Below are 461,373 nucleotides of genomic sequence, written 5' to 3' on the forward strand. Positions count from 1 at the left end.
TCTATTCTTGCAAAAGAATACGATGATAAAACACCAAACTGGGATAGTGAGAGAATTGCTGAAATTGATACTATTATTTTAAAAATGGCTATTTGCGAATTTTTAAAATTTCCATCGATTCCGGTAAAAGTAACTCTTAACGAATATTTAGAAATTGCTAAAGAGTATTCTACTCCAAAAAGCAGTATTTTTATCAACGGAATTTTAGATAACCTTGTTAAGGAACTTACTGCTAATAAAAAGATGATAAAAGTTGGACGTGGGTTAATGTAATTGGGGGATAAATTCCAATTTTTTAAATTCCAAATTCCAAAAAAAACATAAATATTAATAACAAAAATAAAAACTGAATACTATGCAAGATTTAATGAAATTTGCTCCTTATTTACTAATGTTTGTAGTGCTGTATTTCTTCATGATCAGACCACAACAAAAAAGAGCAAAAAACGAGAAAGAATTTGAAAGCAGCCTAAAAGTAGGTGATAAGATAATTACTAAAAGTGGTTTTCACGGTAAAATTGTTGAACTTGCTGAAACAAGTGCAGTAATCGAAACAATGTCTGGAAAATTAAAAATTGAGCGTTCAGCTATTTCTATGGAAATGAGCGCTGCTTCAGTTAAAAAAGCGTAATTTTTTAGCAATTTCAATTAAAATATAAATCCCAAATTCCAATTTTACGATTGGAGTTTGGGATTTTTTTTTGTTTTATGATGAAGCATATTCTTTACGAGAAACGAAACAATCTCATTTGCCGAATCAAATATTTTTTGTTTCGTGGTGTTGTGTAGTCCCTACGGGATAATTTTCATGACGTTTTATTTCTTTTCTACCAATATTTAACCTCTAACGAGGTATAATTGAGATTGCCTCGTTCCTCGCAAGGACTTTAATGCGTACAAAAAAAACCTTTGTCAAAGTTTTAAAACTTTGACAAAGGTTTTTGCGAATAATTGGAATTTGGAATTTTTTGCTTTTCCAATCTTCAAAAATTGAAATCTATCTTTTTCTCTTAGGTTTTTCAGCAATATCAAAAGCTCCCGGAATTGCTGTCAATTCTGCAATTTTTACAATAACATCAGTTGCTTTTTGAATGCTTTCAGCAGGAACATATTCGTATTTTCCGTGAAAGTTATGACCTCCGGCGAAAATATTAGGGCAAGGTAATCCCATAAATGATAATTGCGATCCGTCTGTTCCTCCACGAATTGGTTTTATGATTGGTTTTATACCCAATTCTCTCATTGCTTTTTCAGCAATATCAACGATATGTTTTACAGGAAGTACTTTTTCTTTCATATTGTAATACTGGTCTTTAACTTCTGCAATTACAATATCTTCACCAAATTGTTTGGCGAATTTTTTATTGATTTTTTTGGCAATTTTACCAATCAAATCTTTTCTTTTTTCGAATTTGATTTTGTTATGATCACGAATTATCAATTCTAAAACTGTTTCTTCAATACTTCCGGTTAAATGATGAACATGAAAAAATCCTTCGTAACCTTTAGTTTCCTGAGGAGTTTCTCCTTTAGGAAGTTCGTTGATGAAATCATTAGCAATCAACATCGAATTGATCATTTTTCCTTTGGCATAACCAGGATGAACACTTTTTCCTTTGAAAGTAATTTTAGCCCCGGCTGCATTAAAATTTTCATATTCTAATTCTCCAATCTGGCTTCCGTCCATGGTATAGGCCCATTTTGCGCCAAATTTCTCTACATCAAAATGGTGCGCGCCACGTCCAATTTCTTCATCAGGCGTAAAACCAATTCTGATTTTTCCGTGTTTGATTTCTGGATGCTGAATTAAATATTCCATTGCCGAAACAATTTCTGTAATTCCCGCCTTATCATCTGCACCCAATAGAGTAGTTCCATCGGTGGTGATAATCGTTTGTCCTTTATATTGTAATAAATCTTTAAAATAGTTGGGAGATAAAACAATGTTTTTCTCTGCATTTAGCACGATGTCTTTTCCGTCGTAATTGGTAATAATCTGAGGTTTTACATTTGCTCCGCTAAAATCCGGAGATGTATCAAAATGTGATACGAAACCAATTACGGGAACTTCATGAGTTACATTACTTGGTAAGGTAGCCATGATATATGCTTTATCATCTATAGTAACATCTTCAAGACCAATTGCTTTTAGTTCTTCGACTAATTTATTGGCCAGGTTCCATTGTTTCTCTGTACTTGGAGTTGTTTGCGAGTTTGGATCTGATTCTGTATCAATAGTTACGTAACTGATAAAACGATCTATAATATGTTGCATTTGTTTAATTTTTAGCAAATATAAACAAATATTTAGGCGTTTTATGCTTCATATGGCAGAAGCTGGAAAAATTGGGTAAAAAAAGGTTGCCACAAATTTTACAAATTTCCGCTAATGAAATAGGTTTAAAAAGCTCAAAAAAAATCCAGTTTTACGAATGTCTAATCGTAAAACTGGATTTTTATATTTAAATTAATTCGAGCTAATTCTGAAATTATTGGCAAACTTATTTTTAAATTTTTACTGAACACATCTAAAACCAATATGATTGGCAGGTGATTTATAATCTCCTTTTCCTCTGGTTCCTACCATATAGCGCGTACAATATTGATCTGTACATAAAAATGATCCTCCACGCTGCACTTTTTTAGGCAAGTTTGGTTCTCCCGGATCGTATGATGATTCCGGACCTTGAGGATTTTTTGCTACTTTACCTTTTTCGCTTATTACGGTATAATAATCAGCAGTGTACCAATCGTTTGTCCACTCCCAAACATTTCCTCCTATGTCATATAATCCGTAAGAATTGGGTTCAAATTGTGCTGTTGGCGCAATGCCAATGTAACCATCTTCGCCAGTATCTCCTTTTTCAACAGGAAAATGTCCCTGATAAATATTAGCCTGAAATTTACCTTTAGGTTTTAATGTATTTCCCCAGGCATATAATTGTCCTGATTTTCCACCACGTGCCGCAAATTCCCATTCGGCTTCAGTAGGTAATCTTTTACCAGCCCATTTTGCAAAAGCGGCTGCATCATCAAAGGAAATTTGAACAACAGGATAGTTGCCTCTGCCTTTTATCGAGCTTCCGTCTCCTTCCGGATGTCTCCAGTCTGCTCCTTTCACGTAAGTCCACCATTGCATGTAATTATTCAAATTTACATTAGCAGGAGTAGGGGAAAATACCGCTGATCCGGCAACTAAATTTTCAAGTGGCGCATCAGGATATTCTTCGTGAGTTGGTTTTATTTCGGCTAACGTTACGTAACCTGTCGCTTTCACAAAAGCTTCAAATTCGTCGTTTGTGACTTCCGTCTGATCCATATAAAAACCATCAACATAAACTTGATGAATTGGTGCTGCATCTTTTGTAACTCCTTTAATGCTGCATAAACTTTCGTCTTCAACATTGCTTCCCATAGAAAATTCACCTCCGGGAATCCAGACCATTCCTTTAGGCGTTTTATTTGCCGCAGGTCTGTTTTTATTTTCGATTGTTGGTTTAAATAGCGACGCATCAGATGCATTGGGAATTTCGCCACAATCCATTGCTTTAAGCTTTTTGTCAGGAACAAATTTAGTATAGCTGTAGGCAATTGAAATAATAGAGATTGTGAGGATGCCGATAATCCAAAATGTTTTATTTTTCATTGTATTGATATTTTAGTCTTATTTATGAAGGAAAATTAATACAAATTTATAAAAAAATTACTTCTCTGATAATAGGAATAAAGTTAAAAAAATATCTTAATTAAGTTCTATTAATTTTATAAAGTTACTATAATTTACTTATCTTCTTCGACAAGTACAACTTCATATTTAGATTTACCATCAACCTGGACGGGTTGGTAGTAGGTTTCTCCAAATTTCACATATTTGACATCGCCAATAGTAACTTCTTTACCGCCTTCAGGCAAATTATCAACTAAAGTTCCGGCAGTTGGCGGTACAACTTTATACGAACTTCCATCTTTTTCATAATAAGTTCCTCCGTAGTAGTAATTATTTACGGTCCCGGTATTTACTGTTTCTGCTCCGCTTGGGATATTATTTACTGTTCCTCCTACAGGCGCTGGAACAGCAGTATAGCCTCCGTTAGACGGTGCATACCAAACTCCCTGATCATAATGATATTGAGTACTTTCAACACTAACAACAATTGCAGTAACGGCTAAAGTAGCTGCAAAAAATCCCCAGGGATGCCAGACTGGTCCCCAGTAGTAGGGAGTGTAGGGATGAAAATAATAAGGATGATATGCGTTGTATCTGTAGCCTCCGTATCGATATGGCGGACGTGCATATACGACTACAGTGTTTCTTCGGACTACTGTATTTCTGTTATTGTTTATAGTAATATCACGGCTCCTGTCTACATTTCGATTAATATTATTTCCGCTGATATTGGTATTTCGGTTTCCGCCGTTATTTCTGTTGATGTTGTTTGAATTTCTATTATTTGTTCGATCAACAGTCGAAGGTCTTGTCACTTTATTGCCGTTCGAAGCGGGTCTTGTTGTAGTGACTGGTCTATTTACTCCTGCACCATTAGATCTGGGTCTCGTTTGAGTCGCTGGTCTTGTCTGAACAGGTCTTGCCTGCGTTGCACCGCCTCTGTGTGCTGTACCACCGCCTCGACGTTGGGCGATACTATCAATTGAAATCAAAAAAAATGATCCCATTAAACCTAGAAGGCCTATTTGTCTAATAATTTTTTTTATACTTTTCATTTTCAGTATTTTAAGTCCATTAAAATTATAAAAAAAATAGGAATAATTGTAAAAAATAAAAATTCATTTTAGTTTATAATTGTCTGAAGTATTATAATTAAATTTGCAACCGAAAAAACACACACAACACTCTTATGTATAAATTGATAATTCGCCCTATACTTTTTTGGTTTGATCCGGAAGAAGTACATTATTTTACTTTTTCATTTGTTAAATTCATTTCAAAAATTCCCGGAGTTTCATCAATTATAAAATCTATATATGAAGTAAAAGATACTCGTTTAGAACGTGAAGTTTTTGGTATTAAATTCAAAAATCCGGTTGGTCTTGCCGCAGGATTTGATAAAGATGCTAAACTGTATAAAGAACTTTCTGATTTTGGTTTTGGATTTATAGAAATAGGAACCGTAACGCCCGTTTGTCAGGAAGGAAATCCTAAAAAACGTTTGTTTCGTTTAAAAGCAGACCAGGCAATTATTAACCGAATGGGTTTTAATAATGGCGGAGTTCTTGAAGCCGTAGAACGTTTGAAAAAAAATTCAGGAGTTTTGATTGGTGGAAATATCGGAAAAAATAAAGTAACTCCAAATGAAAATGCTGTAGACGATTATATCATTTGTTTCGATGCTTTGTTTGATCATGTAGATTATTTTGTGGTAAATGTAAGCTCGCCGAATACACCAAATTTAAGAGCTTTACAAGATAAGGAGCCTTTAACAGCTTTGTTGCAAACTTTGCAAAACAGAAATGTAGAAAAGCAAAAAGCAAGCACTCAGAAAATAAAACCCATTCTTTTAAAAATTGCTCCTGATCTTACAGACGAGCAATTACTGGATATTATTGATATTGTAAAAACGACTCAAATTGCTGGTGTAATTGCAACCAATACAACCATTTCAAGAGACGGATTACTATCTGAAAATAAAGCCGAAATGGGAGGTTTGTCCGGAAAACCATTGACGAAACGCTCCACTGAAGTTATTCGTTTTCTTTCGGAAAAAAGTAATAAAGCATTTCCAATTATTGGAGTAGGAGGAATACATTCTGCAGATGATGCTCTTGAAAAACTAAACGCCGGAGCAAGTCTGGTGCAATTATATACAGGATTTATTTATGAAGGTCCGGCTTTGATAAAAGCAATCAATAAAAAGATTTTAAAGCAATTGTAAAAGCAGCGCCTGAACAATTAATGCCGCGATAATTGAAGTTCCAAAACTAATTAAGGTACCAATTAAAACATATTCGGTAAGTTTTCTGTCTTTGGCTTCTTTTAAATCGCCAAATCTAAAAATGGATTTAGCGGCCAATAGAAATCCTATTGCTTCAAAATGGCCTGTTAGTATAAAACAAAATACAAACAAACGTTCCAGAATACCAATGTAATTTCCCGCAGTAGCGAGCGAATTATCATTGTGGCTATTTTGACTTTCCGGATTCCAGATAGAAATAATGGTTTTGATAAAAATCGAAGTTGGCTTGGTAATCAATAAAATACCGGTTATTAAAATCCATAGCTGATTGGTGAACCAAAGAAAGTTCATGGGTTCATCCTTATAAAGTAATACGATTCCAGCCAAAATTAAAATATGTACCATTTGATCTACAATAAACCAGGTACGTTTTGTTTTTGTTTTCTGAAAATTCAATTTAATAAGATCTACAATACCATGTGTTACAGCAATTAAAACTGCATATGGTATAAACCGAATTTCTCCAGCCAAAATTGCTGCCAGAGCTCCGTGCAAAAGAATATGAAGATATAAATAAATACTCTTATGTTTTTTAGCTTCTTTATCTGCCACCCAAGAGTTGGGCTGCCATATAAAATCGCCTAATAAATGTGCTAAAAGTAGTTTTATAAATAAAATCATAACGTTGTAAGTTGTTTTATTTGTGTTCTAAAATAACGATCTAAATTTATTACCAGGTCAAACTGCGCCCGCTTTTGTCGGCGGCTGACTGCGGCTTGATTAATGCCTAATTTTTGTCCCAGTTCTTCCTGCGATAAAGTAGGGTTTTCAATGGCAACGGCAACAAATTCTGCCGATTGCACGAGCCAGCTATCCATAAAAGTTAAAGCCAGACGAAGCATCAAATTCATTTTTTCGTCAAGAATAATATCACCGGTTCTCATCGCTAAAGTTAGCTTTTGTTTTTTTAAAGTTTCAAAAAGTTCTCCGGAATTTATAAAAGCGGTTCCATTACTTTCGGATATTTTTTCGGCATGATGCGTTTTGTCGCCAAAACCAATACTCATTCTTGCATCAGATTTTATAGCTCTCAAATGCGCTTTTATCAAAATAGCTGCCAGCAAAGCTTCTTCCGGATTTTTAATTTCTACCTGAAATTCATCACCCCTGTAAACTTCCCAATCACTTGGCATTTCTCCAAACGCTAAAAGAATTTTTTTCAAATCCTCAACCCAGTGTTTAGACTTTTGCTGTCTGGAACCAATTATATCTCCTGTAATTACGCTTATCATATTCAAATATAATTAAAAAATAGTAATGTTAAGTATTACAAATATACGTAATATTATTTATTATTACCTTTTAAGGTAATTTTCTATAATATTACTATTTTAAGTAATAATTATGGTAATCGTCTATAATTTAAAAAGATGACTCCAATATCTTTAAATGAACTTATATAACTTATATGGTTTAAAAAAAAATCTACAACTTTTATTTCTTTAAAAAAGAAACTAACTTAGCCTTCACTAAAGAATAAGCTTTGAATAAAGAAATCAAGATTATCGAATGTCCGCGTGATGCTATGCAAGGTATCAAAACGTTTATTCCTGCTAAAAACAAGGTTGCCTATATACAAGCTTTGCTTAGAGTAGGGTTTGATACTATTGATTTTGGTAGTTTTGTGTCTCCAAAAGCGATTCCGCAAATGCAGGATACTGCTGAGGTTTTGGCACAACTTGATTTATCAGAGACTACCAGTAAATTATTGGCGATTATTGCCAACACGCAAGGTGCAGCGTTAGCGGCAGAACATCAACCCATTCAATATTTAGGATTTCCCTTTTCTATTTCTGAAAATTTTCAGATGCGAAATACACATAAAACCATAGCCGAATCTTTAATAACTTTAGAAGAAATTCTGGAAATTGCCGATAAAAAAAACAAAGAAGTCGTAACCTATCTTTCAATGGGTTTCGGGAATCCGTACGGAGATCCGTGGAATGTTGAAATCGTAGGCGAATGGACCGAAAAACTTGCCGGAATGGGTGTGAAAATCTTATCACTTTCAGATACCGTTGGCAGTTCAACGCCGGAAGTTATTACACATCTTTTCTCAAATTTAATTCCTAAATATCCCGAAATTGAGTTTGGCGCCCATTTGCATACAACGCCTAACAGCTGGTTCGAAAAAATAGATGCAGCATCAAAAGCTGGTTGTGCCCGTTTTGATGGCGCAATTCAGGGTTTTGGCGGATGCCCCATGGCAACAGATAAACTAACGGGGAATATGCCAACCGAAAAATTAATCTCCTATTTTACGGCTAATAAAAAATCGACAGGGCTAAATTCCTTAAGTTTTGAAAGTGCTTATAATGAAGCTTCAAAATTGTTTGGTAAATTTCATTGACAAAACTAAGAAAATTACTATATTTACTATAGACGGATAATAAGTAGTAACAAAATAACGTTGTTATTTAGATACATATTAGCTATGAAAGTAAATTTTGTAAAGAGATTTTCGAAGATATTATTTTTATCATTCTTGTTTTTTTCATGCTCAAGCGATCTGGATTTTGATCAGACTAAAGATCTAAAACCAGAACCTGTTTTTGTAGCTAATCTGGCTTATTTTAATGTGCCGGCGACTCAATTTGTAAATAGTGGCGAGGCACAAATAGCATTTGACGAAGAGGAATTTGATGCTTTTAAAGAGAAATTTTTCAGAGACAATCTGGTAAAAGCCGAACTTGATTTTGAAATTGAAAACACAATAATCAGAGCTTTTACGGTAGATATTGCACTTATTGATGCTAACGGTCAAATACTTGAAACAGACTCATACCCAATTCCAGCCTATTCAGGAAGTCCAAATAGTATAAAATATCCTGTTGAAGTATTTGAAAATCAAAGATTAGACCTTTTAAAAAGAACAGTCAAATTAGCTTTTTTTGTGAGAATGGCTCCCGGATCTCCATTAGATCAAAATAGTACAGGAAGTTTGAAATTGCGATCAGGTGCAACCGTTTATATGCAAATAGAATGAGAAAGTTATATCTGATTTTAATCATAGCTTTTCAACTTTCTTGTTTTTCCCAAAACAAAGAAGTACTTTATAATTTTACCCCTATTCCGCAATCGTCACTTGTAAATCCCGGAGCCGATGTTTCGTATAAATTCTATTTTGGAGTTCCCGTTTTATCCGGAGTTTCTGCAAATTTAGGTTCCAGCAGTTTTTCGGCATATGATTTATTTGCAAATAACGGAGTCGATTTTAACGACAAAATTCGCAATGTGATTAATAATTCTTCAGGAAAAGATAAAACTCAGGTCAATCAGCAACTCGAATTATTTTCTGGCGGATTCAGGGTAGGAGGAAAGCAAAGTCAATCCTATATTTCATTTGGTGCTTATCAGGAATTTGATTTTTTAATGTATGTTCCTAAAGATCTTGCGATATTGGCGTTAGACGGAAACCGCGATTATATAGGCAAATCATTTAATCTCGCCCATTTAAACGTTAGAGCCGAAGTTCTATCTGTATTTCATGTGGGATTTCATAAAAAAGTCAATGAAAAACTGGTTTTAGGAGGTCGTGCAAAATTATATTCAAGTGGTGCGAATGCAACTTCGACTAAAAATTCAGGATTTATTTATACAGGTCAAAACGCGGGAACTCCAAATGTTTATAACCAGGTGATTGCTTCAAATTTAGAACTTAAAACCTCTGGAATTGCCACTTTTACAAAAGACGAATACGACGGAAGTATTCCAAAAGATATCGTTCAAAATACATTCTTCAACGGAAGTTTAGGCCTGGGACTTGATGCCGGACTTACCTATTATTTTAAAGAAAACCTTCAATTTACGGCAAGTATTGTTGATCTGGGTTTTATCACACACACTAAAGATATTGAAACTTTAACTTATAAAGGAACCTATAATTATCAAGGTGTAAATCCTGGTTTTGATCCTTCAGATCAACCGAAAAATATCTTTGATGAATTTGACAAAGCCATTCCGCGCGACACACTTTATAATAAATATACTACTTGGCGACCAACAAAATTTTATTCTTCGCTTCAATATTCATTTGGCGAATCACGTTATGACGGAGATTGTAATTGCAAAGGCAATATCAATAGAAAGTATGTAAATGCCGTTGGAGGACAATTATTTTTAATGTCAATGCCAGTTGAACCTTTCGTGGCGCTAACCGCCTTTTACAAACGAAGCATTTTTGAGAAACTGGATATTAAAGCCACTTATACATTCGATTCTTATTCAAATAAAAACATAGGTTTAGGAATTTCAGGCACAGTTGGTAAACTCAATATGTATCTTCTCGTCAATAATGTCCTAGAATATAAAGACGTCTCAAAGGCGAATAGTATTGCATTTCAATTCGGCTTCAATTTTGTTTTTCAGGATTCTGAAGATTAGATTTTTCTACCATAAAAGTGATATAAGTTTATTTAATATTTTGTCTGTTAATATCATGACTGTTTATGATTTCAAAAATAATTTGGACAGCACTATGACTCTAATAAAGAAAAATAAATTCTGGGTTCAAGTGAAGTCTACAACTATACACGAAGTAATTATATGGACTTATTATCACTTATGTGGTTAAAAAAATAAATAAGTCCCACTCTAATAAAGAAAATTTCATTGTCAGTTCAAGCGAATTCGAGAACTCTACACAACCTAATTAAATGAACTTATATCTCTTATATGGTTCAAAACAAGACTGTTTTTTTGAAAGAACTTTCCTGTAAATTTAATTTTATGAATAAGTTAGTAATCAAGTTTCCAATTTATTCACTATATTTGCACGCAATTCAACTACAAATTGCAACATGATAGCACACAACTCCAAGATTATCGGCGAAGGTTTAACTTACGACGATGTATTATTAGTACCTAACTACTCGAATGTGCTTCCTCGCGAAGTGAGTATCAAATCAAAATTTTCCAGAAATATAACATTAAACGTTCCAATAGTATCAGCTGCTATGGATACCGTGACCGAAAGCTCTATGGCAATTGCTATGGCGCAGGAAGGCGGAATTGGCGTTTTACATAAAAATATGACTATCGAGCAACAAGCTGCGAAAGTTAGGAAAGTAAAACGTGCTGAATCAGGAATGATAATCGATCCGGTAACTTTACCAATGAATTCAACAATTGCAGATGCAAAAAATGCTATGAAAGAGTTCGGAATTGGCGGAATCCCAATCGTAGACAAAAACAGAATACTAAAAGGAATCGTTACCAACCGTGATTTACGTTTTGAAAAAAACGGAGCAAGACCAATCGCTGAGGTAATGACAAGTACGAACTTAGTTACTGTTGCCGAAGGAACTTCACTAGAACAAGCAGAAGTAGTTTTACAAGGACATAAAATCGAAAAATTGCCGGTAGTAAACGCTAACTATGAATTAGTTGGTTTGATTACTTTTAGAGATATCACAAAACTGACTCAAAAGCCAATCGCCAATAAAGACGTTTTTGGTCGATTAAGAGTTGCTGCTGCAATTGGTGTTACTGGTGACGCAGTTCAAAGAGCAGAAGCACTAGTAACAGCCGGAGTTGACGCTATCATTATTGATACAGCTCACGGACATACCGAAGGTGTGGTCAATACCTTAAAAGAAATAAAATCAAAATTCCCAAATATTGATGTAATTGTTGGAAATATTGCAACTCCCGAAGCTGCTAAATATTTAGTAGAAAATGGAGCAGACGGAGTAAAAGTAGGAATAGGACCTGGTTCTATTTGTACAACCCGTATTGTTGCAGGTGTTGGTTTTCCTCAGTTTTCAGCAGTTCTTGAAGTAGCTGCGGCTATAAAAGGAACTGGAGTTCCGGTTATTGCCGATGGTGGGATTCGTTATACAGGTGATATTCCTAAAGCAATTGCTGCCGGAGCCGACTGTGTAATGTTAGGTTCATTATTAGCAGGAACAAAAGAATCTCCGGGTGAAACTATTATCTTCGAAGGAAGAAAATTCAAATCATACCGCGGAATGGGTTCTGTTGAAGCTATGCAAACTGGATCAAAAGATCGTTATTTTCAAGATGTTGAGGATGATGTTAAGAAATTAGTTCCTGAAGGAATTGTGGGACGTGTTCCTTACAAAGGGGAATTAAACGAAAGTATGCTTCAGTTTGTTGGAGGTCTTCGTGCAGGAATGGGATATTGTGGTTCAAAAGATATTCCTACTTTACAAGAAACAGGACGTTTTGTTAGAATAACGTCAAGCGGAATTACAGAAAGTCATCCACATAATGTTACAATTACAAAAGAAGCTCCAAATTATTCAAGATAATTTTTAGTTTCTCATAAATAAAACAAAAGGCATAAGAGTTTGATTCTTATGCCTTTTTTAATTAGTTATTTATAATTGAAATACCGTTGTTGAATTCATCAATAGTATTTTGGTTGAGCTCTATTGCTTCGGCCTGACCGCCATATTGTATTTGTATCGAACCACCTTTTCCGTTACAAGTAAAACCTTGATATTTATAAGAGTAATCATTATATTCTAAATCACAAGTAAAATAATTAACCGTAATACCGTTGATCTTCTTTTTAAATATTTTCAGATTTTTAATTTCACCAACATCTTTATATTGCTCTTCGATAGTACTTTTTAAACTTTTATCAGTAATAAAATAATCGTATTCGCTAAAATAAGCATTTATAACATTGTATTTATCATGAAATTCTGCATCCCAATTAGTTGATGGTTCTTCACTTTTTATCCAATGATCAGGATTGTATTTAATTTGATAAGTTTCTTTTCTGCTAACGTAAGTTTCTGATTTTGAGTCGCTTTTTTTTTGTGCCGTCATCGCAAAGCTTGATAGTACAAAAAGAAGAATTAATTTTTTTACCATTTTTGTTATTTTTTAATTGCTTCCGTTGATGTACGAAGCTTCGGGTAACGAAAATATTAAAATAAAACTAACTAATGCTAAAAAGAGAAGTTGTTTTTTCAGATTTACAATTTAAACTCCACCGCGGCTGTTCAGGATTTTTTCGGTTGTAACATCAGAATGCAATAATTCCTCCATTTGATAGGTAGTACGTTGCGCTTCTAAAGCATAGCCAAACATTTTTTGTTCATAATCATCAATTGCATCCTGAAAAGTAGCGAATTCGCCATTCGTTAGATTCTCTGTTAATTGATATGCATCCATCAAACCCATATTGACACCTTCGCCCGCAAACGGAGGCATAACGTGCGCTGCATCGCCTACAAGCGTGATATTTGAATGTTTTTTCCAGGGTTCTTCTAAAGAGAATAAACGCAAAGGCAATCCGGTAAAATCAGTAGAAACGGCGAAGAATTTTTTATAATCTTCATTCCAATTTTCAAATTTTTCATTCAAAAATGAAATAACCGAAGCGTTATCTTCAAAGTCGATTCCGTTATTTAAAACCCAATTTTCGTCTGCTTTAAATGAAACACCAAAATGTATAGAACCGTCACGTAATGTATGAGAGTAGAACATTTTTTGTTCCCCCATAGACATTACATTTCCGTTACCATATTTAAGTTTATATTCAGGATAATCACGGTCCGGATTTTCAATTTCTCCCTGAATAATATACGTTCCTGAAAGTTGAGGTTCTTTATCCGTAACAAATTTTCTGGCATTTGATCTTCCTCCATTGGCAACAATTACAAAATCAACGGTTACCTTATTACCATTTTTAAATTCTAAATAATATTGGTCTTCCACTTTTTCGATCGTAGTCAGTTGACTGTCCCAGACAACAGTATTTTCTTTAAGATTTTCCAGCATGATTCTTCTCAAATCATTTCTGTCAATTTCGGGTCTTGAATAAGCATTTTCTTCAGTAGGCATTTCTTCCGAAGTAATATTTCCGTGCATATCTGCCATTTTTTCTCCCGTTGGTCTTGCGTAGCGGTAAAATTCATCCATTACATCTGCTTTTTGAATCGCTTTTTGGCCTGAATCCGAATGAATATCAAGTGTTCCGCCAGAAGTTCTCGCTTGTGCATTTAAGTCTCTTTCGTAAACTGTTACATCAGCACCGTTAATTTGTAAAATTCTCGCTGTTGTTAATCCAACAGGTCCACCGCCAATAACGGCAATCTTTTTGTTTTTGATAAGTGAAGTGTTCATATGATTTTATTTAATTGATAGTGTAGTGATTGAATTTGTAATTGACATTGACATTGAAATTTGAAATTGATTTTTAAAATTGATTTTTGAAATTGAAATTTGCTTTTATGGGGTCAAAGCTTTTATAACCAGATTAAAAGCTTCGTTTTGAATTTCCTGAGTAAATACAAAAGGCTTGCCCGACATTGATTTTCCTTCTCTGTGAAGTTCTAAAAGCGAATAAAGTGATCCATAGGCAATACTCCAGAAAACTTCGAATGTAATAGGAAGAAGTTCTTTTTTTTCGATGGCATTAGTGATGAATAATGACATTTGATGTTTAAAGTCTGTTGTGATTTCTGCCAAAATAGCATCACCGTAAGTAGAATGTTTCAGGAGTTCAAAACAAGTGGTTTGTAAAGAAAAATTGATAGCAAACTTTGATCGGTTTTCCCATTGTTTGCGTAAACCATCTGTAAATGACATTTCAGATGAAAATCCGACTAACATTTCCCCGAAAAAGTTTTTCCCAATTTCAATTCCAATTTTCCGAATCAAATCTTCTTTGTCAGTATAATAGATGTAAAGTGTTGCCACCGAAACGCCGCATTCTTTAGCCAACCGATTCATTCCAAAACCTTCTACGCCTTGTGCAACCAGCATTTCAATCGCTTTTTGTTTTACAATTTCCTCTTTATGTGTATCTCTGGTTCTCATAATTATAAATAATTCTGGTACAAATATATTATAAATAAATGAACGTTCGCTTATTTATTAGAAAAGATTTTAAGTTTTAAGGTTCGAAGGGGCAAAGGAGCAAAGGTTCAAAGGAGGAAAGGATTAAAGGAGGAAAGTTCAAAGAGTCAAAGGTTCTGGCTGGATTACATCCAGCTTTAACTCGATATTATTAAGTCAGGCTTTTGACTAGCCTCCAGCTTTAGTTGGAGGTGTTTAATAGACACAATAAGATGGCTTTAGCCAAATCACACATTTTTGGCTAAAGCCATTGTGATTGATTTTATAGAAACTCCAGCTAAAGCTGAAGGCAATTCAAAACTAGCCATTGCTTGGAAAAATATAGTTTTTTTTGATAATTACGAGTAATGCGAACCAAGAGTGAAATGTGCCGTTAGTTACTAAAATATTCGTAGTTAATATAGATTAGAAATACGTTAGCGTGCCGGTAGGTACACAACAAATGATGAATATAGCGTACCTACGGCACGATATATTATTCCGATTCATATTAACTACCAATATTTAGTACCTACGGCACAAATTGTACGCTTTTAAATCCTGATTGGAATGAATAATATGATTGTCGATTCTAAGCTGTTTCACAAATCTAAAATCTTTTATACTTAATAACATTGATCTAGCTGGAGATAACAATGAAAATAATATAAAATAGCGTTAGCCAAATAACCTCGTTCCTCTGCACCTCTGAAACTTTGTAACTTTGAACCTTCAAAATAAAAAAGCTGCTAAATACAATTCGTCAAAAATGTAATAGCAGCTTTTTTAGATAAAAATATATATGCTTATGGAGTTGCAGTAGTAGTTTGTTCTGCTTCTCTAACTTTTTGATTGTCTAAAATTTGTTGTATAAACGGTTTGGCTTGGGTTTCTATTTCGTCTTCTGAAATATCTAACGCTTTAGGATCTTTAACTAATGCCAGCCAAGGTTTTGCTTCACCAAAAGGATAACTTCCAAAAACGATAACCGGAGTTCCTTTTACTTTTACGTTTTCCTTATCTTTAAGAATCCATTCGTCGGCAAATTTATAAAGATATTTTGCGTCGTTTTCTTGTAATCTTAAACAAGAATGTGAAGCAGGATAACCTGGTAATTCATATTCGTGAAAACCAACACCTAATTTATTCTCAATATTGAAATTCCATTTTAAGTCCCATTCGTCGTTAAAAGTACTGGTTGTTTTCTCTGCTTTCCAATTCGTGAAAAATAATCCGGTTGGAGTAGGATCTTTTTTTCTTCCCATGTTTGTAGGACCTGTATATACTAATTCGCCATTTTCATAGGCAGCAAATGCCTGGGCGGGATAAGAGAAAATGATCACTTTCGAAACTTCTTCTAAAGCGGCGACATGTAAAGGAAACGGAAGATAATAAACAATATCTCCGGTAAAATCAGCTGGAATTACAACTGAATCCATTTTTGCAAAATTTGCTTTGTCAGTTCTGTTTAGTGCATATGCAATATGAAGTTTAGCACTGTCAGATTCATTTGCTTTTAGCCATTCTTTCGTTTTTTCAAAATGATATGAAACTGATTTCGGCTTTGTATGTTCAATAGTTTTCTTTGGTTTGGCTTTTTCTTTAGTTTCAGTTGATTCATTTTTTTTACATGAACCTAATAAAACTAAAACTAATACAAGGAGGATATTGGATGTGTAATATAACTTTTTCATAAACTGGTTTTTTATTACTGTAAAGTTATTTTAATCATCATGAAAATTGCTTACACAATTTCTTAATTAGTTTGTTTGATTTTCATTTACTTTATCTTAAATAAAAAAATATCCAACCTTTGTTTTCTTATTGTGTATAAGATTCAATCTGATCTCATTATTGAAATTACAATCGATAAACATCGGATTCGTATTTTCATGGTGCTAAATCAGGTTTTTTATCTTCGCATGCTGTAATAACATAATCGTTTTAGCATCTGTAATTTCACCGGATTGGATCATCGCGTATGCTTCATCAAAAGTATATTCGAGCACTTCAATGTTTTCTTGCTCTGCATCTAATCCGCCGCCTTCATTTACTTTCATGCTTTCGTCATATTCCCCAACAAAAAGATATAATATCTCAGTTACAGATCCTGGTGACATATAAGTTTCAATCACTTTCTCCACTTTTTTCAATCTGTAACCTGTTTCTTCTTCAGTTTCGCGAATTACTGCTTGTTCTGCGTTATCCTGATCTAAAAGTCCTGCGCAAACCTCGATCATCATTCCGGTTTTATTTCCGTTAAGATAAGTGGGCAATCTAAATTGTCTCGTTAAAACGACTGTTTTTTTAGAAGTATTGTATAATAATATAGCAGCTCCGTTTCCGCGATCATATACTTCACGAATATGAGTTTCGACTTGACCGTCTTTTTTTTGGTAATCAAAAGTTACTTTGTTTAATATGTACCAGTTGTCTGATAATAACTTTGTATCAGTAACTTTAATTGCTGGATTTTTCATAATTGGGAATATTTGTATAAAAAAAACGCCCTGTTTATCAGAGCGTTTAGTGTTTATTATTTCGTTATTGTTTGTTTTCTGTCAGGTCCAACAGATACAATCTTGATTGGCACACCAACTTCTTGTTCAATAAACTCAATATATTCTTTTAGCTCGATAGGTAATTGATCGTAAGTTGTCAATCCAGTTAAGTCAGCTTTCCATCCTTTAAATTCTTTGTAAACAGGAGTTACATTTTCCGGCTCGATATTATAAGGAAAATGAGAAATGTTTTGTCCTTTATAATTGTATTCTGTACAAACTTTTAAAGTTTCAAATCCTGAAAGTACATCGCCTTTCATCATCATTAACTGCGTTACTCCGTTTATCTGAACAGCATATTTTAAAGCTACAAGATCTAACCAGCCGCAACGTCTTTGTCTTCCTGTTACAGATCCAAATTCGTTTCCAACTCTTGCCATAGTAGCACCAACTTCGTCAAAAAGTTCTGTTGGGAAAGGTCCGCTCCCCACACGTGTAACATAAGCTTTAAAAATTCCGTAAACTTCCTTGATTTTGTTAGGCGCAATTCCTAAACCTGTACAAGCTCCGGCAGCAGTGGTATTTGATGAAGTTACAAAAGGATAAGTTCCAAAATCAACATCTAATAATGATCCCTGAGCACCTTCGCATAAAATAGATTTACCTGCTTTTTGAGCCTGGTAGATATATTCTTCGCTATCGATAAAATCTAATTTTTTTAATTCTTCAACCGCTTCAAAGAACTCTTTTTCAAGTTCCGCTAAGTTGTATTGGATTGCTACATCATAAAAAGCAATCATTGCTTCATGTTTGTCAGCCAAAGCTCTGTAACGTTCTTTAAAGTCTTCCAGTTCAATATCTCCAACGCGTAAACCGTTTCTACCGGTTTTGTCCATATAAGTTGGTCCAATTCCTTTAAGAGTAGAACCAATTTTTGCTTTTCCTTTAGATGCCTCAGATGCTGCATCTAATAAACGGTGTGTTGGTAAAATTAAATGCGCTTTTCTTGAAATGATCAGTTTGCTTTTGATATCAAGGTTGAATTTGGCTAAACCTTCAATTTCTTTTTGAAAAACTACCGGATCTATTACAACACCATTACCGATGATGTTTATTGATTTTTTATGAAAAATTCCAGAAGGAATGGTTCTAAGAACATGTTTGATTCCGTCAAATTCTAATGTATGTCCTGCATTTGGTCCTCCTTGAAAACGTGCAATAATGTCATAATTAGAGGTAAGAACGTCAACAATTTTCCCTTTACCTTCATCTCCCCATTGTAATCCTAATAATAAATCTACGGTCATTCTGTTTTAATTTGCGTTTAGGCAATTTGAGTTGCCCTACTGATTAATGTAGTTAATTTTCTTTTTTTTATTTTGTAAAATAATGCCTTTTCGGGATTATATTTTTTGTTTTTTGTTCCCGTAGAAATACAATGAATGATTCGTGATTTCGATATCAAATATTTCTTCGATTGTTTTTTTGATGGTTTGAATTCTTGGATCGCAAAATTCAATTACTTCGCCGGAATCCGTCATAATAATATGATCGTGATTTTTGTCGAAGTACGATTTTTCGTAGTAAGCCTGATTTTGCCCAAATTGATGTTTTCTAACCAAAGCGCAGTCTAACAATAACTCGATCGTGTTGTATAAGGTAGCTCTACTCACGCGATAGTTTTTGTTTTTCATTTTGATGTATAAATTTTCAATATCAAAATGCTCTTCGCTATCGTAAATTTCCTGAAGTATAGCATAACGCTCAGGAGTTTTGCGATGCCCTTTTTGCTCAAGATACATTGTAAAAACATTTTTTACAATTTCTTGATTTTTAGTGTTGTCAGTTGAAATTAGTGTCATAATCTGGCAAAGATAAATTTTTATTTTAATGAATAAAAGTTTCCTGTTCAAAGTTTAACTTTACATTCTCATTTTTGATATTGGTGACAGTCCTGTTTTAGGCTTTTTTATGATTAATTTTTTACATAATGAGCCAATATTAATTAACAATTTTGTCTTTATTTGAAATAAAACTAACAATTTTGTAAACGTTTTATTTTAGGATTTCGTATTTTCTTTTGTCATATACATGTACCAATTCCATTCCCAGGTTTTTCCTTTGTCGTTAGACATTGCCTGACTCCATACGGGGTTATTTTGATCTCTGGCATCCCAGCGAAATACTTGTAAAACATCCTGACCTTCAAAAATATCTCTGGAAAAAAAATGCCCAATATTATTTTCAAAAGAACCAATTACAGGTTTATCCAATACTCCTGTATTCGAATCTGACCAATAAATGCTCCACAATTTTGTGAGTGGATTAAATAATCTAACTGTCATACCTTTAAATGGCTCTCCATCAAACGTAGCAAGAAAATTATCAATATTCCCAATTCCGTTTAAAATCTTGTACATTTCCTGAGTCGAAGCAAATTCAATCCATTCTGTACAATTTGCAAATCGCTTTTTTAATTTTTTGTTCCGAATATTAGATTTGCCCTGAAAAAAATCAAAATCATTTTTTGAAGAAGATTCGGATGCAGCAATTAAAAGTTCTCCTTTTTCGTCAAAATGAATTATTGGAATTTCTAAATCATTATTATTCATAAATAAAACTAGTTGTATTTCCTTTTAAATGGAAAAATTATAATGATTTAAGTTCTGTACTCTCTGGAAACTTTATCAACACCGTCAATTTTTTTAATCGCATTAATCATTTTCTTCAAAATGGTATTGTTTTGAACAATTACAGCAATCTGACCATGAAAAATTCCAGCATCAGTACTCAAAGAAATACTCTGAATATTCACGCTCATATTATTCGAAATTACTCTTGTCAATTGATTGGTAAGTCCTAAAACATCCATTCCGGTAATATTGATAATTGCTTTGAATTCTTCCTGTGAAGAATCGATCCATTTTGCGCTCATAATACGATACGCGTAATTTGACTGCATTCCAATGGCGTTTGGACAATCTTTTTTGTGAACTTTTATTCCTTCATTAATGGTTACAAAACCAAAAACATCATCGCCGGGAATTGGGTTACAGCATGGAGAAAGTTTATAATCAAGTTTGTCATGTTCTGTCCCAAAAACCAACATATCATAATTGCTGCTCATCACAGGTTTATGAATGTCTTCGGCAGCGGTTGGTTCCTTATTTCGTTTAATTTTATTTTTAAAGAAATTGATGAAACTATTGCTTTTTTGTGCAGCGTAATCTTTTAATTGCTGATTTTCAATAGCTCCAAGTCCAACTCTGTAAAATAAATCTAAACTGGTTTTTAGTTTGAAAAAGTTGACCAATTCATTGATAACCTGTTCGCTGATTGTTATTTTTAAATGCTTCAGTTTTCGGGTAAGTAATTCTTTTCCTTCTTCGGCAATTTTTTTAGTGTTTTCGTTAAGAACGTTTTTAATTTTGTTTTTCGCTCTGGAAGTCGTTACATATTCTAACCAGTTTATGGTTGGTTTTTGATTTGCCGATGTAATAACTTCGACCTGATCGCCACTTTTTAGTTCATGATTTAACGGCACTAAACGCCCGTTGACACGAGTTCCTCTGGTTTTTATTCCAATTTCTGAGTGAATACTAAAGGCAAAATCAAGCGAAGTAGCACCTTTTGGCAACGATTTGATTTCTCCTTTTGGTGTAAATACGAAGATTTCCTTAGAATATAAATTCATTTTAAAATCTTCCACAAAATCAACCGCATTGGTTTCCTGATTTTCTAATGCTTCACGAAGTAAATTCAACCAGACATCTAAACCGCTTTCTTCTGTAGCACCATTTTTGTATTTGTAATGTGCTGCGTATCCTTTTTCGGCAATTTCATCCATGCGCTCGCTTCGAACCTGCACTTCTACCCAACGGCCTTTTGGTCCCATAACGGTAATATGCAAAGCTTCGTAACCGGTAGATTTTGGAGATGAAATCCAGTCACGCAAACGGCTTGGGCTTGGTCTGTAATGATCTGTTACGATTGAATAAATTTTCCAGGCAACGAATTTTTCATCGTGCGGATCTGATTTATAGACAATCCTTAAAGCAAATTTGTCGTAAACTTCGTCAAAACTCACATTTTGAGCGCGCATTTTTCGACGAATCGAATAGATAGATTTTGGTCGTCCTTTTATGATATAATCGATTGATTCATTATCCAGAGATTTCTTCAATACATCCGATATATCTTTGATATAAGCATCCTGTTCTTCTTTTGTCTCCCGTATTTTGCTTACAATGTCATTGTAAACTGCCGGTTCAGTATATTTTAAGCCCAAATCTTCCAGTTTGGTTTTAATATTGTAAAGTCCTAAACGGTGGGCAAGAGGAGCATATATATAAAGCGTTTCTGAAGCAATTTTTGTCTGTTTATATTCTGCCATCGAATCCATAGTCTGCATATTATGCAAACGATCCGCGAGCTTAATCAAAATAACACGAACATCATCGTTCAGTGTCAGGATCATTTTCCTGAAATTTTCTGCTTGCATTGAAGCATTAAGATCCTTTTGAACCAGTGAAATTTTGGTTAAACCCTCAACTAATTGTGCTACTTTCGGGTTGAATAATCGCTCAATATCTTCAACAGTTATTGGAGTATCTTCTACAACATCGTGCAGTAAAGCTGCTGCAATAGAGGTTGCTCCCAAACCAATTTCAGAAGCTACAATTTTTGCAACTGCAATAGGATGAAAGATATACGCTTCGCCAGATTTGCGTCGTTGTTCTTTATGAGCATCAACGGCAACGTCAAAAGCTTTTCGGATTAATTTTTTGTCGGTTGGACTTAAAGTCTGATAACTGATTCGAAGTAATTCTTTATACTCTTGGGCAATTGCTTTATTTTCTTTTTCAATATCTATCTCTATCATAACGGCATGGTTCAAGTACTAAAAATAAGAATAAGTTTGAATATACGCAAGGCTTTGTATTGTTGATTTTAGATTTTAGATTTCAGAATTTTGAAGTGTGTATTTTGGTTTAGGAAATGAATCGAAATCAAGATTTTTTGTTTTCAAAGGAACTTTTAATACGCTCAGTCTGACATGCGAAAAGACTTTTTTAGATTGAAAATTAATTCAAAGAATTAATTTTCAATCTAAAATCTAAAATCTAAAATCTAAAATCTAAAATCTAAAATCTAAAATCTAAAATCTAAAATCTAAAATCTAAAATCCTCTTTGTCTTTTCGCTTCAAAAATTAAAATTGCTGCGGCAACCGAAACATTCATGCTGTCGATTTCGCCTTGCATTGGGATTATAATATTCTGGGTTGCGGCATCGCGCCAATCCTGCGTAAGTCCCGTAGCTTCTGTACCTACAACCAAAGCGGTTGGAGTTGTAAAATCCTGAGTATGATATGAAGTTGAATTTTGTAAAGTCGCGCAGTAAAAACTGATCTTTTTTTCTTGCAAAAATGCGATAATTTCTGCGGTTGTTCCTGTTGCGATTTGGTTCGTAAACAAACAGCCAACGCTTGATCTTACGATATTTGGGTTGTATAAATCGCTTTTAGGGTTGGCGATTAATACAGCATCGAGATTTGCCGCATCAGCGGTGCGTAAAAGCGCACCAATATTTCCCGGTTTTTCAGGAGCTTCGGCAACTAAAATCAACGGATTATCGGATAATTTTAAATCAGACAGTGACATGGATTTTGTTTTGGCTATAGCCAAAATTCCTTCAGTTGTATCGCGATATGCTAGTTTTTGATATACTTCTTTATTGATTTCGATGAATTCAACTTTAGAATTTACCAGCTTATTGATTTGATTTTCAGTAACCAGTTCCGGTAAAAATAAAACCGTTTCAATTTCATAACCACCTTTTATAGCTAGTGAAATTTCGCGTAAGCCTTCAATCAAAAATGTTCCGGTTTGTTTTCTGGCTTTTGCTTTTTCCTGCAATAAAACGAGCGATTTTATATACGGATTTTGGATTGAGGTAATTTGTTTCATTTTTTTAAAGGGACTAAGTTTTTTGAGGCGCTAAGGTACTGAGTTTTTTTTAAAATAGGGGCAGAGGTTCAGAGTTGCGAAGGCTTTAAACAATGAGGTAAAAAGGTTGCCACGAAGTTTCACTAATTTTTTTTCATAAACTTGATAGTTATTGGGATTGGAAAAAAAGAATAATTCGCGAAAATTCGTGAAATTCGTGGCAAAAAAACTCTTATTTTTGAAACACTTCCGGAATTTCATCTGCAACTGGATGAGATGTTGCAAATGTAAAGCCCATAATTTTTGCAATCGTTTGTGCTATTTGTTTTTGATACAATTGCGATACGGTTTTGATTTCACCTTTTGGTGCAATTTCAGGTCCCATTGCTGCGAACCAAATTTGAGATGCGCCTGCAATTTTATCACCGTGACTTGTCCATTCTGCTTTTACTTTGTCACCGCGACCATGATCTGTAGTGATAATTAAAGTAGTTTTATTTTTATATTGCGGATCATTTTGTACAAAAGTCCAGATTTCCTTTATCCATTTATCGACCTGATTTGCAGCGTCAAGATATGATCTGTACTGTGCGTGATGTGCCCATTCATCTGTTTCACCATACGAAATATAAAGCACTTTTGGTTTATTGGTTTTGAGTTCGTTTAATGCTTCATAATGTGTAAAAACATCCAGACATTCATCTTCATGAAAAGGTTTAAACGAATTATCCCGCATCTCATTCAGTAATTTTTGAACTTCAGTTGGCTTATTTCCTCCAACGTTATCAAAACCGGAGATTACAGGAAAGCCACTTTTTTCTTCATTTAAAATTCGGTCAAAAGCATTCCACGCACCAAAAGCAGCTACTTTACCTTTAATTTTTGCCTGTTGATTTAAGAAAGCTAAAACATTGACATTCGGATTTGGTTTGTAATCATTGGAATTGACTGCAATATCTACATTGCCTGTAAAAATCTCACTATATCCCGGATAACTAAACCAATACGGATTAGAAACATCAACTTTATTTCCTAAATCGCGATTGCCATAAATTTGCCCTTTCGCAACAATTTCAGACCATAAAAAAGGCATTATTTTTTCACGGGATTTTTTAGCATCTAAGCTTCCGTATTTTTTATAAATGTAAACGCTGTCTTCCTGATTGAATTTTTTATCATTGGCAATTTCGGCATCCACTCCTTTAAAAACTTCCTGCCATCTAAAACCGTCTGTGGTAATAATAATGATGTTTTCTGTTTTTTGTGCGTGAGATAAAAGGCTTGTGAAAATGCAAAGAAGTAGAAATGTCTTTTTCATGTTTTTTCAAGTTAAAGGTTCATAGAAACAAAGGTTCAAAGATTTTTAACCATTTTTATATTTAACTTATGAAATTGATGACATAATAATGCTCATTTTACATTTTCACAACATACATTTCACAGTCTTTACAAAATTCCTCTTGCCTTAATTTCTAAATATTTATTAATTGCATCCAAAGTTAAATTTTCAGGTTGTGTTAAAACCGAATGTATTCCGTATTTCTTGAGTTCGTTTGCGATTAGGCGTTTTTCGAACATGAATTTTTCTGCAATTACTTTGTCGTAAATTTCCTGAATTGTATCTGTTTTTCTGTTAATGATTGCATTCAGTTCCGTATTACTAAAGAAAACGACCACTAGTAAATGGCTTTTTGCAATTCCTTTTAAATACGGTAATTGGCGGTTTAAACCGTCCATTGTTTCAAAATTGGTATAAAGGATAATCAAACTTCTTTGATTGATATTTTTTTTAATATCGACATATAAACGACTGTAATCACTTTCGAAAAAATCAGTTTTGATGTTGTATAATGTTTCGAGGATTTTTTGCATTTGCGAAGCTCTTTTCTCTGCAAAAACTCTGTTTTCTACTTTTTTAGAGAAAGCAAAAACGCCCGCTTTATCTTGCTTTTTCAAAATGACATTGGATAAAACCAAAGTCGAATTTATAGCATAATCCAGTAAACTCAATCCGTCAAATGGCATTTGCATGACGCGTCCTTTATCTATCACCATATAAACCGATTGTGATTTTTCGTCCTGAAACTGGTTGACCATCAAAGCATTTTTCTTTGCTGTGGCTTTCCAGTTTAAAGTTCTTAAATCATCGCCCTGAACATATTCCTTAATTTGTTCAAATTCCATGGTGTGCCCAATCCTACGGATTTTTTTGATTCCGTATTGATGCAGATTATTCGAAAAAGCCAATAAATCGTATTTTCGTAACTGAATATATGACGGATAAGTGGGAACCATATTATTTTTATTGAAAGAAAATCTTCTTGAAATTAATTTTAAAGGCGACGAAACGTAGACATTGAGCGCTCCAAAATTATATTCCCCACGTTCTGTCGGGCGCAATTCATATCCAAATTCGTTGTGTTCTGATGCTTTTAAAGTCTTTAGAATCTTAAAATCACGTACCTGAAACTGAAACGGAATTTCATCGATAATTTTAATTGAAATTTTAAAAGTATAGTGGTTTTTTACAGCAACGATTACAGGATTTAAATCACCATTCGATAATTTTTCCGGCGTAATTCTTTCCGCTTCAATTCCTGTTTTCGTGAGGTATAAAACTAAAATATCAAGTCCTGAAAAAGTGACTAAAATCAAAACGACAAACCAAACGGCATTGTATAAATTTGGAAAAATAAAAGCGCAGACAAACAATCCTATAATGCCTAAAAGCACATAGAAAAAGAAGTTATTGAGGTAAAGGCTTTTTATGAATTTCACGGTTATTTTGTTTAAAAATTCTTTTCAGTCACAGTTTTAGTCTCAGTTTTCAGTCTCAATATTCAGTTTTCAGTCTCAACTGATCACTGAAAACTGCGACTAAAAACTCAAAAAACTACCTAGGTATTTCAACTGTTTCGATAATTTGTTTGATAATTTCCGAGCTTGTAATTCCTTCCATTTCGCGTTCAGGCGCTACTATAACGCGGTGTTGTAAAACCGGAATTGCAGCTTCTTTAATATCTTCCGGAGTAACAAAATCACGTCCGCGAATTGCGGCGAAACCTTTTGATGCATTCAAAATCGCGATTGACGCGCGGGGAGAAGCACCAAGGTATAAAAAGGCATTTTCACGCGTGTTTACTACAATTCTGGCAATATATTCCAATAGATTTTGTTCTACCCTGATTTGTTTTACCAAACCTTGATATTCCTTAATTTCTGATGCCGAAAGTATGGTTTTTATGGCTTCTAATTTTCCGTGATCCTGCAATAAATGCTCTCTTTGGATAATTAAAATCTCTTCGTTTAATTTAGGATAATCGATTGTGATTTTGAATAAAAAACGGTCTAATTGTGCTTCCGGCAAACGGTATGTTCCTTCCTGCTCAATTGGATTTTGTGTTGCAATGACTAAAAACGGAGTTTCAAGCTGATAAGCACTTCCGTCAATAGTAATCTGACGTTCTTCCATGACTTCAAAAAGTGCTGCCTGGGTTTTTGCCGGCGCACGATTGATCTCATCAATTAAAATTAAATTAGAGAAAATAGGTCCTTTTTTAAACTCAAATTCAGAGTTTTTAAGGTTAAAAATCGAAGTTCCTAAAATATCCGATGGCATTAAATCCGGCGTAAACTGAATTCGGCTAAAGCCAATGCTCAACGTTTTAGATAATAATTTAGCGGTAATTGTTTTCGCAACTCCCGGAACGCCTTCAAGCAAAACGTGACCATTTGATAAAATGGCGACTAAAAGCTGATCGATCATTTTATGTTGTCCCACAATGACAGTTTCAAGTTCTTTTTTGATGCTGTTGACATGGTCTAATAATGGTCCCAGATTTATTCTGGTCTCAAAATTCACATTTTCGTTTGTGATTTCTGTTTTTGGTGTATTGATATCGTCCATATTTGGTATGTTTCTTTAAGTTTAGCTTTTTATTTCTAATGTAAAATCTTTTCTATTGCATTATTTATTCGGATTAAATCTTCTTCAAGACTTCCGTGGTAACTATTTCTATGTTCGTTGATTAAAAATATAACAGCCTGAATATCCGTTTGATTTTTTCCGGTTTTATGCTGCAATTTTTGAATAAAAGAATCATCTAATTTCGTTGTATCGATTAAATAATCAGTTCGGATTTTTTCTAAAAAGTAAATGATTTTTTTATCTATAATATTTTTATGATCGCCTTCCTGATAATACAAGTTTCCAATTGTTTTTGTAAAATCAACTGTTGAATTTTGCAAAGGTTTGATAATTGGTACAATACGCTGTTTTCGTTTGGCATTAAAAATCATAAAAATCAACATTCCGATTAAAAAGAAATACCACGCCCATTTTAATCCCGGCTGACTCATAATATAACGCAAGGACGATTGTGACAGATCATCATTTTGTTTGGTGTACCAAAAAACATCACCTTTTGGCAAGTACGATAAAACACTTTCGGCATATTGATAATGATCTGCTTTTAACAAATCATAATTCGTAAAAGCCACAGGTTGCGTATGTAAATAAAAATATCCTTGTCTGTAAGGAACCTTAATATAATCAATATGTTTTTTAGGGCTTGATTTTGTCCCCTGATATCCCAAAACGGTTGTGTTTAACGTGTCAATTTTTGAAAAATAATATTCTAATTGTTGTGAGAAAGTATATTTTTTAGGATTCGTTTTTTTATTGGCAAGTTCTACAATCGTATTATTTGCGTTTAGGAAATCAGAACCTATTTCAACTTTTAAAGTGTCTAATAAATATTGCGGAAAGGTTTTCATGCTTAAAAAAGCATTATTTCCGTGTGATACAAAATAAAAAATCTCCTTAATAGATTGTTCATCAAGGGTATTGTTTTCAGAAATATTAATAAAATTACCTTTTATCTTATAGTTTTCTACAAGAGTATCTTCATCATATTTTGAATTTAAAAATTCATAAGGCGTAATTGTTGAAATTCTTTCTACTTTATGATTTTTAAAAAAGCCATCAATTTCCTGATCAAAAACATATAATCCGTAAGGGATTTTGTCATGGACAGAATAAGTGGGCTGCCAATCGATTTGCTTTGGCTGATCGCGATCTATTAAAAGAATTATACCTAAAATAAAAACCAGAACAGCAATGTAAATTTTAATGCTTTTATCCATTACTAAAGGTTTTTATGGCGTTCTTAAATCGGTTTTCGGCTTTTATAAATGAGGTTTCGTCGATTTCAAATTCTCCGTACCAGATATAATTGTACAAATAAGACAAATAGGTAAATTCCTGTTTATGATTTGGATTTTTCAGTTCGTATAAATAATCAGAATTGGTTTTTTCAATATCCCATTCTATATAATGATTTTGCGCCATTACCTTTAATAACCAAAGGTAATAGTAGCGAACGGCGATTCTTTTTTCTCCGGACTGAATACTTTCCTGAATCATTTTTTCGAAATCTAAAAGATGTATGTTCTTTTCTATATCCGAATAATTGATGTTTCTTTTCTTTGAGTTTTTTCCAAAAATCCACTGTCCTTCCTTATTAATTATAGCTTTTGCAATTAAGTAAATCACAAAAATAATTATTAAAATAGCTATAGCTCTTAGAAAAAGTTGGATAAAATCTACAGAACTTTGTGCACTTTGTCCTCTAAAAATGCTTCTGTAAATATACGCGAGCCATTCAATAAAGCGTTGCCAGAAACTTTTTTCAGGTGCTTTCTGTTCGTAGACAAAATCCGAATCGGTATATTTTTTCTTGAAATTTTTAGAAAAAGTTTTTGCTTCAACAGTATCTGAATCAATCTGAATATCTTTTTCGGTATATTTTATTGAATTTATTGAAAAAGGTTCGGCTGTAGCCAAAGAATCCTGCGCATGTGAGATACCAGTGAAAAAGAAAAATGATAAAATGATGAGAACTCTATTCATTATTATTCCCTATTAAATCAATTTCAGCAGTTGAGATTTTCTTGTCTGCGCCTAAACTGTAATAAATAATTCCTTGATTAATGACTAACATATTATTAAAAATAGTGCTGATTACAAATATTAAAAGAAAGATTAATGTAATACCAAGAAGTAAAAAAGGCGAAGCAGCATCAAATGATTGATTATCAAAATTAGGATTTATTAAGGCTGTACCAATAACTAAAAATATTCCAACAAAGTAAATAAACATTGTTATTGATCCCTGAACCATTTGAATAATAATCATTGCTAAAAAAGTAGCGCCTATGCTTGTCCAGAAATTTTCCTTTAGTAAAAGATAAGCATTATGTAACGATTGAAAAAAACTTTTTTCTTCGGTCAAATAAATGTAGAAACTAAAATGTATCCAGGTAAACAACGTGGGAATTGCAAGTAGTATTAACGGAATCCCAATTAAAACGAAACACAGGAAAAACAATATAATTATGGTGATAAAAAGCACCGGAAATATAATGAATATAACTCCTGTGGTGAATTTAAATAATTTCCAAATACTTTGTTTAAAGACTGATAAGATATCTTTTTTGGTGAAATTATTTGTGTTTTTTTGAGCTATCAGTTTGAGATATAAAACCGGATAGGAGGAATTAAATAGTGAAATAATCAGGATTACAAGAATTGAAATTCCGATAAAACCAAGTAATGCGGGATCATTATCATTAAAATAATTTAATAGAGAACCTGGTTCGGTCTGGTCTAAATTATTGCGCACTAATGATTGAAAATTATGTTTTAAAAACCAATATACTAATGCGCCAACTACAAGTAACATACCAGCATTTATTAGGAAAAAAGTCTTGAAAAAGTGTTTTCCATAACTTTTAAAAAAGGTAAATGTGTCTACTAAATAGTCGCCGAGTTCTCGTTTTTTGAAAAGTTCAAACATTATAATGAATTTATTTTTTTGTGAACAATGAATGGATAGACTAAATAATAAAATGAAATTATTCCTAAGGTAAACAGTATAATAAAACTGCTCAGCCAATTGGGCATATCAACGGAATATCTAGTGATAAAACCTTCCAGAAATCCCGCGCTTATTGTGAATGGAAAGGTACTGAGAAATATTTTAAAACTATTTTTGAAACCTATTTTAAGTGAATTTAATCGTGAATATGTTTTAGGAAATAATATTGATGCGCCTAAAATAAATCCTGCCGCCGATTCAATTACAATGGCAAAAATTTCCATAGAACCGTGAATCCAGATCCCGCGAACACTTTTCCAGAAAACATTCTGATCATAGAAAAAGTATTGAAATGCGCCTAACATCAACGAGTTTTGCAGGAAGATGTAAAACGTTCCCAGTCCGCCAAATATACCATAGATGTAGCATCTTGCGCCAACGTACAGGTTGTTCATGGTGATGCCAACAAAGCTTCCCCAGTTGCTTCCGGAGCCGTAAACGGCCATTGGATCTCCTTTTTTAATATTGTCTAAAGTCATGTTTACATAACTGTCGCCCAATATTAAACGAACAAAATTCTGATCGTATATTGCGGAAATTACGCCCATTGCAAGGGTTAAAAAGAATAAAATAAAGGCATACAGCAAATATCTCCTGTATTCGTAAAGGAGTAATGGAACTTCTGTTTTAAAGAATTCTACTAATCTGTTTTGTTCGGTTCGCTTGGTTTTGTAAATCTTTTGGTAAATCTGTGAAGCAAGATGATTTAAATAGACAACGGTCTTGCTTTTGGGATAATACGTTTGTGCATACGACAAGTCATTCATCATTTGAATGTACAAATTTGCTAACTCATCAGGATTTTTTTTAGCTTTACCAAAAATAGCGAGCTCAAACTCCAGCCATTTTTCTTTATTTTGTTTTATGAAGGCGACTTCTCTCATTATAGGCTAAAATATAAAATATGTCAGAATTATCTATTAATACAACACAAAATGTTAAAATAAATTTTATCGCCGCTTCTGCAGGGGAACGAATAGGATCTTATTTTATTGATCTGGCTATAAAACTAGCTTATGTGACGGTGATTTCTCTTGTTTTTTTTTATTGGTTAAATTTCGATAAATTATTTCAGAAATTAGACAATTGGTCAAAAATTGCGATCGTTTTAGTGCTTTATTTTCCGTTTTTTATTTATTCCCTCACTTTAGAAAGTATTTTTGAAGGTCAGACTATCGGGAAAAAACTGGTAAAAATAAAAGTGGTAAAAATAGATGGTTATCAAGCCGGATTTGGTGATTACTTAATGCGTTGGTTTTTTAGATTAATTGATATTACACTTTTATACGGTATTGTTGCTCTTATAAGTGTGGTTTCAAGTAAAAAAGCGCAACGATTAGGCGATATGGTGGCTGGAACTGCAGTGATAACTTTAAAAAATAAAATCAATATCAGCCATACTATTCTGGAGGAAATAGGCGATGCTTATGTGCCTACTTATCCTTTGGTCATTAAATTATCTGATAATGATATGCGAATCATAAAGGAAACTTTTCAAAATGCAGCGGCAAAAAATGATCATGAAGTTATTTTAAAATTAGTGGCTAAAATTGAAAGCGTTACGGGAATTAAAAACCAATCCGGAAATAGCAGTGATTTTTTAAGAGTGGTTTTAAAAGACTATAATTTTTATACTCAAAATATGTAATTGTTTAAAGATTAGATATTTTTTTTCTACAATTTTTGATGGAATCTAAAAGCCCTAGCCCCGATAGGACTGGAAATCCTTTTACTTTTTTCTTTAAAAAGTAAAAGATTGAAAGGGATAGCGGGATTAGCTCCTTAAAAAAAAATGTGTTTATTTTGAATTAAAAAAATAAGATATTTCGTAACTTAGTATTTGTTTAATTTATAAATTTAACAAACATAATTTTTAGAAAAGGTGAATCCGAAAAGCCTAAGAGTCGGAAAATTTAATTTAAATACCATGAATTTTCAAAAACTTACTTCCGTAATAGTACTATTGCTTATTTCTGTTTTTTCTTTCGCTCAGGGCGGAAAAAAATTGGATAAAATAATAAAAAGGGATTATCAGATTATTGAATGTACGATTGCTAAAATGTCTGATAAAACGGTTGAATATTCGTTGCCTGGCGAAACTATGCAAATTTCACTTGATGTGTCGCAAATTGCGAGAATTGATTTTGCAAGCGGACGTTCTCAAACTTTTGATGTTTCTGCAAATGCTTCAACGCCAGCATCTGAAAACTCAGGTCAGGTTATAGCTTCGGCAGAAATGAAATCCAATACTATTGCTGTTTTACCGGTTCCTTATGTGAATTCCGGTACGATGGAAAGCTCTGAGGAAATGGCAAAATTTGCGCAAAATGATCTTTATAATAAATTACTGGATAAATCATCGAATCTTTTTCCGTTGACAGTTCAGGATTTAAGAGTTACAAATAGTTTGTTGCATAAAGCAGGAATTGATTATAAAAATATCGACGAAACGCCAATTCAGGATCTGGAAAAAATTCTGGGAGTTGATAATATTGTTGCGGCAAAAGTGTCTTTTACTTTAACCGAAGGCGCAACTTCGTCAACTTATAATAGCGGAAATGCGAAAGTAAGCGACAATAATAAAAAGGTAAAAACAAGCGATGTTTCAACTACAAACTCCAGTAATTTAACGTATTACAATTACATGGTTTATTTTGACATGTATAAAAATGCTACCAAAATTTATTCGCAAACCCGTAAACCATTCCTGAATATCAAAGACAGCTGGATGGATTCTATTACCTATTTATTAAAAAGAAGCCCTATTTATGTGAAGAAATAAGATATTTTACGAAAATATAGAAGAAAAAAGGTTCAAAAAACGAATAATTAATTCGGTTTTTGAACCTTTGATTCTTTGTACCTCTGTACCTTTGCAGCTTAAAAAAAGAGAATGTTTCATTTATTAGATCTTATCGGTACGATGGCTTTTGCAATGTCCGGTGCTTTAACGGCAATGCATAAAAAACTGGATCCGTTTGGTGTTTTTATTATTGCATTTGTTACGGCTGTTGGCGGCGGAACGCTTCGTGATGTTTTAATAGGCAGAACTCCAGTGGGCTGGATGCAGGATTTGCAATATGTATATGTAATTATTTTAGGATTTGGATTAGCGATTCTTTTTCGTAAAAAGTTTGACAGGCTAAGAACGTCTTTGTTCTTGTTTGATACTATTGGTTTGGGAGTTTTTACTTTAATAGGTCTCGAAAAAGGAATTATGATAGGTTTACATCCTGTAATTTGCATTGCTTTAGGTACTATGACGGCTTGTTTTGGAGGTGTGACGCGTGATATTTTGTGTACCGAAATTCCAACAATATTTAGAAGGGAAATTTATGCGACGATTTGTATTTTTGGCGGAATTGTATTTTTTGCGCTCAAAAAACTGAATCTTAATGATGACGTTTTGTATTTAGTAACTTCTATAGTTATTATCAGCGTGAGATTATTGGCAGTTAAATTCAAATGGTATTTACCGGCGTTTGAACATAAATAAAATTTTTCCAGGAATTGAGTTATTCAATTATGCGTATTGCATTGATAATTAATATAGATTCGTGAAACGATCAATGCGAACCGGCAAAGCAAATTTGAGGCAAAAGAAACAAAATGACAATGTATACTGTAAAAAAATACGATCAGAACGATTATAAATTTTGGAATGAGTTTATAGCCCAGGCTAAAAATGCTACGTTTTTATTTCATCGGGATTTTATGGAATATCACTCAGATCGTTTTGAAGATTTTTCGCTGTTGGTATTTGAAGATCAAAAATTAATTAGTGTTTTACCGGCTAATAAAGTTGAAGATTCCATTTATTCACATCAGGGATTAACTTACGGAGGTTTGGTTTATAAAGAGCAAACAAAACTAGCGCAGGTAATTCAAATTTTTCAGGCAGTTTTGTTTTTTTTGAATGAGAATAAATTCGAAAGATTACATTATAAAACGATTCCATCTATTTATCATATAAAACCTGCTGAAGAAATTTTATATAGTCTATTTTTAGCCGATGCTGAATTAGTGCGTCGGGATTCACTTTCTGTAATCGATTTATCTCAGGAAAACATGACGTCAAAAATCAGGAAAAGAGGTTTTCAGAAAGCGAAAGAAAATAAGTTAGAAATTAGGGAAGAAACTAATTTTGAATCGTTTTGGAATGAAGTTTTGATTCCGAATTTAGATAAAAAACATCAGGCAAAACCCGTTCATTCGGTTCAGGAAATGAATTATCTAAAATCTCATTTTTCTAAAAATATTCATCAGTTTAATGTGTATCAGGACGATAAAATTGTTGCGGGAACTACTGTTTTTGAAACCGAAACGGTGGCACATTGCCAATATATTTCAAAAAATGAAAAGCAGGAAAATTTGGGAAGTTTAGATTACTTATATCATTACCTGATTAAGGAAAGATTTGCTGAAAAGAAATTTTTCGATTTCGGAATTTCAAATGAAAATCAGGGAAGAAATCTCAATGAAGGATTATCATACTGGAAAGAGAGTTTTGGCGCAAGTACAATAATTCATGATTATTACAAAGTTGAAACATCAAATTATAATAAGTTAAATGGTATTTTTGTTTAAATTCTAAAAAGTAAAATGATACCATTTCTAGATCTTAGAAAAATAAATGAGCCTTATGAAACAGCTTTTCAGGATAAACTGAAATTAGTTTTAAATAATGGCTGGTATATTTTAGGCAAAGAAGTAGAAACGTTTGAAAAGGCTTTTGCCGAATATTGTAATGCACAATATTGCATAGGAGTAGGGAATGGCTTTGATGCTTTGGTGCTGATTTTTAAAGGTTATATTGAACTGGGAAAACTCAAAAAAGGAGACGAAGTTATTGTTCCTGCAAATACGTATATCGCAAGTATTCTGGCAATTTTACAAGCCGGTTTAACTCCGGTTTTGGTCGAGCCAAAATTAGAAACATACAATATAAACCCGGATTTGATTCACGAGAAAATCACATCAAATACAAAAGCGATTTTAGCCGTTCATTTATACGGTCAATTGGCTGAAATGGATCAAATTAATGAAATTGCAATTCAGAATAATTTACTTATTATTCAAGATGCGGCGCAATCGCATGGAGCGGAAAATAATCTAAAATCTAAAATCTACAATCAAAAATCTGCAATTGCATATAGCTTTTATCCCGGAAAAAACCTAGGTGCTTTGGGTGATGGTGGCGCAATAATCACAAACGATTCCGAATTGGCAAAAGTTCTTTTCTCTCTTCGGAATTATGGTTCAGAGAAAAAATATTATAATGAATTTATTGGTGTAAATTCAAGATTAGATGAAATTCAGGCAGCTTTTTTGAATGTCAAATTGCCCAATTTAAATGCTGATAATGATAAACGCAGAACAATTGCAAAACGTTATTTATCTGAAATTAAAAATGATAAAATAATTCTTCCGCTTTGGAATTTGTCTAACAATCATGTTTTTCATTTGTTTGTTGTCAGAACTTCAAACAGGGAAGATTTACAAGAATATTTGTCTCAAAATAATATTCAAGCAATGGTTCATTATCCGGTGCCTCCACACAAACAAAAGGCTTTTTCTGCTGAAACTTCGGGATGGAATACTTTATCTTTTCCCATTACGGAGAAAATTCATAATGAGGTTTTGAGTTTACCTATGAGCCCGGTTTTGACAAATGAAGAGGTTGATTTTGTTATTGAAGTTTTAAATAGGTATTAATTTTGAATTCTTTTAAGAAAATTACCCGAACCACCTTGTTTAAAATCACTTCCTTAAATAGTTTCAGCGTTGGACTAAAAATAGGAATTGGTATAATAACATCGAAAGTGTTTGCGATTTTTGTTGGTCCGGGAGGAATTGCTTTAGTTGGAAATCTTCGTAATTTTTTAACGTCTTTGGAGACTATTTCAACTTTGGGTTTTCAGAATGGAGTTGTAAAGTATGCAGCAGAAAATCAAAAAAATAAAAGCGAACTACAAAAAATAATTGCTACAGTTTTTATTTGCTTAATCGTAGTCGCGGTAATTTTAAGCGGACTTTTATTCTTTTTTGCAGTGCACTGGAATAATAAAATATTTAATAATTATTTTGACTATTCTATTGTGTTTAAGGTTTTAGCTTTGGCGTTGCCGTGGTATGCTGTTTCAATATTTTTGTTAGCTGTTCTTAATGGTTTAAGTCAGTTTAAAAAAGTAATATTGGTAAATATTATTGGAAACGTGATTGGTTTGATCGTATCTGTTTTAATGATATTTTATTTCAAAACTCTTGGTGCATTATTGGCAGTTGTAATTTCACCCGCACTACTATTTATTGTGACATTTTATTTTATAAATAGAGAAATCCATTTTTTAAGCTCTGTTCGTTTACATCTTTTTGATTTTACAATCATAAAAAATCTTTCTTCTTACTCTTTAATGGCGTTAGTTTCATCTGTTTTAGGACCAATTGTTTTTTTGGCAATCAGGAATAAAATTATTGAAAATCTAGGTATTGATCAGGCAGGTTTTTGGGAAACTATTACTAGAATATCTTCTTACTATTTAATGTTTATAAGTACAATTCTGACAGTATATTTTTTGCCAAAACTTTCAGTTGCAAAAAATAATAAAGAAACGAAAACTATCTTCTGGAGTTTTTATAAATCAATTTTGCCAGTTTTTATTTTAGGATTAGTAGTCATTTATTTCACTCGGTTTTTCATTATTCAGTTACTATTTACTAAGGAATTTTTACCAGTTGCCCGGTTATTTTTATGGCAATTAATTGGAGATGTTTTTAAAGTTGCATCCTTAATTTTAGGATATCAGTTTTTTGCAAAAAAAATGACAAAAGCTTTTATTATTTCAGAATTATTATCTTTAACAATCTTGTATTTTTCAAGTATGTATTTTATGAATTTATTTGGTATTCGAGGTGTTGTAATTGCTCAGGCTTTTGATAATTTTATTTATTTGATTGTTTTATGTGTGTATTTCAGGAAAAATTTGATTTGATTTTTTAATATTTTCCATGATTTTATTTTTAATAAATTTCTTAATAAATTAAAATGAATATTCAAGAGTACTTATCTTTTTTTTATTATGTTTGGAAGAAATTAATTAAGTAACATTAAACAGATATGGGAGTTATTACAAAAGTTTATTCGGGTATTTTTTTTCTAGTGATATTAAATGCTAGTGCTCAAATTAGTACAAGCACTGGTGGAACTGCAAATGTTTTAGCTAATACACCAACTTCAAATACTAATGTAGGAATTGGGACAACGAACCCAACGGCTAAGCTTGAAGTAGTAGGGAGTTTAAAAGCAAATGTAGGTGAGTTTTCTAAGACTCTACCGGATGGTTCTAGTTATGCCGATTGGGTGGATAGAAATAAATCAAGTAGGGTTCTAAATCTGGGGACTTTAAGAGATCCTTTAGATGAAGGCAAATTATTATGTTTTTATGATTTTCCTCAATCAAATATTATCAATTTAACTAAATCTGCTTTTTCTTTCCAGATTGACGATAGAAGTAATCATACAAGATTTACTATGACAGCTGAAACTGGAGGGTCTGGTAGATTTCAACTAAATAATAAAAACCAGCAAGAATTTTTAAAAGTTTATGAAGATGGTGAAGATAATGTTTATATGCAATTAGGAATGCCCAACACTCATGTTGTAATTGGTGGATATTCAAATCATCCGAGTAGTTTAGTTCATAAATTATTTGTTCAGGCTGGTAGTGCAAAAATTGAAGGTAATATATTGACAGATGCTAATATTGGTATTGGAACTTCAAATTTTACAGATGGTACAGATACTTATAGATTATCAGTAAAAGGAAAAATAAGAGCAGAGGAAATAAAAGTTTACAATACTTGGGCTGATTATGTTTTTAGTCCAGTGTATAAGTTAGCAAGCTTAAAAGATGTCGAAAGCTTTATTGAAAAAAATGGACATTTACAAAATGTACCGTCAGCAAAAGAAGTTACACAAAACGGTCTGGAACTTGGTGAAATAGCTAGAATTCAACAAGAAAAAATTGAGGAATTGACGCTTTATTTAATTCAACAGAATAAAGATATTGAAGAACTTAAGGCTCAAATCAAAATTATACTAGAGAAAAAATAGCATAATGCCATTTAACACATTAAGTTTTGCGCTTTTCTTTTTATTAGTTTTTATATTATACTGGTTTGTATTTTATAAAAGTCTAAAATTACAAAATTTGTTTTTGTTGCTGGCTAGTTTGTTTTTTTATAGTTGCTGGGATTTTAGGTTTACTATTTTATTAGCTTTTTCTATAGGTTTAAATTTTTATATTGGAAAAAAGATATATGAGAACATAAGCAATTCCCCCTTACAAAAAAGATGGTTTTTGCTTAGCATAATTTTTAATTTAGGTTTTTTGAGTTTGTTTAAATACTACAATTTTTTTGTAGATAATTTCTTAGAACTTCTATCGGTTTTAGGAATTAAAATGAATATTTGGACATTACAGATAGTTTTACCTGTTGGAATTTCCTTCTATACATTTCATGGATTATCTTATGTAATTGATATTTATAAAAAAAAGATAGAACCGGTAAATACTATAATTGACTATTCTTTATTTGTGAGCTTTTTTCCTTTATTAGTTGCTGGTCCAATAGAAAGAGCGACACATCTTTTGCCTCAAATACAAAAAAACAGAAGTTTTAATTATTATAATATTGTTTGCGGATTAAGACAAATATTATGGGGATTAGTTAAAAAAGTTGTTATTGCCGATGGCTGTGCAGAATATGTGAATTTAATTTTTGATAATCCATCCGATTATTCAGGCAGCACATTGGTAATTGGGGCAATTTTATTCTCATTTCAAATCTATGGAGATTTTTCAGGTTATACAGATATTGCTATAGGAACTGCCAGATTACTAGGAATTGAATTATTACAGAATTTTTCATATCCTTATTTTTCACGTGATCTAGCTGAATTTTGGAGAAGATGGCACATTTCTTTATCGAGTTGGTTTAGAGATTATGTATATATACCTTTGGGAGGTTCACGTGGATCTAAATTGCAAGAGCTCAGAAATGTTTTTATAGTTTTTATGCTTATTGGTTTTTGGCATGGGGCGAATTGGACTTTTATAGTTTATGGTTTTATTAATTTTATATATATATTACCTTTAATATTATTTAGTCAAAATAGAAAAAATATAGAAATCGTTTCAACAAATGGCTTGGTAAATAATTGTAAAGTCTTTTTAGACATTGTCATGACTTTTGGATTGGTTTCATTTGCTAGAATTTTCTTTAGATCCAATACTGTAGGAGATGCCTTTTATTATATTTCTAAAATATTTTCTAATACATTATTTACTTTTCCAGAAGTATTCCCCAAAACTATAATTGGGTTTCTGTTTTTATTTATGTGTATTGAATGGAAAGGAAGAAAGAATTATTTTGCTATTGAAAAATTTGGATTGACTTGGTCAAAGCCATTTAGAATGTGTTTTTACTATCTTTTGGTACTATTAGTTTTGTATTACTTTGGGAAAGATTTACAATTTATATATTTTCAATTTTAATGAAAAAACTAATATTCAAATTAATTATTTTTTTATTACCAATAGTATTGGTATTTGTTTTTATAGAATGCTTTTACAGGATTGTACCAAATAATTATTCTTTTAAAAATGAAAATATCCAAAAAAGATATCAGACAACCGAGGTATTAATTTTAGGAAACTCGCATACTTTTTATGGTTTAAATCCAGTTTTTTTTGCTAAACCTGCATTTAATATGTCGAATGTTAGTCAATCATTATATTTTGATAAACTTATATTTGATAAACATATTAGTAAATTTAAAAAACTTAAGTACGTTGTTTTGAATATTGAATACACAAGTTTAAGTCAATTAAAAGATACTCAAGAAGATAGTTGGAGAAAATACTACTATAAAAGTTATATGGATTTAAATGTTCCAATTGTGTCCAAGTTTGAATACGGCAATTATTTTTTATCTTCTACAAGATCTTTTAATAAAAATATAAAATTAGTAAATCGTTATTTTTTACAAGGGACAGTTATTGACTGTGATTTAAATGGATTTGGAATTAATTATACTAAAGATAAGAGATTTTTAAATCTGAGCGAAATTGCAATTAAAACTATCAAGAGACATGAAGATAATTTATTTGATTTTTCTGAAAATATTTCTATAATAGAATCTATTATCCATCAATGTAAGCAAAAAGGGATCGAAGTAATCTTAATAACAATGCCAGTGTCAGAGGAGTATTCTAAAAGAGTTAATAAATTTAAATTAGATAAAATTATAAAAACTGCAAAATTGATTGAAAAAAGAAATCCTAATGTTAAATACCTGAACTTGTTTAATGATTCAAGATTTGTAAACGACGATTTTTATGACTCAGATCATTTGCATACAATAGGGGCAAAGAAGTGCTCATTACTTGTAAGTGCTTTTTTATAATTGTAAATTTTGATTAGTATATTAAAGATATTATTTGGAAGTCAATTAATTGTTTTTGCAATCTAAAGAATTCATAAAAATCTCAATTTCAATTCCAAAGGTACATATTGTAAAAACAATCCAAGATCATAAGTTTTATATGCTTTCATCATTTCATAATGAAGTCTTTTTAAAAGTGCCTTATTTTCTATTTTTGATTTATTTAGTGTAATCGTTTTTTTTATAATTAGGTAGGAGGAACGATTAATCTTTCTGGTGGAGGAATTGAATTTTTTATAAAATTGACTTCCAAGAGAACTTTCGAGTTTTCTTTTTTTGATTAAGACACAGTCGATAAATTCGAAGTTATAGTTTCTGGCTGTTCTAATCCAAAGGTCTAAATCCTCATACGCCAGATTTTCATCGTAACCATCTAATTCTTCCAAAACTTCTCGTTTTATCATTGACGAAACGGAACACAACATGGTACTTTGATTCAATATTGATAAGTAAATATCTCCAGTAGCAGGTTTTTTGATTACTTTTTGTTTGGTATTGACTTCGTAATAATAACTAACATGAGTATTGTTTTCTGAAATTATTTCAGCGTTTCCGTATACAACTGCCAGGTTTTTTAGATTCGAATTTTGAAAACAATGAATTTGCTTTTCAACACTTTCAGGATGTAAAACATCGTCAGCGGCTAAATCTATTATATAATCTCCATTTGCGAACTGTAGTACTTTATTGAATGTTTTAGTATTTCCAAAATTAATTTTGTTTGAGATGAATTTTATTTGTGAATAATTTTTTAGCCATTTTTCAATTGTTGCCACCGATGAATCTTTACTGCAATCATCGACAATAATAAGTTCAATATTTTCATAAGTCTGATTTAAGACTGAATTGAGTGATTCAACCACAAATTTATCATGATTGTAGCACAAACAAATAATTGTTACTAATGGAAAGTTTGACATAAAATGTATAAAACTCTTTAAAAAAAAAACAAAATTAAGAAAATATTATTTGGGTTTTTGGTTTCCAATAACAAGTATGTAATAATAAATTAAAAAAGTGGATTTTTAAATGTATTCTTTCATTCAGTATTTTTACATTTGTTTCACTATGGAACATAATTTAGAAATTTTTAAGGAAACTGATATTGAAATCCTAATTTCGACAATGAATCAGATTTCGTTAGACTTTTTAAAACCGATGTTTCCATTTTTGCACTTTTCTCATTTTAGAATCCTAGTAGTTAATCAAACAAAAAGCAGTCAAATTTTAAATTCAGAATATTGTAATATCAAGGTTTTCAATTCTTTTGAAAAAGGTTTGTCTAAAAGTAGAAATTTGGCCCTTGAAAATGCAAGTGGAAAAATCCTTTTAGTTACTGATGACGATGTAGTTTATCAAGAAGGGTTTATTGATAAAATAATTTATGCTTATAATAAATTTCCTAATGCTGTTGTAATCAATTTTTGCGCTGTACAGGTAAGTGGCAAGTTAATGAAAAAATATCCTTCTTATTCTAAAAAAAGTTTATCTATTTTTGATATTTTTAATTCAAGTTCAATAGAAATAACGCTTAACAAGAAAATTTATGAAAAGTTCAATATTCGTTTTGATGAAAATTTTGGATTGGGAAGCTTTTTTGAAATGGGTGAAGAAGCTGTTTTTCTATCAGATTTAAAAAATGAAAAACTACAACTTGTTTTTGAATCTGAAGTAATTGTAAAACATCAGGGACTGACTTCTTCAAACAAAAAAAATGCTATAGAAAAATATTTTATTGAAGGAGCGTTGGCTACAAGAATTTTTGGTAAGAATTATATTTTTTGGATATTTATAAAGTTGTTTTTTGATTTAAAACAGTATAAATTAAAATTTAACCAATTGAATACAATGCTTAAAAGCTCAAAGAACGGACATCAAAAAATTCAAAAATTACATGAAAATAAAGAATAAAGGAGTAAAAATTTTATCAATTCCTAAAATAGAAGATTATAGAGGGAATCTCTCTGTAATTGAAAATGATACTGTTCCATTTGATATTAAAAGAGTTTATTACTTATATGACGTGCCAAGTGGTGCAGAACGTGGTGGACATGCACATAAAGATCTGCAACAATTTTTGGTAGCTTTAAGCGGGAGTTTTGATGTTGTTTTGAAAGATGGAAAAGAAGAACAAATTATTACATTAGATAAACCTTCTGAAGGATTATTAATTAATCCGGGAATTTGGAGAGAACTTCAAAATTTTTCTTCAGGTTCAGTCTGTTTAGTAGTTGCCTCAGATATTTATATCGAAGAAGATTATATCAGGAATTTTGATGAATTTTTGAATTATTCTAACCATAAATAGAAAAATCCATTCCCATTTTTTTTAATAAATTTTTTGTTTTCAGTAATAATCTCAAAAAAAATGGAGGTAACTTCAATAAAAAACGAATTTTAAAACTGATGTTTTCCCTGTCAACATCTTTGAGATAGAAGGAACTTTTGTTTTTAAATCCAAATGTATAATAACGTAAGGCATATTCAATTCGATACAAATCGAGGAATTTTTTTAAAGATGTATTTTGTTGTTCAGAGATTTTAAATTGCTCAAAATCCATTAAGCTCATCGAACTAATATTCTTCTTGGCAAGACTGTCAGGAATATCATTATTATAAATGGCTGTGATTGTATTTGTAATAGCGACCGGATATTTTATTCCAATTTTAGTCCACAATTCCAGATCCTGACCATTTGATACAACTGGTGTAAATCCTGTAAAATTTGCTAAAATTTCTTTTGGTATTGCCAGACATGAAGTCCATGTTATTCTAAAATGCTTGTTTGATCCAAAATAATCTGATACAACTCCTTTAAATGTTGAATCTATTGCATGATAAGCCGGAATTTGAAAATAATTTTTTGCTGTTTTGATTTTATGTCGTGAGCAATATATTCCGCAATTAGGGAAATCATGATATAAATTGGCTAATTCCTCTAAATGATTTGGATACCAATAATCATCAGCATCAAGAAAAGCAATAAGTTTTCCTTTTGATTTTTCTATTCCAAGATTTCTCGCCACAGAAACGCCTTGATTTTTCTGAGTGAATATTTGAATTCTTTTATCATTAAATTTACGAACTACATCTTCACTTTCATCCGTAGATTCGTCATTGATAATTATTACTTCATAATCTGTAAAGTTTTGGCTGAGAACGCTTTTTAAAGTGTTTTCAATATAAAGAGCTTTATTATATAGCGGAATTACAACAGAAAAAAAGATCATAACTAATTGTTTTTTAAATCACTGTAGAAACCTAATTTGTGAAAATCTAATAAATATAAATTCGGATTTTCTGATCTCAGATTATTTATTACTCTTTTTTTTGTCATTCGATATATTGCTTTTACAATCCCAAGCAGATAAAACGATTTTAAAAGGGCAAATGCCTTACTTAATTTAACATCATTAGAATCAATTTTTTGTGACTGAACTAAATCGTGTAAATTTTGAGCAGCTCTTTCAGATTTTTTTATAAATTCAATGCTTTCTTCATCGTTATAATGAATTAAGAAATTTTCAATATGAATTATTGGGACAGAATTTAAGCGTAAATTTTTTATAAAAATGAAGTCTTCATATCCATATTCAGTTACATACTCAGGGAATGGGAATTGTAAAAGAATTTCTTTCTTTAAAAGTAGATTCCAGGTAAAAACAAAATCATACTTGTTTTTAAGTCTATGTTTTATAGATTTAATTTCTCTATTTATTCCATATTTCCAACGCAGTACTTTTTCTATTGAAGGAGGGATTTCTGGATATTTAACGCCACCAAAAATCACTATGGGTGATTTTGATATTAATTCTATGAAGTTTTTTATATAGGATTTGTTCTCTGGAATAGAATCAGCTTCCATAATCAAAACATATTCGTATTTCGATTTATAGCATAATAAATTGATGTTTTTTCCTCTTCCTAAGTTTTTTGCATTGATAGAAAAGCTGCAATTTGAAAGTGAATTTATTTCAGTATTTTCAGAAATAAAGTTTTGACTGACATCATCCTGAACAATGATTTCATATTCAATTTTTAAATAATCTGCTTGCTTTTTAAGCTCTAAAACAAGTGGAAAAACATTATAGTTGTAAACCGGAACGAGTATAGAAAGCATTACACACTTCTTTGCACAACTTCAAAAATTCTCTCGTCTTCACATTTTAATGTTTTAGACGGGAACTTCATCAATAAAGCATAATCATGAGTTGCCATGATAACAGTTTTTCCGTTAGCGTTAATTTTTTTCAGTACTTCAAGAACTTCAGAGCTTGTTTGTGGATCTAAATTTCCGGTAGGCTCATCGGCAAGGATAAATTCAGGATCATTTAGTAACGCTCTTGCAATGGCAACACGCTGTTGCTCACCACCGGAAAGCTGATGTGGCATTTTGTTCACATATTCTTTCATACCAACTTTGTCCAGAACTTCATCGATTTTGCGTTCCATTCCATCTTTGTCAACCCATCCTGTAGCCCTTAAAACAAAAAGCATATTGTTTTTTACAGAACGGTCCGGAAGCAATTTAAAATCCTGAAATACGATTCCGATTTTACGTCTCAAATACGGAATATCTTTCTCTTTTAAAGTCGCTAAATCAAACTCAACGATATGACCTTCACCTTCTGATAAGGGTAAATCAGCATATAAAGTTTTTAAGAAACTACTTTTTCCAGATCCTGTTTTTCCAATGATGTAGATAAATTCACCGTGGTTAACATCTAAATTAATATGAGATAAAATTTTTCTTCCTTCCTGATATATAGTGACTTCTTTAAGAGACAGTACGGTTTGTGACATAATAAATTGATTTGATTGGTAAAAGTAGTAAGATAACGCTTGGATTCAAAATAAATTTGAATCATTTCTTATAAAATATTGAAATGAAATTTTAAACCATATACGTCATATAAATTCATTTTAGTAAATACTATTGCAGGTTTTTATCCATAATAATAGATGAGTTAAAACCGCCAGACAAAGTTCGTAAATCATCTAACTTATAATTACTTATATTACTTATGTGGTTTGATTTGAATTTTTTTATAGGATAATAAATATCTATGTTGAAATATTTGTCATAATAAAAGCCTGAAACGTTTCGTTATAAACGGTATAAAATGATACATTTGAATACTAAATATAATTAAAATGCGTAAACTTTCCTGGTTCTTTTTATTACCAATTATCCTTATTTCGACCATAGTTTCGGCACAAAAATCAGCTATTTACACGTACGACCTAAAGGAATTTGACAAAGCACTGGCTTTATATAATGACAAACAATACGCCTCGGCACAACTTATTTTTGAGCATGTAAAAAACAATGCAACGACCGAGGAAGTTCAGTCAGATTGTGCGTATTACATCGCTAATTGCGCCATTAGAACCAATAAAGCAAATGCTGATGCTTTGATGGAAAAATTCGTAACAGATTATCCAACAAGCACTAAACAAAATCAGGCTTATATTGAAGTTGCCCAGTTTTTCTTTGAACAGGGAAATTATCCAAAAGCCTTGCAATGGTTCGACAAAGTGGATGAAAGTTACATGAGTAAATCGGATTCGGATAAATTTAATTTCCAAAAAGGATATGCTTACTTTAATGCCAAAAAGAAAAAAGAAGCCACGACTTACTTTAATAAAGTAGTAAACTCTCCGGAATTTGGTTCTCAGGCAAAGTATTATCTGGGATTTATGGCTTATGAAGGTGATGATTATAAAGAAGCGACCAAATATTTTGATGAAGTTTCAGGCGAAGAAAAGTATAAAGAGAAACTTTCTTATTATCAGGCCGATATGAATTTTAAATTGGGGAATTTCCAGAAAGCAATTGATTTGGGACAAACCGCAATGTCTAAATCAAATGAACTTGAGAAATCTGAACTTAATAAAATTATCGGGGAAAGTTATTTCAATTTAAAACAATACGATAAGGCGATTCCGTTTTTAGAGAAATACGCCGGTAAAAAAGGAAAATGGAATAATACTGATTTCTATCAGTTGGGTTATGCCTATTACGAGAAAAAAGAGTATGAAAAAGCAATTTCCCAATTCAATAAAATCATCGAAGGAAAAGATTTCGTAGCTCAAAATGCCTATTATCATTTAGGTTTAAGTTATTTGAATACAGGCAAAAAGCAAGAAGCTTTAAATGCTTTTAAAAATGCTTCGGAAATGGATTTCAATGCACAAATTCAGGAAGACGCAGCATTAAATTATGCTAAAGTGAGTTATGATATTGGGAACGCGTATCAAACTGTGCCTGGAATTTTACTTGATTTCCTTAAAAAATATCCAAACAATTCAAGCCGATCTGAAATTGAAAAACTTTTGGTTGATTCTTATATTTCGACTAAAAACTATAAGGAAGCTTTAAGTTTATTAGAGAAAAACAGATCTGCAGAAAATAAAGCGGCTTATCAAAAAGTTCTTTTTTACAGAGGTTTGGAATTGTATAATGAATCGAATTATCAGGAAGCAGGAAAAATGTTCAAAAGTGCGATCAGCGAACAAAAAACGCCTGAATTTACTGCACGTGCGGCTTTCTGGAAAGCAGAAACCGAATATGTGACAGGTGATTTCCAGAATGCATTATTAAGTTATAAACAGTTTGCTGGTCAGGCTGCTGCCAAAACTACAGACGAGTATAAAAACATCAATTATAATATAGGATACACTTATTTTAAATTGAAAGAATATGATCAGGCCGCAACTTCTTTTCAGGCACAAATCGATAATTCAAAAGAAGATAAAGTTCGTTTAAACGACTCTTATTTACGTTTAGGTGATTGCCGTTTTGTAAGTGCAAAATATACTGCGGCAAATGAAGCTTATGCAAAAGCAATTGAAGGAAAAGGTGTTGATGCCGATTATGCTCAGTTTCAAAAAGCGATTTCTTACGGATTCATGTCTAAAAATGATAAGAAAGTTGACGAGCTGAATAATTTTCTTCAGATGTATAAAAAATCAGAATATCGTGATGATGCTTTATACGAATTAGGAAATACTTATGTATCGGAGAAAAAGAATGATCAGGCGCTTAAAACGTATGATCAGTTAATATCAGAATACAAAAATGGCGCATTTACTTCAAAATCAATTTTAAAACAAGGTTTGATTTATTACAATTCAGATCGTGATGATCAGGCATTGGTTAAATTTAAAAAAGTAGCGGCAGAATTCCCTAAAACTCCAGAAGCTTTAGAGGCCGTTTCAACGGCAAGATTGATTTATGTGGATTCTGGAAAAGTAGATGAATATGCAACATGGGTTCGTACTTTAGACTTTGTTGCAGTTACAGATGCTGAACTTGACAATGATACTTATGATGCAGCTTTTAAACAATATAGTCAAAATAACAGCAAACTGGCAATAACCGGTTTTACAGGTTACATCAGTAAATTTTCGACAGGACTTCATACATTAGAAGCTAATTTTTATCTGGCGCAATTGTATTATGCAGAAGGTTCAGAAACTAAATCGATCGCTAATTATCAATATGTAATTGCTCAGGCAGGAAACGAATTTACAGAACAATCTTTAATGAAATTGTCACAGATTTTCCTGAAAGCAAAAGATTGTGATAAATCGGTTCCGGTTTTGACAAGATTGGAAAATGAATCTGAGTCGGCTCAAAATAAAAGTTTTGCTCAGGCTAATTTGATGAAATGTTATTATGACAAAAAAGATTATGATAACTCGGTTAAATATGCTGACAAAGTGTTGCAAAATGTAAAAGCCGATGCAAACGTAAAAGCCGATGCACAAATTATCGTTGCACGTGCAGCAATGCAAACTGGTGATGAGGATAAGGCAAAAGCGGCTTACGCCAAATTATCAGCAACATCAAAAGGCGAATTAGCGGCAGAAGCGTTGTATTATGATGCTTATTTTAAAACAAAAGAAGGCAAGTTTGATGCGTCAAATGTTTCGGTTCAAAAACTGGCTAAAAATTATTCGGCTTATAAATATTACGGAGCAAAAAGTTTGGTTTTAATGGCGAAAAACTTCTACGGTTTAAAAGACAGTTATCAGGCAACATATATTTTAGATAACGTAATCAACAATTTTACGGATTATCCGGATGTTGTTGAAGAAGCTAAAAAAGAACTTGGTGCAATAAAAGTTGAAGAGTCTAAAACGAATTCGTCTATTAATAAATAGTTAAATGTTAGATGTAAAATGTGGATACAAGGGCATTTTACATTTCACAAATTACATTTCACAATAAAAAAATATGAGTTTACCTTTTTATATAGTTGATGTTTTTGCGGATAAAAAATATGCCGGTAATCAATTGGCGGTTTTTTTGGATGCAGAAAAATTAAGTTCAGCAGAAATGCAGCAAATTGCGCGCGAAATTAATTTCGCCGAAAGTACGTTTATCACAAAACTTGATAAAGAAAATAATAAGGCAGAGATAAAAATATTTACACCATCTCAGGAGATGCAATTTGCGGGACATCCAATAATTGGGACTTCATGGGTTTTAATGAATAAAGTATTTGATAATTCGCCGCAGCATATAAAATTAAACGTTCCAATTGGGCCCATTGCAATTCATCAATCTGAAGGTTTGATTTGGTTAAAAGCGGCGCAGCCAAAATTTTGGGATATTTTTTCGAAAGAAGACATTACAGTATTTAGTAATCTAGAAAATCATGATTTTGAAAATCAATTTCCTGTTCAGGAAGTAACAACCGGAAGTGCCTTTGTAATGGTTGGATTAAGTAGTAAAAGAGCTTTGGAAAATTTAGTTTTAGACAAAGATAAAACAGATGAATGGCTTAAAAAGAATTGTAAAACAAGTCATAGAGGTTTATATTTTTATTATTTAGAAGGTTCAAAATTGTTTAGCAGAATGTTGTGTATTGAACACAATCAATTGGTTGAAGATGCTGCAACGGGAAGCGCGAGTACTTGTTTACAAGCTTTTTTACTAAAATATAATAAACCTGAAATTGATTTAATTAATTATCAGGGAGATTATATAGGTCGTCCGTCTCAGATTTATTTTAAAGGAAGTTTAAACGACAATGAGTTTGATATTAAAATAGGTGGAGACGCTCAGTTTGTTGCAAAAGGAGAGTGGGAAGCTTAAGTTTTAGATAAAAGAATATAGAAGCAAGAGAATAGAAGCAAGATGATAAAGAAGCAAGAGAATAGAATAAAGAGAATAGAATAAAGAGAATAGATATAGACAATAGAATAAAAAAATATAGAGAAAATTGAGAACCAAACAGAAGTCTTTCTTCTTTACTCTTTCATCTTTTCTCTCAAAAAAAATAAATATGAAAATAAATTGCCAGAATAAAACCATTATTATACTAGTATTGTTTGTTGTCCAGCTTTCGTTTTCGCAAAAGAAAAATGAAACGATTGGTACAGAAACTGTAAACGTGGTAAAGCCTTATTCGCCAACTATTTCAGATGCTTTTAAAGTAAAGGAAACTCCTTCACTTGACGATACGGGAAATCAGCCTAAAGAAACTATTAAATATAGTATTTTATCAGTTCCGGTGGCTTCTACATTTACCCCTTCAAAAGGAAAAGCAGAAGGTGTTGAGAAATCAAAAAGAGAAAAATTATTTAATAATTATGCGACTTTAGGAGTTGGAAATTATGGTACTTTAAATGCTGAATTGTTCGTAAATCAGGATTTGGGAAATAATGATTATGTTGCAGGAATGTTCCGCCATCATTCGTCTCAAGGCGGAATTAAAGGTGTTGATCTTAATGATGAGTTTTATGATACGGCTTTAAATGTGGCTTACGGTGTAAATAACCGTGATATGGCCTGGAATGTTGAATTAGGATATCAAAATCAATTGTACAACTGGTACGGTTTACCGGCAGAATTCGGCTTAAATTTAGCAGGACAAACGCGTGATGATTTAATAAGAGGAATCAATCCTAATCATTCTTATAATACTATTTCGTTAGGAGGGAATATAGAATTTAACGAAGGGATTTTTAGTAAAATAGCCACTAAGTTTACGCATTTCTCGGATAGTTTTTCTTCTTCAGAAAATCGTTTTTATGTAAAACCTACTTTCAAAGTAGAGGTCATGGATCAATCAATAAATACCAATATCATTGTTGACCATGTCAGCGGATCTTTTGAACATAATTATACGCTTAATAATACAGAACCTTTAAAATATAGCTTGACAAATTTTGGAATCGAACCTAGTTTTGTAATTCTTGAAAACGACTGGACTTTAGAATTAGGAGCAGGATTATTTTACGGTTTAGATTCTGAAAATAGTGGAAAGAAGTTTTATATTTATCCAAAAGTAAATGCTTCCTATAAATTAGTAGGTGATTTAATGATTTTCTATACGGGTGTAAATGGTGGATTAGAACAAAATTCATACGCTGATTTTGTGACAGATAATCCGTTTTTATCTCCAACTTTAAACATGAAACCAACTAATAATCAGTATACAGTTTTTGCAGGTTTAAAAGGTAAATTGGCAAACAATATCAATTACAACTTAACAGGTTCGTATTTAAATGAAAAAGACAAAGCTTTGTATAAAGCAAATGATTATACAGAAGATTTTTCGAATCAAAATTATGCCTTCGGGAATTCTTTTGGCGTTGTTTATGATGATGTAAGAACCTTCCGTTTTTACGGAGAATTAAAAGCTGATTTTTCAAGAAATGTTTCTTTCGGAATTAACGGAACTTTTAATAGTTACAAATACGACGGACTTGAAGCATGGAATTTACCATCGATGAAATTGAGTTCAAATCTGGACGTTAATATCACGAAACAATGGTATGCAGGATTGAATATTTTTTATGTAGGAGAACGTAAAGACATGCAATCGAATCTGGATTTAGGAACTGATCCTGTGATTCTTACTTTAAAAAGTTATTTTGATGCCAATGCACATTTAGGATATAAATACAACGAACGTTTGACCTTTTTCTTGAAATTAAACAACATAGGAAATCAGGCTTACGAAAAATGGCTTAATTATCCTGTACAAGGATTCCAGGTGTTAGTTGGAGGAAATTATAAATTCGATTTTTAAGGTTTCCTAACCGCAAAGGTCGCAAAGTTTTACGTAAGGTTCGCTAAGTCTTTTTTAGATTCAGCGAACTTTGTTTTTTATAATTAGTGAAAATTTGTGTAATTCGTGGCAAAAAAAATTGCAGAAGTAAAAAACCTTTGCACCTTTGTAACTTAGCACCTCAGTATCTTAAAAAATGACTTTTAAACAAAAAACACATTCACATTACCTTCAAATGGTTCAGGACCGCATAGATGTTTTCAGGGACATGATTTCGGCTTTGACCGAAGATTCTAAAAACGATGCTAAAGGTTCTGCCGGAGATAAGCATGAGACGGCTTTGTCGATGATGCATATCGAGCAGGAAAAACTAACTAATAAATTAAAAGAAGCCATAACCCAAAAGGCCATTTTAGATAAAATTGACTCTTCCAAAACAACTGAAAATATAATTTCGGGAAGTTTGGTAAAAGCAAACGGAATTTATTTGTATGTGAGTGTAGCACTTCCTAAAATTGCTATTGATGGTATCAATGTTATTGCGCTTTCTCCGCAATCTCCGCTTGGCTCTCATTTGATGGGGAATAAGGTTGGGTTTACTTTTGAAATTAATAAGACGCATTATATTATTGAGAGTGTCTTGTAATTTGCGTTTTTACGTTTAGTCCCTACGGGACAATTTTATTTTACGCTTATTTTTTTTACCAACATTTAATCTCTCCGAGATATATTCATTCATGCCTTAATGTTGATATTTTTTTAGCGACATTTTAATCTCTCCGATATTCGCTTATGTTTTAATATTTATATTTTTAAACGACATTTAATTTCTAAAGATATACTCCGTTAGGAGTTAAATATTGGTAGAAAAAACAATGACCAGATGATAAATTGTCCCGTAGGGACTACACCTTAATTGACGTAATATTTTCATCATGACATAGGAAGTGTAAAACAATAATTCCGCCACAATTTTTTTACCAACATTTGATCTCTCCGAGATACATTAGCTTATGCTTTAAATATTTGTTTTTTTTAAACGATATTCAATTTCTCAAAATATACTCCGTTAGGAGTTAAATATTGGTAGAAAAAACAATGACCAGATGATAAATTGTTCCGTAGGGACTACACGTTAATTGACGCAATCTTTCATAATAACAGAGGAAGTTTAAAACAAGTAATTTCGTATACAAAATCGGGCAATCTTTATTGAGTTTCTATTGTTATCCTTCCTCCGTCAGGATGACAATAAATCGCAAAACAATAATTCCGCTACAGCTTTTCTCTTTCTCTTTAAGAATCTTTCATTGATTCTGAAATATCCCAATATTTAATTCAAAGTTTTCTTTCAAAGCTTAGTTTTTATACTTGATTTATTCCTGAAATTGAAATCTTCAAGTTTGGAGCTTTATTTTGTGTTAAAATTTTGCATTTTATATGTAAAATCCAAATTATGGTTTATAATTGTAACTTATTTATGCATTTGTGTTTTTCAATTGTAACCATTAATGCATCTTTGCCTTATCAAAATGAAATTTAAATATAAAAATATATAATTATGTGTGGAATAGTATGTGCCTTTGATCTAAAACAAAAAGCTGAAGCATTAAGACCTCAAGTATTAGAAATGTCTAAAATCATTCGCCACCGTGGACCGGACTGGAGCGGAATTTACAGCAATGATAAGGCAATTATGTCTCATGAGCGTTTGGCGATTGTAGATCCAGCTTCAGGAAAACAGCCTTTATTTACAGAAGATAAAAAATTGGTTTTAGCTGCAAATGGTGAAATTTACAACCACAGAGAATTGCGTAAACAATTTGAAGGAAAATACAACTTTCAAACTGAAAGTGACTGCGAAGTTATCTTAGCACTTTATAAAGAAAAAGGTCCTCATTTTGTGGACGAAATGAACGGAATCTTCGGATTTGCAATTTATGATGTTGAAAAAGATGAGTATTTTATCGCTCGTGATCACATGGGAATTATTCCGCTTTACATTGGTTGGGATCAGGATGGAACTTTCTATGTAGCTTCAGAATTGAAAGCTTTAGAAGGATATTGTACAAAAATCCAATTGTTTCCTCCGGGGCATTATATGACAAGTAAAGACGGTGAATTTGTACAATGGTACAAAAGAGACTGGACAGATTATGATGCGGTAAAAGATAACGAAACCAGTATTCCTGAAATCAAAAAAGCATTAGAAGCTGCGGTTCACAGACAATTAATGAGTGATGTTCCTTACGGAGTTTTACTTTCGGGAGGTTTAGATTCGTCTATTACTTCGGCTGTAGCCAAAAAATATGCACAAAAACGTATAGAGTCAGATGATACAACAGATGCTTGGTATCCGCAATTGCACTCTTTTTCAGTAGGACTTGAAGGTTCTCCTGATTTAGCAGCAGCTCAGATTGTTGCAAAACATATTGGAACAATTCACCATGAAATTAAATTCACTATTCAGGAAGGTTTAGATGCTGTTCGTGATGTGATTTACAACCTTGAAACGTATGATGTAACTACGGTTAGAGCCTCAACTCCAATGTGGTTAATGGCGAGAGTTATCAAATCCATGGGAATCAAAATGGTATTGTCCGGTGAAGGTGCAGATGAGTTATTTGGTGGATATTTATACTTTCATAAAGCGCCAAATGCAAGAGAATTTCACGAAGAAAACGTTCGTAAATTAGGTAAACTTCATATGTACGATTGTTTACGTGCCAACAAAAGTTTAGCAGCGTGGGGAATTGAGGGTCGTGTACCGTTTTTGGATAAAGAATTTATGGATGTTGCCATGCGCATCAACCCGCAAGATAAAATGATCAACAAAGAGCACCCAATGGAAAAATGGGTAGTTCGTAAAGCTTTTGAAGATATGTTGCCGGAAAGTGTAGCATGGAGACAAAAAGAACAATTCTCAGACGGAGTAGGATATAGCTGGATTGATACTTTGAAGGAAGTAGTTGGTGAAGCAGTTTCGGATGAGCAATTAGCAAATGCGAAATATAAATTTCCATTACAAACGCCAACTTCCAAAGAGGAATATTACTATCGTTCCATCTTTGCAGAACATTTTCCAAGTGATGCAGCGGCATTATGCGTGCCTCAGGAAGCAAGTGTAGCTTGTAGTACAAAAATTGCATTAGAGTGGGATGAAGCTTTCAAAAACATGAATGATCCTTCAGGAAGAGCTGTAGCAAGCGTTCATGATGATGCTTACGCGAAGGCCTAAACAAGAATTATTAGAATTAGTATATATTATTTTCTGAAAAAACGTTCTCATTTTGAGGACGTTTTTCTTGTCTAATATTGTTAAATTATATTATTTCAGTTACTTAAATGGTGTTTTTAGATAATTATTTGACTTTCTTTTTTATATTTGGCATTAGCTGAAAATAAAATAAAATTCATAATATTGTAATTGTATTATTACAGAAAAGCAAAAAACAATATTTAGTTTAGCTGAAATTTATAAATCATAATACATATTTAGTTGCTCGATTTGATAGCGACTAAAAATAAAATAAATAAAAAATATAGAATAGTATGTCTGGATTATTGGCCGTTATAGGTAAAGGAAAAGACCCGCAACTCGTAAAAGAGCTTTCTACAAGAATGTCGCATCGTGGTCCCGATGAAAGTGATTTGCATATTATGGAAAATGGCAGTATTATTTGCCATGAAAGTTTGTCTATTATCGATCTAAAATCGGGCAAACAGCCTATTCAGGGAACTGATAAGGCATGGATGGTCCATGACGGAGAAATATACAACTATCAGGAATTAAAAGATACTGTTTTAAAAGATCATACTTTTAGAACAAAATCAGATTCTGAAGTTATTGTGCATCTGTACGAAGAATTTGGGTATAAGTTTTGTAATATGCTTGATGGTGATTTTGCGTTTGTAATTGTTGATGGAGACAATTATATCGCAGCCAGAGACGCGGTTGGAGTTAAGCCTTTGTATTATGGATTAGACGAAAGAGGCAGAATTTATTTTTCTTCGGAAATGAAGTCAATTGCCGATCAGTGTAAATCATTTTCAACTTTTCCTCCTGGGCATTATTATACAGGCAAAACAGGTTTTGTAAAATATTATAATCCGGAGTATGAAGATCATTCAAATGCTAATAAATTATTAGATCTTGATTTAGTCCGCGAATCATTAATTGAAGCAACCCGTAAGCGTTTAATGAGCGAAGTTCCTATTGGAGTTTTACTTTCCGGAGGTTTAGATTCGTCTTTATTATCGTCAATAGCTTCCAGGTTGTTTGCTGAAAGAGGCGAAAAATTACATTCTTTTTCTATAGGTCTGGATGCAGATTCACCTGATAATATAGCGGCAAGAAAAGCAGCTGAGTTTTTAGGTACAGAGCATCATGAAATTCATTTTACGGTAGAAGAAGGCGTTTCTATTTTAGAAAAAGTAATTTATCATATTGAGACTTACGATATTATTTCGGTAAGAGCAGCAGTTCCTTTGTATTTGTTGTCTAAAGAAATTGCAGATCAGGGAATTAAAGCGATCCTTTCAGGAGAAGGAGCTGATGAGGTTTTTGGGGGACATTTGTATTTTAGAAATGCACCATCTGCAGAAGAATTTCAGGATGAGACAATTGAAAGAGTTCAGAAGTTGTTTACTGCCGATTTATTGCGCGCAGATAAAGCAACAATGGCACATGGATTAGAAATTAGAATTCCGTTTTTAGATAAAGATTTTTTAGATGTTTCTATCAGAATCAGAACAGAAGAAAAACAGCCAAAAACGTATGATGGAATTGAAAAATATATTTTAAGAAAAGCATTTGATACGGCTGAAAATCCTTATTTGCCAACTGAAATTTTATGGAGACAAAAAGAACAGTTTTCAGATGGAGTTGGATATAACTGGATCGACGAATTAATTGAATATTGTGCAACACAGGTTTCTGATGAGCAATTAGCAGGAGCAAGTGCCGAATTCCCATACAATTCGCCAACAACAAAAGAGGCTTATTTTTACAGGTCTGTTTTTCATAAATTTTACCCACAAGTCAGTGCGGCACAAACAGTACGAAAATGGATTCCGAAATGGCAGGAAAATCAAGATCCAAGCGGAAGAGCAAATGCAGCTCACGTAAAAGCCGGGATTGAAATTTCAAAAGCCGGAGTTACAGTCTAGGGTTAAATTCCGAAAAAAGAATAAATTGCAATTTTGAAATTCCAAATTCCAATGAGGAATTTCAAATTCCAAATTGAAGACTGAATAAATTATTAAAAAATCCGAAATAACATTTCAAGTGTTAGATTCGGATTTTTTATTTACAGATTTGTAATTTGGAATTTCAAAATTGGGATTTAATTTATTTTTTTTGGATTTAAAATTGAAATTTCTTTCTTAAAGAGGATAATTTTTGGAATTTGGAATTTATTTTTGATTTTTCACACAATTGTGTTGATAACTTAAGTGCTTTAAATCGTATTTTAACGGATATATAATTTGCGTTTTTATATATTTGCGTGTTAGACAATAATTACATTTTTAGAATAAATTATATGAGCGAAGAAATCAAGAAGAACAATTATTCAGCAGATAGTATTCAGGCATTAGAAGGAATGGAGCACGTAAGAATGCGTCCATCGATGTATATTGGAGATGTAGGGGTTCGAGGGCTGCATCATTTGGTTTATGAGGTTGTTGATAACTCTATTGATGAGGCAATGGGAGGACATTGTGATACTATTGGTGTTGCAATTAACGAAGACGGTTCAGTAACAGTTGAAGATAACGGTCGTGGTATTCCAGTTGATTTACATAAAAAAGAAGGTGTTTCGGCACTTGAGGTAGTAATGACTAAAATTGGTGCCGGAGGTAAATTCGATAAAGATTCTTATAAAGTTTCCGGAGGTTTACACGGTGTTGGGGTTTCGGTTGTAAATGCACTTTCGGTTCATATGAAATCTACTGTTTTCAGAGACGGTAAAATCTACGAACAAGAATACGAAAGAGGTAAAGCAATTTATCCTGTCAAACAAGTTGGGGAAACAGAAAAAAGAGGTACGCGTCAGACATTTTATCCTGATGATACTATTTTTACTCAAACTATAGAATTCTCGTATGATACTTTATCAGCTCGTATGCGTGAGCTTTCTTTCTTAAACAAAGGAATTACAATTACGTTTACAGACAAAAGAGAGGTTGATGATAAAGGCGAATTCAAAGTAGAAGTTTTTCACTCAGATGAAGGTCTTAAAGAATATATTCGTTATTTAGATGGTAACCGTGAGCCAATTATTTCTCACGTTATCAGCATGGATCACGAAAAAGGTGAAATCCCGGTTGAGGTTGCCTTGATTTATAATACAAGTTATACAGAGAATATTTTCTCTTACGTAAATAATATTAATACACACGAAGGAGGAACGCATTTACAAGGTTTTAGAAGTGGTTTGACAAGAACCCTTAAAAAATATGCAGATGCATCCGGAATGTTGGATAAACTGAAATTCGAAATTGCGGGAGATGATTTCCGTGAAGGATTAACGGCTATTATTTCGGTAAAAGTACAAGAGCCGCAATTTGAAGGTCAGACAAAAACAAAGCTGGGAAACAGAGAAGTAGTTTCTCCGGTTTCTCAGGCAGTTGGAGAAATGTTAGAGAATTATTTGGAAGAAAATCCAAATGATGCCCGTATCATTATCCAAAAAGTAATTCTTGCTGCACAAGCCCGTCACGCTGCAAAAAAAGCACGTGAAATGGTACAGCGTAAAACCGTTATGGGCGGTGGTGGATTACCGGGAAAACTTTCAGATTGTTCTGAGCAGGATCCTGCAAGATGTGAGGTTTACCTTGTCGAGGGAGATTCGGCTGGTGGAACAGCAAAACAAGGTCGTGATCGTGCATTTCAGGCGATTTTACCATTACGTGGTAAGATTTTGAACGTTGAAAAAGCGATGCACCATAAAGTATTCGAAAACGAAGAGATTCGTAACATCTTTACGGCTTTAGGAGTTACCGTAGGTACTGCGGAAGACAGTAAAGCCTTGAATCTGGAAAAACTAAGATATCATAAAGTGATCATCATGTGTGATGCCGATGTCGATGGTAGTCACATTTCTACCTTAATATTAACATTCTTCTTCCGTTTCATGAAAGAATTGATCGAAGAAGGGCACGTTTATATCGCTGCGCCACCTTTGTACTTAGTGAAAAAAGGAAATAAAAAAGAATACGCATGGAATGACGTTCAACGTGATCAGGCAAATGAGAGAATGGGCGGAAGTGCTGCTATTCAACGTTATAAAGGTCTTGGAGAGATGAACGCAGAGCAATTGTGGGAAACTACAATGGATCCGAGCTTTAGAACTTTACGTCAGGTAAATATTGATAGTCTGGCTGAAGCTGATAGAGTTTTCTCCATGTTAATGGGCGATGAAGTTCCGCCACGTAGAGAATTTATCGAGAAAAATGCAGTCTACGCAAATATCGATGCATAATAAATTATAATCATCAATTCGTTTAATTGTTTAAATTTACTTAGACGATTAAACGAATTGTCGATTTACGAAATAAACAAATTAATTAATAACCGATAAAGTATAAAATATGAAAGTTACCATTGTAGGAGCAGGAAATGTTGGAGCTACATGTGCAGATGTTATTTCTTATAGAGGAATTGCAAGCGAAGTAGTGTTGTTGGATATTAAAGAAGGTTTTGCCGAAGGTAAAGCGTTGGATATTATGCAATGTGCGACAAATACAGGTTTTAATACCAAAGTATCTGGCGTAACCAACGACTATTCTAAAACCGCTGGAAGTGATGTGGTAGTAATTACATCAGGGATTCCAAGAAAGCCAGGAATGACTCGTGAAGAATTAATAGGTATAAATGCAGGAATTGTAAAAACAGTTGCTGAAAATGTATTGAAATTTTCTCCTGATACCATAATTGTTGTAGTTTCTAATCCTATGGATACTATGACTTATTTAGCATTAAAATCAACAGGATTACCTAAAAACAGAATTATTGGTATGGGTGGAGCGTTAGACAGTTCTCGTTTCAGAACTTATCTTTCATTAGCCTTAGACAAACCTGCAAACGACATATCAGCAATGGTTATAGGCGGACATGGTGATACTACTATGATTCCTTTAACGCGTCTGGCATCTTACAACGGAATTCCGGTAACCCAATTTCTTTCAGAAGAAGTGTTACAAAAAGTAGCTGCTGATACAATGGTTGGCGGAGCGACACTTACAGGACTTTTAGGAACATCAGCCTGGTATGCGCCGGGAGCTTCTGTTGCCTTCCTTGTTGACAGTATTTTGAACGATCAGAAGAAAATGATTGCATGTTCTGTTTTTGTTGAAGGAGAATATGGACAAAACGATATATGTATAGGTGTGCCATGCATAATTGGTAAAAACGGAGTAGAAGAAATCTTAGATATTAAATTAAATGACCAGGAAAAAGCCTTATTTGCTAAAAGTGCAGATGCGGTTAGAGGCATGAATGATGCTCTAAAATCGATTTTAGTATAAGGATTTTCGAAAAAAAAGGAAAAGACTGCACTTTTGCAGTCTTTTTTTTAAGATTAATTAATAAATAAATTGGTTAATCTTTTCGTTAATTATATATTTGCTCGGTTTAAAAAAAATGTGGTAATTCGTGATCTGGAATTTTTAGTTTTAAAAAATCATGTCAGGGCTTATTTTATGGTACTTTAAAACAAAAACAAACAATAAAACATAATTAATTTTTAGTAATAATGCAGAATAAAGGACTTATTAAATTTTTCGCAATTCTATTTGCATTGGTAAGTATTTACCAACTCTCTTTCACTTTTGTGGCAAATAATGTCAAAAGTGAAGCTAAAGCTTTTGCAGGAGATAATCCTGACAAGGAATTAAAATACCTAGATTCTATTGGTAAAGAAAAAGTGTTAAACCTTGGTTTTTCGGATTTTACTTATAATGAAGTAAAAAACAAACAACTAAATAAAGGTCTTGACTTAGAAGGAGGAATCAACGTGATTCTTCAAATTTCTATTAAAGATGTTTTAAGAGGTTTGTCTAACAATTCTAAAAATCCGGTATTTAATAAATCATTAGCTGATGCAAGTGCAAATTTAGAAGGAAACAAAACCTATTTAAATAAGTTTTTTGAAGCTTTTGAAGCGAATTCAAACGGAACTGTAAAATTAGCTTCTCCAGATATTTTTGCAAACAGAAGTTTACAAGGAGAAGGTGGAATCGATTTTCAGATGTCTGATTCACAAGTTCAAAAAGTAATTAAAAGAAAAGTTGATGAGTCTGTTGAAAGTGCTTATAAAGTATTAAGAGAGCGTATCGACAAATTTGGAGTTACTCAGCCTAATATTCAAAAATTAGGAGAAACAGGAAGAATCCTAGTAGAACTTCCGGGTGCTAAAGATGTTGATAGAATTAAAAAATTATTAGGTGGAAAAGCTCAATTAGAGTTTTGGGAAACTTATAAAGTGGAAGAAATTGGAAACTTTTTAGTAGCTGCTAACGAGTCTCTAAAAAAGACTGAAGTTAAAAAAACTGAAACTAAAACTGTTGCTAAAGATTCATTGAATGCTTTATTAACTGATACTAAAGATTCTGTAGATACTAAAAAAGGAAACAATCCATTATTTGACAAAATGTTAGGTCAGGGTGGCGGACCAGTTTTAGGTTATTTTGCTACAAAAGATACTGCTACTGTAAATGCTTACTTTAAAAGAGCAGATATCAGAGTTTTATTAGCTGCTGACCAACACAATGCAAAATTTGTTTGGAGTAAACCAACTTCTATTAAAGATGCAAAAGGAAAAGACCTTGAAGCTGTTGAATTATATGCTTTAAAAGGTAACAGAGATAACGTTCCTGCTATGAGCGGTGGTGTTGTTACGGATGCAAAAGATACTTTTGACCAATTAGGAAAACCAGCTGTTTCTATGCAAATGAACAGTCAGGGTGCTAAAGTTTGGGAAGAATTAACAGGAAGAGCTTTCTCTCAAAAAGGATATATTGCTATTGTTTTAGATAATATTGTTTATTCTGCTCCTGGTGTTACTAGTGGACCAATCGCAGGTGGAAGATCTGAAATTACAGGTTCATTTGATGTAGCTGAAACTAAAGATTTAGCTAACGTATTAAATGCAGGTAAATTACCGGCTTCTGCTGATATTGTTCAGTCAACTGTTGTTGGACCATCTTTAGGTCAGGCTGCAATTGATGCAGGTACAATTTCATCTGTATTAGGATTTTTATTAGTTTGTTTATGGATGGTATTCTATTATGGTAAAGCAGGTTGGTATGCTAATCTTGCATTATTATTAAACTTACTTTTCTTGTTTGGAATTATGGCAAGTTTTGGTTTTGTACTTACATTGCCAGGTATTGCAGGTATCGTACTTACATTAGGTACAGCGGTAGATGCGAATATTATTATATTTGAAAGAGCGAAAGAGGAATTACGTGAAGGTAAATCTTTATCAGAAGCAGTGGCTACATCTTACGGATGGCACGGTGCAATGCGTTCTATTATTGATGCAAACGTAACACACGTTTTAACCGGAGCAATCTTGTTTATCTTTGGAACAGGACCAATTAAAGGTTTTGCTTTAACTTTACTTATTGGTATTGTAACTTCAATGTTTACATCAATTTTTATCGCTAGAATTTTTATCGACAGAAATATTGCTGGAAAAGGTGATTTAACTTTCTCTACAAATATTACTAAAAACTGGTTTACTAATTTCCACTTTGACTTTATTAAAATCAAGAAATTTACTTATATCTTCTCTTCTATAGTAGTTGTAGTAAGTTTGATATCTATCTTCTTCGTTAACGGATTAGATGAAGGTGTTGATTTTGTTGGAGGAAGAACTTTCCAGGTAAAATTTGAAAAACCAGTAGATGCTACTGTAATTTCAGATGAGTTATCTGCAGCTTTTGGAACTCCTGTTGAAGCTAAAATTTTAGGTGATGATGATCAGTTAAAAATCACTACAAAATATAAGATTAAAGAAGATGGTGTTGCTATCGACGAAGAAGTGAATCAAAAATTATATACTGCATTACAGAAATATTTCCCTAATGTTACTTATGATAAATTCACTAACACGTTTGACGGTAAAAAAGTAGGTGTTTTACAATCTTCTAAAGTTGGAGCTTCTATCTCTGAAGATATTAAAACAAACTCTTACTGGGCAGTTCTTGGTGCAATGGCAGCTATCTTTTTATACTTAATGGTTTCTTTCCGTAAATGGCAATATTCATTAGGTGCGATTGCAGCTGTAGCGCATGACGTTATCTTTGTATTAGGAATCTACTCTTTATGTTATAAATTCATGCCTTTCCACATGGAAATGGATCAGCACTTTATCGCTGCAATTCTTACTGTTATTGGTTATTCTATGAATGATACTGTAATTGTATTTGACAGGGTTAGAGAGTTTATCATCGGAAACCGTAAAGGTAGTTTTGAAGATATCGTAAACGCTTCTATTAATACTACATTATCAAGAACATTGAATACGTCATTAATGATGATCATTGTATTGTTAACGATGTTTATCTTTGGTGGAGAATCTATCAGAGGATTTATCTTTGCAATGTTAGTAGGTATTGTTGTAGGAACTTATTCTTCATTATTTATCGCTACACCAGTATTGGTAGACACGATTTCAACTGATGAAAAACATAATATCGAAGAAAAACACAAACAAGCATAATTGCAAGTTTGATATATAAAAAAAAGATCCAGCGAAAGTTGGATCTTTTTTTTTTGTATATATTGTTTGGTGTAAATTTTACGTTGTTTATTTTAAATTCAGCTTCTTTTGGAAATATAATGGATCAGGTACAAAGTTGGGTATTAGGCAAAAAAAATAGATCAATTCAAAAACATGTGGAGAGAGAAAAAAAAATTACTGCAGAGCATGCGAAGATTTTTTACCAAGGATGATGGGTATAAACACAAAGTTCACAAGGCAGGTCAACACAAAGCTTTGTGAACTTTGTGTTTGTCAACACACCTTACTATAAAAAACTTTGCGTTAAAAATCACCCAGTATATAATATAATCTATCCGGGATATTTTTGTTACTCCGTTAGGAGTTAGATACTGGCAGAACAAAAATCAACCAGAAAAAATATCCTTTAAGGATTAAAGTTTTTAAAGAAAATTAATTAATTAATTAATTAAATTTTTAAACCATCAACTTGAATTAAAAAGTTGTGTTTTTATGTTTTCCCACAACATTTAGTCTTGATCCCATATAATCTCGAGATCAAATTTGTTGGAAATACAATTATAGATTACTTAATTTTCCTTTGATGATAATATAAATCTAATTTATGCCCTGTCGTTTTGGAGCGTCAATTGTAAATTTAAACAAGACAATATTTTCTTTTATGATTGTAGTGTTTTAGTGAGCGGGAGATTACTGTATCACTGATCTTTTGATCATGAAATAAGCGATCTCTTCCTCATTTCGGATTAGATTTTCCAATTGTAAAAATCCTGCTTTTTTAAGTACATTTTGTGAACCGCTATTGTTGATATCGGTTATAGCCACAACTTCGTTTGTCGTTGTATTTGCGAAACTATATTGCATTATAGCCTTGCATACTTCTGTAGCAATACCTTTTCCCCAATATTTTCTGCTAAGGACATAACCAATTTCTATTTGGTTTGTGTTATATGCAAAATTACGAGCAACACATATTCCGATAAAATCATTATTTGAAGTATTGAATATGGCCCATCGGCTTAGATTTTTATTTTTATAATTTTCAAGTAATTCGTTAAACATCTCCACATATCTTTCTGGTGTGGTATTGGGGAGGTATTTTGTAACTTGTGTATCTTCAAATAGATCTAAAAAAGTTTGTTGTTCTGAGGGTAAAAATTCACGAATAATTATTTTTGGGCTTTGGTACAGAATAGACATTTATACTAATTTTAAGGTAAATAATTGATAATTTATTCAAAGTTACTGCAATTATGGGCAGTTTTTTCTTTTCTATGTGCAACCGAATTTAAAGAAAATAAAATTAGTAAATCAAAGTCTTATTTTTAATTTCAATACGCTAAGACCATTTGAAGGTCTTCTGTTTCCTGTAATGATTAATCTTCAAGGCAGATAAACGTAAGCTCTTATGGAAAATAGATTTCTAAACTAGCCCCGATGGAAACGATATCCTTTTTACTGCTCCTTTAGCAGGAAAAAGATATAGTGTACAGCGGGACTAAAGTTGTTGAGAAAACGGCAAGTTGTGCTCCTTAAAAAAAATGTAAATCGATGGCTATTAGTGATGGTGATAGTTCACATTAAGGATTTTGGGATTTGCAGAAAAGGTTTGATAAAGAAAACGCCCAAAACAATTAAGTTTTGGGCGTTTTTTTATGTTTATAATGGTGTTTTTAATTTTTAAGAGGCTGCTAGAGGATTTCTTTGTGCTCTGATGATAAAGAAAAGTCCAATAATGATGAAAGGAATACTCAGCCATTGTCCTGTTGAGAAAATGCCTAATTCGTTCTCAAAACCACCTTGGCTTTCTTTTACAAATTCAACGATAAAACGTACCACGAATAAAAGGACAAGGAATAATCCGAATAATAATCCTGATTTAAGTCTTGCATTTGTTTTCCAGTATAAAAAGAACAGAATTGCAAACACAAAAATATAAGCAATACCTTCATACAATTGCGTTGGGTGTTTTACAGGAACCTGAGCCAATAAATCGGCAAATTTAGGATCTGTTGCGATTGCATTATAAGCAGCTTTTGGATCTGCGATTTGAGTTGCATTTACAGCTTCTGATTTACTGAACTGATCGTGTAAAAAACGAATTCCGAAAGCAGAATCAGTTTCTTTTCCTATAATCTCAGAATTAAAGAAGTTTCCTAAGCGAACAAAAATTGCACCACTTGCCACCGGAATTACTACGCGATCCAATATCCATAATAACGGACGTTTTAAGATCATTTTGCTGTAATAATACATGGCAATGATAATGGCAATTGCTGCCCCATGACTTGCTAATCCCTGAAAACCTGTAAATTCAAATTTTGGTTCAAATCTAAACGGTAAAAAGATTTCAAGTAGATGATTTCTAAAATATTCCCAGTCATAAAATAATACATGACCTAAACGCGCTCCTATTAATGTTGCTAAAACAGTCCAGACAAATAAAGAATCTAATTTGTCTATGGATTCATTTTCTCGCTCAAAAATGTTTTTCATGATGAACCAGCCTAAACCAAAAGCGATTACGAACATTAAACTGTAATAACGAATCATAAAAAATCCTAAATCGATTCCTTCTGAGGGATTCCAAATGACATTTAAGGAGTGTGACATATATTGAATTGTTTTTTGTTTTGTAAAAATAAATATTTAAAGCAGAGCAAGTCTTTATTTAAAGTTAATGTTTATGTGAACATTTCTTTTCAGGAACGGGATCGTAGCCCGTTCTTCCCCAGGGATGACAGCTCAATATTCGTTTCATTCCTAAATAGCCGCCATAAAATAATCCATGAGTCTGCAAGGCTTGAATCATATATGTTGAACACGTTGGCTCGAACCTGCAGCTTGCCGGTGTAAAAGGCGAAATGGCAGTTTGATAAAAGCGAACTAATAAAACAAACGGAGTAGTTACTTTCATGATTTATTAGAAAATGAATTATTTATATTGAAAAGCTGGTTCCTTCTTTCCCGTCTTTCAACTGAATTCCTAAAGCAATTAACTGATCACGAATCTGGTCAGAAAGAGCAAAGTTTTTATCAGCTCTTGCCTGATTTCTCATTTGAATTAATAATTCAATTGCGCCATTTAATTTTTCAGTGGTTTCTGCCGTATTTTGAGAAACTTTATTATTAACTCCTAAAACGTCAAACAGGAAATTTGAAAACGTAGTAGATAATAATTCGATATCTTCGGCTGTCAATGTTTCTGCTCCGTCATTTACTACATTTATATAGCGTGCTCCTTCAAATAATTGAGCAATTAAAATAGGAGTATTAAAATCATCGTTCATAGCATCATAACAATTTTGTCTCCACGCAGCAATATCTAAAGAAGATGAATTACTTGGCTTTAGCGACGAAACTAATTTATATGATTCCATTAAGCGGTGATATCCTTTTTCACTTGCTACCATTGCATCATTAGAAATGTCTAAAACACTTCTATAATGTGCCTGAAGAAAACAGAAACGAACAATATTGGGTTCAAATGGTTTTTCAAAGAAAGAGTTATCACCTTTAACCAATTCTAAAGGCAAAATATAATTGCCTGTTGATTTACTCATTCGTAATCCATTCATGGTAAGCATGTTTGTATGCATCCAGTAATTTACAGGCGATTCTCCATTGCATGCTTTTCCTTGTGCAACTTCACATTCATGGTGTGGGAATTTTAAATCCATTCCGCCTCCATGAATATCAAATTTTTCTCCCAGATATTTAGTACTCATAGCAGTACATTCTAAATGCCATCCAGGAAAACCTTCACCCCAAGGCGAGTTCCAACGCATTATATGTGCTGGCGAAGCGTTTTTCCAGAGCGCAAAATCTTGTGGATTTTTCTTTTCATTTTGTCCATCTAAATCTCTCGTATTCGCAAAAAGTTCATCAATATTACGATTGCTTAATTCGCCATATTTCATTCCTCTTTTGTTGTATTCAAAAACGTCAAAATAAACAGATCCATTACTTTCGTATGCAAAACCTGAGTCAATTAATTTTTGAGTCAATTCTATTTGCTCTAAAATATGACCCGTGGCTGTTGGTTCAATAGTTGGAGGAAGAAAATTGAAGGTATCCAGAACTTTATGAAAATCCACAGTATATTTCTGTACAATTTCCATAGGTTCTAATTTCTCTAATCGGGATTGTTTTACGAAACGATCGTTGTCAATATCACCATCATCTGTTAAATGTCCTGCATCAGTAATATTTCGAACATAACGTACTTTATAATCAAGGTGCAAAAGATACCTGAAAATTACGTCAAATGACATAAAAGTCCTAACGTTTCCAAGATGTACATTACTGTAAACTGTAGGTCCGCAAACATACATACCAATACTTCCCTCATGAATAGGATTGAAATTTTCTTTCTCGCCCGAAAGCGTGTTATGTACTTTTAAAGATTGACTTTTATATAAAGGCATATTTAATTATTGTTTAACTGTTTTTTTGTTAAATCGTTTAATTGCTTTTGTAATTATTCTTTTGAAAGATAATATTTTTTTAGGCTATTGATCTGATTGCAAATTTTTTCAATTTTCTCACGAGATTCTACATAGTCATTATCAGATAAATAATCTAAATCTCTTGAAATAATCAAATGATTTAAAGTTTCCATTGCTGATGAATATGAAATAGTTAAAAAATGAGCTTTATCTTTATTCGTATTTCTCGAAGTTCCCTCTGCAATATTTGTAGCAATCGAACTTGAACTTCTTTTTATCTGAGAAGTTATTCCGAATATTTCATTTGATGGAAATTTACTAGTTAATTTATAAATATCCAAAACAAACATTCTTGAGTTTTGCCAAACTTCCAATTTTTCAAACGAAAAAGTATACATTTCTTGTTGTTTAATTGTTTAACCTTTTATTTGTTCTTCCGACTTAACGATTTAACAAATAAACGATTCACCAATATTTAGAACTGCGTATCCAGTTTAATGTAATCTAGAAATTCTCTTTTTGTTTGAGGATCTTTGAATTTTCCGCCAAATTCAGATGTTACGGTGCTGCTTTCGATATCTTTGATTCCTCTTGAATTCACGCAAAGGTGTTTCGCATCAATAACGCAGGCAACATCTTCAGTACCTAAAGCTATTTGTAATTCCTGTACAATCTGCATTGTCAGGCGTTCCTGAACCTGTGGTCTTTTAGCGTAATATTCTACAATTCGGTTCATTTTTGATAAACCAATAACTCTTCCGCTGGAAATATAAGCCACATGTGCTCTTCCTATAATGGGTAATAAATGGTGTTCGCAGGTAGAGTAAACAGTGATGTTTTTTTCAACTAACATTTCACCGTATTTGTAATTATTGTCAAAAGTTGATGCTTTTGGCTTTTTTGTAGGGTTCAGACCTCCAAAAATTTCCTTTACAAACATTTTTGCAACACGGTTTGGAGTACCTTTTATGCTATCATCTGTTAAATCCATTCCTAAAGTCTGTAGGATGTTTTCAACATCTTTTTTTATTTTTTCTATTTTTTCTTCATCACTTAATTCAAAAGCATCCTGTCTAACAGGGTTTTGAGCATTGCTGCTAAAATGATTGTCTCCTATTTCGTCTAAAAAATCTTCGTTATTTATCATTAAAAACTACTATTAGTATGGGTATATCTTTTTAAGGCGGTAAAGATAATTAATAAAAAGGAAACCTTTTCTATCGTTTTTACTATTTAATCGTTCCTTTTTAGATATAATTTAAATTAAAATCAAAATGGTGATTTCTAAAAATACAAAAGACAATAACATAGCACGTTATTGTCTTTTTGATGGTATTTATTTATTTATTTATTTATTTGAAATTATTTCTTATTGTAAACTAAAAGAGCTTCTTTTAAAATATTTACAGCACTAATTAAATCTTTTTTATTTAATACATAAGCAATTCTTACCTGATTCAATCCCATTCCCGGAGTCGAATAAAATCCGGCAGCGGGAGCAACCATTACAGTTTCTCTGTTAAGGTCATAAGTTTCAAGAAGCCATTGTGCAAAATCATCGGCATTTTCTATTGGCAATTGTGCAATGCAATAAAAAGCGCCTTTTGGTTTAGTCACAATTACACCTTCAATTTTATTCAGTTCCGTAATTAAAGTATCGCGACGACCTTTGTATTCTGAAATTACTTCATCAAAATAACTTTGCGGAGTATCTATTGCGGCCTCACAAGCAATTTGTTCAATTGTAGGCGGACTCAAACGTGCCTGAGCAAATTTCATAACTGTTGCCAAAACATCTTTGTTTTTAGTAACGAGACAACCAATTCTGGCGCCACACATACTGTAACGTTTTGAAACCGAATCGACCATGATTACGTTTTGCTGCACATCTTCAAGATTCATTACAGAATAATGAACATCATCACCATCGTATAAAAACTCACGATATACTTCGTCAGCAATTAAATATAAATCGTGTTTTTTTATTAAACCTGCTAATTGTTTTATTTCGGCTTCAGAATATAAATAACCTGTTGGATTACCTGGATTACAAATCAATATAGCTTTCGTTCTTGATGTAATTAGTTTTTCGACAGTATCAATACTTGGCAAAGCAAATCCTGTGTCAATTGTTGAAATTACAGGAATAACTGTTGCGCTTGTTGAAGAAGCAAATGCGTGATAATTAGCATAAAAAGGTTCCGGAATAATAATTTCGTCACCCGGATCTGTAATTGTGGCCAATGCAAACAACAAGGCTTCAGAACCACCAGTAGTAATAATGATGTCTTCTGAGTTAACATTTACGTTTTGACGTTGGTAAAATTGAGCTAATTTTTTTCTATAACTTTCATATCCGGCAGACGGACTGTATTCTATAAGAGTTAAATCAATATTTTTTACCGCCTCCATGGCCACTTCGGGTGTCTTGATATCCGGTTGACCAATGTTTAAGTGATACACTTTTTTTCCTTTTTGCTTTGCAGCATCTGCAAAAGGAGCAAGTTTACGTATCGGTGATTCGGGCATGTTTCTGCCTTTGTGAGAAATTGTTGGCATGAGTTTAATTATTGAAGTGCAAATTTGCATTTTTTTTTCGAATTTAACGTAAACATTACGGGTACTTATTAAAATGTAACAATTATCAATATTTTTAGTAGTTTTATCATAAAATATTATCAATGAAAAAATATTTTATGTTGTTTTTTGGGCTTTTGGCATCTTTGTCGCTTCAGGCTCAGGGTGATTTTTTGATTGAAAAGCATAGTAAAAAGGTTACAATACCTTTTAAATTGATAAATAACCTCGTTTTCATTCCTATAAAAGTAAACGGTGTCGAGCTGAATCTATTATTGGATTCAGGAGTCGAAGAAACTATTTTGTTTAGTATGGAAGACAAACAGGAAGTTACTTTTAACAACGTACAAAAAATTAAACTCAAAGGATTAGGAAGTGAGGAGGAAATTGAAGGACTAAAATCGACAAACAATACGTTAGAAACGCATGGACTAAAATCAATCAATCATTTGGTTTATATTATTTTAGATCAAAATTTTAATTTATCCTCACATATTGGTATTCCCGTAAATGGTATTATTGGATATAAATTTTTTAAAAATAATATAGTAGAAATCAATTATCATAGAAAAAAAGTAATTATTCATTCCAACAATGAAGAAACACGCAGGAAACTGGAGAAAAAGTTTAAAGTATTACCGATAACGATAGAAAAATCAAAACCTTATATTTATACAACAGCCATAGTTGATAGTATTAAAGTGCCGGCAAAACTGCTTATAGATATTGGTAATAGTGATGCTTTTTGGATTTTTGAGAATAGTAAAATCAAATTACCAAAAAAGAATTTTCCGGATTTTTTAGGAAAAGGATTTAGTGGTGATATAGAAGGTCATCGCGCCAAAATCGATAATTTTTTAATCGAAGATTTTAATTTTAAAAAACCAATAGTTTCCTTTCCTGATTCTAGTTCTATTAAAAATGTAAAAATGGTTCCGGATCGAATAGGCTCCATTGGAGGAGAAGTCTTAAAACGATTTACGGTAGTTATAGATTATGCAGATAAGAAGCTATATCTTAAAAAAAACAGCAAATTTTCTGAACCTTTCACGTACAATAAAAGCGGAATAACCGTTCAGCACAACGGACTTCAATGGGTACAGGAAACCGTGCATTTAGAAACTGTTAAAGTTGCTACGTCAATAGAAGAATCAGGTTATAATGATAAAAAAGACGGGAATTTCAAATACAAATTTTCATTAAAACCAGTATATGAAATTGTCAATATTCGTAAAAAATCAGCTGCAGAAAAATGCGGATTACAAAAGGGAGATATCATTGTGAGTATCAATAATAATATTCCTTATAAATATACGCTTCAGCAAATCAATAGCCTTTTAAAATCTGAGGAGGATATCTGGATTACCTTAGAAGTAGAAAGAAATAGTCTTATTTTAAAGTTTAGATTTAAGCTTGAAGATGAGCTGTAAATATTTGATTTACAATTCAATAAAATTTTAAACAAAATTGACTCATATAAAGATATATTTTGCGATAACTTTAAATTTTGTGAAAATTTAACTATTAAATCTTCTTTTTTGTTCAATGAACATGATTATTTTATTATGTTTATAAAAAAATAGGAGTTTATGGTTAAAAAATACGCTAATTTCTTACAATTTGTATTGTTTTTTGTTCTTTTATCGGTTTTGCCTTCACAAATGTATGCACAATGTGCGGGAATTGATGCTAGTAAAGTAATTTGTGATATTGAACTTCCTGTTAATACATCGATTTCACTATTTGATTTATTAGATGGTTCGCCAACTCCTGGCGGAACATGGAAAGATGATAATAATTCAAGAGGTTTAAATACTGCCACAGGAGAACTAAACGGACAACTTATACGTCGCGGAGGTACTTATAAATATACGTATACAGTTTTGGGTGTTCCGGGATGTACAGATAATACAGCTACTGTAACACTTACAATTGGTGCATATCCGGGAGTTCCGGCTCCATTTGCTACCGTATGTAGTTCTGCTAATACTTTTAATCTTTTCACAGCATTTAATAGTACCGTAATGGGACCGCATTCAAATGGAAGCTGGACAAATAGTTCAGGCGGATCTGTAGATGCAATAATTCCAGTGACAGGATTACAAGGGTCATTTGATTTTACATATACAGTTCCTCCTGTACTTCCATGTGATACAGCTCCGCTATCTGTTAAGGTTACAGTAACCGTTTTTAAAGCACCTGAACCCGGAACAGCAACTGATTTAGAATTATGCGGAGATACTGATTTAGGCTCTTATACAGATTTAGATCTTCATACTTTACTTGCAGGTGAAGATATGGGAGGAGAATGGAATGGTGCGGGATTAACCTCATTAACAGATCATAATGTAAACCTTCAGGAAGTATTTGATGATTTAGGACCAGGAGAATATATTTATACTTACACAGTTCGATCTTTTCCTGATAATAGAATTTGTCCGGATCAAACGGTACCTATAAGTATTACACTCGAAAAAAGACTGGATTTTACAGGCGCCCAAATCATAGTAAATTCAGATATTTGCGAAGATAAAATTCCTACCGCAACATATTCTGCAACAATTACCCAAGGACCTGAAGCAATTCCGGATGGCGAATACAAAGTCACTTTTAACGTTTCCGGTCCAAATGGCGGATCAACAACTGTCACTGCTAATTTTGTAAATGGTGTAATTAGCTTTCCGGTCGATGCTTCCTATTTTAGACAAGTGGGTTTATACACAATCAGCGTTACAAATATTACAGCAACAGCCGGTAAACAATCCTGTTTGAATGTTATAAATAATTTATTTGATAATTTAAATATTTATCCTCTCCCTCATTTAGATGGAGCCTTAATGACAACATTACCAACATGCCAGAATAAAGATTCAGTAATACAAATTTCAAACGCTGCTCAATTAGCTAATGGCAATTATAACATTGTCTATAATATTACAGGAGATAATTTTGCAACAGGACAAACTGCCAATATTAACTCATTTGGTGGAAATTTCAATTTTAGAATTCCCGGAACTTTAAATGCAAACAGTGGTGTATCAGTAATAACTATTATCAAAATTACTAATAACGTCACAGGTTGTACAAATGTTGCTAATACTCAGGGAAATTTAATCATTAATCCTTTGCCTAATGCAGCCACCGTAAGAGTTGTAATTAATGATGTTTGTTTAAACGATCCTGTTTCTGTAGCTGTTTCCGGATTAGGAAATTTAACAGATGCGACATTATCTTATACACTTTCAGATAGTAATACATCAACATTACAAACGGCGGCTTTAACTGTTTTAAACGGAAATGCGACATTTATAATTCCTGCAGGTTTGCTTTTAAACACTGGTTCTACAACAATTTTAGCTACTAATTTAAAAAATAACAGCACCAGTTGTGACAGCAATTTAAGTAATGTATCCGATGGTTTCTCTATAAATCCAATTCCGTTAGCACCAATTGCAGAAAACCAAATATTTTGTAAAGTAGATAGAGCAACAATTGCAAATTTATTTCCACGCGGACCTCAATATAAATGGTACAATTCTGCTACGTCAACAACGGCACTTGCAGGAACTTACGTTTTAAAATCAGAAGATCTTTATGTACGGGAAACTTCTCTTTCAAATTGTACTTCAGCTCCCACAATGATTTCGGTTATAGTAAACGATACGCCGGCTCCGGTATTGAATCCCGGAGGAGCGGATTTTTGTGGTTTGGCAAATCCAACAATTGCTGATTTGTCCAGAGTTACAAATGTGCCCTCAACTGTTGCCTGGTACGATGCTGAAAACAACGGAAATTTGCTCGCTTCATCAAGTTTATTGGTTCATAAAGCTACATATTACGGATTTGATCTTTCGACTGTTACGGATTGTATTTCTGATACTAATTTAGAAGTAACTGTTTCATTAATCGATTGTGATGTGTCGCAATATGCATTTTTTATTCCTGACGGATTTTCGCCAAATGGTGATAATATAAATGATACTTTCAGAATTCCTGATATTGAATTTTTATACCCGGATTATACGCTGGAAATTTTTAATAGATACGGAAATGTAATGTTTAAAGGAAATGCAAATAAACCAAATTGGGACGGAAGAAATTCTGAATCAGCTGGTTTTGGTGACGGAATAGCGCCTAACGGAGTCTATTTTTATATTATCAATTTTAATAAGGATAATAGAAAAGCACAACAAGGCCGACTTTACCTTAACCGATAATTTCTTTTTTATATTATTTAATATAATTTTCAAATGAAAAAAATAATACTATTTATATCTTTTCTCTTTTATATAACATCCGCCTCAGCGCAGCAAGATCCTGAATACACACATTATATGTATAATATGAGTGTTGTAAATCCGGCATATGCAACAGGAGTTCCTGCCATGCTAAATTTGGGCGGATTGTACAGAACACAATGGGTTGGAGCGGTTGGAGCACCTAAAACTTTTACTTTTTTCGGGCATACCGCTGTTACGGATAAAGTCGAAGTTGGTCTTTCATTAATTTCAGATGATATTGGCGACGGCGCAAAAAAAGAAAATAACTTTTATGCTGATTTTGCGTATGTTTTAAATCTTGGAGGAAAAAATAAACTGTCCTTAGGATTAAAAGCAGGTTTTACTTCGTTGCAAACTAATTTTAACGGATTCAAATTTAGCGATCCGGAAACAGATTTGGCTTTCGCCGAAAATATAAACGTAACAAAACCCAATATTGGAGTAGGAGCCTATTATTTTAGAGATAATTTTTATGTGGGACTATCAGCGCCAAATTTATTGAGTTCAAAACACATCGAAGAAAAATCCGGAATTAATGCTTACGGATCTGAAGCGATTCATACATTTTTAACAGCAGGATATGTTTTTGAAATCAATGATATGGTTAAAATAAAACCAGCGTTCATGTCAAAATTTGTAGCAGGATCACCAATTTCTGTAGACTTGACGGCGAATGTTTTGTACAATAATAAATTTGAGGTAGGTGCAGCTTATAGAATAAATGATGCCGTAAGTGCTTTAGTAAATATAAATGTTACACCAACTTTGAGAGTGGGTTATGCATACGATCATACACTTTCAAATATGGGTCAGTTTAATTCCGGTACGCACGAGATTATGCTCCTTTTTAATTTGGATTTATTAGGAAAAGGATATGATAAATCACCAAGATTCTTCTAAAATGAAAAATATGAAAAAACTACTCGTTATTATATTCGTATTTTCAATACAGTTTATAAATGCACAAGATCTTGAATTGGCAAGAGCCAAAAGATTTTTTGATAAAACATATTACAGCGAAGCAATTGTTCTTTATGAAAAATTAGCCGAAAAGAAACCGTCACAAGAAGTCATTAAAAACCTTGCTGACTCTTATTTTTATACCAATGATTTAATAAAAGCACAACGCTATTATCGACTTTTAGTTCAGAGTTACAGTAACGATTTAGATCGAAATTATTATTACAGATATGCTCAGACTTTAAAAGCGAGCAATAGTTATGATGATGCAAATGCAGCTTTAAAAGAATATTATTCAAAATCTGCCAATACAGATGATAGTGTCAATTTTGAAAAAGAAGTTAAAACCTTAGAAAACGTTACGGCAATCGGGAAACGATTTGATATTAAAAACTTAGCGATAAATACACCTAATTCTGAATTTGGAGCGGTAGAATACAAAGATAATCTGGTTTTTGCAGGCGTAAAATTAAAACCCGGATTGTTTGATAAAAAGTTCAAATGGGATAATGAAACGTATTTGAATTTTGTAGAAATTCCTCTTAAAAATATTAATTCAGCCGATTCTACGGGACATTATTTCGCAAAGGAATTAAAAACCGGAATGCATGAATCGAATATTGTTTTCACAAAAGATGGAAAAACGATTTATTTCACCCGTAATAATTCTAAAAAAGGAAGCAAAAAAACAGACGATAAAAAAATCTCCAACCTTCAAATTTTTAAAGCTGAACTGGTGGATGGAAAATGGAGCAATATAACATCACTTCCTTTTAATAGTGCCAGTTATTCAGTAGAACATCCTGCTCTTAGTGCCGATGAGAAGGTATTATATTTTGCTTCGGACATGCCGGGAACATTCGGTTCTTTTGATATTTATTCAGTAAACATTAATAAAGGAGCATTTGATACACCAAAAAATTTAGGTCCAATTATTAATACAGACAAAAGAGAACAATTTCCTTTTGCATCAGATGATAATAAACTTTATTTTTCTTCAGATGGACATTTAGGATATGGATCACTTGATGTTTTTGTTTCGGATATAAACGGAAATGAATATTCAAAACCTGTAAATGTTGGTTTGCCACTAAACTCAAATCTGGACGATTTCTCTTTTAATATAAATTCAGATACAAAAGAAGGATATTTTGCATCAAACAGAGAAGGCGGAAAAGGAAGTGACGATATTTATCAGTTTAAAGAAATTAAGGATTTAATTGTAGAAGACTGCAAACAGTTTATTGCAGGAACAATTACAGATATTGACACTAAACTAGCTCTGGAAAATGCCGTTGTAACGTTACAAGATGCAGATAAAAAGACATTAAATACAGTAACTACAAACGCAGATGGAAAATTCAGTTTTACAGTTTCCTGCGAAAGTTCCTTTATAGTTTTAGCATCCAAAGAAAAACACACAAGCGAATCAAGATCGGTATCTTCAGGAAAAACCAGAGATGCCAGCAATGATGCTTCGATGGCATTGAAATCTTTAGAAGTAATTAAGCAGGAAGAACAGCAAATTGTCGAAAATAAAAAGAAAGAAGAGGAAATTGAAACAGTTCGCAAAAAAGAAAAAGAAGCGCTGGCAGTTATCGCTTTAAAAGAAGCGGAGAACAAAGCAAAAAAAGATCAAATTGTTGCAGCTGAAATCAGGAAAAAAGAAAAAGTAGCTGAAATTGTTGCCAAAGAGGTTAAGAAAAAGGAAAAAATAAAACAGATTTTAATTGACGAAAAAGATATTGTAAAAGATAAAGACAGATTGATTATTAAAACTGATCCTATTTATTTTGATTACAATATGTGGTATATCAGGAAAGAATCAAAAGTGGTTCTAGGTCGCGTTGTGGAACTAATGAAGAAATATCCTGATATGGTAATTGAAATTGGATCACATACAGATTCAAGAGGAAATGCAAAATTCAATGAAGATTTATCTCAAAAAAGAGCCAACTCAACCAGAGAATTTATAATCCAATCCGGTATTAATGCAAAAAGAGTTCTGGCAAAAGGTTACGGAGAATCAGTTCCAATTATAAAATGTAAAACAGATGAAGCCTGTTCAGAAGAAGAACACGAATTAAACAGAAGAAGCGAATTTGTTATTGAGAATTTGTAAATAGTAAGATTTATTCTGAAATTATAATACGTTTAATTATAAATAACAATTTTAAAAAAGAAGCTTTTTTTTAGCTTCTTTTTTATTTAACTTTATAAGATAACAATCATCCTAAAAATATCTAATTATGAAAAATCTCGTAATATCTTGTTTGCTTTTGTCTTGCATTGGACTTCAAAGTTGTAAAAAAAATGAAGAAAAAAAAGAAGCCGTTCAAACCGATGCTGAAAAAATTGTAAGTACTCAATGTTATAAAGCAGTATATGAAAAAGATACTATTGATTTAAAATTGAATACTTTAAAAAACGGAAAATTATCAGGAAACATGGTAATGAAAGTGGCAGCTGCTACTGAAAGAACCGGAGAAATTACAGGAGAATTTCGTGGAGATACTTTATTTGCAGATTATACTTTTGTTGAAGTCACAAATAAAACTAAAACATTCAAAAATCCTATGGCATTTTTAAAACGAGATAATCAATTGATTTTAGGAAACGGAACCATGCAAACCACTATGGGAGTAACTTATTTAGTGAAAGACAAACCAATTGATTTTGATCGCGTAAAATATAAATTTTCAACTTCTGAATGTAAATAATCAGGAAACTGAATACTGTTCCACACTTGTTTTGTGTTTTTTTACCAACATTTAACTCCTAAAAGTATTGATTTCAATTGATACAAATATTTAAGTGTTATAGTTATCTCGTAGAGATTATATATTGGTAAAAATAAGTAACCTCATAGTAAATTTGTCCTGTAGGGACTGCATATATGCTTTCATTATTGTGCTACAACAACCGGACATATTTTGAAAACCTGTCGGGTTTAATTCAGAATAATATTCAAAAAAAAGCCGTTTCTTAATTAAGAAACGGCTTTTACTATTTTTGGAGTTTTATTTTTTTTACAACACTTCGCCTTTGATTTTTAAGGCAATTCTACCATCAGGGTAGTTTACAGCATTTGTTTCAACCGTAATTGTTTTACGAATAGGACCGGCAGCCATATTGTATTTTACATCAATTTTGCCTTTTTTACCTGGCATAACTGCTGCTGCGGGCTTTGTAACAACTATTGAACTTACAGTAGATTCTGCACCAGTAATTAAAAGTGGAGCATCGCCGGTGTTTGTAAATTCAAAAGAGCGAAGTCCATTGTCACTTTTTGAAATTTTCCCATAATCAATCGTATTGTCCGGGGCTGCAAATTCAATTTTAGGGCCATTTTGTGCATAACCTATTGCGCTAAACAATACGACAGCAATAAAAGAGGCTACATTTTTCATTTTGAAATTGTTTTAAAGTTGTAAGTAAATATACATTCTTTTAATTAACACACAAATTAATAATTCGCTTTTTATAGTGTACTTAATTATTTACTTTTGTTGTCAATAATAATTACAAAAATTGAACCAAAGTTTTATGGTTTATTTGTTTAACTGTTTAATCGTTTAATTGATAACGATTAAGAAACAGTAAAACAAACTAACGATTAAACAATTAACGATTAAAACATATCCACGATAAAATGACAATTCCTGCACAATTTGACGCTAAAACGATCGAGAATAAATGGTATGATTACTGGATGAAAAACAATTATTTTCATTCAGAACCAGATCACAGAACACCTTATACAATTGTAATTCCGCCACCAAACGTAACAGGAGTCCTGCACATGGGGCATATGTTGAACAATACAATTCAGGATGTTTTAATTCGCAGAGCGCGTCTTAAAGGCTTAAATGCTTGTTGGGTTCCCGGAACAGATCACGCATCGATCGCCACCGAAGCAAAAGTTGTAGCAAAATTAAAAGCAGAAGGAATCAATAAAAATGATTTAACACGCGAAGAATTTTTAGCACACGCCTGGGAATGGACAGATAAATATGGCGGAACAATCCTTGAGCAGCTTAAAAAACTAGGAGCTTCATGCGATTGGGAAAGAACAAAATTCACGATGGATCCTGATATGTCAGCTTCTGTAATAAAATCATTTGTTGATTTATATAACAAAGGATTAATTTATAGAGGATACCGAATGGTAAACTGGGATCCTGAAGCAAAAACAACTTTATCAGACGAAGAAGTTATTTATGAAGAACAACAAGGAAAATTATTTTTCTTAAAATATAAAATCGAAGGTTCAGAAGATTTCCTGACAATTGCAACAACACGTCCTGAGACTATCTTTGGAGATACTGCTATTTGTATCAACCCAAATGACGAACGTTTTACACATTTAAAAGGTAAAAGCGCCATTGTTCCTATTTGTGGAAGAGTGATTCCTATTATTGAAGATGAATATGTAGATGTAGAATTTGGAACCGGATGCTTGAAAGTTACTCCGGCGCACGACATGAACGACAAAACGCTAGGAGAAAAACACAATCTTGAAATCATTGATATTTTTAACGAAGATGCTACACTAAATAGTTTCGGATTACATTATCAGGGGAAAGATCGTTTTGTGGTTCGTACCGAAATTGCAAAAGAATTAGAAGAAAACGGAACTTTGGCGAAGACCGAAATCCATTTGAATAAAGTGGGAACATCAGAAAGAACCAAAGCCGTAATCGAACCAAGATTATCAGATCAATGGTTTTTGAAAATGGAAGATTTAGTAAAACCCGCTATTAAATCAGTTTTAGAAACTGGAGAAATTAAATTACACCCAAAACGTTTTGAAAATACTTACGCGCATTGGTTAAACAATATCCGCGATTGGAATATTTCCCGTCAGTTATGGTGGGGACACAGAATTCCTGCTTTTTATTACGGAGATGGAAAAGAAGATTTTGTAGTTGCAGAAAACATTGAAGATGCATTAAAATTAGCACAAGAAAGAACATCAAACAATTCACTTACAATATCTGACTTAAGGCAAGATGTTGATGCATTAGATACCTGGTTCTCTGCGTGGTTATGGCCAATGTCAGTTTTTGATGGAGTTGTTAACCCTGAAAATGAAGATTTTAAATATTATTATCCAACAAATGATTTGGTTACAGGTCCGGATATTTTGTTTTTCTGGGTGGCCAGAATGATTATTGCAGGTTACGAATATACAGGTAAAAAACCATTTACAAATGTATACTTAACAGGTTTAGTTCGTGATAAACAACGCCGTAAAATGTCTAAATCATTAGGGAATTCTCCTGATCCTTTAGACTTAATCGAAAAATTTGGTGCCGATGGAGTTCGTGTAGGATTACTTTTAAGTGCTTCTGCCGGAAACGATATTATGTTTGATGAAGAATTATGTAATCAGGGAAAAGCATTTACAAACAAGATTTGGAATGCCTTTAAATTAATTAAAGGCTGGGAAGTTTCAGATACTATCCCGCAACCGGAATCATCAAAAGTAGCTATTGAATGGTATGAAGCTAAGTTGCAACAGACTTTAGTTGACATTGAAGATAATTTTGAGAAATACAGAATTTCAGATTCATTAATGGCGATTTATAAATTAGTTTGGGATGATTTCTGTTCTTGGTTTTTAGAGATGATCAAACCAGCGTACCAGCAACCAATTGATAAAGTGACGTTTGATAAAGCAATCGAAATGCTTGAAAGTAATTTGAAATTGCTTCACCCTTTCATGCCTTTTTTAACAGAAGAAATTTGGCATTTAATTGCTGACAGAACTCAGGAAGAAGCTTTAATTGTTTCAACATGGCCTGAATTAAAACCTTTCAACGCCAGTTTAATTACTGATTTTGATAGTACAATCGAAGTAATTTCAGGAATTAGAACCATTCGTAAGGAAAAGAATATTGCGATGAAAGACAGTATCGAATTAAAAGCAATTAACAGCGAAAAATTCTCTATTTATTTTGATTCTGTAATAACGAAATTAGGAAATGTTTCTGCATTCGAATATGTATCAGCAAAAGTTGACGGATCGTTATCTTTCCGTGTAAAATCAAATGAATATTTCATTCCTATTTCAGGAGGAAATATTGATGTTGAAGCTGAAATTGCAAAACTTACAGCGGAGTTGGTTTACACTCAAGGTTTCTTAAAATCAGTTCAGGCAAAATTATCCAATGAAAAATTCGTTGGCGGAGCACCGGAAAAAGTTTTGGCTAACGAAAGACAAAAAGAAGCCGATGCTTTAGCAAAAATTGCTACAATCGAGCAAAGTATTGCTGGTTTAAAATAAGAATTAGGTTTACTTTTTAATATATTCATGCAACAACCCGATAGGTTTTAAGACCCGTCGGGTTTTGTGTTTTATTGTCATCCTGAGGAACGAAGGATCGCACACGAAACTCCGTAAAGTAAATCCACAATCTTTGTCGAGCTTCTCAGGGAGATTTCTCCTTCTCAGAAATGACATAAACTATGGCACTTAAGAAATAATTCGTGAATTAATGGCTTTAAAAAAAAAATTATTTCTTCCTGTTCAAAACCCAAAACAAAGGATAAGAAATCAGCATAATAACGACAATAATTAAAAAGCTTTTAGGATCACTGTAAACAAAACCAATAAGTAATGCGATGGAAGCTATAATAGCAATAATCGTGGTCCACGGATACCAAAGAGAGCGATAAGGTCTTGGTAAATTGGGTTCGGAAATTCTTAGTTTTAAAAGAGAGCAATAGGCTAATCCCCAAACGATAATAGAGGTAAAGGCTGCAAAGGAAAATAAGACTTCGAAGGAACCAATACAAATTAAAAATAAACTAAAAAATGATGAAACCAAAAGTGCTACAATTGGGGTTCCGCCTTTGTTAACCGTTGTTCCTTTTTCGATAAAAAAACCATCACGACTTAATCCGTATAGAATTCTGGGCGGAATCATCATAAAAGCATTCAGAATACTGATTAAAGAAAAAATAGAAATTACGGTTACGATTATAGCACCATTTTTCCCGAAAATAATATTAGCAACATCGGCGGCAGCCAAACTTGATTTTGCTATGTTTTCAACTGGCAGGATATAGAAAAAAGCAACGTTGATTAAAACATAAATGGCGATTACAAGCAAAACTCCGCTATATAAAGATTTCGGAATGTTCTTGCTTGGATCATCATTTTCTTCGGCAAAAAAGCAAACGGCATTCCATCCATTATAAGTTCCGATGATAAGTTGAAGTGATTTGAAAAATCCAAATAATAAACCAATCTGAACCAGAGAATTATCTTTAGGAATTGCAGCCAGCTTAACACCCGAATACATAAAACAAGCCACAACCAAAGCGAAAAAACAAACCACTTTTAGTAAACTTGTAATTTGCTGAATGGTACTTCCGTTTTTCACTCCGCTTAAATGCAATAATACAAATGCAATTAATAGTGAAATTGCCATTTCGGTCGAATAGTTTTTGAGATCCGGAAACAAAATAATAATATATTCACTGATTACAATACAGTAGAAAGCAGGCGGAATTGCATTGGTGATATAATCAAACCATCCGGAAAGAAAACCGGCATAATTACCAAAAGCTCTTTTGATATAATTGTAAGATCCTCCGGCTTTAGGCAGCATTGTAGCAAGTTCAGCATATGAATTGGCACCAATTAAAACAAATATTCCGCCAAAAAGCCACGAAGCAATAATAAGCCAATAGTTATCTAAAAGGGATGCAATAGATCCGGGAGTTCTTAAAATTCCAACTCCTATTGTTCCTCCAATTAATACGGCAATATTAAAACTAAAGCCTAAGGTTTTTTGTAATTGGTTTTTCTTGGAATCTGTCATGTTTGCAATTTTTGTTTTGATGCGATAAAAAGTATCTGCGACAAAAGTAAATATAATTAGAGCATTTTCTTTTGTGAAAATAAAAAACCTCATTTATTGCTAAACGAGGTTTGATGTAAAACCAAAAGCTTCTTCTGATTTCAAATGAAATTGCAGAAAAAGCTTTGGAAAAATAATCTAATTCAAATTTTTAGAACTTGTATTTCAGGCTTGTCATAATCTGACGTGGCGCAATTGGGTTCACACTATAATTTTCGTGTACGGTATAATTTAGTTCGTTTGTAATATTTGATAATCGGCATAAAATCGAGAATTTTCTCCATTCATAACCCAAGGAAGCATCAACAGTTGTATACCCTTCTAACGGAATATCTCTGTCTCTGATTGTGATTGTGTAAGCAGGATCTGGTTTAGGATTTGCAGGCGTAGGTTTAACCGCTGTCCATAAATAATCATCATTCCAACCACCTGTGCGATCTCCAACATAATTTGCAATAGCTCCAAAAGTTAATCCTTTTAATAAACCTTCAGGCAATTTGTAGAAAAAACTCAAATTTGCAGTGTTTTTTGGCGTTCTGGCTAATACATCACCAACTACAAGGCTTCCGTTTGTTCCGGATGATTTTGATACTTTGGTTTCATTAAAACTATAACCAGCCATAATGTTCAATCCTTCAACAGGAGTAGCTGTAATATCTATTTCAACACCTTTTCCTTTTGTTGCTCCTACCAATTCTTTTAGGGTTGTTGTTGCATTTTGAGTAACACCATCTGCTAAAAACTGAGCTGTTTGTGCCAGATTGTTGTTCGATATTTGATAAGCAGTTATGTTTGTACTTAAAAGACCTTTCCAGAAATCTTTTTTAATACCCACTTCATATTGATCTATGATAGAAGGATCTAAAGGTTTTAAATCTACAGTTGTTCCAGTGTTAGGCGTAAAAGAGTTCGAGTAGCTTGCAAACAAAGACAAATCTTTAGTAGGCTGAATTACCAATCCCGCTTTAGGCGAATAAGCTCTGTTTAATGTTTTAGCACCTATAACCGGTATTGCGTTTTCAAGATTTGTAGTGATAACGTTTTTTTCTATTACTTCTTTAGAGGTTGTAACTTCACTTTCCTGCCATGACCATCTTAAACCTGCCAGAACTTTTACATAATCAGTAACCGAAATCAAATCCTGAGCATAAGCACCAAAACGCTGAGTATTTGTAGTCGCTAATTGCGTTGCTCTTGTTGGGTAAGGGATATTTAAACTTTGTGTGCTGTAGTCGTAATTATAAAGATTGATTGCTGTAGCTTCTGTAGTTATTGCAACTGTACCATTTGGCGTTGCATAAAAACCATAAGTATAACTGGGAGCTATTGAATTTTCGTAATCAACTCCGGTAAAAATTTGGTGTTTGATACTACCTGTATTAAAAGTTCCTTGTAAGCTTAGCTGATCTCCAAAAATTTGTTCAGCACCATCAGATTTTGTTAGTCCGCGTTTCCAGTTTCCGTTAGCTTCAATCGTGCTTAATTGTGCTGTAGAAGTTTGCGTTCTGCGGTAAGATTGATAAGAAGAATTAAAATTTAACTTCCAGTTTTTATTGAAATCGTGATTCAGCAATACCGAAGCACTTGCAGACTTCGTGTTTGCAGTGGACCAAAGTGCTCCAAAGTATTCGTTACGAGGTAAATCCAGAATTGTTTTTTCGTAGATTCCAGTTCCAAAATCAGGCGTCCAGTCAGCACTTAAATAATCTCCCTGAACTGTAATTTGCGTTTTGTCTGAAACGTGAAACAAAAACGAAGGATTGATGTAAATACGTTCGTTTTTAACAAAATCCCTAAAGCTTTCAGAGTTTTCATAGGAAGCCGTAAAGCGGTATGCTATGGATTTATTTAATGGCCCGTAAAAATCTATTGATGGTTTATAAAAAGAATAGCTTCCTATTTGCATAGAAACTTCGCCGCCTTGTGTGAATTTTGGTGTTTTGGTGACTAAATTCATAATTCCGCCAGGAGCGACATTTCCATATAATAAAGCAGAACCCCCTTTTAAGAATTCTACTTTTTCTAAAGAGGAAACTTCAGGAATTGAACCTGCATTATATCTAAAACCATTTTTAAACATATTATTCGCAGACATATCATAACCTCTTGAGAAAAAAGATTCCTGAGCACCACCACGGGCTGATCCTACATAAACTCCGTTAAGATTTTTTACTACTTCACTTAATCGTATTGCTTGTTGTTCTGCTATTATTTCACTGCCAACAATTTGAACAGTTTGAGGCAAGTCCATTACTTTAATTCCGGAACGGGCTGCTTCAATAGGTTTTTTAGGTTTATTTGCTGTGATTAAAACTTCGTTAAGTGCTTCTCCTTTTTTGTTTTTTACAGTATCATTTACAGTTGAGGTATTTTCTGAACTTGAATACTGCTGACTGTAAGATGCAAAACTGATCAAACAAAAAGCAATTAGTAAATTATATTTCATGGTATTTATTTAGATTTAATAAAAATAACTTTTTGCAAATATAAGGTCAGAAATAGGCTTTAACAAAATTTGAAAGTGTAATTTCTTACTTAATCTTTCCTTATTTTTGTCTTAAGATTAGCTTAAGATTTTGCAATTTTAGATATAATTTTATATTAAATAGAGTTGTTCTAAATAGTGATTACACCAACTAATGTTAATTCAAAAAATTATAGCAAAAAAAAAACCTTGCTCAAAGAACAAGGTTTTAGTGTATTTACAATAAAAAAGTGTCTGAATTATTTAACCGAAATTAAATAGGTAGCCATTTTCCAGATTTCATCGTATTTTTTTCCGTTGTGATCACCGGCAGCTTTTTCAGTATAAGCAAATTCTACCATGTAATTACCTGGCCAGATTGGTGTAAATGAGATTTCTCCTTTATCATTACTCCATAATTCTTTTTCCCATCCGTTAGGCGCAATTACTTTCATTTTTTGCTCTTTCGCAATTTTTCCGTCGTACAGAGCGTTCACGTTTACTTTTACTTTTTGTTTTGCAGTTGCTGCATCTTTAGAAAATAAACTAATAACATTGGAGTTTACAACAGCTTCATTTCCTTTTTCTGCATTACCCACAATAACTGTAGCGCTTGAATTGTAATCTAAAACCATAGTTCCGTAAACATCCTTTACTTTATGGTGCATGGCAATAGTGTAAACTCCATCCTCATCCGGAGTAAAAAATGCCTGATATTTATTGTCTAAAGCTTTTGCAGTAAGTTTTGTTTCTTTTTTCGAAGGAGAAATCAATACTAATGAAAAATCTTTTAAATCAGAAAACCATTTGTCTGCTTTTGTAATGTCATTATCTGAAAATTCTCCGAAGAAAACTGAAATTTCCTGTGCTTTTCCTTTTGTACCAGTTGCTTTAGTTTCAATCCAGAGTGCGTGAGCAAATAATTGTGGAGCTGCAACCAACATTAAAAGTAAAAATGTTATCGTTTTTAAAGTTTTAGATTTCATAAGATGAAGTTTAAATTTTATTTAAAATTATTATTGCTACAAACTTAACGCTTATTTAGAACAATTAAAAATAAAATTCATGCCTTAATTTAAAAACCAGAAAAAGCGTAGAAGTTACACTTCAAAGCCTTAATTTTGCGCTTTTAATGAAAAGCTCCTCATGATTTTACCTTTTTTAAAAAAATTTCAAAATTCTCCTAAAGGATTCCGTTTGGCCAATACTGTATTTTTTTTCCTTTCCGGATTTGGATATTCATCCTGGGTTTCCAGAATTCCGCATATAAAAGCACAGCTTAATTTATCAGAAGCTGAATTTGGAACTGTCTTATTTGCGTTTCCAATAGGTTTAATGCTGACAATGCCTTTTACAGGAAAATTATTAAATAAATACAGCAGCCGTTATATCATGCTTTTAGGGGCAATTATGTTTAATATTGTTCTGGCTTTGCCAGGTCTGGCTGGTTTTGTTTGGCAGTTGGTTATTATACTTTTAATTTTTGGAGCTTCTCGTAATATTTTTAATTTGTCCATTAACGCACAATCGCTGGAGGTTCAAAAATTATATCCGCAATCTATTATAACCCGTTTTCACGCAGTTTGGAGTATAGCAGTTTTTGCGGGAGCAGGTTTAGGCTATGTTATGGTATCAAGGCATATTGCACCATCTCATCATTTATTGGGAGTAAGTATTTTGATGATGGGACTTACAGCTTGTTTTTATCCATTAAGTATTCATAATCAGCCTGTACCGGTAAAAAAGAAGTTCTTTTCGATGCCGGAAAAAAATCTGATCAAGTTTGCCATAATTTGTTTTGTCTCTATGGCTTGCGAAAATACAATGTACGACTGGAGCGGTATTTATTTTGAAAACATATTGCATGCTTCTCCTCAGTTAACGAGTGCTGCATTTGTGTTTTTTGCAACAGCAGTAACTCTTGGACGTTTGTTTGGAGATTATGGTGTAATGAAATTTGGTACGAAACGAATCCTGCTTTACAGCGGAATTTTAATCACCGTAGGATTTTTAATTTGTTTTTTGCTGCCTTTTATTTATCCAACCATTTTTGGTTATGTCTTAATTGGAGTTGGAGTTTCCTGCGTCGTACCTCTGGTATTTGGTATTGCCGGAAGATCATCAAAATTAAGCAGTGGTTCTGCATTAACCTCTATTTCCACAATTGGTTACCTTGGTTTTTTACTTGTACCGCCAATGGTTGGTTTTATCTCTGAATACTTAAGTATGAAATGGGCATTTTTAGTAATGGCATTTTTAGGGATTCTGATGATTTTTATGGTGAATAAAATCGGGGAGAAGGAGTAGAGTTTTTACTAACAAAATAATAAATGTCATTCTAATCTTTTTATAAACTGGACTAAAGTCCAGCCCTACAAAATTTTCCGAACCTACGGTTCTTTTATGATCAAAGCGTTATTTTAACGATAGTTTTTAAAAATTCCGAAGGAATAATCTATATTTTAGGGCTGGACTTTAGTCCAGTCTAAACAAAGCAAAGTTGTCATGATATTTCTTCTTAATTACAAAACTCCTCTCAGTTTCACAATCCATATATTTTCAAACTTCGCGAACCATTGCTCTGGTTAACGCAATGTTTTTCTAAACTGGACTAAAGTCCAGCCCTACAAAATTTTCCGAACCTACGGTTCTTTTATGATCAAACCGTTATTTTAACGATAGTTTTTAAAAATTCCGGAGGAATAATCTATATTTTAGGGCTGGACTTTAGTCCAGTCTAAACAAAGAAAAGTTGTCATGATTATTTTTTCATCATTACAAACTTCTCTGAACTCAATTTTCCATCTAATTTACCCGAAATTTCGGCAGTTAAAGTATTATCAGCACCTTTTGTATAGGTGATTTTTTGAGGATAATCATGTTTACGATTTTCAAAAACCAATTGTTTGTCTGATTCTGCGGTTGAAGGAAATGCAACAGGTTTATCATTATTTTGACCTTTTACAGTAGCAAAATACGTTAAGGTTTCTCCTTTTTGAGCTAGCACGATATTTTCAAAATGTAAAGTGTCTTTTCCTTTTATAAAATAGGAAGATGCGCTAAAAGTACTGTCGTTTAATTTTATCCAATTTTCCGAAAGTACACCATCTGGTGATTTGTTTTCCCAATTTCCTATTAACCAGTCGGCAACTTTGATTTTGTCTTTTTCTACAGATTCCTTTTTTTGACAAGAAACAACGGCTAATAAAAGTAGTGTAAGAGTAATTTTCTGAAACATATATTTGGTTTTTTGGTGTTAAATGGAAGGGCTAATTTATAAAAAAAAAGTTTGCCAGGGATTTCACGAATTTACACAAATTATTATTTATTGCATAATGCGAAAACTTGCCACAAATTAAAAGGATTTATTTCACGCAGATTCTGCAGATTAGGACAGATTTAATTTGATTTAGAAATTATATATCTGCGAACATCTGCTTAAATCTTTTTAAATCTGAGTGAAATAAAAATTCGCGCTAATTTGTGTAATTTGTGACAAAAAACCGTTCCAAAAAAATTAAATGCTGTCACTTAATATAGAATATACCAGTTCTTTAGTTGGTTTTTGATCTTTTAATTTCGTTCGAACATCATCAAAAGTGACTTTAAAATCACAACCCAATTTATAATCGCCACAACCGTACGCCGTTTTTCCTTTTAAGATTGTTCCTTTCTTACATTTCGGACACGTTAATGCATCTGATGTTGTATTTGATGCTATTTCTGATTTTGCTTTCGGAGCTGTTTTTTTTGTTTCTAGTTTAAGCTTGTAATTTTCTTCAAACCTGATTAAACCTTCTACGGTTCCCACGTTTGTTTTAAAGCCTTTTATATTTACTGTTGATCCTTTTTGAACCAATCTTAAATATTGGTTTTCTGATATTTTTTTATCGGCAAAAGTATAAGGCAATAAAAAGTCACAACCTGCTTTATAATTCCCACAGCCATAAGCCGATTTTCCCTTTATCAAGGTTGCTTTTTTACATTTCGGACAAGTTTCGGCTAAAATTCCGGCAGCTTTCTTTTTCTCGACTTTTACAACTTCTTTTTGAACGCTTTGCGCATGCGAAATATTGGCGTGCCTGGTTTCACTTCGAACTTCAGTGACCAGAGCTTCAACCATTCGTTTCATGTTTTTGATAAACGCTCCGGCGGTAAAAGTGCCTTTTTCAATATCTTTCAATTGCTTTTCCCAGGAACCTGTCAATTCAGCCGATTTTATCAGTTCGTTCTGGATCGTATCAATAAGCTGAATTCCTGTTGGAGTAGGTAAAACCTGTTTTTTATTTCGAACAATATATTGGCGTTTAAACAGCGTTTCGATAATATTAGCTCGTGTTGACGGACGACCAATACCATTTTCTTTCATCAATTCGCGCAAATCTTCGTCATCGACTTGTTTTCCTGCGGTTTCCATAGCGCGCAGTAAAGTTGCCTCAGTAAACTGATTGGGTGGTTTAGTCTCTTTTTCTAAAAACGATGGTTCGTGCGGACCTTTTTCTCCCACAACAAAACTGGGCAATAGGTCGGCTTCTTTTTCTTTTGCATTCGGGTCTTCAAACACAATGCGAAAACCTTTTTTCAGGATTTCTTTTCCTGTGGTTTTAAACATTACTTCGGCAGCTTTTCCAATTACGGTAGTATTCGCCACCAAACAATCATCATAAAATACGGCAATAAAACGTCTGGTAATAATGTCATAAACTTGTTGCTGATTGTACTGCAAATTGCTTTCAATTCCGGTTGGAATAATCGCGTGGTGATCCGTTACTTTTTTATCGTTGAAAACCTTCGGCGATTTTTTTATTTTTTTCCCTAAAAGCGGCTGCGTTAATTCGGCATATTTGGAAAGTTTTTGCAAAATTCCCGGTACTTTCGGATAAATATCATTGGGCAAAAAAGTCGTATCAACTCTGGGATATGTCACTACTTTTTGTTCGTACAAAGTTTGAACAATTTTAAGCGTTTCATCTGCCGAAAAGCCAAATTTTGTATTGCAATACACCTGTAATCCCGTTAAATCAAACAGTTTCGGCGCAAACTCATTTCCGTTTTTCTTTTCGACCGAAACAATTTCGAACTCACTTTCTTTGACTTTATTGGCTAAAAGCTGTCCATCTTCTTTTTTAAGAAAACGACCTTCTTCATAACTAAAAAGAGTTTCTCTGTATAAAGTCTGCAATTCCCAATAGGGTTGAGGTTTAAAATTTTCGATTTCTTTCCATCGGTCTACAACCATTGCTAATGTTGGCGTTTGTACGCGCCCAATAGACAATACTTGTTTGTAACCACCATGTTTTACGGTGTACAAACGCGTTGCATTCATGCCTAATAACCAATCGCCAATGGCTCTGGAAAATCCGGCGTAAAATAAATTATCGTAATTAGCAGATGGCTTTAAGTTGTCAAAACCTTCTTTTATGGCTTCGGTTGTTAGGGACGAAATCCATAAACGCTGTACTTCGCCTTTGTAATGCGCTTCGTTCATGACCCAACGCTGAATCAATTCTCCTTCTTGTCCGGCATCCCCGCAATTGATGACCAATTCGGCTTTGTCGAAAAGACTTTTTACAATTTTAAATTGTTTTTGGATACCTGAATTTTCAACTACTTTGGTTTCAAATTTATCCGGAAGCATGGGTAAATTGTTCAAATCCCAGCTTTTCCAGTGCGGTTTATAATCGTTAGGTTCTTTTAAAGTGCATAAATGACCAAATGTGTAGGTGACAGCATAACCGTTTCCTTCGTAATATCCATCGTGTTTGGTATTGGCTCCCAAAACGGATGCGATTTCGCGTGCTACACTTGGTTTTTCAGCAATACAGACCTTCATTTTCTCTTTCTAATTTAAAGGCGAAATTAGGGATTTAAAAAGTGGTATTGAAATTATAGAGGAGCAAAGTTGCAGAGGGGCAAAGGGGCAAAGGTTTTTTGTTTCCCGCAGATTTAAAAGAAATTTCAGGAAATCTACGCAGAGTAATTTAAAGAAATCCACTAGAATCTGCTTTATCTGCAGAATCTGCGTGAAAAAACTTTTGATGTTTTAATCTTATAACGCATAAAGAAAATACAAAAACCACAAACAGAAGCTTGTGGTTTTTGTAGTTATAAATTTCGGCTTTGCTGAAGAGTAAAGCGAATTGTTGTTTAGTTATCTTAATTTTAGACGCATTTTGTGTTGATCCATAATTTCATCAACATGTTCTTGTTTGATTTGTTTTCTGTTTAAGCCTTGCAGACTTTCTACATATCCTGTAAAAACATGGCTTATAAACAGAGGAGAATTGTTTGAATTATCAGATGTATTATGGCAAGAGAAGCAATTAACCAGATTGCTCACTGTATTTGCGTGTATTGATGACGGATTAAAACCTACCTGTACATAGGTTTCCATAGTAATATTGTAAGCTGCAGTGGATCCTCTGGTTAATTTTCCGGGAGCAGAATTTGAAAGATCATAACTTAACGAATCTAATAGGGCAGCCTGTGATTGAGTAGTATTATAACCTGCAGTATTAATCCATAGTGAACCATTGTAAAAATAATTGTTCCAGATGCCTGTTAGCTGTTTTTTGACACTTTGATTGATAGTACGAATATTATTAAAGTTTTCTGAACCATTTTGGCTCGTATCCATATAAAGTTGAACATTAAAAGAACCTTTCATTGCTTTTTCAACAGGAACGCCATATTTGTAAACAGAAAACACATCTGTATAAATTCCGTTTCCTGATGTTATATTGGTAACTGTTGCAGTGCTGTTTTTATTAAAAAACGGGTAATCAACTGTACTCGTCACCGGCGCATCGGTTGTGGGTGTAGCTTTTGACCAATCATAAGCGGGTGCAAGATTTTCATGTTCAAAAGTAGCCCATACAAATTCAGGATGATTTTGAACAACCCCAACGACATGCATTCCCAAAAGGGCTACATTTGTTTTTACTCCATTGATAACGCCCTGAGTAATAAAATAAGAAGACGGATCTTTAAGAACACTCGCATCAATCCAGGAAGTTTTAAGTTCTAATGATCCTACAGGAAAAGTGATATCTTTTACTTTAGTAGGGTCATTTTTTGCTATTGGACCATATTTTAGCATTGTTCCGTAGAGAAGTTTGTCCATGAATATAGAATAATAGACTGTCGTAGATTTAGGAACACCAGATGGATAATTAGGTGTTTTTAAAATATCAGTAGTAGAACTTGCCTGAGCAGTATCTGTTAAAACAATTCCATTGCTTGGGTCTAATCTCTGACCAGCCGCATTCACCTGAATCATAGTCGTCATAAATGATGGCTTTCCGTTGACTTCATTGGTAAGAAAAAGAAATTTTTGCCACGACCATTGATGAAAGTCACAATTTGTTACAGTTGCATTGTTAGCAAATACACTTGTTGGTCCTTCATTTGGAGGAGGAGTCTGGCGAGTGTTGTTTACCATTGTAAACCAATTTGCAGGAGCTAAACACTCAGCAGCAGCAGCGCTATTTTTTATAGTTGTATAATTATTTTTTTCTCCCTTTGGGTCCTTTTTACAGGCACAGAATGAGATTAGCGTGATAAAAAATAATACCATTTTTGTAGTTTTCATAATAGGGAGCTTTAGTTAATTTTTTGTAGTTATCTTTTTGAAGACCTGAAAGTAGGTAATTAAGAAAATGACTTTAAAAAAAATGTCATTAGAGCTTCATATTTAGGTATGAAACCAATAAAAATAGTCAGAGAAAAAGTTGCTGAAGTTCTGAGATACTAAGATGCTGAGTTTTTGCCATAGTGGTTATTCTCGTAGAAGTCGCAGCTATTAAAAACTTTACGAGTTAATTCCGGACAACTATAAAGATTTTACGAAACATATTTTACACAATATTTGAAGCTTTGTTTCTGCTTTAAGATATTGTCAATCTGCTTTTCAAATGAATGACAAAATAATTTGAAAAACAAGTAATTTTAAAATGAATTATTTTTCTTACATTTACAAAGACATTTTTTTATGTTTTTTTTTTAATTTAAAAACAGATATTATGAGAAGCAAAGTAGCCCAAAGAATTTTAAAAGAGACACCGGAAGAAACAAAAATCTTTGCTAGATTATATGCCGAGATTTAATAGGCAAAGTGAATTATTTTAAAAAAGAGGCGGATAGGCAATATAATAAGTGAAACAAAAAAGATTAAATTTGTAAAATGGAAACTACTGAATTTGAAAATTATTTAGAACTTGGTACAGGTATTTTTACAATATCTGACATATCAAGTATTTTAAATTTAAATTATAAAAAAGTTCATAGTTTATTAAATGAATATTGGGACAAGAGATTCGCTAATGAACTTGGTAAAAAGTATTCCTGGAGTGTTCATAACAGCAAAGCAGTAAGTTTTCATACACTCGTAGAATTTTATATTTTCTTTCAACTGAAGGAAGCAGGAGTTCCCACTCACCAAATTTTAAATGCTCATACTGAGTTGTCAAAAAGATTTAGCACAACATTTCCATTTGCAGTTTCTCAGATAATTAATAAAATAAATTGTGTAGGTAAAAGAATTGTGTTCGAAATTAACGAAGAAGAATTAATCAATTTAGATTCAACTAAACAATTGAATATGATGTTCATTAAATCTTTTGCTCACAAATTAGAATTTGATAATGATAACTTAGCAACTAAGTTTTATCCTTTAGGTAAAACAAAAAGCGTAGTGGTAGATCCAAGTCATCAATTTGGCCAGCCAGTTATTAAAAATACAAATATTTTTCCTCAAACAATCTTTAATTTATATAAGTCTAAAGAAACCAAAAAATTTATTGCTGACTCCTATGAAATTTCATTAAAACAAGTGAATGATGCAATTGAATACTGTAAAACTGTCGCCTGATGATAAATATTTACGTTGATGAGAATTTCTCACATTATTTAGCTGAGGGATTTGATGTTTTTCAGCAACACTTAAATTCTAAAGAAAAAGTTCAAATTCAAATTTTATCTATAAAAAAAGTTTTTGGTACAGGCGCTAAAGATGAAGTTTGGATTCCGTTAGTTGGTAAAGAAAACGGAATTGTTATTACACAGGATCTTAAAATTCAGACAACAAGACATCAAAATGAATTGTATAAAAGTCACGGTTTAGGTGTATTCTTTTTTAAGCCGCCGTCTAACGGTTATTCATTTTGGGAAATGGTAGAAAAATTGGTAAAATGTTTACCTGAAATAAAAAAGAAAGCCGAAGACAAAAGACCTTTTGCCTACAGAATTACTTCAAATAAATTCGAAAAACTCAATTAAATTAGACTTTTTAGTATGTTTTCCTTCTTCATCGAGTGAACGCAAATAATCACACCAAAATTGCTTGATTGTGCAGATAAAATCAGGTTAAAAATTAAAAGGATAATTTTAATAATTACAAATTAAATTCTCCTTCTAATACTTTTACCGCTTCGCCTAAAATAAAAATTTTATCATTTACAAGTTCTGTGCTCATCATTCCGGTTCTTGATGAAGACTGATACGCATTAAATTTTGTTTTGTTCAGTCTTTCTGACCAATATTTAGTCAAAAAAGTTTGAACGCCACCTGTAACAGGATCTTCATTTGTACCGGACCAGGGCCAAAAATAACGGTAATGAAAATCAAAATTTTCGGTGTCTGAAATTGCGGTTACCAAAACACCATTTATCCCCGTATAGGATTTTACCAATGCCGTAAAATCAGGTTTTAAATTGGCGAGTTCAACCGAATTTTTAATTTCAATTAAAATTATATTGTTTTTAGGACTGTATCTTTTATTTGCAATTTGTGAGATTCCAAGTGCAGTTATCATTTCCTGAGGCACCTCTATTTCCTGGGTATTGTAAACCGGAAATTGCATTTTGATTTTAGTTCCAACTTTTTCAATAAGCAACTCAATATTTTCGTAGTTAATAAATTTTATATTTTCGAATGAAGTCGTATCGAAAACAATTTTTGACGAAGCCAATGTTGCGTGACCACATAACGGAATTTCGGTCTTTGGCGAAAAAAACCGAATGCTATAAGTGTTATCTGAGATTTGTTTTATAAAGGCAGTTTCCGAAAATCCAATTTCAGTAGCAATATTTTGCATCGTTTCGCTATCAAGTTCTGTTTTGGGTAAACAGACTGCGGCTGGATTTCCTTTAAATTTTTCATTCGTAAACGAGTCCACAAAATAAGTTTTCATTTTTTAATTTTATATAAGTTTAAAACTATCTTAAAAGAGCAATCAAATTTAAAGAATTTGCTTGTTTAAAGTTGTAATTATTTTGTTAGATATTTCGATAGTGCATATTTAATCCGTTATAAATCTAAAATATTTTGGCTTATGCTTCCGTCCAATTTAATAGACTAAACTATGCTAAATTTGACTTCATTAATTTAAGACAGCATGAGAAACAGTAAAAAACAACTGTTTTATAGAACAAAGGTTGTTTCTTTTCTTTTTATAAAATGTAAAAGCTACAATGATTTTTTTTTAAATATGATGTCTTACTGCAACAACAATTTCCAGATAATTGTCATAGTCGGGGTCAATACATAATTCTGTACCATTTTCAAGAAGTATTGTACTTTCAAAATAACCCGTAGTAATTTGTCCTCCTTTGCTATAAGATGCTGAAATGCGTTTTGTTTGAATATTTACAATAGACGAAAATGGAATGAATTCTACCTTACCTGAAAGTAAAGTTGTTTTTTGTAAACCATCTTCTAAAACAATAATTTCATTAACCGTACGAAGTTTAAGAATGTGGATAAATAGACTCAATGCTAAAAATAGTATCGATTCTAAAATCATCATATAATCTTGATTTTTAAAACCATTGATAAGGTAATAAATACAAAAGCAATCAATTATGAAAAAAAGTATGTTTACTTTAAGTAAAAATAAAGTTCTAAATTTTGAATGTATTTTCATTTGATGCAAAGAAATATTTAGCAATTTAAATTATGACGAATATAAACTTAAAATTTCTAATTTGATATTATTTCATACGATCGGTTGTAAACACCTGATTGTATACAATCACCAAAAACTCACTTATTGCTTGTAATTTTGTTTCGATGGAATCTACATATTTAACTAAAATTAAAAACATGGAAATAAAAGATACAAAACAAGCCGCAGATTTTTTTGAATTAATGAATAAAACAAAAGATTTCAGAAAACTAAAACAAGAAAATAATAGTGAAAATTCGTTTAGCATAAAACTAAAAGTTTCCGGTTATAACGAACTTAATTTAATGGTTTCGGATTTGCTCAAAGCGAGTATTATTTTGTTAAATGATGAAGCAAAAAGTCTGTCAAGTATTACAGCAAATACAGATATTAATGTAATGACTTTGCTTGAAATTGCATTGCAACTTTTACCGGAACAAGAAATGGAATTGTTAGATGATTTGCATAAGATTTATTTGGATTCTAATGCAATATAATTTTGGGATTAATAGCATAAATTATCTTGTTACAAGAAAAAACATCGTCACAAATAAAAAGATAATGAAACAAATGAAATCAACTATTGTAACTTGTCGTTCATAGAAAATATCAGTTTTACTGTTTTTTGATGGTACAACTAATTCTTTATTTTGAATTTCTAAACTTAGAAATCTAAAAAATTGAAAAAGCAATAATGTAATTAGTGTACTTCTTAAACCAAGAGATGCATGACCATTGACATAAGCTAATTCCGGTGAATCTTTAATGGTAAGATAAATGCAGAAATGAATTATTCCAATTACTATCCAAATTAAAAAATACTTAAAATTACGAAGTGCTCGGTATTGAAAACCATAAATAAAAAATTGAGTTCCATATCCGTAGAAAGATAGTATTTGTGATAGGTAAATTTTATTTTCTAAGCCGTAAATCAATAATACAAGAGAAAGGAATGAATAACAGGAAACAGTAATAATATTCCATTTATTTAATTTGTAACAGCGAATTAATTTATTTTCCATTAAAAGGTAAAGCTCTTTATTTGGTCAAATATATAAATTATGAATAAAATTTTCCAAGCATTACTTCACATAGTGATCGAGAGATTTAAGACGGAACATTTCATAGATGTTTTTATCTGCTTTAAGATAGACATTTGTGCCAGCGATACTAAAACCTCATAAATAACTCTTTTAATAATCTATAGTTTTTTGTAAGAAAAAAGCGTATCTTGCAAGCAGAATAAAATACAATGGAAACTTCAAATTTTTATTTAGTAAATAGCAGTTTAATGTGCCTGATGTGCACATTATCGTATTTGCATGATGATACTTTCTTAAAAAGCTCAAAAGAGTTTATTAATTCTGCCCTGTCGCAACTCTAGGCAGGGATCCTTTTATTATATATAGTCATTTATTTAATCTTCAATTATTTAGGATGCGATATAATTGAATTTGCCAGGCTGCAAGATATTCAATGAAGAGTGTATGTCGCAATCTATTTAAAATGAAGCAAACAAGAAAGTCATGTCAGAAAATATTATATTAACAACAGGAACATACGATTTAATTAAAGATCACGTACGTAGAAAAAAAGTAACCCCACGAGAAGAAGAACTATTATTAGGTCAGTTAAAAAAGGCAACTCAGGTATTGCGAAAAAATCTTCCGGAAGATATAGTGTCAATAAACCGAAAAATTACGTATAAAGACCACACCAATAACGAACAAAAAACAATTTTACTTGTTGGTCCTGAAAAAGCAAAAACCAGCAAAAACAAAATTTCGGTTCTTTCAGATGAAGGTATTGCCATGGTTGGCTACAAAGTAGGAGATATTATAGAATGGCCTGCCAAAAAAGGAAATCTAAAATTAGAAATTTTAAAAGTAGAAGAGGAGGTTTAAATCTCTTTTTCTGATTTATAGTTAATAAAAACATCCCAAAGAGTTTTCTCTTTGGGATGTTTTGTTTTATGTTTTGATTTTCCTCTTTTTTAATAAATCTGTGCCGGCATAATGATTTATTTAGAAGTTTTTGGCGCTGACGGTTTAGATGGAGAACTTGGAGGATTGTTTCCTCTTCCTGGTCCGGATGGATTTCCTGTTTTACTTGGTGCGTTGTATGGTGTTTGATTGCTCATAGTTATAGAATTTTAAAAAGTTAGATATCCAGTGTTGTTATTTTATAGTTGCGGGCAATGATTGCAAATCCGCGCTATCGAAAGTGAAGATATATCCGCGCGATCGGGTCGCAAATCTTCGCCATCTGGTTTGGCAGTATTGTAAATTAAATATTTTCAATTATCTGTTGAATGAAACGTTGAATTCTTCTCAATTCGCCTAAATCATTTTCATTCATTTCTTCTGGACTAAAATGCATTACTTCATTTCTAATTTTGTTTACATCTGTAAGCATTTTTCGAAGTAAGACGCGGTCTATTTTGAGGTCAATCTTTTTAAACAGATTTTCATTTTCAAATATTCTAACATAGTGCCCAAAAGTCAAATCTGATAAATGTTTTATTTCTTTTTCGATTTTTGTCAGATCTAAAACTTTATTAATGTCCTCATAGGTTAACTTATCATTCAAAATAATTCTTATTGAATTTTCTATTTGCTCAATGAGAAGAAATGGTTCAGAAAGAATTAAAAATTGCTGACCAATATCTGTCGCAGTTACTATACCGGATATTTCATTTTTAATATCTCTAACCAATATGACTTCTTTTTCAAGTACTATCTTTATTGCTTTGAACAAAGGTTCGTCGTAATTGATAGTTTCAATTGGTTCAAAACAATCGGCAACAGTTTTACAAGTTTTACCAAGTGCTAGAGCTCTACCGATACTTTTCCAACTTACTAGTCCGTATACGTCCTTTTTACTCGATAATATTGGTATTTGTGAAAAATTATGATATAACATTAGAGAAACAACTTCCACTATTGGCATTTCTTTTCTAACAGTAACAAGTTTGAATTCACCAGTTTCTGAATCGTTCAGATCAGAAGATTTGATAATGCTAACTCGAGGAATAGCTTCAGAGTACTTAGGTTTTTTAACTTCAGAATTAATACCGATCGTTGGTTTTAGTTTTATTTCTACATGATGATATGCATTTGCGCTTGCATAACCAGGTTCCATAATTAGTTCGTATTTTTCTAGCCACAGATTTACAGTGTAAATTACCCTAGGACCTCTGCGTGAAACTCCATATAGTTGTGTTATTGCAGCGGTTGGAATTCTTTTTGATTTTTTGTCTTTTTTTATTTCTAAAAAAAGTGCTTCTAATTTGTTCATTTTTTAGCGTGATGTTTTTACTTATATAGGAATCTTGTTTATAATTTTTTTTTTCTGAACTAATCTCTATTTACTCTATACATTTTCTTCTAGGCGAATTCAAGGCTATTGATCTCTCTGTTTATTCGCTGTTATTACATAGGATATTGAGTAATATTTTTTCCTTATTGAAACGGGTACGAAGTAGGGAGACTTCGCAGCGATCTTGACATTTAACGAGGAATACTTTGCAGAAGCGGGGTTCGATATTGGAGATTTAGGTGAGAGAGTTTTTTTATATTATTTGAAATGTCTACCGTAACAGTAATCAAGATTTTCGGGTTTACTTTTGAATTTGGTGTTATAAATATCGGCATAATCACAATAGATAGTTATTTCTTTTAATGCTTTTCTGACTTCTGTTTTGAATTCATTAAATTCATTATTATTTAAATCACCTTTTAATTCAATTAAAATTTCTTGCTCATTTACTGGAATTACAAAATCTGGAAACCTAGAAAAATTTGTCCATTTAAGAGTTGAATGTTTGGGCATTAGATCAATTAAATTAGATGCAGTTTCTGTTTTAGTTTTAAATTCAAGTTTATTTCTAAATAATGGGCCAACTCCAACATTTTTAATATAAATAGCTATGTTGTTCTCAAAATCGTAAGGAATTATTTTTAATATGGGTTTAACTGATAATCTATTTTGCTGATTTGTATATATGATTATTACAATAGTTACAACAAAACTAAAAAAAGCAGTTATGAAGGAAGCTAATGCAATTTTGTCAGATGTTGTCATAATATTTTTTGTAGCAGATGTAATAATAATTTTAGCTTCTAATGATGTCATTTTTTTGAATTTATTTTATATTTAGGAATGATATAGTAAGAATTTACTATCGTGAACAAAAAAGATTTCATTATTTATTTGCTTCGAGCATTAGTACTGCGTCTTAATTTTGTGATAAAACGAACTTTTGAATGTAAAACATCCGCGCTTTCTGTCAATTTATTTGAAATATAATTTTTTGATATTGTCAACTAATTTATTTGATTTAGACAATTCTGTACTATCTAAGTCTAAATTCAAAGAGTCAATTTTTTGAATTACATTTTTTAATTTATTGTCAAAATTTGCTTTAACATTAAAATGTGAAATTAGTTCAGTACAAAATTTATCAATTTTATTTGCTTCAAATTTAGGATATTCTAAATTATACTCTAAACGCAGCATCATTAAAATAAAATATCTAATTTTTTTATATTTCCTATCTATTTCATTTGCTCTAAATTTATTTTCAAGTTTATTGTAAATAAGCGCTGCCGTGTAATAAGGATACAATTTATGATTATCAAGAAATAATTGTTTACCAAATTCGTTAAATAAGGCGCCAAAATATCTTGTCGCTAATTGCGGTTTTAGAAAGTAAAAACTTCCCATTGTTTTAATTAAGGTTGATTTATCAATAATAGATTTTTGGTCTATGCTTAATCCATTATATTGCTTCGATCTCCTTTCGTAAAATAGTTTGTCTGGTTCTATAAATGTTTTAAAGAAATCTTCTAATTTCTTTTGAAAATCTGAATAAGCTAGTAGATCTTCCTCTTTTACTTCTGTTTGTCTATTTGTTGAACGGATTATTTTAGAAATTAGATTTTCATCTTCTGTTACAATTAGTTTAAGAGTTACGAAAATTTTATCATCGATAAATTCTTTTGAATCTAAAAGAACCCTGGAAGTTTGTAATCCATTTATTATCTGATAATTAGTGATTGTAATGTTATCTCGTATAGGAATAAGTTTTTCGGCTATTATGGTAATACCATTATTTAGTACTGAAAATGCGTATTTTAATTTTTCATCTGATATAGTATTCTTAATTTCTTTATTAATTTTATTAAATCCTTGAAAATCTCTTACATTGTCGTAAAAAATTGAGGAAATTAATTCTGAATCTTCTTCAATCAAATCAATAATTGTAGTTGCTGGTACTACGCCTATATATGCTTCTTTAACATTATCAATATCAGGCATTAATGTTTTTTGACTAAAAGCAAAAGTTCTTGAAATTTTTTGACCAATCTTTTTATAATCGGATTGAAGATTACTATAATCTAAAAAATTAAATTCAACTTTATTAAAAACTCTTTGATCACTAATAATTTTTAAGATGCGCTTTTTTTCAGCTTCTGTATTTATATCATTATGATATTCACCCAATGTCGAATAAACAATTTGACAAGAAGGATTTGTTTCTAAATCATTTGCTCGATTTGTTAGGTGCTTAAATAATTCAATAAAATTTTCAGCATTCTTATTCCATGAATATTTTTGTTCAATTGAAACAAAATCCTCAATAGAATTACCAAAGGAACTAATTTCTTTTATTTCGAAACTATTTGATGTCTTTGATTGAATGAAGAAAACTTCGGCTACAGGTTTAGAATTGTTATCAAGTATTTCATCTAAATCTTCAATTGAAGTTATTAGATGTTTATTAACTAAAATTGCAAAACCATCTAATCCAAATGTACCGTTAACTCCAATATTTATTTGATTTAAAACATCTTCGTCAATTCTGTCTTCTAATTTTTTTTCCAAAATTGTATAATTTACAAAATGTTCAAATAAGTCATTATCTTCAACATTTTCAAAATCAAACTTAGATTGAAAATCTTTTAATAAACTTTGAGTAATTCTATCTATCATAATTTATAATATTTTTTTATTTTTTGAATATTCTATGTTTTTATTTTTATTAGTTAAATAAAGTTTTACTATTCTGAGAGTTCCGATATCGCCGATTTGCGATGCGTTTTATAAATCATTTTCAAATAGTTATTTATAAAAACAAACATCGTCTTTAATTTAAACTAAATACCAAGTAAAAACACCTGATTTTTTGTTTGGAAAAACTCGGCACTTAAGTTTATTACTTTAATTATACGATGTTATAATTCCATCATCTCCACCGTAAAAACATGAAGGGCTAATATCATCCCAACACCACTGCCATTCTGTTCCGTTTCCGTAGTTTGAAGGATTTGCACTATTTGGTTTTCCATTCATATACTGCAACATATCAATAGACATTCCTATCCATATTTTATTATTAACAATCTTTTCGCAGTCTTCTTTTGACCACTTAGGATATTTTATTTGAAGTTTTCCAGCTTTAGTTTTTTTCCAATTAATTTCTTCCTGAACGGTTTGTTTTATTTTTTTCTGATCTAATTCTTTATTCATTTCAAGCATGCGATTATCAACTCTTTCTTGTTCTATTTTCGCATTTTGAGATATTGAATTGATTTTCTTAGAAAACTTTATTTTATCTGTATTTTTTAATGAATTATAAGTTGTCAATAATGAATCTGTATTGATTGGCCAAGCTATGCTATTTAGATAACTTATTGATTCATTCAAAACTTCGTCAGAATTTTTTAATTCTAGTTCTTCTTTTTTTTGAGTGTCAGATTTGCATGAAAATAAGAATATAGCAATTATTATAAATGTAATTTCTTTCATATTTAATTTTTAGTTTATCTTGTTCAAAACTAACTCCTTTCAAATCAACTATTTTACGGAAATCCATAAAAGCAAATTAAAAACCGAAAATCCCTAGCCCTGATAAAAGCGGCATCCTTTTTAGGCAAACGAAAATTTCTAATTCAAACGAAAATATTCTGCCTAAAAAGATATAGCGGATAGCAGGAAACAGCTTCAAATAATAATCAAAATTCCTAACAAACAAACCCTTAAAAAACTCAAAAGGTTAATGATAGAATTTTAAACAAAAATTTCGTAAATTTGCACTCCAATAAAAGGAATTAGAAAATGTTAGATAGACTTCAAATAGTAAAACAACGTTTTGACGAGATTTCGGATTTGATTATCCAGCCGGATGTTATTTCTGATCAAAAACGTTATGTGCAATTGAATCAAGAGTACAAAAACCTGAAAGCATTAGCTGGAAAGCGTGATGAATATGTGCTTTTGATGGCTAATATAGACGAGGCAAACGAAATTATTGCTGATGGAAGTGATGCAGATATGACCGAAATGGCCAAAATGCAATTAGATGAAGCAAAAGACAGATTGCCTGAACTTGAGGAAGAAATCAAGTTTATGTTGATCCCTAAAGATCCTGAAGATGCTAAAAACGTTATGGTCGAGATTCGTGCCGGAACGGGTGGGGATGAAGCGAGTATTTTTGCGGGTGACTTGTTCAGAATGTATACTAAATATTGTGAAAATCAAGGTTGGAGAACTTCTGTAGTTGATATGAACGAAGGAACTTCCGGAGGTTTCAAAGAGGTTATTTTTGAAGTTTCGGGCGAGGATGTTTACGGAACCTTAAAGTTTGAAGCCGGTGTTCACCGTGTGCAACGTGTTCCTCAAACAGAAACTCAGGGTCGTGTGCATACATCTGCAGCTACAGTAATGGTTTTACCGGAAGCGGAAGAGTTTGATGTTCAAATTGATATGAATGATGTTCGTGTGGATTTCTTCTGTTCATCTGGACCTGGAGGACAATCTGTAAATACTACGAAATCTGCGGTACGTTTAACGCACATTCCTACGGGATTAGTGGCGCAATGTCAGGATCAGAAATCACAGCATAAAAATAAAGATAAAGCTTTAGGCGTTTTACGTTCTCGTTTATACGAACAGGAATTAGCTAAAAAAGAAGCCGAAGATGCTACAAAACGTACGTCTCAGGTAAGTTCTGGCGACAGATCGGCTAAGATTCGTACTTACAACTACGCACAAGGTCGTGTTACAGATCACAGAGTTGGTTTGACTTTATACGATTTAGGAAATATCATGAATGGTGACATTCAAAAAATTGTTGCCGAGCTTCAATTGGTCAACAATATGGAGAAATTGAAAGAAGCTTCGGAGGTTTTTTAAAGAAGGTTCAAAGGTTGATAGGTGCAAAGGGACAAAGGTTTTTAAAAAAGGGTCAAAGGTTCAAAGGTGCAAAGGGACAAGGTTTTTAAAAGAAGTTCAGACGTTTCTTTTAAGAGGATTCTCAAATTACAAATAAAAAATGCCTGTTTCAAATAAATGAAACAGGCATTTTTTATTTGAATATTCCATTTTTCTGATTAGAACTTATTAAAACCTGCAATAAACCTTTGCACCTTTGAACCTCAAATAAACCTTTGCACCTCAAAAAGAAAAAAGAGACTGTTTCACTAATGTGTGACAGTCTCTTTTTGTGGTTCAGATTAAATCTTGTTTTGATGCAAATAATCTTTGCGCCTTTTTTACTTCTACCTCAGAACCTTAGTGAAATATATAGTGAAGGATATTAACTGTTTAACCGTTCGTTTATAAAACGTATAAAGCAAGTTAGATACCTAGAAATACTCTCGAAAATTCAAAACATTTATATAGATTCGAGTAAACGTATACACCATTTTTTAATACTATTTCGCTTAACTTTTCCATAATACATAAATTTATAGTTAGACAATTACTCTCTTGATGATTCGTATTGTGATGATCCGTCGCTTGCGGTGTCATGATGTGGTTTTGAAACTAAATTAGTTACGACCAGTTGTAATAATGATCCGGCAATGCCTTTGAACATCGAGGTACTTTTACCAACTATAAATCGTTTTGCGAGATAACCAATCCCTATACTTATTGCAGACTGGGCTATATTGCTTTTAAAGCCTACTGTTTCGTTGATTTCCTCAACCGTATTACGGATAAGGTTAAGAGGTTTTAAATTCTCTTTGATATCTTCAATTTCGTCCTTAATAGAGCACCATTCGGCATCCTGTCGCAGTTCTAATTGTTTTATTTGCTGATCTAATGAATCAAGTGTGTAAATAGTTTCCATAACAGTCTTTTTTAGTTTGTTGATTGACTTAAATCAGTTTCATCTTCTTTTTTAGTTTCTTTTAAAATACTGGTAACAATCATGTTGCCAATAGGTGTTTTAATAATCTTATGTTGCATTGTATGCATTACAATTGCAACAATAAGATAAAAGAGGGCTACGATAAAAAAACCGTAATAATACTCTCCAAGCACTTTTCCAAGCCACAAACTAATCCCTATATTAAGGAACAGGGTAAAAAATGCAACAACAGCTCCAACTGCTATTCTTGATGTTAATGTCGATAAAACATCGGCTACTGCTGATACCGTTTTAAGTTTAATTAATTCTAAACTTGTTTTGGCATAGTTTTCAGCTTTTTCATAAAGATTTAAGTTCTCGTTTGTTGTTGCATTTGATTCCATGATATAGGGTATTTATGGTTTAAAAATTTCACTTTTTAGTAGTTCGTTTTTACACTTTTTGCTTCATCTTTAATAGAATTGAAGTCTTCTTTTGCCTGGTTGAATTTTGCTTTTCCTTCTTCAAGAATATCTTTTCCGTTTGAAGTGATTGTGCTTACAACTCCGTCAAATTTTGTTTTTAGATTATCTCCGTAATCTTTTGATTTATCTGAGATTTTTTTTCTTGTGTTTGATCCTTTGTCCGGTGCAAACAATACTCCTAAAAATGCTCCTGCAGCTGCAGCTCCTAAAATTCCTAAAATTGTGTTACTTGTTTTCATAATATTTGATTTAGTGATTTAATATATTTAATTTATAATGTTGATTTTTAAACTTCTCGACCTTTGATAAGTCTGAATAATATTGCGATAATTGCAATTACTAATAATATGTGGATTATACTACCTAAGCTGTAAACAAAGAAGCCTAAAGCCCATAGAATAACCAGTATAACTGCGATTGTATATAATAAATTTGACATGGTTTTTATATTAAGGGGTTAATGAAATGTTTTATGTTTTTAGTTTAACTTATATGATAAGTAAACTGTTAAGTTGCTGTTTTTAGCGTCTGGAACTGTAATTGTTGTTCCGCCTACTGTTCTTTCTTTTCCAACTGTAGTTAAACCATAGTTATAACGTACACCAATGCTTATTGGGTCAAAGTCTACACCAACACCTGCTGCTATACCGGCATCAAACTTGTTTAAGTCGTCTCTGTCAACTTCTTGTTCAAAATCAAAACTTCCGTCACCAGTTACTTTAGAACTTACTAAGTAAGATGCATAACCACCGGCATGAATATTAAAGTTTTTAGTAACATTTACTCTTACTAATAAAGGAACTTCGATATAGTTCAATTTAAATTTTGTATTTCCTGATGCAAAAGCATTGTTGTATTCAAATTCAGCACCTTTTGTAGTAAACAAAATCTCTGGCTGAATAGCGATGAAATCTGAAATAGGTAATGTTGCGTAAACTCCGGCATTGAATCCGTATAATACATTGTTGTCATCTACGTCATCTCCGCTACCGTATAAGTTAGACATGTTGAATCCTCCCTTTACACCAAACTCGGTAGTTACATTAGTGTCCTGAGCGTGTAGCATTCCAAAAGAAGCTGTTAAAAAAAGTGTTAAGGCGCATAAAAAATTTGATTGCATTTTCATAGTTAAAAAAAATTTAGTTAATAATATTTAGGCATTTAATTAATCTCATAATTGATCCTTTGCAATTCGCGAAGGGTTTGATATTGTTCAGGTAAATATTGTAACACCAGTTTTAATATTGCTTTGTCATTTGTTTGTTTCGAAATTGATTCAAACAATCCAATTTGCTCTTTTAACGATTCTGTCATTGCTTCCAGATATGCTTTATTAAAATCAGTATTACTTGCATCAATCAGATCATATAAATCTCGTTTATTATGTGTTGCATTAATTTCTGTTATTATAATGAGCCTTTTCGTGGCCATTTTTGAAATTTCATGCAGCAATTGATTCTGATTAATTTCTATTTTTCTATTCAACTGTCGTATTATAGAATCTGAACTTTTTTGTTGTGCAATTTGACTTTTTGAAATAATCGACTTTGTTACATTTGCCGTTGCTATGAAAAAAAAAGCTTCAATTTCTTCTTTCTCCGTTTTTGCAAAAGTTTCATTTTTTAAGGAGGTTTCTATTGGATTACTCTTCTTGCACGATGCTAAGGAAATTATAATTATCAATAAAAAAACTAGTCTAAAAAATGTCGCTTTCAATTGGGGCGCTGCTATCATTATATCATTATTACTTCATAAAGTATTACATTACAAAGATGCTAACGAAACCAACATTTTACTTTACAGCATAAAAATGAATCGTTATATAATTCCCATAATCTAGTTGTTTACTGGGCTTACGCGTTTATTTTCAGGTATTTATTGTTTTAAAATAGGTTGTAAAAAAAAAGAAACCATAGAATTAACTATGGTTTCTTTTAATATATAAGTATATTTTATTTTCCTACTTTTTTAGTCCCGGTTTTCAGTCCCGGTTTTCAGTGTCAGTTTTCAGTCCCGGTTTTCAGTCTCGGTATTCAGTCTCAGTATTCAGTTTCGGTATTCAGTCTCTGTATTCAGTCTCGGTTTTCAGTCTCAGTATTTAGTTTCAGTTTTTAGTTTCAGTTTTTAGTCTCGGTATTAAGTGTCAGTTTTCAGTATTTTTTTTAAGTATGATTTTTCAGTCTAAGTTTTGCTGTAAACTGTCACTGGGACTGAAAACTGAAACCTGCGACTGAAAAACTAAAACCTGCGACTTAAAACTGAAAACTGCGACTGAAAACTGAAAAACTATCTACTCCGGAAGAAAAACCGTAAAAACAGATCCTTCATTTGGAGTGCTATCTGCTATAATATGACCTTTATGATTGTCGACAATTTTTTTGCAAATGGCAAGACCAATTCCTGTTCCCGGATAATCTGTTTTAGAATGTAAACGCTGGAATAAAACAAAAATGGTTTCCTTGAATTGAGGATCAAATCCCATTCCGTTATCGGTGAAAGTGATCTTGTAGAATTTTTTCACGTTGGGTTCTAATAAATCAGGATAATCGCTTGAATTTACTTTTTCGGTTTCAATTGTAATTTCTGGCACAATATCAGGCTGACTATATTTTAGAGAATTCCCTATCAGGTTGATGAAAAGCTGTTCTATTTGATACGGAATAACGGCAAGTTTCGGCAATTTTGTAACCGTAATAATTGCTTTCTTTTCTTCGATAATTTCCGCTAATTCAGATTCGGCATTTTCCAGTAATTCATTTAAGTTTAATTTTATGAATTCCTTTTTAGTTGTATTTGTTCTGGAGAATAACAGTAAATCGTCTATCAAAACACGCATTCTCTTAGCCGAAACTTCAATTTTAGAAATATAGTCTTTGGCACTTTGAGATAAAACCGCTTTATCTTCTTCAGAAATCCGCGAAACAAAAGTCTGTATTTTTCTTAAAGGTTCCTGTAAATCGTGACTTGCAACATGATTGAACGAAGCCAGTTCTTTATTGCTTTTTTCTAATTCTCTATTACGTTCCTGAAGTTCTATGTTGAGTAAATGTTCATCGGTAATATCAAAATTAATTCCAAGTAAAATTTTACTTCCTTGTTGATCTGTGAGTAATTTTCCGGTTGTTTTAAAATATCTTATTTCATAATCCGGACGTGTGATTTTGTAGTAAACAAATGGCAATTGTTTTTTCTCGACAATAACTTCCATTGATTTTGCAACCTTGGCTTTATCATCAGGATGAACAAAATCCAGAATAGTTCCCTTTTCCGGAACAAAGGCATTAGGCTCAAAGCCTAACAAACGAAATTGATTGTCTGAGTAATCGATTTTATCATTATCTAAATCCCATTGCCATGTGCTAAATTTACCAATACTTTCAGATTCTGCCATTAGACCGCTTGAAATCAAAAGTTTTTTATTGTAGATTTTCAAACGTTCAAAATCTCTGCTGATTTGTCTGTAAGCCAATAAAATAAAAAGCAGTGCTGCTAAAAATAGTGAAATAGAAAATAGTGGGCTTAAGGAAATCTCCTGAGCGTAGATTTTCATCCTTTTTGCAAGATAATTTTTCTCGATGTCGTTCATTTCGTCTACTTGAAAACGAATGTTTTCCATCAGGATTCGACCTCCAAACATATGATTGTCGAGTTTTCGTTTATCATATGTTTTGGGATCGCTGTATTTTAAACAATTTTCAAAAGAAACAAAGCGCTGAATAATCAGCTTGAATAACTTTTGAAGATTTTTTTGCTGTCTTGGGTTGTCAGCAGTTAATTTTTTTAACGTAATAAATGAAGTATTTACCTTGTCGCGTGAATAAATATAAGGCGTTAGAAACCTGGCATTTCGTGTAATTATATAACCACGCTGCCCCGTTTCGGCATCCTTAATTGCCGACATTAATCGCTCTAATTGAATGTTTATTTCATACGTATGCATTACAACTTTACTGGATTCGTCTATATCCTTATTGTGTTTGTAAGCAATTGATGAGAGAAATAACAGAATGAAAACCGCGATTACAAAAATAACTCTCAAAGAGTTTGAAGAATTAAAATTTGGGATCCATTTCATTGATATGCTATTATTTTAGTCTAAGCAGGAAGTTATCACGGTTTAATCCTGACGTATGATAATGCCAGTTTACGGTAACGACTTCATTGATTATTTTTTTAAGCGTATTAAAATCGCTTGGTTTTTTTATATAAATATTGGCTCCCTGAATAAAAGTATCTTCAATATCTTCCTCAGATGAAGAAGTAGAATATATCGCGATAATGATATTTTTAAGATGTTCTGTTTTCTTGATTTCGATCAAACATTCTTTACCTGTTTTTTTAGGCATATTCAAATCCAGAAATAAAATATCCGGTAACTTAGTTTCAGGATCCATTAAGTGATCCATTAATTGCATTCCGTCATGAACAAAATCAACTTTTGTCTGGATTTTTATTTCCTCAAAAGCATCCTTAAAAAAAAGACGATCGTCTTCATCATCATCAGCCAATAAAATGTATAATGCGTTTTTTTGCATTTTAGTATGGTATTATGGTTTTTATTTTAAATTTTCTCTACGTTTCTTAATTATCCTCTGAAATGCCGATGGCGTAATTCCTGTTGTATTTTTAAACTGAGTACTCAAATGCGCAACACTTGAATAGTTCAATAAAAAGGCAATTTCGGTCAGGCTCATTTCATTAATAATAATTAATTGCTTAGCTCTTTCAATTTTCTGTAAAATAATAAAATTTTCAATAGAAGAATACGTTACTTCTGAGAAAACATTTGATAAATAACCGTAACTATGGTTCAATTTTTCTGCTAAAAATACAGAACTCTTATAATTATTGCTGTCTTCCATGAAAACAAGCTCAATTATAGCGTCTTTAATCTTTTGGACTAAAACACTTTTCTGGTTTTCAACAACTTCAAAACCGCACGGTAACAAATTATTTTTTAAAGCTTCGAGCGCATCAGCATCAAGATTGTCTGCAATTTCAATTTCACCAAATCCCAGAGTTGTAAAATTTATATTTTGTTGGTCCAGGTTATGTTTCAAAAAAAGCGAGCAAATAGTGTTGATGTCGAACTTTATAAATAGTTTCATTTTATAGAAATTTTGTTAAAGATAATTAATTTATTTTTGGTTATAGGGTTTTATGCTTGTCAGCGATTTGAAATATTGAAAAATTTAAATAAAATTCTCAAAAAAACACCGTCTAATATGTTTTATTAGACGGTGTTTTTAATTGATTTAGAACGTTTTACAAATCAGCAATGATTTTTCGAACCTCATCTTTTGTCTTACCTAATTTTTGTTGAAGTTTTCCGTACATTTCGTCTTCTTTTCCTTCATCGTATAATAAATCGTCATCAGTTAAATCAGCATATTGTTGTTTCAATTTCCCTTTTAACTCGTTCCAGTTTCCTTTTATCTCTGTAGTATTCATGATATTTTGATTTAATAATTTATAATATTGTAAAATTCCGAATTCTTTACTGTTTGCTTGTTATATGAATTTTAAAAACCGTTTCATAATTCACATTTTCATCATTTTTAGACTTGATAACGGCGTAAAACCCAAGCCATTTTTTCGTGCTCTTTCAATAAACCTGTAACAAAATCAGCAGATCCAATATCATTATTATCAGCATTTTCAAAAAGCGGAATATAATCTCTGAATTCAGTTACCAGTTGCTCATGATTTTCTAAGAGTTCTTCAAGCATGTGTTTTTGCGAAGCATATTCTTTAGGAGATTCTTTTAAGGTAGAGTTTTCTATAAACTCGTTCATTGTTCCAATAGTTTTTTCGCCAAGTTGACTAATGCGTTCTGCAACCTCGTCAATTTGAGCTTCTAAAATTCGGTATTGGTCTTCAAACAATTTATGCAATTCCATAAAACTATTTCCTGAAATGTTCCAGTGAAATTTTCTTGTTTTCACATACAGGGTCATTTCATTAGATAAAATTGTGGCTAATATATTGGTACTTTTTTTTAGATTTTTTGGAGAAATTCCGATATGTGGAGTCATAATTGTTTGATATAATGTTGTTTATCAAAAATATATCATAGGTCTTTGTTTTTTCTTACATAATTTATTGAAGATGTTACATGAATTCAATGTTTAGGTAACCTCATTGTAAATCTAAAAGTGTAGTTTTGCCCCGAATTTATCTAAAAACCAAATTTTAATGAAAAAAACTCTACTTAGTTTATTACTTATTGCAATTGCATTTTCGGCAAAAGCGCAATCATATCTGGGTTATACCCATGATAATTACGCAGGTGTACAAAGTGTACTTTTTAATCCGGCTTCTATTGCTGATTCTCGTTTTAAAACAGATATCAATTTGTTTTCCATCAGCGGTGCAGTAGGAAATGATTTATATGGTGTTAAACTTTTTGATACCTATAAAAAAGGATATGATTTTGAAAGCCAGTCTGTAATGACTCCAAAAAATGCTAACAATGGTATTGCAAATTTTGATATCATGGGACCGTCTTTCATGTTTAATATTGCTCCTAAACATACAATTGCTGTATTTACAAGAGCAAGATCAGTTACTAATTTAAGAAACATCAACGGAAATCTTGTAGATCAGGTTAAAGAAGGTCTTGATAAAGCAAGTGACTTTAATTTTAATGCAGGAAACGCAAACGGAGCTTCAAATACCTGGGCTGAACTTGGAATTTCATACGCAGCAGTTTTATATCAAAAAGACCAACACTTTTTAAAAGGTGGTTTAACTGCCAAATATTTACAAGGTGGTGTAAACGGATATATTAAAGGACAAGATGTTCAGGTTGCCTACAATGAAAACACAATAAATCCGGACAAAGGAACTCTTACTTCAAGCGGACAAATTACTGTTGGGACAAGTCAGGACTTTGAGGCAAAGGAAGATTATGAATTTGACTCTAATTCAAACGGATTTGGTTTTGATCTGGGACTTGTTTATGAATGGAGACCGGATTATGAAAAATATGATTTAAGTAAAGCAAAACCAGCTGATAATAACTTCAGAGATTTAAATAAATACAAATTACGTTTCGGATTATCTGTAACTGATATTGGATCAATTAACTATAAAAATTCAAGACAGGATACTTATAATGTAAACGGTACGATCACACAGGAAATGATCAATGATGCTGATAATTTTTATGATTTCCTTGAGGAACATTATACAAAAACATCATCGACAAAAGGGATGAAAACCAATTTGCCAACGGCACTTCACGCCGATGTAGACTGGAATATGTACAGAAAATTCTATTTGAATCTTAACGGAGATATCAATATGGTTTCTAACAATAAAATAAATGGTTACGGAATCGCTGATCGTGTTACTTTAACGCCTCGTTACGAATCAAGATGGTTTAGTTTTTATGTTCCTATGACTTACATGGAATATAGCAAAATGCAGGTTGGTTCAGGAATTCGTGTTGGAGCTTTCTTCATTGGTTCCGGTTCTGTGTTGACTAACTTAGTTTCGAAAGAATCAAAAGCAGCAGATTTTCATCTTGGAGTAAAAATTCCGGTTTATGAAAAGAAATTCAAAGATACAGACGAAGATGGCGTTATCGATAAAGAAGATGCTTGTAGAAAAGTAGCGGGTCCGGCAGAAAATAAAGGTTGTCCTTGGCCAGATTCAGATAAAGACGGCGTTTTTGATAAAGATGATTCATGTCCGGATGTCGCTGGTCCTGTAGAAAATAAAGGCTGTCCATGGAAAGATTCTGATGGTGATACTTTATTAGACAATGTAGATGCTTGTCCAGCAATTGCGGGTCCGGTAGAAAACAAAGGTTGTCCTTGGCCAGATACAGATCAGGATGGCGTTTTAGATAAAGATGATGCTTGTCCAACTGTTGCCGGTTTAGCCGAAAATAAAGGTTGTCCGGTTTTAGATGCTGACAAAGACGGAGTTCCTGATAACGTTGATGATTGTCCGTTAATCTATGGTCCGGCGGATAATAAAGGGTGCCCTAAAGTGACTAAAGCTACTTTAGATAAATTAAAAGTAGAAGCTAAATCTATCTTTTTCGTAACAGGAAAAGCAACATTAAGCGACGCTAAAAAAGGAGTAACTTCAGGTAGATTAGACGCTATCAAAGAAATTCTGAAAAATTATCCAAATGCTAAATTTGCAATCAACGGACATACTGATAACGTAGGGAATGCTAAAGCAAATCAGAAATTATCTGAAGCCAGAGCAAAAGTAGTGATGGATGCATTAATCGCAAAAGGAATCAATCCTGAGAATTTAAGTTCACAAGGATTTGGAGCTACAAAACCAGTTGCAAGTAATAAAACTGCTTCCGGAAGAGCAGAAAACAGAAGAACAGAAATTGTTTATTTAGGTAATTTATAAGCCTGAACTGAATATAAAACTAAAAAGCCATTCTTAATTGAATGGCTTTTTTTATTTTTGCGTACTTTCTAAAAAAGAACTATTTCTGATGTATTAGAAGAGCTAAAAAATCAAGAATGACAACACAACAACTACACGAACAAATCCTTTTAAAAAAATCATTTTTATGCGTGGGATTAGATCCTGATCTAACCAAAATCCCGCCTCATTTATTAGAAACCGAAGATCCTATTTTCGAATTCAATAAAGCCATAATTGATGCAACGCACGATTTAACAGTAGGCTATAAACCAAACACTGCTTTTTTTGAAGCCTACGGAATAAAAGGATGGATGTCTTTGCAAAAAACAATAAATTATATCAACGAGAATTATCCGGAAATTTTTACCATTGCCGATGCTAAACGCGGTGATATTGGTAATACGTCAAGCATGTATGCAAAAGCTTTTTTTGAAGATTTAAATTTTGACAGTGTAACGGTTGCGCCTTATATGGGGAAAGATTCGGTTGAGCCATTTTTAGCTTTCGAAAACAAACACACCATCATGTTGGCATTGACATCTAACGAAGGTGCTTTTGATTTCCAGACATTAACCACAAACGGAAAAGAATTATACAAACAAGTTTTAGAAACGTCTAAAACCTGGAAAAACAGCCACAATTTAATGTACGTCGTTGGCGCTACGAAAGCCGAATATTTTACAGAGATAAGAAAAATTGTTCCGGATAGTTTCTTGCTAGTGCCCGGAATTGGCGCTCAGGGCGGAAGTTTATCTGAAGTTTGCAAATACGGAATGAATGATAAAATAGGTTTATTGGTAAACTCAGCAAGAGCGATTATCTACGCTTCAAATGGAACTGATTTTGCCGAAAAAGCAAGGGAAGAAGCTTTAAAAGTGCAACAGGAAATGGAAAGCATTATTAGTTTAAAGTTTCAGGTTTAAAGTTTGTTTTACTTTGAACATAATTTTACCGCAATTTTACCACAGAGTTACACAAAGTTTTTTCACAGAGTTTCGCTAAGAAGTTTTAATTGATTTCTATAAGTAATCAAATTTCACAAAGCTTTACATATAGCTTTTTGAACTTTTTTATAGAAAATAACTTTCCCCGCAAAGAATATAAACCTTTGCGAACCTTTGCGGTAAAAACTTTGCGAACTTTGCGGTTAAATACACGCAATCCAACAACTTGAAACCTGAAACAAAGAAAACCTGAAACAAATAAAACCTGAAACTTGAAACAAATAATTGATCAACTCGGTACTTCACATTCTTTTGAGAATTCTCCTAAACGAATTATTTCGTTAGTGCCTTCTCAAACCGAATTATTGTACGATTTAGGTTTAGAAGAAAGAATTATCGGGATCACTAAGTTTTGTGTTCATCCGTATCATTTTAAATCGACTAAAAAGATTGTTGGCGGAACAAAGAAAATCCATTTCGAAAAAATAAAATTACTGCAGCCCGATATTATCATTTGTAATAAAGAAGAAAACACTCAGGAAATCGTCGATCAATTAAGTACCATTTGTCCGGTTTGGGTAACGAACATTATTAGTATAGAAGATAATTTTCAGATGATTTCAGATTTTGGTCAACTTTTTAATTGCAGAACCGAATCTCAAAAATGGAATAACAAACTCGCTTTCGCTTTAAGCGATTTCAAAAAATATATTGCAGATATCCCAATACAAAAAGTGGCCTATTTTATCTGGAAAAATCCATTTATGGTAGCCGGAAATGATACCTATATCAATGAATTATTAAAGTTAAATCACTTTGAGAATATCTACAAAGACAAAGGCAGATATCCAGAAATAGAACTCAAAAAAATGCGTCTTGAAGGCGATCCTGATTTGGTTTTACTGTCATCAGAGCCCTATCCTTTTAAAGAAGAAGATGCTTTTGAAATAGGAAGATTTACACATCACGCCAAAACTGTTTTTGTAGATGGCGAAATGTTCTCCTGGCATGGAAGTAGATTATTAAAGGCTTTTGCTTATTTTAAAATTTTGCACGAAAGATTGAAAAACTAAATTTCAAGTTTGCTGGATTGTGGATTTAATCGCAAAGTTCGCAAAGTTTTTTTACTATAAAGCTTTTATAAAAGGCAAAGTTCGCAAAGCTTTGTGTTGATTTAGCTTTGCGAACTTTGCCTACTTTATATTATGAAATAAGTCTTTGCGAATCTTTGCGAAAAATCTTTGCGGACTTTGCGGTAAAAATTATGCTCAAAGTAAAATTCCGTTTTTATTTAAAATCTAATTAAAAGAACTTCTAAATTCTAAAGGAGAAACATTGGTTTTGCTTTTAAATAGTTTATTAAACGATTGCGGATATTCAAAACCCAATTGATACGCCATTTCGCTCACACTTAATGAAGTCGTTGTGAGTAATTCTTTTGCTTTTTCAATGATTTTATTATGAATATGGTGTTGTGTACTCTGACCCGTTAAAGAACGCAATAAATCACTTAGGTAATTAGGAGAAACATTCAATTCATCAGAGATATAAGCAACAGTTGGCAACCCGAATTGCTGTACTTTGTCACTTTCAAAATAATCAGAAAGCAAGTTTTCCAGTTGGGTTAAAATCGTATTATTAGCACTTTTTCTAGTCAGGAACTGACGGTTATAAAATCTATTGCAATAATTAAGCAGCAATTCAATATGTGAAACCATGACATCCTGACTAAAAGCATCAATCGAGGAACAATATTCCTGCTCGATGTTTTTCATAATTCCGGTAATCATTTCTTGTTCTTTTTCTGAAAGATGCAAAGCTTCACTTACAGCATAAGAGAAATAACCGTAATCTTTAATGTTTTTAGCCAAAGCATAATTCTGAATAAAATCAGGATGAATCACCAACATGGCTCCGTAAACCGCAGAATCAACAGAAACTTCTGTAGAAATAACCTGTCCCGGCGACATAAAGGTCATGACACCTTCATCAAAATCATAATAATTTTGACCGTATTTCATCTTTCCGGTAAATCCTTTTTTGATACAAACCGTATAAAAATCATAGACAACGCTTTTTAGATTATCATCAAAATGGCAGGTTATTTTACTCAGATCAACAAAACTCACTAACGGATGTTGCGGTTTTGGAATTCTCAATAATGAATGCATTTCTGAAATAGAACGAATCAAGTACGGAATATGAGCTTCTTTTTTCATAATAAAATAATGGAATATTTAAAGAAATACAGAACTAAGGAAAAGCTATCGTAAAGATAACTTTTCTTTAGCAAATAAAATTTGGTTTCATGGTTACTTTCCATAAGATTAGACTTCGCTGCCAATGACGTTTTTAGTTTGTTTTTATATTATTTTGAAAGTTAATGTTCGCTTATATTCGATCTCGCTAAGCCTGACATACAAAACAAAAAAAACTTATTGAAAAAAAATCCGCGTAAATCTGCGTTTTCGCTTTAGCAAATTCGTATTATCCGCGTACCATCCAGAAGTCTTATTGATCTATAGAAGACATATTAGCTTCATCATAACGCATTCCAGTTTCAGTTCCCAGCGGAATAATTTTTTCCAAACGGTTCATTTCTTCTGTTGTTAGAATTATTTGCGCTGCGGCAATATTTTCTTCAACATATTTTACACGTTTCGTTCCCGGAATTGATAAGATGTTTTTTGAAGAAATCCACGAAATTGCCAATTGCGACGCAGTCATTTGTTTCTCTTCTGCCATTTTCTTAATTTCATTTACCAGTTGAATGTTTTTCTGAAATTGTTCGCCCTGAAAACGAGGTAAAGCTTTTCTGAAATCAGTATCAGGAAAATCATCCGGACTTTTAATATCTCCGGAAAGAAAACCTCGTCCAAGTGGAGAATAAGCAACAAAGCCAATTCCTAACTCATTTAGAGTGTCTAATATTCCAGCTTCTTCTACACTTCTTTCAAATAAAGAATATTCGGTTTGAATGGCCGTCAACGGATGAATTGCATGCGCTTTACGAATTGTTTGTGATGAAACCTCAGATAAACCGATATATCCCACTTTTCCTTCCTGAACTAATTCTGCCATAGCGGTAACAGTTTCTTCGATTGGTGTATTAGGATCAAGTCTGTGCAGGTAGTATAAATCGATATAATCAGTTCCTAAGTTTTTTAGGGAACGTTCGACCGATTTTTTTACATAATCCTTTTTGCCGTTGAATTTCCAGGTAAGCTGTTCGTTATCGTCAATTTCATAACCAAATTTTGTAGCAATGCTATAAGCGTTTCTATTCCCTTTTATGGCTTTTGCAATTAATCTTTCGTTATGTAAAGGTCCGTATAAATCTGCGGTGTCTAAAAAGTTGCCACCTAATTCAAGCGAACGGTGAATGGTTGCAATCGCTTCTTTTTCATCGGCTTTGCCATAAATATCATTACCTGCAATTTGCGTCATTCCCATACAGCCTAAACCAATATTGGGAACAATAAACCCCTGATGTCCTAATTTAATTTTATTGATACTACTCATAATTTTCTGTTTTAGATATTTGTTTGAAATTCTAAAGCAAAGATCCGCCAGTATTACTTTTATAAAGTATCTAAATCTCGTGTAGTTGTATCCAAAATGAGGAAAGGGGTAAGTTTCAGGTTTTCTTTGTTTAATGTTTCAAGTTATTAGATTGTGTTTTTTTTGTAGATTTTATAGACTATAATAAAAAAACTTTGTGAAACTCTGTGAAAAACTCTGCGAATCTCTGTGGTAAAATTATACTCAATTGTAAAGCAACCCTAACAAAAAAAAACAAAAATTGCTATAAAAAAAGAATGCCGGCATCTCGAAGACGCCGGCATCATTTAACTAACCAAAACCAAAATAATAAATAACCAGTTTATTACACTACAAAGATCTTATATATATGAATGTTTTGCTGTTAAGGTTTTGTTATTACTTTGTTGGACATAAGTTAAGATTTTTTAATTGCTGTTTCTAAGCTTTCAGTAACGTTAAATAACTTTTGATTATTAAAATATAATAACAATCAATTTTGTTTATGAATATCGTAAAGATTAGTTTGTATATTTGATAAAACATTAAAAATCAGCATTATGGATTTGAACAAAAAATTAACAACTGCAACAGGAACTCCTGTTCCAGACAATCAGAATATTCAGACTGCAGGACCTCGTGGACCTGTTTTATTGCAAGATTTCTGGTTTTTAGAAAAAATGGCGCATTTTGACCGCGAGGTAATTCCGGAACGAAGAATGCATGCAAAAGGATCAGGAGCTTACGGAACTTTTACGGTGACTCACGATATTACAAAATATACAAGAGCCGACTTATTCTCGGAAATTGGGAAACAAACAGAAATGTTTGTACGTTTTTCGACCGTAGCAGGTGAAAGAGGTGCGGCTGATGCCGAAAGAGATATTCGTGGGTTTGCCATGAAATTTTACACAAACGAAGGAAACTGGGATTTAGTAGGTAATAATACTCCTGTTTTCTTTTTTCGTGATCCAATGAAATTTCCTGATTTAAATCACGCTGTAAAACGTGATCCAAAAACCAATTTAAGAAGTGCTGATAACAATTGGGATTTTTGGACATTATTGCCAGAAGCTTTACATCAGGTTACAATCGTAATGAGCGATAGGGGAATTCCGAAAACATACAGACAAATGCACGGATTCGGAAGTCATACTTTTAGTTTCTTAAATGCTCAAAATGAGAGAAATTATGTAAAATTTCACTTTGTATCACAACAAGGAATCGAAAACTTATCTGATGAAGAAGCTGCTTTATTAGTTGGTGGAGACAGAGAAAGCCATCAAAGAGATTTATTTGACGCTATTGAAGAAGGAAATTTCCCAAAATGGAAAATGTTCGTTCAGATGATGAGCGAAGAACAAGCTTCAACCTATAGATTTCATCCTTTTGATTTGACTAAAGTGTGGTTAAAAGGTGATTTTCCATTAATTCCTGTTGGAGAATTTGAATTGAATAAAAACCCTGAAAACTATTTTGCCGAAGTAGAACAAGCAGCATTTAATCCTGCTCATGTACCGCCGGGAATCAGTTTTTCACCAGATAAAATGTTGCAGGCACGTTTATTTTCATACGGAGATGCACACCGTTACCGTTTAGGAGTAAACAACTTTCAAATTCCTGTAAACTCACCAAGATGTCCTTATAATACATTCCACAGAGATGGGGCAATGCGTGTAGACGGAAATAATGGCGGACGTAAACATTATGAGCCAAATAGTTTTGGGGAATGGCAGGAGCAACCTGAATTTAAAGAACCGCCATTGGCACTTCATGGTGATGCTTATGCACATAATTTCAGAGACGATGATAATGATTATTTCACTCAGCCAGGTTTATTATTCCGTTTATTAACAGAGGAGAAAAAACAATTACTGTTCAAAAATACAGCCGGACAAGTAGGAGGAGCTCAGAAATTTATTCAGGTGCGTCATATTCGCAACTGTTACAAAGCAGATCCGGCATACGGAACAGGAGTAGCAAATGCATTAGGAATGACAATGGATGAAGTAAATAATTTTTCTGATCCAAGATTGCTAATCGAAGTAAGGTAAAATAAGTTTCTGAGGTGCTGAGTTACTAAGATTCTAAACTTTCAGATCTTAAATAGTAAACCCGACAGGTTTTAAAACCTGTCGGGTTTTGTTATTTGATGTATTTAATAAATTTTTTTATGTAACCACACGGAAGTAAGACCATAAAATATAGATAAAGCCAAAGGCTTTCTATAGTTCCGAAGGAACGAATTATATTGTAGGGCCGGACTTCAGTCCGGTTTAAAAGGTATATTCACAGAAAAAAAACAGCGAAAACCAGTTTAGATCCGTCTGATCCGTGGGCAAAAAAACCTTGCAATAAAAAATTCAGCTTTAAGAAAACACAACAGTTTTATTACTATAAACCATTGTTTTACGTTCTGCATGTAATTTAATAGCGCGAGCCAAAACAATACGTTCTAAATCGCGTCCTTTCATAATAAAATCATCAACCGAATGAATGTGCGAAACTCTCGCAATATCCTGTTCAATAATTGGACCTTCGTCTAACTCTGCCGTCACATAATGACTTGTGGCACCAATAATCTTTACCCCACGTTTAAAAGCCGAATGATACGGTTTTGCACCTGGAAAAGCAGGTAAAAAGGAATGGTGAATATTAATGATTTTGTTCTCGTAAAGTGCAATTAATTTTGGCGTAATGATTTGCATATAACGCGCCAAAACAATAAAGTTAATATTATATCTCTTTAATAATTCGATTTGCTTGGCTTCACCTTCTTCTTTATTATCTTTTGTAAAAGGCACGCAGTGAAACGGAATATCAAAACGTTCTGCAATCGATCTTAAATCGTTATGATTGCTAATAATTACCGGAATTTCAACATTTAATTCCCCGGCACTGTAACGACCTAAAATATCAAACAAGCAATGATCGTATTTAGATACAAACAACGCCATTTGAGGTTTTTGTTCCTGATTGTACAAATCCCACGACATATTAAAATCAGTCGCGATAGTTTGATCAAAATCAGCTTTTAAGCCTTCAATTGTAATATTATGATTGGTAAGTTCACATTCCAATCGCATAAAAAATACATTTTGTTCCACATCAACATGCTGATCGATATAGATAATATTTCCTTCTACTTTAGCAATAAAAGTTGTCACTGCAGCAATAATTCCTTTTTGGTCTTTGCAATGAATCAGAATGGTTATTTTTTGCATTTTGGTTAATTGGTTAATCGGTTAATTTTGGATTGTTTAATCGTTTTATTGTTTTCGATTAAACAACAAAACGATTAAACATTTATTGTCAAAAAAATTACTTTTTGTCCTGCATTGCAAAAACTTTTTTCAGTAAAGGTGAAGTTCTCGCATTAATATTTGTACGAATATCTTTTTCTTCAACAGCAATCATTTTAAAAACACCAGCAAGAGCCTGATTTGTTGTATAATCTGTCAAGTCCGGATTTACCTTTTTTACTAAAGGAATCGTGTTGTACTTATTGATGATTTTTGTCCAGACAACATCAGCACCTACTTTTTCGAAAGAAGTTTTAATTACAGGATTAAATTTGCTGTACAAAGATGTAGTAGTACTTCCTTGTAAATAGGTCGTTGCAGCACTTTCATTTCCTAACAAAATGTTTTTAGCATCTGTAAATGACATGTTTTTTACCGCCGTAACAAATATTGGTGTTGCCTCTTTTACGGCATCTTCTGCAGCACGATTCAATACTTTTATCCCTTCATCAGCAAGAGAGGATAACCCAACTTTACGTAAAGTAGCATCCACTTTTTGTAATTCTTCCGGCATTAAAATCTTTACAGCCTCGTTTTTATAAAAACCATCAACAGCGGTTAATTTGCTCACTTGTTCAGTAATTCCTTTGTTCAAAGCCTCTTTTAATCCAGATGCAATATCCACGCCTCCAACTCCGGAAAGTTGAGTAGATAATTTTGCTAGTTTTTGAGCAAAAGTTTCTTTTACCTGAGCTTGACAACTAAGAGAAAATATAAGGGCTAAAATTAAAATCTTTTTCATTACGTAGGTTTTTATATAAGTTTCAAAAATACTACTTATTCAAAAATAAAGCCACAATTTTCTTCGGGAGCATAAACAATTTGTTTTATAATTAACATTCGTCCCGCTGTCCGCTACAATCTTTTGCTTTTTAAAGAAAAAAGCAAAAGGATTTCCACTTCCATCGGGGCTAAATTAGAATTTTTAGGTTTTTAAAATCAGGGCCAATACATTCTAACATTATAGTCCCAGTACATTTTGCTTGAGATATAAGTGGGTTGAAATTCTCTAATAGGCAAATTATTCTCATCGAATAATTCTACTCTTATTATTTTTTCGTTGGTATCGTCTTTCAGGTCAATGTTTCCTTCGGCATCGTCTATAAGTTTCTTTTTCTTTAAATAAAGAGCTGGTTTTTCGATAATAAATGCTACTGCAGCTTCATTTTTAGATTCTCTTTCTCCCGCTAAATTTCCGGATGCATCAAATGTTTCAATTCTTTGCAGGTAATTATTATTGTAATAGAAAAGCTGATAAGCAACACCACCATGAAGAATCTGTAGTTTTTTATTTTGTACACGAAACCGCAGGATTTGTTTTTTAGAATTTGTAAATTCAATCGGGCCATTTCCTTCTTTATCAATATAATTAGATAAAACTCTGACAGGTTTTGAGAATTGCTTTACTCTGTTTATGTAGTTTTGATAAGTAACATCAGATTGTGCAAATGCTAACATACACTGGAAAAAACTAAAATATAAAAAGAATAACTTCATTTTTTTTGTGCTGATCATTCTAGTTATATTCACCATTAATATTTTTACGGTCTATTTGTTTAATACCGTTTTTTGTGAAAGAATAATTAGATTCTTCCTGCCATTTCCATGTATTTTGTTTTTCTGAATCCTCACCAATTGCGCTGTAAAGGATTTTGATGGTTTCCTTGGTCGTAATCATTTTTATTTCAGAAAAACGATCCTGAATTTTTGCCGAGGACGGTGTTTTTTGACAATATTGTAATCTCTCTAAAACTTTTGGATCTTCTTTAAACCATTTTCTTAAAAATGATAAATGAGTTTCAGAGCATTGGTAACCTAAATTAAGCGCCGAAAGAAATTTACATTTCAAATTACTTGCATCTTCTTTTTTATCTCCATCCCAATTGCATTCATTACTAACATCCATTGCAATGTAACCTAAAGCTGCACGTTGCGGATCTGTTAATGTCTTAATGTAATTAGTATTGAGTTGAAGTGTACCGTTTTGGTCCAGCCACAATATTTTTATATAAATATCCTGCGCAGCATTATCTGTAGAAGATTTATTTGTTGCTATATGAGTTGTTGCAATTGTTTGAGAAAAAACTGAAGAACAAAAAGTAAAAAGAAATAATAAAGTAAATAGGCGGATAGTCATGATAAAAAATATGAAAATTTATTATCGATAAAGATACTCTATCTAGTTTCATTTTGTCCAATAAAAAAGGCAGAAATCTTTTTAAGAAATCTGCCTTAATTATGATGTTATTTTTTTAATAAATCTATTTCTTCTTTTGTAGCTTTTATAAAAACGGTCATTTCGCTGTATTTCCAGGTTCCTCTTTTTTCTGCCACTACAAATAAAGTACCTTCTCCTTTTGGACCTTTTATGGGTATTTGTAAATTACAATTTCCGCCATCGCCGTTTGTTGTATTTATGCTTCCGGAAGTCATTCCGTCATCTTCAATTGGGCTTCCAAGTTTTTTAATAACCAATTGGTTATGCTGTACCTGATCCATGGCGCCTTTATAAGCATCAGAATTTGTCATCATAGAAGTAACTCCGAAGAAAATACCGCCTATAAATAAAACAAAAATCAGTAGCATACTCACACATCCGGCTGGCACAAACCATTTCCAGTTTCTTTCCCACCAACTTTTTCTAACTTCAACGTAATCATCTTCCATAATTGAAATTTAAAATTTAGATTAGAAAGATACTATTATTCTGGTTGAAATTAAAAAAAAAATGGATTTGGAGCTTGATCTTTTATTGCATCAAAGGAGCATAATTATTTGTAAATAAACGTCCTTGACCAATTGAGATTAAAGTATTGTTAGGATCTTTATAATCATCAGACATTATAGATGCCATTTGTAAATTTTTGATTCCCTTAATTTTATTATCGGCAACATCGAGTTCACCGGATAAAATAATTAAATTTTGGTATTTTGCCATGTAAATGCCTTTGTCTAATTTGCCATCACTGTGCAATAAAATAGAAAATTTATTGCCCTCTCCGGATATAAAGGAACCTTTTCCTTCCCAGGTTTCATCTTGGGCATCATAAGAGTAAAGAGTGAAATTTTTGAAATCAACACTTAAATTGGCAGTGTTTTGGTTCGATAGTATAAGAGTTGCTGTGCCCAGATTAACACCTAAAAGTGCATCGTCAAAATTAGACTTTGTACAACGAAAAGGATCAATTCTATATAATCCCTGTACATCAGGAGGTGTATTGCCTTTATGCACAGTAATTCCAAGTTGATTTATTGATTTTTGCATTTCACTATCAACATAGTAATCATAAAGATTTTTTTCCGGAGAGATTATTTCTATTTCCTCAGAATCGTTAGACGAGCAAGCCGTTGTGCCTAAAATCAGGCATAAAATAAATAGTTTGAATGTGCTGTTTTTCATATTGCAATAATTTTAGAAGTTAAATAAATAGAGATCGAATCAATAGACATTGAATCAATCTGTAAATATGTACTTAATAAATTGTTGCGATTACCACTAAAAGTTTTTAAACTAATAATTTACGACAATAATTAATTGGGAGAATTAGAACGAACTAATAAAAATTTTAGAAAATTAAATTTTGATAAGTTTCGTTAAAGTAGAAACAATAAAGGGGAAAATTTTTAGTTTTCCCCTTGTTGAATTAATTGGCTTATCTTGAAGAGTAAGCTTTTTTGTGAGTTATTGTTTTGATTATAAATTTATATCAGATCTATAATTGCAAAACAGTATTTAAAAACAACATTCTTTTTAGGGCAAAAAAGGTGGGTAAATATTTCACAAAGGTGTTTATAATAGCGCTCTTATATTACCTTTTAAAGTTTTAAAATTAATAATTTAGGGTAATAAAATTGAAGCTGCATTTTGTATTTGTTGCTTAAAAACTTATAAATATTCTAAGCAATATAAATTAGGATTGTATACAGGATTGATTTGTTTTAAATCAGCTAATATATTGTGGGTATAATCGCTGCCGCCAATCGCTAAATAAAATAAAGATTTTGAAAGATAGAATGGTCTTAAAGGAAGTGATCGCCAACCATTTGATAAATTATTTAAAAAATGTTTTAATGCGTACTTGAATATTTTTTCTTCCGGACGAACAAAATAAATAGTGGAGCTTTTTGTTTTGGTTAATAAATTTGGAAACATTACAAATCTTGCGCCTTGTTGAATCAGTAAATTAATTTCAAAAAGTGTTAATCCTTCGATATTTTCTGTTTTCATGATAATTGATTTTTGTAAATAATAGTGGTATTATTATAGTGCAAAGATCAGTCGGTTTTAACGATTAATTATCCTGTAAAAGTTTTAAAACTAACAGTTTAGGTTTTTTTTATTTGAAATATCATAAAAAAAGCTTCTTAACTATTCAGCCTGATAATAAGGATTGAATAATTAAGAAGCTCAGATGTATGTATATTCTACTATTAATTAGTTACTACTTCTGCCTGAGGTAAAAGAGTTTCATGATCTTTTTCATAAACATCTTCAAAGAAACCAATTTCGCCATTTTCATTTACAAGTGAAGTAAAATAGCAAATGTAGATGGGAACTTTTTTAGCTAATTTAAAACTATTTTCTTTTTTACCCTCCATAGCTTTATCAATTTTATCAGGAGTCCATTCCGGATAATCCTGAAGCATTGCAACGGCTAATTCTTTTGCCATTTTTACATTTATACAACCATGGCTGAAAGTTCTTTTTTCAAAATCAAATAACGTTTTTGCAGGTGTATCGTGCATATAGATATCATCTGGATTAGGAAACATAAATTTTACCAATCCTAAGGAATTGTCAGGACCTGGTTTTTGTCTAACCTGGCCATTTACTATTTCCATGTTTTTTTCGTTAAGATAATTTTTATCTGCAGCAATTTTACTTTTTAATTCGTTGTTAACAATACTTTGCGGCACTGTCCAGTAAGGGCTGAAAACTATTCTGTCAATTTCACTGTTAAAAATGGTTGTTTTAGTTAATGGCGCACCAACAAATACACTCGAAGTTAATTGTACTTTTCCGTTTTTAACATAAATTAATTCATACGAAGGAACGTTTACCAAAACATACTCATCGCTACTCGCAATTTGAGCCGAAATTTCACGGCATCTTTCCATATTAAGTTTTAATGTTTCCATTTTATCAGTAAGCGGTACATTCATTTCCTTAATATGTTCTTGTGATAAAATATAGTTCGGTTTAAAACCGTTACGAACTTTATATTTCATTACCGCATCCATCAATTCGCGATCATAAACATTACTTTTAGAATCATTTTTTAAATCTCCTAATAAATACAAACGATTTCTAACCTGAGCAATTGTGCTGGAAACAGCATCCGGACGTAAATCTTTATAAGGTGTTTCTTCCGGAACGATAGGTTTCCATTTATTTGATCGGTCTAATTTTTTATATTTTTTCAGAATATCCTGCAATTTGTAATATTGATCATATTCTACTTTAACATCTTCACTGGAAGCAGTTGCTTTTTCGATAGTGCTGTAGTTTAAAAAATCTTTCAGCATATCATTATAAGAAATCTTTTTCTTAGTCTCTGAATTGCTTTTTTTAACATAAGCAACATATAAAGAGCTTAAAAGCATATCAGCATCTGTTTTTGAAAGCTTTGTTTCTGAGGAAGAAAAAAGCTCATCAATTTCATTTTGATAGGGAATAATTAAATCATTTGTTTTTTTAGCATTTTCATATAATACAGTTCCAAATTCATTGATACCATCTTCATCGAACCAAATGGTTCCCAAAGTTCTGTTTTTGTATAGTGACATAACATCAGATTTAAATTTTTTCAAATCCGAATATCTTTTAAAGAAGTCATTTGAAAGTTCTTCAACATTATCAGAATCTGAATTGTTGTGAACAGTGGCAATAGTTGCAGTTTTTTTATAAGAATTAATGTCGTTTTCGGTTCTGTTAAAAGACGATACAAAAAAACTCAAGCTTAAAATTAGGGTAATTGGGTATAATGTTTTCATTTTTTAAATTTTTACGTTACTACTCAGGAGTAAAGTTTTGGGTAAAAATTTGGGGCTTTTCTACTTTGTAAAATTACTTTATGGTGCTGGAAAACAAGTTGTTGTATTTTATTTAAATTTTTCAAAATTGCCATGTCCTTCGTGGTTATGATAATAAATCAACTCAATAATTAAATTGTTATCCTTACCTATATAGGTAGAACATTTTTTTTTTTATTAACATAAGCCTTAGACGATAAACAAATATTAAAATATTTTGTAAATTGCTCCAATAAAATTATCATATTCATAAAATGGAGCAACAAATACCATACATTCCTAAAAATAAAGTAAGAATTGTTACAGCGGCATCTCTTTTTGACGGGCATGATGCGGCAATTAATATTATGCGTCGTATTATACAATCAACCGGAGTTGAAGTAATTCATTTAGGTCACGACCGAAGTGTTGAGGAAGTAGTAAATACCGCAATTCAGGAAGATGCAAATGCTATTGCAATGACATCTTATCAGGGAGGTCACAATGAATACTTTAAATATATGTATGATTTGCTTCAGGAAAAAGGAGCGGGACACATCAAGATTTTTGGCGGTGGAGGCGGAGTAATCCTGCCAAGCGAAATTGCTGATTTGCATGAATATGGAATCACAAGAATTTATTCGCCTGATGATGGTCGTTCTTTAGGTTTGCAGGGAATGATTAATGATTTAGTTGAACGTTCTGATTATCCTATTGGAGATCAACTAAACGGAGAAATCGATCATATCGAAAATAAAGTTCCTACGGCAATTGCGAGATTAATCTCGGCAGCTGAGAATTTTCCCGAAATTGCAAAACCTGTTTTTGACCAGATACATACTAATAATACCAATTCTATAATCCCGGTTCTTGGAATTACAGGAACGGGTGGAGCCGGAAAATCATCTTTGGTTGATGAACTGGTTCGTCGTTTTTTAATTGATTTCCCTGAAAAAACGATCGGACTAATTTCTGTCGATCCGTCGAAACGTAAAACCGGAGGAGCATTGTTAGGAGACAGAATTAGAATGAATGCCATAAATAACCCTCGTGTTTACATGCGTTCATTGGCAACACGTCAATCAAACCTTGCTTTGTCTAAATATGTAGCCGAAGCCATTCAGGTTTTAAAAGCAGCAAAATATGATTTGATAATTCTTGAAACTTCGGGAATTGGTCAATCTGATACCGAGATTATGGATCATTCTGATGTATCCTTATATGTAATGACGCCGGAGTTTGGAGCAGCAACACAATTAGAGAAAATCGACATGCTTGATTTTGCTGATTTAGTGGCTTTAAACAAGTTTGATAAACGTGGCGCGCTAGATGCCATTCGCGACGTTAAAAAACAATACCAGAGAAACCACAATTTATGGGATAAAAATCCGGATGAAATGCCGGTTTTCGGAACCATTGCTTCACAGTTTAATGATCCCGGAATGAACACGCTTTATAAAGCGATCATGGATAAAATTGTCGAAAAAACAGAATCTGAATTGCATTCGACTTTTGAAATCACACGTGAAATGAGCGAGAAAATCTACGTGATTCCGCCACACAGAACGCGTTATTTATCTGAAATTGCAGAAAATAACAGATCATATGATGAAAGTGCGCTTTCTCAGCAAAAAGTAGCGCAGAAATTATACGGAATCTTTAAAACCATAGAATCGGTTTCAGGGAAAATTCCGCAAATTAATAAAGCAGGAATCGATGATTCAACTGTTTTACCAAGCGCAGCCGAAGCACATGACGAAAACAGAATCTTTCTTAATCTTTTGCTCAATCAGTTTGATAAGGTAAAAATGGACTTAGATCCGTACAATTGGGAAATTATCCTGAACTGGGATGAGAAAGTAAATAAGTACAAAAATCCCGTTTATACATTTAAAGTTCGTGATAAAGAAATTAAAATCGCGACGCACACCGAGAGTTTATCACACATACAAATCCCAAAAATTGCTTTGCCTAAATACGAAGCCTGGGGCGATATTTTACGCTGGAATTTACAGGAAAATGTTCCCGGAGAATTTCCGTTTGCTTCAGGATTATATCCGTTTAAACGTGAAGGCGAAGATCCGTCAAGAATGTTTGCAGGAGAAGGCGGACCGGAAAGAACCAACAAACGTTTTCATTATGTGAGCGCGGGATTGCCGGCAAAAAGACTTTCGACCGCTTTTGACAGTGTGACTTTGTACGGAAATGATCCTGATATTCGTCCTGATATTTACGGAAAAATTGGTAATGCCGGAGTTTCGATTTGTTGCCTTGATGATGCTAAAAAACTGTATTCAGGCTTTGATTTGGTTCACGCTTTAACATCTGTAAGTATGACAATCAATGGACCAGCGCCAATGTTGTTAGGCTTTTTTATGAACGCAGCGATCGATCAGCAATGTGAATATTACATCAAAGCGAACGAACTAGAAAAAGAAGTTGATGCAAAAATCAACAAAATATACGCAGCAAAAGGTATCGAACGCCCTAAATATCAAGGCGATTTACCGGAAGGAAACAATGGTTTAGGATTAATGCTTTTAGGCGTTACAGGAGATGAGGTTTTGCCACAGGAAATTTATAATGAAATAAAAGCCAAAACATTATCACAAGTTCGTGGAACGGTTCAGGCGGATATTTTAAAAGAAGATCAGGCACAAAACACCTGTATTTTCTCTACAGAATTTGCTTTGCGATTAATGGGTGACGTTCAGGAATATTTTATTACCAAAAACGTTCGTAATTTCTATTCGGTTTCTATTTCAGGATATCATATTGCCGAGGCAGGAGCAAACCCAATTACCCAATTGGCCTTTACGCTTTCTAATGGTTTCACTTACGTGGAATATTATCTAAGCCGCGGAATGAGCATCAATGATTTTGGACCCAATTTATCGTTCTTCTTCTCAAACGGAGTAGATCCTGAATATTCGGTTATTGGTCGTGTGGCACGTAAAATTTGGGCAAAAGCCATGAAAAACAAATACGGAGCCAACGAAAGAGCGCAAATGCTAAAATATCACATTCAAACTTCGGGTCGTTCATTACACGCACAGGAAATTGATTTTAACGATATCAGAACGACTTTGCAGGCTTTGTATGCGATTTACGACAACTGTAATTCATTGCACACCAATGCTTATGATGAAGCGATTACAACACCAACCGAAGAATCAGTTCGTCGTGCCATGGCGATTCAGTTGATTATCAATAAAGAATTAGGTTTGGCGAAAAACGAAAACCCAATTCAGGGATCGTTTATCATCGAAGAATTAACAGATTTGGTTGAAGCAGCCGTTCTGCAGGAATTTGACCGAATCACAGAGCGTGGCGGAGTTCTTGGTGCAATGGAAACGATGTACCAACGCTCTAAAATTCAGGAAGAAAGTTTGTATTATGAAACCCTGAAACACAACGGAGATTTCCCAATTGTGGGCGTAAACACGTTCCTGAGTTCAAAAGGTTCTCCTACGGTAATTCCGGCAGAAGTAATTCGCGCCACCGAAGAAGAAAAACAATATCAGATTACGATGTTGGAAAATTTACACCAGTTTCACGAAGCAAAAGTAAACGAGCATCTCAATAAACTACAAGAAGCCGCCATTAAAAACGAAAACCTATTCGATCATTTAATGGAAGCTACAAAGGTTTGTTCGCTTGGTCAGATTACTTCGGCATTGTTTGAAGTTGGCGGGCAGTATAGAAGGAATATGTAGAATCTTTTCGGATTTTATTTTATGGAAAACCTCTCAGAAATGGGAGGTTTTTTGTTTTTATTATTTAGCAGGAATCTTATCAATTACTTTGTTTAGCAAATCAGACACCATTTTTAGTTTGGACGGATCATCTTGTACAACTTCTTCATTTTTATGATGTTGCATCCCTTCAAAATAATTCATTATTTGATTCCATTTTAAACTTTCTCTTTTTTGCTTTATTGCTTTATTTGGTGCACTTAAAACAGTAACCATTCTACCAGTATCATCATCTTCTTCATAAGATGCAATAGATAATCCATACTCGTTTAATGCTTCTGCTATATTGCCTGATACAGCATATATTGCCGATATGTTACGTTTGTCTTGGTTAATTTTTTCGTAAGTAATTAACACACCTTTTATCAAAGCATACATTCCGGTAAAAACTGCGCTTAAGCAAAGAGCCCAAGGAAGTTTAACAATTAACAGTCCGAATGCGAAATTTATAATTTGCCAAGAAGTTGCTTTAGCACCCAGATTAGTTATAAAAGTATCATAACTTGTAAAGCATTTCAATAAATCAGGGACACTATAAGCAACTGTAAAAGCCGCTCCGGCAACCAAGAAGAAAAGCACCCAAAAATATATATTCATATTTTTATTAGTTTCAGCTAAGAAATCACTGAATTGCTCAATAATACGCACTTTTCCACTAGCAGTGGTTAACGCTGTTTCTATATCATTAGCTGCTTTGCTATCAGCTTCACTAACCTTAATATTTATAGCGGTTATTTTAGTTTTTGAATCAAGCTCAGCGTCAGTAATCACCTTCAACAAATCGTTCCTTTTTTCTATTAATGAAGATACTTGTTCTTCGATGTTCTCGATAAGCTTACGTGTTAGTGTTCCTTTGCCTGCGCCGCCATCTTCACCAAATATTGATACTAAATCTGTGTGTTTTTTTTCTAAGGCATCAAGTTCTTTTTTTTGTTTAGTAATTTCTTGCGTTAAGCCTGAATTTTGTGTGAAATTAGAAAAGTCCAGTTTATCAAAGTCAGCCTTTAATAAATCATAAGCTTCTTGACCTTCTCCATAATTTGGAATGTTAATAGTAGGCATAAAAACACTGCTGTAATTTAAATTAGGTAATTGATTGATAAGAGAAATTACTCCTTCTAAAGTTTCCGCTACTGGATTTGGACTTGCCATATATTTTTAAATGTTTCGGCAAACTTACGAAAATAAAGAAAAATATGATAAGGTAGTAATACCTGTTCTTTCATTTAAAATAATTGTCAATCTCAAGTTTATTCAAAATTAGGGAATTATAGTAAATTAAGAAAACAAAATGAGTATATTAGATTATATACTATTTAAAGTTTTATGTAATAAAAAGCATTTAAATTGATTTAGAGGAATAATATCAAGCAAAATAGCTATTTTCTCTTGCCCCGCTGGCGCGAGCGTCCCGCTCGTGAACCCAAAGTATATCTAACAGAATTGAAATTAAGTTGAGTTTGCACGAGCGGGACGCTCGCGCGAGCAAATCGTTATTATGGTCTAAAAGCATACCCCCCGCTGGCGCTGGCGTCCCGCTCGTGAACCCAAAGTATATCTAACAGAATTGAAATTAAGTTGAGTTTTCACGAGCGGGACGCTCGCGCGAGCAAATCGTTATTAGGGTCTAAAAGCATACCCCCGCTGGCGCTGGCGTTCCGCTCGTGAACCCAAAGTATATCTAACAGAATTGAAATTAAGTTGAGTTGCACGAGCGGGACGCTCGCGCGAGCAAATCGTTATTAGGGTCTAAAAGCATACCCCGCTGGCGCGAGCGTCCCGCTCGTGAACCCAAAGTATATCTAACAGAATTGAAATTAAGTTGAGTTGCACGAGCGGGACGCTCGCGCGAGCAAATCGTTATTAGGGTCTAAAAGCATACTTCCTCGCTAGCGCTGGCGTCCGCTCGTGAAAGCAAAGTATTTCTTACATTAGCTCAAAAAATAAATGAGCAGGAAATATAAATTTGGAGAAAAAACGGGCGCTTACTTTATAAGTTTTGCCACGGTTTACTGGATAGATGTTTTTACAAGAGAAGAGTATTTTGGGAACATTGTCGAATCATTAGATTACTGTAGAAAAAATAAGGGAATGGAAATTTACGGTTATTGTATTATGCCAAGTCATATCCACTTAATTTTTAGATCCGAAAATGGAGACCCATCTGGTCTAATAAGAGATTTCAAAGGTTTTACCTCTAGAAAAATGCTTAAAACAATTGAAGAAAATCCACAAGAAAGCAGGAAAGAATGGATGCTTTGGATGTTTGAAAGAGCTGGGAAGAAAAATAGCAATGTAAAATTCAGGCAATTTTGGCAGCAAAACAATCAGCCTATTGAAATTTGGTCATTTAAAGTTTTTGAGCAAAAGTTAAACTACATTCATAACAATCCAATGGAAACAGGTTTTGTTACTAATCCTGTAGATTGGAAATATAGTTCGGCAAGAAATTACGGAGATAATGATCAAACTGTTTTAGAAATTGATATTAATTGATATGCTGTGTGTGCACGAGCGGGACGCTCGCGCTAGCGGTGATCTATCTAATAAGAGACTTCAAAGGTTTTACCGCAGCTGGCGCGAGCGTCCCGCTCGTGAACGCAAAGTTGATATAACAGAATTGAAATCCGTTGACGTGCACGAGCGGGACGCTCGCGCCAGCAGATGAAAAATAGTCCAAAAACTAAATAAAAACTTTCAATTAAATAATACTTCAAAATTCTCCAACCAAAACCTTATTGATTTCCGTAATCAATTCAAATTCATCCAGAGGAAACATTTCCAACACCATTTCTAAAATAAGTGGCACATTTATAGGGGAATATTTAATTGTAGTTGAAGGTTGATGCGCTTCTTGTTCTAGTGCTACAATACATAGTTTTATGATTTCGGTAATTGTGCATCCAAGTTCATAATAATTGAGCATTTTAATTTGCGCGGTATGATTTCCTGTTTTATCAGTTGACGGAATTAAAGTGTTGCAATATTTTGAAGTTAACTGTCTAAGATTTTCTAATGTAGTTTCGGCTGTTTTCATGATTCTATGGTTTATATTAATTAATTTAGAATAGTGTTTTTAGATTATATATTATAAGTAAAATCTTATATTTGTTTGACTTGGCGAAGAAAGAAATTGATTGTATCGTACCAAACCTGTTTTGTTGGTATGCAAACAGTGTAAATAAGTTTTTTACCAGTTGAGGTTTATCACACTTAATTATTATCTTTGAATTATGAGCACACTTACAAAACCAAATCATATAGGGCGACAAATAAGCCGTATTCGTGAATTTCGTGATATGAAACAGGAAGCTTTGGCGCAGGCTTTGGGAATAAGCCAACAAACAATTTCGGCTATTGAAAACAGCGAAACCATCGAAGAAGAAAGACTTAGCGAAGTCGCAAAAGCACTTGGCGTAACGGTGGAAGCCATTAAGAATTTTTCAGAAGAAGGCATGATTAATTACTTTAATACTTTTAATGATTCAGATAATAATTTTAATCATTATAATACATGTACTTTTAATCCATTAGATAAATTGATGGAAACAGTAGATAAAAATGAAAAACTATACGAACGTTTGCTAAAAGCGGAACAAGATAAAATCGAATATTTAGAAAAATTACTGGCAGGGAAATAATATTTCTTAAACCAGTTTTATTCATAAAAGCATCAGCCACGGTTGATGCTTTTCTATTTTAGTACAAATCTTTCAGATTATTTTTTATTGTATATTTAAAACCAAATCTTAACATTATAATGAAAATTGTATTAGAAAATAAGGGAATCAAAACAGATACTTTTTATGTACCGCCTTTTGTTTTGTATGAAGGCGAAATTGTTGTTTTGCATTTGCATAATGGAGTTTATTACTATGATACTGAAATGTTTCTAAAGGATATTTTTTGTGGTAATACAGAACATAAAAATGTAGTCGTAAATAGAAAGATGACATTTATTGATTATTTTAGAGAGTCGAACTTTAGAGATGTTTTTTTTCCTTCAAGAGTTAACAGGTACATTAAAAAAGACGCAGATCTCACCAATCCTTTTCTTGTAAAATTGTTTGGAGATAAATATGCTACCAGGAAAACTAAGATGAATAGACTGGGAGGAACCCAACGTAAGCTAGTAAGTTTATATGTAACTTTTTTAAAGACAAAAGATATAATATTTGATTTAGCAGGATTGGATCCTCAAGGAGCTGAGCTTACATTTAAAATGGTAAAAGAAGTGGTAAAGAATGGAGGTTCGGCAATTTTATTGGATAATTTTCCTGATATGAAAGAACATGCATCAAAATACATTGATTTAGAATGGAATGATGGGAATGTTCGACCTAAAAAAGAATTTAAATTTTAAGCTTAAAAATAATAGTCGTTTAGAAAACCTTTCAGAAATGAGAGTTTTTTTGTTTTTGTATGATGCTCAAAAAACAAAGTTTTAGTTTTGTCTATCATGGAATTTATCAAAACAGTAACTTTTTTATAGATAAATATTTAAGGATAAGCTTATATTTCAAGCCAGCCAGGATGATAATGGTCGTGAAATATGGCAAAGTGATGGAACATCTTCAAATACAAAATTATTAAAAGATATAAATCCGGGCAGTGAATCCTCAGACGTATATTCAGAAGGAGAAGGATCTTCAATTTTAAATAATAATCTTTATTTATTGCAAAAGACGAGAATTCTGCCGGAGAAATTTGGAAAACTGACGGAAATAAAGCTGACTTTAATGCGAATAAAATTGATATAACAAGGTTAAATCAAGGAGCATATATTTTGAAAGCTAAAGTTAATGGAACTGAAATTTCAAAGAAAATAATAAAGAACTAGCAGATAGGAAATAATAAACAATGATGATATAAAAAAAGCATCAGCTTGGGGCTGATGCTTTTAATTTTTTGGGCAAAAAAGGTGAAGATTAACGGCGAAAGGTAGGGCTTTCGTTTACTGATTCGTCCAGCTTCACAATTTTTGTTTTTTTAGCAGAAACCGTAATCTCGTGCTTTGCAACTTTACCTTCTTCTTTTACTTCCAGGATATAAGTTCCGGCAGGAAATGCCTCTAAACTTAAAGTTTTTGAAATCTCTAACTCACTTGTAGCAGATTCTCCTGCATACACTAAATTATTGTTTTCGTCATAAATAGAAAAAACTGATTTTTTAACGGTGTTTAAAGTAAAACTAACTACTTTTCCGTTTCCGGTTTTTATATTCAAAATATAATCACCTTTCCCATCAATTGCATAAGTAAAGATTGTTGTTAAAAATACGGCAACAACTAAGCCCATTTTGGTAAAATTTGTCATGTTTTTTTTAATTGTTAATTACTATTTTGGAACGCCCAAAACTACAAATAGAAATTTAATTTTCTGCAAAAAAAATACTTTTTTATACATGTAAATTGCTGAATTAAAGATGTTTCTGTAGTTTCTCTGAGCTATGTACGTAAATACTGGGCTCTTGGATGTATAATGATGAAATTTTTTTAATGGTTTGTAAACCAAGTTTTTATATTTATTAAGAATAGTTTTCGAAAAATAATTTTACTAAAATTTTTAGTTGAAAATTGGGCATAAAAAAACAGCTCAATAACCACAATGAGCTGTTTTAAAAAACGATAAAATCGTTTTAAACTTTACTAACTATCTAACCTCACTTTATACTGTATGCAGTATAATTTTTTAGCGTACTGCTACACTTGTATTTTTAGCAGAGTAACCTGCTTTGTAAGCTGATGAAATTGCTTTTGTCGATAATACAGTTGCATCATCAGTAACAGTAATTTCATGTCTCACTTTTTTTACGTTATCTTCAGCTTCTAAGTAGTACGTTCCTGCAGGAAATTCTTCTAAACTAAAAGTTCTCAAAATTCCTTCTTTACCTGAAGCATTTTCAGAATAAATTAAAGTACCTTCTTTATCATAAATAGCAAGGTTCGCTTTTTGCACTTTATTTAATGCAAATGTTATTAGCTTTCCGTTTGCTTTTAATACATGAAGATTAAAATCTTCATTCCCGTCAATTGCATAAGTACTCATTCCTGAAAAAAGTACTGCACATACTAAACTTAATTTTAAAATCTTTTTCATGACTTAGTTTTTTTAAATTAATATCTCTAATTCTCTGATGCTAAATTAGTTCGGATATCGATGTTTTTGCACAACTCTGTTTTCCAATTTCGATGCTGTATTCTCATTTACGAAACCGTTGTAGGTTAATTTTTGAATTATATTTACCGTTTTTGTTAATATGGTTATTATTTTTTAATGTTTTCCTTAAATTAAGGTAATGTAAAATTATCTGTATTTCTTACAAAAAAGTTTCTGTTTTGCGATAAGTTTTTTTACCGCAAAGGGCGCAAAGTTTCTTTATGTAAGGTTTTACAAAAACTTAAAGTTCGCAAAGCTTTGTGTTGAACTAGCTTTGCGAACTTTGTGTTTTTTTGATAAATTTTAGTTGGAAAATTGTTTTACTGCAAAGTGCTCCAAGTTTTTTTACATGAAATATTTTATACACACAAAGTTCGCAAAGCTTTTGTTGAACTAGCTTTGCGAACTTTGTGTTTTTTACTCGTACTGCAAAATAAAATCTTCGCGGACTTTGCGTTAAAATCTCATTTCAAATTGAATGGGCTTTGAGGTTAAATAAAAATAAGGCACAAAAAAAACAGCTCAATAACCACAAAGAGCTGTTTCAAAACAATCACGTTTTTAACTTTACTAACTATCTAACCTCATTTTTATACTTTATGAGAGTATAAACTTTTTAGCGAACTGCTACGCTTGAACTTTGCGCAGTAGAATTTGCTTTATATGCTGACGAAACTGCTTTTGTTGATAATACTGATGCATCATCTGTAATTGTAATTTCGTGTCTTACTTTTTTAACGCTGTCTTCTACTTCTAAGAAGTAAACTCCTGCTGGAAATTCTTCTAAACTAAAAGTTCTTAAAATTCCTTCTTTACCTGTAGCATTTTCAGAATATATTAAACTTCCGTTTTTGTCATATATACTAAGGTTTGCTTTTTGAACCTGATTCAAGGCAAACGTAATTAGCTTACCGTTAGCTTTTAATACGTGAAGGTTGAAATCTGCATTTCCGTTATCATTACCATCAATTGCATAAGTGCTCATTCCTGATAAAAGTACTGCACACACTAAACTTAATTTTAATATCTTTTTCATAATGCTTTCGTTTTAAATTTTTAGTTCGATTTTCTGATGCTAAATTACTTCGGATATCGCTTTTTTTACACAACTCTATTTTCCTATTTATGTGCTATATTCTCATTTACGAAACCGTTATAGGTTAAATTTTGAATTTTATGAGGTGTTTTTGTTAATTCGGTTATTATTTTTCAATGTATTTGAAATTGTTGCTATTTCATAACTATTCTATTATTCTTACAAAAGTGAGGTATTGGTATTAAAGTCTTTGATAAAATACGATATATGAAAAAAATGTTACATAAAAATACGGGTTGTTTAAAAAATAGCGTTTTTATCACATTTTGAAAATTTATATTCTTGTGTTTTTTATGCAAAATTCTCATTTGCGAAACCGATATAGGTTAATTTGTGCATTATATTGGGTATTTTTGTTAAATTTGCTATTATTTTTTAAAGATTTTATCATGAAGACAATCGCCCCCGCTCTTGAAGTGATATCAAACTCATACGGAAGTTCTTTTACCTATATTAAACATGCCGAAAAGACCAATATAAAGTCTCATGTGTGGCATTACCATCCGGAAATTGAATTAGTATATATTAATGGAGGCGCAGGTAAAAGACAAATAGGAAGCCACGTTTCTTATTACACAAATGGAAGTTTGATTTTAATAGGTTCTAATTTACCTCATTGTGGTTTTACAAATGAGCAAACCGGCAATACTACAGAAACTGTTATTCATATAAAACCTGAATTTTTAGGAAATGATTTTTTTTCGGCTCCGGAAATGAAAAAGGTTCAGAATATTTTGAGCCAGGCAAAAGGCGGAATCGCTTTTGGCGGAGAAACCAAAAAGAAACTTGGTAAAAAAATCGAGATGATGGAAGACCAGCTTCCGTTTGAACGCCTGATGACACTTTTGAGTATTTTAAATGAATTAGATGCTTCCGAAGATTATACGGTTTTGAATGCTGATGGTTTTTCGTTAGAATTGCAAACTCAGGATAATGATCGCATCAATGTTGTTTTTAATTATGTTAAGGATCATTTTCAGGAATCAATTGCTATTGATGAGGTTTCAAGTCTTGTAAGTATGACGACGCCTTCATTCTGTCGTTATTTTAAAAAAATATCCAATAAAACATTTACAGAATTTGTAAACGAATATCGTTTAGTTCACGCTTCAAAACTATTGGCCGAAAAACCAATAAGCATTAACGAAGTCTGTTACGAAAGCGGATTTAATAATTTTAGTCACTTTAGTAAATCCTTTAAACAATATACCGGTAAAAGCGCTTCGCAATACCGTCACGAACACAAAATTATTATCAGCTAAAAAGATTTTTTTTGTCTGGTTCAAAAACCTGAAACTTCAAAAGAAGTTTCAGGTTTTTTTATATCTGTGCTAAATTGAGGCTTTACTTTTGGAATTTGGAATTTAAAATTTGGAATTTTTTAATATTTATTGTTATAAAAATTATATTTACATACTTGTTATTCTCGAATTATCACAAGTATGTAAATAATTAATATATTATCATCACCAAATTTAACCAGATGAATTTATTTAAAAACGCTGTAACATTCCTTATTATAGGAATTACTTTTTTGAGCTGTAACAAAAAAGAAGTCGCATTTCAGGATCCTTTAATTACCAATCGCGATACAACGGTTAATCCTGCCGAAGATTTTTTTAATTATGCCAATAATGGCTGGTTTAAAAAAAATCCTATTTCGAAATCAAACAGCAGTAACGGAATTATGCGAACTGTTATCGATACCATTAACGGACAAATTAAAAGTATCTGTGAAACTTCTGCTAAAGATGAAGCGGCAGTAAAAGGAAGCAATAAACAAAAGATTGGTGATTTTTATGCATCAGGAATGGATACAATTGCTATTGAAAAAGCAGGTTTATCTCCGCTAAATGCCGAAATCAAAAAAATCGATGCTATCAAAGATGTTTCGGGAGTAATTGCTTCAATTGCGCATTTACAAACTGTAGGAGCAGATCCTGCATTTACATTTTATGTTGCGCAAGATGATAAAATAAGTACGAAATATGCTTTGTTTTTTGGACAAGGTGGTTTAGGAATGAAACAAAGAGATTATTATCTCGATTCTGACAAACGAAATATTGAAATTCGCGCTGCTTACTCAGGATATCTTAATAAGATGATGCGATTTATGGGAGAAGAAGAAGCTGTTGCCGTAAAAAATGCCGCAACGGTTATGAAGTTAGAAACAGATCTGGCGAAATCTTCCCGAAAATTAGAAATGCTTCGTGATCCTGTAAAAAATTACAATAAACTTTCGGTTGCTCAATTCAATGCTATTACGCCAGACATAGACTGGAAAAATGTATTGCCGGTTTTAGGTGCCGCAAAAGCCGACTCGGTTATCGTGGGTCAGCCTGAATTTTTTAAAGCATTAAATACAACGCTTAAAAAATATACTGTAGAAGATTGGAAAATGTATCTTAAGTCTAATCTGGTCAATTCTTATGCGCCATATTTAAGTTCGGATATTGAAAAAGAAAATTTCAAATTTTATGCCACTACACTAAATGGTGTAGCAACTCAAAATCCTCGTTGGAAAAGAGTAGTGGAGCAAACAGACACATCATTAGGAGAATTAGTAGGTCAGGTTTATGTGACGGATTATATGCCAAAAGGCGTCAAAGAAAAATTATTGGAAATTGGAAATAACATTCGTGATGTATTTGCCTCTCATATTAAAAAATTAGACTGGATGAGCGAAGCTACCAAGCAAAAAGCATTATTCAAGCTAAGTAAAATGGTAATGAAACTGGGATATCCCGATAAATGGAAGGATATGAGCCAACTTTCTGTAGACAGAAAATCATATTGTGGAAATGTTATGAAATCCAAAATTTGGGAATATCAATTCATGATTAATAAATATGGTAAACCAGTCGACAGAAACGAATGGGTGATGCAGCCACAAACGTATAATGCATATTACAATCCAAGTAATAACGAAATTGTGATTCCTGCTTGTAATATTATAGTTCCCGGTTATGAAGGACGCATGCCGGATGATGCTATACTTTATGGTATAATAGGTGGTTCTTTCTTTGGACATGAAATCACGCACGGTTTTGATGATCAGGGAAGTCAATATGATGATAAAGGAAATTTAAACAATTGGTGGACAGCCGAAGATCTAAAGAAATTCAAAGCTAAAACTCAATTGATAGTCAATCAGTATAATGAATTCTCGATACTTGGTAAAAATGTAAACGGAGATGCTACTCAGGGTGAAAACATTGCTGATTTAGGCGGTGTAATTATGGGTTATGAAGCGTTTCAAAAAACAGCGCAATTTAAAAATAAGGAAAAAATTAGCGACCTGACACCGGATCAGCGTTATTTTCTTGCCTATGGTTATTCCTGGATGATTAACAGAAGAGATGAATCAAAAATGAATCAGATAATGACGGATGTTCACGCGCCGGAACAATTCAGAGTCAACGGACCTTTGAGTAATATTCCTGAATTTCATAAAGCATTCAATGTCAAAAAAGGGGATAAAATGTATCAGCCGGATAGTTTACGTGTAGTAATCTGGTAAGAGATTAAATAACAATTATATTTAAAACCATTCGTTTCGGCGAGTGGTTTTTTTGTTTTAGGATAGAAGGCCCACGGGTTTAACTGGTTTTTTTTTTTGCCCCGAATTTCACGAATTTTCACGAATCAGGTCATGGAATTGTGGAAATGTTTCCTTTTAAAATGATAATCTTTAAAATTCAATCTGTGACATTTTACCAATAATTTATCCCACAATACAATTCGTGAAAATTCGTGCAATTCGTGGCAAGCTTTTTTTATAAAATATATCACAAACATATAATCAAACTATCAAAAAACAAGTCGGATTTTTCATATAATATATTTGGAAAAAGGTATATTTACAATCCCTAATCAGAAAAAAAATAAACTATGAAAAACTTTAGAATTCTAGTATTTACGGTTCTTTTATGCGCTTCATCAATGAGTTACGCGGCAAAAGTAGATACATTACAAGTTGCAAGTACAGCCATGAGCAAAACCTACAAAGCGGCGGTTGTTTTGCCAAATTCGTATTCAAAAAGTAAATCGGCATTTCCGGTAATGTATTTATTGCATGGCGCTTACGGGCATTTTGGCGATTGGTTAAAAAATACTCCCAACAAAAAATTAGTTCAAGGGCTATCTGATCAATACAATATTATCATTGTCATGCCCGAAGGCGAAACCTTTAGTTTTTATTTAGACAGTCCGGTAAACAAAGGAAGTCAGTTTGAAACCTTTATTACACAGGAAGTGATTCACAAAGTAGACAAAACCTATAGAACGATAAGCAACAGAAACGGAAGAGTAATTACAGGACTTTCTATGGGAGGTCATGGCGCTTTGTATTTGTCGGCAAAACATCCCGAATTATTTTGTGCTGCAGGAAGCATGAGTGGAGCAGTAGATATGAGTACAATGCTCAATCGTGAATCATCTGCGCAAGTAGTAAAACTAATGCAGCCTGTTTTTGGAGATAAAAGTGACAGCTCGGCAATGTATGAACAATATGCCGTAATGGGAATGTTGGATAAACTAAAAGCAAATAAACTACCATTAATTATAGATTGCGGAGTAGATGATTTTTTAATAGAACCCAACAGAGAATTACATAGAAGATTAGTATATAATAAAGTAGAGCACGATTATACAGAACGTCCGGGAGCGCATACATGGGATTATTGGGAAAATTCATTGCCTTATCATGTGTTATTTTTTAATAAAATTTTGCTTAAAAATCAGCAGGTTACAAAAAAATAACAGGTAATTTTTAACAATATCAACCTTAATATTTTTTTTGGTTTGATTTTTGGAATACCTTTATGTATATATAAAACCTTAAAATTAAAATTATGAAAAAGATATTTATACTTTTCGCAGTCGTTGGACTAATCGCGTTTTCAAGTTGCGAAGGACCTGAGGGGCCCGAAGGAATTCCAGGACCAGCGACTTTTGTTACTGAAGATACATTTGACTTTGTTGGTCCAAATTATGAAAGAAATGTTCCCTTAACAGGTATGCTTTCTGGAGATAATATTTTAGTATATGAGTTGGTTAGTGCTCCAAATGCGGTAGATAAATGGGCATTATTACCTCAGGTATATTACTTTAATGATGGCTTAGAAACAGCTCAATACAATTATACTTTTTCAAAAAATATTGTTACAATTTTTATTGATGGTAGTATAAGTGATTTGTCTCAGTTACCAAATAGTTTCAGATTAGGAAAAACATTTAGAATTGTTATTATTCCTGGAGATGATGGAATAAACGCTAAGAAAGCTAAATCAGATTACTCAGATTACAATGCTGTTATTGCAAAATATAATATTGACGACAGTAATATTAAGAAAATTAACTAATTATTGTTAGAGTAGAATTTAAAAAGGAGATCGCGAGATCTCCTTTTTATTTTATTAGTAATTATATATGCTTGCAGGTGATTTTGTCATTTCGATCGAAGGGAGAAATCACACAACAAACTCCGCTGCTACAGTCGTCAATATTTGTTGAATTACGAGTGTGATTTCTCCTTGCGTCGAAATGACAAAACGTGTCTATATATCATGAATATTGCTTTGTTAATTTATTATGGTTCAAATTTCGCAGCTAAAAATGACAAATAGATGAGCAAAAAAAAGAGGCTGTCTTTTTAGGACAGCCTTTTTTTATAAATATATGTTAGAATAGTTTACTCTTCAATTTTCGGAACCTCTTCTGCGTCCTTTCCGTACTTTAGAGAAACTAAAATTCCCACTAAAAGCGAAAGAGCAATAAATCCTAAAGATGCCCATTCAGGAACCGGAATCCATTTATGTAAAATCATTTTTAAACCTACAAAAAGTAAAATAGCTACTAAGCTATATTCTAAATAACTGAATTTGGCCAGCATATTTGCTAAGAAAAAGTACATAGAACGTAATCCAAGTATAGCAAAAATATTAGAACTGAATACTAAAAATGGATCAGATGTAATGGCTAAAATTGCAGGAACACTGTCAACGGCAAAAAGAACATCCATAACTTCAATAACAATCAAGGCTACAAATAGTGGAGTAGCGGCTTTTTTTGCTGATTTTGTAGTGATAAAAAATTTCTCATGTTCCATTTCAGACGTAATAGGAATAATTTTTCCTAATGTTTTATAGACAAAAGAATCCTTTGGATGAAAGTCATCATCATCTCCCGAGAATAACATTTTTAATGCTGTAAAAATAAGGAAAGCACCAAATACATAAGTCGTCCAGGTAAATTTATTGATTAACATTACACCAAAGAAAATCATTAATCCGCGAAAAATTACAGCACCTAAAATTCCCCAGAATAAAACTCTGTGCTGGTATTTTTGAGGTATTTTGAATGACGCAAAAATAATGGCGATTACAAAAATATTATCGACACTTAAAGATAATTCAATTAAATAACCTGTAATAAACTTCATGGAAGCCACGGCAGGTTTAAGATTATCAGGATTTGCAATATAATCTGTAGTATAAAGCCAGTAAATTACTCCCGAAAACAAGAAGGACATTGTGACCCAAATAATGGTCCATTTACTAGCTTCTTTAGTACTTATAATATGAGGGTTTTTATTAAAAACTCCTAAATCTAAAGCAAGGATAAAAACAACGGCTAATAAAAATAAAATCCAGACAATCATGATACTTTTTTTTAGTGATTTACAAAGATAAGTTTTGAAGTTTAACTTAAAAATTAATTATTAGAAAATTACTTTCAATTTACTTGAGATTTGGTGTTTTATGTCGCATTGAATTTGTGAAGCTAAACCCAAATAGGTTTTTAAAACCTGTAGGGTTTGTCATCAACGTTTTATCGATTGACTCTCATTTTATGACAAACTAAATGGCAAAAAAAAAGTGCCATCAATTAAGATGGCACTTTCGTATTATAAGCTTTAAATTATATTGCTGATTTTACAGTTTTGATAATTCTTGCAGCAATTTTGTATGGATCACCGTTTGAAGCTGGTCTTCTGTCTTCAAGATATCCTTTCCATCCTTTTTGAACTGTATATAAAGGAATTCTGATTGAAGCTCCTCTATCAGATACTCCATAAGAGAAATCGTGAATAGATGCTGTTTCATGTTTACCAGTTAAACGCTGGTCGTTGTAAGCTCCGTAAACTTCAATGTGTTCTTTAACAACAGGACGGAAAGCTTCACATATTTTTTCGTAAGTTTCTTTAGAACCACATGTTCTTAAAACTTCGTTAGAGAAGTTAGCATGCATACCTGAACCATTCCAGTCTGTATCTCCAAGTGGTTTTGGGTGATATTCAATATAGTAACCGTATTTTTCAGTCAAACGATCTAGTAAGTAACGAGCAACCCAAATTTCGTCTCCGGCTTTTTTAGCACCTTTAGCGAATAATTGAAATTCCCATTGTCCGCAAGCCACCTCTTGGTTAATACCTTCAAAGTTAAGTCCTGCAGCGATACATAAGTCAGCATGTTCTTCTACCAATTTTCTTCCGTGAGTGTTTTTTCCACCTACAGAGCAGTAGTACATACCTTGTGGAGCAGGATAACCTCCAACAGGGAAACCTAATGGCAATAAAGTTTTAGTATCCATGATGAAATACTCTTGTTCGAAACCAAACCAAAAATCATCATTATCATCATCAATTGTAGCTCTGCCGTTAGAAGGGTGCGGAGTTCCGTCAGCATACATAACTTCAGACATTACAATGTATCCATTGATGCGGGTTGGATCAGGATAAATTGCAACTGGAACTAATAAACAGTCAGAAGATCCACCTTCAGCTTGTTTTGTTGACGAACCATCAAATGACCAGTTTCCAAGCTCTTCTAATGTTCCTTTGAAATTTTCATGCTCTTCAACTTTAGTTTTACTTCTAAGATTTTGAGTTGGTTCATATCCATCTAACCAAATGTACTCTAACTTAATTTTAGCCATAATAATATAAATTTATTTTTTTGTTTTTTTTCGTTGGGTCAAATATAGATTTATTTTTTTAGTCCTAAAAATTAGGGGGCTGTTTTGTTTACCTCAATATTATTTTTTAGATAAGCGCAATTTTTGAAGGGGTATATTTTTAAAAAAGCAATTTTTAACACCATTAAAAAATAATTTCGTAAAAATTACTGCTGTTTTTTGAATTATGAGGTTAAGAAATTATGAAAAAATGTTTATTTAATGAATAATACTGCGGTATTTTGTTATATTTCTTTCTATTGAATCGATTATTCTTTGAAAAAAGCTTCTTCTGTTGAAAAATCATCGGATAAAAATCCAAAATTTATCTTTAAAACAGGCGGTTTAAATAACTATATTTGTTCCTCTTTTTTTGAGTAAAAGTTATTACGAATTTTAAATTTATACACATGTCAACATTACGTTTCCAAGCTTTAAAAGAAGCTTCTACAAGAAAGCCGGTACATTTTGAAGAAATCGATAGAAAGTCTAACATTTTTGGTTCAAATGTGTTTAATGAAAAAGCCATGAAGCAGTTTTTAACTTCAGATGCTTTAAAAGGAGTTCGGGACGCTATTCAGCACGGAACTAAAATTGACAGAAAACTGGCAGATTATATCGCCATGGGAATGAAAGAATGGGCTTTATCAAAAGGCGTAACACATTATACACACTGGTTTCAGCCACTTACGGGAACAACAGCCGAAAAACACGATGCATTTTTTGATATATCGTACGACGGAAGCGATCCTGTGGAGAAATTTGGCGGAGCACAATTAGTACAGCAAGAACCGGATGCGTCAAGTTTCCCGAACGGCGGAATCAGAAATACATTCGAAGCAAGAGGTTATACAGCCTGGGATCCAACATCGCCGGCATTTATATATGGAACAACTTTATGTATCCCTACAGTTTTCATCGCATATACAGGAGAAGCATTAGACAATAAAATTCCGTTATTACGAGCTTTATCTGCAATGGATGAAGCTGCGACAGAAGTTTGTAAATATTTCGATAAAAATGTTAAAAAAGTAACCGCAACCTTAGGTTGGGAACAAGAATATTTTTTGATAGACAAAGCATTAGCAAATTCCCGTCCGGATTTAATGATGACCGGAAGAACTTTATTAGGACATACATCTGCAAAAGGACAGCAATTAGACGATCATTATTTTGGATCTATTCCTACGCGTGCTTTAACGTATATGAGAGATTTGGAACAAGAATGTATGTTGTTGGGGATTCCGGTAAAAACGCGTCATAACGAAGTGGCACCAAATCAGTTTGAGCTTGCGCCGATTTTTGAAGAAACCAATCTTGCTGTAGATCACAACTCTTTATTGATGGATGTAATGCAAAGAGTGGCAGAACGTCATGATTTTAAAGTATTATTTCATGAAAAACCATTTAAAGGAGTAAACGGATCAGGAAAACACAACAACTGGTCATTGGCAACAGATACAGGAGTTAATTTATTGAGTCCGAGTAAAACGCCAATGAGCAATTTGCAATTTTTGACTTTCTTTATCAATACGATAAAAGCAGTTAATGATTACGAAACTTTATTAAGAGCTTCAATCGCAACCGCAAGTAACGATCACAGATTGGGAGCTAATGAAGCACCTCCGGCTATTATTTCAGTATTTATTGGAGCACAATTAACAAAGGTTTTATCTGAATTAGAAAGCGTAACAACCGGAAAATTATCTCCTGAGGAAAAAACAGATTTAAAACTGAATGTAGTAGGAAAAATTCCAGACGTCCTTTTAGATAATACAGACAGAAACAGAACTTCGCCTTTTGCTTTTACAGGAAATAAATTCGAGTTCAGAGCCGTGGGTTCAAATGCAAACTGTTCAAACGCAATGACCACTTTGAATGCCATTGTAGCCAAACAATTAAAAGATTTTAAAATAGAAGTAGATTCTTTAATCGAGTCCAAAGACATGAAAAAAGACGATGCTATTTTTAATGTTTTAAGAGAATACATCAAGCAATCGAAAAAAATACTTTTTGAAGGTGACGGATATAGTGAAGCCTGGGAAAAAGAAGCAGCGAAAAGAGGTTTAAGCAATTTTAAAACGACTCCGGAAGCCATTAAAGCCAAAGTTTCGAAACAAGCATTAGACTTATTTTCTGAATTAGGAATTTTAAATCATGTAGAAGCCGAAGCACGTTACGAAATAGAATTAGAAGAATACACTAAAAAAATCCAGATCGAAGGAAGAGTTTTAGGTGATATTGCCAGAAACCATGTAATTCCAACCGCAATTCGGTACCAAAATACTTTAATCGAAAATGTAAAAGGATTGAAAGAAATCTTCGGAAAAGAATTTGAAACAATTGCCAAAGAGCAAATTGTTTTGATAAAAGAGATTTCCGCGCATATTGAAGGAATCAATACGAAAGTATTAGCAATGACAGACGAAAGAAGAACAGCAAATCATTTAACTGATGCGCAACAAATGGCCGAAGCGTATTGCAACAAAGTAAAACCATACTTTGAAGATATCAGAAACCATTGTGATAAATTAGAATTATTAGTAGACGACGAAAGCTGGACATTGACTAAATACAGAGAATTGTTGTTTACGAAATAGTTTAAAAGTTTTTTGCCACGAATTACACTAATTTACACGAATTCTATTTTCATCAATAAATGAAAATTTAAATACTCAAAATCATCCTTAACGGATGATTTTGTTTTTAAGAAGAAAAATTAGTGAAAATTCGTGTAATTCGTGGCAAATAATTCTGCACAATACTTTAATCAATGGAATCAATTTAATCAGTGCTCTTTTTTCTTCTCTCCATTTTTAATTAGTGAAAATTAGTGTAATTCGTGGCAAAAACTTTTTCACAATCAATATAAGGAATCATTCGAAGAATTAAAAAAAGGGATTATCTTTGCACCACATCAACACAAACTAAGTTTCATGAGTTCAGATTCTAGCAAAAGGTACGCACAAAGAGGTGTTTCGGCATCAAAAGAAGACGTACACAACGCCATAAAAAATATCGATAAAGGTTTATTTCCTCAAGCATTTTGTAAAATCGTTCCGGATTATCTTACCCGGGATGAAGAATATTGCTTAATTATGCACGCTGATGGTGCAGGTACAAAATCGTCTCTGGCGTATATGTACTGGAAAGAAACCGGAGATATTTCAGTTTGGAAGGGTATTGCCCAGGATGCATTAATCATGAATATCGATGATTTATTATGTGTTGGCGCAACAGATAATATTTTACTTTCTTCTACAATTGGTAGAAATAAAAACTTAATTCCTGCTGAAGTTATTTCGGCAATCATCAACGGAACCGAAGAATTAATCAACGAATTAAAATCTTTTGGCGTAACGATTCATTCAACAGGAGGAGAAACTGCAGATGTTGGAGATGTGGTTCGTACTATAATTGTAGATTCTACCGTAACCGCCCGCATGAAACGCAGCGATGTTGTTGACAATGCGAACATCAAAGCAGGCGACGTAATCGTTGGTTTGACTTCCTTTGGTCAGGCAACTTACGAAAAAAGCTATAATGGCGGAATGGGAAGCAACGGATTAACATCTGCACGTCATGATGTTTTCGGGAAATATTTAGCTAAAAAATACCCGGAAAGTTACGATGCACTTGTTCCCGAAGAATTAATTTACTCAGGTCAGGTAAATTTAACCGATGAGGTTGAAAACAGCCCAATAAACGCAGGTCAGTTAGTACTTTCTCCAACCAGAACTTACGCACCAATCATCAAGAAAATTTTAGATACTTACACGCCAAATGAAATTCACGGAATGGTACATTGCAGTGGAGGAGCGCAAACTAAAATTTTGCATTTCGTTCAGAATTTACACATCATAAAAGACAATTTATTTCCTGTTCCGCCATTGTTTAAGTTAATTCAGGAACAATCAAAAACGGACTGGAAAGAAATGTATCAGGTTTTCAATTGCGGTCACCGCATGGAAATTTACGTTCCCGAAAATATTGCACAGGACATTATCGCGATTTCAAAATCGTTTAACGTCGATGCACAAATCGTAGGCAGAGTAGAAGCAGCTGATGCTAAGAAATTAACGATTACCAGCGAATACGGAACATTCAATTATTAATTTTATTTCACCATATAAGTAATATAAGTTCATTTTATAATTAAACGCATTCAATTGTCATCCTGAGCGGAGTCGAAGCCTCGTTCCAATTGAAAAGCCTTCGACTCCGCTCAGGATGACACTATTTAGAGTAAGTTTATATTATCTTATATCGCTTATATGGTTTAAAAAAAACACCACGCTATGTACGAATTACTTTTTTGGAGATATTTAGAAGAAGTTTACCTAAACCACCACGAAGTTTATGAAGCTCTGGTAGAAAAAGAAACAGTTGACGGTCTTGAAATACTTCCGGTTGAGGTCATCATGAACCGAATCGCTTCGGTATTCTCAAAATGGGAAAAAGTGGATGAAAACAGCTGGCAAAATACTTCCGGAAAAGGAGCATTTCAGGTAATTTCAACACCACAAAGCATCAAAATCGACTGCTACGGAACCGAAGGTAAAACTATGGACAAACTAGTTTCTCTGATGGAAGAATTCAAATGTCCGTTATACGATCCTCAGGTTCCGGAACGTTATGACGAAATGAGTGAGTAAATATTTATAAAACAAAAGCCTCTAATTAGAATTAGAGGCTTTTGTTTTATAATCGAAAAAGGAATAGTTTACTAAAATTCAACTATTTCCAGATAATATCGTTTTTCATGATTTTTTATTTTATGATATAAATTTACTCATTTAAACATGACTTTGATTCTAAATAATGTTAAAGTTTTCGCCTGAATCAAAGCGTCCATTTTTGATTGTATTTTTCACATCAGTATATTTTTGAACATGTACAAGTCTTCTTCCACTTTTAGAATGTGTACAATCAATTTGTAATTCCAGATACTCTTTTTTTCCATCCCAAAGATTTTCCAGATCCTCATCAATTAGCATTTGGACACAGTTATTGTGAATTTCTTTATTCTTTCGCCATTTACCCGGAATGTTCTTAAAATCGTATCTTTTAAGTTTCAATTCCTTACCAATAAAATTTTTACCGCTTCCATGTATATAATCTTCTATTAACAATAAATTTATAGATATGTTTTCGATATCTGAATACGTTTTGTTTATAAATTTAATGTAATATTTTGTTTTAGGTTCGTTATCACAATTTTCTACTTCTTTACAAATAATACTGCATGTTTTAATGTTGGGTTTAAATATTCGAAGTACCAAATAAAATATTAAACAAGACAATACTCCCGTAAACAAAGCGATTAATAAGTCGTACCAAAAAGTCTCTCCGAATTCCTTTTTTGATACTATTTCAGCGGCTAATAAAATATTCAAGATAGTAATTTAAATAAATGCAATAATACAAAATAAAGAAAGAAAAAACCTATATTAAACAAGTATTTGTCATGAAAAAAATCTATGGTCTTATTCTTTTAAATTTTTCAAATATCTTTACAAATCTCATTTGAGTTAAAAAAGTAAGATTTAAATTTAAAGAGTAAAACCAAAAAATAAAATTATGACCACGCTATCAAATTTCAAATTCTCAGACAATATAATCCTGGAAGACGATTTAGTTTTATTACGCCCGTTACAAGAATCAGATGTTGATAATTTAATAGAAATTTCAACCAACGAACCCGAAACCTGGAAATATTCATTAGTTGGTGCTGACGGAAAAGAAAATCTGATCAAATACATTCAGTCGGCGGTAAAAAACCGAGAAGATAAAAGAGAATTCCCATTTATAGTTTTCGATAAAAAAACACAAAAATACGCAGGTTCAACACGTTTTTATGATATGCAGCTTGATTACAAAACCTTGCAATTAGGCTATACCTGGTATGGTTCTGCTTTTAGAGGAACGGGACTCAACAAACATTGTAAATACTTATTACTACAATTTGCGTTTGAAACTTTAGGAATGGAACGCGTAGAATTTCGTGCCGATAATAATAACGAACGAAGCATTGCCGCCATGAAAAGCATTGGCTGTAAAGTCGAAGGCGTTTTAAGAAGCCACATGCCAACAGGAAATAGTGATTTGCGTCGCGATTCAATTGTTTTAAGCATTTTAAAAAACGAATGGTTCAACGAAGTAAAAGAAAATTTAAAGCAGAAGCTTTAATAAAAAAAGCCAAAGGCTCACCAAGTATTTAGAAGTAAAGAAAGAGCCAAAGGCTCGGCTAATATTGTAGAACCGGATTTTAATCCGGTTTACAAAAAGAGAATAAATTATAATTATATAAAAAAAATATATCGTTGCCAGATAACACAAATATCACGTAATCTATTCCAACTGATTAAAATCTTTGCTAGAATATGAATGTTCGTTAGGGGATTTAGTGCCAACCAGAACATTAAAGTCTAAGTCTACAATCTTTCCTCTCTAATCTTTCCTCTTTTCTCAAACATCTTACCTCTAACATCTTACCTCTAACATCTTACCTCTAACATCTTACATCTAACATCTTACCTCTTACCTCTTACCTCTATCCTCTTACCCATCTTTCAATAACAAATCTTGTTCTTTTCTAAGTGTTACAACCAGATTATCAACATAGGTTTTTATTTTTTGCGGTAAAGCATTCCAGTTTGCATCTTTTTTGAAACTTCTGCAATCGTCCAGAACACATTCAACGGCACGAATTGCATACTTTTTGTTTTTATAAACCGTAATAATTTTTACTCGTCTTATTTCATCATTTTCATTTCTCGTTCCATAAACAATTACAGGATCGATATAACCATCGCCATCAAGATCTTTAGTACTGCAATATTTTGTCCAGAACCAAATATTTGTTTCCTTCGGAATATAATCTTCCAGTAAATCATTAATTCGCCATTTTTCAAGAAAACCGCCATGATCAGCCATTGTGCAAATAGCCTGAATCTTAGTGTTCAAAGTATCTTTTTTAGAAATGTATTTTCTGTTTTCACATAAAAGCAAATTGTATACCCCACTTTTATCGGCACATTCAAACGCTTTATAAATAGGGAAATCCGAAACCTCATTTAATTCCCGTTCCGTTATTTCTTCCTTTGTAAGTTTATAACTTTCTGCTTTTTGTGAAAAGCCGATTGTAGAATAAGAAAGTAAAAGCAATAAAATAAAATTCTTCATATTTGAAAAGTAACATTTTTTGTAAATCAAAGATATTTAAAACCTTTTTAGCTCAAAGAAATTTATATTTTTAAAAGAGCATATTTTGTTGTATTTTTCTAACCTAAAAGTATTGGTAAATCGTTTTAGTAAATATATTATGCTTTTTTGAAACAAAGAATAATGATTAAAGAAATATCTGATGAATAGAATAAATTGTAAAAATTTCCTTTTTGGATTATCATTTTTAATACTTGGTACTTCTGTAAATGCTCAGAAAAAGACAATTGAAAACCAAAATCTGATCCAATATGTGGACCCAATGATTGGCACAGCTAAAATGGGACACACTTATCCCGGAGCAACAGTTCCGTTTGGCAGCGTACAATTAAGTCCGGAAACTGATACAATTGCTTACGGTTTAAACGGAAAATATAATGGAGACGTTTACAAATATTGTGCAGGATATCAATATGAAGACAAAACAATTGTTGGTTTTAGCCACACTCATTTTAGCGGAACAGGACATTCGGATTTAGGAGATTTTCTAATTATGCCAACAACCGGAAAATTACAATTAAATCCCGGAGTTGCTTCAAAACCATTATCGGGTTATCGATCTGCGTTTTCTCATGCGACTGAAAAAGCAGAACCGGCATATTACAGCGTGCTTCTGGAAGATCATAAAATTAAAGTCGAATTGACTGCAACAACGCGGGTAGGAATGCATCAATATACATTTCCAAAGTCTGATGAGGCACATATTATTCTGGATTTGACTTCAGGTATTTACAATTACGATAAAAAGAACGTTTGGACATTTGTGCGTGTAGAAAACGATACTTTAATCACAGGATATCGCCAGACAAATGGCTGGGCGAGAACAAGAACCGTTTATTTTGCCCTGTCTTTTAGTAAACCGATAAAAAGTTACGGACAAGCGCCTCTTGAAAAAAGTGTTTACAAAGGATTTTGGGGAAGATTTGATCAAACCAAAAATTTTCCTGAAATGGCAGGTCAAAACCTAAAACTGTTTTTTGATTTTAATACCCAAGAAGGGGAGAAGATCAAAATTAAAATGGCTTTATCACCAGTAAGTTCGGCTGGAGCGCTTGAAAATATGAAAAAAGAAGTTCCTGGTTGGGATTTTGAAAAAGTAAAAAAACAAAGTCAGGAAGTTTGGAATAACGAATTGAATAAAATTCAGATAGAAGCCATTCAGAAAGAAGATTTAGTCAATTTTTACACTTCAATGTATCATGCTTTTTTAGGACCAACAGAATATATGGATTTAGACGGGAATTATAAAGGTCTTGATATGAACGTTCATAAAGCAGAAAACTTTAAAAATTATACCAGTTATTCGTTGTGGGATACTTATCGGGCTTTGCATCCATTATTTAATTTAGTTCAGCCAGCTAGAAATTCAGATATGATAAGTTCCATGTTAGCGCATTCAGATCAAAGTGTTCATAAAATGCTGCCAATCTGGTCGCATTATGCAAATGAAAACTGGTGTATGATTGGGTATCATTCTGTTTCTGTGATTGCCGATGCAATTGTAAAAGGCAATGGGAATTTTGATAAGGAAAAAGCACTTCAGGCATGTGTAAACACAGCAAAAGTATCTTATTATGACGGATTGGAATATTATATGACTAAAGGTTATGTTCCGGAAGATAAAAACGGATCATCGGTTTCTAAAACTTTAGAATATGCTTATGATGACTGGGCAATTGCTCAGGCAGCAAAAAAAATAGGTAAAATAGATATTTATAATGAGTTCATAAAAAGATCTAAAAATTATAAAAACGTTTATGATGCTAAAACCGGTTTTATGCGTCCTAAATTAAATGACGGAACTTTTAAAAAAGAATTTGATCCGTTAGATACTCACGGACAAGGATTCATTGAAGGGAATTCATGGAATTATAGTTTATACGTTCCGCAAGATCCAGCAGAAATGATTAAAATGATGGGCGGAAATGAGAAGTTTAACGTGAGATTAGATTCCTTATTCAGTATGCATTTACCGGACAAATATTTTGAAAATACCGAAGATATTACAAGAGAAGGAATTATAGGGAATTATGTTCACGGAAACGAACCTTCACATCATGTCGTTTATTTGTACAACTGGACAAATTCGCCGTGGAAAGCACAAGATAAAATCAGAATGATCCTGAAAAAAATGTACCGAAATGGTGCTGACGGTTTAGGCGGAAATGACGATTTCGGACAAATGAGTGCATGGTATATTTTTAGCAGTTTAGGATTTTATCCTGTTGCACCGGGTTCTGATGAATATGCATTGGGTAGTCCGTTGGTGAAAAATGCTGTTTTTAATTTAGAAAGTGGTAAAACTTTTCAAGTTGAAACCGTCAATCAGTCCAATAAAAATGTGTTTGTGAGTAAGGTGCTTTTGAATGGGAAACAACTTTCGACACCTTTCTTAAAACATTCAGATGTTATTAATGGCGGCAAAATTACTTTTTATATGAGTGCTAAACCGAATAAGAAGAATTATGAGAATTAAAATTGCCCACGGATTGCACGGGTAAAACGGGTTTATACGGAATTTTTTAATAGCGATTTCACTCTGTATGGAGTCGAAGGGCAGTGTTATTAGAACTCTGGTTGTATCGAAAAAGTTTTACGCAGATTCAGCAGATTTGAGCAGATTTAAAAAAATCCTTTTTAATCCTTTTAATCTGTGGCGAAAATAAAAAGCTTCGACTTCGCTTAGCCAGACAAATAATTCGTGATTATTAGTGCAATTAGTGGCGAAAAAAATAATAAAATAGAATCATAACGGACTTTGCAAAAACTTCACGAAATTTGCACTTTAAATAAAAGTAAATATGAAAATAAATCTAAAATCAGGAATTGATAAATTGCTTTTCGGAATGAAGCAAAACGATGTAACGGCTGCTTTAGGAAAACCTGATAAAAATTATACAGACGAAGATGAGAATGTGATTTTTGTATACAATTCACACAAAATCAGATTGACATTTTATGAGGAAGAAGACTTGAAACTAGGCTATTTAGTAGCATCAAGCAATGATTTAGAAGTTTCCGGGTTCAAATTAATCGGAAGAAAAATTGATGATGTAAAAAAAGATTTAGCAACAAAAGGAATCACAAAATTTACTCAGGAAACTTTTGATACTTTCGAAAATTATTTCAATGAAGACAATTGGTTTATTCTTCAAACTGAATTTGATGAAGTTGTGAAGTTTGAAATTGGAGCAATTATCAATGATAAAGACGCATTTGACTGGAAGTTTCCGGTGAAGAAGTAAGTATAATATTGTCATCCTGACGAAGGAAGCATCACACTAGTTTATCGACAAAGAATGTCGACAATCTTTGCGGAGTTCCTTGTGTGATCCTTCCTTAGTCAGGATGACAAAAAAACAAAAAACCGACAATCACTTGTCGGTTTTTTTTGTGTTTTGATTAAAAGAGATTATCCTTTTAACCATGCATTTTTAAGTTTTTCTTTTGAAGCATCTGTTGCTTTAAAAGTTTCCTTTTCTTCAAATGGTATTTTTACAGTTCCTTTTATAGTTTGTTCTATACCGGCGCGTTTTATTTTGATAGTAATTGGATCGTTTTCTTTCCAGTTTTCACTTTCGGTAATCAAATCATAAATATTATCTAATGTGTATGTTTTGTTGTTTACAGTACTAATTACATCACCTGGTTTAAGATTTAAATTCGTAAAAAATACATTTAAATCTAAGTCAGGACGTACGCTTATTGCTTTAGTTGCTTTGTCAACACTAATATAAGGAGTCTGACCTTTGATGAAAATTGATCCCGGAACTTTTTCGGCTGCATTTGTTACCCCAACTTTAGCCAAATAAAAATCATAAGGAATTGGAGTTGTTCCTGAAACATATTTAGTTAAGAATTCTCCAACTTCAGGATATGTTAATTGTGTGATTTTCGCAAAAAGCTCGTTGTCATTAAATGGTTTTTCAACCCCATATTCATTCGCTAATTTATGCATTAGATCAAGAATTCCTCTTTCGCCGTTGCTCTTTTCTCTAATGATAATGTCGATGCACATTCCAATTAAAGCTCCTTTTTGGTACACATTTAAATATTGGTCTTTGTAAGGCTGCTCTAAAACATTTGCGCTCATTTTAGTAAATGACATCGTATCATTTAGTTCTTTTGCCTGTTCGATTTTGTCTGCAATACGAGTGTAAAATTCACTTTCGTTAATTAAGCCCTGATTGATTTGGAATAAATTTGCAAAATATTCAGTTACACCTTCGTACATCCATAAATGCTCAGACATTTTAGGGGCATTATAATCAAAATACTGAATTTCTTTTGAGTGCACTGTTAATGGAGTTACAATGTGAAAGAATTCATGCGAAACGACATCTTTCATTGATTCTACCAGTTTTTCTTTTGGCATTGATTCCGGTAAAACAACTGTTGTTGCCGTAGGATGCTCTAAAGCTCCAAAACCATGCGCATCATCTTTTGCCATACTTGACAAGTACAATAAAACAGTATATTTTTTAGTCGCATTTACTTTTCCTAAAAAGTTTTTTTGCGCTGTCATCATTGTTTTCATTTCAGGAGTAATACTTTCAGCAGTAAATTTTCCAGTTGGAGAATAAACTGCAATCAAAATATCCATTCCGTTTACGTTGAAAGTTGTATAATCCGGTTTAGAATACATTATAGGATTTTCGACTAAAACTGCGTAACGAGGCGTTGTAAAAACATCACTTGTTTTGCTCGCATCTTCGTCGTTCATTGAAGTTGCTCCCCAAAGTGTTTCCGGATGTGTAATGGTAACTTTATAAGGAACATTTAGTTTATCCTTAAAATAGCCTACAAAACCGTGCGTATTAACCATGAAATTAATTCCTGCATTTATATTAGTTCCAGCAGGTGAAAAAATGTCGTCATTACCAAATCCGGTTCCTTTTTCAGTATCAAAAGTATCTCCAACTAAATAAGTAACTTTTTTTAATGTTTTTGCATTTGAAATTGACCATGAATTATCGTCTATTCTTTTTACTGTTAAAGGGTTTCCTTTAGCATCAAAAGCTTTAAAATCATCAGAATATTTACCGTAGTTGTCTGTAGAATAAGTTCCGGGAACTGTTTTAGGAATACTATAAATTACTTCGTCGGTTTTTATTTGTGGCGGAGTAACAGTTACTAAAACCTTATCGTCTTTTACATCGATAAGATTAATATTCACATCTACAACATTGCTTTTTGCAGCACCGTTTGAGCTTCCTGTTTTACAGCTCCAAAGGGTTACTGCGAGAGCTACGGTATAAAGTATTTTTTTCATTTGTTTGTATTTAGTTATTTGTATTGGACTTGTAAAATGTAAAAAAGTTACAGTCGTACTATAAATATAAAAAAAAACTCCTGAATTTCAGGAGTTCGGTTTTAGTCTAGCTTATTTTTTATATAATATTTACCATCCAGATCTTCATCAAAATCATCTATTTTAACGGGCTTCGGTTTTGGTTTATTTGCAACTGCCTTCTTTTTCCACATCTCAAATTTTTCAAGTGGCATTTTCTTCTTCATGATTTCCAGAACTTCTTTTTCTGCCAATCCAAATTCTTTTTTTATGATCTCAAATGGATTTTTTTCTTCTAAGGCTAGCGAAACAAGTTTTTCGGTTTGCTCCCAATTCAATTCTTTGCGGTTACTCTTTTTCATCACGTGAAAATTAATTCAAAATAGGGGTTAATGATTAATAGATTGATTTTCAATTTAAGTATCAATATTAATAAAAAAAATAATTAGTTGGTTCGATGTGAGAGGTTTTTTTTAATGTTTTTAATTGTTTTTTGCAGATCTTGATTTTTGAAACGGAATTTGCAGTAAATTTTTCAATTTATTGTTTTCTTCAAAAGCCATATGTGTGTCTACTCCGTAAATTAATTCTTCTTTTGGCAAGGTGGTAAAAGTATCAAAAAGCCGATCCCAAACTGAAAAAATATTCCCGTAATTACTATCTGTATAAGGTAAAACATAATGGTGATGTACTTTATGCATGTTGGGAGAAATAATAAAATAACTCAAAATCAGATCCAGTTTATTGGGGAGTGAAATATTTGCGTGATTAAATTGTGAAAAAATAACCGAAAGACTCTGGTATAGGAAAACCATCCACATTGGGCTTCCAACAATTAAAACGCCGAGGGTTGTAAAAATAAAACGAATTACACTTTCACCCGGATGATGTCTGTTTGCCGTTGTGGTATCAATCCAGGTATCTGTATGGTGAATGATATGAAAACGCCATAGAAATTTTATTTTGTGCTGAACGAAATGGGCGAGATAAGCACCAATTAAATCCAATAGAAGTAATCCTATGATGGTGTAAAGCCAAATTGGTATTTGGGGTAACCATTGTAATATTCCAAAATGATTTTCTGTTGCCCAATTTGCTGTTTTAATTAAGATAAAAGCCAGAACAAAATTGACAAGGATTGTAGTAAAAGTCAAAAAGAAATTGATTCCTGCGTGCTGCCATTTTTGATATTTCATCTGAAACAGCGGGAAAGTGTTTTCTATCAACCAAAATAAAGTAATACCTCCAATGAGGATCAGACTTCGGTGTGAAGAAGGAATAGAACTGAAATAGGTTATAATATCATTCATAAAACTAAATATTAAATTGATAAAGTTTTAATCTGTTTTCCTTGAAGAAGTTAATCTGAAATTTTGGCATATTAAAAAGAGAAAACCGAATATAAATATATCTGATTTTCTCTTTAAAAGTAAGTTATAAGGTAAATATTTTATTATTTTTTGATAAGGCTTATTATAAATAACAACACCCATGCTCCTCCAACGGCTATCAGTATTTGCCAAAGAAGTCCTCCACCGCCAATACCAAAATTGCCCGCGATCCATCCTCCGATAATTCCACCAATGATTCCAACGATGATATTACCAAGAAGTCCAAAACCTGCACCTTTCCAAATTTGTCCTGCCAGCCAGCCTGAAATTGCTCCTATAAGTAAGAAATATAAAAATGCCATAATTTAAATTTTAGTTGTTTGATGTATTTTCGTTATCGTTCTTTTGCAATAGTGTTTTATAAACAAATCCAGCCAGTAAAGCTCCTAAAATAGGTGCTACCCAAAACATCCAAACTTGTGATAATGGCTCCCCACCAGTAAAAATTGCCTGAGATAGTGATCTTGCCGGGTTTACAGATGTATTTGTGATTGGAATACTGATTAAGTGAATTAAGGTTAAACCTAAACCAATTGCAATACCACAAAAGTTAGTATTGGCACATTTATCTGAAGCTCCCAAAATGATTATCAGAAAGAAAAAAGTCAGGACAAATTCAGCTAAAAAAGCAGATTGCAGTGAATAACCATCAGGAGAGAACGCTCCGTAGCCATTTGATGCAAATGCTCCGGCTTGCGTATTGTTTATAGCATTTCCGGCTTTGCCTGTCCAGATAATAAATAATGTTCCTGCAGCGGCAATTGCTCCAACACATTGTGAAATAATGTAAGGTAAAAGTTCCTTTGCAGGAAATCTTCCTCCAGCCCATAAACCTATTGAAACTGCGGGATTAAAATGTCCCCCGGAAATGTGTCCAACAGCATACGCCATTGTTAAAACCGTTAAACCAAAAGCTAATGCAACACCTGCAAAGCCAATCCCTAATTCTGGATATCCGGCAGCAAAAAGTGCGCTTCCACAACCTCCAAAAACAAGCCAAAAAGTTCCGAAGAACTCAGCAAATAATTTTTTCATAATAAATAATTTTAATTAATAGTTGATTGTTAGAGGGTATATTGGTATGCCCAAAAAATCAAAACCAATTGTAGGGGCAAACGTACAAATAAAATCCAATTTGGTAAACCAAAACTTGCTTTTTTATTTTGATACATGTAAAAATTTGCGGGAAACACAGCAATTAGTAGTGCAATTATTCCCCATGCCGCAAAATTTGATGTGTAACCAACCATTAGCAGAGCGCCTAAAACAATTTCGGCAACTCCGCTTAAACTATTTATTAATTTGGGATTCGTGAAAAATGGCGGAATGATTTTAATATACATTCTCGGATTTCTAAAATGATTTAATCCGGCAATGATAAAAAGTGCAGCCATTAAATATAAATGCCAAGGTAAATTCATAACGATATGTAATTAATTTAGTACGAATTTATGTAAAAATTAACCATAAATACATTATAAAAGGCATTTTTTTAGAAACCGGTAAAGAAGTTAGTTTTTTCGCTTAAAATTGACATTCATGATGATAATGGCAAGGATAATTAAAACGATTCCAACCCATTGCGTAAAAACTACTTCTTCATTCAATAGTACGTAAGCCATCATTACAGAGACAGGAAGTTCAAGTGCCGAAACAATACTTCCTAAACCAATTCCGGTTAAAGGGAAACCTGCTGTCATAAGCATTGGCGGAATAATAGTTCCAAAAAGAGCTAAGATAATTCCCCATTTCATGAAAATTTCAAAGTTAAAAGGAGCAACCTGAGTAGCAATTGCAAATGAAAATACAATAATAGATCCTCCTAAAAGCATGTATAAACTACGTTGCGCAGATGAAATTTCTGTTGCTACACTATTGGCAGTAAACATGGTTGTAGTGAAAGATGCAGCAGCTAAAATTCCCCAAACTAGACCTCTCCAATCCAGGTTTATTTCGTTATGAAGTATATTTGTCGCTAAAACGGTACCAACAAGTACAATGATTACAGCGATTACTTTTTGTTTTGAAGGTAGTTTTTTTTCTAAGATCATTTCCAGTAAAACACCCATCCAGACGGTTTGCATTAATAAAACAATACCAATAGAAACTGGAATGTATTTTACCGCCAGGTAATAAAACAAACTTGTCATTCCTAAAGAAGTTCCGGCAATCATCAGACTGAGAATATTTTTTTTGCTGGCTTTTACAACTTTGTCTTTATGTTTGATTTTTTGGAATGCATTGATTAGTAAAATTCCAATAATTCCTAATATAAATTGAGATGTTGTTACTTCGGCAGTAGTGTATCCTTCTGTGTAAGCCATTTTTACAAAAGTGGCTAACATTCCGTAAGTTGTAGCTCCTATCGCTACTAAAAATACTCCTTTTAATACGTTATTTTGTGACATTTGATCTGTTTATTTTAAAAAATTAAAGCCGGCAAAGGTACGCTATTTGTTTAGGAATTAATAGTAAATGGCTATAAATAGTATTATCGAAGTGGTTTTAGAATCAATTTATGTTCTAAAATTATGAATTTGACAGTATTAGGCAAAAACAAAAAACCCGTCAAAATTTATATTTTGACGGGTTATATGGTATAAAAATCAACCTTTATTTTGCAACAGGTTGCGTTTTGTAAGTTTCAATTTCAAAAACTAAAGTAGAGTTTGGCGGGATTACACCACCGGCACCTTTTTCTCCGTAAGCTAAATTGGCAGGAAGAAAGAAAATTGCCTTATCTCCATCCGTCAGCATATCTAAAGCTTCAATAAAACCAGGAATCATTCCATCCTTTTTTCCAACTGTAAAAGGAAAAGCCTGATATCCTTTTTGAGCATCACGGTTTGCATCGTATTTGCCATAAGCTTTTGCTACGCTTGCCATACTGCTGTCAAAAAGATTTCCATCTTCAAAATATCCTGCATAATGAAAGAAAATTGGAGATCCTTCAGCTCCTTTTACGCCAGTTCCTTTTTTAGTAATTACATATTTCAGGCCTGAGGCAGTTGTTGTAGCTTTTGCTTTTGTAGCAGCAAAATAGGCTGCTTTTTCCTTCACTACTTTTTGAGATTCAGCTTTTTTAGCTTCTTGTTTTTTTACATCATCAGCTAAAACTTTTACAGCATCAAACTTTTTAGCTGCAGCACCTTTACGTGTAATAGTAATTTTTGTCATGATATCATCCTGGACAATTTTATTTACGTTGTCCATTCCGGAAACTACATGACCAAAAATAGTATGCTTTCCGTTTAACCAAGGAGTTTCTTTATGTGTGATAAAAAACTGGCTTCCGTTTGTAGCAGGACCGGAATTCGCCATCGCAAGAACTCCGCCTTTTTCAAATTTTAATTCATCTACAAATTCATCTTTAAATGCATATCCCGGACCACCAGAACCGTTTCCGTCCGGATCTCCGCCCTGAATCATGAAATCATTGATTACTCTGTGAAATTTTAATCCGTCATAAAAAGGTTTTCCTTTCAGTCTTTCCACTTTTACATTAGGATTTTTTCCTTCTGCAAGAGAAATAAAGTTCGCTACCGTTACCGGTGTTTTTACGTATTCTAAAGAAACTACGATATCACCTTTTGTAGTAGATATAGTGGCAAAAATACCATCATTAGAATCTGTTTTTGCAACCGTTTTAGTGGTTGTTTTAGCTGCCGGAGCTTTTGCTTTAGTAACGGGCTTTTTCGTCTGAGCCTGTATGTTTACAACAGCGAGACAAAATAAAAATAGAAATTTAAATTTCATAATGTTTAGAATTTAAGTCTATGTGAACGTTTTATATAATTATTGTGGCTTTTCTAATAATTGGATTTCGAAAATAATATTAGCGTTTGGCGGAATTACTCCTCCGGCTCCTGTTGCTCCGTATGCTAAATGTGACGGAATAAACAAAATTGCTTTATCTCCAAATGAAAGCTGCTCAATTCCTTCGATAAATCCGGGAATCATACCGTCTTTACGACCTGCCTGAAACGGAATTGGCTGATATCCTTTTTGTTCTGCTCTTGCCGGGTCAAATTTTCCAAAAGCTTTATTCACTTCTTCAACACTTGAGTCAAATAAAGTTCCGTCTTCTAAGAAACCTGAATAATGAATGTATAATTGAGTTCCGGTTGCCGGTTTTTTACCAGCTCCTTTTTCTGTAATTAAATATTCTAAACCAGTACTTGTTTTTGTCGCTTTTGGTCTTACAGAAGCAAAATAATCTACTTTTTCTTTCTGAACTCCGGCGAATTTACTTTTTTCCTTAGCAATTTCAGAAAAGTAATCGTGAAATACTTTTACAGCATCAAACTTTTTAGCTGCTTCACCATTTCTAATAATAGTAACAGCAACAACAGTATCGCCTTGTTTTACCTGATTTACGACTTCTTGTCCTTTTTCAACAACATGACCAAAAATAGTATGTTTTCCCTCCAACCAAGGGGTTTCAACATGTGTGATAAAAAACTGACTGCTATTTGTTCCCGGACCGTTATTAGCCATTGCTAAAATACCGGCTTTATCAAATTTTAAATCAGTGATTTCATCCTTAAATTTATATCCTGTATCTCCGGAACCGGTTCCTTCGGGATCTCCGGTCTGAATCATGAAATCTTCAATAACTCTGTGAAATTTTAAACCGTTATAAAAAGGCTTATTTTTCAAATAATCTTTAGTCACAAATTCATTTTTACCTTCTGCAAGGGTTACAAAATTGGCTACTGTAACAGGTGCTTTTTGATAATCTAATTCAACAATAATGTGCCCTTTATTGGTTTCAATATCGGCATATAAACCATCAGGCAAGTTGCTGTGTTCATCTTTACAAGAATATAATGAGCTTACGGTAACAGCTAATAGTAATAAAATACTCTTTTTCATTTCTTAAATGTTGTTTATGGGTTTATTGTATCTTTTTTAGTTGGAGCGACTGGTTTAGTTGGAGTTACGGGTTTAGCAACTGATGTAGTCTTAGCTTGTCCCGCTACTGCAGCAGGTTTAGCAGTTGGATCCGGTACAAAATTACGAAGCGTAACAGTACAAATTAAAGACTGATTAGTGCCAATTTTTTTATTATCACCATGATATCCGTATGCGATATGTGATGGAAATAAGAAAGTTACGATCTCATTTTTATGCATCATTTTGATACCGTCGCGCAAACCCATCATAATATCCTGTTTGTCTACATAATACGTTTGCGGACCAAGATCAGCTTCAGAATAAATAATTTTGCCTTCAATATCTTTTATTTCCAAATTAAAATAGGCAATGTCTCCTTTTTTAGGTGTTGCAGGATCCGTTGTATTTTGTTCATCATAATACAGCCAATATCCTTTTCTTGTAGCGTAATATTTAATTTTAGGATTGTTTTTGATTATTTTTTTTATAACATCTTCCTCGTTAGCTACTAATTTTTTATTTCTGTCAACAGATTTTTTCATGAAAGTTCCTGATGTCTGAGAGATAGGTCTTCTCGCATCTTCATGTTGTTTACAGCTCACAAATAAAACAGCAAAAAGTAGGGTATAAATGCTTAGTTTTAAGTAGTTCATATTGGGTTATATTTTTAGTTTATTTACTAAATCTTCAAACTTATTTAAAGTCTCTTCCATCGAAACTTCAGATCTTCCCCCGGCTGCATTACTGTGTCCGCCACCGTTAAAGTGATCACGGGCAAATTGGTTCACATCAAAGCCACCTTGAGAACGGAAAGAAATCTTAATAATTTTCTCGTCTTTATTTTCGATAAAAATAGCAGTAAAAACGATACCTTTTATACTTAGTCCGTAATTTACAATTCCCTCAGTATCCCCTTTTACATAATCAAATGCATCCAGTTCAGCCTGAGTAAGCGAAGTATAAGAGGTTTTGTGCTCCGTAAGCACTTTCATGTTTTGTAAAGCACGACCCAATAATTGCAAACGACTGTAGGAACTATTATCAAATAATAAAACCGGAATCTGTGTGTTTTCAACTCCCAGATCAATTAATTCGGCAATAATTCGGTGCGTATTTCCTGTTGTGCCCGGAAAACGAAAAGAACCTGAATCAGTTAAGATTCCAGTATAAATACAAGTAGCAATTGTTTTATCGATGTCTTCTTTTTTTCCTAAGAAAGAAATGAAGTTATAAATCATTTCACAAGTTGATCCAAATGTCGTGTCAGAATAGGTATAAGCAGCATAATCATCCGGTTTTTGATGATGATCTATCATGATAAATGGAGCTGTTAGCTTTGCTAAAGTATGTTCCATTTCGCCGGTACGGTGAAACGCATTAAAATCCAGCGTAAAGATCAATTCAGCTTCTTCTAATATTTTGGTACAGTTTTGAGTATCTTTTTCAAATATTTTTACTGTTTCAGAACCTGGCAACCAGGCTAGAAAATCAGGAAAATCATTTGGTGCAATTACCGTTGGGTGGTGATTATTTTTTAATAAAAAATGGTATAAAGCTAATGTTGAACCCATAGCATCGCCGTCAGGACCTCTATGCGGAATTATGGCGATTTTCTTTGGGGTTGCGAGTAATAATTGTATCGCTTGAATATCTTGTATTTTCATAGTGTGCGAATTTACATTTTTTTAATGTAATGTTGAAATCATTTTACAGATTAACACACTTTTATGTTCAGAGTGAATTGTAAGATGTAAATTGAGAATTATAAAATGGGAATGGAAGGTTTCGAATTTGGGATTTGCTTTTTGGGATTTGAATTTATACTCAGATTAAATGGATTTGCAAAAGCGAAAACGTGGATTTAAACTGATTTTTATTTTCACAGAGATTCTCAGAGAAGCCACAGAAATTCACAGAAGGAATTATAGAGATTGATTTACTCTTTATTGGAGTTTGTATTTGCCCTTGGATTTTGGAATTTAAAAAATTGGAATTTATTTTTCGAGACAATTTGCGATTTATAAATTCCCACAGAACCTGATGAAAGGTAGGCGATTATACAGGCAATGGCAATGAAAATTCCATGTTGAATTCCAAAAAGTTCCATACCCATAATGGTGCAGGCAATAGGAGTGTGGGTCGCTCCCGAAAATACGGCAACAAATCCTAAACCTGCCAAAAGCGCAATTGGTAAAGGAATTATTAAGGATAAAGCGCTTCCTAAAGTAGCACCAACAAAGAACAACGGCGTAACTTCTCCACCTTTGAAACCAGCTCCTAAAGTAAATCCGGTAAACAAAATTTTAAGCAAAAAATCATACCACGGATTGGGATTTGAAAATGAATCGACAATAACCGGAACGCCTAATCCCGAAAATTTGGTGAGTCCGAAACCTGCAAATGAAATCGCAAGAAATATTCCGCCAATAAAAGGTCGAAGAGGAGGATATTTAATGTTTTTTGAAAAAAGAGAACCCCAAAAATGTGTGCTTCTTGAAAATAATAAAGCAGCAAAACCAGATAAAATTCCAACTATAATTACATATAATACGTTAGGGACAGTAATTTCAGGAACAACAGGAATACTATAGTGCGTATGTTTTACCTGCCAAAATTCTACTGTAAAATAAGCTGCATAAGCCACGAAAAAAGATAGCATAACGCTTTTAAGATTGATTTTACTAAAGTATAAAACTTCCAAAGCAAAAATAGCGCCTGCCAAGGGAGTTCCAAAAACTGATGCAAAACCAGCGCTGATTCCCAGAATGATTAAAATTTTTCTTTCGGAATTATCTAACTTAAAAAGCCTGGTAAATTGATCTGCGATTGCGCCGCCCATTTGTACGGCTGTTCCTTCTCGACCGGCAGAACCTCCAAATAAATGCGTTAATAGAGTTCCTAAAAGTACTAAAGGAGCCATTTTAAGTGGAATCACTTTAGTAGGATTTTCATATTCTTCGAGCAATAAATTATTGCCTTTTGTCACAGATTCTCCCCAATAATAGTAACTAAAACCTACCAATAATCCGCCGAAAGGCAAAAGCCATATAATCCATTCGTGATGAATTCTAAATTGTGTAACAAATTCTAAAGAAACCAGGAAAAATGCTGACGCAGATCCGGATAGAATACCTATCAAAATGCATATCAAAATCAATTTGAAAGTGGTCAGGAAAGTTTCTTTTAGTTTTTGAGAAGTCATTATTATTTAAAGGAAGTTTGCCACGAATTACACGAATTTTCACTAATTAAAAAAGCAAATAAAATTAAAAGCTTACCAAAAATAATCTTTTTAAATCTTTTATCTGTGGCAAAAAAATAATTCGCGAAAATTCGTGGCAAAAAAATTATCCTTGAACAACAGCTGTAAATTCAATTTCAACTAAATATTCCGGAGCAACAAGTTTGCTGATTTCATAGAAGCCTGTTGTAGGTTTTACGTCTTTAAAAAAGGATGAATGCGCTCTTGCCACTTCTTCAAAGCTATTAATATCAGTAGTGAAAATTCTGGTTCTGATGACATCTTTCATTCCAACATTCAAATCTTCCAAAACTTTTTTAACACGTTCCAGGATATTATAGGTTTGAGCATAAGCATCATCGGCTTTTACTTTTTCGCCGTCAACAATTGCCACAGTTCCTGAAACTTCAATGATATTACCAATTCTTACCGCGCGACAATATCCCATTTTGTCCTCCCAAGCTGATCCTGTTAAGATGTTTTCTCTTTTCATTTTTTGTGTTTTTTTGAATTGTTTTTAGCATTTTTAAAAACAAATTCTGGTTCGTTAATTCCGCTGCAATTTATAAAATATACAACTGAAAAAGAACCAAATTAGATTGAAATCAATTCGTAAATCGTTCTTTTTTGTGATATTTTGAAAGATAGATTTTATTTTTCTCCGCCTGTTGAGTAGGATGCACAAAAAAGTTTAACACATAGATACATGGGATTTTGATATTCGAAAAAGGATATAAAAAAGAAACACATTTCTTCACACATAGCTATGTGTGTTAATGTTTAGTGAAACGCCTTTTTTACGCCAACAAAAACTATGTTTCTATGTGTTAAAATTAATTTCAAGAAAGTTTTTCTCTATTCAATCTGATGCTGTTCGTAAAGTCGAAGTTTATTTTGAGTTGTAATAAGGTTTTGTTGCAATACTTCGATTTTGTCTAAAAGATTTGCAATGACATCAATACCTTCCAGATTAATTTTAAGATCATAATGCAAACGGATCATTTTTTCGACAGTTGGCAATTGTTCCGGTTGTAAATATTCATCTTCTTCCAGAATAATGATTTTTACCAAACCATAATTATGTAATTCAGTTATAAAAGTGTTTTCAATTTCGTGATACACACAAAACTGTTTTATCAGTATCAGGTCTTTACTATTCATGATTTCTTAATTTTGCTAATTCTTCAAATAATTCTTTTTCTTTTTCCGATAATTTTGTGGGAATTTTTAAAGTATAAGTGATATATAAATCCCCAAACTGATTCTCTTTTTTATAGACAGGAAATCCTTTTCCTTTCAGCTTCACTTTAGTTCCGGGCTGAGTTTCTGCAGGAACTTTAATCTTTACTTTTCCATCAAAAGTATTCACATTAATTTCTCCGCCTAAAATTGCGGTATATAAATCAAGATCAACATCTGCATATAAATTATTGCCTTCTCGTTTAAAATCTGAATTATTATCGATCAAAAAAGTAATATACAAATCGCCGTTTGGTCCGCCGTTTGCACCAGGCGCGCCATGATTTGGGATTTTTATAATTTGTCCGTTTTCAACTCCGGCCGGAATTGTGATTCGGATATTTTTGCCATTTACCGTCAGGTTTTGTTTTTGAGTGGTATATGCTGCAGATAAATCCAGTTGTAATTCTGCATTCAAATCCTGACCACGGTATTTCGCCTGACTTCTCGAACTTCTTCCGCCTGAACCATACATAGAATTAAAGAAATCTGAAAAATCACTTCCTCCAAAATCGCCTCCGCCAAAATCAGAATAACTCTGATTTCCCTGCTGTCTTGAAGATTGTTGTTGGTTGGGATCGTAACCGGCTTTTTCAAATTCATCAGCATGTTTCCAGTCTTTTCCGTATTTATCATATTTTTTACGATTCTCCGGATTGCCCAACACCTCATTCGCTTCATTGATTTCCTTGAATTTTTGCTCCGCTTGTTTATCATTCGGATTCAAATCAGGATGATGCTTTCGCGCTAATTTTCGATATGCTTTTTTGATTTCAGCTTCTGTGGCTGATTTCGTGATTTCTAATACCTTATAATAGTCAATGTAGTCCATTTGCTTGTGTTTTAATAAAGATAAATTAAAAGCTTGAAGTTAATGATAACTTCTTTAAAGTCAAAGTATTTAAGATATTTTCTATTTAATAATATTATTTACGTAAATATCTTAAATTTATTTTATTATTTAAGTTAAATCTTACTTATTGATTGTTTTGTCTGCTTATTAGTTCTATAATTGCAAAATAAACTTACAAATAATTGTATTTTTTTAACCTTTAATGTTTATATTATGAGAAAATTATCTATTTTAAAATCAACCTTTAGTCTTGTTCTTGTATTGACGATGTCAATCTTATTAGTAAATTGTAGTTCAAGTAGTAATGATGATGACTATGGACCATCAACAGGCAATACCTTTAATCCAACTGATTTTGCTTTAACAATTAGAAAAACAGAATTAAACGATGGGAATAAATGGATGATGTCTGTATATTACGATTTAAAAAACACTTCACAGATTTCATATAATAAGTATGAGCAGGGAAGTTTTAATATTAGGTTTACGGTAAAATCTACGGATGGTACAATATATCAAACAGTTACAAGCATTCCTTACATTGAAGCAGGGGTTACAGTGGGTGATTTTACATATTTGGATGCTGTGAATAACACAAAAACACTTGATCCTGCAACTCTTACAGCAGTAATTGAAAAGCAATAATTTTTTTTTGTTTAAAATTTGATAGACTGAATTTTAAAATCCAATTGGTGTAAAAGCTGATTGGATTTTTTTTATTTATATTTTGGCAGGTTTTTTGCTTTCCAAAAATTAGCCTAATATATTGTTATAATAGTCTTAAAGTTGTAGTGCCTAATTAAATTATGCTATTTTTGTGATGCTATGCTTTGATCTTATAAAATTTTTAAAAGCCGATTCGATAATACTTTTTCAATGAAGCACATCTTATTTTTCATATTATTTTTTACCGCTGTCACTGTTTCAGCTCAAACTGAATTTGGTACTAAATACAGACCTATCGCAGCACCTAAATTTGGTGCAAAGCCAAAGAAGACTCCAATACCAGAGGTTAAAAATCCTCAGGCTGATAATATGGATATACCAAGTATAAAAACGCCAAACGTTTTTGATAATACAAGTATTACACCCAAATCTCAATTACAAATAGGAGTGGAGAAAAGTAAATTCACTATGTCTACGGAAACTGATTTTGCCAATCCGGGCGATCGTTACGTGCCTAAAATGGAGAAAGAACTAGACAAAGCTTTAAGAGATGCGGGATTAAAGGAAGGTCGCGGAACCTTAGTAAAGCATAATATTTCGTTAGGAGATTTTAGAACCAAATCGAAATATTTTATTGTAAAATTTCGTGATTTTGGAGCAATCGACGGCGATTTAGTAAAGGTATCTAATAATGATAAAGTAATCAGAGATCAGATATTTCTGGATTCTAATTTTAAAGACGTAAAAATTGATCTTACAGACGGCTTTAATAAGCTTGATTTTGAAGCCTTAAATATTGGTACTTTAGGAGGAAATACAGCCGAAATTCAAGTGTTTGATGATAAAGGACAATTAGTTACCAATGATTATTGGGACAATCTTGCAGCAGGTTTTAAAGCTTCAATCATAGTGACAAAAGAGTAAGATAGATACGAACACAGTCGTATCTATCTTATTCTAAATTCTTTATTCTTTCTTCTTTACTCTTTCTTCTTTACTCTTTTAAAACAACAACAATTCCACTATTCCCTTCACCGGTTTCTTTCAGCATAAAACTTACTACAATTGCTATAGAAATTCCGATAATCCAAAATAGTCCTGCTTGTTGAAAATGAAGTATTTTATCGCTTGTGTTTTCAAGAGTCTGGCCAAATAAATGACTAAATAACGGACTTAAAAGTGTTGTTACTCCAAAAGTTATAAAATTAATTGCGCCGGTTGCGCTTCCTTTTACATGATCAGGATTGGCTTCTTTAATTATAGAATACGGAATCATCGCAGCTCCGGAACCAACACCCAATAGAAACATACTAATTTTTACAGGCAGTACATCCGGGAAATATAACAACTGAATTAAGCTTAAAATCATAAATGAAGCACCAAATATTAAAACTGGTTTTCGTTTATTGATTTTGTCTGTGATATATCCCAATAACGGACATCCGAATACCCAGCCAAATGCCACCATTGCACTTGAGATCGTTGCGGTGTGGAAGTCTAAAGCTCTGTCTTTTTGAAAAAAAGCAACTGCCCACGTCATCGCAAATATGGTTGTGGGAGCAAATAATAATCCTGAAATAATCCCGCACAACCAAGATTGCGGATTACTGAAAACAATTTTATAGGGATTTAATATACCTTGTTTCTTTTGAATAGGTTGGGTGTTTTCTTCGGTTCTGTTTGCCGGAGTGATGAACCAAAGTCCAAAAGCAACTAGTATAGTAAAGATTCCAATAAATAACCAAAACGTTGTAATATCCATTCCTTTTTCAATTAGAGGACCTACAACAAATTGTCCTGCTGAACCTCCAAGCATTCCTAAACATTGTGTAAATCCTATTGCAGTCGCCAATGATTTTGCCGAAAATCCTTTGCTGGCAAGATATACACAACCAGGAAATGCAAAAGCACATCCGGCTCCTTGAAATAAGCGTCCTGTTGTGCCGCTTAACTGACTGGAAACCATAAATAACAAGCATCCAATTCCTAGAATAAGAGCTCCTGCGAAAAGGGAATATTTTGCCCCAAAACGATCCAAAGCAATACCTGCAATCAAACTGCAGGTGGAATAAGTATAATAATAGGTTCCGATAATTGAGACTAATCCAATTTCATTTACCGAGAAACTATTGGAAAGTTCCGGAAGCATGACTGCCGGTGCGGAACGAATTACATAATCTAAAAAGTAAAAAACCAAACCAAATACCCATGCAATAATGTAATATCTGGTATAGGATTTAGGAGTATTGATATCCATAAAGTTTATTTTAAGTATAGTAGATTGATACCGTTTTAGGTAAGAATCAATTGTGAACACGAATTTTCACAAATTGAACTAACCCGAATCTTTAAAGTTAGTTTGTGAAATCAATTACACAAACCAATTCGTGACAATTCATAAAATTCGTGTTTAATATTATGTTTTAAATACCTTCTTTCAAGTGTTTGTAATTTGATTTAATAGTATCTAAAACTTCCTCCATTTTACCGCCAAGCATTAATCTGGTCATTGATTTTGCCATACCTACAACTTGTTCCCATTCTACTTTTGGTGGCATTGCAAGTGCATTAGGATTCGTAAAGACATTTAATAAAACCGGACCATTGTGTCGAAATGCATTTTCAATTGCTACTTCAACTTCTTCAGGTTTGTGTACATTTATCCCCTGAAAACCCATTGCCTGAGCTACTAAACCAAAATCAGGATTTACCATATCGGTTTCATTATCAGGTAAACCGCCCACTTCCATTTCAAGTTTTACCATTCCTAAAGCGCGATTATTGAAAACGATTATTTTTATTGGAATGTTATATTGTTTAATGGTTGCCAAATCTCCTAATAACATAGATAATCCACCATCGCCACACATCGCAATAACTTGTCTTTCGGGATGGGCAAGAGCAGCTCCAATCGCCATTGGCATTGCATTTGCCATTGATCCGTGATTGAACGAACCCAGCATTTTTCGTTCTCCCGTTCCTTTAATAAAACGAGCTCCCCAAACGCAGGTCATTCCGGTATCAACTGTAAAAATGGCGTCTTTATCAGCAAGTTTATCGATAATATGAGCAACATATTCCGGCTGGATCGTGTCTTCGCCGCCATTATCATTGATATAAGTGTTCATATTTTCTTTTACAGTTGCATATAATTTAAGTTGCGCTTGTAAAAAACTATCGTCGGTTTTGGTTTCCAGTAAGGGTAATAAAGCTTCGATTGTGTCGGCTACATCGCCGCATAAACCCATATAGAGATTGGCTCTTCGTCCTAAACGTTCTGTGCTTGTATCGATCTGGATGATTTTATTATCTGATGGCATGAATTTATCATAAGGAAAATCAGTTCCTAACAATAAAACCAAATGTGATTCGTGCATACTATGATACGCAGAAGGTTGTCCAAGCAAACCTGTCATTCCTATTTCGTTAGGATTATTGGGCTGGATACTCATTTTTCCACGAAACGAATATCCAACGGGAGCTTTAATATGTTGTGATAATTGTACGACCTGATCGTGTGCTTTTTCAGCTCCAATTCCGCAAAACAAGGTGATTTTAGTGCTCTCGTTTATAGCTTTTGCTAAAAGTTGTAACTCCTGATCCGAAGGTCTGATAACGGGATTGCAGTGGAAATACTGCGTAGAAATATTGCTTTCAACCGCTTTTAATTCAGATACATCACCAGGTAAACCAATAACGGCAACACCTTTTTTGCCTAAAGCATGCTGAATTGCAGTTTGTATAATTCGGGGAGCTTGTTCTGCCGTCATAATCATTTGATTGTAGTGACTGCAGTCGTCAAAAAGTTTAATGGTGTTGGTTTCCTGGAAATAATCCATTCCCATTTCACTCGTATTTATTGTGGAGGCAATGGCTAATAAAGGCACATGCGAACGATGTGCATCATATAAACCGTTGATTAAATGTACATGTCCCGGACCGCAGCTTCCGGCGCAGACCGCAAAACCGTCTAGTTCAGCTTCGGCAGCTGCTGCATAAGCGCCAACTTCTTCATGGCGAACATGAATCCATTTTATCTTTCCGTTTCTGCGTATTGCGTCATTAAAATGATTTAAACTATCGCCCGTAACGGCGTAAACGCGTTTTACTCCGGCTTCTACTAACATGTCAACTAATTGTTCTGCAACTATTTTACTCATGATTTATTTTTAAAATTAATATTCAGATCGTAATAAACATTGGTTATGGTTTACTTTCTAATGATTATATTTTAAGAAACATCTGGTTATGATGTAAAAGAGGTTTGGAAAGGTTTTATAAATTTAGGTATTTTTTTTGAAGATTCTAAGAGACTAAGCTTCTAAGTTATTAAGTTTTTTTTGAAGGTACAAAGCGACAAAGGTTTTCTTTTGAGGTACAAAGTTACAAAGGTTCAAAGGTTCAAAGGTTTTCTTTTGAAGGCACAAAGCGACAAAGGTTTTCTTTTGAGGTACAAAGTTGCAAAGGTTCAAAGGGACAAAGGTTTTCTTTTGAAGGTACAAAGCGACAAAGGCTCAAAGGGACAGAGGTTTTTACACTTCTTTTACCTTTGAACCTTTATTTTTTAAGAAACTGATTACCTAAGTGTGAAAAAAAACTCAGAATCTTAGCAACTTAGAACCTCAGTAACTTAGACTAAAACGGATCTGCAGTAACCCTAAACTTCATATCTGCTTTTACGGTTACATCTTTGGTTAGGGTTTCCTTTAAGGTAACTTGTGTTCTTATTTTGTATTTATCAGCTTTAATATATTTGTCAAGTCTTGCATCGGTACAAATTAAATCGATTGTATTGCTTGAGGAATTGATGTTTTCCTGATAAGCCAATTCAATTTCATCAGAATCTGTTGTTGAAATGTACAAATGAACCGATTTCAAAAACGTAAATGTTTTGTCTGACGGATCGGAAATCGATAATTTAAGTGATCTTATTTTGACATCTTTTACCAAACTAGCTTTGGTTTTGTTATTATCAAATTCAGCCGAAGAATTGGTTGTTACATCCGGTGTGATAATTTCTGATGGTAAATTGATAGGTGAAGTACTTTTTATTTTAATCGAAGTTTCATTCGAAATAGTAAAACTTAATAAATCATCGACAGCACTACAAGAATTTAAAACTAAGGATAAGAAAAGCGAAAGGGCAATTAATTTTGATTTCATAAAATGGTTTTTTCTTAAATACGTTTTTTTTGAGAAAGAGGTTTTCTTTTTGAGGTTCAAAGATTCAGAGTTACAAAGGGACAAAGTAAACAGTTAAAAAATCGAAAATTTTAAAACCTTTCAAACTTTCTGAAATTTAAGATCTGAAGACAAAGAAAATAAATCTTTGACCCTTTGTAACTTTGACCCTTTGCGCCTAAAAATCGGAACGATGAAAAAAAAAAATTTTTTCATCGTTCCGATTTTTCATTTTAAAATATAAAAAGTATTTTTGCGCATGCAACACAACGTACTTATTTTAGATTTCGGATCGCAATATACACAGCTTATTGCGCGTAGAGTTCGCGAATTAAATATATTCTGCGAAATTTTTCCTTACAATCACTTTCCTAGTGATTTATCACCTTATAAAGCCGTAATTTTAGGAGGAAGCCCATTTTCTGTTCGTGCAGAAGACGCTCCACATCCTGATTTATCTCAAATTCGAGGCAAACTACCTATGTTGGCAGTTTGTTACGGAGCACAATACTTAGCCCATTTTAGTGGAGGTGAAGTAGCAGCTTCGAACACCAGAGAATATGGTAGAGCTAATTTATCGTATATTAAGGAAGGCGAAACTTTCTTTAACGGAGTTTCAGAAAACAGTCAGGTTTGGATGAGTCATAGCGATAGTATTAAGGCTTTACCAACAAATGCGGTAAAATTAGCAAGTACACATGACGTAGAATATGCTGCTTACAAAATTGAAGGCGAAACTACTTATGCTATTCAATATCATCCGGAGGTTTTCCATTCTACAGATGGATCAAAAATGCTGGAAAACTTTTTAGTAAATATTGCCGAAGTTCCTCAAAACTTTACACCAGGTGCTTTTGTAGAAGAAATGGTGGGAGAATTAAAAGAGAAATTAGGAAACGATAAAGTTGTTTTAGGACTTTCCGGCGGAGTAGATTCTACTGTAGCGGCAGTTTTATTACATCAGGCAATTGGTAAAAACCTATACTGTATTTTTGTAAATAACGGTTTACTTCGTAAAAACGAATTCCAAAATGTATTAGACCAATACAAAGGAATGGGATTAAACGTAAAAGGAGTAGATGCAGGAGATCGTTTCTTAGGTGAGTTAGCCGGAATCAGTGATCCAGAGACCAAACGTAAAACAATTGGCCGTGTATTTATCGAAGTTTTTGATGATGAATCACATTTGATTGAAGACGTAAAATGGTTGGCACAAGGAACTATTTATCCTGACGTAATCGAATCTGTTTCTGTAAAAGGACCATCGGCAACAATTAAATCACACCATAATGTAGGTGGATTGCCGGATTATATGAAATTAAAAATTGTAGAACCACTAAGAATGTTGTTTAAAGACGAAGTTCGAAGAGTAGGTGCTACTTTAGGAATAGATCCTGAATTATTAGGAAGACACCCTTTTCCGGGTCCGGGATTATCAATTAGAATTTTAGGAGATATTACTCCTGAGAAAGTGCAAATCTTGCAGGATGTTGACGCTGTTTTTATCGACGGTTTAAGATCTTGGGGATTATATGACAAAGTTTGGCAGGCTGGAGCAATTTTGCTTCCGGTAAATAGTGTTGGTGTGATGGGTGATGAGCGTACTTATGAAAAAGTAGTAGCGCTTAGAGCTGTTGAATCTACAGATGGTATGACTGCTGACTGGGTTCATTTACCTTATGATTTCCTGATGAAAGTGTCAAATGACATTATAAATAAAGTAAAAGGCGTGAATCGTGTAGTTTACGATATCAGCTCAAAACCACCAGCAACAATTGAGTGGGAATAGTATTGTTTTTCAAATTAAGGTCTTACATTTGTAAGGCCTTAATTTTTTATAACCTACTATTTATGAGAGAACTTTTAACGATTTCTCTTGTCTTTATTTTGTCTTTTAACAAAATAACTGCGCAAGATTCAATTATTGAACACAAAATTCAAAAAGGAGAAACTGCCTATTTTATTGCCCAAAAATACAAGGTTTCTGTCGAAGAAATTTACAAACTCAACCCTGAGTCAGAAAGTGGAATCAAAGACAATCAAATTATTAAGATTCCTGTTCACCCCACAGAAAAACAAAATCAAGACCAGCAAATTACTCATATCGTTGGTGCAAAAGAAACCCTTTTTGGCTTATCAAAACAATATAATGTTTCTGTACAAGCCCTTCAAAATGCAAACCCAATTCTTGCTAACGGACTTCAGATTGGTCAGGAACTAATTATTCCGAATAATGAAAATCTATCTAAAACAGAAATTAAAATATCTTCAAAAATAACCCATCAGGTTATTGCCAAAGAATCTTTGTTTAGTATTGCGAGACAATATAATGTTTCGGTTAATGATTTGGAAAATCTCAATAAAGATCTTCTGATTAACGGATTGCAGATTGGCCAGACCATTTCAATTCCCAACAAAAGAAAAACTCTTGACGGTCGGGTTCGTGTTATCAATCAGGAAACTATTTTTCATGTGGTTGAACCAAAGGAAACAAAATTTTCGATTGCCAAGAAATACGGAATCTCCATTGATCAGTTAGAATCGCAAAATCCTGAAATCGTAAACGGATTAATTGTTGGAAATAAATTGGCTATTAATACCAAAGAAGTTAAACCTACAAATGAAGGCGAAGAATTGATGTTGGCTTTAGCCGAAAAACAAGTTGTAGTTGAAAAAGGAAAAGCCAAAACTGTTGAGTTGGAAGATTTAAAAGACAGATTAGTGGTTCAGAAAGAAATGAATCAGAAAATTATCAGGATTAATGATTTAAAAGTCAATCTGAACAATATGAATGGTTCTAAGGAAAATTCAGTTGAAAAACTGCGATTGGTTCTTGAAGCGAATAAAAATGTTCAGGATATTTTGATGGCAAAATTAGACTCATTGGTAAATACGATGAATAATGATTTAGTCGATTTAAAAAGAATGGATATTTTAAATGTTGATGAATCTAAACGTTTGGAAAAACAATCCTATGCAAGCATTGGACAAACGAGTGAATTATCTTCTCAGTTAAAAAAAGAACTGGCTGAAAACCGAAAAGCCTATGCCGGTTTAATGAATAAAGTAGAGAAAATTGCTGTTGAAGAAAATCAGGAATACAAGAAGAAAATCCGCGAAGGCGAAAAAAACAGTAACGTAACTTCTTTACAGCAACGACTTTCGCTAGAAGAAATAAAACGCTATAAAATAGATCAGGAGCAAGGTGATGCACAAAATCAGCTTTTGATTGCTAAAATTGATTCGCTTGATACCCAGAAAAAAATCGAAGTCAAACGACATATCAGTAAAGCTACTTATTATAGTATGGAAGCCAGAAAATTTGATGACAAACTGGCTTTGATAAAATTGAAAAAATATCAGGACGACGCGATTAAAAATCAAAATAAAACAAATGCAGCTGAATCTTTAAAAACAGTTTCGCTTGAAGAAATGAAGCGCGAACTAAAGGAAAACCCTCTTAAAACGGACATAAAAGTAAAGATTGAAGTTTATGATAATCTTAAAGAAGTTTCAAACGGCTATTACTTAGTTTTAGGTATATTTACAGACTCGTCGCTAAGAGATAAGCTCATTATGAAACTCATTGATTCTGGTGATTTTAACGCTGGTTTCTTTTTTAATATTAACAGTCTTTCGTATTATGTTTACGCTGATAAGTACCAAAACATGGAAGAAGTGCTGTATAAATGCAAGAAAAATGAAGAAGATGAGTTATATAAAGAGATTATTATTGCTAAGGCAGAAATTGATCTTAGATAATAATTAGCGATAAAATAACAAGTGGCAGGAATCTTGCTTTAAAAAGAATTGAGTACCTTGTTTTTGAATTAAAAATTAAATTGTTTTAAGTCTATTATGAAATATTATTCAACATTATTTTTTATTGTTTTTTTTATAACGTTTTCTGCTTTTTCACAAGAAAAAGTCATTAAATACACTGTTACAAGTGGAGAAACGGTTAACCAGATTGCCGTAAAATTTAAGGTAACGCCTTATGATATTTATGCATTAAATCCAGATGCGAGAAGAGGAATTTCTCCTAATACAGTTTTACTGATTCCAACGAATAATGCGAAATCTTCTGCAGTTAAATCTGAGGCAGTTGCTGCAAAAACAACTGGAAATACGAAAGAAGTAATTCACGAAGTACAGCCGAAGGAGACTTTTTATAGTATTGAAAAAAAATACAATATCTCCGATGAAGCTTTGAAAGCTGCAAATCCAGGTTTAGAAAAAAGCGGCGTTCAAATAGGACAGAAATTAGTTATTCCTGCAAAAGGTTCAAAAGTAAAATCTTCCGGAGCGGCAGAAAAACCGGCTAAAGAAAAAGCTCAGGATAATAAATATGTTTATCATGATGTTGTGGCAAAAGAAACTAAATTTTCGATTGCTAAACAATACGGAATCTCCATTGAAGAATTAGAAAAAAGAAATCCTGAAATTGTGTCAAATTTGCCAGTTGGTTTTAGATTGACTATAAAAGGAAAAGCGCCTAAAACTGAAGCTTCAACTCCGGCAGTTACAGCAAATACCGCAAAACCGGCTGAAACTAAAAAAACAGCTGAAACTTCAAAAAAAGCGACTACTTATATGGACTATCAGGTCAAACCGAAAGAAACATTATATAGTTTGTCAAGAATTTTTCATTTGACTCAGGACGAATTAACGCAATTGAATCCTGCACTTTCTGAGGGAGTAAAAGAAGGAATGGTTTTAAAAGTGCCAACAGGATATTTAGCACCTGCTCCAATTATTCCTCAACAGCAACAACAACCTGTTGAAAAACCAGTAGAAAATACTAATACAGGAGGTTCAATTCAGATTATTGATAAAGTAAAATCTGAAACAGTTACTGTTAATCCGGAAGTGGTTGAGCTCACTAAAAAGAGAGGAGAAAATGAACGTAAAAAAGTAGTTTTATTATTGCCTTTTAATTTAAATAAAATGCAAAATGATACGATGAGCGCTGCAAATCGTATTAAAAATGATAAATTTTTAAACATGACTCTTGATTTTTATTCAGGCGCAATGATGGCAATTGATTCGGCAAAAACTTTGAAACTGCCAATTGATGTTGCTATTTATGATTCGCAGGAAACAAAAACGAATTCAAATGTTTCGTCTTTAATTTCTCAAAATAAATTACAGGATGCTAATGCGGTTATCGGACCATTTTATCAAAACAATGCCGAAGCAACTGCCAATACATTACGTATGTACAACGTGCCTGTGATCTCACCATTGTCTAAAGATTCAGCAAACCCAATTGATAATTTATATCAATCGATTCCAACAAATGATGTTGTTCGTAATGCTGTTTTTGATTATATGCGTTCTAAAAACGGAAACATAGTTGCGGTTGTAGATAAAAAGAAAGAATCTGTAATTAGTTATATCAAACAAAACCAAAAAGGAGTTGTTTTTGCGGCTCTTTCAGAAACCGGCGGTTTAGATGTAGCAAATCTGAAAAGTTTGTTACTGCCAAACAGAATGAATTATGTGGTAATGGAAACGGGAAATACCGCTATGATTAAAACCACTATCAAAGCCCTGATTGATTCGCAAAAAACATGTCAGGTACAATTAGTTATTTTAGAACCAAACAGTACGCTTGATACAGATGAAATTAGTTTTGATAATCTGGTAAAATTAAAATTAATGTATCCGTCTGTAACCCGCGAAAGTGATGAAGCAGCAGTTACAATCTTTGATAAAGAATACAGATTAAAAAATAAAGTAAATCCTAATACGTACGCAACCCGCGGATTTGATGTAACTTTTGATACAATGATGCGTTTGGTTCAGGGAAAAACATACCAGGAAACAGCAGATTTAATGACAACGGAACAAGTTGACAATAAATTTCAATTTTATAAAAAAGAAGATGGAGGACACGCTAACAAAGGGGTGTACATTTTATATTACGATTCAGACTTAACTTTAAAAGTAGCAAATTAATGACATCAAAAGTAACCTATTTAGGAGATTTAAGAACAAAATCAATTCATGTGCAATCAGGAAGTGAAATCATATCTGATGCACCTTTAGATAATAACGGAAAAGGAGAAGCATTTTCTCCAACTGATACGGTCGCCAATGCCTTGGCAAGTTGTATGATGACTATTATGGGAATTAAAGCCCGTGATTTAAATGTAGATTTTATTGGCTCAACAGCTGATGTAACTAAAATAATGAATGCTGAACCAAGAAGAATTGGAGCAATCGAAATTGCTTTTGAAATGAAAAGCGATGCCGATGAAAAAAACCGAATTATCCTGGAACGTGCCGCAATGACTTGTCCGGTATTTTTGAGTTTAAGCTCAGAAATTGAGAAAATAATTACCTTTAACTGGAAGTAATTCTCAGAATAAATAATGTAAAAAGCCATCAGGAAACTGATGGCTTTTTTAGTACTTAAAACTTGTTGAGGTTTTGAAATGCCTGAAAAATTAACAAAAGTTTTATATTAGATAATGGACTAAATATAACTTATTAAAGTATCTTTGTAATGCAAAAAAAACGCATAAATTTGCGTAAAAATTGCAAAACAACATTTTTGATTCTTTGAGTTATTATGGGGTTTCTAAAATGTGTTTTTATTTTCCTTGTATTGCAATTCAAAACTTATTATATTTATAAGGTGTTGATTGTTATTATTTTAAGTTTAGAATAGAATAAAAAAAACTATATCATGTTAAAAAGTAAAGTAGACAAAGCGACAGGTTTCGAAAAACGATTTGAAAACATCAATACAGTTGTTTTTGAAAATTCCGGCGATGCTTCAAAGGCAGTAGCTCAGGAAATTGCAGCTTTAATTCAAACCAAACAAAAAGAAAATAAACCTTGTATTCTAGGTCTTGCCACAGGATCTTCGCCTAAAGGATTATATGCTGAATTAGTGCGTTTGCACAAAGAGGAAGGTTTGAGTTTTAAAAACGTAATCAGTTTTAATCTGGATGAATATTATCCAATGGAACCAAATTCAATCAACAGCTACGTTCGATTCATGAAAGAATTGTTGTTTGATCACGTTGATATTTTACCTGAAAATGCTCATGTTCCGGACGGACTTTTAACAAAAGAACAAATCGCGGACTATTGCCATAATTATGAAGCTAAAATCGAGGCTTTAGGCGGAATCGATTTGCAGATTCTTGGAATTGGTGGTAACGGACATATTGGTTTTAATGAATCCGGATCCTTACAAAACTCAAAAACGCGTTTGGTCGCTTTAGATCATATTACAAGAGTGGCGGCAAGTAAAGATTTCTTTGGATTAAGTAATACGCCAAGAACAGCAATCACGCTTGGAGTAAAAAAAATAATGGAAGCTAAAAGGGTTATCTTATTAGCCTGGGGAGAAGGAAAAGCAAATGTTGTAAAAAGATCTGTTGAAGATGAAGTTACGAATCGTGTTCCCGCTTCGTTTTTGCAGGAGCATAATAATGCCATTTTTATTTTAGATAAAGAAGCTTCTTCAAAATTAACCAGAATTAATAAACCATGGTTGGTTGAGAAAGTAATATGGACAGATAAACTGACACGTAAAGCGGTTTTAGGATTGGCACTTCAACTTAAAAAACCAATTTTAATGCTTACAGATGCTGACTATATCGAACACGGAATGAGCGATTTATTAGCAGATTCGGGTCCGGCGTATGACATCAATATTAAAATATTCAATAAATTACAAAATACAATTACAGGCTGGCCAGGCGGAAAACCAGATGCAGAGGATTCAAACCGTCCGGAAAGAGCAGAACCTGCAAAAAAACGTGTATTGATATTTAGTCCGCATCCTGATGATGACATTATTAGTATGGGAGGAACGTTTATGCGTTTGCAGGATCAGGGACATGAAGTGCATGTTGCATATCAAACCTCAGGAAATATTGCTGTTGCAGATGATGAAGCACTGCGTTTTGCAAGATTCGTAATTGATTACAATGAAAAATTTGGGATAAAAAGTCCTGAAGCAGATACTATTTACCAAAAAGCACAAACATTTTTAGAGAATAAAAAGAACAGTGAAATTGATATTCCTGAAGTTCGTTATATAAAAGGATTAATCAGAAAAGGCGAAGCAAGAGCAACAAGTCACTTTGTTGGTTTGACAGATGATCAAATTCACTTTATGGAATTGCCTTTTTATGAAACCGGTACAATCGAGAAAAAACCAATTGGTAAAGAAGATATTCAGTTGACGATGGATTTAATCGAAAAGATCAAACCACATCAAATATATGCCGCTGGAGATTTAGCAGATCCACACGGAACTCATAAAGTGTGTCTGGATGCGATTTTTGAAGCTGTAAAAGCATTAAAACCGCAACCTTTTATGGATGATTGCTGGCTTTGGCTATATCGTGGAGCGTGGCAGGAATGGGGAATTGACGAAGTCGAAATGGCTGTGCCAATGAGCCCGGATCAGGTGCTTGCAAAACGTCACGGAATCTTCAAACACCAATCACAAAAAGATGGTGTTGTTTTTCAGGGAACTGATGCAAGGGAATTTTGGCAAAGAGCCGAAGACAGAAATGCTGAAACAGCGGCTTTGTACCAGGAATTAGGTTTAGCAACATATGCAGCAATGGAAGCTTTTGTGAGATGGCACTACTAAGTTGCTAAGGTTCTGAGTTACTAAGATTCTAAGTTTATATGTCAAGAATTGCACTAATTTTTACTATTAAATTCGAGCAAATTTGTGCAATTCGTGGCGAAAAAAAAGTAAAGATTAGAAAATCATTTTTAATCTTTTAATCTGCGGCAGAAAAAAACAGAAAAATAATAATAGCTTTGCGCAAAGTAGAAGCAAGAAGAAAGAATCAATCTATATTCTTTTCTCTTGCTTCTTTCTTCTTAAAAAAAATATGGAACCAGACAAAAAACTTCTCATAAAATTAGCTCATACAAAAATGCCTTTCGGGAAATACGAAGGAAAATTTTTAATTGATTTACCGGAATATTATGTAGTTTGGTACCATAATAAAGGTTTCCCAAACGGAGAACTGGGTCAGCAATTGGCACTTATTTATGAACTAAAATTAAACGGGTTAGAAGAGTTAATTCGAAATATTAAAAAACAATATCCTAAGCCTTTAAAATAAAATTTGGTTGCACTATTGAACTCAGGTCTCAATAATTAACCTTAATTTATTTTTTTTATGACTTATAGAGGTCATAAGTTGAATTTCATATAATTACTATTGTCTAATCATTAGTAATTATTATGAGAATAATACAAAGCGCCTGGGCATGTAATAAAACCGACCTATTAGACACTAATTCCGGTTGGCTCTCTCCTGAATATAATTTAATGTCATGGTCTTTAAGTTGTTTACAGTTAAAGCAATATTATCCTGAATTAGTATTGTATTGTGACAATGTTTATTCAAAGATGTTAATTGATACTTTGCAATTACCATACAGTGAAGTCATTTGTAATTTAGATAAATTAAATATTTATCATCCTCAGCTATGGGCTTTACCAAAAATTTTCGCTTATTCACAGCAAGAAAAACCTTTTTTACATGTTGATGGGGATGTTTTTATCTGGAAAAAATTTGAAGATAAATTACTGAAAGGCAATCTTATTGCACAAAACATCGAAGCAGCGACAGAGTACTATGAAAAAATAATGCTATCGCTAGAATCAGCCTTAAATTATTTTCCAGTCGATATTATAAATGAAAGAAAGTCTATAAATCCTATTTTGGCTTATAATGCAGGGATATTAGGAGGAAGTGATATTGAATTTTTTAAAGAATATACGGCTGAGGCTTTTAATTTCGTGGGTAAAAACACATTAAATCTATTAAAAATAAATGTTTCAGATTTTAATATATTTTTTGAACAATATCTTTTTTATTGTCTTGTGAAGAAAAAAAAGAAAAAGGTAAATGTTCTTTTACCTGAAATAATTGGTGATAATCAATATAAAGGATTTGGAGACTTTTCTAAGGTTCCGTACGAAAAGCAATATTTGCATTTACTAGGGAACTACAAAAGAAATGAATTTGTATGTAAACAGATGGCCAGTAGGCTAAGACAAGATTATCCGGAGTACTATTATAGGATAATTGAATTATTTAAAACAAATAATCGACAACTTTTTAAAGATTACTATAATATCGAAAATACAACTGAGAAGTATTTGGTTTCCAGGTACAATGAATTCAATAACAAAATTTTAAAAATTAATAAACATGAGTTTTTAAAATCAATAGAGTTTTATTCAAAGAGAGATTTGAAAAAGGAATTAGGTACTTTGGTTTTGAATAAAAATCAATTTATAGATTTTGAAATTTTCAATGCACAAATAGCTTCGATAGTTAAAAAAGATTTTGCGTTTATTTCAAAAGATTTTTTATATGCAAGAGACTGTAAATCAGATTTTTATTTTCAATATTTATTTGATGATAATCGTACAGTTTATGACAAAAAATTAATATGTGATGATAACTGTAAAATTATTCAAAGCAAATATAATTGGAGTTCTTTTATTGAAAAACTAAAGGTTAAAAAGAAAGATGAATTTTTAAAACTTGAACAATCAGAAACTAGTATCAATACACTCATAATTCCAGAATGTGATCAGGACAAGTTTTCATTGGCATATATTGATTCTTTAGATATGCTAATTCTCGAAATATTAAAAAATATTACTACAATTCAAGAATTATTAAGTGAACTTAAAAATCATTTTGATACTGATGAGTTAAATGAATCTTCTGCTGAATTTGAAGAGTTAATCTTTGGTAGGATAAAATTAGGACTTCATATTAAATCAATAAAAATAATTTATTAATATATATATATATAAATTTAACAATATAAATATTACAAATATAAACATATATCGATATATTTAACTACTAATTAAATGAAAGACTATGAAAACTGTTAAAAAAATTAAATTTTCTGACATTGTTGGAATGTTAGATCGTGATGGAATGAGAGAAATAATTGGAGGTTCTGGCTCTGGCGGTGGCGGAACTGCAGGTTCTGGAGGAGGAGGTAATGGCACTGCCCTTAATAGCAATCCATTTAACGGAAGTTTTAGCGGAAGTAATTATGGTGGATTTGGTGGAACGAATGCTACAGGTGGCGGTGTTTACGGTGATTCAGGTAATTATGCAGGTGCAGGGAATAGTAGCTATCCTGGATCTCCATATTATAATGGAAATAGTAGCGCTGGAACGAATAATTTAACTATTGGAACCTTAAGTAGTGGTTATGGTGGTGGCTGGTATGATAGCTATAGTAATGGAAAACAAACAACTGATTCACTTACCATTATTCGTTTTTTCCAATTTGTAGATGCAAACCAAGGAGTTATAACTAATAATCAGCTTTTTAGTTTTGTTAATAATGAATTAACAACAACAGGACAACAACTAAATAACCAACAATATAATCTTCAATTACCCGGTACAGTTTTAAATAATGTAACAGTGCAAAACAACTACAAGGGACCTAGTACAATACTGCAAGGCGACGTAATAAATAAATTACCACTTTTTATAAATAATTTAAGCGGCGCAGGAACAAATAGCGGAGCAAGCAATGGAACAGATAATGCTTCATGGTATATAATGCCTATCCATGGCAGTGCTGCAAAACCAACACCATTACAAGCAGCTGTTATGTCTAAAGCAGTATATGGTGATAAAATTGAAGATGAAAAAGATTTTGGAGATTGGAAGGTTTCAAAACGAGTTGCAGGTGTTTTATATAATGACACTCAATCAGGATTTAAATCCCAATTATATGAAAAAATGGGTACAAACGGAAAAATGGAATATTGCTATGTAACGGCTGGTACAGAACCGGGAGACATAGGAGATTATGCGGCCGATGTTTTACAGACCCAAGGTATTGCTCTACAATATCATCAATCTGTAGAAAATGCAAAGGTCTTAAAAGCACTTTATGGTGATCAATTATCGTTTGCAGGACATTCTTTAGGAGGAGGTATGGCTGAGGCGAATGCCCGAATTACAGGAGAAAGTGCAACAACTTTTAATGCGGCAGGATTAAGTTATTCTACAGTAATAATTTTAGGAACAGGTTTTGCATCAGACACACATTCTTATATTATGAATAACGATCCTTTAAATATAGCACAATTGGTTACGCCTGGTTTAACAACAGCTGGAGGACAAAAGCATTTTGTTGATCAAAACGGATCTAGTTCAGGAGGTCACAGTATAGATGCTATGATAGCGGCTTTAAAAATAGTTCCAAATCCAAAGTAAGATGAAAAAGAATATAATATTTTTAGTTTTAATTTCATTTGTGCTGTTTTTTAATTCTTGTGGTAAATGCATAGAAACAAACTTAACGAGTGAAGAAAAAGAATGGTTTGCAGTTTATGAAAAAGGTCAAAGTATAATTTTTAAAAGTAATGATGGAAATTTAGATACTATAGTTGTTTCAGAAAAAAATGAAGGTCATGGAAATGAGAATTGTAATTATTATGGTATTGGGCCTATTCAACCTCATATTATGAACATCATTCTTAAATTTAAAAATTGTAAAAGAGAATCAAGCTGTAATGCTGGAATATCTGTTAGTAAAGATCAAGTAGATAAAAAATGTTATCCTGGTTTTTATGCTTTTGGGTTATATCAAGATGGAAATCTTAAAAATGAGGATTCTAAATTTGAAAATTTTAAAATAGCTGCAACAGGTAAAAATTATAATAATGTATATCAATTTGAGGATGGTATTAACGCAAAGAATGTTTCAGTAACCTTTATAAAGTCTTTCTATTGGGATAAAAAAGAAGGCTTAATACGTTACGATACAAGTGAAGGCGAAGTATTTGAATTGTTAAAAAAAGATTAAGAAATCTATTCTCAGGATTAATAAGAATAGCCTATAACAAAGAAAATGATGTCAAAGAATATTATAAAATGCTATAGAATGATTAATTTGAAATTCTTTTTTTTATTTCTTATGCAAATCTGTTTTTCACAGACCAATGAAGTAAACCAATTATTGCTAAATGGAGAAAAAGCATTTTTAGAAAACAATTTTTCGCTAGCAAAAGAAATCTATACAAAAGCTGTAGATGTCGATCAAAAAAATAAAGATTTCTGGTTTAATTTGGGAACTACAGAATTAAAACTAGGAGAAAATGATAATGCTTGTGAATACTTTTATCAGGCTTATTTATTAAACGATGGAGAAGCATTAAAATTAATTAAGGAAAACTGTCCAAATTTTAGAAATGGTTCAATAATGTCAATAAATGATGTAGAAGAAAAACCCAAATTTATTTATGGAAAAAAAGAATACCCACTAGTTATAGGTAATAGTTTAAATCCAAAATATGGTAGTATATTAATGAGTAGACTTAAATTTTCTAGCATTATGTCCAAATATAAAGGGCAAGTATTTGTTCAGTTTCAGATTAATAATTCTAATGGCTTAGATGTACAAATAGTAAGAGTTAGTGGAAGTCAAAAAGAGGCAGAAAGAATAAAAAAGGAAATTCTATCGATTTTTAAAAATTTAGTTACTTATGTTTCAGCCAAAAATAAAGGAGTAAATGTTGATTTATGGGAGAGATGGTCGCAAACTTTCAATTTCTTAATGCTGCCTTATAATTAAAAAAATCAAAATGTTCAATTTCCCTCATGAATTTCAGCTCGATGCAAAAGATTGCGGTCCTTCTTGCATAAAAATAATTGCTAAATACTACGGCAGGTTTTACAGCCTGCCGTTTTTACGCGATTTATGTGGCATTACGCGTGAAGGTGTTAGTTTTCTGGACTTAAGTGATGCCTGCGAAGCTATTAGTTTACGAACTAAAAGTATCAAAATAGATTTTAATACATTACAAACTATTCCGCTGCCTTGTATTGTGCATTGGCAGGAAGGACATTTTATAGTAGTGTATAAAATAAGCAATAAACAAGTATTTGTTTCAGATCCTGCAAAAGGATTAATGAAATACTCTTTTGAGAATTTTAAAAATGGTTGGTTAAAAGAATCTAAAACAGGTGCAGTTTTAGCCATTGAACCTATGGCAGATTTTAAGCAGCGTTCTATAAATGATAAACTGGAACGTAGAAAAACATTCGAAAATTTCCTGGGTTATTTTACGCCTTACAAAAATAGTTTTATAAACTTGTTTGCGGTAATGTTGATTGTAACACTTTTGCAGGCATTTTTACCTTTTATATCAAAAGCAGTTATAGATGTTGGTATTCAAACAAATGATTTAGATTTTATCGATTTGGTTTTAATTGCCAATATTACAATCATTGTGAGTATTTTATTAAGTAATATGATCCGAGATTGGATTTTACTGCATCTTACCTCTCGAATCAACATATCGCTGATTTCGGATTATCTTATTAAGTTAATGAAATTGCCTATTACTTTTTTTGAGAACAAACTTATTGGAGATATTCTGCAGCGAGCACAGGATCATGAGCGTATTCGTGATTTTATCATGAATAATTCGCTCAATTTCATATTCTCAATTCTAACCTTTTTCATTTTCGGAATCATCCTGTTTATTTATAGTCCAATTTTATGTCTGATTTATGTTATTGGAAGTATATTATTTATTGGTTGGGTTCTGTTTTTCCTGCAGTTTAGAAAAAAATTAGACTGGGAATATTTCGATATACACACTAAAAATCAAAGTTATTGGGTTGAAACTATTGGAAGTATTCAGGACATTAAAATCAATAATTATGAAAAGCAAAAAAGATGGAAATGGGAAGCGTTGCAAGTTCAGTTATTTAAAATTGATCAAAAAATATTGCGTATTACAAATGCACAAAACCTTGGCGCGCAATTCATCAATCAGCTAACGAATTTAGTTATTACTTTTTATTGTGCTAAAGCGGTTATAAGAGGCGCGATAACATTTGGAGTTATGATCTCTACTCAATTTATAATAGGAATGTTAAACGGTCCTATTATGCAGTTTATTTCTTTTATCCAATCAGGACAATACGCTAAAATTAGTTTTTTAAGGCTTAACGAAATACATGAACTTGAGAATGAGGAAGAAAACGATATTAATAATAGCATCAAACTCCCGGAAGATAAAAGTTTGTTTTTGCGAAATGTCAGTTTTCAATATAGCCGAAACAGCGATTATATTTTGAGCAATATCTCATTAATGATTCCGCAAGGAAAAGTTACTGCAATTGTTGGCGATAGTGGAAGCGGAAAAACAACTTTGCTCAAACTTATTTTAAGATTATACAAACCAACTCATGGAGAATTGGCTATGGGAAATTTGAATATTCAAAATATTAATTTAAAGCAATGGAGAGAAAGTTGTGGTGCTGTAATGCAAGATGGGAAAATTTTTAGCGATACGATTCAAAACAACATTGTTTTAGATGATGAAAATATTGATTATGAAAGACTAAAAAAAGCAGTAACAGTTGCCAATATTGCTGCTGAAATAGAAGCAATGCCAAAAGGATATCAAACCATGATGGGAGAAAATGGAAGAGGTTTAAGTGGTGGGCAAAAACAACGTGTTTTAATTGCCAGAGCTTTATATAAAGATCCTGATTATTTGTTTTTTGATGAAGCAACTAATTCTTTAGATGTTATAAATGAGCAAAAAATTGTAATGGCACTTGAAGAAATTTTTAAAGACAAAACTGTAATTGTAGTAGCACACAGATTAAGTACAATTCGTAAAGCAGACCAAATTATAGTTTTGAAAAATGGTTTTATTACAGAAATTGGAAATCATGATATGCTGATGACAAGAGAAAACGGACATTACTATGAATTGGTAAAAACACAAATAGGAGACACTGTAAATGGCTAATAAAGGATTTCATAAAACGCTTAATGAAAATAGAACTGAAGAAGTTGCTTCTATAATTGAAAGAATGCCAACTAAATTCGGATTCTCAATTAGCGCTGTAGCTATTGGATTGGTTTTATTACTACTTCTATTTGGCTGGATAATTAAATATCCCTCCATATTATCGGGTGAAATTGTTGTTAATACAAGACAAGCACCTGTAAAATTAGTGGCATCAACATCAGGAAATATTATATTATTGCAAAATAAATCTGGTGCTGTAGTAAAACAAGGAGAATACATAGCTTATATTAAAAATGAAGCAAATTTAAAAGATGTTCAAATATTAGAAAATATGCTTTCTAGTATCGATATTCATAAAGTGACATTTAAAGAGCATCGTCATTTATTTCCTGAAAATTTATCTTTAGGAGAAATCAATAGCAAGTATTTTAATTTTTTAAGTGCTCTATATCAATATTTAGATTACACAATTCAACAGCCATACGAAGTTCAAAAACAAATAAATCAAAAGCTATTGGGGTTGCAGACAAAAAAGTTGGGTCAATTGAAGAATGACTTCCAAAATCAAAGTATAAAATATAAAACATCTCAAAGCCTTTTCAAAAAAGATTCTATACTTTATATAAAAAATGTCACTTCTAAAGCTGATATAGAACATTCCATCATTGCAAAAGCAAATAGCGAACTCGATTACAACGCTATTGATAAAGAAATTGGTAATACAAGTTATCAAATAAACGAAGCTCAAAATAAAGCTCAGGTTATTGCAATTGAAAAAGCTTCAAAAGAAAGAGAACTCATAATTAATATGTTCAATAATTATTATGACTTAATCGATGTGATAAAAAAATGGGAACGAAATTACGTTTTTGTTACTCCCATTAATGGAAAAGTTGATTTTTTAAGCTTCATTAAAAGCAACGATTTTATTCAATCCGGACAAGAATTATTTAAAATTATACCAATAAACAATCAAATAATTGGTCAGGTCAATCTTCCTGAAAATGGTTCTGGAAAAGTAAAAGTTGGACAAAATGTAATTATAAAGCTTAATAATTATCCTTTCAATGAATACGGATCTATAAAAGGCAAAGTAAGAAGGATTTCATTGGTAACAAATCAGCAAACGCTTTCAGACAATCAGAAAAAAGTTAATTCTTATCTTGTAGATATAGATTTACCATTTGGTTTAAAAACAAATTACGGTGTAGAATTAAATTTTCATGCGGAGGCAAGAGGAAATGCAGAAATTATAACAAACGACAGAAGATTAATTGAACGATTCTTTGATAATTTAAGACATAGATTGGAATAGAATTATTAAAATGAAAATCATTTTTAAGACAAATGAAAAATTATGAACATAAACCAATAATTTATTCATAGTAATTTCAAAACAAAATAAGCCTTTTTTTATTGTTGATAACTTTGAGATATTCAATAGTATCTCATTAAGTGTTTCTTTATTTTTGAATAAATATTAGTAAATATCTATGGACAATTATCAACGGTCACAAGCAGGCCAAAATATCAGTATTGCTGCATTAATAGTAGGAGCATTATCGATCATAACTTCTTTTATCCCTTGCTTTAATATTTTTGGTTTGTTAGGTGGAATTATTGCAATAATTTTGGCATCGGTTGGTTTGTCTCAGGCAAAAAATGGAAATGCACCTACGACATTAGCGATGATAAGTCTGTTTTTAGGAATCGTTACAGTAATAATTTCAATTGCTTTTTTATTTGTTAGTGGTCTTTTAATGGCGATGCTGGTAATGTGGAGTTAATAAATGATAATAATTTAAATATTGATGGATAACAACTCACAACAAAATGCAGGTCAGGGAATGGGTATTGCAGCTCTGGTATTAGGAATTGTAGGGGTTCTTGTTTCATTAATACCATGCGTTGGTATAATTGCAATAATTTTTGGACTTCTTGCCATTGTTTTTGGTGCAATTGGGGTTTTACAGGCAAGAAATAATAATGTTTCTGCTGCTTTACCACAAGCGGGTTTCATTTTAGGAGTTTTGTCTATAGCTATTATTGTTGTTTATATGGTATTTTTTGTAGTTAAAGTAAGTTCTAAGATAAGTGATAAGGAGGAGAATGATGAGATCACAGAAAGTTTTGATTCTGAAAATATAGATTCGGTAAAAACACAGGATTCTTTAAACACAGTAAAAATAACCCCTGATACTATAAAGGTTAAGCCAGTAAAATAAATATTTTTGTGGAAATAAAATCTACTTACGAAATTGATTCCTATAAAAAGATAAACATGATTTTTATTGCAATCATTATGCTGATATTTTTTTATTGTTTTCTGCTTCCGTATTTAAATTTTGGTATTCCGTCTTCGTGCGAAGGAATGCCATTGAGTTATTGTAAAAGCCGCGGTCTGACAAGAGCTTTTTCTCAAATATTGAGACTTAATTTCAAAGAAGCAATTATTTATAATTCATATAGTATAAAAATTTTTTCTTTTTTTCTTCTTCAATTGATAGTGCGTTTCTTTATCAATAAAATAATAAGCTTATCTAATTTTAAAATTGTGTTGATTTCAGACGTATTGTTCAGCACCATATTCTTTGTTTTTTCATTTTATAATTTGGTATTAATTTAAAGAGGATAGTGCTAATATTCAAAAAACGGACTAATTAAAAGTTAAAATTATCGATAACGGAAACATCTGATTGATCTATTTAAAAATTTGCAAATTATCTCATTCTCTAATAGACAAATTATCTAATTAAATTTGTACTTTTGCCAAGTTTTTTACACAACTACATACAAACAACAACAGAATGAATCAAACAAAATATATTTTTGTTACAGGCGGTGTGACTTCTTCATTAGGAAAAGGAATTATCGCAGCATCTTTAGCAAAATTGTTACAAGGAAGAGGATATCGTACAACTATTCAAAAATTCGATCCATACATTAATGTGGATCCGGGTACATTGAATCCATACGAGCACGGAGAATGTTATGTAACTGATGATGGTGCCGAAACAGATTTAGATTTAGGACATTACGAGCGTTTCCTGAATGTTCCTACTTCTCAGGCAAATAACGTAACTACAGGAAGAGTTTATCTTTCGGTTATTGAAAAAGAAAGAAGAGGAGAATTTTTAGGAAAAACAGTTCAGGTTGTTCCTCATATTACAAATGAAATTAAAGACAGAATGCAATTGCTTGGAAAATCAGGCGATTATGATATTGTAATTACTGAAATTGGTGGAACTGTTGGTGATATTGAATCATTGCCTTACATAGAATCTGTTCGTCAATTAGTTTGGGAATTAGGAGAAAATAACGGAATCGTTATTCATTTAACTTTAGTTCCTTATTTGGCTGCTGCGGGTGAGTTAAAAACAAAACCGACACAGCACTCTGTAAAAACATTAATGGAAAGCGGAATCAAAGCTGATATCCTGGTTTGTAGAACTGAGCATGAGCTTTCAGATGAATTGCGTAACAAATTAGCGTTGTTTTGCAACGTAAAAAGAGAAGCAGTAATTCAGTCTATCGATGCTTCAACAATATATGAAGTTCCAAATTTAATGCTTGAAGAAGGATTAGATGTTGTGGCTTTAAAGAAATTAGATTTACCTAAAAAAGCAGCTCCGGATTTAAAAAACTGGAATACTTTTTTACGCAGATTAAAAAATCCAAAACATACCGTAAATATTGGTCTGATTGGAAAATATGTAGAAATGCAGGATTGTTACAAATCTATTTTAGAGGCGTTTATTCATGCAGGAGCTTCAAATGAAACTAAAGTAAATGTAATTTCCATACATTCAGAACACATTAACAGCGATAATGTTGAAGAGAAATTAGGTCCGCTTGACGGAGTTTTAGTAGCACCGGGTTTTGGAGAAAGAGGTATTGAAGGAAAAATTGAAGCGGTTCGTTTTGCACGTGAAAATGATATTCCGTTTTTCGGAATTTGTTTAGGAATGCAAATGTCTGTTATTGAGTATTCAAGAAATATTTTAGGTTATGCTGATGCAAATTCTACAGAGATGAACGAGAAAACGCCTCATCCTGTTGTGGATTTAATGGAAGCGCAAAAAACGATTACAGATAAAGGAGGAACAATGCGTCTTGGAGCTTGGAAGTGTGAAATCAAACCCAATACTTTAGCGCATAAAATATACGGACAAAAGACCATTTCTGAGCGTCACCGTCACCGTTATGAATACAATAATAAATATGCTGATGAACTGCAAAAAGCAGGTTTAAAAGCGTCAGGAGTAAATCCGGATACAGGTTTGGTAGAAATTGTTGAACTTGAAAACCATCCGTTTTTTATTGGGGTACAGTATCATCCTGAATACAAAAGTACAGTTGCAAACCCACATCCAATTTTTGTGAATTTTGTGGCTGCTGCAGTAACTAAGCATTTAATTGCGCATAAAAAATAATAATTAATTCTAAAAAGATGTAACTTTTGAGGTCAACTCATTACTAATATCCTTAAACGAATAACTTTTTTAAATAAATAATGGAAGAAAAAAAATTTGATCTTAATTCAATCATTGGTTTTGTATTGATATTTGGAATTTTGGTTTGGATTATGTACCAAAATCAACCTTCTGATAAAGAGATTGCTGCTGAAAAAGCCAAGAAAGAATTAGTTGCTAAACAAGAAGCACAGTCTAAAACAGATAAAACAAAAACAGCTGTTTTACCTGTTATTGCTGCAACTCCGGGCGACACGGTTCAATTAGCTCAATTACAAAAAACATTAGGCGGTTTTGCTTATTCAGCTACACTTCCTTCTGCTAAAGAAGGTTTTACCACTATTGAAAACGAAAAGATGATACTTAAAATCGCCAATAAAGGGGGTTATATAGTAGAAGCTACATTGAAAGAATTCAAAAAGTTTGAAAAAAATTCAGGGCAATTAGTAGAATTAATCAAAGACAATAATTCTAATTTAAATATTCAGTTACAAACAACTGACAACAGAACTTTAAATTCTAAAGATCTGTATTTTGAACCAACATTGACTAAAAACGGTGCTGATCAAATATTGACCATGCGTTTGAAAGCTGGAGCAAATGAGTTTTTAGAATATAAATACGTATTAAAAGCAAACGATTATTTAGTTGGTTTTGATATTCGTACTCAGGGATTAAATAAAGTTTTAAATTCATCTAAACCATTAGATTTAGTTTGGGATTTAAAATCGTACAGAAATGAGAAAAGTATTTCTATAGAAAAACGATTTGCTCAACTGGAATATGAATATGGAGACGAAAAATACAGTTCAGTAAGTTCTGGTAATGCAAAAGAAGATACTCCTGAAAAAGTGAGCTTTATCGCTTTTAAACAGCACTTTTTTGCTGCAATTTTAGCTACTGATAAACCATTTGAAAAATCAAAATTGCAATCTGATGAGTTAGTTAAAGATGAAAAAATTGATACTACTTATATCAAACAATTTAAAGCAACTGTTCCATTGGCTTTTTCTAACGGAGAAGTTGATTATAAAATGAATTGGTACTTTGGACCGGCTGATTACAAAGTATTAAAATCATACGATAAAAATTTCCAGAAAATTATTCCATTAGGATGGGGAATTTTCGGATGGATCAACCAATGGATTTTTATTCCATTATTCGGATTCTTAAGTTCTTATATTGCTTACGGAATTGCAATTATCATTTTTACGATTATCATTAAATTGGCAATGTCGCCAATTACCTATAAGTCATTCCTGTCACAGGCTAAAATGAAAGTTTTACGTCCCGAGATTACAGAGTTGGGAGAAAAATTTAAAAAAGACCCAATGAAGAAACAACAGGAAACAATGAAATTGTACAATAAAGCAGGAGTAAACCCAATGGCAGGATGTATTCCGGCATTGATTCAGCTACCTTTTATGTATGCGTCATTCCAGTTTTTCCCGTCGGCTTTTGAGTTAAGACAAAAAAGTTTCCTTTGGGCAGACGATTTATCATCATTTGATGCAGTTGTAAAATTACCATTCAGCATTCCGTTATACGGAAGTCATATCAGTTTGTTCCCAATTTTGGCAGCAATTGCTATTTTCTTCTATATGAAAATGACTTCAGGAGATCAGCAAATGGCAGCGCCTCAACAAGAAGGTATGCCGGATATGGCAAAAATGATGAAAATCATGATCTATGTTTCGCCGTTAATGATGTTAATTTTCTTTAATAGTTACGGTGCTGGTTTGAGTTTGTATAACTTTATTTCCAACTTAATTACAATTGGAATTATGTTTGTAATTAAAAATTATATTGTTGATACAGATAAAATTCATGCTCAGATTCAAGAGAATAAATTAAAAGAGCCTAAAAAACAAAGTAAGTTTCAACAACGTCTTCAGGAAGTAATGGAACAACAAGAAGCTACAAAAAAGCAGAATAAAAAATAATTAAAATAATAAAGAAATCTCGATTTATCGGGATTTTTTTTTATCCAATATTCTTTAAATTTGAAGTAAATTCTCAATTTAAAAGATTACAATATACTTTATCAAAGTCATTTTCGTTAAAGCTTAAAATTAAATTACAATGATTTATAAAAAAATAATAATCGGACTACTTTTCTTAAATACGGTTTTCGTTGCTGCGCAAGATTTAAACAAAGTTGATGCAGGCGGAAAAAAAGACGGAATCTGGAAAGGAACTTATGAAGTATCGAAACGTCCTCGTTACGAAGGAACTTTTGATCACGGAAAAGAAACAGGTGTTTTCAAGTTCTTTGATGATACCAAAAAAGGAGATGTGATTGCAACTCGCGATTTTACAGCCAATAACGGAAGTTCTTATACGATTTTTTATGATCAGAATAAAAACAAAGTAAGTGAAGGAAAAGAAGTGGGCAAGGCACGTGAAGGCGAGTGGAAATATTATCATAAAGCTTCAAAAGTAGTAATGACGCTTGAAAATTATAAAAATGGCAAATTAGAAGGACCGAGAACTGTTTATTATCCTGACTCTAAAATTGCCGAAGAAATGACATATATAAACGGCTTAAAAGAAGGAATCTATAAAAAGTACGGACAAAACGGAACTCTTCTAGAGCAAACTACTTATAAAAATAATGAGTACAATGGCGACGCTGTTTTTTATGATGCTGATGGCGCTGTAGCTTCAAAAGGGAAATTTGTAAACGGAAAAAAAGCAAATATGTGGCAGTTTTACCTTAAAGGAAAACTAACCAAAGAAGTCAATATGAGCGACCCAAAAAGCAGTTATCAGGCAGATTCTAAACCTAAAATGAATTAAAATATTCTTGAAATCTAAATCTGTTTTTGAATGCAATAAGTTTTCTCTACGATGTCATTACATAAACTAATCAAAACTACCGCGATTATCAAAAATAGGGCTTATCTTTGCACCCTTGTAAAAATATAAACGATTTAGAATGAAACGTGTAGTTGTTGGACTTTCCGGTGGAGTAGATTCGAGTGTTGCTGCTTATTTATTGCAACAACAAGGATACGAAGTTATTGGGCTTTTTATGAAAAATTGGCACGATGACTCAGTAACTATTTCTAATGAATGCCCGTGGTTAGAAGATAGTAATGATGCTTTATTAATAGCTGAAAAACTTGGAATACCGTTTCAAACTGTCGATTTAAGCGAAGAATACAAAGAGAAAATCGTTGACTACATGTTTAACGAATACGAAAAAGGGAGAACTCCAAATCCTGATGTGCTTTGTAATCGCGAGATCAAATTTGATGTTTTTATGAAAATTGCTTTAAGTCTTGGTGCTGATTATGTGGCAACAGGACATTATTGTCAAAAAAATGAAATTGAAGTTGATGGAAAACCAGTTTATCAATTAATTGCCGGTGCAGACAATAACAAAGATCAATCGTATTTCTTATGTCAGTTATCTCAGGATCAATTGTCAAAATCATTATTTCCAATTGGAGCTTTAACCAAACCGGAAGTGCGTGAAATCGCTGCTGAAATGGATTTGGTAACAGCCGAAAAGAAAGATTCACAAGGATTATGTTTTATTGGTAAAGTACGTTTACCGGAATTTCTTCAGCAAAAATTACAGCCTAAAGAAGGTAAAATTGTTCAGATTGATAAAAACGATCCTATTTATACTATCGAAAAACCAACAGGTTTATCAGTTGAAGAAGAATTGAAATTTGAGGCACAAAAACCTCCTTATCTTCCAACAATGGGAAAAGTGGTTGGGAAACATCAGGGAGCACATTATTTCACCATAGGACAGCGTAAAGGATTAAATGTAGGCGGAACAACAGATCCGTTATTTATCATTGCTACAAATGTTGAAACCAATACTATTTATACCGGTTTAACAAGTCAGCATCCTGGCTTGTTTAAAAAAGCGTTATTTATCGAAAAGTCAGAGGTGCACTGGATCCGTACTGATTTGGCATTAAAAGTAGGAGAAACGATGGAAGTAATGGCAAGAATTCGTTACCGTCAGCCTTTGCAAAAAGCAACTTTACACCAATTCGAAGACGGAATGTATGCTTATTTCGATGAGCCTCAATCAGCAATAACCGAAGGTCAGTTTGCAGCCTGGTATTTTGATAATGAATTAGTTGGTTCGGGAGTAATTTCTTAGCTTTATACTTTTTTACAGAGGTTTAACCCTTAAAAAAGTAATTATGAAGTACTGTTTCATATTTTTTGTGATGATATTTTCTACTGCGATCTATTCGCAGGAAGATGCGTGGGTATATTTTAAAGATAAACCAAATGCACAAGCTTCATTTGATAATCCGTTATTGATGCTTACTCAGCGTGCTTTAGACCGCAGGACAAATCAAAATATTGCCTTAGATCTTACTGATATTCCATTAGAAAAATCATATATAAATCAAATAAAATCAAGCTCAGGAATTACCATAAAAGCAAAGTCTAAATGGCTCAATGCGCTTCATATTCGAGGAACTCAGGCTGATATCTTATCTCTTAAATCATTATCATTTGTCGATAAAGTAGTTTTTGCGAATAAAACGTTAAGTACAACTTTAAAAAAAGTGTCAGAAAATGCGATTTTTCAAACAACTGACAAGTTTAAAGCAACAGTTGATTACGCGTATGGAAGTTCTGCAAATCAAATCCAAATGCTGAATGGGCACGTTTTACATCAGCAAAATAAAACAGGTTCAGGTAAAATAATTGCTGTTATTGATGCCGGTTTTCCAAGTGTAAATACTGCTCAGCCTTTCAAAAGACTTATAGATAATAATCAAATTTTAGGAGGTTATGATTTTGTCAACAGAAGTGATAATTTCTACACAGGTGATAGTCATGGAACAATGGTACTTTCTACAATAGGAGGTTACAAAGAAAATGCTCTTGTGGGTACGGCTCCGGATGCTTCTTTTTATTTATTTATTACAGAATATGCTCCAACCGAAAATCCTGTAGAAGAATCATATTGGGTGGAAGCTGCCGAAAAAGCAGATAGTTTAGGAGTAGATATTATTACCACTTCGTTAGGTTATTTTGGTTTTGATAATCCTAATTACAGCCATACTTACAGCGACATGAATGGCTCAACAAATTTTATTTCCCGCGGTGCCGAAATTGCTTTTAGTAAAGGAATAATTGTGGTTTCTTCTGCGGGAAATGAAGGAAGTACTGCTGAGCCTCATATTGGCGCACCGGCAGATGCCATTTCTGTTATTACGGTAGGTTCAGTTACGGCTACAAAAGCAAAATCAGGTTTTAGTTCTATAGGTCCAAGTTCTGACGGAAGAATTAAGCCCGATGTCATGGCGCAAGGTACAGCAGCTTTTGTATCTGATACTTCAGGAAATATTGTAACCGTTAACGGAACTTCGTTTTCGTGCCCGATTATGGCTGGAATGATTGCGTGTTTGTGGCAGGCTTTTCCAGCAAAAACAAATAAAGAAATCAGACAGATGATTCTTCAGTCTTCAGATCAGTACGCTTCTCCAAATAACAATTATGGATATGGAATTCCGAATTTCGGATCTGCTTTAGGGGTAGGAGATTTTCAAACTTTTTCTTCACTTTTTTCTGTTTTTCCTAATCCGGCACAAACAACAGTTTCATTTTTGTTTGAAGAAAGTACCGCTTCAATTTCAATTTATTCTGTATTAGGACAAAAGGTCATCGAGAAACAAATAACTAATCAAAACCCGGTTCTTTCTGTTGAAGCTTTAAAAAGCGGACTGTATTTTTATACTTTTGATACTGATGGCGTTCATAAAACGGGAAAGATAATCAAACAATAATTGCATTTTTGAATGAATAAAATCACACAACTTTTTACTATAAAATATCCAATTATTCAAGGCGGAATGATTTGGAACAGTGGATATAAATTAGCTTCGGCTGTAAGTAATGCAGGAGGTTTAGGATTAATTGGCGCCGGATCCATGTATCCGGAAGTTTTGCGCGAACACATTCAGAAATGTAAAAAAGCAACTGATAAACCTTTTGGGGTTAATATTCCGATGTTATATCCTAATATTGAAGAAATCATGAATATAGTGATTGAAGAAGGCGTGAAAATCGTTTTTACTTCGGCAGGAAACCCTAAAACATGGACGTCTTTTTTAAAGGAAAAAGGAATTACTGTTGTGCATGTAGTAAGCAGTAGTATTTTTGCTCTAAAAGCACAGGATGCGGGAGTCGATGCCATTGTTGCTGAAGGTTTTGAAGCAGGGGGACATAACGGACGTGATGAAACGACAACATTGACTTTGATCCCAATGGTGAAAGAGAAGATCCAAATCCCTATTATCGCTGCGGGCGGAATTGCAACGGGACGCGGAATGCTGGCTGCGATGATTTTAGGCGCAGATGGCGTTCAGGTTGGAAGTCGTTTTGCAGCATCTTTAGAGTCATCAGCTCACGATAATTTCAAGCAAAAAATAGTTGAAGTTAAAGAAGGCGATACGCAATTAACTTTAAAAGAATTAGCACCTGTTCGATTGATTAAAAATAAGTTTTATAATGACGTGCAGGAATTATATGAAAAAGCACCTTCAAAAGAAGATTTAGTACAGCTTTTGGGCAGAGCGAGAGCTAAAAAAGGAATGTTTGAAGGAGATCTGGAAGAAGGTGAACTTGAAATAGGACAAATCGCCGGATTAATTCATGAAATATTGCCAGTTAGGCAAATTGTTCAAGAAATGATAGCCGATTTTGAAGCTGCGTGCGAAGAAAAAGCTAAATTTGAGTTTTAATTACCTGCAAGAACTACATTATGAATTCTATACGCACATATATTATTTTACTTTTTTTAGGATTTGGTTTTCAACAAGTTCAAAGCCAGTCGTATAGTTTTAAAACATCAGGATTCAGTGTTTTAGAGAAAAATGAAAGAGGTAAATGGGGAGAATGGTCGAATCTTGATTTGGTCAATTTATCAGTTATTCTGGACACCAATAAGCACCGGATCGTAGTTTATTCGCAGGAAATACAACTTTTTAGTATTCTGGATTATATAGAACGTGAAGAAAATGATACTGATATCGTCTATTCGTTCATGTGTAAAGACAATGACGGCAGAGAATGTAAATTATCTATCATAACCAGAAAAAAACAGGATTATCGTAAACAACTTTATATTAACTACGACGATCATATTATATTGTATAATATTTTTAGTGTTTAAAACGGCATAAAATCAAAATGATAAACCGACAGATTTCAAAAACCTGTCGGTTTTGCTATTAAAACCTTAGAAACTTATTAGCTCATTAACTTAGAACCTTTCCTAATCAATATCCTTAATAAACTCGTCATATTCTAAGTAGAACATCTCTAGAGCATTCATTTTTTCAAAAAAGAAATCAAAAATAGTATCCCAATTAGTACGGTTGCTAAAACCTACGCCTTGAATTTCAGTCCAGATTCTGCTAATTGTTTTACCGCTTTCCAGCGTGTAGTTTTTTTCGAAAACAAGATCTTTAATAAATTCCTCTTCCAGAATATTTTTTAAAGCTTCCAGTTTTTCAAAATAGGCATTTCGTTTCTCGTCGCTTCGTTGTTCGATATCAATAAATACCTGTGCTTTTTTATTGTCAACATAAAACTTAAAAGAGAAATCTTTAATCTTTGTGTCGTAAAGAACCCATTTACGTGGATATTTTTCGGCGAAAGCCACCCAAAACTCTCTTTTTATTTTCTGTGATTCTTCTCTGCTGTACATTTTTTTTATGGCTTTGATTTTAGAAAACTTGTAGAACCGCGTTTTCTAAACTATATTTATATTTTATTTCCCTTTTATTTGAAGGTACAAAAATAAACTTTGATTATGGATTTTCAAGATTTTTTGCAATATGTTCCTAATTTAATTCCAGTTGAATTACCGGCAGTCGCTTCACATGTAAAGATGGCTCCAAAAGAAAGGATACAAGCCTTAAAAAATCCTGATCTAAAAATAGAGAATCCCAGAATTGCCGCGGTTATGATGTTGTTGTATCCAAAAGACGGGAAAACACATTTGGTTTTAATTGTCAGGAATGCTTATAAAGGAGTTCATTCTTCGCAAATTGCCTTTCCGGGAGGGAAATATGAAATTACAGATGCGGATTATCAGCAAACTGCTTTAAGAGAAACTCATGAAGAAGTGGGAGTTGCACCTGAAAATATTGAAGTAATAAAACAATTTACTCCCATGTATATTCCGCCAAGTAATTTTTTAGTGCATCCATTTTTAGGGATTTCAAAGCATGAACTTTTATTTTATCCGGATGCCAGAGAAGTTGCTGCTATTATAGAATTACCTTTATCTGCTTTTTTAGATGATGAAATAATTATAGAATCCAAATTGTCAACTTCTTACGGTGATAATATTGTTGTTCCTGCATTTAATATTCAAAATCATATTGTCTGGGGAGCAACAGCTATGATTTTAAGTGAACTGAGAGATGTTTTGAAAATAACTTTTGAAGAAAATCTGTAAATATTAAAAATTAACAATTTGATATTCATTATAATAACGATTTCATTCCGAAATTGCTTTATAGTATTGCCAAAAGAATAATTTTTGTATGTTTGCGTTCTAACAAAAAATACAATACACTGCTATGGGATTGTTTAAACGAAATCCTTTCGGACATATATTATTCATCAAGAAATGGTTAATCCGAATTTTGGGTGCCATGACTCACAGGAGATATAGAGGTTTTAATGACTTGCAGATTGAAGGATCTGAAATCATTAAGACACTTCCGGATACAAATGTTTTGTTTATATCAAATCATCAGACTTATTTTGCTGATGTTGTTGCTATGTTTCACGTGTTTAACGCAAGTTTAAGCGGACGTCAAGATACTATTAAGAACATTGGATATCTATGGCAGCCCAAGATGAATATTTATTATGTTGCTGCCAAAGAAACAATGCAGGCAGGTTTATTACCGCGAATTTTAGCCTATGTTGGCGCAATAACGGTCGAAAGAACCTGGCGTGCAAAAGGTGTTGATGTTACAGAAAAACGTGATGTTAACCCAAATGATACCGAAAATATCAAAATCGCGCTTGAAGATGGTTGGGTAATTACGTTTCCGCAGGGAACTACAAAATCATTTAAACCGGTTCGTAAAGGAACTGCTCACATTATCAAACAACATAAACCCATTGTAATTCCGATTGTTATTGACGGTTTCCGCCGTTCATTTGATAAAAAAGGATTACGAATGAAGAAAAAAGGAATTCTGCAGTCCTTCATTATTAAAGAACCTCTGGATATTGATTATGAAAACGATACAATTGATGAAATCGTTGCAAAAGTAGAATTCGCAATCGAGCAACATCCATCATTCTTAAAAGTTATTCCAGCCGAAGAAATCAAAGCAGAAGAAGAACTTAACAAACTAAGAAGATGGGAATATTAGAATCTAGATTGAAAAAGTTTGAGGTTTCAAGTTTCAGGTTTGAAAACTTAGACTCTTAGTAACTCAGTATCTTAGAATCTTTTTAGAAGTCTATCTTCTTTAATTCTTTGTAATTAGAATATAATCTACGTAATAAAGTTCCATAAAGTAATCTGTAAATACACCAGAAAGTTCCAAAAAGTACTATTATAAGTAATAATAATGCTCCCACAGAAAACAACATTGCTTTTCCGTTTAACGCCAGTTTTTCTCTGATAAAAGCCATATCCGGATTATAAACATATCCTATAAAGAAGCTGAGAATTGACGAAACGACTAGCATTCCTAAATTGTACCAAACATAATATTGTACCGTTTTACGGGTTCTTAAAATACTGCTCATCAATGTTTTTGTGGAAACGGTAGTGGTAATTGTTTTATAGTTTCTATAGAAAAAGTAAATAAAAACTAAAATAACAGTATAGTTAAAGTATAATAAAACCTCCATAAAGAGAATAATCTCCGGATGATTCATTTTTCTTAAAGCGTCATCAACATTTGAAAAGTAATTAGATACAGTCCAGAATAAAACTTCTAAAACACTAATAATGAAAATCCACTTCACGATTGAAGATGATTTTTTGTGAATCATTTTATAGATTTCTTTTTCAGAAATTTGTTGAAAAGAATCGGCGTTCTTTTTCCAGTCTTTTTTTAATAAATCCAGTTCTTTCATAGTAATTTTTAAGGATTTAGTATTTTTTTAAGTTTCCCTTTAATTCTGTTCATTTTCACACGTGCATTCACTTCGCTGATTCCTAAGGTTTCGGCTATTTCCTGATAATCTTTGTCTTCTAAATACATAAAAACTAATGCTTTTTCGATGTCATTCAGCTGATAAACGGCTTTATACATCAATTTAATCTGCTCTTCCTCTTCATAATTGTAATCAACATCTTTTATAAAATGCTGATGACTTTCATATTCAACTGTTGAGATAGTTCGTTTGGTTTTTCGATATAATGTTATGGCGGTATTCAGGGCAACGCGATACGTCCAGGTCGAAAATTTACTATCGCCCCTAAATTTTGGATAAGCTTTCCATAACTGAATAGTGATTTCCTGAAACAAGTCTTTGTGAGCATCTTCGCCAGCAGTATATAATCTACAAATCTTGTGGATTATATTCTGATTTGCCTGCAATTGCGCAACAAATGACTGTTCTAGATTTTCGCTCATAATCTATTAGTAGTGTTGAAACCAATTTTGTTACATTGAATATTTATTTTTTGCCATCCACAGCTATCGGGAGTAAAAAAAAAAATAGCAGTATAAATTCGTTTAATCCGTAAAATCTGAGGGATAATTTTCAGCTTATAGTGGTTTGTTTTTATAATAATTAACCATTAAATCTACAAATTTACTATAACCCTCCATACCATCTTTTTGGTTATTTGTCTTCAGGAAATTGTCATAAAAAACATGAAAACCCTTATCTATAAAAGTATCGTATTGTTGCCAGAAATCCTGACTTTCCTGATAGTTTTTTAAAATCCCCACATGAACAGTTTTCTTTAATTGGTTGAATATTTTTTCATCCTTTGCCTGCCACATTCCTAAACAATAACGCAAAGCAAAACTATATCCCGAATATTGATAATATAAATTTTCATTTTTCACAGAAGCTAAAACTCCAATAAAATTGCACTCACTTTCACTTGCATAACCCATTTGATGTGCCATTTCGTGACAAGTTGTAACGGGGAAATTATACATTGGCAACAAATCATTTACCTGAGCCTCATTTGTAAACGGATTCAAATAACCGCCAAAACCCATATAAGTAAGCGGCAAACTAAAAAGCGATTTTTTAACGCTTAAAACTTCATATTTAAAATACGGATATTGATTTGCCAGATTTTCATAACCACTTAAATTCATCTGAAAAGCCTGATCTTGAGAATACGGAAAAATAACTTTAGAACTGTCTTTTTTAGTGATTTGAAACTGAATTTCGTTTGTTTTTAGAATTAGTTTTTTGGTGAAAGCCAATAATTCAGCATCAGAATATTCTCTTTCGATATTCATTTTTTCGAAAAGAGGTTCTCTGTAATAATTGAATGCCCAAAGCAAATGAAAGAAAAAGTAAAATATGGAAAGGCAGCTTAAAACTGTTAAGAGGTTATCTTTCCATTGTAATTTCCAGGTTTTGCGAGTTTTCCAAATCCACCGAATTATTAATAAAATCAAAACCGAATAAATGCAATCTCCAGCTGAAAACGGAATTTTACCTAAAAGAACTCTCGAAAAATAAGAGATTTTTATATAGAATCCGTTGCTGTAGAATCTTTCTATAAACTCAGGGAAATACGGAAGAATTTTTAAAATAATGATTTGCAGAAGAAGGAATAATGGTAGAATATATTTTGACTTCACGGCTTTAATTTTGGATAAGTAAATATAAATCAAAATGCATAAAAAAAACCGAACTTGATTCGGTTTTCGTAAAGGTTGTATTTTTATTTTTTGCTGATTTTAGCTTACATTGCAATGATATCGTTTTTCATAATATTTGGTTTTAACTTTAAAAGTTTTACACGTTAAAAGTAAGGTATTCTTCTCATTAAATAAAACAAATTAACATTTTATAATTTCTTTAAAATTTCCTTCCTTGAATTTTCCTTCAACAATTTTGCTTTTATTCACGAAGTTATAAGTAAAAATATTATTTAAACCTGTTAAACTATGACGAGCTGTGATCTGAAATTGTATATAAGTTGAAGAGCTTTTCATTTTAGCTGATAAATCCTCGTAAGTGAAAAATTGAACACAATTATCTCCATAATTTTTTTTGAAAGGTTTGAAACCAAATATAAAATTAACCTTATTTGTTTTAAGTTCAATTTTAGAAAAGACTTTGTTAATAATTCCATTTTAACCTTGTCGGATGTAATAATAATTTGACCTCGCTTCAATATCATAAGCACCAAAAAAAGATTTATTAATTATTTTAAAAGAATAGCAAATGTCTGTAACGTTATCAAAAGGGCTATCATTTTTGGCTATAAAATGTCCAATATCAAATTTTGATTTAAAGAAAATTAATAATGTAATATGAAAACAAAAGATGCAATTATGCTACGTGTGATATTAAATATAAATTCAGAAATCATAAAAGAGGAATTATTTTTTTCAAAGATATAAAAATTGTAAGAAATAACTTTAAATAATCTAGATTTTAATCTTAAAATCTAGATATGGATTCATTTGTATAAACATTAGCCTCTATTTTTTTAATACTTAATAGTTATGTAACTTTGGAACTCTTAATTGTTAAACTTCAAACAAAATATAATGAGTCAGGAAATAAGAAATCTGGAACCAAAAGCCTTATGGAATAAGTTTGCCGATTTAAACGCAGTTCCGCGTCCGTCAAAGAAAGAAGAACGTGTGATTGAGTTCATGAAAAACTTTGGAAACAGCTTGGGTTTAGAAACTTTTGAAGACGAGATCCGCAATGTAATCATCAGAAAACCGGCAACTACGGGAATGGAAAACCGTAAAGCTATTGTTATGCAAGGGCATCTTGATATGGTGCATCAAAAAAATGCCGATACTGTTTTTGATTTCGATACGCAAGGAATTGACATGTATGTAGATGGTGACTGGGTTCGTGCTCGCGGTACAACACTTGGCGCTGATAATGGACTTGGAGTAGCAACAATTATGGCTATTTTAGAAAGCAAAGACATTCCGCATCCTGCAATCGAAGCTTTGTTCACAATTGATGAAGAAACAGGAATGACCGGAGCTTTAAACTTAAAAGGAGGAATCCTTCAAGGTCAGATTCTTTTGAATTTAGATACAGAGGAAGATGATGAAATTGATATTGGCTGTGCCGGAGGAATTGATGTAACGGCTACAAGAACCTATAATGAAGAAGAAGTTCCCGAAGGTTCAGTTGGGCATGTTATTACTGTAAAAGGTTTAAATGGTGGTCATTCAGGAATGGATATCAATAAAGGTTTAGGGAATGCCAATAAAATAATGAATCGTTTGTTGTTTGATGCATTTGAGAACTTTGGTTTGCAGGTAGTGGAGATTAATGGAGGGAGTTTAAGAAATGCAATTCCGAGAGAAAGTGTTGCTAAAGTAATTATTTCTGAAATGTTTGATGAAGCCTATATTTTTGATATGCAGGAAATCATCAATGATATAAAAACCGAATACAAAACGACAGAACCTAATCTTACTATTGAAATCGTTAAATGCGATTTGCCTGAAAAAGTAATGGATTTGGGAGTGCAGGAAGGAATTATCCGTGCTATTTATGCTGCTCATAATGGTGTTTACAGAATGAGTGCTGATATGGATGATCTAGTTGAAACATCAAATAATATTGCGCGTGTTATTGTAAAAGATGGTGAAATTTCGATAGGATGTTTAACGCGTTCATCTGTAGAAACTTCAAAATTTGACTTAGCTAATGCATTGCGTTCTGCTTTTGAATTAGTAGGTTGCGAAGTGGAACTTTCAGGCTCTTATCCGGGTTGGACACCAAATGTAAACTCTGAAATATTAGATACTTTGGTAGGCATCTACGAAAAACAAAATAACCAAAAGCCAAAAGTTGTAGCTTGTCACGCTGGTTTAGAATGTGGAATTTTAGGAACAAATTATCCTGATATGGATATGATTTCTTTTGGACCAACTATTCACGGAGCGCATTCTCCTGATGAAAGAGCAAGTATTTCTTCGGCTCAAAAATATTGGAAATTTGTATTAGAAATTCTTTCAAATATTCCGGTTAAATAAATTAATCAGTTTTCAGTCGCAGTTTTCAGTTTCTCTTTGAGACTGAATACTGCGACTGCGACTGAATACTAAAAATTAATCTCTTTTAGGAGAGTTTTTCTTTTCTCTCTTTTCTTCTTTCTTTTCTTTAGCCGTTTTTAACGGTTCTTTTTTTGCTGTTTTTTTAGCATCCTGACTCTTTGCCATAATATTTAAATTTAGTTACTTTCTTTTTTTTGAATGTAAGTAAATGTAGCTAAAATATTCTGATTTGTTTCGAATATTATTTTAAAAAATCCCCATCTATAATTAATAACTCCACTCCGGAGGCAGTTATAGAGCGATGAGAGCTTGCATTGTCAGAAACGATATAAGTCATTCCTTTACTAAGTGTGAAATTTTCTCCTGTTTGTAATTCACTAATAAATTCCCCTTCCAGACAATGTACAATATGTCCTTTTTGACACCAATGATCTGCAAAATAATTTTCTGAATAAGTAACTTTCCGGATTCGTAAACTTCCTAATTGTACTGTTTGCCAATATGCAATTCCGGTTTCTCCGGCATGTTCAGTTTTAGTAATGAAATTCCAGTCAATGTTTTGAAAAGGGATTAAAGACATGGTTTGTTTTTTGTTTGGTTAATTAATCAAATATAGATAAAAACAAAAAAATCCTCAATTACTATCGTAAATGAGGACTTTTTTATATGTTGATATGAAATCTAATTTCGTTTTAATACTTTGTATTGTTCATAGCAGCCACTAATGGCATCCATAATTTGTAAATCATTTGCTGATTGTATAAAGGCATCAGAATAATTACAACGCTGTAAAATTTCAGGAATTTCGTCTTTGCTAACACCTAAAAGTACAGAAACAGTTTCACGATCATATTTTGATTCAAGAAGGTTTCTAACGGTATCATCCTTCCTCATTTCTTTTAATTTTTTAAGTTCCCTTGCATTTTTTCCAAAGAAACCATAGAGAACATCGGCAGGATTAAAAATAGATCCTAATACTTTCCCGAAAGCATTTGGCGAATATTCACCGGCTTCATAACCTTGCGTAAGACCGGAAATGCTGTAACGATAGTTTTCTTTTGTTGGAATTAATTTTGAATCGACTTCAAGATATCCTGTCAAGCTAAAAGGGGCAATGATTACTTCTTCAAGGGCAATTGCTTTTTCAGTAAGCTGAATTCGGGTTACTTTATTTTTTATCCAGTCATTTGTTACTCTTATTCGCAAAGATTGGAATCCCAGAATCGAAAAGTGAATCGTATCGTTTAGCTGAACATCTATTTCAAAATATCCTTTTGAGTCAGACTTTGCACCACGAACCTTATTAGTGTTGATGATGTTTACATTAGCAAGAGGCTGTTTACTATTATCGTTGATAATGTAACCTGATACTCTTTGAGGTACTGTAGACTCAGCGTCCTGTGCAAAACCGATTGTAGAAAGTAGTGTAAAAAAGAAAACTGCGAAATATTTCATATCCTGATTTAAAGCACTAAAAGTACTAAATAGCGATTAAATATTTCGCAGTCTTCGAATATAATTATCAGAAAATTAACAAAGGAAAGAACTGTTACTTTTACTATTTAACTAAAAAGGGGTAAGGAGATTTAAATTAAATTGTTTTGAATTAGAAATCCTATCTATTAAAAGCCGATTCCTTGTATAAAAAAAATCCCAAATTCCAATTATGTCTGGAATTTGGGATTTATATTTTAACATAATTAAATTATTAATCTCTTCTTGGTCTTCTTGGTCTTGGTGAATCACCAAAGCTTTCAGAACGTCTTGGAGCTCTGTCAGAACCACCTTCTGTTCTTGGAGTAGAACTTCTAAAACCACCTTCTCTTGGAGCAGAGTTTCTGTCGCTTCTGAAACCACCTTCTCTAGGAGCAGAATTTCTGTCGCTTCTAAATCCGCCACCGCCAGAACCTTCACGTCTTGGAGCAAAACTTCCTTCACGTCTTGGAGCAGAACTACGTCCGGCACCGCCACCGCTGCGTCCGTTATGGTCACGTCTTCCGCCACCATCATTTTTAGAAATTTCAACATTAATACGACGTCCTTCTAATTGTACGTTGTTTAATACTTCCATAACTTTGTCAGTATGCTCAGGATCAGTGTTAAAGAAAGAGAAACCTTCTTTTACATCTACTTTGAAAACGTCATCACGACCTAAGTCTAATGTTTCTTTCAAATAATCTTTAAGTGACATCCAATCGAAATTGTCTCTTGAACCGATGTTTACAAAATAACGAACTGCTCCGTTATTATTGAATTCTCTTGGCTCAGAATCTCCTCTTTCACGTCTTTCAGAACCTGAAGACTGGTTAGAGATGTCTCTGTTTTTCTTGTAATAAGCAATAAAACGGTTAAATTCTACTGAAACCATTTTCTTAATCAATTCTTCTTTGGTTAAACCTTCAAGAACATTGTTAATTGCTGGTAAATAGTTGTCAATTTCGTGATCAACTTCAGTATCTTTAATTTTGTTTGCTAAGTGCAATAACTGAATCTCGCAAATTTCGATTCCGGACGGGATCGTTTTTTCTTCAAACTTTTGTTTGATGATTCTTTCGATAGATGAAATTTTACGCAACTCACTTTTTGTAACAATTACAATAGAAGTTCCTAATTTTCCAGCTCTACCAGTACGTCCTGAACGGTGATTGTAAGTTTCGATTTCGTCAGGTAATTGGTAGTTAACAACGTGTGTAATGTTGTCAACGTCAATTCCACGTGCAGCAACGTCAGTAGCAACAAGCATCTGAATTTGTCTTCCACGGAAAGATTTCATTACACCGTCACGTTGCGCCTGAGATAAATCTCCGTGCAATGCAGCAGCGCTGTATCCATCTTCAATTAATTTTTCGGCAACAGCCTGTGTATCTCTTTTAGTACGACAGAAAACCACAGAGAAAATGTCTGGATTTGCATCGGCCAAACGTTTTAAAGCTTCGTAACGGTCACGTGCATTAACTAAGTAAAATTCGTGAGAAACGGTAGCTGAACCTGAGTTTTTAGCACCTACTGTAATTTCTAAAGGCTCGTGCATGAATTGTTTTGCAATTCTTGCAACCTCTTGTGGCATAGTTGCAGAGAACAACCATGTACTTTTTTCGTCTGGAGAAGTTGAAAGGATGTTTACGATATCTTCGTAGAATCCCATGTTCAACATTTCATCAGCCTCATCAAGAACACAATAGTTGATTTGAGAAATGTTTACCAATCCTCTGTTGATCATATCTTGCATTCTTCCTGGAGTTGCAACAATAATCTGTGCACCTCTTTTAATGTCTCTTGCTTGCTCTGTAATGCTAGCTCCACCGTAAATTGCTACCACATTAATACCTTTTTCGTATTTAGAGTAGTTTTTAATTTCGTTGGTAATCTGCAAACATAGTTCACGTGTTGGAGATAAAATTAATGCTTGTGTATTTCTGTTGTTGGCATCAATTTTTTGAATTAGCGGAAAACCAAATGCTGCCGTTTTCCCTGTCCCTGTCTGAGCCAACGCAACCATATCTGTGTCTTTTTCCAATAATAGGGGAATCGCTTTCTCCTGTACTTCAGTCGGATTTTCAAATCCTAGATCTAAAATCGCCTTCAGTAACGATTCACTCAATCCTAATTGTTCAAATTTGTTCATATGTATTTTTAAAATAGGGTGCAAAATTACTGTTAATTATTCAGATAAACTAATGCTATTTTAAGAATTATGTATTTGTTATGATTTGATTATCAAAAAGTTATGTTTATCGTAAAATGTTTTTGATGATAAAACGAAGATTTTACTACAAAAATACGTCACGAAATATAAATTTAAGGCTATAAAATGTTGTATTTAAAACAATTATTTGGTTGTGTTCAGGAAATCAATTAGTTGCTCTGTTGCTTTTGCCCGATGGCTGATTTTATTTTTAATATCCGAAGATAATTCTGCAAAGGTTTCGTCATAATTTTCCGGCTTAAATATTGGATCATAACCAAAACCGTGATTTCCTGTTTTCTCTAAAACAATGATTCCTTTTGCAATTCCGGTAAATAAATGTTGTTCTCCTTTTATATTAAGTGCAATAACGGTCTTGAACTGAGCGCTTCGATCTTCTTTATCTGATAAAGCTTTTAAAAGTTTATCCATATTATCGTCAGCATTTCGTTGTTCGCCCGCATATCTTGCGGAATATACGCCAGGTTCACCATTTAGTGCTGTAGCTTCTAAACCTGTATCATCAGCAAAACAATCGTAACCGTATTTTTGAGTTACATAATTTGCTTTCAAAATCGCATTTCCTTCAATCGTATCAGCAGTTTCGGGAATTTCTTCATGACAGCCAATGTCTTCCAGACTTAATAATTGAATAGATCCTTTTAAGATGCTTTGAATTTCTTTGATTTTGTTAAGATTGTTTGAAGCGAAAACCAGTTGCATGATAATGTATTTAGATGTTTAAAACACAAATTTAGAATTCTTATATTTGATATGTGACGAAAAATAAAAATTAATGAAGATTTCCGTACTCTATAAAAAAATAACTCCTTTTGTTAAGCCATACAAAAAAATGGTAATTGCGACTTTATTGCTAACATTTTTAGGTTCTTTTGCCGCACAGGTTAATGCTTTAATATTAAAATATACAGTTGACAACATTAGTAATTTAATGGTGGCACATGAACCATTGTCAAAAGGATTCCATTTATTAGGTATTATTAGTATTGTCCTGCTTTCTAAAGAATTGATTTATTCTGTGGTGCAGTTTGGTCAGAAGTTTTATGGCGAAAAGCTTCGTATTTTTATAACCCGCGATATTTCTCAGGCAATTGTCGAAAAAATCTTAAGTTACAGAATGGAGTTTTACACCTCGGGTGAAAATGAAAGTGGTAAACTGCAAACAAGAATTGATCTGGGAATTAGCAGTTTGACAAGATTGGTTCAAAACTTTTTTATTGATATAATGCCTCTGTTTGCCAACGCTTTTGTTGCGCTTGTATTAATGTTTTATGCCAATGTATATGTTGGATTAATGAGTTTATGCATTATTCCGATTTATTTTTATGTAAGTCAGCTTCAGGCAACTAAATTAAGTGGTTTTAGAAGAAGAATGCGAAATTACCGTGAAACAAAAAATAACGGAATCATAAGTCTGATAGAATCCATAACGGTAATTAAGTCTTTTGTACGCGAACCTATGGAAGCAGAAAGACATCAGAAGATTCAGTTTGAAATGACCGAAAATCAGCTCGACACACGAAAAACCAGCTTTATTTTTGAAAGTATTAAAGGTTTTATCGAACAAATAGGAGTCGTGATTATCATTATTCTTACTGCTTATTTTGTTTTGAATAATACTATGACAATTGGAGCAATCATGTTTCATATTATGTTGTTTAATAATGTGTCATCACCCATCAGACAATTACATCGTATTTATGATGAAGTAAACGATGCTTTAATTTATTCCGAAGGATTCTTTGATATTTTAGAATCAGATAATGAAAAAGAAACAAGCGGCAATTATATTCCTGAGAAAATTATGGGATTTATTGAAGTTAAAAATGTCGATTTTGTTTATCCTAACGGAACAAAAGCACTTTCAGATGTCAGTTTTACGATAAAACCAAACGAAAACACTGCTTTGGTAGGATTGAGCGGTGCCGGAAAAAGTACCGTTATTAATTTACTGGATAAATTTTATTTGCCTTCATCAGGTAAAATATATCTGGACGGAGTAGATTTAAATGATTATAATACCGATTTTCTGCGTAAAAATATTGGATTGGTTTTACAGAAGAATCACATTTTTAAGGGTACAATTGCAGAGAATATTCTTTACGGAAAACCCGAAGCAACCGAATCTGAAATTATTGATGCCGCAAAACAAGCTTATATTCACGATCAGGTACTGCAACTGCCTAAAGGTTATGATTCTGATGCGCATTTACTTTCCGGAGGGCAACAACAGCGAATTGCAATTGCAAGGTTGTTCCTGAAAAATCCGCCAATTATTTTTCTGGATGAACCAACGGCAAGTTTGGATGCAATAGCTACAGAACAGATAAAAAAATCACTTGATGCGATTAAAAAAGACAGAACAGTAATTATTATTTCGCACAGTATTTCGCAAATTATTGATGCTTCTAATATAATTGTTTTGGAACAGGGAAAATGCGTCGAAAAAGGAACTCATGACGATTTATACGACAACAAATCTGTTTATTATAGAATATTTACGGCAATGGCAAATAGTTTGAACCTGGATAAGATAGCGCAAACACTGGATTAGTTGTGCTGTTTCAAAACAATTCTTTCGATTACAAAAGCTGTAAAAACTCCAAAAGTATAGGCAAGAATATCCGTCCATAGAAAACCTTGGCCCAGAGTATATCTGCCTAAAAAAGTATTTCTGAGTTCGTTAATCCAGATTGCGTGATAGAGTTGTGAAAATTCAATTGCGTAGCAAATCAATAAAGAGATAATTGCTATTTGAATTGGTTTTTTATCGATAAACAGGATCCGAATGAAGGTGTACATCATAACTGCGTAAAGAAAATCTCCGGTAGATAATGGGATTAACTCAATTTTTCGGGACATTATTCCACTAAAAATAATGAGTATTAAAATGAGGAAATAATATAGTCTTTGCTTTTTCAAATTAAAATCTTAGCTATCATTAGTACTTTTTTAGGTGAACAAAAATACAAACATTCGCTTACGTCTGCTTTATTGTATAAATTTATCGATTACTTAAAATGATAATAAACGTACTGTCTAAACAAAAATAACCACATGAATACAAAATTTACGATGTTGATTTTAACTTTATTCCTAATTGGGAATAATGGTTATTCTCAAAAAGGCAATTTCTTCAATATTAAAGCGCAACTCGATTATTGTGCTGAACAAGCTTCAAAAACTTTAAAGGTAATCCCTAATGACGGAACTTCACCCAGAACAGTTTCTAACGGAAGCAATCAATGGAAATTTGTCAACTATAAAGATTGGACCAGTGGTTTCTGGCCTGGCGAATTATGGTATTTGTATGAAGCAACGGGAGATAAAAAATGGGAGAAAGAAGCCGATAAATTCAGTCAGTTTCTAAAACCTTTATCAGTTAGTAAAGCAAATGACCACGATTTAGGTTTTCAGATTTTTAATAGTTTTGGGAATGGATATTGATTAACGAAAAATCCCGAATACAAAGGGATTATCTTAAAAACAGCGGATACTCTGGCAACGCTTTTTAATTCAAAAGTCGGTACTATTTTATCGTGGCCTCATAATAAATATGGCGGACATAACACGATTATCGATAATATGATGAATTTGGAGTTACTTTTCTGGGCTTCTAAAAACGGAGGAAATAAAAAATTATATGACATTGCCATAAAACACGCCGAAACTACGATGCAGAATCATTTTAGACCGGATTACAGTTCGTATCATGTTATTATTTATGATTATGAAACTGGTAAAAAAATAAAAGGAATTACTGCGCAGGGTTACAGCGATAATAGTATGTGGGCGAGAGGTCAGGCGTGGGCTATTTATGGTTTTACAATGGTTTACAGAGAAACAAAAGACCAGAAATTTTTAGAATTCGCCCATAAGCTGGCGCGAGTATATCTGGACAGATTAACAACTGAAGATTTGATTCCGTATTGGGATTTTAATGCGCCCGGAATCCCGAATGAACCAAGAGATGCATCGGCGGCCGCAATTGTATCTTCGGCGCTTATCGAGCTAAGTTCTTACACGAAAGAGCTTACTCTTAAAAAAGAATATTTAGCAAAGTCTAAAAAGATGATGGTTTCACTTTCAGAACATTATCAAAGTCACGATGTAAATTCGGCTTTTTTATTGCATTCAACGGGTCATAAACCTGCAGGAAGTGAAATAGATTGTTCTATAAATTATGCAGATTATTATTATCTTGAGGCACTTTTAAGACTTCAGAAACTAAAAAAATAAATATTCTAATTTTAAAAATTATGATAAAGAAAATAATCCGGATTTCATTTGTTATCGCTTTAGCCGTATTAATGGTAAGTTGCAAGAATACAAAGCAAAAACTTCAGGAATATGTAACATCATATAATAGTACGGCTGCAAGTTTTAAAGCTGATGATATTACACTTACAACTGCAAGAGGTTATATTAATGATAACAAAATTGAATTGCGATTTGAGACAAATTTAGAACAAAATGCATCTAATGCAGGAAAAGCAAATGCATCGTTTCCTAAGCTTTTGAAAGAAATGATTGCTAAAAATCAAATTCCTAAAGAACTTGTTGAAGAAGGTGTTCAGTTTGATGCTTATTTTTTAGCCAATGATAATACTGTTTTTGTAAAAGAAATAATAAACAAAGAATCAATATCTGAATTCCTGAAATAATTTGAATTGTATTGTTTGTAGAAAGCCACTTTTAAGCGATTTTAAAAGTGGCTTTTTGTTTTTGATATTATTAAAAATGGTTCTTTTAATGTAAGGTGTATGTATAGTTTTATTTTAGATTATTAATTTGTAGCCAAATAGTTATAGTATGTTGGTTTGTTTTGTAAAGTTGCTTTTGTTTATAAATTTCATTATGTTTGAGTTAAAAATTAATCTAAAACCTAAAAAATTATGAAAAAAATTACTCAAATCGCATTTACGCTTGTTCTTGGATTAATGTTGGTAAGTTGTAAAAACACCAAACAAAAAATTCAGGAACATGTGGCTACCTACAATAATTCATCATCGATTAAAGGTACTGGTATTACCGGTACAACTGCTAAAGCATTTTTAAATGATAATAAGATTGAAATTAGAATTGAAACCAATTTAGAAGAAAACGATACCAACAGATTAACGTATAAAAATTCATTTCCTGATTTACTGAAGGAAATGATCAAGAACGATCAAATTTCTAAAGAACTAGTTGATGAAGGAGTAAAGTTTGATGTGTATTTTCTAGCCTATAATAATGCCATTCTCGCTCAGCAAATAGTGGATAAAGAAGAATTAGCAGTTTTAGAAAACGCAGGTGACTCTAAAGGAGAAGTAGCTTCGAAACTTTAATTTTAATAAAAGTAGACTAAATAAAAAAAGCCTTTTTGAATTTTCAAAAAGGCTTTGATTTTTATCGTTTTGTAACATTTGTTAGAATGTCAGGGAAATAAGAATCTGATAAATGACCAAACTCATCACCACGCATGAAAATATTTCCATCCACTTCTGCGAAACTCTTTTTACCGGCTGCGGCTAAAAGCTCATTTGCAGCATGTAAAGTGTTTTTATGAAAGTGATATACACGATCTGATTTATCGGTGACAACCAAACCTTTCATCAGCATTTTATTTTGAGTAGCAACTCCGGTTGGACATTCATTATTATGACAACGCAACGCCTGAATACAACCTAATGAAAACATGAAGCCACGAGCACTGTTGCACATATCTGCTCCCAATGCAATTGCATGCAGGATAGAATAACCGGAAATGATTTTTCCGCTTCCAATAATGCGTATTTTATCACGAATATTTAAACCAATTAATGTTTTGTTTACAAATATCAATGCAGGTTCAAACGGCATTCCAACACCATCAGCAAATTCTAACGGGGCAGCTCCGGTTCCGCCTTCGGCACCATCAATAGTGATAAAATCAGGATATATATCTTCGGCAATCATTTCGTGGCAAATAGCTTCAAATTCAGCAGTATTACCAATACACAATTTAAATCCAATAGGTTTTCCGTTTGATAACTGACGCAATTGTGCTATAAAATGAATTAGTCCTTTACTGTCTGAAAACGCATGATGTCCAGGAGGAGAAAGAATCATAGTATTAGGTTCGACGCCTCTGATTTTAGCAATTTGTACCGTGTTTTTAGCCGCCGGAAGTACGCCGCCATGTCCGGGTTTTGCACCTTGCGAAAGCTTGATCTCAATCATTTTAACATTAGGAAGATTCGCTTTTTCTGAGAATTTTTCAGGACTGAAATTTCCATCTGCATTTCGGCATCCAAAATACCCTGTACCAATTTGCCATGTGATGTCACCACCACCGGCAAGATGAAATTCGGTTAATCCACCTTCTCCGGTATTTTGATAAAAGTTTCCTTTTTTAGCCCCAATATTGATGGCGCGAACGGCATTTTCGCTTAATGAACCAAAACTCATCGCCGAAACGTTGAATAAGGAAGCTAAATAAGGCTGTTTGCAATCTTTGCCACCCACTAATACGCGAGGTAATTCTTCGTTGACTTTTGCCGGAAAAATAGAATGTTTTATTCCTTCGTAGCTATCATGATTAAGGTTTAACTGCGTTCCAAAAGGCGTACTTGAATCGATATTTTTTGCTCTTTGGTAAACTAAAGAACGCTGATTTCTTGAAAATGGTTTTCCATCAGTAGATCTTTCGATGAAATATTGCTGAATCTCCGGTGCAATCATTTCAAACAAATACCTGAAATAACCTAAAACAGGGAAATTTCTTAAAATGGCATGTTTTCTTTGAATTATATTATAAATACCAACAACTAATAGTATCGGAATGATAATAACGAGTAAAAAACCACGCTTGGTATAAAAATAAATTGTAACAACAATTATCAACAATAAGAATCCATAGATAAAGAATTTTTTTCTCATGTTTTTAAAAATTTAATAGTAATGTTTAATAATTAATTGAATCGCAGGCGAACATAAACATGTTTGATGCCTTTTTTGTCTGATTCTCTTTCATCAATTTCAAGAATATCAGTCAGCGATTTTAACATTGGCGTAAGCTTCGAAAAACCATAATTTCTAGGATCAAATTCGGGTTTTTTCTTTACGATTAAGTTCCCTACATCGCCTAAAAATGCCCAGCCATCATCATCTTCAATGTCTTCGATTGTAGCTTCAATAAGTTCAATGGTTGGAGCATCTATTTTATGCAATGCTTTTTCGGCAGGTTTTTCAACAGGCTTTTTAGCACCGGCTGTAGCAGTTGTTTTAGGTTTTTTCTTTTGTATTGCTCCGTCAAGAACTTCAATATATATAAAACGGTCACACGCAACAATAAATGAATTTGGTGTTTTCTTTTCTCCAATACCAATTACTTTCATACCGGATTCTCTTAATCTAATCGCCAGACGAGTAAAATCGCTATCGCTGGAAACAATACAAAATCCGTCCAGTTTTCCGGAATAAAGTAAATCCATTGCATCGATTATCAAAGCAGAATCTGAGGAGTTTTTGCCAACGGTATAACTATATTGCTGAATTGGAGTAATTGCGTGTTCTAATAAAACAGCTTTCCATCCATTAGAATTAGGTTTCGTCCAGTCAGCATAAATACGTTTTGTAGTAGGTGTGCCAAATTTTGTTATTTCTTCCATCATGCCTTTTACATTGCTGTACGGCACGTTATCGGCATCAATAAGAACGGCTAATTTGAGATCTTTTGAGTTGCTTAAAGGCATTATTTAAGTGTTAGAAAAATTAGTACTTCCAAAGGTAAAACTAAAATTGGTTTTTATTTGAATTTGATACTGAATAAGTGTTTTGTATATTATAAATTATTCTGGTTATAAATAAGACTTTCTTTATAAAAAAACAATTAAAGATAAATTTGTCTTTTAGTATAGATTTAAATACATTTGTATTAAATCAACAAATTTATCTATGTTTTCAAAAGCGTGTGAGTATGGTATAAGAGCGTCAATATTTATTGCCACTAAATCATCTGAAGGAATTAGAGTGGGAATAAAAGATGTTGCCAAAGAGATTGATTCGCCGGAACCTTTCACAGCCAAAATAATGCAGATTCTCACTAAAAGCGGAATTATAGGATCTTCAAAAGGAGTAGGAGGAGGATTTGAAGTTTCTGCAACTGCTGTTAAATCAATAAAGCTCATTCAGATTGTAGATGCTATTGATGGCGATACTATATATAAAGGATGTGGTATTGGACTCAAGGAATGTTCAGAATTAAAACCTTGTCCGGTGCACAATGAGTTTAAAAAAGTACGACAGCTGCTTTTAGAAATGCTTACAAATACCACCTTAGAACAATTAGCATCCGGAGTTTCAACCGGTAATTTTTTTCTTAAAATAAATGACAAGCAATAATTTTATATAATTTAAATACGTAGTAATGAATAAAAAAGTCAAGATTTCGATTGTAATGTTAATGGGATTTTTAGCGATTACATCTTGTGGGAAAAAAGAAGTTTCAGCAACAGATGAACCAACAGAAGTTAATGAAACTACATCTGATGAAGGCGTAAAACCCGAAGTAAGCAATGTTTTGGTTATTGAAGGAAACGATCAAATGCAGTTTAGTACGAATGAATTGAGAGCTCAGGCGGGAAAACCAATCACTTTAACTTTAAAACATGTGGGTAAAATACCTAAGGAAGCAATGGGACATAACCTTGTAATTTTACAGCAAGGTACTGATGAAGCTGCTTTTGCATCTAAAGCAATTGCTGCCGGAGATACTGATTATATCCCCGCTTCAGAAAAAGCTTCGATTATTGCACATACCAAATTACTTGGCGGAGGAGAAGAAGATACAATTGAATTTACTATTGATAAAAAAGGAACTTATAACTTTTTATGTACTTTCCCCGGGCATGTTTCAATGATGAAAGGTGTTTTAATTGTTGAATAAATAACAAACTCTAATGCTTTATGGCTTAGAGTTTTTTAATAAACTAATAAAAGATAAAATTGTCTTTTATTGTGAAATTGAGTATTAATTAATTATAAATAAAAAATGGAAAATTTAAAAAATAAAACAATTGGTTCATTTGTGGCTCAGGATTTTAGAACAGCAGCAGTTTTTACAAAATATCAAATCGATTTTTGCTGTAAAGGAAACAGAACGGTTAGTGAGGTTTGCGAAAAGCAAAATATTGATTCAGATGTATTGTTGCAAAAAGTTTATGATATTTTAGAATCTGAAGATGGTAATACAATTGATTTTAATTCCTGGCCGTTAGACTTATTGGCGGATTATATAGAGAAAACGCATCACCGTTATGTCGAAGATAAATCAACAGTTTTAATACAGTTTTTAGATAAGCTTTGTAAAGTTCATGGAGCAGCCCATCCGGAGTTGTTTAAAATAAATGAATTGTTTACTGAATGTGCAGGAGAATTATCACAACACATGAAAAAAGAAGAACTAATGTTATTTCCTTTCATTAAAAGAATGGTGAAAACTAAAGAATCTAATGGTGTTTTGAATCCGCCATCATTTGGTTCAGTATCAAATCCTATAGCAATGATGATGCAGGAACATACTAATGAAGGAGAAAGATTTAATGAAATAGCAGCTCTTACTAATAATTATACGGCTCCAAGTGATGGATGTACAACTTATAAGGTGACTTTTGCAATGCTTAAAGAATTTGAAGAGGATTTACATAAACATATTCATTTAGAGAATAATATTTTGTTTACTAAAGCAGTAATTCTGGAAGAGGAATTTGCATAAGCTGAGAAACAAAATATATGAAAATAAAAATGTGCCGGTACATCATTAAAATAATGGTGTATCGGTGCATTTTTTATTACAGTAAAAATATAAGCTGATAAAAAATGAAATTGTTATCTAAAATGAATTCGAGAAAAAGTTGGATCATATGTTGTTTCCTTAATTTTTTGGTAGCCTCAATTATGGGCTTGTTGATGCGGTATATGCAATTATTTCCTTTAAATATCAATTACAGTTTTATACTTCATGCACATTCTCATATTGCCATGTTAGGTTGGGTATATTTGATAATTTATGTTTTGATTGTTCGTTTTTTTATTCCGAAAGTAAAAAGCTCAAAACCATTTTATAATAGATTATTCTGGTTGACCGAATTTTCTGTTATAGGTATGATGATTGCTTTTCCTATTCAGGGATATGCTTTGTTTTCAATAGTGTTTTCTACGATGCATATTTTATTAAGCTATGTTTTTTGCCGGATAATTTGGCGGGATTCTTTAAAAGAAAAAACTGAAGCGCAAAGACTTTTATTTGTTGCCATTTTATTTATGGTTTTATCCACTTTTGGAGTTTGGTGTTTAGGCCCTGCATTAAATATGTTGGGAAAACAAAATCCTTTTTTATCAAATTGCAATTCAGTTTTTCCTGCATTTTCAATTTAACGGATGGTTTTTATTTGCAGTTCTGGCTTTGTTCGTAAAGCAATTTGAAGGTAAAATTGATAAAAGGGATTTTAGAATATTTTTTACTTTACTCATTATAGCAACACTTTTAACGTTTGCATTTCCTGTAAGTTGGTATTTAAAAAATAGTTTGCTAAGTTGGATGAATGCTTTTGGTGTAATTTTACAAATGATTGCTTTTGCTTATTGCTGCAAAATGTTGAAGCCTCAAATTAGTACTTTTAAATCTAATCTTGGTAATTCGGCAAAATTAGTTTACTCATTGGCTCGATGCTCTCTATTTTTAAAAATAGGAATTCAATTAGTCGTTTTAATTCCAAATCTAAATGAAGTTTCACACCAGATTAGAAATCTTATAATTGGGTTTATTCATTTAACAATGCTGGGCATTATCACTGGGTTTTTATTTGGCATCTTAATTCAGAATAATCTGCTTTCAGGTAAATCTGCTTTTCTTCGATTAGGAATAAAGTCTTTTGTTGCAGGATATGTAATGACAGAATTTTTATTATTTCTTCAGGGGATTTTCTTTTATTTTGAAAAAGGAATAATTTTCTACTATTATGAAAGCATGTTTCTAATGAGTGTTTTTATTGTTACAGGGCTGATTTTAATTCTGTTGTCACTTTTTAAAATAAAAAAACAGGGGTTAATTAATTAAAATTTCCCCCTGTTTTTCACTAATGAATTAACCTATTTTAAATTCTATCTGCTTCCAGATTTATTTTGTCCACTGTTTTATCATTATTTACGCCTAGGCCTTCTTGTTGGTAAATTAATTCCCCATCCGGATTAAAAACACTTATAATGTTCGAGTGTGAAAAATCTATTGGAGATATTTTTTTATAATTCACGGCAAGAACCGCGGCAAATTCACGCGTATTTTCTTCGTTAGAACGCAGGAAAATCCATGAATCACCTTCCATTTTATTTGCAATAGAAAAAGCTTTTAGTTTTTCCGGAGTATCAGTTTCAGGATCAATACTTACCAGAATAAGTTTTACATTTTTCTTCGTTTTTTCATTCAATCGGGATTCTATATTTCTCATATCAGCAACTAATTTAGGGCAAGCTGCTTTGCAAGTTGTATAAATCATGACCATAACCAGAACATTTCCTTTCAGACTTTTTAGTTCAATATTTTTTCCATTTTGATTGGTCCATTTAGAGGGTAAATTATAAATCGATAAATCGCTGATTGGTTGGTCTATATCAGTTGTCACAGCATTATCTTTTGAATCTTTACAACTTTGAAGACTGAAGATCAGAATCAGAAGTCCAATAATTATTTTTTTCATTTTTTAATAATTTTAAATTATTGTGGTTTTGTGCGGGCGCATCTAAAACCTAAATTTCGGGTTGAATATTGTGCTTTTAGGCTTGCTCTAAACGCATATCGCATAAACGCGGCATAATCCATAAGATCATTGGCATTTACCGATGCACCGCCACAAAAAAGGTTTTTGTCTTCACTTTTATCTTTTCGGGATTCTCCGGATAAGAAAATACTATTAAAGTCTGCAGTCCACTCCCAAACCAGTCCGTGCATGTCGTAAACTCCCCAATAGTTTTTGAATGTTTTGCCTATTGGATTTTCGTAAGTTTTTGATTTTTCATACCACGATAAAATGTATTTGTTAAATTCGGTTTTAGTTCTGGCATCAATTCTTTTCTCATCTGCCATAGCAACATATTCCCATTCATCCATTGTGGGTAATCGTTTTCCCTGACATTCACAATATTTTTTTGCTGCAAACCAGGAAACATTTGTTACGGGAGATTTTGGATTATTATTGCCAAAATCAAAATCAGATTTCCAGTAGAACAAATAACTTTCATCTGCAAAAAGTCTCTTGATTTTAGACTTGGTATAATAGGGATTTTTTTTAATAAAATTCAAAAACTCAACATTTGTAATAGGATAAACATCTATGAAAAAAGGTTTTATTACGATGGGATTTTTTACAGTAGCTCCATAAAGAGGGACAAAAGATCCCTCTTTTATGAAAGCCATTTTCAATTCTTGCGCTCGTATCATTCCTGTAAGAGCGAAGAAAAGAAGAAGTTTAAAAATACGTTTGTGCATATTTTTTAGTTTTTATCTTAAAGCTTTTACCATTTCCGGAGTTACCTCAGTTTTATTATTTCCCCAGCTGTTATATATATAGGTCATAACATTCGCTATTTCATCATCAGATAAATTCTGGCTCGGCATAATATTGTTGTATTTACTGCCATTTACAATTACTTCTCCGCTTAAGCCGTTTAAAATTGTTTTAATGGCTCGTTTAGAATCGGCGTTTAGATAATCAGATTTTGCAAGAGGAGGGAAAGCATTTGGGATTCCCTGCCCTTCAGATTGATGACAGGCAAAACAAGTGGTACCGAAAATTTCTTTTCCAATTTTAACCCTTTCAGCAATCGTTCTTTTTGGGTTTACCGTTTTTGCAGTTGCAGTAATTGGCATTTTCTGGATCGTTCCGCCTTCTGGTAAATAAATACCTTCCTGAATAGTTCCTGAGTAAATATTTTTATTTTCTGCACCTTCGACTTTTAATATTCCTAAAGCACCTTTATTAAACGCTCTAAAGATAGAATGGTCCACAATGATAAAATTTCCGGGAGTTTCTACTTTAAAGTCTACAATTGCAGAACCTCCGGCAGGGATTAACGTTGTCTGGACATTATTATTGATAAGATTTCCTCCTTCAACATGTACTTTATCGAAGATTTCACCAATAACGTGAAAAGAAGAAACTAAGTTTGGACCTCCATTTCCCACAAACAACCTTACAGTTTCTCCCACTTTTGCTGTAAGCTCATTTCCGTTTGTCATTGACCCGACTTTTCCGTTAAAAACAACATAATCTGGGGTTTCTTTTACTGCTTTATTCATGTCAAAAGGCTGAAGACCTTTTTCTCCGTATTCGCCCTGCGTATAAAAATCACCCTGCATCACGTAATATTCTTTATCGACCGGAGGTAATCCTCCTTCTGGTTCAACCAGAATTAAACCGTACATTCCGTTAGCAATATGCATTCCTACAGGAGCCGTAGCGCAGTGATACACATATAAGCCGGGGTTGATAACCTTAAAACTGAACACTTTTTCATGACCGGGCGCAACCAGCGACGATGTTGCTCCACCACCGGGACCTGTTACAGCGTGTAAATCAATATTGTGTGGTAATTTATTATCCGGATGGTTTTTAAGATGAAATTCGACTTCATCGCCTACACGGGTTCTTATAAAACTTCCAGGAACAGATCCGCCAAATGTCCAATAGGTATATTTTACACCATCTGTCATCGTTCCTTCCTGTTCCTTAATTTCCATATTTACCCTAAGTTTCATGGCAGATCTTTTGCCAATAGGTTTAGGAACAAGAGGAGGAGCCGTAAGTTCAGCTTCCATTTCTCCATTCGCAACAATATCTGAGTAATTAGTTGCTTTTTCTTCTTTTTTACATGCTCCTAAAAATAGTATTGCAAAAAATAAGCAAACTAGTTTTTTCATCTTTATCGATTTGTTAAATTTCATTTTCATAATAAATTGGTTTTATTTAGTTTTAAATCTGAAGTAAATTTAAAAGACAAAATTATCTTTTATTATGATAAAAGTCATGTTAAGCTTACAAATTACAAACAAAATCAAAATTGTTACGGTTATTTATATAAGCTTAATCTTTCAAAGCGGCTTGTTTTTCCTCACGTTTTTCTGTGTGATAATTGATATTCAGAATATTTTTCAATAAAAATAAATGGCTAACTCTATTTTAGAATAATAATCATTATTTTTGCACGCTGTTTAAATTAAAATTATTACTTCAAAATATATTTATGGTAAAAGATTTATTCGAAAGAATTCAGAACAATAAAGGGCCATTAGGAAAATGGGCTTCACAAGCTGAGGGTTATTTTGTATTCCCTAAATTAGAAGGTGAACTTGGTCCAAGAATGCAATTTGGTGGAAAAAATATTTTAAATTGGAGTTTAAATGACTATTTAGGTCTTGCAAATCACCCTGAAGTTCGTCAGGCTGATATCGATGCAGCCACTCAGTTTGGAGCAGCTTACCCAATGGGAGCTCGTATGATGTCTGGTCACACAAAATATCACGAACAATTAGAAAATGAATTGGCTGAATTTGTAATGAAACCGGCAGCCTATTTATTGAATTTTGGATATCAGGGAATGGTTTCTACCATTGATGCTTTAGTTACTAAAAATGATATTATTGTTTATGATGTAGATTCTCATGCTTGTATTATTGATGGTGTACGTTTGCACATGGGGAAACGTTTTACCTACAAGCACAATGATCTTGAAAGTATGGAAAAAAACCTGCAACGTGCTACTAAAATGGCAACAGAAACAGGCGGTGGAATTTTATTTATTACTGAAGGTGTTTTTGGAATGAGAGGACAACAAGGTAAATTAAGAGAAATTGTTGCTTTAAAAGAAAAATATAATTTCCGTTTATTAGTTGATGATGCACATGGTTTTGGTACACTTGGTAAAACAGGAGCAGGAGCAGGTGAGGAGCAGGGAGTTCAGGACGGAATTGATGTTTATTTTTCTACTTTTGCAAAATCAATGGCTAATATTGGAGCATTTATTGCTGCAGATAAAGACATTATCGATTATTTAAAATACAATTTGCGTTCTCAAATGTTTGCAAAAGCATTACCAATGATTCAAACAATTGGATCTTTGAAACGTTTAGAGTTATTGCGTAATCATCCTGAATTGAAAGATAAACTTTGGGAAAACGTAAATGCATTGCAAAATGGCTTACGCTCAAGAAATTTTAATATTGGAGATACAAATACTTGCGTAACACCAGTTTATTTAGAAGGAAGTGTGCCGGAAGCAATGGTAATGGTAAATGACTTAAGAGAAAACTACGGTATTTTCCTTTCGATTGTAATTTATCCGGTAATTCCTAAAGGGATTATTTTGTTAAGAATGATTCCAACAACTTCTCATACATTATCTGATATTGATGAAACATTAGTTGCATTTGAAGCAATTCGTGAGAAATTAGAAAACGGAACTTATAAAGAAATTGCAAGCAGAACTAAAGTTGATTTAGATGCCTAATTTCTAGAAAACACATTCCTAATATGGGAATTATATAAAAAAATCCATTCGTTATACGAGTGGATTTTTTTTATTTAAAGTAATTTTATTCCATTAACCAGTAAAAAAAATATTATGAAAAAATTATTCGCTATGTCAGTTATTATGTTAACTTTTTTTATTTCCTGTAAAAAAGATCAGGTAGCAGAACCTGTACAAATTCCAGAAAGTGCGCCTAAAAAAGCTGAAGTTGCAGTTCCTGCCGGAGATCAGTGTTTTGCATCTGCATCTAATAGTATTGCGATAAGTTTTAATGTAAATTCACATCAAGAGGTAAATGGAAAGTTAACTTATAATATTTCCGGAAAAGATAAAAATGAAGGAACCCTGATTGGTAACATGAAAGGAGATACTTTAATTGCAGATTATACGTTTATGTCTGAAGGAGTTACATCTGTCAGAGAAGTTGCTTTTTTACAAAATGAAGGTACTTTTATTGAAGGATACGGAGATGTTGTTGATGCAAACGGAAAAGTATCTTTTAAAGATAAATCGAAATTGAAATTTGATCAGACAAACACTTTAGTAAAAGTGGATTGTAAAGCAGAATAAGTTTAAGCCGAATAAAAGAATATACGCCGAATAAAAAATCCATTCGTTTTGGGGACGAATGGATTTTTTTATTTTATGCTTTTAATTTTATTTAAATAGTCAGTCGAATTTCCATTCCAATAACATTTTACACATCTTAGATTCTTGAATTCGTGTTTACAATTTTCATATCCGTACAAAATGTTTGAGCATTCAGGACATAATTTCTGCATTAAAGATGAATCTTTGTAGAATTCACTTTTGCATTCATCGCAAATTTTGATATCAGACAATTTTATTAAGGTTTTATACTGAATACTGAAACTGTAAACTAAAACTTCCTCTTAAAGATATTTCAAATATGTTTTTCTCTGACAGTGAATCGTTGGATCAAAGTTTTTCCATAATAAATGAATCGCTGTATTCTCTGCTAATTCCGGAGTTCTGATACAAGTCTGAATTCCTTTCTCAGAAAAAGTTTTAAAATATTCATCGAAAATAATCGCGGTAACTCCTTTGTTTTGATAATCAGGATGAACTCCGATGAGGTAAAAAACGACATCTTTACTCTTTTTTCTGGCTCTTAATAAATGGATAAATCCAAAAGGGAAAAGCTTTCCTTTTGCTTTTTGTAAAGCCTCAGAAAAACTTGGCATTACGATACTAAAAGCCACTAATTTATCCTCTTTATCAACAACAAACTTGATGTATTCAGGATTAATAAAACTGATGTATTTTTTTTTGAAATACTCTTTCTGAACATCTGAAATGGCGACAAACGAAGCTAATTTAGCATAAGATTCGTTAAATAAATCAAACATTTTGTCAACGTGTGGCATAATATCTTTTGTCCTGGTAAAAGTCAAAGATCGCAAGCCATATCTTTTCTTGATTAATTCCTGGGCTTTAAGGAAAAATTCAGGTTTTACATTCGAAAAAGGAAAAACACTTTCAATATATTCTTTCTCCACCTGAAAGCCTAATTGTTCAAAATGAGTTACATAATAAGGATTGTTATACCATGTAATCATCGTTCCCATTTGGTCATAACCTTCAGTAAGAACACCCACTTTATCCAGATTTGAGAATCCCATTGGACCTTCTGCGTGTTCCAGATTATGCTGTCTGCCTAACTCGTACACTTTCTCTAATAAAGCTTTTGTTACTTCGATATCATCAATAACATCAAACCATCCAAAACGGACTTTTCTTTTGTGTTGGTTATTTACTTCAGCCCAATTGATAATAGCGGTAATTCGGCCCACAATTTCATTGTCTTTGTATGCCAGATAAAAATAAGCCTCGGCATTATCAAAAGCAGGATTTTTAGTTTTATCAAAAGATTCTAATTCATCTGCAATAATAGGAGGAACCCAATATGGATTGTCTTTATAAAGAGAAAATGGAAATTTGATATAATCAGTTAATTCCTTTTTTGTTTTGGCTTCTTTAATTGTAATCATTAAGATTTTATTTGTTTGAAAATATTCTATGTAAAATTACTAATAGAATTAATGACAACGAATATAGCTATCTTTATTAAAATAAAAAATATCTGACATTAAAAAAGCCCAAATAAATGGGCTTAATTGTTTTATTATTTAAATGTGTATCCTATTCTTAAATGTAAGTCTGCTGTTGCTTCTGAGAAGTTTTCGTCTAAGTAAAATTTATATCCAATACCTAATCCGGCTTCATAATTAAAATTACTTGTTCCAATATTTCTTCTGATTCCCCACTTTGGAATAATAGCAATTTGATTAGCAACTTGTGAGTAATCTGCATTTGAAATTACAAACCAATCAGGATGATACTTTATTGCTAAAGCTATAAAATTGGCACTATTGTTTTTTCCTTTATTTAGAGAATTTCGTTTATCAATATTATAATACCATCTGGGTTCTAAGGTAATTACCGGAGCTAAAGCATAGTCAGTATCGCAATCAGAGCATCCTCGAAGTCCGGTGTCCAAACCAATTTCGGTTCTCAGGCTAATTTCATTAAACAGCCGATATTCGTTGTTAATCCATATTCCTAAAAATCCGGTTTGTACGTTATAGATTGATTTTTCTACACCTTTGTTTTGAGAATAGCCTGTTTGAATAACCAAGCACAATAATACTGTAGTGATAACTTTTATCATTTTATTTTTATATCGTTTTTCGGTTGATATCTTTCATTATCTTTTTATACGCGCCTAAAATTAAACCGTTCGTAGTTTTAGCAATGTAAAAATCATTGGAGTTTTGAACTATTTGGACAGAACCGTTAATAGTGTTCGAGTAAATAATTTCTAAACTGTTTAAATCATATATTTCAACAATAACTTTAACCTCATTTCTATATTCGCTATTTGGGGAATTATGGGTGTTAAAGTCAATAATTCCTATTTGTTCTTTTACGACTGTAGCCTTTATATTTATGAAATAATCAAAATTACTTCCGGTTTTTAAATCGCTTATTTCTTTTCGATTAGGGTTTAAGGGTATATTTCCGGGTAATAAGACACCTCTTGTTTTTGGTAGATAATTTAAATTTGACTTTAAATGTTTGGTGAAATCCTTTATAACTGTTTTGGTTAATTTATCATCTGTAGAATATGGTGCATCAATAGTATTTAAGAGCCATTTTCCGTTATGAAAATCTAATCCGGTTTTAATTTTCCTGTCTATAGAAACATAAGTTGGAAATGCACAAGACATTAACTGTAGAGCAAGTAATAGTATTATGGCAATTTTTTTCATTTTTCTATTTATGCAAAGGTTATGATTAAAGGTGCATAACCTTTGCAAAATTTATATTTAGAATTTATTCAATACCAACACTGAACTTACTTCCGTGCCACTGGTTTCCTTTACGTGCTGCGCCTATTATTTTTACTCTGAAGTTTTTTGGTCTGGCTAAAAGACTTCCTTCTCCTCCACTAATATTCCACGCTCCATTTCCACTTTCTTTCGCATTGAATCTTATTTCTGCTCCCCAATCAAATGTTTTTTCTCTAATACCGATATTTAATCCCTGATCCAAAACAGATTTTTGAATTATAATTTTTCCGTTTTGTGGAAATTTGGCAGCGAAAGTTCTATTTGGGGGTGGGGTATAAGAACTATTTTGAGCTGTTTGTCTTAAAAGATCTTTGGCTTGATTAAAGGCAAAATTATAAAAATGATCATTAATTTTCTTTGCATTTAAATTTGAATTTATACCATTTTGGACTAAATTGTCTAAAGTTACAACACCTGTTCCAAACCATTCAAAGGATAGTCCTTGTCCGCTATTTTGAAAAATTTGAGGTAATGACGATTGATTTAGATTAAAATAAGTAAAACCATAAGGTCCATTTACATTTAAAGAGTTAGGACCATAAGTTATTTTTTTATCGTTAAAATAGAAGTCTTTTACTTGTGAGTTATTGCTTATAACTGAGTTTCCTAATAGCTTATCAACGTCATATTCAAATTGAGCAGCTTCTACAAGCAGTCTAATTTCATCAGTTGCTTCAACTCTCCAAAATCCGGTCCATCCTTTAAATTGGTGAACGCATTTAACACCCATATGATAGACTAATAAATAGTTGTAATTAAAAGCTTTAGTTTTTACTCGCCTTTTACTTTCATAGTGATCAATGCATACATCATTGTCTCCAAATAAATTTCCAAACAATCCGCTATGAGGATCACAGGTGCTAAGATTGCTCAAAAAGGCATTATAACTAGGATCGGTTGCAGCTACAGAACCAGATGCAGGCTGACTGAATGTTGTACTTGTTGTTGTATATTGGGAACTGGGTCTGTAATACATAAATTTGTTTCCTGCTCCAATTGGTACAGGATAATTTTCAGGAAGCAATAACATTAGATCTTCTCTAACGTGAAGTTCAGTTTCAATAAAAGGATCTGGTGAAACATCTTCTGATCCCAGATAATCTTCCAATGTTGCATACTCTGTCTCATCTGCAATAAACAAACCAACATCAGTGTATTTGTATATATCTTCGCCAATTTGTATTTCACCATCAATATTTAAATATTCAGCAAAAGTATCGTCTCCAATAAATTCAACCGGACCTAAAGGATCATCATAAATAGGAGGTTCAGCAGGTCCTATCTCTACCGCACTTTTTGCAGATACGCCTCTTGGGGTTTGTAAATGTAATTTTTCCTTGTACAAATTAAATATAGTTTCTTCATTTTTTTCTGTTACAACAGGTCGTAATGAAAGGAACCCTTTTTTGTACATGGGCATTAGCGCATCACTTAATTTTTCTTCGGATAAATTAACATACTCATTATAGGATTGAGCAAAAGATTCTTTAGATTCAAAGTAAAGTCTTCCGTTTTTTACGACGAACTCACTTTTTGCTGATGAATTTTTATTCTCACCATCATACTTTTCATCCTCACATGAAGAGAAAAAAATAATAAACTGGAACAGGAAAATTTTAAAAAAAAGCTTGGATTTGCTTCCTTTTGTAAGGTAAATTTGTTTCATAATTTGAAAATTTTGGTTTAATTAGTTGATTTTCAAATATAAGTATTTTTCCTTTCTGACATAATTTTTTCCTGACTTTTTTCCTACTATTTATTTATTCGTATTTCGACTTACGTTTTCTTTCTTTTTCCTGATAATCGATTTCTCTTTGTTCCATCTCATTATCCTTGTTCTTTTTTGCTTTTTCAGTCTTCTTAAATTCCATTTGTTTCTCTTTATAACTTGCGTCATAACGCCATGAAACTCCAACTCCTCCGTATAAAACAGAAGGCGTATTTTTAAAATTGGTACTTATAGAGGCATCAACCTGTAGGTCCGGACTGATTAAATAAGCGGCTCCGCCACGAACAATAGCGTCGCTGTAAAAATCGCTTTTGTAACCTTGATTTTCAACAAAACCCGACCATTTATCATTAAATCCGTGGGTTAAAGTTAATACATAACCATAACTTGGATAATCAGTTGTGATATAATCGGCGATAATATTAGTTACAAAAACCCATTTTCCCCCTCCAAAAAGATTCTGGGTAATCAACATAATTTTTGGAGAAATACTTGATTCCGGCGAGAAGGCATAGGGATTGTCAGCACCTACAAAATTTGCTCCTGCAAAAACAGAAACTGCGGGAATTAATTCATGCCAGTTAAAAGCATGATTGGCTTTGTAGCTGTAGATGTTTGCTTCTTTTTTATAGTTTTTATAAGGGTCATAAATTAAATATTTAGCTCCCAAAACCGTTTGTCTAAAGTTGTTCTTTTTGTAACTGGTGTATGGCGTATCAAAATTTTCCATTTGGTATTGAACATCAAGAATAAATTCAAGTTTTTCAAGAAATGCACCATATCGCAGCGTAAAATCTGTTCCAAATCCACTTCCGTCATAATCTAATAAATCGTGTTTTTCCTTTATGCCATAAACACCAAGTTCTGCCTGAATTACGGATTTTCCAACTGCATAAGCAGACATTGTTTCACCCGGACGATTGGAGTTGATTACATCAGTATACTGAGCGAAAAAAAATTGAGGAACCAGACAAAGAGCTGTAATAAAAAAGTTTTTATTTTTTAACATAAACATGTTTTTGGATTAAAAAGTAATAACGCATTTCAAATGTACTATATTTTATTATTTATTTAAGATTGATATTTTAATTTTAAACAATGGATTTATTAATTTTGGAAAAAAATTATATGATCATGCAAGAAGCATCTTTTACAAATTTGTTTAAAACGATAATGTGGATTATTGCGTTTTATTATATTTTTAAATTTTTAGCTAAAATCTTTTTACCGGTACTGGTGAAAAAAGTGGTTGAAAAAGCAGGTGAAAATTTTCAGAGACAACAACAATACAGTCAGGGTACTACATGGCAAAATACACGTCCAAATAAGGATGAAATAGTTATTGATACAGCTAATGCAAAAAAACCTCGTGAAACCAAAAAGGTTGGCGATTATGTTGATTACGAAGAAATAGATTAAGTTTGTGTCCTAGATTGTAGGATTCATCATTTAACCAAACCAGCCTAAATTGAAAATAGTAAATAAATTCTATCCGCATGCCCTTGTTATACTGGGTTTTATTCTCGTTTCTTTAATTTATTTTTATCCTGTTTTACAAGGAAAACAAATATTCCAGTCGGATATTGCTCAATATACCGGAATGGCAAAAGAGCAAAATGATTTTAGAGCTACAGAACATTCTGAACCTTATTGGACAAACTCAGCATTTGGCGGAATGCCAACCTATCAGTTAGGGGCAAATTATCCTAACGATTATGTGGGTAAAATAGATGATGCTTTGCGTTTTTTACCGCGCCCTGCTGATTATTTATTTTTGTATTTCTTAGGTTTCTACGGATTATTACTGGTTTTAAAAACAGATCCTTTAAAAGCATTTATTGGCGCGATTGCCTTTGGTTTTTCTACCTATTTAATTATTATACTTGGAGTTGGTCATAATGCAAAAGCACACGCAATTGCTTATATGCCACTTGTTATTGCCGGATTTATACTGGTTTTCCAGAAAAAATATATTTGGGGAGGATTACTCACCATGTTTGCGGTTGCGTTAGAGATTAATGCAAACCACTTTCAAATGACCTATTATTTATTGATTTTCTTATTGATATTATCAGGTTATTATGCTTTCAATTTTATCAAAGAAAAAGAATACAAACCACTTTTAACCGCTATTGGAGTTTTGGCTGCAGCCGGAATTTTTGCCATAGGAGCAAATGCTACTAACTTAATGGCAACCAGCGAGTATGCAAAGTTTAGTACGCGTAGCAACAGCGAATTAACTTTTAATCCTGACGGATCTAAAAAGGTAAATGAAAACGCTTTAAGCCGCGAATATATTACAGAATACAGCTACGGAATCCCGGAAAGTTTTAACTTAATTGCTCCAAGACTTTTTGGAGGTTCAAATCATGAAAATGTTGGAACTGATAGCCGAATGTATGCCTTTATGCTGGAGCAGGGAGTTCCGTCAGAGCAAGCTCAGGATTTTGTATCGGGAATGCCGACTTATTGGGGAGATCAGCCCATTGTTGCGGCTCCTGCTTATATTGGAGTTGTAGTTTTCTTTTTAGGTGTTTTAGCATTATTTATTGATGACAGAAAAATAAAATACGTATTTCTTTCAGGAGCATTAGTTGCATTAGTGCTTTCATGGGGAAAAAACTTTTCATTACTGACAGACTTTTTTATCGATTACGTTCCTATGTACGATAAGTTTAGAGCAGTTTCATCGATTCAGGTTATTCTTGAATTGTGTTTTCCCGTTTTGGCTATTATGGGATTACAATCCTTTTTTAAAGCTAAGGATGAACCTAAAGTTCAGCAGAAAGCCCTTATTCAAACAGGAGTTTTTGGTTTAGGAGTTATTGTGATTTTAGTATTTGCTAAAAGCATGTTTCACTTTACAGGAAGCAACGATAATTATTTCCTAGAAAGTTACGGACCAGCTTTTGTAGATGCTTTAAAAGAAGACAGAATGACTTTATATTCTGCTGATTTATTGCGTTCAGGCTTTTTTATCGTATTGACTTTTGGAATTTTATGGTTGTTTATCAAAAATAAACTGGCTCAAAATTCTACTTTGATTATCGTTGGTTTATTAATGATTTTCGATTTATTTTTTGTAGATAAAAAATATGTTTCAGCTAAAGATTTTGTGAGTCCCGTACAAATTGCAGCTCCGTTTCAGGAAACACCTGCCGATGCTCAGATATTAAAGGATACAACTCATTACAGGGTTTTTGAAGTAAGCGGAAACATGTCGAGCGCACGTGCATCGTATTTTCACCATTCGTTAGGAGGATATCATGCAGCAAAACCAAGAAGAATTCAACAGTTGTTTGATTATCAGATTGCAAAAAACAACATGGAAGTTCTAGATATGTTAAATATCAAATATATTATTCAAATTGATAAAGAAGGTAAAGAATTTCCAACTGTAAATCCAAATACAAATGGAAATGCATGGTTTGTAAGTACAGTAAAACTGGTAAATAAACCAGATGATGTAATGAAAGCGTTAGATCATCTTGATACTAAAAAAGTTGCCGTATTTAATGTTCGCGAACACGAAGGTAAATTTAGAGATGCCCGTTTAAAGAAACAATGGGATACGACCGGAACAATACAAGTGGTACAATATAAACCTAATTATATCAAATATAAATCAGATAATGCAAAAGATGGTTTAGCCGTTTTTTCTGAGATATATTATAAAAACGGATGGAATGCTTATGTTGATGGTAAATTGACAGATCATTTTCCTGTGGATTATGTTTTAAGAGCAATGGAAGTTCCCGGAGGTAAGCATACTATTGAGTTTAAATTTGAACCACAAGTTGTAAAAACCGGAAGTACAATTACTTTAATAAGTTCAATTGGGATGTTATTGCTTTTGATTGGAGGAATTTATTTTGAAAGAAAGAACAGCGTCCGTAATCATAGTGAATATAAAGTTTAAGATTTTACTATGTGAAAGAATAATTTCGCAGAGCGGCACAAAGATTTCACAGAGATACACAAAAATCTTTAAAAATCTTTGAGAAACTTTGCGGGAACTTTGTGAGTCTCTGTGAAACCGAATAAATCGAATGGAACAAAAAAAACTTTTAATCATTACCTATTATTTTCCACCTGCTGGAGGTCCCGGCGTACAGCGTTGGTTAAAATTTGTAAAGTATTTGCCTGAATTTGGCATTCAGCCGATTGTGTATGTTCCTGAAAATCCCACTTATCCAATAGTTGATGAAGGATTGGTGAGCCAAATTTCTGATAAGGCAATTGTTCTGAAAAATAAAATTTGGGAACCTTATCAATTGGCTTCAATATTTTCGAAAAATAAAACAAAGAAAATCAGTTCCGGAATTTTCCCTCACAAGAAAAAGCAGACTTTTTTAGATAAAACATTTCTTTGGATCCGTGGAAATTTATTTATTCCGGATGCGCGTGTTTTTTGGGTAAAACCGTCTGTAGAATATCTCGAAAAATATATTAAAGAAAATAATATAGATACAATTGTAACTTCAGGACCACCGCACAGTTTGCATTTGATTGGTTTAGAATTAAAAGAAAAGCTAAACATAAAATGGTTCGCTGATTTCCGCGATCCGTGGACAACAATTGGCTACCATAAAGCATTGCGTCTATCAAACTACGCCGCTAAAAAGCATAAAAATCTTGAACATAAAGTATTAAATACTGCCGATACCGTTATTGTAACCAGTAAAACTACCAAAACCGAATTTCAGGCGATTACGAATAAACCAATTTCGGTAATTACAAACGGTTATGATATCGAAAATGTCGAGAAACAGACTTTAGATACTAAATTTACGCTGGCACATATTGGTTCTTTTTTATCCGATAGAAACCCTCAGTTTTTATGGGAATGTTTAGTAGAATTACTTCACGAAATCCCTGATTTCAAGTCCCATTTAGAAATTAAATTAATTGGTGCAGTAAGTCAGGAAGTGCTTGATTCGATTACCGAATTTAAACTAAATGACTACTTAAATCTTTTAGGATATGTTTCCCATCATGAAGCAATTGCGCATCAAAAAAAATCTCAGGTTTTACTTTTGATAGAGATTAATTCTGAAGACACTAAAAGTATAATCCCTGGTAAATTGTTTGAATATATGGTGTCAAATCGCCCCATTATTGCCCTTGGTCCTAATGGTTCTGATTTTGCAGATATTATAACAGAAACAAATACAGGAGTATTTTTTGATTATTCTGAAAAAGCGAAATTAAAAAGTGTAATTTTGGACTTTTATAATCAGTTTTTGGAAGGAAAATTACAGTCTAATGGTGTTGGTTTGCAACAATATTCAAGAAAAAACCTCACCAAACAATTAGCGCAGCTGATTAACGGATAAGTGAAAAAAATCTAAAATCTACAATCTAAACTCAAATATGGGTATTGTTTTAAATCAGTCTTTCAAAAATACAATTATTACTTATATAGGTTTCGCTATTGGAGCCATTAATACGCTTTATTTATATCCCGTTTTTTTAGGTGCAACATATTACGCCTTAACAAACTACATACTTTCGGCAGCAAATGTTATTATGCCTTTGTTCGCTATCGGAATGCAAAATACACTTGTAAAATTTTATTCCCAATATAAAACAGAAGAAGAAAGAGAGCAATTTCTATCCTTTACAGCGTTGTTTCCAATCTTGATGTGTATTCCGTTAGGAATTATTGGTATTTTCTTTTTTGATGATATTACAGCCTTTGTTTCTAAAGAAAATCCAGTAGTAAAAGAGTTCATGCTTCTTATTCCGTTTATCGGAATTTGTATGGCTTATTTTGAGATATTTTATGCCTGGGCGAGAGTTCATATGTATTCAGTTTTTGGCAATTTTATAAAAGAAGTCGGACTTAGATTATTTTCTACTTTTGCATTAATTGGTTTATATTTTCATTGGATTACATTAGTGGAATTTGTTTATGTAACAGCCGTAATTTATTTTATCGCATTTTTAGTTACCATGTTTTATGCTTTTTATGTCAAAAGACCTAAGTTTCAAATCAATATTCCTAAGAATGTAAAAGATGTAATGGAATATACTTTTTTCATTATTTTATCAGGAAGCGTTGCCAATTTACTTTTGGACGGTGACAAATTGATGCTGAACCAATACATGAAAATCGAAAATATTGCATATTATTCAGTTGCTACTTATATTGCATTGGTAATTTCAGTTCCAAGTCGTGCAATGCATCAAATTGTATATCCTATTACAGCAAAATTGATGCATGAAAACAAACATGACGAACTTAACTTACTGTATAAAAAAACGTCTATCAACTTGCAGATGGTAGGAGGTTTTGTAATGCTTTGTATTTTTGTCAATATCACTCAATTATATGAATTGGTTCCCAAAGAATACAGCGGAGGAATATCAGTTGTATTTATGATTGGAATATCTAAATATTTTGATTTGATTTTAGGTAATAATAACGCTATTATTTTTAATACTAAATATTACCGAATGGTTCTATATTTAGGGTTATTATTAGTTTTTCTGACAATTGTACTGAATATGATTTTTATTCCAATTTTCGGAATTTTCGGATCTGCTTTTGCCACCTTATTATCTATTACTCTATATAGTTTGGCAAAGTTGCTTTTTGTAGTTAAAAAACTAGATTTATACCCATTTTCAAAACAAACAGTTCATTCAATATTATTAACTTTTGCATTGTTTCTATTGTTTTACTTTTGGGAATTTCCTTTTTATCAATTGATAAGTATTGCTTTAAAATCAATCTTAGTAACTATTCTATATGTTTATTTAAATTACAAGTTTACTATTTCTCCTGATATTAATAAGGTTATCGATATGCTTTTCAGAAAAATAGGAATTAAAATTTAGTACGATTTTATTGAGAAATAAAAAGTAAATCAAATTCGGATCTATTTTGTTTTTATATTTGTTAGTAAGGATAACCAACTTATAGCTAGCAGAATATGAAAAAGAAATTACTTTGTTTTTTAACTTTCTTCATTGTTTTATTTTTTCAGTTTGCGTTTGCTCAAATTGAGAATTCGCAGATTTCAAAACCGCAACCTAAATTAAAAGGAAATCCTGTAGCTCCTTTTAAGGATACACTTTTTTATGTTTACAATAAAGTAGGTTCTTTTTCGGCAGAAAACAGAGCAAAAGCTATTACAGAAAAAATAAGAAAACTGTATGAAGATTCTTTTTTTGAAAAAGATTCTATTTCGGTTGCACCTTCGGATATTTCTCAGGATATCGTATATAAAAATGATTTTGTGATTATGTCAATTTTAGAAGTTGATGCAAAAGCCGAAAATCAAACAGCCGGCTTTATCGCCAAACGAAATTTACAGCGAATAAAAAGAGCGATTATTTATCAAAATGAAAATTATTCAATGTTGCCAAAAAGGCTTGGATATACGGCTTTGCTGATCTTGATTATTGGAATAGTTGTATATTTTGCGAGTAAAATTTTTAACAGAATAAGATTTCACCTTCTCAAAAACAGCGATAAGTATTTTAAAGGATTTAATTATAATAACATCAATATTCTTTCGCCACAAAAGCAGCAGTTTTTACTTATGCGATTGTACAGTTTTATAAAAGGCATCACTTTAATTTTGATTGTATATCTTTCGTTGCCTTTATTGTTTAGCATTTTTCCCGCTACAGAAGCATATACAACCACATTATTGCGATGGATTCTTAGTCCTGCGAAATTAGCTGTTATGGGATTCGTTGGTTTTTTACCCAGTTTAGTTACTATCATTGTCATCATCATTATTTTTAAATACACCGTAAAAATAATCCGGTTCTTTTTTGATGAAATTAAAAAAGAGAATATTAAAATCGATGGCTTTTACAGTGATTGGGCGATGCCAACATTTAATATCATCAGGTTTTTATTGCTGGCTTTTATGGTGGTGATCATTTTTCCGTATTTACCAGGTTCAGATTCAACCATATTTAAAGGGGTTTCAGTATTTGTGGGTATTTTGTTTTCGTTAGGATCATCAAATGCCATAGCGAATATGGTTGCGGGATTAGTCATTACTTATATGCGTCCGTTTAAGATTGGCGATTTTATTAAAATAGGTGATGTAAGCGGAGAAGTTATTGAAAAAACAGCTTTGGTTACCCGGATCAGAACTCCGAAATTTGAAGATATTACAATCCCAAATGCGACAGTTTTATCCAGTACCTCAACAAATTATTCTTCAAATACAAAAGAAGTAAATAATGGTTTGCTAATTCATACTACAGTATCCATAGGTTATGATGTTTCTTGGAAATCTATTCATAAAGCTCTGATAGAAGCAGCATTAAATACAGATATGGTAGAAAAAACACCATTGCCTTTTGTTTTGCAAACCAGTTTAGATGATTTTTATGTGTCATACCAAATTAATGTTTACACGAAACAACCCACAAAACAGCCGCTGATCTATTCGTCATTACATCAAAATATTCAGGATTCATTTAATGCCGCCGGAATCGAAATTATGTCGCCACATTACAATGCAGTTAGGGATGGAAATACTACAACAATTCCTGAAAATTATTTGAAAGAAGATTATGAAGCACCATCTTTCAATATTAAAAAGAAATAATAATAAAAAATGTGCTATTAATCTTAAAAATTTAACAGTCGTTGTTTTGCAGTTAATTTTATAAAAATTAACTTTATCTGAGAATTTGGCAACACTTCGCTTTTTAACATAAAAAATATCTTACTTAATACAATAAAAGCGAATAAAGTACTGTTCTTAAGATTATAACACTTTACAAAAAAATAAAAATTTGTAAAGTAAATGTAGTAGTATTTGGATTAATTTGTTTAATGAATGATTATGAAAAACAATGAACTGAGTCAGGAGCAAAGCTTACAAGTGTTCTCTAATATGATATCCCACAAAGTTCATAACGGATTTACATTAGAAGAAAGAAATGATGAATTCCTTTTTGCTGTCCTATCAAAAGGCGGAAAAGTAGTCAATCACGGTTTAAATTTCATTATTTTTTGTCTGACCTTAGGATTATGGTCATTTGCATGGCTTTATCTGACGATTGAGGCTTCAAAACAAAAAAAAGTATTAGTTGCCATTGATGAAGATGGTTTCCCTTTTGAAGAAAGATGTTTAGTTGCTTAAAAAATTTAAATCACAAACGAAAAATTCCAAATTCCAATAATTATATCATTGGAATTTGGAATTTTTTTATTTATAATATGTCAGGCTTATGAAATGTGCCGTTAGGCACTAAATATTGGTAGTTAGTATAGATTAAAATGCATTGGCGTGCCGCAGGTACGCAACACAATGATAAATATTGCATACCTACGGCACGCTATATTTATTCCAATTCATATTAACTACCAATATTTAGTGCTTAACGGCACAAATTGTATGCTTTAAAATCTTGCTTGGCATGAATAATCCGATTTCTGTGATAATAACAAATCTTTTTCATACTGGATTTGGTTTTTATTTTCGCAGATTTTGAAGATTGAGCAGATTTTATTTTGACAAAGATGATATCCGAGGAACGAGAATCATCTTTCCAAGAAACTTCATAAGAAATTCCATAGAAAAATCTTAAAATCTCAGCAACTTAGCCACTCAGTAACTCAGAACCTTTTTTCTAAAGTTTATCCTTCAAATAAATCCCGGTCACAGATTTCTTTTCTTTAGCAACATCTTCGGGCGTTCCTTCGGCAAGTAAATGTCCGCCGTTTTCTCCACCTTCAGGACCTAAATCAATAATCCAGTCCGCACATTTTATAAGATCAAGATTGTGTTCAATTACAATAATCGAATGTCCTTTTTCTATCAAAGCATCAAAAGAAGCTAATAATTTCTTGATATCATGAAAATGTAAACCTGTTGTAGGTTCATCAAAAACAAATAAAGCTTTATCTTTTGTAGCACCTTTTACTAAAAACGAAGCCAGTTTAATACGTTGCGCTTCACCACCGGAAAGCGTTGACGAAGATTGTCCTAACTGTACATATCCTAAACCAACATCTTGCAATGGCTGTAGTTTCTGCGTAATTTTTGTTTGTTTGTTTTTATCAAAAAATGCAATCGCATCATCAATAGTCATTGTTAGAATATCATTGATATTTTTGTCATCAAAAGTTATTTCTAAAATTTCTTTTTTGAATCGTTTTCCGCCACAAGTTTCACAAGGCAGCGAAACATCTGCCATAAAAACCATCTCAACGTTTATTGAGCCTTCTCCTTTACAGGTTTCGCAACGACCTCCGTCAACGTTAAAAGAAAAATGTTTTGCCTGATAACCTCTTATTTTTGATAATTTTTCTTTTGCATATAAATCTCTAATATCATCATAAGCCTTGATATAAGTAACAGGATTTGATCTTGAACTTCTACCTATTGGATTTTGATCTACATATTCAATATGTTTTATCTGAGAAAAAGAGCCTTTTATTTCACTAAACTGACCAGCTTTTTCAGATGCGTTTTCCAGTTTCTTTTGTACTGCCGGAAATAAAATTTTCTTAATCAGCGTACTTTTTCCACTTCCTGAAACTCCTGTAATTACAGTAAGAACATCAAGAGGAAAAGTAACGTTGATATTTTTTAGATTATTTTCTCTGGCGCCAATAATATCAATATGATTTTTGAATTTACGTCTTTTTTTAGGAACCGAAATTTCTAAATCTCCGTTAAGGTATTTTGCCGTTAACGAATCTGATTTTAATATTTCGTCATAAGTTCCCTGAGCCACTAAATGACCGCCAAAAGTTCCTGCTTCCGGACCAATATCTATAATCATATCTGCAGCTTTCATGATATCTTCATCATGTTCTACCACAATTACGGTATTTCCTAAATCACGAAGCGAAAGCAAAACTTTAATCAGTCGTTCAGAATCTTTTGGGTGTAAACCAATACTTGGCTCATCCAGAATATACATTGATCCAACCAGGCTGCTCCCTAAAGAAGTCGCGAGATTAATACGTTGTGATTCTCCACCGGAAAGCGTTGCAGAGTTTCGGTTTAAAGTCAGATAATCCAAACCAACTTCCGTCAAAAATGACAAACGGTTGTTGATTTCAACCATTAAACGTTTCGCGATTTGCTGTTCGTAAACATTTAAATCTATGTTTTTAAAAAAAGTAACCAAATGTTTAATAGGTAAATCAACTAAATCTGAAACCGTTTTACCGTTGATTTTTACGTAAGAAGCTTCAATGCGTAAACGTTTTCCGCGACAAGCATGACATTTTGTTTTTCCGCGATAACGCGATAACATGACACGATTTTGAATCTTATAATTTTTTTCTTCCAGTTCTTTAAAGAAACCGTTAAGACCTTGAAAATATTGATTTCCTTTCCAGATTAAATCTTTTTGATCTTCTGAAAGTTCAAAGAAAGGCTTGTGAATTGGAAAATCAAATTTGTATGCATGTTTTATCAATTCATCTTTATACCAGCTCATACTGTCGCCTCTCCACGGATAAATAGCACTTTCAAAAACCGATAAAGAGGTATTAGGAATTACCAAATCAGCATCAATGCCTATGATATTTCCGTAACCTTCACAAACCGGACAAGCTCCGTAAGGATTATTAAAACTAAATAAATGAACATTCGGTTCCAGAAAGGTAATCCCGTCAAGTTCAAAATTATTTGAATACGTGAATTTTTTATCTGAGCCTACTTCCTGTAAATAGCAAATCCCTTTTCCTTCAAAAAAAGCAGTTTGCACAGCGTCAGCAAGACGATTATAAAACTCTTCTTCCTCTTTAACCACAATTCTGTCAATGATTAATAAGATATCTTTATTGTCAAGTTTATGAAGATCCGTAGGCGTGAAATCATCCAGACGAACCATTTCATTATTCACTAAAATACGGGCAAAACCCTGCTGCAGCAATACTTTTAGTTTATCTTCTAATTTTCGTCCTTCCTCTAAATGAATAGGAGCAAGAAGCATCCATTTACTGTCTAATTCCAAAGTTTTCACATCGGCAACAACATCTGTAACGGTGTTTTTTTTCACTTCCAGTCCTGAAATTGGCGAATACGTACGACCAATTCTTGCGAATAAAAGTTTAACATAATCGTAGATTTCGGTTGAAGTTCCAACTGTTGAACGCGCGTTCGTAGTATTCACCTTTTGCTCAATAGCAATTGCCGGCGCAATACCCTTTATATACTCCACTTTTGGCTTGTCTAAACGACCCAGGAACTGACGCGCGTAAGAGGATAAACTCTCCACGTAGCGGCGTTGTCCTTCGGCATACAAAGTATCAAAAGCCAAACTTGATTTACCTGATCCTGAAAGTCCTGTGATGACAACAAGTTTATTTCTGGGAATAGCAACATCTACATTTTTTAAATTATGTACCTGCGCTCCTTTAATTATAATATTATGTTTTGGGTCGAGTGTCGAAAGATCAATTTTCATAAAAAAAGTCAATTTTTACAAAAGTAATCAATTTTGAACTGAATTTTGTTAATGCAATTGTTCCAAATTTTAACTAATTGCGTTAGGTTCAGTGCCGGTTTTTAGTTTTTAGTCTCAGTTTTTACTCAAAAGCACATTTTACTGAGCGCCACAGATTAAAGAGATTAAAATGTTTGCCACGAATTTCACGAATTTTCACGAATTCAATTTGTGCTAATTTGTGCAATTTGTGGTAAAAAAACACAACACATTAAATCATTTTAATCTGTAGCATATTTTTAAATATACATCATCAAGTGTAAAAGAATATAATTCGTGAAAATTAGTGTAATTCGTGGCAAAAAAAATAATAATCTAAATCATTTTAATCTGTGGCATATTTATAAATCTACATCATCAAGTTTAAAAGAATATAATTCGTGAAAATTAGTGTAATTCGTGGCAAAAAAAATTACAGCATTCATCATTTTAATCTAAAAAATCTGTGGCAAATTTATTTTAGAGCTTAAAAATAATTTTGCCCAACGTGTTATTACATTATAAAATAAGCTATTTTAGAACTGTTTTTACACTAAATTAATACCACGGCTCAATTTGAAAACTAAATTTTCCCTACTATTTTTTTTGATCAGTTTTATCCTGTTTTCGCAGGAGTTTCCGCCTATTATTAAATATTCATCGGCTGTTTATGGTGCGGGAAATCAAAGTTGGATGATATCTCAGGACGATCAAAACTATTTGTATTTTGCTAATAACGACGGACTTTTAGAATATAACGGTACCAACTGGCAATTATATCCCACGCCGGACGAAACCATAATGCGATCTGTAAAAGTAATTGGCAGCAAAATTTATACAGGCAGTTATATGAATTTTGGATACTGGACAAGACAAAATAATGGTAAATTAAAATATACTTCCCTTAGCAATACAATAAAAAATAAGATTTTAGACGACGAACAGTTTTGGAATATTCTTAAATACGATCAATGGATTTTATTTCAATCCTTAAACCGAATCTACATTTATGACACTAAAACCGGAAAATTTAAAATTATTGCACCAAAAAATGGCGTTGTAAAATCGTTCGCCAATAAAAATGCTATTTATTTTCAAACCATAAAAGAAGGACTTTTTGAAATAGAAAGCGGAAAAGCAAAATTAGTTTCGGATAATCCGATTCTAAAAAAATTCACGATTGTAAATGTCTTTACGGCAGAAGATTGTTTACTGATCCAAACCCAATTAGACGGAATCTATAAATTATCAGGAAATAATCTAACTCGTTTTACAACAGATGTTGATGCGGATTTAAAATCAAGTTTTGTGTACAGCAGTCAGCTTTTGCAAGACGGAAGTTTTGCATTGGGAACGGTTTCAAACGGAATTTTTATTTTATCTGATAAAGGAAAACTAAAATACCATATTTCGCAAAGTAAAGGTTTAAGCAATAATACCGCTTTGTCCCTTTTTGAAGATAAAGACCAGAATTTATGGGCGGGACTTGACAATGGAATCAATTGCATTAATATCAATTCGCCCGTACATAGTTTTACAGATGATACCGGGGTTTTAGGAACCGTTTACGCATCAGCAACTTTTAATGGCTTATTGTATGTGGGAACTAATCAGGGATTATTTTGTAAAAGCATTCAAAGCAATTCAGAATTTAAATTCATCAACGGAACAAAAGGGCAGGTTTGGTCACTTTTTGTATATGACAATACACTTTTCTGCGGACATGATTCTGGAACTTTTATTGTAACAAATGAGTCGGCACATACTATATTTTCGGGATCCGGAACGTGGAAATTTGAAGCCGTTCCTAATAACAAAAACCAACTGCTTCAGGGAAATTATTACGGAATTTCGGTTTTGGAAAAAGTAAACAATCAGTGGGTTTTCAAAAATAAAATACAAGGTTTTAATTATTCATCGCGTTATTTTGAAATCTCCAATAATTTTGATGTGTATGTCAGCCACGAATACAAAGGTATTTTTAGATTAAAACTCGATAAATCATTATTAAAAACGCATGGTTTCTACACGTATAAATCGCCTCAAAAGGGAAAAAATGCAAGTTTGACCAAATTCAATAATCAGATTTATTATGCTTATAAAGGTGGAATTTTCAAACTAAACCAAAACACAAAACTCTTTAAAAAAGACAATTTATTAAGTTCTATTTTCGAAAAAGACGAATATACATCCGGAAAATTAATCGTAGACAATTCAAACAAAATCTGGTTATTTTCTAAAAACTACATTCACTACTTTTCTGCCAGTAAATTGAGCAATCAGTTAAAGCAAAATGTAATTCCGATTCCGTCCTCATTGACCAATTCAATGTTAGGATTTGAAAATATTACACAAATTTCAAAATCGACTTACTTAATAGGCACAACCGATGGTTATTATACATTGAATATTGATGATTTGAGTTTTAAAAATTATACCGTTTTTATAACTGATATTACAATCAACAAACAAAATGAGATTTTACAAAATGTGGCGATTCAAAACGAAGGAAGTTTCAAATCAAATGAAAATAACATCACTTTAAATTACACCGTTCCTGAATACAATAAATACATCAACTCAGAATATCAGTATTTATTAGAAGGTTTCCAGAATGACTGGAGCGAATGGAGTACAAAAGCAACGGTAAACTTTAAAAACCTTTCGCCTGGAAAATATACGTTTAAAGTAAGAGCAAAATATGCCAACACCATTTTACAAAATACCGCGACCTATACATTTGTAGTTTTAAAACCGTGGTATGTAACTAATTTTGCGTGGTTTGTTTACTTCCTTTTAATGTTTGTATTAGCGTATTTTATTAATAAAGCCTATCTCAATTATTATCACAAGCAAAAAGAGAAATTAATCGAAGAAAACAATCTATTGTTAGAGATTAAGGAGCTGGAAAACGAACAACAATTAATGAAGCTTAGAAACGAACAGCTTTCTCAGGACGTTGATAATAAAAACCGTGAACTGGCGGTTTCAACAATGAGCTTAAACAGTAAAAACGAATTACTGGCTTTTATAAAAGAAGATTTAAAAAAGACAACTCAAAACGATAGCAATAATATCAAATCAGTTATAAGCACCATTAATAAAAATATTACTGAGGAAGATTCCTGGAATGTCTTTAAGGAGGCATTCGATAATGCAGATAAAGATTTTTTAAAAAGAATAAAACAGCTTCATCCGTTGCTTACTCCAAATGATTTGAGATTGTGCGCTTACTTGCGATTGAACCTTTCCTCAAAAGAAATTGCTCCTTTATTCAATATCTCAGTTCGAAGTGTAGAGATTAAAAGATATCGTTTGCGTAAAAAAATGGATTTACAGCACGAAATCGGTTTAGTCGAATATATCCTGTCTGTATAGGAAACCAAAAAGAGCTCTAAAAAAACTATACATTACCACAACATTAACGTTGTATTAGGAAATTCGTGCTAATTTGTTAAAGAAATTAACATTCGTAATTTATAGTTAAATAGGGGTTTATTTTAAGGTATTGCTAATTTGTCAAGGTTTTTTTGAGATGTATGTTTTTTGTTGTGGTTAAATTTATCGTTTTCCTAAAGCGATAAGATAAATTTAGCTTCAATAAAAACTAACTAATTATGAAATCCAAATTATTACTAACCGTACTATTATTGTGTACATCATTTGCATTTTCGCAAACTTTTGATGTAAGCGGTACAGTACTAGATGGCTCAGGTTTATCACTGCCGGGCGTGAATGTAAAAGTTAAAAGTTCCTCACAAAGTACAACCACAGACTTTGACGGATCGTTTAAATTATCAGCAGTTCCTAAAGGAACCATTATTGTTTTCAGTTATGTAGGTTTTAAAACGCAGGAAGTTGCAGTTTCAGGAACCAAAATAACAGTTAAAATGACCGACGATTCAAGATCTCTTGATGAAGTTGTAGTTATTGGTTACGGAACTCAAAAAAAGAGAGAAGTAACCGGAGCAGTTTCTACTGTTGACAGTAAAACACTTGATCTCCTGAAACCGGCAAGAATTGAGCAGGCATTGCAAGGTACAATGTCAGGAGTAAATGTAACCACTCAATCCGGAGCGCCGGGAGCACCATTAGACATTCGTATTCGTGGTATAGCGACAAATGGTGAAAACAGACCTACCACTATTATTGACGGTTATGTGGGAGATTTGTCATTACTTAATCCTAATGATATTGAAACTATTACTGTATTAAAGGATGCTCAGGCGGCTATTTACGGTACAATTGGAGCAAACGGAATCATTTTGGTTACAACCAAAATGGGAAAGAAAAATTCTAAAACAAAAATATCTTTTAATAGCTATACAGGATTTCAGGAAACGTCCAGAAAATTACCTACACTAAACGCTACAGAATATGGTCTTTTATTAAACGAAAGTTATGCAAATAGCGGGAAACCAATTCCTTATCCAAATGTAAGCGGTTTAGGTAAAGGGACAAACTGGCAAGATGAAGTTTTCAAAAAAGGAGTTCCAATCATTAGTAATGATTTAACAATTTCCGGAGGGTCAGAAAAAATTGCTTACTCCATAAGTGGTTCACATTTAGATCAGGAAGGAATTGTAGGGGGCGACAAGTCAGGTTTTTTAAGAAATACTGCAAGATTAGGTTTGACGGCTGATTTGAGTGATAAATTCAAATTGAAAACCAACGTAATCTATACTTATTTTACAAGAAATACATTAAACGAAAACGGCTTAGGATCGGTTTTATTCAATGCATTAAATGTTCCGGCAACATTAAGCCCTTATGATGCAAATGGAGATTTTACCTTAGTTCCGAATACTACAGGATTAGGAAACGAAATTATCAATCCTTTAGCACAAATAGCGAATACCTATAATGATTATAATTATAAAAAACTGAACGGAAATTTTGGATTGGATTATAAAATTTTCAAAGGTTTTGTATTATCAAGTTCAATAGGTTTTAATACTTCAAACAGTGAATCAAAAACCTTTGGCAAACAAATTAGTTATGGCGGAAAAGTGTTTGATGTTCAAAGAAGTTCAGTGACTCAGGGCGCTGTAAATGATAATAATTATTCGTTTGACCTTTTTGGAACTTACAATACAAAAATCGCAGATAAACATAACATTACAGGAACTGTAGGTACAACTATTTTTAAAGAATGGGGGAACGGACTTTATGCCACTGGTTTTGATGTTCCTAATAATTCATGGGATTTCGCAGATATATCCTTGACCAAAGGAGTTTCGGCAACTTTAACCAATAGCTCCTATGTATACGATCAACGAAGATTATCTTATTTTGGAAGACTTCAGTATGATTATAACGGGAAATATTTATTATCAGCAATGCTTCGTCGCGATTCCTCCACTAAATTTGGACCAGGCAACAAAGTAGGATACTTTCCGTCATTTACAGGAGGTTGGGTAGTTTCTAAGGAAGGTTTCTTCGGAGATTCTAAAACTATTAGCTTCTTAAAATTAAGAGCCAGTTATGGAACTTTAGGAAACGATCAAATCCCAAATTACGGTTATTTAGGACTTTTATCAGGTGAGGCAACTTACGTTTTTGATGGAACATTAGTAAACGGAACGGCGACAGGACAAGTGCCAAATCCTGATTTAAAATGGGAAGAAGCAAAAAAGTTTGATGTTGGTTTAGATGTAAATCTTTTAAACGACAAAATATCCATCGTTGCAGATTATTTTATCGATACCAGAAAAGATTTATTGATCCCGAATATTCCGGTTTCGGGAATTACAGGAATTGGTGCTCCTGGTGCAAGTGCGCCAACATTAAATGCAGGATCTGTAAGAAACTCAGGAGTTGAATTTGCAATTGATTACAAAGATAAAATCTCAGATTCTTTTTCTTTTAGCATAGGATACAATGTAACCTTTCTTAAAAATGAGGTGTTAGAAGTAAATAATGGAACAGGTTTTATTGAAGGCGGAGCATTTGGAGTAGGACAGCCAGCACCATCACGAATGGAAATAGGAAAACCTTTAGGCTATTTTTACGGATATCAAACCGATGGAATTTTCCAGAATCAGTCAGAAATTGATGCACATCCTTCGCAATTGGCTTTAGGTGCAAATGCAGCTCCCGGAGATCTTCGTTATGTTGATGTAAATGGTGATGGTGTAATTGATATTAAAGATAAAACCAATATTGGGGATCCAATTCCGGATGCTACAATGGGATTCAATTTACAGTTAAACTACAAAAATCTTGATTTTGCTGTTTATACTTTTGCCTCGGTTGGGAACGATATGGTTCGCAATTATGAAAGAACTTTATCAGATGCTAATCGTTTAGATTATGTTTTAGACAGATGGACAGGAGAAGGATCTACAAACACAACACCAAGAGTGACAACAGGAGCGACGGCAAACAATGTTTTTTCGAATTATTTTGTTGAAGATGCTTCTTATTTAAGAATCCAGAATGTACAATTAGGATATACACTTAATCCAACGATATCTCAAAAAGCCGGAATAACAAAGTTAAGACTTTATGCAGGAGTAAATAATTTATACACATTTACAAAATACAAAGGTTTTGATCCGGGAGCCTCAAGCGGAGCGCCTGTTGGGGGCGGAATTGACTACGGATTTTATCCTGTTCCAAGAACCTATTTATTGGGCTTAAACATTAATTTTTAATTTCAGTTAAAATGAAAAAATATTTATTTACAACCATTATAACGCTAACACTCTTCTCGACAATAAGTATTTCCTGTTCAGACGAGTTTGTAGATCCAAAAGTAGAATATTCGATAGATTCTGAAAATTATTTTAACTCAAAAGCAGATTATGAACAAGCCTTAATTGCTGCTTATGATTTGCTTCAATCCTCATACGTAAATGTTTTATTAGGCGAAATTGCCTCAGATAATACATTAGCAGGAGGAGAAAGCCCAACAGATGTTATAGGTTTTCAGCAAATAGACGATATGATCCATACTCAGACAAACAGCAATCTAAGAGATATCTGGAACTGGATGTTTGCAGGAGTTCAAAGAGCCAATTATATTCTTGAATTTAAAGATAAAACAGATTTTGAGGGAAAAAACCAGCTTATTGCAGAGACACGTTTTCTTAGAGCATATTACCAGTTTGAGTTAGTGAAATGGTTTGGTGGAATCCCGATGAAAGGAGATGCAAGATTTAAAATTGGAGATGAAAAAACAACCCCGCGTTCATCAGTTGCAGAAGTTTATGCTTCAATCGAAGCTGATTTAACCTTTGCTGTTGCAAATTTATCTCCAACTGCATCTCAAAAAGGCCGTGTAACTAAAGGTGCTGCTCAGGCATTATTAGGCAAAGCATATTTGTATCAAAGTAAATTTGTACAAGCGGCTAGTATTCTTGATGCAGTAATAACTTCAGGAAAATACACTTTACAGGCAGATTATAATGAAATGTTTGAATTAGCAGGAGAAAACGGAACAGAATCTGTTTTTGAAGTACAATATACAGATGTTGAAGGTGCAGGATTTACTTGCTTACAATGTAGTGAAGGAAACGTCGCGGTTGGTTTTAGCGGAATAAGAAATTTTTCAGGACCGCTTTTTTCTTCAGGATTTAGTTTTAACATCCCAACCAAAGAAAGTGCCGATGCTTTTGAAGTTGGCGACAAACGCAAAGATGTTGCCATACTTGATATGGTAGCTTTTGCTGCTGCCAACGCTTCATTTGATGGAGGAAAAGGCGTTAGTTACGGAAAAGGAAATGAAGACACAGGTTATTTTAATCGAAAATACCTTCCGAGAAAAAGAAGTGCCGATGCTCAGGGAGATTTAAACCTGACAAACCCGAATAATTACAGAGCAATACGTTACGCCGATGTTTTATTAATGGCTGCAGAAGCATACAATCGCGGAGCAATCGATGATACAAAAGCAAGAACCTATTTAAATCAGGTTCGCAGACGTGCTTTTGGCGATACCAACCATGACATTGCAGCTTCCGGAGCAGCTTTAACAGATTTTATTTTAGCCGAAAGAAGAGTAGAACTTTTTGGCGAAGGACATCGTTTCTTTGATTTAGTAAGAACAGGAAAAGCAGTGGGCAAAATTCCCGGGTTTACCGCAAATAAAAACGAATTATTTCCATTACCAATTGAAGAAATTCAATTTGCAAACGGAAACTGGCAACAAAATCCTGGATATTAAAAAAATACGATCATGAAAAAAATACATTTTATAATAAGTCTTTTCGTTTTAGCACTGCTTTCGGGTTGTGAAAGCGATGACAGCAATGTTAATTTAGATGGGCTTAGTGCACCGGCAAATATAGCAGCTTTGACCACCGTAACCCAGGATAATACCGGTAAGGTAACTTTTACTCCTACTGGCGAAGGTGTTACGCAATACAAAATAAATTACGGAGACGGAACACCGGATTCAGATTATTTTGCATCAGGAACCACCACGACACATACTTATAAGGAAGGTGTTTATCAGTCGAAAATTATCGCGATGGGAATTACAGGAGAAACAACCCAAATTACTAAAGAAGTAATGGTGTCATTTAAAGCTCCGGCAAATTTAAAAGTCGAAATTGCAAATGATGTTTCCATATCCAATAAAGTAACCCTGAAAGCAACGGCTGATTTTGCATTGTTTTATGATGTTTATTTTGGAGAAACCGGAAAACCCGAACCTATTACGGCAAACAATGGCGAATCGGTTTCCTATACTTATAAAGAGCCGGGCGTTTACAGTATTCGTGTAGTATCAAAAAGTGCCGCTATCAAAACAACAGAATACAAAGTTGATTTTACGGCAAAATTAATCCTGAACCCAACAGCTTCTGCTCCAACACCGCCTAACAGACCGGCAGGAAATGTGATTTCAATCTACAGTTCAAAATATACAAACTTAGCAGGAACAGATTTCTTCCCAAATTGGGGGCAATCAACCGGTTATACTGAATTTGATTTGAATGGAGATAAAATGCTGAACTATACAAACTTAAATTATGAAGGAATTGCATTTGCAGATGGTGTAAAAGCAAATGTTACATCAATGGATTATATTCACATGGATGTCTGGACAGCAGATTTACCAAAATTAGATATATTCCTGATTAGCAGTACTAAAATAAATGGAGAAAGAGCAGTATCAAAAGATCTGACCGCAAACCAATGGACAAGTATTGATATTCCAATTTCGGCATTTACAAGTCAGGATGGATTTACAGTAGCAGATATTTTTCAATTGAAATTGGTGGGAGCTCCGGCAGGAAAGAACGTGTATATAGATAATATTTATTTCTATAAAAACGGAGAAGCACTAAGTACTGCGGCGCCAACGCCAGTTAAAGCTGCTGCAGATGTTATTTCAATGTTTAGTGATGCATACACAAATGTTCCTGTTGCAACATGGCGCACAGATTGGTCAGCTGCTACATTAGAAGAAACAGCAGTGGCAGGAAATGCAGTAAAAAAATACTCAGATTTAAACTTTGTAGGTATTGAACCCACTGCAACAATTGATGCATCAGGAATGACACACTTTCACGTAGATGTATGGTCAGCTGACTTTACGGAATTCCGAATTAAATTAGTCGATTTTGGTGCTAATGGTGTTTATAACGGAGGCGCAGATGATAAAGAACATGAAATTAAAATCTCCGCACCAGCAAAAGGAACATGGGTAAGTTTAGATATTCCGTTAAGTGATTTTACAGGATTAACAACACGGGCTCATATCGCACAGCTTATATATTCAGCAAATCCTTCCGGAGCGAATACCGTCTATATTGATAACGTTTATTTTCATAAATAGAAACTAAACCTTTATCGATTAAATGAATTTACATTTTATAAAAACGAACAAAATGAAAAAATATAATAAATACTTCGTACTGCTTTTTGCAATGCTATTTGCTATAAGTTGTCAAAATGAGGATTATTCTTTTGGAGATTTATCAGCCCCAACCAATATTAAGGTCACAGCTGAAATTATTGGTAAAACAACCGATGCTCCAAACGGAGACGGATCAGGAATGGTTAAGTTTACTGCCACAGGAGATAATGCTGTTTCGTATAAATATGCCTTTAGCGACGGTACGTCAGAAAATTCGCCAAGCGGAATATTTACCAAACGTTTTACAAAAACAGGAGTAAATACCTATACCGTTACCGTAATTGCATCCGGAAGAGGAGGAGTAGCCACAAACATAACGACAGAAGTTACAGTAATAAGTAATTTTAGAGATGATGAAGCAGTTACACTTTTAACCGGAGGATCCTCAAAAAAATGGTATTTTTCAGCTTCTGAGCCAGGACATTTAGGAGTAGGTCAAAATGATGGAGATGCTACTAAAAATTATTATCCAAATTATTATTCCGCAGGAGCTTTTGAAAAAGCAGCATCGCCGGCAAGCAGCTGTTTATATGGAAATGAATTGACTTTCTCATTAGACGGAGATCAATTGAAATTTGAATTAAATAATGGAGGGGCAACATTTTTCAATGCTTCTTTTGCAAGTGTTGCAGGAGGAAGTTCACCTGATGATGCCTGTCTGACGTACAATACGGGAGGTAAAAAAACAGTTTCGTTAAGTCCTTCAGAATCTTTTGTGATGGCAAACCCCAATCACGCTACACAAACCAGAGGTACAACAATGAATTTCTCTGATAATGGATTTATGGGTTATTATATTGGTCAGAATTCTTATGAAATCCTGTCAATTACAGCAAACAGAATGGTGGTAAGAGCCGTTATGGGAGGAAATCCTGCATTAGCCTGGTATCATACCTTTACAACAACAAAACCATCTCAGACTCCGCCTTCAGATTTCACAAAATTAGTATGGTCTGATGAGTTTAACACAGATGGAGCTCCGGATGCCACAAAATGGGTGTATGATTTAGGAAAAGGAGATAACGGCTGGGGAAATAATGAAAAACAAAACTATACCAACTCAGCAACCAACGTAATTGTTCAGGGGGGAAGCTTAAAAATCACCGCTAAAAAAGAAGTTTCCGGCGGAGCAGATTATTCTTCGGCACGATTAAAATCAGACGGTAAATTTAGTTTTACATATGGTAAAGTCGAAATCAAAGCCAAACTTCCGCTAGGTGTTGGAACATGGCCGGCAATCTGGATGTTAGGACAAAATTATGCAACAAAACCATGGCCAGCCTGTGGTGAAATAGATATTATGGAACATGTGGGCAAAAATCAGGATGTGGTTCTGAGCACGCTTCATTATCCCGGACATTCAGGTGGAAATGGAAATACTGGATCTAAAACAATTCCAAATGTTTCAACAGAATTTCATGTTTATAAAACAGTCTGGAGTGCGGCATCAGTACAAACTTTTGCAGACGATGTTTTAATTCATTCTGTTCCTAACGATGGTTCATTGCCTTTTAACAGCGACTTTTTCTTAATTTTGAATGTTGCAATGGGAGGGAATCTAGGCGGTAATATTGATCCTGCTTTTACACAATCTTCAATGGAAATTGATTATGTAAGAGTATATCAATAGGTTAAATTAATTAGTAGAAAATGAAGTGAGAAGGTCAGTTTAAGGCTGACCTTCTTATTTTGTAAATTTAAAGTGATGGTATGAAAAAAGTAATGGTATTAATAATGATTAGCTATTTTAGTTTTGCGCAGCAGGTAAAACGAAAACTGGTCTGGGAAGAAACTTTCAATAAAAAAGAAATAAATGAAAACGTCTGGAATTTCGAGCTTGGCGATGGCTGTCCGGATTTATGCGGTTACGGAAATAATGAAAGACAGATTTACACTAAAACAAACCACGTAATTAAAGATGGAAATTTAATTATCGAAGCCAGAAAAGAAGGCAATACATACACATCAACAAAAATCACCACAAAAGGAAAAAAAGAATTTAAATACGGCAGAATCGAAGCCAGGGCAAAATTACCCGTTGGTCATGGTTTATGGCCGGCATTCTGGATGCTTGGAGCAAATATTGATGCCGTAAAATGGCCCAAAACTGGCGAAATAGATATATTAGAATACATTGGGCGAGATCCTCATATGGTTTATACAACCTTGCATACACAGGACAGTCACGGAAATACAATCAATACAAAACGAACTGCTTTCCCTGCTATTGAAGAAGGATATCATGTATATGCAATTGAATGGACAAAAGATAAAATGGACTTTTTTGTTGATAAAACACTGGTTTATACCTTTAATCCCGAAATTAAAAACGAAGACACATGGCCTTTTGATAAGCCGTTTTATATTATTGTAAATTTAGCAATAGGAGGAAATTTTGGAGGTCCTGAAGTGGACGATACCATACTTCCCCAAAAGTTTTATGTTGATTATGTCCGCGTATATCAATAATGTTTTAAAAAGAATTTCAGAACAAGATATAAAAGCTTAACTATTTAATTGTAAGTATTTTATATCTTGTTTTTTAGTTAAAATTGATTGCTGTTTTTTATCGTTTTTTATGAATAAATACATGTGAATAAACCTGTACTGCAAAAATTAACTTTTTATTGTTAAATATTCTGTATTTAGTTTGCTTTTTAAAATAATAATTTGTTAAATTTGGTCAGAATATTAACATAACCTAAAATCAACGATTCGCCTATACAATAAAACTACTTTTAGAAAAAATTACTCCAAATTTTAAAACAGAACTAAAAAAAAGTAGTATTATGGCTGATCTGCATATTCCAGACGCTCTATTAGTGAAAAATTATGTTGAAGGCAATGAAAATGCCCTTTCGACATTGATAAAGAGACATGAGTCTAAGATATATGGATTTATATATTCTAAGATTGCTGATAGAGATATTTCAAACGATATTTTTCAAGACACTTTTATTAAGGTAATTAAAACCTTAAAAAGTAATTCCTATAATGAAGAAGGTAAATTTTTGCCTTGGGTAATGCGTATATCTCACAATTTAATTGTGGATCACTTTCGTAAAACCAAAAAAATGCCAATGTATAGAGAGACCGAAGAATTTTCGATTTTTTCTGTAATGTCTGATGATTCACTAACCATAGAAAACAAAATGATCTTTGATCAGGTCGAAGTGGACTTAAAAAAGATTATTGAAGAACTTCCGTCAGATCAAAAAGAAGTTTTAGTAATGCGTATGTATCAGGACATGAGTTTCAAGGAAATATCTGAACTTACAGGGGTTAGCATCAATACAGCATTAGGAAGAATGAGATATGCCCTTATGAATTTAAGAAAAATAATTGACAAACATCAAATTATTTTAACCAACTAATACTATTTTGATAAATAGCCCGTTATACTATTATAAAACATTTTTGATAGTATGGCGAAAATTTACTCTAAAAAGGCATTAGCTTCTAAAGATTTAAAACCTAAAAAAGAAGTTGTTTCTTTTTTACTAAATTACTCACAAGCTTTAACGATTGTGAAAATTGAAGAAAAAAGTTTTGAAATTATAGCTAATTAAACAGCCCACTACTTTTGTCGGATGTTTATTTCGAAAGAAAAACCAAATGGTCGTTTTGGTTGAAAGCTCACTATTTGTATGCAAATACAGGTAGTGAGTTTTTTTTTGTCTCACACTTTTTGACGCCTTTTTGCAAATATATAATATCTTGTCATTGAGCTATTTTTATAAATTTACTCCTTATAATGGCTTCCTTTTTCTAATTATTCCAACAGTGATTTTGTTAAAATTTCATCTTTTATGTGATTTTTGTTTATTTATTCAATAATTAGTTTTATTTTGGTTAAAAAGTAATTTTTAATTCAATAAAATTACAATTTATAGAAGATTTCTGTATTAAAAACCTTTCAATTAATTGAAATACATAACGATAAGTAAAATTAGTAAGTAAATGTTTAACCAAAAGCCAAATAATTTATGAAGAAAAACTACCCTAAATTTGTTTTGTTTGTTGTTTGTTTTGATGTTTTCTAGAAACATATAAAAACAAAGATTTATTTTCGTCACAATATAGTATTGGCGAACAAATCTTTTCTTTTTAACCATAAGAATATATTTAACAACCAAACTAAACCAAAATGAAAAATCACCTAAAAATAGTGTCATTCCTGTTATTGCTAAATATGACTGCATTTGCTCAAAAAGAAGAGCTAAAAGAAGCACAAGCTAATTATGCAAAAGGAAAAAATCAGGAAGCATTAGCAATTTTGAAAAAAATTGAATACCAAATTATAAATGCACCAGATGATGTAAAAACGGAATATTTTTTTACAAAAGGAAATGTCTGCAAAGATTTAGCTGCTAAAAATACCGATGCTGCAACAAATTTTTCCCTGGCAGTAAGCGCCTATCAGGATGTACTTTTGTATGAAAATGAATCTCGTGTTTACAAATTTGCCTTCAAAGCAAGCTCTGCACTAAAAGAAATGAAATCTAAATTAGTAGATGGAGCCTATAATGATTACAAAGCAGGAAAATTCAAAGAAAGTTCAGATAAAAGTTACGAAGTATATTTGTTTGACAAAAAAGATACTTTAAATCTTTACAACGCTGCATCATCTTCATTGTCAGCTAAAGATTATACTACGTCAATCAAATATTTCGAGCAGCTTAAAAAAATAAATTATACCGGAAAAGGAATGCTTTTTTATGCTACAAACAAAAAGACAAAAGAAGAAGAATCTTTTACTTCCATCAGCGCCAGAGAAATAAGTGTTAAGGAAGGGTTGTATGAAAAGCCAAGAAACTTTTATCCCCCATCAAAAAAAGATGAAATTCTAACTTCATTGGGATATGCCTTTCTGGAGAACAATGATTATTGCAATGCAGAGAAATATTACGAAGAAGCATTGCAAACAAATGAAAAATGTATGGATTGTTACATCAATCTCGTTTATGTTAAGATAGAACAAAAAAAGCAAATAGTCGATAAAATGGCTGCTTTGGGCAACAGTCCTTCGGAAATGAAACAATACGATGTATTGGATGCTCAAAAAGACGAAATTATAAAAAGTGCCATTCCATATCTGAAAAAAGCCCTGACAATTGAACCAAAAAATGAAAGTGCTACAAAATCGTTATTGGGAATATACAGATCCCTTAATATGACAAACGAATATAATTCCTTGAAAAGCAGTATGTAAAATAAATATTAAAATATTAAATGAGATTGAAGCTGCTAGATTTTCTTTTTAGCAGCTTCTTCTAGTAAAGACTTTTTACCCACCGTTCTCGTAATAATATCTTTCTCTAAATTCCATCCTCTTGCAGGCGAATATTCACGTCCGTACCAGATAATTTGTAAATGCAAATCATTCCATATTTCTCTTGGGAACAACCTTTTAGCATCTTTCTCAGTCTGCACCACATTTTTACCATTTGAAAGATTCCATCTGTGCATCAATCTGTGAATATGAGTATCAACAGGAAAAGCAGGAACACCAAAAGCCTGAGACATCACAACGCTCGCAGTTTTATGTCCAACAGCCGGTAAAGACTCAAGAGCTTCAAAACTCTGCGGCACTTTCCCATCGTATTTATCAATTAAAATATGCGATAAACCATGAATTCCTTTAGATTTCATAGGCGATAAACCACAAGGGCGAATAATTTCCTTGATTTCCTCCACAGACATTTTAATCATATCATACGGATTATCAGCCTTTGCAAAAAGCAACGGCGTAATTTGGTTCACACGCACATCCGTACATTGTGCCGAAAGTAAAACGGCAATCAACAGCGTGTAAGGGTCTTTATGATCTAATGGAATCGGTATAGTAGGGTAGAGTTCTTTTAACGTATTTATAACAAATTGTACGCGAGCTTCTTTATTCATTTCCGTATTTTTAGAGTCGCAAAAATAACATAAATTTAATGATGAGCCTAATCCAGCTTTCTGTTTCAACTCCTCATTCAGCTTAGTAATTGTGAATTGTGAATTGCTAATTGTGAATTGCTAATTGTGAGTTATGAATTATGCGCAATCCAAAAATCTAAAATCTAAAATCTAAAATCTAAAATCTAAAATCTAAAATCTAAAATCAAAATATGACAACATTACAAAAAGGAGATAAAGCTCCAAATTTCTCAGCCGTAGATCAAGACGGAAAAACACATCAATTAGCAGATTACGCAGGAAAAAAATTAGTAGTATTCTTTTATCCAAAAGCAAGTACGCCAGGTTGCACGGCAGAAGCTTGTGATTTAAGAGATAATTTTGAACGTTTTAAAGCTAATAATTATGAACTCCTTGGCGTAAGTGCTGACAGTCAGAAAGCACAGTTGAAATTCAAAGACAAATACGAATTACCTTTTCCTTTATTAGCCGACGAAGATAAATCGGTAATTAATGCATTTGGTATTTGGGGACCTAAAAAATTCATGGGAAAAGAATACGACGGAATCCACAGAACCACTTTCGTAATTGATGAAAACGGAATTATCGATGAGTTGATCTCACAAGTAAAAACCAAAGAACACGCAGCACAGATTTTGAAATAAATCTTTAAAGAGTTTCTTTTGTTTCAGGTTTTCTTTGTTTCAGGTTTCAAACTTCAGGTTTTATCGGCAAAGATTGGAAGCGCAAAGTTTGTCACCTTATTCAGCAAAGATTGACGACATTAGGTGCGGAATTTCCTGTGCGATTTCTCCCTTCGTTCGAAATGACAAGATACGAGAACATGAAACCTGAAACAAAGAAAACCTGAAACAAAAAAAAGTCCCAATTCACTTGGGACTTTTTAATTAATTATTTTGTTCAAATTCTATTTGAGGATGATAACCAAAAAGATGATGTTCTTTTATAATTTCAGCAACTCCTGACGGAAGCATAGGTTCCCAGCCGGATTTCCCCTGGCTGATCATTTTTAAGACTTCACGAGAGAATACATTTAATATTTCAGGGTTATAATCTACAATATCAACCACTTTTCCGTTGAACTTAAAGAATTTGTATAACTCTTTCATTCTAGGATGTACCTTTAAATTATCTGAAGTAATAATTTCCCCATTCTCGCCCAACATTGGGTATAAAAATACCTTCATGTCACGGTAAAATAATTTTCCGAAAGCTTCCAGAATTCCACCACTTAAATGACGGTAATATTTCTCATCAAAAATATCAATTAAATTATTTACACCCATCGCTAATCCCATACGGGCTTTAGTGTAATTGGCAAAATATTCAACTACTTTATAATATTCCTGAAAGTTAGAAATCATAACAGTCTGACCTAACGAACAAAGCAACTCCGCTCTGTCCATAAAATCACGTTCATCAATTTCACCATCAGAACGTAAATTCGAAAGTGTAATTTCAAAAACAACTAAAGTATTGTCTTTTTCAACCTTATTTTCTTCAAGAAACATTTTCAATGATTTCTCATACATATCAAGGTTTACATTCGTTACAGGGCGAAAACTTCCTCTAAAAGCAAGAAGATTCTTTTTGTATAAAATAGCAGCAGGTAAAACGTTTTTTCCTTCAGGGTTAAACATAACCGCATCGGTCATTCCGTTTTTAACCAGTTGTAAACTCATTAAACGGTTATCAACATCAGCAAAACGAGGTCCTGAGAAATTAATAGTATCAATTTCGAGCTGGTCTTTGTCTAAGTGATCGTATAAATAGCGAAGTAATCTTTTAGGATCGTTGTATTTGTAAAAAGCACCGTAAATTAAGTTTACACCTAAAATCCCCAGTGTTTCCTGTTGAAGTCTTGCATCAGTTTCTTTAAAACGAATGTGCAGAATAATTTCGTTGTAAGCCTCGTCAGGTTCAATTTGGTATCGAATTCCAACCCATCCGTGACCTTTAAATTGTTTGGCAAAATCTATTGTGGCAACAGTATTGGCGTAACTGAAAAAAAGTTTTGTAGGATGTTTTTCTCTGCTTAAACGCTCTTCAATAATCTGACCTTCAAGAGTCAGCATTTTTTTTAAACGTTCTTCGGTTACGTAGCGTCCATCATTTTCGATTCCGTAAACGGCATCACTAAAATCTTTGTCATAGGCAGACATTGCTTTTGCAATAGTTCCCGATGAACCTCCGGATCTGAAAAAATGCCTGACCGTTTCTTGTCCAGCCCCAATTTCAGCAAATGTTCCGTAAATATTCTCGTTTAAATTAATGCGTAACGCTTTGTCTTTTATAGAAGGAATCTGTTCGATGACCTTGTCACCTTTGAGTTTTATTTCTGTACCCATTTTATTTTAAATAGATTTGTTACAAAGTTAGCAAATTAGGGTTCTAATGAAAGAGAAATAATCCTATTTTTGTAAAAAAAATAAGTTCAATTGAAGGTACATTTTTTAGGCACCGGTACATCTCAAGGTATTCCGATTATCGGAGTCGATCATCCCGTTTGTAAAAGCACTGATCCTAAGGATAAAAGGCTCCGCGTATCCATCTGGATTACCTGGAACGAGCACTCGTATGTAATCGATTGCGGACCTGATTTCAGGCAGCAAATGCTTTCTTGCGGATGCAATCATCTTGATGCAATCCTCTTTACACATGAACATGCAGATCACACAGCTGGTTTGGATGATATTCGTCCGTTTAATTTCAGGCAGGGAGAAATTCCTGTTTATGCACATCAACGTGTAATTGATAATTTAAAACGTCGTTTTGATTACGTTTTTGAAACTGTAAACAAATATCCCGGCGCTCCCAGCGTCAAAACAATAGAGGTCGTGAATAACGAACCTTTTGCAGTAGGAGATAAAACGGCAATTCCTGTAAATGTCATGCATGGCGATTTACAGGTTTTTGGTTATCGCATTGATGATTTTGCTTATTTAACCGATGTTAAAACCATTCATGAAACCGAAGTTGAAAAACTAAAAAACCTTAAGGTTTTAGTAGTGAATGCTTTGCGCGTAGAACCGCACGATACACATTTTAATTTGCAGGAAGCACTGGATTTTATAAATTTGGTCAAGCCCGAAGTCGCTTATTTAACGCATATTAGTCACGTTTTGGGCTTTCATGAAGAAGTACAAAAGCAACTGCCGGAAAATGTTTTTCTTGCTTACGACAATTTACAAATTACAATTTAATTATACCACAAAATGAAAAAATCCTTAATGCTTTATCTTTTTATTCTTGCAATACTAATGAATGTTTTTACTTACATGTTTTACAGCAGAGAAGTGAAATTTGGGCAGGAAAGATATGATAAAACAACTAAGAAGCTAAGAGACAGTATTAATACAGTAACAACAAAATTAGCTGACGCAGATTATTTTTCCTTAGCACATAATGAAAATGCACAAAACTACTTCGATAACAGCGCAACCGGAGGAAAAGTGATTTTATACGAAAAATTGATTCCTGTTGTAACAGAGAAATTATTAGATCTAAATGCAAACCCAAAAGGCAATCCCTATACAGGACAAGACCAGATAGGACCAAATAAATTTATCATCAATAAAGTGAAGATTTTAAACCACAGATGGATCATCGCTGATTATAGCAATGGAGAAATATGGGGAGAAGTGTTATTAAAATACTTTGTTGCTGATGATGAAAGTATAAGTTTTGAAGTAATTCAAACCTGGTTATATCAAAAATAGAAAGAATAATCCTATATTTGTATCATTAAATTATAGGACTATGAAAAAAATATTTTTATTTTCGATTATTGTTGGTCTTTCATTTTCTTGCGCTAAGAAAGTTTCGGAAGAAAATAAAGCCCCAAAGGCAAAAGATCAAAGGGCAACTGTTGTTGGTGGAGATTCAGATGCGCACGGTTGCAAAGCTTCGGCTGGATATACCTGGTCAGAACTTACAAAAAAATGTGTACGTCTTTTTGAAGCAGGTACAAAGTTATCTCATGCCGAAGATGGAAAAACATATTCAACAGTAGCGTATGTTATTTTTGAAGGAAATAAAGCTGAACTATTTTTGGACACTCAAAAGGAATCTATTCTTTTAGAAAGAAAATCTGAAGGTGATTCGTGGAATAAGGGTGATTATCAATTAATTCCCTGGAAAGGATATGTACTGAAAAAAGCCGGTAAAATTATTTATACCGGAGAATAGTTAATTTACAGTATTCAGTCGCAGTTTTCAGTTTGTAGCTGCGACTTTTTGTTTTATCTATTTTTTGATTTATTGCTTATTAAAAAAGTCTTTAATCATTATTGAACTTTCTTCCGGAGTTCGTAGTGATATAAATTCACCATTTTTATCGATCATAAAATGCCCTTTAAAAGCTTCCGGCATTGCATTATATTGCTCATTAACTTGATGCAGAGTTTCCTTAAAACAATTGTAATTGTATTTTTCAACTAAATAAGGCAAGGAGTTTTGTCCTCTTAAAAGCTCGTATTCCTGATAATTATAAGGAGTTGATTGTTGTCTTTTGGATAATGTCTGATTGAATTTCTGCAATAGTTTTTCTATTTCTTTTTCGCTTATAAATTTAGAAAGTCCGCGAAGCGCGTAGATCTTCATGTCCAGATATCTTTCCTTTTTGTATGCGTTATTAAAGAAATTTTCTAATTCAGGAAATTCAAAATAATATAATAACCTCAATATTTTATTCCTGATATCAAGTTGTTTTGTTCCTGAATAAATTTTTGTTAAGTGAACAAAGTTATCCTTATCAATGACTTTTTTATCTAATGAAAACAAAGCATTTCTAAAATCGACATTTGATTCCTTGATTTTTTCGTCAGTTAGTATAGCTGGAAAATTACTCATTATTAGATTTTAAAAGGACTGAAAAAACTGAGACCGCGACTGAATACCTCGACTGAAAACTGAATACTGAAAGCTAAACTACTCCGCCAGCCAATTCTTAAAATCAAAGAAATTTTGCGGAGCAACTCCATGACCAACAGGATATTCCTTATAAGTAACCGGAATATTTAATTTCTCCAGAATTGCGGGAGTTTTTCTCGCCCAGTCAATCGGGATAACCTGATCTACAGTTCCGTGTGAAGCGAATATTTTTAGGGTTTTAAAGTCGTTTTTTTCGTAACCTTCCTTAATAATTTCGTCGTTAAAATAACCACTCATTGCTACAACTCTCTGAATTTTTTCAGGATAAGAAAGCGCTACTGCATAACTCAAAATAGAACCCTGACTAAAACCAACTAACGTTATATTGTTAGCGTCAATAGGATAATGAGCAACTAATTCATCGACGAAAGCTGCAATTGCATCACGTGATGTTTTTGCCTGCTCATTGTCTGAGAATTTATTCTGATCTGCATCAAAATTAATAGCATACCACGCGTAAGCACCATATTGCAAATCATAAGGAGCACGAGCAGAAATAATATAATAGTTATCAGGAAGTTCCGTTGCAAACGAAAATAAATCAGCTTCGTTGCTGCCGTATCCGTGTAATAAAAGTAAAACAGGATTTTTATCTAAGATAACTTTTGGTTCTTGTATTTTATATTCTAAAGATAGATTCATTTCTTTTGGAAAGTTATGAGTTATAAGTTTTGAGTTATGAGTTTCTTTCGCAGTTGATCTTTGTAAAAGTTTTTAGTTTAGAATTTGGAATTTTTAAATTTTTGTAATTTTATTATCCGATAGATTTAAACCATTTTTGGAATAAATTACCAACCAACGGAATTGGTCTGGTTTGCCCCTGAATGGCACTAAAAATCCCGTACGTCCATAATATCGAAATACAAATCCACATAGGGAAAGTAATCATAAAGCTGTCGAAATTGCTTATTATAGCCCCAAAAGAAATAAAAGCAAGCGATAATCCTAAAGCCTGACGGATATGAAAAGAGGCAAAACTATTTTTATTTTCAGAGTTCATAGACATTGCAATCAGGACACCAATAATTAAAATATAACTGGTAATGGCGATTGATTTTCCGTCTTCGATTGAATTATTCATTGTAATTATTTAGTGATAACAAGTTGATTTTGGTTTAATATTCCGTACACAGCGCCTTTTAGTTCGGTTCCTAAAAAAGCAGAATTTTTAGATTTTGAAAGAATATTTGCTTTTGTAAAGATTGATTCTCCTTCAGGATTAAAGAATGTAAAATTAGCTTTTGATCCTTCGGCAATTGAATTATTCTCAATTCCGAAAATAGTTTTTCCTGAAGTTAATTTTTCAACAATAGTTTCAATAGGTAAAACGGTTTGTAAAGCTCCAAAAGCACTTTCAAGTCCAATAGTTCCGTTTTTAGCCGTATCAAATTCCATTTTCTTGAACTCTATATCAATTGGGTTGTGGTCTGAAGTAATAATGTCAATAGTACCTTCAGTAATTCCGTTTAATAAAGCTTGTCTGTCGCTTTCGGTTCTTAATGGAGGCGTAACTTTAAAACGGGTATCAAAACCTTCTAATTTTTCATCGGTTAAAACCAAATGATGTACAGCAACGCTGCAAGTTACCTGCAATCCTTTTGCTTTAGCTTCTCTAATCAATTCAACCGATTTTGCGGTAGAAATGGTCGGAATATGAAGTTTTCCGCCTGTATATTCCAGTAAAAATAAATTTCTTGATATTTGTAATTCTTCGGCAAGATTTGGGATTCCTTTTAATCCTAATTTAGTAGAAACTATTCCTTCATTGGCAACACCATTTCCTTTAATATTGGGATCTTGTGAATAGGTAATAACTAATCCGTCAAAATCCTGAACATATTGTAAAGCGATTTTTAAAAGATTAGCGTTGTCGATACTTTTGTTATAGTCTCCAAAAGCGACAGCTCCGGATTTTTTCATATCAAACAATTCTGCCATATCCTTTCCTTCACTTGCTTTGGTCAGAGCTCCAATTGGGAAAAGTTGTGTAGCAAAACCATTCGCTTTATTTTTGACAAAATTCACCTGCGACTGATTGTCAATAACAGGAAAGGAGTTGGGCTGTAAAGCAATTGCCGTAAAACCACTTTTTGCAGCAACATTTAATCCGTTTGCAATCGTTTCTCTGTCTTCATAACCTGGTTCTCCAAAAGAAACGCTGCTGTCAAACCAACCTTGTGAAAGGTGTAAATTGTCTAATTTTACTTCGGTTGTATCCTCAATGTCAAGAATCGAAGTTCCTATTTTTTCTATTAAACCATCTGCAATTAAAAGATCAATGGTCTGATTATGAAACGGACTTTTTGGATCGATAATTTTGGCGCTTCTGATGATTATTTTCATATGTAGATTTTTATTTTGTATACAAATAGTATTTTACAGCGTTCTGTTTGTCATTTTGATGAAGAGAAATTGCATCCAGAGAGCGACGTACTTTATGTCTTTACTTTATCTGATTTCTCCTTCGTCGAAATGACAAAACTAAGCGAAAGAAACGTTATGTTTTACTTTACAAATTTGATAATTGCCATTTCCAGTGCTAAAAATAACAGTGCAAAGATAACAAACCATTTCCAAATTTGGCTGTCAGTCCGCTCAGTTTGTAACGTATTAAAAATAGTCGAAATCGTATCGGCAGTTTTAAAATCTGAAATTACGTTGGTATTTACCTGACTCAAATCGCTTTCACTTCCTTTGTAATTGAAACTCAAATTTTCAACCCATTCTTTTTTATCAAAAACACTGTAATTTCCGGCTGTTTCAGGGAAATCATTAAAGGTTAGTTTAACTTTGTTATTCAATATTTGCTGAATCGGAATAAATGAATCTTCATTTCCTTTTACTTCTAAAATAGCATCTTTTGTCAATAAAACGTCTACGAAATAAGGTTGATTGTTTCCAATAGTCAAAGCGTTAACGCCGGTTTTCTGATTGTTTTGTCCCATTTTATAAAATAAGGGAACAATTAACGGAGATTGTTGAAAGTTTGAATTTGTCGTGTTGATTGGCGCTGAAAAAACAGTAATTCCGGAAACCGGGTTTTGAATTGCCGTTACAAACACACTTTGATCTTCATAAGATAAAACTGCCGGATATGGGCTTGAAATATCAAATGAATTAGTCGTTTTTGGGTATTGGAAATTCGTGATTTTATTCTCAAAAACTCCTGAAAATAAAGGATGATCAAAATTGATTTTGGTAATTAACTTGCTTTTGCTTTCAGGATTTTTAAATTCAATTTTCCCGAAATTCCCCAGAAAAGCATTCAGATTTGAAATGGAGCTTTTTTCAGAAGGAATCACGACCAGATTTCCACCTTTAGAAACAAATGCTTTTAAAGTAGTTTGTAATGCCTGCGGAACTTCAATTAATTCATTTAAGATAATCGTGTTTTGCTTTTCTAAACTATTATAGTCCAAACTGCTACTAGAATAATTGCTGTAATTGAATTCAGCCGAAGTATAAATTCTGGATAAGAAATTGCTTTTTTCAGGTTCTCCAATACTGATAACATTTGTTTTTTTAGTTTTTGAAATACTAAAATACAGCTTGTTATCATACGTCAAACCATTATCTTCGATTGTTACATATCCGTGAAAAGATTCTTTTGGAATCGTAAAACTGACTTTCTTTTTCTTTGCATCAAAATTGATAATTGTTTTGGCGATCAGTTTGTTTTGGTTGTACAATGCCATCGATACAGGCTTGAAATCTTCTCCATAAGCGGATAAATTAACGCTTATTTCATAAAAATTTTCTAAAGTCTGATTGATAAAAACGCTGTCAATTGCGATATTGTTTTTTTGTTCAGCTTCCGGAACAATGAAATATGGTTCTTCGGTACTACTATTTTTCACATCTTTTTCGGCTAAACCCACAGCATCTGTAATAATAACAATATCTTTTTTATGTGCTGATTTATGTGCTTTTATCTTCGCCATAATCGAAGGAAGTTCAAAAGGAGTTGCGCTGTATTTTAAATTTTGTAAAGCGCTTTTAGATGATTTTATGTCTGTATTCCAATAATTTTCGGTATTGGTTAACAATGAAAACTGAGTAGTTTCCGGAGTGTTTTCTAATAATTCCTGAACTGCACGTTTTAGTAATTCGCCTTTTTTGCCTTTGGCCTGCATACTAAACGAATTGTCCAGAATGATATACATTTCATTCGATGCATTTTTGCTGTCTTTTGCTTCAAAAAAGGGTTGGGCAAAAGCCAAAATTATACACGTTAATAAGAATAAACGAGTAGCCAGTAAAAGTCTTTTTTTGATTTTAGAACTTTTTCGCGTTTGAATAGAAAGTTCTTTTAAGAATCGTACGTTAGTAAAATAAGAAATTTTAAAACGTCGTAATTGAAATAAGTGAACCAAAACAGGAACAATCAATAAAAACAGAAAGTATAGAATTTCGGGATGTTTAAAATGCATTCTGGCTTAGATTTATTTCACTACGTTTTGTAGATGCTGGTCAAAAATACAAATTTTTAATCAAAACATATAGGGAATATTGTTAAACCATATAAGTGATATAAGAGATTATAAGTAAGCGTTAATTGCTGGAATGATAAAATAAATTAAGATTAGAAATATGGAATGTATCGGAGATTAATTTTAGACTTTTTTCGCAAAAATTTAATGAACTTATATTCCTTATATGGTTTAAAAATTATGATGTGTATTCTGAAAAATGTAACTTTTGCTAATTCTTTTGTAACAAAAAATGAGTTTTTGAAAGGTATTATTGATTATTTTAGCATATTCAAAAACAATTAAAAAAATATGAAAAGATTATATATAGTACTTTTTTCGGCATTGGCCTTACAAACTTTGCAAGCTCAGAATAAATTTAATTTATTAGTGGGAACCTATACCAATACTTGCGAAAGTAAAGGGATTTATGTTTACGAATTTGATGCAGCTTCCGGTGATTTTAAATTAAAAAATTCTACTGAAAAAGTAGTAAGCCCAAGTTATTTATCCGTTTCTGCAAATAATAAATTTCTATATGCGGTAAACGAAAACGGAACTCAAAGTGCTGTAAGTGCATTTACATATGATGCGCCAACGGGTAAACTTAAATTATTAAATACAAATTCTTCACTGGGAGCAGATCCTTGTCATTTAATAAATGATGATAAAAACGTAATTGTTGCCAATTATTCCGGCGGGAGTATCGCTGTATTCAAGAAAAATGCTGACGGAAGTATAACTGAAGGACAGCAATTGATTCAGCATGAAGGCAAAGGACCAAATGCGGCACGTCAGGAAAAAGCACACGTTCATATGGTTGTTTTTTCTCCGGATAAAAAGTTCGTTTTGTCAAATGATTTGGGAGAAGATAAAATTTATATTTATAAATATAATCCGGGTTCCAGCCATGAAATCCTTACTTTAAAAGGAACTGTTGATGTAAAAAAAGGAAGCGGACCAAGACATTTGACATTTAGTAAAGATGGTAAGTTTGTCTATTTAGTTCAGGAATTAGATGCTACTTTGACAACTTTAAGTTATGATAAATCCGGAAATTTAAAAGTTCTTGCGGAAACAAGTATTCTTCCGAAAGATTTTAAAGGTGGTACAGGAGCAGCAGCAATTAAAATTTCGCCAGACGGAAAATTTTTATATGTAACAGATCGTGTTGATGCTAACACTATTACGGCTTATCAAATCCAGAAAGACGGAAGTATAAAATTTGTAGAACAGCAAAGTACTTTAGGAAAAGGTCCAAGAGATTTTGCTATTGACCCAACGGGGAATTACCTTTTGGTTGGTCATCAATATACAAATGAGATCATTATTTTCAAAAGAGATAAAGCTACCGGAAAACTCACGAAAACAGGTAAAAAAATCGAATTGTGTTCACCGGTGGGACTTGTTTTTACTAAGATATAGTTGAGGAAAGGTTCAAAGGTTCAGAGTTACAAAGGCTCAAAGGTTTAAATGAAAAGGCTCAAAGAGTAAAGAATTAATTTTACCCTTTGAGCCTTTTAGTATATTTTTACTTTGAACCTTTGTCTCTTTGAATCTTTGCCCCTTTAAAAAAGACTATTTATTCTTATCTTTTCTTTTTTTATCTCTCGTTTTCAACATATTACGATTGACAGATCCGTGGGTTTTCTTTTTGGTTTTAGAAGGTCCGCCAAGATTGACTTTTTTATTCTTTTTGTCTTTATCATGAAAAGCACCATCACCTTTTAGTGTTTGTTTTTTCATTAAAAACTTAATCGGTTGTTTGTCTTTTTCAGGTTCGATTAATTTTAGTGAAATTTCAACTTCTTCAGGAAAATCTGCAATGGCAAGTTCCTGATTCATTAATACCTCAACTTCAACTTTAAATTCTTCTTCACGAGGCGTTATAAAACTAATTGCGGTTCCTGTTGCATCTGCACGACCTGTACGACCAATTCTGTGCATGTACAATTCAGGAAATTCAGGAAGCTCAAAGTTAATAACGTGAGAGATATTCGAAATATCCAAACCTCTCGCCATAATATCAGTTGTAATTAATCCGCGAAGATTTCCTTCCTGGAATTCAGCCATAGTACTCAAACGGTAATTTTGAGATTTATTCGAGTGAATTACTCCAAACTGACCTTCAAAATCTTCTTCGATTCGGGTATGAAGCATGTCTGAAATCTTTTTATTATTCACAAAAACCAAAACACGTTCCATGCTTTCGTTTTTTTGTAATAAATGTTTCAACAAGTTTACTTTTGTATTAAAGTTTGGAACATTATAAGTGATTTGCGTAATGTTTTCAAGCGGAGTTCCTGAGGCAGCAAGTGTAACCTCTTCCGGAAAATCAAAAAAGTCATTCAAAACAGCATCAACTTCATCAGTCATGGTTGCAGAGAATAAAATGTTCTGACGTTTGGTTTTCATCATCGCCAAAAGTGCTGTCAATTGCGTACGGAAACCAAGATTAAGCATTTCATCAAACTCATCAATAACTAATTTTTGAGTTTCATCAAAACGAATAACGGCATCAAGCGCTAAATCCATTGTACGACCAGGTGTTCCAACAAGAATGTCAACACCTTCGTAAACAGCTTTTTTTTGTGTATTGATATTTACTCCACCAAAAATACCAAGCGTACTAACCGACATGTATTTGGTTAATTTCTCTACTTCTTCAACAACCTGAACAACTAATTCACGTGTTGGAACCAGAATTACGATCTTAGGCGTATTGGTTGGTGTAAATTTGTATAATTTTAAAAGAGGCAATAAGTAAGCAAATGTTTTACCGGTACCGGTTTGCGCAATTCCCATCATATCGCGCCCAGACATAATCACGGCAAAGGATTTTTCCTGAATAGGAGTAGGCGTAACAAAGCCTAATTCGTCGATTGCTTTTTGTACTGATTTTGGAAGATTGAATTTTTCGAAAGTGCTCATTTACATTAAATTTTGTGCAAATGTACGTTAAATTCGTGGTTTTTTGTTAGATTTTTATTATTGATACAGCTTGTGACCCTGAGCGGAGTGGAAGTGCGCGCCAATTGGAATCTTTTGAGCACAAATATTATAAATCAATTTTAAACACGAATTTCACTAATTGCCACTAATTAGTTTGTGAAATTAATTGCACAAACAAAGTTAACTATCGAAATTTTGTGCAAATTCGTGAAATTTGTGTTTGTAGACTTGGAAGGATTCGACTCCGCTCAGCCTGACATGTAGTGTGTTTCTACGCTTAAAACCCTTCAAAAACCCCTAATCCAAAAAGAGCAAAATCGTATTTAACGGGATCCTGAGCATCCATTTCCCTAAGTTTAAGATCCAGCTCCGCCAGTGCTTTTCCGTCGTTTTGTTTTCGGGTAAGGATTTCTAATTTTCGTGCGACATTACCGGAATGTACATCAAGCGGACAAGATAATGCAGATGATGAAATGGTTTTCCAGATGCCTAAATCAACACCCTTTGTATCCTGACGAACCATCCACCGCAAATACATGTTGATTCGTTTTGCAGCCGAATTATTCAAAGGATCTGAAATATGTTTTTGAGTTCTGGGTAAATGATCGATTTCAAAGAATATTTTTTTGAACTCATGAATGCTTTTTTGCAAACTGTCTTTTTCCTGATGTTTTGCAAAAACGGCTTCTAATCCATTGTGGTTTTTGTAAATATGTTGTAATCCTTTAATGAAACCTCCAAAATCTTTTCCGTTAAAAGTACGATGAACGAAATTTTCAAGTCGGGATAAATCATCTTCAGAATGTGACATGACAAAATCGTAAGGCGTATTGCCCATTAATTCCATCATTTGATGGGAGTTTTTGATAATCATTTTACGATTTCCCCATGCAATTGTCGCGCTTAAAAAACCTGCGATTTCAATGTCTTCTTTTTGAGAAAATAAATGCGGAATCTGGACAGGATCACTTTCTATGAAATCCTGATTATTATATTGTATGACTTTTTCGTCGAGAAATTCTTTGAGTTCTTTTTTGTTCATAATTTAATTAAGGGTAATTATTATCATAAAGCCCTAGCCCTGATAGAAGTGGAAATCCTTTTGTGTAATGAAATGGAACAAAAGATTGGAATGGATAGCAGGAAACAGCTCCTAATTACTAATTTGTCCATCAACCATAACTAATTTTCTATCCGCCATATTAGCCAGTTCTTCGTTGTGGGTTACGATTACAAAAGTTTGTCCAAATTCGTCACGAAGCTGGAAGAATAATTGATGTAAATTCTCGGCAGAATGTGTGTCTAAGTTTCCCGATGGTTCATCGGCAAAAATAACATCAGGTTTGTTGATTAGCGCTCTCGCAACTGCGACACGTTGTTGTTCTCCTCCTGAAAGTTCGTTGGGTTTATGATGGATTCTGTGTGATAACCCCAGATATTCTAAAATTATTTTTGCTTCTTTTTCAGTTTCGGCTTTTGGTTTATTTGCCATAAATGCGGGAATACAAACGTTTTCCAACGCTGTAAATTCCGGTAATAATTGATGGAATTGAAAGATAAAACCAAGATTTAGATTCCTGAAATTAGATAATGTTTTATCCATTTTGCTTTTCTTTTTAAAATAGCGATTCATATAAATCGCTATCACCAAAAGAGGCAACAATAAAATTGAAATAATACTGTATCGAACAATATCGTCGAAGATCACAAGTTGGAACGAAAATAAAAAAACAAGTAAACAAACCAAGTAAATACAACCTATCCAGGAAACCCATTTAAATGTTTTTTCTTGTTTTGTATTGTCAGTTTCTACATCCTGTAATTTCAATACGTTTTCTCCGTTGATGGTTAGAGAGGATTCGGTATTTATTTCAGGTTTGTCCAATGTTCCTAAAATTTGCAAAAGTGTTGTTTTTCCCGCACCGGAAGCACCCACTATAGAAACGATTTCGCCTTTTTTGATATGCAGATCAACTCCCTTTAAAACCTCTAATTTATCGTAGAACTTATGTATATTTTTTGCGTGGATCATTTTGAAACTGTTTCTACAAAGAAACAAAGATTCTGCCGATATAAAAATGTGTTGTAACAGAATTTTAAGAAGAAATAGAAAGCAAATGCAATTGAAGTTTTCGCCCACGGATTGGACGGATTAAACTGATTATCGCGGGTTTTGTATTTTTGAAATAAATAGTTAAATCTTTTAATCTGTGGCAACCTGTTAAACCAGTATAATCAGTGGGCAATATAAATGGCAGGGAAATTGATTAGATGGGAATTAAGAAAGAAAATCAAATTTTGAAATAAGTTTGTTTGACTAATTATTTATAAATTCGAATAATATCTAAATCTAAGAAAAATGCAGGAAGTTAATGTAGCAAATGACGATAGAACCAGAAAACTCCTTTTAGGTTTGCTTCTGGATGGAGTTGGAATGATCTCCTTTACGATTCCGCTTTTGGGAGAATTCTCAGATGTGATTTGGGCACCAGTTGCGGCTTTTATCATGACCAGAATGTACAAAGGACGAGTGGGAAGAGTAGCGAGTGTTTTAACTTTTATAGAGGAAGCATTGCCTTTTACAGATATAATTCCGTCGTTTACACTGACGTGGATTTATACCTATTATTTCCAAAAAGGAGAAAACTAAAATTACAACAATTTTATAAAATGAAAAATGGCAACCGTAAAAGTTGCCATTTTTTTTATTTCTTGATGAGATTTTGAAATATGTTGGCATCAAGACTAAATGTTGTGTAAAAACATAAAAGAGATTAGTAGTTAATTGAAGTTGCTCGTTTAATAATTCAATAAATAAATTGGCTTTAAAAATTTTAATCCCTACGGGATATTTTTCTGGTTGATTCTTATCCTACCAATATTAAACTCCTACGGAGTAACAAAACATCCCGAAGAGATTACATTTATATACTGGATGATTTTTACCGCAAAGCACGCAAAGTTTTTTATCGTAGAGTGTGTTGACAAACACAAAGTTCACAAAGCTTTGTGGTCTTTGTGTTTATATCCATCTTGCTTGGTAAAAAATCTTTGAGTGCTCTGTGGTATTTGTAAGCATTTATAAAATTAGTCTTTGAATAAAAATCCTAATCCCATATTTTTAAGCATTTTCTTTTCGAAATTCCAAAAAAATCGGAATTGCCCGAAAACGGTTCCTATTGCAACGAGTAAAACCTGATAGATAGGGAAGATGATAAGTAATCGGATTAGAGTAAACCAACCGCCAAAATCTTCTTTGGTGATGCCAAGCCAAACGCAAAAAGGTTTAGACAACCATGCAGATGCCGATCCTGTGATGGCAAAAACAACGATGATAATTATGGCTTGTAGATTTGAGGTAATCCCCCAACGTTTCTTTAATCTATTCATTTTTACTTGCAATGATTACAAATATAAGAACATTATCTTATAGGAACATACCCGCCGAGCTTTTGTTTGTATGTATTTTGAAAAAAGATCATATAATTATAAATCAAATAATTTACTTCGTATCCGTAATGAATACCCGGTTGATAATCAATCGTCATTTCGTATAAATTGGGACTATATCTTTGTGGTTGCAAAACGCGATTATTCCATTCAGTTACATATAAATAATTCTTGTTTTCAAGATAGGACAAAGAATAATAATTTCGCGGAAGCGCCATTGACGCCAGCCACGTACTAAAACCGTTGTCTATAATTATAACTTCATATTCTAATGAATCATTTGCAATTCGTACAGTATCATTTACAGCAGTATTTGACTTTACTTGAGGATTTGAAGCCACAGTATTTTTTGAAGCTGTAGAACACGCAATTATGGTGAATAAAAGTATTAATATGTAGCAGCAATTTTTCATAGCTTTAGTTTCAAGTTTAAATTTACGAAGAAATGGGTTAAAAGAGTTACTAAGTTGCTAAGTTTCTGAGCTAATAAGTTTTACCCAGTCACTTAACAACTCAGAAACTCAGAACCTTTGCAGCTTTTTACTTACTTCCAAACAATTTCCCAATAAACCCGGCTATTCCGCCTTTGGTTTTAGTAACTACCAGAACATCGGCTACATCAACTTTTCCATCTGCGTTTTGATCTAAGCCAAATTGCATTCCGTATTTATTGATCGTTTCCATAATTCCCGAAGCTTGTCCGCTGTTTCCAGTAAGAGAACTGATTATATCCGAAATTTGAAAACTGCTGTCGTTTGGATCTTTTGCTTTATTTACCAATGAGCTTAATATTTGCGGTATCATGCCTGATGCAATACCGGAAGAAGCATCATTACTCAATCCGAATTTTTGACCAAGAGTACCGGACAACTGTTGTGTAATTTGCTGTACAACAGGATTAGAACTATCAATAGTTGATTTACCACTAAACAGGCTGGCAAGTTGTTCGCCGCCACCTTCTGAAGCAATTTTTTGCAATCCTGCAAATATAGAATTGCTGGTTTCGCTAATTACAGCTTCGTTTTGCTCATTTGGAACGGCGTCGTTTTTTACGACAGCACTATTTCCGTATTGTTGCACTAATTGTGTTAATTGTTCAAACATGATGTTTACATTTAGATTAGACGACAAATTTAATGAAAAAAGAAAGGGATTTACTACAATTTTGTAGTAAATCCCTTTAAAGTTAATCTATTTTTTACTTCCTAGCTTAACAAAGTAATAATTTGTGATGCTAATTCAGTTCCAATTCTGTCTTGTGCCTCTCCTGTTGCAGCTCCAATGTGCGGAGTCAAAGAGATTTTTGGGTGCATTAAAATTGTCATTTCTGGTTTTGGTTCGCTTTCAAAAACGTCTAAACCAGCAAAAGCAACTTTTCCTGAATCCAATGCTTTTATTAAAGCTACTTCATCAATAACGCCACCACGAGCACAGTTTACGATTCCAACACCGTCTTTCATGATTTCAAATTCTTTCTCGCCTACGATATAACCGTTTTGAGCAGGAACGTGCAATGTAATGAAATCAGCTTCTTTAAATAATGATTCTAATGATTGAGATACGATTGTTGTAGTAATCGATTGACCATCAAAAAACTCCACTTTAATATCTACAGACGGAATAAAACTATCCGCAGCAATTACTTTCATCCCTAAACCAAGTGCCATTTTTGCAGTAGCTTGTCCAATACGACCAATACCAACAATTCCAAGCGTTTTTCCTCTTAATTCAACACCGTTTGCATAGGCTTTTTTCAAACCATCAAAGTTTGAATCTCCTTCAAGAGGCATATTTCTGTTAGAGTCATGTAAAAAACGAACACCAGAAAATAAATGTCCAAATACCAGTTCAGCAACAGATTCTGATGATGAAGCCGGCGTATTAATTACGTGAATTCCTTTGCTTTTTGCATAATCAACATCGATATTATCCATACCAACACCACCGCGACCAATAATTTTTAATCCCGGGCAGGCATCAATAATATCCTGACGAACTTTAGTTGCGCTACGCACTAAAACCACGTCTACATTATTTTCATTTACAAAATTAGCTACTTGTTCCTGAGCTACTTTTGTAGTTATAACTTCAAATCCACCTTTTTCTAAAGCTAGAATTCCACTTTTAGAAATTCCGTCATTGGCTAATACTTTCATTGTGTATATATTTTTCCCCCTATCCCCCGAAGGGGGAATTATTTGGGTTGTTAGTTATTTTTTTTCTTTTTTCTTTCCCCTTCGGGGGTTAGGGGGACTAAACTTTAGTCTCCAAAGCTTTCATTACATCAACCAATACCTGAACACTTTCGATAGGCATTGCATTGTAAATAGAAGCTCTGTAACCACCAACAGAACGGTGTCCCGGTAATCCTGAAATTCCGGCAGCTTTCCATAAAGTGTCAAAAGTTTCTGTATGATCTGCGTTGTTTAATAAGAAAGTCACATTCATTTTAGAACGATCTTCAACCGCAGCAGCACCTTTAAACAATGGGTTTCTGTCAATTTCCGTATAAAGTAAATCTGCTTTTGCATCGTTTAATTCCTCAACTGCGGCAACTCCGCCTTTTTCTTTAATCCATTGTAAAGTTAAAAGTGAAACGTAAACAGCAAAAACAGGAGGTGTATTGTACATACTTTCTGCTTTGATATGTTTAGCATAATCTAACATACTTGGAATTGTTCTTCCGCTTTTCTCTAGGATTTCTTCTTTAACAACTACCAAAGTAGCTCCTGCAGGACCCATATTTTTTTGAGCACCGGCATAGATTAAATCAAATTTAGAAAAATCTAAATCACGGGAAAATATATCAGAACTCATATCGCAAACAACAGGAACATTCGTTGTAGGGAAATCTTTCATTTGAGTTCCAAAAATAGTATTGTTACTAGTGCAGTGAAAATAATCAGCGTCACTTGGTATGGTGTATCCTTTTGGAATATGGTTGTAATTTTCTTCTTTTGAAGAAGCTACGACAATAGTTTCTCCAAAATTCTTAGCTTCTTTTATAGCGGCAGTCGCCCAGGTTCCGGAATCTAAATAAGCAGCTTTTCCACCTTCTTTCAATAAATTGTATGGAGCCATTAAGAATGCTGTACTTGCACCACCTTGTAAAAATAATGCCTGATATCCTTTTCCGGTAAGTCCTAATAACTCTAAAGCAAGCGAACGTGCTTCATCCATAACTGCAACGAAATCTTTGCTTCGGTGCGAAATTTCCAGAATAGAAAGTCCTGAATCATTAAAATTTAATATAGCTTTTGATGCTTTTTCAAAAACCTCTTGAGGTAAGATACTCGGTCCTGCGCTGTAGTTGTGTTTTTTCATGGTTGTTGTTAATAGACGAAAATTTTAAAGAGGCAAATTTCGGCAATAGGAGCTGAAAAAGCGATAAATTATTCGAAATAATTAAACATATTTTTACTTTGTTGTTAACAAAAACGTTATAGTATCTACGTTATCTGCATAATCCCACAATTGAGGATTTTGGGTCTGTCCAAACGGAATACTGTTTTTGATCAAATCATTGCTTACAATGCACTGAATTTGTTCAGCATCAGCTGCAAGACGTGTTTGTAAATCTTCGATATTTTCATAAAATTCATAAAAAACACTCGAAATAGGAGAGGCGTAACTTGAATCTTCTTTTAAAGTCAAAAATCCGTTGTCTAATAATTTGAAATTACTCATTAAAAAAACCGCTTTATTATAATCATAATTATTAGCGTATTTTTCATAATGAATTACATCCTGATATTTAAAAATTGCCTCAAAAAAAGCAACAAATGAGTAGTCTTTAGGAACAAAAAGTTTCGAAACATTACGACATCCTAAACCAAAATACCTGAAAATATCTTCTCCTAAAGCTTCTAATTCTTCCTTGGTTTCTTTTCCGTTTAAAACCGCAACAGAGTTTCTGTTTTTACGAATGATGGAAGGTTTGTCTTTAAAATAATATTCAAAATAGCGTGCAGTATTATTGCTTCCGGTGGCAATTACGGTATCGAAGTTTTCCAGTTTACCTTCTACGAAAGTGATTTTATTTTTTAAACTTTCATCAACATAAATTAGATATTTTGCTAAAAAAGGCAATAAATGCTGATCGTTTGATGATGTTTTTATTAATGCTTTATTGCCTGTGATTAAAACGGATAAAAAATCGTGAAAACCAACTAACGGTATATTTCCGGCTAAAATTAAAGCAACATTTTTTTCTGTTTTCTCAGTTTGAGCAAATTCACTTGAATATTCAGCCAGCCATTTGTCAATGTTTTCTCCGGTTAAAGCATCTGCCCAGGATTTTATTGCAAAATATACTTGTTCTGGCGTATACCATCCGTTATGTGATTGCGAAAGCTTTATCAATTTTATAAAATCATCAAAAAACAAATCATTGCCTAAAACTGACGGATTTGGTGTATTATTTGTTTCAGAGAACTGATTTAAGAATTTGCCTAATTCAACAAAAACACTTTTTTTTGTTTCTAATGTCATATTGTTTGCTTATGAATTGTTTTGATTGTAATTTTGCACAAAAATAAGGATAAATAAGTCGAAAGTCATCAAGTCAAAAGATCGAAATGAGTTTTTTTAAATTTTTAGACTTTTTAACTTTAGTACTTTTAACTTTAAGACGAAAAACAAATGGCAATAATTATAACTGACGAATGCATAAACTGTGGGGCTTGTGAACCAGAATGCCCAAATACAGCAATTTATGAAGGCGCTGACGATTGGAGATATAAAGACGGAACAAGACTTTCAGGAAAAATAATTTTACCTGACGGAACTGAAGTGGATGCAGATGATGCTCAAACTCCAATTTCTGACGAGGTATATTATATCGTTCCGGGAAAATGTACGGAGTGCAAAGGTTTTCACGATGAACCTCAATGTGCTGCTGTATGTCCTGTTGATTGTTGTGTACCTGATGATAATCACGTTGAAGATGAAGAAACCTTGTTGAACAGACAAGCGTTTTTACACGATGAATAAACTTTTATTTGAGTAACAATATATATCCTGAGCCAGCGCTCAGGATTTTTTTTTGTTCTGTTTTTTAAATTTGGCAAAAAGCTAGTTGGTTGGTTTTTAATGTTTTATTTTATTAGTGTTAATTTATTAATAAAAAATTAATACTTTAGTTGAAAATTTGACAATGCCTATGAAGAAATTGATATTTTTATTTGTAGTATTATTCAGTATGAATGTTTTTTCGCAAAACGAAGAAAATTCTATTGTTGTTAAAGACATAGAAACACAATTGCCTATAGAAAATGCAATCGTGTATATCATGAAAACAAAACAAACATTGCTAAGCAATAAGGACGGAAAAGTGATTTTTGCACTAAACGGTGCGTCTAGTATTCAGGTTTCTGAAACCAATTACGAAAAAGTTACCATTCGTTGGGATGCTTTAAAGCCGGATCTATTTGTAATTTATCTTAAAAACAACAACAATAAATTGGATGAAATTGTTGTTTCAAAAGAAAAGCCGGAAAAAAATCTTCAAAAAATTATTTCAAATTCAAGGGAAAGGCTTGCCAGTTCATACCGGTTAAAAGTATATGTAAGAGAGTTTTTTATGCTTGATAATAAATATTCCTATTATAATGACGGATTGGTAAATTTTCAATTTGAAGAAAATCAAAATAAATCAACTACTACATTATTAGTAGAACAAAATAGGTCTTATGGATTACTGGAAGATGAGGTTAGTCATGATTTAATGGGATATAATTTGAATAACATTATGGAGAATTATTCAAATTTAAAATATTTCGATCCTCTTTTAGATTCAAAAACAAGGAAAGAATATGAGTTTACAACAACCGGTCATCCCAATAATAAGAATTATTATATAATGTCTGTAACTCCGTTAGATAAATCTAAAAAAGCTTTTGATACTTTTGAAATTATTTACGATCCTTTAAAAAAGTTAATTGTAGAATTTAGTATTATTATAAAGCAAGCGGAACTCGTTGAAATTGAAGATCAGACAAAAGTAGGTTCTAAAAATATTACCAGATCGCAAATTAAGGTAACTTACAGAATTGATGGTGAAGATTATTATTTACTAAGTTCAAATGAAGAAATTGCTTATGATTTGATTTTAAAAGATAAAGTCAAGAATATTCAGGTAAGAAATAATTTTATTACAACCCATTTTGACAGACAAAATTTCACCTATAGTGATAGTGATGTTTTTAAGGAGAAAACACTTTTTAATAAAAAGAATAAAGTGATGACAAAATATTGGGACATCTCTGGATTTACTGCCACTGACGAAGAAAAAAAGCTTATAGACGGATTGGAGTTTAAGATGTGATTTTTTTTCTGGCTACCATAACATACGTATCATAAGCATATGTTTTTCTGTCGATTGTTTTTATGATTTCGAAATTATTCAGGTATAAAAAAAGTTCTATTTCATTGTGTGTAAAAACGCGGACAGTCGAAAAATCATTCTCAATAATTTCTTTTTCACCATTTACCACTTTATAATATTTCGCTGTCCATTCGAGCATGAAATTCTCCAGTGAATTATTGGTCTCCCAATGGCTTTCTCTCGTATAATTTTCATTTTCGTACTTTGCTTCATGAATTATAAGAGGATTATCTTTTGTAAAGGGAATAAACCGATTCGCATCGATAAAGTCAAAAATTATAACCCCATCTTCATTTAAATTTTTAAAAACAGAGGCAAAAGTTCTGTTGATATCATCGTTTGTAATCAAATAACTGGTCGATCTTCCGGTAATTAAAATCCCATCTACAGGATTTTCGAGTTTAAATTCACGCATATCTCCCTGAATAAATGAACAATTTTTGTTTCGTTCTTTTGCAATTGCAATCATACTTTCGCTATAATCAAGACCCTGGTAGTTTTGATTGTTTTCCTGAAATCGTTGCGCAAGGTTTCCCGTTCCGCTTCCTATTTCAAGAATAGTTAAAGCTTTGTTTTCCTGAATCAGGTTGTTGTAAAAAGTATATTCTTCGTCATAATCGACAAAAGTCTGATACATCGCATCATAAATTGCCGCCATTTTTCCGTCATATAAACTTGCCATAATTATTTCTTTTAAGTATAAAATTATAAAAAAAGGGCTGTCATTAAAGACAACCCTTTCCGTTATTTAAACAAAGTGTTGTGCTTAAAATTTATAATTTACAGATAAGTTAAACATAGTTCCTAATTGACTAAAATGGAATCCATCATAAGTCATTCTTGAATAACGCTGATTAAATGTAAGTAAGTTAGATTGTTGTTTAGTTTGTGCAGGATCAGCAAGTAATGCAGCTCCAGCGTCATTTTCGGCTACAAATTTCCATTCAGGTAAAATGTTAAACAAGTTGTTTACATTTAATGCAATCGTTAATTTTTCGGTAGCGCTAAAGTTAACACCTAAATCAGTAACAATTTTAGGAATAAACTCTGTTTTTAAGTTAGCGGCTAGATACTCTGGAGAAGTAACAGGAGCATCAGGATCATTTGTAGCTAAACCATCCTGATTAAAGGTAGTTTTTCCGAAATAAGTATTGTTTAGAGAGAATCCGAATTTACCAATTTCATAGTTGATACCAAGGATCCATTTTGTATCAGGTCTTGAAGTAAATGTCAATGAATTCAGGATATCTCCAAATGAATTGTTTGTTACAGGAGAAATTCTTTTATTTTCTAAAGTAATATTTCCTGATACATTAAATCCTAATTTACCTTCACCAATACCAATGTTATTGTAGTTGGCTACAACATCTAAACCAGAAGTTCTTGAATCGAAAGAGTTAGAGAACCAGGCAACGTTTCCAAAAGCAGTATCTTGTCTGTCTCCTAAAACAATTCTGTCTTCTACTTTAATATTGTAATAATCTACAGTAAAATTAAAGTTTCTAAAAGGCTTTGCTCCAATACCAACTGTTACGTTAGTTGATTTTTCAGGATCTAAAGAAGGAATTCCTAATTGACGCGCCTGAGGAGACACGTTATTAATGATTCCGCTAATTTGAATTCCCTGACCGGCTACAAAAGAATATTGTGATTTTTGAGTGTAAATCTGGTGTAAAGTAGGTGCTCTGAAACCTGTTGAAACAGATCCTCTAATAGTAATCTTATCATCAAGAAATTTATATCTTGTACTTGCTTTCCAAACAGTTGCTCCACCAAAATCACTATATTCTTCATGACGAACAGTTCCGTTCACTAAGAAATCTTTTGTAATGTCAAAAGCAACATCAAGATAAACCCCTACGTTATAGCGATTCCATTTTCCTGAATTTTCAGGTCTGTTTCCGGCAAAAGAGTCAGCTCCGGTTCCATCCCAAGACGCTTTATCCCCTTCCATAACAGTAAAATATTCAGATCTGAACTCTGTACCAAAACCAATACTGATTTTCTCTGATACAATTTTAGAAACATCAATATTTCCAACGACGTGATTGAAAGAAGTTCCACCCGGTTTAAATGAAATAGGGCTATTTTCTCTGTAAACATTATTGCCATCTGCATCAACAATATCAGATCTGTTTACCGAATTATTTACAGAATAAACTTGTTTGTTACCACCCACGGTTAAACTCGCGTCAGTATTCCATCCGTTTTTAACTGTTTTAAATCCCAGAGTTCCGTTGTAATCTGTTAAATCTCCCTCAAAAGTAGGTCCATATCCATCATAAGAAGGATTTGCATCATCACCATTTCCGAAGAAATCATTCAAATAAGGATCACCGGATAAAGGTCTCCAATATGGTGTTCTGAAGTTGGCAAACGAATTTACTTTTTTGTAAACATAAGCAGCATTATAATACAATTTAGTATTATCACTAATGTCGTTTCCACCATTAATTAAAAATTTTGCAGCAGCTGTTTCCGGAGAACCATTTACGTTTTGCGCATCCGGATGTCTGTCAAGATAAGACTGAACCGTGGCAACATCAGCTGGTGTCCCGCTTAAAAAGTCATTTGCTTCACCTTGAGCATCAACTTTCCCTGGTCTGTTAGCTAAATTTACTTTAGAAAAATCTATCGTATAATTTAAAAAACCTTTTTCGCCAACAGTTGTACCATTGTTTAAACTTACGCCTAACATTTCTCCGTCACCTTCAGAAGTAATTCCGCTTCTTATAGTTAAAGATCCGTCAGTAGTGTTTTTCTTCAAAATGATATTCATAACTCCCGCAATGGCATCAGATCCGTATTGAGCAGATGCACCATCACGCAAAATCTCAACACGCTCGATAGCATCAGTTGGAATTGCAGAGATATCAGCACCAGTTTCACCACGTCCCGGAGAGGTTTGAACATAAAGTAAAGAACTTAAGTTTTTACGTTTACCATTAATAAGGATTAGAGTTCTGCTTGGTCCCATATTTCTAATTTCATACGGATCCAATAAAGATGTCGCGTCATTTACAGGAGTTTGTACTGTATTAAAAGACGGAATCTTGTATTGCAGCGCCTTATCAAATGTCGCTTGTCCGGTCGAAGTCAAATCTTTAGCAGATAAAACATCAATAGGTAATGCGCTGGTAGTATTACTTCTGGCGGCAGTTCTGGAACCTGTAACAACAACTTCGTCAAGATTTTGTCCTGATTCTTCAGCTAATGAAACATCAATTTGTGATGCATTTGCTAACCTTGTAACACTATTAAACCCCATATAGGTGAATACTAAAGATGCACCTTCTTTTACTGTAATTTTGTAAGATCCGTCAATATCAGTAGATACTCCGTTATTAGTACCTTTTTCGACAATATTTACTCCGGGAAGGGGGTTACCGGAATTGTCTTTTACAACACCCGAGACTTGCTGTTGCGCAAAAATCGCGACCGTGCTAAATAAAAATAATAATACTGCAATTTTTTTCATGTGTAATCTAATTTTGGTTAAAATATTTTATTGGTTTGTTAAATATTGTGATAAAAATAACATTATTTAACAAAACATTACGAAAAAGTTGAATTTTTTTTAAGAAAAGTAGTAAAAAAACATATATCGTCATTTTTTGTTTAGTTACGAGCTATTAAATCTTATATTTGCAAAATTTTAAGGCGAAAAGCTATCATTTCAGCAAAAAATAAAAAAGAAGAAATAACGTTCAAATCAGGTGCTAAATAATTGAAACAGAATCAGTCGTAACAGCGCCTAACAGCGATAAATCAAATAAAAAAACAAATATTATCTACATATGAAAGCAGGAATTGTAGGATTACCAAATGTTGGAAAATCGACTTTATTTAATTGTTTGTCCAATGCAAAAGCACAAAGTGCCAACTTTCCGTTTTGTACAATCGAACCTAATATTGGTGTTGTAAACGTTCCGGATCCAAGAATTAATAAGTTAGAAGAATTGGTAAAACCAGAACGCGTACAAATGGCAACAGTTGATATTGTTGACATTGCAGGTTTGGTAAAAGGAGCAAGTAAAGGAGAAGGACTTGGAAACCAGTTTTTAGGAAACATCAGAGAGTGTAATGCTATTATTCACGTTGTACGTTGTTTTGATAATGATAATATTGTTCACGTTGACGGAAACGTAAATCCAATACGTGATAAAGAAACAATTGATATCGAATTACAGTTAAAAGACTTAGAAACGATAGACAAACGTTTAGAAAAAGTAAAACGTGCTGCAAAAACAGGAAACAAAGAAGCTCAGACTGAAGAAGCTTTGTTAAACCGAATAAGAGAAGCATTATTACAGGCAAAATCTGCAAGAACAATTATTCCTCAAAATAATGACGAGGAAATTTTAATGGAAGCTTTTCAGTTAATTACTGCAAAACCGGTTTTATATGTTTGTAATGTTGACGAAAGTTCAGCAGTAAACGGAAATAAATATGTAGATCAGATTCGTGAATTAGTAAAAGATGAAGGTGCTGAAGTGATTATCCTTTCAGTAGGAGCAGAGGCTGATATTACAGAGTTGGAAAGCTACGAAGAGCGTCAGGTTTTTCTTGAAGATATGGGATTAACTGAGCCTGGAGCATCAGTTTTAATTCGTGCAGCTTACAAATTATTAAAACAACAAACTTATTTTACCGCAGGTGTAAAAGAAGTTCGTGCCTGGACAATCAACATTGGTTCAACTGCGCCACAAGCAGCAGGAGTTATCCATACTGATTTTGAAAAAGGATTTATTCGTGCCGAAGTTATTTCATACGAAGATTACGTTCATTACGGATCTGAAGCAAAAGCAAAAGAAGCAGGAAAATTCAAAGTCGAAGGAAAAGAATATATCGTAAAAGATGGTGATGTAATGCATTTCCGTTTTAACGTGTAGATTTCTGGAGAATCAAGATTATAGAATCAAGATTATAGAAGAAAGAGATAAGACTAAAACTGCTGGAGAGATTCGGCAGTTTTTTTTATGCCTGAAAAATACGATTGTCAGGCTGAGCGAAGGTGAAGCCCCGTGTAGTTTGTCATTTCTCCCTGCGGCAGAAATGAGAATAAAATCTGCTCAATCTGCGTGAAACAAAAATAAAGCATAAAAAAATCCTTGTAAATCCGCGCTTTCGCGATAGCGAATCCGTTTTATCCGCGTACTATTATTTTTTTGGCTCAAAAATTGGTTACAGAAAATCAACCCATAACTAATCTAAAACAAACCAATCAAAATGCTAAAAAAAACTTTCAAATTTGTAGGCTGGACGATTCTCGGAATCCTTACTTTTCTTGTTTTATATCTGATTTCAGTATATCTGATTTCTAAAATCACCGTCAATTCTGATATAACTAAAGTTGACGAAAAAGAGGCTATTCCTATTTATATCCTTTCAAATGGAGTTCACACAGATATTGTAGTTCCGGTTGTAAATGATGTAAAAGACTGGCGAAATGAAATCCAGTTCAGTCAGACAAAATCAAAAGACAGTACAATGCAATATATAGGTTTTGGCTGGGGCGATAAAGGATTTTATTTGCACACGCCGGAATGGTCAGACCTAAAAGCAAGTACAGCTCTAAAAGCTGCTTTTGGAGTAAGTTCATCGGCGATGCATACAACGTTTTTTAAGCAATTAAAAGAAGGCGAAGATTGCAAACGCATTTTAATTTCAAAAGAAAACTATCAAAAATTAGTTACTTATATTTCAGAAAGTTTTCTGGATCCTGGTCATCCACAATGGATTCAAGGTTATAGCTACGGAAAGAAAGATGCATTTTATGAAGCAAAAGGAAGTTATAGTTTGTTTTATACTTGTAATACCTGGGCAAATAGCGCTCTGAAAGCCGCAAACCAAAAAGCAAGTTTATGGACAGTTTATGATAAGGGGATTTTTTGCCATTATCAATAAAAGATTTTCTCTATATAAAATGTTTAGTCCCTACGGGACAAATAAACAATGGTAAAATATTTTTCCCTACCAATATTTAATCTCTCCGAGATATGAAAAGATTATGTAAAAAATACTCCGTTAGGAGTTAAATGTTGATAAAGAAAATGTTGTTAAAAAAATGTTGTTAAAAAAATGTTGGTAGAGAAATGGTTTGTATAAAATAATTTAACGCGATACAATTGTCCTTTCGAAGTATAATAGTGTTGTGCTAATATGTATTTCATACGCGACAAAATAAATAATATCTAATGCTTTTTCTACGAAAATTTAATATCTGTGAGATATTTAAAGATTATCTAAAAATACTCCGTTAGGAGTTACAGATTGGTAGAAAAAGAAATTACCACCTGCAAGAAAATTTCCCGTAGGGACTACACATTATATCCAAGAAGAGAAATGTTGATAAAGAAAATGTTGTTAAAAAAATGGTGGTAGAGAAATGTTTTGTATAATAATTTAACGCGATACAATTGTCCTTTCGAAACATAATATTGTTGTGTTTAATATATATTTCGTACGCGACAAAATAAATAATGTCTAATGCTTTTTCTACGAAAATTTAATATCTACGAGATATTAAAAGATTATGTAAAAATACTCATTTAGGAGTTAAATGGTGGTAGAGAAAATGTTGTTAGAAAAAATGTTGGTAGAGAAATGGTTTGTATAAATAATTTAACGCGATACAATTGTCCTTTCGAAGCATAATATTGTTGTGTTAAATATGTATTTAGTAGGCGACAAAATAAATAATGTCTAATGCTTTTTCTACGAAAATTTAATATCTACAAGATATTTAAAAATGATCTAAAAATACTCCGTTAGGAGTTACAGGTTGGTAGAAAAAGAAATTACCACCCGCAAGAAAATGTCCCGTAGGGACTACACATTATATCCAAGAAGTTAAGAAACCACATGGGAAAAATATAAAAATCCTCAAAAAACCAAGAATTCGTTTTTTAAAATTATTACCTAAATTTGAGTGAATATCTAAAAACCGGAAGTAACGTGAAAATAAAAAATATATTCTCCAAGTCATGGTTTCTGCTCAAGAATACCTTTTTAGAATTTAATGAAGACAACGCCATTAAATTAAGTGCAGCATTATCCTATTATACCATATTTGCACTTCCTCCTTTATTAATTATTATAATTACCATTTGCGGTTTTTTCTTTGGTGAAGATGCTGTAACGGGACAATTGTACGGACAAATAAATGGATTAGTTGGCAATGGAGCTGCCATTCAGATTCAGGAAGCTATCAAGAATGTGCAATTATCAGGCGATAATGTTTTTGCCACTATATTTGGAATTGTGATGTTGCTCATTGGGGCGTCAGGAGTTTTTGCCGAAATACAAAGTTCAATCAACTTTATTTGGGGATTACGTGCAAAACCGGATAAAGGAGTCAAGAAATTCATTCAAAATCGATTGATGTCATTTTCAATGATTGCTTCGGTTGGTTTTTTAATGTTAGTCAGTCTATTTATAAGTACAACATTAGATTTAGTCAGTGCACGTTTAAAAGTATATTTTCCAGAAAGTACTGTTTATTTATTTTACGTAGTTAATATCGTTATCGTACTGGCAAGTATTACCACTCTTTTTGCTATTATTTTCAGAACATTACCTGATGGAAAAATTAGGTGGAAAGATGCTTTTATAGGATCAACAGTGACTGCCGTATTATTTATGATTGGTAAGTTTGCAATTGGTTTTTATTTAGGCAGTTCTACTGTTGCTTCAGTATACGGTGCGGCAGGTTCAGTAATAATTATTTTGGTTTGGGTGTATTATTCGGCTATTATTCTGTATTTTGGAGCAGAATTTACCAAAGTATATGCAAAATCTTACGGAGGTAAAATTTATCCTAATGAATACTCAGTCGAAATTCAAAAGGAAATTTATGAAATCGACAAACCAAGAGAAAAAGAACCAGCACAAAGACACCTATGAAAATTATCGCCTTTGGAGGAAGTAACAGCAAACATTCTATCAATAAACACTTTGCAACGTATGCAGCAGGTTTATTTGAAAACGCCGAAGTGGAAGTTTTAGATTTAAATGATTTTGCAATGCCCTTATTTAGTGTAGATCTGGAAAAAGAAATGGGTCAGCACGAACTCGCAAAAGCATTTCTTGCAAAGATACAAAGTGCCGATATTTTAGTAGTTTCTTTAGCAGAAAATAATAATAACTATTCTACGGCATTTAAAAATATATTCGATTGGAGTTCCCGAATCAACAAAGAAGTTTTTCAACAAAAACCAATGTTATTAATGGCAACTTCTCCGGGAACAAGAGGAGGTGCTTCGGTTTTAGAAATTGGACGTAATGCTTTGCCAAGATATGGTGCTAACATTAAAGCGACATTTTCATTACCGGCTTTTAACGCTAACTTTAATTTGGAAGAAAATAAAATTTCAAATAAGGAGTTACATAAAGAATTAAATGACATAATTAAGTCCAGTTTTTAATCGATGACAATAAAAAAAATTACCGTTATATTTCTATTGCTGAATTTATTTTTTTTGGCTACTTCATATTCTCAAAAGTATAGTGAAGTGGATAAAATAGTTTTAAAATATCCAAAACAATTTAACTCCACAGAAGATTTAGCACAAAGAATTCAAAAGGATTTTACGTCAGAGCATGATAAGGCGCGAGCAATTTACAGCTGGATTGCCTTTAATATAAAATACGATTACGCTTCGTTTTTAAATCCGCAGCGAACACAAGGTTTTAGTTATTCTACAGAGGTTGAAAAACAAAGAAAGATTCAGCAAATCAACGATAAATTGATTCAGAAAACATTTAGTTCTCAAAAAGCAGTTTGTGAAGGCTTTACATCCTTATATCAAAATTTAGCAGAATTGACAGGATTGAAATCGGAAATAATAAGAGGTGATTCCAAAACAAGATTAGCCGATATTGGTCGAAAAAACACCTCCTCAAATCATGCGTGGAATATTGTTTTGATAGATAAAAAATGGCGATTAGTGGATGTTACCTGGGGTCAGGGATATTACGACGGAAGTAAGGGAAAAATGGTGAATGATTTTGATCCGGTTTATTTTGATACAGATCCTGAGTATTTCTTTGCCAAACATTTTCCGGATTCCGGCTCTTATTTAGGAAATAAATTAAACAAAGATGATTTCCTGAACGGACCTTTAATTTATAATAAGACAATTCAGCATGACTATAAAATTAAGTCTCCTGATTATGGAATAATTGAAGTAAAATCCGGCGATAAAATAACGGTTGAAATCAAAAACGTTTCAAAATCAGATCTTGTTTTCTATTTGAATAAAAAAAATCAGGCAGTCAAAATTCAAAATGCCAAAGAAAAACGAGGTGGTTTAGAATTCCAAATCACTTATGATAAAACTATTGGCGAATATCTCACCATTTTTGTCGATACCTACAGTATTGTTTCTTTTAAAATAATCTCAAGGTAATGATTTATTATGAGAAGTTGATTTATATCATTTTCTTCTTTTATTGAATTGCAGTATCTTTATCAATTAAGGATTTTTTTAAAAATAATATAAAAGCGGAATATGGAAACAACTTTTCTGAAATCAACTTTAGATAATGATTTCTATAAATTTACGATGCAACATGCTGTAATAAAACTTTTTCCAAAAGCAAAAGTGCGTTATGGTTTTATCAATAGGGGAAAACATATTTTTCCTCCCGGTTTTGCTGATTTACTTCGAAAATCAGTTGATGCAATGGCAGATTTGAGACTGACAAAAAATGAAAAGGACTATTTAACTAAATTTTGTCCGTATCTGGATCCTACCTACTTAGATTTTTTGCAAGGATATAATTATGATCCGTCAGAAGTTCAGATAACCCAGCATGGTTCAGAAATAAAAGTTACGATTGAAGGTTTCTGGTATCGTACTATTTTATGGGAAGTGCCTTTAATGGCATTAATTTCAGAGCTTTTTTACAAATCAAATCTTTTAATTCGATTAAATGATGATGCAATAAAAAGTGTCACCAAAGATAAAATCAATAATTATAATAAATTAGGAGTATCAATTTTAGAATTTGGTACAAGGCGTCGTCATTCTTATGATGTACATGTTTTAATCAATGAAACATTACAGACTTTTGGTTCACAAAGCTTCATAGGAACCAGTAATGTACATTTTGCAATGGTCGATAATATCAGGCCTTTAGGAACACATGCACACGAATGGTTTATGTTTCATGCGGCTCAGTATGGTTTTAAAATGGCTAATTTAATGAGTCTGGAACATTGGACGCAAGTCTACGGCGGTGATTTGGGAATTGCTTTGACAGACACTTACACTACAGATGTTTTTTTCGAACAATTTGATAAAAAATATTCTAAACTTTTTGATGGTGTCCGACATGATAGCGGTGACCCAATTGAGTTTGCCCAAAAGGTGATTTCGCATTATGAAAAAATGGGAATTGATCCAAAATCAAAAGTAATCGTTTTTTCGGATTCATTAAATTATGATAAAGTAAAACTCATAACTGATTTCTGTAAAGATAAAATCAAAATGTCATTTGGTATCGGAACAAATTTCACAAATGATGTAGGTTTGCCACCCATGAATATGGTCATAAAATTGACCGAAGTTAAATTGGATAACAAGCATTGGCAAGGCGTTGTTAAACTTTCTGACGAAAAAAATAAAAATACAGGAACTCCCGAAATGATTGCTTTGGCAAAAGAAGTACTCGGAATCAAATAGTATTTTTGTTTCAAAGTTCTTTTTTTCTGCTATAAAAACCGGTATTCTTTTTAAAATCAATTTAAATAGAATTCAAAGCTGTTATTAATCATAACAAAAAAAAAATACGCTTTTATTTTTTACCTAGAAATGGTACATTAGCCAAAAATCCAATTTACTTTATGCTAGAGCAAAATCAATATACCGAAGATAATATTCGATCACTCGATTGGAAGGAACATATCCGTATGCGTCCCGGAATGTATATCGGGAAATTGGGAGACGGATCTTCGCCGGATGATGGTATTTATATTCTTTTAAAAGAGGTTTTAGACAACTGTATCGATGAGTTCGTAATGGGCTCAGGGAAAACTATCGAAGTGACTATCAAGGACAAAACAGTTTCTGTTCGTGATTACGGACGTGGAATTCCGTTAGGAAAAGTAGTTGATGTAGTTTCGAAAATGAACACGGGAGGAAAGTACGATTCTAAAGCTTTCCAGAAATCAGTAGGTTTGAACGGAGTCGGAACAAAAGCCGTTAATGCTTTGTCAAATTATTTTCGTGTAGAATCAGTTCGTGATGATAAACAAAAAGGAGCTGAATTTTCTGCGGGAAATTTAGTTTTAGAAGAAGATATAATTGAAACAACGAAGCGAAAAGGAACAAAAGTAACCTTTACGCCGGATGAATCAATCTTTAAAAATTACAAATTCCGTATGGAATATGTCATTAAAATGGTGAAGAACTATTGTTACCTTAACAATGGTTTGACAATTATTTTCAATGGCGAAAAATATATTTCTGAAAATGGTCTAAGAGATTTATTAGAAGAAACAATTAGTGCAGAAGATCTGGAATATCCAATCATTCACCTGAAAGATCATGATATTGAGATTGCTTTAACACACAGTAAAACACAATACAGTGAGGAATATCACTCATTTGTTAACGGTCAGAATACCACACAAGGAGGAACGCACTTAGCGGCTTACAGAGAAGCAATTGTAAAAACCATTCGGGAATTTTACAACAAAAACTTTGAAGCTTCTGATGTTCGTAAATCGATTGTAAGTGCGATTAGTATCAAGGTCATGGAACCGGTTTTTGAGTCTCAGACCAAAACCAAATTAGGTTCTACAGATATGGGTTCTGATGACGGAACGCCTGCTGTTTCTGTACGTACGTTTGTAAATGATTTTGTAAAGAACAAATTAGACAATTATTTACATAAAAATCCGCCAACTGCAGAGGCTTTATTGCGTAAAATTCTACAGGCGGAGCGTGAGCGTAAAGAATTATCAGGCATACGTAAACTGGCGACAGATCGTGCAAAGAAAGCAAATCTTCATAATAAAAAATTAAGAGATTGCCGTGCGCATCTTCCGGATACAAAAAATCCAAGAAACTTAGAAAGCACGCTTTTTATTACCGAGGGAGATTCGGCTTCCGGATCAATCACAAAGTCACGTGACGTAAATACACAAGCCGTATTTAGTTTACGTGGTAAGCCTTTGAACTCCTACGGAATGACAAAGAAAATTGTGTATGAAAATGAAGAATTCAATTTATTGCAAGCGGCTTTGGATATCGAAGACGGACTGGAAAAATTACGTTACAACAACATCGTAATCGCAACCGATGCCGATGTCGATGGAATGCACATTCGTTTGTTGTTGATTACTTTTTTTCTGCAGTTTTTCCCCGAATTAATCAAAGAAGGACATTTGTATATTTTGCAAACGCCACTTTTCAGGGTTCGAAATAAAAAAGAAACCATCTATTGTTATTCTGATGAAGAAAGAAGAGATGCGATCGAAAAATTAAAACCAAAACCGGAAATTACCCGATTTAAAGGTTTGGGAGAAATTTCGCCGGATGAGTTTAAAAACTTCATTGGAGAAACGATTCGCCTTGACCCAATTATGATGGATAAAAATACTTCGATTGAGCAATTGTTATCTTTCTATATGGGGAAAAATACGCCGGACAGACAAGAGTTTATTATCAAGAATTTGAAAGTGGAATTGGATGCGGTTGAGGCTGAGGTTTAAAAATTAAATTGATATAATATTGCAAGACGGTCTTCAAAATAAAATCATTTTCGAACAAGTTGCCGAGTTACTTCAAAATGCTCGACAACGAGTTTTAAGTACCGTAAATTCAACAATGACAATTACCTATTTTGAAATAGGAAGAATCATTGTTGAGGAAGAGCAAAAGGGGAAAGATAGGGCTGAATATGGGAAACAGCTTTTAAAAAGTCTTTCTAAACAATTGACAAAGGAGTTTGGAAAAGGGTTTTCTTTGGTTAATTTAGAGAATATTAGAAAGTTTTACTTGACTTACTCAAATTCCGAGTCACTGACTCGGATTTTAGAAATTCAAAAAACCCAGTCACTGACTGAGGAATTCAAATCTCAAAAAACGCACTCACTGACTGCGCAATTTAATAAGTTCGATTACCAAACATTGGCTTCGTTTTTTAAATTGACTTTCACTCATTATGTTTTTTTAATGCGAATTGATGATGAAAAAGAGAGACGTTTTTACAAAATAGAATCTGAAAAACACCATTGGAGTGTTCGGGAACTAAAACGTCAGTACGATTCAGCACTTTACACAAGATTAGCTTTAAGCAGAGATAAAGAGGGTATTTTGAAACTTTCAGAAAAAGGTCAGATTATCGAAAAACCAAAGGATCTTATTAAAGATCCATATATACTTGAATTTTTGGGATTACCTGAGTTACATCATTATTCAGAATCTCAATTAGAACAACAAATAATTAATAAATTAGAACATTTTCTACTAGAATTAGGTCATGGTTTTACTTTTGTTGCAAGACAAGAAAGAATTACATTTGATGATAAACATTTTAGAATCGATTTAGTTTTTTATAATAGAATTTTAAGATGTTTTGTTCTTATTGATTTGAAAATAGGCGAATTAAAACATCAGGATTTAGGTCAAATGCAAATGTATGTCAATTATTATGACAGAGAAATGCGATTGGAAGATGAAAACAAAACTATAGGCATTGTGCTTTGCCAAAATAAAAGTGAAGCTGTAGTAAGGTATACTTTACCTGAAAACAATGAACAGATTTTTGCCAGTAAATATAAAACAATATTGCCAAGTGTTGAAGTTTTAAAAGAACTGCTCGAAAATAAATAGAATTTTATTAATGAAGAAAATAATATTTTTGATTATCATTTTACTTTTTATTTCATGTGAAGATAAAAAACCTGAGAATAAAAAAAAATCGAAAGAAACTGAAGTTTTTGAGTCAGTAAGTAAAGCAATCAGAAAGAGAGATTTTCCATTAAAGAATTACTCGACAATTGAATTAGTTTCTTATTATAATAGAATTTATTGGGATACAATAAAGTATAAAGGCGAACAACCATATAGCAAAGTATTAGTAGATAATTATAAATTAACTTTTGATAGTACAATGATACAGGAAAGAGTTATTTTAAATAAAATTCAGGAAAAAGAACTTTTGAATTTAATGATTTGTGATACTTGTGTTCCAGAAGAAACATCTTCTGCGTGTTATAATCCACGGCACATGATTTTGTTTAGAGATAGTAAAAACAGGATTATTGGTTATAATGAATTTTGTATAAATTGTAATGGAGATAGAAATTCACATAATCTTGAAGGATTTCAAAAATATTGCCTATATGAAATGGGTGATTTATTTAGAAAATTCGGAATTAAACTTTTTGTTGAATATGATGATGAACAAAAAGAATATGAAATTTTAAGAAAAAAAGGTTATTAAATTATAGCATAAAATAAACGTACTGAAATAAATTCAGCATTAAAATGAAAGACGAAGAAGACGATAACATAATTCCAAACGACGACGAGAATAATTCAGATGAAAACCAGCTTGATGAAAATCAGGAAGGTAATGATGATGAAATTATCAACGTAGAAGCTAAAAATTTCGAAGGGCAGCATTTTTACGAAAATCAGGAAGAAGAAGGAGACGACGTTATTACAAAAGTAACGGGAATGTACAAAGACTGGTTCCTGGATTATGCTTCATACGTAATTCTGGAGCGTGCAGTTCCTGCGATTGAAGATGGTTTTAAGCCTGTTCAGCGTCGTATTATGCACTCTTTAAAAGAGCTTGATGATGGTCGTTATAATAAAGTTGCCAATGTTGTTGGTCACACCATGCAGTATCACCCACACGGAGATGCGAGTATTGGTGATGCAATGGTACAAATAGGTCAGAAAGAATTATTAATTGACTGTCAGGGAAACTGGGGAAATATCTTAACAGGCGATGGTGCGGCAGCTTCTCGTTATATTGAAGCACGTTTGTCTAAATTTGCCTTAGAAGTAATTTACAGTCCAAAAATTACCGATTGGGGTGTTTCCTACGATGGTCGTCGTGCAGAACCCAACAATCTTCCGGTAAAATTTCCGTTGCTTTTGGCACAAGGAGCAGAGGGAATTGCAGTTGGTCTTTCGACTAAAGTTTTGCCTCATAACTTCAATGAATTAATTGATGCTTCGATCAAGATTTTAAAAGGAAAGCCTTTTACATTATATCCGGATTTCATGACACAAGGTATTGCCGATGTGTCAAATTATCATGACGGACTTCGTGGCGGACGTGTACGTGTGCGTGCTAAAATTGCTCAGTTAGACAAGAATACATTGGTGATTACGCAAATTCCGTTTTCAACTAATACGACCACTTTGATTGACAGTATTTTGAAAGCCAATGATAAAGGTAAAATCAAAATCAAGAAAATCGAAGACAATACAGCGGCAGATGTTGAGATTTTAATTCATCTTTTCCCAGGAGTTTCTCCGGATAAAACTATCGATGCTTTGTTTGCTTTTACAGCTTGCGAAACGTCTGTAGCGCCTTTAGGTTGTGTTATTGAAGATAATAAACCGTTGTTTATAGGAGTTTCTGAAATGTTAAAAATTTCAACACACAGAACGGTTGATTTACTTAAACAGGAATTAGAAATTCAATTAGAGGAATTAAAAAATAAATGGCATTTTTCTACTTTAGAAAAAATCTTCATTCGTGAAGAAATGTACATTGAATTCAAGTTATATTCTGATAGAGAGTCGCTGTATAAATATTTATACGACAGATTTGAACCTTTCAAAAAATCATTTGTCAGAGAAATTAATGACGATGATTTACAACGTTTGACTCAAATCCCGATGATTCGTATTACTCGTTTTGACTCTGATAAAGCGGATGATTTTATTGCGAAGTTAGAAGACGAAATGAAAGAAGTACAGCATAATCTGGAAAATCTAACCGATTTTGCAATTGCCTATTTTACCAAATTAAAAGAGAAATACGGAAAAGGCCGCGAACGTCAGACAGAACTTCGTGTTTTTGATAATGTCGAGGCTACAAAAGTAGTTTTGCGTAACACGAAATTGTATGTAAACCGAGAAGAAGGTTTCGTAGGAACCAGTTTGAAAAAAGACGAATATCTTACCGATTGTTCTGATATTGATGATGTAATCGTGTTTTTACGTGACGGAAAAATGCTGGTAACAAAAGTCGATGCCAAAACGTTTGTGGGTAAAGATATTATTCACGTTGCTATTTTTGATAAGAGTGATAAACGTACGATTTACAACATGATGTATCGCGACGGAAAATCCGGTCCATCGTATATAAAACGTTTCAATGTGTCTGGTGTAACACGTGATAAACCATATGATTTAACTAATGAAACGGCTGGTTCGCAAGTTGTTTATTTTTCACACAATCCTAACGGAGAAGCAGAGGTAATTACCATCTTATTGCGTCAGGTGGGAACAATCAAAAAATTGAAATTCGACATTGATTTTGCCAAATTAGCGATTAAAGGACGAGCTTCAAAAGGAAATTTGGTAACCAAATATCCAATCAAAAAAATCGAATTAAAGGAAAAAGGAATTTCTACATTATTACCACGAAAAGTTTGGTTTGATGATACCGTAAAACGCCTAAATGTGGATGCACGAGGTGAATTATTAGGGGAGTTTAAACCAAGTGATAAAATTTTAATTATCAATCAAAGCGGTAAATTAAAGGTTATTATTCCGGAATTATCGACTCATTTTGATGAAGATATGATTGTTTTGGAGAAATTTAATCCTAAAAAACCAATCTCTGCTATTTATTTTGATGGAGAAAAAGAACGTTATTATTTAAAACGTTTTCTGGTAGAAACAGACAAAGAAGAAAGTTTTATTACAGAACATCCAAATTCGCAATTAGAGATTGTTTCAACAGATTATCGTCCGGTGGCACAACTTATTTTTGCAAAAGTAAAAGGAGTTCAAAAAGAAGATTTACATATAGACGTAGAGGATTTTATAGCTGTAAAAGGCTTTAAAGCATTAGGTAATCAATTGACAACAGATAAATTAAAACAGGTTAACTTACTGGATCCTTTGCCATATGAAGAACCGATCGAAGAAGTTCCTGAAAAACCGGAATTAGATGAAGATGATTCTGTAGAAACAGAACTGGATGACGATGGTCAGATAGGTTTGGTTTTAGACTAACATAAATTGAAAAACGCTAAGATATCTTAGCGTTTTTTTATGCTTTAATTTTAAAATCTTTCAGATTGTTTTTCTTTCTGTTTAAAAGTGTAATTATTTTAATTCGATTGTATTGTTCTGATCTTATGGTTTTATTCAAAAGTTAAAAACCTTATTATTATACTTTAATAATTTAAAGAGGTTCTATTTTTGAAACTTGAAATCTATATTTGAACTAAAAGCAAGGAATGGAAAGAGTACTCATTTTTACAGTGTTATTATTTTGCAGTTGTACAAATAATAAATTTTATGGTCATGTTTATGATTATGATACGGAGCAACCTATTCAAAATGTTTTTATAGAGATTAATGGTATTAAAATACAAACTGATAGTTCCGGTTAATTTTGTTTGAAAGTAAATTCAAATTCCAGATTAAAAGTTATTCTAAAGAAGGAAGGGTATTCTACTAAAAATCTGGATCGAGTACCGGATTCTTCGGGAGAGTTTTCTAAAAGAAATTTAAGTGACAATAAAATTTATATGTTGAATAAAGAAAGTGACTTTTCTAAAAAATGATTCAATTTGATATACTATTAGGGTTATGATTGCTTAATAGCATTAGTATGTGATAAGCATAAAAATGAAAAACGCTAAGATAAAATCCTTAGCGTTTCTATGTAATTAATTTAGGGATTTTAGTTTTCCAGAATATTTATCAACTCTTCTTTAATCCATTTTACTTCTTCATTTTCAATAACCACAGTCATTGTGTCTCCGTCTTTTACTTCTCCGGAGATTATTTTTTTCGCCAGTGGTCGTCGCAAATGACTTCTTATAATACTTTTTATTGGTCTTGCTCCATATTTTGAATTGTATCCATTTTCGGCAAGATAAAGTTTTGCTTCCATCGGGATTTCAACTTTGATATTGATATTCTTTAATAAATCCATGAATTCTTTTTTAAGATGGATTTCAAATATTTTCAAAGCATTTTCTTTACTGATAGGCGCAAAAGGTACAATTTCGGTTAACCTTCCTAAAAATTCAGGTCTAAAGTAATTTCCCATGATTTCCATTAAAGAAGTTGAGGTAGGAATTTGACCTTTATTAAAGGTATCAACAATATGATCTGCCCCAATATTTGATGTAAATAAGATAATAGCGTTTGAGAAATCGCCTTCTTTTCCTAAACGATCGTGTAATTTTCCTTCGTCCATAATTTGAAGAAAAACATCGTAAACAGAAGCATGAGCTTTTTCAATTTCATCAAATAAAACGATTGAATAAGGTTTTTGTCTTATTTTGTTGACTAATAATCCACCTTCTTCATATCCTACGTATCCAGGAGGCGCACCATAAAGCAAGGCTGCTGAATGTTCTTCTTTAAATTCCGACATATCAAACCGGATAATGGCATTTTCATCCTGAAAAAGAAATTCGGCTAGACTTTTTGCTAATTCTGTTTTTCCTGTTCCCGTTGGTCCTAAAAAAAAGAATGATGCAATAGGCTGTCCGGCTTTACTCAATCCGGATCTGGATTCTAAAATTGATCCTGCAACTGTTGCAATACAATGATCCTGACCAATAACTCTTTTATTTAAAACTTCCTCAATATTATTAAGCTTCTGTTTTTCCTCTTCTTTCAGTTTTCCCGCGGGAATTCCTGTTTTTTTAGCAATAATCAATGATAAGTCAAAAGCTTCAATATGAACACGTTTGTCTAATGCTTTTTCTTCAAGAGTTTTAATAAGGCTCTCAATATAATTGATTATCGAGGCAGAATTGTCGAAATTTTTATTCTCGTTTTGTTCCTCTACATCCATTAAAAAAGATGTTTTATGAACTAAATCCGTCAAAAACCAATTTGCTTCTTTAACTAACTGATCTTCTGATAAAGGGGCATCATTTTGTTTTAAAGTGGCAAGTTTATCAAGAATAGATTGTTTTTCTTTCAAAAAAGTTTCACCCGAAGTTTTCAATACCGACATTGTGTGATCAATAAGGTTTATGGCGGATTCCGGTAAGCTTTTCTCTTTTAAATATCTTCTTGATAATCGAATTGATTCAGATATTGTTTCATCGTCAATTTGTATTTTATGATGTTCCTGATAGGTTTTAATTGATTCACGAATCATTCGGAATAAAGTATCATCGTCTGATTCTTCCAGTTTTACAATTTCAAACATTCCGGACAGACCTTGCTCTTTTTCTATTCTTTTTGAATATTCATCAATTGTAGAAGTGGCAATTATATTCAAACCTTTTGCTAATTCACCTTTTAAAACATTCGAAACTCCAGAATCACCGCCATTTTTATCTAATAGTGTATGAATTTCTTCGATTATAAGGATAGCTTTTGGATACTGTTTCAATTCCTGAATACAGTTTTTTAAACGGTCTTCGATTTCGCCTTTATAGGAAGCGCCTGCAATTAAAGACGATAAATCCAATTCAAAAAGCTGCACTTTATTCAACGCATCCGGAACCTGATTTGAGATTACATTCTGAACAAGTGTATCAATCAATATCGATTTACCAATTCCTCGATCACCAATTAAAAGTACATTTGGTTTAGAGAATCGGCACAGAATTTCTTTTATAGTATTTAATTCCGTTTCACGGCCAATGGCTAGTATACGGTTTTTCTTTTTTTCAATATTTTTATGGATAGCATATTTACCTAAAAATCCTTTTTTGACTTCTTGTTTGGTATTATTTTCACTTTGAGGAATAATTATTTGATCTTCGAGTAATTCATTTCTCGAAATAGGATACGTTTTCATCTGATCAAAATTAAAACCAACACCAGGCGAACTAATAGCGACAATTATGGCATAAAGGCTAATTTCATCCTCATTTAATGCAATTCGTACTTGTTCTGCTTCTTTTATGATGTCATCAATCAAATCACTCGGTTCGGCATCCAGAACATTAGTCGTTTTTGGTTCCTCTTCCATGCGCACTTCTGCCCATTCATCCAGATAATAAACATCCTTGCCCATAGCTTCAAGACGTTTCAAAAGAGATAAATCCCTGTTTAAAACCGCTTTTAATAAATGAGAGGCTGAGTAATATTTATTTAAATTGGCTTTAGCAATTTTTTTAGCAATTTCCAGTGCACTTAATAATTCTACGCTGAAAACGTTTTTTTCTTCTTCCATACAATTTAATCTTTAGACCAGATCAGGTATTTTTTAACCTTGTAGCTGATATTTAATCCTTTAATACAATTGTTTTGTTTGTCTTTATTCAGTCGAATTGATTCTATTTTGATCTTTTTTCCTTTTATAGCAGCACATAATTGCGAAAAAGTAATCAAATCAGCATCATTTTTCACAATCGGAATATCTAGATCATCACATAAAAATTCGGCAAAATCATCTTTCACTTTACTTCCTTCGGCTACCTTATTAAGTAAAATTTCGAACTGATCTTCAGATATTTTAGGCGCTTTTTTAACAACTTCGACACTGTCTCTTTTCGTTTTATTTTTTGGCGCAACAGGAACATATTGCAGCATTTCGTCCAGTGGATCTTTTTTTGCAGTTCCTCTTGGCAAGGCAAAAGCTTCGGCACTTTTCTCATACACATACGACGTCACATCTAACGGATTTGTCTTTTTAATTACCCTTGGATGAACATAAATTACCCTTTTTGCAACCATGCTAAAATTTCCGTTTATAACAAGCGTAATTGTTTTTTCACCAGGTGTCGCAAAGGTATAAACCGGATCAGATGAAGTTTCATCAATACCTCTGTTTTCCCCAAATGCCCACTCCCAGGTTTTGGCATCTTCAGATGTAGATTTGAAATATGTGGGTTGACCGGCAGTAATAATTTTGGGTACAATAATTTGTGGAGTTCCTAATTTATCAACAGCATATTTGTCTTTAATCTCAATTTCTTTAGTGTGCATGCAATCCCCATTTATTGTTAGGGATACAAAGTATTTTCCCGGTTTTTTATAGATATGAAAAGTATGTTTTCTTACATCAGTTTCAGATCCGTCACCAAAGTTCCATTCCCATGATTTTGCATTAGGTGTTTTGTCATAAAACTCAATAGATTCCTCGGTTTGCGAGTTATCTGAGAAGATGTAAAACTTAGCATCTTCACAATCTACATGATTGAAAAACTGGACTATAAAAACAATAATCCCAATTAACAGCAAGATGACAAAGAAAAAGACAACCCTAATATCAATATTTTTTTTAATCATTTTAATATTTTAATTTTTTTACAAAGTCAGATAATTTTTAACAAATTAAAACAAAAGTAGTTTTATTTATTTTAAAAAACTTTATATTATTACTATAAATTCTACAAAAAAAAATTGTATTCTTACAAAAAAAATCGGTACGTTTGTTTCGGACTATTCTGACAAGTAAATATTTTTGTAAAATTTTAGTTGTAAGCAAGTTAGCTTATAAAAAGGAAAATTCTTAATTTTTTTAACTAATCGAAAATTGAAAATGCAGATTGTTTTTTAAGTTACGAAGGTTAAAAGTTGAGATTTAATTGTTATCGGAATGTAAAAATTTGGTAAAGTAATAAATAATATATTTATGAAGCAGGCAGTTTTATTATTTATGATAATGCATTTATGCATTGAATGTCATGCTCAAAAGTATATTTCTCAGATTCCGTTTAAATACGATTATTCGTTAGATCTGCTAAAAAAGCAATCGAAGATGAAAGAAGTTGGTTTAAAGAATCAATCTGTTGTAAATGATAACTCAGAAAACTTAAGTGATGATGTTTTAGCACTAAAAGAAAAATACTCCATAGTACTGGCAGTAATGCCTAACAAAATTACCAATTACAAATTATACGCATACATAGATCCGTGGCTGAATACGCCTTATAAGGAAAAGAGTTTCTCTAAAAAGGGAATTGACTGCTCTTATTTTTTACAGTCTTTGTATAGCGACGTTTACAAAACCACATTGCCGAAAGATCCGGCTGGAATGTGGAAATCAAAATCCATTCAGATTTTTACGGGAAGAAGTTTTCTGACCGAGGGAGACCTTGTATTTTTTAGATACGATAAAGATCATCCTATTTCTGATGTTGGTTTATACCTGCACAATGACAGAATTTTGGCTTGCACTGATAAAGGGCTTGCGATATATAATTTCAATGACGAATATTTTCAATTACGTTACATAGGCGCAGGACGAATCAACGAAGATGCAAAGAAAAAGTAAAAAAAGTCTGGAAGATCTGGTGCATGAAATAGAAAGTATTTCATATGATATCAGGGCCGAAGTTATAGCAAATGAACTCTTAGAAAGCAATGAGGTTGTACATGATGAAATTACGATTTCTAATCAGGGGCAATTTTCAAGAGCCTACAGGAGTGATGTTTTAGGAGCAACAATTCAGGACGATAATTATGATAAGCAGGAATATCTTAACATACAATTGTCCAGAGACAGCATGTATGATGCGCTTCCGGAAGGATTTGTACATAGTTTAAGCGAAAATAATGCTGATAAATCTGTGAAGCAGATGATCAGGGAACATAAACATCAGAAAAAGCAGGAAGCCGAAGCACGTAATTTTTTCACGCCTTTTGAAAATGAAATTTTTCATTACAAAACAAAAATTGAAAGTGTTGAAAGAGATTTTTTATACAAGTTAAACGGAAGTAAACCACTGGATTTTTTCTATGATTTCTGGGGATTGCCGCACATTTATCCGGCAGTATTGGTGTCTAAGTTTATTCAGCTTTTGCCATATGCTTATAGAATTGTTGGAGATATTGATTTGGCTTGTCGTTGTTTGTCAAGTATAATAGAAGAAAAAGTAAGTTTTACAAGCACGAGTTCTAAGGAGTTTAGCGATGAAAGCGAGGAAATAAGGTTGGGAGAAAATAGATTGGGTGTAGATTTTATTAGTGGAAATAATTATATGGATTATTCTATGAATCTTACCATAGAAATAGGACCCATACAGAATAAACCATTTAGTGATTATGTGAATGATGGAGAAATAAAAATATTTATAGATTGTTTTTGCGAACATTTTTTCCCGATGGAAGTAGAAGTGAAAATAGTTTTAGTGATGAATCAGGAAACTGAAGAATTTAATTTTAGTAAACAGCCTGTTTTAGGGTATACAACAAGAATTTAGTAATGATAAAAAAGCATTTAGGAGCACTTATTGACGTTAGGCTTATTGTATTTTTAGTAATAATTATAGCAGTAAGTTTTATACTTACAATGGTATTTACTGATAAGGTAAAGGACTTTTCGACCACTTATAAGAAGAAATTTTACATCTATCTTCTTTCTTGTGTAGTGATTTATGCCCTTGTGGCATTTTTAGGATACAATAAATTATTTACTGAATTATCAGACGAATTTCTTTTTTATCAAATCTGTTCTTTGTTTTTAGGAACGCTGAATGTGTATTTGTACAGGCATTATTTTAAGGAGTTTAATTTAAAAGCCTCTATTGGTATCGAGTTGTTGTTTTCATTATTGGTGATTTTATATTCTAGTGTTCTGTTCGTTATTATTTACACAGCATTAAATGGTCTAAATTATATTGTTTTGATGTATGGACATTTCTGGGTATTTATAATTCCTACTGGATTTTATATCACATTTAATTTAATGCTGGATATACCTGCAAAAGAATATGTTACCTGGAAAATACCCCAAAAAAAGGATCCTTTTCCTGATATTGAAGGTGAAGAAATGAAGGATTTATTACTGATAAGTATTCTGGTTCAAAAAAAACCGGACAGCCCAACTTTTACTTCCCTTAGATCAAAAGGACCGGTACGAATTGATTTTGGTGCACTGTTTTATCACACCGTTAATGGTTATAATGAGCATAATGCAGAAAGTAAAATTGATTTAAAACATAATGGAGAAAATTATAATTGGGTCTTTTTTTTACAGCCCAAATGGTATCAGTCTGCTAAATATGTAGATGCTAAATATACTTTAGGCATGAATGGTATTACAGAGAATTCAGTAATTATTTGTAAAAGGCAAAAAGAACCTGAATTCAAAAAAAGTAAAAAAGACAAAAAAGACGATAGTTTTATGTTCGAACCTAAACCTGTTGAAAGTAAAGCGTAGTGAAAAATGCAGTAGTAGAATTAGTTTAATTTATTCAAGACATAATGTATTACATAGATGATTCTGAGGGACAGTCAAAAGACAAACACCTCACATATAAGATAAGAAAGGGAGATACATTGCAAAGCGTCGCGACTGAATTAGGTGTAGATGCTTACGAATTAAGACGATATCATAATATACATTGTGCTATTCCGGATTTGATAGAAGCCGATTTTAAAAGTTATTTAGAATTTTTGATTTTGTCGCCCAAAAAAAGTGCAGTTAGCACTGAAGCAGAGGAAAAAAGACCTCAAAAAGTAAGTTTAGGAAATAACTATAAACTGCCTTTTTTACCTGGTGGAATTAAAAAGAAATACAAAGTACATTACACTACAGAAGTAGGAGAAGAGATTGACACATTAGAAATGAATGTGAGTGTAAAATGGCTTGCAACAGATAAAAATAATTTTCATTTGTTTGAGATAAAAAGAAAATCAATTTATGTAAACAATGAAATACCTGATACAGTTATGGATCAACTTGCGGCAAAAACGGCAGAAGTTATATATCCGCTAAAAATTGTCGTTGATGAATCAGGAAAATGGGTTGCTATTTATAATTTCGACGATATTGAAAGTCGTTGGAAAGCCACAAAAAAGGAGATTTTAGATTATTATGAAGGTGAAGTAACGGAGAATTATATAGATCATGCTGAAAATGCCCTCGAAAATGAAGTTACACTGTTTAAATATTTAAGTTCTGATTATTTTTTAAGAACCTTTTTTAACGGAATTCATGTAGGTTACACAGCGGATTATACATTTAAAAACGATGTTTTTTTTCCATTAGAAAAAGAGGAAGAATCGATGTTTAACGTAGAACAAAAAATAAATCCATTTTTAGATGAATCTTATTGTATCAAAGTAGAACAAGAAGGCGATTTTAAAGATTTAGCGGCAGAATTTAATTATGGATTAGATCCCTGGACAGGAAAATTCAATGCAACTTATTTACTGGATAGTGATTCGTACTGTGTTGAGAAGATAAATTTAGAATGCAGTATGGATTATGATGATCCAATAAAAGTTACGATAGCAATCGAAGCTTTAAAAAAAGGACAGCATTAAGAGCATCGAAAGATACAATTGATTTTTGCAGATTATAAAGGAAAAGGTGTTAACAAGAATATTTACTATTCAAAAAAGGTAAAGCCATGAGTGAGAAACATGTTGTAGTGCAGGGAGCAACGCTAAAATGCAAGTTTAGTGTAGAACCAAAAACAGATACATTAAAGGTGAAGTCGCAGGACAAGCATTATGCAAATGATAAAGATGCAGCTAAAAAACTCATTGCGACCGACAAGGAAATTGGTCAGACAATGGAAAAAAACACCTTTGGAAAATGCAAAATGCAGCCTAACGGAAGCGGCGATTTTTTGCCTTGCCAGGCCACCATTACAAAATGGAGTAAATTTTATGAAAAAATAACATTATCTAATAAAGGTAAAATTTTATTAGAAGACAGTAAAGGAACCTGCCCAATAGGAGGTCCTGATTGTATAGAAGTTGATAAGCACGGTCAAAAAGCAGAAGCAGGAAAGCAAAATGCCAAAAAAGCCAAGCCACAAGTAAGCAACCAGATAAATCCTCTGGTGAATACGGCGCAATTTCAAGAGAGTTTAGAAGAGAGTGATTCTATTTGTCAATAAAATAAAATACTATGTCAGATTTTAAAATAATTGGAAATGCAAATCCTGAAATAGGTAAGGAAGAATTCTACTCTGTAGATAAATTTTTACCTGAAGTTTTGCCTTTTCAAACAGGCGCTAAGACCAATCGTGTACAATGGGAAATTTATATACTTGAAAATGGAAAATGGCGTAAAACAAAAGAAAATGATAAGTCAGGAAATATAGTATCGTATAAGTTTTTGCAAAAAAGTCTGGACAGAAAAGGTATTCGTATTCTGGCAAGAAGAGGAGAAGATACAGGGCGACTGGATATAAAAACGCATCCTGCCGGAGTGCCTAAAATTGATAGTATCGAATTATTAGACAAGAACGGACAAAAGCCTTCAAAACCTTTATCATACGGGCAAACGCTTAAAGCAAGAGTGCATTGCCTGCACATGGAAAAACGCAAAGTATCTGTTACCCTTTGGGAAGATGATGTTAATGGAAGCGGTCACGCACAAGGGAATGAAAAAAATATAATGCAAACACTTTCTGGCGTTGTTAAAAATGGCAAAGCCGATATTGATTTTTTACTGAGACCAAGTTTTGCCAAGATTGCAAAAAAAGACGGAAAAGAAGATAAAATTCATGAGTATTATGTTACTACAGATTTTAACAGAGAAAAATTAGCCAGTAAAAATGTGAATGTAAATGATCTGGAAACACCCGTTGCTCCTTTTAAAAGGAAAGTACCGGTGCAACAGCGATCACATCCGGCGGCTCCGGTAAAACAACCGGTTCAGCCAAAAACGAATACCCCTGCAGCTAACGCTCCTGCAAAAAAAGAGAAAGGCGAAATTACTAATGTGCATCTTACAGATACTGATGGACGTGCGATAACGGGTACTTTTAAACAAAAGCAAATTAAAGTCTGGATAGATTCTAAAGGATTGATAGGTAAAGAAATTCGTCTTAAATTATATGATGAAGATGACGCGTGGAACGATTTATTATTTGATCAAAAATTCACGATTCAGTCTAATATTTATTCTGTAGTTGTACCTCTTAACGAAATACCAAGAAGTAGGGGTGGAGATAATATATTAGAAGGTGATGAGCAGGAAGTATTTGCATATGTTGAAGTTATAGAAACAGGTAAAAATAAGCATAGTAAAAAAGTTGATGTTGATGTAAAAGTTTTTAGACCAGATGAGAATAAAATTGTAAATGCTGTAATGAAGTTTTTTGAACCTAAGGCTGAGGATAAGAAGAAAGACGAGAAAGGTGAATGTGAAAGATGTAAAAAGCTTGATAAAGATGAATTAAAGTTAATTTTTACAGATGCTAATGATTCAATATTAACAGATGTTGTTAACGCTTTCAATGATGGTGCTGAATTATTTGAAATAAATACATGTTTGAGAAAAGCACATTTTTTTGCTCAAGTTTTAAAAGAAGTTGGAACAAATTTAAAATTAAAGAAGCCGGAAGGTATGAATTATAGTGCTGGAGCACTTAAAGATGGTTATTGGTATAGTGAAGGAACAAATTGGATAAAAGGTAATGCTATAACAGGTGAACCAGGGTATTTTCAAAATGGAACTAAGAAAAATTTTTGTAATCTATCTTATTTTAGAACTAATAAAAACATAGCTGATTTATATGGTAGAAAAGATTTAAATAGATATAGTGATAATGGAATTCAAAAAGCAAATGAAGATATGCTGGCTAATTATGCATATTCTGATAAGTTTGGAAATAAGGGACCTGAAACCGGAGATGGGAGTAAATATAGAGGTAAGGGACTTATACAATTAACATGGAAAGAAAATTACGAAAAAGTATATGAAAAAATTAAGAGAGTAGATGCGAATGTTAATATCGTATCTAATCCTGAAAAAATTTTAACAGATATTAGGTACGCTGTTTTTTCAGCAATGGGATTTTGGCAATTAAAAAACATCAATAGTGTTATAGGAAATGACCTAAATGAATCTATTGCAAATTTAGTAACGGCAAAAGTTAATCCAAACGATGATGCTGATTCTAAAAAGAAAAGAAGAGAAAATTATAAAAATATAACTAAAGGAATTTTTAAGGTAGACGAATGTAAAAATAATAAGGCGGCTGGAAAGGAAGTAGATGGACAATCAGAATATTATGCTTATAAATCTGGAAAAATAAAACTTATTAATGGTACAGTAAAAAAACATGCTTACTATGTAGAAAAAGAAGAGGGTAAATTTAAATTGTTATATGTTTTAGATGAAAATCAATATGGAATGGTAAAAATACCTAGTTCAGGTGATGGATTTGGCAGATATAGTGGTGTTGATGCAGGTGGTGTTTCGGGGGGGGAAACAGTGGGACAAGGTGACCACTTTTTGTTACCTAAAACAGCAGCAGCTCTGTTTGGTATTATTAATGAAGTCCATCAAAAAGGTTGGGAAATAAAATTAGGAGATATGTCATCTGAAAATGGTAGTGACCCTTGGGGTGCAGGCTATGACCACCATGCTGGACACGGTCATTTAGGAACAAGAAAAGGACTTGACTGCGATTTCCGTTATTTAAATACTTCGGGGAAAAGCTATCAAGGTAATAATACAAATTCCTTATTTGATAAAGAAAAGAACAAATCATTTTTGAGTTTTGCCTATACTTATGGTTTTAGAAAGAATTATTGTGCTAACCCTGTAACTGTTTTTGGTAATGCAATTCCAGGAGTTACGCATGATAGCGGCCATGCAGATCATGGACATATAGGTTTATCAAATCTTGACATGGAGGAGGTGACCAGTTTGAATGTAATTAAAATATAAAATATGAGATTATTAATAGTTTTCTTTTTTGCAACATTTATTAGTTGTGTAGATAAAAAAATTGAGAAGAAAGATTCAGTTGAAAATAATACTGAAACAAGTGCCAACATTACAACAGATATCGATTGTGGCGATTTTATATTAAAAATTGATATTGACAAGGAAGATTTTAATATTATAAACAAGGTTGATACTGTTTTTATCTATAAAACTCTATATGGATCAATTGAAAGTAAAAAAATAGATATTATAGCAAAGAAAACAAAGCTATACAATATAAGTTTAAATGAGGATTTAGAAATTCAATTTTATCAGAGATTGACAGATGATAATAAAAGTTTCGCATTAGATATTTTTTATAACAAATTAAATAAACAAAAATTATTATCTAATAATTTTTTAAGTTCAAATGCTGAAAATTATAAGACAATTTTATTTAATGAACATTTTTTAGAAATAAAAAAAGAATCTCTGAAAAAGCAAACTGAATTTTACAAAAAATTATTAGAAAACAAAAGTAAATATGAAAATTGCTGTCCTGAATATATTCAGCAATCTAAAATCTTTTTAGAAAAGAATGATAAATCATTTACAAGTTTTGATTCTTTAAATATTTCTCCTTTCATAAACAAAAATATTTTAACTATAAGATATGATATAAATAAAATTTCCAGAAAAAAAATAATTATTTTTAATGAAAAAAGTGAGGAAAAAAAATCAAATCAAGTTTCTTCCGGTGCTGTTATAGCAAAAGAAGAAGCAATAGAAGTTAATTCTTGGGAGTTTAGCCCATCTAAAACAGAAAAATTTAAATTTAGATTATACGCCCCATCTATTTCTTCTCAGAATCGACAAGATTATTTTAGTTATGGTTATTTTGTTATTACTGGGGGAGAGAAAACATTAGAGACAAAAAAAATTGTTAGAGTAGCAAATAAAAATTCCCCATATTCTGCATTTGAAAAGATAGTTTTTAAAAATAACTTTTTTACAATTGAGCAGTACGGAGACAATAATGATTATTCTACTTACGAATATATAACTTTTAAATATGAAAATAAATCGTTTTATCTTCATAAGTATACTATAGAATATACAAGTAAAACTAACCCGGATGAAAATATTCCAAGTAAAAATTGGTCAAAAAAAGATTTTGGCGTTATTAAATTGGAAGATTTAGGTGAAAAGTTCTTCGAAAATTTAAAAAGTACTGATATATAAAAAATCATGCTCCTTGACATATTGAAAAGAAAAGCCTCAGCTGGCAAGAGCGGGATGTTCTTGTTAGCTGGAGGAATTTTAACGCTAATTAAAATGAGAAAAATAATTAAAATAATGAAGGTGATTTTACAGATATATAAGATAAAAAAAATATCAATTAGTATATTGTTAATCTTAATATTATTGATTTCTTGTAATATTAATGCACACAATGATTTTGATATATCAAAACTTAAAAAGGCATATTTAGAAAAAAACGATGAAAAATTTATTGAAAGTTTTCCAGGTAATTTCGGAAATTTTAAATCCGTTTTTGGATGGAATGATAAATTAGATAAACCCAATGCGCTTTATGATGAAGCAAATGAATATATAGACTACTTTTTTAAATTAACATCTGAATCTAAGTATAATAATTATAAAATAAAAATTATAAACATTGCTATAGATGGTAAGTGGGAAGCTGATGGAGTAAATTATTTTCATAAAAAATTACAAGCTATAACGGAATCTAATAACGAATTTGTTCTCTTATTGAATGGATTAGATGAAAATAAAATTAACTCATTTTGGAATTTTTATTTTAATAAAGAAAATTTGCAATACTCTCAAAAATTGAATCTGATATTAGATAAATCAATGAGAAATAAGTCAATGTCAATTTTTGAAAAAATAAAGAAAGAAAAAGATCTTAATCCTGAAAATATAGCTAGGAATGAACAGACTAAGTTTGAGGTATTTGATAAAGATGGATACACAAATTTACGCGCTGATAAAAATTCTTCTTCAAAGATTATTGATAAAGTAGTTTAAGGTAAGACAATTGAAATATTGGAAAGTATTGGTGATTGGTGGCGTGTAAAAACAAAAACAAATAAAATTGGTTATGTCCATAAAAGTAGAATTAGAACTAAAACAGAAGATAAAATTACTGTGGTAAATATTGATAGTATTAAAAGAGACCTTCAAAATCAAGGTTATCAAATAAGTGCAGAAAAAAAATGCGATCTAAATAAAGATGGAAAGGAAGATGATGTGTTAATTTTTGAACCAAAAGTTATTAAAAGCGATTCAAATAATGATGTGATTATGAATTCACCTGTGTACATATTAATTAGTAATGAAAATAATAATTATCAGGTTTATAAAAATTTAAATATAATTTATACATCTAATTCGACTTGTCCATCAGATGGATTTCAGAGTTTAGTAGTTAAGGATAATTATCTGACTATAGAACAAAATACTTGTGGTGGTTGGTATATTATCGATGAATACACAACTTTTAAATTTGATATAACTTCAAATGAAATAGTGCTTCATAAGTTTGGGCAATCTTTTACTGATAGAAAAGATCCTAATAAAGATGTGCCAGATTCTGTATTATCTAATAAAAATTTCGGTAAAATTTTATTTGAAAATTTTAATTCTAAAACAATTTTAGAAAAGAAAAAATAATATAGTAATAAGCTCCTTGATATATTGAAAAGAAAAGCCCCCGCTGGCAAGAGCGAGATGCTCTTGTTAGTTGGAGGGATTTATGACTAAACAAAGAAATGTGAGAGAATATAAGAACTTTAAAAAGAGGAAGGTTTTGTATTCGTAGAGAAGGATATAGACCAAATTTTAAAGAAACTAAAGAATAGTGAACATGAAAAATATTTATATAGTGATAGTATCTCTTATTTTATTTTTCGCTTGTACAAAGCAGAAAAAAGAAAAGATCACTACTAACATTAAAAAAGAAAGAATTGAAACTAAAGAATCTGCTTTGATGCCAAAAGATTATTGCTCATCAAATTCATTAGAAATGCAGACTTCAGAATATCAGGGAATCAAATTTTACACTGAAAACACATTGAGAGGATCTGGTGTAGTTCAGTTGTTACTAAATAATAATACTAATTTCTGAATGAAAATAAAACTGTATTTGGGAGTATAGTATTAAGTAATAATGAGTTAGAATTATATGACATTAAACTTGTAAAAAGTATTACTGCACGAGAAATAATTCCTGCTATTGAATACAGAATATTTAGTTTTGATGCTGAACAACCAGAAACTAATAAGGATTTTTTGATTATTTATATAAACGGCGAAAAAAAATTAATAGATAAGAAAATCAATAAATACAAATTTAATTCATGGGAAGAGTATATAAAGACAGGATTCATTCATCTTACTTCCAAAATAGATAGTAGTACAAAGGAAGAGCAGATGTATTATTATAAAGTCTTGAAAATTAAGAAAGACTCTATGCAAATTAAATCTGTTACAAAAACTAGTTGTGACTATGCAGAAGAATACAAAGATGTTACAAAGTGGATTAAATGGAAAGATGATAATTGTAAGCTAATCATGTTTGACTTTTGTTATTAAATATTGTTGATATGAAAAATGTAATTATTTTTTTTATAATTATTCTTTTTTTTTCTTGTAAAAAAGGGACTAATAATTCTATTTCTGCTAAAGAGAGGAATAATCAGGCTAAAATTTTGAATACAGAAGACAGTTTGAGGAGCATTTATATGTCTGGTAAAAATATCTTTTCAGGAGATTCAATTTTGGCTATCAAAAATTATTTTGATCATTTAACAGAAAATAAGGGATATTTAATATTGAAAAAACAAAATGAATCATATCAAAAGCATTATGCGAATTTTATAAATATTGATACTCCACAATCTCATTCAACTCAATTGAATTTCAAATTTGAAAAGCAATTTTTGAGCAATGAAAAAAAATATAGAATTGTTTTATACACATTGATTGATAATAAAAAGAAAGATTCAATTGAATTTTATAGAAATGTGAATGATTTAAAATATGAACCTAGCAATTATACGTGTTTATCTTATTTAGATTTTAAAAACAAAAAAATTTGGCAAATAAAGTATTTTTCTTCTCCCATAAATAAATCTGTAGGTTACATTTTATATGAAAAGAATAAAGTAATGGCAAACGGGAAAATTGAAAAAGATTCACTTTATTATCTTGATGAATCACTGGATGTTGAAATGGAAAAAAACAACCTTTATTATTAATCTAATAATGAAAAAAAATAAGCTCCTTGACATATTGAAAAGAAAAGCCCAGCTGGCAAGAGCGGGATGCTCTTGTTAGTTGGAGGAATTTTATTAAAAAATAATATATCATGAAAAAAATAATAATAGGTCTTTTAGTAATATCCATATTCTTAATTGGGTGCAAAAAAAATGATTCAAAGGTAGATACAACTGTTATAAACGATACTACAAATGTTAAGGAACAAGAAGTTGTTTCAACAACATTAAATGAAGTAAAAAACTTTACTAATGAATCATTTGTTATAAGTTGTGGTTCAGGTTGTGCTATGAATTATACGCCAGAATATGTTGCAAAATCTAGTACAACAATAAAAGTAAAATTTATTGTAAAAATGTATATTGATGAGGCATTATCAGATACCTATTATGAGACTTATATTTTTTATTACGATAAAGAAAACAAATTAGATAGTGTAAAATTAGAAGGGAAAAGTGAAAATATTTTAAAAACACTTATGCCTGATGCTCAGGATTCTTTTAAAAATTTCGGAAAAAATATAGTTAGTAATGATGTTAGTCCCACTAATAAACCAGAAAATAATTGCTTTGAACCAAGTAATATCAAATTACCATATAATCAACCGATTAATATAAATACAGTGAAATATAATTTTCTTGATTGTAATACCATTAAAGGAATTGAAAAATACAATTGTGGAGAAGGTAAGCTTAGATATTTATCACTACCAAATAAAGAGGATGTTATTATTATTTTGGTACCTCAAGATTGTGGAGATTATAATTATAGATATTATTTATTGACTATTGAGAATAACGTTGTTATAGGAAACTTATACGTTGAAGGCGAATGGTTCGAACCAGAAAATGTTAATGGTAAAGAAGTAACCTTATTTTCGATAGATAAAGAATATAACATTGTAGTCAAAACTATAAGTTCTACTTATACTGCATCAAATAGATATATTTTAACAACTGATGGAAAAATAGTAAAAAAGGAATAAGAAAACTTCCGATAATATAGACTTAAAATGAAAAAGATAATAGTAATAGTGGTTTTATTGATTTTAATGGGTTGTAAAGATTCGTCAGAAAAAAAAGTAAATGACCAACCATTAAAAAAAGTGGTCGATAAATCAAAACTAACCTGCGAAGACATAATGTTCGAAATCGTTAAATCAAGTGATTTAGATTTAAAAGATTATAAAAATTATTTTGTTAGAATTGAACGTATTGAGAATGATTCAATAACTCTTCAGGTATATATTGAAAATAATTTATCAGACAATCCAAAAGAAAAGCAAATGGTAGAAAGTACTATCGCCTGGCTATTATTTTTACCTAATGAAGCAAAATTATGGAATACATCAGCTGATCCGGAAAATCCTGTTAAGGTAAATTATAAGTTTAATAATTTAGAAAATATTTATAAAGCGTGTAATATTTCTAAAAGAGAAATAGCAAGCAATTCAAAAAAAGATTCTTCTGAAAATAAAGATTGTAAAGAGATTGTTGTAGAGATGGGTTCAGGTCGGGAATGTATTATTAGAAATAGTACAATTGAAGATGTTTATGCAAATATTATTAAAAATGAAGAAGTTACTGACTCAAAATATTTTTTGAATTCAATACCAGCAAGTAGCAAGGCTATTGAAATTAATAAAGATGGGTTAATCAATATTGAATATACTATTAAAAAAGATAAAATTGAAATAGTGCTGAATTATGAAGGAGGAGTTACAGAAGTTAATATTGAAAAATCTAATAACAACGTGGTAAAAAAGATTGTTTATAATGCTGACTAATTCTGAAAAATATATTTTTAAATAAAAATAACTATCTGATAGCTATAGAAAGTTAATTAGTTTTTGAAAAGGAAACAGAGAAGATTTAAAAAGGGCTAATTGCGCGCCATTGTTAGGTTTTAACCCGAAAAAGCTTGTTATAACAAGTAATTTAAATATTGAAAATCAATATATTGTAAACAAATAATATAAAATGAAAATAAATTTTTTAGTATTCTTTCTTGTTTTTGGCTTTAGTGTAAATGCTCAGGATATTTCCATACAAGTTTTATCGGCTGTAGAAAAAGATAAAGTATTGACTAATGCCGAAGTGATGATTCAGCGAAATGGTGAAACATCAACAAAAAAAGTAACCAATTCTAACGGAAGAGCAACAATTAATGGCGGTTTTCAGGATGATTCGAATACATTACTAATTATTAAAAAAGAAAATTATTCAAGTCTGGTTGTAAAATGTCCTTGCAATGATTTAACATACGCATTAAGTCCGGTGATGAAAAATCTGGACGGAATGAGAATCGTTTTAAACTGGGGGAAATACCCTGAGGATTTAGATTCGCATTTGAGTTTTCCGGGGAATCATATTTATTTTGACCACAAAAAAGGAAGTTCATCTAATCTTGATGTTGATGACACAGATAGTTATGGTCCTGAAACGATAACGATTAACAATAAAAAATTCGGACAAACGTATCATTATTTTGTCCACGATTATTCTAATAAAGAAGATTTAAATTCTTCTAAATTATCTGCCAGTGCGGCAAAAGTATTTGTTTACGTAGGGCAGTCATTGGTTAAAACATATTACATCCCGAAAAATAAAAAAGGAAATGTCTGGAATTTATTTAAAATAAATGAAAACGGAGAAATTATCGATATCAATACTATCATTTCAAAAACAGTAGATGAAGTTGGTATTGGCGGATCGTCGAACGATGATAATCAGGAAGAGGTATATGTCTCTAATGACGATAAGAAAACAGCGCTTTTATTAAATAAAAAAGGAGATCTGGCCTATCAGGACAAAGATGTTGATGGAGCTTTAAATTTTTACAAACAAGCTATTGAATACAACCCTGTTTTTGGTCAGGCATATGGAAATTTAGGGTTAATGTATATTAAAAAAGGTTACAAAGCAGAAGCCATTTATTCAAACAGAAAAGCAATAACATATGCGGCCGGTAATTCAATTAACACGACCAAAGCAAGTGCTTATTACAATATTGCCAAAATTTTTGAGAACGATAATGATTTTGAGGGGGCCTTAAATTATTACAAACTGGCAAAAGAGTTTAAAGAAAATACAGTTTATGACAATGCGATAATCAGAGTAGAAAATAAAATAAGAGGATAAGAAATAATACATCTTATTTCAAAATAAAAATTTAGAATTATGATAGAAAAATTACATCATTTTCCCGTTAACTGGATTGACGGGATGAAGATCAACAAGAGTCATTTTTTATCAATTCAGGATAACGTTTCTGAGTTGGTAAACGATGCAATAGGTATTCATACAACACCTATGAGCTATGGTTTGCTGGATTCAGGAAATCAAAATAAAGAAGCAACAAAAATCACATTAGGAATCGACAATCATAAACTACTTCGCGTTCGCGTAGAAGAATGTCATGCAATCACACCTAACGGTTCCAGAATTGAAATTAGTAAAAGCAGTACAGATACTTTAGATCTTCAGGTTCCATATCCGGAAGTTACTTATGAGTTCAAAGAAGGTGAACAATTAGTATTACTGGCTTGTATCTCTGTTAATTCTAAAAAAAGGATTCCGTTTGGTGAACCGGATCCGGACGAAGTTCCACCAAGATATCCGTACACACAACCGGAATACAAACTTCACTTGATCAAAGCCGAAGAATTTCGTACAGGAATAGGTTACGGAGGATTTTATCTGGCGATTGGTAAAGTTTTAATTGGCGATACCACGGTTCTGGATGAAAATTATATTCCGCCATCAGTAACGGTATCATGTCATCCAAAATTGGTAGACATGCAGGCGCAGATTGCACGTTCGTTTGGTCAGATTGAAATTTATTCCGTACAGATTTCTCAAAAAATCAACAGAGTACAGCAAAATGGTGTTTTACCGCAAACTGTAATGCAATTAGCAGATAACACAGGATATTTTTTAGGAACACATCTTACACAGTTTCGTTGGTTCTCCTTGCATCAGCATCCTGCCGCAATGTTAAGTACAGTGGTTTCTTTTGCCAGAGTCATGAAAAATTTTATCGATTCAAAATCCGGTGCAGGAAAAGAGGAGTTACTGAATTATTTTGCTGAGTGGTGTGATCTTTCACAAGGAGATCTTGAAATATTATTCACCTCACTTATTAATGCCGGTTACGATCACGTACACATTGATAAAACAGCCACACTGACGATGAATGCGCTGGCAAAAATTGAAACCCTGTTTGAAACCCTGAACAAACTGGATTATATTGGTAAGAAAAAAGAAAATATCGAATTATTTGTTGCTGAAACAGATCAAAAAGATATTGTTCAGAACCCAAAAAGGCATACTTTTTTTATAAAAGATTAAAAACAAAATAGTTAATAATAAATTATGAACGATATATTAAACCATAAAGAGCGTCAAAAAGCATTTTTTGTTTATTTAGTGGCATTTGTGCTGCTGTCTGCAGTACTGTTTATTGCAGTTACGTACAATATTTACAATCCGGTTGCCGAAAATAAAGTGCTTAAAGCAGAGAATGAAATGATGAAAAGAGAGTATGATTATCAGACTAACTTTTCGGTAAAAATTGATAGCATCAGGATGACAATTGACTCGATTAATTCGCCAAAAGTAGATAATGATTTTCAGCAGCGTCTGGCCAATGTTATGATTGCCAATATGTATCAAAAAGTACCAAAAGATACTACTGAAAACAAAAAATTATACAACAATGTTATTCTGGCATACAAGAATATTATTGATTATAAAAAGCAAATCAGAAGCCTTACGCATAATTCTCATTTAATAGACAGTTTAAACCAGTCGGCTAAAACGTATAAGGAAGAACTTGAAAAAGTAAGCAGGGATTTAGATGTCTGCCGTCAGATTTATCAAAATCAATAGATATAAATAAGAGTAAAAGGAATTATATAATAATCATTAAAAAATTAAAATTATGTTATCAAATTATGGAATTGGAGGTAATGAAGTAAAATTAGATGCAGATGAAGCAATCACTGCAATCCCTCAAAACAGAACACTTGTTGCTCAAAAATTAACTGTTGACGCACCCGTAAAACCAGAATTGGTTGAAGGAATTACAAGTGTTGAAAAAGCATTTGAGCATTTTAAACCAGAGGTTAAAGTAAATTTTGAAACTGTTGACGGCGCTACAAAAGTCGAAGCTTTGAACTTTAAGAACCTGGGAGATTTTGGTATCAAGGGAATTACGTCACAAAGTAGTTTTTTATCTGATCTTGAAACAGAAAAAGATCAATATCAAAAAATTATTCGTCAATTAAAATCGAATAAAATTTTGAAAGCTGCATTAGAAGATGGTGAAGCAAAACAGGCTTTATTAGAAAGCCTTGGAACATTGATCAAAGAGTTAAAAGAAAACAAATAAGAATTTTAAAAAGATAAGATATGTCAAATAAAGAAGCATATAAAAGCAGTGACGTTGATACAGCAGTATTAGAACGTAAAGTAAGCGGAGGTTCAATTGAAAAAAATGTTGAGAAACTGGCGAAATACGGTGGTTTTGATTTATTGGAAATGTCAATTGAAGGAATCCAAAATCTAAATCCGGAAAGAAAAGCAAGAAGAAAAATTTTCCTTGGAGAAATCAACAAAGCCAAAGAAAGAGAAACACTTTTAAAAACTTTAGAACTTTGGTCTTCGGTTTTAAGCAGCAATGAAGCTTTGACGGATATGGTGGCGCAAAGTGAGGATAAAAGCAAAGAATCTGAAGCTTTATTGAAAAAGAATTTGATTAAAGCTGTTGAAGATACAAGAGAAATCGAAGCTGCTTACAGAACAATCGCTTTGTTTTTCAAAAATACTGAAACAGATAAAGTTAAAAATGTTACGATCGTAAATGCTGATTTAGAGCAATTAAAAGATCTTGATAATACTCGTTTTATCGATGCAATTCACTCTGAATTAGTAGATAACTACGATCGTTTAGACCTTAAAAATAACTACGGTATTTTAGTAATTCCAGGTTATTTAGGCTCCAATAAAGTAATAGAAAAATGGGCAAAAATTGCACATGAAAACAAAGTAATGCTTGTTACGGATTTCGAACATCTTGATGAACCGGATGATGTAATGGAAATGTTTGATGCAGCTGCTTTAACAGGTGGTGAAGTATACCGTTCAAACGTAATCATGACTTGTAACTGGTTGGTTGGTCGTGGTAGATTTGACCAGATTGGTGAAAGTGAAGATTTACACATTGCTCCTTCTGCAGCGCTTGCAGGAAAAATTTACAAAACTTTAATGTCTCAGGTTACTGCAGGTAAAAAGTTTGGTGGAATCAATGAAGTTGACGGAGTAAAATTTGATCTTAAGAAAAGTGAAATTGCAAATCTTGAAAACTTAGGATTAGTTCCTATGGTAAACGAGTACGGAAAAGTAATGGCTTTTTCAGCAAAAACATTGTTTAGTGGAGATAACTTAGGATTACAAACGTATTCTGTAGTGCGTGTTTTTGATTATGTGACTAAAGTATTAATGGATTTCCTTAATCGTCGTGCTTTCGAAAACTTTACTGCAAAAACCCGAAAAGAGATTATGAATCAGATTGTTGCTTTCCTTGACGGAATCACTGGTCCGGATAAATTAATCGAGAATTTTGAAATTCGCAGATTCGAACAAGATCCAATTCAAAAAGACAGAATCTATATGGATATCCATATGAAACCTTATTTTCCGGCTAAAAATTTCCTTATCAAAATGGATGGTCAAAAAGGAACAGACGGAACAGAATGGGATACAGATTACGAACAAAAATAATACTTGTACTGTAAATCATAAAAAAGGAAGCACATTTAGTGTGTTTCCTTTTTAAATAAAAAATATTGATCTTTTGAATGGTCAAACCAAACAATTCAAATTCATGAACGTACTTAAAATTTTATTTTTAATCGCATTTTTTTCAATCTCAAATTCGATTAAAGCACAAAAAGTAAACCCAATTGATACTTTAAGTTGTCCTATTTCGCAAAATGAATTATTACTCTCGGGAAAACTATTTGCAAGTGCGACACCAATTTTGCTGCGCGTTTTTAATGAAGATTACGAATATGCTGTATTTCAGCTCGGCAAAAGAAAAAGTGACATCTATTTATATTTTAAAATTTTCACAGATAATGTTTGTGTAAAACAAGAACAGCCATTAGAACTGTATTTTAAAGATGGCGAAAGATATATCTTAAAAAATACATTCAAAGTAAACTGTGACGGAACAGCAGCTTTAGAACTTACAAGAAGAGATATAAAAAAATTAATGGGACATAATATCAATACGATAAAATTTTATACCCTTAAAAAAGATTACGAATTCAGTCCAAGCGAAGTAGATAACCAAAATATAAAATTTTATCTGCATTGCTTAAAATTGTACAAAGTCAGGAGAGTTAAATAGGTATTTGAAAAATATTGAATCAAAATCCGTAGCAAATAAAAAGTTTAATTTATCTAAATAATATAATATGCCATTTCCAGAATTGAATCTTTCATTAGGACTTACGGATAACGACGGTTCTGTTTTTTATGCAGGAAGCGGCGAAGGTAAAGTTATTGTTCGAACAGATTCGGCCCTAAAAAAACATACGATTAGTATATTAATTTCTGAACAGCAAGTAGGGTCGGTTAATTTAAAAACACAACTAAAAGGAGTTGAGTTTCCTGCTGAAATTGAAGTTCCAATTTATCAGATGATTGTTACAGATGATAAAACAAATGAAAAGGAACTGTATAAAGTGACACGTGATACTTATTTTTTTAAAGAACAAAAAACAAAAAAAGGTCTCTGGAGCTTTCTGGGTTTGAAATTTTTGGCACCAAAAAACTTCCTTTTCGAAAATATTCCTTTTGAGCCTTTAAAAGAAGAAATGGAAATGTTTGATATTTCTAAATACAGAAAATTAAATCAGGACGAACTCACCTATACTTTTCAAAAAGAAAATCAAAATATTCAAATTTTTGCCGGAGATATTAATTCGCTTAAAATAGAAAAAGGAACAAGTTATTTTATTGTTGTAGATGAAAAAAAAGGACAAAGATTTATAGGAGATATTTTATATCGTGAAAAATTCCTGAAACTTACTCCAAAGGTCAATCTGTCTATCATCAAAAGAAAACAGGTTTCTAAAGGAGCAGAAATAAACAAACAAGGGCATACGGACAGGTTAATTTATATTTAAAAAGAAATAAATGAAAGGAGCTTTCTATAAATTACCTATAGATTTTAATAGTGTAATACAAAAAAAAGAATTAGAAAAAACATCAATTGAACACTCTATCGCTCAACAAATTATATTGCTGGCAACCACCACATTTGGGGAATGCAAATTTGATGAAACCTTTGGATCTAAAATTTGGGAAATTGATTTTGATTTACTGATGAATGAAAATACACTGAAAGAAATCATTTCTAAAACGATGAAACAGTCTTTGATCTTTCATGAAAAGCGAATAAAAGTAATCGAATTAAATGTCGAATTATCAGAAAATATTTACTTAGTTGATGATGTAAGCCGAGCCAAAAAAAAGGTTGATATTATTATTGAAGCGACAATAAAAAGTACCAACAGGAATTTTGATTTTCGCGGCTATTTTTTCGTCGGTCCGTTATCATATAAGTAATTTTTTCAGGCTGATTTAGTGCTTTTTAGCTGTAAAATAGGAGAAAAATTAATGCTTAAGTCACTGATAATCTGATAGATATATAATGTAAATAAAATTTTATTAAAATTATTATAATAATAAGATTTTATTTATATATTTACCACATAAATAAATAAATTAATAATTAAAAATTTTACATTATGTCGTTTTTAACATCATTAACAGTAGCAGGAAAAGATTACAAAGTATTAAATGTGAGCTATGATTTAGCTCAGGAGACAGACGCTTCAGGACGTCCATCTACGGTAACACGTGGAGGAAGAATTATGCTTGAGGTTGAGTCTACAGGTAGTACAGAATTGTTTGAGTGGATGACCAACAATTTCGAAAGAAAAGACGGTTCAGTTAAATTCATCAAGCGTGACTCAAACGCTACGTTAAAAGAGCTTAAGTTTACAGAGGCTTACATGGTTAAGTACAAAGAAAACTTTGATCATAACAGTGCTACTCCTTTAACGGAGACTTTTATGATTTCTGCGCGTAAAATTTCGATGGGTGGAGGAGAATTTGATAATGCTTGGGTATAATCCTTTGGACTTTATCAAACTTTTCAAAGCTTGAAACTATTAAAGGAAGTCCATTTATTGGACTTCCTTTTCTGTTTTAAACATTCAGATCTTTAATCGAATTCAGCTTTACGTACTAATTTTTTAACAATCTAATAAATCTACAACAAATGAGTTTTTTATCTAAATTACATATAGACGGCGAAGAATATAATGTTCTTGAATTTAATATTAGTTTTAAACAGGAAATCGATACCACCAGTAAACCTACCGGAAATGCTAAAGGCGGGATTATAAAAATGGTAATCGAAGCAAGTCAAAATAGTCATTTTTTATCATGGATGCTAAATGGAGATTTGACTAAAGATGGTAAAATTGTTTTTTATAGAAGAGATGCTTTAAGTAAAATGAAAGAACTAACATTTGCTAAAGCATTTTGTGTAGGTTACGATGAACAATTTACAAGCACAACCGAAGTTCCAATGAAAATAACAATGGAATTGGTTGCGAAAGAATTGACTTTTGGAGATGCTAAATTTTCTAATAACTGGATTGCTTTAGACTAATTGTATAAAGCAAATTAAAAACAAGGACATATCATTATGGCACATTTTTCAGAACAAGTACATATCACGATAGGAAGTTTTACGCAAAACGTTGTTTATTATGATTTAAAGCTATCACAAAAGATGGCTGATCATCATCATTTTTCATTTATTTGGCAATACACCGGTAAAGCAATTATTAAACCCGCAGATCAGGCAAAAGCATTAAGAAGTTATCTGGGTGATGAGGTAATTTTTACTTTTAAAAGTCTTACCGGAATCAGGTTGATGAGCAAAGGTATTATTACAGAGCTTTCCTCTGTAGATCTTCATGGCAGCCCCGTTGGTTTACATGTAACAGGAGTAAGCCATAGTATAGTTCTTGATGATATGAAAAAATCGAGGAGCTATCAGGAACGAGGAATGGATGATATAGTGCTTAGTATTTTAGCTGAAGGACCAGGAGAATTTTATCAGAGAGATTCTATAAAATCTACCTATCTTAAGCAATTTTCTAATATTGTACAATATAATGAAACTAGTTTTGAGTTTTTAAAAAGATTGGCAACACGTTACGCACAATGGTTTTATTTTGACGGAATGCGCATGCAGTTTGGTCAGACAAAAACCAGTAAAATTAAATTGATTAACGGAGCTTCTCTTCATAGTTTTAAAATACAGACCAATATGGTCTCACATAAAATTTCCTTGACAGGTTATGATTATAATAGTGGTTCAAATATTCAAAATGCTGCCACTAAAACGTCAACAGGAAGTAAAGATAGTTTTGCATCTATTGTAGGATACAATCAGGGAACTGTTGCAAATGCTGAATTAAGTAATGGAGCTTATACTGTTAATGCAAGAAATAAGGAAGATGTTGATGAAATGGTTAAAATGCAAACTGCAGGCAGCGATGCTAATAGTGTGTATTATAGCGGAATTTCATATTTCCCATTAGGAGTTGGACAAGTATTTACAATAGTAAATCAAACAGTAGAACACGAATTAATTGCTGTTGAAGTAATACATCATTCTCAGGTTCACGGAAATTATTCTTGTGAGTTCAAGGCAATTCCTTCAGATGTGGGTGCGCCTCATTATACAAATGTACACGTTTTTGCAAAAGCCGAAAGCCAGCCAGCCCAGGTAATAGACAATAATGATCCTGAAGGATTAGGACGCGTGAAAGTTCAGTTTTACGGATCAGGAAGCAATGCCGAAAGCGAATGGATACGTATGATTCAGCCACATTCTGGCGCCGGTAAAGGATTTTACTTTATTCCCGAGATAGCAGAAGAAGTTTTAATAGGTTTTGAAGGTAACAATGTGCAAAATCCGTACGTTATAGGAACGCAATATAACGGACAAGATAAAAGTGGTTTTGCAGATAGCCAAAATAGCATAAAAGCTATTCAGACCCGTAGCGGACATATGATTAAATTTACAGAAGAGGAGAGTATAGTAATTGCAGATCAAAACGGCAATGAAATACATCTCGATACTGTAGGCGGAAATATAAATATTACAGCTTCAAATACCATAACAATGAATGCTGCTAATATTATTATCAACGCTTCAGAAAATGTTACTACTACAGCAGGAGTAAATATTACAGAAAGTGCAGGGGCTGATATTTCATTAAATGCACTCGCTATGATTTCACAAAATGCTGGTGCTGATTATTTTTTAATGGCAAAAAATATAACTAAAGTAGCCAGTGAAAATTATTCTGCAGATGCGAAAGATATTATGCGAAATGCATCAGGAAAAATTGAAGCAATTTCGGTTGAAGAACATATTCAAAATAGTAAAGGTAAAGTCGAAAATCTTTCAGGAGAAAAATCTTTGAGTTCATAAGTTATGGGAGTCATTACTATAATAGCCAACAATTTTTTTGAGAATGCATCCGGAAGCATTAGAGATGATGGCAGCGAAATTTTGAATAAATCCGGAAAAAATGTAGTTCAAAATGGTGTCAAAGGGGTAAACTATGATAAAAATACGGAGCGAAAAACTCCAACCGATATACGTATAACGAAGGTGGAAGGTCCATTTGATGGTAATGGAAAGTTAATTATAAAAGTTGTTTTAGGAAAATCATATACTTTTAAAGCTACACCCACAAGAAAACCAACAACTGCTGAGATTTCATTATTAAAGTGGTCCGTAAAGCTAGATGAAGGTGAAAAAGAAATTATTCTGGGTACGGCATCAGTCAATAAGTTGGAAGATGGGAAAATAGTAATTCCTCTTAAAATTAACCACGATTTTAAAAAAGCTAAAATTTTTGCTTTTTATCAGAAAGCTGATGATAACGTGAGCGTGGAAGCTAAAATTAATAATGTTTTTCATCCTTATATTATAGCAAAATCACGTCACCGTAAAGGAAAGAACGAAGAGGGCACAGATACACATCATGACATGATGAGTAAAGACATGCTAGATGAAGAAATAATTACATTAAATCCGGATACAAAAAAATGGATAGATATTGTAAATAAAGAAGGACATGCGGGAGCAATAAAACTTGCTGCAGAAATGGAAGATTTACTTACGGATTTTTCACAAGGGGAATTGGAAGAAGTAAATTTGAAGTTGTATCGCAAATTTATTTCAAATAAAGCAGGTGATTTTTCTGATGCAGTGTTGACAAAAGCTGCTGCGGAACATGAAAGTACTAAGCTATTCTTTGAAAGGGTGAAAAGGAATATGCGAGCACAATTAAGAATTGATAATGATTTTGTTTTTCAAGAACAATTATTAATCAATCGAGAGGTAATTGATAAAAAAAAGGTGATACAAAGAAAAGATATTCCAAGTCCTACATATTCGGATAAATATGGAGGACTAGGTATTGCAATTAATGATACATGGGGATATGATATGAAAATATTAAGTTTTGAACAAAATACTGAAAAAAGAACTTTTAGTGCCGAGTTTGAAGTTGAAATTTTTGATCATTATGGTTTAAATAGTGAAGATATTGATCCGAAAATTAAAGGAGGATGGTTTGGGCCTGCAAGCTTTGAAGGGTTTTTATGTTGGTTTATATTGCAGCATAAATGGGGTTGTAAACCATTTTTGACTATAATAAAAATAAAAAATAAAATAATAAATGAAAGTTACTAAACGTTTAAAAATTATACTGGTTATTTTAGTGATACTGTTTTCAACTCCTTTTTTATTTTATAAATTGCAAGGAACGAGAATACATTGGCTTAAGCTTGATTCTAAAAATATTGGAGATGATGCTGGTGATATTTTTGTTATTCAAAATCCTCCGTCTTCAAAAGAAGAATTAATAATATTAATAGAAAAAATGAATGACACGTTGGATTTAAAATCTAAGATTAAAAAAAAATACTATCTACAAGCCTTTTATGAAGAGACATTTAATTTAACCAGATTTTATAAACCATATAATAAAGCTTTTATAGGAACTCGTGTAGATATAAAATCTGACGACGCTGAGTTTACAAAAGAACATATTGTTGATTATTTATATAAAAATGATATAAGTGATAAAGATTGTGGAGATTGGTGTCCAATATATCCATACTATAAGTTTTTTAGTTATGATAAAGATGGATTTCATAATTCAGAATATTATCCTAAAGGATTAAAAAATAATCCTCATAAACATTGGGATAAAAATTAACCAACCGTCTTTTAAATAAATCATAAAAAAATCTATTTACTATTTTTTTTGTTTTGTAACTGCTCTGGAAGATGGAATATTATTAAAAATTACTTGTCAATTTAGATTAACTAATAAATACTTTTAAAGATTTTTTACCTGTATTTTAGTAAGGAAATTGGGATTTGAATTATAACCAAAATAAAAGGGAGTATATACAAATCAGTAATTGTAATAAAACGAATGTTCACTTATAATTTATTAATTTCAATTTAAAAAATAACTAGAAATCTATTTGATTTCTGTCGACCAGAATATAAAACAATGAGACAAGAGCGAATAAAAGACAGAGTATTAAAAAGAGCGGCTAGATCGTGGGGCTTTTCAGATGTTGAGATGGAAACATCCTTTGATCCTGTAGTATCAATGATGTTGAATGCATTATCCTATGAATTGGAGAAAGTAGCACATGAACTCGAAGATTCTAAAACACGAGTAGTAGAAAGAGTTTTGGAAATTATGTTTCCTGAAGTTACTGCCGGAGCAAAACCAGCCATGGCAATTATGCATGCGCTGCCAATAGATAATAATCTAAAAGTCTCGTTGCAGAGACAAATGACGGTAGACAGAAGAATTCATAATATATATAATCCTTTAGCTCCAATTACTAAAGAAATAGTGCTGTCGCCTACGTTAGAAGTAAAATTAGCCACGGCTGAGGTTAAGTATATTGCTTATGAAAGAAATTTATACGAAGTTTCGAATCTTTTTTATAAAGATGCGGTTCGGGATTATAAACATTCATTGCCTTCCGGTGAAGTATTTTTAGGGATTGAATTAAAAAATGCTAATGTATTGCAGCTGGAAGATCTAATGCTATACATTGATATTAAAAATACCCACCAAAAAGAAATGTTTCATTACTACTTAAAGCAAATGAAATGTTTTCAGGATGATATTCAGATTCAGGCAGAAGAAGGCTATAATGTACCAGTGAATCATATTGATATAGAAAGTATAATTAATCGAAATTATACACACTTAAGCGAAGTGATGCAAGAGGTAAACGAATTTTATTTTGATAATTTTTATACTTTAAAAGGAGAGTTAAAATATAAACCAATCAAAGAATATGGTCCTGAATATAAATATTTTGAGGATATAACCAATAATAATGGAAATAAGATTATTTGGATAAAAATGATTTTTCCGGAATCCTTAATTCCACAAATAATTGATAATGTTTCTTTTACAACAAATTGTTTTCCGGTTGTGAATAAAAAGAAACATACTATTAATAAAACAATTGGTACTTTTTTGTCATATGTGGCACTTGAAACAGATAATAACACTTATTTAGATGTAGAAAGTGTTACTGATGGATTTAATAACCGTTACGAAATAAAGGAGTTTAAAGATGGAGTTTTGGAAGAAGGAAATGCGGTTTTAAGAACTGGTGGTGTTTCAAGATTTGATTCCAGATCTGCTTCAGAATTACTTCAAAACGTCTTAGATTTATTAAAAGATGAAAGTTCGTCATTTGCTGGTTTAGGTAAAGATTTTATGAACAGTTCATTAGTTGAAATAAATCAGTTATTGGCTTCAGTAGAACAGCAGGCAAAAGAAAGTAGTTTTTCTAAAAACAATGCTCCGTACTTAATGATAAAACCCCGAATTGATGAATCGACTGGTAAATCATTTGCGATAAATTTTTGGTCAACTTGTGCAGAAGAAGGAAATGATATTAAAGCAGGTACAGTCTTAAAATCCAAAGATGATATGTCATTTGTAAGTAGTGAAACTGTATTAATTACAAATACAGTTGGAGGATTGAACAAGCAAAATAACAAAGACCGAATTTTAGCTTATCGTAACGCTTTATTAACACGTGGGCGAATTGTAACCTTTGCCGATATAAAAGCCTTTAGTTTTTATCATTTTCGAAATTGTATTACAGATGTAAAAATTGAAAAAGGAACCAGAAAAGAAATCTCAGTAAAAGCAGGATTTAGCAGAACTGTTGATATTCACTTAAAAGTAAACTCAGTTGAAAAAGAGTATTTGTCACTTACTGAATGGGATTATTTGTGCGAAAGTTTTATGAAAAATTTAAAAAACAGATCATCAAATGTATTCCCGTATAGGCTGTTTATCGAAAATTAATATTTTGGACTTTAAATAGTGTAGATTTTTGGTAACTGATTTTGCAATGCAAAATAATAATTTATATGTGCTTGATTTAAAGTGTTTTAAAGACTATAAAAACAAGTAATTTTTTTAAGAATAAGATTATATTTTGTAATAATAAATATAGTCTTATTCTGATATAATAAAAACTTTTACAAGAAGTTATGAGTAGGTAAGTAATATATTTTTGGGCTTTAATTAAAAAATAAACTCATGAAAAAATTAATTTATTTATTTAGTGCTACGTTGTTAGTACTTACTTCTTGTACAGATGATTACGCTATTATAAATCAAAATGGCGGGACTGTTGTTCCGGAAACTCCAATTGTTCCTGACACTCCGGTTGTACCTGATGTACCTGTTGTTGTTGAATCAAATTTTGTAAAAAAAATAATTCATACGTATAAAGATGGTACTACTTCGACAATTGATTTAGTATATGATGGAAATAAAATAGTAAGTGAAACTGATCAGGGCGGTTATAAAACTAATTATATTTACACAGGCGATTTAATTACAAGAATAGAAAAACAGGATGCAAATGGTCAGGTTTATTTATTTAAAGAATATAACTATGAAGCCGGGAAGTTAAAATATATTTTGCGCAATGAGTTTGGAAACTATTATAAAACAGAATTATTATACAACTCAAATAATTCAATATGGTTTTCAGAATTTACTAGTGATAGTAATGGTACTGCCTTAGAATCAACTGGAAGGACCGGAACATATATATTGAAGGAAGGGAATTTAATCAAAAATGAACAATATTTAGGTAGCTCCCAAGATGTATCCACTTTTGAGTACGATTCTAAAAAAAGCCCTAAAAGTAACGTATTAGGCTATAATTTGTTAGTTGATAATGACTTTGATCAATCGGTTAATAATCCAATAACCTGCATCAATATAGGAGGACTGTCTAACAATTTACAAACTATGACATGGACTTATAATTATGAATATAATGAGAACGGTTATGCTACAGTACGTATTGAAAAAATCAAAAAAGGAGACTCTATTTTCGTAGAAACCACGCAATACTTTTATTAGTATAATGTAATTCAAATAAAAAATAGTCTGATGAGATATCAGGCTATTTTTATTTAAAGGCAAATTTATAGTAAAAATTATTTTACTACAAATTAAGATATTTATCTAAACAAAGAATTCAAATTCATTTCTTTCTTATCCTTTAATTTTTTTACAATTTTTAAAAATGCAATAGCGGTTATATAAGCATCTCCCAGAGCAGTATGCCTGTCTTTTTTAGAAATATCAAATTTATCTGCAAGATCATCAAGAGTATAATGATCTTTTCGCTCGAACAAATGCGATTTAATTAAAGTCCTTTTATATAAAATAGCAGTATCTAAACGTTTATTAGTTAATTCTGGTAAACCATTTCGTTCAAGTGCTTTATTAATCATGGTGACATCAAAAATAGTATGATGAGCAATTATAATCGAATCACCCAAAAAAGCTAAAAAGTGTTGTAGAGCTTGTAATTCTGTTGGACGCTGAATTACGAAAGCTTTCAGAATACCATGAATTTGTGCCGTTGCTGTATCATAATGGTCTTGTTCAGGATAAACTTCAAAACTATTCTGAATAGATATAATGCCATCTTGCAAAACTAAAGCACCAATACATAATATGCGATCATTATCATAATCAAAACCTGTTGTTTCAGTATCTAAAACTACAAAACGAGTTTCTTCAACAGTAATATTGTCAGCAAATAAATTTTCCTCTTTTTTCCAGAAATTAAATAAACTCATAGTTACACCAGATTTGAAATATTAAAACGTACCGAAATTAATTCCTGTAATTCCTTAATGGTTTTAAAAGTTCTTTTTAGCTTAATTTTTTCCATTTTTGATAACGATTCCAATGCAATAAACTGACCTGAATCATTATGCAAAAGTCCCTGTTTAGTTCTGAATTTCAACAAAGCTTTAAATGAATACGAACAAGACAAATACAACTCCCTGTTAGTAGGTTCTAACTCCGCTAATTTTTCAAATCGTTCCGCAGTATTGCTTATTGATTTAACTGAATGCGATAAAATCAAAACACGTGCAGCATCAGTCAACGGCATTAAAGCCCTTCTTTTAATATCAAAATTATCTTTATTTGCCCCGTCTTGTTCCACTAAAAATTGTCTGAAAAAACCAGTTGGTGACGGACTTTGTAAAGCACCACTAACCAAATGAACATAAAAAACCGGATTTGCTTTTACATTTTCAAAAATAGATTCAGAAAGTTCGTCAACTAGTGCGGCATCACCAAAAGTAAGTTTATAATCAAAAAATATAAAAGAAAGTAATACCTCATTTTTCCCCGGATTAGTAATCCAGTAATGCACCTGACTTTTCCAGTCCTCTACGCTCATGCACCATTTTGGATTTGAAGCCATCATTTCGGCAGGACAATAATCATAGCCTATTTCAAAAAGACCTTTATTGACAAGTGTTGCAAATTTTAAGAAGTAAACTCTGGTTTCATCTCTAAAAACATCAGAAACATTTTCATAAACAATTGCATTGTCCTGATCTGTATGCAGCATTTGTTCGCTTCGTCCCTGACTTCCTAATGCCAGCCAGGCAAATTTTACAGGAGGCGGACTACTCATTTTTTCTAATGAAATTTCAATTACTCTGGTTGTACAAGCTTCGTTTAGCTCAGTTATGATTTTAGAAATCAATGTCATCGGGATATTCTGATCTAAATACCCCTGAAGTAATTGCATAATTCGGGATCGAATAGGTTTTATGTCCTTTGTTTTTTTAGCTCTTTTTAAAGCTTTGATCAAGACAGCCGGATTATTTCCTAATGCTACCATTACATCATGTTTTGATAAAATCCCAACTGCTTTTGTATTTATTGTTCCGTCTTTTGTCAGGCATAAATAACTAATATTACTTTTCATCATTGCCATTTGCGCTTCCGTGACCGTCATTTTCTTCGGATACGTAATAACCGGTTTGGTCATTATGGTTTCTGCAGTGGTCAGGATCGAATAATCTCCCGTTACAATCTTGTTGCGTAAATCTTTATCTGTAATAATTCCTATAGGCAGCATTTCGTCTACAATTAATATAGCCCCTACTTTTTGTTTCGTCATCATCTTGGCAATATCGCGCGCAGTAGTCGAAGGTCCGCAAGTGACTATTTTTTTAGAATATTTGATGGGTTGTAAATCGAAAGAATCTTTGGCGGAATGATGATTTTCATGAAGTAAATCATCCCCGTACAATTTATCTTTATGAATTTCTGAATATGGATTTTTAGTATTTGACGCATAACTTTCGATCAAAAAATTACCCACAGTTCTATTTTCAAGTGCATAGGGTTTAAAAATGGCAATAGGAATCGCATATAAAATCGTTTCTTCATACGCCACAGCTTCCATAATATAATTTTCCTGTGCCAAAAGCGGACGCAATCCAAAAATATCTCCTTCATCACACATATCTAAAACCGTATTTTTCGGACTTTTTTTAAGCGCAACGGCTCCTTTATGAACTACATAAAAAGAGTCATGTGTTTTATCATTTTCGGCAAAAATAACAGCATCTTTATCTTTATAAACTATTGAAATTTGTTCAGATAATTTTTCAAGATCTTTTTGATGTAAAAAGCTAAAAGGAGGAAAGCCTTTTAAAAAGTCAGCAACTCTGTGTGAAATCGTATTTTTCATGCGTAAGATTTAGGTTCTAAAGTAAGACTTAAAATAGAAATGTAAAAGAAACACCTTTTAATTTTTTTTTGGTTTCCCACAATGCCATAAAGGCTTAATGTTTTTTAAATTTAGGATATAAAAAAAGTTCCAGATGGAACTTTTTAAATTATGATTTACGATTGTTTTTTTCTAATTCTCATATTGATAAACTCAACTGCTAATGAAAACGAAATGGCAAAATACAAATAACCTTTAGGAACCGCCCCAATATGTTCGCCGGCAAGCGAAGCGCCGGATAAATGCATACTTTCGGTAATTAGCATAAATCCAATCAGAATTAAAAATGATAATCCTAAAATTTGGATAGAAGGATTTTTATTGACGAAATTACCAACAGGAACCGCAAATAACATCATCACTAAAACCGAAATTATTACTGCAGTAATCATGATTGTCAATGCGCCTTCAACACCATTTGTCATACCAACGGCAGTCAAAATAGAATCAACAGAAAAGATCAAATCAATTAGTAAGATTTGTACAATTACATTAGAAAATGTTTTTTTTGCCCCTGTGCTAATTGTCTTTTCCTCATCGCCTTTGTGATCCACTTTTTCGCTGATTTCTTTAGTGCTTTTATAAATTAAGAATAAACCTCCCAAAAATAAAATCAAAGCCTGCCCGGTAAAATCACCTTCAAACCAACCCCAGTTAATGCTAAAAAGGGTTGCTTTCATGGCAATCAAATACGAAATTCCCATCAATAAAGCGATACGCATAAACATGGCTAAAAACAAACCAATTCGGGTTGCTTTCTTGCGGTTTTCCTCTGGTAATTTTCCTGTTACAATCGAGATGAAAATAATATTATCGATTCCTAAAACAATTTCAAGAAAAGTCAAAGTCAATAAGGCAATCCATGCATCGGGATTCAAAAATACTTCCATTCCACAAGAGTTTAGTTATATTTAATTTGATTATTTAGTCCAGTTTTACAACTTTTCCACGCTGTTTTTGATCAGAACCAACCATTCCAAACTCAAAAGTATACGAATCTTTAGAAGTCGTTAAAATCTTCATGCTGATTGCTTTTTCTTCGGCCATATTTTTAGGATGTTTCTTTTGTAAAATATATTCGCAATCACTTACCCAGCGTACTGTTGATGTATCTGTTTTTCCTTCAAAAGTTTCAATTTCAATACCATCTTTACGTTCAAAAACGGTTGTTTTTTTAACACCATTTACAACAAATTCAAATTTGAATTTACCAGTTTTAAAATCTTTGCAATTGTGTTCCGCATCATAACAAGATAACAAAGTAAGTAACGGAAGTAAGAATATTATTTTTTTCATTTTTAAATTTAGTTTATTTTTCTGGAGCTGTTTCCTGCTTTTTATTTCAATCTTTTTATCCGCCAAAGCAGAATAAAAAGGATTTCCATTACAATCAGGGCTAAGATATATACGGTTTATCAAGAACCAATTGCTTTATAATAAGGTTAGAATCGTTTGATAAAAAGTTCATTTAATTTTTTTGATTCTTTAACTTCTTCTCTACTGGCTTCCTTAGATTCACTATTCGATGCTTTTGGCCAGATATGAAAACCTCCGTGGGTCAATACTTTTGCTTTTTCTAAAAAGGTCCCTCCAAATTCAGCAAAACCACTAATATCTTCGGGATTATCCCAAACTCCCCAAATACCATTTTCGTCAATGTCTCCTTGATAATTAATGATATGTGTTGCGTATTTCTTAACCATCTTAATCTTAAAATGCTCTAAATCATAAGTGCCATTCCATCGAAAAGAGTTTACATCGTCAACTCCGGATCCGGAAATAACAGAATTCGCAAATTTCAATTCAATAGACATTTTATGTTGTGACGGGGAATTAGAATAACAATAAAATCCTTCCCATTCGCCACTTGGTAAAAAATGATGCGTTTCGTTGTTTTTTGGTTTCATATTTATAGTTCTAAAATAAATACAATAAAAATGTCCTGGTTTTGATTCCTTTGTCTGAAAATTATTATTTCAATCTTTTTAATTCGTCATCGGTAAAGTTCTTGATTTCTTTTTCCTTGGCAAACTTTTCAGCATTATAATTTTCGGATTTATTCCTTGGGATTGATAAACTATTCCATTCACTATTTTTTAATTGTTTGGCATAAAAAACAATTTGTCCTATGTGATAGGGATAATGTGCTAACTGGCGATTGATTGCCTCAATAATCGTGTGACCTTCATTCCGAATATAGATTATATCCGAAAGTTGTTCCGGTTTCAAATTGTTTAAAGCATCCAGGAAACATTCCCAGCCTTTATTCCAGACCGCTAAAACTTCGTCTTTTGATTGTAAATCATTTTCGAATTCGGCATCACGGTTTCGCCATTCTTTTTCACCATCAGACGTCAGGAAATCTGTCCATCTGGAAAGCATATTACCGGAAATATGTTTGATTATTGCCGCAATACTATTCGTGTCTTCGTTTACGGAAACAAAAAGCTGCTCAGGTTCTAATTGGTCCATAGATTTCTCGCCCAGCATTTTATAATACAAAAATTGCTTTTTGACGCTTTCTAAATAAGATTCAGCTGCATTCATGTTCGTATTTTTTTTGCCACAAATTTCAGGATCTTCGGGAATAAGAAGTAGTGAAAATTTGTGAAATTCGGGATAGTTTTTAAATTATAAGCACTTGGTTTTTAAACAATTTTAATGTCATATTTGTCTAAAAGCCCCACAATTCCCTGAGTTGAAAATTGCGCTTTTCTCATAGGATTAAATTCAGGATCAATTTTATAATTATAAGCCGTTCTAAAATCGACGCTTGCCAATTGTGTATCGTTGAAAATAGCACCTTCTAAATTGCAGTTGTCAAATAATGAACTTGTTAAATTGCAACCAATAAAAGTTACATCGCGTAAAGATGAATTGATAAACTTGGTTTTTGGCATTTTTTTATTAGAGAAAGCAGCGTAATCCAGCGTAGTTTCTTCAAAATATACCTGAAATAAAAAATCGTCACATTCGTTAAAAGCAATTCCTAATAGTTTGCAGTTTTTAAAAGTTACATTCTTTAAACTCGTACCTGATAAACTTGTCATCGACAAATTGCAATCGATAAATTCGCAGTCTAAAAAAGTATTGTAAGCAAAATTGCTGTTCGAAAAATCACAGTTTTTAAAAACACAATCCTCAAACTCCCGATTGTTTATTTTTTTATCAATGTAATTGATTTTTTCGAACGTTTTTTGAATGTGAATTAAACTTTCCATGAATGTTTTTTTGTTTTTTGCGCATTATGGCGCACTCGAAGAATATAGATAATATTGCTTGTTATTTGATATGAAACAGCATTACTTTCAAAGAAAATATAAAAATGAATGTCTTCTAATTGATCTAAAGCATTGGTGGACCAAATTATTTTCTTCCCCATTTTGTGGCAATTTCTTTGGCTTGATCTTCAGTATAAAAATTACCTTTTTTGATATTTTCAAGTGCATTTTCGATATCTAAATTATAAGTTGTATCTGAGTCAATTGCTGCATTATTTATCGATTGCAAAAGATGTTTGAGTTTCTCTACAAAGGAAGGGACTTTTACTTTGTCAATTTCTTGATGAATCCAATTAATTTCTGCTTGTATATCCATGATAAAGAATTTTAGTAAAGATACAAATTAGTCGTTAAACAAACCTTTCATAATAGTTTTCAATCCGTAGAAAATTAAAAACATAGCGCTTAAACAAGCTACAATTCCTATTCCTAAAACTAAATAATGCCAGTTTGTATGTTGATTCATAAAAGCATTGTAAATCAACGTAGGGCCGATAAATAATAGAGGTAAAGAACCTGATAAATATTTAATTCCTTTTCCTAATAATTCTTTATTTGTTGACATATTGTTTTTTTTTTCAGTTTTCAGTCTCAGTCTCAGTTTTCAGTCGCAGTCTCAGTTTTCGGTGAGAAGTTTTAAGTTTGAGTTTTTTTAGTTTCTGGCTTTGCGAACTTTTGCAAATAGTGCTAAAATTAGGTTTAGTAAACTTAGCGGGCTTTGCGGTCAATACTGCCGTTTAAAGAAAACCTTTTACTTTTTATAATTATCAACGGCATTCCTAACGCTGCCGTATTTTTTTAGTAATTCAGATGCATCTTCGTATGAAACAGGAATTTCTTCCATGATCATTTTAACACCACGATCAACCAGTTTTACATTACTCAATTGCATATCGACCATTTTATTGCCTTTTACTTTGCCAAGTTGGATCATTGCAGCAGTCGAAATCATATTAAGTACTAATTTTTGTGCTGTTCCGGCTTTCATTCTTGAACTTCCGGTAACAAATTCAGGACCTACAACAACTTCAACAGGAAATTGTGCGGTTAAAGCAAGCGGACTTCCGGCATTGTTTGTAATGCAGCCGGTAAGTATATTATTTTGATTGCAGGTTTCTAAACCGCCAATTACATATGGTGTTGTTCCGGAAGCGGCAATACCAATCACAACGTCATTTGAAGCAATATTATTGGCTTGTAAATCAATCCAGGCTTGTGTTGCATTGTCTTCGGCATTTTCTACGGCGCGACGAATGGCAGTGTCACCACCGGCAATTATTCCGTTTACTAAATCAAATGGAACTCCAAAAGTTGGCGGACATTCTGATGCATCAACAACGCCTAAACGACCTGATGTTCCGGCACCAATATAAAAAATCCTTCCGCCTAGTTTTAGTTTAGCTACAACCTGGGTCACTAAGGCTTCGATTTGTGGGATGGCTTTTTCGACTGCATTGGGAACGGTTTTGTCTTCCTGATTGATATTGGTAAGCAATTCATGAACAGACATTTTTTCTAAATGTTCGTATTTTGAGGCTTGTTCTGTGGTTTTAGTAAATGTCATTTTTTGTTTTTAGGTTGTAAGTTGCAAGTCTCAAAGTTACAAAGTTTTTGAATCTCCTGAAAATGATTTTATTAGGAGTACGGTTGCGTAAGGGATTGCAGCGATATCCTTTTGTGGCGGGGTTCGCCATTAAAGATATAGCGGAAAGCCCGACCCGGAGGGATACGCCCAAATTATAACATAAATGCTAATAGAATCCCTAAAACAATCATGGAAACTTTAGCAATATTGAATTTATGTCCTTCGCTGCTTTCAAATATAATTGTGGATGAAATATGAAATAAAATACCAATTACTACAGCTGTAATTTCAGTATAATAGTCGTTTAAAACAGGCAGAAATTCAGATGCAATTGTACCCAGTGGCGTCATAACTGCAAAAGTAAGCATGAAGGCAAAAATGGCTTTTTTATTCAGGTTTGCATTGATGAAAAATGTGGTCAAAATTACGGCAATTGGCAAGTGATGAATGGCTATGCCAAGTGCTAAATCATGATGATGACTTACCGGAAAACCTTCTAAAAAGGCGTGAATACACAAACTGATAAACAGCAGCCACGGAATCTGAGACATTTGCGCATGTCCGTGAACATGCCCGTGTTCAGCTCCTTTTGAGAAAAATTCGAGGATAATCTGGAATAATATCCCCACCATTATAAAGACTCCAATATTATGGTTGTGTGATTGATAAACTTCCGGCAATAAATGCATTACGGTTAATGACAATAAAAATGAACCGCTAAAAGCAAGCAATAATTTTAGATTGGTTTTGTTTTGTGGTTTTAAAAACAAAGCCACAATATAACCTAAAAGCACAGAAAATAATGGTAATAGATAATTCATTTGTATTTTGTGTAATCGTTGATTTGTTTAATCGGTTAATTGTTTATAGTTTGCCCAGACGATTAAACAGTTAAACAACTAAACGATTTACCAATTTACTTAAAAATCATGATTAATCGTTCGCTTTCGGTTTTATGAAATTTTTTGAGTTTATAATCTCCAAAAATATCCAGTAGAAAAATTCCGGCTTCGGCCATTAATTCTTCAAAATCTTTTAGGGTTAAAGCTTTTACTTTTTCGGTAAAATGATATTGGTGTCCCTGATCTTCAAAATCTATTTCTTTAAAAATATGTCCGTCCTGAAGGTATCTTTTGATTTTAAAATCGATATTATCAACTGTTTTTACTTCTTCAGGAACTAAGGTTTCGATAACATTTGCAACGTTCATAAAGTCAATTACGGCAAAACCATATTCAGATAAACTTTCCTTAATGGCTTTTAGCGTTGTCAGATTGTCCTGGTCGTTTTCGAAATAGCCAAAGCTGGTGAACAAATTAAAAATAGCGTCGAACTTTTCTTCAAAAGGTTCACGCATGTCGTGTACTTTAAATTGCAGGGTCTCGTTGCTGTTTTTGCTGGCTTCGGCAATACTGTTTTCAGATAAATCTGCGCCTAAAACATTGAATCCTAATTGGTTTAAATAAATAGAATGGCGACCTTTTCCGCATGCTAAATCCAATACTTTTGCTTTTTCGGGCAGATTGAGATAATGTGTAAGATTATCCATGAAAATCTGCGCTTCGCGATAGTTTCGGTCTTTATAAAGTATGTGATAATATGGAGTGTCAAACCACGATGTAAACCAATTTTCGGTATTACGGTCCTGATTTGGTGTTGATGAGTTTGGTGCTTCAGACATTTATTCTATTTCAATTAATTCAAAGTACCGCAAATTTAGTGTATTTTTGCCGAAAAATAACTATTTCGCAACGATACCTAAAGAATCATTTTTAGTGTGTTGTGATTGGAGTTTTTTTTAATACAAAAATAAAGATGGAAGAAAATTTTAGAATGATTGCCAAATGTTTTTTTGGTTTTGAAGAAATATTAGAGAAGGAATTGCGTGATCTTGGTGCTCAGGATATCGAAAAAGGAGTGCGAATGGTGAGCTTTAAAGGCGATAAAGGTTTTATGTATAAAGCTAATTTATCGTTGCGTACTGCGCTGAAGGTTTTAAAACCTATTTACTCGTTTAGAGCTAATAATGAGCAGGCATTATATAAAGGAATTTCTGGTGTAAACTGGTCAAAATTATTAAATGCCAACCAAACTTTTGTGATTGATGCAACCGTGCATTCGACTTATTTTAATCACTCTGAGTTTGTTTCGCAAAAGTGTAAGGATGCAATTGTGGATCAGTTTAGAGAAAGAACGGGACAACGCCCAAGTATTGATAAAGCTTTTCCTGATTTAAGGATAAATATACATATTGATAAAGATCAGGTTTCGGTTGCTTTAGACACTTCCGGAAATTCATTGCATCAGCGTGGTTACAGAACGGCTACCAATATTGCACCAATCAACGAGGTTTTAGCAGCAGGAATTTTATTGTTATCAGGTTGGGAAGGTCAAAGTCATTTTCTGGATCCCATGTGTGGTTCCGGAACTTTTCTTGCCGAAGCTGCTATGATTGCCTGTAATATTCCGGCGAATATTAATCGTAAAGAATTTGCTTTTGAAAAGTGGAAAGACTGGGATAATAATTTGTTCGAGCAAATTGTAAACAGTTTAATGAAAAAAACAAAGGAATTTCATTATACAATTAAAGGTTTCGATAAAGCACCTAGTGCAGTAAATAAAGCCAAAGACAATATCAAGAACGCAAATTTAGAAGATTATATCACGATTAACGAAGAGAACTTTTTTGATACTGAAAAAGAGGTTGAAGGAAAGTTGCATATGGTTTTTAATCCGCCTTATGATGAGCGTCTGGATATTCATATGGAAGAATTCTATAAAAATATTGGTGATACTTTAAAGAAAAGTTATCCCGGAACAAATGCCTGGTTTATTACCGCAAATCTTGAAGCATTGAAGTTTGTGGGATTAAAACCTTCACGCAAAATCAAATTATTCAACGCAAGTCTTGAAGCACGTTTGGTAAAATACGAAATGTACGAAGGAAGTAAGAGAACGAAATTTCAAGTGTCTGAATAAATTAGGTACAAAAGAGGCAAAGGTTCAAAGGAACAAAGGGAAATACTTTGTCGTTTTGAACTTGTGTAATTTTGATTCTTGAAAAAATGATAAAATTACCAATTAACCAATAATAAAGAGGCAGATGTTCAAAGGAGCAAGGGAAAAACCTTTGTCGCTTTGAACCTTTGTAACTCTTAACCTTAAAAAAACAAAACATGTCAAAATTACAAGTAAGAGGTTTTTTATATCAATTAGGATGTTTTGCAATTTTATTTATTGCGGGCAGATATTTAGTTGCTATGTATACAGGATTAACGGGACTTTGGATTCCTATGACGGCTTTTATTATTGCCACTTTGATTTCGCCTAAATTTCAGGCAGTGAAAACTAAAGATGGTGAAAAGCTTTTTATGAAATGGATTTTTATAAAAGGTATTAGAGAAATAGGGTAAATAAATTGATTTTTATATGAAGATAATTGGACTTATAGGCGGGATTAGCTGGGTTTCTACCGCTGATTATTATAAACTTATAAATCAGGGAATAAATGAAAAACTGGGAGATTTAAACTTCTCAGAATGTTTGATTTACTCTTTTAATTATGCTGATATAAAAAGAAATAATGAAAATAACGATTGGGATTCGACTTTTAATATGCTTTTAAAAGGTTGCCGGTTTTTAAAACAGGGTGGGGCAGAAGCAATTGTTTTGTGTGCCAATACAATGCATTTTATTGCTGACAAACTTGAGGCAGCAATAGATTTACCCATTATTCATATTGCAACTGCAACGGCAATTGAAATAGAGCAACAAGGCTTGAAAAAAGTTGGTTTGCTGGGAACAAAGTTTACAATGGAACTTGACTTTTTTAAAGACAAGCTTATCGCAAAAGAAATCGAAGCTATTATCCCGACAAGTGAAGCGGATAAAGATTTTATTCACACGACAATTTTTGAAGAGCTTGGAAAAGGCATAGTAACCAATGAAACTAAAAAACGCTATATGGCAATTGCGAATCAATTAATAAAAGAAGGCGCAGAAGGAATTATTTTGGGTTGTACTGAAATCCCTTTAGTAATAAAACCTGAGGATCTTTCGGTTCCTGTTTTTGATACTGCTTTAATACATTCAAATGCAGCTGTAAATTTTCAGTTGTCTTAGAATTAGAATATAACTTAAAAGCCATGAACTGATTAATTTCAATTCATGGCTTTTTTTATTTTTGGTATTCCTTAATCTTAACTGATTTATTATTTTTGATTTGATATTCAGTATAAGTTGTTTTTTCACTGTTTTCAAAACTTTCGCTTTTTCTTGTCAGATAAAAGTTATTATTCGACCATCTATAATAATAGTTGGATTCGTTTCCGCTTCCGTCAGCTTCATATTTTACAAATTCTTTGCTTTTTTGATCAAAGAATAAATATTCCAATTCTTCCAGTTTGGTATTTCTAATGAATTGTTTCTTTGTATTGTCATAAACAAAATAAAGAAAACTGCCATCGTACTTTGTTCTGTCAGGAAAATAAATTGGAATTTTTAAATCTAATACACCATCAAAATTAAGATCTTCTAATTCAACTTCTCCATCTTTTTCGTAAATCACTTTATTGAAACCGGAAAGTGTCTGAATTTTTTCTTTCTTAGAATTGTAGATATCGAGTTTGCTTATTAAGTAATTATCTGCTAACTCACCGTTTGTGTTTTCGGCTTTGCCTTTGTACTGGTTTAATTTATAACTGAAATTTTTGGGATTAAATAAAGACAAGTCTTCAATACATGTTAGTGATACATTGAATTGCTTGTCTTTTTTTTCGTTTTGCCAACTGCCGGTTAACTCTTTTTCATTACTCAATTGTAAAGAAAACGAACCTGTTTTTATAAAAACATTTCCGTTTTTAGTTGGTGTATAGGAACTTTCAACAAGTTTTATTTCATTATTCTTAAAAATACCTTTTGTAAAAATAGGCCTGTCTTTACCATTTTTTACATAGTAATAGCTTCCTGAAACTGAATCTTTTCCCTGAATAAATTCAACGGTCATTTCTATAGGATACTTGTCGATTTTCCCTGAGAAATGTAAATAGGTTTTTACAATTGTTTTTTGCGCAAAAGCAATCTGACCAAAGATAAAAAGCACGAGTATTTTTTTCATTTCAGAAAGATTACTTTTTAGGCTTTTCCTTTATGATTTCCGGAATAACTATTTTTTTCTTGTAAAGCGGAATAAAATAAGAAACGGTGTAGTTGAAACCAACTCCAAAACTTCCGTCATAGGTTTTGTTAAATCCGGGAATGTATAAATTATCAAATCCGGATGGTTTTGAATTGGCAACTAAAAGTTTTAACTGAACGCCAAATCCCACAAATACATTATTAAAAACTTTTGCTTTTAACCCCATCGCAACTTCAAGCCATCCTGCAGTAAGACCGGTATATTTTTGACCGGCAGCAATTGCGGGTTGTTCTCCCCAATATGGGTTTGCATTGTAAATTTTATAACTGTTTAATTGCTGGCTGAAGGTACTAAAACCACCACGTAAACCTATTGTAATAAGGTTTTCCATGTCAAGCCAGTTTTCATACGTATTGTAGTCAAAACCACCTTTAATATAAGTTCCTGTTGCTGTTGAGTTTAATCTGTCGTCATCTGTGGTTTTATCTTCAAAACCAAGTTCCGCAGCCAGATAGTATTTTTTCGTTAAACGAAAATCACTTACAACTTCAATTCCCTTATAGTCTTTATCATAAAGACCGCGGGTTAATTTATACAAATCAACTCCAACTCGAAGACCATAGCGATCTGTTTTGATGCTGTCTTTTTTTGTTTCCTGAATGGCAGGTTTTGCAGTTTCGGCTTTTGGTTTTTCTTTCGTTATTGTTTTAGTTGACGTTTCCTGGGCGTGACCCAAAAACATTGAAAACAATAAGCAAAAACTAAAATAATACTTTAATATGTGTTTCATTTTCAGATTCAACGTTAGATTGTAGTACAATAACTCTTTGCATCCATAGTCCATCATTACCTGGATCTGTTTGCTCAAATGGGGTTGATAATGGTTCAGGTTCTGCTGGATTTAATGTAAAAATAGTTTTAAAACCACAAGCTCTTGATACATATACATTTTGATGCGTATAATTAAATTTTATAACATCAGTATTTATAGCAGCAGGATTAGCATTTCCGGAATCGAGAATAAAACTGTAAGTAGTTGAAACATCATCTGTTTTTAACGGGATAGAAACAGTATTGCCGCTGGTAAGATATTTAGTAGTTTCAGTTCCGGCTTCATTAAAAATAATTCCTTCTGTTTGTCCTTCGCCAATTACTTTTAGATTCGTTACATTTTTAGGCGTTGTTGGCGCAGTAATATCAAAAAACGAAATTACTAATCTGGGAGTAGTGGGTGTATTTGCATCACAAATATCATCTTTCTCACAGCTGGATAAACCAAAAGTAAAAACTAATAAAAGAGCGATTATTTTTTTCATTTATATTTTGTTAGCGAAGTTCTAAAAGTACAACATTTTCGACATGATGTGTCTGCGGAAACATATCAACCGGTCTAACGCGGGTTACTTTATATTTTTCGTCCATTAAAGCTAAATCACGTGCTTGTGTTGCTGAGTTACAACTTACATAAACTACTTTTTGAGGAGCAATTTTCAAGATTTGATCAATAACATCTTTATGCATTCCATCTCTTGGCGGATCTGTAATAATAACATCAGGTTTACCGTGTTGTGCAATAAAAGCTTCATTAAAAACCACTTTCATGTCACCTGTAAAAAACTCACAATTCGTTATATTATTGCGTTCTGCATTTGCTTTAGCATCAATAATAGCTTCAGGAACACTTTCAACACCAATTACCTTTTTAGCTTTTTTAGAGACAAATTGTGCAATAGTTCCGGTTCCTGTATATAAATCATAAACAGTTTCATCGCCTGAAAGTCCGGCGAAATCACGTGTTATTTTGTACAATTCATACGCTTGGTCAGAGTTGGTTTGATAAAAAGATTTAGCATTGATACTAAATTTTAAACCTTCCATTTCTTCCAGGATATAATCTCTACCTTTATATAGTTTGATATTTTGATCGTAGATTGTATCGTTTTGTTTTGAATTTACTACATATTGTAATGATGTAATTTGCGGAAATTTCTCGTAAAGGTGATCTAAAAGTAATTCACGATTTGATTTGTCATTTTCATAAAACTGAATTAAAACCATGATCTCTCCGGTCGAAGCGGTACGAATCATAAAAGTTCTCAATAATCCGGATTGCTCTCTTGGATTAAAGAATGCTAAATTATGCTCGTTAGCAAAATCCCTGATTTCGTTTCTGATCGCGTTTGAAGGATCTTCTTGCAAGTAACATTTTTGAATGTCAAGAATTTTGTCCCACATTTTAGGGATATGAAATCCTAATGCGTTTCTGTTTCCTAAATCTTCGGTACTTTCAATTTCTTTTTCGGTCAGCCAACGGCTGTTAGAAAACGAAAATTCCATTTTATTTCTGTAGAAAAACTGTTTTTCTGAACCCAAAATAGTTTCGAATTCAGGAAGTTCCACTTTTCCTATACGCTGTAAATGATTTTTTACTTCGTTTTGTTTGTAATACAACTGTTGGCTGTATTTCATATTTTGCCATTTACATCCTCCGCAAACTCCAAAATGATCGCAAATAGGTTCAATGCGATGTTCTGATAATTCGTGAAATTTTACGGCTTTACCTTCATAATAGGCCTTTCTTTTTTTGAAAGTTTGTACGTCAACTACATCACCCGGAACCACGTTCGGGATAAAGATTACTTTTCCGTCAGGAGCCTTTGCTACTGATACTCCTTTTGCTCCGGCATCCAGAACCTGAATTTGATGAAAGACAACTTTGTCTGTATTTTTTCTTCCCATAGCGCAAAAATAAGGGTTTGTAAACTTTTTCAAATTTAATTTTCAAAATATTTTATCAAATTCTTTAATTTATTATTTTAATTGACTTTTAAAGCTAACTTTGTTTTTAGCAATTCGCCCAAATCTGCTATTTTTAATCCATAGATTGTTATTATTTTATGAAGTTATATCATAATCTTTCACAAATTAGCTTTTTGAAAAAAAGTTATGCCTTCAAATTTTTATTTGTGGCTTTTATAGGAATACATATTCCTTTGATAGGAATTTTGTTTTTTGTCCTGTATTATAATCATACTGTCTCGGCTACATCAATTTTAATTTTCTCTTTAATGATGACTTTGCTGGCGACTCTGATAACGCTTTTGATTTTAAACCAATTAATTAAACCTATTTCCATTGCTTCAAAAGCATTAAATGATTACAGGAATAATCGTAAACTATCTGTTTTACCTACAGATTATTGTGATGAAGCCGGTTTATTGATGTGTAATATTCAGGAATCTATTTATGAAGCCGAAAGTTTTATAAATGAGAAACAAGATTTGATTTATATGCTTTCGCACGATTTGAAAAATTTTGCAGGAAATCCTCAGGGTTTGGCGAAATTGATTATTAGCGAAAATCCATCTGAATCTATTCGCCAGTTAGCAGAGTTAATTTGCGAGTCTACAAATTTGCAATTCAGGTACATTGAAAATTTCATCAAATTACTGCAGGAACAGGATCGTGTTGTAAAAGGCAATCACGAAAGCAGAAACATTTTGTTTCATGGTATTGTGCCTTTTATTAATGAACAGCTGGAACAACGTTTGATTGAAAAAAATATAAAATTGAATCTGAGTTTAGAACTTAGTGAGGCTAAACTTAGAATTGATGAAGGTTTACTGATTCAGGTCTTAGTGAATTTAATTAGTAATGCTATTAAATTCTCTTATTTTGACAGCGAAGTTAAAGTTAGAATTTACAATGAAAATTCAAAATTGATAATTACTGTTGTGGATAAAGGTGTTGGCTTTGATAAAAATCAGATTGATGAGTTATTTAAGAAATTTACTAAAATGAGCAGATTAGGAACCGCAAATGAATCCTCAACAGGAATTGGTTTATACTTGTGCAAAAAGATAATCGAAAAAAACAAAGGAACATTAAACGCAACAAGCGAAGGTAAAAATAAAGGTGCCGAGTTTAGAATTGAGTTTGGAAACTAGAGGTACTAAGAGGCTAAGTTGCTGAGTTACTAAGGTTTTTAAAAATAGGAAAATTACTCGTATTTTATACTTATAACCAGGAAAACTTAGAACCTTAGCAACTAAGAAGCTTAGTGACTAGAAAAAAGGTTAAAAGCAGCAAAGTTACAAAGGTTTTTCAGTAGAGGAGCACAGCAGTGCATCTCAGGTATTTTTAACCGGTTTTAACTCTGTCTCTAAAATCTTTGAACCTCTGAACCTTTGCATCTTTGAACCTTTGAATGAAACTTTAAACCTAATCAAATAAATCCGAAGACAAATAACGATCACCGCGATCGCAGATAATCGCAACGATGACACCTGACTCTAATTGTTCGGCTATTTTTAGTGCCACGGCAACAGAACCTCCGCTGCTCATTCCGGCAAAAACACCTTCTTCAAGAGCTAATCTTTTTGTCATTTCTTTGGCTTCTTCTTCGCTGATATCGACAACAGTATCTACTTTTGAAGCATCAAAAATTTTCGGCAAATATTCCTGAGGCCATTTACGGATTCCTGGAATTTTAGATCCGTCGCTTGGTTGTGCACCAATGATTTGAATCGCCGGATTTTTTTCTTTCAAATAAGTCGAAGTTCCTATGATCGTTCCTGTTGTTCCCATCGCCGAAACAAAGTGTGTTACCGTTCCGTCAGTATCGTTCCAGATTTCCGGACCTGTGGTTTTATAATGTGCCTTCCAGTTATCATCGTTTGCAAATTGATTCAGCATCAAATAACCGCCTTGCGCGACTTTTTTGTCGGCATAGTCCCTTGAGCCAATAATTCCTTCGCTGGCGGGCGTTAAAATCACCGTAGCGCCATAAGCTCTCATGGTTTGGGTTCTTTCTTTTGTAGAATCTTCCGGTAGTATTAATTCGATCTCAATTTGGAACAATTGTGCAATCATTGCCAGAGCAATTCCTGTGTTGCCGCTTGTTGCTTCAATTAATTTATCACCTTTTTTAATATCGCCTCTTTCTACAGCAGCGGCAATCATGTTATATGCCGCTCTGTCTTTTACACTTCCGCCGGGATTATTTCCTTCTAATTTCAGTAAAAGTTTTACGTTTTTATTTTTAACCAAATTGACAGTTTCCATTAATGGAGTATTTCCAATTAGGTTAACCAATTTTTGTGCGTTCATTTTTTTTCTTTTATTTTAACTTCAGTTGTAGTAGTATTGGTTACGATAGAACCTTCGGGAATCGATTTTGTTATCCACGCATTTCCTCCCACAATACTATTTTTGCCAATAATAGTTCCGCCTCCCAAAATAGTAGCATTGGCATAAATGCAAACATTCGCTTCAACCGTTGGATGTCTTTTGGCATTTTTCATTTCTTTGCTTACACTTAAAGCGCCCAAAGTAACACCCTGATAAATTTTGACGTGCTTTTTAATCACGGTCGTTTCGCCAATTACAATTCCTGTGGCGTGATCAATAAAAAATGGGGAAGCAATATCTGCACCGGCATGAATATCAGTTCCGGTGATTCTATGCGCATATTCGCTCATTAATCGCGAAAACAACAACAAATCCAGCTGATATAATTCATGGCTTAATCTATAAATCGCAATTGCGTAAAATCCGGGATAACCTAAATAAACTTCGTCAATACTATTGGATGCCGGATCATTTTCTAAAATATATGCAGCATCCTGATTTAGCTTTTCGAGAACACGGGGTAATTTTTCCAGAAATCGATCCCAAATCGAGCTACATGAATTTTGAGGTTTTTTGCAGGCTAAAACAGCAATTTCCTTAAAGCATATTTCGAGTTCATCGATGCTTTCTTCTAAATCAGCATTCGAATCAAAAAGGGTATAAAAAAGCTTCTCGGTAAAATCTTCAGTTTTGGTTTTGATTCCGTAATTTATATTTGAATGGCTTTTTAAAGCCTTTATATTTTGTATGATAATGTCTTTAGTCACAATTGTAAAATTGAGTGGATATTTAAAACGCTAAAAGTAGTGCGTTTTTTGTAAATAAGGACACGATTTGTCTAAAGAAATTTTGTGTTGAGAATCGGATTTGTGATAAATGAAATAAAATTATTTGCTGCTTTTTTATATGATTCTAAAGAAGTTAAATGCGTAAATTAGCCCGTAAAATTTATATAAATGAAAAATAATTCGACTTTTAAAAGTGCCATTTCAGATCTTTCTTTTCCTGAAAGTCAGAAAATTTGGGGAAAATCGATTCATGATCCTATTTTAGGGCTGATTATTAAAGATTTTCCAACTTTTAGTGATAATGATTGCATCGCGGTAAAAGAGTTAAATGAATACCGTCAAATATACATTTCGAACTATTTATCTACAGAAATAGGAACGCTTTCCGATCTTGAACAAAGTGTAATTACTTCCTTAAAAGAAGATAAATCAATCGTGAGCATTGTTGAAGATGAAGAAGAGATCAGGAGTTTTGGTCAAAAAATTGCCGATAAAGTAGCTGACTTTGGCGGAAGCTGGACTTTTATACTTTCCTTTCTGTTTTTTATTGTAGTCTGGATTGGTGCTAATGTGTACATTTTAGTCAACAAAGGATTTGACCCGTATCCGTTTATTTTACTGAATTTGATTTTATCTTGTATTGCCGCTTTGCAAGCTCCGGTAATTATGATGAGCCAGAACCGTCAGGAAGAAAAAGACCGAAATCGTGCTAAAAAAGATTACATGATAAACCTGAAATCAGAATTAGAAATTAGAATGATTCACGATAAAATAGATCATTTGATTATGCACCAGCAACAAGAATTAATCGAAATTCAGAAAGTACAAATCGAAATGATGAATGATATTTTGAATCAGATAAAAAAATAATTTTGAAGAAAATTTCTATTCAGAAAATCAAAAATCAAAAGATAAAAATAGGGCAGTATACATTCTGAATATCATAAAAAAGCATACTTGAAAAAGTAAGAATAAATGCGATTAAAACCACATTCTAAACGCTCAGTTCCAGAGCGTATTTTTAGATAGTTTAGAATCATGATATTGTCAGTATTCAAATTATTTATTTTTACAATTCAGAAAAAAATATTGAACGAGATTCGAACAGAAGAGATGTACTATTTTAAAGTTTCATACTTTTGAAATCTTATACTTAAAAAAAATGAAAGCTTTTAAAATTATAATAATGATTCTTGCTATTTCGGTTGCGTTATATGAGCAGGTTTCACCAGAGAAAAATATCTATATTACGGTAATTGCAATTGTAGTATTCATGTTTGGAATGATGCAGCTGAGTGCTAAAACGCCTAGTAAAAATCAAGATAAAGAAGAACAGGATGTTGACTAAAGGAGATAAAGTTTCGGTATTAGACGAAGCCATAAACGGAACAGTGATTTCAGTTAAAAACAACGAGGTTTTGATTGAAACTGAAGATGGATTTACGATGACATTTTTTGTCAACGAATTGCTTAAAATGCAAGAATCCAGTAATTTAATGAATTCTATCAGAAGAATAGATTTAGATGAAATTAAAAAAGAGAAAGAAGAGCCAAAAGCAAGAAGTTTTGTTAAGGAAAAGAAGGATAAACGCGAAATTGCTGCTCCTGAATTTGATTTGCATATCGAAAAACTGGTTCCTAATAAACGCGGAATGTCAAATTATGATATTTTGACTCTGCAGACTGAAACTGCCAAAAGGCATATTGAATTTGCCATCAGAAATCGGATTCCGAAAATCGTTTTTATACATGGTGTTGGCGAAGGAATTCTAAAAGCCGAACTTGATTTTTTATTAGGTCGTTATGACGGAATTGATTTTCAGGATGGCAATTATCAAAAATATGGCTTAGGTGCAACCGAAGTTTACTTTAGACAAAGCAATAAATAAGATCATTTTTTAAGTCTTAGTTTGTTGTTTTTAAAGCATAAAAAACATCTGTTTTTCATTTTGATTTCTAATTAAATCAGCTTGAAAAACGGATGTTTTTTTTTGTAAGAATTAAATATGTTTTTTTAAACTTATAACGAGTTTCTTAACTATGGTACTACCACTGTTACAGTTCCTAAAACAAATGTAGTTGCCAGTTTAAAAGTACTGTTTCCTTTTTGAAGAGTTGCATTTCTAAGAACAATTTTATGTCTGAATACTTTAAGATCATTTGTGGTAGTAACCTCTATTATACCGCTTACATTTGCTTGCCCATCCTGACCAACCCATGTGTCAAGAACTGCTGGTGTTGTTGGTGTTTTTTCTGTGCAAAAATAGCTTTTGGTGTCAACTGGTAAACCACCACTGTAGGTTCTGTAATAAAGTTTGTTTGTCGTGCCGTTTAGATTAATTAAACTTGTTCTGGGTGTACCGGTTGGCGTTGCTTCATTAACAATTAAATCGGCTATATTTTCAAGAACCAAAGAAGATACGGTATTGTCGTTGTAGATTTTCTTTGTATCCGGACAGTAATCAGCATTCTCATCGCTAAAAGTTACGACTACCGGAGTAACGGTTGTTTGATAGTCTCCAAAACTAAATTCTTCCTGAACTTGGGGTCCTGAAGGTTTTAAAAACGTGATGTTTTTAAAATTTATATTATGATTGTAACCTGTAATTTTAGTACTTCCGTCAGTTGCAGTATTATCTGTAATTGGTGTAGTAGTAATTACAATTTGTCCTGCTGTTGCCTGCCATTCTTGTGTTACTTTAGGCGATGTTGGAGGTATTGCACCACAAATATTAGCGGTTGCAACAGTACCATCATAAGCTCTGTAAACTACACGATAAGTTGAATTGTCGATATCGTATATTAAGGGTTTGCCTTCAAGTGTTGGATCGTTTATAATTTTATCATCAGGCAATTGAATCAGCAAAGATTCCTGAGGTTTAAGTCTGTATATCAAATTATTTGTCAAAGGATCACAGCTTTGAGATGTAATACTTGTATCGTCAAAATCAATAGTATCCACTGTTAAATCACCATCATCGCAACCGTTTAATAATAGTGCGAAAAGCAGAAGGCTTGCATATTTTTTCATCGTAATTTTATTTGACGTCAAAAATAGTGAAAAATTTGGCAAATGATATTTAAGATTTCACAATTGATATTTCATAACTTTGCCATAATGAAAAAAGTATACCTCGATAACGCCTCTACAACCGCTATGCGTCCTGAAGTGATTCAGGAAATGACTAAAGTTATGGCAGAAGATTTTGGTAATCCATCTTCTACTCATAGTTTTGGACGAAATGGAAAGACTATTTTAGAGCTTTCCAGAAAAAGTATTGCCAAACATTTAAATTGTTCTGCACAGGAAATTATTTTTACTTCCGGAGGAACCGAAGCCGATAACTGGATTCTGCGTTCTGCGGTTGAAGATCTTAAAATAGAACGTATTATTACCACTAAAATCGAGCATCACGCAGTTTTGCATACCGTTTTAGTATTAGAATCTGAATATAAGGTTCAGGTTGATTATGTGAATATAAATCCTGACGGAAGTATCGATTTAACGCATTTGTCTAATTTATTATCTGAAGAAAAAAAGACGATTGTGAGTTTAATGCACGTAAACAACGAAACAGGAACTATTTTAGATCTTGACAGAGTTGGAGTTATTTGCAAACAATACAATACCTTATTTCATTCAGATACCGTTCAGTCTGTTGGTAAAACAGAGATTGATTTGCAAAAGATTCCCGTAGATTTTATTGTTGCAAGTGCACATAAATTTCATGGGCCCAAAGGAGTTGGATTTGCTTTTATTAGAAAAAACTCAGGTTTACAGCCTTTAATTTTTGGCGGAGAACAAGAAAAAGGACTTCGTGCAGGAACAGAAGCGGTACATCAAATTGCGGGAATGGCAAAAGCTTTATCGCTTTCATATGAGAATTTAGAAGAGGAAAGAAAGTATATTTCCGACTTAAAAACATATCTGATTAATCAGCTTGAAAATCTTTTCCCAGACTTTAGAATCAACGGAAAAAAAGAAGATTTTTACAATATTATAAATGTCATTTTGCCTTTTTCTGCAGATAAAACATCAATGCTTTTGTTTAGTTTAGATATGAAAGGAATTGCAGTTTCAAGAGGAAGTGCCTGTCAATCCGGAAGTATAAAACCTTCACATGTTTTAAAAGAAATGCTTTCAGAAACGGATTTAAAACTCCCAAATCTTAGGATTTCATTCAGTCATTATAACACAAAAGAAGATATTGACTGGTTAATTGAGTGTTTGAAAAATATTTAGAAAAAGGTGCAGAGGTTTAGAGTTGCAAAGGTTCAAAATTTTTTTTGCAGATTTTAGATTTTCTAAAATCTGCAATCTAAAATTATTTACGTATCACTTTTACTTGTGCATCTTTTGTGAGTTTTATTATTGTCGACGGTTTTCCGGCAACTTTATCGTGGTATAATTTTACTACATAATCAACACCTTTTATGATTTCAGGACTGATATCTTTGAATGCAATAGGAGTGGGCTGACCTGAAATATTTGCCGAAGTGGAAACTAAAGGTTTCTTCATTCGCTCTAATAATTTAAAGCAAAAAGGCTCTTTTACAATACGAATTCCTAGTGAATTGTCTGCGGCAATTATATTTGGAGCAACATTTCTTGGCTCATCCAAAATTAAAGTTGTTGGTTTTTCAGATAAATCCATGATTTGCCACGCCACTTCCGGAATATTTTTAAACACATTATACATCATTTTTTCGCCATTCATCAATACAATCATGCTTTGCGTTTCGGCACGTTGCTTGAGTTTGTATATTTTGGCAACAGCCTCAGGATTTGTAGCATCGCAGCCAATTCCCCAAACGGTATCAGTAGGATAAAGAATAATCCCTCCTTCTTTAATGATTTCGTATGCTTTTAATATTTCTTCGTTCATTCTGTTTATAGACTTATTTTCTAGCTTTAATTAAGATGCAAAGGTATAAATAAAAAAAGAAGATGAATTGCTATTCTGGTATTTCGTTAGCTTGGGCGAATAATTATTTTGTACTCAACTAATTATTAATAAAACCTTAATATACATGGATTGGTAAAATTATTTTAGTGTGTTTAATTGCAGACACCAATTTTTACAATCTTATTTTTTGAATATCACATTATTAACCCATCCTTCTAAAGTGTATTTATTTAAAATAATCTCAGGAATTTTTTCATATTCATTTGCAAAAAAATCAGCGTCTATTACAGGATTTTTTTCATCTATAACAAGAATATTATTAGGATTATAAAAATCGTAATTTTTGATATCAGAGTTTGTGGTTATAAGCTTTTTTTCTAAGCCTAGGCTTTCAAATACCCTAAAAGTTAAACCAATCTGACATGCTCTATTAATGTCAAGTAAAACTTTTGACCGGCTTATGTACTGATCAACTTCTGATAATGGTATGAATTTATTGATATAGGTAATATTATCATCACTAGTTTTGCGTTTTTTTGAATAAGTAATAAATTTGAAATTTATCTGTTTAGATTTCAATTCTTCTGCTATTCTTACTAAAATTGGTAATCTTTTATCGATTGAACCAATAGTAAAAACATCGTACTCAAAATTGTTTTTATTCGCATTTTCATCTTTGCTGGTGTAAATCCAATTCGGAGCAAATTTTAAATCAAATTTTTCGCAATCTTCTTTTTCAAATGAATACACTTCATCAAAACAAGGAATAACTCGTTTTATGTTAGGGCAACGATATGTATTATCATTAAAAAAAGCGATTGTTTTTTTACCATATTTTCTAAATTCTAAGATACTTTTGGGATCTATAAAATCACCTTTAATTGTTAGGATTACATCTTGTACCTGATTGTTTTTTTGTAATTCCTTTATTATTTCGTTACCATGATGCTGGTGCTTTAGATTTGTTTTAAAAAAAGCTTTTAAAATAAAATTGTAGGCTTTGTGAAGTATAGAAGGGTATTTGTAATTATAATATTTAAAATTGATATGATTTACAATATGCCCTTGTTTTTCCAGAGTTGCGGCAATGTAGGCATTCATTCCTAAATTATCGAGACTTACTAAGGTTATATTCATAATTTGTATGTATTGTAATTAGTTGGAAATTATTAGAGTAGCATTAATAATTGGAATAATTATTAGGCTAAATTGTAAATAAATATGAAATGTAAATTTATTTATAAACTAAAAATTAGTAAGGATATTGGATGTTATTGCAAAATAGTTCTATATACTTTTAAATATTCAGAAGCGGCAGTTTTCCAATTAAAACTTGCAGCCCTTTCTTTAAAAATTGCTTCGGATTCCTGTTTGTTATTTTCGTAATGATTTAGCCCGTCAAATAATACATTTTTCATGTATTCAGGGTCAAAATTAGACCAATATTTTGCTGCGCTCCCGCCAATTTCAGGTAATGAGGTTTTGTCAGATAAAAAAGTTGGTTTTCCAAAACTCATTGCTTCAATTGGTGGTAATCCAAATCCTTCTCTAATAGAAGGAAAAAGAAATGCACTACAGTTTTTCATAAAAAACTGTTTGCCTTCATTTGTTACTTTACCTGTTAAAAAAACCTGATTTGTTAATCCGTTATCGCTTATTAGTTTTGTTATCTCTTCACCATATTTTTTGTTGTTATTACCTGAAATAATGAGATTGTAGTCTTTTATTAATTTCATCATATTAATAATAGACTCGTAATTTTTTCTTTCTATAAAATCACCTATGGTATAAAAAAAAGGCTTGTCAACAGGAACATTTGCCACATATGAAGAGGTGTCAAGTAAATCTGTGATAGGGTTTCCGTTATGAATAACATATTCCGGAACGTTTGGAACGTTAAAATACTGGTGCGTTTGTTTTTTTGAAAATTCTGATATATAAGTAATTGCAGTTGCTTTATTTAGTTTTTCTAAAAAAAGTTTATTTCGTTTGTGATTTAAATCAGCAGATACTTCTTCAGTGAAATTTACATCGTGAATAGTTAATAAATATTTCCTGCAAGTAAAAGGTTCAACTTTTATATTTTGATTTACAGAATGCCATAAGTCGTATTTTTTACGAATTCTGAAAAATTTCATTCTGGATAAATTACTGTATTTGTTGTAGTTGAATTTTTTACCAAATTCACTCTCAAGAAGTTTAATGTCACTAGCATTTAAGGTTAGTTTAAGATCATCAAATTCAAGTTCAGATAAACCTTTAATCAATTCATAATTAAAAGTTCCTAAACCGCCAGCTCTGTTATTGATGTTATGAGTTTCTAAAAAAACACTTTTTTGATATGACATTTGATTTAATTTTTCACGAAAATACAATATTAATTTGAAGTCTTAAATTGTATGTGTATTTTTGTTGTTTATAAAGATATTCCCATGAATTTTAAAGTAAATCCCATTTTTACTGCACACACCACTTCAATACTTAATATTATTAAGTCATTCAATAATAAAGGAATTCTTTTTGGCAACGGACAACGTAATGTTATAAAATTATTTGATCTAGGTGATAAAACGATTAACATTAAGTCATTTAAAATTCCGAATATCATTAATAAAATTGCTTATAAATATTTTCGAAAATCAAAAGCAAGACGTTCTTTTGAATATGCTACAATTCTGTTAAATAAAGGCGTAGGAACACCGCAGCCAATTGCATTTCTTGAAAATTTTAATTGGTTAGGTTTAACAGACAGTTATTATGTAAGTGAACATTTAGTTACTGAGCTAACTTATAGAGAGCTTGTGGAAATTCCGGATTATCCGGATGGTGAAAATATTTTAAGGCAATTCACAAGATTTAGCTTTGAACTTCATGAAAAAGGAATTGAATTTTTAGACCATTCCCCAGGAAACACTCTGATTAAAAAGAAAATAGACGGTAATTATGACTTTTTCCTGGTTGATTTAAACAGAATGGAATTTCATGATTCTATGACTTTTGAAATGAGAATGAAAAATTTATGCCGTTTGACACCATTAAAGGAAATGGTAGCTGTAATGAGCAATGAATATTCAAAATTATATAAGGAATCTGAACAAAAAACGTTTGATACTTTATGGAAATATACAAGTGAATTTCAGGAGCAATTTTACAGAAAAAAGCGTTTAAAAAAGAAACTTAAATTTTGGAAGAAGTAATCATTTAAGTTCGTTTTACGAAAAACCTTTCATCATTAGATATAATTTATAAAACTTAAAAGGATAGAAGACCATTATGTGGTTTCTATCCTTTTAGTTTTTTATTGAAATACTCTGTTTATGTATTTTTATTTTTGTATTCCTGAAAATAAGTTTCTAATTTTTCTAACATTAGAGGCAATGGATATTCCGCATAATACTCAAATGTATGCTCCTTAATATATTGCTCTGTGTGTTGCTCGTATATTTCAGGTTTTAAATCTTTTAAATGAATTGAAGCATTTTTAACTTCATTTTCAAATAATTGCCATGTTTCTTTTCTAACCGAAGGTGTAAATATTGAGAAAGTAGGAATCTCAAGTGCTTTTGCCATATTTACAGCTCCGCCTTCGTTACCAATCAGCATTTCACATTGAGAAAGTAAAGCTAAAAAGGATCTTAATTCAGTACAATATAAATCAAAAGCAATATGTTTTTTTGTTTCTTCGGTACAATAATTATATACTTCAAGAGCTTGTTCTTTCTGATCTGGAATATAATTAAAGATTATTGTAGCGTTAGTTTTGGCTACTGTAAAGTCTATAATTTTTGCCATTCCTTCTAATGGATAGGTTTTATAAACTTCACTTCCTAAAATGCCAAACATAATAATTGGTTTTTGAGTATCAATATTATGACTTTTTAAAAGCTGTTTTGCCTCATTAATTTCAGATTCTTTTAAAAAGATTTTTGGTTTTACATCAATAATTTTTTCTGAAATAAATGGCTTAAGAAGCAGTAGTCGATTCTCAATTGCTAATCCGTGTTCTGATTCAATAGCGTCAAAACGTTCGTATGTGTAGTTATAGAAAATTTTAGTATACCATTTATGATAGGATACTTTATATTTTGCTCCTGAAAATAAAGTGATCAGGTTAGTTTCTAATTTAGAGTAAACATCTATTACAGCATTATATTTTTTACGGCGAATTTGAAAAATAAACTTAAATAAGGAAGGAATCGATTTTCTGACCTTATTCGTCAACGGAATAATATTGTCGATATTAGGATTTTCTTTTAGTACATCAACAGAATTTGGATAGCACATATAATCTATTACCGCATCCGGAAACTTTGTTTTTAAGTTGTTACAAATTATTGTACTTGTTAAAACGTCTCCAATTCTTTTTTGCTGAATGACTAATATTCTCATTTATTTAAAATTCAATTTAAGGCTAAATTACAAACTATTTTATCAAGTGTGCAAACGTAAGATTAAACTAAAATAAAAAAGTTCTATTTTTGTGGCAAATAAATTAAATTTTTGCAATGGAAATTAGTGGTTTGGTAATTACTTTCAATGAAGAGAAAAACATAGGTAAATGCATTGATGCTTTATTAAAAGTTTGTAACGAAGTAATCATAGTAGATTCTTTTAGTAAAGATCGTACAGTTGAAATTGCTAAAGAAAAAGGGGCAATAGTAATTCAGCAGGCTTTTTTAGGAGATGGACCTCAAAGAACTCACGGTTTGCCATATTGCAAAAATGACTGGATTTTGAATCTTGATGCAGACGAGTTTCTTGATAAAGATGCTGAGAAATTTATTCTGGATCAAAAATACTTAGTAGGCAATCATGACGCGTTTAGTTTTAGGGTTAAAAACTTTTTAGCTGATAAACTTATTGATTTTTCAGGCTGGTATCCGGATCATAAAGTCCGTTTTTTTAACAGACAAACTGCACATCCTTCAGATTCGATAGTACATCAAAAAATTATAACTCAAAATGAGAAAAAAGTAGCTGTACATATATTACATTATGGTTGGGAATCATTAGATCAAATTATTGCAAAAAAAAATCAGTATTCCGGTTGGCATGCGCAACAATTATTTAATCAGGGAAAAAGAGTAAATGCTTTTAAGCCGGTTCTTAACGGAACCGTTGCTTTTATTCGTTGTTATTTTTTCAAGAAAGGTATTTTTAATGGTGTTGATGGATTGTCAATAGCCATGATCCAGAGCTTTTTCTCGTATATGAAATATGCAAAGCTTATAAAACTTCAGAAGAAACAATAAATTAATAAAATTCCAAAATAAAAAAATCCAAACTCAAAATCTGTTACGATTGGAATTTGGATTTTTTTTATTTTGGAGTTTTATATTTTAAATTGGAATTTAAAATATTGGGATTTAAATATTAAACCGCTACATCATATTCACGAAGCGCATTATTTAATGAAGTTTTTAAATCTGTAGATGGTTTACGGGTACCAATGATTAAAGCACATGGAACCTGAAATTCACCTGCAGCGAATTTTTTAGTATAACTTCCAGGAATCACAACTGAACGAGCAGGAACAAAACCTTTCATTTCAACTGGCTCATCACCCGTAACATCAATAATTTTTGTTGAAGCCGTCAAACAAACGTTAGCGCCAAGAACAGCCTCTTTACCTACATGAACACCTTCAACAACAATACAACGAGAACCAATAAAGGCTCCATCTTCTATAATTACCGGAGCAGCTTGTAATGGCTCTAAAACGCCACCAATACCAACTCCACCGCTTAAGTGTACATTTTTACCAATTTGGGCACAACTACCTACAGTTGCCCAGGTATCAACCATAGTTCCTTCGTCAACATACGCACCAATATTTACATAACTTGGCATCAGGATAACACCGCTTGAAATGTAAGCTCCGTAGCGGGCAACAGCATTAGGTACTACACGAATTCCTTTTTCAGCAAAACCTCTTTTCAGTAACATTTTATCGTGATATTCAAAAATACCAGATTCCCATGTTTCCATTTTTTGAATTGGAAAATACATCACAACAGCTTTCTTTACCCATTCGTTTACCTGCCACTTATCACCAACCGGTTCAGCGCAACGTAATTTTCCTGTATCAACCAATTCTATCACTTCTCTAATAGCATCAGTTGTAGTAGTTTCTTGTAATAAAGCTCTGTTTTCCCAAGCTTGTTCAATTATAGTTTGTAAAGAATTCATAAGTTTTAATTTTTGGCAAAGATAGCGTATTTGTGCAAATGCAAAAAGGTAAAGCTATTTGAAAATGTTACAGATTTAACTTTTTGTTTTTAATTTGATAAATAAAATTCTTCTTTAATGAATTTAATTTAGCTAATAGTCCACTATAAGTTTTTTAAATGTCAGAATATGACAAAAATCAGGTTTAGACTTTTTTGTTCTAATTAATTTTGCGCCATTAATTTCTGAAAACATTTAAGAAATTTAAAATAGTATTCCAAAACAAATCATTTAACTAGCAAGACATGAATCAGGAAAATCATCTTCACGGACAAAGAACTATTATAGATAAAGAAGTCTCATGGGACAAAACTCAGGTCATTATGAGTAAAACAAATGCTTTTGGTATTATTGAATATGCAAATGAAGTATTTGTTGACGTTTCAGGATATGAAGATTATGAATTAATGGGACAGCCGCATAACATTATCCGCCATCCGGATATGCCAAGAGTAATTTTTAAGGTATTATGGGAAAATCTTAAAAACGGAAAAAACTTTCATGCCATTGTAAAAAATTTAGCAAAATCAGGAAGGTTCTATTGGGTAATTACTGATTTTGAAATCTCAAAAGATGAGAATGATGTTATTGTAAATTATTTTGGAAGACGTCAGGCTGTTCCGCAAGAAGTTATTGCATTGCACATAGAACCTTTGTATAAAAAGCTATTGCACATAGAAGCGGCAAGCGGAATGGAATTTAGCGAAAAATACCTTATTGGATTCCTGGAAGAAAAAAAGAAAAGTTACGTTGAATATATTAAGGACTTAATTTTTGAACATGAAAAGGGTCAGGCAAAATTTGCTCAGTATGACGAACGTGTGGTAGAAGAGGAGGAAGAGGAAGAAGAAAGAGGTTTTTTTAGCAGACTATTTAACAGGTAGAGTTTTTTAGGTTTTGAATATTTGGATAAAGTCCGTTTTGAGTTCTCAAAACGGATTTTTGTTTGTTAGTCATAAGCTTAATTCGTTATTAATTACCCTTTCATTAAAAGTTTGAATGTAGGCTTTTATAAACTTCTCATATTTCTGAACTTTTATTTTATCAATATTCATTAAATTTTTTTTTAATAAAATATCTGTTTTCCAATTATATAATCCAACGGTTTGATTATTTGCAAAAGCAAGATAATCATCATCAATAATGCAGTGATACGTTCCCTGAAGATAATAAACTACAAAATTTTCTTTTGTTTTATAACTTTTCCCAAAGCTGACTATTTTTGTTGTAATATTTAAATAATCAACAATACTAGGCATGATGTCGATTTGTTGAAAGTTTTTTTCATTAACGCCAACAAATTCAGGATTTGATGGATCGAAAAATAAAATGTGGATTCTAAATTTTCCAATATTTGTTTTGTCAATATCTCTGTCTCCGCCTGATGATGTGTGATCTGCAGTAATGACAAAAAGTGTATTGTTGTACCAATTTTGTTTTTGTGCAGTATTAAAAAATTCCCGTAATGCAAAATCTGTGTACGCGATGCTTTCCTGAATTATTGTTGTTCCTTTTGGAAATTTCCCTTTGTGTTTTTCTGGAATAATATAAGGATTATGGGAAGAAATAGTAAATAAGCTCGTTAAAAATGGCTGTTTAAAAGTGGATAGTTTTAGCGCAAAATATTGTAAAAACTCTTGATCAAAAACTCCCCATTTTCCATCAAACGCATCTTCTCCCTGATATTGATCTTTTCCGTAATATTCATCAAAACCGGCAATCTTGGTATATTGATCAAAATTTTGGCTGCCATTAAAAGCACCATGAAAGAATGAGGTTTGATATCCTTGTTTTTTTAAAATCTCCGAAATACTATTGGTTTTATTTAAGGAATAACCAGAGGTAATAAATGAATTATTCATTAAACTGGGAATGCTCGAAAGTATGGAGGGAACAGCATCAATTGAAATTTTTCCGTTTGCAAATCCGCTTTTAAAATAATATGATTTTGTAATCAGGGAATCTAAAAAAGGAGTTTGACCACGTTTGATATTTTCGTTACCAAAGCTTTCCAGAATAAGAATTACAACATTTTTTTTAGTAAAAGATTGGTCTGGTTGTATTGAAACAACAGGATTGTAAATTGATTTTAATTCTTCGGAAGTGAAATAATTTACTTTCTCAATGTCATCTTTTTTGGTTAAAGTTTTTAAAATCGTAAATGGAGTATTTAAAACCAGTCCGGCATTATTTAGATTGCCATATTTTATTCCGTCAACAATTTTTATAGGCTTCTTTTGTAAACCACCACGTCCAAGAATTATAATTATAATAAGTGAAGTACAGATAAAAACAGATTTTTTTAAGTAATCTTTTTTGGTGATTTTTTTAAGAATCATCTTTTCATTCAGCGCAGGAATTAATTTCCATAACAGTAAACTCAAGATAAGAAAAATAATTACGATGTACCAAAATTCTTTGAAAAAAGAAGAAAGTAAACCTGGAATTTCCTGTTTCATTCCTTTGGCGGTTATCATTGCAAAAGTACTTCGTCTGCCGGTAAATCTGTAATAAATAATATCGATAAAATTGGTTGCAATAAATATAAGGTTGACTATATAAAATGTAATTTTTAAAATCATTTGATAAGTACTGTTGTACTTGAAATTACCGGGAATTAAATGCGCAATTAAAAAAGTGATATTGATATAACTAATTGCAGCAAGATCAAATAAAAGACCGCCTGTGAAATTTTGAAAAGTAAAACGATCAAATAATTCAAGATTAATGAAATAGAATAAAATTCGGCTCAATTGATAAATTAAAACTATTAAGAGAAATCTTTTTAGAAATAGAAAAGTACTTTTTTTATAATTAGTCATGGTAAATTTAATGTGGAAATAGTTGGAATCATCCGCATCAATTTTTCAGATGTGTAGCAATTGATAATTTAACCAGGAAATCTCGTTCAAAATTAACTTGGCTTTTTTGAAAGGAAAAGTTCTGAAAGTTTTTTTTGTGTCATATTAAGACATTTTATTTTTTTTAATTTTCAGCAGTTTAGATTTTGTCATTATCCAAAAAAATTAAAAAATAAAATACTTTATATTTGTATTAAAATGGACTGGAATAGAAGTGATGAGAATAGAGTTTAAGTCTGAAATTAGAGAAAATGTTATAAACTGCTCAGTACTTTTTTTTCAGATCAATTGAGGATAACTTTTGAAAACCCTGATTTTAATTAAAAATAAATAAAAATTATAAAGAGTCAGCAACAAATTATAAGTGATACTTCAAAATTATTACCTTTGAAAACTAGACGAAATTTTGGAAAAACAATTTCGATATATGAAAGTTAGTTTCATTTTAGAATTATCATACTAATAAACAAATTTCTGTTTTCGCTTTGACTAAACCAACACTGTCTTTAAGTTGATTTCATTTCACTCTTTCCAAAAACAATAAAAATGCCAAGAATTCTCTCCATAGACTACGGACAAAAACGTACAGGAATTGCTGTTACAGATGAAATGCAGATTATTGCTTCGGGTTTAACAACGGTTCCAACAAATACTTTAATAGATTTTTTGAAAGATTATTTTTTAAAGGAAAAAGTAGAAGCAGTTCTAATTGGTGAACCCAAGCAAATGAACGGACAGCCATCAGAAAGTGCTTCTGTGATTAAAGGTTTTGTAACTCATTTTTCGAATATTTTTCCTGAAATGAAAGTAGTTCGTGTTGATGAGCGCTTTACTTCAAAAATGGCTTTTCAAACTATGATTGATAGCGGATTAAGTAAAAAAAAGCGTCAGGATAAAGGACTTATTGACGAAATTTCGGCTACAATTATGCTTCAGGATTATCTTTCCTCAAAACGCTTTTAAGTTTTTTATTCAATCTTAATCATTCTTTATTTTTAGCAAAAACATAACTTTTATCATGTATTTTTAGTTTTTTTTTGCAATTATAAAAAGTACCTTTGCACTTTAAACACAAATTACTGTTATGCCTGACAATACAATACGTTCCAATAGTGAAGTAGTGCTTATTGGAGCTGGAATTATGAGCGCAACTCTTGGATTAATTTTGAAAGAGCTGCAACCCGATATAAAAATTGAAATTTACGAAAGATTGGATGTTGCTGCAGCCGAAAGCTCTGATGCCTGGAACAACGCAGGAACAGGACATTCCGCTTTTTGTGAGCTAAATTACACCCCAGAAAAGGCTGACGGAAGTATTGATCCTAAAAAAGCGATAAGTATTGCAGAATCTTTTGAGATTTCCCGACAGTTTTGGTCCTATTTAGTGCAGGAAAATAAAGTGCCATCTCCTGAAAATTTTATTAGAAGTGTTCCTCACATGAGTTTTGTATGGGGAGAAAATAACGTCGAATATCTTAAAAAGAGATTTGAAGCTTTACAAAGCAATCCTATATTTTCTCAAATGGAATTTAGTTCTGATTTTGAAAAATTAAAAGAATGGATGCCACTTGTAATGGAAGGCAGGGAAACTAATGAAAAATTAGCTGCTACACATATGGAAATAGGAACCGATGTTAATTTTGGAGCCTTAACCAGAAGCATGTTTAATTATTTAGAAAAGCTTGATGGTGTTTCTTTATACTTTAATCATGAAGTGAAAAAATTAAGACAACGTGAGGATAAATCTTGGAGAATAAAAATTACTGATTTAACAACGAATACGGTAAGAAAAGCATATACTAAATTTGTATTTATTGGTGCAGGAGGAGGTTCATTGCCACTACTGGAAAAAGCAAATGTTCCTGAAGGAAACGGTTATGGAGGTTTCCCGGTAAGCGGGCAATGGTTAAAATGTACAAATCCGGAAGTTATTGCCAAACATCAGGCAAAAGTATACGGGAAAGCAAGTGTTGGAGCGCCGCCTATGTCTGTTCCTCATATTGATACTCGTGTAATTGATGGTGAAAAAGCATTACTTTTTGGACCTTTTGCAGGATTTTCAACTCGTTTCTTAAAAAATGGTTCTTACTTGGATTTACCATTATCTATAAAAGCAAACAATTTAATTCCGATGTTATCAGCGGGATTTCACAATATACCTTTAACTAAATATTTAATAGAGCAGGTTCGTCAATCTCCAAAAGATAGAATGAATGCACTTCGTGAATATTTACCAACAGCACGTTCTAAAGACTGGAAACTTGAAAAAGCCGGACAACGCGTTCAGGTAATTAAAAAAGATGAAAAACAAGGTGGAATATTAGAATTTGGAACTGAGGTAATCAATACGCATGACGGAACTTTAGCAGTTTTATTAGGCGCTTCTCCGGGAGCATCAACCGCTGTAGCCATTATGGTAGATTTAATCAGCAGATGTTTTACAAGTCAGATCAAAACGCCGGAATGGGAAGCAAAAATGAAAAAGATGATTCCTTCTTACGGACAGACATTAAATGATAAACCGGAACTTTTAGCAGAACTTAGAAAACATACGTCTGATGTTTTAAAACTGACTAATTAAAAGTTTACATCTTACAATAAATAACAAATCCAGATGAATTAATCTGGATTTGTTGCTTTAAATTCTTCCGTAATTTTCAAAATCTTTTCTGCAAGATTGCTCATCCATATCAATTGTTCAATAACCATTTGGGCTTCCTGCATTTTTGCCTGGCGAGTTTCCTTATCAAGTTCGTCATCTTTAATTAAACGGGTGAAATTGATTCGCTTTAGTTCTTCAAATTGCAAAGTCACATCTTCCTTATCAAAAAAAGTGTCAGTTAGGATGACTTCATTTCGTAAAATAGAAATAGAATGATCTAAGTTTGATAATATTGTTTTTATAATGTAATTAAATGATTCAGAGGCTGATGTTGTCTGGTGTGACTGGATATAAGTAGATAACGAAGCTAAAGCCGATAATATCGAATGATTTAAAACAACCAGTTTATTTACTAACGGAAGTGTTTTTTGTTTCGATTTTGGTTCCTGCATCATACGCTGAAAAGAGGTCATTAAATTACCAATTTCGACAAACGCATTCTTTCTCGCTAATCGGTACGAAGTTGGGATTTCACCTTTTTTATTGTAAAAATCAGCAATTTCCTTAAGATAATTTCTATTGGCCCTAATCGAATTTTCAATATGAATTGGGGTATTAATAAATTCCCACGCTGGCCATAAAAACTGATTTGCCAAAAAAGCAAGGGTAGCTCCGGCAAGTGTATCTATAACTCTAAATTGTATTACCTGAACAATATTAGGAACCAGAATTCCGTAAATAAAAACAACATACATAGTAACAAAAGTGGCGCTGATTTTATAGTTGATTTGTGTAAAGGAAATCCCCAAAAGCATACAAACAATAGATAATATACTAAGGGCAAAGTGGTTTTGAATAATTAAAACAATCCCAAAAGCAATGACTCCTCCCAAAATAGTTCCAAAAATTCTATTATAAGAACGTTCTTTTGTTAAGCCATAACCCGGACGCATGATTACAACAATCGTTAATAAAATCCAATACGTGTTTTGAACGTTTAATAATCCTCCTATAATCAACCCAATCATGATTGTAATAGTCAGTCGTAAGGAATGCCTGAAAATAGAAGACGAATAGCTCAAATTTTCAATTAAAGTACGTAACGGATAATATTGAGGCGTCAGGAATTTTTCAAGTTCTTTGTCCTTATCTTTTAATTTATAAGATTGCATGGCCAGTGAAAAAGCACGCTGGATAATTTTAATTTTACCAACTTGATTTTTAGCATATTTCAGCATATTAGTCAACATCAAAACGCCTTCGGCAGCTTCATCTTTACCTAAACTTTTTTCATAATCAAAAATGGCGAATTCCAGAGCGTCAAGTTCATTTTTCAGGTCATTTTTATCAACATATACACTAATATGATGTACGTTTTTAGAAAGCTTCTTTAAAGTCGAAGCTAGTTTGTAAGCAACATTTTGATACGTTCTGAGAACATCAGGATGTTTGGCAAATTTTTCATGCAGTTTGCTATGATCAAAGGATGTATATAATGCTAATTCCTGAATTTCTACCAATGTTATAAATACAAGCAGCATTTTTCGGTTTTGACTCGTTGTTGCAGAAGCATTTTGATTGCCAATAAGCATTTTTCGTAAATCTTCATGAATCAGATTCAAATCAACCTGAACACTTAATTGTTTCTCTATAATGGCGGTTCTATTGGCTTCAGGTGACCATAAGTCTCCTCTTAATTTTAAATATTTTGCCGTTAATTTTATGCCTTCAGCAATTTGTAATTCGACATATTTATAAGGTTGTACAAAATGAAATACAAGTGATACAATTAAATACAGAATTCCTCCAATAAAAATAAATCCCGAATATTCTAAAGCTTCTAAACCGGTGTGCAAATGACCAAATGACAATGAAATTGATAATAAAGCAGAAAATGAAACTAAAGTAGCGCGTTGTCCATAAACCGAAATCATAGAACATAAAAAAAGTAAAAGAACTAAAAAAGGATAAAATAAAATGGGGTAAGGATAAACTAAATTTACTAATAAGTTAACGCCTGAAACTATAAATGAAGCAACAATTAGACCTTTTATTTTATGGCTTAAAGAACTGGGAATATCACTAGGATAAGTAAAAAACGCACCTAAGGCAATTGTAAAGCCTATTTCGAAATGTCCTATAAAATTCAAAACTAAAACAGGAACAACAGAAGCGATAGTAACTTTTGAGGCGTTTAAAAAGGAAGTACTGTTAGTAAATTTCGAGATTCGATCAAGCATATAGTGAGGTTTACTAACAAAAGTACGAATTGTACGAAATAATTTGGCATAATTATGGATGAGATTTTAAGCAGTAAGCAAAAAATGTGATATAATGTAGTATAAGAATTATTCATTGACTATTTTTTACTATTTTTGCCAGCTGAATTATGAGAACTAAATTCAGGAGTTTTCATTCGATAATACATTAAAATAATACAAATGATTTTACCAATTGTAGGATATGGTGATCCTGTTTTAAGAAAAGTGGGTGAGGTAATTACACCGGAATATCCAAACTTAAAAGAAACAATAGCAAACATGTACGAGACGATGTACAACGCTTTAGGAGTAGGACTTGCTGCACCGCAAGTTGGCGTGCCTATTCGTTTGTTTATTATTGATACGACTCCTTTTAGTGATGATGATGATTTACCTGAAACTGAGCAAAAAGATTTAAAAGGTTTCAAAAAAACGTTTATCAATGCTAAGATTCTTAAAGAAGAAGGTGAAGAATGGAGTTTTAACGAAGGTTGTTTAAGCATTCCGGATGTACGCGAAGATGTTTATAGAAAACCAACCGTTACTATTGAATATTGCGAAGAAGATTTTGTAATGAAAACAGAAGTTTTTGATGGTTTGATTGCAAGAGTTATTCAGCATGAATACGACCATATCGAAGGCGTTTTGTTTACTGATAAAATATCGTCATTAAAAAAACGTTTGATACAAAAGAAATTAAAAAACATTACCGAAGGCAAAACTTTTCAGGAATACAGAATGAAATTTGCTGCCGCTAAAAAAGGAAGATAATTGATTGGAGAAATTCAAAATCAATAAAAATATAATAAATCAAATTCTTAATACTAATTTTAATAAACATGAATTTAGAGAAAATTTTAGCCATATCTGGAAAACCAGGTTTATATGTATTGAAAGTGCAAACTCGTACAGGTTTTGTGGCAGAATCATTGACAGACGGAAAAAAAATTACTGTTAACCTAAAAAGTAACGTAAGTTTATTATCAGAGATTTCAATTTACACTTACGATGGAGAAAAACCATTGACAGAGGTAATGCAGCGTATTGCAACAAAAGAAAACAAAGGTCAGGCTATTTCTCACAAAGAAGATAACGCTACATTAGCAGCTTACTTTAAAGAAATTCTTTCCGATTATGATGAAGAAAGAGTTTATCCTTCTGATATTAAAAAAGTTTTAAACTGGTACAATACCCTTCAGGCAAAAGGTTTGGTGACAGATTTAGATCCGGCTCCAACTGAAACTCCGGAAGAAGCTCCAGTTGCTGAAGAAAAACCAAAAAAAGCTCCTGCTGCTAAAAAAGCAAAAGCTAAGAAAGAAGAGGAATAGTAGTTCCTACATTTTAAATTCTATATAATCCTGTTAAGATATTTTTCTTAGCAGGATTCTTTTTTTTGTAGGTTTTTTATTGTTTTTTTATGACTTTTTATAGTGGTAGAATAAAATTTAAAATTTATTTTTGTAAGAAATAGCTTTACTTATTGATCATTTAGGAGTATTGAGAGAATTAAGTCCAAAAACTCATTTTTTGATTTCAAAAGGATTATAAAAAAGTTATTTTCTAAACAATTAAAAATTTTTAATATAAAATGAAAAAATTAACTACTAAAATTTTGCTTGCTTCAGCTTTGACGATGATTGCAGCCTGCACAGACAAAACCAGCATTTATCCTGATTCAAAAGAGGAAGAAAAAAAACATTGGAATTATGAAGGGGAAACTGGTCCGGAACATTGGGCAGAAATTGATCAGAATGATTGCGGAGGAAGCGCACAATCACCAATTGATATAGTAGAAACAGAAACGGATAAAACTTTACTGCCAATTGATTTTCATTATGATACAAAAACCAGGATTCATGATGTGGTTAACAACGGACACTCCATTCAGTTTGATTTTGAGCCGGACGATTATATTATGATCGATGGAGATAAGTATGAGTTAAAACAATTCCATTTTCATGAACCGGCAGAACATACTATTCGCGGTATTAGATATCCCTTAGTTGTTCACATGGTTCACATGAATAAAGATGGCAAGTATGCCGTAATTGCTATTATGGCTCAGGAAGATAAACAAAGCAATGAAGCTTTTGAATTTCTTGATAAATATTTACCTGTAAAAGTAAATGAGAGCATAAAAGTAAACGAAGATTTTAATATCAATAGCGTGTTGCCGGAAAACAGAACCTATTATACTTATACAGGTTCGCTTACAACGCCGCCTTGTACAGAAGGTGTTCAATGGTATATTTTTAAAAATTCAATTGGAGTTTCTTCTAAAATTATTGAGGATTTAAGAAAAATAATGCCAGTTAATAATTTCAGAAATGTTCAGCCATTAAATGGGCGAATCATCAAGGAATCAATATAAAAGAATTATCATATAAACTAAAGAAGGTCTTTTTGACCTTCTTTTTTGTTTATTGCATGAATTAATTGGTAAAATGAATTAATTTTGGTCTAATAAACAAATACAATGAGCAAAGAACTTCAACTTCAGGCATTCGAAAGATTACTAATTATTATGGATGAACTTCGTGAGCAATGTCCCTGGGATAAAAAGCAAACGTTACAAACCCTTAGACATCTTACAATCGAAGAAACGTATGAATTAGGAGATGCCATTTTAGACAATGATCTTAATGAAGTAAAAAAAGAATTGGGTGATTTATTATTGCATATTGTTTTTTATGCAAAAATAGGTTCTGAAACCAATGATTTTGATATTGCTGATGTTTGCAATGAAATTTGCGAGAAGTTAATTCATCGTCATCCTCATATTTATAGCGATACCGTTGTAAAAGATGAAGAAGAAGTAAAGCAAAACTGGGAAAAATTAAAACTTAAAGAAGGTAAAAAATCAGTTCTGGAAGGAGTTCCTAAAAGTTTACCGGCTTTAGTAAAAGCAAGCCGCATTCAGGATAAAGTAAAAGGAGTTGGTTTTGATTGGGAAGAACCGCATCAGGTTTGGGATAAAGTACAGGAGGAACTGCAAGAATTACAAGTTGAAGTAGAGGCAGGGGACCAGGATAAAATTGAAGCTGAATTTGGAGATGTTTTATTCTCAATGATCAATTATGCGCGTTTTCTAAATGTTAACCCTGAAGATGCATTAGAACGTACTAATAAAAAATTTATTAAGCGTTTTCAATACCTGGAAAGCAAAGCCGGAGAATTAGGTAAACCTTTAATGGATATGACGTTGGCAGAAATGGATGTATTTTGGAACGAAGCTAAAAAGCTGTAATTATTCCGCCAATTTTTTTAACGCTTTAATATTTTTAAGCATTATTTTTTTACCTACTAATTCAATCAAATCCAGTTTGTTAAAATCAGATAATAGCCTGATACAGCTTTCTGTAGCAGTACCAATCATACCGGCAAGTTCTTCCCTTGTAAGTTGAACTTTTAAAGTTTTATCTTCATTTTCGCCAAAAGAGTCATGCAAATGCAATAACGTTTCGGCTAAACGCTGCTTCACCGTTTTTTGAACTAAAGCAATTTTATCGTTTTCAGATTCTTTTAAATCTTCACAAACCGATTGCATCAAATTCATAGAAAACTGATTGTTATTATTAAAAAAGTGTAAAATTTCGCTTTTCGGAATAAAACAAACTTCCATATCTGCAACAGCTTTCGCAGATAGGTTTGCGGGTTCATTACTAATCATAGAACGTTGTCCTAAAAGTTCACCTGCCTGTACCAATTTTACAATCTGGTCTTTTCCGTTTGCACTTAATTTAGAAAGTTTTCCAACACCATCCTTAATACAAAAGACACCATTAGTTACTTCACCTTCTTCAAAAATTGCATCACCTTTTTTAATTTTATACGTAGTCTTACTATTAGCCAATTTTACAACTTCATCCTTATTAAGTGCTTTAAGAGAGGAAAGTTGTCGTACGATGCATTGATCACATTTATTCATGGCAAAAAAATTTACTGCAAAATTAACCAATATTTGTCTTCAAAGGTCTTATTATTCCTTAAAATCCACAGAAAAAAAGATTAATTCTATTTACAGATTTTAATTACTTAAATTTAGAATCCCATTTTATTATAATATGATAAATATCATTTTTATAATCTCTTGTTATTTTAACATTTGCTGTATCTAAAAAACAAGTTTTATGAGTGAGCAGAATTGTTTTCATTGTGGGTTAACCATTGAAAAAAATGAAGAGATCAATTTTGATGAAAAAAAGTTTTGTTGTAATGGATGTAAAACCGTTTACGAAATTTTTAGTCTTCATGATTTAACCTGTTATTATGATTTTGAAAATTCCCCGGGTGCCACTCCTAAAGACATTCAGGGAAAATATGACTTTTTAGACAACGAATCTATTTTGTCAAAAGTATTGGAATTTCAGGAAGGTAATACTTCTATAGCTTCATTAAATATTCCTCACATTCATTGTAGTTCTTGTATCTGGATCCTGGAAAACTTAAATAAACTTCAACCGGGAATAAGTATTTCACAAGTTAATTTTCCGCAAAAAAGAGTTCGAATTACTTTCAATTCAGATCTTGTATCGTTAACGACTATTGTTTACATGTTAAGTTCCATAGGTTATGAGCCCTATATAAGTCTGGACAACTATGAAACAGGCAAAACAAACGTCGACAGAACTTTGACTTATAAATTAGGTGTTGCATTTTTCTGCTTCGGAAATATTATGCTTTTGTCATTTCCTGAATACTTTGAAATCAAAGAATTTTGGTTGGATAACTACAAACCATTTTTTAGAATTTTAATCTTCATTTTAGCATTGCCAAGTTTTTTATATTCAGCAAGTGGTTACTATGTATCAGCCTATAAAAGCATCAAATCTAAAATGCTGAATATTGATATTCCAATTGCATTAGGAATAATTGTCATGTTTGTACGAAGCACTTTTGATATTGTAATGAATTACGGATCAGGATTTTTCGATAGCTTAACAGGATTGGTTTTCTTTATGCTGCTCGGAAAAATGTTCCAGATTAAAACCTATAGTTTTTTAAGTTTCGAAAGAGATTTTAAATCTTATTTTCCAATTGCCGTTACCAGAATCAACTCAGATACATCAGAAGAAAGTGTACCTATATATGATGTCCTTAAAGGAAACAGATTATTAATTAGAAATCAGGAATTAATTCCGGTTGATGGAATTTTAATAAGTGAAAAAGCCGAAATTGATTATAGTTTTGTAACTGGAGAAGCAGTTCCTATTACTAAAAAATCCGGAGATAAAGTTTTTGCAGGAGGAAAACAAATTGGTAAAGTAGTTGAAATGGAGGTATTACATTCTGTTTCACAAAGTTATCTGACACAATTATGGAGTAATGAAATTTTTCAGAAAAAAGTATTTCAGAAACATAAAACGATTACAGATGCGATAAGCCGTTATTTTACTCCTATATTATTATTGATTGCATTTGCAGGTTTTGGATATTGGATATTTATCGATGCCAATACTGCTTTTAATGTTTTTACAGCGGTTTTAATTGTGGCTTGTCCTTGCGCATTAGCTTTAACTGCACCTTTTACTTTCGGAAATATTCTAAGAATTATGGGCAAGCAGAAAATGTATCTTAAAAATGCATTAGTAATTGAGCAATTAGCAAAAGTTGATACGATAGTTTTTGATAAAACCGGAACGATCACAACCAATAAAAAGTCAAATATTTTTTATGAAGGCAATACGGTTTCGGAGGAAGATTATATTCTTATAAAAAATGTTTTACGTGGCTCAAATCATCCGCTAAGCCGAATGCTATATGATTTTTTAAATCAAACAAAAAAAATCGCTATTGACGATTTTAAGGAGATAACAGGAAAAGGAATTCTGGCTTCTGTACAAAATAAAATCATTAAAATCGGGTCAGCCTCATTTGTTGATAATCCGATTTTAGATACATCTGAAATTGAAAAAACAGCACTTCATATAAAAATAGACAATCATTATTTGGGCAGGTTTACTTTTCAAAACCAATATAGAGAAGGTCTTGAAAAATTATTTTTAACGCTCAGTAAAAATTATCAGATAAAAGTACTTTCCGGTGATAATGATGGAGAAAGAAGTAATCTTGAAGCCATTTTACCGAAAGGTACAGAATTGATTTTTAATCAAAAGCCCGAACAAAAACTGGATTTTATTAAATATTTGCAGGATCAGGGGCAAAATGTAATGATGGTTGGTGACGGTTTGAATGATGCCGGAGCTTTGGCGCAAAGCAACGTTGGAATTTCAATCTCTGAAAATGTCAATGTTTTTTCTCCGGCTTGTGATGCAATTTTAGATGCTCAGGAGTTTTCACGGCTGAATTATTTTTTAAAATTATCACAAAAGTCAATTTTAATCATTAAAATGAGTTTTGTTTTATCACTTCTGTACAATATTGTCGGACTTTCTTTTGCGGTCACCGGCAACCTTCTTCCTTTGGTAGCCGCTATAATCATGCCTTTGAGTACCATAACTATAGTAAGTTTTGTTACGCTAATGTCTAATTATTTCAGCTCCAGTAATTTAAAATAATAATTAACATTTTGTTAAGTATTTTTTCCTACATTTAACATATCGTTCTATTATGATAATTATCATGTTTTTATAGCTGCTGAACTGTTAATTTTGTTAACATAAATCAAGGATATGAGTGTCATTTATCTATTAATTTCAGTAAGCATTTTTGTTGCAATAGGATTCTTTATTGCATTTATCATCGCTGTCAAATCCGGACAATACGATGATGACTATACGCCCTCGGTCAGGATGCTTTTTGATGATGAGACTAAAATTACTCCCCAAAATAATAAATCAACAACAGAAGAAAAACAAGTATAATTATGGAAATGGAACAGTTTTATTACGACAACAAAATTGTAAAAAAATTCATTTACGCCACTATTCTCTTTGGAGTAGTAGGTATGTTAGTAGGGCTGACTTTAGCGGTCATGTACCTTTTTCCCAATATTACAGATGGTATATCGTGGCTTAGCTACGGACGCTTAAGACCTTTGCATACTAATGCAGTGATCTTTGCCTTTGTGGGGAATGCTTTTTTTGCCGGAATGTATTATTCAATGCAAAGATTGCTAAAAGCCAGAATGTTCAGTGACTTTTTAAGTAACCTACATTTTTGGGGTTGGCAGCTTATTATTGTCGCCGCTGCGATTACGTTGCCCCTGGGATATACTTCATCAAAAGAATATGCTGAATTAGAATGGCCTATTGATATTGCGATCGCTGTTATCTGGGTGGTTATGGGAATCAATATGATTGGTACAATGTTACGTCGTAGAGAACGTCATTTATATGTAGCAATTTGGTTTTACCTGGCCACATTTGTTACTGTAGCCGTTTTGCATATCTTCAATAATATCGAAATTCCTGTTTCAGCATTTAAAAGTTATTCTGTTTACGCCGGGGTTCAGGATGCGCTGGTACAATGGTGGTATGGACATAATGCGGTGGCATTTTTTCTTACAACTCCATTCTTGGGATTGATGTATTACTTTATCCCAAAAGTAGCTAATCGTCCTATTTATTCTTATCGCCTTTCTATTATCCACTTTTGGTCCCTGATCTTTATTTATATCTGGGCAGGACCACACCATTTATTATATTCGGCTTTACCAAGTTGGGCACAAAATTTAGGAGTTGCTTTTTCAGTAATGCTTATCGCTCCGTCGTGGGGAGGTATGATCAACGGACTTTTAACTTTAAGAGGCGCATGGGATAAAGTTCGTGAAGAACCGGTTTTGAAATTCTTTGTCGTAGCAATTACAGGTTACGGTATGGCAACTTTTGAGGGACCAATGCTTTCATTAAAAAATGTTAATGCTATAGCGCATTATACAGACTGGATCGTTGCACACGTACACGTAGGAGCTTTAGCATGGAATGGATTTATGTCATTTGGTATTATTTACTGGTTAATTCCAAGAATGACAAAAAGCAAATTATTCTCAAATAAACTGGCAAACTTCCATTTCTGGATTGGTACTTTAGGAATTATTTTATATACAGTTCCAATGTACGTGGCTGGTTTTCAACAAGCTTCGATGTGGAAACAATTTAATCCTGACGGAACTTTAACTTACGGTAATTTCCTGGAAACTGTTACAGCAATTATGCCATTATATTGGATGAGAGCTATTGGAGGTACCTTGTATCTTATTGGAATGCTAACATTAGTTTACAATATAATTAGAACTGTCAGAGCGGGAAATACTATTGAAGATGAATTAGCTCAGGCACCTGCTTTGCAAAGAATAAGCAGCGGAAGAATCAATGGAGAAAAATTCCATTCATGGTTAGAAAGAAAACCAATTCAGTTAACCATTTTAGCTACAATTGCCATTTTAATTGGAGGTATAATTCAAATTGTACCTACGCTTATGGTAAAATCAAATATACCTACAATTAGCAGTGTAAAACCATATTCACCTTTAGAACTTGAAGGACGTGATTTATATATTCGAGAAGGTTGCGTAGGTTGTCACTCTCAATCTGTTCGTCCTTTCAGGAGTGAGGTAGAGCGTTACGGGCCACAAGCTAAGGCAGGAGAATTTGTTTATGATCATCCATTTCTTTGGGGTTCAAAACGTACAGGTCCGGATTTATTAAGAGTAGGTGGGAAGTATAATGATAATTGGCATTTTAATCATTTCTGGAACCCGCAAAGTATTTCTGCAGGTTCAATTATGCCAGGTTATAAATGGCTGTTTGATAATGAGGCAATGGATATTTCATTAACTCAAAAGAAAATGCAGATTATGGTAACACTTGGAGTTCCATATACGGAAGAAGAAGTTGCAAATGCTCAAAAAACATTAAGAACTCAAGCACTTTCAATTGAAAAAAGCTTAGAAAATGATCCTGATTTTGTAAAAAGTTATGAAGACAGCAAGAAAAAAGCTGCTGCAAAAGGAGAAAAATTTGTTCCAATGAATGAAAGAGAAATTGTTGCTCTTATAGCTTACATACAAAGACTTGGAACCGATATAAAAGTAAAAGACACTTCAAAATAACAACATTATGTTTGAACAAATAAAACACAATATGGAGAATATATCGGGTATAGAAGTTTACCCGATTCTGTCTCTGCTAATTTTCTTTTTCTTTTTCGTAGGCTTAGGCTTTTGGGTATTCTCCTATAAAAAAGATAAAATTCAGGAAATGAGTGAAATTCCTTTAGACGAAGGAGCTGTTTAATTTCAAAAGATATTTAAAATGAAAAAATTTTTCCCAGTATATTTAAGAGTACCGCTGATTTTCTTCATCGTGTTTGCTTTGATGGAATATTTTATAGATTCAGGTGATCGCCCTGCTTTTATAAAGTATCCAATGGTTTCAGTATTTCTTTTTGTTTTTCTGTTTATTTTGATTGCTATTGAAATAACAATGAGTGCCGTAAACCGTGTCATGTATCAATTAATGACCCCCGAAGAAAAAGCAAAATTAGCCTATGAAAATAGCCTGAGTTTACAGGAAAGTACCTGGTACAAAGAACTAATGCAAAAACTTACCAAAACGCAGCCAATAGAAAATGAAGGCGATTTGTTAATGGATCATGATTATGACGGAATTAAGGAACTAGATAATAATTTACCGCCATGGTGGGTATATTTATTTTATATGGGAATTATTTTTGGAGTAATTTATTTCGCCCGTTACGAAGTTTTTGGTGGTGATGACCAGGAAACTGAATTAAAAATGGAAATGGCGCAGGCAAAAGTTGATGTGGAAGAATACCTAAAAACGGCACCGGATTTAATGGATGAAAAATCAGTTGTTTTACTTACTGATGCTACAGATTTAGCAGCGGGTAAAGAGATTTTTACAACAAATTGTGCCGCCTGTCACAGAGCTGATGCCGGAGGACAAATTGGACCAAACCTAACGGATGATCATTGGATTTTGGGTGGAGGAATTAAAAATGTCTTTCATACGATAACAAATGGGGGACGTGACGGAAAAGGAATGGTTTCGTGGAAAACAAATGGCTTAAAACCAAAAGAAATTCAAAAAGTTGCCAGTTATATTTTGTCTCTGCAAGGAAGTAATCCAAAAGAGCCAAAAGCTCCGGAAGGTGAAATTTGGGTAGATGAAAGTGCTACAAAAGATGTCACTGCAAGTACAAAAAACGAAAGTACTGAAGTTAAAAAATAATTACAATAATCATGTCAAATTTACCAGACGAAGCTTTTAGAGATACCATTGGAACTATTGATGAAGGAGGTAATCGAAAATTTATTTTTCCTAAAAAACCGTCTGGTAAGTTCTATGATTATCGAAAAATAGTGAGTTATATCCTACTGGCTATTTTAGTTGCAAATCCGTTTATTAAAGTAAACGGAAATCAATTTATGATGTTCAATGTTATGGAACGTCGTTTCAATATTTTCGGATTTCCTTTCTGGCCTCAGGATTTTTATCTTTTTGTGATATCAATGTTGGTTGGGATTGTTTTTATAATCTTGTTTACAGTTGTTTTTGGGAGGATTTTTTGTGGATGGATTTGTCCACAGACAATTTTTTTAGAAATGGTTTTTCGCCGAATCGAATATTGGATTGATGGTGATCGCGGAGCACAATCACGTTTAGCAAGACAAGAATGGAATGCTGAAAAAATCCGTAAAAGACTTATCAAGTGGACTATTTTTTTCTTGATATCTTTTGGTATCGCAAATATCTTTCTCGCCTATTTAGTTGGTAGTGATACTTTGTTTGTAATGGTCGAACAAGGACCATTTCTGCAAGCCAGTAATTTTATTGCGCTACTTATTTTTACTGCCGTTTTCTATTTTGTTTTTGTATGGTTTCGCGAGCAGGTTTGTATAATTGCTTGTCCGTACGGAAGATTGCAGGGAGTACTTTTAGACAACAAATCGATCAATGTAGCGTACGATTTTGTACGTGGAGAAAAAGAAGAAGGCCGCGCAAAATTCAATAAAAAAGAAGATCGAGCACTTACAGGAAAAGGAGATTGCATCGACTGTCATCAATGTGTACATGTTTGCCCAATGGGAATTGACATTAGAAACGGAACGCAATTAGAATGTACCAATTGTACCGCTTGTATCGATGAATGTGATACTATAATGGAAACTGTTGGTTTACCAAAAGGACTTATTCGTTACGCATCTGAAGATGAAATTGCTAAAAAAGAGCCTTTCAAATTCACAGCCAGAATGAAGGGTTATACCGCAGTCTTATTTATTTTATTGAGTGTTTTTATTGGCATGTTGTTTTTACGTACTAATGTTGAAGCCATAATTTTACGTTTACCGGGACAGCTTTTTCAGCATAAAGGCGATAAAATAAGTAATGTTTATACTTATAAAATTGTCAATAAAACCATGAAAGATTATAATTATATTCATTTTGAATTAATTGATCAAAAAGGACAAATTAAAAACGTAGGAAAGAAACATTTTAAAATCAAAAAAGAAGGAATATCACAAGGGACATTGTTTATAGAAATAGATAAAGTGCTTTTGGAAAGTGATAAAACCAAAGTTGAAATTGGAGTTTATAATGGCACAGAACTGCTTGAAAAGACTGCTACAAATTTTTTAGGACCAAGAAGTTTTAATTAAAAAATAAAATACCATGAAAATTAATTGGGGAACAGGAATTGTTATTGCATTTGCACTCTTTATGACATTTATATTATATTTTGTTTTTCAGGTACAATCGAATAGCAAATATGACAACGACTTAGTTGTAGAGGAATATTACAAACATGATTCGCATTTTCAGGAAGAAATGGCGCGTATTCAAAATGCTCATGATCTGCTGCAAAAACCATCGGTAAAGTATTCTGAAGAAGGAGTTAAGGTAACTTTTCCAGTTACATACGAAACTAATAAAATAAAAGGCAACATATTATTATACAGACCTTCAAACAAGAAATTTGATTTTGATACCAAAATTGCTTTGACAAATTCATCCTTGCTAATTCCTAAAAATAAATTAATAAAAGGACGTTGGGATGTAAGTATGGAATGGCAATACAATGGTAAAAGCTATTTATCGAAAGAGGTTATTTATGTGAATTAATAATTGTATAGTTTCTGGAGGCAAATGAGCGTTAATGAGCGTTTGTGTCATCCTTTTTACCAGCATTTAATCTCTCCGGGATATACTTTGATGCGTTAATACATTTAAATGTTAATCCTGTAAATATAATCCGTTAGGATTTAAATATTGGTAAAAAAAGCACACGTCATTTGATAAAATGTCCCTTAAGGACTAGTAATGTCAAAATTGAAAAAATCATTTTAATCTCAATAATCAGTAGCAAAAAATATAAAAAAAAATGCTATATTCAGCTTTTATATTAGGATTGATTAGTAGTTTGCACTGCATTGGAATGTGTGGTCCAATTGCTATGATGTTGCCTGTAGATCACCAAAACGAAGCTAAAAAAGTTACTCAGATAATTACCTATCATTTAGGAAGATTGAGCGCCTACGCGATAATCGGATTAATTTTCGGATTATTAGGAAGAGGATTTTTTCTTGCCGGAATACAACAAAAAATGTCTCTTATTATTGGTTTAACCATGATTATCGTTGTTTTGATTCCTGAAAAAACTTTTTCAAAATATAATTTTTCAAAACCGGTTTATAAAATTATTTCAAAAGTAAAGTCCAGTTTAGGAAACGAGTTTAAAAATAAAACCTATAAATCGCTTTTTACAATAGGATTATTAAATGGCTTTTTACCATGCGGAATGGTTTATGTAGCATTATTTGGCGCTATTGCAATGCAAAGTGCGGGCTTTGGAGTTTTATATATGGTTTTATTTGGCTTAGGAACTGTGCCTTTAATGACAATTGTTGTTTACGTGCATTCCTTATTAAAGCTTCCTTTTCGAAATAAAATACAAAAAGCGATTCCATATGTTGCTGTGGTAATAGGTGTTTTATTTATCCTTAGAGGATTAGGTTTAGGAATTCCTTATATTTCCCCATCAAACATGAATTTGTTTGTACAAGCAACTCCTGATTGTCATTAAACTGTCATCGAAAACAAGTTTGTCTCCGGTGATTTTCTTTTTAAATGTAAGTCAAAAGCCATACATATATTACGAACAAAAGGTCTTCCAGCTTCGGTAATTTTTATTTTATTTTCTTCAATTATAATCAATTGATCTTTTTCTATTTCTTTTAAATTTTCTAAAACATCCGGGATTTCTTTAAAATAAAGTGCTTCTTTGCTCCAGGAAGTTTCAAACTCGCAGGTAAGATTTAAGATGTGTTTTCTAATAATCAAATCCTCATTGCTTAGGATATGACCTTTTACTACAGGTAATTTATCGTGTTCTAATAATAGATAATAATCTTCAATGCTTTTTGTATTTTGCGCAAAGCTGTACCAGCTATCACTAATAGAAGAAACTCCTAAACCAATCATAAGCTGCGTTTTTGAGGCACTGTAACCCATGAAATTTCGATGTAATTGTTTGTTTGTTGTAGCTTTGTATAAACTATCAGATTTTAAGGCAAAATGATCCATTCCAATTTCGGTGTAACCGTTTTTAGAAAGCATTTGTTTTCCTGTTTCATATAGCGTTCTTTTTTCAGCATCTTTAGGAAGATTCTCTTCATCAAATCCACGTTGTCCGTTTCCTTTTATCCACGGGACATGAGCGTAGCTGTAAAAAGCCAGACGATCCGGTTTCAACGAGTTTGTTTTCTCAACTGTATCAATTACATCTTCAATGGTCTGAAAAGGCAAACCAAAAATAATATCATGACCAATTGAGGTATATCCGATTTCTTTAGCCCAAAAAGTTACTTTTGCGACATTATGAAAAGGCTGAATTCTATGAATTGCTTTCTGAACTTTTTCAGCATAATCCTGAACACCAAAACTCACTCGGCGAAAGCCTAAATTATATAACTTTTTAAGCTGCTCGTAAGTGGTATTATTAGGATGGCCTTCAAAACTAAATTCATAATTTTCAGCTTTCTCTGCTTTGCAAAGAATACCGTTTATGAGTTGTTCTAAATTGTTTGTAGAGAAAAAGGTGGGTGTTCCTCCGCCTAAATGTATTTCTTTTATTAAAGGTTTTTCAGGCAATAATTTGCAGTATAAATCCCATTCCTTGAGAACTGCTTTTATATAAGTTTCTTCGACTGAATGATTTTTTGTAATTCGTTTATTGCAACCGCAAAAAGTACACATACTTTCGCAGAATGGTAAGTGAATGTATAAACTAATTCCGTTTTGAGAATTACTTTCTAAAAATGCTTTCTGAAATGATTCGATCCATTTTTGAGTTGTAAAATCGCTTTCGTTCCAGTAGGGAACTGTCGGATAACTTGTATATCTGGGACCTGGAACATTGTATTTTTGAGTCAGAGAGATTTTCATAAAGTCGGAATTTGTTTCAAATCAAAATTAGAATTTATGATGTAGAGATAAAATGACAAATATCATGTATCAGGCAAATAAAAAGAGACTCACAAGGAGCCTCTTTTTCTGAATTAAATAACTAACGTGAAATAGAATCTTGAATGATTTTATGCCATTTTTTTGCAAACTGATGATCCTGATATGCGCTTATTTGTTTGATGCGGTCATCATCAAAATCATAGAATGGTATGGTGATTTTTTTAGAAGTTTCTTTATCCTGAAATTCGAAATCAATTTTCACAATAGTGTCTGATGGTCCTTCAGTTGTTAAAACTAATCTGCAGGAAGAAACACTTTTTAAATCCAGATATATTGATTCTTGTTGATTTGGATTGAAATTCATCAGAATAAATTTTCTGTTTTTCTGATCTATTGTAAGCGTTTTGTTGCTTTGAGATTCAGTTAAATCAAAATCTTCCGGATGTGTTGGATTGAACTTCTTTTTTATGTTTAAAATTTTTGATTTATTAGCAGCGCTTGATCGTGCTGAAAAATAGACAGGGATTGCTACTATGATCGCGATCACAATACCAATTATGGTTACACTTGTTTCCATTAAATTTTTAAAATTTGGTAATTATTATGAAATATGAAGAAGCTTTCAGGATAGAAAGCATCCAATTGTCAGGAAATAAAATTTGTTTCCTAAATTAAAATTTCATTAAAGACTACCAGAAAAAATGGAAGGGATATAGCAACAAGAGCACTTTTTTGCTCTGGGCTGCAAACTGATTTGCAAAATTTGAGGTTGATTTAACAGCTTTATGATGAGGAATAATCACCAGTAATGAGTCAAACCATTTTACTATAATAGTGGGACTGCTTTTTATATTTGCAGCAAATTGATAAGCTGCCTGAGGTTGTATAAAAGCTAATGAATCTGCGTGATCTATAGAAAAATTGGTATCCGTTTTTTGATTTTCAATTATTTGAATAGGCGATTCATTTGCCTGAACAGCAAAAAAAGCGATTATCAAAAGTGATAAAAATATAACGGTTTTACGAATCCAATTCATGGTGGCGAATTTAGCTCATAAAATACAATTAAAGAAATTTTAAAGAATTAATTAACTTTTTAAAGGATGGTTATTTTTTATCCTCAATATTCGGGAAAGATATATTGAGGATAAAGAATATTATTGTTGCATTTTGAAATAATAATCAGCTGAATGTTTTCCGCTTCCATAAAAAAGAAAGAAAACACAAGCCAGTAAAACCAATATTGCCAAAATTAAACTTTCAGAATGCATACGTCCCATAAAGTTAATGAGAATTGCTCCAAAAAGTATTGGTAATTGTGCTGCAATTGCCCAACGTGTTAGCAGTCCGAAAACTATCATAATGCCTCCAATCATGTGTGCGGGTGCAATATAATGCAAAAGAAACATGCCGCCGCCAAATTGATCAATTGGAGAAATCAGATCATGTAAATACGTAATGTTTGTTACGAACCAAATTCCCTTCATAAATAAAAAAACACCCAAAACTATACGTACTAAATCTACAGGTAAATAAGTGTGCGAGTTGGCCCATTTATTTAAACTTTTTACATTTTCCATAATACTGTGTGATTAAAAATTACACATTAAAGTTACTGATTTTTAATGATATAATTTGTTTTAAGTATCTGGAAATAAGTTTATTGCTTTTTTTTAAGTGCTGTTTTGCTAATTTGAAAAACCTTAAACCTGAATCACTCCCATATTAAATTGTTTTTGGATAGGAGAATGGTTTGCGGCTTCGATTCCCATAGAAATCCATGTACGGGTATCTAGTGGATCGATAATAGCATCTGTCCATAATCTTGACGCAGCATAATAAGGTGAAGTTTGTTCATCGTAACGGGCTTTTATTTTGGCGAATAACTCTGCTTCTTTTGCCTCGTCTACAATTTCTCCTTTTGCTTTAAGCGAAGAAGCTTCAATTTGTGCCAGTACTTTTGCAGCCTGCGTTCCGCCCATAACGGCAAGTTCCGCACTTGGCCAGGCAAAAATTAATCTTGGATCATAAGCTTTTCCACACATGGCATAATTTCCTGCTCCATAGGAGTTACCTACAATAACGGTAAATTTTGGTACTACAGAATTGCTTACCGCATTCACCATTTTGGCACCGTCTTTTATGATTCCGCCCTGCTCAGATTTTGATCCTACCATGAAACCGGTAACATCTTGTACAAATACCAATGGAATTTTTTTCTGATTGCAATTAGCAATAAAACGAGTTGCTTTATCTGCGCTGTCAGAATAGATTACGCCACCAAATTGCATTTCGCCTTTTTTTGTTTTTACAACTTTTCTTTGATTGGCTACAATTCCAACAGCCCAACCATCGATTCTGGCGTAACCTGTAATTATAGTTTGACCATAACCTTCTTTGTAAGCTTCAAACTCAGAATTATCAACCAGACGATTGATGATTTCCATCATATCATATTGCTCATTTCTGGCTTTAGGTAAAATCCCGTAAATATCTGCAGGTTCTAATGCAGGTTTTTCAGCTTTGATTCGGTTAAAACCGGCTTTATCATAATCGCCAATTTTGTCTATAATATTTTTTATTTTATCAAGTGCGTCTTTGTCATCTTTCGCCTTATAGTCAGTCACACCGGATATTTCACAATGTGTTGTGGCTCCGCCTAAAGTTTCATTATCAATGGTTTCGCCAATTGCAGCTTTTACTAGATAACTTCCGGCAAGAAAAATACTTCCGGTTTTATCAACGATCAAAGCTTCATCGCTCATTATAGGTAAATAGGCACCACCAGCAACACAACTGCCCATTACTGCCGAAATTTGAGTAATTCCCATGCTGCTCATCTGAGCATTATTTCTAAAGATTCTTCCAAAATGTTCTTTATCAGGAAAAATTTCATCCTGAAGTGGCAAATAAACACCTGCGCTATCTACAAGATAGATAATTGGCAACCTGTTTTCCATTGCGATTTCCTGTGCACGAAGATTCTTTTTCCCTGTAATAGGGAACCACGCACCTGCTTTTACAGTCGCATCGTTAGCAACAACAATACATTGTTTTCCTCTAATATATCCTATTTTGATGACAACGCCACCAGAAGGGCAGCCGCCATGTTCAGCATACATTCCGTCTCCAACAAATCCTCCGATTTCAATATTTTTTGAACCTTCGTCTAAAAGATATGCGATACGCTCGCGAGCGGTCATTTTACCTTCGGCATGTAGCTTTTCGATACGTTTTTCGCCACCGCCTAATTTTACTTTGGCAAATTTTTGCTTTAGGTCAGAAAGTAGTAATTTATTGTGATCTTCGTTTTTATTGAAGTTTAAATCCATAATATATTGTGGTTTTTACAAAATAGTGTTGGCTAATTTACAAAATCAATTGAAACCTACATAATAAAAAGATTATCATCGAATAAAATAAATTAGAGTTTATTGTTTTTGCAGAATGGAAAATATTTAAACGAAAAAAACAGAAGCAAGCTTCTGTTTTATATGATGTGTGTTTGTGTTTACTTTTTTGAATCGCCAACCATTCTTTTTAAAATAGCCCATTGTTTTAAGGCATCACGAGCTTCAACTGCTGGATATCCTAACATTGTTTTTCCGGCAGGAATGTCACCAACGACTCCTGAACCAGCTCCAACAATAGCACCGTCTCCTATAGTAGTATGATCTTTTATAGAAGCGCTTCCGCCAATAATAACACCGTTTCCTAATGTTACAGAACCGGCTAAACCACTATTTCCGGCCATAATACAAAACTTACCTAATTTACTATTATGTCCAATCTGAACAAGATTATCAATTTTACATCCGTCGCCAAGAACTGTAGAACTAAATTTTCCACGATCAACGCAGGTATTTGCTCCAATTTCAACTCCGTTTCCTATAATTACATTTCCAATTTGTGGAATTTTCACCAAGCCTTTTTCACTGCAAGGACGAAATCCGAAACCATCGGCTCCAATTGTTGCATTTGGGTGAATGATACAATCATTACCAATATGACAACGTTCACGAACTACGGCTCCTGACCAAATGATAGTATTTTTACCAATAGTACATTCGTCTAAAATAGTAACATTAGGGTAAATAGTAACATTTGCACCAATTTCTACTTTTGGTCCTAGATAACAACCTGCACCAATTCTTGCTCCTTCGCCAATAATAGCCGTTTCATCAACATTTGCTGATTTATGAATATTAGTATGGAATATTGGAGTAGGAGGTGCGAAAAGTGCTAAAATTTGAGACATTGCTAAATCAGCGTTTTTCACTTTTATAAAAGCACGATTGTGTCCGGGTTCAATGGAAATATCTTCGTTTACAACTGCAATAGAAGCTTTTGATGCTTCCCAAAATTTTTCATATTTTTTGTTTCCTATAAATGAAATTTCAGAAGTTGTTGCTTTTTCTAATTGTTCTGTTGCTGTTATGCATTGCGAAGTTGTGCCGTAAATTACGCCATTGATAACTTCATTAATTTCTTGAATTGAATAGGATTTCATTGAAATGAATTTAATTGATTTAGGGGTTATTTCGCACCAAATAAAATCAATTAGATTCGAATTACCTAATCTTATTCTGAAGTTTTTTACATAGTGTTATAAATAACAATTTAAATATTACAAAATTAACACTAAATCTATTAAAACTTTGCGTGTTTTTGAATGTTCAAAATACTTTTAGGCTTAAAAAGGTATAATTTGTAAGCGTAAAAATGTGTTTTTTTTGGTCTTTATTTTAAAATTTACTAAAATTTATAAACGGTTATGTTGTTTTAAATCAATTGATTTAAGAAGTTTTTTGAGTAAAATAGCTGTTGTGATTGGCTGTTCTAAATATCAAACTGTTTTGTAAGTTTTGTTAACTCTTCTTTTAAAGACGTTTTCTAGAAAATTTTTAAAAGTTAAAATTAAGGCTTGAATTTATTTTTTTACTTTCGGTTTGAGTTTAACTTTGTGTAGTGTTTAAATTGGTAAGTTATATCTTAAATAAAATAAATTATTTTACAAATCTCTTTTAGTAATTAGGATGTATTAAAAGAAAAAAGCGATTCTTTTATTAAAAAATGAATCGCTTTTTTTATTTATTCTTTTATTTTAGATAGTGATATTGCATTTATGCAATAACGTAAACCGCTTGGTTCAGGACCATCGGGGAAAACGTGTCCCAAATGTGCATCACAAGTATTGCAAACAACCTCAACACGAATCATTCCGTGTGATTTGTCTGCATTATAGGCAATGGCATTTTCCTTAAGAGGCTGAGTAAATGATGGCCATCCTGTTCCTGATTCAAACTTTTCGCTTGCATCAAAAAGTACAGTGCCACAACATTTGCATTCATAAATTCCAGGATCGAATAAACTGCAAAGCTCAGAGCTAAAAGATCTTTCGGTACCTTTTAAGCGGGTTACCTGAAATTCTTCCGGTGTTAAAGTTTGTTTCCATTCTTCTGCTGTTTTCTCTACTCTTTTGTCCGGAAGTGGATTTCCTTTATTCGTAAAACGAATTATATCTGCCCATTTTATCATAACTTTTTTATTTAGTTTTTTCTTCTCAATTTTCAGTCTCGGTTTTCAGTCTCAGTTACTTATTCAATCACTGAAAAACTGAAATTGTGATTGAATACTACACTTTTTAGTTTTTCTTCTCGGTTTTCAGTCTCAGTTACTTATTCAATCACTGAAAAACTGAAAACTGCGACTGACTACTTAAAATTATTCTTCTTCCCGTTGTCCCATCATCATTAAAAATGCTTTTAGGAAAGCGTCGATATTTCCGTTCATCACGCCATCAACATCGCTGGTTTCGTAACCTGTTCGCACATCTTTTACTAATTTATAAGGTTGCATTACATAATTGCGTATTTGCGAACCCCATTCTATTTTCATTTTTCCGGCTTCGATATCGGCACGTTGCGCTTGTTGTTTTTTCAGCTCGATTTCATACAATTGAGAACGTAACATTTGCATGGCACGTTGTCTGTTATCTTGCTGAGAACGAGTTTCAGAGCATTGAATCTGAATTCCGGTTGGTTTGTGTACCAGCTGAACTTTGGTTTCAACCTTATTCACATTTTGTCCTCCGGCTCCACTTGAGCGTGATGTTGTAATTTCGATATCAGCAGGATTAATGTCAATTTCGATACTGTCATCGACAAGTGGATAAACATACACAGAAGCGAATGATGTGTGACGTTTGGCATTACTGTCAAAAGGTGAGATTCTAACCAGACGATGAACGCCGTTTTCACCTTTTAAATATCCAAAAGAATAATCTCCTTCAAACTCCAGCGTAACGGTTTTGATTCCCGCAACCTCGCCAGCCTGAAAGTTAAGTTCTTTTATCTTAAAGCCATAACTTTCTCCCCACATCATGTACATGCGCATTAGCATTCCTGCCCAATCACAACTTTCTGTTCCTCCGGCACCGGCAGTAATTTGAACAACGGCACTTAAACTGTCACCTTCGTCAGAAAGCATGTTTTTAAACTCAATATTTTCAATATGAGCTTGGGTGGTTTTGTAATGCTCGTCTAATTCTTCTCCGGAAAGTTCTCCTTCCTTATAAAAATCGTAGGCAAGCTGTAATTCATCTGTAAGTTCGATTGCTTTGTTGTAATCTTCGATCCATTTTTTCTTGTTTCGAAGGTTTTTTACAATGACTTCGGCTTCTTTTGCATTGTTCCAAAAGTCGGGTGCGAAAGTTTTTTCTTCCTCGTTTGCGATTTCAATTAGTTTGGCATCAACGTCAAAGATACCTCCTCAACGCACCAAGGCGCTCCACAATACCTTTTATTTGTTCGGTAGTTGTCATAAATTAATAGTAGTTTTATATGTTTTTTATAAATATTACGTTAATTTGGTTGTATCATAATTGACAAGTTAAAATTTAATCAAACTTGCAGAAATTAACAAACAGTAATACGTAATTTTGCTGTACAAAAATAAGATATAGTTTTTAGAATATGGAAATAAATTTAATTAGCGATACTATTACCAAACCTACACACGAAATGTTGCAGTATATGTTTAATGCGCATGTTGGCGACGATGTATACAGGCAAGATCCTACGGTTATCGAGTTAGAGACTAGAGTGGCAGAGTTTTTTGGTATGGAAGCGGGACTTTTTTTTCCTTCAGGAACTATGGCAAATCAAACGGCTATTAAATTACATACACAACCGGGCGAGCAGTTAATTGCGGATAAATATGCTCACGTTTACCATTATGAAGGCGGAGGAGTTTCGTTTAATAGTGGTGTTTCCTGCTGTTTAATTGATGGAAATCGCGGAATGATTACTGCCAGTCAGGTTGCAGCAGCGATTAATGATCCTGAATTTTATCATAGTCCGTTGACGAGTTTGGTTTGTGTTGAAAATACAACTAATAAAGGCGGTGGAGCTTGTTATGAATTAGAAGATTTAAGAGAAATAAAAAAAGTTTGTGAAGCTAATAATTTGAAATTCCATCTTGATGGAGCCAGAATCTGGAATGCGTTGGTTGCAAAAAGACAAAACCCAAAGGAATTTGGTGCTATTTTCGATACTATTTTGGTTTGTTTGTCAAAAGGTTTAGGTGCGCCAATTGGATCTGTTTTATTAGGATCTAAAGCCGATATGCACAGAGCTTTAAGAATCAGAAAAATATTAGGCGGAGGAATGCGTCAGGTAGGTTATTTGGCAGCAGCCGGATTGTATGCTTTGGCACATAATATTGAAAGATTAGCCGAAGATCACAGAAGAGCCAAGGAAATTGCAGCCGTTTTGAGTACAAAAGCCTGGATATCTGCAATAGAACCTGTTGAAACAAATATTTTAATCTTTTCATTAGCCGAAGGATATAGCGATCAGCTTTTAATTGAGAAATTAAAACAAAAAAATATTTTAATAAGCTCAATGGGAAACAATAAACTTAGAATTGTAACGCATTTAGATTATAAGGAAGTTATGCATACGTATGTGATTGAAACTTTGCAGAAGTTTTAGAGGAGAGGTTCAAAGGGGCAAAGGTTCTGAGGGACAAAGGTTTCTTAGAAAAGGTACAAAGTCACAAAGGTTCAGAGGCACAAAGGTTTCTTAGAAAAGGTACAAAGGGGCAAAGGTTCAGAGGCACAAAGGTTTCTTAGAAAAGGTACAAAGTCACAAAGGTTCAGAGGTACAAAGGTTTTTTTTAAAAGACCAAATAGTTTTAGAAGAGAGGTTCAAAGAGGCAAAGGTTTTTTAAATAGTAAATAGTTTAAGATCACAAAATACAAAAAAGGTTCAGAGATTCAAAGTTTACGCATAAGCGAAAAACCTTTGTCCCTCTGAACCTTTTTTTTAAACCTTTGAACCTTTTTTTTATTTAAATAAATCATCCATTCCCGGAATCATTGGCATATCCATTTTTGCAACGGCGTCAAGTTCTTGTTCATTAACACTTGTTGCTTTTTCGATTGCTTTGTTTAGTGTTACGATTAAATAATCTTCAAGTTGTTCTTTATCTTCAAGCAAAGAGTTATCAATTGAGATTGATTTTACTTTTCTATTTGCAGTCAATGTTACTTTTAATAATCCGTCAGCGCTTTGTTCGTCGATTAAAACAGTATCCAGACGCTTTTTTGTATCTTCAATTTTTTGTTGGGTTTCTTTAAGTTTACCCATCATTCCCATTAAATCCATTTTTGTTGATTTTTAAATTATTTCATACAAAATTAGTATATTGCTGTATTATAACAATAGAATATTTTATGAAAAAATTAATTCCGTTCTGTTGTCTTTATAGTATTTTTGCTGCTTCGTATTTAAAAACTAATGCTCAATCAATGCAAAACGATATAATGGCTCCAAAAGCTAAAGAGATTCCAAAATCATTAAAAAAACATAAAGAAACAAGAGTTGACAATTATTTTTGGCTAAATGACCGCGAAAACCCTGAAGTTATCAATTATCTGAATGAGGAAAATGCTTATTATGCTACTATGACTTCACATACAAAAAGCCTTCAGGAAAATTTGTATGAAGAAATGAAAGCAAGAATTAAGGAAGATGATTCATCAGTTCCTTATTTCTATAATGGTTATTTTTATATCACTCGTTTTGAAACGGGTCAGGATTACCCCATCTTTTCAAGAAAAAAAGGAAGCCTTTCTGCAGATGAAGAAATTTTATTCAATTGCAACGAATTAGCAAAAGGACACGCTTATTTTAAACTGGGAGGTTTAAGTATAAGTCCTGATAACAAATTTGCCAGTTTTGGAGTTGATATCGTGGGAAGAAGAATTTATACTATTCAGATAAAAAACTTGGAAACAGGTGAGATTTTATCTGATAAAATCGAAAATGCTACCGGAGGATCTGTTTGGGCAAATGATAATAATACCATTTTCTATACCAAACAGGACGAAGTTACTTTAAGAGCTGACAAGGTTTTCAAGCATAAATTAAATACAGCAACTACCGCTGATGTTTTAGTTTTTAATGAAACAGATGATACCTTTAATGTTTCGATAAGCAAGGAAAAATCCAGAAAATATATCGTGATTGGTTCAGGAAGCACGTTGACTACTGAATACAGAATTTTAAATTCTGATAATCCTGACGGGGAATTTGTTGTTTTTCAGCCTCGTGTACGCGGTTTAGAATACAGTATTTCGCATTTTGAAGACTCTTTTTACATTCTGACCAATAAAGACAAGGCGACCAACTTTAAGTTGATGAAAACGCCTGAAAATAAAACAGGAAAGAAAAACTGGGTAGATGTTATTCCGCATCGCGATGATGTTTTGTTGGAAGATATTGAAATCTTTAAAAACTATTTAGTTGTTGAAGAACGCTCAAACGGCTTAAATCATATTCGTATTATGCCGTGGAATGACCAGGAAGAAGATTATTATCTTCCGTTTGGCAGTGAAACGTATAGTGCCTATACTACAACAAACATTGATTTTGATACTGATATTTTGCGTTATAGCTATCAATCGCTTGCAACGCCATCCTCTGTAATTGATTTTAATATGAAGACTAAAGCGAAGGAAATCCTAAAGGAACAACAGGTTTTAGGCGGAAAGTTTGATAAGGAAAATTATATTGAAGAGCGCGTTTGGGCAACTGCCAGAGATGGTGTAAAAGTGCCTGTTTCGCTGATTTATCGTAAAGGAATGAATAAAAACGGTAAAAATCCGTTATTGCTTTATTCTTATGGTTCTTATGGAATCACAATGGATACGTATTTTTCGTCAACAAGACTTTCACTATTAGATCGCGGTTTTATTTATGCAATCGCACATATTAGAGGAGGAGAGGACCTGGGAAGACAATGGTATGAAGATGGAAAACTGTTAAAAAAGAAAAATACCTTTACAGATTTCATCGATTGCTCTAAATTTGTAATAAGTGAGAATTACACTTCTGCTGAACATTTATATGCTGAAGGAGGATCTGCGGGAGGACTTTTAATGGGCGTTATTATCAATGAAGCCCCTGAATTGTACAACGGAGTGATTGCTCAGGTGCCTTTTGTAGATGTTATTACAACAATGCTGGACGACAGTATACCGCTGACAACCGGAGAATATGACGAATGGGGAAACCCAAATAATAAAAAATATTACGATTATATGTTATCTTACTCACCGTATGATAATGTAAAAGCGCAAAACTATCCTAACATGTATGTTTCTACCGGATTGCACGATTCGCAGGTACAGTATTGGGAGCCAGCTAAATGGGTCGCCAAATTGAGAAATCTAAAAACAAATAATACTCTTTTATTTTTAGATACCAATATGGACGCGGGACATGGCGGAGCTTCTGGACGTTTTGAGGCTTTAAAAGACTTAGCAAAGGAATTTAGTTTTTTATTAGATTTAGAAAAAATTAAAAGCTAATTAGAAATTTTTTGTTAAATTTGCAACCTATCAAGGTTATTTAAAAATACCTTCGATTAACTATTTTTTTATGAAAGAAGAAATAAACGCTTATAATAATGTTTTAGAGTTAATAGGTAATACCCCACTTATTAAGCTAAATAAAATTACTGAAGAGTTAGAAGGTAATTTCTACGCAAAAGTAGAAGCTTTTAATCCAGGACATTCCTCAAAAGATAGAATAGCGTTATATATTATTGAAGAAGCTGAGAAAAAAGGGATCCTAACGCCAGGTGATACTATCATTGAAACGACATCCGGAAACACGGGCTTTAGTCTGGCAATGGTAAGTATTATAAAAGGATACAACTGTATACTTGCAGTAAGCTCAAAATCATCCAAAGATAAGATTGACATGTTGAGAAGTTTAGGAGCAAAGGTTTATGTTTGTCCCGCTCACGTATCAGCAGATGATGAGAGATCCTATTATAATGTTGCTAAACGCTTACACGAAGAAACCAAAGGCTCAGTTTACATCAATCAGTATTTTAATCAATTGAATATTGATGCACACTATAACACTACAGGTCCTGAAATTTGGGAACAAACTAAAGGACAAATAACACATCTTGTGGCTTGTAGCGGAACTGGAGGAACTATCTCAGGAACGGCAAAATTCTTAAAAGAGCAAAATCCAAATATTAGAATTCTGGGTGTTGATGCTTTTGGGTCTGTTTTAAAGAAATACCACGAAACAAGAGAATTCGATAACAAGGAAATTTATCCGTATCGTATTGAAGGTTTAGGTAAAAATTTGATTCCATCTGCTACAGATTTTGATATTATTGATAAATTCATCAAAGTAACCGATGAGGAAAGTGCACACTCGGCAAGAGAAATCACCAGAAAAGAAGGTTTATTTGTGGGATATACTTCCGGAGCTGTAATGCAGGCAATCAAACAATACGCTGAGGAAGGCGAATTTACAAAGGATAGTAATATTATTGCTATTTTCCCGGATCACGGTTCTCGATACATGAGTAAAGTATTTAGCGATGACTGGATGAACGAACAAGGTTTCTTTGACAGTGTCAATGAAGAAGAAGTTCAAAAAATTGAATTTGTAAAGTAATAAACTGCTTTTTTAAATATAGAAACTCCATTCGGTTTACGAATGGAGTTTTTTTTTGTAAAAATGTTTTTACAAATATCTTAATTTTGATATTTCAAAGTGTTAATTTTTTTTATTTTGATAAGAATAACGTACTTATACGTAGGATGTGTTTGGTAATATTGAATTAAATTTATAGTTTTAACAAAATTTATAAAAGTATAAATAAATTTAATTAATTGTTCAAATGTATCAATTTTGGTTATTTAACGATTATTTAGGTTGGTTGCCGAATAAATTTTTGATCACATATATTATAATATAGATTAGTGTTATAAATAACGCTTTTTTAAATGCCTCTAAAATCTGTACCTATGAAAAAATTATTACTGACATTAATGTTTGTAAGTTTTTTAAATATCAATGCCCAAAATCCTGTTCAGGAATTTAATTTCAACGGAAATTTGAATAATGGTGATAAAACAATTACACTTTTAGGAACTCCTAATTTTGTAAATGACAGAATGGGAACTCCAAAAGCAGCTCAACGACTTACTAATAAAATTTTGCAGGGTGTAGTAGGGGATCTTCCGCAAGATAATAAGCCAAGGTCAATATCTCTCTGGATAAAATTTAATACTGTTGCTTCGGCAAATTATATTTGGGGTTATGGCGGTGCGGTAAATACGCAATATTTTGGATTGCTGCAGCAAAACGCAACTTCCGGAAATTCTGATTTAAGTCTGGTGGGTTGGGGTGATACAAATAACATAATCGTTTCAGTTCCGCTTCAAAAAGAGGTTTGGTACCAGTATAATATTACTTATGACGGCACAACGTCAAAAATATACCGTAATGGTGAATTATTGAAATCAACAGATGGAATTTCACGTTTAACGAAAGGTTACATCCTGAGATTAGGACAATTAAATGCAACAATAAGTATAAATGCAGATGTAGACGACCTAAAAATATATAATGTTGCAATGACACAAGAGCAAGTTATGGAGTCTTATAATAGCTCAAAAGCTACCTCGACGGCTGTTGTAGCAGAAAGTGCTCCGGTTACTGCTCCGGTAAAAAAAGTTGTTGCTGCAGCGACAACTACAAAACCTGCAGTTGTTGCAAAAACGACACCTGCTGTTTCAGTAGCCAGTACTACCGAAGCAAATACAGGTTCTAAAAATGTTGAGGTTTTCTCGCAGGGGAAAAAAGTTTTTGGAAGTACAAATGCAACCAATATCAATGATTTGCCTGAAGGCACTTATTTATTGAAAATAACCAATATGCCTTCAAAAAAATAATTCTCAGATTAAAACGAGACTTCGGTTAAGGAAAATAGTTAATTAAATTTTTTATTTTGTTTAGTATGCAATTTATTTTTTTGAGCAGAAAAAAGCCTTCTAAGTTTAACTTGAGAAGGCTTTTTGAATTTACGGTTTATCTGTTTTAGTTTATAACACTTAAAACTACAAATAAAATTACGAGAACGATCACTACGTATTTTGTGTATTTTGATGCTTGCATTATGAATGGTTTATGGTTATTTAATATATCTTTTATATCGCTCTATTTCTGGTTGAGTAATTTTTCTAAATACTCGATTTTATCTTTTTCGGCTTGTAACAAACGTTCGTAAAGCTTTTTATTTTCGTCAACAACTTCCATCATTTTATCCAATGGATTGAATGAACATTGATTTGCATGTGCATTAACAATACTTCCAGTAATTTCGTTGTCATAAATGTTGTTGAAATAATTAATTGCTGCTTCATCAGAAAAATTCTTAATTGCTTCAACCGTTACACCAAGTGCTTTTGCTACCTCTGCAAGTTTATCGTCGTCTATAGTTTCGCTATTTTCTATTGCCGATATAGCTTGCTGGTTTGTGCCTAAGGCTTGCGCCAAAGCTTCTTGTTTCATATCTCTAAGTTCACGAATACGGCTAATTTTTCGCCCTATATGAATTGGTTTTGTTAATGTGCTCATAGTTCAAAGATAATAATAATCGATATAAAATTAACTGAAATGTAAAAAACAGATTCAAAGCGGTACGATACGAGGTAATGAAAAAGTGATTGAATCAATATTGTTGTGGTTAATTGTTTGTTATTTTTAAATTTTATCAGATAGGATTTCAGATTTAATTTTTTTAAGTTATATCTTAAATATTTTAGAAAATAAAACTTATTTCATTACTTTAATAACTTTTTGTGGACTGTTTTAATTTTCTAATATTGTTATTTAGCACTTAATTTTAAAACTAAAATAAATGAAAAAATTAGTGTTTTTACTTAGTGCTCTTGTATTGGGGCTTACCTCTTGTTCGAATGATGACAATAATTCATCTGATCCTTCGTCTTTAATCTTAGTAAAAAAAAGAATTTATACTGAAGCCAATGAAATTTCTTCGCATGATGATATTGTTTACAACGGCGATAAAATAGTTAGTATTAGAGATGAAGACGGTTCTGTTTTAAAATTTACCTATACCGGTGATGTCATTACAAAAACGGAAGAAATTGATCAGGATGGTAAACTGGATCAAATTACTGAATATAGTTATACAAACGGAGTATTAGCTACAAGTATCGATAAACATCCGGATGAAGCCTTTTATTACAAAAATAAATATACCCATAATAGCGATGGAACTGTTGCTTATGAGCAATTTAGAGTTAATGTAGTAACGGGTGTTGAAGAGGAATATGGAGCAATTGGAAAATTTACCTTTAAAAATGGTAATATCACAAAACTGGAAGTTTCGTATTATGGTGCGAAGAGTTCCTATGCATATGAATACGATGATAAAAATAATCCATTTAAAAATGTGTTAGGTTATAATTTATTACTAGAAGATGCATCTGCTAATAATGTAATTAAAATGACTGCAACATCTGGATCCGGAGACAATATTTATACCGCCACAACGACTAATACTTATAAATATGATTCGAATAATTATCCTGTCGAACTTATAGAAAGTTTTCAAAGTGGAAATTCAATTTCAACTTCTAAATTTGAATATTTTTATTAGCTAGATGTTATAAATTTTAAAAGGAAATACTCTAATAAAATAAAAGGAGTATTTTCTTTTAATCTTAATCTTTAATATACTTATAAACAAAAATATTTTAAATTAATTAACGAGATATTTCTCAATTAAGTATTTTGTTTTGTAGTGTTTTTTACTATGTAAATCTCATTATTTCTCAACTAATATACTGACAAATTTTGACTTTTTACTTTCGTAATTTTTTGCTTACTTATTTTGTAAATATTTATTTGTCAGTTCATTTAAAGTGCTATTTTTGTGCTTTTTTTAACATGGAATTAATTACACATTAATGTCGAAAATCAAGCTTCTATTTTTATTTTTATTATTCATTTCGTTAGGTTATTCACAGGAAAAAAAAGCCAGAGTGATGGTCAACGCCAGAGCTCAGAAAGATCAAATCTTGATTAGATGGGCACTTAATTCTCCAAGTGAGTGGCAAAAAGCAAATAAAAAAGGGTTTATAGTGACCAGAACTACCATATTTAGAGATGGAAATGTTTTGGCTAAACCGGAGAAAATTGTGCTTACTCCAAAACCATTACTTCCTGAACCATTGGATTTATGGATGGATTTGGTACAAAAAGATAATAACGCTGCTATTATTGCGCAATCAATTTATGGTGAAAGTTTTGAAGTAACCTCTGCTAAAGAAGGCGACTTGTCAAAAATAGTCAATATGGCAGATGAACTGGATCAGCGCTATACATTTGCTTTATACGCAGCTGATATGAGTTTTAGCGGTGCCGTAAAAGCGGGTTGGGGATACATTGATACCAATGTTAAAAAAAATGAAGTATATGCTTATCAGGTGCGTGTTTTTGAAAGCCCAAAGGTAAAGGAATCATCCTATATGATAGGTTTAAAAGATTATGGCGCACTTCCTGCTCCAACGGATTTTATTGCAATTCCAGACGATAAAAAAGTATTGCTTTCGTGGGATTATGAAACCTTTAAAAGAATTTATACGTCATATATGGTCGAAAAATCGTCTGACGGAATTAATTATACGCCAATAGCGACAACACCGTTAGTAAATTTGAATGATAAGGATGAACATCCGTCAAAAAGCATGTATTACATTGATACACTGAGTGTAAATGACAAGGTTTATCAATATAGATTGTATGGAATCACTTCATTTGGAGAAAAAGGAGAAGTAACAAAACCAATTTCGGCAACTGGAGTATCAGCAATAGTTACCGCCGCACGATTAGTCGATTATAATATTGTTAATTCAAACGAAGTTAATCTGGAGTGGGATTATCCTAAGGAATCTGAAGGATTTATTCAGGGATATGAGATTAATTTAGCCAATAATGATAGAGGTCCTTATAAAGTGGTTTCTAAAATTATTCCGCCATCTGAGAGGAAACTTAATTTTAAGGAGAATTTATATCCGTCTAATTATTTTACGATATCTGTAGTAGGTAAAAATAATCAAAGGCTGACATCTCAAAGTATGCTGGTGCAGCCTGTAGATTCTATACCTCCGGCAAAACCAACAGGGCTTGAAGGTGTAATTGATAGTCTTGGAGTGGTGCGCTTGAAATGGAAACCCAACACCGAAAAAGATTTGCGCGGATACAGAATTCTAAAAGCCAATAATTCAGATGAAGAATTTGTAGATATTTACCATCAATCGTATGTAGGGAATGATTATAAAGACAGCGTAAGTCTAAAAATGACAAACAGCAAGGTTTATTATAGAATTGCTGCCGAAGATATGCGTTTTAATATTTCAGATGTATCTGATGTTTTGGTTTTAGACAAGCCGGATAAAATTCCGCCAGCAGCGCCAATTTTTAAGGATTACGATAATAAAGATGGCAAAGTACATCTAAAATGGATACGCAGTTACAGTGAAGATGTAGTAGGATATAGCCTAAGAAGGAGAGAGAAAGGACAGGAAAAGTGGCTGGAGATAAAACAGATAAATGATACTATTCAGGAATTTACAGATGACAGGGTCGAAAACAGAAAAACATATCAATATGCTATTTTGGCTAAGGATAAAAGTAATCTTTGGTCATCATTAGATCATTCTGTAATAACAGTGAATGTGTTGAATTTTACGCCGGTTAAAATAATTACGTTTTTACAAGGAGTTGCCGACAGAGAAAATAAAAAAATAATTATTACCTGGGATTATGCCAAGAATAAAGGTAAAGTACTGGGAGTGAGTATTTATAAAAACACAAAAGGATCTCCGCCCACTTTATGGAAGGAATTAAACAGCAATGTTTTGACATTAGAAGATAAAAATTTACAAATTAATCAGGAACTCGAATATCATTTTGTTCCTAATTTAGAAAGTGACAGTCCTGCAAAAGCAGAAACCCTAACAGTGATATATTAAGCCTATGAAGAATTTTTACTTATTGATAATTTTATTGGTTTCAGGATTTGGTTTTGCACAGGTTCCTAAGTATATTATAAAAGTCTCCAACATTAATTATTCAATTAATGCAGGGGTTAAAAATAGAACAAGTTCAAATGTCAGGATCACAGTTCGTTATAAAGACGGATCAAGCGCGAATGCTTATGTACGAGATATTCGTAATAATGGTGATCGCGAAGTAAATCTGAATGTTGGAGATCTAACCAGTTTTTCTAAACCGGTTTCTATAGAATGTTATGTTTTTGTGAACTTTAGAAGCGGTACAGATGCGAATAGTACAATATCTAAAAGTGTAGATTCATTTTGTCCATCCGGTAGTTTCAGCGGAAGCTACTCTCCCAGAATGTCGAATGTAACATTTAATTATAAAATAGAACCTGTATTTAGTGTTACCAGATCACCTGTAATTGATAATATACTTCCTACACATTCAAAAAAAACGATAACGGCTACACCAGGCTATGATGCTTATTATTACAGATGGCAATATACTTTAGCCATCAATGGGACTTCAACGATCTGGACAGATCTGCCTCAATATAATAATGCACCAAGTATTACGGTCGATGCACTAGATATTTTAAAAGAAAAAACATATCTAAATATTGGAAAAAATATCAATTTTAGAATAAAACCCTGCACCGAAACTGCTGGAATGAGTACATCATTAAGTTACTCCATAAGATTATCTGCGCCAGAAGTTCTTTCGGTATTAACTACTCAACCCACTTGTAGTGATAGTCAGGACGGATCTGTAAAACTTAAATTTAACAGGATTTTACTAGATGGTGAGCAATTAAATTATACTTTGTATGATGTCAATGCAAAGACTCCCAGTAAATATAATGGTGTGTTAGCAATTGACGCCAATAAGACTTTTAATATTACCGGTTTAAGTGCCGGAATTTATACATTGCAATTAATTGGTTTTAAAGATGGATTGAATACTTCTGTTAATAATCCGCTTGATCCAAATTTATTTGATCTTAAAACTTTTACAATTGCATCTCCGCCTATCTTAGATTTTACATTAAACGCTACAGATGTTCAATGTTATAATGGAGGTGACGGGACTATAACGATTACACCAACCGGAGGAACGCGAACCACACCTGGCAATGATTATTATTCATTAGACAATGGATTAACCTGGGTTTCTTTTGCAAATAATAAAGCACATACTATTACGGGTTTGACACCTGGTACTTATAAGATTAAAGTAAAAGATATGATGGGCTGTATTGCCAAAATACAAACATTGGTTGGTGAAGAGATTCAACTTGGTCTGGATAAAATTTTAGAAAAAACAATATCACAGCCATTATTGCCTTTAGCATTGAATTACACATTAAAGACTGAACCCACTTTTTATGGAGCAGCTAACGGAAAAATTGTAGCTGCAATAAGCGGCGGAACTATTAATGATGATAAAACATATGCTTATGAGTGGAAAAATAGCAGTGGAGTTGTTTTACCAGCAACTGGTCAATATAACACTGCAGATAAAACATATAATATTACGTTAGAAAACGTTCCTCAGGGAGAATATAAACTAACTGTTAAAGACAAAAATTATAGTAATGCCGTAAATAAGGCAACTTGCTCTATTATTGAATCATCTCAAACGTTAACACAACCAGAGAAAATAGTAATTACACTGAAGGAAACAAAAGCAATTTCCTGTAATACAGAAAATCATGATCCTGCTGCCGGCGATGCAAATAAATTGTCAGATGCAATTTTAAAAGCAACAGTTACAGGAGGTATTAAGTTTACAGGATCTGCAAATAGTGGTTTACCCTATACATTTATCTGGTCAAAATTCAATACTGTAACCAATGTATGGGATGAATTAAAAGATTATAAAACTGATACGGCTACCGGTCTGGGCAAAGGAAACTATTCGTTAAATATTGTAGATGCTAACGGAATTGTTCAGGGAATTTATAATACTACAGATCTGGAAACTGCAATTCCGGCAACGATAGAAATTGTAGAGCCAACAAAATTAGAATTATCCTTTGCCTCAGGAAATGTTTCCTGTCACGAAGGTAATAACGGTTGGGCTACTGCAAATGTTACGGGAGGTGCAGGCGGTTACACCTACATCTGGTTTAATACAGGTGGCGGAATTGTTGATGCAAATAAAATATCTCAATTAACATTAGGTACTTATACTGTTACAGTTTCTGATAAAAACGGATGTTCTATAACAGGAAGTGTGGATATAACAGAGCCACTATCACCGGTAGTAATTTCATACAAGGAAATTTTTACACCTACTTTTTCAGGTGCAACTAACGGACGCATTGTAGCTGAGATAACAGGAGGAACACCTTTTGACGGGATCGAAAATAATGGTAAATTGTATAATTATGAGTGGAAAAACAAAGCTGGAGCAGTACAAACTACAACTGCAGCATTAGAAAACGGAATCTACACTATTACCCTGAACGGAGTTCCGGCAAATGATTATTTTTTAACCATTAAAGATAAAAATTACAACGAAGCAACAAGTCAAATTGTTAATTGCTCTGTATTAGAGTCAATGGTAACACTAAATGAACCGGATCCTTTAAAAGTTGTTTTTGAGGTTATTCGTACAATTTCCTGTAATACGAGCAACGAATTTGGCAATAATAAGGATACAACCCCAAACGATGGTCAGCGTGACGAATCGCAAGATGGAATTTTACGAGCTCATGTAACTGGCGGAACTCCGCTTGCTGCAACTATAAATAACGATTTGCCTTATTATTTTTATTGGAAAAAACAACAAGCAGACGGTACCTGGTTGCCTTTGACTGATATTACAAGTGAGACAGCTTCAAATCTTTCTCACGGAAATTATGCTCTAAATGTAAAAGACAGAAACGGAATTATGTTGGGTACTTATGTAAACAATGTATTAACGCAGGAAATTGACGTTACCCAATTTATGCAGGAACCTCCTAAATTATCTGTTACGATTACTCAGGGAAATGTTTTTTGTAATGGCGGAAATGATGGTTGGGCGACAGCAAATGTAACAGGCGGAACCGCTCCGTATGATTATAAATGGTCTAACGGAGTAGAAATTAAAGAAAATACAGTTTTAAAAGCCGGTACCTATACAGTATATATTACAGATTTTAGAAAATGTACGACACAGGCAAATGTTACTATTAAAGAACCTGGAACACCACTTGCTATTCACTATACAGAGGTATTAAACCCAAGTTTTTACAAAGCAACCAACGGAAAAATTGTAGTAGAAGTTACCGGAGGTACTATTTTACCGGACAACTCGTATTGGTTTGAATGGAAAAACAGTAAAGGGATAAAACAAACTACAACAACCGCTAATTTTAGTAATGGTGTTTATACAATATCTTTAAACGGAGTGGGTGAGGAATTATATAGCTTAACAGTTCGTGATGCTAATTATAATGCGGCAACAAACAAAACAAGTTGTACCGTTGTAAATTCTGTAACGGCTTTAGACGATCCGGATCCGCTTGAAGTTACTTTTGAAGTAGTTCGTACTATTTCATGTAATGTGAGTAATCAATTTGGGAACGAAACAGATGCTAATCCGCAGGACAATCAAAGAGACGAATCTCAGGACGGTATTTTAGTTGCTCGTGTTAAAGGAGGAATTCAGTTAGCCGCTGCTAAAAATAACGGTTTGCCGTATTATTATACCTGGAAAAAACAAGTGGGTAACTCGTGGATAATATGGAACGATCACGATGAAACTGCCGAAAACTTATCTAACGGAACCTATGCCCTGAATATTGAGGATGCCAACGGAATTAAACTGGGAACATATGTTAATAATCTTTTGGTAAAAGAAGTTGATGTAACCTACCCAATGCCGGAACCCGCAAAATTACAATTGACTTTTACCAAGTTTGATGTAGGTTGTACAACAGGAGACGACGGTTGGGCAGAAGCACATGTTTCCGGCGGAACTGCGCCTTATACCTATGAGTGGACCAATGGCGCAACAACATCAAAAATTGAAAATATTACCACAAACAATTATTTTGTAATTGCAACAGATGCAAAAGGATGTATCATTGAGGGAAGTATTTTTGTAGGGGATCCTAACGGAATATTTACTACAGAAACAGTTAAAAATCCGGTTTGTTATAAAGGAAATGATGCTTCGATTGAATTAAATGTTACAGGCGGAAACTTGCCTTATAGTTATTTATGGAATACAGGAGCAACAACTAAAGACCTGAACAACCTTACGGCAGGAAATTATGAAGTGGCGATTACCTGTCCGGATTGTTGTGTGTACAAAAAGAAATTTGTTTTAAAAGATCCCGAACCGGTTATTGTCAATATTGGTGCTGACAGAACATTGTGTATCGATCAAAATCTGGATTTAGATGCATCAATTGCTGATAAAAAAGCAACCTACAGCTGGACATCGACAAACGGATTTACATCGAATGAAGCAAAAATAAAGGTTTCAAAATCAGGAACATATCACGTAAAAGTAACTTCAGGTTTAGGATGCATTGGCGAAGATGAAATTGTAATAAAAACAAGTCAGACCGCTATTAGTTCGGAGTTTTTATTAAGCTCACAAGCCTATTTAGACGAAGAGGTAATTTTAATCAATACCAGTAATCCTTTTGGAGAAAGCACAAATTGGGTACTTCCTAAAGGAGTAAAAGTAGTAGAGCAAAAAGAAAAATACATCACCTTAAAGTTTGATGCGACAGGAGTTTATTCCATTGGTCTGGAGCAAACGCAAGGAGAATGTTACGCGGTTTACAATAAAAACATTACCGTAGAGCAACGAAGCACATTGCCAAATGCCGAAACTGCATCGCAATTTATAGTTGACTTTATTGTAACGCCAAACCCGAGTAATGGTAATTTTAAAGCGCTTATAACTTTAGAGAATACCAGTGCCATCAACTTAAGACTATTTTCTACAACGGGACAGAATACGATGATTCAGAAAAAAGAATCGGGAAAAAAGAAGTACGAAGTAGATTTTGAGACTTCATTAGAATCCGGAATGTATGTTTTAGTATTAGAAACGGGACAACAAACATTGGTTAAAAAAATTATTATCTACTAAAAAATGAAGAACCTTTTCAAAAATATAATACTATTCATATTATTCCCCCTTTGTGGGCTAGGAGGCTTTGGCTGGGGGGCATACGCTCAGCTATATCCTGTACAGTTAACGCCGGTTTTTAATAGTCCGTATAGTGTCAAATTATCTGATTATGTCACCAGCATGGATACTAAAATGCAGTTGCTCATCAATCCTACAGATATTGCGATAGCACAAAGGCAGGTGCGTTTAAAATTGTACATACAAGGGAACGGACTTAATGTACAAAGCAGCGATTTTATACAAGGGCAGCGACCAATTTTTATTAATGGCGGTGAATTACAAACGCTAACCAATACTGATATTGCAGCACTTTTCAGGCTGGAAAACCTGCAGGGAATTTCTCCTGCACAATATGCGAATGGCTTACCGGAAGGAATGTACAATTTTTGTTTTGAGATGTATGATTTTGTAACCAATCAAAAGATCTCACAAAAAAGCTGTGCCAGTTTGTATTTGATATTAAACGATCCTCCGTTATTAAATACACCGCAAAAAAACGAACAAATTGCTTCGACAGAATTTCCTAATATTTTATTTACCTGGACACCACGCCAGATAAATGCCACTAATGTATCGTACAAATTTGAGTTAAAACAACTTATAGATCCTACATTAGACCCACAATTTGCGTTCCAGATGTCTCCCATTTTATATGAAGAAACACTTTTTTCGACTGCTTTATTGTATAATTTAAGTATGCCCATTCTTACTCCCGGTTTGCGATATGCATGGAGGGTAAGAGCGATTTCGACAACAGGACTTTCAGAAAATGCGGTCTTTAAAAACGACGGATACAGCGAGATATATTCGTTTAAATACACCGCTTCATGTGCAGCGCCAACCTTTTTGTTAAGCGAAGCCCAGAATTCTAAAAGTGTAAAAATTACGTGGGAAGGAACACCGGAACATACCCGCTATCAGGTACAATACAAAAAACAGGATGTTCGCAATGCGCAATGGTTCTCTACAAACAGTTTAAACACACAAAGTTTAATTACCAATTTAGAGCCTGGCGTTACCTATCAGTTTAGGGTAGGATCAAGTTGTGATCCCGCAGCAGATGGAGTTCAGTCATTTACCTATTCCGGAGTCAGCACATTTACAACACCTACACAAACGAATGGTGTACCTGCATATAATTGTGGTATTACACCTGAAATTAATATTCAGAATCAAAAACCGCTTACTAATTTAATACAAAGCGAAACCTTTAAAGCAGGGGATTTTCCGGTAACGATTTTAGAACTTAAAGGCGAAAACAGCCCTTATTCAGGACGAGGTTATATTATTGTGCCTTATTTAGCCGATACTAAAATTGCAGTTGAATTTAATAGCATCGTAATCAATACCGATTATCAATTAATAAGCGGTGTTGTAGAAACCAGCTATAATCCGGACTGGAAAAATATTACTGATGTAGAAGATTTTACGGGCGAAGGTCAAGGCGGACAAATCGAAGAAACTGTTCCGTTTATTATAAAAGATATTGTTATTAATGCCAATGGCGATATTCTTGTCAATGGTGTAGATGGGCAACAAGTAACCATTCCGGGCGGGAAAGATACTGTTATTACAGATAGTGGAGGTGTAGATGAAAAAGGAAATAAAATTCCGCCTAAAGTTTATAACGTAGACAGTGCAGGAAACGGCAGTAATCAAGGTACTGAATTTGCCCAGGGAGGTAAACCAACTCCGGAAAATACAGATGGTGTAGATAAAACCGGTCAGGCAACAGCATTTACGGCTAAAGGAATTAGTATTGTATTTTCAAACAACGAAAATACAAATAATGGAAATAAAAGTAAATATGCGTTTGATGTAATGCCGGAAAAAGCAACAGATGCTTTACAAAAGTTATACAAAAAAGTGGGGAATATAGCGTTGCCTTACAAAGCAGTTTTAAATGGCGATACTGATACCTTATTAGCTACGGTAAATGTTACGGATAGCAATATACAATTAGACAGTATTGTTTTTAAAACCCAAAATGGCGCAAAAATTGACTTTAAAAGAAACGATAAAGTTTTTGTTTTAACAGTAAAAGGAACTTTAAGTTATGCCGAAGAACAAATATTAGCCACCGTAAAACAAGGCAAAAAATGGCAGGTAATTGGCGCTTTCATGCTGGTACATATTTCGCCAAAAGAGGTGAATGTTGCTTTGGTTCCTACAGACGACGTCTCTGAAAAGAAGCTTGATGCCGTTATTGCCAGCACTAAGTCCATCTATGATAAAGTAGGAATTAAAATAAACTTTAAAAAAGAAGGAGTACTAAATATAAGTAGTGTAGTTGCCGGAAATACAATTAAAACAGAGAAAAACACACTTACTTCTACTTATAGTACAGACCAGCAAAACATAAACAGTTTGTACCAAAGTACAGAATCTAGTTATGTGCTATTTGTAACAGATAAAGTTTCAAGTACCGGACAACAGGGTTATATGCGACTAAACGGACAGTTTGGGTATGTATTTAAATCCGGATTAGAAAAAACTCCTGCACACGAGTTAGGTCACGGTATTTTTAAACTCGAACACCCTTTTGATACTTATAAAACTTCTGAATCAAGTACTGATTTATTGATGGATTATAGTTCAGGAACGGTTTTAAATCATCAGGACTGGAAACAAATTAATGATCCTGTATTTAAATTGTATGCGTTTCAAAGTCAGGCTAGTGGAGAACTTAATAAGTATGCTCACTTAGCCTTAACACCAAGCGGAGTAGTTATAGATGAGTTTTATTTTAATAATGAAAGAATAGTGGTTACCATTGCAATAGCTAAAAATTATACAATTAATACTATTAAATATAATGATAAAGACTATCAATGGAATAATACTGCTAAAGCTTTTACTAATGGTGTAGAAAAGATTGTAACCAAAAAAGTTTCTAAAACTATTAATAATAAAGTTAATTTATTTAGATCTAGAGGAGACGGATGTACTTATGATTATGTATTAGTTGAGTGGAATTCAGAAGATGAAAAGGTGTCAGATACTAACACACGAGTCTTAGATAAAATAAAAAGTTTTACAGATGCAGACTGGAAACCCTCTCCTTTAGACATCAAAGATGTTTCTTGTAATAATAATTTTGCTCAAGAGCTATTAGCAAGAGATCAAAAAGATTGTTTGTCTTCTCAAATACAAGACGGCATCGTTGAATTAAAAGAGGCAATGAAGCTAACAGATGGAGAAAAAGTTGCCACCTCTGTTAATAATGTATGTATGTCTGCACTTAGAAATTTGACATATACAGAAATAGAAACACTTATTAAAATTGTTGCTACTCAAACAGATATAAAAGAGCGTTCTGAATTGGCAATTTTACGTTTGATGAGTGCTATTAAAACAGATTACTTTGCAAACTATTATACATTTTTAGAAAAAGACACGAACAAAGTACTAAAAAAACTTATTGATGAGATCGATGATACATCTCTCTATTTCTTAACCGATAAGAAAAATTACACCAACTTTATCGGTGCATTAGTTACAATGTTTAATCAGGCTCCTAAATCAATAGAAAGTAGATGGCCAAAAGAAGATGATGATTATGCAAAGAGAGTAATCAATCTTAATAAAATCGAATACGATAGTGATTTTAAGTCGTCAGTATGGTTACAGACCTATACTAGTAAGCGTAATACCTTTGAGTATAATGATCAGACAAGTAATATTACTATTTATGATTTCTATGCTACTACAAACTACACCGCCGCAGGTCCGGGTACTATATCTAGTAAAGATGTAGTAGATGAAGTATCCCCACTTACGCCTATATTTTTGATTCCTGAAGAAGGTAAGTTGCCATTAATAGAAACAGCTTTAGGAGATAACAATTTGGGGAATAATTATTATATAGTTCCGTCTATTTTTCTAAAGTATCAAAAAGATAAGATTAGGAATGATTATATAGAGAAAGGCGTGGTTACTGCACTTGATATAGCTACTATTTATCTTAGCGGAGGTACTGCTCTTGCTGCTAAGGTAACATGGGTACGTCGTGCCTGGGCGATAGCAGAAGTAGCAGGATCTGTTGGGAATATTGCAGTAAATACGGAAACAGTAGATCCTAAAAGTACTTTAGGTAAAGCCATTAGTGCATACAATATTGGTATGGGAGTTATTGGAGTCAAAAATGTCGCTGTAGGCGGGTATAAGTTTGTATCTAGCTTACCGGCTACAACCAAAACTTTACTTAAACAAAGTAAGGGTATTAGGAGCTTATTAGTCGCACAGTATGCTGAATGGAGAAGCCTTACAACGAATATTGATAACTTGTCGTCTGCAGAGCGAAAATTAATTACAGAACAAGAAGATGTTTGGAAAGTTCTTGGATTTGTTGACAAGCTAGGGGACATGGTTTATAAAAATGTAAAATTTAAGGATTTTACAAATAGTGTAGGTGATTTTGCCGGTGGCGCTAAAGCAGAAATAGCAGAAGAAGCTTATAAATTATGGGGAGAAAATAAATGGGATGAACTCTACGATTTATTCAAGAATAATGACCTTAACCATTATAGTGGAATTAACTGGCCTCCTTACAGTGGTTTTGCAAAAATAAATGAAATAGTTAGTGCAAATAAATACAAATTTAGAATAGATAGATTCCAAAAAGAATCAAGTTTAGGGGGAGGATTTGGAAGCCCAATTTTGAAAAATGGTGAAGGAATAGATGATTTAGTTTATACTTATGATTCCAGAATGCTGAGTGATAAAATAAGTGAAGGAATGTATTATTTTGTTTTCCAAATGAGTGACAAAGCGGTAGATTTAGAACTAAAGATAGGGGATGTGGCACCATGGTTTAAAAAGCAAATGAATTTGGCGGGAGAACAAATAGAATTTTCAAAGAAATTGCATACTCTTGATCCCGAATTCTTTAAAAATTTAGAAGCGAAAGTATTTATAAATGGTAAATGGAGAAACTGTGTTGTAGAAGGAAAAGGAGTAATAACCGACTTGCAAGATGTGTTTAATAAATTGCCTTTAGATGTTTCTGATGATTTAGTAGATTACATAAATGCATCTTCTAAAGTACTTACAGATTTCAAAGATGCTCAGAAAGCAGGAAAATTAGATGAAATGGTAACTGCTTTCGAGATTTTTAGAAAAAATAATATTAAAAAACCCTGTTTATGAAATTAGATAGTCAACACCTATATAAAGCTTTAAAAAGTAACACAGAAATTATTGCAACAGAATTAGAAGAACTTAATTATGGTCGAATGTTTTGGAAATTTGATTTTCTTGTCAATAACCAAAAAATCGATATTCAATTGTTGCAGTGTGAATTCGAAGGGCTTTTCGTAAATCTGGACCATTTTAAAATGGAATCAGAGAATGGAAAATATATTTACATCCCAAAATATAATCCTATAATATATGAGACAGATTCTAAAGAATTCAAAGAGTATAAATCACCTATAGAACCTCAAAATAATGATTTTGTGAGAAATTATTTTTTTGATAATAATTTGATTATCCTTCATGAAAGAAGTGTTTATAAAATCAATTTAGAGAGCGGTGCTATTATGCACATTTCATTCGAATTTGGAAGTGTTGTGTTGAAAGATATTTATTTATTGGATGAAAAATTTATGATAAAGTTTAAAAATTTAAGCAATTACGAAGATGAAGAAAAAGAGATTAAACTTTAGTATCATGAAAAAAATAATAATTCTGTTTTTTGTATTGCAGTCCTGCTTTTCTTATTCACAATGTCTTAAGGTATTGGTGGAAGATTTAGCAAAAAATAGTAAAGAATTTAAAACGCTCGTTAATGAAAAATCAGGTTTTAAGGCTTGGCAGGTTTTAGCTGAAAATGCTCCAACCTTGCGCACAGACATTAGTGAGTTAAGCTTAGTTTCCCAAAACTTAGAAGCTATTGAAAAAGCCGGAGGATATACGAAATGGAAAAGCTTGCAAAGTGGAGGAAAAATTGAAAAGCTATGGACAAAAATAGATGAGCACGATGGTGATTTTCATGGAAATCACGCAACATATTATGATGTTAATGTTACATATCAAGCTTATAGAGAACAAGTTGGTGTAGCTTTTTCTAACAATAATATTTTAGAGTTTCATTTAAATATTCCTGAAAAATTGCAAGGACAAGGAATCGGTTCGGTCATATTTAAACAGGCAATTGAAGATTATGCTCCATCGAAAGTAAAGGGGTGGTGGAAATCATCAGATATTTATACGGGAAATGAATCGATAAATCTTACCATTTTTAAGCAAAAGTTGCAAGATGGATTATCTGCTGAACTAGCTGTTTTTGAAACGCCAACAGGTAAAATTCTTAAAGCAAATAATTTTGATGGAAATGTTGAAGTAATAAAAAACACACCAAATGAAGTTATTATCTATTTTAACCCTAAAATGTAAATAATGAGATTCTTTTATATTTTAAATATTAAAAATGAGGCTGTTGAATTTGGGAAAATAATATCTGAAAGATATGCGATATTAAAAAAAATTAGTTCAGCTTTCGATGATCAGAAAGCCCATCAATTAATAGATTTCAGTGTTTATCAGATTGAGAAGTTATTGGAAAAATTAATTGAAGAAAGAAATTCTAGACACTCAAAGAATCCAGAGTATAATAAATTTCATCAAGAGATTAACCTTTTTATAACTAAAACTTATAAAAAGAAAGATTTGTTGCTTTGCCAAACAGGGTTTGATAATAAAATTATTTTCTTAATCAATATACATAATGCTTTATTGAAGAATGAAAGTCCTTATTATTTATTATTTACAGAAAATCACAGAGGTTTTAGTGAGTGGCAAAAATTAAATGATCCGAATAGTTCAATATAGTAAATCAAATTTTAGAAAATTTTATATGAAAAATGATGAAAATTTTATTAGAAATAAAATACTGAATAATTATGGATGAAATTGAATTAGCAAAACAACTTTATACGGCAGCCCCCTTAAATAAATTCAGGAGTGATGAAATTATGAAAGGAAAAATAGAGATGTTATCTATTGATCAAAAAATTAATTTATTAGTTTTTTCATTTAAAAATTATGATAAAAGTTATAATATGGAAGTGTGTTTAACATATACACTTTTATGGAGAAACTTTAATGGAGTTAATTGGAAGAAATTAATAATAGAAATGTTCCCAAGAAAAATAAAGTTTGAAGAAGGAAATAGAAAAGAAATAAATACAGGTTCTTACTTTGATATTTTTTTACTTAATGCAATTATAGGAGTTTCTCCATTTGAGTTTATTTTTAATGAAATCAACATCCATGAAATAGAAAAAAAAGAATTTTTAAATTATTTAAAATTTTATGGTGAATCACTTTTTTTCTATAACGAACGAGAATTAATAGAGGATATTGTAAATTTTTATGAATTGGAAGTGTTTGTTGATATAGTAAAAATGAAAGAATATATTCAAACAAATTTAATTTTCGAACCATCAGTAAGTCATTCAGATTTATTAATTAGATACGAAGGACAAAATAAGTTATAACTGATATGGCGCGGATATATTTTCTCCTGCTGGCGAGAGCATCTTGCTCGTGATCTCAAAGAAAGTTCGCAAATGCTAAATGAAAAAAATAATATACGTTCATTGAAATTTAGTCTTTTAAAAGTTTGTTTACCAATTTGGTAAATCGGGAAGATAGTTTAGAAGAAGGTAAGTAAAGTTTAGAGATAAATATAAGTGATTTAGATCGTTTGCACGAGCAAGATGCTCGCGTCAGCAGGGGAATTATTTCCATCAGATAAGTTATATAGATGAATTAAAAGCTAGTGGTATTGATTTCGCAAATTCATTAGAAGAACTTAAAAAATTATTAAAATAATGGCGTATATACAATTTTTATCAGAGAAAATAGCTTCAAAAGAACAAATATATTTAGATATTAAAATGAGTGCATATAATTTAAAAAATATAGAATCTATTCTTTGCAGGAATAGTAAAAGTTTTAATATAACAAAGATATATACTATTAACAATGAAAGAATAGAAGAAAATATTAATTTTTTAGAGAATAATATAGATACATATGAAAAATATCTTATATATCCTGACGAGGAAAATCCCTGTGTTGTTTTGAATGTTGTTGAGAATAAACGATTAATCTCATTATTTTCAGCAGATAAAGTTAGGTGTAAAAGATTGCTTTTTGAGTTTGCAAAAGAATATTTAAAACTTCATCCTGATAATTATCTATTGATTGATGAAACAGATTTGTATGATCTAGAAAGATTAAACAGGATGATTTAAAACTATTTTGAAATAATGAGTTTAGCTATTATATACACTCAATTTGAATCTCAAGAAAAAACATTTAAGAATGTAGCATTTGCATCATTAAATGCAAACTTGATTTTTCGTCAAGAGAAAATTCTTTGCGAAAAAATGGAACAGTAAAAATATGGGTTACGAAAAGATTTGGAAACGGAGAAGATGATTTTGAATTTTTTTTCAATGGATATTCATTATTAAGAACGGATAACCAATTTTATTTCGAAAGTAGAATATAATGAAAAATGTCCTGCTGGCGCGAGCATCTTGCTCGTGATCTTAAAGAAAGTTCGCAAATGCTAAAGGGAAAAAATAATATAGGTTCATTGAAATTTAGTCTTTTAAAAGTTTGTTACCAATCTGGTAAATCGGGAACATAGTTTAAAACGTGAGTAAACTATGACTAGGCTGTCTAGAGATAAATATAAGTGATTTAGATCGTTTGCACGAGCAAGATGCTTGCGTCAGCAGGGGGCAAAATGGGATGATATTCAAATTCACACAATTAATATTAACAAAGAAGGAAAGATGTTCGATATAATTCAGTGTTCTGAATGTCAAGACATTTTTAAAGGAATGTATGTAACAAGTCAATAATATGAAAGCAAAAGAATTTATAGATATTTCAACAAGAGGTCGCGTAGCTTTTTCAATAAATTGTTTAGAGAATTCTATTAATTGCCAAAATTTGAGGATTAGTAATGATTGTGAAAAATTACTATTACAACAGTTGTGGCATTTTACATCTGATAATATTGCATTATGGGAGTTGCAAATAAAAGAATTGATTCCTTTCGTAGTGTCAGAGGAAGTAGATTATTTGATAAAGGACTATAATTACTTTTCAAAAAAAGTACATGATATATTACAAAATTATTATAAACAATGTAATAAGTATGTCCTTGATATAATTGATTTAATATACGAATTAGGAAAAACTAATGTTTTTGTTAATATTGATAGCAATGATTTGAAAGAAGCAACTTTACCTTTATTGCAAGAAATTATTGATTTAATGATGAAAAACAATATGTCATTGCCAAATATTAAATTGTTTGAAAAATTTTCAATAAGTGAAAATAATGGTTTGGGAAGAGAATTTGCAAGAGAGGAAATATTTAATGATAATTTATAAGATTGAATAAGTACAACATTAGGGAGATTTTACATAGTGGGCTCCTGCTGGCGCGAGCATCTTGCTCGTGATCTCAAAGAAAGTTCGCAAATGCTAAATGAAAAAAATAATATACGTTCATTGAAATTTAGTCTTTTAAAAGTTTGTTTACCAATCTGGTAAATCGGGAACATAGTTTAAAAGGTGAGTAAACTATGACTAGGCTGTTTAGAGATAAATATAAGTGATTTAGATCGTTTGCACGAGCAAGATGCTCGCGTCAGCAGGTGGTATATCAGATAATTTTAAAGCATTTAAAGATGGTAAGTTAAATAAGATAAAACATCAAAAGGCTGCTTTTGAAACGTGGACAGGTAAACAAGCATATAAACAAGGATTACCAAAGTAAATGTAATAACTGATAATGATAATCTAGTACTTATAGAATTTACAAAATAATGATAACATTAGAAATAATAAATCAACTTCTTATTCCGAGTAAGGAATCGGAACAAAAAATAGAAAACCTTTTAAAAGATGCTTATATAGGTATCCAAGATCTTCGAAGAATGTCATTGAATAGAAATCTTACATTAGAATATATAGAAAAGGTAGAGAGGTTGTTTGAAGAGAATCAATTCAATAGTGAAGAACTATATCTTCCTAGATATCTACAAAAATATGCACAATGTTTAAGTTCATTTTGGGATAGTTATTCTTATTATAATGGATGGCAACAAAGTAAGGGGGAATTTCATTTATTTAAATCGTTAAAAGAGTATGATTTAGTTTTAAATGTTCACCATTCAGAAAGCGATTGTGCAAATATTCTCAGAAAAATGGAAGATTACTGGATAGCATCAAATCAAGTATACACTAAATACCAAATAGATTTAATAAATAAAAAATATATAAGATAACGGAACGGATACAACTATGGACGGGATGAAAGCATATTATGTTGACTTTATAGAAATATTGTAAGATGAAACGAATCAAAATTAATGAACTTCCTGAAGTTATTCCTGAAGAAATATTTAATATTTTAGTTGAAATGGCATTAGAAGATTCGAAGCAAACATTTGATTGGAGAGATATTTCTGTTCATTTAAGTGAAAATGATCTGCCTCTATTAATGAAAATTTTAGATAAGGTTCGAATAATCAAAAAAGCGACCGAACAAGCTAAAGAAGATTGTAAAAGTGAGGAGCAAAAAAAGAAAGAAAAAGAAGAATGGGATGAATTTGTGAAAAATGCTGATCCTAAGGAATTCTACGGCAATTTGGGAGAACCTGAGACACCGCAACAGTATAAGGATAAATATGGTATTTGGCCACCTGGATCTGATGAAAAAGACAATAAAATATAATTTAAAAAGAATAAATCCAAAAGAATTGCCAAGTGTTTTAACGGAGCAGACTATTAATATTCTTGCGCTTATGGCTAATGAAGTACCTCAATCTCAAGAATGGCGTGAGATATTTGATTTATTATCCCCATCAAATCTTAGATTAGTAATGGATAAGAAAATTGAAATTCAGGATCAACAAGAAAAGGCAAAAAAAGATTCTATGACTGAAGAAGCAAAAAAAGAGGAAGAAGAACAACGTAAAAGGTTCTATGAAAATTTTGACCCACTTGGTTTTTATGGTAATATGGGAGAGCCAGAAACACCAAGACAATTTAAAGATAAATATGGTATTTGGCCACCTGGATATGATGAAAAAGACAATAAAATGTAATTTAAAATAATTGAATATGAATTTTATTGGCTTAAATAATAAAGATGAACTAAAAAAATCATTCATCTTTATTCATACTAGATGTATGATTCTCTAAAAACAAGAATATTAAATACTAAAAGAAAGATTTAAGTTTTTTCGAAAAAAGCCTTAAAAATAAATATGAATAAAATCAATAAAAAAAATAAAAAAAACACATGAAAAAAAATGTTTTAACCGTACTAATAATGCTAATCAGCATTTGCAGTTTTGCACAAAAAATTAAGATAGACAAAGGAGAAATAAAACTAGATGAAAAGACAATAGGTTATGTAGAAGGTAAAAAGCCGGTTTTTAAAATATATAGTTTAGATAAAAGTTCCTCTATTACAGCAGAATTAAAAAATGCTCCTAATGAGGATTCAATGAAGCTACCATGGATAGAGATAAAAAACGAAACCACAGGAAAAACGAATGAAATAGATTTTAAAAATAAGAGTAGAAAATTCAGTGCTTTTAATTATGACAGAAGCATTATCTATGAATTAATGGATAGAGGTTATTTCACGGCTGATGGTTTAAATATTGAGGCAATAGAAAATTTTCTAAATGGAGAATCAGCCGGTATAGCTGCAAAACGTTTAGGAGTTCAGGGTGATATCGATAATGCAAGCCGTCTGGCAGATACGTATCAGTTAGCAATTGATGATAATGGTGTTATTTACAGTATAAAAGCAAAAAATATAGATCCAAACGATAAAGCGATCGGTTTTATCAGAATGACATCACCATTTACAAATGGAGAATTAAAATACGATGTTTTAGATTTAGACAATCGATTGATAGCAACCTGGTATGCAAAATCGGCAATGGTTTCAGGTTATGACAAATTTTTAAATCAGGAATTGATTACATGGGACAATAAAGTATTTAAAGCCACTTTTGATAATAGAGGAAATCCTATAGGATATAAAATGAGTAAAGATATCACGGCTATGAATGTTGTACGTGTACTTGTTGGAAACGGCTACAGCTTAGGAAGTCCAAATTTAGAGAACAAAAAATAAATTAAAATATAAATAAAGAAAATGAAAAAGAGAATTTTATTAGTAGCAGTGTTGCAACTTTTTATAGTGTTTAATGGCTGTTCAGGTCCGGAGAGTGAGCCAGCAGTGACCCCGGAAGAACCACCGGTTGTTGTGATAAAAACAGCAAAATTAACGTCGTATTCTAAAAACTCAGGCGAAACTGGAGAAACAGTTAGTATATATGGGGAGAATTTTTCTGAAAAAGTAAGCGATACCAAAATTACTTTTGATGGCGTTGCAGCCACAATTGTTTCGGCAACAGCTACTGAAATTAAGTTTACAATACCTAAAACAGAAAAAGTCCTGCCAAAATTGCAGCTTACAATAGAGAACAGAACGATAAGTAATGAAATAAAAAACGATTACGAGGGGAATATAGGGATTCTTCCTGTTCATTCTTTGACAGAGTGGGTAGCTCAGGAAAATACAGCACAATATGATGTTGCACGAGGCAATATTCAAATGATTAATGACAAGATAGTGTATATAGCAGGGAGTCTAAGAACTTTTGATGGAGGTATTACATGGGGTCAATGGGCGAGAGGTGGTTTTAGTTTAGAGGCTCACGCTACTAAAAACGATGAAGGATGGGCTAGTTCAACTGAACTTACCAGAATGACCAAAATTAAAGCAGGTGGAGATTTAGGCAATAATATATTTGCCAATATAGAAAATACTACCGAAGTTTATTATTGCATCTACGTAGATGACAATATGAAAGACGGAACAGTTGTTACACAAAAAGGAAGAGTTTTCACAACATCTAACGGCGTTGATTTTACAAAAGTTTATGAACTGGGAGATGATACCGCTAATCTCTTTCAATCAACAAAAATTGATAATGACCACATGTGGGTAATTGGTTATAAAAAGATTAAAGATAAAGACGGCTTTAATCTTGAACGACCTTTTATTTTATTCAAAAATAATACAACAGATGGATGGAAAGAATATCCTTTTGTTAATGAAGCGCCGGGTTATTATGCGAGAGAGATTTCCTTTGTTGATAAGCAAAATGGTTTTCTTTTAATTAATCATTACTACAATGCTTTATTAGATGTTAAACTATTTAAAACGAACAATGGTGGCGATTCCTGGAGCCAGATTTATGATGGTGAAATGTTCTCGAAGTTCACTTTTAAAGATGTAAATACAGGTTGGGCGATTTTAGACAATAAAATCTATAAAACAACAAATGGTGGTACTACCTGGACTTTAGACTATACGCACGACCAAACTATTGGAAATATCTCCTACAAAAACAATGTTGTTTGGGCTTTTTCTAAAGACAAGATAATCAAACGCTATTTATAATTTTTAGCAGGAAAATAAAAAGATTAAAAAAACATTACAGCCTTAAAAGCTGTAATGTTTTAAAATAAACTGAATGAAAAAAACTTTACTCTTACTCTTATTTATTGTTATTACCTCATGTTATCAGGAAACTTCTATAGCCATAGAAGGTGATTTTACGACGTCGTATACTAACGACGACGAATCGATTCCTGTTATTATCAAAATCGACAATAAAATTACCGGTGCAGATCAATACGAATGGACATTTGAAGGAGGAAATCCGTCAAGTTCCTCTCAAAAAAATCCGGGTGAAATATTGTATAACAAACAAGGTACCTATACCATAAAATTAACCGCTACAAATGTAGACGGCGAGAGTAATGAATTTAGTAAAACAGTAGTAATAAAAGAAGGACTTAATATTCAATTTACGCATGAAATCATTAAAAGTAATTATTCTCCTCTTGAGGTTGTTTTAAAGAACACAACTGTTGGAGAAGGATTAACTTTTAAATGGGATTTTCAGGACGGAATGCCAGCAGCTTTTACAGGGAAAACACCGCCGAATGTTGTATTTACAACTCCCGGAGATCATACGATTACCCTAACGGTTTCTAATGGTTTTGAATCAGATAAACAAACGCAGACTATAACGGTTGCACCTTATTTAGTAAGCTTATTTTCGTATGAGCCTAAGTTTGAAGACGATGATTATGAAGCGCCGGTAACGATTAATTTTACTAATAAATCAATTAGTGCCACAAGTTACAAATGGACTTTTGAAGGCGGAACTCCCGCAACTTCAACAGAAGAAAATCCTGTAGTAGTTTTTACAAATGCCGGGAATCATGAAGTTACATTAGAAGCTTTTAATGATAAAACCAGCCAAATTTATAAAGCTGCCATTACCGTTTTACCGGATACTAATTTGCGCATTTTAACGAACGTTAAATTGGGAATAAACCAGGCACATAATAATAACAATATTGGTGCAATGTTCTCGACCGTAACAAGACAGGTTTATAAAGCAAATGAAATTAACGATCAGAACAGCAGTTTGATTGATATTGTTTTTCAGGGGTTAAATAACAATTTCACCAACAATAGATTTATATCACCGGATCAGGCGAATAATTATGGCTTTTTAGAACTGAAAAATGCACAAAGTACCATTTTTATAAACTCTCAGAATTTATGTAATTGTGGTTTAAATTTTACCGAAGCACAGTTTGACGCTATGGTAAACGATAATCCGATAAAATCATTAAATATAAATTACAGCGCAGCAGGAGCACAGGAATTCGGTTTTGTTTATCCAAGGATTATATTATTTAAAACACAGGACGGAAGAAAAGGAGCCATCAAAATTAAGGATATGGTAAAGAACGGAACTAGTTCTTATATTTTATGCGATATCAAAGTACAAAAACAATAACCGGTAATGAAGATAGAGAATAAAAAAATCTTGTTGTGGTTATGCATTGTTTTTGCCTGTTGTATTTGCAGGAAGGGATATGCGCAAGATGTAGATTTAGAGAATTTTTACAAACCAAATTTTAAAGTTACAGGTAATGTAAATGCAAATATGATGTATTATACTTCAAGTATGCCCAATGCACGTGAGCCTTTTACTTATTTGCTTTCGGGGAATTTGAATATTAGTGCTTTTAATTTTAGTGTTCCGTTGTTTTACAGCATTACCAATCAGGGAGAAAATTTAGGCTATACCGCCCCATTTGATTTTAACAGATTAAGTATTATGCCTAAATACAAGTGGGTAAAAGCCTATATAGGGAATGTAAGTATGACGTTTTCGCCTTATACATTAAGTGGTTTTCCGTTTAAGGGAGTTGGATTAGAACTTACTCCGCAAAGCCCCTTTAAAATAACCTTAATGGGCGGACAATTGCTAAAAGCAGTAGAAGGTGACGAGGCAATGGGAGGAATTCCGGTGTATCAGCGTAATGGTTATGGAGCTAAAATAGGTTTTGAGCAGCAGCAATATAAGATTGGATGGATTGGTTTTTATGCAAAAGATAATGTGAATTCATTAAACTTAATCAATAATCAGGGAGTCACTCCAAAAGAAAACTTTGTAAACAGTTTGATTTTTAGTACCTCTTTGATTAAGAATTTAAATTTAAATGTTGAGTACGCTTTATCTGTTTTAACGGATGATACGAGAAGTAAAAGTCTTTCAGGAGGAAATTTCAGGGATAAATTATTTGCCGGCAAAGAAAGCACCAGTTATATGAACGCTGTGAATGTCAACTTTGATTATAATATTCAAAAAAGTATTATAGGATTGACATACGAGCGCATTGACCCTAATTATAACACATTAGGAGCATTGTATTTTAATAATGATTTAGAAAATATTGCATTGCGATTTGCCCGTCCGTTTTATCAGGATAAAATTACTGTTTCGACAAGTTTAGGATATCAGAGAGATGATCTTGCAAAAGCAAAAAAGCAGGATACGAAACGAGTAGTGGGTTCCATAAATATGAATTACAGAGTAACAGACCAAATTAATTTTACGGGGAGTTATTCTAATTTTTCAACTTACACCAATAAAAAATTAGATCAGTTTGAACTCATTAATAATCCAAACGTTGTGCAGGCTGACACGTTAGAATACAGACAATTGTCGCAGAATGCCAACATGAATATGTCATACTCTTTTGGAAAAAAGAGAAATCAGAATTTAAATTTCAATTACAGTATTGCAGGACAGGCAAATGAGCAGGGAGGCGTAATTAGAAGAGGACAGGCAAGTACAGTTCAAAATTACAATTTGGCACATTCGGTTAATTTTTTACAAACTAAAATTGGCTTAAACAGCTCGCTTAATTATACGAGTAATGAAGTAAGTCAAAATGACAATTCATCAATAGGAGCCTCAGTTGGAGCTTCAAAAAAGTTATTCAAAGACAAGCTGAATACTAATGTAGGACTTCTGTACAATAGCTCTCAGGGAAATACAAATACAAGTTCAGTTTTTGGAGTAAAGTTCAATAATAGTTATGTATTGCTGGAACAGCATAATTTTAATATGAGTATTATTTCAATGTTCAGAAACAGTTCTAATGCCAAGAAATTTAATGATTTGACCGCTACATTAAATTATTCGTATTCCATTGACAAATTAAAATTGCCAGCTAAAAAAGAACCTAAAAAAGAAGAAAAAATCGCATCAGATCCTATTTTAAAAATAAAACATAAGGACAAAACTTACGAAGGAACAAGAAACGAAATCATAAAGCAATTACAGGATCTTCAACTTGCATTGCGACCAATGCCAAAAGAAGATTCAGATGAATTGCAACATTTATTGACCCTGACAACGCTGACTCCTGATGATAAAAGCTTTGAAGAAAAAGCATTGAATTATTTAAAAGCATACGATTTAAATAATGACATTTTAGACCGATATAACCAATATATTCTGGAAACGGTACAAAGTTTACGAGAAGAAATGATTCGTAAAGATGAAGGATTCGAAAATGATTATGTAATGGCTTTGGGAAGAGTAAACAAACATAAAATGCACGGCGTAAATGAAAAGGATGTAACCAATAAAACCAGCTATAATTCCTATCTAAAATTAGTTGAAAGAAAAAATAAAAAGTTACAGCCTTTATTAGTACACCGATGGATGATTAATGAGATTTCGACTTTGTCCAATACTCCGGCAGATGAAATTCATAAAAATGAGAACCTTTCAAATTTTAATAACCAGGAGTTAAGCCACTTCTTTAAAATGATGAAAGACAAAAAAACAGATACAGAAATAGTAGAAGAATTAAAAATAAAACTAATTCCGTATTATCATGATTTAGCCATTAAAAATGTTAAAGATGATGAGGTTGAATTTAAATATTTAAAGAATAATTAATGATCACAAAGTATAATTCTTGAAATAAAAAAAAGAATTCTTAGATCGTTTAAAAAATAGTTGGGATAAAATATAAAAAAGTTACTATGCTTTATTTTACAAAAAAACAGGATTATTTGCTTATGAAAAATTTTTACAAAATACATTTAGCGGTATTGTTTATCATGCTTTCCGTTGCTTTTTCGTATGGGCAGGATATTGCACCGCCCAAAGAAATAGGTGTCGCTGCGAGTTCTATTGAAAAGATCGAAGCCGCTGACCGTTGGGTAGATAAATTTTCGAATCAGGATTTGGTAGAGTTACCAATAGGGATTCGTAAAACAATAAGCAATGTTCAATATTCCATAGGGATTACAAAAGCTGTTTTTTCACCGGAATATACCACTTTGACTGTTTTTTGCAGAGTTGATATTCCGCAAAAAGATAAAAACGGGCAACCCATGCAATTGTTTTTTGGTGCAGATAATGTACAATTATCTCATCAGGGAGGAATTATAGGAGAAGCCAAATTAGTATTATTAGGCAATGTTGACATTCCGTTTAGCGACAACAAATGGCAGGTATCACTGTATGGTGGTTTTGATATGGCAACAGGAGATGTCAAAGACCTGACTTATGTTAAAATTGACTGCGATGGTTTTAAGGAAATGAAAATTTCAGGAGCAGTAGAATTTTCAAGAAATTTAATATTGCCAATTGACCCGTTAACAAAAACGGTAGACGAAGCAAAACTAACAGTTCCTAAAACCTACTACAACGGAAAAACGGTTCCGATACCTAATAGGGTAAGGGGTGATTTTAGTTTTACTGCAAGCAGCTGGAATGATATTTTGGTCAATGTAAGTTTGCAGCCTTTTACTTTAAAAGACAAACGAAACGGAAAAGACTTTGAGGGTAATTTTCAATTTCTGGTTAGCAATGCAGTATTGGATTTAAGTGATTTAAAAAATGATCCAACAGTAGTTTTTCCTGAATATTATGCAAAAAACGCACTTTTAGTACCTACACAGGAAGCTTGGAAAGGAGTATTTATTCAGACTTTTGATGTTGGTCTTCCCAAAGAATTTCAAACAACAGATACTGCGTCAAGTAAGGAAAGACTTCATGTAGGAGCACAAAATCTTATCATAGATAAATTTGGAGTTTCGGGAACTTTCTATGCAGATAATGTTTTTCCACTGGATCGGGGTATAACAAGTCAGGAAAAATCATGGGCTTATTCCTTAGATCATATTGATGTAACTATTGCCGCAAATACTTTTGTAAAAGCAAATTTAAGTGGTCAGATTCTTTTACCCATTAGTAAGGCAACAGAAAAAAAAGAAACTGCATCGACTGCAACACCAACTCCCGCAGCTACCGGGGCAGCAGCTACAGCAACAACTCCTGCTAAACCTGCTCAGACAAACAGAGCGGGCTTAGAATATAATGGTTTTATATCCATGGAGGAGCAGCAATTAATTGTTGTAACAAAAGATTCCATATCGTTTGATATCTGGAAAGCAAGGGCTTTGCTATTACCTAATAGTTCTGTTGAATTAAAATTAGTAAACGGGAAATTTTTACCAAAAGCCAATTTAAACGGAACAGTTTCTATTGGTACCAATAAAGGAGCCTCAGATGACAAAGAAGTAGAAGGAAAGAAGACAGTTGATTTTAAAGGAATTTCATTTGAAAATCTGCAATTGCAAACTGTTTCGCCTATAATTTCTGTCCGAAATATGGGGTATAAAGGCACCGTTTCCTTTGGTAATTTCCCGGTTTCGATTGGTAATATTAATGTTGCCATTAACGGAGATAATTCCCGAATCGATTTTGATTTAGGGATTAACCTTATGGAAAGTGTAGGAGCCGGAGCCACAGCCCGAATAGGGATAAAAGGTAAAATGTATGACGACGGTTACAGGCAGCGAAGTAAGTATGACGGTTTAGACTTATCAGCCATTAGTATTGACTGTAAATTTAGCGGATTAACAATAAAAGGAAGTCTTCTCTTAATGGAGAAAGATCCTGTATATGGAAACGGATTTAGTGCTGAATTAGAAGTAGATGTTGCTAAAGTGGTCAATGTAAAAGCAAAAGCTATTTTTGGTCGTACAACCTTTAGATATTGGTATTTTGATGCCGCAGTAAAATGGCCGCCAGTCCCTGCACCATTTATGATTACCGGCTTTGGTGGAGGTGCGTATTATAAAATGCATCGAAATCCCGATGTAGCCATTGGAGATTTTTCTCCATCAGGATTAAGTTATACACCTGATGAAAAAATAAGCTTAGGAATTAAAGCCCTTATTTATTTCAATATTGGTTCAGAAAGTGTTTGTGACGGTGAAGCTGGTTTTGAGATTGCTTTTAACTCAAAAGGAGGAATTAACAGACTGGCGATTTTCGGGAAAGCAAATGTTATGGCTTCAATACCGGGACTTAAAAATGTAACCGATTTAATGACTAAAGTAACATCTAATGTTACTGCAAAGAAAAGTTTTATGGGCATAACCGACAATGATCTTAAAGGTTCTTTTGCCAGTAAATACATTCCTGCAGCAAAAGAATCAATTCCTGGAGATTTATCAGCCAAAGTAGGGATCAAAATGGCAGCAGCAGTAGAATTTGATTTTGAAAATAATTCGATGCATGCTACAACAGATGTCTATATTAATACACCAGGAAATTTTTTATCAGGAACAGGAGAAGGAGGAAGAGCCATTTGGGGAGTTTTTCATAAAGATCCAAAAGACTGGTACATGTATATGGGAACACCAGATGACAGATGTGGTGTAAAAATAGGATTTGCAGGAATGTACCTAAAAACCACAAGTTATTTTATGGCAGGAACAGTGCTTCCCGGAAGTCCGCCACCACCAGCGCAGGTAGCTAATATTTTAGGAGTAGATGCCAAAGAATTAGATTATATGCGTGACGAAAATTCATTGGCAAATGGAGGAGGTTTAGCCTTTGGAGCCAGTTTAGATTTTGATACAGGAGATTTGAGTTTCTTACTTTTTTATGCCCGTTTCCAGGCCGGAATGGGATTTGATATCATGCTTAAAGATTATCAGGAAGCCAGATGTTCAAATACAGGAGAGCGCGTAGGTATCAATGGCTGGTATGCTAACGGACAATCGTATGCATACCTGCAGGGAGAATTAGGAATCAGAATTAAATTATCATTCTTAAAATTAAAAGTGCCAATTATTTCAGGAGCAGCTGCCGTTTTATTGCAGGCAAAATTACCAAACCCAGTCTGGATGCGTGGTTATGTAGGCGGAAATATGAATATTCTGGGAGGATTAATAAAAGGAAAATTCCGTTTTAAATTTGAACTTGGAGAAGAATGCCAATTTGAAAATGCATCACCATTAGGAGGAATTAAATTAATAACAGATGTAACGCCAAAACAAAGTTCAACGGATGTTGATGTTTTTGCTGTGCCACAAGCCGCTTTTTCAATGAAAGTCAACGAAGCATTTGTAATTCCTGAAGATGCCGGCGACGTTACTTATAAAGTAATATTAGAAAAATTCAAGGTTTTTGACGGAACAAAAGAAATTCCGGGAGTTTTAGAATGGAGTTCTATGAAAGACAAAGCTAATTTTGTTTCAACAGATATTTTACCTCCAAATAAAGAACTAAAAGTTCAGGTTGAGGTAAGTTTCCAGAAAATGGTAAATGGTTCGTTCCAGCCTATTAAAGTGGATGGAAAAGTAGCCACAGAACTTGAAGAGAGGTTATTTACAACCGGCGGAGCACCAAATCATATTCCGCTTACCAATATTAAATTTTCTTATCCGGTTGTGGATCAAAAATATTTCCTTGAAGAAGAATATACTAAAGGATATATACAGCTTAAACGAGGTCAGGATTATTTATTTGAAGATTCAAATTGGGAGACAAGTATAAAAGTAGATCAGGACGGAACTTCTACTGCAAAAGCGACAGTTTTTAACTATGATACCAGTTCGAATGAAGTGTATTATAATTTACCTAATATTGATCAGGATAAAAAATATAATTTTTCGATTGTAAGCAGTCTGAAACAAACTCAGTCGAGAAATACAATAGCCGAATCAAAAACAAATACCATTAGTAATGATGGTAATGATATACAGATAAAAGAAAACCAAGCCGATGCATTATCTAAGGCAGAAGGTAGTATTGAGCGTTTGACTTATTCATTTAATACCAGTAAATACAAAACATTTACGGCTAAAATGAATTCGATAAATACTCAGGGCTACAATTTTGGAGTCTTGGATTCGGATATTATTTATTTGACGAATACCATTTCAAGTCAGGAAGCATTTGATGTTGTCGATTTGCAAGGAGTGAATTATAGTGATAATAAGCCTATAATAACCGCGCAGTCTAAGCTTAATGATGCGTATTACACAACCGACATTTTCCCGTATTTGTATAAAGATTATCCTTTTAATGGTAGTTATTCAATAACTAACAGAGACACAAGTGAATTGGGAATAATTCCGGCAAAGGCAATACCTCTTAATACACACTATACAACGAGTATAGAAAATGATGTCAACCAGTCATGGACAAAAGGCAATTTTCCATTTAAATATAATATGCCTTTAATTTACAAGCAGGATTGGGTTGATTTAGACAATCAGGTTATCAATGGTTATATAAACGGAGATACAAGTATTGAGGCTATTGCGCAACGTTTTCATAATTCTAATTTCCTGTTTATGCGTTACGGAAACTACGAAATTGTAATGAAATACAATTTGCCAGGAGATAAGCAAGCCAATGAGTTTACTTATAAATATAAAAACACTAATAATTTCAGGTAGTTCTGAATGATGTAATAATAGCTCTAAAAAAGCTAATAAAAGCAAAGAGACGACTATTTAGTCGTCTCTTTTGATTTTTAAACCAATTATCAAAGCAGACCTCATACAAATAAGACTACTTGAAAATAAATCAATCGTTAAATAATTATTTACGGGACTATATAAATATATTTATAAACAAAAAAACTCCGGATTGCTCCGGAGTTTCATTTATTATATAAAAAATAAGTTTTATTCTTCTTTCATCGTATGATAAACGTTCATCACGTCATCATCCTCTTCCATTTTTTCGATTAATTTTTCAACTTCAGCGATTTGAGCTTCAGTAAGTTCTTTTGTGATTTGCGGAATACGCTCAAAGCCCGAAGACAAAATTTCAAGACCCCTGTTTTCTAATTCTTTTTGCAAAGCACCAAAGCTTCCAAAAGGCGCGTAGATTAAAATCCCATCTTCATCCTCAAAAACCTCTTCAGCACCAAAATCAATAAGTTCCAGTTCTAATTCCTCAGGATCAAGATTTCCTTTAGCAATTCTGAAGTTACAAGTATGGTCAAACATAAATTCAACAGAACCCTGCGTTCCCATTGTACCGTTACATTTATTAAAATAACTTCTAATATTTGCTACCGTTCTGTTATTATTATCAGATGCAGTTTCAATCAAAATCGCAATTCCGTGAGGTGCATAACCTTCAAACAAAATCTCTTTATAATTGGCAGTATCTTTATTGCTGGCATTTTTTATCGCGCGCTCCACATTGTCCTTAGGCATGTTAGCTGCTTTAGCATTTTGTATTACAGCTCTTAATCTAGAATTGGCATCAGGGTTAGGACCACCTTCTTTAACGGCCATAACGATGTCTTTACCAATTCGGGTAAATGTTTTAGCCATTGCTGACCAACGTTTCATTTTTCTTCCTTTTCTAAATTCGAACGCTCTTCCCATTACTAATTTTTTATTTTGAGATGCAAAAATACGGTTATTCCTTTTTTTAGCAAAATCAATTCAATTCTTTTTTAGAGTAAGTTAAAAGTTAGAGGTGAAAAGTGAGATGTTAAGAGTTTCAGGTTTCAGGTTTCAAGTTGTTGAAGACTATAAAATAAAAAATTCTATTCGTAAAACGAATAGAATTTTTTATTGAGAAACCTGAAACCTGAAACCTGAAACCTGAAACCTGAAACCTGAAACCTGAAACCTGAAACCTGAAACCTGAAACCTGAAACCTGAAACCTGAAACCTGAAACCTGAAACCTGAAACCTGAAACCTGATTTTATTTCATCGCATTAAACTCATTAATAACATTCACCGCTTCATTCAGGTACGGATTAGTTTTAAGATTATCGATCTGGTACTGATTTATCGTTTTATCATTCGGGTAAACGCCAAGTAAAAACTGATTTACAGTCGAATTATAAACATCCAGCGGATTATTCTCATCATTAAAAGTATTAATTTCCGTCCATAGGGAATTGACAGTCTTTTTCTGTTTGAAAACCGCGTCTAAAGTCATCGGAATCTCCGCTTTGGGAGTATTGACCAGTTGATCAATTTTTAAATTGATTTTTTTAATATTATTAAAAAAGTAATTATCAGCCAATCTTGCAGCACTGTTTTTAGCCAGTTTATCGATTAAAACCCTTTTTACATAAGGTTTGAATTTTAGTACAGGTTCAATACTGTCATTTTTAATAGCAGTTGGGAAATCACTTTCCTTTTGATAAACGCCTTCATAAAATTCAGGAAGAATCACATCTGGTTTAACACCAATATATTGATGGCTTTTGCCCGTAACCCTGTAAAATTTATTAATAGAAATTTTCAAAAAGTCAGTATTTTTAGTTTCGTCAAGCGAAATTATAGTTTGCATTGTCGCTTTTCCAAGAGTATTGCTGCCTAATAATAAAGCGCGATTATAATCCTGCAAAATCGAAGAGAAAAACTCACTTGCCGAAGCCGTATTACTATTCACCAAAATAACAATTGGACCTTTATAAATCAATCCGCGATACGGATCATTGATAATTGATTTCCCTTGTTTATTATCCACAACAATAGACAGAGGACCATAATCAATAAACATTCCGGCAAGTTTTATCGCTTCTTCCATCGATCCGCCGCCATTGTCAATTAAGTCAATTACAAGACCTTTAATATTATCTCTTTCCAGTTTTATAACTTCGCGGGCGACATCATCAGCACAACCTTTACGGCTATTTCCATCTAAATCAGCATAGAAACTCGGAATTTTAATATATCCAATCTTGCTGTCTTTTCCAATAATGAAACTAAAAACCGAATTATCTTCATCCTTCATCACTTGCTTTTCGACGTAAACATCAAAGTTTTTACTTGAATTTCGCTTCAGCGTAAGCGTAATACTTTTATTGGATTCAGATAAAATCATAGTCGAAATAGCTTCTAACGAAGCACATGAAACCTGCAAAGTCTCTTTTTGATTCGATATCGAAACAATCTGATCCCCTTTTTTTATTTGTCCCGTTTGGTACGCCGGACCATTTGGATCCAGTTCTGCTATAATGATCTCGTTTTTTTCGTTTAGATTCACCGTCATTCCCAGAGATAAATGCTCTTTTGACAATGAAGCAACAAAACTCGTTTTAGAATCATCACTAAAATAAGCCGTATGAGGGTCAAAATATGTACAAAAGTAGTTGTAGAGCTTTTCTTCCTGTTTAAGGTTCGTTTCTAAAAGCGTATTGATTCGGCAAATTTCATTCGTTAAAATCAGGTTTTTCGAAGCTGATTCAATCGACTTAAAATTCGTTTTAATCGAATCTAAATTATCGCTAGTTTCAGCAATTTCATCCAGAATTTGGTAACGGATTTTCTTCGACCAGACTTTCTCTAAATCTTCCTTTTTAAGATAAAACGGAAAAGATTTTTTATAAAATCTGATGGTATCTTTCTTGGTATAATCAATAGGTTCTTTTTGGATTTTTTCAAGAACAGCTTTAGTTCTCAAAAGACCATTTTTGTAGGCAGAGGTAATATCGGCTAAAAAATCACAATGATTGCTGAGAATCAGATCATCTAGATTTGTACGGTATTTGGCAGACAAATCTTCGTACTCAGTCTTATAAAATATATTTCTGGAAGGATCTAATTCATTAATCAGATTATCAAAAACAAAAACCGACAAACTATCGTCAACAAGTTTAGGCCTGATATGTTCCTCCTGGATAAGTGCATTTATTTTGTTTAGTATTTCGCAAGTGTTAACGCTATTTTGACTAAATAGAACATTTGTAGTTAAAACCAATACTAATAATATTTTTTTCATAAATCGAAAATCTTCGTTTAGATTAAAATTACGTTTATTTTTTGATTGCTGGTTATATTTTTTATAAAAATTCTTACATCTCAATAATTTATTTTAACATACAGATCCCTAGCTTAGCATAAGCTTTTCCAGTAAGTAAATCCTATAAAAATGCCACGGATTAATATGATTTAAAGATTAATCAGTAAAATCATTTTAATGTGTGGCAAAAAAAAAATGCATTACTAAAAGCAATGCATTTTCAATTTATTTAATAAAAATCTATTTCTTATAAAACGGTAATTTCACCACTTTAGCAGGAACATCATTTTTTCTGATTCTAATAAAAATAGCACTGTCAACAGCAGTATTATCTAAAGTTACATATCCTAAACCAATACCTTTATTCATAGAAGGTGACATCGTTCCAGAAGTTACAACACCAATCACAGCGCCCGAAGCATCAACAATTTCATAATCATGTCTTGGCACAGCGCGTTCCTGCATTTCAAAAGCAACTAATTTTTTAGTAACGCCAGCTTCTTTTTGTTTTTTCAGATTATCAGAATTGGTAAATTCTTTTGTAAATTTAGTAATCCAGCCCAAACCGGCTTCAAGTGGAGAAGTGGTATCATTAATATCATTTCCGTACAAACAGAAACCCATTTCTAAACGTAAAGTATCACGTGCAGCAAGACCAATTGGCTTAATTCCAAAAGCTGCACCAGCTTCAAAAACTTTATTCCAAATTTGCTCTACTTCGCTGTTTTTGCAATAAATTTCGAATCCTCCAGAACCCGTATAACCGGTAGCAGAAATAATTACATGTTCGATTCCGGCAAAATCAGCCACTTCAAAATGATAATAAGCAATCGCCGATAAATCTATAGAAGATAAAGACTGCATTGCCTCAACCGCTTTTGGACCCTGAATTGCCAATAACGAATAATCATCAGAAAGGTTTTTCATTTCAACACCTAAATCATTGTGCAATGAAATCCAGTTCCAGTCTTTTTCAATGTTAGAGGCATTTACAACCAGTAAATACTGCTCCTCTTTCATTTTATACACAATTAAATCATCCACAATTCCGCCGTCATTATTAGGCAGACAAGAATATTGCGCTCTTCCAATCGTCAAAGTCGAAGCGTCATTTGAAGTCACTTTTTGAATCAAAGCCAACGCATTTGGACCCGTCAACAAAAATTCCCCCATATGCGAAACGTCAAAAACGCCCACACTGTTACGAACCGTTTCATGTTCAGCGTTAATTCCCTCATAAGTAATAGGCATATTATAACCCGCAAAAGGCAGCATTTTAGCTCCCAAACCTTCATGGATGTGTGTAAGCGCAGTATTTTTCATTGTGTTGTTTTAAAAATTGTGTCGCAAATTTATTCAAAAAATATCTAAAAATGATAGTCTAAAATATAAATTTCGCAATGATTAGTAGCAATTTCCTGCTATCCGCTATATCTTTTGTTTTTTAAAGAAAAAAACAAAAGGATGCCGCTGCTATCAGGGCTAGGAATTTTAGGAAACAAGAAACAGTTTGTTGTTCAATTTTTATGTAACTTTAATAACCAGTTTAAAGCACAAAGTAAAAGCAACAGCTAATTAAAAAATCCGTTTTTATCCGCGTTTTACGTTGGATGTAATTCATGAAAAATTAATTAAACACATAGAAACATAGATTTTATGACTTTAAAAAAGTAAATCAAAAAGAAACTTGTTTCCCACACATAGCTATGTTTGTTTATGTAACTGAAACTTCTTTTTTGAGTTAAATAATGCTAATATTTCTATGTGTTAAAAATAATTAGACACAACAATAAGATAAAGTCGGCAGCAAATTAAAATCTGTTTTTATCCGCGTTACAATAAACATCAGCCAAATTCAAAAATGATTAAAAATTAAAATACAGCCAATTAGATATTTGTGAATTATGCAGAACAAGCAACAGCTAATTAAAAAATCCGTTTTTATCCGCGTTTTTACGAAGTAAATCCGTTTTATCCGCGTTACAATAAATCAGCAAAAATCTAAAACTGATTAAAAATTAAATTATTCAGACAAAATAAGCCAAATGAAAGATCCGCTTTTAATCACCAAAGAAGAAATTCTAAAATTCTACAAACCCGTAAATCCACATACTCATAAAGGATTGCAGGGTCACGCCGTGATTATTGCAGGAAGTTATGGCAAAATAGGAGCCGCCGTTTTAGCATCAAAATCATGTCTAAAATCCGGTTGCGGACTTGTAACAACCTATACACCAAAATGTGGTTATCAAATACTTCAAATCTCCATTCCCGAAGTTATGGTTATAACCGATGAAAACAGCAATTTCGTAACCAATATTCACCTTCCGTTACAACCACAAGCAATAGGAATTGGTCCAGGAATAGGGAAGGAGCTTGGAACACAAAAAGCCTTATTTGAATTTTTAAGAATCAACAAGGCGCCTTTAGTTCTTGATGCAGATGCATTGAATATCTTAGCCGAAAACCAATCCTGGCTGGAATTAGTTCCTGAAAATACGATTTTAACACCTCATCCAAAAGAACTCGAACGCTTAATAGGCAAGTGGAATTCAGAATCTGAAAAGTTTCAGAAAACAATCGCTTTTTCAGAAAAATATAAAGTCGTCATTGTCATGAAAGGCGCACCCACTTACATTATCAATAAATCTGAAATCTACGAAAATACCACGGGAAATGCCGCCTTAGCAACCGCAGGAAGTGGCGATACGTTAACCGGAATCATCACTAGTTTCCTTGCACAAGGATACGAACCCAAATATGCCGCAAAACTCGGTGTTTATCTTCATGGTTTAACGGCAGATATAGCATTGCCAAAAACAGGTTATGAATCGTTTACAGCTTCAGACATTACTAAAAATTTGGGGAAAGCTTTTTTAAGTTTGGGAACTTAGAATTTAACCGCAAAGTTCGCAAAGATTTACGCAAAGAACGCAAAGAACGCAAAGAACGCAAAGAACGCAAAGAACGCAAAGAACGCAAAGAACGCAAAGAACGCAAAGAACGCAAAGAACGCAAAGAACGCAAAGTGTAAAATACAATTCTACAATCAAACTTTAATCAAACTTAGCGACTTTGCGTCTTTGCGCGAATATTTCGCACCAACAATAAGTAGCTTAGCGAACCTTGCGTAAATCTTTGCGAACTTTGCTGTTAAATAAACAAATCCGTAAGTTTGTATCTATGAAAAACAATTTCGATCTAAGAACCGTAAACGTTACACGTTACATCACGCCATTGCGCGAAGGCGGATCTTTACCCGCTTTAGCAGAAGCCGATGACGATTTTAAATACGTCTTAAAATTTAAAGGTGCCGGTCACGGCGTAAAAGCCTTAATAGCCGAATTAGTGGGCGGACAAATTGCCAAAGCCTTAAAATTGCAATTACCGGAATTGGTTTTTGCCAATCTGGACGAAGCCTTTGGACGAAGCGAAGGCGATGAAGAAATTCAGGATTTACTGCAAGGAAGTCAGGGATTAAATCTTGCACTTCATTTTTTATCAGGTTCCATTACTTTTGATCCTGTTGTAACCACAGTTGATGATAAATTAGCGTCGCAAATTGTTTGGTTAGACGCCTATATTACAAATGTAGATCGCACGTTTAGAAACACCAATATGCTAATCTGGCACAAAGAATTATGGCTAATTGATCATGGCGCGTGTTTATACTTTCATCATTCCTGGAACAATTGGGAACAACATGCCAAAAGTCCGTTTGCATTGATAAAAGACCATGTTTTATTGCCACAAGCCTCACTTTTAAAAGAAGTTGATGCTGAATATAAAGCTCTTTTAACACCGGAAATTCTTGAAGATATTGTAAATACAATTCCGGAAGAATGGCTGCAATGGGAAGATACCGATGAAACGCCTGAAGCTTTGCGAAATGTATACTTACAGTTTTTGCAAACCCGATTAAATAATTCAGAAATCTTTGTAAACCAAGCATACAATGCAAGATAGTCACTTATATGAGTACGCCGTAATTCGTGTTGTACCAAGAGTAGAACGCGAAGAATTCCTGAATATCGGAATCATTTTATTTTGCAAAAAAGCCAAATTTATAAAAGTATTGCACCACATAACCGATGCTAAAATTGAAGCTTTATCAGATGATTTTGATCTAGAACAATTGCATTGTAATATAACCGCATTAGAAAAAATCGTAAACGGATCCAAAGATGGCGGACCAATTGGTGAAATGGAGATTCCGGAACGTTTTCGCTGGTTAACCGCAATTCGCAGTTCGGCAATACAAACTTCAAGACCGCATTCCGGTTTATGTCAGGATTTAGAAAAAACAATTCAGCGTTTGTTTGAAGAGCTAGTTCTTTAAGGAAGGGACAAAGGTGTAAAGGGACAAAGGGACAAAGGTTTTGTAGAAGCGCACAGCATTGCGTCTAAATCTTCTTTAAAATCAAACACAAATAGTCACAAATAACATATAAACTTTGCGCCTCTGCGTCTTTGCGCGAAAATTTCACAAGCTTACAAAGTGACAAAGGGGCAAAGGGACAAAGGTTTTTTATAGGCGCACAGCAGTACGTCTGGATCTGATTTAAAATCAAACACAAATATATAAACTTTGCGACTCTGCATCTTTGCGCGAAAAATTTCACAAGCTTACAAAAACTTAGCAAAAATTGCGTAAACTCTCACGAATCTTGCGGTTAAAAAATAAAAAAACCACGAATTACATTCAAATGTAATCCGTGGTTTTAAACTAAACTAACTCACATTCTTTAAAATTCCATAGTTTCAAGTATATAATTTGAAATTATGGGATTCTAAAAATATTTTTTAATTAAAAAGAACCGCAAACATTTCCGCCTAAAGTTGCACCAGCTCCAGCTCCGCTAGTAACATCAGCTTTAACTGCAGAAGCAGCAAGCGTTACAATAGAATACGGAGGCGTAAAAGCAGTTTTACTTCCTGCAGTATTTCCGCTCACGCTTGTAAAAACGTTACCAACTGCTGTAACAGCTGTGTAACCAGTCATTAAATCAATAGGTGTTTTTACTCCTTCAAAAACATTGTTTTCAACTTTTATATCTGCTTCAAAACCAGCTGCAATACATTTATTGCTTACAGTACTATTAAAGTAACTGTTTATAATATGCACTTTTCCAAAACGTACTCTTGGCATTCTTTCTTTACATCCCGGAGCCCACCAGCAACGAGCAAAAGTAATTCTTAATTTTCCACGATCTCCCGTAGCACCATCGCTTGAACCAATTAAGTTAGAATATCTGTGATCATCTGATCCTCCAGATCCTCCGGCTTTTGGTGGCTTCAGGTAATGGAATTTAGAATAAGTAACTGAAATATAATCAGATTTGTTTTTGATGTCAAAGTTTCCATCAACACCATCTCTGAATTCGCAGTGATCCACCCATACGTTTGTACATTCGTCAAGGATTGCATTATCCCATCCGTCAGTGTCGTAAGCACCGGGACCTTCAAAAATAAGGTTTCTGATGATAATGTTTTTACATCTTTTAATGTTGATGATACCAGATGCGTCTTTAGTTTGATTTGTCGAAACTAATTTTGCACCGTTAGCACCGTAAATAGTTTTTCCGGTTTGATCCTGAAAAGACAATCTTGTTGTTACAGTAATAGTACCGCTAACTTTGATCACTTTTACAGAGCTGCTTTCAATTGCAGATTTTAACTGAGCATAAGTAGTAACAGTTGTTTCTGCAGCAGAACCTCCTCCTGTTGTACCTCCGTTTTGCGAAGCCCATCCCGGAACCTGAGCGCAGTTTCCAATTTTTGCTGTCAAACCACCAGAAATAGGTGTGGCAGTTTCGATAATAGCATTTTCGTCTGTAGTCGACGAACCAATTTCTTCGGTATTACACGCTGTAAAACCTAAAGCCAGTGTAAGTAGGAACACTGAAAATGTTGATTTAAATTTCATAATGATAAATTTGGGGGTTTATATTAATTTAACAGTGCAAAACTGACTATAAAAACTTTGTAAAAAGTTGAACAAGTTCAATATTTCAAAAATAAATTAACAAAAAGTGTTTTTTTAACAGTTGTTAATTTACAAAAATGCATAAAAAGGGTACTTTTACGTAATCGATTACATTATTTTTCATTCATTCACATACTTACGCCCCTGAGTAAGAATAAAAGTAAAAAACCACATGTACAAAAACCTACGATCAAGTATTGAACGTAAAATTCCGTTAACAGAAGAAGAATGGAATTTTGTCGTTGAAAAAGCCGAGTTCATCAAACTCAAGAAAAATGAATTCCTACAAATTCAGGATTCTAACAGTTCATATGAAGGCTTTATTTTAAAAGGTGCTTTCAAAACCTACATTTTGAATGACAACGGCACCGAAAGTGTTATTTTTTTTTCCTTCGAAAACGAATGGATGTGTGATCTCGAAAGTTTCTATCATCAAAAGCCTACAACCTACAACATTAAGGCAATTGAAGAAAGCGAAATTTTAGTGATCAGCAAAACAAACAAAGCGCTCTTGTTTGAGCAAGTGCCAAAGTTGATCAAGTTTCACATCATTATGGTCGAAAAAGCAAACATCGCCATTCAACAAAGACTTTTAGATGTCTTAAACAAAACCTCCAAACAAAGGTATCTGGAGTTTATCGAAAAGTACTCTCACAAAGTCGATAAAATCAACAACAGAAATTTGTCATCGTACCTTGGAGTCTCGCATGAATTTCTATCCAAAATTAAAAAAAGGGTTTAAAAAGGTTCAAAGGTACAGAGCAACAAAGGTTCAAAGGCTTCTGTAGAGGCGAACAGCTGTGCGTCTTGGTCTTGTTGAAAAAAATCGCGCAAAGGCGCTAAGGAGCAAAGAATATAAAAACTTTGCGTCTTCGCGTCTTTGCGCGATTAAAAAAAAACTTTGCGAATCTTTGCGTAATCCTTAGCGAACTTTGCGGTAGAACCTGAAACCTGAAACAAACAAAACTAAATTTCCGGATTAAAAATCCAATACACCACAGAGACATTCATTAGAAATATCAAACATTATATTGTCCCTTTCCAGATTTTCAACGACTAATAAATCATGAGGATTTAAATAATAAGGCTTCTCATTAATAGTAATAACAGTTGTCTGTAAAGAAAATAAAATTATTATCTGAGCATTATAATGTTGATTACTATTGTCTATTTTCAGTTTATGATGGCTTATTTTTTCAGAAACCATCCAATTAAAATCAATGCCTTTTGTATAAGAAACCACATCATCAGCAGAATTAAATTCCATGATTTCATATTTCTTGTATGTTTTTTTCTCTTTGTTTATTTCGATATGCAAGAGGTTATCAAGCATAACGAGATATCGTTGATAACCCTGAAATTGGGTAAATTCTGAAGGTTCTTTCTCTATTGTGGCGCTGCTTATTCTGAATGCAAAATCTCTATCAGAATAGTTTGCTGTTTCTGGATATATCATAAATTCATATGTCAATCCACCACTCCAAATAGAGCATGTACTATCTTTTTTAGGCAAAAGGCGTATGTTCATTTATTCAATATTTAGATGACTTTACATTTAAAAACAATATTAGCCAGGCTTTTAAATGAACTTATATCACTTATATGGTTTAAAAGCGTTGCTGTAACAGGAAACTTAGATCTTTTTCTCTAAATAAATAAACTCCAAAGGTTCATTCGAAATATTTATATGAATATCGCTTGAAGGAAACGGTTCTCTTTCGCCGGTTTCAACATAACCATGACGTTTGTACCACGCAATAAGTTCTGCCCGAACAGAAACAACCGTCATACTAAGAGTAGATAATCCTAAAGTGTTAGCGTGATTTTCGGCTTCAGCCAATAACTGTTTTCCGATACCGCTATTTTGTAATTCAGGTGAAACAGTCAGCATTCCCACATACAATTGATTTTCTTTCACCACCAATAAAACCGAACCAATAATCTTATCGTTCTCGGTATATTTTAGGAATGTGTTTTTAGGATCTTGAATAATTTCCGTTAATTCTTCTTCGGTGGTTCTTTTTCCTTCTAATAAATGAGCTTCGGTAGTCCAGCCTTTTTTAGAAGTTTCGCCTCTGTATGCTGAATTGATTAAAGTTACTAATGCTGGAATGTCTTGTAATGTTGCTTTTGTAATCATGATAATCTGACTGTATTATTAGTATAAATATTATTTCCGTTGTGATAATACATAAAAAATTAATTAAACATAGAAATATAGATTCTATGATTTTGAAAAAAGTAAATCAAAAAGAAACTAGTTTCTCACACATAGCTATGTTTGTTAATGCAAGTGAAACGCCTTTTTTAGTTCATTAATTCTATGTTTCTATGTGTTAAAAATAATTACACACAATGGGTCTAAATGTTTTCTAGTTTTAATTGTATAAAAAATTGAATTGTTTCCTGCTTTAGCTAAATGTCATTAAGTTAAGCTTTTATAAAATAAAGTCATTGCGAATCAAATCCGTTTTTATCCGCGTTTTTACGAAGTAAATCTGTTTATCGGCGTCAAAAATTAGACGCTGATTTTACCGATTCGCTAAAGCGAAAACGCTGATAAAACGGATTTTTCTAATTACCTTCTTGATTAAACTGTTAAGTAATTTTATAGATTCCCCTTAACTTAATAATATTGAGCTTTAACTGGACAACAAAATTACATTAGAAAATAGCTTTAGCCTAATCTTTAGTGTTTTTTGGCTAAAGCCGAATTTTTCAATTTATTATCAATTATGAAAATAGTATCTTACAAAAACAGGTTTGTTTTTTACCGAAATTTATTTTCGTTCAAGATTTTTAAATATCTTTGAATTATGAGTACAGCAATAAAACCAAAACATATCGGCAGAAATATTAGCCGTATCAGAGAACTTAAAGACATGAAACAGGATGCACTGGCATATGCTTTAGGAGTGAGCCAGCAAACCATTTCGGCCATTGAAAACAGCGAAACTATAGACGAGCAAAGACTAATAGAGATTGCAAAAGTTCTTGAAGTTTCTGTTGAAGCAATTAAAAACTTTTCGGAAGAAGCGGTTTTTAATATTATTGGTAATACTTTTCAAGATCACAGTGCAATTACTTCAGGTGATTACAATTGCAATTGCACTTTTAATCCTTTAGATAAAGTAGTTGAACTTTACGAACGCTTGGTGCAAGTTGAAAAAGATAAAGTTGAATATTTAGAGAAATTATTGAACGGGAAATAGCCGTTTTTTTAAGATATATTAAATTCAGAAGAGACCTTTGATGAGGTCTCTTTTTTTATGTTTTGAATTTCTTTGTATTCACGATAGGTAAGCTCTCGCCAGTGGGAGATTCTTCTATAAATAAGAGAATATCTGAATACTTTAAAATATTGACTTATACTATTTTGATATTTTTAGCGCATTCTCCTTGTGGATTTGTTCCAATTTCAAAACTCACAAGTTGTCCATTTTCAAGGCTTTCCCATTGTTTTTTATTCTCCACATCTAAAAAATCATACATATTTGCATAAAATCTACTTTTGTCTTCTTTTTCAATAAAAACAAAAGGATTATTTGGATTATTTAGATTTCGCGAAATTGTACCAACATGTTTTTCAGAATTATTATCATAGTTATATTCATCTAACAACGAACTAAGAGAATAATCGTTAAATTTTTCAGAATATTTATGTATTATTCTAGGTTTTAGAAGAGTTAGTCCGATTTTACTGCTATTGGAAACAATAATTTCTTTAAAGTAATTTTTTTCATCTTGTAATGAAGTCACAGGAATTAATTGAAAACAAGCTAAGATGGTTTCACAAAAATTTTTTATCATTTTGGAATCAAGAATTTTCTTATCATTACAGTCATTGTATACAGTGATTGCTTTTTTAAAATGATTAACGGCATTATCAAAGTCCTTCTCTATTTTTGCGAGGCTTTGTCCCATATGGTTGTATAAAGAAATTAATTCAGTATATGCAATTCTTTCATTTTTAGAATCTAATTGGTTTTCTAATAATAACATTAATCGATCAATAGCCTTGCTATAATCTCTTTTTCTAATATAAATTCGGACAAACAAAAATGAAACTGAAGGATGCTCTGAATTAGAATCAACTATTTTTTCTGCAATTTTTTGTGCATTGTCCGGATCTTCCATCTGGAATAATAAAAATTGTGAATAAAAATATAGTAGCTTATAATTATCAGGTTCAACTTCTAGTCCTAAAGTATAATCATCTTCGGCTCCAAGTAAATCTCCTGCTGTTGCTTTTATAAAAGCACCAACTCTATAAGATTCAAAATGACTTGGAACTATATTTCTTGCTTCATTTACTTTTATCAGCGCATTTACATAGTCCTTTTTCCAAGAAAGTGATAAAGCTTCCTGAAGAAATTTGGCAGCAATTTTTTCATTTGAATTTCGATATGTAATGGCATTAATTTCAAAAATATTATATGAGTTTATTTTTTTTAATTGGGATGTACTTAATGTTAATTCAGTAAGTTTGGCGGATATTTTTTTTATAAATCCAATTTCAATAGTGAAATTTTTGGTCAAATAATCTTTTGCAAAATCAGAAATATAATAATTAGTTTCTTCTATGTTACCACCATCAATAATTTCAGTTGAAATTAAGGTTGTTTTGTATAGTTCTAAAAGATGTTTTCTAACCTTTATAGGCGTAAGCTCTGATAGATATATTATTTCTGCAGTTCTTAAATTTTTTCTAGCCGCTCTTAATGTATTAAGAATATTTACTGCGCCTTCGCTTAATTTATCATATACATTTGTTAAGCAAAAGTTGAGTAAATCATCCTTATTATTTAAAACTTCAGATGGACTAATGCCTGCTTCAACAGTGTTTACAAACCACTTTATTGCCAAAGGATTGTGATATAGTTTTGTTGAAATCTCAATTAGTGTTTGTTGTGGTAATTTTAAAAGTATTTCACTATCTCTTATTCTAGCAATTTCCCGAATTAATTTTGCAGACTCTGAATCTGAAAAACCTTTGAGTTTTCTTCTATATTCTAATTCTCCAAGTCCTATTCGTGAAGTTATGACTATATTACATTTCATTTGAGCTTCTCTTATAAACTCAATGACATCTTCACTTTGAATAGTTTCTAAGTTATCTATAATTAGTAAAGTTTTAAATAATGAAAAATAATCTAGAATTTCAGCTAATTTATTTTTTGACGTTTTTTCTAATTCTAATGTATTCGAAATCAATTCAACTAAGCCTGTGTAGTTTGTGATTGCATCATAAATTTCTTGAATTCCTTTTGAAGTTAACATAGTAGTTTTCGCAGAAGTCCATATAACTAGTTCAAAGGGACTGTTTTTACCCATGTCAACTATGTCATATGCTATTTTTAATGCAAGTGCAGTTTTACCAATCCCTCCATCACCAATTATACTTACAACTTTATTTGAAAAAATTAATTTTTTAATATCATCTACATCATTTTTTCTACCTATAAAACCAGTTTCATCAAAATCAGGTTTTGGTAAATTATGAATTACAATTTGATCAGGTTTTTGATACTCTAAAGTTGGAAGCGTCAAGGTTAAAACATAAGTCGGATCATCTTCAATTTTAGTTTTTGTTTCTAAAGTAATAGACCAATTTATAGGATTGTTTTGCTTTAATTCAGATATGAAATTATAAACAGTCATAAAATCTCCCCCTAAAAGAGGTCTTGTATGCATTACTCTATTTCTAATAGGTGTTAATTCTTCAAGATTTTTATATATCTCCTTTAAGTAATTGCTAGCTTCTTTTGTTAAAAATGCGTTATTTTTATTTAAAACTATAAATGTATCAGGAAAATCCATATAATCAATTACATCATCAATATTTGACATAATATCACATCCTGGATTTTCTTTTATATACCGCTCGGTAACTTTATCAATAAGTTCTTGATTTTGAAAAAAACTTAAATCGGAAAAGTAGGGAACTACTTGTTTCCTTATTGTAGATTTTAAATCAATCTCAATTCCGTATATGAGAGCTGCAAGTGTTAGTCTTACTTCAGTTACTTTTGACATAAATAATTTTCTTTATTCAAACATAAACAATTATACTTACAAATAACTAATTTAATGTCAATTAAAAAGCCACAAATTGTGGATTGAATCCAATGCAATTTGTGGCTATAATATTTAATAAAAACATTTACCCCAAAAATGCCTTCAACTCCTCATAAGTCTTAATCTTCACACTAACTTTTTCCTCATTAATAACGCTTTCAATTTGTTCCGGAATAGGAAGTTTAATTCCTAAAGCAGGTTCAACAACATCAAGGAATTTAATAGGATGCGCTGTTTCTAAGAAAATACCAATTGCGTTATCGTGTTTTTGTAATTCTTTTTTCAAACCTAAATAACCAACAGCGCCGTGTGGTTCTGCGATATAACCGTTTTTGCTATAAATATTTTTTAGAGCTTCAAGGGTTTCTTCGTCAGTATAACTATAAGAAGAAAAATCTTTTTCGAAAGCTTTTAAGTCGTTGTTGTATAATTCCTGAATCCTGATAAAATTACTTGGGTTTCCAACGTCCATGGCGTTAGAAATTGTAGCTTTAGAAGGTTTTGGGTCGTATTTTCCGTTTTCTAAGAATCTTGGTACGGTATCGTTTACGTTTGTAGAGGCAACGAAATGTTCAATTGGCAAACCTAATTTTTTTGCCATAATTCCGGCACAGATATTCCCGAAATTTCCACTTGGGCAAGAAAAAATCAACGGTTTGTTTTGGCTTTTCAATGCTTTGTAAGCAAAGAAAAAATAAAACATTTGCGGCAGCCAACGCGCAATATTAATAGAATTTGCCGATGTCAGGTTTTTATGCGCTAAAGTTTCATCTAAAAATGCTTTTTTGACCATATCCTGGCAATCATCAAAAACACCGTCAACTTCCAGGGCTTTAATGTTTTTACCTAAAGTTGTCAATTGTTTTTCCTGAATGTCGCTCACTTTTCCTGACGGATATAAAATCACAACATCAACACCATCAACACCAAGGAATCCGCTGGCAACCGCGCCACCGGTATCTCCCGATGTTGCGACTAAAACCGTGTTTTTACTGTCTTTTTTATCTTTATTAAAATACGCCAGACAACGTGACATAAATCTCGCGCCAACATCTTTAAAAGCCATTGTTGGTCCGTGGAATAATTCTAATGAATAGATTCCGTTTTCAACTTCTACAACCGGAAAATCAAAGACTAAAGTCTCAGCGATAATTTCTCTTAAATGATCCTCAGGAATATCATCGCCCACAAATTGCTGAATCACATCAAAAGCAATATTATGATGCGTCAGATTTTCGATCACATTAAAAAATGCAGGATTTAATGGCGTAATGTTTTGAGGAAAATACAATCCTTTATCACTCGCTAATCCTTGAATTACAGCTTCTTTAAAAGAAACTTCCGGGGCATTATGGTTTAAACTATAGTATTTCATTTTCTAATTTTAGATTTTTAGATTTTAGATTTTATTTTAGAAAAAAGAGAATAGAGCAGAGAAAATAGACTTTTCTTTAACTCAAATTCCAATTTTTTTAATTCCAAATTCCAATGGTTGTTTTTTTTTAACCGCAAAGAACGCAAGGAAATGGTTTCTTTTGAAAACTCAGAGTTCGCAAAGCTTTGTGGTTATTTTTTGTTTTTCAATAATTCATTATTCGGTTTTTTTGTCATTTCGAGGAACGAGAAATCTTCGCAAGTAGATCCGTAAACTAAATCGTCAATCTTTGTCGAGTTGCTCGCGAAGATTTCTCGTTCCTCGAAATGACAAACTGTGTGTGCTATTTTTGTGTGTCATCTTTGTGTGCTATACTTTGCGGACTTCGACTCCGCTCAGTCTGACAAACAGCAATGATTTTTAATTTTTAATTATAAATTTTTAATTGTTTTCAAGAATTCTCACTCCGTCCGGATTAATTTTCGAGACGTGAATTTCATACGGCAAATTCATTTTTTCGTAAACGTCACTCATGGATTTTGCAATTTGATCAGCGGTTTCTTTTCCTCTGCTTAAAGCAAAAATCGATGGACCGGAACCTGAAATTCCGGAACCTAAAGCGCCGTTTTCAAGAGCTGTTTTTTTGATTAAATCAAAACCCGGAATCAAAACACTTCGTAAAGGTTCAACGATTTCGTCATGAAGCGATCTTCCAATCAAATCATAATCTTTAGTGTATAAACCGGCGATTAATCCGCCTACGTTTCCCCATTGCATAATCGCGCTTTTCAGGGAAACGGTTTGTTTTAATACCGAACGTGCATCAGAAGTTTTTAACTCAATTTGAGGATGAACCACCGTTGCAAACAATTCCTCCGGACTATCAATGCGGATAATATCAAGCGGAGCATAACTTCTTACCAAAGTAAAACCTCCCAAAAGGGCAGGAGCAACGTTGTCAGCATGCGCGTTTCCGCTGGCTAATTTCTCGCCTTGCATCGCAAATTGCACCAAGTCTTTACGGGAATATGGTTTTCCTAATAGTTCATTAATCCCAAAAACCGCTCCGGCAGAACTTGCGGCACTGCTTCCAATTCCGCTTCCGGCTTTTATGTTTTTATATATTTCAATTTCGAATCCAAAATCAATCGGATTAAAATCTCTTTCATAAGCTTCAAGCATCGCAATTGCCGCAACTCCCGAAACATTTTTTTCGGTTTCCGTAGGTAAATCAGCACCCACAATTTTTGTGATTCTAACGCCTTTTTGATCGACTTTTCGAACAATCATTTCATCACCCGCATTGTCTAAGCAAAGTCCAAGTACGTCAAATCCGCATGAGAGATTTGCAATTGTAGCCGGGCAAAATAGTTTTATTTCTGTCATTTGTTATAGGTTCAAAGTGGCAAAGGCTCAGAGGTTCAAAGGTTTTGCCAATCATTATTTTTATTTTAGGTTCAAAGCGACAAAGGTTCAAAGCGACAAAGGAAAAAACCTTTGAACCTTTGTACCTATGTGCCTTTGCACCTTACTAAACGTTTCCAATGCGAATTACATCCGCAAAAATTCCTGATGCTGTTACTGCAGCTCCGGCACCGGCGCCTTTGATCAATAAAGGCTGATCTACGTAACGATCTGTGTAGAAAAGGACGATATTGTCTTTTCCTTCAAGATTGTAAAACGGATGATCTTTTGGGATGAATTGTAATCCTACGCTTGCTTTTCCGTTTTCGAATTTGGCTACGTATTTTAATCTTGAATCTTTGGCTAAAGCTTCTTTGTAAATGTTTTCAAAATGTGGCGCGTGTTTGATTAACGAAGCAAAAAAGTCTTCATTGTTTGTTGTCGCTAAACATTCGGCTGGCAGGAATGACTCATTTTCAATTGCTTCAATATCCATTTCATAACCGCTTTCACGAATTAAAATCAGGATTTTGCGGGCAACATCAACTCCGCTTAAGTCAATTTTTGGGTCCGGTTCTGTAAATCCCTGAACTCCGGCTTCTTTTACAACATCGTGAAAAGAATTATTATCGTCAAAATTATTGAAAATAAAGTTCAGACTTCCTGATAAAACTGCCTGGATTTTATGTACTTCGTCGCCGGAAGCAATTAGGTTTTTTACTGTATCTATAATTGGTAATCCTGCGCCAACATTGGTTTCAAACAAAAATGGAGCATTATATTGACGGGATAAGTTTTTTAGTTTTTTATAATTGTCGTAAGCAGATGAACACGCAATTTTATTACAGGTTACAACCGCAATACTTTCTTTTAAGAATTTTTCATAAGTTTCGGCAACACTTGAATTTGCTGTAATGTCAACAAAAATACTATTACGTAAATTCAGTTCTTTGGCACGCGCAATAAATTCTGTTGGAATAGCATGTTCGCCTTTGTCTAAAGTTTCTTTCCAATCTTTTAAAGAAATTCCTTCTTCGTCAAAAAGCATTTTTCTGGAGTTTGACAGCGCGATTACACGAACGTTTATTTTTAAATTATCTTTTAAGAATTTCTTCTGATTGTGAATTTGTTCGATGAATTTTTCACCTACATTTCCAACTCCCATTACAAATAAGTTCAGCTGTTTTGTGTTTTCCTCAAAGAAGTTTTCGTGTAAAGTATTCAATGCTTTTTTAACGTCTCTTTCGTTGATAACAGTCGAGATATTACGTTCAGATGCACCTTGCGCAATGGCACGAATATTTACGTTGTTTTTTCCTAAAGTACTAAACATTCTACCGCTTAAACCCTGGTGATTTTTCATATTTTCACCAACAAGGGCAATAATGCAAAGATCTTTCTCAACAATCGCGGGATCAATTTTGTTTTGAAGAATTTCTACTTCAAAAGCTTTATTAATGGCATTTTCGGCATTTTCAGCATCCGAATTTAAAATTCCGATACAAATTGAATGCTCAGAAGAAGCCTGAGTAATAAAAATAACGTTGATTTTTTCCTGTGACAATACTTCAAACAAACGTTTTGATGAACCCGAAACTCCAATCATTCCCGGACCTTCAAGAGTGACCAGCGAAATATTATCGATATGGCTGATTCCTTTTACAACAGTATCTTTTGAGGAAACATGATTTGAAATTAAAGTTCCTTCGGCTTCCGGCTCAAAAGTATTTTTGATTAAAATGGGAATATTTTTTCTTAAAACAGGCTGAATCGTTGGCGGATACAGCACTTTTGCACCAAAATGCGATAATTCCATCGCTTCCTGATATGATATTGTAGCAATTGGCTGTGCTTGTTTTACAATTTTTGGGTTGGCAGTAAACATTCCGTTTACATCAGTCCAGATTTCAAGTTGTTCGGCTTCAAGTGCTCCGGCAATAATTGCTGCAGTATAATCAGAACCTCCACGACCTAAAGTAGTGGTGATTCCGTCAGTAGTTTGTGATATAAATCCAGGTAAAATATTTATTTTCGATTTATTTTCGTCAAAATATTCTTTTATTAATTGGTTTGACACTTCAAAGTTTACAAGTGCTTTTCCAAAATTATTATTGGTTTTTATTATTTCGCGGCTGTCTTTATAAACAACACTTTTATCAATTTGCTGATAGGCCTGAGCGATAATATAGGATGAAAGTAATTCGCCAAAACTTAAAATTGTATCAGCAGTTCTTGGTGATAATTCGCCCAATAAAAAGCAGCCATCTAACAATGTTTCAAGATGGTTAATGATTCTTTTTATATGACTTAATAAGCTGCTTTGTTCACTTACAGGAATTAATTCTTTTAATGTATCAAGGTGTTTTTTCTCAATTTCGGCAACGATATCTCTAAAGCTTTCGTCGTTTGCTGCCGCTTTTGCTGCTGCTGATTGTAGTAAATCTGTCACTTTGCTTAACGCCGAAACAACAACAACTAATTTATCCTGTTGAGAATTCTGGTTTATAATTTCAAGAACAAGTTTTATATTTTGAGCATTGGCAACCGAAGTTCCGCCAAATTTTAATACTTTCATTTTTATGTTTTTTAATAAGGTGCAAAGATTTTGAGTAACAACGTTTCAAAGGTTATCACCTGTGAACTGAAACTGAAAACCGTGACTATTTTTTTTCTTTATAGATGTTTTTTATGTATCCAAAGCCTTTCTTCTTTCAGGAAAAAAAGTATAGATAACCAGGATTATATGTAAAATGTATACCCCTAAGGGGTAGTAGTTGTTGTAGTAGAAATTGTTGTAGCAGTTATTGCAACTCTTGTTTGAGTTGATATCGAAGATTGATATTTTACGCTGTTACTTTTCATTTTGGTTTTTCAAAAGTACAGTTTTTTATAAAAGTTAAAAACTCTAATTTTCTTTTTGCGAATATTTTAATAATTCAATTCCCACCAAAGCAATATTGAGTATTTTGTAAAATTAAATAGTTAAAGATGACGTATTCCTATATTTAGGGCTTTTTATGAAGGTGCTGAAATCGTGACAATGGTAATTTCAATATAAAAATGACTTAAAAACTTAGTGATTTTATCCTATATGGTAAGTAGGAAATATTTTTGAAGCAGAATCTTAAAAATTTATAATTCAATTCTTATAAATTAAAGAGTTGATTTTTTGCCTGATAAGGATTATGAAATAGCTAAAAGTCAGGAATTGGAATTGACTAATTTTTAATTATTATGAACAAATGTTGCTTTTTAATATTGATTTGCTGATTTTTGATGTCTTAAATTAGAGACACCATGAGAGAAATCCATTATATAAGTACTGAAACATTAAGTTTAGAAGCTTTACAAGAAATAATAGTGAATCAAAAAACACTTGAATTATCAGAGGAAGCAAAAGTAAATGTTCAGAAATGCCGTGATTATTTAGATAAAAAAATGGCGTCACATTCTGAACCTATTTATGGAATCAATACAGGATTCGGGTCACTTTGTAATGTGAAAATCTCTAATGAAAATTTATCGCAGCTTCAGGAAAACTTGGTAAAGTCGCATGCTTGCGGAACCGGTGAAGAAGTTCCGTCTGAAATTGTAAAACTAATGTTGTTGCTTAAAATTCAATCATTAAGCTACGGTCATTCAGGAATTCAATTGCAAACGGTAGATCGTTTAATTGATTTTTACAACAATGATATTTTACCTGTTATTTACACTCAGGGTTCATTAGGAGCTTCTGGTGATTTAGCACCTTTGGCACATTTATCTTTACCATTATTAGGTGAAGGTGAAGTTTGGTTTGAAGGAAAAAAAGTAGCTTCGGCAGAAGTTTTAAAACATTTTGGCTGGGAACCAATCGTTTTACAATCAAAAGAAGGTTTGGCATTATTAAACGGAACTCAGTTTATGAGTGCTTACGGAGCGCATATTTTGATAAAAGCGTACAAATATTCGTATTTGGCAGATTTGATCGGGACGATTTCTTTAGAAGGTTTTGACGGAAGAAGCGAACCTTTTAACGAATTGATACATTATATACGTCCGCATAAAGGACAAATTATTACCGCGCAGCGTATTAATGAATTTCTGGAAGGAAGTGAAATTATTGCTCAGGAGAAAAAACACGTTCAGGATCCGTATTCCTTCCGTTGTATGCCACAAGTTCACGGAGCATCAAAAGATGCGATTGATTATGTTCGAAAAGTATTTAAAACAGAGATTAATTCGGTTACCGATAATCCAAATATATTTATTGAAGCAGATCAGATCATTTCAGGAGGAAATTTCCACGGACAGCCTTTGGCTTTAGCCTTAGATTTCATGGCAATTGCTTTGGCTGAATTAGGAAGTATTTCTGAAAGAAGAACCTATCAGCTGATTTCAGGATTGCGTAATCTTCCGGCATTTTTAGTTGATAATCCGGGATTAAATTCCGGATTAATGATTCCACAATATACTGCGGCAAGTATCGCAAGTCAAAACAAACAATTGGCAACTCCGGCAAGTGTAGATAGTATTGTATCAAGTAACGGACAGGAAGATCATGTAAGTATGGGAGCAAACGGAGCTACAAAAGCGTTACGTGTTTTAAATAATTTAGAGCGTATTTTAGCGATAGAATTGTTGAATGCTTCACAGGCAATTGCCTACAGAGAACCTTTGAAATCAAGTGATTTTATTGAGATGTTTTTGAGCAGTTACAGAGAAGTTGTGCCGCTTGTTAAAGAAGACAGGATCTTGCATTATGACATTGAAAACACCGTTGCATTCCTTGATAGTTTCCAAATTGAAAACGATTTGTTAACAATGGCTTAACATTGTAAAGTATTAATGAAGTAATTTTGCGCTATCAAAAATATAAAAATGTCAATAAACAGTATTTTCCAATTTTTAGTGCCGAAAGACAAGAAATTCTTTCCACTTTTTGAAGAAGCTTCAAGCAATTTAATTGAATTAGCTTCTAATTTACACGAAGCTGTAAATCTTCCTTTGAAAGAAAGAGAAGTTCTTTTTCAGAAAATTGACGAATTAGAGCAAAAAGGAGAAGACATTACCCGTCAAACCAATCTTGAATTGAGTAGAAATTTCATTACTCCGTTTGACAGAGAGGATATTCACACATTGATTACTTCTATTGATAACGTTGCAGATTATTTGCACGGAGCAGCAAGCAGAATGAGATTGTATCAGGTTGATAAGATCACAAAATCAATCAGAAAAATGACTGAAATCAATCTTGAAGCTTGTCAAAATATTGATAGTGCTGTAAAAGAATTGAGAAATTTAAAGAATTTCAAAGTTATTAAAGACGCTTGTGCGAGAATTAATAAATTAGAAAACAAGTCAGATAACGTTTATAACAAAGCAGTTTTTGAAATTTTTGAAAACGAAACAGACGCTAAAAATATTATTAAATATAAAGAGGTGTTATCTGTTTTAGAATCAGCAACAGATAAATGTAAGAGTGTTGCAAACATACTGGAATCTATTTCTGTAAAACATTCTTAAATTCAATTTATTTCATTCTGAAGTTATAATTTATGACGCTACTTATAATTATTATAGTATTAGCCTTAATTTTTGATTACATCAATGGTTTTCATGATGCGGCAAATGCTATTGCAACAGTTGTTGCTACAAAGGTTTTAACGCCTTTTCAGGCGGTTCTTTGGGCAGCATTTTTTAACTTTTTGGCATATTGGGTTTTCGGTTTTGGTGTTGCAGATACTGTTGCAAAAACAGCAGACACAATGCAGATCGATCTTGTTGTAATTCTTGCCGGTGTTATTGCAGCGATTTGCTGGAATTTATTAACCTGGTGGTTAGGGATTCCGTCAAGTTCATCCCACACTTTAATAGGTGGTTTTGCGGGAGCAGCTATTGCTCATGCAATTGCAGTACACGGTTTTTCAGGTTATGTTGGTGCAGACGGTACAACACATTATTGGTATCAAATAGTCAGTTGGTACAAAGCAGGAAAAGATGGCGGAATGCCTTCAGGAGTTCTTATTATTATTGCTTTTATAGTTTTAGCACCTTTATTAGGAGCATTTGCATCATATTTAATTTCAATCTGGTTATTAAACGCATCTCGAAAAAGTATTTATCCTAAAATATTCACAGTCGCTTTAATGATTGGTACCATATGGCTTGTAAGTAGTCTAATGATTCCTTATGAAGAGATTGTAAAAGATGGACATAAACCGCGTTTTATATCTTCTGTTTTTTGGAGTGTTGCTTTTGAACCTCATAATATTAAATGGTTTTTAGTTGCTTTTATCATCTTAACAGTAAGTGCTTTTTGTTTGATATTTAGCAGCTTAAATCTTCATCAGGCAGATGCGGCTTTGAAAAAAATGCAATTATTGTCTTCTGCTGCTTTCAGTTTAGGACATGGTGGAAATGATTCTCAAAAAGTAATGGGTATTATTGCTGCTGCTGTAGCGGTTTATATTCATGCAAATCCGGGTATTCATATGGATTCCTGGTTAGATGTTGTACTTCCTTCAGATAGCGGTGAGTTTAAAATGCCAGCTTGGATTCCGTTAGCGTGTTATTCTGCAATTGCTGCGGGAACTTTAAGTGGTGGTTGGAAAATTGTGAAAACAATGGGTTCTAAAATCACAAAAGTAACTTCATTTGAAGGTGTTGCTGCTGAAACTGCCGGTGCTTTGACACTTTATTTTACAGAGCATTTAAAAATTCCGGTAAGTACAACACATACAATTACAGGTTCTATCATTGGGGTTGGATTAACAAAACGTGTTTCAGCCGTTCGTTGGGGAGTTACTGTAAGTTTAATTTGGGCGTGGATATTAACGATTCCTATTTCAGCTCTTTTAGCAGGAATTGTTTATTTTCTGTTAAGTGTTTTTATTAAATAGTAAAATGATATTTGTAGAATGTGAGAATTAAAATTGCATTTTTAAAACATATAAAAAAGCCAGTTTCTTTATTGAAACTGGCTTTTTTGCTGGATGATATTTATTGTTTTAAAATGATAATGTATTTATATTTACATTGAAATAATGAGAAATCAAGCTTAAAATGGAGGGAATAAATCAAATAGAAAGAATTAAAAAGAAGTTAATTATTGCAAAAAATAATGATACAGATTTACAGGTATTTGGCGCAGAAAGTCACCAATATATTTTAGGCGAACCAGTAAATAAAGATCAAATTTCAGAATTTGAAAAAGAATATGATTTAGAACTTCCGGAATCTTATAAAGCATTTTTATTACGCATTGGGAATGGTGGAATTTCATTCGGAAATTCTGCCGCCGGACCTTCTTACGGAATTTATCCTTTAGGTAAAAATGTAGATGAATTTATTTCTGAAAATACAAAAGAATATCTAAAACAAGATTGTAGGTTGCACCCAAAAATGACAAATGAATTTTGGGCAGAACTGACAAAAAATATTGATGACAATGACGATATATCTGAGGAAGATTTTGATGTTGAATTTGCGAAAATATTTTCAGGATTATTACCTATTGGTACTCAGGGTTGTTCTTATTATCATGCACTTGTTTTAAATGGAGAATTTAAAGGAAAAATTGTAAATGTTGATATGGACATTCAAAAACCGTATTTTGCTTTTGAATCCAATTTTTTAGAGTGGTATGAAAGATGGCTTGACGAAATCATTCCGGAAAATATACAGATGCTTGAGCCTGATTTATTTGAATATACATTAGGGGGAACGTCAAATTATATTTTAGAAGTATATTTTTCTACCAATGAAAATGACACTAAAATCGAATGTTTGAATGGGATCTTAAAAAAGGAACAACTTGATTTAGAAACTTTGGATATTCTGGAGGAACAATATAAATTAAGTGTTGATGAAATTCAAAAAATAGTACTTCAAATACTTACTAAGTTTGATTATGAAAGAGCTTTTCCTTATTTAAATGATTTTACGCAAAAGAATTTATTGGCGGTTTTTCAGTTTGTGTTTTGGTACGCAAAAGACAAAAGTTCAGATTGGCTGGATTTTATTAAGAACAATGTTGAAAGAATAAGTGATATCGAAACTTTTCGATTTTGCACTTATTTGTTAAAAGAAATGAATCTTGATTACGGTGATATTATTGTTCCTTATACTTTAAAAAAAGAGGAAGAAATAAGAGTGAATGCTTATTATTCGCTTGGTCAATTAGAGAATAAAAGTAATTATATCACAACATTTATTAATGGGTTAGGAGATGATTCAAATAGAGTTATTCACACCGTATTGCAAGCCTTAGACGGAGTAGAAGATCAAAGGCTTTTAGAGCATTATAAGTTTATAGCCGAAAAATTTCCAAAAGAACAGGATTACATTCTCGTAAATCTAAATCACAGACTTAAATCTTTTGGTTTAAATAATAATACTATAAAGAAAATCAAAATTTGATTATAGCGATATATAGCAATTTACGAAATAAAAAAGCTAGTTTCAAATATTGAAACTAGCTTTTTTATTGGATTAAATTTTTGAATTATTCTTTAGTGAACAAATAATCTTTTCCGCCTTGTTTTAAAATCATTTCTTTTTTATCATTATAAAACTGAAGCACAACGCCTGCAGCGTCAAATTTGAAGATATTAACAGCAGTAGCTTCCAGCGGGAAAGAAGGCTGCCCTGTTGCCTGAGCGATCATTACATTGTCCTTTTTAGAAATGGTTATTTTTATTGGGATTTGTAAACTTGCATATGTTCCTAAATAAGAATCTAAGGTTTCAGGAGCAACAGTAAAATTGCTAAAAGCAGGTAATGCAAAAGGCTTATTGAAATAAGAACTTAAAGCGCATTGTAAGATATTATTATTGTCGTAACCCATTGCTCCGTTTGAGGTGATAGCTATTGCTAGTTTTTCAGTTGGAAAATAGTTTAAAACTGATCTAAAACCGTCAATTCCTCCATTGTGACCATAAGCTTTTCTTTCGAAAGAAGTATACTCAAAAATCCCCATTCCGTATTTGTCTTTTATAGTTTTCATTTGATTTAAATGTTCAATTGAAATAATTTTACCCGCAAAAAGACTTTCGATAAATGAATTTAAATCAGTTGGGTTGGAAACTATGGCTCCGGCACCAAGCGGAATCGACATATCAGTTTCTTTTTCATTCTCCCATTTCCCTGTTAAGCTATAAGAAAAGGATTCGTTGTTTTGTAAATTTATTTTACCTCCTAAATAAGTGTTTTTTAATTTTAGAGGCTTAACGATTTGTTGATTTAAAATATCGCCATAAGGTTTTTTATAAATGTCTTCCAGAATATAGGATAATAAAATATAGTTAGAATTGCTGTATTGACCTTTTGTGTCAGGTTCAAAAGTTACAGCTCCGGCAGCAATTCTTTCAATCATTTTAGCTCTTGACTGATATTCTGTATTCCATTTTAAATAATCAGTATCACTTGTAAAGTCATAAACTCCGCTTCTGTGGTTTAATAAATTGCTAATTGTAATGGTTTTTGCATTTTTTAGTGTTGGAAAATATTTGTCAATAGTTTCGTTTAAATTGATTTTTTTCTCTTCAACAGCTTTAAAAATAAGCGATGCAGTAAAAGTTTTAGAAATAGAACCAATCCTGTATTTTGTATTTACGCTTGATTTTTTTGAAGTGCTAATATCATCAAAACCAATTGATTTTGTGTAGATCGTTTTTCCATTTTCAGATATGGCGATGCTTCCCATGAATTTATTATTCTTTTCTAAAAGAAGAAATAAACTGTCTAATCTTTGAGGATTAAAATTTTGACTGAACCCGCTCGCAGTGATAAGGGCTAATAAACTGGCAATAATAATTTTTTTCATGATAAGGTTTTTTGATTGATTGATTTTTTGAATTTTAATAATAGGGTGATTAGAAAATAAAATAATACGATTGAAAGTAACATGACAGGAATAAACCAATTGCCCAGAATTTCTATA

Annotated in this window: 396 protein-coding genes and 3 pseudogenes (2 of these 399 cut by a window edge); 215 read left to right on the forward strand and 184 right to left on the reverse strand. The window is 32.6% G+C overall.

Annotation, left to right across the window (positions count from 1 at the left end):
* Positions 1–273: the end of a transcription antitermination factor NusB gene (nusB, locus tag ACHRVX_RS00800; protein ID WP_395327881.1), read on the forward strand. It extends 639 nt beyond the left edge of the window; only the last 273 of its 912 coding nucleotides appear in the window; its start codon lies off the left edge, out of view; its stop codon occupies positions 271–273.
* 82 nt (positions 274–355) lie between these two features.
* Positions 356–631, forward strand: coding sequence for a preprotein translocase subunit YajC (gene yajC / locus ACHRVX_RS00805; RefSeq protein ID WP_213297039.1), 276 nt, complete (start codon positions 356–358; stop codon positions 629–631).
* A gap of 366 nt (positions 632–997) precedes the next feature.
* Here the strand turns inward: yajC and pepT are convergent, their stop codons facing one another.
* The 3 genes from pepT to ACHRVX_RS00820 all read right to left on the reverse strand — a co-directional run bounded on the left by pepT (position 998) and on the right by ACHRVX_RS00820 (position 4,722).
* Positions 998–2,275, reverse strand: a complete 1,278-nt coding sequence (gene pepT, locus ACHRVX_RS00810) for a peptidase T (protein ID WP_395327884.1) — start codon at positions 2,273–2,275, stop codon at positions 998–1,000.
* Between the two features lie 240 nt (positions 2,276–2,515).
* Positions 2,516–3,646: a formylglycine-generating enzyme family protein gene (locus ACHRVX_RS00815; protein WP_395327887.1), complete on the reverse strand. Its 1,131-nt coding sequence runs from the start codon at positions 3,644–3,646 to the stop codon at positions 2,516–2,518.
* Between the two features lie 134 nt (positions 3,647–3,780).
* Positions 3,781–4,722: a DUF6515 family protein gene (locus ACHRVX_RS00820; protein ID WP_395327890.1), complete on the reverse strand. Its 942-nt coding sequence runs from the start codon at positions 4,720–4,722 to the stop codon at positions 3,781–3,783.
* A 134-nt stretch (positions 4,723–4,856) separates the two neighbouring features.
* On the opposite strand from ACHRVX_RS00820, the gene ACHRVX_RS00825 reads away from it, so the two are divergent.
* Complete coding sequence (locus ACHRVX_RS00825; protein ID WP_395327893.1) at positions 4,857–5,891, forward strand: quinone-dependent dihydroorotate dehydrogenase; 1,035 nt, start codon at positions 4,857–4,859, stop codon at positions 5,889–5,891.
* Here the strand turns inward: ACHRVX_RS00825 and ACHRVX_RS00830 are convergent.
* Both ACHRVX_RS00830 and ACHRVX_RS00835 read right to left on the reverse strand, forming a co-directional pair.
* Positions 5,877–6,593: a DUF3307 domain-containing protein gene (locus tag ACHRVX_RS00830; RefSeq protein ID WP_395327896.1), complete on the reverse strand. Its 717-nt coding sequence runs from the start codon at positions 6,591–6,593 to the stop codon at positions 5,877–5,879. The genes ACHRVX_RS00825 and ACHRVX_RS00830 overlap by 15 nt on opposite strands.
* Positions 6,590–7,204 (reverse strand): hypothetical protein, encoded by a 615-nt coding sequence (locus tag ACHRVX_RS00835; RefSeq protein WP_395327899.1) that lies wholly within the window; start codon positions 7,202–7,204, stop codon positions 6,590–6,592. The genes ACHRVX_RS00830 and ACHRVX_RS00835 overlap by 4 nt, the downstream gene beginning before the upstream one ends.
* A 251-nt stretch (positions 7,205–7,455) precedes the next feature.
* Between ACHRVX_RS00835 and ACHRVX_RS00840 the strand changes: the two genes are divergently transcribed.
* The 4 genes from ACHRVX_RS00840 (at position 7,456) to guaB (ending at position 12,244) form a co-directional block, all read left to right on the forward strand.
* Entirely contained in the window at positions 7,456–8,322 is an 867-nt protein-coding gene (locus ACHRVX_RS00840; RefSeq protein ID WP_395327902.1) for a hydroxymethylglutaryl-CoA lyase, read from the forward strand.
* An 84-nt stretch (positions 8,323–8,406) separates the two neighbouring features.
* On the forward strand, positions 8,407–8,958 hold the full coding sequence (locus ACHRVX_RS00845; RefSeq protein WP_395327904.1) for a hypothetical protein: 552 nt from the start codon (positions 8,407–8,409) through the stop codon (positions 8,956–8,958).
* Positions 8,955–10,355 carry a DUF5723 family protein gene (locus tag ACHRVX_RS00850; protein WP_395327907.1) on the forward strand — a complete coding sequence of 467 codons (1,401 nt, stop codon included), beginning with the start codon at positions 8,955–8,957 and terminating at the stop codon, positions 10,353–10,355. Before ACHRVX_RS00845 ends, ACHRVX_RS00850 begins: the two co-directional genes overlap by 4 nt.
* Positions 10,356–10,771: 416 nt before the next feature.
* Positions 10,772–12,244, forward strand: coding sequence for an IMP dehydrogenase (gene guaB, locus ACHRVX_RS00855; protein ID WP_395327909.1), 1,473 nt, complete (start codon positions 10,772–10,774; stop codon positions 12,242–12,244).
* A 61-nt stretch (positions 12,245–12,305) separates the two neighbouring features.
* Here guaB and ACHRVX_RS00860 read toward each other — a convergent pair whose 3' ends face one another.
* The 17 genes from ACHRVX_RS00860 to ACHRVX_RS00940 form a co-directional block, all read right to left on the reverse strand.
* Positions 12,306–12,815, reverse strand: coding sequence for a hypothetical protein (locus ACHRVX_RS00860; RefSeq protein WP_395327912.1), 510 nt, complete (start codon positions 12,813–12,815; stop codon positions 12,306–12,308).
* Positions 12,816–12,926: 111 nt separating this feature from the next.
* A complete protein-coding gene (locus ACHRVX_RS00865) occupies positions 12,927–14,072 on the reverse strand; it encodes an FAD-dependent oxidoreductase (RefSeq protein ID WP_395327915.1) in 1,146 nt (381 codons plus the stop codon).
* A gap of 105 nt (positions 14,073–14,177) precedes the next feature.
* A complete protein-coding gene (locus ACHRVX_RS00870; RefSeq protein ID WP_395327918.1) occupies positions 14,178–14,768 on the reverse strand; it encodes a TetR/AcrR family transcriptional regulator in 591 nt (196 codons plus the stop codon).
* Between the two features lie 824 nt (positions 14,769–15,592).
* Positions 15,593–16,480: a L,D-transpeptidase gene (locus ACHRVX_RS00875; RefSeq protein ID WP_395327921.1), complete on the reverse strand. Its 888-nt coding sequence runs from the start codon at positions 16,478–16,480 to the stop codon at positions 15,593–15,595.
* Positions 16,481–16,684: 204 nt separating this feature from the next.
* Positions 16,685–17,266: an NUDIX domain-containing protein gene (locus tag ACHRVX_RS00880; RefSeq protein WP_395327924.1), complete on the reverse strand. Its 582-nt coding sequence runs from the start codon at positions 17,264–17,266 to the stop codon at positions 16,685–16,687.
* Between the two features lie 56 nt (positions 17,267–17,322).
* Positions 17,323–18,594, reverse strand: coding sequence for an adenylosuccinate synthase (locus ACHRVX_RS00885; protein ID WP_395327927.1), 1,272 nt, complete (start codon positions 18,592–18,594; stop codon positions 17,323–17,325).
* Between the two features lie 96 nt (positions 18,595–18,690).
* Positions 18,691–19,149, reverse strand: coding sequence for a Fur family transcriptional regulator (locus tag ACHRVX_RS00890; RefSeq protein ID WP_059116112.1), 459 nt, complete (start codon positions 19,147–19,149; stop codon positions 18,691–18,693).
* A gap of 198 nt (positions 19,150–19,347) precedes the next feature.
* Positions 19,348–19,899, reverse strand: a complete 552-nt coding sequence (locus ACHRVX_RS00895) for a hypothetical protein (RefSeq protein ID WP_395327931.1) — start codon at positions 19,897–19,899, stop codon at positions 19,348–19,350.
* A gap of 47 nt (positions 19,900–19,946) precedes the next feature.
* On the reverse strand, positions 19,947–22,169 hold the full coding sequence (locus tag ACHRVX_RS00900; protein WP_395327934.1) for a RelA/SpoT family protein: 2,223 nt from the start codon (positions 22,167–22,169) through the stop codon (positions 19,947–19,949).
* A 297-nt stretch (positions 22,170–22,466) separates the two neighbouring features.
* Positions 22,467–23,255: an RNA methyltransferase gene (locus ACHRVX_RS00905; protein WP_213296993.1), complete on the reverse strand. Its 789-nt coding sequence runs from the start codon at positions 23,253–23,255 to the stop codon at positions 22,467–22,469.
* A gap of 211 nt (positions 23,256–23,466) precedes the next feature.
* A complete protein-coding gene (locus tag ACHRVX_RS00910; protein ID WP_395327937.1) occupies positions 23,467–24,552 on the reverse strand; it encodes an alkaline phosphatase family protein in 1,086 nt (361 codons plus the stop codon).
* 128 nt (positions 24,553–24,680) lie between these two features.
* Positions 24,681–26,012, reverse strand: coding sequence for a DUF58 domain-containing protein (locus tag ACHRVX_RS00915; RefSeq protein ID WP_395327940.1), 1,332 nt, complete (start codon positions 26,010–26,012; stop codon positions 24,681–24,683).
* A gap of 115 nt (positions 26,013–26,127) precedes the next feature.
* The gene (locus ACHRVX_RS00920; RefSeq protein ID WP_395327943.1) at positions 26,128–27,141 is read right to left on the reverse strand and encodes an AAA family ATPase; all 1,014 of its coding nucleotides are present in this window, start codon (positions 27,139–27,141) and stop codon (positions 26,128–26,130) included.
* A 35-nt stretch (positions 27,142–27,176) separates the two neighbouring features.
* The gene (locus ACHRVX_RS00925) at positions 27,177–28,379 is read right to left on the reverse strand and encodes a DUF4350 domain-containing protein (protein WP_395327945.1); all 1,203 of its coding nucleotides are present in this window, start codon (positions 28,377–28,379) and stop codon (positions 27,177–27,179) included.
* Complete coding sequence (locus tag ACHRVX_RS00930; RefSeq protein ID WP_395327948.1) at positions 28,372–29,145, reverse strand: DUF4129 domain-containing protein; 774 nt, start codon at positions 29,143–29,145, stop codon at positions 28,372–28,374. Before ACHRVX_RS00930 ends, ACHRVX_RS00925 begins: the two co-directional genes overlap by 8 nt.
* Complete coding sequence (locus tag ACHRVX_RS00935; protein WP_395327951.1) at positions 29,138–29,977, reverse strand: hypothetical protein; 840 nt, start codon at positions 29,975–29,977, stop codon at positions 29,138–29,140. Before ACHRVX_RS00935 ends, ACHRVX_RS00930 begins: the two co-directional genes overlap by 8 nt.
* A 113-nt stretch (positions 29,978–30,090) precedes the next feature.
* Positions 30,091–31,056 (reverse strand): stage II sporulation protein M, encoded by a 966-nt coding sequence (locus ACHRVX_RS00940; protein ID WP_213296978.1) that lies wholly within the window; start codon positions 31,054–31,056, stop codon positions 30,091–30,093.
* Positions 31,057–31,076: 20 nt separating this feature from the next.
* Here ACHRVX_RS00940 and ACHRVX_RS00945 point away from each other — a divergent pair, with 20 nt between their 5' ends.
* From ACHRVX_RS00945 to ACHRVX_RS00985, 9 genes are all read left to right on the forward strand, one after another.
* Positions 31,077–31,820, forward strand: coding sequence for an RDD family protein (locus tag ACHRVX_RS00945; RefSeq protein WP_395327954.1), 744 nt, complete (start codon positions 31,077–31,079; stop codon positions 31,818–31,820).
* Positions 31,821–32,099: 279 nt separating this feature from the next.
* Positions 32,100–32,954 (forward strand): hypothetical protein, encoded by an 855-nt coding sequence (locus ACHRVX_RS00950; protein WP_395327957.1) that lies wholly within the window; start codon positions 32,100–32,102, stop codon positions 32,952–32,954.
* A 111-nt stretch (positions 32,955–33,065) separates the two neighbouring features.
* Positions 33,066–33,668, forward strand: coding sequence for a trimeric intracellular cation channel family protein (locus ACHRVX_RS00955; protein ID WP_395327960.1), 603 nt, complete (start codon positions 33,066–33,068; stop codon positions 33,666–33,668).
* A gap of 113 nt (positions 33,669–33,781) precedes the next feature.
* The gene (locus ACHRVX_RS00960; RefSeq protein WP_395327964.1) at positions 33,782–34,759 is read left to right on the forward strand and encodes a GNAT family N-acetyltransferase; all 978 of its coding nucleotides are present in this window, start codon (positions 33,782–33,784) and stop codon (positions 34,757–34,759) included.
* 15 nt (positions 34,760–34,774) lie between these two features.
* Positions 34,775–35,887, forward strand: coding sequence for a DegT/DnrJ/EryC1/StrS family aminotransferase (locus ACHRVX_RS00965; protein ID WP_395327966.1), 1,113 nt, complete (start codon positions 34,775–34,777; stop codon positions 35,885–35,887).
* A gap of 2 nt (positions 35,888–35,889) precedes the next feature.
* Complete coding sequence (locus ACHRVX_RS00970; protein ID WP_395327969.1) at positions 35,890–37,164, forward strand: O-antigen translocase; 1,275 nt, start codon at positions 35,890–35,892, stop codon at positions 37,162–37,164.
* Between the two features lie 125 nt (positions 37,165–37,289).
* Complete coding sequence (locus ACHRVX_RS00975) at positions 37,290–38,285, forward strand: hypothetical protein (protein ID WP_395327972.1); 996 nt, start codon at positions 37,290–37,292, stop codon at positions 38,283–38,285.
* 4 nt (positions 38,286–38,289) lie between these two features.
* On the forward strand, positions 38,290–39,729 hold the full coding sequence (locus ACHRVX_RS00980) for an MBOAT family O-acyltransferase (RefSeq protein ID WP_395327974.1): 1,440 nt from the start codon (positions 38,290–38,292) through the stop codon (positions 39,727–39,729).
* A complete protein-coding gene (locus ACHRVX_RS00985; RefSeq protein ID WP_395327977.1) occupies positions 39,729–40,640 on the forward strand; it encodes a hypothetical protein in 912 nt (303 codons plus the stop codon). The genes ACHRVX_RS00980 and ACHRVX_RS00985 overlap by 1 nt, the downstream gene beginning before the upstream one ends.
* A 71-nt stretch (positions 40,641–40,711) precedes the next feature.
* Here the strand turns inward: ACHRVX_RS00985 and ACHRVX_RS00990 are convergent, their stop codons facing one another.
* Positions 40,712–41,599, reverse strand: a complete 888-nt coding sequence (locus ACHRVX_RS00990; RefSeq protein ID WP_395327979.1) for a glycosyltransferase family 2 protein — start codon at positions 41,597–41,599, stop codon at positions 40,712–40,714.
* A gap of 205 nt (positions 41,600–41,804) precedes the next feature.
* Between ACHRVX_RS00990 and ACHRVX_RS00995 the strand changes: the two genes are divergently transcribed.
* Complete coding sequence (locus ACHRVX_RS00995; RefSeq protein WP_395327982.1) at positions 41,805–42,590, forward strand: glycosyltransferase; 786 nt, start codon at positions 41,805–41,807, stop codon at positions 42,588–42,590.
* A complete protein-coding gene (locus ACHRVX_RS01000) occupies positions 42,574–42,987 on the forward strand; it encodes a sugar 3,4-ketoisomerase (protein WP_395327985.1) in 414 nt (137 codons plus the stop codon). Before ACHRVX_RS00995 ends, ACHRVX_RS01000 begins: the two co-directional genes overlap by 17 nt.
* On the opposite strand, the gene ACHRVX_RS01005 is transcribed toward ACHRVX_RS01000, so the two are convergent.
* From ACHRVX_RS01005 to ACHRVX_RS01015, 3 genes are read right to left on the reverse strand one after another with little or no spacing between them, the layout of a single operon-like run.
* Complete coding sequence (locus ACHRVX_RS01005; protein WP_395327988.1) at positions 42,974–43,909, reverse strand: glycosyltransferase family 2 protein; 936 nt, start codon at positions 43,907–43,909, stop codon at positions 42,974–42,976. The genes ACHRVX_RS01000 and ACHRVX_RS01005 overlap by 14 nt on opposite strands.
* 2 nt (positions 43,910–43,911) lie before the next feature.
* Positions 43,912–44,799 carry a glycosyltransferase gene (locus ACHRVX_RS01010; RefSeq protein WP_395327990.1) on the reverse strand — a complete coding sequence of 296 codons (888 nt, stop codon included), beginning with the start codon at positions 44,797–44,799 and terminating at the stop codon, positions 43,912–43,914.
* On the reverse strand, positions 44,799–45,482 hold the full coding sequence (locus ACHRVX_RS01015) for a cell division ATP-binding protein FtsE (protein WP_395327993.1): 684 nt from the start codon (positions 45,480–45,482) through the stop codon (positions 44,799–44,801). The genes ACHRVX_RS01010 and ACHRVX_RS01015 overlap by 1 nt, the downstream gene beginning before the upstream one ends.
* Before the next feature lie 351 nt (positions 45,483–45,833).
* On the opposite strand from ACHRVX_RS01015, the gene ACHRVX_RS01020 reads away from it, so the two are divergent.
* The 9 genes from ACHRVX_RS01020 to secDF all read left to right on the forward strand — a co-directional run bounded on the left by ACHRVX_RS01020 (position 45,834) and on the right by secDF (position 63,435).
* Positions 45,834–48,848 carry a tetratricopeptide repeat protein gene (locus ACHRVX_RS01020; protein WP_395327996.1) on the forward strand — a complete coding sequence of 1,005 codons (3,015 nt, stop codon included), beginning with the start codon at positions 45,834–45,836 and terminating at the stop codon, positions 48,846–48,848.
* Positions 48,849–48,921: 73 nt separating this feature from the next.
* The gene (locus ACHRVX_RS01025; RefSeq protein WP_395327999.1) at positions 48,922–49,785 is read left to right on the forward strand and encodes a PhzF family phenazine biosynthesis protein; all 864 of its coding nucleotides are present in this window, start codon (positions 48,922–48,924) and stop codon (positions 49,783–49,785) included.
* Positions 49,786–49,975: 190 nt separating this feature from the next.
* Positions 49,976–51,727, forward strand: a complete 1,752-nt coding sequence (locus ACHRVX_RS01030) for a TonB-dependent receptor (protein WP_395328002.1) — start codon at positions 49,976–49,978, stop codon at positions 51,725–51,727.
* A gap of 175 nt (positions 51,728–51,902) precedes the next feature.
* The gene (locus tag ACHRVX_RS01035) at positions 51,903–52,352 is read left to right on the forward strand and encodes a hypothetical protein (protein ID WP_395328005.1); all 450 of its coding nucleotides are present in this window, start codon (positions 51,903–51,905) and stop codon (positions 52,350–52,352) included.
* A gap of 915 nt (positions 52,353–53,267) precedes the next feature.
* Positions 53,268–54,944, forward strand: a complete 1,677-nt coding sequence (asnB, locus tag ACHRVX_RS01040; protein WP_395328008.1) for an asparagine synthase B — start codon at positions 53,268–53,270, stop codon at positions 54,942–54,944.
* A 314-nt stretch (positions 54,945–55,258) separates the two neighbouring features.
* Positions 55,259–56,875 (forward strand): asparagine synthase B, encoded by a 1,617-nt coding sequence (gene asnB / locus ACHRVX_RS01045; RefSeq protein ID WP_395328010.1) that lies wholly within the window; start codon positions 55,259–55,261, stop codon positions 56,873–56,875.
* Between the two features lie 374 nt (positions 56,876–57,249).
* Positions 57,250–59,190, forward strand: a complete 1,941-nt coding sequence (gyrB, locus tag ACHRVX_RS01050; RefSeq protein ID WP_395328012.1) for a DNA topoisomerase (ATP-hydrolyzing) subunit B — start codon at positions 57,250–57,252, stop codon at positions 59,188–59,190.
* A gap of 109 nt (positions 59,191–59,299) precedes the next feature.
* Complete coding sequence (gene mdh / locus ACHRVX_RS01055) at positions 59,300–60,235, forward strand: malate dehydrogenase (RefSeq protein WP_395328015.1); 936 nt, start codon at positions 59,300–59,302, stop codon at positions 60,233–60,235.
* Between the two features lie 227 nt (positions 60,236–60,462).
* Positions 60,463–63,435 carry a protein translocase subunit SecDF gene (gene secDF, locus ACHRVX_RS01060; protein WP_395328017.1) on the forward strand — a complete coding sequence of 991 codons (2,973 nt, stop codon included), beginning with the start codon at positions 60,463–60,465 and terminating at the stop codon, positions 63,433–63,435.
* Positions 63,436–64,146: 711 nt separating this feature from the next.
* Here secDF and ACHRVX_RS01065 read toward each other — a convergent pair.
* The 7 genes from ACHRVX_RS01065 to ACHRVX_RS01095 form a co-directional block, all read right to left on the reverse strand.
* The gene (locus ACHRVX_RS01065; RefSeq protein ID WP_395328019.1) at positions 64,147–64,656 is read right to left on the reverse strand and encodes a GNAT family N-acetyltransferase; all 510 of its coding nucleotides are present in this window, start codon (positions 64,654–64,656) and stop codon (positions 64,147–64,149) included.
* 480 nt (positions 64,657–65,136) lie between these two features.
* Positions 65,137–66,069, reverse strand: coding sequence for a prolipoprotein diacylglyceryl transferase (lgt, locus tag ACHRVX_RS01070; protein WP_213296921.1), 933 nt, complete (start codon positions 66,067–66,069; stop codon positions 65,137–65,139).
* Positions 66,070–66,133: 64 nt separating this feature from the next.
* On the reverse strand, positions 66,134–66,373 hold the full coding sequence (gene yidD / locus ACHRVX_RS01075) for a membrane protein insertion efficiency factor YidD (protein WP_173972466.1): 240 nt from the start codon (positions 66,371–66,373) through the stop codon (positions 66,134–66,136).
* A gap of 22 nt (positions 66,374–66,395) precedes the next feature.
* On the reverse strand, positions 66,396–67,883 hold the full coding sequence (cysS, locus tag ACHRVX_RS01080; RefSeq protein WP_395328024.1) for a cysteine--tRNA ligase: 1,488 nt from the start codon (positions 67,881–67,883) through the stop codon (positions 66,396–66,398).
* Between the two features lie 53 nt (positions 67,884–67,936).
* Entirely contained in the window at positions 67,937–68,302 is a 366-nt protein-coding gene (locus ACHRVX_RS01085) for a four helix bundle protein (RefSeq protein ID WP_395328027.1), read from the reverse strand.
* Between the two features lie 77 nt (positions 68,303–68,379).
* Positions 68,380–69,051 carry a GTP cyclohydrolase I FolE gene (folE, locus tag ACHRVX_RS01090; RefSeq protein ID WP_395328030.1) on the reverse strand — a complete coding sequence of 224 codons (672 nt, stop codon included), beginning with the start codon at positions 69,049–69,051 and terminating at the stop codon, positions 68,380–68,382.
* Positions 69,052–69,266: 215 nt separating this feature from the next.
* Positions 69,267–70,463 carry a pyridoxal phosphate-dependent aminotransferase gene (locus ACHRVX_RS01095; RefSeq protein WP_395328032.1) on the reverse strand — a complete coding sequence of 399 codons (1,197 nt, stop codon included), beginning with the start codon at positions 70,461–70,463 and terminating at the stop codon, positions 69,267–69,269.
* Positions 70,464–70,585: 122 nt separating this feature from the next.
* Here ACHRVX_RS01095 and ACHRVX_RS01100 point away from each other — a divergent pair, with 122 nt between their 5' ends.
* The 5 genes from ACHRVX_RS01100 to ACHRVX_RS01120 all read left to right on the forward strand — a co-directional run bounded on the left by ACHRVX_RS01100 (position 70,586) and on the right by ACHRVX_RS01120 (position 78,441).
* Entirely contained in the window at positions 70,586–71,911 is a 1,326-nt protein-coding gene (locus tag ACHRVX_RS01100; RefSeq protein WP_395328035.1) for a PDZ domain-containing protein, read from the forward strand.
* A gap of 159 nt (positions 71,912–72,070) precedes the next feature.
* Positions 72,071–74,698, forward strand: coding sequence for a gliding motility-associated C-terminal domain-containing protein (locus tag ACHRVX_RS01105; protein ID WP_395328038.1), 2,628 nt, complete (start codon positions 72,071–72,073; stop codon positions 74,696–74,698).
* Between the two features lie 33 nt (positions 74,699–74,731).
* Positions 74,732–75,661, forward strand: a complete 930-nt coding sequence (locus ACHRVX_RS01110; RefSeq protein ID WP_395328041.1) for a type IX secretion system membrane protein PorP/SprF — start codon at positions 74,732–74,734, stop codon at positions 75,659–75,661.
* A gap of 10 nt (positions 75,662–75,671) precedes the next feature.
* Complete coding sequence (locus ACHRVX_RS01115) at positions 75,672–77,843, forward strand: OmpA family protein (RefSeq protein WP_395328044.1); 2,172 nt, start codon at positions 75,672–75,674, stop codon at positions 77,841–77,843.
* Positions 77,844–77,970: 127 nt separating this feature from the next.
* Positions 77,971–78,441, forward strand: a complete 471-nt coding sequence (locus ACHRVX_RS01120) for a hypothetical protein (RefSeq protein WP_395328047.1) — start codon at positions 77,971–77,973, stop codon at positions 78,439–78,441.
* A 309-nt stretch (positions 78,442–78,750) separates the two neighbouring features.
* On the opposite strand, the gene ACHRVX_RS01125 is transcribed toward ACHRVX_RS01120, so the two are convergent.
* Positions 78,751–79,131: a DUF1573 domain-containing protein gene (locus ACHRVX_RS01125; protein WP_394773544.1), complete on the reverse strand. Its 381-nt coding sequence runs from the start codon at positions 79,129–79,131 to the stop codon at positions 78,751–78,753.
* A 242-nt stretch (positions 79,132–79,373) separates the two neighbouring features.
* Here ACHRVX_RS01125 and ACHRVX_RS01130 point away from each other — a divergent pair, with 242 nt between their 5' ends.
* Positions 79,374–82,010: a valine--tRNA ligase gene (locus ACHRVX_RS01130; RefSeq protein ID WP_395328050.1), complete on the forward strand. Its 2,637-nt coding sequence runs from the start codon at positions 79,374–79,376 to the stop codon at positions 82,008–82,010.
* A gap of 229 nt (positions 82,011–82,239) precedes the next feature.
* On the opposite strand, the gene ACHRVX_RS01135 is transcribed toward ACHRVX_RS01130, so the two are convergent.
* From ACHRVX_RS01135 to ACHRVX_RS01145, 3 genes are all read right to left on the reverse strand, one after another.
* Positions 82,240–83,553 (reverse strand): APC family permease, encoded by a 1,314-nt coding sequence (locus ACHRVX_RS01135; protein WP_395328053.1) that lies wholly within the window; start codon positions 83,551–83,553, stop codon positions 82,240–82,242.
* A gap of 190 nt (positions 83,554–83,743) precedes the next feature.
* Positions 83,744–86,038 carry a TonB-dependent siderophore receptor gene (locus tag ACHRVX_RS01140; protein ID WP_395328056.1) on the reverse strand — a complete coding sequence of 765 codons (2,295 nt, stop codon included), beginning with the start codon at positions 86,036–86,038 and terminating at the stop codon, positions 83,744–83,746.
* A gap of 278 nt (positions 86,039–86,316) precedes the next feature.
* Positions 86,317–87,042 carry a hypothetical protein gene (locus tag ACHRVX_RS01145; protein WP_395328059.1) on the reverse strand — a complete coding sequence of 242 codons (726 nt, stop codon included), beginning with the start codon at positions 87,040–87,042 and terminating at the stop codon, positions 86,317–86,319.
* A gap of 160 nt (positions 87,043–87,202) precedes the next feature.
* On the opposite strand from ACHRVX_RS01145, the gene ACHRVX_RS01150 reads away from it, so the two are divergent.
* Positions 87,203–88,363, forward strand: a complete 1,161-nt coding sequence (locus ACHRVX_RS01150; protein ID WP_395328062.1) for an MFS transporter — start codon at positions 87,203–87,205, stop codon at positions 88,361–88,363.
* Positions 88,364–88,817: 454 nt separating this feature from the next.
* Here the strand turns inward: ACHRVX_RS01150 and ACHRVX_RS01155 are convergent, their stop codons facing one another.
* The 3 genes from ACHRVX_RS01155 to ACHRVX_RS01165 all read right to left on the reverse strand — a co-directional run bounded on the left by ACHRVX_RS01155 (position 88,818) and on the right by ACHRVX_RS01165 (position 93,647).
* Positions 88,818–89,294 carry a DUF6265 family protein gene (locus tag ACHRVX_RS01155; protein WP_395328065.1) on the reverse strand — a complete coding sequence of 159 codons (477 nt, stop codon included), beginning with the start codon at positions 89,292–89,294 and terminating at the stop codon, positions 88,818–88,820.
* A gap of 279 nt (positions 89,295–89,573) precedes the next feature.
* A complete protein-coding gene (locus ACHRVX_RS01160; RefSeq protein WP_395328068.1) occupies positions 89,574–91,889 on the reverse strand; it encodes a DNA topoisomerase 3 in 2,316 nt (771 codons plus the stop codon).
* A gap of 318 nt (positions 91,890–92,207) precedes the next feature.
* Positions 92,208–93,647 carry a hypothetical protein gene (locus tag ACHRVX_RS01165; protein WP_395328071.1) on the reverse strand — a complete coding sequence of 480 codons (1,440 nt, stop codon included), beginning with the start codon at positions 93,645–93,647 and terminating at the stop codon, positions 92,208–92,210.
* Positions 93,648–94,238: 591 nt separating this feature from the next.
* Between ACHRVX_RS01165 and ACHRVX_RS01170 the strand changes: the two genes are divergently transcribed.
* On the forward strand, positions 94,239–94,925 hold the full coding sequence (locus ACHRVX_RS01170; RefSeq protein WP_395328073.1) for a DUF433 domain-containing protein: 687 nt from the start codon (positions 94,239–94,241) through the stop codon (positions 94,923–94,925).
* Positions 94,925–95,332 carry a hypothetical protein gene (locus tag ACHRVX_RS01175; RefSeq protein ID WP_395328076.1) on the forward strand — a complete coding sequence of 136 codons (408 nt, stop codon included), beginning with the start codon at positions 94,925–94,927 and terminating at the stop codon, positions 95,330–95,332. The genes ACHRVX_RS01170 and ACHRVX_RS01175 overlap by 1 nt, the downstream gene beginning before the upstream one ends.
* A 115-nt stretch (positions 95,333–95,447) precedes the next feature.
* On the opposite strand, the gene ACHRVX_RS01180 is transcribed toward ACHRVX_RS01175, so the two are convergent.
* Positions 95,448–96,245, reverse strand: a complete 798-nt coding sequence (locus ACHRVX_RS01180; protein WP_395328079.1) for a PhzF family phenazine biosynthesis protein — start codon at positions 96,243–96,245, stop codon at positions 95,448–95,450.
* Between the two features lie 291 nt (positions 96,246–96,536).
* Complete coding sequence (locus tag ACHRVX_RS01185; RefSeq protein WP_395328082.1) at positions 96,537–96,860, reverse strand: hypothetical protein; 324 nt, start codon at positions 96,858–96,860, stop codon at positions 96,537–96,539.
* Positions 96,861–97,156: 296 nt separating this feature from the next.
* Here ACHRVX_RS01185 and ACHRVX_RS01190 point away from each other — a divergent pair, with 296 nt between their 5' ends.
* A complete protein-coding gene (locus ACHRVX_RS01190; RefSeq protein WP_395328085.1) occupies positions 97,157–97,495 on the forward strand; it encodes a hypothetical protein in 339 nt (112 codons plus the stop codon).
* Between the two features lie 1,029 nt (positions 97,496–98,524).
* Positions 98,525–98,902, forward strand: coding sequence for a GreA/GreB family elongation factor (locus ACHRVX_RS01195; RefSeq protein ID WP_395328088.1), 378 nt, complete (start codon positions 98,525–98,527; stop codon positions 98,900–98,902).
* A 382-nt stretch (positions 98,903–99,284) separates the two neighbouring features.
* On the opposite strand, the gene ACHRVX_RS01200 is transcribed toward ACHRVX_RS01195, so the two are convergent.
* The 4 genes from ACHRVX_RS01200 to ACHRVX_RS01215 form a co-directional block, all read right to left on the reverse strand.
* A complete protein-coding gene (locus ACHRVX_RS01200) occupies positions 99,285–100,295 on the reverse strand; it encodes a CBS domain-containing protein (protein ID WP_395328090.1) in 1,011 nt (336 codons plus the stop codon).
* Positions 100,296–100,574: 279 nt separating this feature from the next.
* Positions 100,575–101,132 (reverse strand): hypothetical protein, encoded by a 558-nt coding sequence (locus tag ACHRVX_RS01205; RefSeq protein ID WP_395328093.1) that lies wholly within the window; start codon positions 101,130–101,132, stop codon positions 100,575–100,577.
* A gap of 159 nt (positions 101,133–101,291) precedes the next feature.
* The gene (locus ACHRVX_RS01210) at positions 101,292–102,992 is read right to left on the reverse strand and encodes an AIPR family protein (RefSeq protein WP_395328096.1); all 1,701 of its coding nucleotides are present in this window, start codon (positions 102,990–102,992) and stop codon (positions 101,292–101,294) included.
* Between the two features lie 228 nt (positions 102,993–103,220).
* Positions 103,221–103,808, reverse strand: a complete 588-nt coding sequence (locus ACHRVX_RS01215; protein ID WP_395328099.1) for a hypothetical protein — start codon at positions 103,806–103,808, stop codon at positions 103,221–103,223.
* 309 nt (positions 103,809–104,117) lie between these two features.
* Between ACHRVX_RS01215 and prfA the strand changes: the two genes are divergently transcribed.
* Positions 104,118–105,194 carry a peptide chain release factor 1 gene (prfA, locus tag ACHRVX_RS01220; RefSeq protein ID WP_395328102.1) on the forward strand — a complete coding sequence of 359 codons (1,077 nt, stop codon included), beginning with the start codon at positions 104,118–104,120 and terminating at the stop codon, positions 105,192–105,194.
* A gap of 568 nt (positions 105,195–105,762) precedes the next feature.
* Here prfA and ACHRVX_RS01225 read toward each other — a convergent pair.
* From ACHRVX_RS01225 to ACHRVX_RS01250, 6 genes are read right to left on the reverse strand one after another with little or no spacing between them, the layout of a single operon-like run.
* Entirely contained in the window at positions 105,763–106,134 is a 372-nt protein-coding gene (locus ACHRVX_RS01225; RefSeq protein WP_213296840.1) for a hypothetical protein, read from the reverse strand.
* Between the two features lie 11 nt (positions 106,135–106,145).
* Entirely contained in the window at positions 106,146–106,538 is a 393-nt protein-coding gene (locus ACHRVX_RS01230) for a phage holin family protein (RefSeq protein ID WP_395328106.1), read from the reverse strand.
* A gap of 35 nt (positions 106,539–106,573) precedes the next feature.
* Positions 106,574–106,858, reverse strand: coding sequence for a YtxH domain-containing protein (locus ACHRVX_RS01235; protein WP_395328109.1), 285 nt, complete (start codon positions 106,856–106,858; stop codon positions 106,574–106,576).
* A 47-nt stretch (positions 106,859–106,905) separates the two neighbouring features.
* Positions 106,906–107,058 (reverse strand): lmo0937 family membrane protein, encoded by a 153-nt coding sequence (locus tag ACHRVX_RS01240; protein ID WP_109746162.1) that lies wholly within the window; start codon positions 107,056–107,058, stop codon positions 106,906–106,908.
* A 39-nt stretch (positions 107,059–107,097) separates the two neighbouring features.
* Positions 107,098–107,745, reverse strand: a complete 648-nt coding sequence (locus tag ACHRVX_RS01245; protein ID WP_395328114.1) for a porin family protein — start codon at positions 107,743–107,745, stop codon at positions 107,098–107,100.
* A gap of 35 nt (positions 107,746–107,780) precedes the next feature.
* Positions 107,781–108,302, reverse strand: coding sequence for a DUF4142 domain-containing protein (locus tag ACHRVX_RS01250; protein WP_395330271.1), 522 nt, complete (start codon positions 108,300–108,302; stop codon positions 107,781–107,783).
* On the opposite strand from ACHRVX_RS01250, the gene ACHRVX_RS01255 reads away from it, so the two are divergent.
* Positions 108,187–108,459, forward strand: coding sequence for a hypothetical protein (locus tag ACHRVX_RS01255; RefSeq protein WP_395330289.1), 273 nt, complete (start codon positions 108,187–108,189; stop codon positions 108,457–108,459). The two genes, ACHRVX_RS01250 and ACHRVX_RS01255, sit on opposite strands and share 116 nt — an antisense overlap.
* 450 nt (positions 108,460–108,909) lie before the next feature.
* Here the strand turns inward: ACHRVX_RS01255 and ACHRVX_RS01260 are convergent, their stop codons facing one another.
* The 5 genes from ACHRVX_RS01260 to ACHRVX_RS01280 all read right to left on the reverse strand — a co-directional run bounded on the left by ACHRVX_RS01260 (position 108,910) and on the right by ACHRVX_RS01280 (position 112,654).
* On the reverse strand, positions 108,910–110,694 hold the full coding sequence (locus ACHRVX_RS01260) for a CHASE3 domain-containing protein (protein ID WP_395328117.1): 1,785 nt from the start codon (positions 110,692–110,694) through the stop codon (positions 108,910–108,912).
* 10 nt (positions 110,695–110,704) lie between these two features.
* Complete coding sequence (locus ACHRVX_RS01265; protein WP_055098384.1) at positions 110,705–111,154, reverse strand: response regulator; 450 nt, start codon at positions 111,152–111,154, stop codon at positions 110,705–110,707.
* Positions 111,155–111,175: 21 nt separating this feature from the next.
* Entirely contained in the window at positions 111,176–111,727 is a 552-nt protein-coding gene (locus ACHRVX_RS01270; RefSeq protein ID WP_395328120.1) for a helix-turn-helix domain-containing protein, read from the reverse strand.
* A gap of 157 nt (positions 111,728–111,884) precedes the next feature.
* Positions 111,885–112,070, reverse strand: coding sequence for a CsbD family protein (locus tag ACHRVX_RS01275; protein ID WP_055098382.1), 186 nt, complete (start codon positions 112,068–112,070; stop codon positions 111,885–111,887).
* A 107-nt stretch (positions 112,071–112,177) separates the two neighbouring features.
* Positions 112,178–112,654, reverse strand: coding sequence for a Dps family protein (locus ACHRVX_RS01280; protein WP_395328123.1), 477 nt, complete (start codon positions 112,652–112,654; stop codon positions 112,178–112,180).
* A 160-nt stretch (positions 112,655–112,814) separates the two neighbouring features.
* Between ACHRVX_RS01280 and ACHRVX_RS01285 the strand changes: the two genes are divergently transcribed.
* The 3 genes from ACHRVX_RS01285 to ACHRVX_RS01295 all read left to right on the forward strand — a co-directional run bounded on the left by ACHRVX_RS01285 (position 112,815) and on the right by ACHRVX_RS01295 (position 117,036).
* Entirely contained in the window at positions 112,815–114,998 is a 2,184-nt protein-coding gene (locus ACHRVX_RS01285; RefSeq protein WP_395328126.1) for a DUF5723 family protein, read from the forward strand.
* 116 nt (positions 114,999–115,114) lie between these two features.
* Positions 115,115–115,942, forward strand: a complete 828-nt coding sequence (pyrF, locus tag ACHRVX_RS01290; RefSeq protein WP_395328128.1) for an orotidine-5'-phosphate decarboxylase — start codon at positions 115,115–115,117, stop codon at positions 115,940–115,942.
* A gap of 293 nt (positions 115,943–116,235) precedes the next feature.
* Positions 116,236–117,036, forward strand: coding sequence for an ABC transporter substrate-binding protein (locus tag ACHRVX_RS01295; RefSeq protein WP_395328131.1), 801 nt, complete (start codon positions 116,236–116,238; stop codon positions 117,034–117,036).
* 225 nt (positions 117,037–117,261) lie between these two features.
* On the opposite strand, the gene ACHRVX_RS01300 is transcribed toward ACHRVX_RS01295, so the two are convergent.
* Together ACHRVX_RS01300 and ACHRVX_RS01305 are read right to left on the reverse strand one after the other, a co-directional pair.
* Entirely contained in the window at positions 117,262–118,182 is a 921-nt protein-coding gene (locus tag ACHRVX_RS01300; RefSeq protein ID WP_395328134.1) for a helix-turn-helix domain-containing protein, read from the reverse strand.
* A gap of 292 nt (positions 118,183–118,474) precedes the next feature.
* The gene (locus ACHRVX_RS01305; RefSeq protein WP_395328137.1) at positions 118,475–119,485 is read right to left on the reverse strand and encodes an aldo/keto reductase; all 1,011 of its coding nucleotides are present in this window, start codon (positions 119,483–119,485) and stop codon (positions 118,475–118,477) included.
* A 578-nt stretch (positions 119,486–120,063) separates the two neighbouring features.
* Between ACHRVX_RS01305 and ACHRVX_RS01310 the strand changes: the two genes are divergently transcribed.
* A complete protein-coding gene (locus ACHRVX_RS01310; RefSeq protein ID WP_395328140.1) occupies positions 120,064–121,557 on the forward strand; it encodes a catalase in 1,494 nt (497 codons plus the stop codon).
* A 315-nt stretch (positions 121,558–121,872) separates the two neighbouring features.
* On the opposite strand, the gene purU is transcribed toward ACHRVX_RS01310, so the two are convergent.
* The 8 genes from purU to ACHRVX_RS01350 all read right to left on the reverse strand — a co-directional run bounded on the left by purU (position 121,873) and on the right by ACHRVX_RS01350 (position 128,799).
* Positions 121,873–122,727, reverse strand: coding sequence for a formyltetrahydrofolate deformylase (gene purU, locus ACHRVX_RS01315; protein WP_395328143.1), 855 nt, complete (start codon positions 122,725–122,727; stop codon positions 121,873–121,875).
* A gap of 97 nt (positions 122,728–122,824) precedes the next feature.
* Positions 122,825–123,547: a DUF4197 domain-containing protein gene (locus ACHRVX_RS01320; protein WP_395328146.1), complete on the reverse strand. Its 723-nt coding sequence runs from the start codon at positions 123,545–123,547 to the stop codon at positions 122,825–122,827.
* Positions 123,548–123,744: 197 nt separating this feature from the next.
* Positions 123,745–124,302 carry a hypothetical protein gene (locus ACHRVX_RS01325; RefSeq protein ID WP_395328149.1) on the reverse strand — a complete coding sequence of 186 codons (558 nt, stop codon included), beginning with the start codon at positions 124,300–124,302 and terminating at the stop codon, positions 123,745–123,747.
* Between the two features lie 19 nt (positions 124,303–124,321).
* Positions 124,322–124,942: a hypothetical protein gene (locus tag ACHRVX_RS01330; protein ID WP_395328152.1), complete on the reverse strand. Its 621-nt coding sequence runs from the start codon at positions 124,940–124,942 to the stop codon at positions 124,322–124,324.
* Between the two features lie 107 nt (positions 124,943–125,049).
* Positions 125,050–125,472 (reverse strand): cytochrome c oxidase assembly factor Coa1 family protein, encoded by a 423-nt coding sequence (locus ACHRVX_RS01335; RefSeq protein ID WP_395328155.1) that lies wholly within the window; start codon positions 125,470–125,472, stop codon positions 125,050–125,052.
* Between the two features lie 82 nt (positions 125,473–125,554).
* The gene (locus ACHRVX_RS01340) at positions 125,555–126,205 is read right to left on the reverse strand and encodes a hypothetical protein (protein ID WP_395328157.1); all 651 of its coding nucleotides are present in this window, start codon (positions 126,203–126,205) and stop codon (positions 125,555–125,557) included.
* Between the two features lie 486 nt (positions 126,206–126,691).
* Entirely contained in the window at positions 126,692–127,033 is a 342-nt protein-coding gene (locus tag ACHRVX_RS01345; protein ID WP_395328160.1) for a hypothetical protein, read from the reverse strand.
* A 203-nt stretch (positions 127,034–127,236) separates the two neighbouring features.
* On the reverse strand, positions 127,237–128,799 hold the full coding sequence (locus tag ACHRVX_RS01350) for a L,D-transpeptidase family protein (protein WP_395328163.1): 1,563 nt from the start codon (positions 128,797–128,799) through the stop codon (positions 127,237–127,239).
* 293 nt (positions 128,800–129,092) lie between these two features.
* Here ACHRVX_RS01350 and ACHRVX_RS01355 point away from each other — a divergent pair, with 293 nt between their 5' ends.
* Positions 129,093–132,533 carry a methylmalonyl-CoA mutase family protein gene (locus ACHRVX_RS01355; protein WP_395328166.1) on the forward strand — a complete coding sequence of 1,147 codons (3,441 nt, stop codon included), beginning with the start codon at positions 129,093–129,095 and terminating at the stop codon, positions 132,531–132,533.
* Between the two features lie 60 nt (positions 132,534–132,593).
* Here ACHRVX_RS01355 and ACHRVX_RS01360 read toward each other — a convergent pair whose 3' ends face one another.
* A complete protein-coding gene (locus ACHRVX_RS01360; RefSeq protein WP_395328169.1) occupies positions 132,594–133,724 on the reverse strand; it encodes a hypothetical protein in 1,131 nt (376 codons plus the stop codon).
* 795 nt (positions 133,725–134,519) lie between these two features.
* Here ACHRVX_RS01360 and ACHRVX_RS01365 point away from each other — a divergent pair.
* Positions 134,520–135,068 carry an REP-associated tyrosine transposase gene (locus ACHRVX_RS01365; RefSeq protein WP_395328172.1) on the forward strand — a complete coding sequence of 183 codons (549 nt, stop codon included), beginning with the start codon at positions 134,520–134,522 and terminating at the stop codon, positions 135,066–135,068.
* A 217-nt stretch (positions 135,069–135,285) separates the two neighbouring features.
* On the opposite strand, the gene ACHRVX_RS01370 is transcribed toward ACHRVX_RS01365, so the two are convergent.
* A complete protein-coding gene (locus ACHRVX_RS01370) occupies positions 135,286–135,609 on the reverse strand; it encodes a hypothetical protein (RefSeq protein WP_395328175.1) in 324 nt (107 codons plus the stop codon).
* Positions 135,610–135,805: 196 nt separating this feature from the next.
* Here ACHRVX_RS01370 and ACHRVX_RS01375 point away from each other — a divergent pair, with 196 nt between their 5' ends.
* From ACHRVX_RS01375 to ACHRVX_RS01385, 3 genes are all read left to right on the forward strand, one after another.
* Positions 135,806–136,213 (forward strand): helix-turn-helix domain-containing protein, encoded by a 408-nt coding sequence (locus ACHRVX_RS01375; RefSeq protein ID WP_395328177.1) that lies wholly within the window; start codon positions 135,806–135,808, stop codon positions 136,211–136,213.
* 119 nt (positions 136,214–136,332) lie between these two features.
* Positions 136,333–136,935 carry a hypothetical protein gene (locus ACHRVX_RS01380; protein ID WP_395328180.1) on the forward strand — a complete coding sequence of 201 codons (603 nt, stop codon included), beginning with the start codon at positions 136,333–136,335 and terminating at the stop codon, positions 136,933–136,935.
* A gap of 342 nt (positions 136,936–137,277) precedes the next feature.
* Entirely contained in the window at positions 137,278–137,412 is a 135-nt protein-coding gene (locus ACHRVX_RS01385; RefSeq protein ID WP_395330273.1) for a T9SS type A sorting domain-containing protein, read from the forward strand.
* A gap of 88 nt (positions 137,413–137,500) precedes the next feature.
* Here the strand turns inward: ACHRVX_RS01385 and ACHRVX_RS01390 are convergent, their stop codons facing one another.
* From ACHRVX_RS01390 to ACHRVX_RS01400, 3 genes are all read right to left on the reverse strand, one after another.
* Entirely contained in the window at positions 137,501–137,887 is a 387-nt protein-coding gene (locus ACHRVX_RS01390) for a secretion protein (protein ID WP_395328183.1), read from the reverse strand.
* 375 nt (positions 137,888–138,262) lie between these two features.
* Complete coding sequence (locus ACHRVX_RS01395) at positions 138,263–138,670, reverse strand: secretion protein (RefSeq protein WP_395328186.1); 408 nt, start codon at positions 138,668–138,670, stop codon at positions 138,263–138,265.
* Between the two features lie 676 nt (positions 138,671–139,346).
* The gene (locus tag ACHRVX_RS01400; protein WP_213297615.1) at positions 139,347–139,766 is read right to left on the reverse strand and encodes a T9SS type A sorting domain-containing protein; all 420 of its coding nucleotides are present in this window, start codon (positions 139,764–139,766) and stop codon (positions 139,347–139,349) included.
* A 449-nt stretch (positions 139,767–140,215) separates the two neighbouring features.
* Between ACHRVX_RS01400 and ACHRVX_RS01405 the strand changes: the two genes are divergently transcribed.
* The 4 genes from ACHRVX_RS01405 (at position 140,216) to ACHRVX_RS01420 (ending at position 145,189) form a co-directional block, all read left to right on the forward strand.
* Complete coding sequence (locus ACHRVX_RS01405; RefSeq protein WP_395328190.1) at positions 140,216–141,088, forward strand: AraC family transcriptional regulator; 873 nt, start codon at positions 140,216–140,218, stop codon at positions 141,086–141,088.
* Positions 141,089–141,309: 221 nt separating this feature from the next.
* A complete protein-coding gene (locus ACHRVX_RS01410; RefSeq protein ID WP_395328192.1) occupies positions 141,310–143,346 on the forward strand; it encodes a M13 family metallopeptidase in 2,037 nt (678 codons plus the stop codon).
* Positions 143,347–143,717: 371 nt separating this feature from the next.
* Positions 143,718–144,587, forward strand: coding sequence for an alpha/beta hydrolase (locus tag ACHRVX_RS01415; RefSeq protein WP_395328195.1), 870 nt, complete (start codon positions 143,718–143,720; stop codon positions 144,585–144,587).
* A 92-nt stretch (positions 144,588–144,679) separates the two neighbouring features.
* Positions 144,680–145,189, forward strand: coding sequence for a hypothetical protein (locus ACHRVX_RS01420; RefSeq protein ID WP_395328198.1), 510 nt, complete (start codon positions 144,680–144,682; stop codon positions 145,187–145,189).
* Positions 145,190–145,518: 329 nt separating this feature from the next.
* On the opposite strand, the gene ACHRVX_RS01425 is transcribed toward ACHRVX_RS01420, so the two are convergent.
* Positions 145,519–146,487, reverse strand: coding sequence for a TerC family protein (locus tag ACHRVX_RS01425; protein ID WP_395328201.1), 969 nt, complete (start codon positions 146,485–146,487; stop codon positions 145,519–145,521).
* Between the two features lie 260 nt (positions 146,488–146,747).
* Positions 146,748–147,764 (reverse strand): glutamine synthetase beta-grasp domain-containing protein, encoded by a 1,017-nt coding sequence (locus ACHRVX_RS01430; RefSeq protein ID WP_395328204.1) that lies wholly within the window; start codon positions 147,762–147,764, stop codon positions 146,748–146,750.
* Between the two features lie 428 nt (positions 147,765–148,192).
* On the opposite strand from ACHRVX_RS01430, the gene ACHRVX_RS01435 reads away from it, so the two are divergent.
* The 3 genes from ACHRVX_RS01435 (at position 148,193) to ACHRVX_RS01445 (ending at position 152,437) form a co-directional block, all read left to right on the forward strand.
* Complete coding sequence (locus tag ACHRVX_RS01435) at positions 148,193–150,382, forward strand: glutamine synthetase III (RefSeq protein WP_395328207.1); 2,190 nt, start codon at positions 148,193–148,195, stop codon at positions 150,380–150,382.
* Between the two features lie 336 nt (positions 150,383–150,718).
* Positions 150,719–151,897: an AIR synthase related protein gene (locus ACHRVX_RS01440; protein WP_395328210.1), complete on the forward strand. Its 1,179-nt coding sequence runs from the start codon at positions 150,719–150,721 to the stop codon at positions 151,895–151,897.
* A 183-nt stretch (positions 151,898–152,080) separates the two neighbouring features.
* A complete protein-coding gene (locus tag ACHRVX_RS01445; protein ID WP_395328213.1) occupies positions 152,081–152,437 on the forward strand; it encodes a hypothetical protein in 357 nt (118 codons plus the stop codon).
* 159 nt (positions 152,438–152,596) lie between these two features.
* On the opposite strand, the gene ACHRVX_RS01450 is transcribed toward ACHRVX_RS01445, so the two are convergent.
* The gene (locus ACHRVX_RS01450; protein WP_395328216.1) at positions 152,597–153,178 is read right to left on the reverse strand and encodes a hypothetical protein; all 582 of its coding nucleotides are present in this window, start codon (positions 153,176–153,178) and stop codon (positions 152,597–152,599) included.
* Positions 153,179–153,362: 184 nt separating this feature from the next.
* On the opposite strand from ACHRVX_RS01450, the gene ACHRVX_RS01455 reads away from it, so the two are divergent.
* Positions 153,363–153,971 (forward strand): GNAT family N-acetyltransferase, encoded by a 609-nt coding sequence (locus tag ACHRVX_RS01455; protein WP_395328219.1) that lies wholly within the window; start codon positions 153,363–153,365, stop codon positions 153,969–153,971.
* Between the two features lie 372 nt (positions 153,972–154,343).
* Here ACHRVX_RS01455 and ACHRVX_RS01460 read toward each other — a convergent pair whose 3' ends face one another.
* Entirely contained in the window at positions 154,344–154,967 is a 624-nt protein-coding gene (locus ACHRVX_RS01460; RefSeq protein ID WP_395328222.1) for a M949_RS01915 family surface polysaccharide biosynthesis protein, read from the reverse strand.
* Between the two features lie 181 nt (positions 154,968–155,148).
* On the opposite strand from ACHRVX_RS01460, the gene ACHRVX_RS01465 reads away from it, so the two are divergent.
* Both ACHRVX_RS01465 and ACHRVX_RS01470 read left to right on the forward strand, forming a co-directional pair.
* Positions 155,149–157,482 carry a GH92 family glycosyl hydrolase gene (locus ACHRVX_RS01465; protein ID WP_395328225.1) on the forward strand — a complete coding sequence of 778 codons (2,334 nt, stop codon included), beginning with the start codon at positions 155,149–155,151 and terminating at the stop codon, positions 157,480–157,482.
* Between the two features lie 325 nt (positions 157,483–157,807).
* Positions 157,808–158,251, forward strand: coding sequence for a hypothetical protein (locus tag ACHRVX_RS01470; protein ID WP_395328227.1), 444 nt, complete (start codon positions 157,808–157,810; stop codon positions 158,249–158,251).
* 167 nt (positions 158,252–158,418) lie between these two features.
* Here ACHRVX_RS01470 and ACHRVX_RS01475 read toward each other — a convergent pair whose 3' ends face one another.
* From ACHRVX_RS01475 to ACHRVX_RS01545, 15 genes are all read right to left on the reverse strand, one after another.
* Complete coding sequence (locus ACHRVX_RS01475; protein WP_395328230.1) at positions 158,419–160,278, reverse strand: peptidase M61; 1,860 nt, start codon at positions 160,276–160,278, stop codon at positions 158,419–158,421.
* Between the two features lie 101 nt (positions 160,279–160,379).
* Complete coding sequence (locus ACHRVX_RS01480; protein ID WP_213297686.1) at positions 160,380–160,658, reverse strand: DUF2805 domain-containing protein; 279 nt, start codon at positions 160,656–160,658, stop codon at positions 160,380–160,382.
* 120 nt (positions 160,659–160,778) lie between these two features.
* Positions 160,779–161,606: a sterol desaturase family protein gene (locus ACHRVX_RS01485; RefSeq protein ID WP_395328233.1), complete on the reverse strand. Its 828-nt coding sequence runs from the start codon at positions 161,604–161,606 to the stop codon at positions 160,779–160,781.
* Positions 161,607–161,749: 143 nt separating this feature from the next.
* On the reverse strand, positions 161,750–161,989 hold the full coding sequence (locus ACHRVX_RS01490) for a GlsB/YeaQ/YmgE family stress response membrane protein (protein ID WP_395328236.1): 240 nt from the start codon (positions 161,987–161,989) through the stop codon (positions 161,750–161,752).
* A 10-nt stretch (positions 161,990–161,999) separates the two neighbouring features.
* Positions 162,000–162,722: an aquaporin Z gene (gene aqpZ, locus ACHRVX_RS01495; protein ID WP_395328239.1), complete on the reverse strand. Its 723-nt coding sequence runs from the start codon at positions 162,720–162,722 to the stop codon at positions 162,000–162,002.
* Positions 162,723–162,751: 29 nt separating this feature from the next.
* Positions 162,752–163,108, reverse strand: coding sequence for a MauE/DoxX family redox-associated membrane protein (locus ACHRVX_RS01500; protein WP_395328241.1), 357 nt, complete (start codon positions 163,106–163,108; stop codon positions 162,752–162,754).
* 90 nt (positions 163,109–163,198) lie between these two features.
* A complete protein-coding gene (locus tag ACHRVX_RS01505) occupies positions 163,199–164,095 on the reverse strand; it encodes an EamA family transporter (protein ID WP_395328244.1) in 897 nt (298 codons plus the stop codon).
* A 205-nt stretch (positions 164,096–164,300) separates the two neighbouring features.
* Complete coding sequence (locus ACHRVX_RS01510) at positions 164,301–165,443, reverse strand: peptidylprolyl isomerase (protein WP_395328246.1); 1,143 nt, start codon at positions 165,441–165,443, stop codon at positions 164,301–164,303.
* A gap of 39 nt (positions 165,444–165,482) precedes the next feature.
* Complete coding sequence (locus ACHRVX_RS01515; protein WP_395328249.1) at positions 165,483–166,562, reverse strand: peptidylprolyl isomerase; 1,080 nt, start codon at positions 166,560–166,562, stop codon at positions 165,483–165,485.
* Between the two features lie 14 nt (positions 166,563–166,576).
* On the reverse strand, positions 166,577–167,236 hold the full coding sequence (gldI, locus tag ACHRVX_RS01520) for a gliding motility-associated peptidyl-prolyl isomerase GldI (protein WP_395328252.1): 660 nt from the start codon (positions 167,234–167,236) through the stop codon (positions 166,577–166,579).
* A gap of 6 nt (positions 167,237–167,242) precedes the next feature.
* Positions 167,243–168,247: a bifunctional oligoribonuclease/PAP phosphatase NrnA gene (locus ACHRVX_RS01525; protein ID WP_395328255.1), complete on the reverse strand. Its 1,005-nt coding sequence runs from the start codon at positions 168,245–168,247 to the stop codon at positions 167,243–167,245.
* A 272-nt stretch (positions 168,248–168,519) separates the two neighbouring features.
* On the reverse strand, positions 168,520–169,785 hold the full coding sequence (locus ACHRVX_RS01530; RefSeq protein WP_395328257.1) for a voltage-gated chloride channel family protein: 1,266 nt from the start codon (positions 169,783–169,785) through the stop codon (positions 168,520–168,522).
* 145 nt (positions 169,786–169,930) lie between these two features.
* Positions 169,931–170,317, reverse strand: coding sequence for a RidA family protein (locus ACHRVX_RS01535; protein WP_395328260.1), 387 nt, complete (start codon positions 170,315–170,317; stop codon positions 169,931–169,933).
* A 362-nt stretch (positions 170,318–170,679) separates the two neighbouring features.
* The gene (locus ACHRVX_RS01540) at positions 170,680–170,985 is read right to left on the reverse strand and encodes a chaperone modulator CbpM (protein WP_395328262.1); all 306 of its coding nucleotides are present in this window, start codon (positions 170,983–170,985) and stop codon (positions 170,680–170,682) included.
* Positions 170,978–171,895, reverse strand: a complete 918-nt coding sequence (locus tag ACHRVX_RS01545) for a DnaJ C-terminal domain-containing protein (RefSeq protein ID WP_395328264.1) — start codon at positions 171,893–171,895, stop codon at positions 170,978–170,980. The genes ACHRVX_RS01540 and ACHRVX_RS01545 overlap by 8 nt, the downstream gene beginning before the upstream one ends.
* A gap of 234 nt (positions 171,896–172,129) precedes the next feature.
* Here ACHRVX_RS01545 and ACHRVX_RS01550 point away from each other — a divergent pair, with 234 nt between their 5' ends.
* The gene (locus ACHRVX_RS01550) at positions 172,130–172,561 is read left to right on the forward strand and encodes a hypothetical protein (RefSeq protein ID WP_395328266.1); all 432 of its coding nucleotides are present in this window, start codon (positions 172,130–172,132) and stop codon (positions 172,559–172,561) included.
* Positions 172,562–172,792: 231 nt separating this feature from the next.
* Positions 172,793–173,506, forward strand: coding sequence for a hypothetical protein (locus ACHRVX_RS01555; RefSeq protein WP_395328268.1), 714 nt, complete (start codon positions 172,793–172,795; stop codon positions 173,504–173,506).
* A 70-nt stretch (positions 173,507–173,576) separates the two neighbouring features.
* Here ACHRVX_RS01555 and ACHRVX_RS01560 read toward each other — a convergent pair whose 3' ends face one another.
* The 3 genes from ACHRVX_RS01560 to ACHRVX_RS01570 form a co-directional block, all read right to left on the reverse strand.
* A complete protein-coding gene (locus ACHRVX_RS01560; RefSeq protein WP_395328270.1) occupies positions 173,577–174,839 on the reverse strand; it encodes an MFS transporter in 1,263 nt (420 codons plus the stop codon).
* Between the two features lie 166 nt (positions 174,840–175,005).
* Positions 175,006–176,742 (reverse strand): thiamine pyrophosphate-dependent enzyme, encoded by a 1,737-nt coding sequence (locus ACHRVX_RS01565; RefSeq protein WP_395328274.1) that lies wholly within the window; start codon positions 176,740–176,742, stop codon positions 175,006–175,008.
* 475 nt (positions 176,743–177,217) lie between these two features.
* Positions 177,218–177,745: a hypothetical protein gene (locus ACHRVX_RS01570; protein ID WP_395328276.1), complete on the reverse strand. Its 528-nt coding sequence runs from the start codon at positions 177,743–177,745 to the stop codon at positions 177,218–177,220.
* Positions 177,746–178,022: 277 nt separating this feature from the next.
* On the opposite strand from ACHRVX_RS01570, the gene guaA reads away from it, so the two are divergent.
* The 21 genes from guaA to ACHRVX_RS01675 all read left to right on the forward strand — a co-directional run bounded on the left by guaA (position 178,023) and on the right by ACHRVX_RS01675 (position 205,214).
* A complete protein-coding gene (gene guaA / locus ACHRVX_RS01575) occupies positions 178,023–179,552 on the forward strand; it encodes a glutamine-hydrolyzing GMP synthase (protein ID WP_395328279.1) in 1,530 nt (509 codons plus the stop codon).
* Between the two features lie 62 nt (positions 179,553–179,614).
* Positions 179,615–181,525: a LysM peptidoglycan-binding domain-containing protein gene (locus ACHRVX_RS01580; protein ID WP_395328282.1), complete on the forward strand. Its 1,911-nt coding sequence runs from the start codon at positions 179,615–179,617 to the stop codon at positions 181,523–181,525.
* A 96-nt stretch (positions 181,526–181,621) separates the two neighbouring features.
* On the forward strand, positions 181,622–183,724 hold the full coding sequence (locus ACHRVX_RS01585; protein WP_395328285.1) for a LysM peptidoglycan-binding domain-containing protein: 2,103 nt from the start codon (positions 181,622–181,624) through the stop codon (positions 183,722–183,724).
* Entirely contained in the window at positions 183,724–184,125 is a 402-nt protein-coding gene (locus ACHRVX_RS01590) for an OsmC family protein (protein WP_395328288.1), read from the forward strand. The genes ACHRVX_RS01585 and ACHRVX_RS01590 overlap by 1 nt, the downstream gene beginning before the upstream one ends.
* A gap of 332 nt (positions 184,126–184,457) precedes the next feature.
* Positions 184,458–186,386: a glucosamine-6-phosphate deaminase gene (gene nagB / locus ACHRVX_RS01595; RefSeq protein WP_395328291.1), complete on the forward strand. Its 1,929-nt coding sequence runs from the start codon at positions 184,458–184,460 to the stop codon at positions 186,384–186,386.
* 250 nt (positions 186,387–186,636) lie between these two features.
* Entirely contained in the window at positions 186,637–186,873 is a 237-nt protein-coding gene (locus tag ACHRVX_RS01600; protein ID WP_395328294.1) for a DUF3820 family protein, read from the forward strand.
* A gap of 122 nt (positions 186,874–186,995) precedes the next feature.
* Positions 186,996–188,573: a DUF6734 family protein gene (locus ACHRVX_RS01605; protein WP_395328297.1), complete on the forward strand. Its 1,578-nt coding sequence runs from the start codon at positions 186,996–186,998 to the stop codon at positions 188,571–188,573.
* An 85-nt stretch (positions 188,574–188,658) separates the two neighbouring features.
* Positions 188,659–190,023 (forward strand): hypothetical protein, encoded by a 1,365-nt coding sequence (locus ACHRVX_RS01610; RefSeq protein ID WP_395328300.1) that lies wholly within the window; start codon positions 188,659–188,661, stop codon positions 190,021–190,023.
* A 1-nt stretch (position 190,024) separates the two neighbouring features.
* Entirely contained in the window at positions 190,025–190,615 is a 591-nt protein-coding gene (locus ACHRVX_RS01615) for a hypothetical protein (protein WP_395328303.1), read from the forward strand.
* Between the two features lie 78 nt (positions 190,616–190,693).
* Positions 190,694–191,383: a tetratricopeptide repeat protein gene (locus ACHRVX_RS01620; RefSeq protein ID WP_395328306.1), complete on the forward strand. Its 690-nt coding sequence runs from the start codon at positions 190,694–190,696 to the stop codon at positions 191,381–191,383.
* Positions 191,384–191,393: 10 nt separating this feature from the next.
* On the forward strand, positions 191,394–193,580 hold the full coding sequence (locus tag ACHRVX_RS01625) for a peptidase domain-containing ABC transporter (protein WP_395328308.1): 2,187 nt from the start codon (positions 191,394–191,396) through the stop codon (positions 193,578–193,580).
* The gene (locus tag ACHRVX_RS01630) at positions 193,573–194,898 is read left to right on the forward strand and encodes an HlyD family efflux transporter periplasmic adaptor subunit (protein WP_395328309.1); all 1,326 of its coding nucleotides are present in this window, start codon (positions 193,573–193,575) and stop codon (positions 194,896–194,898) included. Before ACHRVX_RS01625 ends, ACHRVX_RS01630 begins: the two co-directional genes overlap by 8 nt.
* Before the next feature lie 178 nt (positions 194,899–195,076).
* On the forward strand, positions 195,077–195,370 hold the full coding sequence (locus ACHRVX_RS01635) for a hypothetical protein (RefSeq protein WP_395328311.1): 294 nt from the start codon (positions 195,077–195,079) through the stop codon (positions 195,368–195,370).
* A gap of 24 nt (positions 195,371–195,394) precedes the next feature.
* Complete coding sequence (locus ACHRVX_RS01640) at positions 195,395–195,808, forward strand: hypothetical protein (RefSeq protein WP_395328313.1); 414 nt, start codon at positions 195,395–195,397, stop codon at positions 195,806–195,808.
* 582 nt (positions 195,809–196,390) lie between these two features.
* A complete protein-coding gene (locus ACHRVX_RS01645; RefSeq protein WP_395328315.1) occupies positions 196,391–198,016 on the forward strand; it encodes a CTP synthase in 1,626 nt (541 codons plus the stop codon).
* 80 nt (positions 198,017–198,096) lie between these two features.
* The gene (gene yidC, locus ACHRVX_RS01650; protein ID WP_395328318.1) at positions 198,097–199,998 is read left to right on the forward strand and encodes a membrane protein insertase YidC; all 1,902 of its coding nucleotides are present in this window, start codon (positions 198,097–198,099) and stop codon (positions 199,996–199,998) included.
* A 139-nt stretch (positions 199,999–200,137) separates the two neighbouring features.
* Positions 200,138–200,854 (forward strand): toxin-antitoxin system YwqK family antitoxin, encoded by a 717-nt coding sequence (locus ACHRVX_RS01655; protein ID WP_395328321.1) that lies wholly within the window; start codon positions 200,138–200,140, stop codon positions 200,852–200,854.
* 139 nt (positions 200,855–200,993) lie between these two features.
* A complete protein-coding gene (gene mnmA, locus ACHRVX_RS01660; RefSeq protein WP_395328324.1) occupies positions 200,994–202,181 on the forward strand; it encodes a tRNA 2-thiouridine(34) synthase MnmA in 1,188 nt (395 codons plus the stop codon).
* Between the two features lie 43 nt (positions 202,182–202,224).
* Positions 202,225–203,826 carry a S8 family serine peptidase gene (locus tag ACHRVX_RS01665; RefSeq protein ID WP_395328327.1) on the forward strand — a complete coding sequence of 534 codons (1,602 nt, stop codon included), beginning with the start codon at positions 202,225–202,227 and terminating at the stop codon, positions 203,824–203,826.
* A 12-nt stretch (positions 203,827–203,838) separates the two neighbouring features.
* Positions 203,839–204,783, forward strand: coding sequence for an NAD(P)H-dependent flavin oxidoreductase (locus tag ACHRVX_RS01670; protein WP_395328330.1), 945 nt, complete (start codon positions 203,839–203,841; stop codon positions 204,781–204,783).
* Between the two features lie 20 nt (positions 204,784–204,803).
* Positions 204,804–205,214 (forward strand): hypothetical protein, encoded by a 411-nt coding sequence (locus tag ACHRVX_RS01675; protein WP_395328333.1) that lies wholly within the window; start codon positions 204,804–204,806, stop codon positions 205,212–205,214.
* 102 nt (positions 205,215–205,316) lie between these two features.
* On the opposite strand, the gene ACHRVX_RS01680 is transcribed toward ACHRVX_RS01675, so the two are convergent.
* The gene (locus ACHRVX_RS01680; protein ID WP_395328336.1) at positions 205,317–205,751 is read right to left on the reverse strand and encodes a DUF4268 domain-containing protein; all 435 of its coding nucleotides are present in this window, start codon (positions 205,749–205,751) and stop codon (positions 205,317–205,319) included.
* Positions 205,752–205,856: 105 nt separating this feature from the next.
* Between ACHRVX_RS01680 and ACHRVX_RS01685 the strand changes: the two genes are divergently transcribed.
* Both ACHRVX_RS01685 and ACHRVX_RS01690 read left to right on the forward strand, forming a co-directional pair.
* Positions 205,857–206,507 (forward strand): NUDIX hydrolase, encoded by a 651-nt coding sequence (locus ACHRVX_RS01685; RefSeq protein WP_395328339.1) that lies wholly within the window; start codon positions 205,857–205,859, stop codon positions 206,505–206,507.
* A 124-nt stretch (positions 206,508–206,631) separates the two neighbouring features.
* Entirely contained in the window at positions 206,632–207,441 is an 810-nt protein-coding gene (locus ACHRVX_RS01690) for a lysophospholipid acyltransferase family protein (protein ID WP_395328342.1), read from the forward strand.
* Between the two features lie 82 nt (positions 207,442–207,523).
* On the opposite strand, the gene ACHRVX_RS01695 is transcribed toward ACHRVX_RS01690, so the two are convergent.
* The 3 genes from ACHRVX_RS01695 to ACHRVX_RS01705 all read right to left on the reverse strand — a co-directional run bounded on the left by ACHRVX_RS01695 (position 207,524) and on the right by ACHRVX_RS01705 (position 209,856).
* The gene (locus ACHRVX_RS01695) at positions 207,524–208,156 is read right to left on the reverse strand and encodes a hypothetical protein (RefSeq protein WP_395328345.1); all 633 of its coding nucleotides are present in this window, start codon (positions 208,154–208,156) and stop codon (positions 207,524–207,526) included.
* Positions 208,157–208,164: 8 nt separating this feature from the next.
* Positions 208,165–208,659 (reverse strand): RNA polymerase sigma factor, encoded by a 495-nt coding sequence (locus ACHRVX_RS01700; protein WP_065447779.1) that lies wholly within the window; start codon positions 208,657–208,659, stop codon positions 208,165–208,167.
* Between the two features lie 135 nt (positions 208,660–208,794).
* The gene (locus tag ACHRVX_RS01705; RefSeq protein WP_395328348.1) at positions 208,795–209,856 is read right to left on the reverse strand and encodes a DUF3810 domain-containing protein; all 1,062 of its coding nucleotides are present in this window, start codon (positions 209,854–209,856) and stop codon (positions 208,795–208,797) included.
* 918 nt (positions 209,857–210,774) lie between these two features.
* Between ACHRVX_RS01705 and ACHRVX_RS01710 the strand changes: the two genes are divergently transcribed.
* Positions 210,775–212,235, forward strand: a complete 1,461-nt coding sequence (locus tag ACHRVX_RS01710; protein ID WP_395328351.1) for an aminoacyl-histidine dipeptidase — start codon at positions 210,775–210,777, stop codon at positions 212,233–212,235.
* A 262-nt stretch (positions 212,236–212,497) separates the two neighbouring features.
* On the opposite strand, the gene ACHRVX_RS01715 is transcribed toward ACHRVX_RS01710, so the two are convergent.
* The 4 genes from ACHRVX_RS01715 to ACHRVX_RS01730 form a co-directional block, all read right to left on the reverse strand.
* A complete protein-coding gene (locus tag ACHRVX_RS01715; RefSeq protein ID WP_395328354.1) occupies positions 212,498–212,836 on the reverse strand; it encodes a DHCW motif cupin fold protein in 339 nt (112 codons plus the stop codon).
* A 101-nt stretch (positions 212,837–212,937) separates the two neighbouring features.
* Positions 212,938–213,711 (reverse strand): carboxypeptidase-like regulatory domain-containing protein, encoded by a 774-nt coding sequence (locus ACHRVX_RS01720; RefSeq protein ID WP_395328356.1) that lies wholly within the window; start codon positions 213,709–213,711, stop codon positions 212,938–212,940.
* Between the two features lie 253 nt (positions 213,712–213,964).
* On the reverse strand, positions 213,965–215,881 hold the full coding sequence (locus tag ACHRVX_RS01725) for a DEAD/DEAH box helicase (protein ID WP_395328359.1): 1,917 nt from the start codon (positions 215,879–215,881) through the stop codon (positions 213,965–213,967).
* Between the two features lie 204 nt (positions 215,882–216,085).
* Complete coding sequence (locus ACHRVX_RS01730; protein WP_395328362.1) at positions 216,086–216,664, reverse strand: non-canonical purine NTP diphosphatase; 579 nt, start codon at positions 216,662–216,664, stop codon at positions 216,086–216,088.
* A gap of 73 nt (positions 216,665–216,737) precedes the next feature.
* Between ACHRVX_RS01730 and ACHRVX_RS01735 the strand changes: the two genes are divergently transcribed.
* Entirely contained in the window at positions 216,738–218,516 is a 1,779-nt protein-coding gene (locus tag ACHRVX_RS01735) for an ABC transporter ATP-binding protein (RefSeq protein ID WP_395328365.1), read from the forward strand.
* Here the strand turns inward: ACHRVX_RS01735 and ACHRVX_RS01740 are convergent.
* The gene (locus ACHRVX_RS01740; protein ID WP_395328368.1) at positions 218,513–218,824 is read right to left on the reverse strand and encodes a DUF2809 domain-containing protein; all 312 of its coding nucleotides are present in this window, start codon (positions 218,822–218,824) and stop codon (positions 218,513–218,515) included. The genes ACHRVX_RS01735 and ACHRVX_RS01740 overlap by 4 nt on opposite strands.
* Positions 218,825–219,019: 195 nt before the next feature.
* Between ACHRVX_RS01740 and ACHRVX_RS01745 the strand changes: the two genes are divergently transcribed.
* From ACHRVX_RS01745 to ACHRVX_RS01760, 4 genes and pseudogenes are all read left to right on the forward strand, one after another.
* Positions 219,020–219,409: a hypothetical protein gene (locus tag ACHRVX_RS01745; RefSeq protein ID WP_395328371.1), complete on the forward strand. Its 390-nt coding sequence runs from the start codon at positions 219,020–219,022 to the stop codon at positions 219,407–219,409.
* A 15-nt stretch (positions 219,410–219,424) separates the two neighbouring features.
* Positions 219,425–220,201, forward strand: a pseudogene (locus ACHRVX_RS01750) (glycoside hydrolase family 88 protein); the annotation flags it as partial.
* Between the two features lie 20 nt (positions 220,202–220,221).
* On the forward strand, positions 220,222–220,626 hold the full coding sequence (locus ACHRVX_RS01755; protein WP_395328372.1) for a hypothetical protein: 405 nt from the start codon (positions 220,222–220,224) through the stop codon (positions 220,624–220,626).
* Between the two features lie 231 nt (positions 220,627–220,857).
* Complete coding sequence (locus ACHRVX_RS01760) at positions 220,858–221,292, forward strand: hypothetical protein (RefSeq protein ID WP_395328375.1); 435 nt, start codon at positions 220,858–220,860, stop codon at positions 221,290–221,292.
* A gap of 61 nt (positions 221,293–221,353) precedes the next feature.
* Here the strand turns inward: ACHRVX_RS01760 and ACHRVX_RS01765 are convergent, their stop codons facing one another.
* Entirely contained in the window at positions 221,354–222,865 is a 1,512-nt protein-coding gene (locus ACHRVX_RS01765) for an FMN-binding glutamate synthase family protein (RefSeq protein WP_395328377.1), read from the reverse strand.
* A 32-nt stretch (positions 222,866–222,897) separates the two neighbouring features.
* Positions 222,898–223,680 (reverse strand): NYN domain-containing protein, encoded by a 783-nt coding sequence (locus ACHRVX_RS01770; RefSeq protein ID WP_395328380.1) that lies wholly within the window; start codon positions 223,678–223,680, stop codon positions 222,898–222,900.
* 202 nt (positions 223,681–223,882) lie between these two features.
* Here ACHRVX_RS01770 and ACHRVX_RS01775 point away from each other — a divergent pair, with 202 nt between their 5' ends.
* The 5 genes from ACHRVX_RS01775 (at position 223,883) to ACHRVX_RS01795 (ending at position 227,045) form a co-directional block, all read left to right on the forward strand.
* Positions 223,883–224,329 (forward strand): RrF2 family transcriptional regulator, encoded by a 447-nt coding sequence (locus tag ACHRVX_RS01775; RefSeq protein ID WP_395328383.1) that lies wholly within the window; start codon positions 223,883–223,885, stop codon positions 224,327–224,329.
* A 25-nt stretch (positions 224,330–224,354) separates the two neighbouring features.
* Positions 224,355–224,873: an azurin gene (gene azu, locus ACHRVX_RS01780; RefSeq protein ID WP_395328385.1), complete on the forward strand. Its 519-nt coding sequence runs from the start codon at positions 224,355–224,357 to the stop codon at positions 224,871–224,873.
* Positions 224,874–224,978: 105 nt separating this feature from the next.
* Positions 224,979–225,701, forward strand: coding sequence for an iron-sulfur cluster repair di-iron protein (ric, locus tag ACHRVX_RS01785; protein ID WP_395328387.1), 723 nt, complete (start codon positions 224,979–224,981; stop codon positions 225,699–225,701).
* 203 nt (positions 225,702–225,904) lie between these two features.
* Positions 225,905–226,363 (forward strand): hypothetical protein, encoded by a 459-nt coding sequence (locus tag ACHRVX_RS01790; RefSeq protein WP_395328389.1) that lies wholly within the window; start codon positions 225,905–225,907, stop codon positions 226,361–226,363.
* Positions 226,364–226,391: 28 nt separating this feature from the next.
* Positions 226,392–227,045 carry a hypothetical protein gene (locus ACHRVX_RS01795; RefSeq protein WP_395328392.1) on the forward strand — a complete coding sequence of 218 codons (654 nt, stop codon included), beginning with the start codon at positions 226,392–226,394 and terminating at the stop codon, positions 227,043–227,045.
* Positions 227,046–227,082: 37 nt separating this feature from the next.
* Here the strand turns inward: ACHRVX_RS01795 and ACHRVX_RS01800 are convergent, their stop codons facing one another.
* Genes ACHRVX_RS01800 through nirK form a run of 3 tightly spaced genes read right to left on the reverse strand, consistent with a single transcriptional unit; the run spans position 227,083 to position 229,901 of the window.
* A complete protein-coding gene (locus ACHRVX_RS01800; RefSeq protein WP_395328394.1) occupies positions 227,083–227,682 on the reverse strand; it encodes an SCO family protein in 600 nt (199 codons plus the stop codon).
* A 17-nt stretch (positions 227,683–227,699) separates the two neighbouring features.
* Positions 227,700–228,470 carry a formylglycine-generating enzyme family protein gene (locus ACHRVX_RS01805; RefSeq protein WP_395328396.1) on the reverse strand — a complete coding sequence of 257 codons (771 nt, stop codon included), beginning with the start codon at positions 228,468–228,470 and terminating at the stop codon, positions 227,700–227,702.
* Positions 228,471–228,482: 12 nt separating this feature from the next.
* Entirely contained in the window at positions 228,483–229,901 is a 1,419-nt protein-coding gene (gene nirK, locus ACHRVX_RS01810) for a copper-containing nitrite reductase (RefSeq protein ID WP_395328399.1), read from the reverse strand.
* 323 nt (positions 229,902–230,224) lie between these two features.
* Between nirK and ACHRVX_RS01815 the strand changes: the two genes are divergently transcribed.
* Entirely contained in the window at positions 230,225–231,487 is a 1,263-nt protein-coding gene (locus ACHRVX_RS01815) for a pyridoxal phosphate-dependent aminotransferase family protein (RefSeq protein WP_213297909.1), read from the forward strand.
* A gap of 114 nt (positions 231,488–231,601) precedes the next feature.
* Entirely contained in the window at positions 231,602–232,078 is a 477-nt protein-coding gene (locus tag ACHRVX_RS01820) for a hypothetical protein (protein WP_395328402.1), read from the forward strand.
* A 323-nt stretch (positions 232,079–232,401) separates the two neighbouring features.
* Here ACHRVX_RS01820 and ACHRVX_RS01825 read toward each other — a convergent pair whose 3' ends face one another.
* From ACHRVX_RS01825 to ACHRVX_RS01845, 5 genes are all read right to left on the reverse strand, one after another.
* Positions 232,402–233,520: a GNAT family N-acetyltransferase gene (locus tag ACHRVX_RS01825; protein WP_395328405.1), complete on the reverse strand. Its 1,119-nt coding sequence runs from the start codon at positions 233,518–233,520 to the stop codon at positions 232,402–232,404.
* Between the two features lie 134 nt (positions 233,521–233,654).
* Positions 233,655–234,200 (reverse strand): hypothetical protein, encoded by a 546-nt coding sequence (locus tag ACHRVX_RS01830; RefSeq protein WP_395328408.1) that lies wholly within the window; start codon positions 234,198–234,200, stop codon positions 233,655–233,657.
* A 7-nt stretch (positions 234,201–234,207) separates the two neighbouring features.
* Positions 234,208–234,801 (reverse strand): hypothetical protein, encoded by a 594-nt coding sequence (locus ACHRVX_RS01835; RefSeq protein WP_395328411.1) that lies wholly within the window; start codon positions 234,799–234,801, stop codon positions 234,208–234,210.
* Between the two features lie 64 nt (positions 234,802–234,865).
* Positions 234,866–236,548: a hypothetical protein gene (locus ACHRVX_RS01840; RefSeq protein WP_395328414.1), complete on the reverse strand. Its 1,683-nt coding sequence runs from the start codon at positions 236,546–236,548 to the stop codon at positions 234,866–234,868.
* A 94-nt stretch (positions 236,549–236,642) separates the two neighbouring features.
* Positions 236,643–237,620, reverse strand: a complete 978-nt coding sequence (locus ACHRVX_RS01845; RefSeq protein WP_395328417.1) for a transporter — start codon at positions 237,618–237,620, stop codon at positions 236,643–236,645.
* A gap of 89 nt (positions 237,621–237,709) precedes the next feature.
* On the opposite strand from ACHRVX_RS01845, the gene ACHRVX_RS01850 reads away from it, so the two are divergent.
* From ACHRVX_RS01850 to ACHRVX_RS01875, 6 genes are all read left to right on the forward strand, one after another.
* The gene (locus ACHRVX_RS01850) at positions 237,710–238,030 is read left to right on the forward strand and encodes a DUF4834 family protein (protein ID WP_395328420.1); all 321 of its coding nucleotides are present in this window, start codon (positions 237,710–237,712) and stop codon (positions 238,028–238,030) included.
* A gap of 49 nt (positions 238,031–238,079) precedes the next feature.
* The gene (locus ACHRVX_RS01855) at positions 238,080–240,530 is read left to right on the forward strand and encodes a YfhO family protein (protein WP_395328423.1); all 2,451 of its coding nucleotides are present in this window, start codon (positions 238,080–238,082) and stop codon (positions 240,528–240,530) included.
* A 130-nt stretch (positions 240,531–240,660) separates the two neighbouring features.
* Complete coding sequence (locus tag ACHRVX_RS01860; protein ID WP_395328425.1) at positions 240,661–241,947, forward strand: glycosyltransferase family 4 protein; 1,287 nt, start codon at positions 240,661–240,663, stop codon at positions 241,945–241,947.
* A gap of 37 nt (positions 241,948–241,984) precedes the next feature.
* Entirely contained in the window at positions 241,985–243,454 is a 1,470-nt protein-coding gene (locus ACHRVX_RS01865; RefSeq protein WP_395328428.1) for a lipopolysaccharide biosynthesis protein, read from the forward strand.
* A gap of 95 nt (positions 243,455–243,549) precedes the next feature.
* Positions 243,550–245,190 carry a mechanosensitive ion channel family protein gene (locus ACHRVX_RS01870; RefSeq protein WP_395328431.1) on the forward strand — a complete coding sequence of 547 codons (1,641 nt, stop codon included), beginning with the start codon at positions 243,550–243,552 and terminating at the stop codon, positions 245,188–245,190.
* Between the two features lie 240 nt (positions 245,191–245,430).
* Entirely contained in the window at positions 245,431–245,730 is a 300-nt protein-coding gene (locus ACHRVX_RS01875) for a hypothetical protein (RefSeq protein WP_395330275.1), read from the forward strand.
* A gap of 490 nt (positions 245,731–246,220) precedes the next feature.
* On the opposite strand, the gene uvrA is transcribed toward ACHRVX_RS01875, so the two are convergent.
* Positions 246,221–249,016 carry an excinuclease ABC subunit UvrA gene (gene uvrA, locus ACHRVX_RS01880; protein ID WP_395328434.1) on the reverse strand — a complete coding sequence of 932 codons (2,796 nt, stop codon included), beginning with the start codon at positions 249,014–249,016 and terminating at the stop codon, positions 246,221–246,223.
* A gap of 594 nt (positions 249,017–249,610) precedes the next feature.
* On the opposite strand from uvrA, the gene ACHRVX_RS01885 reads away from it, so the two are divergent.
* The 9 genes from ACHRVX_RS01885 (at position 249,611) to ACHRVX_RS01925 (ending at position 264,111) form a co-directional block, all read left to right on the forward strand.
* On the forward strand, positions 249,611–252,412 hold the full coding sequence (locus ACHRVX_RS01885; RefSeq protein WP_395328437.1) for a triple tyrosine motif-containing protein: 2,802 nt from the start codon (positions 249,611–249,613) through the stop codon (positions 252,410–252,412).
* Between the two features lie 239 nt (positions 252,413–252,651).
* Positions 252,652–255,690: a SusC/RagA family TonB-linked outer membrane protein gene (locus ACHRVX_RS01890; protein WP_395328440.1), complete on the forward strand. Its 3,039-nt coding sequence runs from the start codon at positions 252,652–252,654 to the stop codon at positions 255,688–255,690.
* Between the two features lie 11 nt (positions 255,691–255,701).
* Positions 255,702–257,201: a RagB/SusD family nutrient uptake outer membrane protein gene (locus tag ACHRVX_RS01895; protein WP_395328443.1), complete on the forward strand. Its 1,500-nt coding sequence runs from the start codon at positions 255,702–255,704 to the stop codon at positions 257,199–257,201.
* A 12-nt stretch (positions 257,202–257,213) separates the two neighbouring features.
* Positions 257,214–258,818 carry a hypothetical protein gene (locus ACHRVX_RS01900; RefSeq protein WP_395328445.1) on the forward strand — a complete coding sequence of 535 codons (1,605 nt, stop codon included), beginning with the start codon at positions 257,214–257,216 and terminating at the stop codon, positions 258,816–258,818.
* Positions 258,819–258,870: 52 nt separating this feature from the next.
* Positions 258,871–260,529, forward strand: coding sequence for a family 16 glycosylhydrolase (locus ACHRVX_RS01905; RefSeq protein WP_395328448.1), 1,659 nt, complete (start codon positions 258,871–258,873; stop codon positions 260,527–260,529).
* An 80-nt stretch (positions 260,530–260,609) separates the two neighbouring features.
* Positions 260,610–261,368, forward strand: a complete 759-nt coding sequence (locus ACHRVX_RS01910; protein WP_395328451.1) for a family 16 glycosylhydrolase — start codon at positions 260,610–260,612, stop codon at positions 261,366–261,368.
* A gap of 320 nt (positions 261,369–261,688) precedes the next feature.
* Positions 261,689–262,273: an RNA polymerase sigma factor gene (locus ACHRVX_RS01915; RefSeq protein WP_395328454.1), complete on the forward strand. Its 585-nt coding sequence runs from the start codon at positions 261,689–261,691 to the stop codon at positions 262,271–262,273.
* A gap of 51 nt (positions 262,274–262,324) precedes the next feature.
* The gene (locus ACHRVX_RS01920; protein ID WP_165571330.1) at positions 262,325–262,468 is read left to right on the forward strand and encodes a hypothetical protein; all 144 of its coding nucleotides are present in this window, start codon (positions 262,325–262,327) and stop codon (positions 262,466–262,468) included.
* A gap of 578 nt (positions 262,469–263,046) precedes the next feature.
* Positions 263,047–264,111 carry a tetratricopeptide repeat protein gene (locus tag ACHRVX_RS01925; RefSeq protein ID WP_395328457.1) on the forward strand — a complete coding sequence of 355 codons (1,065 nt, stop codon included), beginning with the start codon at positions 263,047–263,049 and terminating at the stop codon, positions 264,109–264,111.
* A 35-nt stretch (positions 264,112–264,146) separates the two neighbouring features.
* Here the strand turns inward: ACHRVX_RS01925 and nth are convergent, their stop codons facing one another.
* The gene (gene nth / locus ACHRVX_RS01930) at positions 264,147–264,803 is read right to left on the reverse strand and encodes an endonuclease III domain-containing protein (RefSeq protein ID WP_395328460.1); all 657 of its coding nucleotides are present in this window, start codon (positions 264,801–264,803) and stop codon (positions 264,147–264,149) included.
* Positions 264,804–265,015: 212 nt separating this feature from the next.
* Here nth and bcp point away from each other — a divergent pair, with 212 nt between their 5' ends.
* Positions 265,016–265,468, forward strand: coding sequence for a thioredoxin-dependent thiol peroxidase (gene bcp / locus ACHRVX_RS01935; RefSeq protein WP_395328463.1), 453 nt, complete (start codon positions 265,016–265,018; stop codon positions 265,466–265,468).
* Positions 265,469–265,711: 243 nt separating this feature from the next.
* Here the strand turns inward: bcp and ACHRVX_RS01940 are convergent, their stop codons facing one another.
* Positions 265,712–267,172: a TonB-dependent receptor gene (locus ACHRVX_RS01940; RefSeq protein WP_395328465.1), complete on the reverse strand. Its 1,461-nt coding sequence runs from the start codon at positions 267,170–267,172 to the stop codon at positions 265,712–265,714.
* A 90-nt stretch (positions 267,173–267,262) separates the two neighbouring features.
* Between ACHRVX_RS01940 and ACHRVX_RS01945 the strand changes: the two genes are divergently transcribed.
* From ACHRVX_RS01945 to ACHRVX_RS01955, 3 genes are read left to right on the forward strand one after another with little or no spacing between them, the layout of a single operon-like run.
* Positions 267,263–268,027 (forward strand): MBL fold metallo-hydrolase, encoded by a 765-nt coding sequence (locus tag ACHRVX_RS01945; RefSeq protein WP_395328468.1) that lies wholly within the window; start codon positions 267,263–267,265, stop codon positions 268,025–268,027.
* A gap of 12 nt (positions 268,028–268,039) precedes the next feature.
* Complete coding sequence (locus tag ACHRVX_RS01950; RefSeq protein WP_395328470.1) at positions 268,040–268,543, forward strand: hypothetical protein; 504 nt, start codon at positions 268,040–268,042, stop codon at positions 268,541–268,543.
* A gap of 40 nt (positions 268,544–268,583) precedes the next feature.
* Positions 268,584–269,012, forward strand: coding sequence for a hypothetical protein (locus ACHRVX_RS01955; RefSeq protein WP_395328473.1), 429 nt, complete (start codon positions 268,584–268,586; stop codon positions 269,010–269,012).
* Positions 269,013–269,081: 69 nt separating this feature from the next.
* Here ACHRVX_RS01955 and ACHRVX_RS01960 read toward each other — a convergent pair whose 3' ends face one another.
* The 5 genes from ACHRVX_RS01960 to ACHRVX_RS01980 all read right to left on the reverse strand — a co-directional run bounded on the left by ACHRVX_RS01960 (position 269,082) and on the right by ACHRVX_RS01980 (position 274,186).
* The gene (locus ACHRVX_RS01960; protein ID WP_395328475.1) at positions 269,082–269,675 is read right to left on the reverse strand and encodes a hypothetical protein; all 594 of its coding nucleotides are present in this window, start codon (positions 269,673–269,675) and stop codon (positions 269,082–269,084) included.
* Positions 269,676–269,753: 78 nt separating this feature from the next.
* Positions 269,754–270,398 carry an alpha/beta hydrolase gene (locus tag ACHRVX_RS01965; RefSeq protein WP_395328477.1) on the reverse strand — a complete coding sequence of 215 codons (645 nt, stop codon included), beginning with the start codon at positions 270,396–270,398 and terminating at the stop codon, positions 269,754–269,756.
* A gap of 112 nt (positions 270,399–270,510) precedes the next feature.
* A complete protein-coding gene (locus ACHRVX_RS01970; protein ID WP_395328480.1) occupies positions 270,511–270,837 on the reverse strand; it encodes a hypothetical protein in 327 nt (108 codons plus the stop codon).
* Positions 270,838–270,842: 5 nt separating this feature from the next.
* On the reverse strand, positions 270,843–272,099 hold the full coding sequence (locus ACHRVX_RS01975; protein ID WP_395328483.1) for a dihydroorotase family protein: 1,257 nt from the start codon (positions 272,097–272,099) through the stop codon (positions 270,843–270,845).
* Between the two features lie 161 nt (positions 272,100–272,260).
* Positions 272,261–274,186, reverse strand: a complete 1,926-nt coding sequence (locus ACHRVX_RS01980; RefSeq protein ID WP_395328485.1) for a BatA domain-containing protein — start codon at positions 274,184–274,186, stop codon at positions 272,261–272,263.
* A gap of 351 nt (positions 274,187–274,537) precedes the next feature.
* On the opposite strand from ACHRVX_RS01980, the gene ACHRVX_RS01985 reads away from it, so the two are divergent.
* A complete protein-coding gene (locus ACHRVX_RS01985) occupies positions 274,538–275,650 on the forward strand; it encodes a lactonase family protein (protein ID WP_395328487.1) in 1,113 nt (370 codons plus the stop codon).
* Between the two features lie 153 nt (positions 275,651–275,803).
* Here ACHRVX_RS01985 and ACHRVX_RS01990 read toward each other — a convergent pair whose 3' ends face one another.
* From ACHRVX_RS01990 to ACHRVX_RS02005, 4 genes and pseudogenes are all read right to left on the reverse strand, one after another.
* Complete coding sequence (locus ACHRVX_RS01990; RefSeq protein WP_395328489.1) at positions 275,804–277,156, reverse strand: DEAD/DEAH box helicase; 1,353 nt, start codon at positions 277,154–277,156, stop codon at positions 275,804–275,806.
* A 298-nt stretch (positions 277,157–277,454) separates the two neighbouring features.
* Positions 277,455–278,219, reverse strand: a complete 765-nt coding sequence (locus tag ACHRVX_RS01995; protein WP_395328491.1) for a TIGR02757 family protein — start codon at positions 278,217–278,219, stop codon at positions 277,455–277,457.
* A 111-nt stretch (positions 278,220–278,330) separates the two neighbouring features.
* Positions 278,331–278,777: pseudogene (locus tag ACHRVX_RS02000) on the reverse strand (ABC transporter ATP-binding protein); the annotation flags it as partial.
* 216 nt (positions 278,778–278,993) lie between these two features.
* A pseudogene (locus tag ACHRVX_RS02005) lies at positions 278,994–279,209 on the reverse strand (ATP-binding cassette domain-containing protein); the annotation flags it as partial.
* Between the two features lie 327 nt (positions 279,210–279,536).
* Here ACHRVX_RS02005 and ACHRVX_RS02010 point away from each other — a divergent pair.
* Positions 279,537–279,827: a hypothetical protein gene (locus ACHRVX_RS02010; RefSeq protein WP_395328493.1), complete on the forward strand. Its 291-nt coding sequence runs from the start codon at positions 279,537–279,539 to the stop codon at positions 279,825–279,827.
* A 437-nt stretch (positions 279,828–280,264) separates the two neighbouring features.
* Here ACHRVX_RS02010 and ACHRVX_RS02015 read toward each other — a convergent pair whose 3' ends face one another.
* The 6 genes from ACHRVX_RS02015 to ACHRVX_RS02040 all read right to left on the reverse strand — a co-directional run bounded on the left by ACHRVX_RS02015 (position 280,265) and on the right by ACHRVX_RS02040 (position 285,118).
* Positions 280,265–280,567 carry a DUF6787 family protein gene (locus ACHRVX_RS02015; RefSeq protein ID WP_395328495.1) on the reverse strand — a complete coding sequence of 101 codons (303 nt, stop codon included), beginning with the start codon at positions 280,565–280,567 and terminating at the stop codon, positions 280,265–280,267.
* A gap of 32 nt (positions 280,568–280,599) precedes the next feature.
* Positions 280,600–281,040: a DUF6146 family protein gene (locus ACHRVX_RS02020; protein WP_395328497.1), complete on the reverse strand. Its 441-nt coding sequence runs from the start codon at positions 281,038–281,040 to the stop codon at positions 280,600–280,602.
* Positions 281,041–281,167: 127 nt separating this feature from the next.
* On the reverse strand, positions 281,168–281,731 hold the full coding sequence (locus ACHRVX_RS02025; RefSeq protein ID WP_395328500.1) for a hypothetical protein: 564 nt from the start codon (positions 281,729–281,731) through the stop codon (positions 281,168–281,170).
* 101 nt (positions 281,732–281,832) lie between these two features.
* A complete protein-coding gene (locus ACHRVX_RS02030) occupies positions 281,833–282,783 on the reverse strand; it encodes a D-2-hydroxyacid dehydrogenase (RefSeq protein WP_395328502.1) in 951 nt (316 codons plus the stop codon).
* A 97-nt stretch (positions 282,784–282,880) separates the two neighbouring features.
* Positions 282,881–283,951 carry a 3-phosphoserine/phosphohydroxythreonine transaminase gene (serC, locus tag ACHRVX_RS02035; RefSeq protein WP_395328504.1) on the reverse strand — a complete coding sequence of 357 codons (1,071 nt, stop codon included), beginning with the start codon at positions 283,949–283,951 and terminating at the stop codon, positions 282,881–282,883.
* A gap of 93 nt (positions 283,952–284,044) precedes the next feature.
* Positions 284,045–285,118: an acyl-CoA reductase gene (locus ACHRVX_RS02040; RefSeq protein ID WP_395328507.1), complete on the reverse strand. Its 1,074-nt coding sequence runs from the start codon at positions 285,116–285,118 to the stop codon at positions 284,045–284,047.
* A 150-nt stretch (positions 285,119–285,268) separates the two neighbouring features.
* On the opposite strand from ACHRVX_RS02040, the gene ACHRVX_RS02045 reads away from it, so the two are divergent.
* Complete coding sequence (locus tag ACHRVX_RS02045; RefSeq protein WP_213298040.1) at positions 285,269–285,619, forward strand: 4Fe-4S dicluster domain-containing protein; 351 nt, start codon at positions 285,269–285,271, stop codon at positions 285,617–285,619.
* Positions 285,620–285,788: 169 nt separating this feature from the next.
* Complete coding sequence (locus tag ACHRVX_RS02050) at positions 285,789–286,952, forward strand: hypothetical protein (RefSeq protein ID WP_395328509.1); 1,164 nt, start codon at positions 285,789–285,791, stop codon at positions 286,950–286,952.
* Here ACHRVX_RS02050 and ACHRVX_RS02055 read toward each other — a convergent pair.
* Both ACHRVX_RS02055 and ACHRVX_RS02060 read right to left on the reverse strand, forming a co-directional pair.
* Entirely contained in the window at positions 286,942–287,694 is a 753-nt protein-coding gene (locus tag ACHRVX_RS02055; protein WP_395328511.1) for a class I SAM-dependent DNA methyltransferase, read from the reverse strand. The two genes, ACHRVX_RS02050 and ACHRVX_RS02055, sit on opposite strands and share 11 nt — an antisense overlap.
* 84 nt (positions 287,695–287,778) lie before the next feature.
* Entirely contained in the window at positions 287,779–290,490 is a 2,712-nt protein-coding gene (locus ACHRVX_RS02060) for a TonB-dependent receptor domain-containing protein (RefSeq protein WP_395328513.1), read from the reverse strand.
* A 319-nt stretch (positions 290,491–290,809) separates the two neighbouring features.
* Here ACHRVX_RS02060 and ychF point away from each other — a divergent pair, with 319 nt between their 5' ends.
* The 11 genes from ychF (at position 290,810) to ACHRVX_RS02115 (ending at position 304,614) form a co-directional block, all read left to right on the forward strand.
* Positions 290,810–291,904, forward strand: a complete 1,095-nt coding sequence (ychF, locus tag ACHRVX_RS02065; protein WP_395328516.1) for a redox-regulated ATPase YchF — start codon at positions 290,810–290,812, stop codon at positions 291,902–291,904.
* Between the two features lie 337 nt (positions 291,905–292,241).
* A complete protein-coding gene (locus tag ACHRVX_RS02070; RefSeq protein ID WP_395328519.1) occupies positions 292,242–292,919 on the forward strand; it encodes a TIGR02117 family protein in 678 nt (225 codons plus the stop codon).
* A gap of 1,050 nt (positions 292,920–293,969) precedes the next feature.
* A complete protein-coding gene (locus tag ACHRVX_RS02075; protein ID WP_395330277.1) occupies positions 293,970–294,917 on the forward strand; it encodes a YihY/virulence factor BrkB family protein in 948 nt (315 codons plus the stop codon).
* On the forward strand, positions 294,914–295,438 hold the full coding sequence (locus tag ACHRVX_RS02080) for an NADPH-dependent FMN reductase (protein ID WP_395328522.1): 525 nt from the start codon (positions 294,914–294,916) through the stop codon (positions 295,436–295,438). The genes ACHRVX_RS02075 and ACHRVX_RS02080 overlap by 4 nt, the downstream gene beginning before the upstream one ends.
* Positions 295,439–295,441: 3 nt before the next feature.
* Entirely contained in the window at positions 295,442–296,422 is a 981-nt protein-coding gene (locus ACHRVX_RS02085; protein ID WP_395328525.1) for a transglutaminase domain-containing protein, read from the forward strand.
* Between the two features lie 102 nt (positions 296,423–296,524).
* Positions 296,525–297,700 (forward strand): nicotinate phosphoribosyltransferase, encoded by a 1,176-nt coding sequence (pncB, locus tag ACHRVX_RS02090; protein WP_395328528.1) that lies wholly within the window; start codon positions 296,525–296,527, stop codon positions 297,698–297,700.
* A gap of 161 nt (positions 297,701–297,861) precedes the next feature.
* Positions 297,862–299,733, forward strand: a complete 1,872-nt coding sequence (locus ACHRVX_RS02095; RefSeq protein ID WP_395328531.1) for a DNA topoisomerase IV subunit B — start codon at positions 297,862–297,864, stop codon at positions 299,731–299,733.
* Positions 299,734–299,752: 19 nt separating this feature from the next.
* On the forward strand, positions 299,753–300,856 hold the full coding sequence (locus ACHRVX_RS02100; protein WP_395328533.1) for a YhcG family protein: 1,104 nt from the start codon (positions 299,753–299,755) through the stop codon (positions 300,854–300,856).
* A gap of 10 nt (positions 300,857–300,866) precedes the next feature.
* Positions 300,867–301,469, forward strand: coding sequence for a hypothetical protein (locus ACHRVX_RS02105; RefSeq protein WP_395328536.1), 603 nt, complete (start codon positions 300,867–300,869; stop codon positions 301,467–301,469).
* A gap of 44 nt (positions 301,470–301,513) precedes the next feature.
* Positions 301,514–304,231: a DNA gyrase/topoisomerase IV subunit A gene (locus tag ACHRVX_RS02110; RefSeq protein WP_395328539.1), complete on the forward strand. Its 2,718-nt coding sequence runs from the start codon at positions 301,514–301,516 to the stop codon at positions 304,229–304,231.
* 227 nt (positions 304,232–304,458) lie between these two features.
* Positions 304,459–304,614, forward strand: coding sequence for a hypothetical protein (locus tag ACHRVX_RS02115; protein ID WP_395328542.1), 156 nt, complete (start codon positions 304,459–304,461; stop codon positions 304,612–304,614).
* 293 nt (positions 304,615–304,907) lie between these two features.
* Here ACHRVX_RS02115 and ACHRVX_RS02120 read toward each other — a convergent pair whose 3' ends face one another.
* A complete protein-coding gene (locus ACHRVX_RS02120; protein WP_395328545.1) occupies positions 304,908–307,373 on the reverse strand; it encodes an AAA family ATPase in 2,466 nt (821 codons plus the stop codon).
* Positions 307,374–307,378: 5 nt separating this feature from the next.
* Positions 307,379–308,431 (reverse strand): PKD domain-containing protein, encoded by a 1,053-nt coding sequence (locus ACHRVX_RS02125; RefSeq protein ID WP_395328548.1) that lies wholly within the window; start codon positions 308,429–308,431, stop codon positions 307,379–307,381.
* A 346-nt stretch (positions 308,432–308,777) separates the two neighbouring features.
* Between ACHRVX_RS02125 and ACHRVX_RS02130 the strand changes: the two genes are divergently transcribed.
* The 28 genes from ACHRVX_RS02130 (at position 308,778) to ACHRVX_RS02265 (ending at position 336,672) form a co-directional block, all read left to right on the forward strand.
* Positions 308,778–309,419, forward strand: a complete 642-nt coding sequence (locus tag ACHRVX_RS02130) for a C40 family peptidase (RefSeq protein WP_395328551.1) — start codon at positions 308,778–308,780, stop codon at positions 309,417–309,419.
* The gene (locus ACHRVX_RS02135) at positions 309,403–310,347 is read left to right on the forward strand and encodes a type VI secretion system baseplate subunit TssG (RefSeq protein ID WP_395328554.1); all 945 of its coding nucleotides are present in this window, start codon (positions 309,403–309,405) and stop codon (positions 310,345–310,347) included. Before ACHRVX_RS02130 ends, ACHRVX_RS02135 begins: the two co-directional genes overlap by 17 nt.
* Positions 310,348–310,349: 2 nt before the next feature.
* Positions 310,350–311,306, forward strand: a complete 957-nt coding sequence (locus ACHRVX_RS02140; RefSeq protein ID WP_395328557.1) for a TssN family type VI secretion system protein — start codon at positions 310,350–310,352, stop codon at positions 311,304–311,306.
* 44 nt (positions 311,307–311,350) lie between these two features.
* The gene (locus ACHRVX_RS02145) at positions 311,351–312,415 is read left to right on the forward strand and encodes a peptidoglycan-binding protein LysM (RefSeq protein WP_395328559.1); all 1,065 of its coding nucleotides are present in this window, start codon (positions 311,351–311,353) and stop codon (positions 312,413–312,415) included.
* A gap of 86 nt (positions 312,416–312,501) precedes the next feature.
* A complete protein-coding gene (locus tag ACHRVX_RS02150) occupies positions 312,502–312,996 on the forward strand; it encodes a DUF4280 domain-containing protein (protein WP_395328562.1) in 495 nt (164 codons plus the stop codon).
* A gap of 11 nt (positions 312,997–313,007) precedes the next feature.
* Positions 313,008–315,782, forward strand: a complete 2,775-nt coding sequence (locus ACHRVX_RS02155; protein WP_395328565.1) for a glycoside hydrolase family 19 protein — start codon at positions 313,008–313,010, stop codon at positions 315,780–315,782.
* A 3-nt stretch (positions 315,783–315,785) separates the two neighbouring features.
* Positions 315,786–317,003, forward strand: a complete 1,218-nt coding sequence (locus ACHRVX_RS02160) for a hypothetical protein (protein WP_395328568.1) — start codon at positions 315,786–315,788, stop codon at positions 317,001–317,003.
* A 6-nt stretch (positions 317,004–317,009) separates the two neighbouring features.
* Positions 317,010–317,816, forward strand: coding sequence for a hypothetical protein (locus tag ACHRVX_RS02165; RefSeq protein ID WP_395328570.1), 807 nt, complete (start codon positions 317,010–317,012; stop codon positions 317,814–317,816).
* Positions 317,817–317,834: 18 nt separating this feature from the next.
* A complete protein-coding gene (locus tag ACHRVX_RS02170; RefSeq protein ID WP_395328573.1) occupies positions 317,835–318,461 on the forward strand; it encodes a hypothetical protein in 627 nt (208 codons plus the stop codon).
* A gap of 193 nt (positions 318,462–318,654) precedes the next feature.
* On the forward strand, positions 318,655–318,915 hold the full coding sequence (locus tag ACHRVX_RS02175) for a hypothetical protein (protein WP_395328575.1): 261 nt from the start codon (positions 318,655–318,657) through the stop codon (positions 318,913–318,915).
* Positions 318,916–319,393: 478 nt separating this feature from the next.
* Positions 319,394–320,047 carry a hypothetical protein gene (locus ACHRVX_RS02180; protein WP_395328578.1) on the forward strand — a complete coding sequence of 218 codons (654 nt, stop codon included), beginning with the start codon at positions 319,394–319,396 and terminating at the stop codon, positions 320,045–320,047.
* Positions 320,048–320,157: 110 nt separating this feature from the next.
* Positions 320,158–321,051, forward strand: coding sequence for a hypothetical protein (locus ACHRVX_RS02185; RefSeq protein WP_395328581.1), 894 nt, complete (start codon positions 320,158–320,160; stop codon positions 321,049–321,051).
* Positions 321,052–321,078: 27 nt separating this feature from the next.
* Entirely contained in the window at positions 321,079–321,852 is a 774-nt protein-coding gene (locus ACHRVX_RS02190; protein ID WP_395328583.1) for a hypothetical protein, read from the forward strand.
* Between the two features lie 193 nt (positions 321,853–322,045).
* Complete coding sequence (locus ACHRVX_RS02195) at positions 322,046–323,206, forward strand: hypothetical protein (RefSeq protein ID WP_395328586.1); 1,161 nt, start codon at positions 322,046–322,048, stop codon at positions 323,204–323,206.
* Positions 323,207–323,245: 39 nt separating this feature from the next.
* Positions 323,246–324,415: a hypothetical protein gene (locus ACHRVX_RS02200; RefSeq protein WP_395328589.1), complete on the forward strand. Its 1,170-nt coding sequence runs from the start codon at positions 323,246–323,248 to the stop codon at positions 324,413–324,415.
* A 24-nt stretch (positions 324,416–324,439) separates the two neighbouring features.
* Positions 324,440–324,955, forward strand: coding sequence for a type VI secretion system TssO (gene tssO / locus ACHRVX_RS02205; protein ID WP_395328592.1), 516 nt, complete (start codon positions 324,440–324,442; stop codon positions 324,953–324,955).
* A gap of 52 nt (positions 324,956–325,007) precedes the next feature.
* Positions 325,008–325,457 (forward strand): hypothetical protein, encoded by a 450-nt coding sequence (locus ACHRVX_RS02210; RefSeq protein ID WP_394773628.1) that lies wholly within the window; start codon positions 325,008–325,010, stop codon positions 325,455–325,457.
* A gap of 20 nt (positions 325,458–325,477) precedes the next feature.
* Complete coding sequence (locus tag ACHRVX_RS02215) at positions 325,478–326,848, forward strand: DUF5458 family protein (RefSeq protein WP_213298150.1); 1,371 nt, start codon at positions 325,478–325,480, stop codon at positions 326,846–326,848.
* Positions 326,849–326,951: 103 nt separating this feature from the next.
* Positions 326,952–327,479, forward strand: coding sequence for a hypothetical protein (locus ACHRVX_RS02220; protein WP_395328596.1), 528 nt, complete (start codon positions 326,952–326,954; stop codon positions 327,477–327,479).
* A gap of 67 nt (positions 327,480–327,546) precedes the next feature.
* Positions 327,547–328,260, forward strand: coding sequence for a hypothetical protein (locus ACHRVX_RS02225; RefSeq protein ID WP_395328598.1), 714 nt, complete (start codon positions 327,547–327,549; stop codon positions 328,258–328,260).
* A gap of 10 nt (positions 328,261–328,270) precedes the next feature.
* Positions 328,271–328,702, forward strand: coding sequence for a GPW/gp25 family protein (locus tag ACHRVX_RS02230; protein ID WP_213298159.1), 432 nt, complete (start codon positions 328,271–328,273; stop codon positions 328,700–328,702).
* A 182-nt stretch (positions 328,703–328,884) separates the two neighbouring features.
* Positions 328,885–329,271, forward strand: a complete 387-nt coding sequence (tssD, locus tag ACHRVX_RS02235; protein ID WP_213298162.1) for a type VI secretion system tube protein TssD — start codon at positions 328,885–328,887, stop codon at positions 329,269–329,271.
* 149 nt (positions 329,272–329,420) lie between these two features.
* A complete protein-coding gene (tssD, locus tag ACHRVX_RS02240; protein WP_395328602.1) occupies positions 329,421–329,816 on the forward strand; it encodes a type VI secretion system tube protein TssD in 396 nt (131 codons plus the stop codon).
* A 36-nt stretch (positions 329,817–329,852) separates the two neighbouring features.
* Positions 329,853–331,655, forward strand: a complete 1,803-nt coding sequence (locus ACHRVX_RS02245; protein ID WP_395328605.1) for a type VI secretion system Vgr family protein — start codon at positions 329,853–329,855, stop codon at positions 331,653–331,655.
* A gap of 3 nt (positions 331,656–331,658) precedes the next feature.
* Positions 331,659–332,927 (forward strand): DUF3289 family protein, encoded by a 1,269-nt coding sequence (locus ACHRVX_RS02250; protein WP_395328608.1) that lies wholly within the window; start codon positions 331,659–331,661, stop codon positions 332,925–332,927.
* Positions 332,914–333,456, forward strand: coding sequence for a hypothetical protein (locus tag ACHRVX_RS02255; protein ID WP_395328611.1), 543 nt, complete (start codon positions 332,914–332,916; stop codon positions 333,454–333,456). Before ACHRVX_RS02250 ends, ACHRVX_RS02255 begins: the two co-directional genes overlap by 14 nt.
* A 303-nt stretch (positions 333,457–333,759) precedes the next feature.
* On the forward strand, positions 333,760–335,598 hold the full coding sequence (locus ACHRVX_RS02260; protein ID WP_395328614.1) for a type VI secretion system baseplate subunit TssF: 1,839 nt from the start codon (positions 333,760–333,762) through the stop codon (positions 335,596–335,598).
* A 237-nt stretch (positions 335,599–335,835) separates the two neighbouring features.
* Positions 335,836–336,672 (forward strand): hypothetical protein, encoded by an 837-nt coding sequence (locus ACHRVX_RS02265; RefSeq protein ID WP_395328617.1) that lies wholly within the window; start codon positions 335,836–335,838, stop codon positions 336,670–336,672.
* 101 nt (positions 336,673–336,773) lie between these two features.
* On the opposite strand, the gene ACHRVX_RS02270 is transcribed toward ACHRVX_RS02265, so the two are convergent.
* The 12 genes from ACHRVX_RS02270 to ACHRVX_RS02325 form a co-directional block, all read right to left on the reverse strand.
* Positions 336,774–337,400 (reverse strand): PolC-type DNA polymerase III, encoded by a 627-nt coding sequence (locus ACHRVX_RS02270; RefSeq protein WP_395328620.1) that lies wholly within the window; start codon positions 337,398–337,400, stop codon positions 336,774–336,776.
* A gap of 2 nt (positions 337,401–337,402) precedes the next feature.
* Positions 337,403–339,322 carry a DUF294 nucleotidyltransferase-like domain-containing protein gene (locus ACHRVX_RS02275; protein WP_395328623.1) on the reverse strand — a complete coding sequence of 640 codons (1,920 nt, stop codon included), beginning with the start codon at positions 339,320–339,322 and terminating at the stop codon, positions 337,403–337,405.
* A 155-nt stretch (positions 339,323–339,477) separates the two neighbouring features.
* Entirely contained in the window at positions 339,478–340,251 is a 774-nt protein-coding gene (locus tag ACHRVX_RS02280) for a TerC family protein (RefSeq protein WP_395328626.1), read from the reverse strand.
* 34 nt (positions 340,252–340,285) lie between these two features.
* Positions 340,286–340,657 carry a DNA topoisomerase IV gene (locus ACHRVX_RS02285; RefSeq protein WP_395328628.1) on the reverse strand — a complete coding sequence of 124 codons (372 nt, stop codon included), beginning with the start codon at positions 340,655–340,657 and terminating at the stop codon, positions 340,286–340,288.
* A 146-nt stretch (positions 340,658–340,803) separates the two neighbouring features.
* Complete coding sequence (locus ACHRVX_RS02290; protein ID WP_395328630.1) at positions 340,804–341,268, reverse strand: hypothetical protein; 465 nt, start codon at positions 341,266–341,268, stop codon at positions 340,804–340,806.
* A gap of 64 nt (positions 341,269–341,332) precedes the next feature.
* Positions 341,333–341,908: a DUF1572 family protein gene (locus ACHRVX_RS02295; RefSeq protein WP_395328633.1), complete on the reverse strand. Its 576-nt coding sequence runs from the start codon at positions 341,906–341,908 to the stop codon at positions 341,333–341,335.
* A 101-nt stretch (positions 341,909–342,009) separates the two neighbouring features.
* Positions 342,010–342,582, reverse strand: a complete 573-nt coding sequence (locus tag ACHRVX_RS02300) for a pentapeptide repeat-containing protein (protein ID WP_395328635.1) — start codon at positions 342,580–342,582, stop codon at positions 342,010–342,012.
* A gap of 145 nt (positions 342,583–342,727) precedes the next feature.
* Positions 342,728–342,958, reverse strand: coding sequence for a hypothetical protein (locus tag ACHRVX_RS02305; protein WP_395328638.1), 231 nt, complete (start codon positions 342,956–342,958; stop codon positions 342,728–342,730).
* 27 nt (positions 342,959–342,985) lie between these two features.
* Positions 342,986–343,207, reverse strand: a complete 222-nt coding sequence (locus ACHRVX_RS02310; RefSeq protein ID WP_213304187.1) for a DUF6095 family protein — start codon at positions 343,205–343,207, stop codon at positions 342,986–342,988.
* Positions 343,208–343,393: 186 nt separating this feature from the next.
* The gene (gene murQ / locus ACHRVX_RS02315) at positions 343,394–344,206 is read right to left on the reverse strand and encodes an N-acetylmuramic acid 6-phosphate etherase (RefSeq protein WP_395328641.1); all 813 of its coding nucleotides are present in this window, start codon (positions 344,204–344,206) and stop codon (positions 343,394–343,396) included.
* 173 nt (positions 344,207–344,379) lie between these two features.
* Complete coding sequence (locus tag ACHRVX_RS02320; RefSeq protein WP_395328644.1) at positions 344,380–345,048, reverse strand: ZIP family metal transporter; 669 nt, start codon at positions 345,046–345,048, stop codon at positions 344,380–344,382.
* 95 nt (positions 345,049–345,143) lie between these two features.
* Entirely contained in the window at positions 345,144–345,908 is a 765-nt protein-coding gene (locus tag ACHRVX_RS02325; RefSeq protein ID WP_395328647.1) for a class I SAM-dependent methyltransferase, read from the reverse strand.
* Positions 345,909–346,042: 134 nt separating this feature from the next.
* Here ACHRVX_RS02325 and ACHRVX_RS02330 point away from each other — a divergent pair, with 134 nt between their 5' ends.
* From ACHRVX_RS02330 to ACHRVX_RS02340, 3 genes are all read left to right on the forward strand, one after another.
* On the forward strand, positions 346,043–347,206 hold the full coding sequence (locus ACHRVX_RS02330) for a class I SAM-dependent RNA methyltransferase (RefSeq protein WP_395328650.1): 1,164 nt from the start codon (positions 346,043–346,045) through the stop codon (positions 347,204–347,206).
* A gap of 197 nt (positions 347,207–347,403) precedes the next feature.
* A complete protein-coding gene (locus ACHRVX_RS02335; protein WP_213304198.1) occupies positions 347,404–347,640 on the forward strand; it encodes a hypothetical protein in 237 nt (78 codons plus the stop codon).
* A gap of 16 nt (positions 347,641–347,656) precedes the next feature.
* Positions 347,657–348,349 (forward strand): aspartate/glutamate racemase family protein, encoded by a 693-nt coding sequence (locus ACHRVX_RS02340; protein ID WP_395328654.1) that lies wholly within the window; start codon positions 347,657–347,659, stop codon positions 348,347–348,349.
* Positions 348,350–348,404: 55 nt separating this feature from the next.
* Here ACHRVX_RS02340 and ACHRVX_RS02345 read toward each other — a convergent pair whose 3' ends face one another.
* The 4 genes from ACHRVX_RS02345 to rlmD are packed head-to-tail and all read right to left on the reverse strand — an operon-like array spanning position 348,405 to position 352,103.
* Positions 348,405–349,343, reverse strand: coding sequence for an XAC2610-related protein (locus tag ACHRVX_RS02345; protein WP_395328656.1), 939 nt, complete (start codon positions 349,341–349,343; stop codon positions 348,405–348,407).
* Between the two features lie 10 nt (positions 349,344–349,353).
* The gene (locus tag ACHRVX_RS02350) at positions 349,354–350,154 is read right to left on the reverse strand and encodes a DUF6048 family protein (RefSeq protein WP_395328658.1); all 801 of its coding nucleotides are present in this window, start codon (positions 350,152–350,154) and stop codon (positions 349,354–349,356) included.
* The gene (locus ACHRVX_RS02355) at positions 350,126–350,680 is read right to left on the reverse strand and encodes a DUF6452 family protein (RefSeq protein ID WP_395328661.1); all 555 of its coding nucleotides are present in this window, start codon (positions 350,678–350,680) and stop codon (positions 350,126–350,128) included. Before ACHRVX_RS02355 ends, ACHRVX_RS02350 begins: the two co-directional genes overlap by 29 nt.
* 10 nt (positions 350,681–350,690) lie before the next feature.
* Complete coding sequence (rlmD, locus tag ACHRVX_RS02360) at positions 350,691–352,103, reverse strand: 23S rRNA (uracil(1939)-C(5))-methyltransferase RlmD (protein WP_395328663.1); 1,413 nt, start codon at positions 352,101–352,103, stop codon at positions 350,691–350,693.
* 227 nt (positions 352,104–352,330) lie between these two features.
* Here rlmD and ACHRVX_RS02365 point away from each other — a divergent pair, with 227 nt between their 5' ends.
* A complete protein-coding gene (locus ACHRVX_RS02365) occupies positions 352,331–353,311 on the forward strand; it encodes a sensor histidine kinase (RefSeq protein WP_395328665.1) in 981 nt (326 codons plus the stop codon).
* Positions 353,312–353,585: 274 nt separating this feature from the next.
* On the opposite strand, the gene cysM is transcribed toward ACHRVX_RS02365, so the two are convergent.
* Both cysM and ACHRVX_RS02375 read right to left on the reverse strand, forming a co-directional pair.
* Positions 353,586–354,473, reverse strand: coding sequence for a cysteine synthase CysM (gene cysM / locus ACHRVX_RS02370; RefSeq protein WP_395328668.1), 888 nt, complete (start codon positions 354,471–354,473; stop codon positions 353,586–353,588).
* A complete protein-coding gene (locus ACHRVX_RS02375) occupies positions 354,470–355,261 on the reverse strand; it encodes a serine O-acetyltransferase (protein WP_395328671.1) in 792 nt (263 codons plus the stop codon). Before ACHRVX_RS02375 ends, cysM begins: the two co-directional genes overlap by 4 nt.
* Positions 355,262–355,450: 189 nt before the next feature.
* On the opposite strand from ACHRVX_RS02375, the gene ACHRVX_RS02380 reads away from it, so the two are divergent.
* The 3 genes from ACHRVX_RS02380 (at position 355,451) to ACHRVX_RS02390 (ending at position 357,171) form a co-directional block, all read left to right on the forward strand.
* Positions 355,451–356,152 carry a DUF1003 domain-containing protein gene (locus tag ACHRVX_RS02380; RefSeq protein WP_395328674.1) on the forward strand — a complete coding sequence of 234 codons (702 nt, stop codon included), beginning with the start codon at positions 355,451–355,453 and terminating at the stop codon, positions 356,150–356,152.
* A gap of 292 nt (positions 356,153–356,444) precedes the next feature.
* On the forward strand, positions 356,445–356,630 hold the full coding sequence (locus ACHRVX_RS02385) for a hypothetical protein (protein ID WP_213304224.1): 186 nt from the start codon (positions 356,445–356,447) through the stop codon (positions 356,628–356,630).
* Positions 356,620–357,171 (forward strand): Smr/MutS family protein, encoded by a 552-nt coding sequence (locus ACHRVX_RS02390; RefSeq protein ID WP_395328677.1) that lies wholly within the window; start codon positions 356,620–356,622, stop codon positions 357,169–357,171. Before ACHRVX_RS02385 ends, ACHRVX_RS02390 begins: the two co-directional genes overlap by 11 nt.
* A gap of 149 nt (positions 357,172–357,320) precedes the next feature.
* Here ACHRVX_RS02390 and ACHRVX_RS02395 read toward each other — a convergent pair whose 3' ends face one another.
* A complete protein-coding gene (locus tag ACHRVX_RS02395) occupies positions 357,321–358,313 on the reverse strand; it encodes a hypothetical protein (protein ID WP_395328679.1) in 993 nt (330 codons plus the stop codon).
* Between the two features lie 87 nt (positions 358,314–358,400).
* Here ACHRVX_RS02395 and ACHRVX_RS02400 point away from each other — a divergent pair, with 87 nt between their 5' ends.
* Entirely contained in the window at positions 358,401–359,525 is a 1,125-nt protein-coding gene (locus ACHRVX_RS02400; RefSeq protein WP_395328681.1) for a cysteine desulfurase family protein, read from the forward strand.
* 82 nt (positions 359,526–359,607) lie between these two features.
* Here the strand turns inward: ACHRVX_RS02400 and ACHRVX_RS02405 are convergent, their stop codons facing one another.
* The 3 genes from ACHRVX_RS02405 to ACHRVX_RS02415 all read right to left on the reverse strand — a co-directional run bounded on the left by ACHRVX_RS02405 (position 359,608) and on the right by ACHRVX_RS02415 (position 362,537).
* Positions 359,608–360,168, reverse strand: a complete 561-nt coding sequence (locus ACHRVX_RS02405) for an L-threonylcarbamoyladenylate synthase (protein WP_395328684.1) — start codon at positions 360,166–360,168, stop codon at positions 359,608–359,610.
* 201 nt (positions 360,169–360,369) lie between these two features.
* Positions 360,370–361,326: a hypothetical protein gene (locus ACHRVX_RS02410; protein WP_395328686.1), complete on the reverse strand. Its 957-nt coding sequence runs from the start codon at positions 361,324–361,326 to the stop codon at positions 360,370–360,372.
* A 134-nt stretch (positions 361,327–361,460) separates the two neighbouring features.
* Complete coding sequence (locus tag ACHRVX_RS02415) at positions 361,461–362,537, reverse strand: glycosyltransferase family 4 protein (protein WP_395328689.1); 1,077 nt, start codon at positions 362,535–362,537, stop codon at positions 361,461–361,463.
* 84 nt (positions 362,538–362,621) lie between these two features.
* Between ACHRVX_RS02415 and ACHRVX_RS02420 the strand changes: the two genes are divergently transcribed.
* A complete protein-coding gene (locus ACHRVX_RS02420) occupies positions 362,622–363,386 on the forward strand; it encodes a Kdo domain containing protein (RefSeq protein ID WP_395328692.1) in 765 nt (254 codons plus the stop codon).
* Positions 363,387–363,504: 118 nt separating this feature from the next.
* Here the strand turns inward: ACHRVX_RS02420 and ACHRVX_RS02425 are convergent, their stop codons facing one another.
* On the reverse strand, positions 363,505–364,578 hold the full coding sequence (locus tag ACHRVX_RS02425) for a glycosyltransferase family 9 protein (protein WP_395328695.1): 1,074 nt from the start codon (positions 364,576–364,578) through the stop codon (positions 363,505–363,507).
* 116 nt (positions 364,579–364,694) lie between these two features.
* On the opposite strand from ACHRVX_RS02425, the gene ACHRVX_RS02430 reads away from it, so the two are divergent.
* A complete protein-coding gene (locus ACHRVX_RS02430; protein ID WP_395328698.1) occupies positions 364,695–365,441 on the forward strand; it encodes a glycosyltransferase family 2 protein in 747 nt (248 codons plus the stop codon).
* Between the two features lie 121 nt (positions 365,442–365,562).
* Here ACHRVX_RS02430 and ACHRVX_RS02435 read toward each other — a convergent pair whose 3' ends face one another.
* The gene (locus tag ACHRVX_RS02435; RefSeq protein ID WP_395328701.1) at positions 365,563–366,378 is read right to left on the reverse strand and encodes a 2,3,4,5-tetrahydropyridine-2,6-dicarboxylate N-succinyltransferase; all 816 of its coding nucleotides are present in this window, start codon (positions 366,376–366,378) and stop codon (positions 365,563–365,565) included.
* A gap of 284 nt (positions 366,379–366,662) precedes the next feature.
* Between ACHRVX_RS02435 and ACHRVX_RS02440 the strand changes: the two genes are divergently transcribed.
* On the forward strand, positions 366,663–367,301 hold the full coding sequence (locus ACHRVX_RS02440; protein ID WP_395328703.1) for a PAS domain-containing protein: 639 nt from the start codon (positions 366,663–366,665) through the stop codon (positions 367,299–367,301).
* A gap of 69 nt (positions 367,302–367,370) precedes the next feature.
* On the opposite strand, the gene ACHRVX_RS02445 is transcribed toward ACHRVX_RS02440, so the two are convergent.
* A complete protein-coding gene (locus tag ACHRVX_RS02445; RefSeq protein ID WP_395328705.1) occupies positions 367,371–369,239 on the reverse strand; it encodes an LTA synthase family protein in 1,869 nt (622 codons plus the stop codon).
* A 585-nt stretch (positions 369,240–369,824) separates the two neighbouring features.
* On the opposite strand from ACHRVX_RS02445, the gene ruvX reads away from it, so the two are divergent.
* Positions 369,825–370,241, forward strand: coding sequence for a Holliday junction resolvase RuvX (ruvX, locus tag ACHRVX_RS02450; protein ID WP_395328707.1), 417 nt, complete (start codon positions 369,825–369,827; stop codon positions 370,239–370,241).
* A 121-nt stretch (positions 370,242–370,362) separates the two neighbouring features.
* Positions 370,363–371,859, forward strand: coding sequence for a malate:quinone oxidoreductase (locus tag ACHRVX_RS02455; RefSeq protein ID WP_395328710.1), 1,497 nt, complete (start codon positions 370,363–370,365; stop codon positions 371,857–371,859).
* A 38-nt stretch (positions 371,860–371,897) separates the two neighbouring features.
* On the opposite strand, the gene ACHRVX_RS02460 is transcribed toward ACHRVX_RS02455, so the two are convergent.
* The gene (locus ACHRVX_RS02460; protein WP_395328713.1) at positions 371,898–374,120 is read right to left on the reverse strand and encodes an FUSC family membrane protein; all 2,223 of its coding nucleotides are present in this window, start codon (positions 374,118–374,120) and stop codon (positions 371,898–371,900) included.
* 201 nt (positions 374,121–374,321) lie between these two features.
* Between ACHRVX_RS02460 and def the strand changes: the two genes are divergently transcribed.
* From def to mazG, 4 genes are all read left to right on the forward strand, one after another.
* The gene (gene def, locus ACHRVX_RS02465) at positions 374,322–374,912 is read left to right on the forward strand and encodes a peptide deformylase (protein ID WP_395328716.1); all 591 of its coding nucleotides are present in this window, start codon (positions 374,322–374,324) and stop codon (positions 374,910–374,912) included.
* A 68-nt stretch (positions 374,913–374,980) separates the two neighbouring features.
* Positions 374,981–375,469 (forward strand): DUF5606 domain-containing protein, encoded by a 489-nt coding sequence (locus tag ACHRVX_RS02470; RefSeq protein ID WP_395328718.1) that lies wholly within the window; start codon positions 374,981–374,983, stop codon positions 375,467–375,469.
* A 260-nt stretch (positions 375,470–375,729) separates the two neighbouring features.
* Positions 375,730–376,512, forward strand: a complete 783-nt coding sequence (locus ACHRVX_RS02475; RefSeq protein ID WP_395328721.1) for a carbonic anhydrase — start codon at positions 375,730–375,732, stop codon at positions 376,510–376,512.
* Positions 376,513–376,617: 105 nt separating this feature from the next.
* The gene (mazG, locus tag ACHRVX_RS02480; protein ID WP_395328724.1) at positions 376,618–377,388 is read left to right on the forward strand and encodes a nucleoside triphosphate pyrophosphohydrolase; all 771 of its coding nucleotides are present in this window, start codon (positions 376,618–376,620) and stop codon (positions 377,386–377,388) included.
* On the opposite strand, the gene ACHRVX_RS02485 is transcribed toward mazG, so the two are convergent.
* The gene (locus ACHRVX_RS02485; RefSeq protein ID WP_395328726.1) at positions 377,389–378,069 is read right to left on the reverse strand and encodes a Crp/Fnr family transcriptional regulator; all 681 of its coding nucleotides are present in this window, start codon (positions 378,067–378,069) and stop codon (positions 377,389–377,391) included.
* Positions 378,070–378,271: 202 nt separating this feature from the next.
* On the opposite strand from ACHRVX_RS02485, the gene ACHRVX_RS02490 reads away from it, so the two are divergent.
* The 8 genes from ACHRVX_RS02490 (at position 378,272) to ACHRVX_RS02525 (ending at position 387,149) form a co-directional block, all read left to right on the forward strand.
* Positions 378,272–380,659, forward strand: coding sequence for a heavy metal translocating P-type ATPase (locus ACHRVX_RS02490; protein WP_395328729.1), 2,388 nt, complete (start codon positions 378,272–378,274; stop codon positions 380,657–380,659).
* 114 nt (positions 380,660–380,773) lie between these two features.
* A complete protein-coding gene (gene ccoS / locus ACHRVX_RS02495) occupies positions 380,774–380,965 on the forward strand; it encodes a cbb3-type cytochrome oxidase assembly protein CcoS (RefSeq protein ID WP_394777034.1) in 192 nt (63 codons plus the stop codon).
* Positions 380,966–380,967: 2 nt separating this feature from the next.
* Positions 380,968–383,154 carry a cytochrome-c oxidase, cbb3-type subunit I gene (gene ccoN / locus ACHRVX_RS02500; protein ID WP_395328733.1) on the forward strand — a complete coding sequence of 729 codons (2,187 nt, stop codon included), beginning with the start codon at positions 380,968–380,970 and terminating at the stop codon, positions 383,152–383,154.
* A 7-nt stretch (positions 383,155–383,161) separates the two neighbouring features.
* Positions 383,162–383,338 (forward strand): CcoQ/FixQ family Cbb3-type cytochrome c oxidase assembly chaperone, encoded by a 177-nt coding sequence (locus ACHRVX_RS02505; RefSeq protein WP_395328736.1) that lies wholly within the window; start codon positions 383,162–383,164, stop codon positions 383,336–383,338.
* A gap of 18 nt (positions 383,339–383,356) precedes the next feature.
* On the forward strand, positions 383,357–384,295 hold the full coding sequence (locus ACHRVX_RS02510; protein ID WP_395328739.1) for a cbb3-type cytochrome c oxidase N-terminal domain-containing protein: 939 nt from the start codon (positions 383,357–383,359) through the stop codon (positions 384,293–384,295).
* Positions 384,296–384,306: 11 nt separating this feature from the next.
* Positions 384,307–385,725, forward strand: a complete 1,419-nt coding sequence (gene ccoG / locus ACHRVX_RS02515) for a cytochrome c oxidase accessory protein CcoG (RefSeq protein ID WP_395328741.1) — start codon at positions 384,307–384,309, stop codon at positions 385,723–385,725.
* A gap of 13 nt (positions 385,726–385,738) precedes the next feature.
* Positions 385,739–386,188: a FixH family protein gene (locus ACHRVX_RS02520; protein ID WP_395328744.1), complete on the forward strand. Its 450-nt coding sequence runs from the start codon at positions 385,739–385,741 to the stop codon at positions 386,186–386,188.
* Between the two features lie 259 nt (positions 386,189–386,447).
* On the forward strand, positions 386,448–387,149 hold the full coding sequence (locus ACHRVX_RS02525) for a sulfite exporter TauE/SafE family protein (RefSeq protein ID WP_395328747.1): 702 nt from the start codon (positions 386,448–386,450) through the stop codon (positions 387,147–387,149).
* Here ACHRVX_RS02525 and hemN read toward each other — a convergent pair.
* The 8 genes from hemN to prfB form a co-directional block, all read right to left on the reverse strand.
* Complete coding sequence (gene hemN, locus ACHRVX_RS02530; RefSeq protein WP_395328750.1) at positions 387,146–388,510, reverse strand: oxygen-independent coproporphyrinogen III oxidase; 1,365 nt, start codon at positions 388,508–388,510, stop codon at positions 387,146–387,148. The two genes, ACHRVX_RS02525 and hemN, sit on opposite strands and share 4 nt — an antisense overlap.
* A gap of 121 nt (positions 388,511–388,631) precedes the next feature.
* Entirely contained in the window at positions 388,632–389,108 is a 477-nt protein-coding gene (locus ACHRVX_RS02535) for a hypothetical protein (protein WP_395328752.1), read from the reverse strand.
* Positions 389,109–389,220: 112 nt separating this feature from the next.
* Positions 389,221–389,568 (reverse strand): hypothetical protein, encoded by a 348-nt coding sequence (locus ACHRVX_RS02540; protein ID WP_395328755.1) that lies wholly within the window; start codon positions 389,566–389,568, stop codon positions 389,221–389,223.
* A gap of 120 nt (positions 389,569–389,688) precedes the next feature.
* The gene (locus ACHRVX_RS02545) at positions 389,689–390,111 is read right to left on the reverse strand and encodes a DoxX family protein (protein ID WP_395328758.1); all 423 of its coding nucleotides are present in this window, start codon (positions 390,109–390,111) and stop codon (positions 389,689–389,691) included.
* Positions 390,112–390,234: 123 nt separating this feature from the next.
* Positions 390,235–391,863, reverse strand: a complete 1,629-nt coding sequence (locus ACHRVX_RS02550) for an acyl-CoA carboxylase subunit beta (RefSeq protein WP_395328761.1) — start codon at positions 391,861–391,863, stop codon at positions 390,235–390,237.
* 179 nt (positions 391,864–392,042) lie between these two features.
* The gene (gene lpxD / locus ACHRVX_RS02555) at positions 392,043–393,041 is read right to left on the reverse strand and encodes a UDP-3-O-(3-hydroxymyristoyl)glucosamine N-acyltransferase (protein ID WP_395328764.1); all 999 of its coding nucleotides are present in this window, start codon (positions 393,039–393,041) and stop codon (positions 392,043–392,045) included.
* 581 nt (positions 393,042–393,622) lie between these two features.
* Positions 393,623–394,069, reverse strand: a complete 447-nt coding sequence (gene msrB / locus ACHRVX_RS02560) for a peptide-methionine (R)-S-oxide reductase MsrB (RefSeq protein WP_395328767.1) — start codon at positions 394,067–394,069, stop codon at positions 393,623–393,625.
* A gap of 186 nt (positions 394,070–394,255) precedes the next feature.
* Positions 394,256–395,354 (reverse strand): peptide chain release factor 2 gene (prfB, locus tag ACHRVX_RS02565; RefSeq protein WP_395328770.1). Its coding sequence is split into 2 segments (ribosomal slippage): positions 394,256–395,290 and positions 395,292–395,354, totalling 1,098 coding nucleotides; the frame shifts between segments, so codons are not numbered across the junction.
* Positions 395,355–395,505: 151 nt separating this feature from the next.
* On the opposite strand from prfB, the gene ACHRVX_RS02570 reads away from it, so the two are divergent.
* Entirely contained in the window at positions 395,506–396,525 is a 1,020-nt protein-coding gene (locus tag ACHRVX_RS02570; RefSeq protein ID WP_395328773.1) for a threonine aldolase family protein, read from the forward strand.
* A gap of 354 nt (positions 396,526–396,879) precedes the next feature.
* Here the strand turns inward: ACHRVX_RS02570 and ACHRVX_RS02575 are convergent, their stop codons facing one another.
* Positions 396,880–397,200 (reverse strand): YbaB/EbfC family nucleoid-associated protein, encoded by a 321-nt coding sequence (locus ACHRVX_RS02575; RefSeq protein ID WP_395328776.1) that lies wholly within the window; start codon positions 397,198–397,200, stop codon positions 396,880–396,882.
* A 68-nt stretch (positions 397,201–397,268) separates the two neighbouring features.
* Between ACHRVX_RS02575 and ACHRVX_RS02580 the strand changes: the two genes are divergently transcribed.
* From ACHRVX_RS02580 to ACHRVX_RS02590, 3 genes are all read left to right on the forward strand, one after another.
* The gene (locus ACHRVX_RS02580; protein ID WP_395328779.1) at positions 397,269–399,407 is read left to right on the forward strand and encodes a S9 family peptidase; all 2,139 of its coding nucleotides are present in this window, start codon (positions 397,269–397,271) and stop codon (positions 399,405–399,407) included.
* Between the two features lie 70 nt (positions 399,408–399,477).
* Positions 399,478–400,518, forward strand: a complete 1,041-nt coding sequence (locus ACHRVX_RS02585; protein WP_065447924.1) for a PLP-dependent cysteine synthase family protein — start codon at positions 399,478–399,480, stop codon at positions 400,516–400,518.
* Between the two features lie 353 nt (positions 400,519–400,871).
* Complete coding sequence (locus tag ACHRVX_RS02590) at positions 400,872–401,801, forward strand: LamG domain-containing protein (RefSeq protein ID WP_395328783.1); 930 nt, start codon at positions 400,872–400,874, stop codon at positions 401,799–401,801.
* Positions 401,802–402,066: 265 nt separating this feature from the next.
* On the opposite strand, the gene ACHRVX_RS02595 is transcribed toward ACHRVX_RS02590, so the two are convergent.
* Entirely contained in the window at positions 402,067–402,486 is a 420-nt protein-coding gene (locus ACHRVX_RS02595) for a helix-turn-helix domain-containing protein (protein ID WP_395328786.1), read from the reverse strand.
* Positions 402,487–402,769: 283 nt separating this feature from the next.
* Here ACHRVX_RS02595 and ACHRVX_RS02600 point away from each other — a divergent pair, with 283 nt between their 5' ends.
* From ACHRVX_RS02600 to ACHRVX_RS02685, 18 genes are all read left to right on the forward strand, one after another.
* Positions 402,770–403,534, forward strand: a complete 765-nt coding sequence (locus tag ACHRVX_RS02600) for a hypothetical protein (RefSeq protein ID WP_395328789.1) — start codon at positions 402,770–402,772, stop codon at positions 403,532–403,534.
* 310 nt (positions 403,535–403,844) lie between these two features.
* Positions 403,845–405,911, forward strand: coding sequence for a fibronectin type III (locus ACHRVX_RS02605; RefSeq protein ID WP_395328792.1), 2,067 nt, complete (start codon positions 403,845–403,847; stop codon positions 405,909–405,911).
* Positions 405,912–405,915: 4 nt separating this feature from the next.
* A complete protein-coding gene (locus tag ACHRVX_RS02610; protein ID WP_395328794.1) occupies positions 405,916–411,036 on the forward strand; it encodes a T9SS type A sorting domain-containing protein in 5,121 nt (1,706 codons plus the stop codon).
* A gap of 3 nt (positions 411,037–411,039) precedes the next feature.
* On the forward strand, positions 411,040–416,226 hold the full coding sequence (locus ACHRVX_RS02615; RefSeq protein WP_395328797.1) for a fibronectin type III domain-containing protein: 5,187 nt from the start codon (positions 411,040–411,042) through the stop codon (positions 416,224–416,226).
* Positions 416,223–416,744 carry a hypothetical protein gene (locus tag ACHRVX_RS02620; protein WP_395328800.1) on the forward strand — a complete coding sequence of 174 codons (522 nt, stop codon included), beginning with the start codon at positions 416,223–416,225 and terminating at the stop codon, positions 416,742–416,744. Before ACHRVX_RS02615 ends, ACHRVX_RS02620 begins: the two co-directional genes overlap by 4 nt.
* Positions 416,745–416,748: 4 nt before the next feature.
* Entirely contained in the window at positions 416,749–417,474 is a 726-nt protein-coding gene (locus tag ACHRVX_RS02625; protein WP_395328803.1) for a hypothetical protein, read from the forward strand.
* Between the two features lie 3 nt (positions 417,475–417,477).
* Positions 417,478–417,909 (forward strand): hypothetical protein, encoded by a 432-nt coding sequence (locus ACHRVX_RS02630; protein ID WP_395328804.1) that lies wholly within the window; start codon positions 417,478–417,480, stop codon positions 417,907–417,909.
* A gap of 71 nt (positions 417,910–417,980) precedes the next feature.
* The gene (locus tag ACHRVX_RS02635) at positions 417,981–418,577 is read left to right on the forward strand and encodes a hypothetical protein (protein ID WP_395328807.1); all 597 of its coding nucleotides are present in this window, start codon (positions 417,981–417,983) and stop codon (positions 418,575–418,577) included.
* Between the two features lie 336 nt (positions 418,578–418,913).
* On the forward strand, positions 418,914–419,339 hold the full coding sequence (locus tag ACHRVX_RS02640) for a hypothetical protein (RefSeq protein ID WP_395328810.1): 426 nt from the start codon (positions 418,914–418,916) through the stop codon (positions 419,337–419,339).
* A 619-nt stretch (positions 419,340–419,958) separates the two neighbouring features.
* A complete protein-coding gene (locus ACHRVX_RS02645) occupies positions 419,959–420,495 on the forward strand; it encodes a hypothetical protein (protein ID WP_395328813.1) in 537 nt (178 codons plus the stop codon).
* 437 nt (positions 420,496–420,932) lie between these two features.
* Positions 420,933–421,394 (forward strand): hypothetical protein, encoded by a 462-nt coding sequence (locus tag ACHRVX_RS02650; RefSeq protein WP_395328815.1) that lies wholly within the window; start codon positions 420,933–420,935, stop codon positions 421,392–421,394.
* A 65-nt stretch (positions 421,395–421,459) separates the two neighbouring features.
* Positions 421,460–421,843, forward strand: coding sequence for a hypothetical protein (locus ACHRVX_RS02655; RefSeq protein WP_395328817.1), 384 nt, complete (start codon positions 421,460–421,462; stop codon positions 421,841–421,843).
* The gene (locus tag ACHRVX_RS02660) at positions 421,821–422,216 is read left to right on the forward strand and encodes a hypothetical protein (protein WP_395328819.1); all 396 of its coding nucleotides are present in this window, start codon (positions 421,821–421,823) and stop codon (positions 422,214–422,216) included. The genes ACHRVX_RS02655 and ACHRVX_RS02660 overlap by 23 nt, the downstream gene beginning before the upstream one ends.
* 197 nt (positions 422,217–422,413) lie before the next feature.
* Positions 422,414–423,262 (forward strand): hypothetical protein, encoded by an 849-nt coding sequence (locus ACHRVX_RS02665; protein ID WP_395328821.1) that lies wholly within the window; start codon positions 422,414–422,416, stop codon positions 423,260–423,262.
* A 21-nt stretch (positions 423,263–423,283) separates the two neighbouring features.
* The gene (locus ACHRVX_RS02670; RefSeq protein ID WP_395328823.1) at positions 423,284–424,597 is read left to right on the forward strand and encodes an IPT/TIG domain-containing protein; all 1,314 of its coding nucleotides are present in this window, start codon (positions 423,284–423,286) and stop codon (positions 424,595–424,597) included.
* A 73-nt stretch (positions 424,598–424,670) separates the two neighbouring features.
* On the forward strand, positions 424,671–426,014 hold the full coding sequence (locus ACHRVX_RS02675) for a PKD domain-containing protein (RefSeq protein ID WP_395328826.1): 1,344 nt from the start codon (positions 424,671–424,673) through the stop codon (positions 426,012–426,014).
* 6 nt (positions 426,015–426,020) lie between these two features.
* Complete coding sequence (locus ACHRVX_RS02680) at positions 426,021–428,477, forward strand: hypothetical protein (RefSeq protein ID WP_395328829.1); 2,457 nt, start codon at positions 426,021–426,023, stop codon at positions 428,475–428,477.
* Positions 428,478–428,599: 122 nt separating this feature from the next.
* A complete protein-coding gene (locus ACHRVX_RS02685; RefSeq protein ID WP_395328831.1) occupies positions 428,600–433,285 on the forward strand; it encodes a hypothetical protein in 4,686 nt (1,561 codons plus the stop codon).
* Positions 433,286–433,516: 231 nt separating this feature from the next.
* On the opposite strand, the gene ACHRVX_RS02690 is transcribed toward ACHRVX_RS02685, so the two are convergent.
* The 3 genes from ACHRVX_RS02690 to gcvT all read right to left on the reverse strand — a co-directional run bounded on the left by ACHRVX_RS02690 (position 433,517) and on the right by gcvT (position 437,931).
* A complete protein-coding gene (locus tag ACHRVX_RS02690) occupies positions 433,517–434,230 on the reverse strand; it encodes a YebC/PmpR family DNA-binding transcriptional regulator (protein ID WP_395328834.1) in 714 nt (237 codons plus the stop codon).
* Between the two features lie 326 nt (positions 434,231–434,556).
* A complete protein-coding gene (locus tag ACHRVX_RS02695; RefSeq protein ID WP_395328837.1) occupies positions 434,557–436,587 on the reverse strand; it encodes a S41 family peptidase in 2,031 nt (676 codons plus the stop codon).
* Between the two features lie 261 nt (positions 436,588–436,848).
* Positions 436,849–437,931 (reverse strand): glycine cleavage system aminomethyltransferase GcvT, encoded by a 1,083-nt coding sequence (gcvT, locus tag ACHRVX_RS02700; protein WP_395328839.1) that lies wholly within the window; start codon positions 437,929–437,931, stop codon positions 436,849–436,851.
* A gap of 722 nt (positions 437,932–438,653) precedes the next feature.
* Here gcvT and ACHRVX_RS02705 point away from each other — a divergent pair.
* From ACHRVX_RS02705 to ACHRVX_RS02715, 3 genes are all read left to right on the forward strand, one after another.
* Positions 438,654–439,502, forward strand: coding sequence for an NAD(P)H-hydrate dehydratase (locus ACHRVX_RS02705; protein ID WP_395328842.1), 849 nt, complete (start codon positions 438,654–438,656; stop codon positions 439,500–439,502).
* A 289-nt stretch (positions 439,503–439,791) separates the two neighbouring features.
* Positions 439,792–440,574 (forward strand): HipA family kinase, encoded by a 783-nt coding sequence (locus tag ACHRVX_RS02710; protein ID WP_395328845.1) that lies wholly within the window; start codon positions 439,792–439,794, stop codon positions 440,572–440,574.
* Positions 440,564–440,947: a DUF3037 domain-containing protein gene (locus ACHRVX_RS02715; RefSeq protein ID WP_395328848.1), complete on the forward strand. Its 384-nt coding sequence runs from the start codon at positions 440,564–440,566 to the stop codon at positions 440,945–440,947. The genes ACHRVX_RS02710 and ACHRVX_RS02715 overlap by 11 nt, the downstream gene beginning before the upstream one ends.
* A gap of 468 nt (positions 440,948–441,415) precedes the next feature.
* Here the strand turns inward: ACHRVX_RS02715 and ACHRVX_RS02720 are convergent, their stop codons facing one another.
* Entirely contained in the window at positions 441,416–442,534 is a 1,119-nt protein-coding gene (locus ACHRVX_RS02720; protein ID WP_395328851.1) for a polysaccharide lyase family 1 protein, read from the reverse strand.
* A 232-nt stretch (positions 442,535–442,766) separates the two neighbouring features.
* Here ACHRVX_RS02720 and ACHRVX_RS02725 point away from each other — a divergent pair, with 232 nt between their 5' ends.
* The gene (locus tag ACHRVX_RS02725; RefSeq protein ID WP_395328853.1) at positions 442,767–443,336 is read left to right on the forward strand and encodes a Crp/Fnr family transcriptional regulator; all 570 of its coding nucleotides are present in this window, start codon (positions 442,767–442,769) and stop codon (positions 443,334–443,336) included.
* A gap of 237 nt (positions 443,337–443,573) precedes the next feature.
* On the opposite strand, the gene ACHRVX_RS02730 is transcribed toward ACHRVX_RS02725, so the two are convergent.
* On the reverse strand, positions 443,574–444,122 hold the full coding sequence (locus ACHRVX_RS02730; protein ID WP_395328856.1) for a HutD family protein: 549 nt from the start codon (positions 444,120–444,122) through the stop codon (positions 443,574–443,576).
* 105 nt (positions 444,123–444,227) lie between these two features.
* Positions 444,228–444,734: a GNAT family N-acetyltransferase gene (locus ACHRVX_RS02735; protein WP_395328859.1), complete on the reverse strand. Its 507-nt coding sequence runs from the start codon at positions 444,732–444,734 to the stop codon at positions 444,228–444,230.
* Between the two features lie 676 nt (positions 444,735–445,410).
* Here ACHRVX_RS02735 and ACHRVX_RS02740 point away from each other — a divergent pair.
* Positions 445,411–445,806: a helix-turn-helix transcriptional regulator gene (locus tag ACHRVX_RS02740; protein WP_395328861.1), complete on the forward strand. Its 396-nt coding sequence runs from the start codon at positions 445,411–445,413 to the stop codon at positions 445,804–445,806.
* A gap of 154 nt (positions 445,807–445,960) precedes the next feature.
* Here the strand turns inward: ACHRVX_RS02740 and ACHRVX_RS02745 are convergent, their stop codons facing one another.
* The 4 genes from ACHRVX_RS02745 to thrA all read right to left on the reverse strand — a co-directional run bounded on the left by ACHRVX_RS02745 (position 445,961) and on the right by thrA (position 454,026).
* Positions 445,961–448,630 (reverse strand): NB-ARC domain-containing protein, encoded by a 2,670-nt coding sequence (locus ACHRVX_RS02745; RefSeq protein ID WP_395328863.1) that lies wholly within the window; start codon positions 448,628–448,630, stop codon positions 445,961–445,963.
* Positions 448,631–448,757: 127 nt separating this feature from the next.
* A complete protein-coding gene (thrC, locus tag ACHRVX_RS02750; protein ID WP_395328866.1) occupies positions 448,758–450,047 on the reverse strand; it encodes a threonine synthase in 1,290 nt (429 codons plus the stop codon).
* Positions 450,048–450,488: 441 nt separating this feature from the next.
* The gene (locus tag ACHRVX_RS02755) at positions 450,489–451,433 is read right to left on the reverse strand and encodes a homoserine kinase (protein WP_395328869.1); all 945 of its coding nucleotides are present in this window, start codon (positions 451,431–451,433) and stop codon (positions 450,489–450,491) included.
* Between the two features lie 145 nt (positions 451,434–451,578).
* A complete protein-coding gene (thrA, locus tag ACHRVX_RS02760; RefSeq protein WP_395328872.1) occupies positions 451,579–454,026 on the reverse strand; it encodes a bifunctional aspartate kinase/homoserine dehydrogenase I in 2,448 nt (815 codons plus the stop codon).
* A 722-nt stretch (positions 454,027–454,748) separates the two neighbouring features.
* On the opposite strand from thrA, the gene hutH reads away from it, so the two are divergent.
* From hutH to ACHRVX_RS02780, 4 genes are all read left to right on the forward strand, one after another.
* Entirely contained in the window at positions 454,749–456,263 is a 1,515-nt protein-coding gene (hutH, locus tag ACHRVX_RS02765; RefSeq protein WP_395328875.1) for a histidine ammonia-lyase, read from the forward strand.
* A gap of 48 nt (positions 456,264–456,311) precedes the next feature.
* Positions 456,312–456,956, forward strand: a complete 645-nt coding sequence (locus ACHRVX_RS02770) for a DUF47 domain-containing protein (protein ID WP_007810732.1) — start codon at positions 456,312–456,314, stop codon at positions 456,954–456,956.
* A gap of 32 nt (positions 456,957–456,988) precedes the next feature.
* Complete coding sequence (locus ACHRVX_RS02775; RefSeq protein WP_395328879.1) at positions 456,989–458,332, forward strand: anion permease; 1,344 nt, start codon at positions 456,989–456,991, stop codon at positions 458,330–458,332.
* Positions 458,333–458,495: 163 nt separating this feature from the next.
* A complete protein-coding gene (locus tag ACHRVX_RS02780) occupies positions 458,496–459,851 on the forward strand; it encodes an SMI1/KNR4 family protein (protein ID WP_395328881.1) in 1,356 nt (451 codons plus the stop codon).
* Between the two features lie 85 nt (positions 459,852–459,936).
* Here the strand turns inward: ACHRVX_RS02780 and ACHRVX_RS02785 are convergent, their stop codons facing one another.
* Positions 459,937–461,256 carry a serine hydrolase domain-containing protein gene (locus tag ACHRVX_RS02785; RefSeq protein WP_395328884.1) on the reverse strand — a complete coding sequence of 440 codons (1,320 nt, stop codon included), beginning with the start codon at positions 461,254–461,256 and terminating at the stop codon, positions 459,937–459,939.
* Positions 461,253–461,373: the end of a hypothetical protein gene (locus ACHRVX_RS02790; protein ID WP_395328887.1), read on the reverse strand. Its footprint extends 497 nt past the window's final position; only the last 121 of its 618 coding nucleotides appear in the window; its start codon lies off the right edge, out of view; it ends in the stop codon at positions 461,253–461,255. Before ACHRVX_RS02790 ends, ACHRVX_RS02785 begins: the two co-directional genes overlap by 4 nt.

Origin of the sequence: Flavobacterium sp. FlaQc-47, assembly GCF_044006475.1 — a bacterium.
Classification (GTDB): Bacteria; Bacteroidota; Bacteroidia; order Flavobacteriales; family Flavobacteriaceae; genus Flavobacterium.

Excerpts from the sequence above, each read along its gene's own strand:
- ACHRVX_RS02400 (WP_395328681.1), top strand. The coding sequence starts at position 358,401 with ATGAAAAAAGTATACCTCGATAACGCCTCTACAACCGCTATGCGTCCT.
- ACHRVX_RS01510 (WP_395328246.1), bottom strand. The coding sequence starts at position 165,443 with ATGAAATTTAAATTTCTATTTTTATTTTGTCTCGCTGTTGTAAACATA.
- ACHRVX_RS01215 (WP_395328099.1), bottom strand. The coding sequence starts at position 103,808 with ATGAAAGAAATTACATTTATAATAATTGCTATATTCTTATTTTCATGC.
- ccoN (WP_395328733.1), top strand. The coding sequence starts at position 380,968 with ATGGAAATGGAACAGTTTTATTACGACAACAAAATTGTAAAAAAATTC.
- ACHRVX_RS01360 (WP_395328169.1), bottom strand. The coding sequence starts at position 133,724 with ATGGCAAGTCCAAATCCAGTAGCGGAAACTTTAGAAGGAGTAATTTCT.
- ACHRVX_RS00815 (WP_395327887.1), bottom strand. The coding sequence starts at position 3,646 with ATGAAAAATAAAACATTTTGGATTATCGGCATCCTCACAATCTCTATT.
- ACHRVX_RS00940 (WP_213296978.1), bottom strand. The coding sequence starts at position 31,056 with ATGAGAGAAGTCGCCTTCATAAAACAAAATAAAGAAAAATGGCTGGAG.
- ACHRVX_RS01585 (WP_395328285.1), top strand. The coding sequence starts at position 181,622 with ATGAAATATTATTCAACATTATTTTTTATTGTTTTTTTTATAACGTTT.
- ACHRVX_RS01920 (WP_165571330.1), top strand. The coding sequence starts at position 262,325 with ATGGCGAAAATTTACTCTAAAAAGGCATTAGCTTCTAAAGATTTAAAA.
- ACHRVX_RS01560 (WP_395328270.1), bottom strand. The coding sequence starts at position 174,839 with ATGGATATCAATACTCCTAAATCCTATACCAGATATTACATTATTGCA.
- ACHRVX_RS01580 (WP_395328282.1), top strand. The coding sequence starts at position 179,615 with ATGAGAGAACTTTTAACGATTTCTCTTGTCTTTATTTTGTCTTTTAAC.
- ACHRVX_RS01235 (WP_395328109.1), bottom strand. The coding sequence starts at position 106,858 with ATGAAAACAAGTAACACAATTTTAGGAATTTTAGGAGCTGCAGCTGCA.
- ACHRVX_RS01035 (WP_395328005.1), top strand. The coding sequence starts at position 51,903 with ATGACTTTTAAACAAAAAACACATTCACATTACCTTCAAATGGTTCAG.
- ACHRVX_RS00910 (WP_395327937.1), bottom strand. The coding sequence starts at position 24,552 with ATGAAAAAGACATTTCTACTTCTTTGCATTTTCACAAGCCTTTTATCT.
- def (WP_395328716.1), top strand. The coding sequence starts at position 374,322 with ATGATTTTACCAATTGTAGGATATGGTGATCCTGTTTTAAGAAAAGTG.
- tssO (WP_395328592.1), top strand. The coding sequence starts at position 324,440 with ATGAACGATATATTAAACCATAAAGAGCGTCAAAAAGCATTTTTTGTT.
- ACHRVX_RS01275 (WP_055098382.1), bottom strand. The coding sequence starts at position 112,070 with ATGAATACTACAGAGATAAAAGGAAACTGGAACGAGTTAAAAGGGAAA.
- ACHRVX_RS02390 (WP_395328677.1), top strand. The coding sequence starts at position 356,620 with ATGTTGACTAAAGGAGATAAAGTTTCGGTATTAGACGAAGCCATAAAC.
- ACHRVX_RS01940 (WP_395328465.1), bottom strand. The coding sequence starts at position 267,172 with ATGGGTACAGAAATAAAACTCAAAGGTGACAAGGTCATCGAACAGATT.
- ACHRVX_RS00965 (WP_395327966.1), top strand. The coding sequence starts at position 34,775 with ATGATACCATTTCTAGATCTTAGAAAAATAAATGAGCCTTATGAAACA.
- ACHRVX_RS02270 (WP_395328620.1), bottom strand. The coding sequence starts at position 337,400 with ATGAGTTTATTTAATTTCTGGAAAAAAGAGGAAAATTTATTTGCTGAC.
- ACHRVX_RS00820 (WP_395327890.1), bottom strand. The coding sequence starts at position 4,722 with ATGAAAAGTATAAAAAAAATTATTAGACAAATAGGCCTTCTAGGTTTA.
- msrB (WP_395328767.1), bottom strand. The coding sequence starts at position 394,069 with ATGATAAAATGGGCAGATATAATTCGTTTTACGAATAAAGGAAATCCA.
- ACHRVX_RS01465 (WP_395328225.1), top strand. The coding sequence starts at position 155,149 with ATGAATAGAATAAATTGTAAAAATTTCCTTTTTGGATTATCATTTTTA.
- ACHRVX_RS00835 (WP_395327899.1), bottom strand. The coding sequence starts at position 7,204 with ATGATAAGCGTAATTACAGGAGATATAATTGGTTCCAGACAGCAAAAG.
- ACHRVX_RS01445 (WP_395328213.1), top strand. The coding sequence starts at position 152,081 with ATGTACGAATTACTTTTTTGGAGATATTTAGAAGAAGTTTACCTAAAC.
- ccoG (WP_395328741.1), top strand. The coding sequence starts at position 384,307 with ATGTCAAATTTACCAGACGAAGCTTTTAGAGATACCATTGGAACTATT.
- ACHRVX_RS02255 (WP_395328611.1), top strand. The coding sequence starts at position 332,914 with ATGAAAGTTACTAAACGTTTAAAAATTATACTGGTTATTTTAGTGATA.
- ACHRVX_RS01260 (WP_395328117.1), bottom strand. The coding sequence starts at position 110,694 with ATGAAATGGATCCCAAATTTTAATTCTTCAAACTCTTTGAGAGTTATT.
- ACHRVX_RS01485 (WP_395328233.1), bottom strand. The coding sequence starts at position 161,606 with ATGAATGATATTATAACCTATTTCAGTTCTATTCCTTCTTCACACCGA.
- ACHRVX_RS02590 (WP_395328783.1), top strand. The coding sequence starts at position 400,872 with ATGAAAAAATTATTACTGACATTAATGTTTGTAAGTTTTTTAAATATC.
- ACHRVX_RS01870 (WP_395328431.1), top strand. The coding sequence starts at position 243,550 with ATGAAAAAGAAATTACTTTGTTTTTTAACTTTCTTCATTGTTTTATTT.
- guaB (WP_395327909.1), top strand. The coding sequence starts at position 10,772 with ATGATAGCACACAACTCCAAGATTATCGGCGAAGGTTTAACTTACGAC.
- ACHRVX_RS02340 (WP_395328654.1), top strand. The coding sequence starts at position 347,657 with ATGAAGATAATTGGACTTATAGGCGGGATTAGCTGGGTTTCTACCGCT.
- ACHRVX_RS01770 (WP_395328380.1), bottom strand. The coding sequence starts at position 223,680 with ATGCCTTTAAGCAACTCAAAAGATCTCAAATTAGCCGTTCTTATTGAT.
- ACHRVX_RS02440 (WP_395328703.1), top strand. The coding sequence starts at position 366,663 with ATGAATCAGGAAAATCATCTTCACGGACAAAGAACTATTATAGATAAA.
- ACHRVX_RS01460 (WP_395328222.1), bottom strand. The coding sequence starts at position 154,967 with ATGAAGAATTTTATTTTATTGCTTTTACTTTCTTATTCTACAATCGGC.
- ACHRVX_RS02595 (WP_395328786.1), bottom strand. The coding sequence starts at position 402,486 with ATGAGCACATTAACAAAACCAATTCATATAGGGCGAAAAATTAGCCGT.
- ACHRVX_RS01160 (WP_395328068.1), bottom strand. The coding sequence starts at position 91,889 with ATGAAGGTCTGTATTGCTGAAAAACCAAGTGTAGCACGCGAAATCGCA.
- cysS (WP_395328024.1), bottom strand. The coding sequence starts at position 67,883 with ATGCCTTTATATAAAAGTCAATCTTTAAAAGTACATAACACGCTTTCG.
- ACHRVX_RS01700 (WP_065447779.1), bottom strand. The coding sequence starts at position 208,659 with ATGAGCGAAAATCTAGAACAGTCATTTGTTGCGCAATTGCAGGCAAAT.
- ACHRVX_RS02345 (WP_395328656.1), bottom strand. The coding sequence starts at position 349,343 with ATGAAAAAAATACTCGTGCTTTTTATCTTTGGTCAGATTGCTTTTGCG.
- ACHRVX_RS02120 (WP_395328545.1), bottom strand. The coding sequence starts at position 307,373 with ATGGAAGAAGAAAAAAACGTTTTCAGCGTAGAATTATTAAGTGCACTG.
- tssD (WP_395328602.1), top strand. The coding sequence starts at position 329,421 with ATGAGTTTTTTATCTAAATTACATATAGACGGCGAAGAATATAATGTT.
- ACHRVX_RS02395 (WP_395328679.1), bottom strand. The coding sequence starts at position 358,313 with ATGAAAAAATATGCAAGCCTTCTGCTTTTCGCACTATTATTAAACGGT.
- ACHRVX_RS02145 (WP_395328559.1), top strand. The coding sequence starts at position 311,351 with ATGTATTACATAGATGATTCTGAGGGACAGTCAAAAGACAAACACCTC.
- ACHRVX_RS01635 (WP_395328311.1), top strand. The coding sequence starts at position 195,077 with ATGGACAATTATCAACGGTCACAAGCAGGCCAAAATATCAGTATTGCT.
- ACHRVX_RS01610 (WP_395328300.1), top strand. The coding sequence starts at position 188,659 with ATGAAAACTGTTAAAAAAATTAAATTTTCTGACATTGTTGGAATGTTA.
- ACHRVX_RS01335 (WP_395328155.1), bottom strand. The coding sequence starts at position 125,472 with ATGGAAGATGATTACGTTGAAGTTAGAAAAAGTTGGTGGGAAAGAAAC.
- mnmA (WP_395328324.1), top strand. The coding sequence starts at position 200,994 with ATGAAACGTGTAGTTGTTGGACTTTCCGGTGGAGTAGATTCGAGTGTT.
- ACHRVX_RS01245 (WP_395328114.1), bottom strand. The coding sequence starts at position 107,745 with ATGAAAATGCAATCAAATTTTTTATGCGCCTTAACACTTTTTTTAACA.
- ACHRVX_RS02110 (WP_395328539.1), top strand. The coding sequence starts at position 301,514 with ATGAAAGACGAAGAAGACGATAACATAATTCCAAACGACGACGAGAAT.
- ACHRVX_RS02475 (WP_395328721.1), top strand. The coding sequence starts at position 375,730 with ATGAAAAAATTAACTACTAAAATTTTGCTTGCTTCAGCTTTGACGATG.
- ACHRVX_RS02060 (WP_395328513.1), bottom strand. The coding sequence starts at position 290,490 with ATGAAAAAAATTGCAGTATTATTATTTTTATTTAGCACGGTCGCGATT.
- ACHRVX_RS01680 (WP_395328336.1), bottom strand. The coding sequence starts at position 205,751 with ATGTACAGCAGAGAAGAATCACAGAAAATAAAAAGAGAGTTTTGGGTG.
- ACHRVX_RS01280 (WP_395328123.1), bottom strand. The coding sequence starts at position 112,654 with ATGACTCCACATATCGGAATTTCTCCAAAAAATCTAAAAAAAAGTACC.
- ACHRVX_RS01715 (WP_395328354.1), bottom strand. The coding sequence starts at position 212,836 with ATGTCTTTAATCCCTTTTCAAAACATTGACTGGAATTTCATTACTAAA.
- ACHRVX_RS02785 (WP_395328884.1), bottom strand. The coding sequence starts at position 461,256 with ATGAAAAAAATTATTATTGCCAGTTTATTAGCCCTTATCACTGCGAGC.
- ACHRVX_RS01030 (WP_395328002.1), top strand. The coding sequence starts at position 49,976 with ATGAAAATAAATTGCCAGAATAAAACCATTATTATACTAGTATTGTTT.
- asnB (WP_395328010.1), top strand. The coding sequence starts at position 55,259 with ATGTCTGGATTATTGGCCGTTATAGGTAAAGGAAAAGACCCGCAACTC.
- ACHRVX_RS01970 (WP_395328480.1), bottom strand. The coding sequence starts at position 270,837 with ATGAATAATTCAATCGAAGACGGAAAATCAATCGCCATTACCAGTTAT.
- ACHRVX_RS02350 (WP_395328658.1), bottom strand. The coding sequence starts at position 350,154 with ATGAAACACATATTAAAGTATTATTTTAGTTTTTGCTTATTGTTTTCA.
- ACHRVX_RS00925 (WP_395327945.1), bottom strand. The coding sequence starts at position 28,379 with ATGGATAAAAGCATTAAAATTTACATTGCTGTTCTGGTTTTTATTTTA.
- ACHRVX_RS02135 (WP_395328554.1), top strand. The coding sequence starts at position 309,403 with ATGCAAAGAAAAAGTAAAAAAAGTCTGGAAGATCTGGTGCATGAAATA.
- ACHRVX_RS02430 (WP_395328698.1), top strand. The coding sequence starts at position 364,695 with ATGGAAATTAGTGGTTTGGTAATTACTTTCAATGAAGAGAAAAACATA.
- ACHRVX_RS02525 (WP_395328747.1), top strand. The coding sequence starts at position 386,448 with ATGCTATATTCAGCTTTTATATTAGGATTGATTAGTAGTTTGCACTGC.
- ccoS (WP_394777034.1), top strand. The coding sequence starts at position 380,774 with ATGAGTGTCATTTATCTATTAATTTCAGTAAGCATTTTTGTTGCAATA.
- ACHRVX_RS01740 (WP_395328368.1), bottom strand. The coding sequence starts at position 218,824 with ATGTCCCGAAAAATTGAGTTAATCCCATTATCTACCGGAGATTTTCTT.
- ACHRVX_RS01310 (WP_395328140.1), top strand. The coding sequence starts at position 120,064 with ATGGATTTGAACAAAAAATTAACAACTGCAACAGGAACTCCTGTTCCA.
- ACHRVX_RS01950 (WP_395328470.1), top strand. The coding sequence starts at position 268,040 with ATGAAAAAATCCTTAATGCTTTATCTTTTTATTCTTGCAATACTAATG.
- ACHRVX_RS01900 (WP_395328445.1), top strand. The coding sequence starts at position 257,214 with ATGAAAAAAATACATTTTATAATAAGTCTTTTCGTTTTAGCACTGCTT.
- ACHRVX_RS01850 (WP_395328420.1), top strand. The coding sequence starts at position 237,710 with ATGGATTTATTAATTTTGGAAAAAAATTATATGATCATGCAAGAAGCA.
- ACHRVX_RS00960 (WP_395327964.1), top strand. The coding sequence starts at position 33,782 with ATGACAATGTATACTGTAAAAAAATACGATCAGAACGATTATAAATTT.
- ACHRVX_RS01865 (WP_395328428.1), top strand. The coding sequence starts at position 241,985 with ATGGGTATTGTTTTAAATCAGTCTTTCAAAAATACAATTATTACTTAT.
- ACHRVX_RS02745 (WP_395328863.1), bottom strand. The coding sequence starts at position 448,630 with ATGTCAAAAGTAACTGAAGTAAGACTAACACTTGCAGCTCTCATATAC.
- ACHRVX_RS01960 (WP_395328475.1), bottom strand. The coding sequence starts at position 269,675 with ATGAGTAATTTTCCAGCTATACTAACTGACGAAAAAATCAAGGAATCA.
- pncB (WP_395328528.1), top strand. The coding sequence starts at position 296,525 with ATGGAAACAACTTTTCTGAAATCAACTTTAGATAATGATTTCTATAAA.
- ACHRVX_RS02245 (WP_395328605.1), top strand. The coding sequence starts at position 329,853 with ATGGCACATTTTTCAGAACAAGTACATATCACGATAGGAAGTTTTACG.
- ACHRVX_RS01400 (WP_213297615.1), bottom strand. The coding sequence starts at position 139,766 with ATGAAAAAGATATTAAAATTAAGTTTAGTGTGTGCAGTACTTTTATCA.
- ACHRVX_RS01120 (WP_395328047.1), top strand. The coding sequence starts at position 77,971 with ATGAAAAATCTCGTAATATCTTGTTTGCTTTTGTCTTGCATTGGACTT.
- ACHRVX_RS02335 (WP_213304198.1), top strand. The coding sequence starts at position 347,404 with ATGTCAAAATTACAAGTAAGAGGTTTTTTATATCAATTAGGATGTTTT.
- ACHRVX_RS01695 (WP_395328345.1), bottom strand. The coding sequence starts at position 208,156 with ATGAAAGAACTGGATTTATTAAAAAAAGACTGGAAAAAGAACGCCGAT.
- ACHRVX_RS01690 (WP_395328342.1), top strand. The coding sequence starts at position 206,632 with ATGGGATTGTTTAAACGAAATCCTTTCGGACATATATTATTCATCAAG.
- ACHRVX_RS02610 (WP_395328794.1), top strand. The coding sequence starts at position 405,916 with ATGAAGAATTTTTACTTATTGATAATTTTATTGGTTTCAGGATTTGGT.
- ACHRVX_RS02305 (WP_395328638.1), bottom strand. The coding sequence starts at position 342,958 with ATGGATATACAAGCAGAAATTAATTGGATTCATCAAGAAATTGACAAA.
- ACHRVX_RS02295 (WP_395328633.1), bottom strand. The coding sequence starts at position 341,908 with ATGAATGCAGCTGAATCTTATTTAGAAAGCGTCAAAAAGCAATTTTTG.
- ACHRVX_RS01590 (WP_395328288.1), top strand. The coding sequence starts at position 183,724 with ATGACATCAAAAGTAACCTATTTAGGAGATTTAAGAACAAAATCAATT.
- ACHRVX_RS02165 (WP_395328570.1), top strand. The coding sequence starts at position 317,010 with ATGCTCCTTGACATATTGAAAAGAAAAGCCTCAGCTGGCAAGAGCGGG.
- nth (WP_395328460.1), bottom strand. The coding sequence starts at position 264,803 with ATGAATAAAGAAGCTCGCGTACAATTTGTTATAAATACGTTAAAAGAA.
- ACHRVX_RS01205 (WP_395328093.1), bottom strand. The coding sequence starts at position 101,132 with ATGACATCATTAGAAGCTAAAATTATTATTACATCTGCTACAAAAAAT.
- ACHRVX_RS01145 (WP_395328059.1), bottom strand. The coding sequence starts at position 87,042 with ATGAAATCTAAAACTTTAAAAACGATAACATTTTTACTTTTAATGTTG.
- ACHRVX_RS02695 (WP_395328837.1), bottom strand. The coding sequence starts at position 436,587 with ATGAAAAAAATATTATTAGTATTGGTTTTAACTACAAATGTTCTATTT.
- ACHRVX_RS01915 (WP_395328454.1), top strand. The coding sequence starts at position 261,689 with ATGGCTGATCTGCATATTCCAGACGCTCTATTAGTGAAAAATTATGTT.
- ACHRVX_RS01645 (WP_395328315.1), top strand. The coding sequence starts at position 196,391 with ATGAATCAAACAAAATATATTTTTGTTACAGGCGGTGTGACTTCTTCA.
- ACHRVX_RS01990 (WP_395328489.1), bottom strand. The coding sequence starts at position 277,156 with ATGAGCACTTTCGAAAAATTCAATCTTCCAAAATCAGTACAAAAAGCA.
- ACHRVX_RS02195 (WP_395328586.1), top strand. The coding sequence starts at position 322,046 with ATGAAAATAAATTTTTTAGTATTCTTTCTTGTTTTTGGCTTTAGTGTA.
- ACHRVX_RS01000 (WP_395327985.1), top strand. The coding sequence starts at position 42,574 with ATGAAAATAAAGAATAAAGGAGTAAAAATTTTATCAATTCCTAAAATA.
- ACHRVX_RS01125 (WP_394773544.1), bottom strand. The coding sequence starts at position 79,131 with ATGAAAAATGTAGCCTCTTTTATTGCTGTCGTATTGTTTAGCGCAATA.
- ACHRVX_RS01600 (WP_395328294.1), top strand. The coding sequence starts at position 186,637 with ATGGAACCAGACAAAAAACTTCTCATAAAATTAGCTCATACAAAAATG.
- ACHRVX_RS01185 (WP_395328082.1), bottom strand. The coding sequence starts at position 96,860 with ATGATGATTTTAGAATCGATACTATTTTTAGCATTGAGTCTATTTATC.
- ACHRVX_RS00920 (WP_395327943.1), bottom strand. The coding sequence starts at position 27,141 with ATGGACGATATCAATACACCAAAAACAGAAATCACAAACGAAAATGTG.
- ACHRVX_RS01435 (WP_395328207.1), top strand. The coding sequence starts at position 148,193 with ATGTCAACATTACGTTTCCAAGCTTTAAAAGAAGCTTCTACAAGAAAG.
- ACHRVX_RS02455 (WP_395328710.1), top strand. The coding sequence starts at position 370,363 with ATGCCTGACAATACAATACGTTCCAATAGTGAAGTAGTGCTTATTGGA.
- ACHRVX_RS00955 (WP_395327960.1), top strand. The coding sequence starts at position 33,066 with ATGTTTCATTTATTAGATCTTATCGGTACGATGGCTTTTGCAATGTCC.
- ACHRVX_RS01605 (WP_395328297.1), top strand. The coding sequence starts at position 186,996 with ATGAGAATAATACAAAGCGCCTGGGCATGTAATAAAACCGACCTATTA.
- ACHRVX_RS01540 (WP_395328262.1), bottom strand. The coding sequence starts at position 170,985 with ATGAATAGTAAAGACCTGATACTGATAAAACAGTTTTGTGTGTATCAC.
- ACHRVX_RS01100 (WP_395328035.1), top strand. The coding sequence starts at position 70,586 with ATGAAAAAATATTTTATGTTGTTTTTTGGGCTTTTGGCATCTTTGTCG.
- ACHRVX_RS00825 (WP_395327893.1), top strand. The coding sequence starts at position 4,857 with ATGTATAAATTGATAATTCGCCCTATACTTTTTTGGTTTGATCCGGAA.
- ACHRVX_RS01910 (WP_395328451.1), top strand. The coding sequence starts at position 260,610 with ATGAAAAAAGTAATGGTATTAATAATGATTAGCTATTTTAGTTTTGCG.
- ACHRVX_RS02420 (WP_395328692.1), top strand. The coding sequence starts at position 362,622 with ATGAATTTTAAAGTAAATCCCATTTTTACTGCACACACCACTTCAATA.
- ACHRVX_RS02185 (WP_395328581.1), top strand. The coding sequence starts at position 320,158 with ATGAAAAAAATAATAATAGGTCTTTTAGTAATATCCATATTCTTAATT.
- ACHRVX_RS02130 (WP_395328551.1), top strand. The coding sequence starts at position 308,778 with ATGAAGCAGGCAGTTTTATTATTTATGATAATGCATTTATGCATTGAA.
- ACHRVX_RS02095 (WP_395328531.1), top strand. The coding sequence starts at position 297,862 with ATGCTAGAGCAAAATCAATATACCGAAGATAATATTCGATCACTCGAT.
- ACHRVX_RS01655 (WP_395328321.1), top strand. The coding sequence starts at position 200,138 with ATGATTTATAAAAAAATAATAATCGGACTACTTTTCTTAAATACGGTT.
- ACHRVX_RS02015 (WP_395328495.1), bottom strand. The coding sequence starts at position 280,567 with ATGAATAGATTAAAGAAACGTTGGGGGATTACCTCAAATCTACAAGCC.
- ACHRVX_RS02030 (WP_395328502.1), bottom strand. The coding sequence starts at position 282,783 with ATGAAAGTATTAGCCAATGACGGAATTTCTAAAAGTGGAATTCTAGCT.
- ACHRVX_RS02685 (WP_395328831.1), top strand. The coding sequence starts at position 428,600 with ATGAAAAATTTTTACAAAATACATTTAGCGGTATTGTTTATCATGCTT.
- ACHRVX_RS01905 (WP_395328448.1), top strand. The coding sequence starts at position 258,871 with ATGAAAAAATATAATAAATACTTCGTACTGCTTTTTGCAATGCTATTT.
- ACHRVX_RS02085 (WP_395328525.1), top strand. The coding sequence starts at position 295,442 with ATGACAATAAAAAAAATTACCGTTATATTTCTATTGCTGAATTTATTT.
- ACHRVX_RS02780 (WP_395328881.1), top strand. The coding sequence starts at position 458,496 with ATGGAGGGAATAAATCAAATAGAAAGAATTAAAAAGAAGTTAATTATT.
- ACHRVX_RS01085 (WP_395328027.1), bottom strand. The coding sequence starts at position 68,302 with ATGTATACTTTTTCGTTTGAAAAATTGGAAGTTTGGCAAAACTCAAGA.
- secDF (WP_395328017.1), top strand. The coding sequence starts at position 60,463 with ATGCAGAATAAAGGACTTATTAAATTTTTCGCAATTCTATTTGCATTG.
- ACHRVX_RS02080 (WP_395328522.1), top strand. The coding sequence starts at position 294,914 with ATGAAAATTATCGCCTTTGGAGGAAGTAACAGCAAACATTCTATCAAT.
- ACHRVX_RS01225 (WP_213296840.1), bottom strand. The coding sequence starts at position 106,134 with ATGGAAACTATTTACACACTTGATTCATTAGATCAGCAAATAAAACAA.
- ACHRVX_RS01625 (WP_395328308.1), top strand. The coding sequence starts at position 191,394 with ATGTTCAATTTCCCTCATGAATTTCAGCTCGATGCAAAAGATTGCGGT.
- ACHRVX_RS01630 (WP_395328309.1), top strand. The coding sequence starts at position 193,573 with ATGGCTAATAAAGGATTTCATAAAACGCTTAATGAAAATAGAACTGAA.
- murQ (WP_395328641.1), bottom strand. The coding sequence starts at position 344,206 with ATGACATTTACTAAAACCACAGAACAAGCCTCAAAATACGAACATTTA.
- yidD (WP_173972466.1), bottom strand. The coding sequence starts at position 66,373 with ATGAAAGTAACTACTCCGTTTGTTTTATTAGTTCGCTTTTATCAAACT.
- ACHRVX_RS02625 (WP_395328803.1), top strand. The coding sequence starts at position 416,749 with ATGAAAAAAATAATAATTCTGTTTTTTGTATTGCAGTCCTGCTTTTCT.
- ACHRVX_RS02680 (WP_395328829.1), top strand. The coding sequence starts at position 426,021 with ATGAAGATAGAGAATAAAAAAATCTTGTTGTGGTTATGCATTGTTTTT.
- ACHRVX_RS02250 (WP_395328608.1), top strand. The coding sequence starts at position 331,659 with ATGGGAGTCATTACTATAATAGCCAACAATTTTTTTGAGAATGCATCC.
- ACHRVX_RS02410 (WP_395328686.1), bottom strand. The coding sequence starts at position 361,326 with ATGAATATAACCTTAGTAAGTCTCGATAATTTAGGAATGAATGCCTAC.
- ACHRVX_RS01550 (WP_395328266.1), top strand. The coding sequence starts at position 172,130 with ATGAGAAAATTATCTATTTTAAAATCAACCTTTAGTCTTGTTCTTGTA.
- ACHRVX_RS01390 (WP_395328183.1), bottom strand. The coding sequence starts at position 137,887 with ATGACAAATTTTACCAAAATGGGCTTAGTTGTTGCCGTATTTTTAACA.
- ACHRVX_RS01405 (WP_395328190.1), top strand. The coding sequence starts at position 140,216 with ATGAAGACAATCGCCCCCGCTCTTGAAGTGATATCAAACTCATACGGA.
- ACHRVX_RS01165 (WP_395328071.1), bottom strand. The coding sequence starts at position 93,647 with ATGAAAACTACAAAAATGGTATTATTTTTTATCACGCTAATCTCATTC.
- ACHRVX_RS01095 (WP_395328032.1), bottom strand. The coding sequence starts at position 70,463 with ATGCCAACAATTTCTCACAAAGGCAGAAACATGCCCGAATCACCGATA.
- ACHRVX_RS02265 (WP_395328617.1), top strand. The coding sequence starts at position 335,836 with ATGAAAAAATTAATTTATTTATTTAGTGCTACGTTGTTAGTACTTACT.
- lpxD (WP_395328764.1), bottom strand. The coding sequence starts at position 393,041 with ATGAAATCCTATTCAATTCAAGAAATTAATGAAGTTATCAATGGCGTA.
- ACHRVX_RS00900 (WP_395327934.1), bottom strand. The coding sequence starts at position 22,169 with ATGATAGAGATAGATATTGAAAAAGAAAATAAAGCAATTGCCCAAGAG.
- ACHRVX_RS01790 (WP_395328389.1), top strand. The coding sequence starts at position 225,905 with ATGCAATTATTTCCTTTAAATATCAATTACAGTTTTATACTTCATGCA.
- ACHRVX_RS01420 (WP_395328198.1), top strand. The coding sequence starts at position 144,680 with ATGAAAAAGATATTTATACTTTTCGCAGTCGTTGGACTAATCGCGTTT.
- ACHRVX_RS01255 (WP_395330289.1), top strand. The coding sequence starts at position 108,187 with ATGAAAAAAAAAGCTTCAATTTCTTCTTTCTCCGTTTTTGCAAAAGTT.
- ACHRVX_RS02585 (WP_065447924.1), top strand. The coding sequence starts at position 399,478 with ATGAAAGAAGAAATAAACGCTTATAATAATGTTTTAGAGTTAATAGGT.
- ACHRVX_RS01890 (WP_395328440.1), top strand. The coding sequence starts at position 252,652 with ATGAAATCCAAATTATTACTAACCGTACTATTATTGTGTACATCATTT.
- ACHRVX_RS02650 (WP_395328815.1), top strand. The coding sequence starts at position 420,933 with ATGATAACATTAGAAATAATAAATCAACTTCTTATTCCGAGTAAGGAA.
- ACHRVX_RS01130 (WP_395328050.1), top strand. The coding sequence starts at position 79,374 with ATGACAATTCCTGCACAATTTGACGCTAAAACGATCGAGAATAAATGG.
- ACHRVX_RS01355 (WP_395328166.1), top strand. The coding sequence starts at position 129,093 with ATGGAGCAACAAATACCATACATTCCTAAAAATAAAGTAAGAATTGTT.
- ACHRVX_RS01925 (WP_395328457.1), top strand. The coding sequence starts at position 263,047 with ATGAAAAATCACCTAAAAATAGTGTCATTCCTGTTATTGCTAAATATG.
- ACHRVX_RS02640 (WP_395328810.1), top strand. The coding sequence starts at position 418,914 with ATGGCGTATATACAATTTTTATCAGAGAAAATAGCTTCAAAAGAACAA.
- ACHRVX_RS02520 (WP_395328744.1), top strand. The coding sequence starts at position 385,739 with ATGAAAATTAATTGGGGAACAGGAATTGTTATTGCATTTGCACTCTTT.
- lgt (WP_213296921.1), bottom strand. The coding sequence starts at position 66,069 with ATGTCACACTCCTTAAATGTCATTTGGAATCCCTCAGAAGGAATCGAT.
- ACHRVX_RS01710 (WP_395328351.1), top strand. The coding sequence starts at position 210,775 with ATGAGTCAGGAAATAAGAAATCTGGAACCAAAAGCCTTATGGAATAAG.
- ACHRVX_RS02550 (WP_395328761.1), bottom strand. The coding sequence starts at position 391,863 with ATGGATTTAAACTTCAATAAAAACGAAGATCACAATAAATTACTACTT.
- folE (WP_395328030.1), bottom strand. The coding sequence starts at position 69,051 with ATGATAAATAACGAAGATTTTTTAGACGAAATAGGAGACAATCATTTT.
- ACHRVX_RS02320 (WP_395328644.1), bottom strand. The coding sequence starts at position 345,048 with ATGAATTATCTATTACCATTATTTTCTGTGCTTTTAGGTTATATTGTG.
- ACHRVX_RS02275 (WP_395328623.1), bottom strand. The coding sequence starts at position 339,322 with ATGAAAAATACGATTTCACACAGAGTTGCTGACTTTTTAAAAGGCTTT.
- ACHRVX_RS01345 (WP_395328160.1), bottom strand. The coding sequence starts at position 127,033 with ATGAAAACAGAAAATATCGAAGGATTAACACTTTTTGAAATTAATTTA.
- ACHRVX_RS02675 (WP_395328826.1), top strand. The coding sequence starts at position 424,671 with ATGAAAAAAACTTTACTCTTACTCTTATTTATTGTTATTACCTCATGT.
- ACHRVX_RS00890 (WP_059116112.1), bottom strand. The coding sequence starts at position 19,149 with ATGACACTAATTTCAACTGACAACACTAAAAATCAAGAAATTGTAAAA.
- uvrA (WP_395328434.1), bottom strand. The coding sequence starts at position 249,016 with ATGAAAATTGATCTTTCGACACTCGACCCAAAACATAATATTATAATT.
- nirK (WP_395328399.1), bottom strand. The coding sequence starts at position 229,901 with ATGAAAAAACTAGTTTGCTTATTTTTTGCAATACTATTTTTAGGAGCA.
- ACHRVX_RS01020 (WP_395327996.1), top strand. The coding sequence starts at position 45,834 with ATGCGTAAACTTTCCTGGTTCTTTTTATTACCAATTATCCTTATTTCG.
- ACHRVX_RS00875 (WP_395327921.1), bottom strand. The coding sequence starts at position 16,480 with ATGAAAAAGTTATATTACACATCCAATATCCTCCTTGTATTAGTTTTA.
- ACHRVX_RS01340 (WP_395328157.1), bottom strand. The coding sequence starts at position 126,205 with ATGAAAAACAGCACATTCAAACTATTTATTTTATGCCTGATTTTAGGC.
- ACHRVX_RS01995 (WP_395328491.1), bottom strand. The coding sequence starts at position 278,219 with ATGAACAAAAAAGAACTCAAAGAATTTCTCGACGAAAAAGTCATACAA.
- ACHRVX_RS02615 (WP_395328797.1), top strand. The coding sequence starts at position 411,040 with ATGAAGAACCTTTTCAAAAATATAATACTATTCATATTATTCCCCCTT.
- ACHRVX_RS01155 (WP_395328065.1), bottom strand. The coding sequence starts at position 89,294 with ATGTTTCAGAAAATTACTCTTACACTACTTTTATTAGCCGTTGTTTCT.
- ACHRVX_RS01285 (WP_395328126.1), top strand. The coding sequence starts at position 112,815 with ATGAAAAAAACTCTACTTAGTTTATTACTTATTGCAATTGCATTTTCG.
- ACHRVX_RS01760 (WP_395328375.1), top strand. The coding sequence starts at position 220,858 with ATGAAAAAAATTACTCAAATCGCATTTACGCTTGTTCTTGGATTAATG.
- ACHRVX_RS02105 (WP_395328536.1), top strand. The coding sequence starts at position 300,867 with ATGAAGAAAATAATATTTTTGATTATCATTTTACTTTTTATTTCATGT.
- ACHRVX_RS01555 (WP_395328268.1), top strand. The coding sequence starts at position 172,793 with ATGAAGCACATCTTATTTTTCATATTATTTTTTACCGCTGTCACTGTT.
- ACHRVX_RS02600 (WP_395328789.1), top strand. The coding sequence starts at position 402,770 with ATGAAAAAATTAGTGTTTTTACTTAGTGCTCTTGTATTGGGGCTTACC.
- gldI (WP_395328252.1), bottom strand. The coding sequence starts at position 167,236 with ATGAACTACTTAAAACTAAGCATTTATACCCTACTTTTTGCTGTTTTA.
- ACHRVX_RS02605 (WP_395328792.1), top strand. The coding sequence starts at position 403,845 with ATGTCGAAAATCAAGCTTCTATTTTTATTTTTATTATTCATTTCGTTA.
- ACHRVX_RS02190 (WP_395328583.1), top strand. The coding sequence starts at position 321,079 with ATGAAAAAGATAATAGTAATAGTGGTTTTATTGATTTTAATGGGTTGT.
- ACHRVX_RS01500 (WP_395328241.1), bottom strand. The coding sequence starts at position 163,108 with ATGAATTTACCTTGGCATTTATATTTAATGGCTGCACTTTTTATCATT.
- ACHRVX_RS01840 (WP_395328414.1), bottom strand. The coding sequence starts at position 236,548 with ATGAAACAAATTTACCTTACAAAAGGAAGCAAATCCAAGCTTTTTTTT.
- ACHRVX_RS01545 (WP_395328264.1), bottom strand. The coding sequence starts at position 171,895 with ATGGACTACATTGACTATTATAAGGTATTAGAAATCACGAAATCAGCC.
- ACHRVX_RS00905 (WP_213296993.1), bottom strand. The coding sequence starts at position 23,255 with ATGAAACAAATTACCTCAATCCAAAATCCGTATATAAAATCGCTCGTT.
- thrC (WP_395328866.1), bottom strand. The coding sequence starts at position 450,047 with ATGAAATACTATAGTTTAAACCATAATGCCCCGGAAGTTTCTTTTAAA.
- ACHRVX_RS02535 (WP_395328752.1), bottom strand. The coding sequence starts at position 389,108 with ATGGAAACAAGTGTAACCATAATTGGTATTGTGATCGCGATCATAGTA.
- ACHRVX_RS02220 (WP_395328596.1), top strand. The coding sequence starts at position 326,952 with ATGAACGTACTTAAAATTTTATTTTTAATCGCATTTTTTTCAATCTCA.
- ACHRVX_RS01955 (WP_395328473.1), top strand. The coding sequence starts at position 268,584 with ATGAAAAAAATATTTTTATTTTCGATTATTGTTGGTCTTTCATTTTCT.
- ACHRVX_RS01525 (WP_395328255.1), bottom strand. The coding sequence starts at position 168,247 with ATGAAAATACAAGATATTCAAGCGATACAATTATTACTCGCAACCCCA.
- ACHRVX_RS01665 (WP_395328327.1), top strand. The coding sequence starts at position 202,225 with ATGAAGTACTGTTTCATATTTTTTGTGATGATATTTTCTACTGCGATC.
- ACHRVX_RS02710 (WP_395328845.1), top strand. The coding sequence starts at position 439,792 with ATGAAAAACAATTTCGATCTAAGAACCGTAAACGTTACACGTTACATC.
- ACHRVX_RS01975 (WP_395328483.1), bottom strand. The coding sequence starts at position 272,099 with ATGAAAATAATCATCAGAAGCGCCAAAATTATCGATCCAAAAAGTCCG.
- ACHRVX_RS02325 (WP_395328647.1), bottom strand. The coding sequence starts at position 345,908 with ATGTCTGAAGCACCAAACTCATCAACACCAAATCAGGACCGTAATACC.
- ACHRVX_RS01190 (WP_395328085.1), top strand. The coding sequence starts at position 97,157 with ATGGAAATAAAAGATACAAAACAAGCCGCAGATTTTTTTGAATTAATG.
- ACHRVX_RS01455 (WP_395328219.1), top strand. The coding sequence starts at position 153,363 with ATGACCACGCTATCAAATTTCAAATTCTCAGACAATATAATCCTGGAA.
- ACHRVX_RS02050 (WP_395328509.1), top strand. The coding sequence starts at position 285,789 with ATGAAGAAATTGATATTTTTATTTGTAGTATTATTCAGTATGAATGTT.
- ACHRVX_RS01210 (WP_395328096.1), bottom strand. The coding sequence starts at position 102,992 with ATGATAGATAGAATTACTCAAAGTTTATTAAAAGATTTTCAATCTAAG.
- ACHRVX_RS02155 (WP_395328565.1), top strand. The coding sequence starts at position 313,008 with ATGTCAGATTTTAAAATAATTGGAAATGCAAATCCTGAAATAGGTAAG.
- hutH (WP_395328875.1), top strand. The coding sequence starts at position 454,749 with ATGAGAGAAATCCATTATATAAGTACTGAAACATTAAGTTTAGAAGCT.
- guaA (WP_395328279.1), top strand. The coding sequence starts at position 178,023 with ATGCAACACAACGTACTTATTTTAGATTTCGGATCGCAATATACACAG.
- ACHRVX_RS02415 (WP_395328689.1), bottom strand. The coding sequence starts at position 362,537 with ATGTCATATCAAAAAAGTGTTTTTTTAGAAACTCATAACATCAATAAC.
- ACHRVX_RS01515 (WP_395328249.1), bottom strand. The coding sequence starts at position 166,562 with ATGAAAAAGAGTATTTTATTACTATTAGCTGTTACCGTAAGCTCATTA.
- ACHRVX_RS02180 (WP_395328578.1), top strand. The coding sequence starts at position 319,394 with ATGAAAAATGTAATTATTTTTTTTATAATTATTCTTTTTTTTTCTTGT.
- serC (WP_395328504.1), bottom strand. The coding sequence starts at position 283,951 with ATGAAAAAACACAACTACAGCGCAGGACCGAGTATCTTACCTCAAGAG.
- ACHRVX_RS02620 (WP_395328800.1), top strand. The coding sequence starts at position 416,223 with ATGAAATTAGATAGTCAACACCTATATAAAGCTTTAAAAAGTAACACA.
- ACHRVX_RS01895 (WP_395328443.1), top strand. The coding sequence starts at position 255,702 with ATGAAAAAATATTTATTTACAACCATTATAACGCTAACACTCTTCTCG.
- ACHRVX_RS00880 (WP_395327924.1), bottom strand. The coding sequence starts at position 17,266 with ATGAAAAATCCAGCAATTAAAGTTACTGATACAAAGTTATTATCAGAC.
- ACHRVX_RS00995 (WP_395327982.1), top strand. The coding sequence starts at position 41,805 with ATGAATCAGATTTCGTTAGACTTTTTAAAACCGATGTTTCCATTTTTG.
- ACHRVX_RS02510 (WP_395328739.1), top strand. The coding sequence starts at position 383,357 with ATGAAAAAATTTTTCCCAGTATATTTAAGAGTACCGCTGATTTTCTTC.
- ACHRVX_RS01240 (WP_109746162.1), bottom strand. The coding sequence starts at position 107,058 with ATGTCAAATTTATTATATACAATCGCAGTTATACTGGTTATTCTATGG.
- ric (WP_395328387.1), top strand. The coding sequence starts at position 224,979 with ATGGAAAATTTAAAAAATAAAACAATTGGTTCATTTGTGGCTCAGGAT.
- ACHRVX_RS01265 (WP_055098384.1), bottom strand. The coding sequence starts at position 111,154 with ATGCAAAAAAACGCATTATACATTTTATTGGCTGATGATGATGAAGAC.
- ACHRVX_RS01370 (WP_395328175.1), bottom strand. The coding sequence starts at position 135,609 with ATGAAAACAGCCGAAACTACATTAGAAAATCTTAGACAGTTAACTTCA.
- ACHRVX_RS02770 (WP_007810732.1), top strand. The coding sequence starts at position 456,312 with ATGTCAATAAACAGTATTTTCCAATTTTTAGTGCCGAAAGACAAGAAA.
- ACHRVX_RS01175 (WP_395328076.1), top strand. The coding sequence starts at position 94,925 with ATGATAAATATTTACGTTGATGAGAATTTCTCACATTATTTAGCTGAG.
- ACHRVX_RS02380 (WP_395328674.1), top strand. The coding sequence starts at position 355,451 with ATGAAAAATAATTCGACTTTTAAAAGTGCCATTTCAGATCTTTCTTTT.
- ACHRVX_RS02260 (WP_395328614.1), top strand. The coding sequence starts at position 333,760 with ATGAGACAAGAGCGAATAAAAGACAGAGTATTAAAAAGAGCGGCTAGA.
- ACHRVX_RS01725 (WP_395328359.1), bottom strand. The coding sequence starts at position 215,881 with ATGAACAAATTTGAACAATTAGGATTGAGTGAATCGTTACTGAAGGCG.
- ACHRVX_RS01985 (WP_395328487.1), top strand. The coding sequence starts at position 274,538 with ATGAAAAGATTATATATAGTACTTTTTTCGGCATTGGCCTTACAAACT.
- ACHRVX_RS01615 (WP_395328303.1), top strand. The coding sequence starts at position 190,025 with ATGAAAAAGAATATAATATTTTTAGTTTTAATTTCATTTGTGCTGTTT.
- ACHRVX_RS01535 (WP_395328260.1), bottom strand. The coding sequence starts at position 170,317 with ATGAAAAGAGAAAACATCTTAACAGGATCAGCTTGGGAGGACAAAATG.
- ACHRVX_RS01675 (WP_395328333.1), top strand. The coding sequence starts at position 204,804 with ATGAATTCTATACGCACATATATTATTTTACTTTTTTTAGGATTTGGT.
- ACHRVX_RS02575 (WP_395328776.1), bottom strand. The coding sequence starts at position 397,200 with ATGGATTTAATGGGAATGATGGGTAAACTTAAAGAAACCCAACAAAAA.
- ACHRVX_RS02125 (WP_395328548.1), bottom strand. The coding sequence starts at position 308,431 with ATGATTAAAAAAAATATTGATATTAGGGTTGTCTTTTTCTTTGTCATC.
- ACHRVX_RS01735 (WP_395328365.1), top strand. The coding sequence starts at position 216,738 with ATGAAGATTTCCGTACTCTATAAAAAAATAACTCCTTTTGTTAAGCCA.
- ACHRVX_RS01115 (WP_395328044.1), top strand. The coding sequence starts at position 75,672 with ATGAAAAAACTACTCGTTATTATATTCGTATTTTCAATACAGTTTATA.
- ACHRVX_RS02720 (WP_395328851.1), bottom strand. The coding sequence starts at position 442,534 with ATGAAATTTAAATCAACATTTTCAGTGTTCCTACTTACACTGGCTTTA.
- ACHRVX_RS01800 (WP_395328394.1), bottom strand. The coding sequence starts at position 227,682 with ATGAAAAAAATAATTATTGGACTTCTGATTCTGATCTTCAGTCTTCAA.
- ACHRVX_RS02175 (WP_395328575.1), top strand. The coding sequence starts at position 318,655 with ATGAAAAATATTTATATAGTGATAGTATCTCTTATTTTATTTTTCGCT.
- ACHRVX_RS01505 (WP_395328244.1), bottom strand. The coding sequence starts at position 164,095 with ATGTCACAAAATAACGTATTAAAAGGAGTATTTTTAGTAGCGATAGGA.
- ACHRVX_RS01140 (WP_395328056.1), bottom strand. The coding sequence starts at position 86,038 with ATGAAATATAATTTACTAATTGCTTTTTGTTTGATCAGTTTTGCATCT.
- ACHRVX_RS02210 (WP_394773628.1), top strand. The coding sequence starts at position 325,008 with ATGTTATCAAATTATGGAATTGGAGGTAATGAAGTAAAATTAGATGCA.
- ACHRVX_RS01025 (WP_395327999.1), top strand. The coding sequence starts at position 48,922 with ATGAGTTTACCTTTTTATATAGTTGATGTTTTTGCGGATAAAAAATAT.
- ACHRVX_RS01685 (WP_395328339.1), top strand. The coding sequence starts at position 205,857 with ATGGATTTTCAAGATTTTTTGCAATATGTTCCTAATTTAATTCCAGTT.
- ACHRVX_RS00930 (WP_395327948.1), bottom strand. The coding sequence starts at position 29,145 with ATGAATAGAGTTCTCATCATTTTATCATTTTTCTTTTTCACTGGTATC.
- nagB (WP_395328291.1), top strand. The coding sequence starts at position 184,458 with ATGTTAAAAAGTAAAGTAGACAAAGCGACAGGTTTCGAAAAACGATTT.
- ACHRVX_RS00830 (WP_395327896.1), bottom strand. The coding sequence starts at position 6,593 with ATGATTTTATTTATAAAACTACTTTTAGCACATTTATTAGGCGATTTT.
- ACHRVX_RS01875 (WP_395330275.1), top strand. The coding sequence starts at position 245,431 with ATGAAAAACAATGAACTGAGTCAGGAGCAAAGCTTACAAGTGTTCTCT.
- ACHRVX_RS02070 (WP_395328519.1), top strand. The coding sequence starts at position 292,242 with ATGCTAAAAAAAACTTTCAAATTTGTAGGCTGGACGATTCTCGGAATC.
- ACHRVX_RS02425 (WP_395328695.1), bottom strand. The coding sequence starts at position 364,578 with ATGAGAATATTAGTCATTCAGCAAAAAAGAATTGGAGACGTTTTAACA.
- ACHRVX_RS02025 (WP_395328500.1), bottom strand. The coding sequence starts at position 281,731 with ATGTTTGAACAATTAACACAATTAGTGCAACAATACGGAAATAGTGCT.
- ruvX (WP_395328707.1), top strand. The coding sequence starts at position 369,825 with ATGCCAAGAATTCTCTCCATAGACTACGGACAAAAACGTACAGGAATT.
- ACHRVX_RS01415 (WP_395328195.1), top strand. The coding sequence starts at position 143,718 with ATGAAAAACTTTAGAATTCTAGTATTTACGGTTCTTTTATGCGCTTCA.
- pepT (WP_395327884.1), bottom strand. The coding sequence starts at position 2,275 with ATGCAACATATTATAGATCGTTTTATCAGTTACGTAACTATTGATACA.
- ACHRVX_RS01530 (WP_395328257.1), bottom strand. The coding sequence starts at position 169,785 with ATGACTTCTCAAAAACTAAAAGAAACTTTCCTGACCACTTTCAAATTG.
- ACHRVX_RS01410 (WP_395328192.1), top strand. The coding sequence starts at position 141,310 with ATGAATTTATTTAAAAACGCTGTAACATTCCTTATTATAGGAATTACT.
- ACHRVX_RS02280 (WP_395328626.1), bottom strand. The coding sequence starts at position 340,251 with ATGGAAGTATTTTTGAATCCCGATGCATGGATTGCCTTATTGACTTTG.
- ACHRVX_RS02140 (WP_395328557.1), top strand. The coding sequence starts at position 310,350 with ATGATAAAAAAGCATTTAGGAGCACTTATTGACGTTAGGCTTATTGTA.
- ACHRVX_RS02385 (WP_213304224.1), top strand. The coding sequence starts at position 356,445 with ATGAAAGCTTTTAAAATTATAATAATGATTCTTGCTATTTCGGTTGCG.
- ACHRVX_RS00850 (WP_395327907.1), top strand. The coding sequence starts at position 8,955 with ATGAGAAAGTTATATCTGATTTTAATCATAGCTTTTCAACTTTCTTGT.
- ACHRVX_RS00980 (WP_395327974.1), top strand. The coding sequence starts at position 38,290 with ATGCCATTTAACACATTAAGTTTTGCGCTTTTCTTTTTATTAGTTTTT.
- ACHRVX_RS01490 (WP_395328236.1), bottom strand. The coding sequence starts at position 161,989 with ATGGCATTTTTATATTTCTTACTTATAGGAGCAATTTCAGGCTGGCTG.
- ACHRVX_RS01195 (WP_395328088.1), top strand. The coding sequence starts at position 98,525 with ATGTCAGAAAATATTATATTAACAACAGGAACATACGATTTAATTAAA.
- ACHRVX_RS02355 (WP_395328661.1), bottom strand. The coding sequence starts at position 350,680 with ATGAAAAAAATAATCGCTCTTTTATTAGTTTTTACTTTTGGTTTATCC.
- ACHRVX_RS01730 (WP_395328362.1), bottom strand. The coding sequence starts at position 216,664 with ATGCAACTGGTTTTCGCTTCAAACAATCTTAACAAAATCAAAGAAATT.
- aqpZ (WP_395328239.1), bottom strand. The coding sequence starts at position 162,722 with ATGAAAAAATTATTTGCTGAGTTCTTCGGAACTTTTTGGCTTGTTTTT.
- ACHRVX_RS02405 (WP_395328684.1), bottom strand. The coding sequence starts at position 360,168 with ATGAACGAAGAAATATTAAAAGCATACGAAATCATTAAAGAAGGAGGG.
- ACHRVX_RS01200 (WP_395328090.1), bottom strand. The coding sequence starts at position 100,295 with ATGAACAAATTAGAAGCACTTTTTTTAGAAATAAAAAAAGACAAAAAA.
- ACHRVX_RS01375 (WP_395328177.1), top strand. The coding sequence starts at position 135,806 with ATGAGCACACTTACAAAACCAAATCATATAGGGCGACAAATAAGCCGT.
- ACHRVX_RS02715 (WP_395328848.1), top strand. The coding sequence starts at position 440,564 with ATGCAAGATAGTCACTTATATGAGTACGCCGTAATTCGTGTTGTACCA.
- ACHRVX_RS02330 (WP_395328650.1), top strand. The coding sequence starts at position 346,043 with ATGGAAGAAAATTTTAGAATGATTGCCAAATGTTTTTTTGGTTTTGAA.
- ACHRVX_RS01815 (WP_213297909.1), top strand. The coding sequence starts at position 230,225 with ATGGTAAAAGATTTATTCGAAAGAATTCAGAACAATAAAGGGCCATTA.
- ACHRVX_RS02045 (WP_213298040.1), top strand. The coding sequence starts at position 285,269 with ATGGCAATAATTATAACTGACGAATGCATAAACTGTGGGGCTTGTGAA.
- ACHRVX_RS02740 (WP_395328861.1), top strand. The coding sequence starts at position 445,411 with ATGAGTACAGCAATAAAACCAAAACATATCGGCAGAAATATTAGCCGT.
- ACHRVX_RS01805 (WP_395328396.1), bottom strand. The coding sequence starts at position 228,470 with ATGCACAAACGTATTTTTAAACTTCTTCTTTTCTTCGCTCTTACAGGA.
- ACHRVX_RS01745 (WP_395328371.1), top strand. The coding sequence starts at position 219,020 with ATGAATACAAAATTTACGATGTTGATTTTAACTTTATTCCTAATTGGG.
- ACHRVX_RS02630 (WP_395328804.1), top strand. The coding sequence starts at position 417,478 with ATGAGATTCTTTTATATTTTAAATATTAAAAATGAGGCTGTTGAATTT.
- ACHRVX_RS01015 (WP_395327993.1), bottom strand. The coding sequence starts at position 45,482 with ATGTCACAAACCGTACTGTCTCTTAAAGAAGTCACTATATATCAGGAA.
- hemN (WP_395328750.1), bottom strand. The coding sequence starts at position 388,510 with ATGAAAATCTCTCTGACTCAAAAATACAATGTTCCAGGTCCCAGATAT.
- ACHRVX_RS01180 (WP_395328079.1), bottom strand. The coding sequence starts at position 96,245 with ATGAAAACTTATTTTGTGGACTCGTTTACGAATGAAAAATTTAAAGGA.
- mazG (WP_395328724.1), top strand. The coding sequence starts at position 376,618 with ATGAGCAAAGAACTTCAACTTCAGGCATTCGAAAGATTACTAATTATT.
- ACHRVX_RS02545 (WP_395328758.1), bottom strand. The coding sequence starts at position 390,111 with ATGGAAAATGTAAAAAGTTTAAATAAATGGGCCAACTCGCACACTTAT.
- ACHRVX_RS01325 (WP_395328149.1), bottom strand. The coding sequence starts at position 124,302 with ATGAAGTTATTCTTTTTATATTTTAGTTTTTTCCAGTGTATGTTAGCA.
- ACHRVX_RS00945 (WP_395327954.1), top strand. The coding sequence starts at position 31,077 with ATGTCAGAATTATCTATTAATACAACACAAAATGTTAAAATAAATTTT.
- ACHRVX_RS02775 (WP_395328879.1), top strand. The coding sequence starts at position 456,989 with ATGACGCTACTTATAATTATTATAGTATTAGCCTTAATTTTTGATTAC.
- ACHRVX_RS00870 (WP_395327918.1), bottom strand. The coding sequence starts at position 14,768 with ATGAGAACCAGAGATACACATAAAGAGGAAATTGTAAAACAAAAAGCG.
- ACHRVX_RS01270 (WP_395328120.1), bottom strand. The coding sequence starts at position 111,727 with ATGAAACTATTTATAAAGTTCGACATCAACACTATTTGCTCGCTTTTT.
- ACHRVX_RS00860 (WP_395327912.1), bottom strand. The coding sequence starts at position 12,815 with ATGGTAAAAAAATTAATTCTTCTTTTTGTACTATCAAGCTTTGCGATG.
- ACHRVX_RS00985 (WP_395327977.1), top strand. The coding sequence starts at position 39,729 with ATGAAAAAACTAATATTCAAATTAATTATTTTTTTATTACCAATAGTA.
- ACHRVX_RS00845 (WP_395327904.1), top strand. The coding sequence starts at position 8,407 with ATGAAAGTAAATTTTGTAAAGAGATTTTCGAAGATATTATTTTTATCA.
- ACHRVX_RS02285 (WP_395328628.1), bottom strand. The coding sequence starts at position 340,657 with ATGAAAAAAATAATATTCTTACTTCCGTTACTTACTTTGTTATCTTGT.
- ACHRVX_RS02290 (WP_395328630.1), bottom strand. The coding sequence starts at position 341,268 with ATGAAACCAAAAAACAACGAAACGCATCATTTTTTACCAAGTGGCGAA.
- ACHRVX_RS02200 (WP_395328589.1), top strand. The coding sequence starts at position 323,246 with ATGATAGAAAAATTACATCATTTTCCCGTTAACTGGATTGACGGGATG.
- ACHRVX_RS01230 (WP_395328106.1), bottom strand. The coding sequence starts at position 106,538 with ATGGAATCAAATGCAACAACAAACGAGAACTTAAATCTTTATGAAAAA.
- ACHRVX_RS01620 (WP_395328306.1), top strand. The coding sequence starts at position 190,694 with ATGATTAATTTGAAATTCTTTTTTTTATTTCTTATGCAAATCTGTTTT.
- ACHRVX_RS01670 (WP_395328330.1), top strand. The coding sequence starts at position 203,839 with ATGAATAAAATCACACAACTTTTTACTATAAAATATCCAATTATTCAA.
- ACHRVX_RS01965 (WP_395328477.1), bottom strand. The coding sequence starts at position 270,398 with ATGAATCTATCTTTAGAATATAAAATACAAGAACCAAAAGTTATCTTA.
- ACHRVX_RS02755 (WP_395328869.1), bottom strand. The coding sequence starts at position 451,433 with ATGACAGAAATAAAACTATTTTGCCCGGCTACAATTGCAAATCTCTCA.
- prfA (WP_395328102.1), top strand. The coding sequence starts at position 104,118 with ATGTTAGATAGACTTCAAATAGTAAAACAACGTTTTGACGAGATTTCG.
- mdh (WP_395328015.1), top strand. The coding sequence starts at position 59,300 with ATGAAAGTTACCATTGTAGGAGCAGGAAATGTTGGAGCTACATGTGCA.
- ACHRVX_RS01300 (WP_395328134.1), bottom strand. The coding sequence starts at position 118,182 with ATGAAAAAAGAAGCTCATATTCCGTACTTGATTCGTTCTATTTCAGAA.
- ACHRVX_RS01565 (WP_395328274.1), bottom strand. The coding sequence starts at position 176,742 with ATGAGTAAAATAGTTGCAGAACAATTAGTTGACATGTTAGTAGAAGCC.
- ACHRVX_RS02435 (WP_395328701.1), bottom strand. The coding sequence starts at position 366,378 with ATGAATTCTTTACAAACTATAATTGAACAAGCTTGGGAAAACAGAGCT.
- ACHRVX_RS01350 (WP_395328163.1), bottom strand. The coding sequence starts at position 128,799 with ATGAAAACATTATACCCAATTACCCTAATTTTAAGCTTGAGTTTTTTT.
- ACHRVX_RS02300 (WP_395328635.1), bottom strand. The coding sequence starts at position 342,582 with ATGGAAAGTTTAATTCACATTCAAAAAACGTTCGAAAAAATCAATTAC.
- ACHRVX_RS02580 (WP_395328779.1), top strand. The coding sequence starts at position 397,269 with ATGAAAAAATTAATTCCGTTCTGTTGTCTTTATAGTATTTTTGCTGCT.
- ACHRVX_RS00865 (WP_395327915.1), bottom strand. The coding sequence starts at position 14,072 with ATGAACACTTCACTTATCAAAAACAAAAAGATTGCCGTTATTGGCGGT.
- ACHRVX_RS01395 (WP_395328186.1), bottom strand. The coding sequence starts at position 138,670 with ATGAAAAAGATTTTAAAATTAAGTTTAGTATGTGCAGTACTTTTTTCA.
- ACHRVX_RS01005 (WP_395327988.1), bottom strand. The coding sequence starts at position 43,909 with ATGATCTTTTTTTCTGTTGTAATTCCGCTATATAATAAAGCTCTTTAT.
- ACHRVX_RS01150 (WP_395328062.1), top strand. The coding sequence starts at position 87,203 with ATGATTTTACCTTTTTTAAAAAAATTTCAAAATTCTCCTAAAGGATTC.
- ACHRVX_RS01825 (WP_395328405.1), bottom strand. The coding sequence starts at position 233,520 with ATGATTACAATTAAAGAAGCCAAAACAAAAAAGGAATTAACTGATTAT.
- ACHRVX_RS00950 (WP_395327957.1), top strand. The coding sequence starts at position 32,100 with ATGAATTTTCAAAAACTTACTTCCGTAATAGTACTATTGCTTATTTCT.
- ACHRVX_RS02460 (WP_395328713.1), bottom strand. The coding sequence starts at position 374,120 with ATGCTTGATCGAATCTCGAAATTTACTAACAGTACTTCCTTTTTAAAC.
- ACHRVX_RS00935 (WP_395327951.1), bottom strand. The coding sequence starts at position 29,977 with ATGTTACTTGTAGTTGGCGCATTAGTATATTGGTTTTTAAAACATAAT.
- purU (WP_395328143.1), bottom strand. The coding sequence starts at position 122,727 with ATGCAAAAAATAACCATTCTGATTCATTGCAAAGACCAAAAAGGAATT.
- ACHRVX_RS02660 (WP_395328819.1), top strand. The coding sequence starts at position 421,821 with ATGAAAAAGACAATAAAATATAATTTAAAAAGAATAAATCCAAAAGAA.
- ACHRVX_RS01845 (WP_395328417.1), bottom strand. The coding sequence starts at position 237,620 with ATGTTAAAAAATAAAAACTTTTTTATTACAGCTCTTTGTCTGGTTCCT.
- ACHRVX_RS02160 (WP_395328568.1), top strand. The coding sequence starts at position 315,786 with ATGAGATTATTAATAGTTTTCTTTTTTGCAACATTTATTAGTTGTGTA.
- ACHRVX_RS01470 (WP_395328227.1), top strand. The coding sequence starts at position 157,808 with ATGAAAATAAATCTAAAATCAGGAATTGATAAATTGCTTTTCGGAATG.
- ACHRVX_RS02725 (WP_395328853.1), top strand. The coding sequence starts at position 442,767 with ATGTACAAAAACCTACGATCAAGTATTGAACGTAAAATTCCGTTAACA.
- ACHRVX_RS02445 (WP_395328705.1), bottom strand. The coding sequence starts at position 369,239 with ATGACTAATTATAAAAAAAGTACTTTTCTATTTCTAAAAAGATTTCTC.
- ACHRVX_RS01755 (WP_395328372.1), top strand. The coding sequence starts at position 220,222 with ATGATAAAGAAAATAATCCGGATTTCATTTGTTATCGCTTTAGCCGTA.
- ACHRVX_RS01765 (WP_395328377.1), bottom strand. The coding sequence starts at position 222,865 with ATGAGAAAAAAATTCTTTATCTATGGATTCTTATTGTTGATAATTGTT.
- tssD (WP_213298162.1), top strand. The coding sequence starts at position 328,885 with ATGTCGTTTTTAACATCATTAACAGTAGCAGGAAAAGATTACAAAGTA.
- ACHRVX_RS01980 (WP_395328485.1), bottom strand. The coding sequence starts at position 274,186 with ATGCATTTTAAACATCCCGAAATTCTATACTTTCTGTTTTTATTGATT.
- ACHRVX_RS01330 (WP_395328152.1), bottom strand. The coding sequence starts at position 124,942 with ATGACTATCCGCCTATTTACTTTATTATTTCTTTTTACTTTTTGTTCT.
- ACHRVX_RS02225 (WP_395328598.1), top strand. The coding sequence starts at position 327,547 with ATGCCATTTCCAGAATTGAATCTTTCATTAGGACTTACGGATAACGAC.
- ACHRVX_RS01425 (WP_395328201.1), bottom strand. The coding sequence starts at position 146,487 with ATGATTGTCTGGATTTTATTTTTATTAGCCGTTGTTTTTATCCTTGCT.
- ACHRVX_RS02470 (WP_395328718.1), top strand. The coding sequence starts at position 374,981 with ATGAATTTAGAGAAAATTTTAGCCATATCTGGAAAACCAGGTTTATAT.
- ACHRVX_RS01430 (WP_395328204.1), bottom strand. The coding sequence starts at position 147,764 with ATGGCTAAAATTAAGTTAGAGTACATTTGGTTAGATGGATATGAACCA.
- ACHRVX_RS01720 (WP_395328356.1), bottom strand. The coding sequence starts at position 213,711 with ATGAAATATTTCGCAGTTTTCTTTTTTACACTACTTTCTACAATCGGT.
- ACHRVX_RS01110 (WP_395328041.1), top strand. The coding sequence starts at position 74,732 with ATGAAAAAAATAATACTATTTATATCTTTTCTCTTTTATATAACATCC.
- ACHRVX_RS02485 (WP_395328726.1), bottom strand. The coding sequence starts at position 378,069 with ATGAATAAATGTGATCAATGCATCGTACGACAACTTTCCTCTCTTAAA.
- ACHRVX_RS02055 (WP_395328511.1), bottom strand. The coding sequence starts at position 287,694 with ATGGCAAGTTTATATGACGGAAAAATGGCGGCAATTTATGATGCGATG.
- ACHRVX_RS01820 (WP_395328402.1), top strand. The coding sequence starts at position 231,602 with ATGAAAAAATTATTCGCTATGTCAGTTATTATGTTAACTTTTTTTATT.
- ACHRVX_RS02730 (WP_395328856.1), bottom strand. The coding sequence starts at position 444,122 with ATGAACATACGCCTTTTGCCTAAAAAAGATAGTACATGCTCTATTTGG.
- pyrF (WP_395328128.1), top strand. The coding sequence starts at position 115,115 with ATGACAACACAACAACTACACGAACAAATCCTTTTAAAAAAATCATTT.
- ACHRVX_RS02010 (WP_395328493.1), top strand. The coding sequence starts at position 279,537 with ATGCAGGAAGTTAATGTAGCAAATGACGATAGAACCAGAAAACTCCTT.
- ACHRVX_RS01830 (WP_395328408.1), bottom strand. The coding sequence starts at position 234,200 with ATGATAAAAGTTATCACTACAGTATTATTGTGCTTGGTTATTCAAACA.
- ACHRVX_RS01640 (WP_395328313.1), top strand. The coding sequence starts at position 195,395 with ATGGATAACAACTCACAACAAAATGCAGGTCAGGGAATGGGTATTGCA.
- ACHRVX_RS02690 (WP_395328834.1), bottom strand. The coding sequence starts at position 434,230 with ATGGGAAGAGCGTTCGAATTTAGAAAAGGAAGAAAAATGAAACGTTGG.
- ACHRVX_RS02705 (WP_395328842.1), top strand. The coding sequence starts at position 438,654 with ATGAAAGATCCGCTTTTAATCACCAAAGAAGAAATTCTAAAATTCTAC.
- ACHRVX_RS01135 (WP_395328053.1), bottom strand. The coding sequence starts at position 83,553 with ATGACAGATTCCAAGAAAAACCAATTACAAAAAACCTTAGGCTTTAGT.
- bcp (WP_395328463.1), top strand. The coding sequence starts at position 265,016 with ATGACAACATTACAAAAAGGAGATAAAGCTCCAAATTTCTCAGCCGTA.
- azu (WP_395328385.1), top strand. The coding sequence starts at position 224,355 with ATGAATAAAAAAGTCAAGATTTCGATTGTAATGTTAATGGGATTTTTA.
- ACHRVX_RS00885 (WP_395327927.1), bottom strand. The coding sequence starts at position 18,594 with ATGACCGTAGATTTATTATTAGGATTACAATGGGGAGATGAAGGTAAA.
- ACHRVX_RS02570 (WP_395328773.1), top strand. The coding sequence starts at position 395,506 with ATGGAAATAAATTTAATTAGCGATACTATTACCAAACCTACACACGAA.
- ACHRVX_RS01570 (WP_395328276.1), bottom strand. The coding sequence starts at position 177,745 with ATGAAATCAAAATTAATTGCCCTTTCGCTTTTCTTATCCTTAGTTTTA.
- ACHRVX_RS02115 (WP_395328542.1), top strand. The coding sequence starts at position 304,459 with ATGGAAAGAGTACTCATTTTTACAGTGTTATTATTTTGCAGTTGTACA.
- ACHRVX_RS02655 (WP_395328817.1), top strand. The coding sequence starts at position 421,460 with ATGAAACGAATCAAAATTAATGAACTTCCTGAAGTTATTCCTGAAGAA.
- thrA (WP_395328872.1), bottom strand. The coding sequence starts at position 454,026 with ATGAAAGTATTAAAATTTGGCGGAACTTCGGTTGCCAATGCTCAAAAT.
- ACHRVX_RS02505 (WP_395328736.1), top strand. The coding sequence starts at position 383,162 with ATGTTTGAACAAATAAAACACAATATGGAGAATATATCGGGTATAGAA.
- ACHRVX_RS02670 (WP_395328823.1), top strand. The coding sequence starts at position 423,284 with ATGAAAAAGAGAATTTTATTAGTAGCAGTGTTGCAACTTTTTATAGTG.
- ACHRVX_RS01860 (WP_395328425.1), top strand. The coding sequence starts at position 240,661 with ATGGAACAAAAAAAACTTTTAATCATTACCTATTATTTTCCACCTGCT.
- ychF (WP_395328516.1), top strand. The coding sequence starts at position 290,810 with ATGAAAGCAGGAATTGTAGGATTACCAAATGTTGGAAAATCGACTTTA.
- cysM (WP_395328668.1), bottom strand. The coding sequence starts at position 354,473 with ATGAACGCACAAAAATTGGTTAACCTAATTGGAAATACTCCATTAATG.
- ACHRVX_RS00895 (WP_395327931.1), bottom strand. The coding sequence starts at position 19,899 with ATGAATAATAATGATTTAGAAATTCCAATAATTCATTTTGACGAAAAA.
- ACHRVX_RS01365 (WP_395328172.1), top strand. The coding sequence starts at position 134,520 with ATGAGCAGGAAATATAAATTTGGAGAAAAAACGGGCGCTTACTTTATA.
- ACHRVX_RS02665 (WP_395328821.1), top strand. The coding sequence starts at position 422,414 with ATGAAAAAAAATGTTTTAACCGTACTAATAATGCTAATCAGCATTTGC.
- ACHRVX_RS02635 (WP_395328807.1), top strand. The coding sequence starts at position 417,981 with ATGGATGAAATTGAATTAGCAAAACAACTTTATACGGCAGCCCCCTTA.
- ACHRVX_RS02230 (WP_213298159.1), top strand. The coding sequence starts at position 328,271 with ATGAAAGGAGCTTTCTATAAATTACCTATAGATTTTAATAGTGTAATA.
- ACHRVX_RS01305 (WP_395328137.1), bottom strand. The coding sequence starts at position 119,485 with ATGAGTAGTATCAATAAAATTAAATTAGGACATCAGGGGTTTATTGTT.
- ACHRVX_RS00975 (WP_395327972.1), top strand. The coding sequence starts at position 37,290 with ATGGGAGTTATTACAAAAGTTTATTCGGGTATTTTTTTTCTAGTGATA.
- ACHRVX_RS02490 (WP_395328729.1), top strand. The coding sequence starts at position 378,272 with ATGAGTGAGCAGAATTGTTTTCATTGTGGGTTAACCATTGAAAAAAAT.
- ACHRVX_RS01010 (WP_395327990.1), bottom strand. The coding sequence starts at position 44,799 with ATGCTTTCTATACTCGTTCCGGTTTACAACTATAATGTTTTTCCACTT.
- ACHRVX_RS01835 (WP_395328411.1), bottom strand. The coding sequence starts at position 234,801 with ATGAAAAAAATTGCCATAATACTATTACTTGCTCTACAGTTAATGTCT.
- ACHRVX_RS02540 (WP_395328755.1), bottom strand. The coding sequence starts at position 389,568 with ATGAATTGGATTCGTAAAACCGTTATATTTTTATCACTTTTGATAATC.
- yajC (WP_213297039.1), top strand. The coding sequence starts at position 356 with ATGCAAGATTTAATGAAATTTGCTCCTTATTTACTAATGTTTGTAGTG.
- ACHRVX_RS02735 (WP_395328859.1), bottom strand. The coding sequence starts at position 444,734 with ATGATTACAAAAGCAACATTACAAGACATTCCAGCATTAGTAACTTTA.
- gcvT (WP_395328839.1), bottom strand. The coding sequence starts at position 437,931 with ATGAAAAATACTGCGCTTACACACATCCATGAAGGTTTGGGAGCTAAA.
- ACHRVX_RS02040 (WP_395328507.1), bottom strand. The coding sequence starts at position 285,118 with ATGACATTAGAAACAAAAAAAAGTGTTTTTGTTGAATTAGGCAAATTC.
- ACHRVX_RS01320 (WP_395328146.1), bottom strand. The coding sequence starts at position 123,547 with ATGAAAAAGATTTTAATTTTAGCCCTTATATTTTCTCTTAGTTGTCAA.
- gyrB (WP_395328012.1), top strand. The coding sequence starts at position 57,250 with ATGAGCGAAGAAATCAAGAAGAACAATTATTCAGCAGATAGTATTCAG.
- rlmD (WP_395328663.1), bottom strand. The coding sequence starts at position 352,103 with ATGGGAAGAAAAAATACAGACAAAGTTGTCTTTCATCAAATTCAGGTT.
- asnB (WP_395328008.1), top strand. The coding sequence starts at position 53,268 with ATGTGTGGAATAGTATGTGCCTTTGATCTAAAACAAAAAGCTGAAGCA.
- ACHRVX_RS02215 (WP_213298150.1), top strand. The coding sequence starts at position 325,478 with ATGTCAAATAAAGAAGCATATAAAAGCAGTGACGTTGATACAGCAGTA.
- ACHRVX_RS02020 (WP_395328497.1), bottom strand. The coding sequence starts at position 281,040 with ATGAAAAATTGCTGCTACATATTAATACTTTTATTCACCATAATTGCG.
- ACHRVX_RS01380 (WP_395328180.1), top strand. The coding sequence starts at position 136,333 with ATGAAAATTGTATTAGAAAATAAGGGAATCAAAACAGATACTTTTTAT.
- ACHRVX_RS01440 (WP_395328210.1), top strand. The coding sequence starts at position 150,719 with ATGAGTTCAGATTCTAGCAAAAGGTACGCACAAAGAGGTGTTTCGGCA.
- ACHRVX_RS01475 (WP_395328230.1), bottom strand. The coding sequence starts at position 160,278 with ATGAAAAAAATACTTTATACCGTAGCTCTCGCAGTAACCCTTTGGAGC.
- ACHRVX_RS02645 (WP_395328813.1), top strand. The coding sequence starts at position 419,959 with ATGAAAGCAAAAGAATTTATAGATATTTCAACAAGAGGTCGCGTAGCT.
- ACHRVX_RS02310 (WP_213304187.1), bottom strand. The coding sequence starts at position 343,207 with ATGTCAACAAATAAAGAATTATTAGGAAAAGGAATTAAATATTTATCA.
- ACHRVX_RS01775 (WP_395328383.1), top strand. The coding sequence starts at position 223,883 with ATGTTTTCAAAAGCGTGTGAGTATGGTATAAGAGCGTCAATATTTATT.
- ACHRVX_RS01480 (WP_213297686.1), bottom strand. The coding sequence starts at position 160,658 with ATGAAAAAGAGTAACCGCAAAGAATTGAATTGGGAGCAAACCGAAAAA.
- ACHRVX_RS00990 (WP_395327979.1), bottom strand. The coding sequence starts at position 41,599 with ATGTCAAACTTTCCATTAGTAACAATTATTTGTTTGTGCTACAATCAT.
- ACHRVX_RS01065 (WP_395328019.1), bottom strand. The coding sequence starts at position 64,656 with ATGTCTATTCTGTACCAAAGCCCAAAAATAATTATTCGTGAATTTTTA.
- yidC (WP_395328318.1), top strand. The coding sequence starts at position 198,097 with ATGGAAGAAAAAAAATTTGATCTTAATTCAATCATTGGTTTTGTATTG.
- ACHRVX_RS01170 (WP_395328073.1), top strand. The coding sequence starts at position 94,239 with ATGGAAACTACTGAATTTGAAAATTATTTAGAACTTGGTACAGGTATT.
- ACHRVX_RS01105 (WP_395328038.1), top strand. The coding sequence starts at position 72,071 with ATGGTTAAAAAATACGCTAATTTCTTACAATTTGTATTGTTTTTTGTT.
- ACHRVX_RS02150 (WP_395328562.1), top strand. The coding sequence starts at position 312,502 with ATGAGTGAGAAACATGTTGTAGTGCAGGGAGCAACGCTAAAATGCAAG.